This window comes from Rhodococcus sp. BP-316 (assembly GCF_019836105.1).
Lineage (GTDB): Bacteria > Actinomycetota > Actinomycetes > Mycobacteriales > Mycobacteriaceae > Rhodococcoides.
Genome location: NZ_JABUEE010000002.1, coordinates 228,323 through 581,521 on the forward strand (window position 1 = coordinate 228,323; position 353,199 = coordinate 581,521).

Annotated in this window: 348 protein-coding genes, 2 pseudogenes and 1 riboswitch (1 of these 351 running past the window's edge); of the genes and pseudogenes, 221 read left to right on the plus strand and 129 right to left on the minus strand. The window is 68.9% G+C overall.

All coding sequences use genetic code 11. The annotated features are described in order from the left end of the window. The 4 genes in view from HQ312_RS04440 to HQ312_RS04455 are tightly spaced (at most 25 nt apart) and all read left to right on the plus strand, a layout consistent with a single transcriptional unit that may run on beyond the window. A protein-coding gene (locus HQ312_RS04440; protein ID WP_051613419.1) for a carbohydrate ABC transporter permease crosses the window boundary here: on the plus strand, positions 1–374 show its 3' portion. 586 nt of this gene lie to the left of the window's left edge; only the last 374 of its 960 coding nucleotides appear in the window; its start codon lies beyond the left edge, outside the window; it ends in the stop codon at positions 372–374. After that, a complete protein-coding gene (locus HQ312_RS04445) occupies positions 371–1,264 on the plus strand; it encodes a carbohydrate ABC transporter permease (RefSeq protein ID WP_222637930.1) in 894 nt (297 codons plus the stop codon). Before HQ312_RS04440 ends, HQ312_RS04445 begins: the two co-directional genes overlap by 4 nt. 25 nt (positions 1,265–1,289) lie before the next feature. Continuing rightward, positions 1,290–2,612 carry an ABC transporter substrate-binding protein gene (locus HQ312_RS04450; RefSeq protein WP_027506126.1) on the plus strand — a complete coding sequence of 441 codons (1,323 nt, stop codon included), beginning with the start codon at positions 1,290–1,292 and terminating at the stop codon, positions 2,610–2,612. A gap of 18 nt (positions 2,613–2,630) precedes the next feature. Beyond that, complete coding sequence (locus HQ312_RS04455) at positions 2,631–3,713, plus strand: ABC transporter ATP-binding protein (RefSeq protein ID WP_056441124.1); 1,083 nt, start codon at positions 2,631–2,633, stop codon at positions 3,711–3,713. Between the two features lies 1 nt (position 3,714). Here the strand turns inward: HQ312_RS04455 and HQ312_RS04460 are convergent, their stop codons facing one another. Further along, positions 3,715–5,688, minus strand: a complete 1,974-nt coding sequence (locus HQ312_RS04460) for a M13 family metallopeptidase (protein ID WP_222637931.1) — start codon at positions 5,686–5,688, stop codon at positions 3,715–3,717. Positions 5,689–5,794: 106 nt separating this feature from the next. Here HQ312_RS04460 and HQ312_RS04465 point away from each other — a divergent pair, with 106 nt between their 5' ends. After that, positions 5,795–7,183: a phosphotransferase gene (locus HQ312_RS04465; RefSeq protein ID WP_222637932.1), complete on the plus strand. Its 1,389-nt coding sequence runs from the start codon at positions 5,795–5,797 to the stop codon at positions 7,181–7,183. Continuing rightward, positions 7,180–7,947: a putative protein N(5)-glutamine methyltransferase gene (locus HQ312_RS04470; RefSeq protein WP_222632243.1), complete on the plus strand. Its 768-nt coding sequence runs from the start codon at positions 7,180–7,182 to the stop codon at positions 7,945–7,947. Before HQ312_RS04465 ends, HQ312_RS04470 begins: the two co-directional genes overlap by 4 nt. Here HQ312_RS04470 and HQ312_RS04475 read toward each other — a convergent pair. Beyond that, entirely contained in the window at positions 7,938–8,867 is a 930-nt protein-coding gene (locus HQ312_RS04475) for a pirin family protein (protein WP_222637933.1), read from the minus strand. The genes HQ312_RS04470 and HQ312_RS04475 overlap by 10 nt on opposite strands. 45 nt (positions 8,868–8,912) lie before the next feature. After that, positions 8,913–9,623 carry a dienelactone hydrolase family protein gene (locus HQ312_RS04480; RefSeq protein ID WP_027506133.1) on the minus strand — a complete coding sequence of 237 codons (711 nt, stop codon included), beginning with the start codon at positions 9,621–9,623 and terminating at the stop codon, positions 8,913–8,915. A gap of 89 nt (positions 9,624–9,712) precedes the next feature. On the opposite strand from HQ312_RS04480, the gene HQ312_RS04485 reads away from it, so the two are divergent. After that, positions 9,713–10,039, plus strand: coding sequence for a hypothetical protein (locus HQ312_RS04485; RefSeq protein ID WP_222637934.1), 327 nt, complete (start codon positions 9,713–9,715; stop codon positions 10,037–10,039). Here the strand turns inward: HQ312_RS04485 and HQ312_RS04490 are convergent. Both HQ312_RS04490 and HQ312_RS04495 read right to left on the minus strand, forming a co-directional pair. Continuing rightward, the gene (locus tag HQ312_RS04490) at positions 10,022–10,843 is read right to left on the minus strand and encodes a UbiA family prenyltransferase (RefSeq protein WP_037186078.1); all 822 of its coding nucleotides are present in this window, start codon (positions 10,841–10,843) and stop codon (positions 10,022–10,024) included. The genes HQ312_RS04485 and HQ312_RS04490 overlap by 18 nt on opposite strands. Before the next feature lie 15 nt (positions 10,844–10,858). After that, positions 10,859–12,256: an NAD(P)/FAD-dependent oxidoreductase gene (locus HQ312_RS04495; protein WP_027506135.1), complete on the minus strand. Its 1,398-nt coding sequence runs from the start codon at positions 12,254–12,256 to the stop codon at positions 10,859–10,861. Positions 12,257–12,397: 141 nt separating this feature from the next. Between HQ312_RS04495 and HQ312_RS04500 the strand changes: the two genes are divergently transcribed. Both HQ312_RS04500 and HQ312_RS04505 read left to right on the plus strand, forming a co-directional pair. After that, positions 12,398–13,177 (plus strand): 1-acyl-sn-glycerol-3-phosphate acyltransferase, encoded by a 780-nt coding sequence (locus tag HQ312_RS04500; RefSeq protein ID WP_222637935.1) that lies wholly within the window; start codon positions 12,398–12,400, stop codon positions 13,175–13,177. A 120-nt stretch (positions 13,178–13,297) separates the two neighbouring features. Then, the gene (locus HQ312_RS04505) at positions 13,298–15,016 is read left to right on the plus strand and encodes a metallophosphoesterase (protein ID WP_222637936.1); all 1,719 of its coding nucleotides are present in this window, start codon (positions 13,298–13,300) and stop codon (positions 15,014–15,016) included. A gap of 54 nt (positions 15,017–15,070) precedes the next feature. On the opposite strand, the gene HQ312_RS04510 is transcribed toward HQ312_RS04505, so the two are convergent. Next, positions 15,071–15,475: a VOC family protein gene (locus HQ312_RS04510; RefSeq protein WP_222637937.1), complete on the minus strand. Its 405-nt coding sequence runs from the start codon at positions 15,473–15,475 to the stop codon at positions 15,071–15,073. Positions 15,476–15,579: 104 nt separating this feature from the next. Here HQ312_RS04510 and HQ312_RS04515 point away from each other — a divergent pair, with 104 nt between their 5' ends. The 3 genes from HQ312_RS04515 to HQ312_RS04525 are packed head-to-tail and all read left to right on the plus strand — an operon-like array spanning position 15,580 to position 17,196. Then, on the plus strand, positions 15,580–16,338 hold the full coding sequence (locus HQ312_RS04515; protein WP_222637938.1) for an SDR family oxidoreductase: 759 nt from the start codon (positions 15,580–15,582) through the stop codon (positions 16,336–16,338). 1 nt (position 16,339) lies between these two features. Continuing rightward, positions 16,340–16,831 (plus strand): metallophosphoesterase family protein, encoded by a 492-nt coding sequence (locus HQ312_RS04520; protein ID WP_222637939.1) that lies wholly within the window; start codon positions 16,340–16,342, stop codon positions 16,829–16,831. After that, complete coding sequence (locus HQ312_RS04525; RefSeq protein WP_027506141.1) at positions 16,828–17,196, plus strand: RNA-binding S4 domain-containing protein; 369 nt, start codon at positions 16,828–16,830, stop codon at positions 17,194–17,196. The genes HQ312_RS04520 and HQ312_RS04525 overlap by 4 nt, the downstream gene beginning before the upstream one ends. Before the next feature lie 24 nt (positions 17,197–17,220). Here HQ312_RS04525 and HQ312_RS04530 read toward each other — a convergent pair whose 3' ends face one another. Continuing rightward, positions 17,221–18,378 carry an acyl-CoA dehydrogenase gene (locus HQ312_RS04530; RefSeq protein WP_056441154.1) on the minus strand — a complete coding sequence of 386 codons (1,158 nt, stop codon included), beginning with the start codon at positions 18,376–18,378 and terminating at the stop codon, positions 17,221–17,223. Between the two features lie 165 nt (positions 18,379–18,543). On the opposite strand from HQ312_RS04530, the gene HQ312_RS04535 reads away from it, so the two are divergent. Further along, entirely contained in the window at positions 18,544–20,601 is a 2,058-nt protein-coding gene (locus HQ312_RS04535) for an acyltransferase family protein (RefSeq protein WP_222637940.1), read from the plus strand. Here the strand turns inward: HQ312_RS04535 and HQ312_RS04540 are convergent. Beyond that, positions 20,585–21,277: a TetR family transcriptional regulator gene (locus tag HQ312_RS04540; RefSeq protein WP_222637941.1), complete on the minus strand. Its 693-nt coding sequence runs from the start codon at positions 21,275–21,277 to the stop codon at positions 20,585–20,587. The two genes, HQ312_RS04535 and HQ312_RS04540, sit on opposite strands and share 17 nt — an antisense overlap. 72 nt (positions 21,278–21,349) lie before the next feature. Here HQ312_RS04540 and HQ312_RS04545 point away from each other — a divergent pair, with 72 nt between their 5' ends. Next, positions 21,350–22,744: a xylulokinase gene (locus HQ312_RS04545; protein WP_222637942.1), complete on the plus strand. Its 1,395-nt coding sequence runs from the start codon at positions 21,350–21,352 to the stop codon at positions 22,742–22,744. A gap of 1 nt (position 22,745) precedes the next feature. Here HQ312_RS04545 and HQ312_RS04550 read toward each other — a convergent pair whose 3' ends face one another. Then, positions 22,746–24,317, minus strand: coding sequence for an ABC transporter substrate-binding protein (locus HQ312_RS04550; RefSeq protein WP_222637943.1), 1,572 nt, complete (start codon positions 24,315–24,317; stop codon positions 22,746–22,748). Positions 24,318–24,733: 416 nt separating this feature from the next. Here HQ312_RS04550 and HQ312_RS04555 point away from each other — a divergent pair, with 416 nt between their 5' ends. The 5 genes from HQ312_RS04555 (at position 24,734) to HQ312_RS04575 (ending at position 30,496) form a co-directional block, all read left to right on the plus strand. Beyond that, positions 24,734–25,957 (plus strand): mandelate racemase/muconate lactonizing enzyme family protein, encoded by a 1,224-nt coding sequence (locus tag HQ312_RS04555; RefSeq protein WP_307108118.1) that lies wholly within the window; start codon positions 24,734–24,736, stop codon positions 25,955–25,957. A gap of 96 nt (positions 25,958–26,053) precedes the next feature. Next, positions 26,054–27,172 carry a sugar ABC transporter substrate-binding protein gene (locus HQ312_RS04560; RefSeq protein WP_222632227.1) on the plus strand — a complete coding sequence of 373 codons (1,119 nt, stop codon included), beginning with the start codon at positions 26,054–26,056 and terminating at the stop codon, positions 27,170–27,172. Between the two features lie 5 nt (positions 27,173–27,177). After that, positions 27,178–27,966 (plus strand): ATP-binding cassette domain-containing protein, encoded by a 789-nt coding sequence (locus HQ312_RS04565; RefSeq protein ID WP_037186144.1) that lies wholly within the window; start codon positions 27,178–27,180, stop codon positions 27,964–27,966. Continuing rightward, the gene (locus HQ312_RS04570) at positions 27,963–29,375 is read left to right on the plus strand and encodes a sugar ABC transporter permease (protein ID WP_027506150.1); all 1,413 of its coding nucleotides are present in this window, start codon (positions 27,963–27,965) and stop codon (positions 29,373–29,375) included. The genes HQ312_RS04565 and HQ312_RS04570 overlap by 4 nt, the downstream gene beginning before the upstream one ends. Then, a complete protein-coding gene (locus HQ312_RS04575; RefSeq protein ID WP_222637944.1) occupies positions 29,372–30,496 on the plus strand; it encodes an ROK family transcriptional regulator in 1,125 nt (374 codons plus the stop codon). Before HQ312_RS04570 ends, HQ312_RS04575 begins: the two co-directional genes overlap by 4 nt. Before the next feature lie 61 nt (positions 30,497–30,557). On the opposite strand, the gene HQ312_RS04580 is transcribed toward HQ312_RS04575, so the two are convergent. Then, positions 30,558–32,033, minus strand: coding sequence for a mannitol dehydrogenase family protein (locus tag HQ312_RS04580; RefSeq protein WP_222637945.1), 1,476 nt, complete (start codon positions 32,031–32,033; stop codon positions 30,558–30,560). After that, positions 32,030–33,052: an NAD(P)-dependent alcohol dehydrogenase gene (locus HQ312_RS04585; RefSeq protein WP_222637946.1), complete on the minus strand. Its 1,023-nt coding sequence runs from the start codon at positions 33,050–33,052 to the stop codon at positions 32,030–32,032. Before HQ312_RS04585 ends, HQ312_RS04580 begins: the two co-directional genes overlap by 4 nt. Positions 33,053–33,121: 69 nt before the next feature. Here HQ312_RS04585 and HQ312_RS04590 point away from each other — a divergent pair, with 69 nt between their 5' ends. From HQ312_RS04590 to HQ312_RS04620, 7 genes are all read left to right on the plus strand, one after another. Then, the gene (locus HQ312_RS04590) at positions 33,122–34,144 is read left to right on the plus strand and encodes a sugar-binding transcriptional regulator (RefSeq protein WP_027506154.1); all 1,023 of its coding nucleotides are present in this window, start codon (positions 33,122–33,124) and stop codon (positions 34,142–34,144) included. Between the two features lie 7 nt (positions 34,145–34,151). Continuing rightward, positions 34,152–35,501, plus strand: coding sequence for a sugar ABC transporter substrate-binding protein (locus HQ312_RS04595; RefSeq protein ID WP_027506155.1), 1,350 nt, complete (start codon positions 34,152–34,154; stop codon positions 35,499–35,501). Then, the gene (locus tag HQ312_RS04600) at positions 35,501–36,448 is read left to right on the plus strand and encodes a carbohydrate ABC transporter permease (protein ID WP_222637947.1); all 948 of its coding nucleotides are present in this window, start codon (positions 35,501–35,503) and stop codon (positions 36,446–36,448) included. Before HQ312_RS04595 ends, HQ312_RS04600 begins: the two co-directional genes overlap by 1 nt. After that, the gene (locus HQ312_RS04605) at positions 36,448–37,329 is read left to right on the plus strand and encodes a carbohydrate ABC transporter permease (RefSeq protein ID WP_222637948.1); all 882 of its coding nucleotides are present in this window, start codon (positions 36,448–36,450) and stop codon (positions 37,327–37,329) included. The genes HQ312_RS04600 and HQ312_RS04605 overlap by 1 nt, the downstream gene beginning before the upstream one ends. An 11-nt stretch (positions 37,330–37,340) precedes the next feature. Further along, on the plus strand, positions 37,341–38,453 hold the full coding sequence (locus HQ312_RS04610; RefSeq protein ID WP_027506158.1) for an ABC transporter ATP-binding protein: 1,113 nt from the start codon (positions 37,341–37,343) through the stop codon (positions 38,451–38,453). Positions 38,454–38,817: 364 nt separating this feature from the next. Then, entirely contained in the window at positions 38,818–39,366 is a 549-nt protein-coding gene (locus HQ312_RS04615; protein ID WP_222637949.1) for a hypothetical protein, read from the plus strand. A gap of 51 nt (positions 39,367–39,417) precedes the next feature. Beyond that, complete coding sequence (locus tag HQ312_RS04620) at positions 39,418–40,632, plus strand: low temperature requirement protein A (protein WP_285186744.1); 1,215 nt, start codon at positions 39,418–39,420, stop codon at positions 40,630–40,632. Between the two features lie 8 nt (positions 40,633–40,640). On the opposite strand, the gene HQ312_RS04625 is transcribed toward HQ312_RS04620, so the two are convergent. The 5 genes from HQ312_RS04625 to HQ312_RS22145 all read right to left on the minus strand — a co-directional run bounded on the left by HQ312_RS04625 (position 40,641) and on the right by HQ312_RS22145 (position 46,974). Beyond that, positions 40,641–41,498 (minus strand): alpha/beta fold hydrolase, encoded by an 858-nt coding sequence (locus tag HQ312_RS04625; protein WP_222632210.1) that lies wholly within the window; start codon positions 41,496–41,498, stop codon positions 40,641–40,643. After that, a complete protein-coding gene (locus HQ312_RS04630) occupies positions 41,495–42,100 on the minus strand; it encodes a TetR/AcrR family transcriptional regulator (RefSeq protein WP_222637950.1) in 606 nt (201 codons plus the stop codon). Before HQ312_RS04630 ends, HQ312_RS04625 begins: the two co-directional genes overlap by 4 nt. Further along, positions 42,097–43,872 carry an amidohydrolase family protein gene (locus HQ312_RS04635; protein WP_027506161.1) on the minus strand — a complete coding sequence of 592 codons (1,776 nt, stop codon included), beginning with the start codon at positions 43,870–43,872 and terminating at the stop codon, positions 42,097–42,099. Before HQ312_RS04635 ends, HQ312_RS04630 begins: the two co-directional genes overlap by 4 nt. 131 nt (positions 43,873–44,003) lie before the next feature. Further along, on the minus strand, positions 44,004–46,226 hold the full coding sequence (gene secA2 / locus HQ312_RS04640; protein ID WP_222637951.1) for an accessory Sec system translocase SecA2: 2,223 nt from the start codon (positions 46,224–46,226) through the stop codon (positions 44,004–44,006). 289 nt (positions 46,227–46,515) lie between these two features. Beyond that, on the minus strand, positions 46,516–46,974 hold the full coding sequence (locus tag HQ312_RS22145; protein ID WP_222637952.1) for an Lrp/AsnC family transcriptional regulator: 459 nt from the start codon (positions 46,972–46,974) through the stop codon (positions 46,516–46,518). Between the two features lie 93 nt (positions 46,975–47,067). Between HQ312_RS22145 and HQ312_RS04650 the strand changes: the two genes are divergently transcribed. Beyond that, positions 47,068–47,487: a rhodanese-like domain-containing protein gene (locus HQ312_RS04650; RefSeq protein ID WP_222637953.1), complete on the plus strand. Its 420-nt coding sequence runs from the start codon at positions 47,068–47,070 to the stop codon at positions 47,485–47,487. On the opposite strand, the gene HQ312_RS04655 is transcribed toward HQ312_RS04650, so the two are convergent. The 3 genes from HQ312_RS04655 to HQ312_RS04665 form a co-directional block, all read right to left on the minus strand. Next, the gene (locus HQ312_RS04655; RefSeq protein WP_222637954.1) at positions 47,468–48,274 is read right to left on the minus strand and encodes an alpha/beta fold hydrolase; all 807 of its coding nucleotides are present in this window, start codon (positions 48,272–48,274) and stop codon (positions 47,468–47,470) included. The genes HQ312_RS04650 and HQ312_RS04655 overlap by 20 nt on opposite strands. A gap of 26 nt (positions 48,275–48,300) precedes the next feature. After that, the gene (locus tag HQ312_RS04660) at positions 48,301–49,917 is read right to left on the minus strand and encodes an ABC-F family ATP-binding cassette domain-containing protein (protein ID WP_222637955.1); all 1,617 of its coding nucleotides are present in this window, start codon (positions 49,915–49,917) and stop codon (positions 48,301–48,303) included. A 165-nt stretch (positions 49,918–50,082) separates the two neighbouring features. After that, positions 50,083–50,760 (minus strand): hypothetical protein, encoded by a 678-nt coding sequence (locus tag HQ312_RS04665; protein WP_261775949.1) that lies wholly within the window; start codon positions 50,758–50,760, stop codon positions 50,083–50,085. A gap of 132 nt (positions 50,761–50,892) precedes the next feature. On the opposite strand from HQ312_RS04665, the gene HQ312_RS04670 reads away from it, so the two are divergent. The 3 genes from HQ312_RS04670 to HQ312_RS04680 all read left to right on the plus strand — a co-directional run bounded on the left by HQ312_RS04670 (position 50,893) and on the right by HQ312_RS04680 (position 55,328). Continuing rightward, positions 50,893–52,794, plus strand: a complete 1,902-nt coding sequence (locus tag HQ312_RS04670) for a penicillin-binding transpeptidase domain-containing protein (protein WP_308123796.1) — start codon at positions 50,893–50,895, stop codon at positions 52,792–52,794. Positions 52,795–52,924: 130 nt separating this feature from the next. Further along, positions 52,925–54,565 (plus strand): penicillin-binding protein, encoded by a 1,641-nt coding sequence (locus tag HQ312_RS04675; protein ID WP_222637956.1) that lies wholly within the window; start codon positions 52,925–52,927, stop codon positions 54,563–54,565. Positions 54,566–54,590: 25 nt separating this feature from the next. After that, complete coding sequence (locus HQ312_RS04680; RefSeq protein WP_222637957.1) at positions 54,591–55,328, plus strand: sulfite exporter TauE/SafE family protein; 738 nt, start codon at positions 54,591–54,593, stop codon at positions 55,326–55,328. Between the two features lie 13 nt (positions 55,329–55,341). Here HQ312_RS04680 and HQ312_RS04685 read toward each other — a convergent pair whose 3' ends face one another. The 4 genes from HQ312_RS04685 to HQ312_RS04700 all read right to left on the minus strand — a co-directional run bounded on the left by HQ312_RS04685 (position 55,342) and on the right by HQ312_RS04700 (position 59,067). Then, positions 55,342–55,740 (minus strand): DUF3054 domain-containing protein, encoded by a 399-nt coding sequence (locus tag HQ312_RS04685; RefSeq protein WP_222637958.1) that lies wholly within the window; start codon positions 55,738–55,740, stop codon positions 55,342–55,344. A gap of 87 nt (positions 55,741–55,827) precedes the next feature. Further along, positions 55,828–56,379 (minus strand): YceI family protein, encoded by a 552-nt coding sequence (locus HQ312_RS04690; RefSeq protein ID WP_027506170.1) that lies wholly within the window; start codon positions 56,377–56,379, stop codon positions 55,828–55,830. A gap of 63 nt (positions 56,380–56,442) precedes the next feature. Then, positions 56,443–57,588, minus strand: a complete 1,146-nt coding sequence (locus HQ312_RS04695) for a YbhN family protein (RefSeq protein ID WP_051613437.1) — start codon at positions 57,586–57,588, stop codon at positions 56,443–56,445. 30 nt (positions 57,589–57,618) lie between these two features. Further along, positions 57,619–59,067, minus strand: coding sequence for an adenylate/guanylate cyclase domain-containing protein (locus HQ312_RS04700; protein WP_037186160.1), 1,449 nt, complete (start codon positions 59,065–59,067; stop codon positions 57,619–57,621). A gap of 103 nt (positions 59,068–59,170) precedes the next feature. Between HQ312_RS04700 and HQ312_RS04705 the strand changes: the two genes are divergently transcribed. The 5 genes from HQ312_RS04705 (at position 59,171) to HQ312_RS04725 (ending at position 64,713) form a co-directional block, all read left to right on the plus strand. Then, complete coding sequence (locus tag HQ312_RS04705) at positions 59,171–60,349, plus strand: AI-2E family transporter (RefSeq protein ID WP_308123797.1); 1,179 nt, start codon at positions 59,171–59,173, stop codon at positions 60,347–60,349. Continuing rightward, positions 60,321–61,478, plus strand: coding sequence for a MacS family sensor histidine kinase (gene macS, locus HQ312_RS04710; protein WP_222637959.1), 1,158 nt, complete (start codon positions 60,321–60,323; stop codon positions 61,476–61,478). Before HQ312_RS04705 ends, macS begins: the two co-directional genes overlap by 29 nt. Continuing rightward, the gene (locus HQ312_RS04715; RefSeq protein WP_027506351.1) at positions 61,436–62,110 is read left to right on the plus strand and encodes a response regulator transcription factor; all 675 of its coding nucleotides are present in this window, start codon (positions 61,436–61,438) and stop codon (positions 62,108–62,110) included. The genes macS and HQ312_RS04715 overlap by 43 nt, the downstream gene beginning before the upstream one ends. Positions 62,111–62,138: 28 nt before the next feature. Continuing rightward, on the plus strand, positions 62,139–62,795 hold the full coding sequence (locus tag HQ312_RS04720) for a DUF1707 domain-containing protein (RefSeq protein WP_222637960.1): 657 nt from the start codon (positions 62,139–62,141) through the stop codon (positions 62,793–62,795). Between the two features lie 88 nt (positions 62,796–62,883). Beyond that, the gene (locus HQ312_RS04725) at positions 62,884–64,713 is read left to right on the plus strand and encodes a DUF2339 domain-containing protein (protein WP_222637961.1); all 1,830 of its coding nucleotides are present in this window, start codon (positions 62,884–62,886) and stop codon (positions 64,711–64,713) included. Here the strand turns inward: HQ312_RS04725 and HQ312_RS04730 are convergent. The 3 genes from HQ312_RS04730 to trmB are packed head-to-tail and all read right to left on the minus strand — an operon-like array spanning position 64,673 to position 69,285. Further along, on the minus strand, positions 64,673–67,702 hold the full coding sequence (locus HQ312_RS04730) for an MMPL family transporter (protein ID WP_261782080.1): 3,030 nt from the start codon (positions 67,700–67,702) through the stop codon (positions 64,673–64,675). The genes HQ312_RS04725 and HQ312_RS04730 overlap by 41 nt on opposite strands. A gap of 57 nt (positions 67,703–67,759) precedes the next feature. Next, positions 67,760–68,452 (minus strand): NYN domain-containing protein, encoded by a 693-nt coding sequence (locus HQ312_RS04735; RefSeq protein ID WP_027506176.1) that lies wholly within the window; start codon positions 68,450–68,452, stop codon positions 67,760–67,762. Next, positions 68,449–69,285 (minus strand): tRNA (guanosine(46)-N7)-methyltransferase TrmB, encoded by an 837-nt coding sequence (gene trmB / locus HQ312_RS04740; protein WP_261782038.1) that lies wholly within the window; start codon positions 69,283–69,285, stop codon positions 68,449–68,451. Before trmB ends, HQ312_RS04735 begins: the two co-directional genes overlap by 4 nt. A 132-nt stretch (positions 69,286–69,417) precedes the next feature. Here trmB and HQ312_RS04745 point away from each other — a divergent pair, with 132 nt between their 5' ends. The 4 genes from HQ312_RS04745 to HQ312_RS04760 all read left to right on the plus strand — a co-directional run bounded on the left by HQ312_RS04745 (position 69,418) and on the right by HQ312_RS04760 (position 73,808). Then, positions 69,418–70,005, plus strand: coding sequence for a hypothetical protein (locus HQ312_RS04745; protein ID WP_222637963.1), 588 nt, complete (start codon positions 69,418–69,420; stop codon positions 70,003–70,005). Continuing rightward, positions 70,002–71,381: a hypothetical protein gene (locus HQ312_RS04750; RefSeq protein ID WP_222637964.1), complete on the plus strand. Its 1,380-nt coding sequence runs from the start codon at positions 70,002–70,004 to the stop codon at positions 71,379–71,381. Before HQ312_RS04745 ends, HQ312_RS04750 begins: the two co-directional genes overlap by 4 nt. Position 71,382: 1 nt before the next feature. Then, positions 71,383–71,700, plus strand: coding sequence for a DUF6802 family protein (locus HQ312_RS04755; RefSeq protein ID WP_051613439.1), 318 nt, complete (start codon positions 71,383–71,385; stop codon positions 71,698–71,700). 278 nt (positions 71,701–71,978) lie between these two features. Next, positions 71,979–73,808 carry a phosphoenolpyruvate carboxykinase (GTP) gene (locus HQ312_RS04760; RefSeq protein WP_027506179.1) on the plus strand — a complete coding sequence of 610 codons (1,830 nt, stop codon included), beginning with the start codon at positions 71,979–71,981 and terminating at the stop codon, positions 73,806–73,808. 42 nt (positions 73,809–73,850) lie between these two features. On the opposite strand, the gene HQ312_RS04765 is transcribed toward HQ312_RS04760, so the two are convergent. Together HQ312_RS04765 and HQ312_RS04770 are read right to left on the minus strand one after the other, a co-directional pair. Then, positions 73,851–74,771, minus strand: a complete 921-nt coding sequence (locus tag HQ312_RS04765) for an ROK family protein (RefSeq protein ID WP_222637965.1) — start codon at positions 74,769–74,771, stop codon at positions 73,851–73,853. A gap of 10 nt (positions 74,772–74,781) precedes the next feature. After that, the gene (locus HQ312_RS04770; RefSeq protein ID WP_222637966.1) at positions 74,782–75,591 is read right to left on the minus strand and encodes a class I SAM-dependent methyltransferase; all 810 of its coding nucleotides are present in this window, start codon (positions 75,589–75,591) and stop codon (positions 74,782–74,784) included. Between the two features lie 100 nt (positions 75,592–75,691). Between HQ312_RS04770 and HQ312_RS04775 the strand changes: the two genes are divergently transcribed. Next, positions 75,692–76,939, plus strand: coding sequence for a glycosyltransferase family 4 protein (locus tag HQ312_RS04775; protein ID WP_222637967.1), 1,248 nt, complete (start codon positions 75,692–75,694; stop codon positions 76,937–76,939). Here the strand turns inward: HQ312_RS04775 and HQ312_RS04780 are convergent. Continuing rightward, positions 76,908–78,629, minus strand: coding sequence for a hypothetical protein (locus tag HQ312_RS04780; protein ID WP_222637968.1), 1,722 nt, complete (start codon positions 78,627–78,629; stop codon positions 76,908–76,910). The two genes, HQ312_RS04775 and HQ312_RS04780, sit on opposite strands and share 32 nt — an antisense overlap. Positions 78,630–78,635: 6 nt before the next feature. Between HQ312_RS04780 and HQ312_RS04785 the strand changes: the two genes are divergently transcribed. Genes HQ312_RS04785 through HQ312_RS04795 form a run of 3 tightly spaced genes read left to right on the plus strand, consistent with a single transcriptional unit; the run spans position 78,636 to position 81,860 of the window. Then, on the plus strand, positions 78,636–79,865 hold the full coding sequence (locus tag HQ312_RS04785) for a polysaccharide biosynthesis protein (RefSeq protein ID WP_222637969.1): 1,230 nt from the start codon (positions 78,636–78,638) through the stop codon (positions 79,863–79,865). After that, positions 79,862–80,824, plus strand: coding sequence for a fumarylacetoacetate hydrolase family protein (locus tag HQ312_RS04790; protein WP_222637970.1), 963 nt, complete (start codon positions 79,862–79,864; stop codon positions 80,822–80,824). The genes HQ312_RS04785 and HQ312_RS04790 overlap by 4 nt, the downstream gene beginning before the upstream one ends. A 58-nt stretch (positions 80,825–80,882) precedes the next feature. After that, on the plus strand, positions 80,883–81,860 hold the full coding sequence (locus HQ312_RS04795; RefSeq protein ID WP_222637971.1) for an alcohol dehydrogenase catalytic domain-containing protein: 978 nt from the start codon (positions 80,883–80,885) through the stop codon (positions 81,858–81,860). A 17-nt stretch (positions 81,861–81,877) separates the two neighbouring features. Here HQ312_RS04795 and HQ312_RS04800 read toward each other — a convergent pair whose 3' ends face one another. After that, the gene (locus HQ312_RS04800; protein WP_222637972.1) at positions 81,878–83,005 is read right to left on the minus strand and encodes a DUF3068 domain-containing protein; all 1,128 of its coding nucleotides are present in this window, start codon (positions 83,003–83,005) and stop codon (positions 81,878–81,880) included. Between the two features lie 116 nt (positions 83,006–83,121). Here HQ312_RS04800 and HQ312_RS04805 point away from each other — a divergent pair. Continuing rightward, a pseudogene (locus tag HQ312_RS04805) lies at positions 83,122–84,270 on the plus strand (acyltransferase family protein); the annotation flags it as partial. Positions 84,271–84,287: 17 nt separating this feature from the next. Here the strand turns inward: HQ312_RS04805 and HQ312_RS22150 are convergent. The 3 genes from HQ312_RS22150 to HQ312_RS04820 form a co-directional block, all read right to left on the minus strand. Further along, positions 84,288–88,613 (minus strand): alpha-(1->3)-arabinofuranosyltransferase, encoded by a 4,326-nt coding sequence (locus HQ312_RS22150; protein WP_222638104.1) that lies wholly within the window; start codon positions 88,611–88,613, stop codon positions 84,288–84,290. Beyond that, positions 88,610–88,771, minus strand: coding sequence for a DUF2613 domain-containing protein (locus HQ312_RS04815; RefSeq protein ID WP_231476388.1), 162 nt, complete (start codon positions 88,769–88,771; stop codon positions 88,610–88,612). The genes HQ312_RS22150 and HQ312_RS04815 overlap by 4 nt, the downstream gene beginning before the upstream one ends. A 132-nt stretch (positions 88,772–88,903) precedes the next feature. Further along, positions 88,904–89,371, minus strand: coding sequence for a universal stress protein (locus HQ312_RS04820; protein ID WP_027506188.1), 468 nt, complete (start codon positions 89,369–89,371; stop codon positions 88,904–88,906). Positions 89,372–89,456: 85 nt separating this feature from the next. Between HQ312_RS04820 and HQ312_RS04825 the strand changes: the two genes are divergently transcribed. The 12 genes from HQ312_RS04825 to HQ312_RS04880 all read left to right on the plus strand — a co-directional run bounded on the left by HQ312_RS04825 (position 89,457) and on the right by HQ312_RS04880 (position 102,263). Beyond that, a complete protein-coding gene (locus tag HQ312_RS04825; RefSeq protein WP_222637973.1) occupies positions 89,457–90,638 on the plus strand; it encodes a glycoside hydrolase family 3 N-terminal domain-containing protein in 1,182 nt (393 codons plus the stop codon). 64 nt (positions 90,639–90,702) lie between these two features. Continuing rightward, positions 90,703–91,287 (plus strand): TetR/AcrR family transcriptional regulator, encoded by a 585-nt coding sequence (locus HQ312_RS04830; protein ID WP_027506190.1) that lies wholly within the window; start codon positions 90,703–90,705, stop codon positions 91,285–91,287. Between the two features lie 251 nt (positions 91,288–91,538). Further along, on the plus strand, positions 91,539–92,483 hold the full coding sequence (locus HQ312_RS04835; protein ID WP_222637974.1) for a WecB/TagA/CpsF family glycosyltransferase: 945 nt from the start codon (positions 91,539–91,541) through the stop codon (positions 92,481–92,483). Beyond that, a complete protein-coding gene (locus HQ312_RS04840) occupies positions 92,480–93,538 on the plus strand; it encodes a Gfo/Idh/MocA family protein (protein ID WP_222637975.1) in 1,059 nt (352 codons plus the stop codon). Before HQ312_RS04835 ends, HQ312_RS04840 begins: the two co-directional genes overlap by 4 nt. Continuing rightward, complete coding sequence (locus HQ312_RS04845; protein WP_222637976.1) at positions 93,535–94,527, plus strand: SDR family NAD(P)-dependent oxidoreductase; 993 nt, start codon at positions 93,535–93,537, stop codon at positions 94,525–94,527. The genes HQ312_RS04840 and HQ312_RS04845 overlap by 4 nt, the downstream gene beginning before the upstream one ends. Further along, positions 94,524–95,657, plus strand: coding sequence for a DegT/DnrJ/EryC1/StrS family aminotransferase (locus HQ312_RS04850; RefSeq protein WP_222637977.1), 1,134 nt, complete (start codon positions 94,524–94,526; stop codon positions 95,655–95,657). The genes HQ312_RS04845 and HQ312_RS04850 overlap by 4 nt, the downstream gene beginning before the upstream one ends. Then, positions 95,654–96,301 (plus strand): acetyltransferase, encoded by a 648-nt coding sequence (locus HQ312_RS04855; RefSeq protein WP_222637978.1) that lies wholly within the window; start codon positions 95,654–95,656, stop codon positions 96,299–96,301. Before HQ312_RS04850 ends, HQ312_RS04855 begins: the two co-directional genes overlap by 4 nt. Beyond that, the gene (locus tag HQ312_RS04860; protein WP_222637979.1) at positions 96,298–97,422 is read left to right on the plus strand and encodes a DegT/DnrJ/EryC1/StrS aminotransferase family protein; all 1,125 of its coding nucleotides are present in this window, start codon (positions 96,298–96,300) and stop codon (positions 97,420–97,422) included. The genes HQ312_RS04855 and HQ312_RS04860 overlap by 4 nt, the downstream gene beginning before the upstream one ends. Then, on the plus strand, positions 97,419–98,876 hold the full coding sequence (locus tag HQ312_RS04865; protein ID WP_222637980.1) for an oligosaccharide flippase family protein: 1,458 nt from the start codon (positions 97,419–97,421) through the stop codon (positions 98,874–98,876). The genes HQ312_RS04860 and HQ312_RS04865 overlap by 4 nt, the downstream gene beginning before the upstream one ends. Before the next feature lie 275 nt (positions 98,877–99,151). Continuing rightward, complete coding sequence (locus HQ312_RS04870; RefSeq protein WP_222637981.1) at positions 99,152–100,126, plus strand: hypothetical protein; 975 nt, start codon at positions 99,152–99,154, stop codon at positions 100,124–100,126. Next, complete coding sequence (locus HQ312_RS04875; protein WP_222637982.1) at positions 100,123–101,184, plus strand: glycosyltransferase; 1,062 nt, start codon at positions 100,123–100,125, stop codon at positions 101,182–101,184. Before HQ312_RS04870 ends, HQ312_RS04875 begins: the two co-directional genes overlap by 4 nt. 56 nt (positions 101,185–101,240) lie before the next feature. Next, entirely contained in the window at positions 101,241–102,263 is a 1,023-nt protein-coding gene (locus HQ312_RS04880; RefSeq protein ID WP_222637983.1) for a glycosyltransferase family 2 protein, read from the plus strand. 6 nt (positions 102,264–102,269) lie between these two features. Here HQ312_RS04880 and HQ312_RS04885 read toward each other — a convergent pair whose 3' ends face one another. Next, positions 102,270–103,178 (minus strand): hypothetical protein, encoded by a 909-nt coding sequence (locus HQ312_RS04885; RefSeq protein ID WP_222637984.1) that lies wholly within the window; start codon positions 103,176–103,178, stop codon positions 102,270–102,272. A gap of 1 nt (position 103,179) precedes the next feature. Continuing rightward, on the minus strand, positions 103,180–104,562 hold the full coding sequence (locus tag HQ312_RS04890; RefSeq protein ID WP_222637985.1) for an O-antigen ligase: 1,383 nt from the start codon (positions 104,560–104,562) through the stop codon (positions 103,180–103,182). 211 nt (positions 104,563–104,773) lie between these two features. On the opposite strand from HQ312_RS04890, the gene HQ312_RS04895 reads away from it, so the two are divergent. Next, positions 104,774–106,057 (plus strand): hypothetical protein, encoded by a 1,284-nt coding sequence (locus HQ312_RS04895; RefSeq protein ID WP_222637986.1) that lies wholly within the window; start codon positions 104,774–104,776, stop codon positions 106,055–106,057. On the opposite strand, the gene HQ312_RS04900 is transcribed toward HQ312_RS04895, so the two are convergent. The 4 genes from HQ312_RS04900 to HQ312_RS04915 all read right to left on the minus strand — a co-directional run bounded on the left by HQ312_RS04900 (position 106,052) and on the right by HQ312_RS04915 (position 110,898). Beyond that, positions 106,052–107,836 carry a glycosyltransferase family 2 protein gene (locus HQ312_RS04900; RefSeq protein ID WP_222637987.1) on the minus strand — a complete coding sequence of 595 codons (1,785 nt, stop codon included), beginning with the start codon at positions 107,834–107,836 and terminating at the stop codon, positions 106,052–106,054. The genes HQ312_RS04895 and HQ312_RS04900 overlap by 6 nt on opposite strands. Further along, positions 107,833–108,441 carry an acyltransferase gene (locus HQ312_RS04905; RefSeq protein ID WP_222637988.1) on the minus strand — a complete coding sequence of 203 codons (609 nt, stop codon included), beginning with the start codon at positions 108,439–108,441 and terminating at the stop codon, positions 107,833–107,835. The genes HQ312_RS04900 and HQ312_RS04905 overlap by 4 nt, the downstream gene beginning before the upstream one ends. 220 nt (positions 108,442–108,661) lie before the next feature. Further along, the gene (locus HQ312_RS04910; RefSeq protein ID WP_051613473.1) at positions 108,662–109,543 is read right to left on the minus strand and encodes a MaoC/PaaZ C-terminal domain-containing protein; all 882 of its coding nucleotides are present in this window, start codon (positions 109,541–109,543) and stop codon (positions 108,662–108,664) included. Between the two features lie 5 nt (positions 109,544–109,548). After that, positions 109,549–110,898, minus strand: coding sequence for a 3-oxoacyl-ACP reductase (locus HQ312_RS04915; protein ID WP_027506192.1), 1,350 nt, complete (start codon positions 110,896–110,898; stop codon positions 109,549–109,551). 127 nt (positions 110,899–111,025) lie between these two features. Here HQ312_RS04915 and HQ312_RS04920 point away from each other — a divergent pair, with 127 nt between their 5' ends. From HQ312_RS04920 to HQ312_RS04960, 9 genes are all read left to right on the plus strand, one after another. Then, positions 111,026–112,324: an acetyl-CoA C-acetyltransferase gene (locus tag HQ312_RS04920; RefSeq protein ID WP_056441321.1), complete on the plus strand. Its 1,299-nt coding sequence runs from the start codon at positions 111,026–111,028 to the stop codon at positions 112,322–112,324. A gap of 281 nt (positions 112,325–112,605) precedes the next feature. After that, on the plus strand, positions 112,606–113,868 hold the full coding sequence (locus HQ312_RS04925) for a reverse transcriptase family protein (RefSeq protein ID WP_261782041.1): 1,263 nt from the start codon (positions 112,606–112,608) through the stop codon (positions 113,866–113,868). A gap of 200 nt (positions 113,869–114,068) precedes the next feature. Next, the gene (locus HQ312_RS04930; RefSeq protein WP_308123801.1) at positions 114,069–115,802 is read left to right on the plus strand and encodes a VanW family protein; all 1,734 of its coding nucleotides are present in this window, start codon (positions 114,069–114,071) and stop codon (positions 115,800–115,802) included. Between the two features lie 108 nt (positions 115,803–115,910). Further along, positions 115,911–116,414: a flavin reductase family protein gene (locus HQ312_RS04935; protein ID WP_027506194.1), complete on the plus strand. Its 504-nt coding sequence runs from the start codon at positions 115,911–115,913 to the stop codon at positions 116,412–116,414. Between the two features lie 171 nt (positions 116,415–116,585). After that, a complete protein-coding gene (locus tag HQ312_RS04940) occupies positions 116,586–118,172 on the plus strand; it encodes a carboxyl transferase domain-containing protein (protein WP_222638107.1) in 1,587 nt (528 codons plus the stop codon). A gap of 5 nt (positions 118,173–118,177) precedes the next feature. Continuing rightward, the gene (locus HQ312_RS04945; protein ID WP_222637989.1) at positions 118,178–120,172 is read left to right on the plus strand and encodes an acetyl/propionyl/methylcrotonyl-CoA carboxylase subunit alpha; all 1,995 of its coding nucleotides are present in this window, start codon (positions 118,178–118,180) and stop codon (positions 120,170–120,172) included. Next, positions 120,169–121,338, plus strand: a complete 1,170-nt coding sequence (locus HQ312_RS04950) for an acyl-CoA dehydrogenase family protein (protein ID WP_027506197.1) — start codon at positions 120,169–120,171, stop codon at positions 121,336–121,338. The genes HQ312_RS04945 and HQ312_RS04950 overlap by 4 nt, the downstream gene beginning before the upstream one ends. Next, positions 121,335–121,814, plus strand: a complete 480-nt coding sequence (locus tag HQ312_RS04955; RefSeq protein ID WP_027506198.1) for a MaoC family dehydratase — start codon at positions 121,335–121,337, stop codon at positions 121,812–121,814. Before HQ312_RS04950 ends, HQ312_RS04955 begins: the two co-directional genes overlap by 4 nt. Before the next feature lie 20 nt (positions 121,815–121,834). Beyond that, positions 121,835–122,611 carry a CoA ester lyase gene (locus HQ312_RS04960; protein ID WP_056442231.1) on the plus strand — a complete coding sequence of 259 codons (777 nt, stop codon included), beginning with the start codon at positions 121,835–121,837 and terminating at the stop codon, positions 122,609–122,611. On the opposite strand, the gene HQ312_RS04965 is transcribed toward HQ312_RS04960, so the two are convergent. The 5 genes from HQ312_RS04965 to HQ312_RS04985 form a co-directional block, all read right to left on the minus strand. Next, positions 122,608–123,078, minus strand: coding sequence for a DUF4383 domain-containing protein (locus HQ312_RS04965; protein WP_222632151.1), 471 nt, complete (start codon positions 123,076–123,078; stop codon positions 122,608–122,610). The two genes, HQ312_RS04960 and HQ312_RS04965, sit on opposite strands and share 4 nt — an antisense overlap. A 181-nt stretch (positions 123,079–123,259) precedes the next feature. Further along, positions 123,260–125,095: an acyl-CoA dehydrogenase gene (locus tag HQ312_RS04970; RefSeq protein WP_222637990.1), complete on the minus strand. Its 1,836-nt coding sequence runs from the start codon at positions 125,093–125,095 to the stop codon at positions 123,260–123,262. Between the two features lie 125 nt (positions 125,096–125,220). Then, entirely contained in the window at positions 125,221–125,823 is a 603-nt protein-coding gene (locus HQ312_RS04975; protein WP_222637991.1) for a bifunctional 2-polyprenyl-6-hydroxyphenol methylase/3-demethylubiquinol 3-O-methyltransferase UbiG, read from the minus strand. Next, positions 125,824–126,912: a CaiB/BaiF CoA-transferase family protein gene (locus HQ312_RS04980; RefSeq protein ID WP_222637992.1), complete on the minus strand. Its 1,089-nt coding sequence runs from the start codon at positions 126,910–126,912 to the stop codon at positions 125,824–125,826. Between the two features lie 62 nt (positions 126,913–126,974). Next, entirely contained in the window at positions 126,975–127,547 is a 573-nt protein-coding gene (locus HQ312_RS04985; protein ID WP_200933792.1) for a DinB family protein, read from the minus strand. Here HQ312_RS04985 and purT point away from each other — a divergent pair. Both purT and HQ312_RS04995 read left to right on the plus strand, forming a co-directional pair. Then, the gene (purT, locus tag HQ312_RS04990) at positions 127,546–128,775 is read left to right on the plus strand and encodes a formate-dependent phosphoribosylglycinamide formyltransferase (RefSeq protein ID WP_027506204.1); all 1,230 of its coding nucleotides are present in this window, start codon (positions 127,546–127,548) and stop codon (positions 128,773–128,775) included. The genes HQ312_RS04985 and purT overlap by 2 nt on opposite strands. Continuing rightward, on the plus strand, positions 128,772–129,254 hold the full coding sequence (locus HQ312_RS04995) for a DUF456 domain-containing protein (RefSeq protein ID WP_222637993.1): 483 nt from the start codon (positions 128,772–128,774) through the stop codon (positions 129,252–129,254). Before purT ends, HQ312_RS04995 begins: the two co-directional genes overlap by 4 nt. Here the strand turns inward: HQ312_RS04995 and HQ312_RS05000 are convergent. Further along, the gene (locus HQ312_RS05000) at positions 129,251–129,985 is read right to left on the minus strand and encodes an amidohydrolase family protein (RefSeq protein ID WP_222632134.1); all 735 of its coding nucleotides are present in this window, start codon (positions 129,983–129,985) and stop codon (positions 129,251–129,253) included. The two genes, HQ312_RS04995 and HQ312_RS05000, sit on opposite strands and share 4 nt — an antisense overlap. Positions 129,986–130,062: 77 nt before the next feature. Here HQ312_RS05000 and HQ312_RS05005 point away from each other — a divergent pair, with 77 nt between their 5' ends. Then, complete coding sequence (locus HQ312_RS05005) at positions 130,063–130,932, plus strand: SMP-30/gluconolactonase/LRE family protein (RefSeq protein WP_027506207.1); 870 nt, start codon at positions 130,063–130,065, stop codon at positions 130,930–130,932. Between the two features lie 54 nt (positions 130,933–130,986). On the opposite strand, the gene HQ312_RS05010 is transcribed toward HQ312_RS05005, so the two are convergent. Beyond that, positions 130,987–132,366 (minus strand): FAD-dependent oxidoreductase, encoded by a 1,380-nt coding sequence (locus tag HQ312_RS05010; protein ID WP_027506208.1) that lies wholly within the window; start codon positions 132,364–132,366, stop codon positions 130,987–130,989. A gap of 267 nt (positions 132,367–132,633) precedes the next feature. Here HQ312_RS05010 and HQ312_RS05015 point away from each other — a divergent pair, with 267 nt between their 5' ends. Both HQ312_RS05015 and HQ312_RS05020 read left to right on the plus strand, forming a co-directional pair. After that, entirely contained in the window at positions 132,634–133,713 is a 1,080-nt protein-coding gene (locus HQ312_RS05015) for an alkene reductase (protein WP_268788549.1), read from the plus strand. 27 nt (positions 133,714–133,740) lie between these two features. Then, the gene (locus HQ312_RS05020) at positions 133,741–134,142 is read left to right on the plus strand and encodes a hypothetical protein (protein ID WP_051613444.1); all 402 of its coding nucleotides are present in this window, start codon (positions 133,741–133,743) and stop codon (positions 134,140–134,142) included. A 6-nt stretch (positions 134,143–134,148) separates the two neighbouring features. On the opposite strand, the gene HQ312_RS05025 is transcribed toward HQ312_RS05020, so the two are convergent. Then, the gene (locus HQ312_RS05025; protein ID WP_261782086.1) at positions 134,149–135,810 is read right to left on the minus strand and encodes an MDR family MFS transporter; all 1,662 of its coding nucleotides are present in this window, start codon (positions 135,808–135,810) and stop codon (positions 134,149–134,151) included. 136 nt (positions 135,811–135,946) lie between these two features. Between HQ312_RS05025 and HQ312_RS05030 the strand changes: the two genes are divergently transcribed. Beyond that, a complete protein-coding gene (locus HQ312_RS05030; RefSeq protein ID WP_027506210.1) occupies positions 135,947–136,357 on the plus strand; it encodes a rhodanese-like domain-containing protein in 411 nt (136 codons plus the stop codon). Beyond that, entirely contained in the window at positions 136,357–137,562 is a 1,206-nt protein-coding gene (locus HQ312_RS05035; RefSeq protein ID WP_027506211.1) for an O-succinylhomoserine sulfhydrylase, read from the plus strand. Before HQ312_RS05030 ends, HQ312_RS05035 begins: the two co-directional genes overlap by 1 nt. 72 nt (positions 137,563–137,634) lie before the next feature. On the opposite strand, the gene HQ312_RS05040 is transcribed toward HQ312_RS05035, so the two are convergent. Then, positions 137,635–138,720: an isochorismate synthase MenF gene (locus HQ312_RS05040; RefSeq protein ID WP_222637995.1), complete on the minus strand. Its 1,086-nt coding sequence runs from the start codon at positions 138,718–138,720 to the stop codon at positions 137,635–137,637. Next, positions 138,717–139,478, minus strand: coding sequence for an HAD-IIA family hydrolase (locus HQ312_RS05045; RefSeq protein ID WP_037186095.1), 762 nt, complete (start codon positions 139,476–139,478; stop codon positions 138,717–138,719). The genes HQ312_RS05040 and HQ312_RS05045 overlap by 4 nt, the downstream gene beginning before the upstream one ends. A 163-nt stretch (positions 139,479–139,641) precedes the next feature. On the opposite strand from HQ312_RS05045, the gene HQ312_RS05050 reads away from it, so the two are divergent. The 7 genes from HQ312_RS05050 (at position 139,642) to HQ312_RS05080 (ending at position 146,756) form a co-directional block, all read left to right on the plus strand. Then, positions 139,642–140,358 (plus strand): GNAT family N-acetyltransferase, encoded by a 717-nt coding sequence (locus HQ312_RS05050; RefSeq protein ID WP_231476389.1) that lies wholly within the window; start codon positions 139,642–139,644, stop codon positions 140,356–140,358. Continuing rightward, positions 140,358–141,557 carry a GNAT family N-acetyltransferase gene (locus HQ312_RS05055; protein WP_222637996.1) on the plus strand — a complete coding sequence of 400 codons (1,200 nt, stop codon included), beginning with the start codon at positions 140,358–140,360 and terminating at the stop codon, positions 141,555–141,557. The genes HQ312_RS05050 and HQ312_RS05055 overlap by 1 nt, the downstream gene beginning before the upstream one ends. A gap of 97 nt (positions 141,558–141,654) precedes the next feature. After that, complete coding sequence (locus HQ312_RS05060) at positions 141,655–142,566, plus strand: LLM class flavin-dependent oxidoreductase (RefSeq protein WP_222637997.1); 912 nt, start codon at positions 141,655–141,657, stop codon at positions 142,564–142,566. Beyond that, positions 142,563–143,873 (plus strand): LLM class flavin-dependent oxidoreductase, encoded by a 1,311-nt coding sequence (locus HQ312_RS05065; RefSeq protein WP_222637998.1) that lies wholly within the window; start codon positions 142,563–142,565, stop codon positions 143,871–143,873. The genes HQ312_RS05060 and HQ312_RS05065 overlap by 4 nt, the downstream gene beginning before the upstream one ends. Beyond that, positions 143,870–144,997, plus strand: a complete 1,128-nt coding sequence (locus HQ312_RS05070; protein WP_222637999.1) for an LLM class flavin-dependent oxidoreductase — start codon at positions 143,870–143,872, stop codon at positions 144,995–144,997. The genes HQ312_RS05065 and HQ312_RS05070 overlap by 4 nt, the downstream gene beginning before the upstream one ends. Further along, the gene (locus HQ312_RS05075; RefSeq protein ID WP_027506217.1) at positions 144,994–145,788 is read left to right on the plus strand and encodes a DUF1684 domain-containing protein; all 795 of its coding nucleotides are present in this window, start codon (positions 144,994–144,996) and stop codon (positions 145,786–145,788) included. Before HQ312_RS05070 ends, HQ312_RS05075 begins: the two co-directional genes overlap by 4 nt. Beyond that, positions 145,785–146,756, plus strand: a complete 972-nt coding sequence (locus HQ312_RS05080) for a 2-oxoglutarate and iron-dependent oxygenase domain-containing protein (protein ID WP_308123803.1) — start codon at positions 145,785–145,787, stop codon at positions 146,754–146,756. The genes HQ312_RS05075 and HQ312_RS05080 overlap by 4 nt, the downstream gene beginning before the upstream one ends. Here the strand turns inward: HQ312_RS05080 and HQ312_RS05085 are convergent. Next, entirely contained in the window at positions 146,746–147,516 is a 771-nt protein-coding gene (locus tag HQ312_RS05085; RefSeq protein WP_222638000.1) for a 2-phosphosulfolactate phosphatase, read from the minus strand. The two genes, HQ312_RS05080 and HQ312_RS05085, sit on opposite strands and share 11 nt — an antisense overlap. Next, positions 147,513–148,172 carry a DUF998 domain-containing protein gene (locus tag HQ312_RS05090; protein ID WP_051613446.1) on the minus strand — a complete coding sequence of 220 codons (660 nt, stop codon included), beginning with the start codon at positions 148,170–148,172 and terminating at the stop codon, positions 147,513–147,515. Before HQ312_RS05090 ends, HQ312_RS05085 begins: the two co-directional genes overlap by 4 nt. A gap of 80 nt (positions 148,173–148,252) precedes the next feature. On the opposite strand from HQ312_RS05090, the gene HQ312_RS05095 reads away from it, so the two are divergent. After that, on the plus strand, positions 148,253–149,599 hold the full coding sequence (locus HQ312_RS05095; protein WP_222638001.1) for an HNH endonuclease signature motif containing protein: 1,347 nt from the start codon (positions 148,253–148,255) through the stop codon (positions 149,597–149,599). On the opposite strand, the gene HQ312_RS05100 is transcribed toward HQ312_RS05095, so the two are convergent. After that, positions 149,581–151,401, minus strand: a complete 1,821-nt coding sequence (locus tag HQ312_RS05100; protein ID WP_222638002.1) for an FAD/NAD(P)-binding domain-containing protein — start codon at positions 151,399–151,401, stop codon at positions 149,581–149,583. The genes HQ312_RS05095 and HQ312_RS05100 overlap by 19 nt on opposite strands. Beyond that, entirely contained in the window at positions 151,398–152,507 is a 1,110-nt protein-coding gene (locus HQ312_RS05105; protein WP_056442245.1) for an LLM class flavin-dependent oxidoreductase, read from the minus strand. Before HQ312_RS05105 ends, HQ312_RS05100 begins: the two co-directional genes overlap by 4 nt. Before the next feature lie 160 nt (positions 152,508–152,667). On the opposite strand from HQ312_RS05105, the gene fgd reads away from it, so the two are divergent. Continuing rightward, entirely contained in the window at positions 152,668–153,681 is a 1,014-nt protein-coding gene (gene fgd, locus HQ312_RS05110; protein ID WP_027506222.1) for a glucose-6-phosphate dehydrogenase (coenzyme-F420), read from the plus strand. Here fgd and HQ312_RS05115 read toward each other — a convergent pair. Then, complete coding sequence (locus HQ312_RS05115; RefSeq protein WP_082544294.1) at positions 153,641–154,111, minus strand: MarR family winged helix-turn-helix transcriptional regulator; 471 nt, start codon at positions 154,109–154,111, stop codon at positions 153,641–153,643. The genes fgd and HQ312_RS05115 overlap by 41 nt on opposite strands. Then, a complete protein-coding gene (locus tag HQ312_RS05120; RefSeq protein ID WP_222638109.1) occupies positions 154,104–155,510 on the minus strand; it encodes a DHA2 family efflux MFS transporter permease subunit in 1,407 nt (468 codons plus the stop codon). The genes HQ312_RS05115 and HQ312_RS05120 overlap by 8 nt, the downstream gene beginning before the upstream one ends. Before the next feature lie 159 nt (positions 155,511–155,669). On the opposite strand from HQ312_RS05120, the gene pta reads away from it, so the two are divergent. Continuing rightward, complete coding sequence (pta, locus tag HQ312_RS05125) at positions 155,670–157,787, plus strand: phosphate acetyltransferase (RefSeq protein WP_027506224.1); 2,118 nt, start codon at positions 155,670–155,672, stop codon at positions 157,785–157,787. Further along, entirely contained in the window at positions 157,784–158,971 is a 1,188-nt protein-coding gene (locus HQ312_RS05130) for an acetate kinase (RefSeq protein WP_222638003.1), read from the plus strand. The genes pta and HQ312_RS05130 overlap by 4 nt, the downstream gene beginning before the upstream one ends. Here the strand turns inward: HQ312_RS05130 and HQ312_RS05135 are convergent, their stop codons facing one another. Genes HQ312_RS05135 through HQ312_RS05145 form a run of 3 tightly spaced genes read right to left on the minus strand, consistent with a single transcriptional unit; the run spans position 158,972 to position 163,577 of the window. After that, a complete protein-coding gene (locus tag HQ312_RS05135; RefSeq protein ID WP_222638004.1) occupies positions 158,972–161,293 on the minus strand; it encodes a serine/threonine-protein kinase in 2,322 nt (773 codons plus the stop codon). It abuts the gene before it with no gap. A 2-nt stretch (positions 161,294–161,295) separates the two neighbouring features. Then, entirely contained in the window at positions 161,296–162,267 is a 972-nt protein-coding gene (locus HQ312_RS05140; RefSeq protein WP_222638005.1) for a glutamate ABC transporter substrate-binding protein, read from the minus strand. Further along, positions 162,267–163,577 carry a hypothetical protein gene (locus tag HQ312_RS05145; protein ID WP_051613449.1) on the minus strand — a complete coding sequence of 437 codons (1,311 nt, stop codon included), beginning with the start codon at positions 163,575–163,577 and terminating at the stop codon, positions 162,267–162,269. The genes HQ312_RS05140 and HQ312_RS05145 overlap by 1 nt, the downstream gene beginning before the upstream one ends. A 118-nt stretch (positions 163,578–163,695) precedes the next feature. Here HQ312_RS05145 and HQ312_RS05150 point away from each other — a divergent pair, with 118 nt between their 5' ends. After that, complete coding sequence (locus HQ312_RS05150) at positions 163,696–164,388, plus strand: NUDIX hydrolase (RefSeq protein WP_222638006.1); 693 nt, start codon at positions 163,696–163,698, stop codon at positions 164,386–164,388. Positions 164,389–164,391: 3 nt separating this feature from the next. Here the strand turns inward: HQ312_RS05150 and thiE are convergent, their stop codons facing one another. Continuing rightward, positions 164,392–165,075, minus strand: coding sequence for a thiamine phosphate synthase (gene thiE / locus HQ312_RS05155; protein ID WP_056442251.1), 684 nt, complete (start codon positions 165,073–165,075; stop codon positions 164,392–164,394). Positions 165,076–165,180: 105 nt separating this feature from the next. Next, positions 165,181–165,288: riboswitch (TPP riboswitch) on the plus strand. Between thiE and thiO the strand changes: the two genes are divergently transcribed. From thiO to HQ312_RS05190, 7 genes are all read left to right on the plus strand, one after another. Then, complete coding sequence (thiO, locus tag HQ312_RS05160; RefSeq protein WP_222638007.1) at positions 165,281–166,375, plus strand: glycine oxidase ThiO; 1,095 nt, start codon at positions 165,281–165,283, stop codon at positions 166,373–166,375. Its footprint overlaps the riboswitch before it by 8 nt. Before the next feature lie 9 nt (positions 166,376–166,384). Then, a complete protein-coding gene (gene thiS / locus HQ312_RS05165) occupies positions 166,385–166,591 on the plus strand; it encodes a sulfur carrier protein ThiS (RefSeq protein WP_222638008.1) in 207 nt (68 codons plus the stop codon). Then, positions 166,584–167,342: a thiazole synthase gene (locus tag HQ312_RS05170; protein ID WP_027506233.1), complete on the plus strand. Its 759-nt coding sequence runs from the start codon at positions 166,584–166,586 to the stop codon at positions 167,340–167,342. Before thiS ends, HQ312_RS05170 begins: the two co-directional genes overlap by 8 nt. Positions 167,343–167,444: 102 nt before the next feature. Then, the gene (locus tag HQ312_RS05175) at positions 167,445–168,398 is read left to right on the plus strand and encodes an ABC transporter ATP-binding protein (protein WP_222638009.1); all 954 of its coding nucleotides are present in this window, start codon (positions 167,445–167,447) and stop codon (positions 168,396–168,398) included. Beyond that, the gene (locus HQ312_RS05180; protein ID WP_027506235.1) at positions 168,395–169,189 is read left to right on the plus strand and encodes an ABC transporter permease; all 795 of its coding nucleotides are present in this window, start codon (positions 168,395–168,397) and stop codon (positions 169,187–169,189) included. The genes HQ312_RS05175 and HQ312_RS05180 overlap by 4 nt, the downstream gene beginning before the upstream one ends. 25 nt (positions 169,190–169,214) lie before the next feature. After that, positions 169,215–170,699 (plus strand): M28 family peptidase, encoded by a 1,485-nt coding sequence (locus tag HQ312_RS05185; RefSeq protein WP_222638010.1) that lies wholly within the window; start codon positions 169,215–169,217, stop codon positions 170,697–170,699. Between the two features lie 42 nt (positions 170,700–170,741). Further along, the gene (locus tag HQ312_RS05190; RefSeq protein ID WP_308123804.1) at positions 170,742–171,560 is read left to right on the plus strand and encodes an adenylate/guanylate cyclase domain-containing protein; all 819 of its coding nucleotides are present in this window, start codon (positions 170,742–170,744) and stop codon (positions 171,558–171,560) included. Here HQ312_RS05190 and thiD read toward each other — a convergent pair. Next, positions 171,522–172,376: a bifunctional hydroxymethylpyrimidine kinase/phosphomethylpyrimidine kinase gene (gene thiD / locus HQ312_RS05195; protein WP_027506237.1), complete on the minus strand. Its 855-nt coding sequence runs from the start codon at positions 172,374–172,376 to the stop codon at positions 171,522–171,524. The two genes, HQ312_RS05190 and thiD, sit on opposite strands and share 39 nt — an antisense overlap. A 210-nt stretch (positions 172,377–172,586) precedes the next feature. Between thiD and HQ312_RS05200 the strand changes: the two genes are divergently transcribed. Together HQ312_RS05200 and HQ312_RS05205 are read left to right on the plus strand one after the other, a co-directional pair. After that, positions 172,587–172,913 carry a GNAT family N-acetyltransferase gene (locus tag HQ312_RS05200; RefSeq protein ID WP_056442260.1) on the plus strand — a complete coding sequence of 109 codons (327 nt, stop codon included), beginning with the start codon at positions 172,587–172,589 and terminating at the stop codon, positions 172,911–172,913. 87 nt (positions 172,914–173,000) lie between these two features. Then, the gene (locus HQ312_RS05205) at positions 173,001–173,381 is read left to right on the plus strand and encodes a GNAT family N-acetyltransferase (protein WP_051613451.1); all 381 of its coding nucleotides are present in this window, start codon (positions 173,001–173,003) and stop codon (positions 173,379–173,381) included. Here the strand turns inward: HQ312_RS05205 and HQ312_RS05210 are convergent. From HQ312_RS05210 to HQ312_RS05220, 3 genes are read right to left on the minus strand one after another with little or no spacing between them, the layout of a single operon-like run. Further along, a complete protein-coding gene (locus HQ312_RS05210; RefSeq protein ID WP_222638011.1) occupies positions 173,288–174,121 on the minus strand; it encodes an exodeoxyribonuclease III in 834 nt (277 codons plus the stop codon). The two genes, HQ312_RS05205 and HQ312_RS05210, sit on opposite strands and share 94 nt — an antisense overlap. An 11-nt stretch (positions 174,122–174,132) precedes the next feature. After that, complete coding sequence (locus HQ312_RS05215; RefSeq protein WP_222638012.1) at positions 174,133–175,056, minus strand: GNAT family N-acetyltransferase; 924 nt, start codon at positions 175,054–175,056, stop codon at positions 174,133–174,135. Beyond that, positions 175,053–175,646: a peptide deformylase gene (locus tag HQ312_RS05220; protein WP_222638013.1), complete on the minus strand. Its 594-nt coding sequence runs from the start codon at positions 175,644–175,646 to the stop codon at positions 175,053–175,055. The genes HQ312_RS05215 and HQ312_RS05220 overlap by 4 nt, the downstream gene beginning before the upstream one ends. 271 nt (positions 175,647–175,917) lie before the next feature. Between HQ312_RS05220 and HQ312_RS05225 the strand changes: the two genes are divergently transcribed. The 4 genes from HQ312_RS05225 (at position 175,918) to HQ312_RS05240 (ending at position 178,768) form a co-directional block, all read left to right on the plus strand. Beyond that, positions 175,918–176,226 carry a DUF3263 domain-containing protein gene (locus HQ312_RS05225; protein ID WP_027506241.1) on the plus strand — a complete coding sequence of 103 codons (309 nt, stop codon included), beginning with the start codon at positions 175,918–175,920 and terminating at the stop codon, positions 176,224–176,226. Between the two features lie 129 nt (positions 176,227–176,355). Then, positions 176,356–176,832 (plus strand): LytR C-terminal domain-containing protein, encoded by a 477-nt coding sequence (locus HQ312_RS05230; protein WP_222632640.1) that lies wholly within the window; start codon positions 176,356–176,358, stop codon positions 176,830–176,832. Between the two features lie 47 nt (positions 176,833–176,879). After that, positions 176,880–177,611, plus strand: coding sequence for a superoxide dismutase family protein (locus HQ312_RS05235; RefSeq protein WP_222638014.1), 732 nt, complete (start codon positions 176,880–176,882; stop codon positions 177,609–177,611). Positions 177,612–177,652: 41 nt separating this feature from the next. Then, positions 177,653–178,768, plus strand: a complete 1,116-nt coding sequence (locus HQ312_RS05240; protein ID WP_056441413.1) for a glutamate--cysteine ligase — start codon at positions 177,653–177,655, stop codon at positions 178,766–178,768. Positions 178,769–178,783: 15 nt separating this feature from the next. On the opposite strand, the gene mnhG is transcribed toward HQ312_RS05240, so the two are convergent. The 6 genes and pseudogenes from mnhG to HQ312_RS05270 form a co-directional block, all read right to left on the minus strand. Next, a complete protein-coding gene (gene mnhG / locus HQ312_RS05245) occupies positions 178,784–179,131 on the minus strand; it encodes a monovalent cation/H(+) antiporter subunit G (RefSeq protein ID WP_027506245.1) in 348 nt (115 codons plus the stop codon). 95 nt (positions 179,132–179,226) lie between these two features. Further along, positions 179,227–179,478: pseudogene (locus tag HQ312_RS05250) on the minus strand (monovalent cation/H+ antiporter complex subunit F); the annotation flags it as partial. Then, positions 179,475–180,140 (minus strand): Na+/H+ antiporter subunit E, encoded by a 666-nt coding sequence (locus HQ312_RS05255; RefSeq protein ID WP_235578870.1) that lies wholly within the window; start codon positions 180,138–180,140, stop codon positions 179,475–179,477. The pseudogene HQ312_RS05250 and the gene HQ312_RS05255, both read right to left, overlap by 4 nt. Further along, on the minus strand, positions 180,137–181,780 hold the full coding sequence (locus HQ312_RS05260; RefSeq protein WP_037186104.1) for a Na+/H+ antiporter subunit D: 1,644 nt from the start codon (positions 181,778–181,780) through the stop codon (positions 180,137–180,139). The genes HQ312_RS05255 and HQ312_RS05260 overlap by 4 nt, the downstream gene beginning before the upstream one ends. Further along, positions 181,777–182,346, minus strand: coding sequence for a Na(+)/H(+) antiporter subunit C (locus HQ312_RS05265; protein WP_027506246.1), 570 nt, complete (start codon positions 182,344–182,346; stop codon positions 181,777–181,779). Before HQ312_RS05265 ends, HQ312_RS05260 begins: the two co-directional genes overlap by 4 nt. Beyond that, positions 182,343–185,168 (minus strand): Na+/H+ antiporter subunit A, encoded by a 2,826-nt coding sequence (locus HQ312_RS05270; protein ID WP_222638015.1) that lies wholly within the window; start codon positions 185,166–185,168, stop codon positions 182,343–182,345. The genes HQ312_RS05265 and HQ312_RS05270 overlap by 4 nt, the downstream gene beginning before the upstream one ends. Positions 185,169–185,303: 135 nt before the next feature. On the opposite strand from HQ312_RS05270, the gene HQ312_RS05275 reads away from it, so the two are divergent. Beyond that, entirely contained in the window at positions 185,304–185,714 is a 411-nt protein-coding gene (locus HQ312_RS05275; protein WP_027506248.1) for an NUDIX domain-containing protein, read from the plus strand. Positions 185,715–185,725: 11 nt separating this feature from the next. Here HQ312_RS05275 and HQ312_RS05280 read toward each other — a convergent pair whose 3' ends face one another. Beyond that, positions 185,726–187,138, minus strand: coding sequence for a hypothetical protein (locus HQ312_RS05280; RefSeq protein ID WP_222638016.1), 1,413 nt, complete (start codon positions 187,136–187,138; stop codon positions 185,726–185,728). Next, complete coding sequence (locus HQ312_RS05285) at positions 187,135–188,385, minus strand: hypothetical protein (protein WP_222638017.1); 1,251 nt, start codon at positions 188,383–188,385, stop codon at positions 187,135–187,137. The genes HQ312_RS05280 and HQ312_RS05285 overlap by 4 nt, the downstream gene beginning before the upstream one ends. 67 nt (positions 188,386–188,452) lie before the next feature. On the opposite strand from HQ312_RS05285, the gene HQ312_RS05290 reads away from it, so the two are divergent. After that, the gene (locus HQ312_RS05290; protein WP_027506251.1) at positions 188,453–189,202 is read left to right on the plus strand and encodes an isocitrate lyase/phosphoenolpyruvate mutase family protein; all 750 of its coding nucleotides are present in this window, start codon (positions 188,453–188,455) and stop codon (positions 189,200–189,202) included. Position 189,203: 1 nt separating this feature from the next. Here HQ312_RS05290 and HQ312_RS05295 read toward each other — a convergent pair whose 3' ends face one another. Next, entirely contained in the window at positions 189,204–191,396 is a 2,193-nt protein-coding gene (locus HQ312_RS05295) for an AAA family ATPase (RefSeq protein WP_222638018.1), read from the minus strand. Positions 191,397–191,471: 75 nt separating this feature from the next. On the opposite strand from HQ312_RS05295, the gene HQ312_RS05300 reads away from it, so the two are divergent. Next, positions 191,472–192,182 (plus strand): type 1 glutamine amidotransferase, encoded by a 711-nt coding sequence (locus HQ312_RS05300; protein WP_222638019.1) that lies wholly within the window; start codon positions 191,472–191,474, stop codon positions 192,180–192,182. Here the strand turns inward: HQ312_RS05300 and HQ312_RS05305 are convergent. The 7 genes from HQ312_RS05305 to HQ312_RS05335 all read right to left on the minus strand — a co-directional run bounded on the left by HQ312_RS05305 (position 192,179) and on the right by HQ312_RS05335 (position 197,062). Further along, positions 192,179–193,033 carry a phosphatidylcholine/phosphatidylserine synthase gene (locus HQ312_RS05305; RefSeq protein ID WP_261782095.1) on the minus strand — a complete coding sequence of 285 codons (855 nt, stop codon included), beginning with the start codon at positions 193,031–193,033 and terminating at the stop codon, positions 192,179–192,181. The genes HQ312_RS05300 and HQ312_RS05305 overlap by 4 nt on opposite strands. Positions 193,034–193,116: 83 nt before the next feature. Then, positions 193,117–193,830: a phosphatidylserine decarboxylase gene (locus HQ312_RS05310; protein ID WP_222632066.1), complete on the minus strand. Its 714-nt coding sequence runs from the start codon at positions 193,828–193,830 to the stop codon at positions 193,117–193,119. A gap of 110 nt (positions 193,831–193,940) precedes the next feature. Continuing rightward, positions 193,941–194,213, minus strand: a complete 273-nt coding sequence (locus HQ312_RS05315; RefSeq protein WP_027506256.1) for a GlsB/YeaQ/YmgE family stress response membrane protein — start codon at positions 194,211–194,213, stop codon at positions 193,941–193,943. Between the two features lie 141 nt (positions 194,214–194,354). Further along, positions 194,355–195,569, minus strand: a complete 1,215-nt coding sequence (locus tag HQ312_RS05320; protein WP_222638021.1) for a sorbosone dehydrogenase family protein — start codon at positions 195,567–195,569, stop codon at positions 194,355–194,357. Beyond that, on the minus strand, positions 195,569–196,036 hold the full coding sequence (locus tag HQ312_RS05325) for an SRPBCC family protein (protein WP_222638022.1): 468 nt from the start codon (positions 196,034–196,036) through the stop codon (positions 195,569–195,571). Before HQ312_RS05325 ends, HQ312_RS05320 begins: the two co-directional genes overlap by 1 nt. A 43-nt stretch (positions 196,037–196,079) precedes the next feature. Then, positions 196,080–196,532 (minus strand): hypothetical protein, encoded by a 453-nt coding sequence (locus HQ312_RS05330; RefSeq protein WP_222638023.1) that lies wholly within the window; start codon positions 196,530–196,532, stop codon positions 196,080–196,082. Then, positions 196,523–197,062 carry an RNA polymerase sigma factor gene (locus tag HQ312_RS05335; protein WP_231476391.1) on the minus strand — a complete coding sequence of 180 codons (540 nt, stop codon included), beginning with the start codon at positions 197,060–197,062 and terminating at the stop codon, positions 196,523–196,525. The genes HQ312_RS05330 and HQ312_RS05335 overlap by 10 nt, the downstream gene beginning before the upstream one ends. 122 nt (positions 197,063–197,184) lie before the next feature. Here HQ312_RS05335 and HQ312_RS05340 point away from each other — a divergent pair, with 122 nt between their 5' ends. From HQ312_RS05340 to HQ312_RS05365, 6 genes are read left to right on the plus strand one after another with little or no spacing between them, the layout of a single operon-like run. Further along, the gene (locus HQ312_RS05340) at positions 197,185–197,670 is read left to right on the plus strand and encodes an Asp23/Gls24 family envelope stress response protein (RefSeq protein ID WP_056441439.1); all 486 of its coding nucleotides are present in this window, start codon (positions 197,185–197,187) and stop codon (positions 197,668–197,670) included. After that, the gene (locus HQ312_RS05345) at positions 197,667–198,053 is read left to right on the plus strand and encodes a hypothetical protein (RefSeq protein WP_261782042.1); all 387 of its coding nucleotides are present in this window, start codon (positions 197,667–197,669) and stop codon (positions 198,051–198,053) included. Before HQ312_RS05340 ends, HQ312_RS05345 begins: the two co-directional genes overlap by 4 nt. Then, complete coding sequence (locus HQ312_RS05350; RefSeq protein WP_222638024.1) at positions 198,050–198,370, plus strand: hypothetical protein; 321 nt, start codon at positions 198,050–198,052, stop codon at positions 198,368–198,370. Before HQ312_RS05345 ends, HQ312_RS05350 begins: the two co-directional genes overlap by 4 nt. 23 nt (positions 198,371–198,393) lie before the next feature. Beyond that, positions 198,394–198,573: a DUF2273 domain-containing protein gene (locus HQ312_RS05355; protein ID WP_027506261.1), complete on the plus strand. Its 180-nt coding sequence runs from the start codon at positions 198,394–198,396 to the stop codon at positions 198,571–198,573. Then, entirely contained in the window at positions 198,566–199,390 is an 825-nt protein-coding gene (locus tag HQ312_RS05360) for an Asp23/Gls24 family envelope stress response protein (RefSeq protein WP_222632056.1), read from the plus strand. Before HQ312_RS05355 ends, HQ312_RS05360 begins: the two co-directional genes overlap by 8 nt. After that, complete coding sequence (locus HQ312_RS05365; RefSeq protein WP_222638025.1) at positions 199,387–199,938, plus strand: hypothetical protein; 552 nt, start codon at positions 199,387–199,389, stop codon at positions 199,936–199,938. Before HQ312_RS05360 ends, HQ312_RS05365 begins: the two co-directional genes overlap by 4 nt. 10 nt (positions 199,939–199,948) lie before the next feature. On the opposite strand, the gene HQ312_RS05370 is transcribed toward HQ312_RS05365, so the two are convergent. Continuing rightward, a complete protein-coding gene (locus HQ312_RS05370) occupies positions 199,949–200,329 on the minus strand; it encodes a DUF1304 domain-containing protein (protein ID WP_027506264.1) in 381 nt (126 codons plus the stop codon). A 205-nt stretch (positions 200,330–200,534) separates the two neighbouring features. On the opposite strand from HQ312_RS05370, the gene HQ312_RS05375 reads away from it, so the two are divergent. Beyond that, positions 200,535–200,864, plus strand: coding sequence for a hypothetical protein (locus HQ312_RS05375; protein ID WP_155957051.1), 330 nt, complete (start codon positions 200,535–200,537; stop codon positions 200,862–200,864). A 25-nt stretch (positions 200,865–200,889) separates the two neighbouring features. Here HQ312_RS05375 and HQ312_RS05380 read toward each other — a convergent pair whose 3' ends face one another. Beyond that, positions 200,890–201,300 (minus strand): DUF5997 family protein, encoded by a 411-nt coding sequence (locus tag HQ312_RS05380; RefSeq protein WP_056441446.1) that lies wholly within the window; start codon positions 201,298–201,300, stop codon positions 200,890–200,892. Positions 201,301–201,468: 168 nt separating this feature from the next. On the opposite strand from HQ312_RS05380, the gene HQ312_RS05385 reads away from it, so the two are divergent. The 8 genes from HQ312_RS05385 to HQ312_RS05420 all read left to right on the plus strand — a co-directional run bounded on the left by HQ312_RS05385 (position 201,469) and on the right by HQ312_RS05420 (position 209,250). Next, on the plus strand, positions 201,469–202,395 hold the full coding sequence (locus HQ312_RS05385) for a LysR family transcriptional regulator (RefSeq protein WP_222638026.1): 927 nt from the start codon (positions 201,469–201,471) through the stop codon (positions 202,393–202,395). Positions 202,396–202,433: 38 nt separating this feature from the next. Next, positions 202,434–204,125, plus strand: a complete 1,692-nt coding sequence (locus tag HQ312_RS05390) for an FAD-dependent oxidoreductase (protein ID WP_222638027.1) — start codon at positions 202,434–202,436, stop codon at positions 204,123–204,125. 31 nt (positions 204,126–204,156) lie between these two features. Then, positions 204,157–205,611, plus strand: coding sequence for an ATP-binding protein (locus tag HQ312_RS05395; RefSeq protein ID WP_222638028.1), 1,455 nt, complete (start codon positions 204,157–204,159; stop codon positions 205,609–205,611). Beyond that, positions 205,608–205,952, plus strand: a complete 345-nt coding sequence (locus HQ312_RS05400) for a UBP-type zinc finger domain-containing protein (RefSeq protein ID WP_056441460.1) — start codon at positions 205,608–205,610, stop codon at positions 205,950–205,952. The genes HQ312_RS05395 and HQ312_RS05400 overlap by 4 nt, the downstream gene beginning before the upstream one ends. A 75-nt stretch (positions 205,953–206,027) precedes the next feature. Further along, positions 206,028–206,603 carry a DUF6764 family protein gene (locus HQ312_RS05405; RefSeq protein ID WP_261782043.1) on the plus strand — a complete coding sequence of 192 codons (576 nt, stop codon included), beginning with the start codon at positions 206,028–206,030 and terminating at the stop codon, positions 206,601–206,603. A gap of 5 nt (positions 206,604–206,608) precedes the next feature. Next, positions 206,609–207,460: a DMT family transporter gene (locus HQ312_RS05410; RefSeq protein WP_222638029.1), complete on the plus strand. Its 852-nt coding sequence runs from the start codon at positions 206,609–206,611 to the stop codon at positions 207,458–207,460. 54 nt (positions 207,461–207,514) lie between these two features. Next, positions 207,515–208,309 (plus strand): HAD-IIA family hydrolase, encoded by a 795-nt coding sequence (locus HQ312_RS05415; RefSeq protein WP_027506272.1) that lies wholly within the window; start codon positions 207,515–207,517, stop codon positions 208,307–208,309. Continuing rightward, positions 208,309–209,250 carry a serine/threonine-protein kinase gene (locus HQ312_RS05420; protein WP_222638030.1) on the plus strand — a complete coding sequence of 314 codons (942 nt, stop codon included), beginning with the start codon at positions 208,309–208,311 and terminating at the stop codon, positions 209,248–209,250. The genes HQ312_RS05415 and HQ312_RS05420 overlap by 1 nt, the downstream gene beginning before the upstream one ends. Here HQ312_RS05420 and HQ312_RS05425 read toward each other — a convergent pair. Further along, on the minus strand, positions 209,247–210,698 hold the full coding sequence (locus tag HQ312_RS05425) for an amino acid permease (protein ID WP_197027817.1): 1,452 nt from the start codon (positions 210,696–210,698) through the stop codon (positions 209,247–209,249). The two genes, HQ312_RS05420 and HQ312_RS05425, sit on opposite strands and share 4 nt — an antisense overlap. A gap of 403 nt (positions 210,699–211,101) precedes the next feature. On the opposite strand from HQ312_RS05425, the gene groL reads away from it, so the two are divergent. Together groL and HQ312_RS05435 are read left to right on the plus strand one after the other, a co-directional pair. Beyond that, a complete protein-coding gene (groL, locus tag HQ312_RS05430) occupies positions 211,102–212,727 on the plus strand; it encodes a chaperonin GroEL (RefSeq protein ID WP_027506274.1) in 1,626 nt (541 codons plus the stop codon). A gap of 99 nt (positions 212,728–212,826) precedes the next feature. Beyond that, positions 212,827–213,318: an alpha/beta hydrolase gene (locus HQ312_RS05435; RefSeq protein ID WP_222638031.1), complete on the plus strand. Its 492-nt coding sequence runs from the start codon at positions 212,827–212,829 to the stop codon at positions 213,316–213,318. A gap of 56 nt (positions 213,319–213,374) precedes the next feature. On the opposite strand, the gene HQ312_RS05440 is transcribed toward HQ312_RS05435, so the two are convergent. Beyond that, positions 213,375–214,214, minus strand: a complete 840-nt coding sequence (locus HQ312_RS05440; RefSeq protein ID WP_222638032.1) for a DUF559 domain-containing protein — start codon at positions 214,212–214,214, stop codon at positions 213,375–213,377. Positions 214,215–214,383: 169 nt separating this feature from the next. Then, positions 214,384–215,298 carry an oxygenase MpaB family protein gene (locus HQ312_RS05445; protein WP_222638033.1) on the minus strand — a complete coding sequence of 305 codons (915 nt, stop codon included), beginning with the start codon at positions 215,296–215,298 and terminating at the stop codon, positions 214,384–214,386. 54 nt (positions 215,299–215,352) lie between these two features. On the opposite strand from HQ312_RS05445, the gene HQ312_RS05450 reads away from it, so the two are divergent. Then, positions 215,353–215,934 carry a TetR/AcrR family transcriptional regulator gene (locus HQ312_RS05450; RefSeq protein WP_222638034.1) on the plus strand — a complete coding sequence of 194 codons (582 nt, stop codon included), beginning with the start codon at positions 215,353–215,355 and terminating at the stop codon, positions 215,932–215,934. An 8-nt stretch (positions 215,935–215,942) separates the two neighbouring features. Next, positions 215,943–216,842 carry an alpha/beta fold hydrolase gene (locus tag HQ312_RS05455; RefSeq protein WP_222638035.1) on the plus strand — a complete coding sequence of 300 codons (900 nt, stop codon included), beginning with the start codon at positions 215,943–215,945 and terminating at the stop codon, positions 216,840–216,842. On the opposite strand, the gene HQ312_RS05460 is transcribed toward HQ312_RS05455, so the two are convergent. After that, the gene (locus tag HQ312_RS05460; protein ID WP_027506279.1) at positions 216,839–217,159 is read right to left on the minus strand and encodes a putative quinol monooxygenase; all 321 of its coding nucleotides are present in this window, start codon (positions 217,157–217,159) and stop codon (positions 216,839–216,841) included. The genes HQ312_RS05455 and HQ312_RS05460 overlap by 4 nt on opposite strands. Positions 217,160–217,231: 72 nt before the next feature. On the opposite strand from HQ312_RS05460, the gene ligD reads away from it, so the two are divergent. The 5 genes from ligD (at position 217,232) to HQ312_RS05485 (ending at position 222,172) form a co-directional block, all read left to right on the plus strand. Beyond that, a complete protein-coding gene (ligD, locus tag HQ312_RS05465; protein ID WP_222638036.1) occupies positions 217,232–218,185 on the plus strand; it encodes a non-homologous end-joining DNA ligase in 954 nt (317 codons plus the stop codon). Between the two features lie 201 nt (positions 218,186–218,386). Continuing rightward, on the plus strand, positions 218,387–219,643 hold the full coding sequence (locus HQ312_RS05470; protein WP_056442274.1) for a class I SAM-dependent methyltransferase: 1,257 nt from the start codon (positions 218,387–218,389) through the stop codon (positions 219,641–219,643). After that, the gene (locus HQ312_RS05475) at positions 219,640–220,449 is read left to right on the plus strand and encodes a glucose-1-phosphate cytidylyltransferase (protein ID WP_027506282.1); all 810 of its coding nucleotides are present in this window, start codon (positions 219,640–219,642) and stop codon (positions 220,447–220,449) included. Before HQ312_RS05470 ends, HQ312_RS05475 begins: the two co-directional genes overlap by 4 nt. Continuing rightward, the gene (locus HQ312_RS05480) at positions 220,446–221,129 is read left to right on the plus strand and encodes a PIG-L deacetylase family protein (RefSeq protein ID WP_222638037.1); all 684 of its coding nucleotides are present in this window, start codon (positions 220,446–220,448) and stop codon (positions 221,127–221,129) included. The genes HQ312_RS05475 and HQ312_RS05480 overlap by 4 nt, the downstream gene beginning before the upstream one ends. 5 nt (positions 221,130–221,134) lie before the next feature. Then, the gene (locus HQ312_RS05485; protein ID WP_027506283.1) at positions 221,135–222,172 is read left to right on the plus strand and encodes an NAD(P)-dependent oxidoreductase; all 1,038 of its coding nucleotides are present in this window, start codon (positions 221,135–221,137) and stop codon (positions 222,170–222,172) included. A 4-nt stretch (positions 222,173–222,176) separates the two neighbouring features. Here HQ312_RS05485 and HQ312_RS05490 read toward each other — a convergent pair whose 3' ends face one another. Next, positions 222,177–222,740 (minus strand): dTDP-4-dehydrorhamnose 3,5-epimerase family protein, encoded by a 564-nt coding sequence (locus HQ312_RS05490; RefSeq protein WP_027506284.1) that lies wholly within the window; start codon positions 222,738–222,740, stop codon positions 222,177–222,179. A 53-nt stretch (positions 222,741–222,793) separates the two neighbouring features. Between HQ312_RS05490 and HQ312_RS05495 the strand changes: the two genes are divergently transcribed. From HQ312_RS05495 to HQ312_RS05510, 4 genes are read left to right on the plus strand one after another with little or no spacing between them, the layout of a single operon-like run. Further along, positions 222,794–223,924: a class I SAM-dependent methyltransferase gene (locus HQ312_RS05495; protein ID WP_027506285.1), complete on the plus strand. Its 1,131-nt coding sequence runs from the start codon at positions 222,794–222,796 to the stop codon at positions 223,922–223,924. Continuing rightward, entirely contained in the window at positions 223,921–224,754 is an 834-nt protein-coding gene (locus HQ312_RS05500; protein ID WP_056441485.1) for a glycosyltransferase, read from the plus strand. Before HQ312_RS05495 ends, HQ312_RS05500 begins: the two co-directional genes overlap by 4 nt. Beyond that, positions 224,754–226,010 (plus strand): lipopolysaccharide biosynthesis protein, encoded by a 1,257-nt coding sequence (locus HQ312_RS05505; RefSeq protein WP_222638038.1) that lies wholly within the window; start codon positions 224,754–224,756, stop codon positions 226,008–226,010. Before HQ312_RS05500 ends, HQ312_RS05505 begins: the two co-directional genes overlap by 1 nt. Then, positions 226,007–227,347, plus strand: a complete 1,341-nt coding sequence (locus HQ312_RS05510; protein ID WP_222638039.1) for a glutamate-1-semialdehyde 2,1-aminomutase — start codon at positions 226,007–226,009, stop codon at positions 227,345–227,347. The genes HQ312_RS05505 and HQ312_RS05510 overlap by 4 nt, the downstream gene beginning before the upstream one ends. Here the strand turns inward: HQ312_RS05510 and HQ312_RS05515 are convergent. Together HQ312_RS05515 and htpG are read right to left on the minus strand one after the other, a co-directional pair. Further along, positions 227,322–228,662, minus strand: coding sequence for an FAD-dependent oxidoreductase (locus HQ312_RS05515; RefSeq protein ID WP_222638040.1), 1,341 nt, complete (start codon positions 228,660–228,662; stop codon positions 227,322–227,324). The two genes, HQ312_RS05510 and HQ312_RS05515, sit on opposite strands and share 26 nt — an antisense overlap. Positions 228,663–228,696: 34 nt before the next feature. Continuing rightward, a complete protein-coding gene (htpG, locus tag HQ312_RS05520) occupies positions 228,697–230,589 on the minus strand; it encodes a molecular chaperone HtpG (RefSeq protein ID WP_261782101.1) in 1,893 nt (630 codons plus the stop codon). Positions 230,590–230,756: 167 nt separating this feature from the next. On the opposite strand from htpG, the gene HQ312_RS05525 reads away from it, so the two are divergent. Both HQ312_RS05525 and HQ312_RS05530 read left to right on the plus strand, forming a co-directional pair. Beyond that, a complete protein-coding gene (locus tag HQ312_RS05525) occupies positions 230,757–231,053 on the plus strand; it encodes a hypothetical protein (protein ID WP_056441499.1) in 297 nt (98 codons plus the stop codon). Positions 231,054–231,173: 120 nt separating this feature from the next. Continuing rightward, a complete protein-coding gene (locus HQ312_RS05530; protein ID WP_222638042.1) occupies positions 231,174–231,857 on the plus strand; it encodes a hypothetical protein in 684 nt (227 codons plus the stop codon). Between the two features lie 6 nt (positions 231,858–231,863). Here the strand turns inward: HQ312_RS05530 and HQ312_RS05535 are convergent, their stop codons facing one another. After that, complete coding sequence (locus HQ312_RS05535; protein WP_027506292.1) at positions 231,864–232,466, minus strand: hypothetical protein; 603 nt, start codon at positions 232,464–232,466, stop codon at positions 231,864–231,866. A gap of 78 nt (positions 232,467–232,544) precedes the next feature. Here HQ312_RS05535 and HQ312_RS05540 point away from each other — a divergent pair, with 78 nt between their 5' ends. Further along, a complete protein-coding gene (locus HQ312_RS05540) occupies positions 232,545–233,984 on the plus strand; it encodes a glucose-6-phosphate dehydrogenase (NADP(+)) (protein ID WP_222638043.1) in 1,440 nt (479 codons plus the stop codon). Positions 233,985–233,999: 15 nt separating this feature from the next. On the opposite strand, the gene HQ312_RS05545 is transcribed toward HQ312_RS05540, so the two are convergent. Continuing rightward, complete coding sequence (locus HQ312_RS05545) at positions 234,000–234,230, minus strand: PspC domain-containing protein (RefSeq protein ID WP_037186123.1); 231 nt, start codon at positions 234,228–234,230, stop codon at positions 234,000–234,002. A gap of 171 nt (positions 234,231–234,401) precedes the next feature. On the opposite strand from HQ312_RS05545, the gene ppk2 reads away from it, so the two are divergent. After that, positions 234,402–235,268 (plus strand): polyphosphate kinase 2, encoded by an 867-nt coding sequence (gene ppk2 / locus HQ312_RS05550; RefSeq protein ID WP_027506294.1) that lies wholly within the window; start codon positions 234,402–234,404, stop codon positions 235,266–235,268. 1 nt (position 235,269) lies between these two features. Here the strand turns inward: ppk2 and HQ312_RS05555 are convergent, their stop codons facing one another. Next, the gene (locus HQ312_RS05555) at positions 235,270–237,333 is read right to left on the minus strand and encodes a prolyl oligopeptidase family protein (RefSeq protein WP_222638044.1); all 2,064 of its coding nucleotides are present in this window, start codon (positions 237,331–237,333) and stop codon (positions 235,270–235,272) included. A gap of 161 nt (positions 237,334–237,494) precedes the next feature. On the opposite strand from HQ312_RS05555, the gene HQ312_RS05560 reads away from it, so the two are divergent. From HQ312_RS05560 to HQ312_RS05570, 3 genes are read left to right on the plus strand one after another with little or no spacing between them, the layout of a single operon-like run. Further along, complete coding sequence (locus tag HQ312_RS05560; protein WP_222638045.1) at positions 237,495–238,184, plus strand: hypothetical protein; 690 nt, start codon at positions 237,495–237,497, stop codon at positions 238,182–238,184. A 10-nt stretch (positions 238,185–238,194) separates the two neighbouring features. Beyond that, the gene (locus tag HQ312_RS05565) at positions 238,195–238,812 is read left to right on the plus strand and encodes a TMEM175 family protein (RefSeq protein WP_222638046.1); all 618 of its coding nucleotides are present in this window, start codon (positions 238,195–238,197) and stop codon (positions 238,810–238,812) included. Continuing rightward, entirely contained in the window at positions 238,809–239,768 is a 960-nt protein-coding gene (locus HQ312_RS05570) for a dipeptidase (RefSeq protein ID WP_222638047.1), read from the plus strand. Before HQ312_RS05565 ends, HQ312_RS05570 begins: the two co-directional genes overlap by 4 nt. Before the next feature lie 21 nt (positions 239,769–239,789). On the opposite strand, the gene HQ312_RS05575 is transcribed toward HQ312_RS05570, so the two are convergent. Beyond that, a complete protein-coding gene (locus HQ312_RS05575) occupies positions 239,790–240,212 on the minus strand; it encodes a nitroreductase/quinone reductase family protein (RefSeq protein WP_027506298.1) in 423 nt (140 codons plus the stop codon). A 179-nt stretch (positions 240,213–240,391) separates the two neighbouring features. On the opposite strand from HQ312_RS05575, the gene HQ312_RS05580 reads away from it, so the two are divergent. Together HQ312_RS05580 and lpdA are read left to right on the plus strand one after the other, a co-directional pair. Next, complete coding sequence (locus HQ312_RS05580) at positions 240,392–241,240, plus strand: aldo/keto reductase (protein ID WP_222638048.1); 849 nt, start codon at positions 240,392–240,394, stop codon at positions 241,238–241,240. A 98-nt stretch (positions 241,241–241,338) separates the two neighbouring features. Further along, positions 241,339–242,742, plus strand: a complete 1,404-nt coding sequence (gene lpdA / locus HQ312_RS05585) for a dihydrolipoyl dehydrogenase (protein ID WP_027506300.1) — start codon at positions 241,339–241,341, stop codon at positions 242,740–242,742. 59 nt (positions 242,743–242,801) lie between these two features. On the opposite strand, the gene HQ312_RS05590 is transcribed toward lpdA, so the two are convergent. Then, a complete protein-coding gene (locus tag HQ312_RS05590; protein WP_027506301.1) occupies positions 242,802–243,338 on the minus strand; it encodes a carboxymuconolactone decarboxylase family protein in 537 nt (178 codons plus the stop codon). Between the two features lie 92 nt (positions 243,339–243,430). On the opposite strand from HQ312_RS05590, the gene HQ312_RS05595 reads away from it, so the two are divergent. Next, a complete protein-coding gene (locus HQ312_RS05595) occupies positions 243,431–243,661 on the plus strand; it encodes a helix-turn-helix transcriptional regulator (protein ID WP_222638049.1) in 231 nt (76 codons plus the stop codon). Further along, positions 243,661–244,155, plus strand: coding sequence for a DUF2029 domain-containing protein (locus HQ312_RS05600; protein ID WP_222638050.1), 495 nt, complete (start codon positions 243,661–243,663; stop codon positions 244,153–244,155). The genes HQ312_RS05595 and HQ312_RS05600 overlap by 1 nt, the downstream gene beginning before the upstream one ends. A 1-nt stretch (position 244,156) precedes the next feature. Here HQ312_RS05600 and ramB read toward each other — a convergent pair whose 3' ends face one another. Continuing rightward, the gene (gene ramB / locus HQ312_RS05605; protein ID WP_027506304.1) at positions 244,157–245,569 is read right to left on the minus strand and encodes an acetate metabolism transcriptional regulator RamB; all 1,413 of its coding nucleotides are present in this window, start codon (positions 245,567–245,569) and stop codon (positions 244,157–244,159) included. A 176-nt stretch (positions 245,570–245,745) separates the two neighbouring features. Between ramB and HQ312_RS05610 the strand changes: the two genes are divergently transcribed. From HQ312_RS05610 to HQ312_RS05665, 12 genes are all read left to right on the plus strand, one after another. Continuing rightward, positions 245,746–246,108 carry a hypothetical protein gene (locus HQ312_RS05610; RefSeq protein WP_037186125.1) on the plus strand — a complete coding sequence of 121 codons (363 nt, stop codon included), beginning with the start codon at positions 245,746–245,748 and terminating at the stop codon, positions 246,106–246,108. 350 nt (positions 246,109–246,458) lie between these two features. After that, a complete protein-coding gene (gene aceA / locus HQ312_RS05615; protein ID WP_027506305.1) occupies positions 246,459–247,748 on the plus strand; it encodes an isocitrate lyase in 1,290 nt (429 codons plus the stop codon). 152 nt (positions 247,749–247,900) lie between these two features. After that, on the plus strand, positions 247,901–248,785 hold the full coding sequence (locus tag HQ312_RS05620; RefSeq protein ID WP_222631992.1) for a 3-hydroxybutyryl-CoA dehydrogenase: 885 nt from the start codon (positions 247,901–247,903) through the stop codon (positions 248,783–248,785). Positions 248,786–248,916: 131 nt separating this feature from the next. Next, positions 248,917–249,720, plus strand: a complete 804-nt coding sequence (locus tag HQ312_RS05625) for an ABC transporter permease (protein WP_051613460.1) — start codon at positions 248,917–248,919, stop codon at positions 249,718–249,720. Positions 249,721–249,724: 4 nt separating this feature from the next. Further along, a complete protein-coding gene (locus HQ312_RS05630) occupies positions 249,725–250,594 on the plus strand; it encodes an ABC transporter permease (RefSeq protein ID WP_056441517.1) in 870 nt (289 codons plus the stop codon). A 6-nt stretch (positions 250,595–250,600) separates the two neighbouring features. Continuing rightward, a complete protein-coding gene (locus HQ312_RS05635; protein WP_056441520.1) occupies positions 250,601–251,647 on the plus strand; it encodes an MlaD family protein in 1,047 nt (348 codons plus the stop codon). Further along, positions 251,644–252,669, plus strand: coding sequence for an MlaD family protein (locus tag HQ312_RS05640; RefSeq protein ID WP_308123810.1), 1,026 nt, complete (start codon positions 251,644–251,646; stop codon positions 252,667–252,669). The genes HQ312_RS05635 and HQ312_RS05640 overlap by 4 nt, the downstream gene beginning before the upstream one ends. Beyond that, positions 252,666–253,646: an MlaD family protein gene (locus tag HQ312_RS05645; protein WP_156380447.1), complete on the plus strand. Its 981-nt coding sequence runs from the start codon at positions 252,666–252,668 to the stop codon at positions 253,644–253,646. The genes HQ312_RS05640 and HQ312_RS05645 overlap by 4 nt, the downstream gene beginning before the upstream one ends. A gap of 1 nt (position 253,647) precedes the next feature. Then, the gene (locus tag HQ312_RS05650) at positions 253,648–254,712 is read left to right on the plus strand and encodes an MCE family protein (RefSeq protein ID WP_222638051.1); all 1,065 of its coding nucleotides are present in this window, start codon (positions 253,648–253,650) and stop codon (positions 254,710–254,712) included. After that, positions 254,709–255,776 carry an MlaD family protein gene (locus HQ312_RS05655; protein WP_222638052.1) on the plus strand — a complete coding sequence of 356 codons (1,068 nt, stop codon included), beginning with the start codon at positions 254,709–254,711 and terminating at the stop codon, positions 255,774–255,776. Before HQ312_RS05650 ends, HQ312_RS05655 begins: the two co-directional genes overlap by 4 nt. Then, the gene (locus HQ312_RS05660; RefSeq protein WP_037186130.1) at positions 255,773–256,723 is read left to right on the plus strand and encodes an MlaD family protein; all 951 of its coding nucleotides are present in this window, start codon (positions 255,773–255,775) and stop codon (positions 256,721–256,723) included. Before HQ312_RS05655 ends, HQ312_RS05660 begins: the two co-directional genes overlap by 4 nt. 40 nt (positions 256,724–256,763) lie before the next feature. Beyond that, positions 256,764–257,345: a hypothetical protein gene (locus HQ312_RS05665; RefSeq protein WP_051613463.1), complete on the plus strand. Its 582-nt coding sequence runs from the start codon at positions 256,764–256,766 to the stop codon at positions 257,343–257,345. On the opposite strand, the gene HQ312_RS05670 is transcribed toward HQ312_RS05665, so the two are convergent. After that, the gene (locus HQ312_RS05670) at positions 257,318–258,145 is read right to left on the minus strand and encodes a class I SAM-dependent methyltransferase (RefSeq protein WP_155957055.1); all 828 of its coding nucleotides are present in this window, start codon (positions 258,143–258,145) and stop codon (positions 257,318–257,320) included. The genes HQ312_RS05665 and HQ312_RS05670 overlap by 28 nt on opposite strands. 104 nt (positions 258,146–258,249) lie before the next feature. Between HQ312_RS05670 and HQ312_RS05675 the strand changes: the two genes are divergently transcribed. Both HQ312_RS05675 and HQ312_RS05680 read left to right on the plus strand, forming a co-directional pair. Then, the gene (locus HQ312_RS05675; RefSeq protein ID WP_027506312.1) at positions 258,250–258,510 is read left to right on the plus strand and encodes a hypothetical protein; all 261 of its coding nucleotides are present in this window, start codon (positions 258,250–258,252) and stop codon (positions 258,508–258,510) included. A 64-nt stretch (positions 258,511–258,574) separates the two neighbouring features. Continuing rightward, positions 258,575–259,615 (plus strand): NAD(P)-dependent alcohol dehydrogenase, encoded by a 1,041-nt coding sequence (locus tag HQ312_RS05680; RefSeq protein WP_027506313.1) that lies wholly within the window; start codon positions 258,575–258,577, stop codon positions 259,613–259,615. Between the two features lie 72 nt (positions 259,616–259,687). On the opposite strand, the gene HQ312_RS05685 is transcribed toward HQ312_RS05680, so the two are convergent. From HQ312_RS05685 to HQ312_RS05695, 3 genes are read right to left on the minus strand one after another with little or no spacing between them, the layout of a single operon-like run. Then, positions 259,688–260,554, minus strand: a complete 867-nt coding sequence (locus tag HQ312_RS05685) for a PPK2 family polyphosphate kinase (protein WP_204869114.1) — start codon at positions 260,552–260,554, stop codon at positions 259,688–259,690. Positions 260,555–260,584: 30 nt separating this feature from the next. Next, positions 260,585–261,376 carry a SigB/SigF/SigG family RNA polymerase sigma factor gene (locus HQ312_RS05690; protein ID WP_027506315.1) on the minus strand — a complete coding sequence of 264 codons (792 nt, stop codon included), beginning with the start codon at positions 261,374–261,376 and terminating at the stop codon, positions 260,585–260,587. Beyond that, positions 261,373–261,804, minus strand: a complete 432-nt coding sequence (locus HQ312_RS05695) for an ATP-binding protein (RefSeq protein WP_027506316.1) — start codon at positions 261,802–261,804, stop codon at positions 261,373–261,375. Before HQ312_RS05695 ends, HQ312_RS05690 begins: the two co-directional genes overlap by 4 nt. Before the next feature lie 347 nt (positions 261,805–262,151). Here HQ312_RS05695 and HQ312_RS05700 point away from each other — a divergent pair, with 347 nt between their 5' ends. The 3 genes from HQ312_RS05700 (at position 262,152) to HQ312_RS05710 (ending at position 266,044) form a co-directional block, all read left to right on the plus strand. After that, on the plus strand, positions 262,152–262,520 hold the full coding sequence (locus HQ312_RS05700; RefSeq protein ID WP_222638053.1) for an STAS domain-containing protein: 369 nt from the start codon (positions 262,152–262,154) through the stop codon (positions 262,518–262,520). A gap of 120 nt (positions 262,521–262,640) precedes the next feature. Continuing rightward, a complete protein-coding gene (locus tag HQ312_RS05705) occupies positions 262,641–263,675 on the plus strand; it encodes a PHP domain-containing protein (RefSeq protein ID WP_222638054.1) in 1,035 nt (344 codons plus the stop codon). A 119-nt stretch (positions 263,676–263,794) separates the two neighbouring features. After that, positions 263,795–266,044: an EAL domain-containing protein gene (locus HQ312_RS05710; protein ID WP_222638055.1), complete on the plus strand. Its 2,250-nt coding sequence runs from the start codon at positions 263,795–263,797 to the stop codon at positions 266,042–266,044. Here the strand turns inward: HQ312_RS05710 and HQ312_RS22155 are convergent. After that, positions 265,970–267,001, minus strand: coding sequence for a GGDEF domain-containing protein (locus tag HQ312_RS22155; RefSeq protein ID WP_051613466.1), 1,032 nt, complete (start codon positions 266,999–267,001; stop codon positions 265,970–265,972). The two genes, HQ312_RS05710 and HQ312_RS22155, sit on opposite strands and share 75 nt — an antisense overlap. A gap of 126 nt (positions 267,002–267,127) precedes the next feature. On the opposite strand from HQ312_RS22155, the gene HQ312_RS05720 reads away from it, so the two are divergent. After that, positions 267,128–267,616 (plus strand): PPOX class F420-dependent oxidoreductase, encoded by a 489-nt coding sequence (locus HQ312_RS05720; protein ID WP_222638056.1) that lies wholly within the window; start codon positions 267,128–267,130, stop codon positions 267,614–267,616. 7 nt (positions 267,617–267,623) lie between these two features. On the opposite strand, the gene HQ312_RS05725 is transcribed toward HQ312_RS05720, so the two are convergent. Next, entirely contained in the window at positions 267,624–268,199 is a 576-nt protein-coding gene (locus tag HQ312_RS05725; protein ID WP_155957057.1) for a type 1 glutamine amidotransferase domain-containing protein, read from the minus strand. Positions 268,200–268,403: 204 nt separating this feature from the next. Here HQ312_RS05725 and HQ312_RS05730 point away from each other — a divergent pair, with 204 nt between their 5' ends. Then, on the plus strand, positions 268,404–268,658 hold the full coding sequence (locus tag HQ312_RS05730; RefSeq protein WP_155957058.1) for a hypothetical protein: 255 nt from the start codon (positions 268,404–268,406) through the stop codon (positions 268,656–268,658). A 44-nt stretch (positions 268,659–268,702) separates the two neighbouring features. After that, a complete protein-coding gene (locus HQ312_RS05735) occupies positions 268,703–268,885 on the plus strand; it encodes a hypothetical protein (RefSeq protein WP_222638057.1) in 183 nt (60 codons plus the stop codon). Positions 268,886–268,891: 6 nt separating this feature from the next. Here the strand turns inward: HQ312_RS05735 and HQ312_RS05740 are convergent, their stop codons facing one another. Next, positions 268,892–269,593: a TetR/AcrR family transcriptional regulator gene (locus HQ312_RS05740; RefSeq protein ID WP_027506322.1), complete on the minus strand. Its 702-nt coding sequence runs from the start codon at positions 269,591–269,593 to the stop codon at positions 268,892–268,894. A gap of 276 nt (positions 269,594–269,869) precedes the next feature. On the opposite strand from HQ312_RS05740, the gene HQ312_RS05745 reads away from it, so the two are divergent. From HQ312_RS05745 to HQ312_RS05760, 4 genes are all read left to right on the plus strand, one after another. Next, on the plus strand, positions 269,870–271,141 hold the full coding sequence (locus HQ312_RS05745) for a DUF445 domain-containing protein (RefSeq protein WP_027506323.1): 1,272 nt from the start codon (positions 269,870–269,872) through the stop codon (positions 271,139–271,141). Positions 271,142–271,348: 207 nt separating this feature from the next. Beyond that, on the plus strand, positions 271,349–271,816 hold the full coding sequence (locus tag HQ312_RS05750) for a helix-turn-helix domain-containing protein (protein WP_037186255.1): 468 nt from the start codon (positions 271,349–271,351) through the stop codon (positions 271,814–271,816). Next, positions 271,813–272,682 (plus strand): heparin-binding hemagglutinin, encoded by an 870-nt coding sequence (locus tag HQ312_RS05755; protein WP_056441562.1) that lies wholly within the window; start codon positions 271,813–271,815, stop codon positions 272,680–272,682. Before HQ312_RS05750 ends, HQ312_RS05755 begins: the two co-directional genes overlap by 4 nt. A 67-nt stretch (positions 272,683–272,749) precedes the next feature. Further along, a complete protein-coding gene (locus HQ312_RS05760; protein WP_027506325.1) occupies positions 272,750–273,043 on the plus strand; it encodes a DUF2516 family protein in 294 nt (97 codons plus the stop codon). Here HQ312_RS05760 and HQ312_RS05765 read toward each other — a convergent pair whose 3' ends face one another. From HQ312_RS05765 to HQ312_RS05775, 3 genes are all read right to left on the minus strand, one after another. After that, positions 273,044–274,300: an Nramp family divalent metal transporter gene (locus tag HQ312_RS05765; protein ID WP_222638058.1), complete on the minus strand. Its 1,257-nt coding sequence runs from the start codon at positions 274,298–274,300 to the stop codon at positions 273,044–273,046. Positions 274,301–274,368: 68 nt separating this feature from the next. Then, positions 274,369–274,581 carry a helix-turn-helix transcriptional regulator gene (locus HQ312_RS05770; protein ID WP_027506327.1) on the minus strand — a complete coding sequence of 71 codons (213 nt, stop codon included), beginning with the start codon at positions 274,579–274,581 and terminating at the stop codon, positions 274,369–274,371. Then, positions 274,581–275,060, minus strand: coding sequence for a DUF2975 domain-containing protein (locus HQ312_RS05775; protein ID WP_027506328.1), 480 nt, complete (start codon positions 275,058–275,060; stop codon positions 274,581–274,583). Before HQ312_RS05775 ends, HQ312_RS05770 begins: the two co-directional genes overlap by 1 nt. A gap of 76 nt (positions 275,061–275,136) precedes the next feature. Here HQ312_RS05775 and HQ312_RS05780 point away from each other — a divergent pair, with 76 nt between their 5' ends. Genes HQ312_RS05780 through HQ312_RS05790 form a run of 3 tightly spaced genes read left to right on the plus strand, consistent with a single transcriptional unit; the run spans position 275,137 to position 277,621 of the window. Beyond that, positions 275,137–276,018 carry a MerR family transcriptional regulator gene (locus tag HQ312_RS05780; RefSeq protein WP_231476397.1) on the plus strand — a complete coding sequence of 294 codons (882 nt, stop codon included), beginning with the start codon at positions 275,137–275,139 and terminating at the stop codon, positions 276,016–276,018. Continuing rightward, the gene (locus tag HQ312_RS05785; RefSeq protein WP_261782045.1) at positions 276,015–277,031 is read left to right on the plus strand and encodes an alpha/beta fold hydrolase; all 1,017 of its coding nucleotides are present in this window, start codon (positions 276,015–276,017) and stop codon (positions 277,029–277,031) included. The genes HQ312_RS05780 and HQ312_RS05785 overlap by 4 nt, the downstream gene beginning before the upstream one ends. Continuing rightward, entirely contained in the window at positions 277,028–277,621 is a 594-nt protein-coding gene (locus HQ312_RS05790) for a bifunctional 2-polyprenyl-6-hydroxyphenol methylase/3-demethylubiquinol 3-O-methyltransferase UbiG (RefSeq protein WP_204869089.1), read from the plus strand. The genes HQ312_RS05785 and HQ312_RS05790 overlap by 4 nt, the downstream gene beginning before the upstream one ends. Positions 277,622–277,634: 13 nt before the next feature. Here HQ312_RS05790 and purU read toward each other — a convergent pair whose 3' ends face one another. Next, a complete protein-coding gene (gene purU / locus HQ312_RS05795; protein WP_027506331.1) occupies positions 277,635–278,525 on the minus strand; it encodes a formyltetrahydrofolate deformylase in 891 nt (296 codons plus the stop codon). A gap of 75 nt (positions 278,526–278,600) precedes the next feature. Between purU and deoC the strand changes: the two genes are divergently transcribed. Next, the gene (gene deoC, locus HQ312_RS05800; protein WP_037186135.1) at positions 278,601–279,278 is read left to right on the plus strand and encodes a deoxyribose-phosphate aldolase; all 678 of its coding nucleotides are present in this window, start codon (positions 278,601–278,603) and stop codon (positions 279,276–279,278) included. On the opposite strand, the gene HQ312_RS05805 is transcribed toward deoC, so the two are convergent. Continuing rightward, positions 279,275–280,012 carry a DUF2993 domain-containing protein gene (locus HQ312_RS05805; RefSeq protein WP_027506333.1) on the minus strand — a complete coding sequence of 246 codons (738 nt, stop codon included), beginning with the start codon at positions 280,010–280,012 and terminating at the stop codon, positions 279,275–279,277. The two genes, deoC and HQ312_RS05805, sit on opposite strands and share 4 nt — an antisense overlap. A 114-nt stretch (positions 280,013–280,126) precedes the next feature. Between HQ312_RS05805 and HQ312_RS05810 the strand changes: the two genes are divergently transcribed. Together HQ312_RS05810 and pabB are read left to right on the plus strand one after the other, a co-directional pair. Then, positions 280,127–280,702 carry a hypothetical protein gene (locus HQ312_RS05810; protein WP_222631959.1) on the plus strand — a complete coding sequence of 192 codons (576 nt, stop codon included), beginning with the start codon at positions 280,127–280,129 and terminating at the stop codon, positions 280,700–280,702. A 15-nt stretch (positions 280,703–280,717) separates the two neighbouring features. Next, positions 280,718–282,790: an aminodeoxychorismate synthase component I gene (gene pabB, locus HQ312_RS05815; RefSeq protein WP_222638059.1), complete on the plus strand. Its 2,073-nt coding sequence runs from the start codon at positions 280,718–280,720 to the stop codon at positions 282,788–282,790. Here pabB and HQ312_RS05820 read toward each other — a convergent pair. The 4 genes from HQ312_RS05820 to HQ312_RS05835 all read right to left on the minus strand — a co-directional run bounded on the left by HQ312_RS05820 (position 282,749) and on the right by HQ312_RS05835 (position 285,831). Then, complete coding sequence (locus HQ312_RS05820; protein WP_374198276.1) at positions 282,749–283,540, minus strand: class I SAM-dependent methyltransferase; 792 nt, start codon at positions 283,538–283,540, stop codon at positions 282,749–282,751. The genes pabB and HQ312_RS05820 overlap by 42 nt on opposite strands. A gap of 54 nt (positions 283,541–283,594) precedes the next feature. Next, complete coding sequence (locus HQ312_RS05825) at positions 283,595–284,098, minus strand: DUF2505 domain-containing protein (protein WP_027506337.1); 504 nt, start codon at positions 284,096–284,098, stop codon at positions 283,595–283,597. Positions 284,099–284,120: 22 nt separating this feature from the next. Next, positions 284,121–284,639 carry a DUF2505 domain-containing protein gene (locus tag HQ312_RS05830; RefSeq protein ID WP_056441577.1) on the minus strand — a complete coding sequence of 173 codons (519 nt, stop codon included), beginning with the start codon at positions 284,637–284,639 and terminating at the stop codon, positions 284,121–284,123. Positions 284,640–284,721: 82 nt separating this feature from the next. After that, a complete protein-coding gene (locus HQ312_RS05835; RefSeq protein WP_261775935.1) occupies positions 284,722–285,831 on the minus strand; it encodes a beta-mannosidase in 1,110 nt (369 codons plus the stop codon). Between the two features lie 295 nt (positions 285,832–286,126). Between HQ312_RS05835 and HQ312_RS05840 the strand changes: the two genes are divergently transcribed. From HQ312_RS05840 to HQ312_RS05855, 4 genes are read left to right on the plus strand one after another with little or no spacing between them, the layout of a single operon-like run. Continuing rightward, positions 286,127–288,157 (plus strand): hypothetical protein, encoded by a 2,031-nt coding sequence (locus tag HQ312_RS05840; RefSeq protein ID WP_222638060.1) that lies wholly within the window; start codon positions 286,127–286,129, stop codon positions 288,155–288,157. Beyond that, positions 288,154–289,614: a hypothetical protein gene (locus HQ312_RS05845; RefSeq protein WP_222638061.1), complete on the plus strand. Its 1,461-nt coding sequence runs from the start codon at positions 288,154–288,156 to the stop codon at positions 289,612–289,614. Before HQ312_RS05840 ends, HQ312_RS05845 begins: the two co-directional genes overlap by 4 nt. Next, positions 289,611–291,113 carry a glycosyltransferase gene (locus tag HQ312_RS05850; RefSeq protein WP_222638062.1) on the plus strand — a complete coding sequence of 501 codons (1,503 nt, stop codon included), beginning with the start codon at positions 289,611–289,613 and terminating at the stop codon, positions 291,111–291,113. Before HQ312_RS05845 ends, HQ312_RS05850 begins: the two co-directional genes overlap by 4 nt. After that, complete coding sequence (locus HQ312_RS05855) at positions 291,110–292,774, plus strand: glycosyltransferase family 39 protein (protein ID WP_308123812.1); 1,665 nt, start codon at positions 291,110–291,112, stop codon at positions 292,772–292,774. The genes HQ312_RS05850 and HQ312_RS05855 overlap by 4 nt, the downstream gene beginning before the upstream one ends. A gap of 8 nt (positions 292,775–292,782) precedes the next feature. Here HQ312_RS05855 and HQ312_RS05860 read toward each other — a convergent pair whose 3' ends face one another. After that, the gene (locus tag HQ312_RS05860) at positions 292,783–294,336 is read right to left on the minus strand and encodes a Rieske 2Fe-2S domain-containing protein (protein WP_222638064.1); all 1,554 of its coding nucleotides are present in this window, start codon (positions 294,334–294,336) and stop codon (positions 292,783–292,785) included. 104 nt (positions 294,337–294,440) lie between these two features. Here HQ312_RS05860 and HQ312_RS05865 point away from each other — a divergent pair, with 104 nt between their 5' ends. Together HQ312_RS05865 and HQ312_RS05870 are read left to right on the plus strand one after the other, a co-directional pair. Beyond that, a complete protein-coding gene (locus HQ312_RS05865; RefSeq protein WP_308123813.1) occupies positions 294,441–295,529 on the plus strand; it encodes a UDP-N-acetylmuramate dehydrogenase in 1,089 nt (362 codons plus the stop codon). A gap of 37 nt (positions 295,530–295,566) precedes the next feature. Then, a complete protein-coding gene (locus HQ312_RS05870) occupies positions 295,567–296,748 on the plus strand; it encodes an Ig-like domain-containing protein (RefSeq protein ID WP_222638117.1) in 1,182 nt (393 codons plus the stop codon). A 22-nt stretch (positions 296,749–296,770) separates the two neighbouring features. Here the strand turns inward: HQ312_RS05870 and HQ312_RS05875 are convergent, their stop codons facing one another. Next, on the minus strand, positions 296,771–297,538 hold the full coding sequence (locus HQ312_RS05875; RefSeq protein WP_027506342.1) for an SDR family NAD(P)-dependent oxidoreductase: 768 nt from the start codon (positions 297,536–297,538) through the stop codon (positions 296,771–296,773). Between the two features lie 20 nt (positions 297,539–297,558). Beyond that, on the minus strand, positions 297,559–298,446 hold the full coding sequence (locus HQ312_RS05880; RefSeq protein WP_222638065.1) for a TauD/TfdA family dioxygenase: 888 nt from the start codon (positions 298,444–298,446) through the stop codon (positions 297,559–297,561). A gap of 319 nt (positions 298,447–298,765) precedes the next feature. On the opposite strand from HQ312_RS05880, the gene HQ312_RS05885 reads away from it, so the two are divergent. Beyond that, complete coding sequence (locus HQ312_RS05885) at positions 298,766–300,094, plus strand: ROK family transcriptional regulator (protein WP_222638066.1); 1,329 nt, start codon at positions 298,766–298,768, stop codon at positions 300,092–300,094. 22 nt (positions 300,095–300,116) lie between these two features. Next, on the plus strand, positions 300,117–300,845 hold the full coding sequence (locus tag HQ312_RS05890) for a hypothetical protein (protein WP_056441587.1): 729 nt from the start codon (positions 300,117–300,119) through the stop codon (positions 300,843–300,845). On the opposite strand, the gene HQ312_RS05895 is transcribed toward HQ312_RS05890, so the two are convergent. Beyond that, positions 300,846–302,069 (minus strand): alkane 1-monooxygenase, encoded by a 1,224-nt coding sequence (locus tag HQ312_RS05895; RefSeq protein WP_307108226.1) that lies wholly within the window; start codon positions 302,067–302,069, stop codon positions 300,846–300,848. An 89-nt stretch (positions 302,070–302,158) separates the two neighbouring features. Here HQ312_RS05895 and HQ312_RS05900 point away from each other — a divergent pair, with 89 nt between their 5' ends. The 5 genes from HQ312_RS05900 (at position 302,159) to HQ312_RS05920 (ending at position 308,242) form a co-directional block, all read left to right on the plus strand. Beyond that, positions 302,159–302,995: an alpha/beta fold hydrolase gene (locus tag HQ312_RS05900; protein WP_222638067.1), complete on the plus strand. Its 837-nt coding sequence runs from the start codon at positions 302,159–302,161 to the stop codon at positions 302,993–302,995. Between the two features lie 16 nt (positions 302,996–303,011). Beyond that, positions 303,012–304,391: a D-inositol-3-phosphate glycosyltransferase gene (mshA, locus tag HQ312_RS05905; protein ID WP_222650065.1), complete on the plus strand. Its 1,380-nt coding sequence runs from the start codon at positions 303,012–303,014 to the stop codon at positions 304,389–304,391. Then, positions 304,388–304,945: a YbjN domain-containing protein gene (locus HQ312_RS05910; RefSeq protein ID WP_222638068.1), complete on the plus strand. Its 558-nt coding sequence runs from the start codon at positions 304,388–304,390 to the stop codon at positions 304,943–304,945. Before mshA ends, HQ312_RS05910 begins: the two co-directional genes overlap by 4 nt. Before the next feature lie 130 nt (positions 304,946–305,075). Then, complete coding sequence (locus HQ312_RS05915; protein WP_027506349.1) at positions 305,076–306,677, plus strand: AMP-binding protein; 1,602 nt, start codon at positions 305,076–305,078, stop codon at positions 306,675–306,677. Positions 306,678–306,775: 98 nt separating this feature from the next. After that, positions 306,776–308,242 carry a carboxylesterase/lipase family protein gene (locus HQ312_RS05920; protein WP_222638069.1) on the plus strand — a complete coding sequence of 489 codons (1,467 nt, stop codon included), beginning with the start codon at positions 306,776–306,778 and terminating at the stop codon, positions 308,240–308,242. Here the strand turns inward: HQ312_RS05920 and HQ312_RS05925 are convergent. Next, positions 308,239–309,057 (minus strand): triacylglycerol lipase, encoded by an 819-nt coding sequence (locus HQ312_RS05925; protein ID WP_222638070.1) that lies wholly within the window; start codon positions 309,055–309,057, stop codon positions 308,239–308,241. The two genes, HQ312_RS05920 and HQ312_RS05925, sit on opposite strands and share 4 nt — an antisense overlap. Before the next feature lie 125 nt (positions 309,058–309,182). Between HQ312_RS05925 and HQ312_RS05930 the strand changes: the two genes are divergently transcribed. From HQ312_RS05930 to HQ312_RS05940, 3 genes are all read left to right on the plus strand, one after another. Next, positions 309,183–309,938, plus strand: coding sequence for a phosphoglyceromutase (locus HQ312_RS05930; RefSeq protein WP_027504492.1), 756 nt, complete (start codon positions 309,183–309,185; stop codon positions 309,936–309,938). Positions 309,939–310,043: 105 nt separating this feature from the next. Further along, positions 310,044–311,213, plus strand: coding sequence for a cell wall metabolism sensor histidine kinase WalK (locus HQ312_RS05935; protein ID WP_027504493.1), 1,170 nt, complete (start codon positions 310,044–310,046; stop codon positions 311,211–311,213). Positions 311,214–311,229: 16 nt separating this feature from the next. Next, positions 311,230–311,913, plus strand: a complete 684-nt coding sequence (locus HQ312_RS05940; RefSeq protein WP_027504494.1) for a response regulator transcription factor — start codon at positions 311,230–311,232, stop codon at positions 311,911–311,913. 82 nt (positions 311,914–311,995) lie between these two features. On the opposite strand, the gene HQ312_RS05945 is transcribed toward HQ312_RS05940, so the two are convergent. Both HQ312_RS05945 and HQ312_RS05950 read right to left on the minus strand, forming a co-directional pair. Further along, positions 311,996–312,865 carry a DUF559 domain-containing protein gene (locus HQ312_RS05945; protein ID WP_222638071.1) on the minus strand — a complete coding sequence of 290 codons (870 nt, stop codon included), beginning with the start codon at positions 312,863–312,865 and terminating at the stop codon, positions 311,996–311,998. A gap of 182 nt (positions 312,866–313,047) precedes the next feature. Beyond that, positions 313,048–313,848, minus strand: a complete 801-nt coding sequence (locus HQ312_RS05950; protein ID WP_027504496.1) for a hypothetical protein — start codon at positions 313,846–313,848, stop codon at positions 313,048–313,050. A gap of 154 nt (positions 313,849–314,002) precedes the next feature. Between HQ312_RS05950 and HQ312_RS05955 the strand changes: the two genes are divergently transcribed. From HQ312_RS05955 to HQ312_RS06000, 10 genes are all read left to right on the plus strand, one after another. Then, entirely contained in the window at positions 314,003–314,959 is a 957-nt protein-coding gene (locus tag HQ312_RS05955) for a Ppx/GppA phosphatase family protein (RefSeq protein WP_027504497.1), read from the plus strand. After that, entirely contained in the window at positions 314,956–315,972 is a 1,017-nt protein-coding gene (locus tag HQ312_RS05960) for a Yip1 family protein (RefSeq protein WP_222638072.1), read from the plus strand. Before HQ312_RS05955 ends, HQ312_RS05960 begins: the two co-directional genes overlap by 4 nt. Beyond that, entirely contained in the window at positions 315,969–316,823 is an 855-nt protein-coding gene (locus HQ312_RS05965; RefSeq protein ID WP_308123814.1) for a sugar phosphate isomerase/epimerase, read from the plus strand. The genes HQ312_RS05960 and HQ312_RS05965 overlap by 4 nt, the downstream gene beginning before the upstream one ends. Positions 316,824–316,913: 90 nt before the next feature. Further along, positions 316,914–317,654 carry a MerR family transcriptional regulator gene (locus tag HQ312_RS05970; protein ID WP_261782110.1) on the plus strand — a complete coding sequence of 247 codons (741 nt, stop codon included), beginning with the start codon at positions 316,914–316,916 and terminating at the stop codon, positions 317,652–317,654. Beyond that, entirely contained in the window at positions 317,651–318,502 is an 852-nt protein-coding gene (locus HQ312_RS05975; protein WP_027504500.1) for a thioesterase family protein, read from the plus strand. The genes HQ312_RS05970 and HQ312_RS05975 overlap by 4 nt, the downstream gene beginning before the upstream one ends. 61 nt (positions 318,503–318,563) lie before the next feature. Next, entirely contained in the window at positions 318,564–319,379 is an 816-nt protein-coding gene (gene proC, locus HQ312_RS05980) for a pyrroline-5-carboxylate reductase (protein WP_056441616.1), read from the plus strand. A gap of 123 nt (positions 319,380–319,502) precedes the next feature. Continuing rightward, positions 319,503–319,748, plus strand: a complete 246-nt coding sequence (locus HQ312_RS05985) for a helix-turn-helix domain-containing protein (protein WP_027504502.1) — start codon at positions 319,503–319,505, stop codon at positions 319,746–319,748. 263 nt (positions 319,749–320,011) lie between these two features. Further along, positions 320,012–320,113 (plus strand): 30S ribosomal protein bS22, encoded by a 102-nt coding sequence (locus HQ312_RS05990; RefSeq protein ID WP_003402602.1) that lies wholly within the window; start codon positions 320,012–320,014, stop codon positions 320,111–320,113. A 193-nt stretch (positions 320,114–320,306) separates the two neighbouring features. Further along, entirely contained in the window at positions 320,307–321,416 is a 1,110-nt protein-coding gene (locus HQ312_RS05995; RefSeq protein ID WP_155956935.1) for an NAD-dependent epimerase/dehydratase family protein, read from the plus strand. After that, positions 321,413–322,519, plus strand: coding sequence for a lysophospholipid acyltransferase family protein (locus HQ312_RS06000; RefSeq protein ID WP_222638074.1), 1,107 nt, complete (start codon positions 321,413–321,415; stop codon positions 322,517–322,519). Before HQ312_RS05995 ends, HQ312_RS06000 begins: the two co-directional genes overlap by 4 nt. Here HQ312_RS06000 and HQ312_RS06005 read toward each other — a convergent pair. Then, positions 322,516–324,006, minus strand: a complete 1,491-nt coding sequence (locus tag HQ312_RS06005) for a phytoene desaturase family protein (RefSeq protein WP_308123815.1) — start codon at positions 324,004–324,006, stop codon at positions 322,516–322,518. The genes HQ312_RS06000 and HQ312_RS06005 overlap by 4 nt on opposite strands. 50 nt (positions 324,007–324,056) lie before the next feature. Further along, complete coding sequence (locus HQ312_RS06010) at positions 324,057–325,022, minus strand: HAD family phosphatase (RefSeq protein ID WP_222631034.1); 966 nt, start codon at positions 325,020–325,022, stop codon at positions 324,057–324,059. Between the two features lie 180 nt (positions 325,023–325,202). On the opposite strand from HQ312_RS06010, the gene HQ312_RS06015 reads away from it, so the two are divergent. The 14 genes from HQ312_RS06015 (at position 325,203) to HQ312_RS06080 (ending at position 334,505) form a co-directional block, all read left to right on the plus strand. After that, on the plus strand, positions 325,203–325,463 hold the full coding sequence (locus HQ312_RS06015) for a glutaredoxin family protein (protein WP_222638076.1): 261 nt from the start codon (positions 325,203–325,205) through the stop codon (positions 325,461–325,463). 200 nt (positions 325,464–325,663) lie between these two features. Further along, complete coding sequence (locus HQ312_RS06020; RefSeq protein ID WP_037184687.1) at positions 325,664–326,545, plus strand: redox-sensing transcriptional repressor Rex; 882 nt, start codon at positions 325,664–325,666, stop codon at positions 326,543–326,545. Beyond that, entirely contained in the window at positions 326,542–327,936 is a 1,395-nt protein-coding gene (locus HQ312_RS06025; protein WP_056441625.1) for a glutamyl-tRNA reductase, read from the plus strand. The genes HQ312_RS06020 and HQ312_RS06025 overlap by 4 nt, the downstream gene beginning before the upstream one ends. A 29-nt stretch (positions 327,937–327,965) precedes the next feature. Further along, on the plus strand, positions 327,966–328,964 hold the full coding sequence (gene hemC, locus HQ312_RS06030; protein WP_222638119.1) for a hydroxymethylbilane synthase: 999 nt from the start codon (positions 327,966–327,968) through the stop codon (positions 328,962–328,964). Continuing rightward, entirely contained in the window at positions 328,957–329,166 is a 210-nt protein-coding gene (locus HQ312_RS06035) for a hypothetical protein (protein ID WP_155956936.1), read from the plus strand. Before hemC ends, HQ312_RS06035 begins: the two co-directional genes overlap by 8 nt. Continuing rightward, entirely contained in the window at positions 329,163–330,725 is a 1,563-nt protein-coding gene (locus HQ312_RS06040) for a bifunctional uroporphyrinogen-III C-methyltransferase/uroporphyrinogen-III synthase (RefSeq protein ID WP_027504509.1), read from the plus strand. The genes HQ312_RS06035 and HQ312_RS06040 overlap by 4 nt, the downstream gene beginning before the upstream one ends. 69 nt (positions 330,726–330,794) lie before the next feature. Then, a complete protein-coding gene (hemB, locus tag HQ312_RS06045) occupies positions 330,795–331,769 on the plus strand; it encodes a porphobilinogen synthase (protein ID WP_027504510.1) in 975 nt (324 codons plus the stop codon). Continuing rightward, positions 331,766–332,449 (plus strand): DUF5336 domain-containing protein, encoded by a 684-nt coding sequence (locus HQ312_RS06050; protein ID WP_222638077.1) that lies wholly within the window; start codon positions 331,766–331,768, stop codon positions 332,447–332,449. Before hemB ends, HQ312_RS06050 begins: the two co-directional genes overlap by 4 nt. Before the next feature lie 89 nt (positions 332,450–332,538). Then, positions 332,539–332,676, plus strand: coding sequence for a hypothetical protein (locus HQ312_RS06055; RefSeq protein ID WP_155956937.1), 138 nt, complete (start codon positions 332,539–332,541; stop codon positions 332,674–332,676). 57 nt (positions 332,677–332,733) lie between these two features. Then, complete coding sequence (locus HQ312_RS06060) at positions 332,734–332,943, plus strand: hypothetical protein (RefSeq protein ID WP_027504511.1); 210 nt, start codon at positions 332,734–332,736, stop codon at positions 332,941–332,943. Between the two features lie 52 nt (positions 332,944–332,995). After that, positions 332,996–333,463: a hypothetical protein gene (locus HQ312_RS06065; RefSeq protein ID WP_222638078.1), complete on the plus strand. Its 468-nt coding sequence runs from the start codon at positions 332,996–332,998 to the stop codon at positions 333,461–333,463. After that, positions 333,460–333,957, plus strand: a complete 498-nt coding sequence (locus tag HQ312_RS06070; RefSeq protein WP_222630291.1) for a hypothetical protein — start codon at positions 333,460–333,462, stop codon at positions 333,955–333,957. Before HQ312_RS06065 ends, HQ312_RS06070 begins: the two co-directional genes overlap by 4 nt. Beyond that, positions 333,954–334,193: a hypothetical protein gene (locus HQ312_RS06075; RefSeq protein WP_156380452.1), complete on the plus strand. Its 240-nt coding sequence runs from the start codon at positions 333,954–333,956 to the stop codon at positions 334,191–334,193. The genes HQ312_RS06070 and HQ312_RS06075 overlap by 4 nt, the downstream gene beginning before the upstream one ends. 36 nt (positions 334,194–334,229) lie before the next feature. After that, on the plus strand, positions 334,230–334,505 hold the full coding sequence (locus tag HQ312_RS06080; protein ID WP_027504515.1) for a metal-sensitive transcriptional regulator: 276 nt from the start codon (positions 334,230–334,232) through the stop codon (positions 334,503–334,505). 96 nt (positions 334,506–334,601) lie between these two features. Here the strand turns inward: HQ312_RS06080 and HQ312_RS06085 are convergent, their stop codons facing one another. Beyond that, on the minus strand, positions 334,602–336,611 hold the full coding sequence (locus HQ312_RS06085; protein ID WP_082544307.1) for an acyl-CoA dehydrogenase: 2,010 nt from the start codon (positions 336,609–336,611) through the stop codon (positions 334,602–334,604). Positions 336,612–336,653: 42 nt separating this feature from the next. Beyond that, on the minus strand, positions 336,654–336,908 hold the full coding sequence (locus tag HQ312_RS06090; RefSeq protein ID WP_056441640.1) for a hypothetical protein: 255 nt from the start codon (positions 336,906–336,908) through the stop codon (positions 336,654–336,656). Positions 336,909–337,004: 96 nt separating this feature from the next. On the opposite strand from HQ312_RS06090, the gene HQ312_RS06095 reads away from it, so the two are divergent. From HQ312_RS06095 to HQ312_RS06130, 8 genes are all read left to right on the plus strand, one after another. Further along, the gene (locus HQ312_RS06095) at positions 337,005–337,499 is read left to right on the plus strand and encodes a GNAT family N-acetyltransferase (RefSeq protein ID WP_056441643.1); all 495 of its coding nucleotides are present in this window, start codon (positions 337,005–337,007) and stop codon (positions 337,497–337,499) included. Positions 337,500–337,565: 66 nt separating this feature from the next. Further along, a complete protein-coding gene (gene hemL, locus HQ312_RS06100; protein ID WP_222638079.1) occupies positions 337,566–338,903 on the plus strand; it encodes a glutamate-1-semialdehyde 2,1-aminomutase in 1,338 nt (445 codons plus the stop codon). A gap of 95 nt (positions 338,904–338,998) precedes the next feature. Next, positions 338,999–339,604, plus strand: coding sequence for a histidine phosphatase family protein (locus tag HQ312_RS06105; RefSeq protein WP_051613157.1), 606 nt, complete (start codon positions 338,999–339,001; stop codon positions 339,602–339,604). After that, positions 339,601–340,209: a TlpA disulfide reductase family protein gene (locus tag HQ312_RS06110; RefSeq protein WP_222638080.1), complete on the plus strand. Its 609-nt coding sequence runs from the start codon at positions 339,601–339,603 to the stop codon at positions 340,207–340,209. Before HQ312_RS06105 ends, HQ312_RS06110 begins: the two co-directional genes overlap by 4 nt. Next, positions 340,202–340,993, plus strand: coding sequence for a cytochrome c biogenesis CcdA family protein (locus HQ312_RS06115; RefSeq protein WP_027504522.1), 792 nt, complete (start codon positions 340,202–340,204; stop codon positions 340,991–340,993). Before HQ312_RS06110 ends, HQ312_RS06115 begins: the two co-directional genes overlap by 8 nt. A 16-nt stretch (positions 340,994–341,009) precedes the next feature. Next, positions 341,010–342,653, plus strand: coding sequence for a cytochrome c biogenesis protein ResB (locus tag HQ312_RS06120; protein WP_222638081.1), 1,644 nt, complete (start codon positions 341,010–341,012; stop codon positions 342,651–342,653). A 2-nt stretch (positions 342,654–342,655) separates the two neighbouring features. Further along, positions 342,656–343,633: a c-type cytochrome biogenesis protein CcsB gene (ccsB, locus tag HQ312_RS06125; RefSeq protein WP_222638082.1), complete on the plus strand. Its 978-nt coding sequence runs from the start codon at positions 342,656–342,658 to the stop codon at positions 343,631–343,633. Positions 343,634–343,666: 33 nt separating this feature from the next. Continuing rightward, positions 343,667–344,716 carry a MinD/ParA family protein gene (locus tag HQ312_RS06130; protein WP_051613086.1) on the plus strand — a complete coding sequence of 350 codons (1,050 nt, stop codon included), beginning with the start codon at positions 343,667–343,669 and terminating at the stop codon, positions 344,714–344,716. Positions 344,717–344,750: 34 nt separating this feature from the next. On the opposite strand, the gene HQ312_RS06135 is transcribed toward HQ312_RS06130, so the two are convergent. Together HQ312_RS06135 and HQ312_RS06140 are read right to left on the minus strand one after the other, a co-directional pair. Further along, positions 344,751–344,960 carry a hypothetical protein gene (locus HQ312_RS06135; protein WP_027504525.1) on the minus strand — a complete coding sequence of 70 codons (210 nt, stop codon included), beginning with the start codon at positions 344,958–344,960 and terminating at the stop codon, positions 344,751–344,753. Between the two features lie 172 nt (positions 344,961–345,132). After that, entirely contained in the window at positions 345,133–345,342 is a 210-nt protein-coding gene (locus HQ312_RS06140) for a BldC family transcriptional regulator (RefSeq protein ID WP_042574081.1), read from the minus strand. A gap of 168 nt (positions 345,343–345,510) precedes the next feature. Between HQ312_RS06140 and HQ312_RS06145 the strand changes: the two genes are divergently transcribed. Then, positions 345,511–345,828 carry a DUF4229 domain-containing protein gene (locus tag HQ312_RS06145; protein ID WP_027504527.1) on the plus strand — a complete coding sequence of 106 codons (318 nt, stop codon included), beginning with the start codon at positions 345,511–345,513 and terminating at the stop codon, positions 345,826–345,828. Here HQ312_RS06145 and pepN read toward each other — a convergent pair. Then, the gene (pepN, locus tag HQ312_RS06150; RefSeq protein WP_222638083.1) at positions 345,808–348,285 is read right to left on the minus strand and encodes an aminopeptidase N; all 2,478 of its coding nucleotides are present in this window, start codon (positions 348,283–348,285) and stop codon (positions 345,808–345,810) included. The genes HQ312_RS06145 and pepN overlap by 21 nt on opposite strands. Before the next feature lie 75 nt (positions 348,286–348,360). Here pepN and HQ312_RS06155 point away from each other — a divergent pair, with 75 nt between their 5' ends. Next, positions 348,361–348,753 (plus strand): phage holin family protein, encoded by a 393-nt coding sequence (locus HQ312_RS06155; protein ID WP_222638120.1) that lies wholly within the window; start codon positions 348,361–348,363, stop codon positions 348,751–348,753. An 18-nt stretch (positions 348,754–348,771) separates the two neighbouring features. Here HQ312_RS06155 and HQ312_RS06160 read toward each other — a convergent pair whose 3' ends face one another. Together HQ312_RS06160 and HQ312_RS06165 are read right to left on the minus strand one after the other, a co-directional pair. After that, positions 348,772–349,254 (minus strand): FBP domain-containing protein, encoded by a 483-nt coding sequence (locus HQ312_RS06160; RefSeq protein WP_027504530.1) that lies wholly within the window; start codon positions 349,252–349,254, stop codon positions 348,772–348,774. A gap of 59 nt (positions 349,255–349,313) precedes the next feature. Beyond that, on the minus strand, positions 349,314–350,183 hold the full coding sequence (locus HQ312_RS06165; RefSeq protein WP_027504531.1) for a 1,4-dihydroxy-2-naphthoate polyprenyltransferase: 870 nt from the start codon (positions 350,181–350,183) through the stop codon (positions 349,314–349,316). Between the two features lie 198 nt (positions 350,184–350,381). On the opposite strand from HQ312_RS06165, the gene HQ312_RS06170 reads away from it, so the two are divergent. Further along, entirely contained in the window at positions 350,382–350,576 is a 195-nt protein-coding gene (locus tag HQ312_RS06170; protein ID WP_222638084.1) for a hypothetical protein, read from the plus strand. A gap of 23 nt (positions 350,577–350,599) precedes the next feature. Here HQ312_RS06170 and HQ312_RS06175 read toward each other — a convergent pair whose 3' ends face one another. From HQ312_RS06175 to HQ312_RS06185, 3 genes are all read right to left on the minus strand, one after another. After that, entirely contained in the window at positions 350,600–351,721 is a 1,122-nt protein-coding gene (locus HQ312_RS06175) for a GAF domain-containing protein (RefSeq protein WP_222638085.1), read from the minus strand. A 115-nt stretch (positions 351,722–351,836) separates the two neighbouring features. Beyond that, a complete protein-coding gene (menE, locus tag HQ312_RS06180) occupies positions 351,837–353,000 on the minus strand; it encodes an o-succinylbenzoate--CoA ligase (protein ID WP_222638086.1) in 1,164 nt (387 codons plus the stop codon). Beyond that, complete coding sequence (locus HQ312_RS06185; protein WP_374198277.1) at positions 352,993–353,109, minus strand: hypothetical protein; 117 nt, start codon at positions 353,107–353,109, stop codon at positions 352,993–352,995. Before HQ312_RS06185 ends, menE begins: the two co-directional genes overlap by 8 nt. Positions 353,110–353,199 lie beyond the last annotated feature (90 nt).

A 353,199-nucleotide genomic window follows, 5' to 3' on the forward strand; every position in this document is an offset into this window, starting at 1 on the left:
GCTACGCCTTCGTCATCTATCTCGCAGCGCTGCAGGGTCTTCGGCAGGATCTGACCGAAGCCGCGCAGATCGACGGCGCGAGTCGGTGGACGACGTTCCGCAAGGTGACGCTTCCTCAGCTGCGTCCCACCACGTTCTTCCTGTCCATCACGGTCATGCTCAACTCGTTGCAGGTCTTCGACATCATCAACGTGATGACGCGGGGCGGTCCGCTGGGTACCGGCACCACCACGATGGTCTATCAGGTGTACGAGGAGTCATTCAGGAACTTCCGGGCGGGCTACGGCGCGACCGTCGCCACGATCATGTTCCTGGTGCTGCTGATCATCACCGTCCTGCAGGTGCGAGTCATGGATCGAGGTGACGCGCGATGAGCGTGATCGACAGGGCGCCGGCCGCCGCCACTGCCGACGATGCCCGCCCGGCGCGGGACGCCGCCCGCCGTCGTCGACTCTCCGCACTCTTCGGCTACGCAGCGATGGTCGTGGTCATCGTCATCATCGGGTTGCCGCTCTTCTGGATCGTCGTCACCTCGTTCAAGGAGCGCGGTGACATCTACGTGCAGCCGTCGGTCTGGTGGCCCGCGGTGTTCCGCCCGGAGAACTACGACGAGGCGACGACCACCGTTCCGTTCTGGACGTTCCTGAAGAACTCCCTGATCATCACCAGCATCCTGGCCGTCGTGAAGTTCGCGCTGGGCGTGCTGAGCGCCTACGGCCTCGTCTTCCTGCGCTTTCCGGGTAAGACGATCGTCTTCCTCGTGATCATCGCGGCACTGATGGTGCCGAACCAGATCACGGTGATCTCCAACTACGCGCTGGTGGCGCAGTTGGGGTGGCGCAACACCTTCCAGGGCATCATCGTGCCGCTGGCGGGCGTGGCATTCGGAACGTTCCTCATGCGCAACCACTTCCTGTCGATACCGCAGGAGATCATCGAGGCCGCCCGCATGGACGCCGCCGGCCCGGTCCGCCTGCTGTTCCGGGTGGTCCTGCCGTTGTCGGGCCCGACCATGGTCGCGTTCGCCACCATCACCGTGGTGAACGAGTGGAACGAGTACCTCTGGCCGTTCCTGATGTCGGACGACTCGTCCGTCGCGCCGCTGCCGGTGGGCCTGACCCAGTTGCAGAACAACGACGGCGTCACCAACTGGGGGCCCGTCATGGCCGGCACCGTCCTGACGATGCTCCCCATTCTGATCGTCTTCCTGGCTCTCCAGCGTCACATGATCAAGGGCCTCACTTCCGGCGCCGTCAAGGGCTGACCAACCTATGAACAAGGAGCACATGATGCAGCCATTCTCTCGCCGCGGATTCCTCGGACTGTCCGGTGCCGTCGCCGCGGGCGCCGCTCTCACCGCCTGTGCCGGAACGAGTTCGACGAGCAGCTCGTCGTCATCCGGTGGTGGCGATGCCAGTACGATCACGTTCTGGTCGTCCCACCCGGGCAGCTCGAAGGACATCGAGAACGAGCTCATCTCGCGCTTCCAGACCGCCAATCCCGACCTGACGGTGCAGATGGTCGACGGCGGCAAGAACTACGAGGAGATCGCGCAGAAGTTCAACGCGGCGCTGTCGGGCGGGTCGCTGCCGGACGTCGTGCTGCTCTCGGACGTGTGGTGGTTCAACTTCGCGTTGCTCGGCGCGATCTCGCCGCTGGACGACCTGTTCTCGCAGGCGGGCGTGAACACTAGCGACTACGTCGACTCGCTCGTCGCCGATTACAACTGGAACGACAAGACGTGGGCGCTGCCCTACGCCCGCTCGACCCCGCTGTTCTACTACAACCGCGAGGTGTGGACTGCTGCCGGACTCCCAGATCGCGGGCCGGCCACGTGGCAGGAGTTCGACCAGTGGGGCCCGGAGATCCAGCGCGCCATCGGATCCGGCAAGCTCGCGCACGGCTGGGGCAACGCGGAGGACTACCTGGGGTGGACCTTCGAGGGCCCGATCTGGACGTTCGGCGGCAGCTACTCCGACGAGTTCGATCTGAAGTTCACCGACGAGCGCACCATCGAGGCCGGCAACTTCCTCAAGGACATGATCCACACGAAGAAGTACGCGGCCGTGTCCAACGACATCGCCAACGACTTCTCCGCGGGCCTGCTCGGCTCGACCATCGCGTCGACCGGCGACCTGTCGGGCATCACGAAGAACGCGAAGTTCGACTTCGGCACGGCGTTCCTCCCCGCCGAGGCGGGCACTCCCGGGTGCCCGACGGGTGGCGCCGGACTGGCCATCCCGGCGAACATCCCGGACGAGCGGAAGATCAACGCGCTCAAGTTCATCGAGTTCGTGACCAACACCGAGAACACGGCGTACTTCTCGCAGAACGTCGGCTACATGCCGGTGCGCAAGTCGTCCGCCACCGACGCCTCCGAGGTCGCGTTCCTCGAGCAGAACCCCCGCTCGCGGACCGCGGTGGACCAGCTCGCGCGGACCCGGTCGCAGGACTACGCCCGCGTGTTCGTGCCCGGCGGCGATCAGATCATCGGTGCGGGTCTCGAGCAGATCGCCCTGCAGAACGCCGACGTCGCGTCGACGTTCTCGGGTGTGCAGGATCAGTTGCAGCAGATCATCGATCGCCAGATCACTCCCAAGCTGCCCAAGTAGAAGCGGACCACCTCTGTCATGGCCTCGGTACATTTCGTGGAGACGACCCACCGCTACGCGGGAGCACCGACTCCCTCGGTGGACGCGCTCAGTCTGGACATCGCGGACGGCGAGTTCCTCGTGCTCGTCGGACCGTCGGGATGCGGCAAGTCGACGAGCCTGCGCATGCTCGCCGGGCTCGAGGCGATCGAGAGCGGGCGCATCGAGATCGGCGGCAAGGACGTCAGCGGGTTCGCACCCAAGGAACGTGACGTCGCGATGGTGTTCCAGAACTACGCGCTGTATCCGAACATGACGGTGGCGGAGAACATGGGATTCGCGCTGCGCAACGCGGGAATGTCGAAGGCGGACACGGCCGTCCGCGTCGAGGAGGCGGCTCGGATGCTCGAGCTCGAGCCCCTCCTCGGCCGGCGTCCGGGCAAGCTGTCCGGCGGCCAACGTCAGCGCGTGGCGATGGGGCGCGCGATCGTGCGTCGCCCCGAGGTGTTCTGCATGGACGAGCCGCTCTCCAACCTGGACGCGAAGCTCCGGGTGAGCACGAGGTCGCAGATCGCGTCGTTGCAGCGCCGGCTCGGCACGACGACGGTGTACGTGACGCACGATCAGGTCGAGGCCATGACGATGGGGGACCGGGTCGCGGTCCTGAAGAGCGGACTCCTGCAGCAGGTCGCGAGTCCCCGTGAGCTGTACGCGAATCCGGTCAACGACTTCGTCGCGTCGTTCATCGGCTCGCCCGCGATGAATCTGCTCGAGACGGACGTGGTGGACGGCCACGCCGTCCTGGGTGGCGCGCGCATCCCGGTGCCCGCCGCACACAAGGGGAGGATCGTCGTCGGGGTCCGCCCCGAGTCGTGGGAACTGGTGGGCGAGTCCGACACCGAGGCGGTCGAGCTGACCACCGAGCTGGTCGAGGAACTGGGGGCGGAGTCGTTCGCCTACTCGGTCGGACCGGCGGACGCCGGCTGGACGGCCCGCGGTGGCCGCGTGGTGGTGCGGGTGGATCGTCGTGTCGTGGTCGGTGCGGGCGAGCGCCTGCGCGTCCGGCCGGACGCGGGTGAGGTGTACTTCTTCGATCCCGAGTCCGGCCTGCGCCTGCGCTAGATCACCAGATGCGGACGCGCTGCTGCGGATCGAGGTAGAGCGCGTCCTGCTCTGTCACCTCGAAGGCCTCGTGGAAGCTGTCGAGGTTGCGGACCACGCCGTTGCACCGGAACTCGGGCGGCGAGTGGGGATCGATGGACAGGCGGCGCAGCGCCTCCGCGTCCCGCGCCTTGGTGCGCCACACCTGCGCCCAACCGAAGAAGACACGTTGGAGCCCTGTCAGGCCGTCGATCTCCGGGGCCGCGGAGCCGTTCAGTGAGATCTTGTACGCCTCGACGGCGATCGACAGACCACCGAGGTCGCCGATGTTCTCGCCGATCGTGAACTTCCCGTTGACGTGGTGTCCGGGAAGGGCTTTCGGCTCGAACGAGTCGTACTGCTCGATCAGCGCGGTGGTGCGCTTGCCGAACTCGCTGCGATCACTGTCGGTCCACCAGTCGACGAGGTTGCCGTCACCGTCGTACTTGGCTCCCTGGTCGTCGAATCCGTGGCCGATCTCGTGTCCGATGACCGCACCGATTCCGCCGTAGTTCGCGGCGTCGTCGGCGTCCGGGTCGAAGAACGGGGGCTGCAGGATCGCGGCGGGGAACACGATCTCGTTCATGCCCGGGTTGTAGTAGGCGTTGACGGTCTGCGGGGTCATGAACCACTCGCCGCGGTCCACCGGACCACCGAGCTTGTCCAGATCGCGCTGGTACTCGGCCTCGTAGCCGCGGCGGTAGTTGCCCACCACGTCCGCCGGATCGATCAGCAGCGAGGAGTAGTCCCGCCAGGTGTCCGGGTAGCCGATCTTCGGGGTGAACTTGTCGAGCTTCGCCAGCGCGGCCGTCCGCGTCTCCGGGCTCATCCACTCGAGGTCGGAGATGTTGCGCCGGTACGCCTCGACGAGGTTGGCCACCAGTTCCTGCATGCGCGTCCGCGAATCGGCCGGGAAGTGCTTCTGTACGTACAGCTTTCCCACCGCCTCGCCCATCAGATCCTGTACGAGGGAGACGCCGCGCTTCCAGCGCTCGCGGTTGGTCTCGGTTCCCGTCAGCGTGCGGCCGTAGAAGGCGAAGTTCTCGTCGACGATCGCGGACGTCAGGTACGGCGCGCGGGAGTGGAGGATGCGCCAGGTGGCCCAGGCCTTCCAGTCGTCGAGGCTGCGCGTCGACCACAGCTCCGCGAACGTGGTGAGGAACTCGGGCTGGCGGACGACGATCTCGGCGAAGTGACGGTCCGCGTCGGCGCCGAGGCCCTCGATCCAGGCGCCCCACTCGAAGCCGGGCGCGTCCGCTCGCAGCGACGCGAGCGTCGTCAGGTTGTAGGAGAGATCGGCGTCGCGGCGCTTCACCACGTCCCAGTGGCCCGCCGCCAGGGCGGTCTCGAGATCGACGACGCTCGCTGCGGAACGGGTCACGCCCGCGAGGGCGAACATGGCGCCGATGTGCTCGGCGTACTGCTCGCGAACCTGTGCGTGCTCGTCCTCCCGGTAGTACGACTCGTCGGGGAGGCCGAGGCCGGACTGCGAGAAGTGGACGAGGTAGCGGTCCGATTTCTTCGAGTCGGTGTCGACGTAGTGCGCGACCGCGCCGCCGACACCGGTGCGCTGCAGAGTGCCGAGTACGCGGGCGAGCGCCTCGCTGTCGGTGGCGTCGGCCACCGCCGCGAGCTCGTCGGCGATCGGCGCGGTGCCGGCCGCCTCGATGGCGTCGGCGTCCAGGAAGCTGCTGTAGAGGTCACCGATCTTCGCGGCGTCCGAGCCGGGCGCCGGACTGGAGTCCGCCGCGACCTGGATGATGTCGCGGACGTGCTCCTCGGCCCGGTCGTACAGTGTCCGGAACGCGCCGTCGACGGCGCGGTCGGCCGGGATGTCGTACTCGGCCAGCCAGCGGCCGTTGACGTGCTCGAAGAGATCGTCCTGCGCTCTGGTGACGGCGTCGACGAACTTCAGGTCCAGGCCCGAGGGCCGTGCGAGTGATGCGTCCGAGGTCATGCCTCCATCCTGACAGGCCGGACGAGATGCGCGGGGTCGACGGGGCATTACGCTGGTCCGCGCAGGGTCACGTTGTCGACGAGAGAATTCGGGGTAACCGAGGCTCATGTCCACGGAACAGCACAGCATCGACGAGCCCGTCGCGCCGCCACCCCTCGACGAGGGCGCCCTCCTCGGCGCACTCGCCGCCTGGCTGCCGGAGCAGCGGTGGTTCTCCGCCAAGGGTCACACCGTCACCGGAGTGCATCTGCTCACGCGGGAGACGCTGGCCACCACGTCCGAGCTCGTGGTCGAGCACGTACTCGTGCGGGTGGACCTCGAGGGCGCCGAGCCCCAGATCTTCCAGGTGCCCCTCGGTGTCCGAGCCTCGGTGGACGAGGACCTCGACCCGTGGGTCGTCACTCGGGACGGCGGCGCGGTGGTGTTCGACGCCCTGCGTGATCCCGATGCCATCTCGGTCTACTCCGACCTCCTGGCCACCGGCGGGACCGGCGAGGTGCGCTTCCTGGCGATGCCGGGCAGCGACCTGCAGACCGGCCTGCGCGGAAAGGTGCTGGGCGCCGAACAGTCGAACACGTCGGTCATCCTGGGCGACCACCATCTGCTGAAGATCTTCCGGCGCGTCACGATCGGCATCAATCCCGACGTGGAGCTGCACCGGGCGTTGGGCCAGGCGGGGTGCGAGAACGTCGCGCCGCTGCGCGGATGGATGGAAGCGGACATCGACCACACCGAGACGACCCTCGCCATGGCGCAGGACTTCGTGGCGGGATCCACCGAGGGGTGGACCACCGCGCAGGCCAGCGTGCGGGACGTCCTGGCCAGCGGTGACGTGACGACGTCCGACTTCACGAGCGAGGCCCGCGAGCTGGGCCGCGCCGTCGCCTCCGTGCACGCCGATCTCGCGTCGGTGCTGGGCACGTCCCTGGCGCCGGCGGCCGGTACGGCGGCCGACATCTCCGCTCGCGTGGAGACGGCACTGCCGGTGATCGCCGACCTGGAGCAGTACCTCCCGCGCATCCGGGCCCTGATCGACCAGGCAGCGGGCACGGGCGGCATCGACACCCAGCGCATCCACGGTGACCTGCATCTGGGGCAGGTGCTCCGCACGTCGGAGCGGTGGGTCCTCATCGACTTCGAGGGCGAACCGTCGAAGACGTTCGAGGAGCGGCGCACTCCGGACAGCACGCTGCGCGACGTGGCAGGGATGATCCGCTCTTTCGACTACGCCGCCATGAGCCACGTCGTCGAGATCGAGGATTCGCAGGAACGGGCGCGACTCGAGCCCGTGGCGCGGGAGTGGGTGGAGCGCAACGTGTCCGCATTCTGCGACGGCTACACCGAGGTGGCGGGACACGACCCGCGCATCTCGTGGGCGCTGCTGCGAGCGTACGAGCTGGACAAGGCCGTGTACGAGGCCGTCTACGAGGCGCGCAACCGCCCGACCTGGCTCTCGATCCCCCTGCACGCCATCGAGCGGCTCGTCGCGGAGTGACCTCGCGGACGGTCGCCGTGCTGAGGGCGGCCGGATGCGTGTTCGCCGAGGACGAGGCAGCTCTGCTGATCGGCGAGGCTCCGGACGAGAGCACGCTGGCCGACTGGATCGCGCGCCGTGTCGCCGGGGAGCCGCTCGAGTACATCGTGGGGTGGGCGCAGTTCCACGGGGGCCGCGTGCTCGTCGAGCCCGGCGTCTTCGTGCCGCGCCGACGGACCGAGGCCATGGTGGACGCGGCGCTCGGTCGACTCGGCGGCGGCGTGCTGCTCGATCTGTGCTGCGGCTCGGGTGCCGTGGCCGCCGCGGTGGTGCGCTCGGCGCCGGGGTCCACGGTGTACGCCTCCGACATCGACCCGGTGGCGGTGGCGTGCGCTCGTCGAAATCTGCCGGGCTGCACGGTCTTCGAGAGCGACACCTTCGCCGCGATACCGACGCACCTGCGCCACGGGATCGCCGTCGTCACCGCCAACACGCCGTACGTTCCCTCGTCGGCCATCGAGACCATGCCGCCCGAGGCGCGGGATCACGAACCCCGCGTCACCCTCGACGGTGGACCGGACGGACTGGACGTCCAGCGCCGCGTGGCCGCACAGGCGCGCGACTGGCTGGCACCCGGCGGATCACTGATCGTGGAGGCGTCCGCGGCCCAGGCCGACACGGTGCGACAGATCTTCGCTGCCGCCGGTCTGGAGCCGACGGTGGTACACGACGAGGACCGGGACGCCACCATGGTGATCGGGCGAGGGACGCTCGATCAGGGCTGACCGAACCGCCCGGACTGGAAGTCCTCGAACGCCTGGAGCACCTCGGCCTTGGTGTTCATGACGAACGGCCCGGCCATCGCGACGGGCTCGCGGATCGGCTCGCCTCCGAGAACGAACATCTCCATCGACTCGGTGCCCTCGGCGGCGGCGAAGGTCAAGGTGTCGCCCGAGCCGTAGACCGTGGTCTGACCTGTGCGTACGGGCCGCCGCTCGGTGCCGACGGTGCCGGATCCGCCCAGCACGTAGGCGATGGCGTTGTAGCGCGCGTTCCAGGGCAGGGTCACCGAGGCACCCGGGGCGACGGTGACATGGGACAGCGTGATCGGCGTGTAGGTCGATCCCGGTCCCTCGTGGCCGTCCATCTCGCCGGCGATGACGCGCACCAGCGCGCCGCCGTCCGGGCTCGAGAGCAGAGCGACCTCGCGGCCGGTGATGTCCTGGTACCGCGGCGCCGCCATCTTGTTGCTGCGCGGGAGGTTGACCCACAGCTGCACGCCGTGGAACAGCCCGCCCGAGACGACGAGGTGCTCCGGCGGGGCCTCGATGTGCAGGATGCCGCTGCCCGCGGTCATCCACTGGGTGTCGCCGCCGGTGATGGAACCGCCACCGCCGTGCGAGTCCTGGTGATCCATGATCCCGTCGATCATGTAGGTGACCGTCTCGAAGCCGCGGTGCGGGTGCCACGGTGTGCCCTTGGGCTCGCCCGGCGCGTAGTTCACCTCGCCCATCTGGTCCATGTGGATGAAGGGGTCGAGGTACTTCATGTCGACGCCCGCGAAGGCACGTCGGACCGGGAACCCCTCGCCCTCGTAGCCGGTGGGGGCGGTGGTGACGGCGCGGACCGGCCGGTCCGCCGAGCCTGGCTGCGGCGTGGAGATGCGGGGGAGCGCAAGAACGTTGTCGACGGTCACTGCGGGCATGTCGGCCTCCTGGGATAAAGTTGACGAATCAACTACTTGCCCGGCTCAACCGCGAGGGGCCCGTCCTTGTTCCCCGGCCGGATCCACGTGCAGATCGAACCAGTCGAGGGTGCGCGACCACGCGTCGTACGCAGCCCGTTCGTTGTAGACGGCGGGTCGATCGTTGCAGTGGAAGCCGTGCTCGGCGTCGGGATAGCGGGCGATGCGAGTGTCCACCTGCGCGTCGGTGACGGCAGCGTTCAGCGCATCGACGTCGTCGACCGGGATCCCGGTGTCGAGGTCGCCGAAGAACCCGTGCCACGGCGTTCGCAGTGCCGTGGCGCCGTCGAGCAGCGGCGGGTAGCCGAAGCGACCCTCGCGGATGCCGCCGCCGTAGAACGTGGCCGCGGCACCGAGTGGACGCCGCACCGCCGTCTCGAAGGCGACGGTGCCGCCCATGCAGAACCCGACGATCGCGCACCCGCTCGGTCCGTAGCCGTACCCAGCCAACTCGTCGAACGCGGCATCGACGTCCTGGTCGATCTCCTCGGCCTTCAGTGCGCCGATGAGGTCCATCGCGGTGCTCATGTCGTCGTACGACACCACCGGATCACCGGCCCGGTGGAAGAGATGCGGGGCCACGGCGATCCATCCTGCCGAGGCGAAGCGGCCGCAGACCTCCGCGATGTGGTCGGTCACGCCGAACGCCTCCTGGACGACGACGACACCGCCTCGTATCGGACCTTCCGGGACGCGTGTGGTGAAAGTGATGGCCATCCCACCATCAGATCACGAGAATCTCGGTGTTCCATGTGTGAACTGTGTGAAAAGGGGAAACCGCGCCGAGGAACCAGCAGGAGGCTGCCATGACATCGACCCTGAACAACCCCGGAGCAGCGACGCCGCAGGAGCCGACCGGGCCGCCGCCGACGTTCGAGGTCGGTGCGCGGGTACGCACCCGGCACTCGATCGACCGCGACTCGGATCCGACGACGTGGCCTCTCGAGACGGGATCGATCGTCGAGGACTTCGCCGACTTCGTGGACTCGTCGTCCGTGGGTCGGGACTGGGCCGTGGCACACCGGTGGGCGGTGGCCCTGGACAACGGGTGCCTGGTGTTCCGCGACACCGACGACCTCGAGGCCGCCGGCGACCCGACCTCGACCGCCGAGACGTCAGCGCGGAAGCAGTAGCACCAGCACGGTCACGCCGGCGATGACGATGGCCGCGCGGAACGGCGTCCGTCCGCTGCTCGTCGACGCGATCCATGCGGCGACGACCACGACGGCCAGAGCGGCTCCGCCCGCTGCGGTCGACACCCCGGTGCGCCCGAGAGCCCCGCTCCCCACGACCCCCACGATCGATGCGGTGACGAGCACCCCCGCGGCGAGTGGAGCGACCACGCGAGCAGGGAGTCGGTGTGCCAGCCCGCGGACTCCCGTCGCCGTGTCGTCGGCGATGTCGGGCAGCACGTTGACCAGGTGGGCGCCGAAGCCGAGCAGCGCCCCTACCGTGATCATCCACCACGGCGGCATCGCGTCGGCCACGGTGAGCGAGACGACCACGGGCGCCGATCCGAACGCGACGGTGTACGGCAGCCACGACACGACGGTGGATTTCAGACCCACGTTGTAGGCGAGGGCCGACCCGACTCCCAGCACGAGGTGCACCGCACCCGGGACGACGCCGCACAGCATCGAGAACACCACGCAGACCACCGCCGCGACCGCGACGCTCACCCGCACGGTGGCGGGGTCGAGGCGGCCGACGGCGAGCGGTTTGTCCGTGCGGCCGACCGCGGTGTCCCGCGGGGCGTCGATCAGATCGTTGGTCCAACCGACGATCAGTTGCCCGCTCAGCACCGCCACGACCACGACGACGAGGAGCCCCGCCGAGGGTGGGCCGATGCTGACCGACAGCAGTGCCACGAACGTCGTGACCGCGGCGGCGGGGCCGGGGTGGGAGGCGACGAGGAGAGCGGAGAGTCGACTGCCCATGTACCGGAACAGTACTCAGCTGGCGCGAGCGTCCTCGCGTGCCGGGGCTCCCGCGTCCCGCTCCCGGCGGGCGTCCTCGAGCACGACGAGCCTGCCGAGTGCCGTGCGCGCGTGCATCTGCTGCTGCGTGACGGTCAGCTGGGTGCGCGCTCGGCCGAGGAACGTCCACGTCCAGTTGAAGACGGTGGTGAGTCGGCTCTTGAATCCGACGATGTAGACGAGGTGCACCGCGAGCCACATCAGCCATGCCAGGAAGCCGGTGATCTTGACGGGTCCCACCTGCGCCACGGCCGAGAATCGCGTCACGGTCGCCATGCTGCCCTTGTCCCGGTAGCGGAACGGGGTGCGCTCGGGGCGCGGTGTGTCGGTGGCAGCGGCGCGGACGTCGGCAGTGATGCACCGCGCGGCGTAGCGGCCGCCCTGGATCGCCACCTGGGCGACGCCGGGGAGCTTGTCGCGCGCCATCATGTCGCCGACCACGAAGACCTCGGGGTGGCCCGGCAGTGTCAGATCGGCCTCGACGAGCACGCGGCCCGCGCGGTCCACCTCGGCCCCGGACTTCGCCGCGAGCTGTGCCGCGAGCGGGCTCGCGGAGACACCGGCCGACCAGACCTTGCAGGAGGACTCGATGCGGCGCTCGGTGCCGTCGCTGTCGCGGACAGATAATCCGTCGGCGTCGACGTCGGTGACCGCGGCGCCCAGCTCGACCTCGACGCCGACCTTCTCGAGACGTCGTCGAGCATTCTCGCCCAGCGAGTCGGCGAAGGGCGGCAACACCTTCGGGGCCGCGTCGAGCAGAATCACGCGGGCGTCGCGGCTGTCGATCGTGCGGAACGTTCCGGCGAGGGTGCGGCGCGAGAGCTCGGCGATCTGTCCCGCCATCTCGACACCCGTGGGGCCGGCGCCGACGACGACGAACGTGAGCAGCCGTGCGCGCTCGACGGGGTCGGTGGTGAGTTCGGCGGCGTCGAACGCGTTCATGATGCGCCCGCGCAGCTCGAGGGCGTCGTCGAGCGTCTTCATGCCGGGGGCGAACTCGGCGAAGTGGTCGTTGCCGAAGTAGGACTGGCCGGCGCCCGCGGCGACGACGAGGCTGTCGTACGGAGTGACGGTGACGCGGCCACGGCTGACCGAGACGACGGTGCGCGCCTCGAGGTCCACCTCCGTGACGTCGCCGAGCACGACGGCGGCATTCGCCTGGTTCTTGAGGATGAGACGGGTGGAGGGCGCGATCTCGCCCTCGGAGAGGATCCCGGTGGCCACCTGGTAGAGCAACGGCTGGAAGAGGTGGTGCGCGGTGCGCGCCACGATCGTCACGTCGACGTCGCTGCGGCGCAGGGCCTTGGTCGCGAACAGGCCGCCGAATCCGGAGCCGACGACGACGACGCGGTGCGGGGCTGTGGTGGTGGTCACGGTGCCCGTTCCTCTCACTTCACGTGGCCGACCTGCGGGTCCGCCTCCGACGGGGTTTCCGTCTGTGACCCAGACCATACACGGCGCGCTCGATTTGTCAGAACAAATAGGTGGAACAGGGCGAACGCCTACGATTCGAGCATGGATCGCCCCGTGGTCGCCCTCGAGAACGCCGACGCCGTGTACGAGTACTACCGGGAGCATCAGCAGAATCGACGCGTCACGCGGCTCGCCTACGGGGCTCTCGCCGGACGGTTCCGACCCCGCGTCCGGTACGGCGACGGTGCTCGCGAACGCCTCCGCGCCCTCATCTACGACGACACGCGGTTCATCCTGGCCGTGAACCACGTCAGCGAGACCGACCCGTACACGGTCGCCGCCGCCGCGTGGTCCAGCGCGCTGCGGCCCGTCATCGGCCGCACCCGCGTCCTGGCCAAGGACGAGCTGTTCGTCGAGACCGAACCGAACCGCCCGCGGACCCGCCGCATCGCCGAGCGGACGTCGCAACGACGTCGCATCGAGATGATGGGCGGCATCCCGGTGTTCCGCAGCCGCGACCACGGTCTGCGCGCCGTGTCCCGAGCCGGCAATCTCATGATGAACGTGTGTGCCGAAAGGCTATCTCGTGGTGACGATCTCGCGATCTTCCCGGAGGGCACGTGCAACGACGGTGATCCGACGGTGCTCCAGCACGTCGGGAGCGGGATCGGGCACATCGTCGCGCGCGCACGGACTCGCGGCGTCGAACCGAGGCTCGTGGTGATGGGGCTGCACTACGGACCGCCGCCTGGCAGGTACCGCTCGGCGAGCGTGCACATCGACGTGCCGGACATCGTGCTCCCCGACAAGCCGGTCTCCATCGCGCGCACCGTCGCCGAGTACCTTCAGGTGGCCGTGGAGTTGTCGGTCCGCCAGTACTGACTGGTGGTTTTGTCCGGTCGGACCGAAATGTCATGTGCTGCATCGTTGTTCACGTTCGGTTCGGCTCCTGCTCGCCTGCCGTGCGTCTGACGTCGAGGTGACGGGAGCAGCGTCGTCTCCATGGTGGAGAACGCACTGAATCCGGCCGGGGAGATCGTCGACACAGGAGTCCCCGCCCACATCGCGGCGAACGCTTCCATCGCCGAGCAGCACGACTGGCACCTGAGCAATCTCCGTCGCCATCGGGTGTCCCGTCGCAACTTCCTCGTGGGTGCGGCCGCCGTCGCCGCGGCGGCCGGGGTGGGAAACCCCGGTTGGAATCGCGTCGCCTACGCGCAGGACGCGCCGCTGACCGTCGGAGGACGGCATCTCTCCTTCGGCTCCGACGCCGCGACGCAGCTCCGGTTCTCGGCGCAGCTCTCCCGCAATCCCGGACTCACCGGGGTGTTTCTCGACCACGGTCCGACCCCGGCACTGGGCGCCACGACGTCGGCCGAGGTGCGCAACCTGGTGAGCCAGGTACCGCGGTCCGACGGCGGCATCCTGGCGGCCGAGCAGTTCTACGTGCACGTTCCGGTGGACGGGCTCACTCCGCGTCTTCCGCACTACTACCGGTGGCGCACCGCCGACGGCTACGTCAGCGATGTCCGCAGTGCCGCACCGGCTCTGCCGGCGGGCCGGCTCGCACCGTTCCGGTTCACGATGATGGGAGATCAAGGCGTCGACGAGACGCCGACGCAGCCTCCCGGCCTGAAGCCCGGTGACTACGACGATCTGTACTACAAGCCCGACAACGAGCCGTCGGCCAAGCACGCGGCGAACATCGTGCGCCAGATCGCCGACTCGCGGCCCGACTTCCACATCCTCGCGGGCGACATCGCGTACGCGGACCCGTCGGGACAGGGCCGCACTCCTCGCTTCGTACCCAGTGGCGGCACCGTCGACAAGGCCTTCGACAAGTTCAACCCGTACGTCTGGGACGGCTACCTCGCGGCGATCGAGCCGAGCGCGGCGTCGACGCCCTGGCTCTTCGCGACCGGAAATCACGACATGGAGGCGCTGTACGGGCCGAACGGGTACGGCGGCCACGCAGCTCGATTGGACCAGCCGGACAACGGCCCCGCCGGGTGCCCGTCGGTCTACTCGTTCGTCCACGGCAACGTCGCCGTGCTCTCGCTCGACGCCAACGACGTCTCGAACGAGATCCGCGCGAACACGGGCTACAGCGGCGGACGTCAGACGGGATGGGTGGAGTCGACCCTGGCGCGCTACCGGGCCGATCCGGCCGTCGACTTCATCGTCTGCTTCTTCCACCACTGCGCGTACTCGACGACGAAGGACCACGCGAGCGACGGCGGCGTCCGCAGTGCGTGGGCGGGGCTCTTCGACCGGTACCACGTCGATGTGGTGCTGCAGGCGCACAACCACGTGTTCGAGCGGTCCGATCCGATCCGCGGCGGCTCGCCGACCCGCGTCGCCGGTGACCGGTCGGAGGTCACCTCCGTCTCGGACGGCACCGTCTACTACACGGTGGGCGGCGGCGGGCGCCCGCGTTACGGGTTCCAGGACGGCGAACCCGAGAGCTACCGCGGCAACGAGGTGGCCGACACGTCGGTGCCGAACAGCTACGTCGTCGCCGCGGACGGCTCGAAGGTGCCCGAGTCGCTCACCTGGTCACGGGTGCGATTCCGCAACTACTCGTTCGTCCGCGCGGACGTGACGCCCGGGATCCCCGGCATCACACCGAGTCGGATGCGCATCTCCGCGGTCGACGAGTACGGGCGGGAGTTCGACGAGGTCACCTTCCGTCGCGAGCTGCCGCTCGCGTTCGGCAGCTAGCTGCCGGCCATGTGACCGTCGGCAGCTAACTGCCGGCCATGTGACCGTCGGCAGCTAGCTGCCGGCGATGTTCACCATCCAGCCGATTCCGAACCGGTCGGTGAGCATCCCGAAGGTGTCGCCCCAGGGCGCTGTCTCGAGCGGGACGCCGAGGGTTCCGCCCTCGGCGAGCGCGTCCCAGTAGCCGCGCAGTTCTGGCTCGTCGTCGCCGCTCAGGGACACCGTGCCGTTGGTGCTCACCTCCATCGACGACGGAGTGTCGGCGCCCATCAACGTGAAGCCGCCCGGGGTGTCGAGCTGACCGTGCATGACGTTGCCCGACTCGGACTCCTCGACGGGCATGCCCGAGTCACCGAACGTCGACAGCGTGAGTTCTCCGCCGAACACGGTGCGATAGAACTCCATCGCCTCCCGCGCCGTGTCCCGGAACGACAGGTACGGATTGAGTCGGGTCGTCATGGTGAGCCTCTTTCTCGAGCGGGGGTGGTTCGCCGACTCCTGTGACTTGATAGAAAGAGTGGGAGCCGCGGGATTTCGGGGCCGAGATGAGAAAGAGGGTAGTCGTGAGCGAGCAGGTCAGGACAGCAATCGTCACGGGAAGTGCGCGAGGAATCGGTGCCGCCGTCGCCCGACGTCTCGCCGCGGACGGCTTCGGTGTCGCCGTCGTCGATCTCGACGAGGCGGCGTGTGCCGGCACGGTCGACGCGATCACCGCAGCCGGTGGTCAGGCCATCGCCGTCGGCGCGAACGTCGCGGACGAGCAGTCGGTCATCTCTGCGGTCGAGCGCATCGCCACCGACTTCGGGGCGCCCACGGTGTTGGTGAACAACGCCGGCATCCTGCGCGACAATCTTCTCTTCAAGATGTCGGTCGACGACTGGGACGCCGTGCTCGGCGTGCATCTGCGCGGATCGTTCCTCATGTCCCGCGAGGTGCAGAAGCATCAGGTCGAGGCCAAGTGGGGACGCATCGTCAACCTGTCGTCCACCTCGGCGCTGGGCAACCGCGGTCAGGCCAACTACGCGGCCGCCAAGGCCGGCATGCAGGGCTTCACCAAGACCCTCGCCATCGAGCTGGGCCGCTACAACGTCACCGTCAACGCGATCGCACCCGGCTTCATCGAGACGGAGATGACGGCGGCGACGGCCGAGCGCGTCGGCGTGCCGTTCGAGGACTTCAAGAAGGGTGCCGCGTCGCAGATCCCGGTCAACCGCATCGGTCAGCCCGAGGACATCGCCCACACGGCATCCTTTTTCTGCAGTGAGGGTGCAGGATTCGTGTCCGGCCAGGTCGTGTACGTCGCGGGCGGGCCGAAAGACTGATGTGAAGTTGCTGCTGCTCGCCGACACCCACGTCCCCACCCGCGCGCGGGATCTGCCCGCCGCGGTGTGGGACGCGGTGGACGCGGCCGACCTGGTGGTGCACGCGGGTGACTGGATGGCGCCGTCGTTGCTGGACGCGCTCGAGGAACGGTCGACCGATCTGCTCGCCTGCTGGGGCAACAACGACGGTGACGATCTCCGTGCGCGGTTGCCGGAGGTCGCACGGCGGACGGTCGAGGGCGTACGCATGGTGGTGACGCACGAGACCGGGGCGAAGGAGGGACGGGAGAAGCGGATGGACGCGCAGTTCCCGGACACCGACCTGCTCGTGTTCGGGCACAGCCACATTCCGTGGGACACGCTGTCCGACAACGGGATGCGCCTGCTCAACCCGGGTTCGCCGACCGACCGTCGGCGGCAACCGCACTGCACCTACATGACGCTGACCCTGAGCGGCGGTGCCGTCTCGGACGTCGTGGTGCACGAGCTGTGACGCGCATCGACGCCTGGACGTGGTCGGTGCGGCTGTTCAAGACGCGCTCCGCCGCCGCGTCGGCGTGCCGCGGCGGACACGTGAAGATCAACGGCAGTGCCGCCAAGCCGGCGCAGCACGTGGTGCCCGGTGACGAGGTACGCATCCGCGCAGGGGGATTCGAGAAGATCGTCGAGGTCACTCAGCTCGTGAACAAGCGAGTGGGAGCCCCGGCCGCGGTGGCGTGCTACATCGACCGGAGCCCACCCCCACCGCCGCGTGAACTGTTCGCCGCGGTGCCCGTTCGCGATCGCGGAGCCGGGAGGCCGACGAAGCGGGACCGGCGCGAGATCGACCGGTTGCGGGCGGCACCGCCGAGCGAGTGACGCGCGGCGGTCCCGCCACCGGCGTCAGCGCAGCAGTGCGCGCGACATGACGACGCGCTGAATCTGGTTGGTGCCTTCGTAGATCTGCGTGATCTTGGCGTCACGCATCATGCGCTCGACCGGGAAGTCGCGCGTGTAGCCGGCGCCACCGAAGAGCTGCACCGCATCGGTGGTCACCTTCATGGCGACGTCCGAGGCGAAGCACTTGGAGGCGGCGGAGATGAAGCCGAGGTTCTTCTCGCCGCGCTCGGCGCGAGCGGCTGCCGAGTACACCATGAGGCGGGCCGCCTCGATCTCCATCGCCATGTCGGCGAGCATGAACTCGACGCCCTGGAACGTGCTGATGGCCTTGCCGAACTGCTTGCGGTCCTTGGTGTACGCGATGGCCGCGTCGAGAGCGCCCTGCGCGATGCCGACGGCCTGCGCGCCGATGGTGGGACGGGTGTGGTCGAGCGTCGCGAGTGCCGTCTTGAAGCCGGTGCCGGGCTCACCGATGATGCGGTCTCCGGGGATGCGGCAGTTCTCGAAGTACAGCTCGCGGGTGGGGCTGCCCTTGATGCCGAGCTTGCGCTCCTTCTCGCCGACCGAGAAGCCCTCGTCGTCCTTGTGCACCATGAACGCCGAGATGCCGTTGGCCTTCTTCTCGGGATCGGTGACGGCCATGACGGTGTACCAGGTCGACTTGCCGGCGTTGGTGATCCAGGCCTTCGAGCCGTTCAGGATCCAGTCGTCGCCGTCCGCCTTGGCGCGGGTCTTCATGCCGGCGGCGTCGGAGCCCGCCTCACGCTCGGACAGTCCGTAGGAGGCCATCTCGCCCTCGGCGATGGAGGGCAGCACCTTCTGCTTGAGCTCCTCGTTGCCGCTGAGGATGAGGCCCATGGTGCCGAGCTTGTTCACGGCGGGGATCAGGGAGGAGGAACCGCACACGCGGGCGACCTCCTCGATCACCATGCAGGCCGCGACGGAGTCGGCGCCCTGGCCGCCGTACTCCTCGGGAATGTGCACCGCGTTGAAGCCGGAGGCGTTGAGGGCCTTCAGGGCCTCCTCGGGGAAGCGCTCCTGCTCGTCGACCTCGGTGGCGTACGGCGCGATCTCCTTCTCGGAGAGTGCGCGGATGGCCTCGCGGAGCTCGTTGTGCTCGTCGGCGAGCTGGAAGAGGTCGAAGCTGGGGTTGCCGGCCATGGGATGTCCGTTCGTCGTGGTGAGAGGGTCGTGGCACTCGGTGTCACGGAATGAGGCCAGCGTACCGGACCGACCGGCCGGTGACCATGGCTGCGTGGCACTTGGTGTCACTGGTCACGTGTGGGTGCTCCGGACCCGTACCGTCCGTCCCTTATTCTGGTGGTCGTGCACCACCAGGCGACGACCCGTGCGCCGGGTGCCCGGGCAGTCGGCGCGCGCAGGCCGGGCCACCGCGTCGATCTGGACGGTCTCCGCGGGCTGGCGATCGCCCTCGTGGTCGTCTTCCACATCTGGTTCGGCAGGGTCTCGGGCGGTGTCGACGTCTTCCTCGTCCTGTCCGGCTTCTTCTTCACGTCGATGGTGCTGCGCCGCGTCGAGCGAGCCGACGGCCCGATCCTGCGGCCCCTCGTCGTCCGCACCGCCCGACGCCTGTACCCCGCGGCGGTGGTGGTGTTCGGCGCAGTGGCGCTCTGGACCGCGTGGGACCGACCCTTCACGATGTGGGACGCGACGACGCGGCAGCTCCTCGCGTCGCTGGCGTACGTCCAGAACTGGGAGCTCGCGCGGACCGCGTCCGACTACGCGGCGGCCGATCTGTCGGTCAGTCCGCTCCAGCACCTGTGGTCGATGTCCGTGCAGGTGCAGTTCTACGTCGGTGTCACGGCCGTGGTGTTCCTCGTCGCCGCGGCGTGCCGTCGGTGTGGTCGTCGGGACCTGACCACACCGGTGCTGGTGTCGGTGCTCGCGGTCGCCGCCGCGGTGTCGTTCACCTATGCGGCCGACATCGGCCGCACCCACCAGGGGTGGGCCTACTACGACACCGGGGCGCGGACGTGGGAACTCGCTGTCGGCGCGATCGCCGGGCTGGTGATCGGTCGAGTGGTGCTGCCGGCCGCGCTACGGGCCGCGGCCGCCGTCGTCGGACTTGCCGCACTGGTGGGCTGTGGGTTCCTCGTCGACGGTGCGGCGCAGTTCCCCGGTCCTGCCGCGCTGGTGCCGGTCGGGGCCGCGATGCTGCTGGTGCTTGCCGGTGCGGGTGCTCCCGAGTCACGAGCACCGGCCGTGACCCGTGCTCTCGAGTCCCGCCCACTGCAGTTCCTCGGCTCCATCGCCTACCCGCTGTACCTGTGGCACTGGCCGATCCTCATCGCGGTGCTCGGAACCGGGCACTCGGTGACCGTGGTGACGGGATCCGCCGTGGTGGTCGTCTCGATCGCCCTGGCCGTCGCCACACGCTCGTGGGTGGAGGAGCCGGTGCACCGTCGGGGCGCGGGCCGCGGCGTCCTCACCGCCCTGGTGACCGTCGGAGCGATCGGCCTCGCCGCGGCGAGCGCGACCTGGCAGGGCTACCTCGATCGAGCGACGGCCCAGCCGACCGCCGACGTGAGCTCCGACGATCGCTACCCGGGGGCGCTCGCGCTCGTCGACGGTGTTCCCGTGCCGGACGCTCCGATGCGACCCACCGTGCTCGATGCGGACCTGGACCTGCCGCAGTCGACGCTGGACGGCTGCATCGCGGACATGACGCAGCGCGAGGTGATCTCGTGCGTGTACGGCGATCCCGACGCGACGCGCACCCTTGCCCTGGCCGGGGGATCGCATGCCGAGCACTGGCTCCCCGCACTCGACCGGATCGGCCGGGATCGCGGGTTCGCCGTGGTGACCTACCTCAAGATGGGTTGCCCGCTCGACATCGGCGAGCCGCTCCTGGTGGATCTGCCCTACCCGGACTGCCGGGACTGGTCCTCGGACGTGCTCGACATCCTCGCGTCGGACCGCCCCGACTGGGTGTTCACCACCTCGACGAGGCCGAGCCCCACGGAGTTCGGCGACGTCACACCCGACGCGTACCTCGACGTCTGGGCACGCTTCTCCGCGCTAGCTCTTCCCGTCGTGGCCGTGCGGGACACTCCGTGGCTCAGCCGGGAGGGCGTCCCGTATCGCGCCGCGGACTGCCTTGCCGACGGCGGCGACAGCGAGTCGTGCGGACTGCCGCGCAGCGAGGTCCTGTCCGAGATCGATCCGGCCCGCGCCGCGTCGCTGCCGTTCCCCTCGGTGGTTCCCGTCGACTTCTCCGATGCGGTCTGCGGTCCCGACGTGTGTCGCGTCGTCGAAGGAAACGTGCTGGTCTACCACGATTCCCACCACCTGTCGGCGACGTACGTCCGGTCGCTCGTGCCGGTGGTCGACAGCACGCTCGGCGAGGTCACGGGGTGGTGGTGAGACCGTCCCCGAAGTGCTGTGCGAGCAGGGTCGTGACGTCGGCGACCGACGTCCCCGGCGGCAACACGAGTGCGGTGGGCCGGTCTCTCGCGGTGTCGGTGACGAACCGCCGCTTCACCGCCCCGAGGGCGCGCCGGACGTCCTCGACCTCCACTCGGGCCCCGTCGCGAAGCCACGTGCGCAGCAGGTAATTGTGCGTCGCCGTGACCGCGGCGGCGAACTGCACCAGGGCGAGCGGCTCCTGCGTCGGGGCGCCGCGGCGCAGGGTGTCGACGAAGACGCGCTCGTACCGCAGCACCATCACCAGTTCGCGCTCGCGCAGGGCGGGCACCGTCTGCAGGACGCGGTAGCGGCGACGGGTGGTGTCCGGCGTGCCGGAGAACCGGGCGAACACGCGCGCGGCGGCCTCGCACACGGCGTCGTACGGGTCGAGGTCGGTCGTTCCCAGGAAGTCCTGCACATGGGCGAGGGTGGCGTCGTGGTCGAGGAAGACCACATCCTCCTTGGACCGGAACTGCCGGAAGAACGTGCGGCGCGACAGCCCCGCGCTCTCCGCGATCTGGTCGACCGTGGTGGCCTCGTACCCCTTGCTCTCGAAGAGCTCCAGCGCCGCACCCATGACCTCGAGGCGAAACCGGGCGTCCTCGGTTTCTCGCGGTTCGTCGTGGGCGGCCATGGCTTCACGGTAGCGTGAACTGCTCGGACCGGTGAGCTGCCGGAACGCACGTGACGGTGAAGGGACGAGGTCGTGGCGTTGGTGATGGGTGTCGATTCGTCCACCCAGTCGTGCAAAATCGTTGTTCGGGACGCGGATTCCGGTGAGCTGGTCCGCCACGGTCGGGCCGGCCATCCCGACGGCACCGAGATCGACCCGGCCCGGTGGCACGAGGCTCTCGAGACCGCTCTCGCGGACGCCGGTGGAATGGACGGCGTAGACGCGGTCTCCGTCGGAGCGCAGCAGCACGGCATGGTGTGTCTCGACGAGGCGGGCGAGACCGTCCGACCGGCGTTGCTGTGGAACGACACTCGCTCCGCCGAGTCGGCGCTCGACCTGGTGACCGAGCTGGGTGGAGGCCAGGAGTGGGCCGACGCCGTGGGCGTGGTGCCGGTCGCGTCCATCACCGCGGCAAAGCTGCGGTGGCTCGCGGATCACGAGCCGGAGAACGCCGATCGCACTGCGGCAGTCTGTCTTCCGCACGACTGGCTGTCCTGGCGCCTCGGCGGTGCTCGCGGACTCGACGCCCTGGCCACGGATCGGGGTGACGCCAGCGGCACGGGATACTTCTCGGCGGCCACGAACGAGTACCGCGTCGATCTGCTCGGTCTCGCGCTACGCGGGCGCACCCCGCACGTGCCCACCGTGGCGGCGCCCTCGACACGGATCGGCACGACTTCCGGAGGCGCGGCCATCGGGCCCGGAACCGGTGACAATGCCGCTGCGGCACTGGCTCTGGGTGCCGGCGAGGGTGACCTGGTGGTCTCCATCGGCACGTCCGGCGTCGTCTCGGCCGTGTCCGCCGTGGCTCCTCGCGACCCGTCGGGACTGGTGGCCGGCTTCGCCGACGCCACCGGTCGTCAACTGCCTCTCGTCTGCACGCTGAACGCCGCGCGCGTGCTCGATGCGACCGCGCGCCTGCTCGGCGTCGACCACGACGAGCTGTCGCGGCTCGCGCTGTCCACGGAGAGCCGGGGACTGGTCATGGTGCCGTACCTCGAGGGGGAGCGCACACCGAACAGGCCCGGCGCGACCGGTGCGATTCATGGCCTGCGCCTGGGTAATTCGACCCCGGCGCACCTCGCGCGCGCCGCGATCGAGGGTCTGCTGTGCAGTCTCGCCGACGGGATCGACCACCTGGTGGCGCAGGGTGCGACCGTGTCGCGAGTGCTGCTCGTCGGCGGGGGCGCGAAATCCGAGGCGGTGCGCGTCCTCGCGCCGGGAGTCTTCGGCATGCCCGTCGACGTCCCGCCGCCCGGTGAGTACGTGGCCGACGGGGCCGCGCGCCAGGCGGCCTGGGTGCTGTCCGGCGGGGCCGAACCGCCCACCTGGGCCGCGGCGGACATTCCCCGGTACGAGGCGGACCCGACCCCGGCGGTGCGCGAACGCTACGCCGAGGTGCGGGACCTGACGGAGGGTGCCGGGTAGGTCAGCGCCCCGTAGCGTTCGACTCGTCGTCGGCGTGGGTCATGGCAGCGAGGTGCATCTCGTCGACGGTGGCCGAGTCGGGTGTGTAGTCGACTCTGTCCGACTTCGCCAGCACGCCCTCCATGTGCGCGATGTACGCCATCTGCATGATCGTCGTCGGCTCCTCCTCGAAGAGGCGGGCGTACGCATCCTGCCGGGCGTCACCCGTGAGCTGGCCGGCCGCGGCGATCTCCGCGTCGAACTCCGGTGTTCCGTAGGCACTCTGGAATCCGTCACTCGTGAAGTACTGGTCGACGGTGAAGGCCGAGTCACCCGCCTGGTTGCCGTGCTGGATGACCAGGAGGTACGGGCCGGCGTCGGCGGGGAAGGGGCGCTCCTGGTACTGCGACGTACCGGCCGAGTCCATCATCTCGATCGAGATGTTCATGCCCAGTTCGGACAGTGCGTTCTGGACGACCTCGAGGGTCTCGTTGACCTTCGGGAACTGCCCGGTACGGCCGATCAGTCGGATCTTCGCATCGACCGGCACGCCGTCCGCTCGTGCCTCGTCGAGCAGTGCTCGCGCCTTCTCCGTGTCGTACGGCCACGCCTCGAGATCGTCGTCGTACCCGACGACTCCCGGCGAGACCAACTGGGCCGCCGGGCGTCCCAGATCGCGAAAGAGGGCGTGCACGATGCCGTTCCGGTTGATGGAATAGTTGATCGCCTGCCGCACCCGGATGTCGTCCAGGGGTGGCTCCCCCACCTGGATCCGAACCGCGGTGGTCTCGTTGTTCGGGTAGGCCACACCCAGGTCCCCGGCACCGTCCTCCGGTCCGATACCGGTCGCGATGTCGGCCTCGTCTCCCGAGACCATCGACGCGCGGATGCTGCCTTCGCTGCGCCACTGGTAGACGGCACGGGCGAACTCCGGCCGAGGCCCCCAGTACCGATCGTTGCGCACCAGGGTCAGCCGCTGGCCGTAGTCCCAGGTGTCGAGAGCGAACGGTCCGGTGCCGACCGGTTCCCGCTCGCGTTCCGTGATGCTGGCGGTGCGTGGGACCATCTCCACGAACGAGATCCGCAGCGGGAGGATGGGATCCGGGTTCGGCGCTGCCACCGTCAGGGTCAGCGGATCGACGACGGCCACGGTCAGATCGGCGTCGCCGAACACGTATCCCTCGACGTTGCATCCGATGTCGGAGTTCACGGTGCGCTCGATGGAGTGCGCGGCGTCCGCGGCCTCGAACGGTCGACCGTCGCTGAAGGTGACTCCGGGGTGCAGACGGAACGTCCACTGGCGGTCGGAGTTCTGTTCCCAGGAGTCGGCAAGCTTGGGTTCGAGATCACCGGTGGTGGGGTTCCGCTCCATGAGAGGTTCGGTGATGTTCGACCGCGTGACGACGCCGATCGAGGTCTGCGAGACGTCGCACGCCTCGAGCGTCGGGGGTTCCTGACTCAGGACGATGCGCAGGGTGTCCGGATCGGTGACCGAGCTGCGGTCCGTGTTGGCCACGGAGCACGCCGAGGCGGTGAGCGCGAGGACGAGCACGCCTGCGAGCGTCCCGGATCGGTGTCGCGGTGCAGGGCTCATGTCGACCTCCGGGTATGACGTCCGAGTGGACGGGGGATTCGAGTGACACCGGACAGGTGGGCTGTGGTGATCGGATCCTGTGACGGTGGACACAACGTAGGAGCGGTTGTCGAGGTCGTCAACGGCGTCGAGCCGTCGTCGAGACCGTCCGCGTCACCATCGAGGCGACGACGCCGACGCCGCTCGAGTCACCCACCTGCGGCGATACGTGGTCAGAGATCGACCGGTCCGGATCGTGAACCGACACATGCGATTTCCGCATCGTTCGATGCCGATGTGGTGCGACCGGAGCGCCACTCGTCGGGACATGCAGTGATGCTCGGTCGGCATCGACCGATGCGACATCAGTGTTGGACGCGCATCAGTGCGGCTTCTAGCGTGTGAGCTGGACCACGTACCCGATGGAGGAGCCGACTGTGACCGACACGCGAGAGACCCCCGAGCGCAGCACCACCCGGCCGACCAGCGGGCTCACCGCGCCCGACGCGGCCGTTCGTGCGCTCGCGCCCGGGGCCGCCACGATCGATCGCATCGCGGACGTCACCCTGCGCTCCGTCGTTCTCCCTCTGGCCACACCGATCAGCGACGCGAAAGTGCTGACCGGACGGCAGAAGCCGATGACGGAGGTGGTGTTCCTCTTCGTCGAGATACGCACCGAGCAGGGGCACGAGGGCATCGGGTTCAGCTACTCCAAACGTGCCGGCGGCCCTGCGCAGTTCGCCCACGCGCGAGAGATCGCGCCTGTGCTGATCGGTCAGGATCCCAGTGACATCGGTAAGATTTGGAGCTCTCTCGTCTGGGCCGGTGCCTCCGTCGGTCGCAGCGGCGTCGCCACCCAGGCGATCGCGGCCGTCGACATCGCACTGTGGGACCTGAAGGCGAAGCGCGCCGGGCTCCCGCTCGCGAAACTCATCGGCTCCACCCGTGATGCCGTGCAGACGTACAACACGTCCGGCGGCTTCCTGCACACCCCGATCGAGGAGGTGCTGGAGAACGCGACCGCGTCTCTCGCGGCCGGTATCGGCGGTATCAAACTGAAGGTGGGACAACCGGACTGGCGCCAGGACATCGCTCGGGTGACCGCAGTGCGCGAGCACCTGGGTGACGACGTACCCCTGATGGTCGACGCGAACCAGCAGTGGGACCGACCGACGGCGACCCGGATGTGCCGCATTCTCGAACAGTTCGATCTGGTGTGGATCGAGGAACCGCTCGACGCCTATGACGCCGAGGGCCACGCCATGCTCGCGCGGACCTTCGACACGTCCATCGCGACCGGTGAGATGCTGGCCAGTGTCGGCGAGCACGTGCGCCTGATCGAGGCCGGGTCCGTCGACATCATCCAGCCCGACGCGCCGCGCATCGGTGGGATCACGCAGTTCCTGAAGCTCGCAGGACTCGCCGAGCATCACGGCCTCCAGATGGCGCCGCACTTCGCGATGGAGATCCACCTGCATCTCGCGGCTGCCTATCCTCTGCAGACCTGGGTGGAGCACTTCGACTGGTTGGATCCGCTGTTCGAGGAGCACCTGGAGACGCGGGACGGGCGGATGCACCTGTCCGAACGTCCTGGCCTCGGCTTCACCCTGAGCGAGCAGGCGCACGCGTGGACCGTGGCGGAGGTGCACGTCGATCGCTGAGGTGTGACCGACGTCACCTTGTCGGACAGCCTATTGCCCAGATCACACCTGAAGGAATATGTTGTGCTCCGCAACATACAACCGAAGGGACGATCGATGCAGAACACAAGGCTCGCCCTCACCGCGGCGGGTATCGGTCTGGTCATGGCACTCACCGCGTGTGGCAGCAACTCCAGCAGCGACAGCGGCAGCGGAGACTCCGGCGGATCCGGCAACGGCGGCACCAAGGTCGGCGTCATCCTGCCCGACACCAAGTCGTCCGCACGCTACGAGTCGCAGGACCGACCGCTCCTGCAGAAGGCGCTGAGCGACGCGGGTCTCGATCCGATCATCCAGAACGCGGAGGGCGACACCACCAAGTTCTCGTCCATCGCCGACTCGATGATCAGCCAGGGTGCGAAGGTCATCCTGATGAGCAATCTCTCGTCCGAGTCCGGTGCCGCCGTGCAGAAGAAGGCCACCGAAGCGGGCGTCGCCACCATCGACTACGACCGACTCACCCTCGGCGGCTCGGCCGACTACTACGTCTCCTTCGACAGCACCACCGTCGGCAACCTGCAGGGTCAGGGCCTGGTGGACTGCGTGGGCGCGAAGCCCGGCGCGCAGATCATCCAGATCAACGGCTCGCCGACCGACAACAACGCCACGCTGTTCAAGGCCGGCGCGCTCGAGGTGCTGCAGCCGAAGTACGACTCCGGCGACCTGCGCCTCGCGGGCGACCAGGCCATCCCCGAGTGGGACAACCAGGTCGGCGGCACCACCTTCGAGCAGCTGCTCACCGCCAACGGCGGCAAGGTCGACGGCGTTCTCGCCGCCAACGACGGACTCGCGGGCGCCGTCATCACGGTCCTGCAGAAGAACGGCCTGAACGGCACCGTGCCGGTCACCGGTCAGGACGCCACCGAGGACGGACTGAAGGCCGTGCTCCGCGGCGACCAGTGCATGACCGTCTACAAGGACGTCGCGAAGGAGGCGGCCGCTGCCGCCGAGCTCGCCATCGACCTCGCCAAGGGTGACACCGCCGCTGCCGACGCCAAGGCGACGGCGACGTCGGAGGACCCCGAGGGCAACCGTCAGGTGAAGTCGGTCCTGCTGGACCCGGTCACCATCACGCGCGACAACGTCAAGGTCGCCGTCGACGGCGGCGCCGTCTCGGCGGACGCGTTGTGCAGTGGCGACGTGGCTCAGGCCTGCGCGGACGCGGGAATCTCCTGACCACCATGACCGCCGCGGGAGAGCCCGTCCTGCAGTTGCAGGGCATCAACAAGAGTTTCGGTCCGGTGCACGTCCTGCACGACGTCGATCTGACGATCAGGGCAGGAGAGGTCACTGCACTGGTCGGTGACAACGGCGCGGGCAAGTCCACGCTGATCAAGTGCATCGCAGGAATTCACGGCACCGACTCCGGCGAGGTCCGCTTCGGCGGCGAGCCGGTGTCGGTGTCGAATCCGAAAGAGGCTGCGGCGCTGGGTATCGAGGTCGTGTACCAGGACCTCGCCCTGTGCGACAACCTCGACATCGTGCAGAACATGTTCCTCGGCCGTGAGCGTACGGCCAAGGGTCTGCTCGACGAGGCATCGATGGAACAGGCGGCGCGCGACACCCTCGCGTCGCTGTCGGTGCGCACCGTCAAGTCGGTGCGCACCCCGGTCGCGTCGCTGTCCGGTGGACAGCGGCAGACCGTCGCCATCGCCAAGTCGGTGCTCTGGGAGTCGAAGGTGGTGCTGCTCGACGAGCCCACGGCCGCACTGGGAGTCGCGCAGACGCGACAGGTCCTCGACCTCGTTCGCCGCCTCGCGGACTCGGGTGTGGGAGTGCTGCTCATCAGCCACAACATGAACGACGTCGTCGAGGTGTCCGACTCCGTCGCCGCCCTGTTCCTGGGGCGGATGGCGGCGCAGGTGCGCACGGCGGACGTGTCCGTCGGACGCATCGTCGAGCTCATCACGACCGGCCGCAGCGGTGACCTCGGTCTTCCGTCGGCCGAGGCGAAGGCGGTGACGATATGACCGCCGCACCCGAACAGGACCGCGCCCGGTCCGACTTCTCGATGGACACCGATCGGCGATCGTTCGGCGACGCCGGACGCGACTACGTGGCACGACTGCGCGGCGGCGAGCTGGGGGCACTGCCCGCACTCGCCGGGCTGGTCGTCCTGCTCGTCGTGTTCTCGTCGCTGTCGGGGCAGTTCCTCACCCTCAACAACGTGGCCAATCTGCTCACCCAGGGAGCGGCCACCGCGTTGATCGGCATGGGGCTGGTGTTCGTGCTCCTCCTCGGTGAGATCGACCTCTCCGCCGGCACCGGCTCCGGTGTGGCGGCGGCGATTCTCGCCCTGCACTACACGGAGGGGGGAAACCTGCTCGGCGGCATGGGAACCGGTGTGTTCCTGACGTTCTGCGCCGTTCTGGTGGTGGCCGGAGTGCTCGCGGCGATCACGCGACTGTGGGCGGCCATCGTGCCGGCCGCGATCGCACTCGCCATCGCGCTGCTCGGGGTGCCCGCGAATCCGTGGATCGAGATCGTGCTGGCGATCTGCGTCGGTGCCTCGATCGGCTGCCTCACCGGGTTCCTCGTCTCCCGCGTCGGCATCCCGTCGTTCGTGGTCACGCTGGCACTGTTCCTCGCCTGGGGCGGTGTGGTGCTGCAGCTGATCGGTGAGGGCGGCACCCTCGGAATCTCCGACAACACCGTGCTCTTCGCGGTGGCCAACCGGTCGCTCCCGGTGTGGGCGAGTTGGGTGCTGTTCGCGGTGGTCGTCGGCGGATTCGCGGCGATCAACCTCTCGCGCCAGCGCACTCGGCTGAAGCAGGGACTGACGGCTCCCCCGACGTCGCTGTTGCTGGTCAAGATCGCGGCACTGACGGTGTTCGCCGCCCTCGCCACGTGGGCGATGACGGTGAACCGCAGCCCCAACCCGGCGGTGCTCTCCATCGCCGGTGTGCCGTACGTCGTTCCGATCGTGCTCTTCGTGTTGGTGCTCGCCACGTTCGTCCTCGACCGGACGTCCTACGGTCGGCACGTCTACGCGGTGGGTGGCAACGCGGAGGCGTCGCGGCGAGCGGGTATCGACGTCCGGCGCATCCGCATGAGTGTCTTCGTGGTCAGCTCGACCATCGCGGCACTCGGCGCCATCGTGGCAGCGTCCAAGGTCGGATCCGTGGATCCGCAGGCGGGTGGCGGCAACACGCTGCTGTTCGCCGTCGGCGCCGCCGTCATCGGTGGAACGTCGCTCTTCGGTGGACGTGGTCGCGTGCGGGACGCGGTGATCGGTGCTGCCGTCATCGCGGTGATCGACAACGGACTGCGCCTGCAGGGGCAGTCCGCGGCGGTGGTCTCCATCGTCACCGGTCTCGTGCTGTTGCTCGCGGCCAGTGTCGACGCACTGTCGCGTCGACGAGCTCCGACTGGTCGGTGACAGGCCGACCGGCTCGTTCCGCCCTCGTCCGTAGTGTCCACCTCGGTGGGGCTCGGACGAGGGCGGAACTCGCGGAGGACCTCTCGCTGAACCGGAGCACCGTCAAGACTCTCGTCGACGACCTCGTCGCCGACGGCCTGGTCTCCGAACATCCGTCGTCCGGTGGCGGGGCCGGCCGGCCGTCGCTGGTGGTCGACCCCATCCCGTCCGCCGCCTGGGTACTCGCGGTCGACGCGGCCGTCGACTGGCTGTCCGTCTCCGCGATCGGCTGGGGCGCAGCGGTTCTGGCGGATCTCGACTACGAGGCGGGAGCGGGCCCGGACCCGGCGGACCTGGTGCGCCGCATCGCCGATGCCGCGACCGAGCTCACCCATCGGGTGGGATCGGCCCCGCGTGCAGTGTGTGTCGCCGTACCCGGTCTCGTGCGGTCGGCCGACGGTCTCGTGCGCGTCGCACCCAACCTCGGCTGGACCGACGTTCCGCTCGGTCGTCTGATCGGTGAGGCGGTCGGGGTGCGGTGCATCGTCGCCAACGAGTCCGATCTGGGAGTGGTCGCGGAACACACCCGCGGATGCGCCCGCGGCGTGGACGACGTGGTCTACCTCTTCGCGGAGTTCGGTGTGGGTGCCGGAATACTCAGCGCCGGATCACTTCTCGGCGGTTCCGGTGGCTACGCCGGCGAGGTGGGACACATGCGGACCGCCGCCGGCGGGGGCCTCTGCAGCTGCGGAAGCAACGGGTGCTGGGAGCTGTCCGTCGGGCAGGACGCACTGCGCCGGGCACTCGCGATGCCGGAACCCGCGACGCCGTCCGCGATCGGGCACGCACTGGCCGACGTCGCCGCCGCCGGGGGTGCCCTGCCGGAGAGATACATCGAGGCACTGGAGACGGGCGTCTGCACCATCGTCACGATGGTGGACCCCCGCGTCGTCGTGTTCGGCGGCCTCTTCGCCGACGTTCTCCGGGTGCCCTCGGCGATGGCACGCATCACCGAGGGCGTGGGGGAGTGCCTGGTCGGACGCCAGCACGGGGTGGAACTGCACGTCTCGGGCCTGGGTCGGCGGATCTCGGTGATCGGTGCCGCCGAGCTGGCCTTCGCCGAGGTGCTGCAGCGGCTGTAGTGGGCCTTCGGCCCCCGTGAGCCTTGTGCGTGTCCAGGGATGCGCACAAGGCTCACGGGCGTCAGCGCACCGACGACTCCACGGTGGCGCGGGCTCCGCGAGTGTGCAGGGAGTCGAGAGCCGACGTGTAGGCGTCGACGAAGCGCGGATCGTCCACCAGATCCCCGAACAACTCCCGGTTCCGCACGAACGCGAGGGGGTCGTCGCGCTGCTGCCGAGCCAGCGGGGTCAGCGTGTCCTTCAGACGGTCGACGATCTCGATGGGCTCACCCTGCTCGTCGACACCCTCGGCGTAGCGCGCCCAGCTCGCGATCACCGTGGCGGACAGTGCGACCGGCCCTCCGGACCCGAGGTTCGTGCGCACCACCGGGACCAGCCACTTCGGGATCCGGTCCGACGACTCGGCGCAGAGCCGGGCCACGGTGTCCCGGATCTCCGGATTGGAGAAGCGCTCGATCAGCGTCTTCTTGTACTCGGCCAGGTCGATTCCGGGAACCGGTTGCAGCGTGGGAGTGGCTTCCTCGTCCATGTAGCGCAACAGGAACTCGGCGAACAGTGCGTCCTGCGTGACGTCGTGCACGAGCCGGTAGCCACTGAGGTATCCGACGTAGCAGAGGGCCTGATGGCTCGCGTTGAGCAGGCGCAGCTTCATCAGCTCGTACGGTGTGACGTCGTCGACGACCTGCACGCCCACGTCCTCGAACGGCGGCCGGCCGAGGGTGAAGTGATCCTCCAGCGCCCACTGGGTGAACGGCTCCGCGGCCACGGGCCACTGGTCCGCGAGGTCGTACCGTGAGGCGAGCTGGTCGACGACGTCGGGTGTGGTGACGGGCGTGATGCGGTCGACCATGGAGTTGGGGAACTGCGCGGTGTCCGTGATCCACTGTGCCAGTGCGGGATCCTTCAGGCGGGCGAACGCGGTAAAGGTCGATCGGGCGATGTGTCCGTTGCCCTCGATGTTGTCGCACGACATGATGGTGAACGGCGCGAGCCCGCGATCCTTCCGGCGGGACAACGCCTCGCACACCAGTCCGAAGGTCGTGCCCGGTACCGCATCGGGTGCCAGATCCGCTCGCACAGCCGGGTTCTCGGCGTCGAACTCGCCCGTGGTGGCCGAGAAGTTGTAGCCGCCCTCGGTGACGGTGAGAGAGACGATGCGGGTGTCGGCGTGGGCGAGCTTCTCGATCACCGCCTCGGGATCGTCCGGCGCGAAGAGGTACTCGGTGATGGATCCGATGACCGAAGTGTCCCACGAGCCGTCGGAGTGCCGCAGTGCCAGGGTGTAGAGACAGTCCTGGGCGTCCATGACGTCCTTCATACGGCGATCACCCGGCAGCACGCCCACGCCGCAGATGCCCCAGCTCGACGCGGACTCGAAGTCGGTGCGGAGCAGCCGGTCCACGTACATCGCCTGGTGCGCACGGTGGAAGCCGCCGACGCCGAAGTGGACGATCCCGGTGGTGATCGCCGAGCGGTCGTACCGTGGCACGTCCACGTCGTCGGGAAGCTGGGCGAGGGTGGCAGCGGACAGCTTCACGAGAGGGTCTCCTGACTGGGTGTCACGGTGACGACAGCCTTGATGCTGCCGTCGGTGCGGTCGTGATTCAGTGCGTCCTCGACATGATCCAGGTCGAACCGACCCGTCACCATGCTGTCGAGCTCGACTCGTCCGGTGCGGACGAGTTCCAGTGCGGTGGGCCAGGTGTCGGCATAGCGGAAGACGCCGGTGACCCACAGTTCCCGGTTCTGGATCACCGACACGGGTATCGGGTACTCGTCTCCGCCCATGCCCACGAGCACCACTCTGCCCGCAGGGCGCACGGCGCGCATCCCGTCCTGCACTGCGCGGGGTGCGCCCGACGCGTCGACGAACGCGTCGACGTCGAGGTCGTGCACCGACTCGTCCGCCGGGTCGATCACGCGGGTCGCCCCGTACCGCGTGGCGTTGGCGCGGCGGTCGGCCGAGATGTCCGACACGACGATCTCCGTGGCGCCGAAGGCGCGTGCGACCTGCGCCGTGAGCACTCCGACCGGCCCGGCGCCCGCGATCAACACTCTCGAGCCGCCGGTGATCCCGGCCTTGCGTGCGGTCGCGATGGCCACCGACAGGGGCTCGAAGAGGGCCGCGGCGTCGTCGGACACGGCGTCGGGGACGTCGTGCGCGAACGTGGATCCGATGGTCACGTACTCACAGAGGGCACCGTCCACGGGAGGGGTCGCATAGAACTCCATGTGGGGGCACAGGTTGTAGTGGCCCGATCGGGTCTCGCGACTGTCGGGATCGGGTCGTTGCGGCTCGATGGACACTCGCGACCCGACTCGCCGAGGGGAGACGACGTCACCGACGGCGACGATCACACCCGACGCCTCGTGGCCCAGAACGAGCGGCGACTCGACGACGAAGTCGCCGATGCGACCTTCGCGGTAGTAGTGCGCATCCGATCCGCAGACTCCGACGGATGCCACCCGGACGAGGACGTCACCTGCGTTCGGCGTCGGCACAGGTCGCGTCTGCGTCTCGATGTGTCCCGGTTCGGTGAGAACTGCGGCACGCATGGAATCGACTGTTGTGTGGATCACACCTGGATGTTAGCTTAAGTGAGCAGATGAACACCAGGTGAGCAGATGCTCACCTCGACGACCGGGAGCGACATCGTGACGACGCCGAGTTCGAGCGACGAGCTGAGGCTCGCGCTGCGTGCGGCGACGATGTACCACGTCGAGGGCGCGACCCAGGCGGAGATCGCCACCAAGCTCGGTGTCTCCCGTCCCACGGCAGGTCGACTCGTCGCTCGGGCTCGGGCGAACGGGCTCGTGCGCATCGAGATCCACGTGCCCGAGGAGATCAGCGGATCGGTGCACACCGATCTCGAACGTCGACTCGAGGAGCGGTACGGCCTGGACGAGGCGCTGGTGGTCACGTCGACCATCGACGACGCCGGCGGTCGGTACGACGCGGTGGGGCGCGCCGCGTCGGGCATCCTCACTCGGCGCGTGCAGCCTGCTCACACACTCGGTTTCACGTGGGGGCCGGAGACGGTCGCGGTGGCGCAGTCGCTCCAGGGACGCGGCAGCCGCTGCGCCCGCGTGGTGCAGCTGGACGGATCCATGAGCACCGCGGACTACCAGACCGGTGTCGACTTCGTCCTCACCCGCTGCGCCGAGCAACTGCAGGCGACGCCGATGCGGCTCAACGCCCCTCTCTACGCCGATCCGGCGACAGTCGTCGCGCTGCAACAGGACTCGCTGATGTCCAAGGCACTCGACGCCGGACGCACCGCGGACCTCATGTTCTTCGGACTGGGCCCGGTGTCGACATCGACGACGCTGTTCGAGGGGAGCTTCCTCGACGCCGACCTCCTGTCCGAACTCGATCGACTCGGTGCGGTCGGTGAGATCGGCGGTCGGTTCTTCGACTCCGACGGCGCCGACGTCGACAGCTCACTGACCGACCGCACGGTCTCGGTGCCGCTGGACGACATCCGGAACTGCGCCACCACGCTCCTCATCTCCGGCGGTGCGCGCAAGCACGCCGCGATCCGGGCCGCTCTGCGCGGCCGTCTCGCCACCGTCCTGGTGACCGATATCGCCTGTGCTCTGGACCTTCTCGACGAGCACGGCAGCAACCCCATGAAGGAATCGAGGTAGTACCGACGTGACATCACGATTCGTCCCACTCGCCGCCCTCGCCGCAGCCACCGTGCTGACGGCGAGCGGCTGCGCGGGCGCGGGATCGTTCGGAGGTGACGGTGGCGGCACGACCATCACCGTGGCCATCGTCTCCAACTCGCAGATGTCCGACGCGATCTCGCTCGCACCGGAGTTCGAGGCCGAGAACCCGGGTGTGAACCTGAAGTTCGTCTCGCTGTCCGAGAACGAGGCGCGCGCGAAGATCACGGCGTCGGTGGCCACGGGCGGTGGTGAGTTCGACGTGGTGATGATCAGCAACTACGAGACGCCGCAATGGGCCGAGAACGGGTGGCTCACCAATCTGTCCGAGTACGCGCAGGCCACACCGGGATACGACGAGGACGATTTCATCCCGTCGCTCAAGGAGTCGCTGTCCTACGAGGGAAGCATGTACTCGGTGCCGTTCTACGGTGAGTCGTCCTTCCTCATGTACCGCAAGGACCTGATGGAGGAAGCAGGCATCACGATGCCGGCCGAGCCCACCTGGGACCAGGTGGCCGAGGCCGCCGCGACACTCGACCGTCCGGGCATGTCCGGCATCTGCCTGCGTGGCAAGCCCGGCTGGGGCGAGGTGCTCGCGCCCCTCGACACCGTCATCAACGCCTTCGGCGGCCGGTGGTACGACGAGAACTGGAACGCGCAACTCGACAGTCCGCAGGTCGAGGAAGCCGTGCAGTTCTACGTCGACCTGGTCCGGTCGCACGGACAGGCCGGCGCGGCGACGAGCGGCTTCAGCGAGTGCGGAACGCAACTCGCACAGGGCAACACGGCCATGTGGTACGACGCCACCTCGGCGGTGTCGGTGCTCGAGGACCCCACGTCGAGCAACGTCGTCGGCAAGATCGGGTACGCCAAGGCCCCGTCGGCGGCCAAGGGCGACAACGGGTGGCTGTACTCCTGGTCGCTCGGCATCCCGACGACGTCGGAAAGCCCGGACGACGCCTGGAAGTTCGTGTCGTGGATGACGAACAAGGAGTACCTGAAGAAGGTCGGCACCGAGCTCGGCTGGGAGCGGGTGCCACCGGGAAGCCGGTTGTCCACCTACGAGATCCCGGAGTACAAGGAGGCGTCGGCCGCCTTCGGTCAGGTCACGCTCGACTCGATAAACAATGCCGATCCGCTGAACCCGACGGTCGATCCGGTGCCGTACACCGGCGTCCAGTTCCTCACCATCCCCGAGTTCCAGGATCTCGGCACTCGGGTCAGTCAGCAGATCAGCGCCGCCGTGGCAGGACAGATCAGCGTCCAGGACGCGCTCGCTCAAGCGCAGCAGTACGCCGAGGTGGTCGGCAAGACGTATCAGGAGGATCAGTGATGACCACGACCGAAGTCGGCTCGGCGAGATCCGAGACGCCGTTCGTTCCTCGCGAACGGGTGATCTCGAAGGCGGAGGGGTGGCGGCGCCGCGGTCCCCTGCTGCCGGCCATGGTCTTCGCGATCGTCGTCACGCAGATCCCGTTCCTGTTCACGCTGTACTACTCGACGCAGTCGTGGAACCTGGTGCGCCCCGGATCGCGGGAGTTCAACGGTCTGAACAACTACGTGGACGTGTTCCGGGACAGCCAGTTCCGCTCGGTCGCGTTCAACACGGTGATCATGATCGTGGGCACGGTGATCATCTCGGTGGCGCTGGGCCTGGTGCTCGCACTGCTACTGGACCGTAAGTTCATCGGCCGCAGTCTGATCCGCACCCTGCTGATCACTCCGTTCCTCATCACCCCGGTCGCCGGTGCACTGATCTGGAAGACCACCATGTTCGACCCGGTGTTCGGCCTCGTCAACTTCGTGCTCAGCCCGTTCGGGGTCGACCAGATCGACTGGGTCTCGCGGTTCCCGCTCGCCGCGGTCATGACCAACCTCGTCTGGCAGTGGACCCCCTTCATGATGCTGCTCATCCTGGCGGGACTGCAGTCGATGCCGAAGGACATCGCGGAGGCGGCGCGGGTGGACGGCGCCGGGCCCGTCGCACTGTTCCGCGAGTTGACGTTGCCGCATCTGCGACGCTTCATCGAGCTCGGAGCGGTCCTCGGCGCCATCTACCTCATCAACACCTTCGACGCCGTCTACATGATGACGTCCGGCGGCCCGGGTGTGGCGTCGTCGAACCTGCCGTTCTACATCTATCAACGAGCGTTCCTCGGCTTCGACATCGGCCAGGCCGCGGCCATGGGCGTCGTCACCGTGGTGGCCACCATCGTCGTCAGCACACTGGCGCTGCGACTGATCTTCACGAGCTTCAGCGGGAAAGAGGAGGCTGCCTGATGAGTACCACCACCGAGCGGAGCGCCGGCAGCGGAACTCCGAGCGTCACCGCGCCGATCACACGCAAGAAGCGATGGGGGCCCGGATCGATCTGGTCCTTCGTCGCCTGGGTCGCCGGCATCGCCTTCTTCTTCCCGGTCCTGTGGATGGTCATCACCGGGTTCAAGCAGGAAACCGATGCGTACACCGCGACGCCGAAGATCTTCTTCACCCCGACCCTCGACCAGTACCGCGGCGTTCTCGAGAGCGGCATCGGCACCACGCTGCTCAACTCGGCCTTCGCGACCGTCGTGTCCACGATTCTCGTTCTGCTGCTGGGTGTCCCGGCTGCATTCGCCCTGTCGCTGCGTCCCGTGAAGAAGACGCAGGACGTGCTCTTCTTCTTCATCTCGACGAAGATGCTGCCGGTCGTGGCGGCCATCGTGCCGCTGTACGTCATCGTCGGTGACATCGGTCTGCTCGACAACATCTGGGCGCTCATCATCCTGTACACGGCGATGAATCTGCCGATCGCGGTGTGGATGATGCGGTCGTTCTTCCTCGAGGTCCCGAGCGAGTTGCTCGAGGCCGCGAGCATGGACGGTGCCTCGCTGTGGACATCGGTGCGGGAGGTCATCCTGCCGCTGGTCTCGCCCGGCATCGCGGCCACGTCGCTGATCTGTGTGATCTTCTCGTGGAACGAGTTCTTCTTCGCCGTCAACCTCACCGCCGTTCAGGCACAGACGATTCCGGTCTACCTCGTCGGCTTCATCACCGGGCAGGGCCTGTACTGGGCCCAGCTCTCCGCCGCTGCGACGTTCGCAGCCCTCCCCGTCGTCCTCGCCGGATGGTTCGCGCAGAACAAGCTCGTGCGCGGCCTGTCCTTCGGCGCCATCAAGTAGGAGAAAGAACCATGGCTGCAATCTCGTACAAGCAAGCGTCCTGCATCTACGACGGCGCCGACAAGCTGGCGGTGGACTCGCTCGACCTCGACATCCAGGACGGCGAGTTCGTCGTCCTGGTCGGCCCGTCGGGCTCCGGGAAATCCACCGCGCTGCGGATGCTCGCCGGTCTCGAGGAGATCGACGGCGGTGCCATCGAGATCGGCGGGAAGAACATGGTCGGTGTGCCGTCCAAGGACCGCGACATCGCGATGGTGTTCCAGAACTACGCGCTCTACCCCAACAAGACCGTCGGCGAGAACATGGGCTTCGCGCTCAAGATGCGCGGGGTCAGCCTCGAGAAGCGTCAGGCCCGCGTCGCCGAGGCGGCCCGACTCCTCGACCTCACCGAGTACCTGGATCGCAAGCCCGGCAAGCTCTCCGGCGGTCAGCGGCAGCGCGTCGCCATGGGCCGCGCGATCGTCCGTGAGCCCCAGGTGTTCTGCATGGACGAGCCGCTGTCGAACCTCGACGCCAAACTGCGGGTACAGACACGCACGCAGATCGCCGCGCTGCAGCGTCGGCTGGGGACGACCACCGTGTACGTCACCCACGACCAGGTCGAGGCCATGACGATGGGCGACCGCGTCGCGATCCTCAAGGACGGCAAGCTGCAGCAGTTCGCCGCGCCGACCGAGCTCTACGACCACCCGGTCAACGCCTTCGTGGCCGGATTCATCGGCTCGCCGGCGATGAACCTGTTCACGGTGCCCGTCGTGTCCGGCGGCCTGAAGGTCGGTGAGCGCACCGTCCCCCTCGAGCGCGACCAGCTCACCGCCATCGCCGCCGCGGGACTCGACGAGGTGACCCTCGGCCTGCGTCCAGAACAGCTCGCGATCGGCTCCGCGGACGACGACGGACTGCTGGTCACCGTCGACCTCGTGGAGGAACTGGGCAACGAGAGCTACCTCTACGCCAGCTTCGACGACACCCGGATCCGCGCCTCGGACGGCACACCGGCCACGATCGTGGCACGCTCTCCCAGGAGGGCACCCGCGCGGATCGGCGAGAAGGTCACGCTGACCAAGCAGGAGGGCACCGCGTACCTGTTCCACCCGACCTCGGGGGAGCGGATCGGGGCCTGAGCAGCAGGGGGCAAGACTCGGGTGTGGGAACGTGCCGGGAAGACCGTTCCCACACCCGTCCACCGTCGCGGGACCTCGCATGTGAGCGTGCGGCCACAGGATCGCCGGTGATTCTGCGGATCGGCGGAGTGTTCGTCGATCGCGTGTACTCACACTCGCCTGCGGGCTGTCGGTCCCTGTGGGCGTGGTCGAGCAGCACGTCCGCCGCGTCTCGCGGGTGACTCCAGGACCACCAGTGCTTCGCGTCGACCTCCGGGACGGTCAGGTCCGGCACCCGGCGGTCGACGTCCTGGACCGGTCGACACGTTTCAGCGCACGGCACGAGGGTAGTTCGAGGCACTCGCTCTCGACACAGGAGATTCTCATGGCCCGTGCCACCCTTGCCCACCTGCTCCACGATGTCGGACTCGCGGCCTGGTTCGGCGGAACCCTCGCCAATGCCGTCGCACTGAACGAGGCGTCGTCGAACGCCGACACCGCCGCCTCCACCGGGGCTGTCACCAACAAGGGATGGGATCGGTGGACGCCGGTCAACGCCGCGGCCATCGGTGTCCATCTCGCCGGTGCGACAGCACTGCTGAAGAACGACTACGGACGCCTGAAGGCGCAGGACGGCGTCGCCTCGATGGCCGTCGCCAAGACCGCGCTCACGGTGGCCGCACTGGCGGTCACCGCGTACAGCCGCGTTCTGGGACAGACGGTCTCGAAGGAAGGTGCGGTACCCGCCTCTGGCGGGACCACGCCCACCGCGTCCACGCCACCGCACGTGGCGGCCGCGCAGAAGAAACTCCAGGCACTGCAGTGGGTCGTCCCCGCGTTGGCCGGCGGAGTAGTCGCCATCTCCGCGTACGCGAGCGAGCAGTTCCGTCCCGAGGAGGTCACTCGCGGCGTAGTGTCGCGCATCGTCGGCTGATCGCCCGATCCGCGAGGTCTGTCCGGGTCGCAACCGCAGAGTGGTGATGACGTGGCAACGACACCGGACGACGACACCGACGCGGGAGCCGACCAGCGCACTCCGCTGGTGCGACCGCCGAAGTTGCGGACCGAGGCCGATCGCGGCGCGACCCGGTTGGAGCTGTTCTTCGACCTCGCCTACGTGCTGGTCGTGCACCAACTCGCACTCGCACTGAAGGACGACCTTCGCTGGCAGGGCATCGCCGAGTTCGCGGGAATCTTCGCCGTCACGTGGTGGTCCTGGGTGACCACCACGTTGTACGCCAACAGGTTCGACACGAACGACGTCCTGTACCGATTGCTGAAACTCGCCGCCACCTTCGCCGTGGCGGTGATGGCCGCCAGTGCCGCGACGGCGGTGGGCGGCGACGGCACCGTCGCCTTCGGAGCCGGGTACATCGCGACGCGGGTGATTCTCGCCGGTCTGTATCTTCGCGCACGGCGGCACATCCCCGACGTCCGCGTCACGATCGATCTGTACCTCGCGGCCACCGGCGTCAGTATCGTGATCTGGACGGTCTCGCTGCTCACCCCGTCACCGATCACCTACCTGCTGTGGGCGGTGGGAATCATGGTGGAGGCCGCGGCGCCGTTCGCCGCGACCCACTGGGGACCGGATGTTCCGCTGCACCTCGAGCATCTGCCGGAGAGGTTCGGGCTCTTCGTCATTCTCGTTCTCGGTGAGTCGATCTCGGCTGTGGTGCTCGGGATGCACGACACCCACTGGATGTTCTCGTCCGTCGCCGTCGCGGCACTCGGATTCACGATCGCTGCAGCCGTGTGGTGGATGTACTTCGACATCGGCGGCGCGGAGGCCAAGACGGAGATCCAGGACGACGAGCGGGTGGTGGGCAGTGGGCGTGCCGACGGGTACGTCTACGGGCACCTCCCTCTCACCCTGGGTGTCGCTCTCCTCGGCGTCGGGATCCAGCAGTACGTCCTGCATCCCGTCGGCGAACTGACCGATGCCGGGCGCTGGGCCCTGTCCGGTGGGGTGGCGCTGTTCGTCGTCGGGATCTGCGCCGTTCTCGGCTGGAGTTCCGGCGACTGGAGAACGGTGTTCCCGTGGCCGGCGCTGGCCATTCCCGTCGTCGTCGTGCTGGGTCTCGTCGACACCAGGCTCCCGTTCGCCTCGGCCATCGTCCTCGCTGTCGGCGCGATCACGGCCGTCGTCACCGGGGTGATCCGTCGGCGCCGCAGTCCGGTCGACACGACCGAGACCTGACGCCGGGGCTATCGGTCCCGGCCGGCGTGGTCGAGCAGCACGTCCGCCGCGTCTCCCGGGTGACTCCAGGGCCACCAGTGCTTCGCGTCGACCTCCAGGACGGTCAGGTCGGGGACCCAGCGGTCGACGTCCTGGACCAGATCGGGGGAGAGGAAGCGATCCTTCAGCGGAACCACGACGAGTGTGGGTACGTCGCACCGCGGTGGTGGCCCGGACAGCATGCGCCGAATGATGTTGGCGCGGTAGAGCTCGACACCGCGCTGCATGTTCAGCGGATCCGCGGCGGGAGCGGGGTCCGCGGGACCGGCCTGGACGAACAGAGTCGGAACGTACTTCCCCAGGACCGGCACGTGGAAGCCCCAGATGTACCAGGACCGGGCGAGCTGACCGAGCACCGACGGCCACTGGGTGGGCCGCAGTCCGCGCCGACGCGACGTCTCGCGGAGGTGGTCGATGCTGGGACCGGAGACGGAGGTGAACGATCCGAACACCTCGGCGGCGCGGGGATCGCGCATCGGCTCCCACATCTGCACCGAACCCCAGTCGTGGGCGAAGGCGTGGACCGCTCCGCGGAGATCGGGGATCGACTCGACCACCGCATAGGTGTCGTCGGCCAGGCGTTCGATGGCGAACGACTCGGACCGTTCCGGGTGCTCGACGACGGTGCGGCCACCACCGCGCGTGTCGTAGGCGATGACGCGGGCGCGATCACCGATGGCGTCGATCATCGGGTGAAACATGGTGTGGTCGTCCGGATACCCGTGCACGAGCAGCACCGTCGTGTCCGACTCCGGATCGCCGTACTCGAACACGGCCAGTGCGGCACCCGTCGAGTGAGCGGTCCACCTGCTGTGCGGCTCGGTCATCCTGCCTCGCTCCTTCTGTACAGCGACTCTCCTCGGAGCAGTCGCGCGACGAGGTGCAGCCGCACCTCGTCCTGCTCGGGCTGCGGATGCACCACGGCGGAGAGGGCTTCCCCGTCGAGGAGGTGTACCACCGTGAAGAGCACCGTATCGAGTTCCGCCGCGGGAATCGTGCCCGCGATCGGCAGCGAGCGTCCGAGGTCGCCGATCTCCTGGTGGTAGCGCACGGTGAACGGAACGAGACGCTCCCGCAGTGCATCGTCACTCCGGGCGGCGATGAGCAGCTCGTACCAGGCACCGTTGATCGGCGCCCGGCACGCGGCGCGCAGCAACGTCAGGCAGTGCTCGACGGACGCCGAGCCGAAGCCGGACAGCCCGGCGCGGAACTCCTCGAACTGGCGCCTCCGGACCTCGTCCGCCGCGGCCACGACGAGATCGAGACGGGTGGCGAAGTGCCGGAAGAGCGCACCCGACGACACTCCCGCGCGGGTCACCACCTCGTTGACCGTCGTGGCGGCGTAACCCTTCTCGCACAGCGACGCGATGGTCGCGTCGAGGAGTCGCGCGATGGTGTCGGTGCGGCGCTCTTCCTGCGTTCGTCTCACACGGACACGGTAGTGGCCGCAGGTGTCCTCACGCCCGCTCGCAGGAATCGGCCCGCCCGCTCGGACACCCCGAACCAGGAGGCGAATCGGCCCTCGCGATACGCGACTCGTCCGCCGACGAGCGTCGCGGTGACCGCGGTGTCGTTACGGTTGACCATGCGGCTGAGACCCCCGAATTCCGGCATCGTCTCCTCGTTGTACGCGTCGACCTCGTCCGTCAGGCCGGCGGGATTCACCACGACGATGTCGGCGCGATCGCCGAGACGCAGGTGGCCGGCGTCGACGCCGTAGAAGTCGGCGAGCTCGCCGCTGAGCTTGTGAGCCGCCTGGCCGACCGTCAGGAACGACTCGCGGGCGTCGTTCACGCGCCGCAGCAGGCGGATGCCGAAGTTGTAGAACGCCATGTTGCGCAGGTGCGCCCCGGCATCGGAGAACCCCACCGTCACACCGGGCTTCGTGATCAGCTTGTCCATCTGCTTCTGGCGATGATTGGCGATGGTGGTGTGCCAGCGTAGTTTCCGGCCGTGCTCGACCACCAGGTCGAGGAAGGCGTCGACGACGTGGATCCCCTGCTCCCGTGCCAACTCTGCGATGTTCTTGCCGATGACGGACGAGTCGGGGCATTCGGTGATGATGACGTCGCCGAAGTCTCGGTGCCACACACGGGAGGAGAACTTCTTCTCGAAGTCGGCGCGGAACCAGCGTCGATACGCCTCGTCCTTCAGCAGTTCGTTACGGCCGAGCTCCTCACGAAGGTGCAGAGCTGCTCTGCCGGAACCGAATTCCTCGAAGACGACCAGGTCGATTCCGTCGGAGTAGACGTCGAACGTCGTGGGCAGGTGCTGCCAGCGGAACTGCCCCTTGCCCGGTCCGTTCACCGCAGCGGCCAGCGGACCGAAGATGTGGTGGATCCACGGCGAGGCCTTGGCGTCGGCGGCGGCCAGCAGCGAGACCTTCAGTGCGCGTCGGCCGATGCCCGTCGCGGCGCCGAGGAAGAACACCATGTCGTACTTGGTGTTCAGGTTCGGAATGCTCTGCAGCAGACGGCCGCGGCGACGCAGGATCTTGTGCAGACGCCGGAACTCCGACCACGACGCGTAGGACGACGGCAGCGAGCGCGAGCGGTATCGATCCCCGTCCAGCTTGTCCCAGGGATTGGTCATCGTGGACATGCCGAGCATGCCCGCGTCGAGTGCCTTCTCGAGAGCGTCCGCCATCTGCGCCGTCTCCTCGCGCGTCGGTCGCTGGGAGCGGTCGGTCGACCGGTCGAGTCCCATGACGTGGGCGCGCAGGTCCGAGTGCCCCACCAGCGCAGCGATGTTCGGTCCGAGCGGGAGGCGCTCGAGCGCGGCGATGTACTCCTCCGGGCCCGACCAGGTCTTGTGCGTGTCGACGGCCTTGAGCACGTGATCGCGGGGGAGGGCCTCGACGCGGCTGAACAGGTCGGCGATGTCGACGGGAGTGGAGTACAGAGTGGAGAGCGAACAGTTGCCGAGCAGCACCGTCGTCACGCCGTGGCGCACCGACTCGCTCAGGCCCGGCCCCACCAGGACCTCCGCGTCGTAGTGGGTGTGCACGTCGACGAATCCCGGCATGACCCACTGGCCGGTGGCGTCGATGACCTCGGTGTCCGGTCCGACGTCGAGCGCGTCCGAGGACACGGCACGGACCACGCCGTCGACGATGCCGACATCGCGGCGAACTCCCGGCCCACCATCTCCGTCGAAGACGGTCCCGCCGCTGATCACCACATCGAAGTGCGACTCGTTCATGTGACCTCCATCACTGTGCGATGGGCTCACCGTAACTTAGAGAGTGATCACTCGCAATAGTGGGACTTCGTCCCCCGTGCGCCTTTTGCGCATCTCCGGATACGCAAAGGGCGCACGGGGCCGAAGGCCACTCAGAACGCGAGTGGACGGTGCGACTCGCGAACATAGGTCCAGGTCGAAGACGGACGCACCAGCCCCGCCGACTCGAGGTCCACGCCGTCGTCATCGATCGTCGAGGTCAGGAAGGTGCGGTCGGACTCCTCGAGGGCACGGGACTGCACCTCGGCGAACGCCTCGATCGCGATGCGGTGGTACTCGTCGAGCGGGTTCTGTCGGCCGAGTGCCCGGAGATGAATGCTCTCGCGGACATCGCCGAGGTGCGCCAGGTAGTCGGACCACGCGCGGTCGAGATGGTGGAGAACGATGCGCCGGGCGGCGCGTACGCGGGCGTCGGAGTCGACGGCCTCCAGTTCCGTGGCACGCTCGGGATTGCGGGTGGCCAGCAGGTCCCACGCCTCGTCGGTGCCGAGCAGCGCGGCCCGACGCGTGTCGAGGATGTCGCGGTGTTGGGCGGTCAGTTGGTTGTACCGCCAGGTGGACGCGTGGGTGTCGAGCATCGCGCCCTCCGCGACGCGCTGCGCGTGGTCGATGCGCTTGGCCGCGACCTCCGACTCGAGGAAACCCGTGTCGTCGGGGTGGCCGGGTCGATCGCTCTTCTCCAGATAGCGCGTCACCAGCGAGTCGTCCCAACTGGCGAAGAACACGGAGCGGCCCGGATCACCCTGTCGCCCTGCGCGTCCCCGTAGTTGGCTGTCGAGGCGCTCGGTGACGTACCGCGCGGTGCCGATCACGAGTAGGCCGCCGAGGTCGGTCACGCCGTCCCCTAGCCTGATGTCGGTGCCGCGGCCGGCGATCTGCGTCGAGACGGTCACCGCATCGCGCAGTCCGGCGCGCGCGATGATCTCGGCCTCCTCCGCGTCGTTCTTCGCGTTGAGGGCGACCACCGGCACTCCGGCGTCCTCGAGGCGGGCGGCCAGCGATTCGGACTCCTCGACGTCGTGCGTCCCCACGAGCACGGGCTGCCCCGTGGCGTGGGCTTCCAGCACTGCAGCGACGACGGCCGCGTTCTTCTCGGGAGCGGTGGCGTACACGCGGTCGACCTCGTCGACGCGGACGAGCGGCTCGTTCGGCTCGACCACCGACACCCCGAGGCCGTAGAACGTCCGAAGCTGTTCTCCTGCTGCGAGAGCCGTTCCGGTCATTCCGCACACGCGGCGGTACCGACCCATCAGGGCCTGCACGGTGATGGTGTCCAGGACCTGCCCGGTCTCCGTGCGCGCCAGGCCTTCCTTCGCTTCGACCGCGGCCTGGAGACCGTCCGGCCAACGCTGCAGCTCCGCGACACGGCCGCGGGAGGCGTTGACCAGCTGTACCCGACCGTCCCGCACGATGTAGTCGACGTCCCTGCGTACCAACACCTCTGCGTGCAGGGTGAGATTGACGCGCACCAACGTGGTGCCGACGTGCTCCTCGCTGTACAGATCGATCCCGCCCAGTGCGTCCTCGAGCTTCTCGGCCCCGGCATCGGTCAGGAACACGTTGCGACGCTCGGCGTCGACCTCCCAGTCGGTGTCCGCGTCGAGGGATCGCACGGCGTCGAGCACGTCGTCGGCCGACACGTCCTGATCGATCGAACCGGCGAGAACCAAGGGCACCAGAGCTTCGTCGACGAGCACCGAGTCGGCCTCGTCGACGACGGCGACGTCCGCGGTCGGGGAGACGAGCAATTCGACATCGTCCACCAGATGATCGCGCAGCACGTCGAAGCCCACCTCGTTGACCGAGGCGTAAGTGACATCGCACCCGTAGGCAGCGCGCCGCTCGTCCGCCGTCGACTCCGCCGTGATCCACCCGACCGTGACTCCGAGAGCGTCGTAGAACGGGCCCATCCACTCGGCGTCGCGTCGAGCGAGGAAGTCGTTGACCGACACCACGTGCACGTCCCTGCCCTGCAGCACGTAGGCGGCGGCCGCGACGGCGCCGGAGAGCGTCTTTCCTTCGCCCGTCGCCATCTCGATCACGTCGCCCTCCAGCAGCCGTACGGCTCCGTAGAGCTGAGTGTCGAAGGGGCGCAGGGACAACGCGCGATCGGACGCCTCGCGGGCGAGCGCGAGGAACGCGGGCACGTCGAAGGAGCCGGCTCCGCGCAGACCGTCGGCCGCGGCACGCAGACCGTCCGCGTCGAGGTCGCGGTGGCGGTCCTCGAGCGCCCGGGCGGCATCCACGGCACCTCGCGACCGCGCATGCCCCTTCGCGACCGAACGACCGAGCAGGGACCAGAACCGTGACGCCATGTTCGCCAGGCTACCGACGGGCCCGTAGGTGCGGCCGCAAGCCGTGTGCACACCCCCAGCGGTGAGCGCACACGGTCTGCGGCCGGTGGGGAGGGGTGTGCGGTCACTAGAAGGGGTGCGCACACCCGTTGTCGCAGCGCGTCCGACGCGGGAACCGCCTCATCTGAGACGGTCGCGGCCGGACGGCTTCGAGAGGACGACGTTCACCGTGGTCACTGTTCTCGGCACCGTGGGCATCGCATGGCTGCGCGACGTGCGTTGTTCGAAGGTTTAGGCCACCGACGGGCCGTCACGCAGGAGTGATGCGCCGACTCGGGAGAGGGCTCGAGTACACGACGTTGGTGGTGATGGAGCCGAGGGTGGCGAGCCGGCCGGTGACACGTTCGAGATCCCGCATCGAGCGGGCGAGGACCTTGATGATGAAGCAGTCGTCACCCGTGACGTGATGCGCCTCGATGATCTCCGGGGTGGACGCCACCAGTGCGTCGAACGGACCGTAGTTGCCCGACGGGTACGCCAGGCGGACGAATGCGGTGACGGTGTAACCGAGCGCCTCGGTGTCGACAGTGACGGAGTAGCCGGTGATCACGCCGATGTCGGTCAGGCGGCGGACGCGGTCGGCCGTCGCGCTCGACGACAGGTTCACCACTCGGGCCAGATGTGCAACGGTCGCGCGCCCGTCACTCTGCAGCTCGTCCAGCAGTCGCCGGTCGATCTCGTCGACTTCGGGGTGTGGATTACGCGGCACAATGGAAACGATACCGGCCGATCGATGCCGTTTAGTGCGATCAGCCGGTGATCGCCACTTCTCCCAGTCGCCCGAACAGGATTGGCTGAGGTCATGGAAAAGACACCGTCCGCCGCCGACTTCTTCGCCGCGAAACTGAGGTTCGAGACTGATCCCGCCGATCTCGCCGCCGAGCGTTCCCGCGGTGCGGGGCCGCTGGTCATCGACGTTCGTTCGGACGCGTCCTGGAGTGCGGGACGCATTCCCGGAGCGGTGCACATCGTCGGGGCCGATCTGGGCACGCGCATCGCCGAGGTGGAGCCGGATCGCGACGCCGACATCGTCGTCTACTGCTGGGGACCGGGATGCAACGGCAGCACCCGAGCGGCCCTGACGCTCAGTCGCCTCGGCTACTCCCGCGTGCGGGAGCTGATCGGGGGATTCGAGTACTGGGCACGGGAAGGTTTCGCCGTCGTGTCCGACACCGGCCGTACACGGCGAGCACCCGATCCGCTCACCGCTCCGACGACGTGACCTCACTCAGCCACCTGGACACGAGCTCGACGGCCTCCGGCGCGGCCACGGCCGTCGCGTGGTCGTACCCGCGGAGCTCTTCGTACTCGGCGCCAGCGATCAGCGATCGGGTGCGACGGGTGTCGTCGATACGCTGGACGTCGCGGGAGCCGACGTAGAACAGTGTCGGCGCCGTGATGGCGCGGACGGCGTCGTCGGCGATACCGGGATCGTCGTCCGATGCCCGGAAGTAGGCGGCCAACGCGTCGGAGTCGTTGCGCAGGAACGCGGCTCGGGTGCCGGAGTCGACCGGGAAGCCGCGGCGGTTCGCCCACTCGTCGACGAACCCGTCCATTCCCCGTTCGGCGAGGACGTCGGCGCTGCCGTCGAAGAACAGGCTGTCCAGCGCGCCCTTCTGCGGCCCCGATCCGGCTCCGCCCACGACGAGTGATGCGACACGCTGGGGAGTGCGGGTGACCAGATTGAGGCCGGACCGACCGCCGAACGAGTAGCCGACGTAGTGCGCGGCGGACACGTCCGCCGCGTCCAGGACGGCGACCAGATCCTCGCTGACACGGTCCATCGAATAGCTGTCGACGGTGCGGGGAGCATCGCTCCGTCCGTGTCCACGCTGGTCCACGAGGATCAGGCGGTACGTGTCGCGCAGTGCGCGCACGTATCCGAACGTGCGCCAGATCTGGTGCGACAACAGGCTGCCGTGCACTAACATCACCGGCGGGCCGGTGGGGGCACCCGTCACCGACCAGGCAATGCGGGTGCCGTCCACCGGGTTCGTCGCGAAGTCCACGGTGCCATGGTCGCAGGTGGGCGATCTCAGGTGGACGTCGAGGTGAGCCCGTCGGCGGTCAGATCGACCCGCCGCGTGATGCCCAGCGCATCGAGGAACGCCTCGTCGTGGCTGACCACGATCAGGGCTCCCTGATACGACGACAGCGCCGTGCTGAGGTGCGTCCTGGACGCGACGTCGAGATTGTTCGTGGGTTCGTCGAGAATCAGCAACTGCGGTGCCGGATCGGCCAGCAGCAGCATCGCGAGGGCCGCGCGCACCCGTTCCCCGCCCGACAGGGTGTGCACCACCGCGTCGGCCCGCCGACCGCGGAAGAGGAAGCGAGCGAGCCGAGTTCGGACGTCGGTGATCGACGTGTCCGGTGCCGCGCGGCGGACGTTCTCCACCACGGACGCATCGTCGTCGAACACGTTGAGGGATTGCGGCAGCACCGCGGTCGGCACCGACGGCGCCAGAGATCGCAGGAGAGTCGTCTTGCCGACTCCGTTGTCCCCGACGAGCGCGATGCGTTCCGGGCCCATGACCGTGAGTTCGACCGTCCTGTCCGGGTACCGACCGTCCAGATCGAGCAGCGTCTCGCCCGTCGACGCCACCGACTTCGACGCGTGCACCGCCGTCTCGGGCAGATCCACCACGATCTCGGTGTCGTCACGAATCATCTCGTGCGCCTCGTCGGCGCGGGCGCGGGCATCCGCCACGCGGTCCTCGTGTCCGATGCGGTACTTGGCAGCCGACTCCTGTGCGGCGCTGCGCCGGTTGTGGGCAACGATCTTCGGTACCCGCTTCTCGCGAGATGCCTTCTCTCCCATCCGTCGCCGGTGGGCCACGGTGGTCTGCGCCTCGACCAGATCCCGCTTCTGCCGGCGCAGATCCTGATCGGCCGACCGCGCCGCGGCCCGCGCCGCCTCCTGCTCGCCCTCCACGACGCTCAGGTAGTGCGTCCAGTTGCCGCCGAACATCCGGAGCGACGCGGGCGACGACCGTACCGAGTGGAGTTCGGCGATGTCGTCCATGGTGTCGAGCAGGCCCTGGTCGTGACTCGCGACGACGACGGCGCCGGAGAACTCGTCGAGTACTCGTCCCAGAGCGGAGCGAGCTCGTCGGTCCAGGTTGTTCGTCGGTTCGTCGAGAAGCAGGACGGAGGGCCGCCGGATCACCTGACCGACGAGTGCGACGATCGTCGACTCGCCCCCCGACAGGGTTCTCATCGGTCGATCGAGATCTGCTGCCGTGCCCAGACTCTCGCCGAGGCCGGCCGAGTCGAGCAACGCGAGAGTGCGCTCCTCGACGTCCCAGTCCATCCCGACGACGGTGAAGTCGTCGGGATCGGTGCTGCCGTGCTCGATGCGTGCCAGGGCCCGTCGGACGTCTCCGATGCCGAGGAGATCGGCGACGGTGTCCGAGACGTTCATGACCACCTGCTGGGGAAGATGGCCGACGGTGCCGGTGACGCGCACGGACCCGCGCTGCGGTCGATACCGCCCGGTGATCAGGTGCAGCAGAGTGGATTTGCCCGCTCCGTTGGTGCCGACGAGGCCGGTCCGGCGCGGCATGAACGATGCGTCCAGGCCGTCGAGGACAGGCCGGCCGTCGGGCCAGGAGAAGGTGAGATCGGAGAGAACGACGGAGGGTGATATTGACATGGAGCACCTCAAGAGGAGTGTCGTGCCACCGCGACGTGCGCGTCGGTGGGATCCGCACTACTTACGAGAGGAGCAACTGCCTGTCCGTTCGTCGGGGACGATGAGCTACCAACTCTAGGTCGGCAGCGCAGAACGGTCAACAGAGATGTCGAATACGGCTGTGAATCAGTCGGTCTCGTCGTCCTGAGTGTGAGTGTTCCGGACGTCGGGTCCCTGGGCCCGCAGGTCGTCCACCTTCGCCATGGCCTCGCGCAGTTCTGCGAGCCACGGGTCGATGTGGTCTCCGGTCAGGCGTACGGCCCAGGCGAGCGCGTCGGCGCGCGAGCGTGCGACGCCGGCGTCGACGAGGGTGTCGAGCACCTTGCGTTCGGGCTGACGCAGTCGAGTCATGACCGGCACCGCGAGGTGGGTGAAGAGGGTGGTGTCGCCGTCGATGGTGACACCCCAGGCGACCTTGCGGCCGTAGCGTGCCTCGGCCTCGTCGGCGATACGCATGCGATCGTCGCGGGTGGACTCACGGAATCGAGCGATGCGGCCCTCGACGCCGGCATCGGACTCGGGGGCGTTCAGCTCGCCGATCACGACGATCTCCTCGCGGTCGACCTCGACCGTGGCGGTGCCGTCGAACCAGTCGTCGGGCAAGCGGCCGAGGAACCACTGTTCCGCATCGCCTGCGTCGGGTACGTCTTTCTGCTGCCATCCGCCGGGCCGGCCGACGCGTTCGCCGCGCTTTGCGCCGCGACCGCGGCCGTGTCCGTGGGGTCCACCGCGCCGGGGTGCGTCACCTCGACCGAAGGGACTGGAGGGTCGTTCTCCGAAGGGGAAGGTGTCATGGGGATTCATGATGTTCTACTTTCGTCAGTGGCGCGATTACTTGATTACAACGCCAGTGATTACAAGATTACACAAGTCGCGCCGAGCGTCAAGAGTTCGTCGCGTCGTGTGACCGACGGATCGGTGGGGCACTATCAGTGCGTGCCTTCGCTGATGTCTCGACCGTCCCGCCGATTCGGCCCCTCCACCAGCAGCGGACTCCGTCTCGCCGCCGCGACCATCGCGGTCGCGCTCGCCGCCACCGCGTGCAGTGCCGACGAGCCCCCGGCGTCCCGTGTGACGGCCGATCGGTTCGCCGAAGCGCTGAGCACACAGAACGTGGGCGCCGCGGCAGAGTTGACCTCGGATCCGGCGGCAGCGACCGCGGTGCTCACCCAGATGTACGACGGACTCGGCGGTGGCGGAACAGTTACGGCGACACCGCGGTTCACGGTGAGCCAGGCAGACGACGAGCAGCAGACGTTCACACTGTCCGCCTCCTGGTCCTTTGCACCGCCCGAGGATGCGGAGGCACCCGCGACCGGCACCGCATCCGCGACGGCGACCACCACGGCAGCTCCCACCACGTCGGCCCCGGCGGACGCGGAACGCGTCTGGACCTACACGACGACCGGATCCGTCGCCGACGGTGGACAGGGGCTGAAGGTCACCTGGAACCCGGGTGTCGTCGTACCGGGCCTGACTCCGGAGACGACGGTTCGGTACACGCCCGTCACCGCGTCGACCGCGCCTCGCGTCGTCGACACCTCGGGAGCGCCACTCATGTCGCAGCAGGTGGTGACGCTGGTGAATCTCGACCAGACCGCCGATCCCGGCGCCGTCGCGGCACTAGTGTCGCCGTTCGCGCCGACGGTCACGGCGGAATCCCTTCGCGACGCGCAGTCGAGCGCTCCGTCGGTGACGGCCGTGAGCCTGCGGCAGGAGGATCTCGCCCCCATCGAGTCCCTGCTCTCCGCCTTGCCCGGCGTCACTCTGGCGCCGCAGACGCGGCTGCTGACCGAGAATCGCGCACTGTCCTCTCCCGCGCTGAACGACGTGGCGCAGCTGTGGCAGGAGCAGCAGGACGCCACCGCCGGGTGGGCCGTGCAGTTGGTGGCCGCCGACGGTTCCATCGCCCAGCGGGTGACCGGCGTCGAGGCGACCGTCGGCCCGGACATCCAGGTCACGCTCGACACACTGTTGCAGCTCAAGGCGGAGAACGCTCTCGCGTCGACAGCGAACGCCGCGGCCGTCGTGGCGATCCGGCCCTCCACCGGAGACGTCGTGGCCGTCGCGCAGAACTCGGCCGCGGACGCGCAGGGCCCGATCGCCCTCACGGGCCTGTACCCGCCGGGCTCCACCTTCAAGACCGTCACCACCTCGGCGGCACTGCAGGCGGGCACCGTCACCCCCACGACCGTGGTGCCGTGCCCCGGATCCGCGAACATCGAGGGCCGGACCATCCCCAACGACGACAACTTCGACCTCGGATCGGTTCCGCTCCAGACGGCGTTCGCGCGTTCGTGCAACACCACCATGGGTCAGCTGGCCGTCGATCTGCCCGACGACGCGCTGCAGCAGGCGGCCCTGCAGTTCGGGCTCGGCGTCGACTACCTGACACCCGGGCTCACCACCGTGACCGGCAGCGTTCCGCCCGCGACGACGTCGGCCGAGCGCGTCGAGAGCGCGATCGGGCAGGGCACCGTCACCGCGTCCCCGTTCGGCATGGCCCTGGTCGCGGCGTCCATCGCGGACGGATCCACCCCGTCGCCGACCATGATCACCGGACGACCCGGTACCGCGGATCGCACCGTCGCAGCCCCGCCGGCGGAGGTGACCGACCAGCTGCGCGCCATGATGCGGGAGACGGTCACCGCCGGTACGGCGACGCAGTTGCAGGACATCGACGGACTGCTCGGTAAGACCGGCACCGCCGAGGTCGCGAGCGGCCCGGCGCACGGCTGGTTCGTCGGCATCCGCGGTGACCTGGCGTTCGCCGTGTTCGTCGAGGGCGGCGACTCCTCCGCGCCGGCGCTGACGGTGGCGGGATCTTTCCTGCGCTGAGTGGCCTTCGGCCCTGTGCGCCTTTTGCGCACCCCTGGATACGCACAAGGCGCACGGGGTGACCGGATCGTGACCGGTCCGAGTGCTCACCGTGCTGTGTTACTGGTGTGACTCATGTGATTATTGGGGCATGGTTCTGCGTTCCAGGTACGTCGTCGCGCTGCTCGCAGTGTTCGTGTCGCTCGCGACTGTCGCCTCGTTCGTGGTGAACAAGCCTCGCAGTGAGGCGGCGGTGCTGGTGGACCGGTTCGTCGCCGCCCTCGATCAACGTGACGTGGCCGCGGCCGCCGCGCTGACCTCCTACCCCAATGCCGCGGCCCAAACGATCGGCGCCATGTTCGACTCGATGGGGCCCGGAGTCTCGACGAGCCGCATGTCGCAGTACATCGGCCTGGACGACGAGTCCGGCTTCTTCACCGTCGACTCCACCTGGTCGTTCGGCGAACCCCGCGGCCAGGACTCGCGCGAGTGGCGCGTCACCACCCAGGGGTCGACGCGCAAGCTCGGCGTCGGCTGGCGCATCTCGTGGGATCCGTCGATCCTCGCCCCGGAACTGCGTGCCGGTGGGTCCGTCCGCTACGCCCGCACCGATGCACCCGCACCGCGCGTGCTCGACGCCTCGGGCGCCGTGATGATGGCGGAACAGAACGTCGCCTCCGTGCGGCTCGATCCCTCCGCGACCTCCGACCTGGCCGACACGACGTCCCGCCTCGCCGACGTCATCGACGTCGTGGCGCCGCTGATCACGTCCGAGTCGCTCCAGGCCGACGTCGCGGCGGACCCCGGTGCCGTGATCACCGCCGTGAACCTGCGTGCCGACGACTACGCCGTGCTGGAGGACGACCTGCGTGCGATCCCCGGTGTGGTCCTCTACGCGGAACCCAAGCTCATCGCCGGTGACCGGCGGCTGACGTCGCCGGTGCTGGACTCGCTGCGGACCGTGTGGCAGGACTCCCGCGACGCCACCGCGGGCTGGGCTGTCGAGGTCGCGGACACCGACGGCGAGATTACCCGACTGGCAGGTTTCCAGGGTCCGGGATCACCCGACATCACGTCCACTCTCGACCCGGCCGTGCAGCTCGCTGCTGAGACCGCCGCCGTCAGCGTCGGGACCCCGGCCTCGATCGTGGTCATGAAGCCGTCCACCGGCGCCGTCGTCGCCACCGCGCAGAACAGTTACGCCAACGACGAGGGCGCGCCGGCGTTCACCGGCCTCTATCCCGCCGGGACGCTCGTGGACGTGATCCAGGCGTCGGCCGATCGCCAGAAGATCGGATTCACCGACGCCGCACGCCAGTTCGGCTTGGGTACCTCCTTCGACATCCCCGGTCTCGACGCCGTCACCGCCTCGCTCCCCGACGGCCAGTCGGCGGTGGACCAGTTCCGCGGTGTCAGCCGGACGTCGTCCGTATCCGGCATGACGGTGACACCCTTCGGCCTCGCCGAGATGGCGGCGGCCGTCGCTCGCGGATCGGCACCGGCTCCGATGATCGTCGGCGGCGCACCGGCGACGGTGTCCGGTGCGGGCTCGCCCGTCGCCCCGGCCGTGCTGACCTCGCTGCGGAACACACTGCGTGACAACGCCCGCAGCGAAGGTGTCAGCGATCCGTCGGTCACCGGGCTCGCCGGGGACAACGGAGACGATCGCTGGTTCCTCGGCACCAAGGGCGATCTGGCCTTCGCGGTCTACATCGAGGACGCCGACGGAACCGATGCCGCGGCGCGCATGACGAACATGCTGATGCGCGAGATGGCCTCGCCGTCGGAGTGATCACCGGCTTGCTACGTTTCACCCCGTGACCGTCACCGAGTTCGTCCTGCTGATCGCGGCGGGCTTCGGTGCCGGAGTCATCGGCTACATCACCGGCCTGGCGTCGCTCGTGTCGTACCCCGCGCTGCTGGCGGTGGGGCTGCCACCGGTCGCGGCCAACGTGACCAACACCGTGGCGCTCGTCGGGGCCGGTGTGGGTGCCACCGCGTCGTCGGTCAAAGAGCTTGCCAAGAGCGGACGTTCGCTGCTCTGGCTCACCCTGTGGGCCGCGCTGGGCGGCATCGCGGGAGCCGTCGTCCTGCTGCGCGCGCCGGGGGAGACGTTCGAGGCGGTCGTGCCGATCCTGGTCGTTCTCGCATCCGTCGCCATGCTGCTGCAGCCGCGGATCCGCGTCCTCGCCGGTAACCGGACGTTCCCGGTGCTGTATCCGAGCGCGATCTTCCTCGTCGCGATCTACGGCGGCTACTTCGGCGCGGGTGCGGGCGTCATCTTCATGGCCCTGACGCTGATCTGCACGGCCGAACCCGTCTGGCGCGCAACGCTCCTCAAGAGCTACCTGCTGGGCGTGGCCAACCTGGTCGCCGCGGTGATATTCGCGTTCTCCGGCCAGGTGAACTGGCTCGCCGCACTGGCGATGGGAATCGGCACCATCGCCGGGGGAACGCTCGGCCCGCGCATCGTGAGACACCTTCCGCCGAATCTGCTCCGGATCGCCGTGGCGCTGTGCGGGTTCGGCCTCGCAGCGTGGCTGTGGCTCGGCTGAGGAACTGTGTGGGTCAGGCGCGACGACGCTGCGGGAGGCGGGCGACGAGACGCCACCCGAGCAGGAACACCGCCAGCGTCACCGTCGCGACCACGATGAAGCTGAAGGCCGTTCCCTCGCCGGACACCTGCCGCAGCACCATGCCCACGATGACGGCGCCGATCCACGCGAGCACCCCGGTGGGGACCAGGGACACCGCGACGAACTTCTCGCGGTACAGCGCGTAGGTCACCGCCCATCCCACGGCGAGGCCGACGAGGAACGGCCAGGCCGTCGACAGTGTGCCCCCGACGGTCACGCCCTCCTCGTGGCTGCCTCGGCCGATGGCGCTGAAGACGAGGACGAGAACGACGTCGATCACCGCCGGCACTGCGAGGGCCGACAGGGCGGGAGTGCGGGTGCGCGCGGGCATGCCACCAGACTACGAGGCGCCGAGACGCGGAAAGACCCGCACCGGCGCCGGCTGTGCGGGCGTCGAGCGGGTCTTTCCGGGAGGAGATCAGGCCTGGTGGCCGGCCTCGATCTCGAGCAGCAGGCCGATCTTGTCGCCGACGACGGCGCCGCCACCCTCGAGGGGCATGTCGATGCTGATGCCGAAGTCCTTGCGGTTGATCGTGGTGGTGGCCTCGAAGCCGGCGACCGGTCCGTTGCCCATGCCGGCGTTGACACCGTTGAACTCGACGTTCAGATCGATGGACTTGGTCACGCCGTGCAGCGTGAAATCACCGGTGAGCACGAAGTCGTCGCCCTTGGCCTTGACCGAGGTGGACCGGAAGGTGGCAGTGGGGAACTTCTCGACCTCGAAGAAGTCGGCGGTCTTGAGGTGGCCGTCGCGCTGCGCGTTGTCGGTGGTGATGGAGGCGACGTCGATCTCGGCGTCGATGGTGGGCGCGCCGTTCTCGTCGACCGTGATGGTGCCGGTGAAGGTCTGGAAACGGCCACGGACCTTGCTCACCATCAGGTGGCGGACGGTGAACCCGACGGTCGAGTGGGTGGCATCGATGGCCCACGTGCCGGCGGTGAGCTGGGGGACGGACACTGCTGCAGTCATGACGAACTCCTGTGTGGTTGAAGGTTCAAGCCTCACAGTACACAACCGGACCGCGGTCCGCATCTATTCCCGCGGAGGAGAATCCTTGCCGAGCGGATGGGTGGCCGACGGCTGTTCCGTCCGCTCCCGAAGTTCCGTCCGCTCGCGCTGCTCGACGGCGAGATCGAAGTGCAGGTCCTCGTGCTGGTGCTTGCGGAACAGGATCAGGAAGACGACCCAGCCGACGAGCGCCACCAGGATGAAGCTGACCAGGCGATACACCAGTGCGGACGCGACCGCTTGTGACGCGCTGATGCTGGCCGCGGTGGTGAGGGTCGCGATGAGAGTGGCGTCCACGATGACCAGACCACCGGGCGCACCGGGGATGGATCCCACCGTCTTGCTGGCCGAGAAGGCGATGAGGAGCCCGTAGATCTTCGGATCCGCGCCGATGGCGTAGCAGGCGAACCCGAGGCACGCGACGTCCGCGAGGCGGTGCACCGCGGAGAAGCCGAGCGACACCGTGCCGTCGCGGGCACCGAGGCGTACCGACTTCACCTGCTCGACGATCTCGTCCAGCCGGGCCATGCCCGTGTCGGGATCGTTGTTGCGCAGCGAGTTGTACTTCGACAGCCCCCACCGGCCGATGCCCACGATCGACTGGGGGTGGGAGCGGACGTAGCGCACGCCGGCGATGAGGGCGATCACGCCGGCGACGGGGACGATCAGTGCGAGGGTGTTGGCGCTGCCGCCGACGAGGAAGGCTCCCGTCACGCCCAGGACAGCCAGCCCGAGCGCGGCGATGACGCCGGAGATGGCGAGCTGCCACGACGCGACCACCGGGCTCGCGCCCCAGCGGCGTGTCTCGCGGTATGTGAACGCGGTGGAGAAGACCTGGCCGGCCGGCAGTGTCAGCGCCATGGCGGTGCTGCCGTAGATGACGGAGAGCGAGCGTCGCTGCGATACGCGGACTCCGCCCGCGCGCAGCAACTGCTTCTGGACACGCGCGAACGCGGACAGCGAGATCGCTTGCATCACGACGCAGGCCGCGGCCCATCCCCAGTGGATCTCGGTGAGGGCGCGCCACGACTCGTGCAGGCGCGGCCACAGGTAGACACCCTCACCGACCAGCAACGCCACGAGGGCGACCGCGGCCACCCAGCGCAGCCATCGCCATCTGCCACCGGCGCGGGGCGACCCAGCGGATCGGCCCTGCTCCGGAACTACCACGGCACCGAGAGTAACGAACGGTGCCGACGATCAGCGCGGATAGTCGACCGGGGAGGCCAGGTGCGTCGCGCGCCGCCGTCCGCGCAGCTGCACCTTCTCGCCCAGTTCCCACTCGGACTGCTCGTCCTCGTCGGCGAAGTACAGTGCCGACGTCGACGCGAGAACCCGACTGGGAGTGAACTTCGCGAGTTCCGTCAGGCGCGACGCCTCGTTCACCGGATCACCGATGACGGTGTACTCGAAGCGTTCCTTGGCGCCGATGTTTCCCGCCACCGCCAGTCCGGCCGACACGCCGATGCCGATGTCGAGTCCGGCGATCTCGGTGAGCTCGCTGCGCAGTTCCCGCGCTGCGGACAGTGCCGCGGTGGGTGCGTCCGGGCGATCCAGGGGCGCGCCGAAGATGGCCAGCGCCGCGTCGCCCACGAACTTGTTGACGAAGCCGTGGTGCCGGTCGACCACGTCGACGACGACGCGGAAGAAGTCGTTGAGCAGGTCGACGACCTCGCCGGGCGGACGTTCGGAGGCGGCGGCCGTCGAGCCGACCATGTCGACGAACAGCACCGCGACGAATCGGGTCTCGCCGCCGAGCTCGGTGCCGAACTTGAGGGCGCGCCGCGCGACGTCCTCACCGACGTGCTGCCCGAACAGCTCGCGCAGGACTGCACGCTCCGACGCGTCGGCCATCATCCGGTTGAAGCCGACCTGCAGACGGCCGATCTCACTGCCGTCGAACACCTCGACCTGGACCTCGGTGTGGCCCTCCTGCACCTTCTCGATGGCGCGGCGCAGCTGACGGATGGGATCGGAGATCTGGCTGGCGGTGAGCATCGACAGACAGAACGCCTGGATGATCGCCAGCACGCAGAGCAGGCTGATGGCGATGGCCAGCGAGTCGGGGGAGAAGACCAGGTCGGTGGTCAGCTGGGTCGCGCACAGCAGCAGGATGCCGACGACGGGGATCAGTGTGCCCAGGCCCCACGTCATCGCCATGCGTGTACCCACACCGGGCGTCATCGTGCGGTCGAAACTGCCCTCGCTGAGCGCCTGCGCGGCGACGGGCCGGAGGATGCGTTCGCCCAGCATGTAGGTGAAGCCGAAGGTGATCGCCGCGGACATGGCGACCGTCACCGCGACGGCCACCGCGAGCGACGGCATCTCCGACGCGGTGAGCAGCATGAAGATGACGCCGCCCACGATCCAGAGCACCAGGTGCACGATGGCCTGGCGCAGCGGTGCGTGCAGGGCGGCCATCTGCTCCGATCGGCTGGGCGGTCCACCGCGGATCTGCCACCGCATGACACTGCGCAGCATGACGGCGGCGGTCGCGAGGCTGACGACGGCCGCGAAGAGCAGGTACGCCCCGAAGATGAAGACATTGCGCACCCGATCGACGACGATCGACTCGTTCTCGGGAATGGGCAGCCCGTACCGGACGAAGGCGAACACCAGGATCGCGCCGAGCAGATTGGCCAGGAGCATCGACGCGAGGTACAGCGGCCAGCGACTTCTCAGGGTCAACGAGACCGCACGTAGAAGCGTCAGCACGAGGTCAACTTACCGGGTGCTCGGTTAGGCTTCCTCGGTGACGGACGATCCGGCGGAGTCGGTACACCCTGTGGTACGTGTCGGCGCTGCGTGGACGTGGCGTCTGTTGGTGTTGTTCGCCGGTCTCGTGGTGATCGGCATGATCGTGCACCGGCTCGAGAGCGTCGTCGTCCCGGTGGCACTCGCCCTGCTGGCGTCGGCGCTGCTCTCCCCGCTCGTCGACTGGATGCAGCGGCGCGGCATCCCGCGCGTCGTCGCGGTCATCGTCTCGATCCTCGGCAGTCTCGGGCTGCTGGTGGGCATCCTGACGTTCGTCGTCGAGCAGTTCATCGAGGGCGTCCCCGCCCTCACGGATCAGTTCACCGGCAGCGTCACCCAGATCCAGGACTGGCTGACGCAGGGGCCCCTGCACTTCAGCGAGGACCAGATCCGCAGTGCCGGCGACTCGGTGGTCCGGTCGGTGCAGTCGAATCAGGAAGCCCTCACCAGTGGCGCGTTGACCACCGCCGCGGTGATCGGCGAGATGCTCACCGGGGCTCTGCTCGTGCTCTTCACCCTCATCTTCTTCCTCTACGGCGGACAGCAGATCTGGGACTTCGTGTCCCGGATCGTCCCGACGCGGGCGCGCCGCCGCGTCCGGTTGGCAGGCAGCCAGGCGTTCGGCTCGCTGGTGGGGTACGTGCGCGCCACCGTCGCGGTCGCCGCCGTGGACGCCATCGGTATCGGCACGGGACTGGCGATCCTCGGTGTCCCGCTGGCTCTTCCGCTGGCGTCACTGGTGTTCATCGGAGCGTTCATTCCCATCGTGGGTGCGGTGCTCACCGGCTTCGTCGCGGTGCTCGTCGCCCTGGTGACCAAGGGATTCATCACGGCGCTCATCGCACTCGCGATCGTCATTGCCGTGATGCAGGTCGAAGGCCATGTGCTGCAACCACTCCTGCTCGGTCGCGCAGTCCGTGTGCATCCCCTGGCCGTGGTGCTCGCCATCGCCACCGGCATCGTCATGGCGGGCATCATCGGTGGCCTGCTCTCGGTGCCGCTCGTCGCGATGGCCAACACCGCGATCCGCTCACTGCTCGCCGACGATCCCGAGGAGGCGTACGAGGAGATCGCCGACGCGGATCCGTCGGAACCGATGTTCCCGGCCGCGCCGAACAGTCCGCACCCCGAGAACCAGAAGCTGAGCCGTGGCGAGGTCGACGGTCCCGCGAGTTGACGCCGCCGGTGTCGCGGAGGCACCGCTGTGGCGCGCCGCGGCAGCGTTCCGACTGGTCACCGTCCTGTACGTGGTCGGGTTCCAGTTGGTCGTCCAGGACCGGTACGACGCACCGCGCCTGAGCTGGCTGTTCGTCGTCGTCACCGTCATCTGGTCCGGAATCGCGGCCGTCGCGACCTTGACGACGCCCGCGCGGCGCCCCGTCGTCGTCGCCGACCAGGTGGTGACGCCGGCATTGATCTGCAGCACGCTGGTGGTGGCGAGTCCGGCATGGCGCCAGGACCACCAGGTGCTCCCGACGACGATCTGGGTGGCCAACGCCGTGATCGGTGCCGCCGTCCTGGGAGGTCCCCGAGCGGGGCTCGCCTCGGCGGCGGTGATGACCGCCGCCATCGCCGTGGTGCGCGGCACCGTCGACGGCGAGTTGTGGCGCGACTCGACCGGGCCCGTGCTGTTGTCCGTCGGTCTGGCGCTGGGGCTCGCGGCGCGGACGGCGCGCCTCGCGCGCAGCCGCCTGGACGAGGCGGTGGCCCTGGCCGCGGCGACCGCGGAACGCGAGCGCCTGGCCCGCGAGGTGCACGACGGTGTGCTGCAGGTGCTGGCCATGGTCAGTCGTCGCGGCCACGAGATCGGCGGCGCAGCAGCAGAATTGGCAGATCTCGCCGGCAGCCAGGAGGCTGCGCTCCGCGCCCTGCTGTCCGGGTCGGCCACCGGGCGTACCGACGGCACTGCCGACCTGGCCGCGCTGGTGCGCGCTGCGGTGGGCACGCGCGCCGTGGTCTCGGCGCCGTCCGAGGCCGTCGTTCTCCGGGCGTCGGCCGCGTCGGAGCTCGCGGCCGCGACGCTCGCCGCCGTCGACAACGCGCATCGACACGGCGGGTCCGACGTCCACGTGTTCGTGCTGGTGGAGGACTTGGGGGACGAGGTGATGGTGACGGTGCGCGACGACGGAGCAGGAATGGCACCCGGCCGTCTCGACGAGGCGCGTGCGGAGGGACGGCTCGGCGTCTCCGGCTCGATCGTGGGCCGGACGGCAGCCATCGGTGGGCGTGCGAGGGTGGACAGCAGGCCAGGAGAGGGAACGGAATGGGAACTGACGCTGCCACGGACAGCGCCGACGCCTCGGTGACGGTGATGGTCGTCGACGACCACCCGATGTGGCGTGACGGAGTGGCGCGGGACCTCGACGCGCGGGGCTTCCGTGTGGTGGCCACCGCCGACGGAGTCCGCTCGGCCACCGCGCGTGCGCGGGCGACGTCGCCGCAGGTGGTCGTCATGGACATGGACCTCGGAGACGGAACCGGAGCCGAGGGCACCGCGTCGGTGCTGGCGGTCTCGCCCGACAGTCGGGTACTGGTGCTCTCCGCGTCCGCCGAACGGGACGACGTGCTCGGCGCGGTCAAGGCTGGGGCGACCGGCTACCTCGTGAAGAGCGCCTCCATCGACGATCTGGTGTCCGCCGTACAGGCGACGAGTCGCGGCGATGCGGTGTTCACGCCCGGACTGGCCGGGCTGGTGCTCGGGGAGTACCGGCGCATGGCAGCCGCCCCCACGGCTGCGGAACCGCCTCCCGTGCTGACCGAGCGCGAGACGGAGGTGTTGCGCATGGTCGCGAAAGGGTTGAGCGCCAAGCAGATCGGCGTTCGGCTCGGTATCAGTCACCGCACCGTCGAGAACCACGTGCAGGCGACCCTACGCAAGCTGCACCTCGCGAATCGTGTCGAACTCACCCGGTGGGCGCTCGAGCAGGGGCTGCAGTGACGGCGTCGTGTTCACTACTCTGGTCGCCATGACCGGAGACGGCACCGACCCCAGGAACATGCGCGTGAGCGACGCCGAACGAGAGCACGTGGGCGGCCTGCTCCAACGCGCCGTCGGACAGGGGATGCTGTCGCTCGGCGAGTTCACCGAGCGGATGGACTCGGTACTGGCGGCCAAGACGCGCGGTGAGCTCAACGCGGTGCTGGTCGACCTGCCGGGCATGACACTGCAGGGCGGCCCACCCCAGCAGGCCGGGCCGCTCGCCGTGGTCCCGAGCGACGCGCTGACGTCGGCACCCGGACACCCGGCCACCGACGGTGCATCCGTGGACATCCGAGCCACGATGTCGACGGTCACCCGTTCCGGTACCTGGACCGCGCCGTCGGCCATCCGGGTCGCGTCGAAGATGGCCACGGTGACCCTCGACTTCAGTTCCGCGGTTCTGACCTCGCGCGAGGTGCGGATCGACGTGGACGACTACTGCAGCACCATCACCGTCGTGGTGCCCGAGGGTGCGTCGGTGGATCTCGACGGCGTCGACACCATGGGCGGCAGTGCGACCAACAAGGTGCGCAGCCGGCCTGTCGAAGGGGGACTGCACGTCGTCGTGCGCGGACGCATCCGCTTCGGATCCGTCACGGCCAAGCACCCGTTCGGGACGTCCATCAAGCGCATGTTCGGGTAGGAACTGCACCCTCGGCTGAGTAGAACGGCGTCGGACTCGAGTAGTTTCCCGTGTTCCCCCGGTCCGCCCCGGCCAGCACGATCGAGGTATGACCACTCCCTCGATAGATCCGCGACTCGTGCACGTGCTGTCCGGTGAGGTCGCCTCCCTGCAGCAGCATCTCGCCCGCGTCGGCCACGACCTGGGTCTCCTCCGACAGCAGCTCGACGGTCCGCCGATGCAGGCCCCGCTCCAGGCGCCCCCGCAGCAGCACCCCGTCTCGAGGCCACAGGTGCAGAGTCCTCCGGTGTCGACTCACCCGGTACGGCCGATCCCGCGCCCGATGCCCACGCCTCCCCGTGACACCACCCCGTGGTGGCAACGCGACGGTGTCGTCAGTCGTGTGCTCGCCGCCGCGGGCGCTGCGGTGACCGTCATCGGTGTCGTGATGCTGGTGGTGCTCGCGGCGCAGTCGGGCTGGTTCGGGCCCGGTCCTCGTGTCGCCGCGGGTGCGCTGCTGTCCGGAGCGCTCGTCGCCGCCGCGCACCGTGTGGTCGCCCGACCCGGTGGCCGCGTCGGCGCCGTCGCACTCGCCGCGACGGGATTCGCCGGGCTGTATCTCGACCTCGCCGCCGTCACCGCGCTGTACGGGTGGGTGCATCCCGTCGTCGGGCTCGTGGTGGGACTCGGTGTCGCCGCGCTCGGCGTCGCGGTCGCACTGCGCTGGTCGTCGCAGTCACTCGCGGTGATGGTCGTGGCCGGCATCGCGACACTGGCACCCGTCGTCACGGGTGGCATCACGCCGGCACTCCTCGCATTCCTGGTGGTCGTGCAGATCGCCGCCTCGCCGGTCGACGTCCGCGAACAGTGGGTCTGGTTGCGCGTCGTCCGCACCGTCCCGGTCGTCGGAGCGGTGCTGCTCGCCGGGCTGCTCGCCCACGTGGAGACGGTCCCGACCGCCGATCTGCTGCCGCTGCTCGTCGTCGCGGGACTGTCCTTCGGCACTTCTGTCGTCGCCTGGTGGACCACCCTCGCCCACCGCGCCGTGGACCCGGCGTCGCTCGCCTCGATCGCGGCCACCGCCGCCGCGGTCCTCGTCACCGCGACGCTGTTCTCTCGCCCCGTCGCCGGCGGCGTCGACGCTGCGGTCGCGCTCGCCCTGGTGGCGATCCTGGTCGCTCGACGCGAGCTGGTCACCACGGTTCGTCTGGTGCTCACAGCGACGGCTTCGGTGGCGGTGGCGTCGGCGCTGGTGACGGGCACGGCCGATCAGGTCCGCATTCTCGCCCTGCTGCTGGTCGCCACCACGGCGCTTCTCGTCGGCGCCCGGACCCGCTCGGGTGTGTCGGCCGCGGCCGGCGCGTTCTTCGCCCTCCTCGGAACCACCGCACACTCGCAGATCACCTCGGTCGACTCGCTGAGCAGCCCCGTTCGCGCGCTCGACTCCGGCTGGGCCTCGGTGCCCGCGTCGGTCGCCATGATCGCGATGGCTGTGGCGGGAGTGCTCGCGGCACTGCGCACCATCGAGGACGCGACGCTCCGAACCCTCGCCGCCGGCCTGGCGGGAGTCGCCGGCCTCTTCGGTGCGACGGCGGTGTGCATCATCACCGGCATCGAGATCGGCGGCCGCACCGGGTTCGTCGTCGGCCACGGCGCAGCGACCATCGTGTGGATGACCGTCGCCGTCGCACTGCTGATGCGTGGTCTGTCCGACGCCACCGGTGCCCGCGCGGTCCTCGCCGCAGGTCTGACCGTCGCGGCCTCGGCCATCGCCAAGCTGTTCCTGTTCGACCTCAGCGCACTCGGTGGACTGCCCCGCGCCGCAGCGTTCCTGGTGGTGGGAGTGATGCTGCTCGGTATCGGCACCCGCTACGCGAGGTCGTTCGCGGACCGCGCCGTCACTGCCGACGCTGGCGGGCCAGCAGCTCGCTCACACTGATGGCACCGGACTGACCGTGGTGACGACCACCCGACTCGTCGTCCCCGTCCCGAGCCCGCCGGCGACCCGATGTGGTCGTCGGCGGTGTCTCGTCGGGCTCGGGGACCTCGGGCGTGGAGGGGTTGTGGGTCTCGGGCTCGGGTGCCGGCCGATCCTCGCGCTCGGGCATGCGCAGACCGGCGATCCAGGAATCGACCTCGGCGCTGGTGCGCGAGCCGTTCCCGTGGGGCCCTCCGTTCCCGTTGCTGTGACCGTTCCCGGTGCCGTTCCCGTTCCCGTTGCCGTTGGAGTGGCCGTTCCCGTTGCTGTCGCCGTTGCGGGGCCGATCGACGTCGATGCCGTCGCCTGAGACCGAGCCGTAGCGGAACGACGTGGTCTCGTGCCCGTTCGAGCCGTTCGAGCCGTTCGAGCCGTTCGAACGCTGAGCGACCGACGGCGCGCGGAGTTCGGCGAGCCAGCTCTCGATGGGGCGCGGGGCGGGTGCGCCGTTCCGCGGTGCCGGCTCGGCCGACGTCGGCTCGGGACCGGCCGTCGGACGACTCTGCTGATCGTCGGAGGCCCGGGCGGGTCGGGTCTCTGCCGGGCGGGCGACCCGAATCTCCTCCGCGGGCGCGGGCGCGGGTGCGACGGGAGGTGCCGTGGGTTCGACGGCGCGCGGTGCGACGGGCTCCGGCGCGGCGGGCTGCTGCACCGGGGGTTCCTGCACAGCGGGCTTCTGCACGCGCTCGGGAGCCGGACGCGGGGCGACGGGCCGGGGACGATCGGGTGCGACGCGCTCGGGCATTGCACGAGCGGCCGACGGGCCGCTCTGCATGACCCGCGGAATCGGCTGGGTGAGCGGTTCCCGCGTCCGCGCCGGGAGCGGTGCGGACCCGATCGCGACGAGCTCGGGGACATCGGTGGGCATCATCTCGGCGTCGAGGATCGGCTCGCCGAGCCCCAGCTTCTGCTGGATGCGCTTCATCCACTGCGGCGCCCACCAGCAGTCGTCGCCGAGCAGCTTCATCGTCGCCGGGACCAGGAACATGCGGATCAACGTCGCGTCGATGATGAGCGCGGCGATCATGCCGTAGGCGATGTACTTCATCATCACCAGCTCGGAGAAGGCGAAGGCGCCCGTGACGACGATGAGGATCAGTGCGGCCGCGGTGATGATGCGACCGGTGTGCGAGGTACCGACGCGAATGGCCTCGGTCGTACTGGCTCCGCGGGCTCGTGCCTCCACCATGCGGGAGAGCAGGAACACCTCGTAGTCCGTCGACAACCCGAAGATGATCGCGATGATCAGCACCAGTACCGGGGCCATGATCGGCCCGGGAGTGAAGTTCAGCAGACCCGCGCCGTTGCCGTCGACGAAGATGAACGTGAGGATGCCGAGCGTCGCGCCGAGGCCCAGCGTGGTCATCAGGATGGCCTTGAGGGGGAGCACCAGCGACCCGAACGTGAGGAACATCAGCAGCGTCGTTACCAGCACGACGAGCGTCGCCATGAGGGGTAGTCGGTCCACGAGCGCCGCGATCGAGTCCTGCTCGATGGCGGGCGTGCCGCCGACCGACAGGGTCACCCCGTCGGGAACGTCGATGGAGCGGATGTAGTCGATGGCCGGCGACGACACGTTGCGGTCGACCAGTCCCGCCTTGAGCACGGCGACACCGTTCTCGTTGCGCTCGATGGAGAACCGTTCGACGAGCCCGGGAGCGTTGGACGCCTCGCGCAGGACCGTGCCCAACTGCGGACCCTCCGCGTTCTCGAGCACGATCTTGAGCGGCTCGGTGCGGTAGGACGGGAAGTTCTCGTCGAACACGTTCTGGGCGACACGGGTGGGGTTGTCCGGCGGCAGGTACGTCTCGTTGATGCCGCCGAACTTGATGGCACCGACCGGCAGCGTGAGGATCAGCAGGCCCAAAACGATGGGCACGCACACCTTGAGCGGGTTCCGCATGACCCAGCGCGTGAGCTTGCCCCACGGCCCGGACTCGATCTCCTCGGTCGTCTTGGTCTTGCGCATGCTCTTCAGTCCGAGAGCGTCGATGCGCGGGCCGAGGATCGACAGGATCGCCGGGAGAATGGTGATGGCGGTCAGGGCCGCCAGAGCGACGGTGGCGATCGCACCGAACGCGACGGACTTGAGGAAGCCCTGCGGGAAGAGCAGCAGACCGCCGAGGCTCGCGACGATCATCGTCGCCGAGAAGACGACCGTGCGGCCCGCGGTCATGACGGAGCGTTGCACGGCCTGCTGTGTCGTGCGGCCGTCGGCCAGTTCCTCTCGGAACCGGCTGACGATGAACAGCGCGTAGTCGATGGCCAACCCGAGACCGATGAGCGAGACGACGGGCGCGACGAAGCTGTTGACCTCGACGAAATTGGTGAACAGCCGGACCATGCCGTTGGCCGCGACCACGGTGAGACCACCGATGATCAGTGGCAACGCCGCAGCCACGACGCCGCCGAACACGAAGAACAGGAGCACGCCCACCACGGGGATGGCGAGGATCTCCATGCGCTTGATATCGCCGGCCATGGTGTCGTTCAGCGCGTTCGCGATGGGCTGGAGGCCGGCGAGCTGCACGTCGACGCCGTCGATGGCGAACGCGTCCTTCACGTCACGGAAGTTGTTGGTCAGTTCCGTGTCGTTCGCGCCGGCGATCGCGAACGTGGCGATCGCCTTCGTCTTGTCGGGCGAGGCCAGCGCGGGGAGCCGCTGCTGGAAGTAGTTGATGTTGATCTTCGAGATCTTGTCCGAGTGCGCCGCCATCATGGCGTCCTGACCAGCGGTGACGGTCTGCTGGAACGCCGGGTCGTCGACCGTCGATCCCTCGGGTGCGGTGTAGAGGGCGACGACGTCGCCGGTGCTGTCGCGACCGAAGGTGCCGTCCGCGGTGACGGCGGCGTGCACCGACTCCGAGTTCGGGTCGTCCCAGCCGCTCTGACTCAGGTGATCGTTGAGGCTGAGTCCGTACGCGGCGAGGCCCAGCAGGAACGCGACCATCACACCGATGACGGTGAACCGTGATCGGTGAACCAGATCTCCCCAGCGAGAAAACACTCAGGACACTCCTTGACGCCCGACGAGCAGGGCGGACAGCGGACGGAACGGCTGCAGCCAGGCGCCCTCGTCCGGAAGGGACTCGAGGCTGACCCGCGGCAGTGGTTCGCGGAACACACCGGGGATGTCCTCGAGATCCAGGAACTCGAGAGTCTCCGACGTGACGGCCCAACTGGCGTGTTCACGGAACCCGAGGATCTGAACGGGCACACCCGTTGCCGCGATGGCTTCGAGTGGGAGCCGGAAGGCCTGGCCGTCCGCGGACGCGACCACCACTCCCGCGAGACCGTGGTCCCGTGAGCGGAGCTCGATGTGATCGAGCATGTCGGAGTCGACGTCGCTGTCCTCGTCGATCTTCGGCTTGGCGAAGACCGCGAAGCCCACGTTACGCAAGGCCTCGACCCAGGGACGAACGACGTCGGCGCTGCCCTGGGCGATGTTCGTGAAGACGGTGGCCTCGGGTTCGAGGCTCGCGGTCTGGTGCGCGGAGAGCTGGGCGGTGCGGCCGAGCAGCCATCGGCCCAGCGCATCGAAGCGCGGGCGGTAGGCGGCGGTGGGTCGTCCGCCCAGGATGGCGCCGAGGCCCATGTCCAGATTGGGCGCATCCCAGACGAGCAGGACCTTCTTGGTATGGCGAGAATCACCGGCGCCGTCGAGCACGGCCGTGTCCGTGTTCTGTTCGTCCACGCTCATCGGAGTGGGTTCTCGCTCTCTCGTCGCGTGATCGTCGCCGCAGCGACGTCGGTCGCTCCGGTGGATGGCCTGCCCCAGACGAACTCGCTCGTCGGCCTGCCGACCTGCTGGGCCTTGCCCTCGAACTTCGTCACCGGACGGTCGACGGACAGGGAGGACCCCTCGACGGTACGTCGTTCGGCATCGAACGGCAGCCGCGTCAGAGTGGGCTCCGCGTCACCGACCTCCTCGATCCACTCCGCGTAGTCGGCGTGGTCGGTGGCGACGTGGAGAATGCCGCCGGGCTCGAGACGGTCCGCCACCAGGGCGAATGTGGCGGCCTTCAGCAGTCGGCGCTTGTGGTGCCGGGCCTTGGGCCAGGGGTCGGGGAAGAAGACTCGGACGCCGGCGAGCGAACCGGGAGCAACCATGTTCTCTAGCACGTCGGCAGCGTCGCCCCGCAGAATGCGCAGGTTGGAGAGACCTTCTCGCTCGATCCCCTGGACCGTCTGCGCGATTCCCGGTCGGTAGACCTCGACGGCGACGAGGTTCACGTGCGGTTCGGCGGCCGCCATCGCGAGCGCGGCGGTGCCGGTCCCGGAGCCGATCTCGAGAACCACCGGGGCGGTCCGGCCGAACCACGACGCGGCGTCGAGCGGCTCGTCGGCCACCTCGCGGCCGATGCCGGGCCACATCCGGTCCCACGAGGCCTGCTGCGGTTCGGTGAGCGCGCCGCGTCGGGACCGGAAACTGGTCACCCGGGGATACAGCCGGGAACCGCCGGACCGGCTCTCGTCGGCACCGTCGGACAGGCCGTTCTCGGGCGCTGCGTCCACGGCACGGGGGTCGGTCATCCTGTCATTGTCTCCCATGGACGCATTTCGTGACAGCAGGGTCTCGACTTCAGGTCGAGACTCTGGCCTACCGACACCGGGATCGGCGTGTGAGAATCGCCCCGTCGCATCTGCAGAATCGGGGGATCACGGATGCCGGGGACCGAGTCGAGCGCGCTGCACCGCGCGGTGACCGAGCTGGAACGCAGCGTCGACGACGCCGCTCTGCGGGCGGTGATCGGGCGATGGCGATCCCCGGTGCGTCTCGCCGTCGCGGGACGCCCCGGTGCGGGCAAGTCCCGCGTCGTCACGGCGCTGGTCCTTCCCGAGGCGGCGGAGGTGCACGGGGTGGACGCCCCCGACCTTCCTCCTCCCGTCCTGGACCACGACGTTCTCGCGCTCGTCGTCGCTCGGACACTGAGCGCCGCGGACCTCGAGGTGGTGGCGGCACGGTCGAGCGGTGACACCCTCGTCGTCCTTGGGCGCACCGACCTCCCGATCGACGCGGACGCCGTCGCCGCGGTGCTGCCGGCCGGGATGCCCGTGATCGGCGTGGACGACGTCGACACGCTCACCCGTGCCTGGGCGACGGCGGTGTCGCGCGCGGCGAGGTGCCGCGACATCGCCCTGCTCGCCGCGGTCGAGACGGTGGCCGCTCGGAGTGCGCTCGGAAGGTCGTCGATCGAGACGTTCCTGCGCGCCCCCGAGGTGGCTCACGTCCGGAGCGGTGCACGCGCGTGAGTCTCGACCTGCCCGCCGACTCGGCCCGAGTGGTGCGGACGTGGAGTCCCGACTCCCTGAGTCGGCTGGGGCGAGGACCCGCACCGGCGCGCACCGTCGCCGTTCTGGCGGCACCGGGTCTCGACCAGGAGGCGGTCGGTGCGGTGGTGACCTCCGCGGGATGGTCCGTCCGTCCCGTCTGCGCGGCCTCGGCCGTACTCGTCCTGGTGGATCCCGCCCTGCCGCCGGGCGGTGCCCTCGTCCGGGCGGCGCGGTCGATCCCGGCCGATCTTCCGGTGGTGCTCCGGATCGCCGCCGAACCGGACGACGCGCGGCGCGTCCTCGCCCGATGGGCGGCGTCGGTCCCGCGCGCCGACGCGGTGGTGGTGTGCGGTCCCGACGACGATGCAATCGTGGACGCGCTCGCTCGGGCAGCGGACCGGGTGGACCCGGCAGAGGCGGAGCGGACGGCGGTGGACCGTACGCTGGCCGAGGCCCGCACGGCACTGACAGCGGCGGCCCGACGCGACACGGGCAGCGCGGACCTCGCCGACGCGCGGGAACGCCGGCGCCGGGCCGCGTCGATCGCGACGGACGACGGACTGCTCCTCCGGCGGTCGACGGCCGAGCTGCGCCTCGATCTCGCCCACCGGGTCGGCGTGCATCGGCGGGAGACGGGCGCGCGGGTCGCCGCCGCCGTCGGGGACGCGAACTTCGCCGACCTCCGACGCCTTCCGTCCGTGGTCGCCGCGGAGATCGATGCGGCGACGGGTCGGCTCGCGGACGAGGTGACCACCGCGCTGACCGCGGTCGGCGCCGTGGACTCCGCACCCCCGGTCGAACGCGCATCGACGACCCACCAACCGCCCCCGTCGGCCGGGTGGGGAGTCGACGAGGTGGTGGCGGGTGTCGTCGGTGCCTCGGCGGGTGCCGGCGTGGGGCGGGTGGCGGTGTGGGCGGCCTCCCTCGGCGGCGCGTCGGCCGGGTTCGTGACCGTGCTCTGCGCCGCGATGATGGCCGCCGCGGTGGTGCGGACGAGGCTGCTCTCGACGCGCCGCGCGCGCCTGCGCCGATGGGCTGCGGACGTGGTGGCCGATGCCGCCTCCGGCTGGGAACGGGACACCGCGTCCCGTCTCGTGATCGCCGACTCGTGGCTGACCGCGAGACTGTCGGCGCAGGTCAGAGACGCCTCCGCCCGGCGGAACGCGCTGATCGCGGAGATCGACGGCGAGATCCGAGACATCACGTCCAGAGCTGCCTCGCGGGCGGCCGCCTATCAACGGGATCTCGACGTGCTGGACCGCGTCGCCCTCACTTTCGGGCGGCGGGGAACCGTCTCTTCGCTGGATGCGTCCAAGCACGAGGTGGGAACGACAGCGAGGAACACGGGGGACTGAGATGGCCGAGTGGTCGGGATCGTTCGACCCGGACGGGCCGGGTGTCGCGGACGACGGGTTCGACCCCGCCCTCGATCTCGACGGGGACGGCACCGCCGACACGGCGGTGTTGCACGGAGGTCTGTCCGACGTCCACGCGTCGGCATTCCATCGGAGTGCGACGGAGATGACGGTTCTCAGCGATCTCGACGGTGACGGCGACGTCGACCGTGCGACGGTCTTCGAGGCCGACGGCGACTACACCGTGTGGGTGTCCTCCACCGACCTCGCGGACGGTCCCGACGCCGTCTGGCGTGCGTCCGAGCGCGGCTCGCTGTGACGCGATAGACACCAAATGTCCTGACATAGTGCGCTTTACGGCCAGGTCACTGAATCGGTTTTGTGACGGAACGGACATGCCCCGAGTGCCCTGGCCGTTCTTCACAGCGTTAACCTCTAGGTCCAGGACACTCGGGGCCCTGCGATCTGTCGATCGAAGGTCACGGGACTACCCCGCCCACTGGGAACCCATGGTTCGCTCACGCACTTCGGTTCGGCGCCGATCGACGGACCGAGGCGGTGACGGCCACACGTTCCTGCACCACCCCAGGAGACAAGATGACCGCGACCATTCCGGGTCTCAACGGAACCGACGGCACGCCGCCCACGACGCATGCAGGCCTGCTGGCCTGGGTACGTGACGTGGCCGAGCTGACCCAGCCCGACCGGATCGTCTTCGCCGACGGTTCGGACGAGGAGTGGAACCGCCTCACCGACCAGTTGGTCGACGCGGGGACGTTCACTCGGCTGAACGCCGAGAAGAAGCCCAACTCGTTCCTGGGCAACTCCGACCCGTCCGACGTGGCGCGCGTCGAGTCGCGGACCTACATCTGCTCCACTCGGGAGATCGACGCCGGTCCCACCAACAACTGGATGGACCCGGAGGAGATGCGCGGCACGATGCGCGATCTCTACCGCGGATGCATGCGCGGTCGCACCATGTACGTCATCCCGTTCTGCATGGGCCCGCTCGAGGCCGACGACCCCAAGCTGGGTGTCGAGATCACCGACTCCGAGTACGTCGTCGTCTCCATGCGCGTCATGACGCGCATGGGTGCGAAGGTGCTCGAGAAGCTCGGGGACGACGGCTTCTTCGTCAAGGCTCTGCACTCGCTCGGAGCCCCGCTCGACGAGGGTCAGCAGGACGTCCCGTGGCCGTGCAACGACACCAAGTACATCTCGCACTTCCCCGAGGATCGCGAGATCTGGAGCTACGGCTCCGGCTACGGCGGCAACGCGCTGCTGGGCAAGAAGTGCTACTCGCTGCGTATCGCGTCGGCCATGGCCCACGACGAGGGCTGGCTGGCCGAGCACATGCTGATCCTCAAGCTCATCTCGCCGGAGGACAAGGCGTACTACATCGCTGCGGCGTTCCCGTCCGCCTGTGGCAAGACCAACCTCGCGATGATCCAGCCGACCATTCCGGGCTGGCGCGCCGAGACCATCGGTGACGACATCGCGTGGATGCGCTTCGGCAAGGACGGCCGGCTGTACGCGGTCAACCCGGAGTTCGGCTTCTTCGGTGTCGCGCCCGGTACCAACTGGGACTCGAACCCCAACGCGATGCGCACCATCGATCAGGGCAACGCCGTCTTCACCAACGTCGCGCAGACCGACGACGGCGACGTCTGGTGGGAGGGCCTCGAGGGCGACCCCCAGCACCTGATCGACTGGACCGGCAAGGACTGGACGCCGGACTCGGACAGCAATGCGGCGCACCCCAACTCGCGCTACTGCGTGCCGATGTCCCAGTGCCCGTCCATGGCGCCCGAGTGGGACGACCCGCAGGGTGTGCCGATCTCGGCGATCCTCTTCGGTGGCCGTCGCAAGACCACCGTTCCTCTGGTCACCGAGGCTCGCGACTGGCAGCACGGCGTGTTCATGGGCGCCACCGTCGGTTCCGAGCAGACAGCAGCGGCCGAGGGAACCGTCGGCACCATCCGCCGCGACCCGATGGCGATGCTGCCGTTCCTCGGATACAACGTCGGCGACTACTTCCAGCACTGGATCGACCTCGGCAAGAACGCCGACGAGTCCAAGCTCCCGAAGGTGTTCTACGTCAACTGGTTCCGCCGCGGCGACGACAAGCGCTTCCTGTGGCCCGGATTCGGTGAGAACTCCCGCGTGCTGAAGTGGATCGTCGAGCGCATCGAGCACAAGGCCGCCGGTGTCGACACGCCCATCGGTGTGGTGCCCACGGCCGACGCGCTCGACATCGACGGACTCGACGTCGCCACGGCCGATGTGGCCGAGGCGCTCGCGGTGAACGTCGACGAGTGGAAGAAGGAGATCCCGCTCATCGAGGAATGGTTCGACTTCGTCGGCGAGAAGCTCCCCACCGGCATCCAGGACGAGTTCGACGCTCTCAAGCAGCGCCTGAACTCCTGATCCACCACCACTGACGCCCGCTCCCGATCACGGGGGCGGGCGTCAGTGCTGTTTCGGGGTGACCAGTGCGGCCGCTCCTGTGAGAGTCCCGACGGCCCCGAGGGCAGCGGGGACCACCGTGAACGACTCGAGGAAGCCGAGCCGGGCGTGCAACGCGACGGTCTCGCGGATGGGGTTCCACAGCGCCGGGCCGGCCGCGCTGAAGCCACCGCCGAGGACGGCCGTCTCGACGTCGAGAAGCGCCGCGGCGGACGCGATCGCCTGTCCCAGCGCCACGCCGGCCCGCTGGAGGGCGGCGACCGCCACCGGGTCGGCGGCGCGGGCCGACTCGGCGAGGTCGATGCCGGTGGCACCATCCCAGCCGTTCTCGCGGGCCCAACGAACCGCGTTCGGGCCGCTGGCGACCGTCTCGACACAGCCGACCCCGCCGCAGGTGCAGGGTTCGATGGATCCGGGGACGACGATGTGTCCCACGTGCCCGGCGTTGCCGCTGTGGCCGCGAACGATCTCGCCGCCCAGGACCAGGCCGCCGCCGATGCCGGTCGACACCACCATGCCCAGCACGTTCTGCACGTGGCGGGCGGCCCCGAAACGATGCTCGGCCAGGGCCGCGCACGCACCGTCGAGTGCCAGGGTCACGGTGGCGTTCGGAACCACGCCGCGGACGGCCTCCACGAGCCCGAAGCCCTCGTACCACTCCGCGATGTTGATCGGCGCCACGGTGCCGGCAACGGTGTCCACGGGCCCGGCCGAGGCGATACCGACGGCCCCGATGTCCTGGAACTCGACCCCTGCCGCGGACACCACCGAGAGGAGAAGCTCCTCGCACGCCGCCCAGACGTTCTCGGTGGGGGTCGGAACGACGACGGGGTCCTGCGGTCGTCCGTCGGCACCCACCACCGCGGCAGTGAACTTGGTGCCACCGATGTCGAGTGCGAGCGATGTTCTCTCGGTCGTCGTCATTCACGCCACCCTAACGGGCGAGCGTGGTCCCGAGTCCGCGGTCGGCGGCGGAGTGCGCGCGGAGCACGACCACGAGGTTGCTCACCGCCAGCTCGCGAAATCCGGGGACGCGGACACACCACCACGCCCAGCGGGGGTGGTACCGCGGGAAGGCCGCGAGGAGTTCGCCGCCCGAAGTCTCTGCAGCCCAGCGTAATCCGTGCGAGGCGCGGATCGGGAACAGCGACTCTCCGAAACGGTTCTTCGGTTCGGCGCCGTGCACGCGCGCGTAGCGGCGAGCGGCGCGCTCGCCGCCGAACACGTGCCACGGTCCGGTCTCGTGCCCGCCGAACGGGCCCCACCACATCGTGTAGGACAACACCACCAGTCCGCCGGGCCGCGTCACGCGCAGCATCTCCTCGGCCATGATCCACGGGTGGCGGACATGCTCGGCGACGTTGGAGGAGAGGCAGATGTCGACGCTGTCCGAGCGGACGGGCAGCGCGGTACCGGATCCTCGGACGGACCCGCGGGCGTCGAGCCCCGCGGCGTGCATCTCCGAGGCGTCCGGTTCCACGGAGACGTATCGGGCGCCCGCGTCGGCGAAGGCATCGGCGAAGTAGCCGGGTCCGCCGCCGACGTCGAGCACCGTCAGTCCGTCGAGAGTCGTTCCGGTCGCCCCGGTCCACAGGTCGTCGATCAGCATCGCTGTGTCGCGAGCCAGCGCCCCGTAGAAGCGTGCGGGATCGGACTGCTCGAACCGGAAGTCCGACACGAGCGAGAGTGACCGTCGCAGGGTGGCCCGTCGAGCGAGTCCGGCGGTGACGGGAGACGAGGGCACGAGTGGAGACTGTAGAGCCTCTCCGATGTGATCGTGCGGCGGGACGACGGCATACTTGATGACGTCGAAGAACCGAGAACCGTCACGGGGGTGACAGCAGATGACCGAGTTACGTGAGGTGCTGCTGCTCTGTTGGCGTGACAGTGGCCATCCACAGGGCGGTGGTAGCGAGCGCTACCTCGAGCACGTGGGGGCAGGGCTGGCGTCGCGAGGCATCAAGGTCACGCTGCGCACGGCCGGTTACCCCGGCGCACCAGCGTCGGACACGATCGACGGTATGCGCGTCAGCCGCGGCGGCGGGCGCCTGACGGTCTATCCGCGAGCACTCGGAGCGCTCCTCGCCGGGCGGCTCGGATTCGGTCCCCTGGCGGGTCTGAAGCCCGACGCGGTGATCGACACGCAGAACGGCATCCCGTTCTTCGCGCGACTCGTGACGGCGGCTCCCGTCACCGTGCTGGTCCACCATTGTCACCGCGAGCAATGGCCGGTGGCCGGTGCGGTCATGGCGCGGCTGGGATGGTGGATCGAGTCCAGGCTGTCGCCGCGGGTCCATCGACGCTCGCAGTACCTGACGGTGTCGCTTCCCTCGGCGGACGAGCTGATCGCCCTCGGTGTGGACCGCGAGAGGGTGGCCGTCGTCCGCAACGGTGTCGACGACATTCCCGGTTCCGTCACGGTGGGCGATCCGGACACGCGTGCGGACGCCCCGACGCTGGCCGTTCTGTCCCGGCTCGTCCCGCACAAGCAGATCGAGGACGCGATCGACGTCGTCGCTGCGCTGCGCGATGCGACGCCCGCCCTGCGCCTCGACGTCATCGGCGGTGGGTGGTGGGACGACAACCTGCGCGACCACGCCCGCGCGCGTGGCGTGGCCGACGCCGTGACCTTCCACGGTCACGTGTCCGAGACCCGTAAGCACCAGATCCTGTCGCAGTCGTGGATCCACGTGCTCCCGTCCCGGAAGGAGGGGTGGGGACTCGCCGTCGTCGAGGCAGCTCAGCACGGTGTCCCCACCGTCGGCTACCGGCACTCTCGGGGGCTGACCGATTCCGTGGTGGACGGCGTCACCGGCGTCCTGGTGGGCGACGAGTGGCTCAGCCGCGACTCCGACGTCGACGAACTGACCGACGCGGTGCGGACCCTGCTGGACGACGGCGATCTCCGTCGGCAGCTCGGGGAGAAGGCGCGGCTGCGGACCCGGGAGTTCTCGTGGACGTGGTGCGCGCGAGCGGTGGAGTCGGTGCTGCGCGAGCGAGTACACGGCCGAGCGGTGTCCGGGCTGGTCGCGGGAAGGCCGGAGGCCGGCCGGTCCGGAATCAGCGAGTCTGGGTGCGACGCGCTCTCGTGACGGCGACGAACGCCGCGATCAGGACGGCGGCCGCCCACAGCAGATGAGCGACGATCGCCGGTAGACGATCCGAGCGTGGACGAGGTGCCGGATCAGCGAGTGAGTACAGCGTGAGATCGGCGTCCGCGTACACGGGTTCCAGGCCCGCGAGGGTGCGTGCGGAGTTCCCGCTCTCGCCCGCCGACCTCTCGGCCAGGATCCACCCGACTCCGAGTGCGGCGAGGTCGCTCGCCGGGGCACCGGCCAGGAGCAGGCCTTCGACTCGCCCCGCGACGGTGTTCTCTCCCCGGACGACCGTCCCGCCCACCGGGAGATCTCCGGTGCCGAGCACATCGGCGTCCAGCAGCCTCGGAGCGGGATCGAGGACCGGTGCCTCGCCCGACCAGTCGAACCGGCGGAAGGTACCTGTCGGCAGGACGGCCACGAGAGCGTCGGACGGTCCGACACCGTCGATCACCGAGGACCACCCGGCGGGGTAGTCGACCGGACGCAGCGCGCCGTGCACCCCCCATGCCAGATCAGGCAGGACGACGAGCAGCGCGGCGGCGGCGGACACGGCTGCGAGCCGGGGACGTGTCCCGCCGCGACCGGGTCGATCGACCGCGGCGCCTGCACTCAGGGCGAGTGCCGGCATCCACAGGGCGACCCATTTCTGACCGTCCCGGAACAGCCCGGCACCGGGTACCGACTCGGCGGCCCATCGGCCGACGTCGAGCCCGATCGGGGTGGCGGCGAGGGCGACGAGCACCACGGACACGGCGCCGGTGAGCAGGAGCGCCGCGACCACGGGCGATGCGGTCCGGCGCAGACGAGGGAGTCCGGCGGCGGCCAGGCCGAGCAGCACGGCGGTGCCGACGACGGCGAACAGGCTGGTTCGGCTGCCGGGAACCGCGTCGGCGTTCCAGATGCCGCCCAGACCGGCGAGCGCTCCGATCGTCCCGAGTCCGGGCTCGGCCCGCGCCGCGAAGGCCGCGACACCCGCCGGATCGGCGCCGGTACCGGCCCCGGACACGGCGGTGGCCACCAGCCAGGGCAGCGACACGATCACAGTGGTGACAGCCACGACGACGAGCCGCCGTACGCGGCGTGCCCCTCCCGATGCGGCCAGGACCACCACGGCGAGAACGGCGCAGAGCAGCACGCCTGTCGGGGTCAGCCCGGCGATGCCGAGACACAGCACGAGGGGCGCAGCGGACCGCAGGTCACCGCGGTCGCGGAGGGTCATGGTCGCGACGACCGTCCAGGGGAGAGCCGCGTAGCCGACGAGCAGGCTCCAGTGTCCCTGCAGCAGACGTTCGGCCACATAGGGGTTCCACACGGCCACCGTGGCGGCCACCAGACGAGGGCCGGTCGAGGCGCCGCCGAGCACTCGCGCCGTCATCTGCGCGGCGCCCCACCCGGCGGCGATCAGAGCGAGAGCGAGCAGTCCGACGACCAGTACACCGCCGTCGACGACCGTGGTGGCGACCGCGACGACGGCGTCCTGGGGAACCGCCCGAGCTGCCGAGTCGGACAGGCCCAGGGCCGAGTCGGTGAGATACGACCGGGGCGTCGACACCGCGTCACGCAGCAGTAGGTGGCCGCCACCCGGAAGCAGCACACGCAGGAGCGGGCCGAGGACGACACCGGTGAGCACGACGGACCAGGCGAGGGACCACGCCCCGGCTGTCCTGCTCGACCCTGCGATCATGAGGGCATGATCCCTGCGCGCACCTCCACCGTGGTGGCCGGGGTGAGCATCGTGACGGCGGGGTCGATGGCGGCGAACATCGCCTCGTATCTGCTGCACCTCCCGGCCGGGCGTGTGCTCGGGCCGCAGGGCTACGGGGTCTTCGCGTCGCTGCTCGCCGCCCAGCTGGTACTCGCGGTGCCGGCGCTGGCGTTGCAGACCGTCGTGGCGCGTGACCGGGTGCGCGGTCGTTCGGTGGCTGCCTCCCGCAGGCTCGGACACCTGTACGCCGTGGTCGTCGCCGGTCTCGCCGTCGTCGCGACTCCCGTCGTGGCGGCTCTGCTCCACACCGATGTCGTGACCACGGGGGCGGCCGTCGTGACGGCGCCGTTCCTCGTGCTGCTGGCCACGGAACAGGGTCTGCTGCAGGGAGACTCGCGCTTCGGTGCCCTCGGCGGTGTGCTCGCGGCGAGCGGCCTGGCGAAGGTGGTGCCCGCCGTGACCGCCCTGGTGCTGGGCGGAGGTGTGGGACCAGCCCTGGTCGCGGGTGCGGTGGGGACTGCGGTCATGGCGCTGGCCGCGCGCATCGTCGTCGACCGCGCCGAGCAGACGGACGAGCACGATCGGCCCGCCGCGGCCGGGACCTGGCGTGACGTGCTCGCCGCATCGCAGGTCCAACTCGTGATCGTCGCGTTGTCCTCGGTCGACCTCCTGCTCGCCCGACGCGTCCTCGACCCGGAGGCCGCGGGTGTCTACGCGCTCGGCGCCGTCGCCGCGAAGGCCGCCTTCTGGCTCCCGCAGTCGGTCGGCGTGGTGCTGTACCCGAGGATGGCGGATCCGCGTCGGTCGGCGTCGGCGGTCCGCACCGCCCTGCTGGTGCTGCTCGGCGTCGGATCCGTCGTGGTTGTGGGTGCCGCGATCGTCGGGCCGATCGTTCCGCTGGTGATGGGCGCGGACTACGCGCCGGTGCAGTACCTGCTGTGGCTGTTCGCCGCGCAGGGCGCGCTGTTGGCCGTGGTGCAGTGCGGTCTCCTGGCGGCCGTGGCCCGCGGCGACACGCGCTCGGCGCTGGCGGCGTGGACCGTGCTGCTGGTCGAGGCCGTCCTCGTGCTGACGATCGTCGACAGCGCGACGGAGCTCGTCGTCGTGGCCGCGGCATGCGCTGCGGTCGCATCTGTTGTGGTCTCGACCAGCGCGCTCGGGCGTGTCCGTGTGCTTGGATCGGTGGATGACCGAATCCGGGGGGTGGGTCCGTGAGGCTGCGTAGGGGCATGACGGGGATCGACGTGCTGCACGAGACCACGGGAACGTGGGTCGATCTGAGAGCTGCTGGTGGAGAGGAACTTCCGGGCGGAATCGTCGAGTTCCTCGGTGCCGGTGAGCGTGCTCGCGACGTGGCGCGCGATCTCGTGGACCGGGCCGTCACCGCCGGGACCGCCACTGCGTCGACGTCCTTCGCCTCCCTGCCGTTCGAGCCGCGATCGCTTCGCTGCTTCGCGGGGTGGGACCAGCACTGGCACCAGGCGGCCGAGCAGATGGTGCGGCGCAACCTGCCCGCCGTCGTGCCACTGGCGAAGGCGTTCCAGGCGATCGCGCGGAAGCCGTTCCCGCCTCTACGGCCGGGCGCCGCGGCAGTCGAGCACCCGATCTACTACACGGGCAATCACCTCTCCGTCGTCGGCGACGGCGACCCCATGTCGTGGCCCGCGTACACCGAGCTGTTGGACTTCGAACTCGAGTTCGGCGCCCTGGTGGTCCGGCCTGTTGTCAGCGCCTCGACGGCAGAGGCGGAAGCGGCGATCGGCGGCTTCGTGGTGTTCAACGACTTCAGCGCGCGCGACGTGCAGTGGGACGAGCAGCGCAACGGTCCCTTCGGACCCGTCGTGAAGACCAAGACGTTCGGGAGTTCCATGAGTGCCGAGGTGGTCACCGCGGACGAGGTCCTGCCGCACCTGACCGATCTGCGCGGCACCGTCACCGTCAACGGCGAGGTGTGGTCGGAGACGTCGACACGAGGCGGCCGGTGGTCGCTGGTGGACGGACTCGCCTACGCCAGCAGGTCCGAGAGCATCGGCCCCGGCGAGCTGCTGACCTCGGGGACCTTGCCGTCGGGGTGCGGTATGGAACTCGACCGCTGGGTGCGGCCGGGCGACGTGGTGCGCCTCGACGTCGAGCGCATCGGGTCGGTGACCAACACGGTGGCGGAGCCTGCCTAGCCGGGTGGCTGGCCAGCGGGCAGGCCGGAGGCCGGCCGTGCGACAGTAGTGTCGGTGCATGCGTGCACTGGTGATCGAGGAGTTCGGCCGACCGGGAACCGTGCGGGAGATCGACCGTCCCGACGCGGCTCCCGACGGTGCGGTGATCCGGGTGGCAGCCACCGGGGTGTGCCGGAGTGACTGGCATGCCTGGCAGGGACACGACGGCGACGTGCGACTGCCGTTCGTTCCGGGCCACGAGTTCGCGGGAACGGTCGTCGCCGTGGGTGCGGACGTCGACCGCGACTGGATCGGTCGTCGCGTCACCACCCCCTTCGTGTGTGCGTGTGGGTCGTGTCCGACGTGCGCTGCCGGCGACCACCAGGTGTGTCCCCGTCAGGAACAGCCCGGGTTCACCCACGACGGGTCGTACGCCGAGTTCGTCGCCGTCCGGTATGCCTCGACCAACCTGATCGCGTTGCCGGACGAGGTGTCGTTCGACGTGGCAGCCACTCTGGGATGCCGGTACGCGACCGCATGGCGGGCGGTTCATCGCCGCGCCCGCGTGGTGGCAGGCGAGCGCGTCGCCGTCTACGGGTGCGGTGGGCTCGGCCTGTCCGCGGTGATCATCGCGTCCGGGGCCGGCGCGGAGGTGACGGCAGTGGATCGCTCCACCTCGGCGCTGAACCTGGCGCGCCGACTGGGAGCAGCTCGGACGGTGCAGACGCCGGTCGACGACATGCACGTCGCGCTGGAGTGCTCCGGGCATGCCGGGTTGGCGGACGAGGCGATCCGGGGTCTGCGACGGCGCGGTCGGCACGTGCAGATCGGGTTGCTTCCGGGCGGCGGGCACGTGTCGATGGATGTGGTGATCGCGCGAGAGATCGACGTGCTCGGCAGCCACGGGCTGGCCGCCCACGAGTACCCCGAACTGTTGCGCACTCTCCCGCACGCCGCCGTGGAATCGATGATCGGAGGCCGCAGACGATTCGAGGACGCCCAGCTCGCGCTGGACGCCCTCGGTGAGTCTGCAGGAGTGACGCTGCTACTTCCCTGACGGGAAGGCCGGAGGCGTCAGTCCTTGCGGAGGTTGGTGCGGGGGATCTCCTCGGTACGGTCCGTCGTCCAGTCGTGGTCCGGTGCGGGTGAACCGGCGCCGGAGGTACGAGGTCCGGTCGTGGGTCCGTCGGCCACCGGACGTGTTCCGCGGGTGGTGCGGCCGCCGCGCAGGAGCAGCACGATGCCGACTGCCAGGAGGATGACGCCCAGAACGCCGGCGACGATCGGCACGGTGCGGCCGATCAGGGCGATCTGGTCCTTGCCGTCCTGTGCGCGACCGAGCTGGTAGGTGACGGTGTTGTCGTCGAAGCCGATGACGGCCTTGACGACGTCCACCTCGGGAGTTCCGGCGCGGCGTGCGTAGTACTGGTGCACGTCCTCCTGGCCCTTGACGATGACGCCGGTGACGGGCTCGACGTAGATGTCCCGAGTGTTCTCGTAGTACCGCGTCATCGTGATCGGCGTGGCGCCGCCGTCGACGCCCCACGTGCTCGCGGGGAGAGCGAGCTTGTTGGCCGGCGAGGGGACGACGGCGGACAGGTCCACCGCGGGGATGGTCTGCGTGTAGTGGTAGACCGTGACGCCCTCGATCTGCGTCTCCTCGACGAAGGTCATGTCGTAGCTCTCGCGGGCCACGGTGTCGAAGAAGGGGTAGGTCTGCTTCTGCGAGTCGAACGGGAACTTGTACTGCAGTCCGGTGTGCGGCACTTCCTCGGCCGGCTTGTCGGCCTGGCTCTGGATGGATCCGACCGGGTCGACCGGCATGGAGGACACGCGGTCCAGGCTCACGCGGTCGACGGTCGCGGTGAGCAGACCGGTGTCGCCCTGTCGATCGGTGCGTCGCAGCGACGAGCCGGCCTGCACGGTGATGACGTCGGAGTTCGACGGCTCCTCCGTGGTGACGAAGCGCTGGGAGATCAGGGGGACGTTCTGATCCACGACGGCGGAACCCGCTGTGAGCGAACGCGAATCGAGCACCGACCCGGTGCCGGTGGACACGCTGGTGATCTCGAGGTCCAGCGGCGTCTTCTCGAGGCGCCCGACCATGTACAGCGGGATCAGGATCGCGATGACCAGGAAGAAAGCTCCGAGCCCGATGAGGATCGGCGGGATCACACGCGTCGGTGTGGATCTGTTCGCCATACTGGAGGTCCCCTTTGTGCATGTGCACTTGTCAGTGCATACCGGCCGTGATGGGTCGAACACTAACGTATTGGGCCGCTCCGAGTTCGGGTGCGATGCGGCAGACTCTCCTGACGATGACCACTGCAGAGAAGGCCCGCGTCGATCCGCGCATCGGCGGATTCGTGCCCGCGCTCGAGGGGATGCGCGGTCTCGCGGCCGTCGGCGTGCTGCTGACCCACGTCGCGTTCCAGACGGGATCGACGGGCACACCCCTCGTGGGCCCGCTGCTCGGCCGTCTCGATCTCGCGGTCGCCGTGTTCTTCGCGCTCTCGGGGTTCCTGCTGTGGCGACCCCACGCGGCCGCCGCGCGCGGCTCGCGGCCGAGGCCGTCCGTCCGTACCTATCTGGTGCACCGCGCGGCACGCATCCTGCCCGCGTACTCGCTCGTGGTCGTCGTCGTGCTGGCCCTGCTGCCGGGTGCGGGTGGTGGCGTCCGGGTGTGGATCGCCAACCTGACCCTCGTGCAGGTGTTCATCCCGTTGACGTTGACGCAGGGCATGACCCAGATGTGGTCGCTGTCCGTCGAGGTGGCGTTCTATCTGCTGCTCCCGTTCATCGGGGCCGCCATGGCCGCGCTCCGCGGACCTCGAGCCCGTCTGCGCACGCCGGTGCTGGTCGGGGTGTCCGCCCTGTCGCTCGGGTGGACCTTTCTCCCGATCTCCACCGCGGACGGCGTGAACATCGAGAACTGGCTGCCCGGCTACCTGGCGTGGTTCGCGGCCGGGATGGTGGTGGCCGAGGCTGCTGCCGAGCTGGCACTACGCGAGACCCGATCAGACTCCGACCTGCCCGCTCAGTCCCGACCGGTCTCCGACCTGCCCGCTCAGTCCCGACCGGTCTCCGACCTGCCCGCTGTCCCGCTGGTCGTCCGGATCGCGAGCCGACGATGGTTGCTCACCGGCATCGCGGCGGCGGCCTTCGCGGCGTCGTCGACACCGATCGCGGGCGCGCAGGACCTCACGACGCCGGCGGCATGGCAGTTCGCGGTCAAGGTGGCCTTGGGCGCCGTCGTCGCGTTCTGTCTCATCGCGCCCCTGGCCGTCGGAACGGGTGTCCGTACCCGGTGGCTGTCGGGTCCGTTCGCGCTGATGATCGGCCGGTGGTCCTACGGCATCTTCATCTGGCACCTCGCGGTGCTGGCCGTGGTGTTCCCCGTGCTGGGGGTGTCCCCGTTCGGCGGGCAGTTCCTCCTCGTCGCCGGTGCCACGGTCGTGTTGACGCTGCCGGTCGCCGCGGCGAGCTACGCGCTGGTGGAGGAGCCGGTCCGTGTCGCACTGCGTCGACGGGAAGCGCGCAGGGCCGACCGGATCCGGGCGAACGAGGGAAGCGCCGCGAGCGCCACGGCGCCGACGGATGCCAGCGCTGCGAGCTGAATGACGGCCGAGTGGCCGACGTACCCGTCGGGATCACGCCAGGGGCCGGTCGACAGCATCGCCCCGGCGACACTGAGTCCGAGCCCCGCGATCGCGACGAGCACACGACCGCGGACACGGGCACCCCAGCGATGGTCGACGGCGGCGACCGCGACGGTGAGAGCCGCCAGCCAGCCGAGTGCGGCGAGCCCACCGATGACCCACACGGCGGCGAACAGCCCCGCGTGGCCGACGAGGGCGGGTTGCCAGGTGGGTGTCGGTGCCGTCGCGGGGTCCGACGGGCGGCGCCGCATCGTCATCACGGCCAGAGCCGCGAGAAGCGCCAGGCCCGCGACGATCGCCGTGCGGTACCAGGTGTCGGCGGGGAACGTCAGGGTCACCTCGCCCGAGAGGCCGGCGGGGAGAATCCACCCCTGCTGCCACCCGTTCACGATCACCGGGGTGAGCACCTCGCCGTCCGGGCGCGTTGCCACCCATCCCGGGTTGGTGCTCTCGGGCACCACGAGAATGCGCTGAGTCGAGGACCCGGTCACGACGACGCGGCGGGTGTCGGCGGTCCACTCGTCCGCGGTGACCGCCACGGGCGTGGGGCCGGCGCCCGGGAACGCAGCGAGTGGTGCCGTGCGCAGCACGACGCTGTCGACGACGAAGGCGTCGCCCGGGTCCACCGACACGGACTGCGAACCCGACGGCAGCGGAACAGGATTGGAGACGTTCGCCGCGACGGGGACATCGCCCTCGCAGAGAGACGCACGGATCGGTGCGCCGGTGGCCAACGCCCCGGCTGTCGTCGAGACGGCGGTGCGGACGAGCTGGTCCGCGATGGTCAGGGTGGGGCCGGTCGCGCACGACGTCACGATCGGGCGGTCGGGATCGAACGCCGCCCCCGCGGACGCGGTACCGGATTCGGATTCGGATTCGGAGAGCACCGTGATCTCGGCCAGACCGGGAGGCCGTACCTGGTCGAATCCCAGTGCCGTGCGGTCGAGTACGTCGTCCCATTCCAGCAGCGAGACGGTGATCCGGTCGGTCACCGCCGGTTCGAGGGACACTCTGGTGTCGCCGTCCGCGTCGACGTCGCGGACCTGGGGGCCGGTCCCGAGGTTCACGGCGATCCTGGTCGGATGAGACGGCAGTGCGCCGAGGCTCTGGGCGATGTCGAGCCCGTCGACCGAAACGGTTTGCGGCAGTTCGAGAGTGACGGTGGGATACGTTCCGGCCCGGCCCTCGATCGAGTCCTGGCTCGCGGTCCAGGACGTGCGGTCGTCGCCGTCCGTGAGGGCGAAGGTCGACCCCCGGACGTCGGTGACCTCGGCCGCACCCCGAGCCCGCGGACGTGTGGCGTCCTGCAGGAGATCCTCCAGCGCGGACGACTGACGCGAGCGCAGCCAGAGTTCGGGAGTCACCGCCGTGCCACTGGGAACCGAGAGCGTGCGCTGGAAACTGTCGAGTTCCTCGGGTTCGACGGCCACGCCACCCGCGCAGCGCACCCGATCGGGCGTGTCGACGCAGCCTGTCCGGCCCGGAAGCTCCTGTGCCAGATTCCATCCCGTCACCGTGACGCCGTCGGCCGGAGCCGGCATCTCCGTGAGGTGCCGGACGACCACCGGTGTCGGCGCATCGGGATCCGTGTAATCGGTGAGGCGAAGGTCGCTGACGCCGAACTGTGCTCCGACCGAACCGTTCTCGGTCTCGGTGGCTGTCACCCGGATCCGCGTCGTCGTGCCGGCGGGCAGTGAGACGGTCACCGGATCGCCCGGTTCGGTGATGCGTGCGGCTGCGGTCCCGTTGTCCGTCTCGATCTCGACCCATTTCACCGGTGACCCCAGAGCGCCGGGGCTGGTGCGGAAGTCGAGCAGGCCGGACTGCACCGGGCGATCGAGGTCGAGCTGGATCCACTGACCGACCGAGCTCTCGAGGCCGTTGCTCACCCAACTCGTCGCGGCGTCGCCGTCGACGGCCGCCGCCGGACCGTTGCCGGGCGAGGCGCCGCCGAACTGGGTGGCGTCCGATGCCGAGGAGGAGACGGACACCCGGGCACCGGACCACGCGCCCTCGACCAGCGGCGCACCGTCGACCGGATAGTCGGGCACGAGATTGAGTGTGCGGCGGGGATCGTCGGGTGTGCGCAGGGCGCTGCTGTGATCGTCGACGGAGCCGAAGTCCACCTCGCGGTTCATCGGGGTGTCCGTCACCAGGACGTCGTCGACCGTGAGCCCGGCGGCCCGGGCGTCGCCGTCGAGAAGTACCGGTCCCGCCGGAGTCGGGTCCAGGCCGCCGCGCTCGCGGTGCTCGTTCAGGCGAGCGAGGACCTCGGGCCCGCCCTGCACTCGGGGCACGTCGTCGGCCACCACCGTGTACGGGCCGGCAACGGCGGGGGTGCCGGGTGTCGCCTCGAAGATCTCGATCGCGGGGTAGGTGGGCCGCAGGTCGGAGTCGGCGACGATGCCGTCCACCCGTCCGGGCCCGATGTCGTCGCCGAAGGTCGCGACCCGCTCGAGCCCGGGCGAGTTCTCGATGCTCTGATGCGCCAGCGAGGTCCGGGTCGAACGCGACGTCTCGGGGTCGAGATCGTTGCGCATCACCAGGTAGCGGACGTTCATCGATGCCAGCGTGTCGGCGAGTCCGTCGGACGGTCTGCCGTCCGCGAGAAGCCGTTGCACCGAGTCGAGGGCGCGGATCGCGCCGGGCGGCACCAACGGGACCGCGTCACGGACGGCCCACGGCGAGGCCGCCAACGCCTGCAACGGTTCGTCCCGCGTCAGCCCCCACAGCTGAGCGGCCAGGGGCGCACCGGGAACGACGAGCGCGCGGGACTCCTCGGCTCCGGTGCCCGCGTGGTCGGCCAACCAGCCCGCCGCGTCGGACCATTCGGCCGGAACGGCCTCGTACGCGCCCCGCGGCGCGAGCCGCCCGGTCCAGGCCAGCGAGGTCGAGACGGTGAGTGCCACCAGGACGAGTGCGGCGAAAGCGACGAGGGGCTCCCGTTCCGGGTGCGACGCCGCGCGACGCCAGCGAGGCGACGGCACCGAACCCGGCAGCGGCACCTGCGCCAGCAACTGTGCGAGGCCCAGCGCCAACGGCAGTCGGATCACCGGTTCCAGCTTGTGAATGTTGCGCAGCGGCGCACCGGACGTGTCGAGGAACAGTCGCACCTGCTCGGAGACGGGGGAGGCCAGTCCGCCGACGTACCCGGCGGTCATGCCCACGAGCCCGATCAGCAGCACCAGGGCCAGCCGACCGCGTGCCGGCATCGACCGCATGCAGAGCCCGGCCATTCCCGCCGCGGCCACGACGGCAGAGGCGATCACCGCGGCGGGTTGTGTCACCACCACAGCGCCGGCGATGCGTTCCGGCGAGACGAACGGTGTCCAGCTGCTCGTGCCGCGCAGGACCTCCACCAGCGAGGCCCACTGCGTCGTCGTGCCGGCCGACTCGATGTAGTCGAGGAACGGTGGACTGACGCCGCGCAGGATGAAGAGGGGAACCAGCCACCACGTCGTCGCGGCGACGAGACACCCGATCCACCACAGCGAGAACCGGCGCCACCGGGCGTCCGGCCTGTGCGCGAGCCACCACACGACCGCCACGAGGGTGGCTGCCGCCGTCGCCACGGCGTTCACGGCACCCATCGCCGCGACGGCCAGCGCCGAACACGCGGCGGCGCGCGGAATGCTCACGGAGCGGCCGGAGAAGACGCGGACCAGGGGGATCAGTACCCATGGCGCCAGCATCATCGGCAGTGACTCGGAACTGATCGACCCCAGGGTGGTGATCACCCGCGGAGCGAGGACGAACGCGAGCGCACCCACCACCCGCGACCCGCGGCTCCCGACCCCGAGGGCCTCGCACAAGCGCAGGACACCCCAGAACCCGAGAAAGATCAGCACCGCCCACCACAGGCGCTGCGTCACCCACCCGGGCAGCCCCAGCACGTCACCGAGGGCGAAGAACGACCCGTGCGGGAAGAAGTAGCCGTACGCCTGGTTCTGTACCTGGCCGAAGGTGGCGTCGGACGTCCACAGATGGGACGCACGCGAGAGGAACCCCAGCGGGTTCTGCGTCAGGTCGTACTTGGTGTCGGCGACGGTCAGGCCGGGAGCCTGCAGGAACGCCAGGACCAGCGCACCGACCGCGGAGAAGAAACGCCACCGGGCCCCTACGGGCGCGGTGACGGGAGCATCGGACGTCAGCGGCTGCCGTACTCGACCTGGTTGAGGAGGGAGGACTCGGCGTTACCGGAACGATCGACCTCGGGGCGGGTGTCGGACGAGGCGGCGGCAGTGGCGCCGAACACCACGGCCACTCCCAGCACGACGCCGATGACGGCACTGATCGCTGCGGATTTCACGAGCAGAACCTATCACTTCGACCGGCCAACGGCCTGCCCGTTCACCTCGACCGGCCTCCGGCCTGCCCGTTCACCTCGACCGGCCTCCGGCCTGCCCGTTCACCTCGACCGGCCTCCGGCCTGCCCGTTCACTCATCTGCCGGGCGGCACGATCAGTACAGGGCGATGGCTGTGCTTGAGCACGAGATCGGCACAGGACGACTGCAGCAGCGACCGCAGACCGGTCCGGCCGCGCGTCCCGGTGACGATGATGTCGGCGTTCACCTCGTCCGCCGTCTCGACGATGGTGGTCCAGATGGCGGAGTGCGACTCCTCGCAGCGCCCGTCGGCGTTGATGCCGGCGCGGACGGCCAGCTCGAGGCCCTCGCTGTTGGTGACCTTCGCGTCGGCGAGTGCGATGTCCTCGGTCTGCTCGTCCGGCAGCCACTCCGGCGCCATCACTCCGGACAGGCCGGACATGCGGGCCGCCTGTCGCACCATCGGTTCCCACGCGGTGAGCACGATGGCGCGTTTCGCCTGAAGGAATCTGCCGGCGTAGTCCACCGCCCTGCGCGCATTGTCCGAACCGTCGTACGCGATCAACATGACGTCACACGACATGAGAGCCTCCAGGCTTGTGGCGGTGGCTGACGATCTTACCGTCGCGGTCGGGTTGCGGGGAGGCTCACGCGATAACGTTTCGGGTATGTACCTGCGCCGAGTTCTGACCCTGGTCGCGACGTGCGCGATCGCCACGACGGCGTGCGGGACGGGGGACGCGGCGGCTCCCGCACCCACCACCACCGGTGCGGCCACGGCATCGCCCTCGGCTCCCTCGGCGGTCGTGTCGACGTCCGAGATGCCTGCGGCCACGCCCGATGCGTGCGCCACCGCCATCGACGCCATGACGCTGCGGCAGCGGCTCGCCCAGCTGTTGACAGTCGGGGTCACCGGGACCGAGGACGCCGTGGCGGTGGTGGGCGCCGAGCAGGTGGGTGGTGTGTTCGTGGGCAGCTGGACCGACAAGACGATGCTCACCGGCGGCGGTGTCGATCGCATGCAGTCGGCCGCCACCGTGCCCGTCATGGTGACGATCGACGAGGAGGGCGGCCGGGTGTCGCGGGCAGCCGACCTCCTCGGTTCGGTGCCCTCGGCACGCGAGACCGCCGCCACGATGACCCCCGAGCAGACGTACGAGATGTGGCTCGAGCGCGGACGTGGACTGAAGGATCTCGGCATCACCGTCGACTTCGCTCCCGACGTGGACGTCAGCAGCCAGCCCGACGACTCGGTGATCGGTGACCGGTCGTACTCGGACGATCCCGCCACCGTCGTCGCGTACGCCGGAGCTGCTGCGCGCGGTCTCCGCGACGCCGGGGTGATGCCCGTGATCAAGCACTTCCCGGGGCACGGCTCCGGATCGGGCGACTCGCACACCGGCGCCGTCACGACACCGCCGCTCTCCGAACTGCAGGCCCGCGACCTGGTTCCGTTCCGCGATCTCGTGTCCACCGGAGTGGGTGCCATGGTCGGACACCTCGACGTTCCGGGCCTGACGACGGAGGGCGTGCCCGCCAGTATCAGTCCCGCCGCGATGGCACTGCTGCGTGACGGCACCGGCTACGGGGCGGCGCCGTTCACCGGCCCGATCTTCACCGACGACCTGTCCGGCATGGCGGCGATCACGTCGCGACTGGGCATCGAGGACGCGGCGCTGGCCGCCCTCGTCGCCGGGGCCGACGTCGCCCTCTGGATCACCACCGACGCGGTGCCGAGCGTCCTCGACCGTCTCGAGGCGGCCGTGGCGTCCGGGGAGTTGAGCGATGCGCGCGTGGACGACGCGGCCCGGACCGTCCTCACGGCCAAGGGAGCCCTCGGCTGCGCCTGACTCGTCCTGCGGACGGTGACGTAGAGTCGGGAGGTCGTACGGCGGACAGCTCCGGGGAGGACGCATGGCAGGCGGAACCAAGCGGTTGCCGCGCGCCGTCCGTGAGCAGCAGATGCTCGACGCCGCCATCGAGGTGTTCTCCGAGAACGGCTTTCACAGCACGTCGATGGACTCCATCGCCGCACGGGCCGAGATCTCGAAACCAATGCTGTATCTGTACTACGGCAGCAAGGACGAACTCTTCGCCGCGTGCATCCATCGGGAGGGCCTCGAGTTCGTCGCTGCGATGACTCCCGCGGCGGACCCGACGCTCACTCCCCGCGAGCAGTTGCGCAAGGCATTGCTCGGGTTCCTCACGTTCGTGGACGAGCACCGCTCGTCGTGGATGGTGCTCTACCGGCAGGCGATCGGCCAGCAGGCCTTCGCCGGTCAGGTGCAGAGCAGCCGCGATCGGTTGATCAGCCTCACCGCGTCGCTGCTCGAGATGAGCACCAAGGACCCGCGGCCGGAACACAACTTCGGACTGATGGCCGTCGCCCTGGTCGGTGCCGGCGAGGCCGTGGCCGACAGGGTCGCCGGCGGCGAGATCGACGTGCACCAGGCGGTCGACCTTCTCGAGAGCCTCGCGTGGCGGGGGCTTCGGGCCTGACGCGAGGCCGGACCCGTAGTCGGTTCCGGGAACGTACCGACCGTTCACATCATTCGGTCGAATGAAAAAAGTCCTCGATAAGCGTCATGTCGAAGGTTTCTGTTTAAAGTACTGATCACTCAGTCTGCTGTCGCGTGCACGAGGTCGCGTCGAACACAGCACAGGGACCCGACTCCGTCATGCGGTGGCGGATCCCGCGCACGCCGTGCGACTCCCACGGCTCGGATCAGTGTCGATCATCGAGGTGACCCATGAAGCTTTCCACTGCACTCGGTTCGAGCGAGAGCACACCCACTTCTGCAGCTCTGCATCTCACCGCCGCGATCGACGACGCGGTCGGTGACGGCACGGCAGTCGACATCCGAACAGAGCCGACGCGGACTTCCCCGCAACGAACCGCACGCATGATCGTGGCGGGTACTCGGGTGGACCTGTGCGGTACCCCGCATGTTCTGGGCCTGGTCGGGGACAGGTTGAAGGGCGGCAAGCCCCTCGCGATCGGATCGGTCAACCTCGACCACATCCACCACTTCGGTGGCATCGAGCGGTCCAGGTTGAACCTGCCGGACGAGCGACCCACTCATGAATGGCTGCTGCTGGCCGACGGTCAGCCGATCGTGGACCGTGCGAACGATCTCACCGGAACCAAGTGGCCACGACTCACGGGATCCGACCTGCTTCCCGAGATCCTCTCTCTCGCAGAGACAGCCGGCGCTTCGGTCGGGTTCCTCGGGGGCACCCCTCAGGTCCACGAACGCCTCCGGCGCCGTCTGACACGCAATCACCCGGCACTGCGGGTGGCGGGCTACTGGGCTCCCGACCGCCGGACGGTCCAGGACGAGACACTGGGCCGCGAATTGGCCGAGTCGGTGCGCGAGTCCGGTGCGGACATCGTGGTGGTCAGCTTCGGCAAACCGGTTCAGGAGCTCTGGATCGAACGGTACGGGGACCACACCGGAGCGCGATTGCTCCTCGCCTTCGGCGCCGCAACGGATTTCATGGCCGGTGATTCCACACGTGCGCCGCGCTTCATGAGCGATCACGGATTCGAGTGGCTCTATCGCCTCGCCCGTGAGCCACGGCGCCTCGCACGTCGCTACATCGTCCAGGGGCCGGAGGCGTGGTTCCGTCTGCGTGGTGCCTATCTGGTCGCCGACTCCGACCCGTCGTCGGACCGTCGGCAGGGTGACTCGTGAGCAGGCCGTACGGCGTTGCTGTCATCGGCGCCGGCTACTGGGGTCCGAACTTGGTGCGCAACTTCAGAAATCATCCGTCGTGGGATCTCGTCGCGGTGTGTGACCGGGACAGGAGCCGGGCCGAGCGTGTGGTCGGGTCGCGGTCGACCGTGGAGATCGAGACCGATGTCGACGTGCTTCTCGGCAGGTCCGACATCGATGCCGTCGCGATCGCGACGCCCGCGGCGTCCCACGCCCCGATCGCTCTCGCTGCCCTGGCCGCAGGAAAACACGTCCTGGTGGAGAAGCCCCTGGCGCCCGGATCCGTGGACGCCGGGAAGATGGTCCGAGCGGCTCGGGACGCCGGACTGGTCCTGATGATCGACCACACGTACTGCTACACGCCTGCAGTGCAGTACATCCACGATGTCCTGCACAAGGGTATGTTGGGACGAGTCCTCTACATCGAGTCGACACGGATCAATCTCGGTCTGATTCAGCCCGATGTCGACGTACTGTGGGACCTCGCACCGCACGACCTGTCGATTCTCGATTTCGTGCTTCCCGGCGGGCTCGCCCCGACGCGGGTGTCGGCCACAGGTTCCGACCCGCTCGGCGCCGGCCGATCCTGCGTGTCACATCTGACGCTGGGTCTGGAGGACGGTGCCTCGGCGCACGTGTCCGTGAATTGGCTGTCGCCGACGAAGATTCGTCAGATGGTGATCGGTGGCAGCCACCGCACCCTCGTCTGGGACGACCTCGACCCCCTGCGCAGAGTGTCGATCCACGATCGTGGAGTACATCTGGGCCAGCCGGGAGCGGACGAGAAGCGTCGTGCGGCGGTGTCGTATCGGTTGGGCGACATCACCGTTCCCGCGCTCGCCGAGACGGAGGCCCTCCACACCATGGTCGGAGAGTTCGCGTCCGCGATCAGAGAAGACCGTCCTGCTCGAACGGACGGTACCGCCGGACTCCGAGTGCTGTCCGTGCTCGAAGCCGCCACCGACAGCGCAGCGAATCACGGACGCCCCGTTCGTCCCCGTGCCGTCGACCCCGAGACCGGAGACATGGAATGACTGACCTGAACGGCGCGACGACGGTGGTCACCGGCGGTGCCGGCACCATCGGATCGACCATCGTCGACCAGCTCGTCGAGGCCGGGTGTGCGCGGGTGATCGTTCTCGACAACCTCACCCGTGGTCGCCGTGAGAACCTCGACACGTCACTGTCCGATCCACGGGTCGAGCTGGTGGAGGGCGACATTCGTGACCGAGACCTCGTGAACGACGTGGTGTCCGGGGCGGATGTGGTCTTCCACCAGGCAGCGATTCGCATCACGCAGTGCGCGGAGGAGCCCCGGCTCGCTCTGGAAGTGCTCGTGGACGGCACCTTCACCGTGTACGAGGCAGCGGCCGCACACGGGGTGAGCAAGATCGTGTCCGCCTCCTCCGCTTCGGTCTACGGTCTCGCGGAATCCTTTCCGACGAACGAGCGTCACCACCACCACAACAACGACACGTTCTACGGTGCCGCGAAGTCGTTCGGTGAGGGGATGTTGCGCAGCTTCCGCGCCATGTACGGCACTGACCACGTCTCCCTGCGTTACTTCAACGTCTACGGGCCGCGCATGGACGTTCACGGGCTGTACACCGAGGTGCTCGTCCGCTGGATGGAGCGAATCGAGGACGGCCGTTCCCCGCTCATCTTCGGTGACGGTACCCAGACCATGGACTTCGCCTACACGGAGGACATCGCTCGGGCGAACGTCGCCGCCGCCTCGTCGTCCGTCGTGGACGGCGTGTACAACATCGGGAGCGGTCGTGAGACGAGTCTGCGGGAGCTCGCCGAAGCGCTGCTGCGAGTGATGGACTCGGATCTTCCGATCGAGTTCGGACCTGCTCGGACCGTCAACGCGGTCACCCGCCGGCTGGCGGACACGACGGCAGCCTCTCGCGACCTCGGCTATGCGCCGTCGGTGGATCTCGACAGCGGACTGCGCGCGCTCGTCGACTGGTGGCGGCCGCGCCGCCTTGCTGTGTCCGGCCTCGCGGTGTCTGCGACGTGACGCGGATCGACGTGATGCGCCCGTGGTTGGGCGCCGACGAGGTGGCTGCCGTCACGGCGGCGCTCGAGTCCGGTTGGATCGCTCAGGGACCGCGGGTCGCCGAGTTCGAGAGCGCCTTCGCGGCTCGCATGCAGGTCGCGCACGCCGTGGCGGTCAGCAGTTGCACGACGGGTCTCCATCTCGCCCTGGTGGTGGCCGGCATCGGACCGGGTGACGACGTGATCGTTCCGTCGTTCTCGTTCGTGGCCACGGCGAACGCAGTGCGGTACGTCGGCGCCAGGCCCGTGTTCGCCGATGTCGACCGGATCACCGGCAACATCGACGGCGACACGGTCAAGAGGGTGCTGACGCCGCGGACCCGTGCTGTCATCGCCGTCGACCAGGGCGGCGTCCCCGTCGCGGTGGACGACATCCGCCGGGTGACCGCACCGTCGAACATCGTGCTGGTCGAAGATGCCGCGTGTGGTGCCGGAGCCACCTACCGTGGCCGTCCGGTGGGGGTGAGTGCCGACATCGCCGCATGGTCGTTCCACCCGCGGAAGATCCTCACCACCGGTGAGGGCGGGATGATCACCACCGATCGGCCGGAATGGGCGGAACGTGCACGTGCACTGCGTGAGCACGCGACGAGCAAGTCGGCCGCGGACCGTCACCAGGACACGCTGCCCGCCGCCGAGTCGTACACCGAGGTCGCCTACAACTATCGGATGACGGACCTGCAGGCTGCCGTCGGCCTGGTGCAGCTGACGAAGCTCGATGCCGTGATCGAGCGACGTCGCGCGCTGGCCGGGCGGTACCGAGAAGCACTGGCACATGTCTCGGGCCTCCGATGCGTGGGTGATCCGGACGACGGAGAGGGCAACTTCCAGTCCTTCTGGGTCGAGATCGGAGCGGACGCCGCTCGCAGTCGCGACGACTACCTTCGTGACCTTGCAGCGCACGACATCTCGGCACGTCGCGGAATCATGGCCACGCACCTGCAACCGGCCTATATCGGAAGTGACGCCGTGATGGGCGATCTGACGGTCACCGAGCATCTCACCGCGTCGACGTTGATTCTGCCGCTGTTCCACGCGATGACGGACGACGAGCACGACCGCGTGGTCGCGGTGATGTCGAGGACGTCATGAGCAGATCCTTGGTGATCATCGCCGCGTCCGGCCTCGCTCGCGAGGTCGCCGCCGCTGTCCGGGCCGGTGGCGAGCACCATGTGGTCGCGGTGCTGGACGACGACCTGCGCAGAGTCGGAACGCGCTTCGGATCGTGGACGATCGCGGGAACCAGTCGCGACGCCGTCGATCATCCCGAGTGCTCGTTCGTGGTCTGCGCCGGATCCGGGTCGGCTCGCGCCGCCATCGTGCGGCGCGTCGTCGCCGGTGGAGTCGAGCCGTCCCGCTTCGCGACGATCGTGGATCCCTCCGTGCGCATTCCGCAGGGATGCACGGTGGGTGCCGGTTCGGTGATTCTCGCGGGGTCTGTTCTCACCGCCGACGTCACGGTCGGTGCTCACGTGGTGGTGATGCCCCACGTGGTCCTGACACACGACTGCACGGTCGATGATTACGTGACTCTCTGCGCAGGAACAGTTCTGGGAGGTGGAGTGCACGTACAGAGCGGTGCGTACCTGGGAATGAACAGCTCGGTACGTGAGAATCTCACCGTGGGCCGAGGCAGTGTTCTGGGCATGGCGGCGGTGGCGGTGTCCGACGTCCCGCCCGGTGAGACGCGGGTGGGATGCCCGGCCGTGCCGATGACCGGCGCAGGTGCGGCATGAGCGTTCCCTTCGTCGACCTCGCCGCACAGCAGGCGGAGATCCACGACGAGATCATGCCGCGAGTGGAGGACATCCTGCGTCGAGCGGCTTTCATCGGCGGTCCGGCCGTCGGCGAGTTCGAATCTGCGTACGCCGAGTTCGTCGGAGTGGACCACTGTGTGGGTGTCGGAAACGGTACCGACGCCATCGAATTGGCGTTGCGAGCCGTCGGTGTGGGTGCAGGAGACGAAGTCGTTCTCCCGGCGAACACGTTCATCGCGACGGCGGAAGCGGTGTCGAGGGTCGGGGCGACACCGGTACTCGTCGACGTCGACCCGACGTCACTCCTCATCGATCCTGCGGCCGTCGAGCGTGCGCTGACGTCGAGAACCGCTGCCGTTCTTCCGGTTCACCTCTACGGTCAGACGGCGCCGGTGGAAGAACTGATTCGACTGTGCGAGGCCGACGGCACTGTGGTGATCGAGGACGCCGCCCAGTCACAGGGTGCGACGCGGCACGGCCGCCCGGCCGGCTCTCTCGGCGTGGCCGCGGCGACCAGTTTCTATCCCGGCAAGAATCTCGGTGCCGCCGGCGATGCCGGTGCCGTCGTGACGTCCGACCCCCTCCTGGCCGACCGCGTGCGCACCATCGCGGCGCACGGCAGTTCTCGGAAGTACGTCCACGATGTCGTGGGTGTGAACTCACGACTCGACGCGCTGCAGGCAGTCGTGCTGTCGGCGAAGTTGGCGCGTCTGGACCGGTGGAACGACGCTCGGCGCGCCGCCGCCGCGCGCTACGCCGATCTGCTCAGTGGCATCGCCGAACTCACTCTCCCGCAATCGCTCCCGGGCAATGTCGACGTGTGGCACCTCTACGTCGTGCAACTCGACGATCGTGACCGGGTGGCGGCCGAACTGGCGGCTGCGGGTATCGGCACGGGAATCCACTACCCGACGCCGATCCACCTGACCGAGGCCTACCGGCACCTGGGCAGAGGACCCGGCAGCTTCCCGGTGTCCGAGGCGGCCTCGGACAGAATCCTGTCCCTGCCGATGTTCGCCCACATCACCGCGGCGCAGCAGGAGCGGGTCGCCGACGTGATGGCGGGGGCGATGCGGCCCGTGGTCTCGTCCGTACCGTGACCACGGCAGCGGAGCCGACAGTCGGCCGAGCACTGGCCTGGGGAACGGGTGGCTCGCTGCTGCTGCGTGTCGGCACTCTCGTCGTGGGGGTCGTCCTGGCGCGTCTGCTGGGGCCGTCGGACTTCGGTGTCTTCGCCGTCGCTCTCACGGTGTCCACCATCCTGATGTCGATCTCGGATCTCGGTCTCGGTGCCGGGCTGGTCCGATCCACGGATCCCGACGGTGATGCGCCGACAGTCGCGACCGTCAGCCTCGGTGTGGGCACCGTTCTCTGTCTCGCGGTGGTGATGTCGGCGGCCACGATCGAGCGATTCTTCGGTGTCGACGGTTCCGCGTCCGTCGTGACGGTCATGGCGCTGGCGATACCGATCGGATCCGCAGGGGTCGTGCCGTTCGCGATGCTGCAACGCCGCTATCAGCAGAAGCGATTGATGCTGGCCGCGGCCGCCGACTTCGTGGTCGGCACGACGGTCACGATCATTCTCGTCCTCCTCGGTATGGGGCCGCTCGCACTGGCGATCTCCCGAGTCGCGGCTCAGTCGGCGGCGACGACGGTTCAATTCGTGGCAGCGGGAGCACGTCCGCGATTCGGCTTCGACATGCGCAGGGCCGGTCCGGCTGTGCGGTTCGGCGTACCGATCGCGGGCGCGAACCTGTTGTCCTGGGCCGTGATCAGCTCGGACAACGTCGTCGTCGGTCGTGTCAGCGGTCAGGTGGCTCTGGGCCTGTACGTTCTGGCATTCAACGTGTCGAGCTGGCCGATGACCGCGATAGGTCAGGCTGTCCGCTCGGTGGCACTTCCGTGGTTCGCACGCGCTGCGATCGACGACGCGGACGGAACGCGGGATCGGTCTCTCGCTCGCGCCGGTGCTCTGACGTGGGCCGCCGCCCTGCCGGCCGGCGGACTCATCGCTCTGCTGGCGGTCCCGATAGTCGACACGCTGTACGGCTCGGAATGGTCCGGAGCGGCGGGTGCGTTGGCCGCTCTGGGGGTGTTCGGTGCACTGCGTGTCATGTTCGACCTGCTCGCCACGTATCTGACCGCACGCGGAGCATCTCGCCCGGTGTTCTGGGTACAGGTGCTGTGGATCTCGGCACTGGTGCCGGCGGCCGTCGTGGGCGCGCACCTGAACGGCATCGTGGGAGTCGCGTGGTCACACTCGCTCGTCGGACTGCTGATAGTCCTCCCCGCCTACCTGTGGGCCGCCCGGCGGATCGGTGCGGACATTCACGCCCTCACCGTCGCGTGTGCGCCTCCGGTGCTCGCCTTCGCCGCGACGGTGTGTCCGGTCATCGTCGTGACACGCACTTTCGACGAGCCCGTTCTGCAGGCATCGATGGCGGGACTGGTGGGGGCCCTGGTCTACGCGGGATTCATCCACCACTGGATCACCGGTGTGATCGAGCGCTCCCGAACCACACCGGCCGGACGGACTGGGGGACACCGCGGATGACTCTTTCACGCACGCCGAACGGCAGGTCCAGGCTCGAACGTCTCGTTCGCGGCCGAGACCTCGACGAGCTCACGAAACGCCTGGCGCGCAGGGCTTATCGCATGACAAATGCGAGTTCGCTGGAGTTCCCTCTCCGGCCCGGGGACATCACCGACTCCACGACCGTACGAAGTGCTGAACCACGGCACACGACCGCGGACCCGATCACGGCGACGGTCTCGTGGATCTGCGCACCGCCGGGTCCGGGGTCGGGTGGACACACGACGATGTTCCGGATGGTCGGTGCGCTCGAGGCGGCGGGCCACGAGTGCGTGATCCACCTGTACGACCCGCACGGAGTCGACCTCGAGCGCTACACGCGAATCATTCGTCGTCACTGGCCCGAGGTGCGGGCGGATGTCGCAGACGTCGACGACGGGATCCGAGGAACGGACGCCGTCGTCGCCACGTCGTGGCAGACCGCACATGTACTGGGGTCCCGACCGTCGGTGCCCGGCCGCCGGTACTACTTCGTTCAGGACTACGAGCCGTACTTCTACCCACGTGGCTCGGAATACAGTCTGGCAGAGGACACCTACAGGTTCGGGTTCGAGATCCTGGCACTCGGTCACATGGTGCACGACCAGATCAGAACGCACACAGGTGTCGACTGCACCCTGATTCCCTTCGGCCGTGACACGGAGGTGTACTCCCTGCGAGCGTCACTGCCGCGCAACGGGATCGCTTTCTACTCACGCCCGGACACCGCCCGTCGGGGGTCCGCGCTCGCTGCACTGGGCATCGACCGCTTCCATGCCCGACGCCCGGACCAGGTCATCCACCTGATCGGTGAGCGACCGCCCATGATGACGGCCGACGTCGTGCACCACGGGCACAGGGAGCCGTACGAGCTGGCGGCACTGTACAACTCGACCATCTGTGGAATCGGGATGTCGTTCACCAACATCTCTCTGGTCGTCGAGGAGATGCTGTCCTGCGGTTCCATGGTGCTGGTGAACGACAGTCCGCTGGCACGGGCCGACGTGACCCACCCCGGGGTCACCTGGGTACGGCCGACACCGACTGACATCGCGAACGCGCTGTGCGCGGCGGTGGACACGCCGCCCGACGTGATCGCACATCGTGCGCGCAGGGCCGCATCGCACGTATCGCACACGACATGGGGCGACTCCGGTGCGATCCTGGTGAGTGCGATCGAGCGGTCGACACGGTCCGGCAGCCGGGCGCCCGACCACGAGGACGTGAGATGAGACGAATTCGACCGCGCGAACTACGGTCCGCCCCCAGCGTCACTGTCGTCGTCCCCTGTTACAACTACGGGCATTTTCTCCAGGATGCGGTGCAGGGGATACTCGATCAGCCCGGGGTCGAGGTCGACGTCATCATCGTCGACGACGCATCCATCGACGGATCGCGAGACGTCGCGGCCCGGCTCGCGTCGTCGGACGAGCGCGTGACTGTCGTCCAGCACGAGCACAACATGCGGCACATCGCGACGTACAACGACGGGCTCCTGCGGGCGACGGGCGACTACGTCGTGTTGCTCTCGGCCGACGACATGTTGTCGGAGGGCTCGCTCCAGCGTTCGGTCGCGCTGATGGAGGCCTGCCCCGAGGTGGCGCTGGTCTACGGTCACGCCCCCACCTTCACCGACGTTGTTCCACCGTCCACCACGCGCGTGCGTCACTGGTCCGTGTTCGGCGGTGACGAGTGGATCGACAGGATCTGCGCACGCGGCACGAACATCATCGTCAATCCCGAGGCGGTGCTGCGGACGTCGGTGATGAAGCAGCTCGGGGGCTACGATGCCGCGTACCCCCAGGCCGCGGACATGTTGCTGTGGATGCGGGCGGCCACCCTCGGATCAGTGGGGCGGGTGAACGGTCCGGACCAGGCGTTCTACCGCGTTCACGGCGCGAACATGCACATGACCGACTTCGGTGGGCACCTTCTCACGGAGACCGCCGAGCGGCGGGCGGTGTTCGACCGGTTCTTCGCGACCGACGGGGCGTCGCTGCCGGCCCGCGAGGCGTGGGCGGACAAAGCTCGACGCTCCGTCGCACTCGAGGCGTTGAGATCAGCGATAGTGCACCAGGATCGGACGGCGGACGGCACGGATCGGTCCGCTGCCGAGCTCGCTCAGTTCGCCGTCGACTGCGACCCGTCACTACGCGACCGTCGAATCTGGCGTTCCTACGAGCGGCGGACGCGGGGGCCGGTGTCGCGTGCGAGGCGGGTGTCGACAGTGCGCCTCCACGACGTGCGATGGGCCACGAGGTGGCGTCGGTGGCGGAGATACGGAACATGAGACCGGCGTCGTTCCGTCGTGAGAGCCCGGCGGCCGTGGAGACGGACACATCAACCGTGTCGGTCGTGATCCCGTGTTTCGACTATGCCGACTACCTCTCCGACGCTGTGACGAGCGTTCTCTCGCAGGTGGGCGTGTCTGTGGAGGTGATCGTGGTGGACGACGCCTCGACCGACGGAAGCCTCGCGATCGCGAGGCGGTGGGCGGCGACGGACCGACGGGTGTCCGTCGTGGCCCACCACCACAATCGAGGCCCGGTCGACACGTTCAACGACGGTCTCCGCGTCGCTTCGGGTGAGTACCTGGTGAGACTCGATGCCGACGACATGCTCACCCCCGGGTCACTGCACCGAGCGGTTGCACTCGCTCGTGCCCATCCCGAGGTGGGACTCGTGTACGGGCATCCCCTCCACGTCGCGGACGAGCACTTGCCGGCACCGCGGATCTCACCGACGGGATGGACCATCTGGTCGGGGCGAGAATGGTTGGCGGACAGGTGTCGCGACGGGCTGAACGTGATCACCTCGCCCGAGGTACTCATGCGGAAGTCAGTGGTGGACCGAGTCGGTGGGCAGATGCCGCTGGCGCACACGCATGACATGGAGATGTGGTTTCGCATCGCGGCGTTCGCGGACGTGGCGTACATCCGCGGCGTCGACCAGGCGTGGCACCGGGATCACCCGCGGAGTCTGTCCAGTCGTGAAGTGGATCCACTGCGTGATCTGTACGAGCGGAGGGACGCGTTCGACGTGCTGTTCTCCGGGCCGGCTGGGCAGATTCCCGCCGCCGCCGAGCTGCATCGCACCGCGGTTCGAGCCGTGGCCGAGTACGGGATCGCCATGGCCACCGGCTGTTACGATCGACGGGTGGTCGACCAAGACCTCGTGGACCGGTATGTCGCTTTCGTGCGTGACGCGGTGGAGGACCCGACGTCGCTCGACGGGTGGCGCACTCTCAGCCGGCGGATGCGCCGAGGTCGCGGGTCGGCGACGCACCCTCTGTATGTCGGGCGCCGCCTGGCCAGAAAGGTGCGGACGGACGCTTCCTGGCGGCGGTGGCACCGCGACGGCACCTTCTGATGCGAGTCACTTGCTCCGTGGACTCTGACTGACCGGCGCCGGCCGTGCACCGAGACGCGATGCGTGACCGTTGGCAGGGGGAGTCACGATCTGACCACGGCGAACCGGCGGGCTCGGTGCGATCCGTGGAGGCCCCGTGCGAGGTGCGAGCGGACGCGGGGGATCGGCCGGACGGTGCGGCATCGGGTCGCGGCGGACCGGGTTCTGCGGCTGATGCGACACATCGCGGACGGTCGTCGGCGTTTCGGCGACCACCCGGGTGTCCGGTGTGGACCTGGTTGCGCCGGAACGGCGTTCGTCGAGAACGCGTGCTGTCGCCACCGCTGCGATGAGCAGGACGACTCCGCCGATGCCGGCGACGGCAGCGTTGCGCAGTCGGCTGGACACACGCTCCGCGGCGCCGGTTGCTTCGTTGATCGTCTGGACCGTGATCAGGTAGCGCTCCGACGCGCCGTTCACGAGCTGCACCTGGCGTATCTGATCATCGAGGATCTCACCCAACCGTTGCGCGCTCCGGACCGCCACCTCCGGACTCTCCGCGTTCGCTGTGATCGTGAGAATCTGTGCACTGGTGGACAGTCCCGATCCGACGACGAAGTCGGTCGACAATCCTTCGGACTGCAGTGTCCGCACCGACTCCTCCGACGACAGCCGCGTCTTGCCTACTTGCAGAACCAGTGTCGGGTCGGCGGACCGGAGGTAGGGATTGTCGGTCGCCGCTCCCAGCGCCGGGCTCGATTCGATCTCGATCGCACTCGGCAGCGACGGCGTGATCATCGCGTAGCTGGCAGTGGCCTGGTACGCGCGAGGCCCGAAGAACAGGGCGCCCGTGAACAAGGCGATCGTCAGGACGACGAACGGCAGGGCGACGAGTTTGTGTCGCCACAGGATGCGCAGTACCGACATCGGATCCATATCAGGTCCTCTCACTGAAACGAACTGACGGGCCGGGTGAGTCGGCCGTGTGCGATGGTGCTGCAGAGCGGGAGGGCGCGTTCCGGGCCATGATCCAGACGACGCCGGACATGCCGAAGAAGACCGGGCAGATGAGCCGAAACACCGGAAACGAGAGCGAATCGAACGTGGCCGACCCCACGGCCGCGACCAGACACGCCGCGGCGGCGCTCGCCGCGAGCAACTTCAGTGCCGGGTCCCGCGACCACAGAGCCACCGACAGCGAGGCGACGATGGGGCAGAGGAAGAGTGCGACGAGCGCAGCGAGCCCGAACAGCCCCATCTCCACGGCCGTGTGCAGGTACTGATTGTCGAGTATCTCCAGTGCGTTGGTGGGCAAGTACGTCGCCGGCCCTGTACCGAACCACGGGCGTTCGACGATCATGGCTTGCACTCGGGGGTAGTTGTTCACCCGAGTCGCCAGGGACGGATCGTTTCCGCTGTCGGCGCGCACGGTGGCACTGAGCGTGGCGATGAGGCCGGGAACCGTGACGAACACGCCGACGATGAGAACGGGAATGGCGATCGCTGCCCACCGTCGGGCGTACCGGGGAAGAAACGGCACCGTGACGACGGCGGCGACGACGAGACCCAGCACAGCTGAACGAGACACCGTGAGAAACGAGGCGAACGCGATGAGCAGGCACTGCAACCAGTGCACCCAGTGGCGTCCCGAGGTGTCGAAGAGTGCGCGCCACACACAGAACGGCAGAATCATCGCGGTGACGAGACCGAGTTCGATGGGGGTGAAGGTGTTACCCGCGACCCGGGTCAGCAGGCCACGCCCCTGAAACGTGGTGCCGCCGCCGTTGTCGGTCATACCGACCATCATCGAGCGGACCAGGTCGAGGGGATCGGTCTTGACGACGAACTGCCACAAGGCGACCGCGGCTGTCACACTGGCACCGAGAGCGACGGTGCGGGCGATGACGAGGGCCTGCTCGACGGTGCGGACGCATTCGGCGGTGGCGAGGACGAGGACGGACATCGCGAACAGAGCCAACAGCCACCGATCTGCGGCGGCGCGTTGGATCGGCTCGACACCTCCCATTCGCAGGTACGAGACCACGGTGGCGACCCAGAAGAGGCAGAGACCGATGCGGGCGGGATGACGGACTCTCGTGGGATCGTGCACGCCCCACGTCACGGCGGCCACCCACACCGCGAACAGCGCGAGCCCGATGAGCATCGCCAGGTAGCCGGAGGCACCGATCGCCTCGAAGACCATGTTGGCGGGGAGGACGAGGGCAGCGAAGATCGTGACGCGCAACAGAAGCGGAACCGTTGTGGTGGCGTCCCGCCCTGGTGCCCGCACGTCGATCGCGCGAACGCCCCGTGCTGCCATCAATGCGACATCCTCGAGTCGGGTGCTGAGAGCGAAAGACGAAAATCCCCCGACATCGGCCTTTCTCCGACAAACATACTCATGGTTCGGTAAACCGGAAGTCGTTCGATCGCATGATTCTTCCGTGTGGTGTAACCGGCATTCGGTACGGCATGATCTGCGGACACGTGCAGTCGGTACGGCACGATCCGGTGGTGCAGGAGGGTCGAGTGTGAAGGTTCGAACAGCAGCCGTGGTCGGCGCAGTGATGCTGTCCGCCGCGTGCGGTGTCCCGTCGAGCGCACATCGGAGCGACGGTCGTCCGATGCTGCGCGAGATCGACGGCGGGGCGACGTACTTCTCGCAGTTCTCGCCGTCGCTGCCATCGGACCCGGGGTTCTTCCCCATCGGAGTCTGGGCCGAATCAGTGGTCGACGACACGCGTCTGCCCTCGTACTCCGCGGCCTCGTTCACCACGTATGTCGAACCGACACCGGACACGGATCTCGCCCGTATCGGCCTCAACGGCATGTACGTTCTGTCGTCGCGCTCAGACGGTCCCACCGACGGTCGAGTGACCACCGACGAAGCCGACATGTGGGCGGGGCCGGGTGACGCGACGTGGACAGGTCTCTACCCGGGAGAGGGCGAGATCTGCGTTCCTGCAACGGAGAAGTGCGGCTACACGGTCATGGACGCGCTCGAGGCCAAGAGTGATCGCACGCGTCTGACCTACACCAATTACGGTAAGAGCGTGCTGTTCTGGGGAACCGACGAGCAGTCGAGCAAGTTCGTGAACGATTACCAGGACGTGGTGTCCGCCGATGCCTACTGGTTCACCGATCCCAACATCTGTGACGCCACCGAGGGCGGGGCGCTGCTGAAGGACGGCGTGGATCTCGACCCCGACGAATGCCTTCGCGCGTCCAACTACGGTGCGACTGTGGATCGTGTGAGATCACTCGTGGAGCCGGCGGGGAGCAAGCCGGTGTGGGCGTTCGTCGAGGTCGGTCAGCCGTTCGCCGAATCTCGACGAGCGATCGAACCGGCGGAGGTGGAAGGTGCGGTGTGGAGCAGCATCATTCACGGTGCGCAGGGTGTCGTGTACTTCAACCACAGCTTCGGCGGCGAGTGCCGATCGCAGCACGTTCTTCTGGACTGCGGCCGCGGCATGCTCGAGCGCGTCGGTGACGTCAACGCGAGAATCACCGAGCTGGCACCGGTCCTGAACTCTCCCTACCTCGACGGGTTTCTCGCGTCGGCGCCGGGACTGGACACGATGGTCAAGTACACCGACGGGGTGGTTCATGTTCTGGCGATGTCCGAACAAGGCGGTGCCACTGGACGTATGACATTGTCCTGCGCTGTCGACTCGACCGCGGACGTGGTCGGAGAGGACCGTCGGGTCGAGGTCGACAAGGGTGTGATCGTGGACGATTTCGCGGATTCGAACAGTGCACACGTCTACCGCATCACCGGACTCGACGGCTGTGGTCTCCCGCCTGCCGGGTCATGATCCGATTCGGCTCGATTCGTCGCGAGCCCAGCCGGTGTCGACCACGCGTCGCGCGGCGCGGCGTCCGACGAGTGCGAATCCGGCGTACACCGCCGCATCGAAAGCGGTGACGGGACCTCGCACCGAGCGGAGAAGTTCCCGGAAGGTGCTCGATGTCTGCGTGGTTCGGGCGACGGCGGTGTTACCTCGGTAGGTCCGGGACAGAACGGTCCGCAAGGTCGCGACAGTCCTGGGAACCGAGATCACCACGGGATCGGTGAGTACCACGCACTTCTCGTCCCCCCGGAACAGTCCGTCGACGACGACGTCGTCCGCGACGACCGACGGGAATCGGCCCAGGCGGCGGTGGCCTTCCTCGGTGAGGCCGTAGCACCCCGCACCCCAGAGGTGTCCGTCGAAGGTCGACAGTCGTTGTCGGGCCGCGTAGTAGCGGCGCACCAGGAAGGAACTGTGCCCGGTGTCGTATCGGGAGCGAGGACGTGCAGACATGGGCGCGCCCGCGGTGAGCCGCGTGAGAACGTCCGTCACGGCTTTCGGAGTCATCACCACGTCCGCATCGAGGTAGATCCTCGGCCAGAACATGGCGATGTCATCCGCCGCGTTCATTGCTTCGGTCTTCGATGCGGCGGACGTCTCGATCACGGTGATGCCGGGAAAGTGCCGCGCGACGTCAGCGGTGTCGTCCGTGCAGCCGTTGCAGGCGACGATGACCTCGACGACCCCGCGGTCGGCAAGGTCGGACAGCGGTCGCAGTGTGCGTGCGAGGATGGCTGCCTCGTCGTGTGCGGGAACGATGACCGTTCCCATCCCCGTGCGGCCCTCGACCGGCCGTTGTCGAGCTGACGGCAGGTGCGTCCAGCGCCGCCGATCGACCAGCACTCGGAGGGTCGCACGATGGGACGCGGATCCTGTCCGCGCGATCTCGGACACAACCGCACACAGTCGGAAGGCCGTGCTCCACAGTCTGCCGTGATACATCTCCGCGTATCGGATCTTGTTGACGGACAGCAGGTTCTGGAGTGCCTGAGACGATCCCGACCCGGCGCCCGTGTGCACGACCACGGCATCGGGTACGAACCGGACGCGGCCCACCGTGCGGAGACGTCGGAAGAAATCGGTCTCCTCCGAGTACAGGAAGAAGCGTTCGTCCCACGCGCCCACTCGACGTGCTGCATCGGCGTCGATCATCAGGGCTGCACCCGTGGCCCAGTCGATGTCGTGCGGAGTGGCGTAGGCCTTCGGATCGCGAACCGTCTCACTGAGTGCCCGAGGTCTGCGCGGGACGTACGCACCGAGAACGGCGTCGACAGCGGTGGCGAGCAGGGCCGGCTCACGACGAAGCGACGGAGAGACGGAACCGTACTCGTCCTGGAGCAACGGCACGACCGCGGCCACATCGGGTTCGGTCACGGCGGCCACCAGAGCCTCGACACACCCCGCGGACACCCGCGCGTCCGGATTGAGGACGAGGATCGCGTCGGACCGATCCACGCGCTCCATACCCAGGTTGATCGCGGCGGCGTATCCGAGATTCCCACCGGCCTCGACGAACACGACATCGGGATGTTCGTGTACTCGCGCTGCGGTGTCGTCCGCCGAGTCGTTGTCGATCACGACGACCCGGAGGGTGGTTCCAGCTGCTTCCGTTCTCAGACTGTCGAGGAGGCCGCCGATGGAGTCGGCACTGTTGTAGGTGACGACGAGGGCGGTGACGGTGGCATCGCCGCCGGTGACGAAGAGGGCCGTCGAACGCTCGATGCGGGAGATCGGCTCGGTCATGGAAGTCGAGCCACGCTGGGTGCCGGAACGCCGTCGACGAGTCCGTACGAGAGACCGCAGCCGCACACGAGATCCTCCGGAAGGCTTTCGCCGCACCGGCAGGCCCACCCGATGCGACGTGCCGGATTACCCACCACGACGGCATGATCCGGGACATCCCGAGTCACGACGGCACCGGCGGCGACGAACGCGTGACGACCGATCGTCGTGCCGCACACCACCACGACACCCGCGCCGAGGGTGGCACCCTGCTCCACCAGAGTGCGCATCAGCGCGTCCGGCCCTTTCTTGACGTGGGCGCGTGGGCGGAGGTCGTTGGTGAAGGTGACGCCCGGGCCGAGGAACACGTCGTCCTGCACGGTGACTCCGTCGAAGATCAGGACCCGGTTCTTGACGGTGACCCGATCGCCGACCACGGCTCTCCCCTCGATGTAGGCGTGGTCGCACACGTTGCAGTCCTTGCCCACGACGGCGCCGGCGAGAACGTGTGCGAACGCCCAGACCCGGGTCCCGTCGCCGACCGAGTCGCTCTCGCAGAGGGCTGCGGGGTGCACGAAGAACGAGGTGGCTCGAACCGCGCCCGTACTCGTCGTCGGTTCCGCCATGTCGTGCTCCTCGTCGTCGCGCTCGCCCCGAGGTGTTCGGCAAACCGAGAAACAGTCGCGAGAGACCGCGTCACGATGGGAAACGGGGCATATGCCCGAGAACGCTACGGTCGCGTCGAGCCCGTGTCACTCATTCGACCGACCGACGACCGCACCCCTCCCCGAACCCGCGGAACCGGCGAGTCGAGGAGGGGTGCGGAGGAGGAGTTACGACGAGGAGTCAGCGCAGGGTGCCCGTCAGGAACGGGTAGCCCTTCTTCGGGTGCTTCAGCGCCACGTCCCACTGCCCCGGACCGACGCCCGTGCCCACCCGCTCGGCGTACACGTTGATCTTGGCGGGCAACACGATCGGCTTGCCGAAGCGCACCGAGTACGTGACACGGTCCTGGATCTTGCCGTCGACGGCGCTGAGTACGGCCGCCGCACTCCACATCCCGTGAGCGATGGTGCGCGGGAAGCCGAAGGCCTTGGCGCCCAGCGACGAGACGTGGATCGGGTTGCGGTCACCACTCACCGCCGCGTAGCGCGAGATGGTCTTCTGGTCCACCCGCAGAGTCGAGGTGGGCGGCGGCGGGACCTCGTCGGCCGGCGGTGCCTCGCGAGGTCCACCGGACAGCGACGTCTTCTGGAGGCTGAGGAAGGTGGACGTCTGACGCCACACCAGCTCTCGGCCCACCGACACGTCGCTGACGACGTCGACGAGCAGTCCCTTCCGGTGCTCGCGGACGTTCTCCGCGTGCACCGCGATGTCGAGCGGCTCCGAGGTCCCGATGGGGCGGAAGCTCTCGATCACGTTCTCCGCGTGCACCGATCCCATGGCCGCGAACGGGAAGTCCTTGGACACCATGAGGGACATCACGGTGGGGAACACCAGGGTGAAGGGGTACGTCAGCGGCAGGGTGTCGCTGAGACGGAGGCCGGTCACCTTGGCGTACGTCGCGAGGTTGTCCCGATCGATCCGGATTCCGCCGAGGGTGTACGTCGCGTCCGGTGCCGTCGGCGTGCGCTTCCCGCCGCCGATGATCGGCAGCGAGTCGAGAGCCGCGCGGGTGTAGATGTCGCGGATCCTCGGCGGGCCGTCGAGCGGGATCACCGTGGCCACGTCGCTCACGCTCCGATCAGGGACTGGCCGCACACGCGGACGATCTGACCGGTGACGGCGTTGGAGGCCGGGCTCGCGAAGTACGCGATGGTCTCCGCGACGTCGACGGTCTGGCCGCCCTGCAGCAGCGAGCTCATCCGTCGGCCGGCCTCGCGAGTGGCGAACGGAATCGCCGCGGTCATGGCCGTCTCGATGAAGCCGGGCGCCACCGCGTTGATGGTGATGTCCTTCTTCGCCAGTTCGGGCGCCTCGGCGTGCACCAGGCCGATGACGCCGGCCTTGGACGTGCCGTAGTTGGTCTGGCCGCGGTTGCCGGCGATGCCCGCGATGGAGGACACGTCGATCACGCGGCCGCCGTCGTTCAGCGTGCCGGACTTCACCAGAGCGGTGGTGAGGCGGTGCGGCGCTGCGAGGTTGACGCCGATGACGGAGTTCCACCGGCCGTCGTCCATGTTGGCGAGGAGCTTGTCGCGCGTGATGCCGGCGTTGTGGACGACGATGTCGAGGCCGCCGCTGTGGCGCTCCTTCACGTGCTTCTCGAGCACCTCGGCGGCGTCGGGAGCCGTGACGTCGAGTGCCAGCGACGTGCCGCCGACCTTGTTGGCGGTCTGCGAGAGGGCCTCGCCGGCCGCGGGGATGTCGGCGCAGATGACGTGCGCGCCGTCGCGTGAGAGAACCTCGGCGATGGTGGCGCCGATGCCACGTGCGGCGCCGGTGACCAGAGCGACCTTGCCCTCGAGCGGCCGGTCCCACGAGGCGGGAGCCGTGGACCCGTCCTTGCCGACGGCGATGACCTGGCCGGACACGAACGCGGACTTGGCCGAGAGCAGGAAGCGCAGGGTGGACTCGACACCGGACAGGTCCGGCGCGGCGTCGGGGGAGACGTAGACCAGCTGCGCGGTGCCGCCGCGGCGCAGTTCCTTGCCGACGCTGCGGGTGAAGCCCTCGAGGGCGCGCTGAGCGATGTGCTCCTCGATGTCGCCGGTCTCCTCGGGCGTGGTGCCGAGGACGACGACGCGGCTCGACGGTCCGAGGTTGCGGACCGCGGGCTGGAAGAACTGGTACAGCTGCTCGAGCTGCTCGATGTTCTCGATGCCGGTGGCGTCGAACACGAGGCCGCCCAGCTTGTCGTCGTGCGGGCTCGCGGCGGGGTAGTCCGAGAGCAGCACGCGCAGCGGCTCGACGAGGCGACCGCTGCCGCCGATCAGGACCGGGCCGGCGAGCGGAGGCTCACCCGGCTGGTAGCGACGCAGAGTCTCCGGCTTCGGCAGTCCCGCCTGCTTGGCGAGAAACGCGCCGGGAGCAGAGGAGAGGAACTGCGAGTAGAGGTCAGGGGCTCCCTTGGTGGCTGCCATGTTCCTACCTTCGTGTCGGGTATGTCGAACGGTATCGACAAGTAACTTACTCGTGAGTAAGAATAGAGTCCACGACGAAGCGGCCCTGACTGTGGCCGCGCCATCTGCGCACAGGGAGAATCGTTCGATGACCAGCAAAGAGAAGCGCCCCGTCGCGATCCTCGGTGGAAACAGAATACCGTTCGCGCGCTCGAACAAGGTGTACGCCAACGCCTCGAACCAGGACATGTTGACGGCGGCCGTCGACGGTCTCGTCTCCCGCTTCAACCTGCAGGGTGAGCGGCTCGGCCTCGTGGCCGGTGGTGCGGTGCTCAAGCACAGCCGCGACTTCAACCTCACCCGCGAGGTCGTCCTGGGCAGCGCGCTGAGCCCGTACACCCCGGCGTTCGACCTGCAGCAGGCCTGCGGCACGAGCATGCAGACGGTCATCGCCGTCGGCGATGCCATCGCGTCGGGCCGGATCGACGTGGGAATCGGCAGCGGTGTCGACACCACGTCCGACGCGCCCATCAGCGTCAACAACGAGCTGCGCGAGTTCCTGCTCACGCTCAACCGGGCGAAGAGCACCGCCGACCGCCTCAAGCTGCTCGCGGGCGTCCGCCCGTCGATGCTGGGGATCGAGATCCCGAAGAACGGCGAGCCCCGCACCGGCATGTCGATGGGCGAGCACGCCGCCGTCACGGCCAAGGAGTTCGGCGTGCGCCGCGAGGACCAGGACGCCCTCGCCGCGGCCAGCCACCAGAACATGGCGAAGGCCTACGACAGTGGCTTCTTCGACGACCTGGTCACCCCGTACCTCGGTCTGACCCGCGACGACAACCTGCGTCCGGACTCCACGGCCGAGAAGCTGGCCAAGCTGAAGCCCGTGTTCGGCACCTCGCTGGGCGACGCCACGATGACGGCCGGCAACTCGACGCCGCTCACCGACGGCGCGTCCTCCGTGCTGCTGTCCACCGACGAGTGGGCCGCGCAGCACAACCTGCCGGTGCTCGCGCACCTCGTCGACTCGGAGTTCGCGGCCGTGGACTACATCCACGGCAACGGCTCGTACAAGGACGGCCTGCTCATGGCGCCGACGTACGCCATCCCGCGTCTGCTCGAGCGCAATGGCCTGACGCTGCAGGACTTCGACTACTACGAGATCCACGAGGCCTTCGCCTCCGTGGTGCTCGCGACGCTGCAGGCCTTCGAGAGCGACGAGTACTGCAAGGAGCGTCTGGGTCTCGACGGTGCGCTGGGATCGATCGATCGCAGCAAGCTGAACGTGAACGGCTCCTCGCTGGCCGCGGGTCACCCGTTCGCGGCGACCGGCGGACGCGTCGTGGCCACGCTCGCGAAGATGTTGGCGCAGAAGGGTTCCGGCCGCGGACTCATCTCCATCTGTGCCGCCGGTGGCCAGGGCATCACGGCCATCGTGGAGGCCTGAGCCTCCCGTACCGAACACGAGGACCCGGCTGCGAGGGGTGGCCGGGTCCTCTGCCGTTTCCCGGACCGAGCGGTCTGCGTCTGGCACAGTGGCGGGGTGCAGCGGTGGCGAGGCGAGAGTGGGTCCTGCGCGACCCTCCTCGAGGGCAACCCTCGGGAACATTCACGGAATCGGGCACTGCGTCCGACGCAGCGATGCACGCTTCGCGTGCTGGCCTGCGACGACGACGAGAGTCTCAGGTCGCCTCGCCCCGCCGCACGTCCTCGGTCCACTGCTCGCTGATGTCCGAGTCGTTCTGGCATCACCGCACGGCGCGGATGATCGCACCGCGCCTGGTCGACATCGCGTGGAACAGCACCGAGCTCGGTGAGGTGCTGGCCCGGTTCGAGCACGTCGCGGACGTCGAGACCCTCATCACCAGGCTCCTCGAGCGGCGTAACCATGCGCCCGATTCGACGGAGGTCGCCGCCGAACTCCTCGAGGTCATCGGGTATCCCGGTGATCCGTTCGTCCTCCCCGCGCCGCCTGTTCGTCCCACTCCGGCGGTGCGCTTCGGGGTTCCCGCGTTCGCGACGACCGCCGAGCTCGCCGCGTCACTGGACGTCACCGTCTCCGAACTCGACTGGTTCGCCGACGTCGGCGGCTGGTTGCGTCGGGCGGCTCCGCCGCTGCGCCACTACCGGGCTCGTGAGGTGGCCAAGAGTCGCGGCGGGACGCGCATCCTGGAGATTCCCAAGCCGAGACTGCGCGAGATGCAGCGGCGCGTGCTCCACCGCGTCCTCGATCACGTGGTGCCGCATCCAGCCGCTCACGGTTTCCGGGCCGGTCGGAGTGCCGTGACCTTCGCGCGCCCGCACGACGGCCGGGACGTCGTCGTCCGGGTCGATCTCGCGGACTTCTTTCCGACGGTGACGAGGCCGCGCGTGCGCGCCGTCTTCGAGGCCTGCGGGTACCCGTACCGGGTGGCGTCGGTCCTCGCCGGCATCTGCACCACCGCGATGCCGGTCGACGAGGTCGCCGGTCTGCCCCGGACTCAGGCGGCACTGCTGCGCGTCCCGCACCTCCCGCAGGGGGCACCGACCTCGCCCGCGCTCGCCAATCTGGTGGCCCGCGGACTCGACCGTCGCGTCGCGGGCCTCGCCCGCGCCCGTGGGCTCGTCTACACCCGCTACGCCGACGACCTGGCGCTGTCGGGCCCGTCGGACACCGATGTGGGCACGCTCCTCTGGGCGCTCGACCGCATCGTGCGCGACGAGGGCTTCGTGGTGAACGGTGACAAGACTCACGTCGCGCGTGCACACCGTCGGCAGACGCTGGCCGGGCTGGTGGTGAACGAGAGTGCCGCGGCGCCCCGCGACCGCTACGACGCACTCCGCGCGCTGCTCCACAACTGTGTTCGTACCGGTGCCGCTGCCCAGAATCGTGCAGGTGTACCGGACTTCCGTGCCTCGGTGTACGGGCAGATCGCCTGGATCGGCGAAAGCAGTCCTTCGCGGCGGTCACGACTTCTGGCCATGGCTGAACGGGTCGATTGGGACTCCTGACAGATCCGGGACGTTCGGTCTGATTCGAGTTGTAACGAGTGCGGTCGTCCGGCGATACTCCTCATGGCTCCGCATCGCTGCCTGACCCCCGACCCGGCAGCGGTGCGGAGCCGTCTTCGTGAGGAGTCGGGCTCCGACCCCAGTGGGTAGGCTCGAGCAGAGGGCGAACGCGCCTGTTCAGCACGACGGAAGGGAGCCGGGTGACCGAGGACGTACCGGCGCAGCACGAGCACCGGACCGCCCCCGAGGACACGCGCTCCACCCGCCGGCGCACGATCGCACTGTCCGCGGCCGGAGGCGTCGTCGCCGTGGCCGCGCTCCTGTACGCCGCCGACTGGTTCACCTCCACCGGTGACATCCCCCGCGGCGTGACCGTCGCGGGCGTCGAGGTCGGCGGCCGCAGTGTGGCGGAGGCGGACAACCGGCTCCGCGACGCCCTGGGTCCGCGCACCGACGCCCCGGTGGACGTGCGCGCGGACGACGTCGCCGCCACGCTCACCCCGGCCGCCGCCGGTCTCGGAATCGACTGGGCCGCAACCCTCGATCGTGCCGGCGACCAGCCTCTCTCCCCGTTCACCAGGCTCGCGTCGTTCTTCGGCACCCGCGAGATCGGTGTCGTGTCCACGGTCGACGACGCGGCACTCACCGCCGCCGTCGGGTCGTTGTCCCTGCAGGTCGACCGCCCCGCGGTGGAGGGCGACGTGGTCATCGAGGCCGGCGTGCCCCGCGCCGTCGGACCCGTTCCCGGACGCACGCTCGACGTACCGGGTGCGGCGTCCGCGTTCCGCACCGACTGGGCCGAGGGCGGTCCGGTGGAGCTCCCCGTCGTCGTCGAGGACGTCGAGGTCGACGCTGCCGCGATCGACGCGGCGATCCAGGACGTGGCGACGCCCGCGGTGTCGGCGCCGGTGGTCGTGACCGGCGAGGACGGTGCGACGACGACGCTCGCACCCGATCGCGTCGGCGAGGTCCTGAGCTTCGAACCGGACGACGACGGCGGTCTGCAGCCGGTGTACGACACGACTGCCGCGATCGGCATCCTCGCGCCCGGGCTGGCGGCCACCGAGACCCGGCCCGTCGACGCGCGCTTCGACTTCTCCGGGGGTCGACCCGTGGTGGTTCCGTCCGTCGACGGCACCGAGGTGCGCTGGCCGGAGACACTGGCCACCCTGCCGGACCTGCTGGCGGCGTCCGGTGACGCGCGCACCACCGTCGCGCAGTACGGACCGCGTCCGGCGGCACTGACCACGGACGCGGCGAACGCTCTCGGAATCCGGGAAGTGATCAGCGAGTACACGACCGGCGGGTTCGAGTACGCGTCGGGTGTCAACATCGGTCTCACGGCGGACATCGTGAACGGCGCCGTGGTGAAGCCGGGCGAGACGTTCTCACTCAATGGCTACACCGGTCCCCGCGGGACGGCGCAGGGGTTCGTCGAGTCGGGCATCATCGACAACGGCCGACCCGATCGCGCCGTCGGCGGAGGCATCAGCCAGTTCGCCACCACCCTGTACAACGCCGGCTACTTCGGCGGCATGGACGACGTCGATCACACCGAACACAGCTACTACATCAGCCGCTACCCCGAGGCCCGCGAGGCGACGGTCTTCGAGGGCGCGATCGATCTGCAGTTCCGGAACCCGGCGTCGACGGGTGTGGTCGTCGAGTCGTTCGCCGACGGATCCTCCGTCACCGTGCGGTTGTGGGGCACCAAGACCGTCGAGGTGGAGTCGATCACCGGCTCCCGCAGCCGACCCACCACGCCGGACACAGTCCGGCTGCCGCGCGGAGAGCAATGTGTCGCGTCGAGCGGAGCGCCCGGCTTCACCACCAGCGACACCCGGATCATCCGCGACGCGGCGACGGGTGCGGAGATCTCGCGGAACACGCGCACGGTGCGCTACGACCCGGTGCCGATCGTCCGCTGCGAGTGAGGCCCGCCGTTGGGCTCGGCGTGATCCGAATCCAGGGGCTGTGACCTTGCCCAGTGCCGGGCCCGCGATGGTGGCGGCGGATGGCGCGCGGCCCTACCGTGGGGTTCCATGAGTCAGACCGCAGCCTCCGAGCTCGACCAGGCGACCCTCCGTCAGGCGTACGGCACCTTCCCGAGTGGGGTCGTCGCCATCGCGGCTCGCATCGGCGACGTGCCGGTCGGTCTGGCCGCGAGCAGTTTCGTGTCGGTCTCCCTCGACCCGCCGCTGGTCGCGGTGTGCATCCAGAACACGTCGTCCACGTGGCCCAAGTTCCGCGACGCGACGCACATCGGCATCAGCGTTCTCGGCGAGGCCCACGACGTGGCCGCGCGCAGCCTCGCGGCGAAGACGGGTGACCGGTTCGCTGGTCTGACGCTGGAGACGACGCCCGACGGGGCCATCTTCATCGACGGCGCGTCCTCGTGGCTCGACACCACGATCGAGCAGGAGCTGCCGGCGGGTGATCACGCCATCGTCCTGCTGCGCGTGCACGGTCTCGAGGTGCACTCCGACGTCGCGCCCATCGTGTTCCAGGGCAGCCGCTTCCGAAAGCTGGTCGTCGAGCAGCGCTGAGTCTCGTCCTCCAGTGTCGAGCGAGAATCCGCGGATCCGCAGATTCCCGAGCGATCGGGTGGCTCCGCACGCGCGCCTGGCGATCCACGCATCCGCCGTGGACTTTCAGTTAATCATCGTTTACTGTCCTGGTTAGTGAGTGTTAACTGACGGACGGGCTGAGCGATGACGATGCTGGACGGTGCTCGAACCGAGCGCACGAGCAGGCGGGACGACCACCTCGCGCTGGTCGACGAGCTGCACCGAGCCATGGCGGCCGCTGCCCGCGGCGGCAGTGACGCCTCCCGTGAGCGCCATGTATCCCGCGGCAAGCTGCTTCCGCGTGACCGTGTCGACACGCTGCTCGACGACGGCAGCCCGTTCCTCGAGATCGCCCCGCTGGCCGCGAACGGCATGTATGACGATGCGTGCCCGGGCGCCGGTGTGATCGCCGGAATCGGCCGGGTGTCGGGCCGCGAGGTGATGGTCGTGGCCAACGACGCCACGGTCAAGGGCGGCACGTACTACCCGATGACCGTCAAGAAGCATCTGCGCGCGCAGGAGATCGCCCTGCAGAACCGGCTGCCCTGCGTGTACCTCGTCGACTCGGGTGGCGCGTTCCTGCCGATGCAGGACGACGTGTTCCCCGATCGGGAACACTTCGGCCGGATCTTCTTCAACCAGGCGACGATGAGTGCGAAGGGCATCGCCCAGATCGCGGCGGTGATGGGGTCCTGCACCGCCGGTGGCGCGTACGTGCCCGCGATGAGCGACGAGGCGATCATCGTCCGCAACCAGGGCACCATCTTCCTGGGCGGACCGCCGCTGGTGAAGGCGGCCACCGGCGAGGTGGTCACGGCCGAGGACCTCGGTGGCGGCGACGTCCACTCCAAGATCTCGGGCGTGACGGATCACCTCGCGACCGACGATCGTGACGCGCTCCGCCGGGTCCGCGCGATCGTGGCGACCCTCGGCCCCCGCACGCCGTCGCCGTGGGAGGTACGCACACCGCTGCCTGCGAGCGATCAGTCGGAGCTGTACGACGTGGTGCCGACAGATCCGCGCACCCCGTACGACGTGCACGAGGTGATCACCCGCCTGGTGGACGGTGGGCAGTTCCAGGAGTTCAAGGCCGAGTACGGCACGACGCTGGTCACCGGTTTCGCGCACATCGACGGTCACGCGGTGGGCATCGTCGCGAACAACGGTGTGCTGTTCGGTGAGTCCGCCGTGAAGGGCGCCCACTTCATCGAGCTGTGCGACAAGCGCAGCGTCCCGTTGCTGTTCCTGCAGAACATCACCGGCTTCATGGTCGGGCGGGAGTACGAGGCGGGCGGCATCGCCAAGCACGGCGCGAAGATGGTCACCGCGGTGGCGTGTGCCCGGGTACCGAAGCTGACGGTCGTCATCGGCGGGTCCTACGGCGCGGGCAACTACTCGATGTGCGGCCGGGCGTACTCGCCGCGCTTCCTGTGGATGTGGCCGAACGCGCGCATCTCCGTCATGGGCGGGGAGCAGGCGGCGTCGGTGCTCGCGACCGTGCGCAGCGATCAGCGGTCCGCGTCCGGCGAGCCGTGGACCGAGGACGAGCAGGAGCGGTTCAAGGAACCCATCCGCCGTCAGTACGAGGAACAGGGCAACCCGTACCACTCGACGGCGCGGCTGTGGGACGACGGCATCATCGATCCGGCCGACACCAGAACTGTTCTCTCACTTGCTCTGTCGGTGTGCGCCAATGCGCCGCTCGAGCCGGTGTCCTACGGCGTCTTCAGGATGTGAGTGTGATGACCACGATCGACACGGTGCTCGTCGCGAATCGCGGCGAGATCGCCGTCCGGGTGTTCCGGACACTGCGCACCATGGGAATTCGCTCCGTCGCGGTGTACAGCGACGCGGACGCCGACGCGCTGCACGTGCGCTCCGCGGACACCGCGGTACGATTGGGTCCGGCGCCCGCACGCGAGAGCTACCTGAACATCGACAAGGTGATCGACGCGGCTCTCGCCAGCGGCGCCGACGCGATCCACCCCGGATACGGGTTCCTCTCGGAGAATGCGGCATTCGCGGCGGCGTGCGAGAAGAACGGCATCACGTTCATCGGCCCGCCGACACGTGCGATCGAGACCATGGGCGACAAGATCACGGCGAAGAAGGCGGTCTCCGCGTTCGACGTGCCGGTGGTGCCCGGCATCGCGGAACCCGGACTCACGGACGACGAACTGATCGCGGCCGCGGCCGACATCGGCTACCCCGTGCTGATCAAGCCGTCGGCCGGTGGCGGCGGCAAGGGCATGCATCTGGTCGAACGAGCCGAGGACCTGGCGGCGGCACTGGTGCGGGCCAGGCGAGAGGCGGCGTCGTCGTTCGGCGACGACACCCTCTTCCTCGAACGATTCGTGTTGCGTCCCCGGCACATCGAGGTGCAGGTGATGGCGGACGCCCACGGCCACGTGATCCATCTCGGTGAGCGCGAGTGCTCGCTGCAGCGCCGTCATCAGAAGGTGATCGAGGAGGCGCCGTCGCCGTTGCTCGACGAGGTGACGCGGGCGCGGATCGGCGAGGCCGCGTGTGCGACTGCTCGCAGTGTCGACTATGTCGGCGCCGGCACCGTCGAGTTCATAGTCTCCGCCGACGCGCCCGACGACTTCTTCTTCATGGAGATGAACACCCGTCTGCAGGTGGAGCATCCGGTGACCGAGGAGGTCACCGGATGCGATCTCGTGGAGCTGCAGATACGGATGGCAGCGGGCGACACGCTGCCGCTGCAGCAGGAGGATGTGACGTTGACCGGTCACGCGATCGAGGCGCGTGTCTACGCGGAGGATCCGGGCCATGGCTTCCTGCCCACCGGCGGCCGCGTGATCGGACTGCACGAACCGGCGGGCACCGGTGTCCGCGTGGACTCGTCGCTCGCACCGGACACGGTGGTGGGCAGCGACTACGACCCGATGCTGGCCAAGGTCATCGCGCACGGTCGGGACCGCGCCGAGGCACTGCGCATTCTGCGGCGGGCGCTCGGCGAGACGGCGGTGCTCGGCGTGGGCACCAACATCGACTTCCTCTCGTACCTGCTGGCCGATCCCGACGTCGCCGCCGGCCGTCTGGACACGGGCTTGCTGGACCGGGTCGCACCCGACTACGCGGCGCCCGTCGCGACGGACGAGGTCATCGCCGCCGCAGCCGTGTTCGGTTGGTGCGCAGCCTGGCCCGCGCAGGACGCCGGCGCGTGGACTGTTCCGAACGGGTGGCGTCTCGGTGGTCGGAGCGTACCGACGACAGTCCTCGTCGAGGACGCCGGGCGGCGGCGCACCGTCGCGGTGACCGGGTCGCCGAGCGACGCGGCGGTGACCGTCGACGGCGGAGATGCTCGGTCGCTGACGGTGACTCTCGACGGTGCGACTCTCGTGGTCGCGATCGACGGTCGCCGGACGACGTACAGGGCTGCGCGGGACGCGGACGGGCTCTGGCTCGCGGCTTCCGGTGGTGTGTGGCATCTGCGCCCCGCCGCGGAGATCGACCTCGCCGCCGGGGGCGAGATGGAGCTCGAGGACACGGTGCGCAGCCCCATGCCGGGCACCGTGATCGCCGTCGAGGTGGCGAACGGTGACACCGTCACGGCCGGAACCGTTCTCGTGGTCGTGGAAGCCATGAAGATGGAGCACGCCCTCACTGCTCCCGCGGACGGCATCGTCGAGGTGACGGTGGCGACAGGCGACCAGGTCGCCGTGAACCAGGTACTCGCACGCATGACCACGGACCCGAAAGAGGATGCAGCATGAGCACATCGACCGTCGCGGGACACAGCCTGTTGTCCGACGAGCACCAGCAGCTGATCGCCTCGGTGCGCGACTTCGCTCGCACCGTGGTGGCGCCCGTCGCCGCGCAGCACGATCGCGATCACACGTTTCCCTACGAGGTGGTCCGCGGCATGGCGGACATGGGACTGTTCGGACTGCCGTTCCCCGAGGAGTACGGCGGCATGGGCGGCGACTACTTCGCGCTGTGCCTCGCCCTCGAGGAGCTGGGCAAGGTGGATCAGAGCGTCGCGATCACGCTCGAAGCCGGTGTCTCCCTGGGCGCGATGCCCGTGTACCGCTTCGGTACGGACGCGCAGAAGAAGGAGTGGCTCCCCAAGCTGACGTCGGGCCGGGCGCTCGGCGCGTTCGGACTCACCGAGCCCGGTGCCGGCAGCGACGCCGGCGGTACGCGCACCACCGCGGTGCGCGACGGTGATCACTGGGTGATCAACGGGTCGAAGCAGTTCATCACGAACTCCGGCACCGACATCACCGAGCTGGTGACGGTGACCGCCGTGACCGGAACCGATGCCTCCGGGCGCAAGCAGATCTCCTCGATCATCGTGCCGACGGACACCCCCGGCTTCGAGGCCGGTCCCGCGTACGACAAGGTCGGCTGGAACGCCTCGGACACTCACCCCCTGTCGTTCACCGATGTTCGTGTGCCGCTGGAGAATCTGCTCGGCGACGAGGGCCGTGGTTACGCCGGGTTCCTGCAGATCCTCGACGAGGGCCGTATCGCCATCGCCGCGCTCGCCGTCGGTGTGGCGCAGGGGTGCGTCGACGAGAGTGTGAAGTACGCGAAGGAGCGCGAGGCGTTCGGTACCGCCATCGGCCGGAACCAGGCCATCGCATTCAAGATCGCCCGCATGGAGGCGCGCGCCTACGCCGCCCGGACCGCCTACTACGACGCTGCAGCGCTCATGTCGGCGGGCAAGCCCTTCAAGAAGGAAGCGGCCATCGCCAAGCTGATCTCGTCGGAGGCCGCGATGGACAACGCGCGCGACGCCACGCAGGTGCACGGCGGCTACGGGTTCATGAACGAGTACACGGTCGCGCGGCACTACCGCGACAGCAAGATCCTCGAGATCGGCGAGGGCACCACGGAGGTGCAGCTGATGCTCATCGCGCGCCAGGTGGGGCTGTGACCGAACCGGAGCGCATCGTCCAGCGCGGCCTGTGGTTCGACGAGATGACGGTGGGCACCGTCTACGAGCACCGGCCCGGGCGCACCGTCACCGAGGCGGACAACGTCCTGTTCACCACCCTCACGATGAACACGCAGGCGCTGCATCTCGACGCCGCGTACAGCGTGGACACCGCGTTCGGGGAGCGGCTCGTGAACTCGATGTGGACGCTCTCCACGCTGGTCGGGCTCTCCGTCGCCCAGCTGACGCAGGGCACCATCGTCGCGAACCTCGGGTTCTCGGAGATCAGCTTCCCGAAGCCGATGCTGCACGGTGACACCCTCTACGGCGAGACGGTGATCGCGGACAAGCGAGAGTCGGCGTCGAGACCCGGAGAAGGCGTCGTGACGTTCGAGCACACGGGCCGCAATCAGCACGGCGACGTCGTCGCGCGCGCCGTGCGGAAGACCCTCGTCCGGATGGCTCCCGCGTCGTGACGGGGCTCGGTCCGGTCTGGATGTTCTGCCCGGCCGACAGGCCCGAGCGCTACCGGAAGGCCGCCGCGGCAGCAGACGTGGTGATCCTGGACCTCGAGGACGCGGTGGCCCCCGGTGACAAGGAAGCGGCGCGGCAGGCCGTCGTCGACACCCCACTCGATCCGGACCGCACCGTGATCCGCGTCAACGCGCGATCGACGCCGTACTTCGAGGCTGATCTGGCAGCCCTGTCCGAGACGGTCTACCACCGCGTGATGGTGCCCAAGTGTGAATCGGCGCAGGACGTCTCGGCACTGGCTCCACGATCGGTGGTCGCCCTCGTCGAGACCCCACTCGGGATCCTGCACGCTGCGGAGATCTGCGCAGCCGACGGGTGCGAGGGCATGATGTGGGGCGCGGAGGACCTGGTGGCCGCGCTCGGCGGAGCGTCCTCGCGTCGCGGCGACGGGTCGTATCGCGACGTGGCCGTGCACGCACGCTCGACCGCTCTGCTGGCGGCCAAGGCCTTCGGGCGCCAGGCTCTGGACTCGGTGTATCTGGACATCGCCGATCTCGACGGACTGCGCGCCGAGTCGGAGGACGCCGTCGCGGTGGGGTTCGACGCCAAGGTGGCGCTGCACCCGACGCAGGCCGCCGTGATCCGCGAGTGTTACACCCCCACAGCCGATCAGGTGGACTGGGCCCGTCGGGTCGTGGCTGCCGCCGCCACCGAGCGCGGAGTGTTCACCGTCGACGGCAGGATGGTCGACGCGCCGGTGATCCGGCACGCCGACCGCATCCTGCGGGGACTCGGCTAGCGAGTCGGTGTCGCGGTGGTACCCGTGACGACGCGCGGCAACGCGAGACCCAGCCCGATCATGCCGACGCCGAGCACGAGGTGCAGCCAGTTGTCGGCGTCGTTCAGCGGCACGAAGTTGGCGCTGCTCTCGTGGTCGATGACGAGCCCGTACACGAAGAGCACCAGGTAGATGATGCCGCCGCCGATGAGGTACAGCCTCGCCGAGGACGGTGCACGGGCCAGCAGGATCCCGGCGACGCCGAACAACAGGTGCACGATGTTGTGCAGGATCGACACCTCGAAGATGCCGAGGAGCATCGCCCCGCTGTGGTGGCCCGCGAAGGTGAGCATGTCGTAGTCCGTCGTGATGCCCGGGACGAACCCGAGCACACCGACGAGAAGGAACACGACGCCGACGATCAGTGCTCCCCATTGAACCGGTGACCGGCGGACCACGGTACGGCCCGCTCTGTTCGTGTTCGCCATGGTGGATCCTCTCCTGTCGCGAGTGGGCCTGTCCCACTGCGCAACGCGAGGTGTAGCCGGTGGGCGTCGCGATAAACGCGGTGTCGGGCCGACTCCGCGAGAGCGGCCGGGAAGCGCCCCCACCACACAGCACTGCGGCCCGGCTGGAATACCAGCCGGGCCGCAGTGGGGATTCAGCGGATCAGAACGCCGCTTCGTCGAGCTCCATGACGTCGTTGTCCAGGTCGGACAGGATCTGACGGGTGGAGGTCAGGCGGGGCAGGATGTTCTTGGCGAAGAACGACGCTGCGCCGATCTTGCCCTCGTAGAACGCCTTGTCCTTCTCGCCGGCGCCGTTGTCGAGTGCGGCGATGGCGATCTCGGACTGACGCAGCAGCAGCCAGCCGATCATCAGGTCGCCGACGCTCATGAGCAGGCGGACGGATCCGAGGCCGACCTTGTACAGCTCGGTCGGCTGCTCCTGGGCACCCATGAGGTGCTGCGTGAGCGTGGCGACCATGCCCTGCACGTCCTCGAGGGCGGTGTTGAGCAAGGCACGCTCGCTCTTGAGGCGACCGTTGCCCGCCTCGCTGTCGATCCACGTCTTGATCTGGCCGGCGACGTGGGCCAGTGCGACGCCGCGGTCCCGGGCGATCTTGCGGAAGAAGAAGTCCTGCGCCTGGATGGCCGTGGTGCCCTCGTAGAGCGAGTCGATCTTGGCGTCGCGGATGTACTGCTCGATGGGGTAGTCCTGCAGGAAGCCGGATCCACCGAGCGTCTGGAGGCTCTGCGCCAGCTGCTCGTACGCGACCTCGGAACCCACACCCTTGACGATGGGGAGCAGCAGGTCGTTGACGCGGAACGCGGTGTCCTTGTCGGCGCCCGAGACGTGCAGTGCGGCAACCTCGTCCTGGTGAGCGGCCGTGTAGAGGAACACCGCGCGCAGGCCCTCGGCGTACGCCTTCTGCGTCATCAGCGAGCGACGGACGTCGGGGTGATGCGTGATGGAGACGCGGGGCGCGGCCTTGTCGGTCATCTGCGTCAGGTCAGCACCCTGAATGCGCTGCTTGGCGTAGTCGAGCGCGGTGAGGTACCCGGTGGACAGAGTCGAGATGGCCTTGGTGCCCACCATCATTCGAGCGTGCTCGATGACGTCGAACATCTGCGCGATGCCGTTGTGGACGTCGCCGACGAGCCAGCCCTTGGCCGGGACGCCGTGTCCGCCGAGGGTCAGCTCACAGGTGGCCGAGACCTTGAGGCCCATCTTGTGCTCGACGTTGGTGACGAATACGCCGTTGCGCTCGCCGAGTTCGCCGGTCTCGCCGTCGAAGTGGAACTTCGGGACGAAGAACAGCGACAGTCCCTTGGTGCCCGGCTTGGCGCCCTCGGGGCGAGCGAGCACGAGGTGGAAGATGTTCTCGAAGAGGTCGTCCGAGTCGGCCGAGGTGATGAAGCGTTTGACGCCCTCGATGTGCCAGCTGCCGTCGGCCTGCTCGACGGCCTTGGTGCGGCCGGCGCCCACGTCCGAACCCGCGTCGGGCTCGGTGAGGACCATGGTGGCGCCCCAGTTGCGCTCGGAGGCGAGTACGGCCCACTTCTTCTGCTGCTCGTTGCCGTTGTCGGAGAGGATCTGCGCGAAGCCCGGGCCGGCGGAGTACATGAAGGCGGCGGGGTTCGATCCGAGGATCATCTCGGCGACGGCCCAGAACACCTGGCGCGGTACCGGCATGCCGCCGAGTTCCTCGTCGAGGCCCAGGTGATCCCAGCCGGCTTCCTGCAGCGCGCGGTACGACTTCTTGAACGACTCCGGGAGGGTGACGGTGTGCGTCTCGGGGTCGAAGGTCGGCGGGTTGCGGTCGGCGTCGGCGAAGGACTCCGCGAGCGGGCCCTCGGCGAGGCGGCGGACCTCGGAGAGCATGTCACGCACGGTGTCGACGTCGAGATCGCCGAACTGTCCGGACTCGAGCGTCTTGTCCAGGGCGAACAGCTCGAACAGGTTGAACTCGAGATCGCGAAGATTGCTCTTGTAATGACCCATGGTGATGCGTTCTCCGTCTCAGTGGTGCGGTCCGGCCTCGGTACCGCCTGTGTGGCCCGGCGCTACCTACTCGCCAGTAACATACGGCTATGTTACGCCGGATCGGGAACACTGCCAATAGGGGTCTACTCGTCGGTAACTCGTCCCACCACAAGGGCGTCGATCGCTGCGGAATCACCTACGTGCCGCACCCTGTCCTCGGCGACGAGAATGCGCATCCCGTCGCCGATGTCCGCGACCAGATCGTCTGGGCTGTACAGGATCTCGGGATCCTGAGGACCGCCGACGCCATTCTTTAGATTGGCAGAATGGTGACCCACGATCACGAGGATTCCCTCATGTTTCAACGCCCGGACGGCAGTCGCGAGGACGTTTTCACGCTCGGTCCGCGATAAATGCAGGTAGGCGATGACAACGAGATCATAATTCCGCTCCGGTGTGAGTGTGGTCACGTCCGCGTGGACCCACCGCACACGCTCGCGGATCGACGCGGTGGCCGTGGCGGCGATGCGGACCGCCTTGGTCAGCGCCACGCTGCTGAAGTCGACGGCGTCGACACTCCATCCGCGCGTGGCGAGCCAGAGGGCGTTGCGCCCCTCGCCGCACGCGAGATCGAGCGCCCGGCCGCGCGGCAGGGAGGTGCAGAACTCGACGACCATGTCGTTCGGCGGTGCGCCCCAGATGAGTTCGGCGCGTTCGTACTTGGCGTCCCAGGCCGCGGCGTCCACTCAGGTCCAGACCGAGTCGGGGTCGACGGACGAGCGGGCCGGACCCGCCGGCGTGGACGTGGCGGTACGCCCGAAACGCGGCGCCGGGGCGTGCTGGGTGACTGCGTCGATGTCGATGAGGCTGCCGCGTTCGGCCATGTGGCGGTGGCGCGTGGCCTCGTCGAAGGTCAGCACGGGGGTGACGCAGGCGTCCGTGCCGTCGAAGACGGCGGCCCACTCGTCGCGCGTGCGGGAGGCGAACACCTCCGTGAAGGTCGACCGCAGCGTCGGCCACTGCTCACGGTCGAGCTGGTGGGGCAAGGCCGACGGATCGAGCCCGAGTCCCTGCAGCATCGCGGCGTAGAACTGGGGTTCCAGCGCGCCGACGGCGACGTGCTTGCCGTCGGACGTCTCGTACGTGTCGTAGAACGGGGCACCGGTGTCCAGCAGGTTCGTGCCGCGCTCGTCGGACCACATGCCGATCCCGCGCCACCCCCAGATCATGTGCGACAACGCGACGGTGCCGTCGACCATGGCCGCGTCGATCACCTGGCCCTTCCCGGACCGACCGCGCTCGACCAGCGCTCCGAGAATGCCCATGACGAGGAACATCGATCCACCGCCGAAGTCGCCGACCATGTTCATCGGGGGTACCGGGCGCTCACCCTCGCGTCCGATCGCGTGCAGCACTCCGGTGACCGAGATGTAGTTGATGTCGTGTCCCGCGACCTGCGACCACGGACCCTCCTGGCCCCACCCCGTCATGCGTCCGTAGACCAGACCGGGGTTGCGCTCGGCGACGACGTCGGGTCCCAGACCCATGCGCTCGGTGACCCCCGGACGGAAGCCCTCGATGAGGACGTCGGCGCGGGAGATCAGGTCGAGCACCCGTTCCAGCTCGGCCGGATCCTTCAGGTTCGCCTCGACGATGCGGCGGTTGCGGAGCAGGGGGTCGCCCGGTGATCCCTCGGCAGGCAACGCGCCCGCACGCTGGACGCGCACGACGTCGGCGCCGAGGTCGGCCAGCAGCGTCGCGGCGTGCGGTCCGGGGCCGATGCCCGCGAGTTCCACGACCTTGATTCCGGCGAGAGGTCCACCTGCAGTAGTCATGGCGCGACCCTATCCACCGGAACCTGCCCGACGACAGGACCGGACTGTGCGGGTCGGGAGACTCAGAGGAACTCCGACGCGGCGTCGTCCACCCGCGACCGGTAGTCACCCCACCAGTCGGCGTCACCGTCCGCCAGGTTGGAGTTGCCGGGAGCCAGTCCGGCGCTGCCGTCGGCGAGTTCGCGCACGATGTCGGCGTGGCCGGCATGGCGGTGTGTCTCCGCGATCAGGTGCACCAGGATGTACTCGACGGTCACGGGGTTCTTCGCCGTCCACCACGGCACCGTCCCCTCCGCTCTCGGTCCGAGGGTGCGCACCGTCTCGTCGGCATGGGCGTTCACCCGGCGGTAGAGGTCGACGAGAGAATCGCGGGACTGGTCGGGTGTGGCCCACATGTCGGCATTGAGTTCGAGTGTCGGGTCGGACCACGGGATCGGTTCGGGGAACGGTCGCCCGAACGTGGACCCGAGGTACCCCGCCTCGGTCATGGCCAGGTGTTTCACGATTCCCAGCAGGTTGGTACCGGTCGACGTGAGGGGCCGACGGATGTCGTACTCCGACGCGCCGTCGAGTTTCCACACCACCGCGTCCCGTCCTCGCTGGAGGTAGGTGAGCAGGTCCTCGGTCTCCGCCATGCCCGATAGCATTCCAAGAGTGACGTCCTCCCGCATCGGTACTCCACTTTCTCCGTCGGCCACCAAGGTGATGCTGCTGGGCTCCGGTGAGCTCGGCAAGGAAGTGATCATCGCGTTCCAGCGCCTGGGCGTCGAGGTGATCGCCGTCGACCGGTACGCGGACGCCCCCGGCCACCAGGTCGCGCACCGCGCCCACACCGTGGACATGAGCGATCCGGACGCCCTGCTCGCCGTCATCGAGTCCGAGGCGCCGCACTTCGTCGTGCCGGAGATCGAGGCCATCGCCACCGAGGCGCTCTCCGTGGTCGAGGACCGCGGGGTCACCACCGTCGTGCCGACGGCGCGCGCGACGCAGCTGACGATGAACCGCGAGGGCATCCGCAGGCTCGCGGCCGAGGAGCTGGGGTTGCCCACGTCGCCGTACGCGTTCGCCGACAGTGTGGACGAGGTTCGCGCGGCGCTCGAGCACACGGGCTTCCCGGCGGTGATCAAGCCGGTGATGTCGTCGTCGGGCAAGGGGCAGTCGGTCGTGACGAGCGACGACGACGTCCAGCGGGCCTGGGACCACGCTCAGGCCGGGGGACGAGTCGCGCTTGGCCGGGTCATCGTCGAGGGCTTCGTCGACTTCGACTACGAGATCACCCAGCTCACCGTCCGCGCGGTCGACGAGAACGGCGCCGACGAGACCTCCTTCTGCGAGCCCATCGGCCACCTCCAGAAGTCCGGCGACTACATCGAGTCGTGGCAGCCCCAGCCCATGTCGGCGGCCGCTCTGCACGCTGCACGCGAGGTCGCGCGCACGGTCACCGCGGCACTCGGCGGCCGCGGCATCTTCGGCGTCGAGCTCTTCGTCAAGGGCGACGACGTGTACTTCTCCGAGGTCAGCCCACGACCGCACGACACGGGCCTGGTCACGCTCGGCACCCAGCGGCTGTCGGAGTTCGAGCTGCACGCGCGCGCCATCCTCGGGCTTCCGGTGGACACCACGCTGCTGACACCCGGCGCGTCCGCGGTGATCTACGGCGGTCTCGACGAGGTGGGCATCGCCTTCGAGGGCGTCGAGCAGGCGCTCCGCGTCCCGGAGACCGACATCCGCCTGTTCGGCAAGCCGGAGAGCTTCGCGAAGCGCCGGATGGGCGTCGCCGTGTCGACCGGTCCGGACGTCGAGACCGCGCGGGAGCGTGCACGCGACGCCGCGAGCCGCGTGCGTCCGGTTTCGGCACGGTGACCGCCGGTGCCGAGGTCCTCGTCGGACTGGTCGTCCTGATCGGCCTGATCGGGATCGTCGTCCCGGTGCTCCCCGGTGTCGTCCTGGTCTTCGCCGCGATCGGCGTCTGGGCCTTCGTCGTCGGCACCGCATCGGCGTGGACGGTGTTCGGCATCGCGACGGCGCTGCTGGTGGCATCGGGCGTCGTCAAGTACCTGTGGCCGGGCAGACGACTGAAGACGGCCGGAGTACCCACCCGTTCCATCGTCGCGGGCGGCGTCGTCGGCATCGTCGGATTCTTCGTCGTCCCGGTCGTCGGACTCTTCCTCGGGTTCCCCCTCGGTGTGTACCTGGCGGAACTTCCTCGTGCCCGCACGTCGGGATCCGCCTGGCAGTCGACGGTCCACGCCACCAAGGCGGTGGGCCTGTCGATCCTCGTCGAGCTGTTCGGCGCGCTGATGGCGGCTGGCGTGTGGCTCGGCGCCGTCATCGTGCTCTAACGCTCCCGGTACCAGGCTCTCGCGTTCCTGAACAGCACCTTTTGGAGATCGCCGCCCACTGCCTCGGTCACCAGATCGATGTCGGAGGGGACGAAGCGTCGCGGGGAGCGGGTGCCAGGCAGGTCGGTCCCGAACATCAGTGCCTCGGGGTTGACGGCATGGATCCTGCTCATCGCCTCCACCGGGTCGTGGCCGATGCGGCCGAAGCCCGCCGCCTTGACCCGTGCTCCCCTGTCGACGAGATCGAGGAGGTACGGCATGGCGTCCTCGGCCATGCCGAGGTAGTCGATGCTGATGGCCGGCAGTTTGGACAGGACCGGCTCCAGGGACAGCAACAATCCGGCGTCCGCGTAGAACTCGGCGTGCCATCCGGCGATCTCGTGCGCGCGGACGGCCTGCTCGGTGAGGGTCGACACGTCGGTGTCGCCGCGCCGCAGATTGAATCTGAGCGCTCGGACGCCCGCGTCGTCGAGCGCGATGATGTCCTCGTCCTCGGCGTCCCACGGCAGGTGGGTCACGCCCACCCATCCGTCACCGAGTTCGGTCAGCGCCGCGAGCAGAAAGCTCTGGTCGCTGCCCTGGAACGACCCGGCGATGACGGCGCCGCCCACGACCCCCAGCCCGTCGGTCTCCTCGCGATAGTCGTCGGCAGTGAACACGGGGGGTTCGTATCCGCCGTTCGACACGAGAGGGAACCGCGGATCGATGATGTGGACGTGGCTGTCGAACACGTCTGCCAGGATGCCTCATGATGTGATGAGGCGTACGTCACATTCGATCATCCGTCTCGTCGTGCGAGGAGCTACACATGAAGGCAGAGCCGACCGTGGTCCTGGAGGGCTACACCTACTTCGAGTGCCCACGGTGGCGGGAGGGTCGTGTCTGGGTCTCCGACTTCTACACCCACCAGGTGCTGTCGGCGAACGAGGACGGCAGCGACGTCCGGGTGGAGGCCGAGGTGCCGCACCAGCCGTCCGGGCTCGGGTGGCTTCCCGACGGTCGGCTCCTGGTCGTCTCGATGCGAGATCAAACCGTTCTGCGGCGCGAGGAGAACGGCGACCTCGTGGTGCACGCTGACCTGTCCGCGCACGCGACCGGCAACGCCAACGACATGCACGTGGATGCGGACGGGCGCGCCTACGTCGGCAACTTCGGATTCGATCTCATGAACATGGCGCCCATCGAGACGGCCTCCCTGCTGCGTGTCGAGCCGGACGGCAGTGTGCACGAGGACGCCACCGATCTGCACTTCCCGAACGGCATGGCCGTCACCGCAGGCGGCGATCTCCTCGTCGACGAGACGCTCGGCAACCGGATCAGCGCCTTCGCGATCGGCGACGACGGTGTCCTCGGACCGCGCCGCGACTGGGCTGTGCTCGGTCCGATGCCTGAGTCGACGGACATGGCCGAGGGCATCGGCCAGGTGGTGGTGGCGCCCGACGGTTGCGCTCTCGCGCAGGACGGCACGCTGTGGGCGGCCGACGCACTGGGGCAGCGCATCGTGCAGATTCGCGAGGGCGAGGGAGTGGTCGACGAGTTGACCTTCGACACCGGGGTGTTCGCGTGCGGATTCGGCGGCGACGACGGCCGCACCCTGTTCGTCTGCGCCGCACCCGATTTCAACGAGCACGCCCGCAAGGACGAGCGCGAGGGACGGCTGCTGTCCGTCCGGATCTGACACGCACGAAGCCCCGAGGACATCCTCGGGGCTTCGGTGCGTCAGCTGCTGGGGTCAGGCCTTGTCGGGCTCGCTGGCGCGCAGCATGTCCTCGCGCTCGACGACCTTGACGCGCTCGCGGCCCTGCGGCTCGCCGAGGCTGCGCTCGTGCGCGTCGAGGCGGTACCAGCCGTCCCACGTGGTGAACGGGACCTTCTTGTCCTCGAGGAACGCGACGACGGCGTCCTCGGACGGGTCGGTGGCACCCGCGAACGACGGGGCGTCGGCGAGGAGGTTCGCGACGGTCTCGTTGGCGTCACCCTTGGTGTGGCCGATGAGGCCGACGGGTCCGCGCTTGATCCAGCCGGTGACGTACGTGGCGTCGACGGGGGTGCCGTCGTTGTTCTTCACGCGGCCGGCCTCGTTGGGGATGGTGCCCGCGAGGTCGTCGAAGGGGAGGTCGGCGATGTTCTGCGACAGGTAGCCCACCGCGCGGTAGACGGCCTGGACGTCCCAATCGGTGTAGTTGCCGGTGCCCTTGACGTTGCCGGTGCCGTCGAGTTCGGTGCGCTCGGTGCGCAGTCCGACGACCTTGCCGTCCTGGCCGAGCACCTCGTGCGGCGACTCGAAGAAGTGCAGGAACAGCTTGTGCGGGCGGTCGCCGGCATCGCGGATCGCCCAGTCCTGCAGCGTGTTCGCGACCATGTCGACCTGCTTGGACTCGCGGCGGGCCTTCTCCGAGCCCTCGTCGTAGTCGATGTCCTCGGGAGCGACGATGACCTCGATGTTGGGGGAGTGGTCCAGCTCGCGGAGCTCGAGCGGCGTGAACTTGGCCTGGGCGGGGCCGCGGCGGCCGAACACGTGCACCTCGACGGCCTTGTTGGCCTTCAGGCCCTCGTAGACGTTCGCGGGGATCTCGGTGGGCAGCAGCTCGTCGCCCGTCTTGGCCAGTACGCGGGCCACGTCGAGCGCGACGTTGCCGACGCCGAGGACGGCGACCTTCTCGGCGTCGAGGGGCCAGGTGCGTGGCACGTCGGGGTGACCGTCGTACCAGGAGACGAAGTCGGCGGCGCCGTAGCTGCCGTCGAGGTCGATGCCGGGGATGTTCAGCGCGCGGTCCGCGTTGGCGCCGGTGGAGAAGATGACGGCGTCGTAGAAGCGGCGCATCGTCTCGAGGTCGATGTCGGTGCCGTAGTCGATGTTGCCGAGCAGGCGGACCTGCGGCTTGTCGAGCACCTTGTGCAGCGCGGTGATGATGCCCTTGATGCGCGGGTGATCCGGTGCGACGCCGTAGCGGATCAGACCGAACGGAGCGGGCATGCGCTCGAAGAGGTCGATGCTCACGCCGGGGCCGGAGACGTTGTGGTCCGACTTCATCAACGCGTCGGCGGCGTAGATGCCGGCCGGGCCTGCACCCACGATGGCCACTCGGAGCGGGCGGGTCTGGTCAGTCATCAGCGTGGATCTACCTAACATCGTCGTCGGCCGGCCGCCCATCGAGCTCGGAGCGGGCGTCGTGGCCGCAGGGAGGCGGACACCCCAGCATAAGTGACGAGGCGGCGCCTCCGGTGCGCCAGGTGGCCATGACGTGTGCACAGAGAACTGGGTGAACATCGGGATTCCACCGAGTGATGCGGCCCACAGTCGGGCATGGATCGCGGACCCCTCAGGCTTGCGTCAGAGGACAGCTCGACAGTCAGCACCTTCGAAAGGCCGATCGACGTGACCGAACTCAGTCCCGAATCACCCCTGCTCCAGCCGCTCGAACTCGGCGACATCCACGCCCGCAACCGTGTCTTCATGGCGCCGCTCACGCGCAGCCGCAGTGGTGACGACGGTGTGCCCGGTGACCTCGTCGTCGAGTACTACCGCCAACGTGCGGGTGCCGGCCTCATCGTGTCCGAGGGAACGCAGCCTTCCGCCGTCGGCAAGGGCTACACCAACACCCCGGGCCTGCACACCGACGAGCAGCAGGCCGGCTGGGCGAAGATCGCGGACGCGGTGCACGGTGAGGGCGGCAAGATCGTCGTCCAGCTGATGCACGCGGGTCGGGTGTCCCACCCCGACAACTCGGGCCTGGAGGCCATCGCACCGTCCGCCATCGCGCCCGGTATCGAGATGTTCACCAAGGGTGGGTCGAAGGAGATCCCCGCGCCGCGCGAGATCGCCGCGGACGAGATCGCTCGCGTGGTCGACGTGTTCGTCGACGCCTCGACCCGTGCGATCGAGGCCGGTCTCGACGGTGTCGAGCTGCACGCCGCCAACGGCTACCTGCTCCACCAGTTCCTGGCGGACGGCGCGAACCACCGCACCGACTCCTACGGCGGCAGCCCCGAGAACCGTGCGCGCCTCGTCGTGGAGGTCGTGCGCGCCGTCTCCGCCGCCATCGGCGCGGGCCGGGTCGGCATCCGCATCTCGCCCGGAGGCACCGCGAGCGGCATCACCGAGGACGACACGACGGGTGCCTACGAGGCGCTGCTGTCGCAGATCGACGGCCTCGGCCTGGCGTACCTGCACGTGCTCGTCGACGCCGAGGATCCGTTCCTGGGCAAGCTGCGTTCGGCCTGGAGCGGCCCGTTCGTGCTCAACACCGGCTTCGCCGCGATGACCACTCGCGACGAGGCCGAGAAGCTGGTGTCCGACGAGATCGCCGACGCCGTCACGGTGGGTCGGCCGTTCATCGCCAACCCCGACCTGGTGACCCGGTGGACCCACGACACCGAGCTCAACACCCCCGACGAGAGCACCTTCTACGGCGGCGGCGCCGAGGGCTACACCGATTACCCGTCGCTCGAGGGCTGAGCTGCACCGAGCTGACATGATCGGAGCATGAGCTCCGAAGAGGATCCGAGACCCACCACCGCAGCGCCCTTCATCGCGGCCGCTGCGGTGGTGGTCGTCGTGGCGGTGATCATCGCGATCCTGTCGCTGACCGGGTCGCCCGACGAGAACGTCAGCGACAACCAGCGCGTCGGGACCGCCGTCGCCGCCTACGTCGAGGCTGTGAAGTCCGGCGACACCGCCGCTGTCACCGCACTGCAGTGCCCCGGCATCACCGACGCACCGCTGGCGGATGCGGGTACGTCGGTGGATCTCGAGAACATCGAGGAGGTGCGGGTCAAGGGTGACGCCGCCGAGGCCGACGTGCGAGTCAGCCTCGACGGCAGCGAGCAGAGCCTCACGTGGAACGCGGTGCGGTCCGGTGACGACTGGCTGCTCTGCAGTCCCTGACGAGCTCTACTCGGCTGCGTCCTTGCTCGCCGTGCGTTCCGACGCCTGAGCTGCGAGGCCGCCCTGGGTGCGCAACGGGACCTCCTTGTAGAACAGGTTGATCACGAAGGCCAGCGCCAGCACGAACCCGGCCACGACGAAGACCGAGTCCATCGCGTCGGAGAATCCGATCTGGAACGGCGCCGCCACCGCGTCGGGCAGCTTCTGGATGAAGGACGTGTCGTCCAGGATGCCCCCGGCGGCCGACCCGTTGCCCTGCACGAGCCCCTGCGCGAGGCCGGACACCGCGGGATCGGTGCTGGACGCGGCCTGACCCACCGCCTCGCGGAACTCGGGAGTCTCCGCGGCGGAACGCAGAGCCGACGCGATGGCGTCGGTCACGCGCGAGAAGAGCAGGGACAGGAACACCGCGACGCCGATGGTGCCGCCGATCTGCCGGAAGAACGTGGCCGACGAGGTGGAGACGCCCATGTCCTGCGGCGGCAGTGCGTTCTGGATCGCGAGGGTCAGCGGCTGCATCAGATTGCCCAGGCCGAACCCGAAACCGAACATCGCGATCATGATCATCCACAGCGGTGTGTCGTACTCGATGAACGAGAAGGCGAACATGCAGACCGTCATGAGAGTCGTGCCGATGATGGGATACGGACGGTAGTGGCCCGTGCGGGAGATCATCTGGCCGGAGAAGATCGACGCGACCATGATGCCCAGCACCAGCGGGAGCATCTGGAACCCGGCGAGCGTCGGCGACGAGCCCTTGACCACCTGCAGGTACTGGGGGAGCAGCGTGATGCCGCCGAACATCGCAGCACCGGTGATGACCGAGAGCACGAGTCCGACGCTGAACGTCGAGTTGCGGAAGAAGCGCATCGGGATGAGTGCGTTCGTCTTCATCCTGATCTCGATGGCGATGAAGGCCGCGACGCCGAGGACGCCGATGGCGTAGCAGATCATGGCCCGCCCGGAGCCCCATCCCCACGTGCGTCCCTGCTCGGCGATGATCAGCAGCGGCACCAGTCCGACGGCCAGCGCCGCGGCGCCGCCCCAGTCGACGACCGCGCTGCCGTGTCGACGCGGCAGATTCAGCACCTTGGCGACGACGAACAGAGCGACGATGCCGATGGGCACGTTGACGAAGAACACCCAGCGCCAGCCGGTGATGTTCAGGATCTCGGACTGGCCCGACAACACGCCGCCGATGACCGGACCGAGCACGCTGGACGTGCCGAACACGGCGAGGAAGTAGCCCTGGTACTTGGCCCGCTCCCGCGGCGGGACGATGTCGCCGACGATGGTCAGTGCGAGCGAGAACAGGCCGCCGGCACCGAGGCCCTGGAACGCGCGGAAGGCCGCGAGTTGGTACATCGACGTGGCGAAGCCGCACAGCGCCGATCCGATGACGAAGATCGTGATCGCGGTCAGGAAGAACTGTTTGCGCCCGTAGATGTCCGAGAGCTTCCCGTACAGCGGCGTGGAGATGGTGGCCGTGATCAGGTACGCCGTGGTGACCCACGCCTGAACGGAGAAGCCCTGCAGGTCGTCCGCGATGGTGCGGATGGACGTCGAGACGATCGTCTGGTCGAGCGCGGCCAGGAACATGCCGAGCATCAGACCGGAGATGATCGTCATGATCTGGCGATGGGTGAACTGCCCCGTGTCGCCGCTCATGTCCGGCTGTGGTGAGCCGGCGCCCGTCGCAGGGCGCAGTGTGTCGTCCGTCATCGGCTCATCTTGCCCCCTCGAGGCCGTACGCTGCGACTATCGGACATATCGGGCCGAGCCGACCATGTGAGAAACTGGGGTCGTGAGCTACGCAGGAGACATCACGCCCGAGCAGGCCTGGGAACTTCTCAGCACCGATCCGGAGGCCTCGCTCGTCGACGTCCGCACCCACGCCGAGTGGAGCTACGTGGGTGTCCCGGACATCTCGTCGCTGGACAAGCCGACGGCCTTCGTCGAGTGGGTCGCCTACCCGGACGGCGCGAAGAACGAGAACTTCGTCGACGAGGTCCGTGCCGCCGGGGTCGACAAGGGCCCTGTGGTCTTCCTGTGTCGCTCCGGTCAGCGGTCCATCGGTGCCGCCGAGGCCGCGACCGCTGCGGGGCTCGGACCCGCCTACAACGTGCTCGACGGCTTCGAGGGCGCGACCGACGCCGAGGGACACCGCGGCAGTGCCGGGTGGCGCGCCGTCGGACTGCCCTGGCGGCAGAAGTGATCCCCACCGGCGGCGGGTTCTCCAAGCCCTTGCCCGACGGGGTCGGGCAGGGAACTCTCGGTGTCCGCGGCGGTCTGAACCGCTCGGGGTTCGAGGAGAACGCCGAGGCCCTCTATCTCAGTTCGGGTTTCGTGTACGAGAGTGCCGAGGCCGCCGAGCAGGCGTTCACCGGCGACATCGACCATTTCGTCTACTCGCGCTACGGCAACCCCACCGTCACGATGTTCGAGGAGCGGCTGCGGTTGCTCGACGGCGCTGAGGCGGCCTTCGGCACCTCCAGCGGGATGTCCGCGGTCTTCACCGGGCTCGGCGCCCTGCTGAAGGCCGGTGATCGACTCGTCGCGGCGCGGAGCCTGTTCGGCTCGTGCTTCGTCGTGTGCAACGAGATCCTGCCGCGCTGGGGAGTCGAGACCGTGTTCGTCGACGGCGACGACCTCGACCAGTGGGAACAGGCGCTCGCCGTACCCACCACCGCGGTGTTCTTCGAGACGCCGTCCAACCCGATGCAGTCGCTCGTCGACGTCCGGCGCGTGACCGAGATGGCGCATGCGGCCGGCGCGAAGGTCGTGCTGGACAACGTCTTCGCGACGCCCGTGCTGCAGCGCAGCTTCGACCTCGGTGCCGACGTGGTGGTGTACTCGGGGACCAAGCACATCGACGGACAGGGGCGCGTGCTCGGGGGCGCCATCCTGGGATCGAAGGAGTACATCGACGGTCCTGTGCAGACGCTCATGCGCCACACCGGTCCCGCGCTGAGCCCGTTCAACGCCTGGACTCTGCTGAAGGGTCTCGAGACGATGCCGCTCCGCGTGCGGCACATGAACGCCTCGGCGCTGGCCGTCGCGGAGTTCCTCGAGGCGCAGCCGGGTATCGGATGGGTGAAGTACCCGTACCTGCCGTCGCACCCCCAGCACGATCTCGCGGTCTCGCAGATGAGCGGCGGCGGCACCGTCGTCACGTTCGAGCTCGAGGGCGGCAAGGCGCGCGCCTTCGAGTTCCTGAACAAGCTGCGCATCATCGACATCTCCAACAACCTCGGCGACGCGAAGTCGATGACGACGCACCCCGCCACCACCACCCACCGGGCCATGGGTCCGGAAGGGCGTGCAGCCGTGGGCATCACGGACGGAGTCGTGCGCATCTCCGTGGGCCTGGAGGATCTCGAGGACCTGCTCGGCGATCTGGCGGGAGCGCTCGCCCGGTAGAGCCGAGTGCATCAACGGCCGGCTTCGGTGCGCTGAGCCGCGGTATCCGCGGCTCGGCGCACCGGATCGACGTCAGAGGCCGAAGGGCCTGAGCACCGTCGCGAACTTCGCTGTCGTCTCCTCCAGCTCGGCGCTCGCGTCCGAGGCGGCGACGATGCCGCCACCCGCGGTCGCGACCCCGCTGAGGCCGTCGGCGGCGATGTCCAGGCAGCGGATGGCCACCATCCACTCACCGTCGCCCGACGCGTCGCACCACCCCACCATGCCGGCGTAGAAGTCGCGGTTGCGTCCGGACTCCAGCAGATCGATGGTCTGGAGCGCCAGGTCGGTGGGGCTGCCCGCGACCGCGGGTGTCGGGTGCAGTGCGAGCGCGAGATCCAGTGCCGTGGTGGCGGGGTCGGCCAGTGTCGCGGTGATCGGGGTCGCCAGATGCCACACGGCCGGCGTGCTGGTCAGCGTCGGCCCGTCGGGGACGGACACCTCCGAGCACAGTGGCGCCAGGGCCTCGGCGATGGCGTCGACGACGAAGCGGTGCTCGGCCAGGTTCTTGGCGCTGGCGAGCAGGTCGGCGCCCGCCTGCTCGTCCGCCACCGGATCCTGTTGTCGTGCAGCAGTTCCGGCGAACGGTCGGCAGATCACCTGGGTTCCGGTGCGCCGCACGAGGAGTTCCGGGCTCGAGCCCACCAGGTGGCGGCCGAAGTACGGACCACCCGCCGCGGTGAGATCGACGGCGAAACCGTTGTGCATCGGATTCGCCTCGATGAGCGTGTCCGCGAACGCCGTCGGGGACAGCGGGGCATCGAACACCAGCGTGATCGACCGCGCGAGAACCACTTTGCGTAGTGCGGATCCGGGATGGTTCAGCGCCGTCAGGGCACGCTGCACCCGCGCGACGTGCTTGTCGGGTGGCGGGTTCTGGGAGGCGATCACGGCTCCGGGCAGGGTGCTCTGCTCGGGTGTCCGCGGCTCGTCGCGACGGTCGAACGTCGACGGTTCGACGAGTGCACACCGCGTGGACGCATCGAACCCGATGGCCCCCACGAGAACCCGCGCCGACCCGTCCTCGAGAGCCTCGCGCGCGTCGTCGATGTGATCGAACGCCTGCCGGGTGCCCGTCGCCTCGACGCTGCGGTCGGGCCGGGAGTAGACGAATCTCATCCGAACGGGTTCGCGGTGTGCCCGATGAGGTCGGCGACCGACTCGATGACACGGGTGGGGCGGAACGGGAACATCTCGACGCTGGCGGGGGTCGAGATACCGGTGAGCACGAGGATGGTCTGGAGACCGGCTTCGAGCCCGGACACGATGTCGGTGTCCATGCGGTCACCGATCATCAGCGTGTTCTCCGAGTGCGCGCCGATGGCCCGCAGAGCGGACCGCATCATCAGCGCGTTCGGCTTGCCCACGTAGTACGGCTCACGTCCGGTCGCGCGCGTGATGAGCGCGGCGACGGATCCGGTGGCGGGCAGCGATCCCTCGCGTGACGGGCCGGTGGCGTCGGGATTGGTGGCGATGAAACGGGCTCCGCGTTCGACCAGCCGAATGGCGGTGGTGATGGCCTCGAAGGAGTACGTGCGGGTCTCGCCGAGCACCACGTAGTCGGGATCGATGTCCGTGATGATGTAGCCGATGTCGTGCAGGGCCGTCGTCAGGCCGGACTCTCCGACCACGTAGGCGGTACCGTTCGGCCGCTGGTTCCCCAGGAAGGTGGCGGTGGCGAGTGCCGACGTCCAGATCGACTCCTCGGGGATCTCGAGGCCGGTCCGTCGCAGGCGTGCCTGCAGGTCGCGACGGGTGCGGATCGAGTTGTTCGTCAGGACGATGAACGGGGTGTTCGTGTCCTGGAGTTCCTTCAGGAAGCGGTCCGCTCCGGGGACGAGGTGCTCCTCGTGCACCAGGACACCATCCATGTCCATCAGGTACGTCCACGGGGGTGTCCCCGTCGTGGACGGAGCATCGTCAGGTCGCACGGCGTCGTCAGGACTCACTCTGTCGGGGCTCACGACACCATTCTGCCCCTCCGGAATCGTCGCGAGTACAACGCGCCGCGGCGTCGGAGCCGACCCTTACAGTGGCCTGGTGCAGTGCGACGACCGAGTTCCGGTGATCCCGACCCTCCCCGACGCGCATCCGCTGGACGATCCCATCCGATCGTCCCTCGTCGGCGCCCACTCCCGGTTCGCTGAATGGCGGGGCCGGATCGCGCGTTACCACCCCGAGGTGGCCGGGTTCTTCGGTCACCCCGAGGACATGACGGCGGAGGACTGGGCGGATCTCGGCGCCCTGCTCCCGGTGGGTGAGCAGGCTGCACTGCGGGGCGACGGCATCACCCCGCCCGCCGGGTGGCGTGTTCTCGACCGCATCGGGCTGCTGCAGTTCGACGGATCCGCGCTGGTGGTCGAGCCGGAACCGGCCGCGCAGGTGCTCACCGCCGACGACGTGCCGGAGATGCTCGATCTCGTGCACCGCACCCGGCCGGGACCGTTCCGCTCGCGGACCGTCGAGATGGGCACGTACCTGGGCGTCCGGGACGGGTCGCGGCTCGTCGCCATGGCCGGGGAGCGCATGCATCCCGACGGCTGGACCGAGATCAGCGCCGTGTGCACCGACCCCGAGTACCGAGGGCAGGGCCTGGCGACCCGCCTCATCCGCGCTGTCGGGTACGGCATCCGGGAGCGGGGCGAGATGCCGTTCCTGCACACGAGTGTGACCAACACCCGCGCCGTCGCGCTCTACGACACCCTCGGATTCGTACTCCGCCGACAGACCACCCTGACGATCGCCGAGGTCGCCTGATGGTCGACATCCGCATTCTCGAGTCGCGGTCGGATCTGCTGGAATCGCAGCGCGTCTTCCGTGCCGCGATGGTGGGACTGCCCACGCAGCAGGTCACCGAGGACGAGATCGCGAGTCTGCGCGAGCCCGGTCGGACCTACGGCGCCTTCGACGGCGATCGACTCGTCGGGACCACCGATTCGGCCCGCGGAACCCTGACGCTGCCGGGCGGTGCTCGGGTTTCCCACCTGGCCGTCACCCACGTCGGGGTGTTGCCGACCCACACCCGCCGCGGTGTGGTGTCCGCTCTGCTGCGACGCCAGCTGCGGGACGCGCGCGATGCCGGGGACGTCGTCGCCTCGCTCCGTGCGTCTGAGGCTGTCATCTACGGCCGCTACGGCTACGGCGTCGCCACCTCGTCCGTGTCCGCCGAGGTCGTCACCGCGCGTGCGTCGGTGCGGGACGAGGCCGTGTCCAGCGGCACCGTCCGCCTCGTCGACGACGGGGACGTGTTCGACGTGCAGGCCGGCATCGTCGCGTCGCACCCGTCGAGTCGACCGGGCACCATCACCCGACTGCCCGTCTGGTGGAACGCGTCGAGGCTGCGCGGGCGGACCGACACCGATCCGGTGTGGAACGCGGTGCACTCCACCGGCGGGGTCGACGATGGATACGTCCGGTACCGCCCGCGCGACCCGCGGACGTGGTGGTCCGGGAACGACCGCCGGGTGGTCGTCGAGGACCTCCATGCGCCCGACGACGCGGTGTTCGCCGACCTGGTCCGCTTCCTCCTGCGACTCGACCTCGTCGACCGCATCACGTTTCCCGCACTGCCCGTCGACACCGTGCTGCCACTGCTGATGCACGATCGCCGATCCGTACGGCTCGATCGCACCGAGGACGAGACCTGGCTGCGCATCCTCGACGTGTCCGCGGCACTGTCCGCGCGCACGTACGGGCCCGGGGACGCTGTGACCATCGCCGTGCAGGACCCGGACCTGCCGGAGAACGCCGGGACCTACGCCGTCGCACCGGACGGCGTGCGGGTGGTCGACGCGGCGCCGGATCTGACGGTGCACGTCCGAGATCTGGCGTCGGTGCTGCTCGGCGGGACGTCGTGGTCCGCTCTGGTGACCGCTGGCCTGGCGCAGGGCGACCCCGCGGCGGCCGATGCTCTGTTCCGGACCGCGGCGGCGCCCTTCGCCGGCGTCGGTTTCTGACGCACATTCCCCTCCGATCTCTGCGATTCCAACCCGTGTGCCGGGTGCGGATCCCTCCTAACCTCGGGTGTCCGGGGGCGATACGAGGGAGCGCACGATGACCAGGACGGTGACACTCGGCTTCGACGTCGGGGTCGGTTCGGCCGACGGACGAGCCGTGGCCGCCACGGTGACCGCGGCCGAGAACGCAGGATTCGGCTACGTCACGTTCGACGACGACGACCTGGCGACGGGTGGTGTCGACGCCGTCACGCGCGCGGCCTTCGTCGCCGCGACCACCAGCACGGTGGGCCTCGTCGCCACCGCCAGCACCACCTACGCGGAACCGTTCCATCTGTCGTCACAGCTCGCGTCGTTGGACTATGCGTCCCGCGGCCGGGCGGGTTGGGTGGCATCCCGGTCGCTGGCACCCGACGTCGCGGCAGCATGGGGTCGCGAAGTCGTCTCGGCCGATACCGATCTGGTTCGTGAACAGCGTGATTCGGTGACCGTGGCGCGTGGACTGTGGGACTCGTGGGAGGACGACGCGGTGATCCGCGACTTCCCGACGGGCCGGTTCCTGAACCAGCAGAAGCTGCACTACGTCGACTTCGTCGGGGAGGAGTACTCGGTGAAGGGCCCCGCGATCGTGCCTCGCCCGCCGCAGGGTCAGGTGGTGGTGTTCGGCCGATTCGGCGAGATCGACGCCGATCTGCTCGACGTCGTCCTCGTGGAGAACGAAGCGGACGCGCGCGCGGTGACCGGGGCGCACGTCGTTCTCGACGTCGAGGCCCCCGGAAGCCCGACGGCCGCAGCGGCTCTCGTCGAGCGCATTGCTGCCCTCGACGACGCGATCGGCGGGATCAGGTTGCGTCCTGACCTGATCGACGACGATCTCCGCGTCGCCGCACGCTACGTCCTTCCTCAACTGTTCGAGCGGGACCTGGCCCATCGGCCGGTCCCGGCCACGACGCTGCGTTCCACTCTGGGCCTGGCCCGCCCGGTCAACCGATTCGAGGCTGCGCGATGACCGCTCTCTTCCGTCCCGACGCCACCGTCCACCTGGGTGTCTTCTTCCAGGGCGTCAACCACACGACGATCTGGTCGGACCCGGCCAGTGGCTCGCAGATCGACTTCGAGACGTTCCGTCGGCTGATCACGACCGCCGAGCGCGGACTGTTCGACGCCTTCTTCCTCGGTGAGGGGCTCCGACTGCGCGAGCAGGGCGGCAAGATTCTCGACCTGGACATCGCCGGTCGTCCCGACGCCATCACACAGTTGGCGGCGCTCGCCGGCATCACCACGAACATCGGACTGGTGGCCACCCAGAACACCACCTACAACGAACCGGTGGACCTCGCGCGTCGACTGTCGGGACTGGACGTGCTGTCCGGTGGTCGCGCCGGCTGGAACGTCGTCACGACCGACAACGCGTGGACCGGCGAGAACTTCCGACGCGGCGGCTACCTCGACCACGCGGACCGCTACGTGCGCGCCGGAGAGTTCCTCGACGTCGCCAGAGCCCTGTGGAACGCAGGAGGCACGCCCGATTCCGTGCGCATCCAGTCCTCGCAGTTCGACATCGCCTCTGCTGCACCGATTCCCCGCAGTCCGCAGGACCACCCGGTGATCTTCCAGGCGGGAGATTCCAGCACCGGTCGCGACTTCGCCGCCCAGCACGCCGACGTGATCTTCTCCGCGCACGGCACCCACTTCGGCGACGCACTCGACTTCGCGAACGACATCCGCGCGCGACTCGTGGCCCGAGGGAGACCGGACGACGACATCAAGATCCTGCCCGGCACCCAGATCGTCCTCGCGGACCACGAGCGGGACGTGGACGAGAAGGTGCGCTGGGTCAAGGAGGGTCAGTTCACCGGCCCGACGACGCTGTCGATCGCCGGCCAGGTGTGGGGGCGCGATCTGTCCGATCGTGATCCCGACGGACCACTCCCCACCGAGGACCCGATCGTCAGTGGTGTCGTCGGCGCTCGCGGGTCGGCGTTCAACGGCATCGACGTGGATGCGCGTGTACGAGAGTGGCGGTCGCTCGCCGAGGCGAAGAACCTGTCGCTGCGGCAGGTCGTCATCGAGACGTCGGCGCGTACCGGATTCGCGGGTACGCCGAGCCAGGTCGCGGACGAGCTCACCCGGTGGGTCCGCGGAGGGGCGAGCGACGGCTTCAACATCACGCCGTACCTCGTGCCGAGCGGGCTCGACGACATCGTCGACAAGCTGGTTCCCGAACTGCAGGAACGTGGTTCGTACCCGGCCGCCTACGAGGGGTCGACCTTGCGGGAGCACCTCGGACTACGTCGACCCCGTATCGGCGAGTGAGATTCCACTGGTTCCTCCCCACCGGGGGTGACGACGAGAGGCTCGGTGCGCACTCGCACGGAGTCGCCATCGGCGGTGGGGGCGCCTCGGCAGCGGGTGCGGGACATCGGGACGCGACACTCGACTACCTGACCGAATTGGCCGTGACCGTCGAGGAACTCGGTTTCGAGGCAGTGCTCACTCCGACGGGCGGACACTGCGAGGACGCGTGGTTGGCCACCGCGGCGCTGATCCCGGCGACCACTCGTCTGAAGTTCCTGGTGGCTTTCCGGCCGGGCCAGGTCTCGCCCGTGACGTCGGCGCAGATGGTCAGTACATTCCATCGACTGTCCGGTGGCCGAGTGCTCCTCAACGTGGTGGTCGGGGGCGACGACGTCGAGCAGCGGTCCTACGGCGACCGTCTGGCGAAGGAGGGCCGCTACGCGCGGGCGGGTGAGTTCCTCGGCATCGCGCGCGCCGTCTCCGACGGCCGGCCGGTGCGGCCGTCCGGCGACCACTACGCTGTGGACCGACCGAACGGCGGCGGTTTCGGCGGGCATCCTCCGGTGCCGCTTCCCGACGTCTATCTCGGCGGATCATCGGACGCTGCACTGGATGTCGCCGCCGAGCATGCCGACGTCTTTCTCACGTGGGGCGAGTCTCCCGAGGCGGTGGCCGAGAAGATCTCCCACGTGCGGGAGCGGGCGGCTGCCCGCGGCCGCACCCTGCGTTTCGGACTGCGGATGCACGTGATCACCCGCGAGCGCGCGAAAGATGCGTGGGCTCGAGCCGAGGACCTGATCGCCGATGTCGACGACGCGACCGTCCGGACCCGACAGGCACAACTGGGCGCCGTGGGATCGGAAGGCCAGCGACGCATGCTGGCGTTGCACGGCGGTGATCGTCGGAATCTGGTGGTGGGCCCCAACCTGTGGGCGGGCATCGGTCTCGTCCGCGGCGGCGCCGGCACCGCGCTGGTCGGCAGCCACGACGAGGTGGTGGCCCGCATCGAGGAGTATCGCGAGGCAGGTGTCGACGAGATCATTTTGTCGGGGTACCCCCATCTCGAGGAGGCACGTCACGTCGGCGCCGGTGTCCTCGGCAGAATCGCATCGTCACCGTCCGAGAAGGAGTACGCATCATGACAACATCCGTCACCACGTTCGAGCAGGACTGGGCTGCATGGCATTCCGATCGCGAGGAGTACTTCCGCGATCCGTTGGGCTGGGTCGCGCTCACAGGTCTGTACTGGTTGACCGAGACCGACGCGGCCGTGGGGGATCTGCCCGGTGTGTGGCGCGCCGACGACGACGCTCTGCACGTCACCGCGAGCACGGGCGACGGGTTGTCGGTCGACGGGGTGGTCGTGGACGGGACTGTCGCTCTGCACCCTGTCGAGGGGGCTCCCGGCCTCCTCGTGGCCGCCGGTGAGCGGCGCGTCGAGGTGATTCGCCGCACCGGCTCGGTGGCCCTGCGCGTGCACGACCCCGCGGCCCCCACTTTGGCGTCGTTCGGCGGGATCCCCACCTTCGCACCCGACGAGAAGTGGCGCGTGAGTGGCACGTTCACGCCGTACGACTCCGAGCGCACGGTCACCACCGCGGCCGTCGTCGAGGGTCTGGAGCACCACCACGCCGGGCTGGGCGTCATCGACTTCACGCTCGGGAACGCACCGCAACAGTTCGTCGCATTCCGAGGGAAGGCGGGCGGCTTCCACATCCTCTTCACCGACGAGACAAGCGGCGTGAGCACCTACCCCGCGTGCCGGTCCCTCGCGGTCGGCGATGCGGACGCCGACGGCCTGGTGACACTGGACTTCAACCGCGCGTCCAACCTGCCGTGCGCCCTCACCGACTACGCGACGTGCCCGGTGGCACCTCCCGAGAACCGGCTGACCGTCGCGGTGGAGGCCGGCGAGAAGCTTCCGATCAGGTGACAGCGCTGCCCGTTCTCGACATGTCGACCGCGGATGTCGACGGGTTTCGTTCGGCATTGCGCGAGGCCACCCACGACCACGGCTTCTTCCACCTGACCGGTCATGGTGTCGACCCCGAGCTCGTGTCGACGGTCCTGTCGCTGGCGCGCACCTTCTTCGCGCTGCCGGCGGACGCCAAGGACGAGATCAGTCAACTGAACTCGCCCCAGTTCCGCGGCTACAGTCGGCTCGGCGGCGAGCTGACCAACGGCGCCGTCGATTGGCGAGAGCAGATCGACATCGGTCCGGAGCGTGAGGTGATTCCCGCGGCGCAGGGATACTGGAACCTGCAGGGCCCCAACCAGTGGCCGTCCGCGCTACCCGAACTGCGTCCCGCGTTCGAGGCCTGGGACGCCGCCCTGTCGGACGTCGGGCTGCGGCTGCTTCGACACTGGGCAGTCTCCCTCGGCGCGGCCGAGGACACATTCGATGCCGCCTTCGCCGAGCTCCCCGCGACGTTGATCAAGGTGGTGCGGTATCCCGGCAGCACCGAGAACCCGCAGGGGGTGGGCGCGCACAAGGACTCGGGGGTGCTGACGTTGCTTCTCGTGGAGCCGGAGTCGACCGGCTTGCAGGTGGAGCTGCGCGGCGGCGAGTGGATCGACGTACCGCCCGTGGCCGGCGCGTTCATCGTCAACGTCGGGGAACTGCTCGAGGTCGCGACGGGTGGGTACCTGCGTGCCACTCGGCATCGCGTCCTCGCGCCGACGCCTGGCACGGACCGGGTGTCCGTTCCCTACTTCCTCAGCCCCGCACTGGATGCGCGCGTGCCGCTCATCGACCTTCCACCCGAGTTGGCGGCGCGGTCCCGGGGCGTCGACACTGATCCGGACAACCCCCTCTTCCGGACCTACGGCGAGAACGCGTGGAAATCGCGTACCCGTGCACACCCGGACGTGGCCGAGAAGCACCACGGGATCAGGCGCTGAGGCCGCCGCTCGCAGCATCGACGAAGATCCCCTGACGGAGAATCGGAACGCCGGCGCTCTCCCCGACCTCCGCTGCCACCGCGACATCGCCGTCGAATCCGAGGGCGATCAGCTCGCGACCGGAACTGCAGTCACGCAGTGCCGTCGACGGATCATCGGCCACCGCCGTCCAGGCTGCCTGCGCCGCGTCGGTCTCGGGAGACGGGTCGAGAAGACGCCCGACGGCCGCGAGTGCCGCGACGACTGCACCCGCTCCCCAGAAGTCCTCGATCGCGGGGCGTAGCGATCCGTCCGGCCATCTCTCGCCCGCAGCGATGATCGCCACGGAGTCGTCCGGTCCCGCGGTGCGCGCGATCCAGTGCGCGATCGCCGTCGCCGTGCGCAGGGACGCCGCTGCCAGGACGGGTGTCGTCGCCAGCGCCTCGGCGATGGTCGATCCGTTGGGTGACGGAAGAACGAGCCGGGCGGGCACGTCGCGCGCGGACCGGATCGATCCGGGGGACAATGTGATGCGGCCCGGAGCCGCTTGCGAGCGGCGGAACGCCACGGACGCGTCGTGACGTCGGGCGACCTCCTCGGTGTCGGCGCCCGCGTGCGGGACGACGCCGATCCCTCGGTCGAGAGCGACACTCACCGTGGTGGTGAACGACAGGACGTCCACGATCACGGCGATGTCGGCGTCCGAGGCGATCGCCTCGGCTCCGCGCAGGCCCCAGTCCACCCGGGTGCGATGTCGCCGCTGACGGTGCTCGAGGTTCACGGCTGCTCGGCCAGCTCGGTGCCCCGCAGCTCGTAGGACTTCAGTGTCCAGTACGCGCCGAAGGTGATCACTGCGACCGCTTCCACCACCAGTACCGCGAGCGCGCCCTGGCGGAGGACGAGCACCAGGGCGAGCGCCGACGCCGGAGCGACGACGACCACGACCGCCACGACTCGATAGGCCCTGCGGTAACGGCGGATTCGCCGTTCGGAGTCCCGGGACGGATCCAGGGTGTCGTCCGCGCACCGCCAGACCGACACCGCGAAGCTGACGAAGAAGGCCACGGCGGCGACGGCGTGGACCGTCATACGCAGGCCGAAGTCGCTCTGCCCCGGTGGATCCGTGGGCACGAGCGCGACGACGACGAGGAAGGCGCCGGCCGCGTTCAGCAGTCTGTTCTCGAGCGGCCCGTGACCGCGGTAGCAGATCAACGCGATACCGGTCCCGGAGAGCACTCCGACGAACACGTCGCGGGCCGGGCTGTAGTAGTACTCGCTCATCGATCCGAGCACGGGAAGGTCGGGATCGAGCAGCGACCAGGCGACGAGCAGGAGAGGCAACCCGACGGCCATGATCGCCATCGCCGCGCGCAACGCGAAATACGTGCCGACGATGTGCTCGGCGAGCGGGTCGGACCAGGCGCGGAGCGGGCTCATGGGCTCGACTCTACGGCGCGCGGAGGGTGTCGGACCCTCGAGTTACCTTCTGCAGGAATCGAGGATCCGGGGGGAGATCGATGAACGACACGGTAGAGCTGCACCCACCGTCGGTGGACGAGATACGGCTGTTCACAGCGCGTTTGGGGCTGGTGGAGTACGGCGGGTCGGCGCGGGAAGGAATCGATGCCGTGACGGCCATCGAAGCCCTGAAGTGCGTGGGCGCGGCGACGCAGGCGGTAGTGACCGCCGGGGTGGCGGCGAGCGTTCGAGCCGATAGGCGTGATCGCGGGCTGCCGAGGAAGCAGTGGGATCTCGGGATCGCGTCACAGGTGGGTCTGGCACGTCGCGAGTCACACCGGCGTGGTGGCACATACCTCGGACTCGCACGGGCACTGGTGCACGAGATGCCGTACACCCTGCAGTCGATGCGCGAAGGCCGCCTGAGCGAGTACCGCGCGATGCTGCTGGTGCGGGAGACGGCGCACCTCACCGTGGCGGACCGGCGGGAGGTCGATCGCCGGTTGTGCGCCGACGCCTCGACGTTGGAAGGGAAGGGCGACAAGCAGGTGGTCGCGCTCGCGGTGGCCGCGGCGGTCGAGCTCGATGCCGCGGCCGTGGTGCGGAGGAACGCGCGTGCGGCTGCGCAGCGCCGCGTGAGCGTGCGTCCGGCTCCGGATTTCATGGGATACGCGACGGCGCTGCTGCCGATGGACAAGGCGGTGTGCGTGTACGCCACGTTGCGCCGAGACGCGGACGCGCTCGTCGCAGCCGGCCGTGCCGAGGGTCGAACGCGTGATCAGGTGATGGCGGACCTGTTGTTCGAGCGCGTGACCGGGGGAGATGCAGCGGCGGGTCCCCCGGTGGCGGTGCAGCTGGTCATGTCCGACGAGTCGTTGCTCGCCGGCGGTGACGAGGCCGCGCACGTTCCCGGCTACGGCATGGTTCCCGCCGAAGTGGCCCGCCGTGCGGTGGCCGACCGCATCGACGGCGGGAGTGTCGGTGCGACCCTGCGGCGGCTCTACGCCGTCCCGTCGACGGGACAGCTCACGGCGATGGACTCGACGGCGCGTGTGTTCCCGGCGGGACTCGGTCACTACATCGACGTCCGCGACCGGACGTGCCGCACACCGTGGTGCGATGCGCCGATCCGACACCACGACCACATACGCCCCTTCAGGTTCGGTGGCCCGACGACGGCGGAGAACGGCATGGGACTGTGCGCCGCCTGCAATTACGCGAAGGACGCGGAGGGGTGGGAGGCCCAGCGGGTCGTCGAGCACGTCGACGGCGGCCACATCGTCAGATTCCGGACGCCGACGGGCCACACCTACGACTCGGCTCCGCCGGCAGTACCGTTGCCGCTTCCCACCACGATGGTGGAGACGCAGCTGTACGAGCTGCTCGTTCAGCGTCGAGCCGGGTGAGACACAGCACGGTGGCCGGCCACGAGATCCGCGGCGATCGCGTCGTTGTGCCGGAAGAAGCCGGCGTCGATGCCGGGCCGGGCGAAGGCGCCGGACCAGGCGTGGCCCGCCACCCACATTCCCACCGCGTACCGATGGGGGTGCGCCGTGCCCGATGCGTCGATCACGCGGGACGAGCCGTCGACGGCCAGTTTGGCCGGACTCGTCGGAGACGCACTCACCTCGCGGACCTCACCGCGCTCGTGCAGCGATCGCAGCAGGGCGTCGGCGCTGCGCGAGATGGACGCGCTGGGCAGTCGGGCTTCGATGAGCGTCCGCGCTCGCACCACGTCGTGGTGCACGTGCGAGGTCGCCCGGAAGCCGTCACCGTCCGCCTCGAACCGCACCTCGGGGCCGAGGTAGCGAATGACTCCGGCGCGGCCGAGTGCGAGCAGCTGCTCCAGGCGCTCGGGCGGGGGACCGCTCGCGAGGAAGCTGAAGAAGGAATGCAGCTGTCCCTCCACCTGCGACGCGACGTCGTCCGGGCGCAGTCGCTCTGTCCGAACGAGCTCTCCCACAGTCCGATACACCGACAGCAGGGCCGAGAACACGGCGGCGTCCGCGCTGAAGCGGGGGTCGCGCCGTCGTGCCAGGTCTGCCTCGATGTAGCGGTGCACCTGCTCTGCGGCATCGGCCGCCGAGTCGAATCGGGCGTGCCGCAGCGGTCGGTCGAGCGTGTCGATGTCGAAGTGGTCCTCGGGATCGGGGACCATTCGTTCGACCAGTTCACCGACTGCACGGGCGCCGTCACGGCCCAGGGCGGCCTCGAGTTCGATGAACGGCCCGCGGACACGGTCGGGGTGGGAGCGGAACAGCTCGTGATAGTGCGCCCACGCAAGTTCCGCGACCGCGAGAGGCCAGACCGCCGTACGGAAGTCGAGCGTCTCCGTCCCGGGAAAAGCCTCGGGTACGAAGAACCTCGGGAGAGGCGGTGCCGCATCGGCGATGGAGTACGAGATCTTGGCGTGGTACGGAACCCCGCGTCGAGATCCGGCGTACACCAGGGGTTCCCGGCCGGAGGCCGTGTACACCAGGGTGCCGTCACCGGAGCGCGAGAAGGTGCCGCCGCGTGACTCCGCGAGCAGCACCATCCAGTCCACGAAGGCGAGACCGAGGCCCGAGATCAGGACGGGTTCGGCCTCGGGAACCAGCGCCGGGTCGAGGTCGGCTGTGTATCCCGGCCCGATGTACCGGAGACCGTGGGTCTCGGCATGGGCGGCGAATGCCTGGACGTCTGCCGGCGGCAGAGTGTCGGGTTGGCCCTGCGCCAGAACGACATCGGTCACCTCGAGCACGGTGCCGTCGTCGAGGATCAGACGCTGGTGGACACCCCGATCCTCGATGTCGACGACGCAGGCCCGGTGCACGTGCACTCGAACACGATCCGGCCGCGCCTTCACCGCGCTCTCGAAGACGTGAGCGAGATAGTGGGACTGCAGCGACCGGGACGCGAACGACGACGGGGTGAAACGGAGAACCTCCTCCCGCAGAGCCGGATCCGTGACGAGGGTGTCCCGGTTCGCCGTCACCCACTCCGCGAGGGTGGGACCGCCCGACCCGTCGGGCAGCATGGCCACGTCCGCCGCGACGGAGTTCATCCACAGCAGGGGGTCCTGGTTCCGTCGCCAGATCCGCCCCGCACCCGGCGGGTGGGGGTCGACGACATGGACGTCGATCGGTTCGGTCAGCTCGTCGGCCCGGCCGACGATCCGCTCGAGGATGCCGGTCGCGCGGGGTCCTCCGCCCACGAACGCGATGCTCACGAGTACGGTCCCGCCGTGAAACCCGCAGCGCGCCGGGAATCGTCCTCGCCCCACAGCAGTGGTTCGGGAAGTTCCTTGCGCACTCGCGGCACCACCTCCTCGGCGAACTGGCGGAGGATGTCCTTCTGGTGCTCCGGTTCGAGCAGGTGGTTGATCGACACCGACTGCAGGACATGCCCGTATGCGTGGTGGTAGTCCACGATCTTCTCGGCGACGCGCTCCGACGACCCGACGAGCGCGGGACCGCGATCCACGGCCTCCTCGATCGAGCGGAAGCTCGTCACCTTGCCCACCGCCCCGGGATCGTGCCGACGCTGGTCGGCCTGTGCCACCGCACCCTCGTAGAGCGGGCGGTACTGCTCGACGGCCTGATCGGTCGTCTCCGCGAGGAACAGCCCTCCCGAGCCGGACCCGACGAAGGCGAACCGGGGATCGTGCCCGGCCTCGGCGTACTTCTCCCGGTAGCGGTCGACGAGGACGGCGTAGTTCTCCCGCGGCTGGAATGCGTTGGCCGTGACGAGGGGGTCACCCCACCGGGCCGCGAGGTCGACGGCGTGTGTCGACGTCGCCGACCCGTGCCAGACGCGGAAGGGACCGGCGAACGGCCGCGGCAGAGTGGTGGCGTTCTCGAGCGGAGTCCGGTGCTGCCCGGACCACGTGACGTTCTCCTCGCGGATCAGTCGACGGAACAACTCGTAGTTCTCGGTCAGGTACTCGTACTGGCGCGCGATGTCCTTCCCGAACAATGGGTACTGCCACGCCTCGTTGCCCTTGCCGACGACGATCTCGAGCCGCCCGTGGCTCAGCTGGTCGACGGTCGCGAGGTCCTCCGCGAGACGCACGGGGTCGAGTACCGAGAGCACCGTGACGCCGGTCGACAGCAGAATCCGGTTCGTGGCCTGTGCCAGCGCGCCGAGGATCACCGTGGGGCTCGACGACAGGACGTCCCCGGCGTGACGCTCGCCGACCGCGAAGGAGTCGATTCCCAGCTGGTCCGCGAGCACGGCGAGGTCGACCACTCGGTCGAGCCGCTCGGCAGCGGGTACCACCTCCCCGGTGACGGGGTGGGGCGGATTAAAGACGATGTCCAGGACCTGAAAGCGCACCACAGCCTCCTCGCGCTCGTGCAACCTCCCACGGTGCCGGGCCGCCCGCCTCGGTGACAGGGTTGCGCGCACTGCGATTCGAAGGCCTCGGGCGGATCGGAGGCCCCGACTGATAGACATGACGGTGACCGGGGTTCGGCGGTAGACGAGGGAGTTCGGCGTGGCACAGGAACTGAAGCTGGGATACAAGGCGTCGGCCGAGCAGTTCGGTCCACGTGAGCTCGTCGAGATCGCGGTGCAGGCGGAGGCGTCGGGCATGGACTCGGCGACCGTGAGCGACCACTTCCAGCCCTGGCGCCACGAGGGCGGCCACGCACCGTTCTCGCTGGCGTGGATGACTGCGGTCGGTGAGCGCACGAAGACTCTGCAGCTGGGCACGTCGGTGATGACCCCGACGTTCCGCTACAACCCGGCCGTCATCGCGCAGGCCTTCGCGACGATGGCGTGCCTGTACCCGAACCGGATCATGCTCGGAGTGGGTACGGGTGAGGCTCTGAACGAGATCGCCACCGGATTCGACGGTGAGTGGCCGGAGTTCAAGGAGCGGTTCGCGCGTCTGCGCGAGGCTGTGTCGCTGATGCGCGAGCTGTGGCTGGGCGATCGCGTCGACTTCGAGGGCGAGTACTACAAGACCAAGGGCGCCTCGATCTATGACGTTCCCGAGGGTGGGGTCCCGGTGTACGTGGCGGCCGGCGGTCCCGTGGTCGCGCGCTACGCCGGACGCAGCGGCGACGGCTTCATCTGTACGTCCGGCAAGGGCATGGAGCTCTACACCGACAAGTTGATCCCCGCGGTGGCCGAGGGTGCGGAGAAGATGAACCGGTCCGTGGGCGACATCGACCACATGATCGAGATCAAGATCTCGTACGACACCGATGCGGATGCGGCGCTGGAGAACACGCGCTTCTGGGCGCCGCTGTCACTGACGCCGGAGCAGAAGCACTCCATCGACGATCCGATCGAGATGGAGAAGGCCGCCGACGAGCTGCCGATCGAGCAGGTGGCGAAGCGGTGGATCGTCGCCTCCGATCCCGACGAGGCCGTCGAGAAGGTCAAGCCGTACGTCGATGCAGGCCTGAACCACCTGGTCTTCCACGCGCCGGGTCACGATCAGCGTCGGTTCCTGGAGCTGTTCAAGACCGATCTGGAGCCCCGTCTGCGCCGTCTGGGCTGACGACGCCGGAGGACACCGCGCCCGACAGGATCCGGTGCAGCACCGCGGCGTCCTCGTCGCCGAGGTCGGCGAGCGAGTCGGGTACCGGGTCGGTGATCGTGTGCACGCGGTCCATCAGGGCGCGGCCGTCGTCGGTGATCGTGACGCGCTTGCTGCGACGATCGCTGTCGTCGACGGTGCGGCGGACGTAGCCGCGAGACTCGAGTTCGTTGACGCACACCGTGGTCGCCGGTGCGTCCATCGCCGCCGCGGTGGCCACCGCGCTCATCGTCAGCGGTCCGTCGACCAGGCGCCGTAGCACCCGCACCCGGCTGAACGGCATGTCGACCTCGGCCGCCACCCGTCGGCGCCAGGTGTCGCGGTTCTCGAAGACCAGCGAGGTCATCGCGGCCCAGGCCTCGTCTATCGGTCGGCTCCGGCGGTCAGGCACGGGCGGGCTCCGGTGTGCGGAACAGTGCGGCCACGTCGTCCGCGGTCCGCGTGGCCCGCCTGCTCGCGCTGACCAGCCCGAGGCCCGCGACGATCAGACCAATGGCGGCCAGAGCCCACCAGACCGTGTGTGTGGAGGCGGCGAACCCCGCGTCGATGCCGGCCGCGGCGCCCGCGGTGGTGAGGCTCCCGCACAGCGCGACGCCGATGCTGACACCGATCTGGCGGCTGGTCGATGCGACCGCCGACGCCGCACCCGCGCGATCGCGGGGCATCCCGCCGACGGCCGCGTTGGTGATGGGGGCGTTGACCAGCCCGAAGCCGACCCCGAAGATCGCGAACATGACCAGCAGTGCGCTGACGGGGGTGGTGGCGGAGAGGCGGGTGAGGGTCAGGCCGGCGACGGCGATGACCACACCGGCGATGGTCATCGAGGGGCGGGCACCCCACCGAGCCACCATCCGCCCGGACAGCGGCGAGCAGATCAGCGTGGCGAGTGCGAGCGGTAGGAAGGACGCTCCCGTGCCGATCGCGCTGAAGCCGCGCACCTCCTGCAGGTACAGAGACATGAGGAACAGGAACGCTCCGTATCCGCCGAAGGCGCACACGGCCACGATCGTCGCCGACGAGAACGGGATGCTGCGGAAGAAGCGCAGATCGATGAACGGATCGACGCGCCTGTTCTCGTAGCGGACGAACGCGACGAACGAGGCCACGGACAGGGCGAACACCGCGAGGGTGATGGGCGACCACCATCCGAGCGAGGGACCCTCGATGAGGCCGAACACCAGGGAGGCCAGCATGACGACACCGAGCAGCTGACCGACCGGATCGAACGCGCGCACGACGGGCGACCGCGACTCGGGGACGAACACGGCGGCCAGAACGAACGCTGCGAGACAGACCGGGATGTTGATCCAGAAGACGGACCGCCACCCGGAGATCTCGATCAACAGTCCGCCGAGCATGGGACCGAGGGCCATGGAGATGCCGACCACGGCCCCCCACATACCGATCGCCCGGGCACGCTCGGCCTTCCCGGTGAAGACCTGCGTGATGATCGACATGGCGACGGGGTTGAGCATCGACCCACCGATCGCCTGGATCATGCGGGCGAGGATGAGGACCGGGGCGGTCGGGGCGAGGCTGCAGAGCAGCGAGCCGACGGCGAAGCTGACGAGTCCGATCTGGAAGACACGGCGCCGCCCCACACGGTCCGCGGTGGTGCCGGACAGCAGCAGCAGACTGGCGAGCACCAGTGTGTAGACGTCGATGGTCCACTGGAGCTGGGACACGGATGCGCCGAGTTCGGTGCGGATGGCGGGCAGCGCGACGTTCACGATGGTGGCGTCCATCGAGACGATGAGCAGGCTGAGGCAGCACGTGGCCAGCACGATCATCTTGTGACGCTGGTCGAGACCGCCTGACGCGACAGTTGTGGGCACACAAGTATTATGCTTGCGTAGGCTAAGAAAGTGCGGAGTTGTTCCGGGGATCACAGCCCGACCGCGGGACATCGTCTCGGACGCCCGCGGCGGCGCGCCCATTAGGCTGAGACCATGGTCGCCGCGCCCGCAGACACGCCCAGCTCCCCCGTCTCCAGCATCTACATCGCGTCGCCCGAGGGGGACACCGGCAAGTCGACCATCGCGTTGGGGCTGCTGCGCATGCTCGGTGCCTCGACGGCTCGGGTCGGTGTGTTCCGGCCGATCGCTCGGTCGTCGTCCGAGACCGACTACATCCTCGAGCTCATGATCGACCACACCACCGCGGACACCACGTACGAGCAGTCGCTCGGCGTCACCTACGACGAGGTGCACGCGGATCCCGACGCCGCGCTCGCCGAGATCGTGCGCCGCTACCACGACGTCGCGTCCCAGTGCGATGCCGTGGTGATCGTGGGCAGCGACTACACCGACATCGCCAGTCCCAGCGAGCTGGGATTCAACGCGCGCGTCGCCGTGAACCTGGGCGCCCCGGTGCTCCTCGCGCTGCGTGGCTCCGAACGCACGCCCGAGGAGATCGCCCACCTCGCCGACGTGTGTCGATCGGAACTGTCGACGCACCGCGCCCATCTGGCCGGCATCGTCGCCAACCGGTGCGATCCCGACGCGTTGGACGACGTCATCGCGCAGCTCTCGACCGAGGACGTGCCGGCGTGGGCTCTGCCCGAGGTACCGCTGCTGGTCGCACCGACCATGGACGAACTGCTGCACGCGATGAAGGGCGAGCTCTACAGCGGCGATGCCGAACTGCTGCAACGGGAGGCCCTGCGCGTGATGGTCGGCGGCATGACGGCCGAGCACATTCTCGAGCGACTCACCGAGGGAGTCGTCGTCATCGCTCCGGCCGACCGCTCCGACGTCGTGCTCGCGCTCGTCAACGCCCACGAGGCCGAGGGGTTCCCCTCGCTCGCCGGCATCGTCATGAACGGCGGACTGACACCGCATCCCATGATCGCCAAGCTCATCGAGGGTCTGCAGCCCCGACTACCGATCCTCACCACCGAACTCGGAACCTTCGACACCGCGAGTGTGGCCGCGTCCACTCGTGGGCGGGTGGCCGTCGGATCGCAACGCAAGGTCGACACGGCGCTGGCGCTCATGGAGCGCCACGTCGACGCCGCCGAGATCCTGGGCCGCCTCGACGTCGCGATGCCGTCGGTGGTGACGCCGCAGATGTTCGAGTACCAGCTCATCGACCGGGCCCGCGCCGACCGCAAGCACATCGTGTTGCCCGAGGGGTCGGACGACCGGATCCTGCGCGCGGCCGGACGACTGCTGCAACGGCAGGTCGCGGACCTGACCATCCTCGGTGACGAGGCGGCGATCACGCGCAGGGCCGGGGAACTGGGGGTGGACCTGTCCGAGGCCACCGTGCTGGATCCGACGAACTCGGAGTACACGGACGACTTCGTCGCGGAGTACGTCGAGCTGCGCAAGCACAAGGGCATGACCGAGGACAAGGCCCGCGACATCATGTCCGACATCTCGTACTTCGGAACCATGATGGTGCACAAGGGCATTGCCGACGGCATGGTCTCGGGCGCCGCGCACACCACGGCGCACACCATCAAGCCGTCCTTCGAGATCATCAAGACCATGGACGGGGTCTCGACGGTCTCGAGCATCTTCCTGATGTGTCTCGCGGACAAGGTGCTCGCCTACGGCGACTGCGCCGTGGTTCCCGATCCCACGTCGGAACAGCTCGCCGACATCGCCGTCTCGTCCGCGGCCACCGCGTCGATGTTCGGCATCGAGCCGCGGGTGGCGATGCTGAGCTACTCCACCGGCGATTCCGGATCGGGTGCCGACGTGGACAAGGTCCGGACGGCGACCGACCTCGTCCGCGACCGGGCGCCGGATCTGCTGGTGGAGGGGCCGATCCAGTACGACGCGGCCATCGACCCGTCGGTGGCGAAATCCAAACTGCCCGACTCCGAGGTGGCGGGCCGGGCGACCGTGTTCGTCTTCCCCGACCTCAACACCGGCAACAACACGTACAAGGCGGTGCAGCGCAGCGCCAACGCCGTGGCCGTGGGACCGGTCCTGCAGGGACTGCGCAAGCCCGTCAACGATCTCAGTCGAGGAGCCCTGGTGCAGGACATCGTGAACACGGTGGCGATCACCGCCATCCAGGCCCAGTCCGGTACCGACGGTCTCGAGGTCGCGAAGTGAGCACGGTGCTGGTCGTCAACTCGGGATCGTCGTCGGTGAAGTTCCAGGTGGTGGACCCCGACTCGGGACACAGTGTCCTGCAGGGCATCGTCGAGCGCATCGGGGACGCCGACGGGCGCGTGGCCGTCACCCGCGGCGACGACGCGACGGAGAAGACGACCGACATCCCCGATCACGTCACGGGCCTCCGGCTGGCGTTCGAGATGATGGCCGACGCGGGACTGCCCCTGGCGGAGGCGGGCATCACGGCAGTGGGGCATCGAGTGGTGCACGGCGGCACCGTCTTCAGCGAGCCCACCCTCATCGACGACTCGGTCGTGGCCACCATCGACGAGCTCAGTGCGCTGGCGCCCCTGCACAATCCGGCCAACCTGCGCGGGATCGAGGTGGCGCGCCGGGAGCTGCCCGACGTGCCGCAGGTCGCCGTGTTCGACACGGCGTTCTTCCACACCCTCCCCGCCGCCGCCTCGACGTACGCCATCGATGCGGCCACCGCCGCCGAACACGACATCAAGCGGTACGGGATGCACGGCACGTCCCACGAGTACGTGAGTGGCCGCGTGGCAGAGCATCTGGGGCGGTCGCCGTCGGACGTGAACCAGATCGTGCTGCACCTCGGCAACGGCGCCTCGGCATCGGCCGTGCGCGGCGGCGTCGCGGTGGACACGTCCATGGGCCTCACCCCGCTCGAGGGGCTCGTGATGGGAACCCGCAGCGGCGACATCGATCCCGGCATCGTGATGCACCTGCGGCGCAGTGCCGACATGGACGTCGATGCCATCGACGAACTGCTCAACCGCCGCTCCGGTATCAAGGGACTGAGTGGTGTCACCGACTTCCGTGAGCTCCGGCGCCTCATCGACGACGGTGACGAGGCCGCGGCCCTGGCCTTCGACGTGTACGTCCATCGCCTGCGGCGCTATCTCGGCGCGTACATGATCGAGCTGGGCCACGTGGACGTCGTCACGTTCACCGCCGGCGTGGGCGAGAATTCGGCCGAGGTGCGCGCAGCGGCCCTGGCGGACCTCGAGATGTACGGGATCGAACTGGACGAGGAGCGCAATGCCGAGCGCGGCAAGGGAATCCGGGTCATCTCGACGGACGATTCCCCGGTGACGGTCCTCGTGGTGCCCACCAACGAGGAGTTGGCCATCGCCCGCGCCGCGGTGGCCCTGATCGGCTGATCAGAAGAGGGACTTGGGCCGCACCGCGTTGGCCAGGTCCACCAGGGCGAAGCGGTGCGACCGGGTCCGCGCGGTCCGAGCGAGGGATCGCAGGGCGGTCTCGGCGCCCGTCCGGAGGCCGTCCCGCGTGAAGGGCACGCCGAGCAGCGGCACCGTGGACTCGGGCGTGTGCCCGGATTCCATCCATTCGAGCGCGGTGCCCAGGACGACCGTCCGCAGTTGCAGCGCACGGGGTTCGCGCGCCGGCAGCGCCTCGACGCGCCGCGCCGCCTCGTAGAGCGCACCCTCGTCCATGTCGGCCGCGGAGCCGGAGAGCAGTGTGAGTACGCCGGTCATCCGTGCCATCGAGTAGTGCCGTGACGTGGCGGGCACCAGATCGAGAGTCATGATGGCGTCGAGCAGCGCACCCCGTTCCGCGAGCCTGCGGGCGAGACCGAACGCGGCGCTGACGATGGTGCGATCGGTCCGCCACACCGTGGTGTACATCGTCTCGGCCAGGGCGCACCACGTGTCGTGGCCGTCGTCGGAGGTCTGCTGCGCCAACAGTTCCGCCGTCGCCGCGAGCGCGAGCTTGGGTGCGACCTCGCCGGGCATCGCGGAGAGCACCGAGTCGAACTTGTCGGCGGCGTCGACGAAGTTACGGCACAGCAGCGCGATGGTGCCGCGGTGCCAGTCGACACGCCAGTTGCCCGTCACGTCGTCCAGCCTGCGCATCACCTCCGCGGCCGAATCTCCCTCGCCCAGATCGAGATACGCGCGGGCCTCGGTCAGCACCGCTTCCACGGACCCGACGGAGTCGTCGCCCACGGTGCGATCGAGGTCGTTCTCGCGGGCAAGGCGCAGCGAGTCGAGCGTCTGGTGCGGTTCGCTGTGCACGGCCGCGGCGATGAGCTGCGCGCTCGGGTCCGACGTGTCGATCAGGGGGACCGGAAGCGCGGCCACCACGTCGCGCGGATCCAGCCTGGCCACGCGGTGCCGTCCGTCGATGTACACGTCGGTGACGGCGACCTGCTCGTCGGTGCCGAAGGTGGTGCGCTGCGGGCTGAACACCGACGAGAGCGACGGGTGGCTGTCACCCGTCTGCTGCGAGAGGATCTCGCGCAGAACACCACTGAGCTGACTCGCCGCCTCGTCGGCGCTGCGGAACCGGGTGAGCGGGTCGGCGGCCGTCGCGCGTCGGAGAAGCCGGGCGAAGAACTGGTACTCCTGCAGGACGGGCGCGTCCTCCGGGATGCCGTCCACGTACCGCCCGTGCTCCGAGGCGATCTCGAGCGTCAGGACCGCGAGAGTGCGCCCCACGGTGAAGATGTCGGACGCCACCGTGGGTCCGGTCCGCACGATCTCCGGTGCCTGGTATCCGGCCGTGCCGTAGAGGTACCCGTAGTCCTCGAGCTGGCTCACCGCGCCCAGGTCGATCAGCTTGATCTGGTCCTGCGTCACCATGACGTTCTCGGGTTTCAGATCGTTGTACGCCAGACCGATGGAGTGCAGGTAGGCCAGTGCGGGCATCACCTCGAGGAGGTAGGCGATGGCTTCCTGCACAGGCAGTTTCGTGCGCGTCGGGTTGTCGGTCATGATCTGGCGCAGCGTGCGACCGCCGACGTACTCCATGACGATGTACCCCGTCGACGACGGCGCCTCCTGCGAGCCGGGCGCGAGGGGGCGGGGGTGCTCCACGAAGTTGTAGATCTTGACGATGCCGGGGTGGGTCACCTCGGCGAGGAACTGGCGTTCCGCCATCGCCACCGCGTGTGCCTCGGCGTTGCCGAAGTGCAGCAGGCCCTTGAGCACGACCCAGCGATCGCTGACGTTGCGATCGATGGCGAGGTAGATCCACCCGAGTCCGCCGTGCGCGATACACCCCTGCACCTCGTACTGCCCGGCCACCATCTCACCGGGTTCGAGCAGCGGGGAGAAGTCGAAATGCGTTCCGCACCTGTCGCAGTCACCCGACGGATGGGCGGGCCGGCCGTCGACGCTCCGCCCGACGGGGGCGTTGCACTTCCAGCAGAACCGCTTGCTCTCCGGGACGCGGGGGTCCGACATGACAGCGGTCGCGGGATCGACCTCGGGAATGCGCGGCAGTTCCACCAGCCCACCACCGAGGCGACGACGCTTTCCGGTTCGTACGCGGCGGCTCGGCCGGGAGGTGCGCCCCGTGGTGTCCTCGCGCAGCGCGGCCCGCGTGGCGTCGTCCTCCTCTGGGCGCACCGAGGCCCTCGTCGCGTCGGAGTCCTGCTCGCGCAGAGCGGCGCGGGTGGCGTCGGGATCCTCGTCGCGCAACGAGGCCCGGGTCGCCTCGAGATCGGGTTCGGTACTCATGATCAGCCGTTGTAGACGGGAAAGGGCGCGCCGGGAGACGGGCCGAGGACGGACAACCACTGGGTGTAGATGCGGTTCCAGGTGCCGTCGCCGCGAATGCGTTCGAGCGTCCTGTTGACGACGCGCACGAGGTCGTCGTGACCCAGCGTCACCCCGATCCCGTACGGCTCCGCGGCGATGGAGAACCCGACGATCTCCAGGTACGGATCCTGGGCGGCGAGTCCGGCGAGGATCGCATCGTCGGTGCTGACGGCGTCGACACCGCCCTGCTGCAGCACCACGAGACAGTCCGCCCAGCTGGGCACGCTGACGATCTGGGCACTGGGCTGCAGACGCTGGATGCGCAGCAACGACGTGGTGCCCGCCGCGGCGCACACGCGCCGACCGCCGAGGTCACCGACACCCGTGATGCCCGAGCCCTTGACGGCCAGGACCCGTTGATCCGCCTGGTAGTACACGGTGGAGAAGGTCACCCGTTCGCGCCGGGCACACGTGATGGTCATGGTCTTGACGACGATGTCGACCTCGCCCTCGGCCAGGGCGTCGATCCGCTCGGCGGACGCGAGGATGCGGTACTCCAGCCGGTCCGGGTCCCCGAACAGATCGCGGGCGACCTCGCGAGCGATGTCGACGTCGAAGCCGACGATCTCACCGCTCACGGGATCGCGGAAGCTGAACAGATTGCTGCCGGTGTCCAGCCCGACGACGAGGCGCCCGCGGGCACGGATCGCGTCGACGTTCGGAGCGGGCACGGGTGCGCCGTCGGGAGCCGCGTAGTTGGGCCGCAGGCTCGCACGGGGGTCGCCGCAGTCGTCCGCCGGTGGCATCGGTGCGCCCGGGGTGACGCCGGTGGCCCCGTCGGGCAGCGGTTCGGCGACAGTGGCGCGGTCCGGCGCCTCCGGCACCGGCGTGGTGTCCGCGCAGCCGGTCAGGACGAGGAGGAGCGCGGCGGCGATCACGGCCGCGCGGCGCATCACAGGTACTCCCGGATACGCGACCACATACCGCCCACGACGGCGAGCACGGCCAGGCCGCACACGATGCCGGTGCCCACGGTGAGGCCGGCCAGCACGCCCGACGCACGCTGGACGTCGTCTCGCAGGGACGCGCGGGACGCCTCGATCTCCTCGACGAGAGCCGAGTCGAGCCGACCGAACACGTCGCTGGAGTCGCCGGCAGCCGTTCCGGTGGCGATGGTGACGGCAGTGTCGAAGTCGCCGACGTCCAGCGACGCGTTCATCCGGTCGTGCGAGCTGGTCCAGAGCGACACCAGCGCACGGGCGTCGTCCATCCGGGGACTGTGCGTGTCGTCGTCGTGCGCGAGTGTGCCGAGGGTGTCGGCGAGGCCGGACACCGCGTCGGAGTACGACTTCTCGTAGTCGGCGAAGCCGCCGCGCCGCGTCATGCCGATGGTCTCGTCGGCGCGTGCCTGCTGGGCGAGGATCCGGCTGGTGGTGAGCAGGTCCAGGGGCTCCGCGCCGCGCACCAGAGCGCGGTCGGTGGCGGTCGAGGAGATGAGCCCCGCGACGAGCATCCAGCCGAGCAGCAGTACGACGCCCACCGTGGCACCCGCGAAACCGACGTTGACGGTGCGCTTGGTCTTCCGGCTCAGGAACATCTGCGCGCCGACGAGCACGAGCACGGTGATGCCCAGCACGACGAACGCCGACCAGGGTGGTGTCGCGAACTGGCGCTGCGCATCCGACACGTCACCGGACTTCTCCGCGTGCAGTTCCTCGGCCCACGGCAGGATCGTGTTCTGCATGAGGGTCGACGCCTCGGCCAGATACGCGGAACCCACCGGATTGCCGACGCGGTTGTTCGTCCGCGCGGTCTCGATGATGCCGGCGTACAGCGGCAGGTTCGTGGAGATCGTCGCCAGCAGTTGCCGCGACGTCGCGTCGTCGCTCGCGAGTCCGGTGGACGCGCGGACCACCTCGCCCGCCGCCGCTCCGAGCGAGTCCGTGTACCGACCACGGACGTCGCCGGGTTCCAGACCGCCCGAGAGGAAGGCCGTCGCCGCCGTCGCGTCCGCGACCGACAGCTGCACGTACAGGTTCTGCGCCGCATCGGACAGCGGCTCGGTGCGCGCGAGCAGAAGTTCGAGGGTGCGCTGGCGGTCCGACACCGACAGCGTCGTCACGAGAGCGGTGGTCACCAGCGTCGCGACCACCAGCAGACCCACCGCCAACAGCCGGACGGGAGTGGAACGGAGGAACTCCGACCGTTCGGAGCGGGTGTCGACGGGCGCGCGCAGAGTCAGCGCACTCGTCTGCTGTGACACCTCGACCCCTTCCCGCGCGATCGGTCGCCCTCATGTCCGGATTCGAGCATAGGCCCACCGTGGTCCGAGCACAGGCAACGCGAGGAGCAATAAGGTGGGGGAATGCGGACGGTGAACCATGCGCGGTGACGGGGACGGCTGGGTCTTCAGCAGCGACGGGAGCCGGCACTGGGGACGACACGGCGCGGCCGGTCTGCTGTTGCGGGCTCCGACCGGGTCGGCGGGCTCCGTGGTGTTGCTGCAGCACCGTGCGGCTTGGAGTCATCAGGGCGGGACGTGGGCGCTGCCCGGTGGTGCCAGGGACAGTCACGAGAGCGCCGTCCACGCGGCCGTACGCGAGGCCGGCGAGGAGGCGGGCATCACCGACGACCTGCTGACCGTGCGGGACGAGCACGTCACCAAGATCGAGGACTCGGGGTGGTCCTACACCACTGTGATCGCCGACGCGGAGCGCGAACTCGACACGGTTCCCAACGGTGAGAGCACCGAACTGCGCTGGGTCGCCGAGCACGAGGTGGACTCGCTGCCGCTGCACCCCGCCTTCGCCGAGAGTTGGCCGTCGCTGCGCACCGTGCCCGTCCGCGCCGTCCTGGCCGCCGACGCCCCCGACGACCTCCCGGCGCGCACCGTACGACTGGCCGTCGGCAGCTTCGGGTGGATCGTCGACACCGTGCGGGCCGAGAACGTGGACGCGGCGCTCGCCGCCGTCCGGAACGACACCGAACTGCGCGTCGTCGTCGTGACGGCCGACGACGCGGTGCGCTCGGCGGTTCCCGCCGACGTCACCGTCCTGTCGCCGGACGGACTCTGACGGTCAGACCGACGGCAGCAGATCGAGCAGTCGACGGGCCGCCGCCTCGGGGTCGCGAGCCTGCGTGATCGCCCGCACCACCGCGATGCGGGACGCGCCCGCCTCGAGCGCCTGCGCGACGTTGTTCTCCTCGACCCCGCCGATGACGAACCACGGCCGGGTGGGATGCGATTCGGCGACCTCACGCACGACGTCCAGGCCCGCGGCCGAACGGTTCGGCTTGGTGGGAGTCGCCCACACCGGTCCCGTGGCGAAGTAGTCGACGCCGTCCTCGATGTCGGCGAGCGTGGCCTGTGCCCGGTTCTGCGTGGAGCGCCCGATGACGACGTCCGGGCCCACGATGCGGCGCGCGTAGTGCACCGGCAGATCGTTCTGGCCGAGGTGCAGCACGTCGGCGCCCGAGGCGAGCGCCAGATCGGCACGATCGTTGACGGCCATCAGCGCGCCGTGACGGCGGCACGCGGCGGAGATGACCGCGAGAGCGGCGAGCTCGTCCTTCGCCTCGATGGCGCCGTACTTCTTCTCGCCCGCCGACCCCTTGTCGCGGAGCTGCACGATGTCGACGCCCCCGGACAGCGCCGCGTCCACAAACTTGGCCAGGTCGCCGGTGTCTCGGCGGGCGTCGGTGCAGAGGTACAGACGAGCGGTGGCGAGCCGCTCGCGGGCGGTGGTCCTCGAAGTCGTCACGAGTGTGAATGTAGTACCACCCAGTACTGCGGGAAGGCCGGAGGCCGGTCGGGTGATGGCGGGAAGGCCGGAGGCCGGTCGGGTCATCAGCCGGTTAGGGTGATGGGGAACGAACACGGGAGTCCCGGACGGGGCTGAGAGTGGGCGAGGGCGCCCAGACCGTAACCACCTGACCCGGGTCATGCCGGCGGAGGAAGTGAGTTTCATGCAGCGATCCGTCTCCGTCGTGGGCGGCGGGGTGATCGGCCTCTTCTGCGCCCGCGCCGCCGCGGCGGCGGGATGGTCCGTCACCCTGCACGACCCGACGTTCGGTGCACGCGCTGTCGGCGACGGCGCCGCCAGCTGGGTGGCGGGCGGCATGCTCGCGCCGCTGTCCGAGGGCTGGCCCGGCGAACACGCACTCTTGGCACTCGGTTCCGCGTCGCTGCGGCGGTGGCACGATCCGGTGCTGCGCGCGGACCTGGAGGGTCGGGGCGTCGTCGTGTCGAGTGGATCGTTGACCGTCGCGTTCGACTCGGCCGACGCGGCGGACCTGCGCACTGTCGCCGACTGGGTGGGTGCGCAGGGCCACGATCTCGAGATCCTCTCGCGCAGCGAGGTGCGCACTCTGGAGCCGTCACTCTCGCCGCGCGTTCGTCTGGGCCTGTCGGCGCCGGGGGAGTTGTCGGTGGACAACCGGGCGTTGGTGCTCGCGTTGGAGTCCGCGGTCCGCGACCGGGGAGTGCGGATCGAGCGTGCTCCCGTCACCGACCTCGACGCGCTGACCACCGATCGTGTGGTGGTCGCCGCGGGGTGGTCGACGTCCCGTCTGCTGCCGGACGTCCCGGTGCGGCCGGTGAAGGGCGAGATCCTGCGCCTGCGTGCGCGCCCCGGCTCCGCGAGTGCGCCGACGCGCACCGTCCGCGCGAGCGTCAACGGTCGCGCGGTGTACCTGGTCCCCCGTGGCGACGGTCTGGTGGTCGGTGCGACGCAGTACGAGCACGGTGACGACACCGCCGTGACCGTCGCCGGCGTCCGCGACCTCCTGGCGGACGCCGAGGCCGTGTTCCCGGCCGTCGGTGACTACGAGTTGGCGGAGACGGCGGCGGGCCTGCGGCCGGGGAGCCCCGACAACATCCCCGTGGTCGGGCGATGGGACGACCGCGTGATCGTCGCCGCCGGGCACGGTCGCAACGGGATGCTGCTCGCGCCCGTCACGGCGGACGCCGTGGTGGCAGAACTGGAGGGCGAGCCGTTGACGGAAGCGGCATGTGCTCTCCCCGAACGGTTTTCGAGTCTCACGCGGACTCGGGCACGGTAGGAGACGAACATGACCGCAGTGGGTGTCACCGTCAACGGTGCGGATCACGACCTCGAGCCCGGCACGACGGTGCGGGACATGCTGACCCAGCTGGGTCTTCCCGAGAAGGGCATCGCCGTGGCGGTGGACGGAATCGTGCTGCCGCGCTCGCGGTGGGGCGAGGACGTGGGCCGCGGCTGGACCATCGAGGTGCTGACGGCGGTGCAGGGTGGCTGATCAGTTGACCATCGCCGACCGTACCTTCACGTCTCGCCTGATCATGGGGACCGGGGGCGCGGCCAACCTCGCGGTGCTGGAGGAGGCCCTCGTCGCATCGGGGACGGAACTCACCACCGTCGCTCTGCGCCGTGTCGACGCCTCCGGCGGCACCGGGGTGCTCGATCTCCTCACGCGCCTCGGCATCGCCCTGCTGCCCAACACGGCGGGATGTCGCGGCGCCGCCGAGGCCGTGCTCACCGCGCAGTTGGCGCGAGAGGCGCTGGAGACCGACTGGATCAAGCTCGAGGTGATCGCGGACGAGCGGACCCTCCTGCCCGACGCCATCGAGCTGGTGCGCGCCGCGGAGCAACTCGTCGACGACGATTTCGTCGTGTTGCCCTACACCACCGACGATCCGGTGCTCGCGCGTCGCCTCGAGGACGTGGGGTGCGCTGCGGTCATGCCGCTCGGATCGCCCATCGGGACGGGACTGGGCATCGCGAATCCGCACAACATCGAGATGATCACCTCGGCCGCAGGGGTTCCCGTGGTGCTCGACGCCGGTATCGGCACGGCGAGCGACGCGGCACTCGCCATGGAGCTGGGGTGCTCGGCGGTGCTGCTCGCCACCGCGGTGACACGCGCTCGTGATCCGCGAATGATGGCCTCCGCCATGGCCGATGCGGTGCGCGGCGGACGATCGGCGGCGCTGGCGGGCCGGATCCCGAAACGGTTCTGGGCGCAGGCGTCCTCGCCCGACGTCGACTGACCACCCCGGGGGCGGCTCAGGGTCGCGTCATCCCTTCGGATGACCCGGGTCGAGACCCGGGAGCGATGTGGTCGGTGGTCCCGCTCGGGCATCCTGATGCACATGATCGAAGTGACAGGTTTGACCAAACAGTTCGGCGCGAAGAAAGCCGTGGACGATCTCTCCTTCACGGTGCGCCCGGGTATCGTGACGGGCTTCCTCGGCCCCAACGGTGCCGGCAAGTCCACCACGATGCGGATGATCCTCGGGCTCGATCAGCCCACGTCCGGAACGGCACTCATCGAGGGTCGGCCCTACCGTGAGCTGAAGAATCCCATTCGTACCGTCGGCGCTCTGCTCGACGCGAAGTGGGTGCACCCCAACAGATCCGCGCGCGCTCACCTGCAGTGGATGGCGGCCTCCAACGGCATCGCCTCGTCCCGCGTCGACGAGGTGCTCCGCCTCGTCGGTCTGTCCGAGGTGGCCAAGCAGAAGGCCGGCGGGTTCTCCCTCGGCATGTCGCAGCGACTCGGTCTGGCCGGTGCGTTGCTCGGTGACCCGAAGGTCCTGATGTTCGACGAGCCGGTCAACGGACTCGATCCCGAGGGCATCGTCTGGATCCGCAAGTTCATGCAGCGACTTGCCGCCGAGGGGCGGACCGTGCTGGTGTCCTCGCACCTGCTCTCCGAGATGGCGCTCACCGCAGAACAACTGATCGTCATCGGCCGCGGCCGGCTCATCTCGGACTCGTCCGTGCAGGAGTTCGTCGACCGCGCCTCGGAGGCGTCGGTCCGCGTCCGCAGCCCCCAGCTCGACGCCCTGCGCAGCGCGCTCACGTCGGCAGGTCTGACGGTCAAGGAGCCCAGCAGCCTCGATCAGGTGCATCCGACTCTCGTGGTGGCCGAGTCCACCACGGAGGCGATCGGCGAGATCGCCGCGCGCCACAACATCGTCCTGCACGAGCTGGCGTCCCAGCACGGTTCGCTCGAGGACGCGTTCATGAAACTCACCGGTGACGACGTGCAGTACCACGGCGCCGGTACCGACAACAACGCGATGGGAGGGGCACTGCGATGAGTGTGCTTGCAGCGGAACGAATCAAACTCACCTCGACGAAGTCGCCGTGGTGGTGCACCGTCATCATCGTGGCGCTCGGGCTGGGCATCGGTGCCGTCATCGGCATCACGGCCAAGTCGACGGTCACAACCGTGCAGAACGACATCGCCGCCGGAAACGACCCCGGCTTCGAGCCGTACCTGCCGACCCTCGCGGACGCCGTCGCCGGCGTCAGCGGGTTCGGCGTTCTCGTGCTCATGATTCTCGCGGCGCTGTCGATCACCAGCGAGTATCGCTTCGGCATCATCCGGACCACGTTCCAGGCCATCCCCAGCCGTGCCTCGGTACTCGGCGTGAAAGCACTGCTCATCGGCGTCTTCGGTGCGGTGTTGTCCCTGGTGCTCACGCTGGGCGCGTTCTACATCGCGAAGGCCACGGCCGGTCCCGATGCGGGCGCCGCACTCGTGCTCGAGGGTTCGGACGCGTGGCGTGCCATCTACGGTGTCCCGATCTACGCCTTCCTGTGCGTCGTCCTCGCCGTGGGAGTCGGTGCGCTGCTGCGACAGTCGGCCGCCGCGATCGCACTGCTGCTCCTGTGGCCGCTGTTGATCGAGTCGCTGTTCAACCTGTTCGGCAGCATCGGGCGCGACATCATGCCCTTCCTCCCGTTCATGAACGCGAACAACTTCCTCGGCTCGCCCGGCGGAGTGGAGTACCACTGGGGACCGTGGGGCAGCCTGGCCTACTTCGCGGCCTTCGTCGCCGTCGTTTTCGGCGCCGCAGTGGTGGTGGTGAACAAGCGAGACGCGTGACCGCTCTTTCGTTAGGGTGACGTTCATGCGGACGACACGATCGACCCTGTCCATCGCGATCTGTGCGGCGGGAGTGCTCGCGCTGTCGTCCTGCTCCTCCGGCTCGTCCGGTGAGGGAGCCGCCCCGTCCGAGGAACCCGTGGCCGCACCGGTCACGGGTTCCTCGCTGTCCGAGGCCGTCACCCTCGACGCGGTGGTGAGCCACCTGCAGGAGCTCTCCGACATCGCCGACGCGCACGACGGGAATCGCGCCGCCGGCACCGCCGGATACGACGCCAGCGTCGACTACGTGGCCGGCACACTGCGGGACGCGGGCTTCGACGTCGAGACGCCCGAGTTCTCGTTCGACAGCTACACCCTCGACTCGGTGGCGCTGCGCGCTGCCGACCGCGACGTGCCGGTGAGCGCGTTCACGTATTCACCGGCCACGCCCGCCGGTGGGGTCTCCGGTCCGATCGTGGCAGCACCTGCCGACGACTCACCCGGCTGCGAGGCCACCGACTACGACGGCCTCACGCTGACCGGCGCGGTCGCTCTGGTCCCGCGCGGGGTGTGCTCTTTCGCGCAGAAGGGGCAGATCGCCGCCGAGCGCGGCGCCGCCGCGATCATCGTGTCCAACAACGAGGACGGTCCGCTCGACGCCGGCACGCTCGGCGCGAAGGAGGATGCCCGCATCCCGTCGGTGGGTGTCAGCCGTGAGGACGGTGCCGCTCTGGCCGCGGCCCCGACCACCGCGCAGATCACGCTCGCCGCGGAGACCGAGACCACGACCAGCCGCAACATTCTCGCGCAGACCACGACGGGATCCACCGAGAACGTCGTCATGGCGGGAGCGCATCTCGACTCGGTCCCCGAGGGCCCGGGCATCAACGACAACGGCACCGGTACCGCCGCCGTGCTCGAGTCCGCTCTGCAGATGGGTGGCTCGCCGGACGTGACCAACGCCGTGCGGTTCGGGTTCTGGGGCGCGGAGGAACTCGGTCTGGTCGGATCCACGAAGTACGTCGAGGGACTGTCCGACGAGGACAAGGCCGCGATCGCGCTCTACCTGAACTTCGACATGGTCGGGTCGAACAACGCCGGCTACCTCGTCTACGACGGAGACGACTCGGATCAGGTCGGCGAGCCTGCCGGCCCCACCGGCTCGGACGCGATCGAGCGAGTCTTCGAGGAGCAGCTCACGACGCAGGACGCCGACGGCACCGACTTCGACGGGCGCTCGGACTACGGCCCCTTCATCGAGGTCGGCATCCCCTCGGGCGGCGTCTTCAGCGGCGCGGACGACGTGAAGACCGAGGAGCAGGCCGCGCGCTGGGGCGGGACGGCGAACGAGCCCTTCGACCCGAATTACCACACCGCCGAGGACACGCTCGAGAACGTCGACCGGGAGGCTCTCGGCATCAACTCGAAGGCCGTCGCCTACGGCATCGGCACGTACGCCGAGTCGGTGACGGGCCCCAACGGCGTCCCCGTGGGTGCCGATCGAGACGCCGCCCGTCAGTCCGAGTGACGTTTACTGTCACTCGGAGTAACGACAAGATATGGTCGAGCGGTGAAGATCAGCGCAGGTGACGCCGCCCGTCGGGCCGCCGACGCTGCCCGCACCGTCAATCGGACGCCGCGGGTCGTCGAACTGGTCCGCCGCGTACGCGGAGTGCTGCCCGGTGATCCGTCGTTCGGCGATCCGCTCTCGACGGCCGGACCCGGAGCCGCGCGCATGGTCGCGCGGGTCACCGACCGGCTGCAGGGCGACGCTCCCGGCGCCTCGAAGGAACTCTCGCTGGGTGCGCTGCAGGTGTGGCAGGCGGTGCTCGAACGCGCGGGTCGCGGGCGGGGCGAGCGCGAGGTCACCATCGTCTTCACCGATCTCGTCGGCTTCTCCACGTGGTCGCTGTCCGCCGGTGACGCCACCACTCTGGTGCTGCTCAAGCAGGTGGCCCGTGCGGTCGAGCGGCCGATGCTCGATCGCGGCGGTCACATCGTCAAACGCCTGGGGGACGGGCTGATGGCCGTCTTCCCCAGCGCGGACAACGCGGTGCGGGCCGTCTTCGAGGCGCAGACTGCTCTGGCGCGTGTCGACGTGAACGGCTACACCCCGCGGATGCGCGTCGGCATCCACACCGGCTGCCCGCGCGCCGTCGGGTCGGACTGGCTCGGCGTCGACGTCACCGTGGCCGCGCGCGTCATGCAGACCGGTGCCGACGGCAACGTCATGATCTCGAACGCCGCGCTGGATCTGGTGTCACCCGAGGTGCTGGACACCGTCGGGCTGACCACCAAGCCCTACCGGCGCGGGTTGTTCTCGCCGAAGCTGACCGGTGTGCCCGAGGATCTACGCATCAGCCGACTGGTGCAGTCGCCAGAGCGGTGAGACCGGGCCGTGCCCGTGGCCGAGGTCGTACGCGGCCTCGAGCGACTTCGTGACCCATTCCTTCGCGAACTCGAACGCGTCCGGCACCGCGTAGCCGTGGGCGAGGGCGCACGCCAGCGCTGCGGCGAGGGTGTCGCCGCCGCCGTGATCGTTGCCCGTGTCGATACGAGGGTTCGTGAACTCGAGCATCCGCTCACCGTCGAAGAGCAGATCGGTGCTCGACGACGAGGTCCGCAGGTGCCCACCCTTGACGACGGCCCACTGGGCGCCGAGCGCGTGCAGTGCCTCGGCGGCCCGTCGCGCCGTCACCTCGTCCTCGACGTCGATGCCGGTGAGCAGCCGGACCTCGTCGAGGTTGGGCGTGACGATCGTGGCGAGGGGAATGAGTCTGGTGCGCAACGCATCCAGCGCATCGGCGTGCAGGAGGGAATCGCCGTGCATCGACGCCGAGACCGGGTCCACGACGAGCGGTACCGAGCCACCGCGGCCGATCCCGACCTCGGTGCACACGTCGGTGACGGCCTCGATGATGGCGGTGGACGCCAGCATGCCGGTCTTGGCCGCGCCGATGCCGATGTCCGACACCACCGTTCGTACCTGGTCGGCCACCACGGCGGGCGGGATCTCGTGAAAACCACTGACTCCCACCGTGTTCTGCACCGTCACGGCGGCGACCGCGACGCAGGCATGCAGTCCGCACAGAGCGATGGTGCGCGAGTCGGCCTGGATTCCGGCGCCGCCGCCGGAGTCGGTGCCGGCGATGGTGAGGACGCGCAGTGGCGTCGTCCCGGAAGGTGCCAGAGGCAGCGTTGTCACACGCCGAACTGTACTCGAGCGCTTTTCCCGTGAGTTCGCCACATATTCACCCGCTCCCCCGGCGAAGACGCGAATCCTGTGCAATAGTGGTCTACGTCACATGCACCCATGTGATGCACACGACCGCGGCGACGAGGCTGCTCGTGTCCCGCCCCGCGCCCGGGTTCGCACAGGAACCGGGTGAGCCCCACGGCCGCCAGGAGAAGAATGATGCTGTCGGATGCGCCCGTCACCGATGTGACAGACAACCCGCACCAGAACCGGTTCGAGCTCCGGCTCAACGGTGACCTCGTCGGGATCGTCGGGTACTTCCCCGTCGACTCCGTCGGACGCGGTGCGCGTCGTCAGCCCGTCGTCAGCTTCATGCACGCCGTCATCACCGAGGACTTCGGGCATCGCGGCCTCGCCGCCATCATGGTCCGCAACTCCCTCGACGCTGCTCGCGGCTACGGCTGGAAGGTGAAGCCGGTCTGCACCTACGTGCAGCGCTTCGTCGCCGAGAACCCCGAGTACCGCGACATGGTGACCGCCGACTGATCTCGACACCGTGACGACTTCGTCGCGATTGCGCATCAACAGTCACAGGAACACCATCCGTCACAACATCGGTGATGAACTGTTGTCATGGACACCAGTCTCGTGTCGGACGATCCGAGCAACTCGCGCTTCGTCCTGACCGTCGGCGATGCGCTCGTCGGCATCCTCGCGTACGAGGTCGCCCCCGACAGCGACACGGTCGTGCTCCAGCACACCGTCGTCAAGGAGGAGTTCGGCGACCACGGGTGGGCAGCGGTCCTCGTGCGCGGCGCCCTCGACATCCTGCGTATCGGTGACCTGTCGATCTGGCCCCAGTGTTCCTACGTGCGTCGATTCATCGGCGCGAACATCGAGTACCTCGACATGGTGGCCGATCAGGCCCCGGCCGGCTCGGTCACCGCGGCGTCCCCGCCCAGCTCGACGACGACCGGCGCGTGGTCGCTGGCGCCCTTCCCCTTACGCTCCTGACGATCGATCGAGGCGTCGGTGACCTGCGCCGCGAGTGCGGGTGAGGCCAGTACGAAGTCGATGCGGAGCCCTTCGCGGCGCGGGAAACGCAGCTGCGTGTAGTCCCAGTAGGTGTAGACACCGGGGCCGGGGGTGAACGGTCGCACCACGTCCGCGAATCCTTCGTCGACGATGGCTCGGAACGCGTCGCGCTCCGGTCCCGAGGTGTGCGTGCGGCCCTCGAACAGCGCCGGGTCCCAGACGTCGTCGTCGGTGGGGGCCACGTTCCAGTCACCGACCAACGCGATGCGTGCCTGCGGATCGGCGGCGAGCCACGACCGGGCGTCGTCGCGCAGGGTCGCGAGCCAGTCGAGCTTGTAGCGGTAGTGCGGGTCCTCGAGGGACCGTCCGTTGGGGACGTACAGGCTCCAGACGCGTACGCCCCCGCAGGTCGCGCCGATGGCCCGGGCCTCGTCGGCGGGCGGGACCTCCGGGTCCTTGCTGAACCCCGGCTGGTTCTCGAACCCGATCTGCACGTCGTCGAGCCCGACGCGTGACGCGATGGCGACACCGTTCCACTGACTCGTGCCCACGTGCGCGACCTGGTACCCGATGTCGGTGAAGCGCTGGTACGGGAACTGATCGTCCTTGCACTTCGTCTCTTGAATCGCGAGAACGTCGACATCGGAGCGTTCGAGCCAGTCGACGATGCGGTCGACTCGCGAGCGGACGGAGTTCACGTTCCAGGTAGCCAGGCGCACGGTGAGCGACCCTAGCCCGGGGCGGTGACACCCTCCGGGCTCGCGTAGCGGTAGCGATGATGCTCCGTGAAGCCGAGGCGCTCGTACAGCGATCGCGCCTCGTCGTTGTCCACCTCGACCTGGACGTAGGCGTGCGTCGCGCCGTGGTCGGCACCCCACCGCATCGCTTCGGCACACACCGCGGACCCGTGACCGCGCCGACGCTCGTCGGGTCGAGTGGCCACCGCGGTGATGCCGACCCAGCGTCGTCCGGTCGGCGATGCGGTGACGGCAGCGCGGGCGACCGCCGTGTCGCCTCGTCGGAGAAAGATCACGACACCGTCGTGGACCGCGATGAGAAGGTCCGGACGATCCCGGTAGCGGGGATGGTGCGCCAGCCATCGGTCGTCGGGCGCGGCGATGCGCTCGGTGTCCGTGTCCGTGTCCGGCCCGGTCGACGACGGGATCGGCAGCGTCAGCACCAGTGCCTCGGCCGACAGGCTCCATCCCGCCGGCGCCCCGAGAAGTCGGTCCGGCAACGACAGCGAGGGTTGCAGGTCCCGGTCGCGGTACCAGGCGGCGACGGCCGGCAGGTCGACGGCGGACGCGTCGGGACGCAGGGGGCTCGCCGAATTGCCTCGTCGGGTCACGCCGGCGCCGGCGCGGAGCAGCCATCCACCGATCCACTCCTGCTCGAGGCCCTGCCACGCATCGGCCGCCGCACTCTCGAGACCGCGGATCTCCGAATTGCGGACGGGCCGAGGTGCCAACGCCTTGAGTGCGACGATGCGCTCGGCCGGCACGGTCACCGGGTCACCGGACTCCGGCTGCACGGTCACCGCGGTGCCGGACGCCGCGAGGATGCCGATCACGTCGGTGAACGGCGGGGTCGACCCGTCCGGCAGGCGGTACCGCAGCACCACCCGCGAGCCCGGAACCGGGGCGTCCCGAGTCACTCGTCGTCGTGGCCGAACGGATCCGCGACGGTGCCGGGGATCCAGCTCAGCCCGGGTACGCCCCACCCGTTCTTCTTGATGGCCTTCTTCGCCGCCCGCGCGTTGCGTCCGACCAGCACGTCGACGTAGAGGAAACCGTCGAGGTGGCCCACCTCGTGCTGCAGCATGCGCGCGAAGAAACCGTGCCCCTCGATGTCGACGGGCTCACCCTTCGCATCGGTTCCGGTGACACGCGCCCACTCGGCCCGACCCGTCGGGTGCTGCTCGCCGGGAACCGAGAGGCACCCCTCGTCGTCGTCGTCCGGATCGGGCATCGTCTCGGGAATCTCCGACGTCTCGAGAACCGGGTTGATCACCTCGCCGCGGCGGCGCGTCACCGTGCCGTCCTCGCTGTGGTCGGGGCAGTCGTAGATGAACAGTCGGAGCGGTTCACCCACCTGGTTGGCGGCCAGTCCGACACCCTTGGCGGCCTCGAGCGTGTCGTACATGTCCGCGATCAACGTCTCGAGTTCCGCGGGCGACGCCGTGACCTGCTGGGTGGGGGTGTGCAGCACCGGGTCACCGACGATACGGATGGGGAGAATTGCCATGGTCCAGAAGGATACTGCCCGCCCGGTGGACGATTTCTGGTCCGGTCGGCCGGGCCGAGACGCGCCGCGGTGTCGCCGCATCCCGGAGCCCGGTCCGTGGTTAGATTGGCGGCGAACGACACGGATGTGATTCACCGCCGTGCGCGGACCTCTTCGGGTCCGGGGGACGCGCGAGAACACGGTCACGGCCGGGTTCACACGGCACAGCCCGAGGTCGACGGCAGAGCTCGCGAGACGCGATGCCGAGGGCGGCACAGACGACAGGAGTGAGATGGACAGCGCTGCAGCGCGAAGTCACGGGCGAGCCGACGGGGCCGACGAGCCGAGTGACGGACTCTCCCGCCGGGAACACGACATTCTCTCGTTCGAGCGCCAATGGTGGAAGTACGCCGGCGCGAAGGAAGAAGCGATCAAGGAACTGTTCGACATGTCGGCGACCCGCTACTACCAGGTGCTCAACGCCCTGGTGGACAAGCCGGAGGCGCTGGCCGCGGACCCGATGCTCGTGAAGCGCCTGCGTCGTCTGCGCGCGAGCCGGCAGAAGGCACGCGCTGCGCGTCGACTCGGCTTCGAGATCTGACGGGTGTCGTCCCGCGCCGCCCCGGGTCACCCGGTTCGGCCGAGTCGCTAGGCTCGCAGCGTGACTGATCAGACCCCCGCGAGCACTCCGACCCCGGACTCGTCCGGCCCACCGTTGCGAGCGCTGGCCATGGTTCTGCTGTCGCTGGCCGTCGTCTTCGCAGGTCTCGGCTTCTTCTCCCTCACGGGCTCGGACGAGGACACGCCCACCTCCACCGCAGCGGCCGTGACCACCACCGCCGCTGCGGCAGCACCCGCAGCGCCGCAGTCCGACGCGAGCGCCGGGTCGGCCGCCACGACGACGACCAGTGCGCCGTCCTCCACCACGGCCGCGGCACAGTCGTTGCGCGTGCTCAACAACAGCAATGTCAGCGGACTGGCCGCCGAGGTGGCGCAGACGCTCGAGTCGGCCGGTTTCACGGTCGGCGAGACCGGCAACTACAGCAGCGGCACCATCGCGGCCTCCACGGTCTACTACGACCCGTCGGTGTCCGGTCAGCAGGCCGAGGCCGAACGCATCGCGACCACACTGGGCTTCGGTGTCGAACCACGTTTCGAGGGCATCGAGTCCTCCACGCCCGGCATCATCGTCATCGTCACCGGGTGACTAGAGTTCAGGTCAGCACGTCCCCACACATCTAGGAGACCTTCACCATGGCCAGCTGGAAGCGCAGCCGAGTCGCACCTCGCACCCTCGTCGTGGCGCCTCTCGCCGCAGTAGCCCTGTTCGGCATGGTGGCCTGCAGCAACGGCGAGGAAGCCAGCGACGTCGCCGGCACGACCCCGCCCGTCTTCACCAGCTCCGCCGCGCCCGCGGGTTCCGAGCACGGCGAGGAGTCCCACAGCGCGGGCGGCGAGGGTTCCGAGGGCGGGGGCTCGGCGACCGAGGCCGCGATGACCGGCGACCTGCGCAGCCCCGAGGGCGAGACCATGGGCACGGTCTCCTTCGCCGAGGTCGACGGACACCTCGAGGTCACCGTCGAGGCTGAGGGTCTGACCCCCGGCTTCCACGGCCTGCACATGCATCAGAACCCCGTGTGCGAGCCCGATTCGGTCGCTCCCACCGGCGGCGAGCCCGGCGCATTCCTTTCCGCCGGCGGTCACCTGCAGGTGAACGGCAACACCGGCCACCCGGCCAGCGGCGACCTGACCTCGCTGCAGGTGCGTGAGGACGGCACCGCCGACCTCACGACGACGACCGACTCGGTCACGCTCGACGACCTGCGCGGCGGCGTGGCCGTCATCGTCCACTCGGCCGCCGACAACTTCGCCAACATCCCGACGCGCTACACGCTGCCCGACGGCCAGCCCGTTCCCGACGCGACGACCCTCAGCACGGGCGACGCCGGCAGCCGCGTCGCCTGCGCGGTCGTCGAGTCCGAGTAGACGGGCACGTCCCCCTGAAGAACGAGTCGAGATCGACCACGGTGCCGTTCGCCGGGTCGGAGCGTCCGACCATCGGCGTCGAGTGGGAGATCGCGCTCGTCGACCGCATGTCGCGGGACCTGTCGAACACCGCGTCCGAGGTGATGGACGGCGTCGTGGAACTCGCGGGAGCGCACACGCCGCGCGTGACGAAGGAACTCCTGCGCAACACGGTCGAGTTGGTGACCGACATCTGCGACACCGTCGGTGAAGCGATCGACGATCTGAGCGAGTCGCTGGATCTGGTGCGCCGCGCCGCGGATCCGTTGGGAGTCGACCTGTTCTGCGCCGGGACACACCCGTTCGCCGAGTGGTCGTCGCAACAGCTCACCGCGGCCCCGCACTACGACGAGCTGATCGAGCGCACACAGTGGTGGGGTCGGCAGATGCTGATCTGGGGCGTCCACGTCCACGTCGGACTCCGCTCCGCCGACCGGGTCTTCCCGATTCTCAACTCGATCCTGCTGCAGTACCCGCACCTGCTCGCGCTGTCCGCGTCGTCCCCGATGTGGGCCGGGTCGGACACCGGCTACGCAAGCAACCGCGCGCTCATGTTCCAGCAGCTCCCCACCGCTGGACTGCCGTTCCAGTTCGAGACCTGGTCGCAGTTCGAGGGTTTCGTGCACGACCAGATGAAGACCGGCGTCATCTCGCAGCTCGGCGGCATGCACTGGGACATCCGTCCCGTGCCGCGGCTCGGCACCATCGAGATCAGGGTGTGCGACGGGGTGTCCACCAAGCGCGAGCTCGGTGCCCTGGTCGCCCTGATCCACTGTCTCGTGGTGTATCTCGACGAACGGCTCGATGCCGGCGAGCCGTTGCTCACGATCCCGCCGTGGCACGTGCAGGAGAACAAGTGGCGCGCCGCGCGGTACGGGCTGGACGCCGAGATCGTGCTCGACGCCGACAGCAACGAGCGGCTCATGACCGACGACCTGTTCGACCTGCTGGAGAAGCTCACCCCGATCGCCGTACGGCTGGGGTGCGCGGACGAGCTGGGCCGCGTCGCGGACATCCCGCGCCAGGGTGCGTCGTATCAGCGTCAGCGTGCCGTGGCGGAGAGGTCGGGGGGCGACCTCATCGCCGTCGTCGACTCGCTCATCTCCGAACTTCGCTGACCAGAACGTCGATGATCAGGCTCGGTCGTTGCGCTCGTCCGCGCGCAGCTCGTCGACCATGAAGAGGTCGTCACGGCTGCTCTGCTCGCGATAGGCGACCTGGCCCACGGTGTGCGCGATGATCGGCGCCGTGAGCACCGTGAAGACGCCGACGAGGAAGATCATCCAGATGTCGACGTTGCCGCGCAGGCTGATGAACGCGCCGATGAGAATCAGGATCAACCCCACCACCTGAGGCTTGGTGGCGGCGTGCATGCGGGACAACGTGTCCGGGAAGCGGACGACTCCGATGGCCGCCGTGAGCGCGAGGATCGATCCCAGGATGATCATCGTGCCGCTGATGATGTCGAGGACGAGTGTCATGACTTCCCCTGCCGTCGGTCGCGGGACTCGTCTCCGCGGGGTGGGTGCGGGGTCCGCGCCGTGGCGGCGGCCGCGGCGCGCCGGGTCTCGGGTGTGTCGGCGACGCGGAACCGCGCCACGCTCACCGACCCGACGAAGCCCACCACCGACAGCGCGACGATGGACGGCACCAGCGTGGTGTCGCGGGAGTACACCGCCCACACCATCACCCCGCAGACCGTGAGCGCGATGAGCGTGTCGACGGCGACGAGGCGGTCGAGCGAGTTGGGGCCGGCGAGAAGGCGATACGCGGTGATGACGGCGGCGGACAGCAGCATCACGCCGGAGACGATCAGGACGACGGTCACGACCGGTCCTCCTTCCGGTCCGACCTGCGGGCGGACGAACTCTCGTCGCCGGACTTGTCGGAGTAGTCGGTGCTGATGTCGTCGACGGTGTCGGCCACGCTGTCCACGTCGGTGTCCGCCATCGATTCGATCTCGGTGGCCGGGTGCCATTCCGGGTCGCGCTCGAACGCGGAGATGAAGGCCGTCTCGTAGGCACGCACGATGGTGCGGAACTGGTCCACCGCATCGGGTTTCGCGACGTCCAGGACGTGGATGTACAGCACCCGATCCTCGCGGTCGATGTCGAGCACCATGGTGCCGGGCACCATGTTCAGCGCGTCCACCATGAACGTCAGCACCAGGTCGGACTTGATCTGCACCGGGTAGCGCAGCACCGCGTTGACGGGTGACGGTCCGGGACGGATCGCGGCCCAGGCGACCTGGACGCTGGACACCGCCGCGTACCAGACGAGCACGCCGATCAGTCGCACCACCGACAGGGGGTGCACCCGGCCCTCGACCGGAACGCGCGGGAGCGCGAGCACGGTCATCACGAACGTGCCGACCGCGAGACCGCCCAGGATGTTGGCCGCGGAGACGTTGCCCCACAACAGCACCCACACGCCGGTGAGCCATGCGAGCAACGCGGCCTTGAGGGCGACGTCGCGACTCATGAGGGTCATCGTCCTCCCTCCGCCGGTGCGTCGCGTCCGTCCGCGTAGGTGACGGGATCGTCGACGGTGCCCAGCACGGCCGAGATGTAGACGTTGCGGTCACGCAGGTCGTCGGCGGCGCGGTCGCTGATCCCGATGAACGGTCCGGCGAACACGGTGAGCGACAGTCCGACGAGCACCAGTCCCACCGTGGGGACGAGCATCCCGACCGGCATCCGGCCCGGATCGACGCGGCTGTCGAAGTCGACGTCGTTGGCGTTGTCGAGCAGCGCGGTGGGGGAGTCGTCCGACATCTCGCCGTCCGGGGCGTCGGCGCGGGCGCGCCAGAACGCCTTGGTCCACACACGGGCGACGACGTAGAGCGTGAGCAGGCTGGTGATCGTGCCGCCCGCGACGAGGACCCAGGCCAGCACGCTCGCCTTGTCCGCACCGGCCTGCAGCAGCGCCACCTTGCCGATGAAGCCGGAGAACGGGGGGATGCCGCCGAGGTTGAGCGCGGGAACGAGGAACAGGATGGCCAGGAGCGGGCTGGCCGCGGCGAGACCACCGAGCCGGCGCAGCGACGACGACCCGGCCTGGCGCTCGATGAGACCGACCACGAGGAACAGCGTGGTCTGCACCAGGATGTGGTGGGCCACGTAGTACACGGACCCGGAGAGACCGGCCTTCGTCGACAGCGCGACACCGAAGATCATGTAGCCGATGTGCGAGACCAGCGTGAACGAGAGCAGACGCTTGATCTCGCTCTGGGCGATGGCACCGAAGATGCCGATGACCATCGTGAGCAGACCGGCGACCAGCAGCACGTTGTCCATGGCGCCGTCCGGGAAGAGCAGCGTGTGGGTCCGGATGATCGCGTACACACCCACTTTGGTGAGCAGGCCCGCGAACACGGCGGTGACCGGCGCCGGTGCCGTCGGGTAGGAGTCGGGGAGCCAGGCCGACAGCGGGAAGACCGCGGCCTTGATGCCGAACGCGACGAGCAGGATCGAGAAGATCGCGAGCCGCGTGCCCTGCGGGATGTCGTCGAAACGCAGCGCGAGCTGGGCGAAGTTCAGAGTGCCCGTGGCCGCGTACGTGGCGGCGATGCCCGCCAGGAAGATCATCGACGAGACGACGGAGACCATGACGTACGAGACGCCGGCACGCACCCGTTCGGCGCTGGCACCGAGCGTCAGCAACACGAACGACGCGACGAGCAGGACCTCGAACCCCACGTACAGGTTGAACAGGTCACCGGCGAGGAACGCGTTGCACACACCCGCCGTGAGCGCCAGGTACGTCGGTAGAAAGATCGACACCGGCTGATTGGCGTCACCGTCGCGGATGCCCTGCCCGACGGCGTAGACGATGACGGCCAGCAGCACGATCGACGAGACCACCAGCATCAGAGCGGACAGGCGGTCGACCACCAGGGTGATGCCCATCGGCGCCTCCCACCCGCCGACCTGCAGCGCGGTGGTGCCGTCCCGGTCCGCCAGGTAGAGCAGGACGCACGAGACGGCGGTCACGGCGACGAGCGCGACGATGGTGACCGCCCGCTGCGCGCGTGGCTTCCGACCGAGCACGAGGCACAGGGCGGCCGCGAGCAGCGGGATGAGGACCGGGAGCGGGGTGAGGGTTCCGATGATGGTCGGCGACAGCGTCATCGGGAGTCACCCGCCGGCGTGGAGACGTCGTCCCGGTCACGGAACTTGCCCTCGTGGAGATCCTCGTAGCACTCGAGGTCCTCGCGGTTGGCGATCTGGTCGAGAGGAATCGGGTTTCCGTCCTTGTCGAAGGCGTCTCCGGCCTCGCCGGGCTCGCCGGTGATCGGATCGTCGGACTTGTCGCGGTCCGGAGCGTCCGCGAGGCTGCGACGCGTGAGCACCTTGGTGTCCTCGGGGTCGTTCTCGACGACGTCCGCGATGTTGATCGTGTACGACCGGTACGCCAGGGCCAGCACGAAGGCCGCGATGCCCATCGTGATGACGATGGCCGTGAGGATCAGGGCCTGCGCCAACGGATCCGCGTCACCGTCGGCGACCTCGGACACGCGTCCGACCACGGGTGGATTGCCCGACCCACCGCCGGAGGTGAGGATCAGCAGGTTCAGCCCGTTGCCCATGAGCAGCACGCCGAGCAGCATCCGGATGATGCTGCGTTCGATCAGCAGGTAGACCCCGGCCGCGATCAGCGCGGCGACGACCACGAGCATTCCGATGTTCGCGGTCACTGGCGGCTCATTTCGATCTGCGCGTCGAGGCGCGCTCCGAGGCTTCGAAGGACGTCGAGAACCAGTCCGACGACGATGAGATAGACACCCAGGTCGAAGAACAGGGCGGTCACCATCTTGATGTCGCCGAGGATCGGGAGCGTCACCTCGAAGGTGGCGGACGACAGCACCGGTGCTCCGAGGAACAACGAGGCGAGGGCCGTACCGCCGGCGAACAGGAGGCCGATGCCGAGAATCTTCCCGGCGTCGAACGGCACCGTCTCGCCGAGCTCGTAGCGGCCACCGGCGAGGTAGCGCAGCACGAGGGCGAGGCCGGCGGTGAGTCCACCCGCGAAGCCGCCGCCGGGCGCGTTGTGGCCGGCGAAGAAGAAGTAGATGGACAGCATCATGACCGTCGGGAACACCAGGCGAGTGGTGATCTCGAGGACCAGGACGCGGTGCTTGGGGTCGATGAGATCGCTGCCGCTGAGCCACGTGATCTCGGACGCGACCTGCTGGCCGTCCATCGCCGACGGGGCGTCGGACACGCGCGGCGCACTGCCGAAGCGACGATTGCGGAACACCAGGCTGGCGACGCCGGTGGCCGCGACGAGCAGCACCGAGATCTCGCCGAGGGTGTCCCAGGCGCGGATGTCGACCAGGATCACGTTGACCACGTTGCTGCCGTCACCGAAGTTGTACGCGGCGTCCGGGAGCAACTCCGCGATGGGGCGGGTGCTACGTGCGTTCATCGCGAACGCTCCCACCAGCGTGACCGTGATGCCGACGAGCACGGCCAGGGCAGCGCGTGCCGGCTTGCGGCCGAACGCGCGCCCCTCGTCGATCTCCGCCGGCAGCTTGCGCAACACGAGAACGAACACGACCAGCGTGAGCGTCTCGACGAGGAACTGGGTCAGCGCGAGGTCAGGCGCACCGTGCACCGCGAACAGCACACCGCAGCCGTAGCCGGTGACACCGACGAGCAGCACCGCTGCCAGACGGTTCCTCATCACCACGGCGCCGATCGCGGCCGCGACCATGATGGCGCCCACGACGAGCTGGATCGGGGAGTCGGCGAGACGACTCTCGACGCCGGTACGGGTGTAGACGATCAGCGACACGAGCGGGAACAGAGCGAGGGTGGCGAGGATGGTCGCCTGCGTGCCGGGAAGCGAACCGCGCTGGGTGGTTCCGGTGAGGCGCAGCGACAGCAGGTCCATCAGGTAGAGGACGCGGTCGTACACCCGGTCGGCGTTCAGCGGCACGGCCGGGACCGTTCGCGCGATCGCCTTGTGCACCCGGTAGAGCAGGACGCCGACGAGGATGACGACGACGGTCAGACCCAGCGGGAGGTTGACGCCGTGCCACAGCGCGAGGTGGTAGTCCTCCGCGCCGTAGGACGGCAGGGTCTTGCTGTACGGCGCGATCAGGGTGTCGACGACCGGCGCGGCGAGGCCTGCCACCAGTCCGAGGACGGCGAGCAGCACGGGCGGGAAGAGGAAGAACCATCCCGGTGCGTGCATCGAGGCGACGGCGGCGCTGGGCTGCCGCAGCTTCTTACGACCGAAGGCGCCCCACACGAAGCGCAGGCTGTAGGCGACGGTCAGGATCGAGCCGACGACCATCGCGGCCAGCACCAGCGCAGACGAGAGCGGACCCATCGCGTCCGAGTCGAGCGTCGACTCGAACGCGGTCTCCTTGCCGATGAAACCGAGGAACGGCGGAAGGCCCGCCATGCTCGCCGCCGCGATCACGGCCGTCGCGGCGAGAACGGGTGACCGGTCCCCGAGATGCGCGAGCTTGCGCACGTCGCGGGTGCCGGTCGAGTGGTCGATGATGCCCACCACCATGAACAGCGCGGCCTTGAAGAAGCCGTGGGCGAGGACCATCGCGAGGCCTGCGAGCATCGCCGTGCGCGAACCGATGCCGACGATGGCGACGAGGAAGCCGAGCTGGCTCACCGTGCCGAAGGCGAGCACGAGCTTGAGGTCGTACGCACGCAGTGCGCGGTAGCCGCCGACGAGCATCGACGCCAGACCGAGCGTGAGGATGGTGAAGCGCCAGGGCCCGGCGTCGGCGAAGCCCGGTGCGAGACGCGCCACCAGGTAGATGCCGGCCTTGACCATCGCCGCGGCGTGCAGGTACCCGCTGACGGGTGTCGGCGCGGCCATGGCGCCGGGCAACCAGAAGTGCAGGGGAACGATGGCCGACTTGCTCAGCGCGCCGACCAGGACCAGGACCAGGGCGGTGCCCGCCAACCAGCCGCGCGGAGCCGCCTCGATGACGTCGGAGAGGTTGTAGCTGCCCACCGTCTGGCCCAGCACGATGATGCCGACCAGCATGGCGAGACCGCCGGCCGTGGTGACCAGCAGAGCCTGCGTCGCGGCGCGTCGACTCGAGGCGCGCTCGGCGTAGTGCCCGACCAACAGGAACGACAGCACCGTCGTCAGTTCCCAGAAGATGTAGAGCATCAGCATGTTGTCGCTGGTGACCAGCGCGAACATGACACCGGCGAATGCGACGAGCTCCGCGGCGAAGATGCCCAGACGGGGCTCGTCGTCCTCGAAGTAGCGAGCGCAGTAGAGCAGGATCAGTGCGCCGATGCCGAGCACCAGCGTGGACATGACCGCGGCCAGGGAATCGAAGCGCAGATCGATGTTCATGGAGAGTCCGGGGACCCACTCGATGGACAGTCGCTGCTCGGTGTTCCAGTTCGCGGCCACCCACACGAGCGAGGCGGCCGGCACCGCGGCGAGCGGAAGAAAAGCCTGTCGTCCCCACAGACGCACGAGAAGCGGCGCGATCAGCGCGGCCACCGTGTGGGCAACGAGAATGGAAAGCAAGAGGCACTCCGTCGTGGACGTCGGGGCGGCGGGGTGTCGGACGCACGAGACGTCGTCCACTCCATACTACCGGTGCGGGTCCACGCCCTCGCGGTCAGCGATACCCACCCCCGGTACGGGTATGGTCACCGGGCGATGACCGAACCACTGCGCACCGCCGCCCTCGCCCTCGTCCGTGACGGCCGGATGCTGCAGGCCCGGTCGGTCGGCAAGCGTGCGTTCTACATGGTCGGCGGCAAGATCGATCCCGGTGAGACACCACTCCAGGCGCTGCACCGCGAGGTGCGGGAGGAACTGGGCGTCGACGTCGTCGAGTCGTCGGTGCACCTGCTGTGCGTGGTCGAGTGCCCGGCGTTCGGCGACCCCCTCGGCCGTGATCTGCACATGACGTGCTTCTCCGCCGACCTCACCGGCGAACCTCGGGCCACCAGCGAGATCGCTGATCTGCGGTGGTTCACCGTCGCCGAGTACGCCGCCATGCCGGATGTCGCGCCGGGATCGATGCGCGTCTTCCGGCACCTCCAGGCGCAGGGCCTGGTGATCTGAGGAACCCGTGCTCACGCATGGGGTGCAGGGGGCTCGGCGTCCGGCTCGGGGGCATCTGTGCGCCGGGACAGCCACACGATGCGGAGCGTGCAGAGCGCGGCGACCCCGAGCAGGAGGTAAGCGGAGGTGTGGTCGGTGGACGTGTACTCGGCCATGACAGTGTCGAGGTCGCCGATCACCGACAGGCTCCCCGTGTACGCGTCGCCGGTGGGCTGGTCGGACCCGATCGACAGCTGATTCAGCCACTCGGGGTCGAGTGTCTGCGCCGGTACCGGCGCCGCCGCAGCGACGAGGATCGCGAGCCCGGGCAGCGCCGCCGCCAACGGCCGCACCGTCGCGTGCGGATCCGCGGTGACGGCGGTCAGGGCGATCGGAACGAGCGCGGCCACGACCCCGAGTGCTGCCGCCGACACCTCGTCGACGCTCACGAGGGCAGCGCCCATCGGCAGCACGGTGAGTGCCAGGGCCGCGAGCCAGGACGTGATGCGTCCGACCGGGAGCCGCCAGGCCAGGACGGCGCCGAGGACCAGTCCGCCCACGCCCGCCACGGTGAGCAGCCGGGAGTCGAGCAGGGTGCGGGCGCCCACGTTCCACATCGCGACGGCAGCGACAGTGACGAGGATCGCGACCAGCACCGTTCGTGCATCGGCCGACTCCCACCGTGCGGCGACGCGGTCCACGACGACGAGTGCCACGATCAGCACGACGATCGCCTTCCACAGTGCGTACTCGCCGGTGCCGACGATCTCGACACCCACGCGGCAGACGACGGCGACGATCACCGCGTAGACGGTGAGCCGCACCAGTTCGCGGGCGGTCGGGTCCTCGTCGGGATCAGCGGCCGGTCGATGCAGAACGGCGGCGACGATGCACGCCGCGAAGGCGGAGCCGATCAACCACCAGGCCGGTTCGCCGAACACACTGGTGCTGTCGAGACGCGTCGCCACGAAGGCGGCGGACGCGGCGGTCGTTCCGACGGAGGCGAGCAGCGTTCCGCCGAGCACGCCGGTCGCGAGGGCCACCCATCCGGCGGCGGATCGCCGGGTGGCGTGCAGGACGAGGCCGACCAGCACACCGGCCACGCACGACTTGAGAATGTGCAGTGCGGTGAAGACGGCCAGGCTCGCCGCTTCGGGAATCGCCACCTTGGTGAAGGCGAGCACCACGACCAGCAGGGCCGCGCACACCCAGGGGGCGATGCGTGTCGGCATCCGCAGTCCGACGGCCAGCGCGACGGTGACCACCACCAGCACCTGCCCGACCACGGTGGCGGTGGACTGGGTGGACGACCACCCGATCAGATCGTCGACGGTGGCCGCGAACGGCCACGTGTCGCTGCGGGGGCCGGACCACGCGAGAGCGCCGAGAGCTCCGACGAGCGCGGCTGCGAGGAGGGAGGCGGCGAGGGCGATGTGGTGTCTCACCCGCGGCGCCGTCGGATCAGTTCGGCGCCGACGGCGCACAGAGCGAGGCAGGTCACCGTCACCAGTGTCCCTGCCGTGGGCTCGGTGAGGGTGACGGACCCCGACTGCAGGGTGAGGGGCGTGTACGCCGTCCAGCCGAAGTCCGCCGAGATCGGGGACGAGGGCATGGTCGTCAGAGCGAGGGGGACGAGCAGGCCGGCGCCGACGACAGCGGCGGGTGACGGCACGTCGACGGACGCGGCGCCGGCCCCGACGACGGCGCCGGTCGCGAGCGCCGCCGCGATGACGGCCACCCCGGTGAAGGACGTTCCGAGGTGGATCGCCGCCACCACGGCCGCGCAGCACAGGATGGCCAGCGGTGTGCCCACCGCGGGTCGTGCATGGGCGCCTGCCGCGGCGCCCACGGCGCAGGCGAGTGCGACCCCGACGACGAGGAGAAGGGGGAGGGCCGTGGTGCCCGCCGTCGTGAGGACGACGACGGAGGCCGGCCGCGTCGACAACCACAGCACGGTGCCCGCGACGACGAGGACGCCGCCGCTCGGCAGTGCCAGAGCGACACCGACGAGCACCAGCGTGACGACGATCGTCGACACCGACCACGCGGCCGTCGTGGTCACCGCGCCCAGCCCGGCTGCTCCGGCGGCGGCCGTCAGGTTCGTGACCAGCACCGGGACGAGTCCGACGAGGGCGACGATCACCGCCGTCAGGGCGGTGCGAGTCGAGGAACTCCGGGACGAGCGCAGCGTCCTCGACTGCAGACCGATCGCGAGCACTGTCACCACCATCGCGGCGACGAGTGCGATGGTGCGGGACGTCGTCGTGTCGGTGTCGACGTAGGAGGCGTAGCGCCGCGGTATCGCGACGACGGTGATGCTCAGGACCAGAGAGACGGTCGACGCGACTCCGAACGCGGCGACCCACAGGCGTCGGACCGAGGCGAGGACGGCGAGCACGCCGAGGACGACGCCACTGCCGAGCGCCCCCAGCAGGGACAGGGCGGCCGAGGATCCGAGAGTGCCCAGAACCAGCGCTGCGCCGCCGACGGCAGCGAGGACCGCGGGTGCGGCTCTGCTCGATCGTCCCGTGAGCAGCGCGGCCACGGCCACGGCTGCCACCACCGCTGCGGGGCCGTTGCCGGTGTCGGTGACGAGATCGGGCGACGTCACGGCATGCACGGCGGTGCCCGCACCGACGACGAGGGCGATCGGCGTCGACACGGCGTCGAGACGTCCACCGGATGCGCTCACGCAGCGAACCTATCGGTCTTCATCCGGTTTCGGGAATCGACAGCGGCCCCCCTCGGTTGCCCCGAGCATGACACTCGCAACGAAGGCCACGACCCTCCTCGAACTGCACGTCCCCGGAAACCCGGTGATCCTTCCGACCGTCTGGGACGCCTGGTCGGCGAACCTCGCGGTGAGCGCGGGTTTCACTGCCCTGACCGTCGGCTCGCACCCGGTGTCCGACTCGATCGGCAAGCCGGACAACGAGGGCATCACCTTCGACGAGTTGCTCACTCGCATCCGTCAGATCACTGCCGCCGTCGACGTGCCGATCTCCGTCGACATCGAGTCGGGCTACGGCGAGGATCCGAAGCGTCTCATCGAGGGGCTGATCGACGCGGGTGCGGTGGGCCTGAACATCGAGGACACCGTGCACAGCGAGGGCGGCCGTCTGCGTGAGGCGCAGGAGCACGCCGACTTCGTCGGTGCACTGCGCGCAGCCTCGGATGCCACCGACGTCCACGTGGTGATCAACGCCCGTACCGACCTCTTCGTCAAGCAGATCGGTGACGAGAACGACCGCGTCGACCGCGCCATCGCCCGCCTGAAGCTGGCGGCCGCTGCCGGTGCCGACGTGCTCTACCCGGTCGGCTTCCACAGCGACGACGATCAGAAGCGACTCACCGCGGAGCTCCCGTTGCCGGTCAACGCCATCGGCCACCCGGTGAAGAACTCGAAGTCCGCCCTCGCGCAGCTGGGTGTCGGCCGTGTCAGCTTCGGCCCCATCTTCCAGATGGTGCTCGCCGAGCGCGCGAACGAGGTGCTCGCCGACTGGGCGTGACCTAGTCCCTCGTGCTGTAGGCCTCGAGAGCGGCCACCTGCACCGGATCGAGTGACGGCCGGACGGCGTCGCGCGCAGTCGCGACGTCGTCCGCTGTCACGACGGCGGTGTCGACGTCGCGGCGCATCGCGGCGAGAGCCGCCTCGCGCAGCAGTGCCGCACAGTCCGCGGCGGAGTACCCGTCGAGATCCTCGGCCAGAGAGTCGAGATCGACGTCGTCCGCCAGCGGCACCGAGGCTCCGGCCGTCGCGAGGATCGCGCGACGCGCCTCGGCGTCGGGCGGCGGTACGAACACCAACTTCTCCAGTCGTCCGGGCCTCAGCAGTGCCGGGTCGATGAGCTCGGGCCTGTTGGTCGCGCCCAGGATCACGACGTCCTGCAGCGGCTCGACGCCGTCCATCTCCGTGAGCAACGCGGCCACCACGCGATCTCCGACGCCGGAATCACTGCTCTGCCCGCGGCGCGGTGCCAGGGCGTCGACCTCGTCGAGAAAGATGAGCGACGGTGCCGAGTCCCGTGCTCGCCGGAACAGTTCGCGGACGGCCTTCTCCGACGAGCCGACCCACTTGTCCATCAACTCCGCGCCTTTGACGGCGTGCACGCTGAGTTGCCCCGAGCTGGCGAGTGCCCGGACGACGAACGTCTTGCCGCACCCCGGCGGGCCGTAGAGCAACACGCCCCGCGGCGGCTCGACACCGAGCCGCGCGAAGGAGTCGGGATGGCGCAGCGGCCACAACACCGCTTCGGTCAGCGCCCGCTTCGTCTCCACCATGTCGCCGACGTCGTCGAGGGTCAGGCTGCCGACCGCGAGTTCCTCGGTGCCCGACCGGGAGAGTGGCCGGATCACCGACAAGGCCCCGACCAGATCGTCCTGTGTGAGAACGGGATCGGCCGAGTCCCGGTGGGCACGCACCGCGGCCCGGACGGCTGCCTCCCGGCACAGGGCAGCGAGGTCCGCGACGACGAATCCGGGTGTGCGCAGGGCGATCTCGGCAGGGGTGATCTTCCGGGTCGGAACATCACGTAGCAGCGCCTCGAGCAACGCGGCGCGCTCGACCGATTCCGGAAGCGGGAGTGCGAGCTCGCGATCGCACAGATCAGGTCCGCGCAGACGCGGATCAGCGGCGTCCGGCCGTGACGTCGTGCAGATCAGGACGGTTCCCGGTGTCTGCACCACCTGTCGCAGGCGATCGAGGACGAGAGTCGACACCGGATCCGCCGCAGAGCCCCGTCCGTCGGCGGACAGGGGGAGCAGCGCATCCACGTTACCGACGAGAAGCACTGCACCGGTGGGACTGTCGGTCAGTCGATCGGCCGCGGCGACCACCGCGGCCAACCGGTCCTCGGGGGCGAGCGACCCGACCGACGGACCGTCGATCTCCACCAGCCTGCGACCGGCGGCGACGGCGCGAACGAAGGTGGACTTGCCCACGCCGCCCGGCCCGGTGACCAGGACGCCGAGCTGGGCCGACGCGCCGAGAGTGCGGAGCAGCTCGGGGCGATCGAGCGAGAGTTCGAGCCACTCCGTCAGTTTCGCCGCCTGGTCGCGCACACCGACCAGGTCGTCCACCGGAATCACGGGCTGGGGCGGAGCCTCGACGGGTTGGGGTGTCGCGCGGGCGTTCGAATGTCCGCGGGCAGCGGCGCCGCGCGTCACGGCCGTCGTGGGCTGGATGCTGACGATGCCGGCCGGGTCGGTCGACGTGACGGTGAGCAGTTCGGTGGTCCACGCGACACCGACCGTGCGCGAGAGCGTCTGCGAGACCGACGTGGTGGAGGTGCCCGGCCCCAGGTCGCGGGGCAGGAGCGATACGGCGTCGCCCGCGACGACCACCTTTCCCAGCAGTGCTCGGCGCAGCGTCGCGTCGTCGAGCGCGGTGGTCGTCGCGGATCCGTGCACCAGGACGGTGCGTGCCGCCTGCACCGAGACGGGAGCGACGACGACCGACGCGTTCTCCGTCAGTCCCGCGTTCGACATCGTCACGTCGTCGAGCAGCACGGTCCCCGTGGGCGTTCCGGCCGGTGCCTGTGCCACCACGGTGGCGGTACGCCTCGCGCCGATCAACTCGACGGCGTCCCACTCGTGCAGTCCGAGCGCGGTGAGCACCTCCGCGTGCACACGGACCACCCCGCGGCGGGCATCGGCGGCGGAGGTGGTGAGGCGAACGGTCAGGGCGAGATCGGGGGTGCTCACTCCCCGAGCCTATCGAGCCCACCGGCCCGGGCTCTCGCTCCAGCGTGTGCAGCCTGGCCCGCTTATGCTGCGCGCATGACCCGTGCCGCCCTCGTCTTCCACGAACGTGACCACGCCCTCGGCGTCCGGAACGTCGGCTCGATCGGCCCGGCTCTCCGCGATCGTGGGTTCGAGACGACGACCTTCTCGTTCGAGGGTGACAGCCGCGATGCGGACCGGCCCACGGCCTCGTCGTTCGACCTGATCGTGCTGATGGGCTCACCCGACGCCGCCTACGACGATGCGCTCCCGTGGCTGGCGGAGGAGATCACCTGGCTCGGTGATGCTGTCGCGCAGCGCGTTCCGGTCCTCGGTGTGTGCTTCGGTGGTCAGCTGCTCGCGCGGGTGCTCGGCGGGACCGTCACGCGTGCGGCCGAGTCGGAGCACGGATTCGTGACCGTGCGGACGGAGTCCGACGAGCTGATCGCGCAGGGTCCCTGGATGCAGTTCCACGACGACACGTTCACGCTCCCGCCGGGCGCCGAGCCGCTCGCGACCACGGCGGCCGCACTGCAGGCCTTCGTCTCGGGACCGCACATCGGTCTGCAGTTCCACCCGGAGATCACGGTCGACGTGTTCGAGTCGTGGATCGAGGGGTGGGACGCACGGGGAGTGCGGGCGGAGGTGGAGGCGAGTGTGGACGTCCCCGCGATCCGCGCGGAGGTCGCGCGCCGGGAGCAGGCCTCCATCGAGGCCTGCTCCCGGTTGATCGACGCGGTCCTCGCTCGTGCGGGAGTGTCCCGCTAGATCTCGTCGCGGGGCGGGACGTCGGCTGCTCGGGCGCTCGGTGACCGGAGTCGGAGCCGAGCCGAACTCGCCGTGGCGCGGGCGGGACGCCGCCGCCGGGCGATACCGGTGCGTGCCGGGCGGTCCTTGCGCATCGCTCGTCGTACGGCCCGTCGCTCGGCGGGCTTGGCCTCCCACGTCTCGGGCCGCGCGGCCACCCATCGCTGCGACCGCACCGCGAACGGGATGTGGAGCAGATACAACACGATCAGGACCATGAGCAGCACGAACGGGAATGTGATCAGTGCCGCGCCCGCCAGGCCGACGAGGATCAGCAGCAACGTCGCCATTCTCGGCGGAACCGAGACGGTCTTGAACGCCATCGTCGGGATACGGCTGACGATGAGCAGGGCCGACAGCACCACCCAGGTGGCGACGACGTAGTACGAGGACCACCAGCCGTTGCCCCACTGCTCCTCCGCAGCGAGCGGGAGGAGTGTGACCAGGGCCCCCGCCGGAGCGGGGACACCCACGAAGTACTCGCCGGCGAACGCGGGCCGGGATTCGTCGTCGAGAAGTGTGTTGAACCGGGCGAGGCGCAGCACGATGCTCACCGCGTAGATGAGGGCGATGACCCACCCGCCGCTGCTGCCCTCGAGCAGCGTCACGTACAGCACCAGGGCCGGCGCGACGCCGAAGGAGATGGCGTCGGCGAGCGAGTCGAGCTCGGCTCCCATCCGGCTGGTCGCGTCGAGCATGCGTGCGATGCGACCGTCGAGGGCGTCGAAGACGGCGGCTGCGCCGATCATGGCCAGCGACAACCCGAGTCGACCGTCGAGCGCGAACTTCACGGCGGACAGTCCTGCGCACATCGCCAGCACCGTGACGGCGCTGGGCAACAGGCGGACCGCGCCCTGGCGGCCGGTGGACTCGTCGGCCTGCTCGCGTGCCGCGCTCACGGAAGCTCGGCCAGAACCGTCTCGGCTCCGATGGCGCGCTGCCCGACGATCACCGCCGTCCGCGACCCCTCCGGGAAGTAGGTGTCGACGCGCGAACCGAAGCGGATCAGTCCGTAGGTGTCGCCGATGGTGAGCGAGTCGCCCACGGACGTGGTGTTGACGATGCGTCGCGCGAGCAGTCCGGCGATCTGTACGACCGCCAGGTCGTGACCCGACGGTGTGCGCAGATGCATGCTGGTGCGCTCGTTGACCTCGCTGGCGTCGGCGAGGTCGGCCGACAGGAACTGTCCGGCCTTGTGCACCACAGCCTCGACCGTGCCGGACACCGGGACGCGCTGGACGTGGACGTCGAGCACGGACAGGAAGATGCTGACCCGCGGCAGCGGAGCGGTGCCGAGGTTCAACTCGGCGGGCGGCACCGCGTGGTCGACGAGTGCGACCTCACCGTCGGCGGGGGCCACGACAACCCCGGCCCGATTCGGCGGGACGCGCGGAGGGTGGCGGAAGAAGCCCGCCATGGCTCCCGCGGTGAGCAGCGAGGCGGTGCGGACGATCCGGTGGCGGCGGCCGAGTCCGGCGAGCGCCAACGGCACCGCGACGAACGGGGCACCGGCGGGATGCAGCGGCGGAATACTGCGCCGCACCAGGTCCACGATGTGTCCTGCTCCGGTCGGTTCAGGCGTACCAGGGGGGACAGGTCTGCGGGCCACGGGCTCCTCTTACGTCGATTCGGGCGGACTCTCACGGCCCGAGGGGAGTGCGGACACGACTCGGGGCCCCTCACAGATTACGTGAGGGGCCCCGAGAGGTGGGGTCTGCGTCAGACGCGCGAACCGCGTCCCGTGACTGCCTTGACGATGAACAGCAGGATGCACGCGCCGATGAGGCACGTGACGAAGCTGAAGATGATGCCGCCGCCCTGGACGTCGACGCCGAACGCGCGGAGCAGGAATCCACCCAGCAGGCCGCCGATGATGCCGACGACGATGTTGAGGATGATGCCCTGCTGCGCATCCGTCTTCATGATCTTGCTGCCGATCCATCCGGCGAGTCCGCCGATGATGATCCAACCGATGATGCCCAGACCCAACATGATGGAACCTCTTTCAGATCAGCTTTGCTGCCCGTGGACCGGGCATGACTACTGACCTTCTGTACCCGGCCCCGATACTCAGCAAACGTTAAGCCGACCGTCGGCACATCACGATCCGGCCTCGACTGTGTGACGGCGGAACTACTGCGGTGTGACCAGCAGGATCTGGTCGGTGTCGCCGTTGTCGGTCGTCACGAGCAGCGTCCCGTCCGGTTGTGCCGACACCGTGCGGATGCGGCCGTACTCGCTGAGAGCGGGAATCGTCGACTGCGCGTCCACCGTGGTGCCGTCGTCGGAGAGATCGAGGAGCAGGACCTCCTGGCCCTTCTGCACGCCGACGGCGAGCATGCCGTTCCACGCGCCCCAGGCGTCACCGTCGAGGAACGTGGCCGACGCGGTGGCGATGGTGCTCGGGCCCGAGCTCCACACCGCGTTCCGGGCGCCGGGTACACGGTCCGGATCGGTCATCGCGACGGACTCGTCGTAGCCGCCGCCGCGGTCCGGGCGGTACCCGTAGTTGCCGCCCGCCGCGAGGAGGTTCACCTCGTCGTCCCGCGACGTGCCCTGTTCGACGGAGAAGATCTGATCGGTGCCGGGCCGGGCGGCCAGTCCCTGGACGTTGCGGTGGCCGAGTGTGAAGACCGGGCTCGCGGGGTCGGGATTGCCTGCGGCCGGTGCGCCCGTGGCGGCGTCGACCCGGAGGACCTTGCCGCCGAGCGACGTCGGGTCCTGCGGAACGGTGCCCTGAGCCGAGTCGCCGGTGCCGATGAACAGGGTGCCGTCGGCGTTCGCCAGCACCCGGCATCCGCCGTGGCGACCGGAGGTGACCGGGAACCCGGAGACGACGGTGCGCTCACGCGTGAGGCTCGCGTAGTCGTCGGCCACGGTCCATGCGACCACGCCGATGGTGGGGTCGTCGCCTCGAATGCCCTGGCAGGAGTACAGGGTCCGATCGGTCTCGAAGGTCGGTGACAGTGCGAGGCCCATCAGACCGGTCTCCGATCCGACGAACAGATCGCCGAGATCGGCGCTGATCGGTGTCGGCTCACCACCGGGCCGGATCGCGGTGAAGCGGCCGGGGCGCTCGTCGAAGATCACGGTGCCGTCCGGCGCCCGGACCACGTCCCACGGGTGATCGAGCCCGGTGGCCAGTGAGGAGACGACGACGTTCGGGACGGCGCTCGCGGCGTCCGCGGACGTCGGTCCCGGTGTCGTTGCCTGCGATGTCGGCGATTCGGGGGTGCCGGCCGCGGGGGAGGCGTCGGACTCGGTCGTGGTCGAGCACGCCGTCGTCGCCAGAGCAGCGGACAGGGCGAGGCCGGCGAGGGCGCGGGTCGTGCGGGCGCGAGGGGTCATCACTTCACGGTACGAGCAGAACCCTCGGCCGCGTCCTTGATCTTCGCCAGGGTGGACGCCATGCCCCGCTCGAGTTCGGCCTCGAAGTTGCGTGTGCCGCCCAGCACCAGTCGCACCGCGGTGTCGGAGACCTTGGTGGTGCCGCCGGGTGCCTCGCGACGCTCGGTCACGCGTGTGCCCGTCTCGGTCGGTTCCAGGAAGTAGGACCACACCGTGTGGTTCTCGGTGATGCGGAACGCGAGCAGTCGCTCGGGCTCGAGGCGCACGACCCGCGACGTCGTGGGCCACACGAGGGGTCCGCGCCGATTGACGTTGAGCGTGCGGGTGCCCACGCGCAGTGGGCCGAACACCTTCATCACCGCGCACTGGGGGCTCCACTCACCCATGCGCTTCAGGTCGGACACCACGGACCAGACCGCGCTCGGCGGTGCATCGATGTCGACGCTGACGGACAGGGGTGTGGCCATGGAGTTCTCCCGGTGTGTTCAGGCAGGCTGGGTGGTGACGCCGTCAGGGTAGTAGGACGTCCACGACGTGCACCGCGACGTCCTCCGCCGTGAGAGCGGTGCCGAGCGTGGTGTTCACCGCGTCGGCCGTCCTCCCGGTCAGTGTCACCGCCAGCGCGGCCATGTCCTGGCCGTACGTCACGGCGATGTCCAGGGACACCCCGGTACACCGGCGTCCGTCGACGTCGAGATCGATGCCCTTGACCCCGCAGGGCAGTTCCGACAGGGCGCGGGCGATGGACAGGAGCACCAGGTGGTCGCCCACCCGGAGCGAGTCGCCGTCGACGAAACCCGGGTGCGAGGCGTCCAGCGCGCGTGTCCGCCGAGCCGTCGCGCGGAGTGCGGCGAGGATCGCCGTGCTGGCCTCGACCCAGGACGGCACCTCCTCGTCGCGCAGTTCCTGTGCGGCGCGGCTGAGCACGGGATCGTCCGGCTCGTCCGCCGTGTCTAACGCCATGACGCCATCCTCTCGCTCAGAGTGGTTCGTGCGCGGGTGACCTGACCGCGCACCGCGGACGGCGACATGGACAGGATCTCCCCGATCTCGACATGAGTCATTCCCTCGACCTCGCGGAGCAACCAGCACGAGCGCTGCATCTGTGGCAGTGCCCCGAGGGCCACGCGCAGCTCGGCGAGGAACCCCGATTCCGTCGCCCGCACCTCCGGATCGTCCGACACGTCGCTGACGGCGTCGTCGAACAGCCACTCCTCGTGCGGACGGGGGATGCGGCGCCGCGTGGCGTCGATGGCCTTGTGTGCGGTGATGCCGAACAGCCATGTGCGCAGCGCCGAGTCGGACCGGTAGTTGCCGAGGCTCTTCCAGGCCGCGACGAACGCGTCCTGGACCACCTCCTCCGCGACGCCGTCGTCACGCAACATGTTGCGGGCGTACCGGAACATCGCGGGACCGTGCGTGCGGACGATCTCCTCGAACGCGCCGCGGTCACCGATGACCGCAGCGTCGACGAGAGCCGCATCGCTGTCCACGGAGCAGATTCGAACCAGTGGGTGTGAAACGACAGTGGTGTGGCATACATCACATCCGCATACGTTTTCCTCGGTCCGCCTCGACCTACTCCCGACACAACGAACCCGAAAGGATGACGTAGATGACGACAGCACAGGGATCCACCACGTCCACCACCGCCACCGGCTCGAACGGTGCGCTGGACAAGAAGACCGACTCCACCGGTGCACTGGTCGCGTCCGACGGCCGCACCACCATCGCGGACGTCGTCGTGTCCAAGATCGCCGGCATCGCCACCCGTGAGGTCCAGGGCGTGCACGACGTGGGCGGCGGCGCGACCCGCGCCATCGGTGCACTGCGCGAGCGCATCCCCGGCGCCCGGGTCAACCACTCGCAGGGCGTGTCCGTGGAGGTCGGCGAGAGCCAGGCAGCCGTCGACATCGACATCGTGGCCGACTACGGCGTGTCCATCGCGGATCTCGCGGCGGGCATCCGTCGCAACGTGATCGACGCGGTCGAGCGGATGACCGGCCTGCAGGTCACCGAGGTCAACATCACCGTGCACGACGTCTTCCTGTTCGAGGAAGAAGACGAGCGCGACGACGCAGCACCCGCACGCGTTCGATGAGCCCCGCGGCACCGTCGGGCAGCGATCGCGCCGATCTCGTCGCGGACGCGGTCGTCGCGGTGGACGGAGTCGCCTCGTTGCACGGCGGGATGTTCGGCGAGATCGGCACCTACCTTCCCGGTAGGCGCGTCGCTGGAGTCGCGATCCGGGACGACGGTACCGAGATCCACATCGCCGTGACCCCGGACGCCGTCGTACGCGAGACGGCCGACGCGGTTCGCCGCGCCGTCCGTGCGGTGATCGATGCCCCGGTGCACGTCGTGGTCGAGGACGTGGCGTCGCCGTCGGACGGCGGCGCCGACACAGGGTCCTCCGGACCGGAACCGACCGAGTCCTCCGAGCCGGGGTCGACCTCGGCTCCCGGGGGTACTCTCCGCCCGTGACCCAGCCTCGTCCGCCGCACGCCGACCCCGCCTATCGCGAGGCTCGGCGTGCGGCGGCGAGAGCGCACCATCCCGACGCCGGGGGCGACGCCGAGTCGCTCATCCGTGCGTTGCGCGACATCGACGCGAAGTTCTCCCGCGGGACCGTCGCGACGCAGGTGGTCGTCGGCGTCTCCCGACGACGGCTCGCCGTTCGCCGCCTGTCCCGGGTCCGTCGACTGCTGCCCACGCGGCGCACCTACGTCGACCTGCCCACGAGCTCGGCCGACCGGCCACTCAGACCCACGGACCCACGTTCTCCCTCCCGGGAGAACTGACCGCTCTCCACGATCGGAGCACCATGACTTCCTCGACCATCGGCCTTCTCGCCGGCCTCCTTCTGGCAGTCGCTGCCGCAGCCGGCGGATTCACCGGATTCCTCGTCGCTCTCGTCCTGGGTGCGATCGGGTTCGCCGTCGGCGCGTACCGCGACGGAAACTTCGACCCCGAGGCACTCCTGCGAGGTCGCGGCCGTGGCTGACACCGCCCCGAGCGACACGGCGGACGGAGCGGACACCGTCTCGAAAGACCTGTCCGACAGGCCCGACCCCGGGACGATCGACCCCGCGCAGCGTGGGTCGCTCACAGTCCTCGATCGCGCGGTCGAGTCCATCGCCGACGCCTCCCTCGGTCGCACCGACGGTGTCGTCACCTCCGGCGGGAGCTTCGGCCGCAAACCGTCCCGTGTGAAGGTGACGAAGCAGGACGACCGCGTACGCGCTGCCGTCGACGTGACCGTGGCGTGGCCGCGCTCGGCGGCGTCCGTCGCCGACGATCTCCGCCGCGACATCGCGCGCGGCATGACCGACTCGGGCCTGCGCACGGATTCCGTCGACGTACACGTCGGCGACTTCGGTTCCGTGTCCTCGTCCGCCGCGCCGGCGTCGGGCGCGACTCCGGCGCCGACCACCCGGCCGCTCGCGGCTCCGGCCGCGACCCCGATCGCGATCGTGGTGTCGCTGCTGCTCCTCGCCGGGGCGGGTGTGCTGATCCGCGACGCGCTGGTCGGATTCTCCGTCATCAGCGGTCGAGAGTGGACGGCGAGCGCACTCGACTGGATCGACGGACTCACACCCCTGTCCTGGATGTTCCCCGCGGGCATCGCCGTGGCGGTCGTCGGAGTTCTGGTCGTCCTGGCCTCGCTCAAGTGGCGCGCCCGTCGGTACCGGTCCAGCGGGATCGCGGACGACGTGTGGGTGCACAAGGCCGACCTGGCGAAGGTGACCGAGCCGGAACCCACGGTGGCGGCCGCACCCGAGACCACGGCCACCCCGACTGTCGCAGGAGGCGAGAAATGAAGCGGACCACGGTGTTCTTCGACCGCCTCGGTGTCCTGATCATCGGACTCGCGCTCGTGGCCGTCGGCGGTGGCGCCGCACTGTGGCAGCGCGATCGACTCCCGTTCGAACTCACCGAGGTCGACGCGTCGGTGGTGACCGACGCGCAGGACCAGCAGTGGTGGCCGTGGGCTCTCCTCGGCGCCGGAGTGCTGATCGCGCTGCTCGTGTTGTTCTCACTGGTACGAAGGCTGCCGTCCTCAGCGGGGCGCACCCTGTCGCTGCCGGTCACCGGCGATCCCGACGGCCGCGTGACCGTCGATCTGCGATCGGTCGCTCACAGGGCGGCCGACACCGCCCGCGAGGTCGACGGGGTGAAGTCCGCGCGTGCGCGTCTGCGTCACGAGCGGTCCGACGGTCGCCGTGTCCCGGTGATCACCGTGGTGGTGCGGGCCGAGGAGTCCGCATCGCTGCGCACCGTGGCGGAGAAGTTGACGGACGTGCGCAGCGCGGTCGCGTCGGTCGTCGGCGACGGTGCCGTCGGCGTTCGGGTACTGCTCTCGGCCTGACCCTCGCGGCTCAGAGCGCGAGTGCGGTGGCCACGACGGCCAGTCCTGCCGGGACGATCTGCACGAGCGCGCCCTTCATCATCCGACGGTCGGTGCCGAGCAGAACACTGCCGGCGCCGACCATCGATCCCGCGGACACGAAGACCAGGACGGCGCCGACGGTGTGATTCCCCGCCGCCAGGTTCACCGCGCCGACCGCGGCACCCACCGCGAGGAACAGGTTGTAGAAGCCCTGGTTGAAGGCCCACCGCTCGACGACGTCGACGTGGGAGTCCTCCCGCACGCCGAAGACGTGACGGCCCTTGGTGCGGAAGACCAAGGACTCCAGAACGAAGATGTACACGTGGAGCGCGGCGGCGAGAGCGGCCAGAACAGCAGCGACGGCGGTCATGCCGGTCAGTATGCGCCGCACCTGCCACACGGCACGGGGCCAGCACCAGTTGTGTTTTCTCACGAAGTTGTCACAGGAGCCCCGGGACCCTCGTCCGGCGCGTACGCTTCGGCCCACGGACGAGATGGTGTATCGCTCCACGATCCCGCTTCGTTACACACAGATTCGGCGTCGTGTCGACGCCCCTCGTGTCGGGGAGAACCACATGCACGACCTTCTGGCGCACCGCTCACACGCGGTCAACACCGGCCACACCGAGATGATCCGCGCGGTCTTCTGCGACGAGTTCGAGATCGGCGTGGACCAGGACGTCCTGACCACCATCTCGTGCGGCGACATCGGGCAGTGGGTGTCCGATCTGCGGTTCACCGGCCTGTTCCTGCCGGGTGAGATCGAGGCCATCGAGCGCCAGTGGAACACCGACCCCGCAGGTCTGGTCGCCGCGCTCATGGGCGGCATCGACGAGGTCGGGCGGCGCCGCTCGGCGCATCAGGCTCCGCAGGTCGACGTGGTCGCCCAGCGCTTCGTCGGCTGACCCGGCTCGCCGGGCCGCGCGTCCGTCAGCGGTTCTTCGGGGGCCTGTTGGTCTGCGCCCGGCGCGCCTCTTCCTTCTCCTTCACGCGGACGGCCTCGCGCTGCACCTCCGCGTAGTTCTCGCGTTCGGCCTTCAGCCAGTCCGGTTCCTCGGCGGACAGCGCGTCGATCTCGGCCTGCGTCATCGAGTCGGACACGTCGTTGCGCGCCAGTGCGGTGTTGGTGACGCCGAGTTTGCGCGCCACGACGTCGCGGGGGAACGGCCCCGCCGTCCACAGATCGCTCAACCACTGCGGCGGGTTCTGGCGCAGAGCCTCGAGGTCGCCTCGCGTGATGGGCTGGGAGCGGAACTCCTCCGGCGCCGCCGGCAGGAAGATCCCGAGCTTGGCAGCAGCCGTCAGAGGCTTCATCGTCTGGGCGTTCAGGTCCTGGCTCACCGCGCCAGCGTAGCGCCCGCACGGCCGACCACGGCCGAGCGCAGCGGGAAGTCGGCCGAGCGCAGCGGGAAGTCGGCCGAGCGCAGCGGGAAGTCGGCCGAGCGCAGCGGGAAGTCGGCCGAGCGCAGCGGGAAGTCGGCCGAGCGCAGCGGGGACTACGCTGGCCCGGTGAACGATGCGACCGTCCTGCGCTGGTACATCAAGGTCGCCGAGACGCTCGCGTTCGGGCGCGCGGCGAAGGCGCTGAACATCTCCCGGCTCCGACTGAGTGCCGCGGTCAAGGAACTCCAGGACGAGGTCGGCGAACCCCTGTTCGTTCCGGGCGACGGGCCCACCGAACTCACCGAGGCCGGACGGGCTCTGCTCGACCGGGCCCGCGACATCGTGGCGGAGGACGATCGCCGCCGCGCCGAGGAGGCTGCGGCAGCGCCGGCGCGGCCGACGCTGCGGGTCGGTTTCGTTCCGGGAGTGACGGTCACGAAATGGACCCGGATCTGGGCGGATCGCCACCCCGGCACCGACCTGCAGACGGTCGTCGTCGAGGAGTCGGACCAGCTCGACGCGCTGCGGACGGGTGTGGTCGACATGTGCTTCGTGCGGGAGCCCGCCGAGCGGGAGGGGCTGCACTGCGTCCCGCTGTACTCCGAGGTCGCCGTCGTGGTGGTGCCCAAGGACCATCCGGCCGCGGCCTACGACGCCGTCACGCTCGGTGATCTCGAGGGCGAGTCGCTGCAGGACGGCTCCGACCGATCCGAGGCGACGCTGCCGACGACGCTCGAGATGGTGGCCGCAGGTGTCGGCCCGGTGCTCGTGCCGCACTCGTTGGCCCGACTGCACAGTCGCAAGGACCTGCTCTACCGGCCCGTCACCGACGCGGACCCCACCCGGATCTTCCTGGCCTGGCCCACATCGGTCGCCGCACCCGAGGAGGGAACACTCGACCTGCCGCAGGAGTTCCTGGGGGTGGTGCGCGGACGGGCCGCGCACAGCTCGCGTACCGAGTCCGAACGCGGGACACCGCCGAGGAAGAAGAAGAAGGCAGCTGCTCCGGGGCCGGCCGCCAAGCGAAGTCAGGTGCCCCGCCGACGACGCTGACATACTGTCGCCGTCGTGACGAGTGGAAAGGCGGGTTCGTGAGCGACCCAGCTCCCCGAAGTTCGGCCGGCGCGAGCAAGCCGGCCATCCTCACCGTGGACGACGATCCCGGGGTGTCCCGCGCCGTCGCCCGCGATCTGCGGCGCAAGTACGGCGAGAAGTACCGCATCATCCGGGCGGAGTCCGGCGAGTCCGCCCTGGAGGCGTTGCGAGAGATCGCGTTGCGCGGTGACCAGGTCGCGGTATTGCTTGCGGACTACCGCATGCCGTCGATGAGCGGTCTCGAGTTCCTCGAGCAGGCCATGGACATCTTCCCGTTCGCGCGCCGAGTGCTCCTCACGGCGTACGCGGACACCGACGCCGCCATCGAGGCGATCAATGTCGTCGACCTCGACTACTACCTGCTCAAGCCGTGGGATCCGCCGGAGGAGAAGCTGTACCCGGTGGTGGACACGCTGCTCGACGCGTGGCACGCCGCCGACATCCGGCCCATCCTGGAGACCAAGATCATCGCGGGTCGGTGGGCGTCTCGATCGTCGGAGATGCGCGAGTTCCTCGCCCGCAACAGGCTGCCGTACCGGTGGTTCCTCGCGGACGAGCCCGAGGGAGCGCGTCTGTTGGCGGCGGCGGGTCACGACGATCGCACGCTGCCGGTGGTGGTGTGCGCGGACGGGTCGTGTCTGCTCGACCCCACCGACACCGAGTTGGCCGAGTACTTCGGTCTGGGCACCACGCCGACGGAGGACTTCTACGACCTCGTCGTCGTGGGCGGCGGGCCCGCCGGCCTGGGCGCGGCCGTCTACGGCGCGTCCGAGGGTCTCCGGACGGTCCTCGTCGAGCGCACCGCGACGGGTGGGCAGGCGGGCCAGAGCTCGCGCATCGAGAACTACCTCGGTTTCCCGGACGGGGTGTCCGGCGCACAGCTGGCCGAGCGTGCACGTCGGCAGGCCGAGAAGTTCGGCGCCGAACTCGTCACCACCCGCGAGGTCGCGGGTGTCGAGGTCGACGGGCCGGCGCGCGTGGTGCGTCTGACCGACGGCAGTGCGATCGCCGCGCACTCGATCATCCTCGCCACGGGTGTCTCCTACCGACGGCATCCGGCGCCGGGGGTCGACGAGTTCGCCGGTCGCGGCGTCTTCTACGGCTCCGCGGTCACCGAGGCGGTCGGCTGTACCGATCAGGACGTGTACATCGTGGGCGGCGCGAACTCCGCCGGTCAGGCAGCGATGTACCTGTCGAAGTGGGCGCGGTCGGTGACCATCGTGGTGCGCGCCGAGTCGCTGGAAGCCTCCATGTCGTACTACCTCGTGCAGCAGATCGAGAAGAACCCCGTCATCTCCGTCCGCCCCTGCACCGAGGTGACCGCCGCGCACGGCGATGGCCACCTCGAACAGATCACCCTGCGCGACAGGGTCTCCGGCGACGAGGAGACCGTCGACACGGGCTACCTGTTCCTCTTCATCGGGGCGGCGCCGCGGACCGAGTGGCTGGACGGCGTGGTGGTGCGCGACCGCCACGGCTTCGTCGTCTCGGGTCAGGACCTCACGGTCGACGGGGCCCGCCCGCCGGGCTGGTCGGTCGACCGCGCACCGCACCATCTCGAGACCAGCGTGCCCGGCATCTTCGCGGCGGGCGACGTGCGCGCGGACTCCGCCAAGCGCGTCGCGTCGGCCGTCGGTGAGGGTGCGATGGCCGTCATGCTCGTCCACCGCTATCTCGCCCAACCCTGACCACCGCACGCGTCCCGGAAGCTGGATCATCATGACCGAACTCGACTGCAGCACCGAGGAACTGAAGACGCTGTTCCTCTTCGAGTCGCTCGACGACGAGCAGCTCGAGCAACTGTGTGCCAACGGGCACGTGGAGATGATCGAGGCCGGTCCCGTGTTCGCGGAGGGCGACGACGCTACGTGCTTCTACGTGCTCCTCGACGGGGAACTGGTGCTGACCAAGATGTCCGGCGGCGAGAAGATCGAGGTGAACCGCACGTCGTCGCGGGGCGTCTACGCGGGTGCGTGGCAGGCGTACCTCGGGGACCGCGCCCCGCAGAAGTACATGTCGGGCATGGACGTGACGCGTCCGTCCCGGTTCTTCGTGCTCGACGCCGAGCGGTTCGGAGACCTGGTTCGAGAGTGGTTCCCCATGGCGGTCCACATGCTCGAGGGACTGTTCTTCGGTCAGCAGAGCAGCAAGCAGGTCATCGACCAGCGGGAGCGGTTGCTGGCGCTGGGGTCGCTGTCGGCCGGTCTGACACATGAGCTGAACAACCCGGCCGCCGCGGCGGTCCGTGCGACGGCGGCGCTGCGGGACCGGGTGTCGCACATGCGCCGCAAACTCGGCGTCATCGCGTCGGGCGTCTACGACACCGACTCCCTGACGGGTCTGATCCGCCTGCAGGACGAGGCCGCCGAACTGGTGGGCAAGGCGCCGGAGCTCACTCCCATGGAGGCCTCCGACCGGGAGGACGCGCTGGGGGAGTGGTTCGAGGACCACGGCATCTCCGACGGGTGGGACCTCGCCCCGACCTTCGTGCAGGCCGGCATCGAGGCCGACTGGCTCGAGCGCGTCGCCGCGGACACGGGGGCGGAGCTTCTCGAGAGCACGATCCGCTGGCTGAACTACACCATCGAGACCGAACTGCTCATGAACGAGATCTCCGATTCCACCACACGGGTGTCGACGCTGGTCAACGCCGCGAAGCAGTACTCGCAGATTGACCGTGCGCCGTTCCAGAAGGTGGATCTGCGGGTCCTCCTCAAGAGCACCCTGGTGATGCTCGGTCGCAAGATCGGCGACGACATCACGGTGGTCAAGGACTTCGACCCGGCGCTGCCTCCCGTCGCGGCGTACGCCGCGGAGCTCAACCAGGTGTGGACCAACCTCATCGACAACGCCGTACAGGCCATGGACGGCCACGGAACGCTCACTCTGCGCACGGCGCGGGAGAACGACACGGCCCTCATCGAGATCGGGGACACCGGCCCGGGGGTTCCGGAGGCGATCCGGTCCCGCATCTTCGAACCGTTCTTCACCACCAAGCCTGTGGGCGAGGGCACCGGTCTGGGCCTCGACATCTCGTGGCGGATCGTGGTGAAGAAGCACGGCGGCGACCTACGGTTGCTGTCGGAGCCGGGAGACACCCGGTTCCAGGTACGAATACCGATCGACGGCCCGGCCGGGGCGCCGATGCCGACCGCAGAGGAGGAAGTCGGATGAGCACGAACGGAATCGACACCGCGGTACCGCCCAGCGGCACGGGCTGCGTGGAGTGCGACGCCACCGACGGGTGGTGGGTGCACCTGCGTCGGTGCGCTCAGTGCGGCCACGTCGGATGCTGTGACTCCTCACCGTCGCAGCACGCGAGTGCCCATGCCGCGACCAGCGGTCATCCCGTCGTGCAGTCGTTCGAACCCGGGGAGACGTGGTTCTGGAACTACGTCACCGAGGAGGGCTTCGACGGTCCCGAACTCGCTGCGCCGCAGCATCATCCGATGGACCAGACGGTGCCCGGACCGTCGTCTCGGGTCCCCTGGGACTGGCAGCGCCACGTCCGCTGAACCCAACATCGAATCGTTATGGAGTTACCCGCCGGTAGGGACGAGCGGGCGGTAAGGTCTGCGGTGCATTGCACGATGCATTCTCTCGCACAGCCTCAGGAGCCGTCCGTGTCGTTCATCCCCACCTCGTCCTTCTTCTCCAACGCCACGCGCTCGGATCGAAGTTCCTCTCGTGCAACGCGATTCGGCGCAGCCGTCGCGGTCGGCGCCACCATCGCCGCAGGGGCGATCCTCGGTACCGGGGTGGCGTCCGCGGCTCCGGTCACCTGCGTGTCCCCGCCCGCGGCCAACGACATCCAGGTGAGCGACACGGCCAGCTGCGGAGCCAAGGCCACCGGCGCCGGCGTCGCCACGTCGTCGGCGTCCGAGAGCGGTACCGCGGTCAGCGTCGCCGACGGCGGGCGCTCGACGTCGAACGCCACCGGCTTCGGCACCGCGCTGAGTGCCGTTCTGGGAGCGGGTACCTCGTACTCGTACTCCTTCGGTGGCGGCATCTCGCAGTCCTTCGCCACGAACGGAGCCACCTCCGTCGCCATCGCCGGGTACGGCGGCGGCGCGACGGCCAGCACGGTCACGGGCGTGAACTGCGCCGGTCTCAACTCCTTCGCTCTCGACCTCTCCACCGGGCGGTCCTGCATCGCCGGTCTGTAACCGTCGTGAACGCCACCGTCCTGGCGGTGCTCTGCGCCGTCGGGGCGGCGGTGTGCATCGCTGTCGGTACCGTCGTCCGCCAGCGGTCGGCGGCGTCGATTCCCGACGAGTCCGTCGGTCGGCTGGGACCCATCACCACGCTGATCCGCGAGCCGCTGTGGTGGATCGGCACGGTCGTCGGCATCGGCGGCTACGGCCTGCAGGCGGCGGCGTTGGGGCTCGGATCCCTTCTCCTGGTGCAGCCGCTCCTCGTGTTGTCCCTGCTGTTCGCGCTGCCGCTGGGTGCTCGGTTCTCCGGCCGCACCGTGTCGGCGAAGGACTGGCTGTGGGCTGCCGCGCTGACGGCGGCCATCGCGGTCCTCGTCGTCGTGGGCGATCCGCGGCCCGGCGTGGAACGCGCCGAGACGCGGCACTGGGTCGTCGTTCTCTGCGTCGGAATCCCGTTGGTTCTCGCCTGTGTTCTCGGCGCGCGCAGCGGCTCCCGGTCCCGGCGCGCCCTGCTGCTGGGACTGGCCGGCGGTGCGCTGTTCGGCGTCGCGGCCGTGCTGACGAAGAGTGTCGTCCACCTCGCCGGACGCGGACCAGAGCCGCTGCTGACCTCGGTCGAGCCGTACGCGCTCGTCGCCGTGGCCGTGGTCGCGATCTCGCTGCAGCAGTCGGCCTTCCAGGTGGGTGCGTTGCAGGCCTCGCTGCCCGCGACGACCGTGATGGAACCGATGGTCGCGTCGCTGCTGGGATTTGTCGTGCTGGGCGAGTACCTCGACGCCGATCGTGAGGTCACGGTGGTGCTGGTCGCCGCCCTGATTCTCGTGGTGGTCTCGGCGGTGGCCCTGGCCCGGTCCGCGGGCGCGGCCTAGAACGTCGAACCCGCCCATCCTGCCCCGAACCCGTAGCGGCACTAGGCTCGTCGCATGAGTCCGATCGGTGGGGTGCTGTTCGACATCGACGGTGTGCTCATGACCAGTTGGCGTCCCGTGCCCGGGGCCGCGGAGACGGTGAGCACGCTGCGCAGCAACGACGTGGCGTGCGCGTTCCTGACCAACACCACGTCGAAGACGCGGGAGCAGATCTCCGACGCGCTCACCGATGCGGGCATCGAGGTGCACGCCGACGAGATCGTCACCGCGGCCACTCTCACCGCCGACCACCTGCGGACGCGGTACCCCGGTGCACGGTGCGTCCTCCTCAACAGCGGCCGGATCGCCGACGATCTGCCCGGCGTGGAGTGGGTCGACAGCGATCCGGACGTGGTGGTGCTCGGCGGCGCCGGCGAGCAGTTCACCCACGAGGCGCTCAGCCGGGTCTACGACTGGATGTGTCAGGGCGTGCCCGTCGTCGCGATGCACCGCAGCCTCATGTGGACCACGGCCGAGGGGCTGCGCATCGACACGGGCATGTATCTGACGGGCATGGAATCGGCGTCCGGCCGCACGGCGACGGCCGTCGGCAAGCCGGCGCCGCTCGGTTTCCAGACGTCGGCGGAACGCATGGGCGTCGATCCGGACCTGGTGGTGATGGTCGGGGACGATCTCGACAACGACGTGCTCGCCGCCCAGGTCGTCGGCATGCGCGGCATGTTGGTCCGCACGGGCAAGTTCCGTCAGGAACGCCTCGACCGGCACGCACGCGACCAGTACGCGATGCAACCGGCGTTCGTCGTCGACTCCGTCGCGGACCTGCCGGCGGTGCTGGAGATCGGTCGGTAGTGGTCCTGCGGCCGGGATCCGAGTTCGCGGGGTTCCGCGTCGAGAGACTGCTCGGTCACGGCGGCACCGCCGAGGTGTATCTCGCCCGACGTGGATCGGCAGCGCCGGAGACCCTGAAGATCCTGCGTGCGGACGCCCCGCGGGACGCGTTCGCGGCCGAGGTGCGGATCGGGGCCCTGCTGCAGCACCCGAACATCGTCGCGGCGCACGATCACGGCGAGTTCCGCGGGCGGCCGTGGATGTCGATGTCGCACGTCGACGGGTACAGCGCCGCCCGCCTCGTCGCGCGCGGACAGATCCCACTCGACGTGCACCGAGCCGCCCGCATCGTCGACGGCGTGGCGAGAGCCCTCGACCACGCGCACGGTCTCGGGATCGTCCACCGGGACGTCAAGCCGGCCAACATCCTGCTCGCGAGTGTCGCCGATGCGGACACCCGGGAGCAGATTCTGCTGTCCGACTGGCAAATCGCCCGGTCGACGTCCTCGCCGACACCGCTGGTGTCGGACGACGGGACGGTGCTGACGTCGATCGGCTACGCGGCACCCGAACTGCTGCGGGGCGGCACGCTCACCGCCCGCACCGACATCTACGCGCTCGGTGCCACCCTCGTCGAACTGCTCACGGGACGGCCGCCGTTCCCGCTGGCGACTCCGTTCGCCGTCATGGACGCCCAGCTGAGGCGGACCCCGCCGTCCGTCAGCTCGCGTCGGGCCGACCTGCCGACCCGCCTCGACGCCGTCGTGCAGCGCGCGCTGGCCAAGGAGCCGGCGGACCGGTTCGCGTCGTGCCACGACCTGAGCGTGGCGGTGGCGCGGGCCCTGAGGGACCACGCGCCACCTGAGCCCGGCCGGCCTCCGGCCTCCCCGCCACCTGAGCCCGGCCGGCCTCCGGCCTCCCCGCCACCTGTGCCCGGTCGGCCCTGGTACCGACGTCGCTAGTCGCTCGGCGTCTCGGGATCCGTCGGCCGGTTCGCGACGACGGGGTACTTGCCCGTGTAGCCCATCCGCTCCTCGGCGACGCTGAGGACGCGGGCCCGGACGAGGAACCAGCCGCCGATGAGCATCGGCACGATGACGACGAGTGTGGCGACGGTCCACGTCCCGATCGGCGCGTCGAGCGCCATGAGCACCAGCACCGCAGCGAGGAACGCGAGCGTCGCGTAGCTCGTGTACGGCGCCCCGAAGAGCCGGAACGACGGCCGTTCGAGGATGCCCTTGCGGCTCCACCGGTAGAGCTGCAGCTGGCAGAGCACGATGGTCGCCCACGAGGCGATGATGCCGAGGGCCGACATGTTGAGCACGATCTCGAACGCCTCGCCGGGCTTGAACGCGTTGAGCGCCACGCCGAGCAGTGTCAGGGCGCCGGTGAGCAGGATGCCGCCGTAGGGGACACCGTTCCGGCTCATCCGCGCCGTGAACGACGGCGCGCTGCCGTTCATCGCCATCGATCGCAGGATGCGGCCCGTCGAGTACAGCCCCGCGTTGAGGCTGGACAGCGCTGCGGTGACCACGACGATGTTCATGATCGTGCCGGCGCCGTCGACGCCGATACGGGAGAAGAACGTGACGAAGGGGCTCTCCCCGGCCCGGTAGGTGGTGTACGGCAACAGCAGCGCCAGCAGGATCAGCGATCCCACGTAGAACACCGCGATGCGGAAGATGACGGAGTTGATGGCCCGCGGCATCACCTTCGCCGGGTTCTCGGTCTCTCCGGCCGCGGTCCCGACCAGCTCGACGGCCGCGTAGGCGAAGACGACACCTGACGTGACGATGACCAGCGGCCACGCCCCGGTGGGGAAGAGGCCGCCGTTGCCTGAGATGACGCCGAAGCCGGTCGACTGGCCGTCGACGTCGAAACGACCGGCGAGGAAGACGGTGCCCACGACCAGGAAGGTCACCAGCGCCGCGACCTTGATCATGGCCGCCCAGAACTCCATCTCGCCGAACCACTTCACCGACACCAGGTTCACGGCGAGCACGATGGCCAGTGCGATCAGGGCGATGGTCCATTGCGGGATGCCCTTGAAGGCGCCCCAGTAGTGCATGTACGTCGCGACGGCCGTGACGTCGACGATCGCCGTCATCGCCCAGTTGAGGAAGTACATCCACCCGGCCGCGTAGGCGGCCTTCTCGCCGTAGAACTCGCGGGCGTAGGAGACGAACGATCCGGAGGACGGGCGGTGGAGCACCAGCTCGCCGAGCGCTCGGAGGATGAAGAAGACGAAGACGCCGCAGACGGCGTAGATGATGAACAGGCCCGGGCCCGCGGACTCGAGGCGGCCGCCCGCGCCGAGGAACAGGCCGGTGCCGATCGCGCCGCCGATGGCGATCATCTGCAGTTGCCGAGGTTTCAGGCCCTTGTCGTAGCCCTCCTCCTCGTGTGCCATCGCCGAGTTGTCGTAACCGGTGTCGACTGCATCGGACACGATGTGGTCCTTTCGTCCGCAGAGGTGGGCGGGTGTATATGTCCGATTCGCGTGGATTCTGTTGTGGCGCGCGACAACTGGTCGCGTCACACATTCTTCTCACGCGTGAGTCGGTCGTCGTTCCGGCACGTGAACACCGTGTGAATCGCGACCACTCGACGACGACCTTGCACTCGACCACCTCGACTGCTAGAAATCTGGTTGGCACTCGCGTACTGTGAGTGCCAGGTCGAAGAGGTGAGATCGGGAATCATCGACACCCCTGGTCGTCCGTCGCGGGCACCGACTCGGCCGGATGTGGAAAGGGAGCGACCCACCCGCGGTCGCTTCGTGTGTCACCCCCAATCCGGAGGATCACTTCGCAATGGCCAAGATCATCGCGTTCGACGAAGAGGCACGCCGTGGCCTCGAACGGGGCTTGAACAGCCTCGCCGACGCAGTCAAGGTGACGTTGGGCCCCAAGGGTCGCAACGTCGTACTCGAGAAGAAGTGGGGCGCGCCCACGATCACCAACGATGGTGTGTCCATCGCCAAGGAGATCGAGCTGGAGGACCCGTACGAGAAGATCGGCGCAGAGCTGGTCAAAGAGGTCGCCAAGAAGACCGACGACGTCGCAGGTGACGGCACCACCACCGCGACCGTTCTCGCTCAGGCACTCGTCCGCGAAGGCCTGCGCAACGTCGCAGCCGGCGCGAACCCGCTCGGCCTCAAGCGCGGCATCGAGGCAGCCGTCGCCGCTGTCACCGAGTCCCTGCTGAAGTCCGCCAAGGAGATCGACACCAAGGAGCAGATCGCTGCGACCGCTGGTATCTCCGCAGGCGACGCGTCCATCGGCGAGCTCATCGCCGAGGCCATGGACAAGGTCGGCAAGGAAGGCGTCATCACGGTCGAGGAGTCCAACACCTTCGGCCTGCAGCTCGAGCTCACCGAGGGCATGCGCTTCGACAAGGGCTACATCTCGGGATACTTCGTCACCGACGCCGAGCGTCAGGAAGCCGTCCTCGAGGACGCGTACATCCTGCTCGTCAGCTCGAAGGTCTCCACCGTCAAGGACCTGCTGCCCCTGCTGGAGAAGGTCATCCAGTCCGGCAAGCCGCTCCTGATCATCGCCGAGGACGTCGAGGGCGAAGCGCTCTCCACCCTCGTCGTGAACAAGATCCGCGGCACCTTCAAGTCCGTCGCCGTCAAGGCACCGGGCTTCGGTGACCGTCGCAAGGCGCAGCTCGCCGACATCGCCATCCTCACCGGTGGCGAGGTCATCAGCGAAGAGGTCGGCCTCTCCCTCGAGGGTGCCGGACTCGAGCTGCTCGGCCAGGCTCGCAAGGTCGTCGTGACCAAGGACGAGACCACCATCATCGAGGGCTCCGGCGACGCCGACGCCATCGCGGGTCGTGTCTCGCAGATCCGTTCCGAGATCGAGAACTCCGACTCGGACTACGACCGTGAGAAGCTGCAGGAGCGCCTGGCCAAGCTGGCCGGTGGCGTTGCAGTCATCAAGGCCGGTGCCGCCACCGAGGTCGAGCTCAAGGAGCGCAAGCACCGCATCGAAGATGCCGTGCGCAACGCCAAGGCAGCTGTCGAGGAGGGCATCGTCGCCGGTGGTGGCGTCGCGCTGCTGCAGTCGGCTCCCGCACTCGAGAACCTCAACCTCACGGGCGACGAGGCCACCGGCGCGAACATCGTTCGCGTCGCCCTCGAGGCACCGCTGAAGCAGATCGCGTTCAACGCCGGCCTCGAGCCCGGCGTCGTCGCGGAGAAGGTGCGCAACCTCCCCCTCGGCCACGGCCTCAACGCCGCGACCAACGAGTACGAGGACCTGCTCGCCGCCGGCATCAACGACCCGGTCAAGGTCACCCGCTCGGCACTGCAGAACGCAGCGTCGATCGCGGCTCTGTTCCTCACCACCGAGGCCGTCGTCGCCGACAAGCCGGAGAAGGCCGGAGCGCCCGCGGGCGATCCGACCGGCGGCATGGGCGGCATGGACTTCTGAGTCCCGCTCCCTGATCGCACGAGAGCCGGTCACCCTCACGGGTGGCCGGCTCTCGGCGTTCCGCGGTGAGTTCCGGCGCCCCGTCGAGTCGGTAACGTCATGACGAGACTGCTGTTCGTCCACGGCGCCGGCGGCGAGGACGACGACGAGCCGTTGGCGGAGGAGTTCGGCGCGCTGCTCGGCGCGACGGTCGACATGCCCCGCATCCCGAGCGACGACATGAGCGTCGAGGCGTGGGCAGGACCGATACGCCGCGGCCTCGAGGCGAGGCCCGACGTCGTGATCGCCCACTCCTTCGGCGCCACCGTCCTGCTGCACGTGCTCGCCTCGCTCCCGGTTCCCGCCGCCACGTTGCTCGCGATGCCCGACTGGAGTGCCGCGGGCTGGGACGTCCACCAGTACGAGTGGCCGACCGTCCCGCCGGAGGTCTCCCTGACGCTGCACCACTGCCGCGACGACGACGTGGTGCCGTTCGCGCACCTGGCACTGGCCTCCGCGCGGCTCCCGGGCGCTCGGGTGGTCGAGCACCAGCGGGGTGGGCACCAGTTCGAGGGTGCCGTCGGGGAGGTGGTGGCGTCGATGCGGCTGTAGCCACACGATCGTCGACGATTCCGCGCATCCGCAGAATCACCGGTGATCGTGTGTGCTCACCCTCGCGCGAGCGATCGTCGTCGGCGTACCGTCTGAACGATCTCGTCCGCGACTGCAGCCACGCTCGCCTTCACCGTGGCAGCGGAGTACCGCAGAACCAGCCAGTCGTCCAACACCAGTGCGTTCTGTCGGCGACGATCGCTGGTGAAGACGTCTGCAGCCGTGTGGAACTCACGCCCATCGATCTCCACCACCACGCGCCCGCGCCGGTCCACCAGATCTCCGTAGTACGGGCCGACCTTGCCATTGATTTCCAGGTGCATGTTGCGGGCGGTGAGAGCTCGCGCCACCATGCGCTCGGGTTCGGACAGTGTGTTGGGGCATGCTCGCCGCAACTGGTCACGCAGCAGACGCATGCCGGTCATCCCCTTCGCCTCGTCGCACAGCTGAGCCAGGGAACGCCAGCTCACCGCCCGTGACAGCGCCCTGTCGATCACCTTCTCGAACTGCGGCCGGGTCAACGTGCCGGCGACGTCGAGGATCGCGTGTTCGAGGGACACGACAGGTGTGTCCCCCAACCATCTGACGTTCGTCAGAGCCCGGCGATGAACACGCACCCAGTTCGGGCCACCCGCGTACCCCGTCGGCGGCACCGTCACGTGGACCATGGAGGGTTCCGCGGGCAGCAGCCCCCAGATCCAGGCTGCGGTGTCGTGACTCGCGACGGCGTGCGGTTTCCACAGTCGGACCGCCGCACACCTGTCCTCGTACGTGGGTGGTTCGGTGGAGTACACGCCGGGCAGCAGTCGGTGCAGTTCGCCGCGCGCTGCTCTGCGATCGACGGTCGCGCCGCTGATGCCCCCGGCGATCAGCTGTCGTCTGGTGTGGACTCCCATCGGCCGAGTGTGAGTTGCTCGCGTGCTGTCGAGGTCTGGCGGTGGTCCGCGCCTGTGGACGAAGCGCTCGTTCGTGCACAACGAGGTCCACCAGCTTGCGTGTGGAGCCACACGATGTTGATCGATGTCGCGGTTCTGCACAATCGAGGGCGATTCCGACGACTCAGCCTCAGCGCCCGGGAACGTAGTGCCGCGGGTTCTGCCGACGACCCGCGGGCGGGAGGTTGCGGTCCGGGGTCTCGACCAGCGGGGCGGTGGCGGGGATCCGGCCGGCGGCGCGGTCCAGTCCGGCGCGCGCACGCGGATGCTTGCGCCGCCGCGCCGGCACGGCCCGGAACGCCACGTTCACCAGGAAACCCAGCCGCCGCAGCCAGCGCTCGTCCCGATCGGTCCAGGTGTAGCCCAGCAGGTCTCGGACCGCCGGGTCGTAGAGCCCGACGGTGATGCGCCGGAAGGTGCGGTCGACGACCGGGCGCATCCGGGCCCACAGCCACTCGGGTAGTGGCAGGAACGGTGGCACCGGCACGGACGACATGTCGAGGACCAGGCGCGCGGCCGGGGTGTCCTCCAGAACGGTGCGGCACATCCGGTCCCAGTACGCCTGGAAGTCGGACCACGTCTCGGGCACGGGGCGCATGCTCATGCCGTACAGGGCGTACCACCGTCGGTGCTCGTCGAACAGTTGCTCTCGCTCGGCCTCGGTGATGCCGCCCATGAAGTACTCGGCGGTGCGCATGGTGCCCACGAAGAACGTGGCGTGCGCCCAGTAGAAGATGTCGGGATCGAGGGCGTGGTAGGGGCGCCCGTGAGCATCGAGACCGCTGATGTCGTTGTGGTAGCGCCTGATTCGTTCCGCGGTCTCGGGTGCGCGGTCACCGTCGAACACGACGCCGCCGATGGGATAGAGCGAGCGCATGACGCGCTCCCAGCGCTCGACCTCGAACGTCGAGTGCTCGCTGACGGCCGTGCCGAGACCCGGGTGCATGTTCTGCATCGAGCCGGCCCACGGTCCCTGCAGGATCCCGCGCCAGTCCCCGAACCATCGCCAGGTGAGGGAGTCGGGGCCGAGCGTTTGACTACGCATGTTGTCACCGTAGAGTCGAGCGAGCACGGCAGTCAACAGTGAGGTGTCATCGACGTGACCACGCTCGAGGCGCGACGCGAGCAGCGGCGCGCGGCACTGCTCACGGCCGGGATCGATCTGCTGGGAGCGGTCGGTGGTCCCGCTGTGAGTGTGCGGGCGGTGTGCTCGCGGGCGTCGTTGACCGAGCGCTACTTCTACGAGAACTTCGGCGACCGTGACTCGTTCGTCCGCACGGTGTACACCGCGGTGGCCGAGGAGGGGCGCGATGCACTGGTCCGCGCGGTGGGTCAGGCCCGCCGCCCGGAGGAGCGCGCACGCCGCGCCGTCACCGCGTTCGTCGAGCTCATGATCGACCGTCCCGAACACGGCCGAGTGCTGTTGTCGGCGCCGTTCGCCGATCCGGCGCTGAGCACCTGGGGGCGGCGCACCATGCCGATCTTCGTCGCGCTCATCGGCGACAACCTGCCCGCCGAGTCGAACGACGTCGACCGCCTGCTGACTGCGACCGGTGTCGTCGGGTCGCTGACCGCCCTGTTCACGGCGTACCTCGACGGCGAGATCGTGGTGGAACGGCAGCACTTCGTCGACCACTGCACGGCCCTGGTGCTGTCTGCGAGCAACCGACGCACGGCATGATGGCGGGCATGGAGCTGGTGCGCGCAGGAGTGCTCGACGTGGGCGTCGAGCGGTACGGAGACCCGAGCGGCCCGTCGGTCGTGTTGCTGCACGGGTTTCCGTACGACACCCGGTCCTACGACGACGTCGCCCGACTGCTGGCCGACACGGGTGCCGACGTGGTGGTGCCGTACCTGCGCGGCTTCGGGCCCACGCGGTTCGTCGAGGACTCCACGATGCGGTCGGGAGAGCAGGCCGCGTTGGCGCACGATCTGCACGACCTCATCGGGGCGATGGCACTCGACCGTCCGATCGTCGCCGGCTACGACTGGGGTGGCCGCGCGGCGTGCGCGGTGGCGGCGCTGTGGCCCGAGTCGGTGTCGGGTCTGGTCAGCGTGTCCGGCTACCTGGTGCAGGACATCGAGGCTGCCGTGACGACGCCGGCACCGCCGCACCTCGAGAAGCGGTACTGGTACCAGTACTACCTGCACTCGGAGCGCGGCCGCGCCGGCCTCGCTGCCTACCGCGCGGAGATCGCGCAGACGTTGTGGACCGACTGGTCGCCGACGTGGCGGTTCGGAGACTCCGAATTCGCCGCCACCGCAGCATCGTTCGACAACCCGGACTTCGTCGACGTCGCGGTGCACTCGTATCGACACCGGTACGGACTCGCGGCGGGGGACCCGCGGTACGCGGCCACGCAGGACGCGCTCGCCGGGCAGCCGTCGATCACGGTGCCGACCGTCGTCCTCGATCCGACGGAGGACACGGTCGCCGCCCTGTACGGATCGCCCGACCACGGCGCGCACTTCACGGATCTCGTCGACGTGCGTGCGGTCGACGCCGGCCACAACCCGCCGCAGGAACTGCCGGGGGTGTTCGCCGACGCCCTCCGCACGCTCGCCGAGATCGTGGACGCGCGGAACTAGACCGCGAGTTCGCCGAGCTCCGACCAGTCGGTGCCCTCCACCTCGGTGCTGACGATCTTCGGAGTCTCCTGCAGGTACGGCGGGAGATCCTTCTGCGCCTGCTTGAAGTGGTCCGACTGCACGTGTGTCGCACCGGCATCCGGGTCGCGGAAGGCCTCGACGAGGACGTACTCGGTGGGATCGTCGAGTGTGCGCGACCAGAAGTACCAGAGGCATCCCTCCTCCGCCTGGCAGGCCTCGGTGAAGGCTCGCGAGATCTCGGGCCAGTCGTCCGCGTGCTCTGCCTTCACTCGGAACTTGGCGGTGATGAAGATCAAGGGGTGCTCCTTCGCTCGTACGAACTCCGACGTGTTCCTGTGTACCCCCTCGGGCCGCACTAGTATCGCGTCATGGCAGCCACGTCACCGGCGATCGAACTCGAGGTCAGCGGACGCACGGTGCGGGTGTCCAACCCCGACCGCGTGTACTTCCCGGCGAGCGGAGCCACCAAGCGTGATCTCGTCGAGTACTACCTGTCTGTCGGCGACGGCATCGTGCGCGCGCTGCGGGAGCGGCCCTGCATGATGCACCGGTTCCCCGACGGTCTCGCCGGGGAGAAGGTGCACCAGAAGCGGTTGCCGAAAGGCGCTCCGGACTGGATGGAGACGGTGCGGGTCACCTTCCCGCGCTACAACCGCACCGCGGACGAACTCTGCGTCACCGAACTGGCGCACGTGATCTGGGCCGTGCAGATGTCGACGGTGGAGTTCCATCCGTGGAACAGCCGGCGCGCCGACGTGGAGAGTCCGGACGAGTGGCGCATCGATCTGGATCCGATGCCGGACTGCTCCTTCGACCGGGTGCGCCGGGTGGCGGCGGTGACGCGCGAGGTGCTCGACGAACTCGGTGCCGTCGGGTGGCCGAAGACGTCGGGCGGCAACGGGTTGCACGTGTACGTGCGTATCGCGCCGGAGCAGGGCTTCGCCGATGTCCGCAGGGCCGCACTGGCGTTCGCTCGGGAAGTGGAGCGGCGCGCGCCGGACGACGTGACCACGACGTGGTGGCGCAAGGACCGCGACCCGACGAAGTTGTTCGTCGACTACAACCAGAACGCCCGCGACCACACCATCGCGAGCGCGTACTCCGTGCGCGGCAATCAGGACGCGACGGTGTCGACGCCGATCACGTGGGACGAGATCGCCGACGTGGAGCCGCGGGACCTCACCATGTACACGGTGCCGTCCCGATTCGCGGATCTCGGTGATCTGCACGCAGGAATCGACGATGCCGTGTACTCGATCGCCCCGCTGATCGAGTGGGCCGAGCGCGACGAGCGGGCGGGGCTCACCGAACCCGAGGAGTGACCGGATCGTTCTCTGTGGCCGTGTGTTCTCACAACACGCAGCGGAGGTGAGATGTAGTTCGAGCGAATGATTTGGAGCCGGAAACCGGCACAGGGTCTTTTTCTGTGGCAGAATACGTGCAAATCGTACAAAGCAGCGCGTTCGGTCCACCCCGTCGGCGGGGCCCGACACGGACGCGCGGCCTGCCAGTGAGGAATGCTCATGCACTGCCGTCTCTGCGGATCCGCCGACCTCGAGAGTGTCCTCGACCTGGGCGCGACACCGCCGTGCGAATCGTTCCTCACCGCAGCGCAGCTCGACGATCCGGAGCCCACCTTCCCCCTGCACCTGCGTCTCTGCCGAGAGTGCCTGCTGTTGCAGATTCCGGCTCTCGTGTCGCCGGCCGAGACGTTCACCGAGTACGCGTACTTCTCGTCGTTCTCGAGCAGCTGGGTCGACCATGCCCGGACGTTCGTGCAGGAGTCCGTGCGCCGCCTGGATCTGTCCGACGAGTCGTTCGTGGTCGAGGTGGCGAGCAACGACGGCTATCTCCTGCAGCACGTCGTGGACGCCGGAATCCGCTGCCTCGGTATCGAGCCGAGCGTGAACGTCGGTGCGGCAGCGCGTGAGTCCGGTGTTCCGACGGAGACAGCGTTCCTCGATCCGACGACCGCGGCGCAGGTGCGTGCCGCGCACGGGCCGGCGGACCTCGTCGTCGCGAACAACGTGTACGCCCACATCCCGGACGTCGCGGGATTCACCGAGGGGCTGCGCACGCTGGTGTCGGACCACGGCATGGTCAGCATCGAGGTGCACCACGCCCTCCACCTGGTGGCCGACGCACAGTTCGACACGGTCTACCACGAGCACTTCCAGTACTGGACGGTCCTGACGGCGACGAGGGCGCTCGCCCGAGGCGACCTGACCGTCGTGGACGTCGAGGAACTGTCCACCCACGGTGGTTCCATCCGGATCTGGGCGACACCGTCCGCGAACGCCGGCCCGCCCAGCGAGCGCACCCTCGACCTGCTCGCGGCCGAGCAGCGCGCGGGGCTGCATCACGTAGTCGGCTATCGCGGGCTCGAGAAGGCGGCGCGCGGGGTCCGAGCGACGTTGCTCGAGTTCCTCCTCGACTGTCGCCGGCGGGGTGAACGCGTGGTCGGATACGGCGCGCCGGGCAAGGGCAACACCCTGCTCAACTACTGCGGCATCCGAACGGACCTGGTGGAGTACACCGTCGATCGCAATCCCTACAAGCACGGTCGGTTCACACCGGGGACGCGAATCCCGGTGCACCATCCCGATCGCATCGCGGCGGATCGTCCGGACGTGGTCCTGGTCCTGCCGTGGAATCTCGAGAGCGAGCTCACCGAGCAGCTGAGCTACGTCGCCGAGTGGGGTGGGCGCGTCGTGTTCCCACTCCCCGTTCTCCACACCGCCGACATCGGGCGGCTCGACACATCGGAGGCTCTGGCATGAAGGTCGTACTGTTCTGTGGCGGTTACGGAATGCGCATGCGCAACGACCGCAACGACGACATCCCGAAGCCCTTGCAGATGGTCGGGCCCCGTCCGCTCCTCTGGCACATCATGAAGTACTACGCACACTACGGCCACAAGGACTTCGTGCTGTGCCTCGGCTACGGCGCGGCAGCGATCAAGCAGTTCTTCCTGGACTATCACGAGGAGCAGTCCAACGACTTCGTCATGCGCGACGGCAAGGTCGAGTTGCTGAGCACGGACATGAGCGACTGGTCGATCACGTTCGTGGACACCGGCGTCGAGTCGCCCATCGGCGAGAGGTTGCGGCGCGTCCGTGACCACCTTGACGGCGATCCGTACTTCCTCGCCAACTACTCGGACGTGTTGACCGACGCCCCGCTGGACACGATGATCGAGCGCTATCACGAGTCGGGCGCCGTGGCGTCCATGCTGGTGGTGCCGCCGCAGTCGAGCTTCCACTGCGTGGACGTGTCGGAGGCCGGCGAGATCAAGGACATCGTTCCGGTGAGCCGCTTTCCCATCTGGGAGAACGGCGGGTACTTCGTGCTCAGTCAGGAGGTCTTCGACCACATTCCGGAGGGGGGCGATCTGGTCGGCGATGCGTGTATGACACTGGCGGGCCGCGGGGAACTGTTCGGATACCGGCACGAGGGATTCTGGAAGCCGGCCGACACCTTCAAGGAGCGTGCGGAACTCGACAACGACTACGGGCGCGGCATTCGCCCGTGGGCGGTGTGGGAGGGCGATCGGAATCGACCGCCACTGTCGAGCGTCGTCGCGTGATTGGCCTGTCCCCCAGCCGTATCCGCTCGGTGGCGGTGCTCGGGGCGCATCCGGACGACATCGCCATCGGCGCCGGAGGAACGCTCCTCGACCTCACCCGTGGGGGAGATGTCGAGGTGCACGCTCTGGTGTTGTCGGGCGGCGGCACCGAGCGGGAAGCCGAGGAGCGAAAGGCACTGTCGGACTTCTGTTCGGACGGACCGGTGTCGCTCACCGTGCTCGACGTGCCGGACGGCCGCTCCCCTGATCACTGGAGCGCGGTGAAGAACGGACTCGAACAGTTCCGGCGTACGTGCGAGCCCGACGTCCTACTCGCACCGCAGCGGCGCGACGCGCACCAGGATCACCGCCTGCTGGCGGAGCTGGTTCCCACCGTCTTTCGCGACCATCTGGTGCTGGGCTACGAGATCGTCAAGTGGGAGTCCGATCTTCCGACACCCGGTCTCTATTATCCGCTCGCCGACGACGTGGCGGTGCGCAAGGCGGAGCTGCTGTCGCGGCACTACCCCTCGCAGCATCACCACGACTGGTACGACTCCGAGACTTTTCTCGGGCTGGCGCGCGTGCGAGGAGTGCAGTGCCGCAGCAGATATGCCGAGGCGTTCGTCGTGGAGAAGATACTCCTGCACACGGAGAACCTGCGGTCGGACCGTCCGGCACCGCAGACGAAAGGGTCGTGAACAGCATGCGTGTACTCGTCACCGGACACCAGGGATACCTCGGTACCGTCATGGTTCCGCTCCTGCAGGAGCGTGGTCACACCGTGGTGGGGCTCGACAGCGGCCTGTTCGCGGACTGCGTTCTCGGTGACGCACCCGCGGATCCGGTCACCCTGGCCACGGATCTGCGCGACGTCGTGGCCGCCGATCTCACGGGTGTCGACGCGGTGGTGCACCTCGCCGCACTGTCGAACGATCCGCTCGGCACGCTGGCGCCGGAGATCACGCACGACATCAATCACCATGCCTCCGTGCGTCTCGCACGTGCCGCGAAGGATGCGGGGGTGGGCCGGTTCCTGTACGCGTCCACCTGTTCGGTCTACGGCGCCGCCGGTCAGGACGCGGTCACGGAGGACGCGGTGCTGAGGCCCCTCACCCCCTACGCCGTGAGCAAGGTGCGCGTCGAGGACGACGTCGCGGCCATGGCGGACGACAGCTTCGCGCCGGTGTTCCTCCGCAACGCGACGGCCTTCGGCTACTCACCGCGGCTGCGGGCGGACATCGTGGTCAACGATCTCACGGCGTCGGCGTTCCTCACCGGACGCATCGTCGTCAAGTCCGACGGCACGCCGTGGCGACCCCTCGTGCACGCGCGGGACATCGCGTACGCCTTCGCGGCCGCGCTCGAGGCGCCGGTCGACCGAATTCGGAACCGGGCGTTGAACATCGGCACCGAGGCGAACAACGTGACGGTGCGCGACATCGCCGAGACGGTCGCCGACGTGACGGGTGCCGAGGTGGTGGTCACCGGAGAATACGGCGCCGACCCGCGGTCCTACCGCGTCGACTTCTCCGCGGCGCGAGAGGTGTTGCCCGCCTTCGTCCCCGAGTGGAGTGTCCGAGCCGGCGCTGAAGAGCTGGTCGCCGCATACGCCCGCCACGGTCTCACCGCGGACGCACTGGCGCAGCGCTTCACGCGTCTGGCCCGCGTCACCGAGCTCCAGCGGACCGGCGCGATCGACGAGAACCTCCGCAGGACGCGGGTGGGTGTCGGCAGTGCGTGAGAGATCACCCGCCGGCGACGAGGTCGCGCCAGGACCGCGCTGCCGCGTCCCGGTCGCTCACGATGCTCGGCGTCCCGCGCCAGCGGATCGCCAGATCCGCGTCGTCCCAGCGGACGCCCACGTCCTCGGAGGGTTCGTGCGGACGGTCGATCCGGTAGCACACGTCTGCGGTCTCGCCCAGGGTGAGGAAGCCGTGCAGGAAGCCGGGGGGCACGAACAGGTGCGCGCACTCCACGTCGTCGAGCACAACGTCGAACCACTGACCGAAGGTGGGCGACTCCGTTCTGGTGTCCACCAGGACGTCCTGGACGGCGCCGCGGGCGCACCGCACCAACTTGGCCTCGCCTCGGCCTCCTCGCCCGTGCAGGCCACGCAGAACGCCGCCGGCGGAACGGGACTGGGAGTCCTGACGGAAATCAGCGGCTCTCGTGGACAGGGTCGTGTGCTCGGCGATCGCCGCGTCGAAGATCTCGGTGTCGAAGGTCCTCGTGAAGAAACCCCGATCGTCGCGATGCGGGGTGGGCAGGAAGAGCAGGACGTCTCGCAGAGGTGTGGTCTCGACGCGCATGAGTCCAGTGTCGCCGACGGGTGCTCCCCGCGTACGACGAGCCGGAGAATCTCATGAGTTCGTGCAGAGCCTGCGCCTCGGCGACGGTGTCCACGGTGCTCGATCTCGGCCTCGTGCCGGCCGCGGACAGTTTCCCGACGGCCGAGTCCTCTCCCGAGGGCGACGAGATGCATGCTCTCGCGATGGGCCTGTGCACGACGTGCGGCCTGGCACAGCTCCTGGACGACGACACCCGCGCGGACGAACCGCGTGGAGTGGAGCCGGAGGCGTTGACGCGAGCCGCTTCTCGGGCGATGGACGAGATCGTGCGACGCGGGTGGCTCCCCGACGGCGCCGTGGTCCGCGAGTACGGAAGCCCCCACGGTGGGTCCTGGATCCCCGACGTGAGATCCCGTGGCGTCGCGGATGCCGGTCCGGCCGTGGCGGGTTCGCGCTCCGCCGACCTCGTCGTCGACGGTTTCGGGCTGATGCACGAGCCGGACCAGGCGGCCGCTCTGCGTGAACGTCGGGCGCTGCTCGGCGACGGCGGCGTACTGGTGCTGCAGGTCCACTCCTTCATGACCATCGTGCGGGATCGCCAGTGGACGGCGCTCCGCCACGGACACTTCGCCTACTGGTCGTCGACCGCGCTCGAGACCGCTCTGTGGGCAGCGGGTCTGATGCCCACCGGGTGTTGGGAGTCGGACCTCTACGGCGGGACTCTCCTGGTCTCGGCGATGCGCGACGACTCGGTGCGCCTCCCGGTGTGGGAGGACGACCTCGTGACGGCACGGCGCGTGCGGGAAGCCGAGGCTGCTGCCGCCGTCACCGATCCCACCGTCGTGTCGTCCCTCGGAGCAGCCGCCGTCGCCGAGGTCGAGGCGGTGCGGGCGAGACTCGGCGCGTCGTCTCGCGCGGGTGTGACGCTCGCCGCGTACGGAGCGGCGTCGCGTGCGGTCGCTCTGTTCGCGATGGCGGGGGTGACCACGGAGACGGTCGGCGCGGTCGTCGATGCGTCCCCGGCGAAATGGGGCCGCCGCATGCCGGGTACGGACGTTCCCATCGTCGGCCCGGAATGGCTGTACACCCATCGTCCCGACCGTGTGGTGGTGACCGTCCCGGATCTCCTCCCGGAGGTCGCTGCGGCGCATCCGGAGATGTCGTTCGTCGATCTCGACTCGGCCACGGAAGGACTCCGCTCATGACCGCTCCGCTCTCGGTGTGCATCCCGGCCTACGAGGCCGCGCGCACCCTGGAGACCACACTGGCCTCCGTCCTGGACCAGGACGAGGACATGGAGGTCCTGGTGCTCGACAACGCGAGCACCGACGCGACCGGCGACATCGCCCGCTCCTTCCGCGACGAGCGCGTCCGGATCGTGCGGAACGACCGGGTGCTCGCCATCGGGGACAACTGGAACGCGGCCGTGCGGGCCTCGACGGGCCGGCTCGTCAAGGTGGTGTGCGCCGACGACGTGCTCCGTCCCGGTGCGCTGGCGGGACAGCAGGCCGTACTGGACGATCCCGGGATCGCGGTGGTCTCGTCCAAGTTCGAGGTGATCGACGAGCAGGGGTCGGTGAAGGAGACCGGGCTCGGCCTCCCCGGCCTGCTCGGTCGACGCCCGGGCAAGGATCTCGCGGGCATCATCGTGCGCCGCGGTCCCGCCGAGTTCGGGCCGACCGCGGCCACCACCTTCCGCAGGGATCTGTTCGACCGGGTCGGCGGTTTCCGCGGCGACCTGGTGTTCCCGATGGACGTCGATCTGTTCGCTCGCATGGGCGCTCACGGGGACTTCCACGGCGTCTCCACCATCGACGCAGCGTGGCGCGACTCGACCTTCAACCTGTGCAGCCGGACGTCGAGCTACAGCAAACTCAGCGAGTCGGTCCGGCTGCATCACCGTCTCGCACGCGAACTCCCGGCTCTGGTCTCCACCGGCGACGTCCTCGCCGGAGACGGACGCATTCTCGGCGCCGTGCTCACCCGGTTACGTGCGCGAGCCGGCGACGTGGCCGACCGCCTCCTGCGGCGCTGATGCTGCGGCTCGCCCGAGACGTCCTGCTCGTGGGCTTCGGCACCTACGGTCAGTTCCTCGTCACGCTCGTCACCCTGCCGCTGACAGCCCGGCTGCTCGGAACCGAAGGAGTCGGGCTCGTCGCGGTGGGGATGTCGGCGTACTTCCTCGGCTCGGTTCTCGTCGATCTCGGTGCCACGCAGTACTTCGCTGCGCGCGTCGACGACCCCGACATCACGCAGGTGCGTGGCGCGTACGCGGTGGTGCGGTGCGGACTCTTCGCCGTGCTCGTCGTCGCGGCGCTGGTCGGGTGGGCCGCCGGTGTGGACGGTGCCGCCCGGATGATCCTGCTCGGGGCGGTCGCCGGGGGTGTCTGGTCACTGTCGGAGGACTGGCTGCTGATCGGTCGTGGCCGCTTCGGTGCCTCCACCGCCTACCAGGCCGCCGGACGTGTGGCATACCTGCTGGCGCTGGTCGTTCTGCTGCCGCAGTTCCCGTCGCCCGAGGTCGCGCTGGCCTGTCTGGGCGGCTCGTCCATCGTCACCGTGATCGCCACCGGCGTGGACGCCGACCGGCACTTCGGACGCCTCGTTCCCTCGTGGCGGGTCGGTGACACTCTGAGAACGGCGGCACCGGTGCTCGCGTCGCGGCTCCTGCTGACCGGCTACGGACAGGGCGGCGCGGCGGCGTACTCCACGGTGCTCGACGCGGTCTCCCTGGGCCTGTTCTCGGCCGCGGACCGGCTGGTCCGAGCGGGACAGTCGGTTCTCGATCCGATCGGGTTCGCGCTGCTCCCGCGGATGACCCGAATTCGGGACGGCCAGGCCTTCCGGGCGCGGACGATGCAGGGTGCGGCGGGGTGTCTCGCACTCGCGGTCGTCGCCGCGGCAGGGCTGACGCTCGTGGCCCCCCTGGTGATCCGCATCGTCTACGGCACCGAGTTCGCCCAGGCGACCGACCTGTTGCGCATCCTCGCCTGGATCCTCCCAGCCACCACGCTCACGTCCTACGTCACCACCGCCGTGCTGCCGGCGCAGGGTCGGACGTCGACGGTGCTCAGCGGCGCCGTCCTCGGCGTCACCTTCGCGGCGTCGGCTCTGCTGATCACCTCGGTCACCGGATCGGTCGTGACCATGGTCGTCGGGGTGCTCGTCTCCGAGTGGGCGGTGGCGCTGTGGTTCGTCGCCACGACCGCGCGGACCGTCCTGCGGCGCGAGTCGGACCATCCCGACGACACCATTCCCTCCCACGACGATCGCCGAGAGGCCACGCGATGACACACGAGAGATCCTCGGAACTCCAGGAACGTCTGCACCGCCTCGTCCCCGGTGGAAGCCACACGTACGCACGGGGTTCCGATCAGTACCCGGAGCACCTCACCCCGATCCTCACGCACGGGGTCGGCGCCCGTGTGTGGGACGTCGACGACAACGAGTACGTCGAGTACGGGAGTGGTCTGCGCTCGGTCACACTGGGACACGGGTACCGTCCCGTGGTCGACGCCGTGGCGGACGCGGTCGCCAGGGGAACCAACTTCTCGAGGCCGACCGAGCTCGAAGTGCTCGCGGCGGAGGACTTTCTGAGGACCGTTCCCACCGCGGAGATGGTGAAGTTCGCGAAGAACGGCTCCGATGCGACCACCGCGGCCGTCCGCCTGTCGCGTGCGGTCACCGGCCGTACCGAGATCGCGGTCTGTGCGCAGCCGTTCTTCTCGGTCGACGACTGGTTCATCGGGACGACGGAGATGAACGCGGGAATCCCGCACGGCGCGGTGCATCGGTTCCCGTTCGACGACACCCCTGCGCTGGAACGGATCCTGGTCGATCACGACATCGCGTGCGTCGTCATGGAGGCAGCCGGTGCGCTGGCCGAACCGTCACCGGGGTATCTCGAGGCCGTCCGCGCAGCCTGTGATCGACACGGGACCGTTCTCGTGTTCGACGAGATGATCACCGGGTTCCGATGGTCGTCCGCGGGTGCGCAGGGTGTGTACGGCGTGACTCCCGATCTGTCGTGTTGGGGCAAGGCCATGGGCAACGGACTCCCGCTGTCCGCGCTCGCCGGCCGCCGCGATCTGATGGAACTAGGCGGTCTGCGCACGGACTCCGACCGAGTCTTCCTGCTGTCGACGACGCACGGACCGGAGACGACGGGGCTCGCCGCGTTTCGTGCCGTCGTCCGGGCGTACGAGACGGAGGACCCCGTGGGAGCCATGGAGCGCGCCGGCGCCCGGTTGCGTGACGCCGTGACCGAGGTGGCGTTCGATGCCGGTGTCGGGGGACACCTTCGGGTCCTCGGACGCCCCAGCTGCCTGGTGTTCGCCACCGCGGATGCCGACGGGGTTCCCTCGCAGGCCTACCGGACTCTCTTCCTGCAGGAGATGCTGTCCCGCGGTGTCCTCGGTCAGTCGTTCGTCGTGTCCGCGGCGCACACGGACTCGGACATCGACCACACGGTCGATGCTGTGCGGGAGGCGGTCCTCGTCTACCGGAAGGCCCTCGAGGCGGGCACCACCGAGGGGCTTCTCCGAGGCCGACCGGTGGCACCGGCTCTGCGTCGGCTCGCGGCACCGCGGAGACTGCCCGATCTCAGACGGTCCCACCTCGAGACGTAGTCAGGATCTCACGCGCCGCTCGCCGACCGGAACGCACGGCCCCGTCGAGGTAGCCGGGCCAGCGATCGGCCAGATCCGTTCCTGCCCAGTGCACGCGGTCCGTGGTCAGGTCCTGATGGTGGAAGACGCCTCCGTACGGCGGGATCGCGGTGGGCGCCCCACCCAGCCAGGGTTGCGCCGACCAGGTGATGTCGTCGACACGACGAGGTGACCGCGCCCGAGGGCCGAACAGCCGCACCAGCTCGGCGACGACGATGTCACGGCGATCTGTGCGGGAGAACAGGTCTGCCGCGGCTCTACCGCCACTGAAGGCGACCAGGATGCCGGGCGAGTCCCGTCCGGCGTTGCCGTCGACGATCATCTGGACCGGGCCGTCGACGTCGAGTGCCGTTCCGGTGAGTCCGTTCTCGCGCCACCACGGATTGTCGTACACGACGATGGTCTTCGCGTACTCGCCCATGCGGGAGGTGCGCATCCGGTCCCCGAGTCCGGCGGGGAGCGCGCCGTCGATGTCGGCGGCGCGGGGGAGGGGAACCGCGAGAACCACCGACGATGCGCGGACTGTGCCGTCCGCGGTGACCACGTCGACTCCGGAGGTGTCCGGCCGGATCGCGATGACGGGTCGAGACGTCTCCGGCGGGGCGGAGAGGTGCTGTGCCACAGCTGAGATCAGCGATGCGGTGCCGTCCACGAAGTAGCGTTCCTGCGCTCCGTCACGCACCTCGGCGATCGCCCGCAGGCTGCCGGCCGCGCGCAGGTACTCGAGTGCGGCTCGGGCGGGGACCTCGTCCGGGTCGGCGCCGAAGATCAGCCGGAAGAAACACGTGAGGATGTCGCGGCCGTAGGCGGAGGGAAACATCCGACGCGCGAGAACGTCGGACATCTCGTGATCTCCGGGCCGCCAGGTCGACAGCAGCGGCACCGCGCGGTCGACGGTGCGGACCGCCAGGTCGAGGCGCGCGATACCCGAACCGACGGGGAGCCACTCGCGAACGGGGATGCGCGGCACCTGACCGTGGTAGCGGTGGACGCGGCCGGCGGCCGCGAACACTTCGTCCGCACCCCGTCGCCGTCGCGGTTCGGGAGCCGTGTCGACACCGAACTCGGCGGCGAGTGCGCGCACCGCGGTCTGGTCTCCACCGATCCAGTGGGCGCCGTGATCGACGTGGTGACCATCGGTGTCGACGGTGAGAACCTTGCCGCCGATCCGGTCGGCGGCCTCGAGGACGATGACCGAGCGCCCCGCCCTGGTCAGGTCGAGTGCTGCCACCAACCCACTGAGCCCCGCCCCGATCACGGCCACGTCCCCCGACATATGCCCACCCTACGGGTGGGCATATGTCCTCAGGTCACATCGTGCGTGTCAGCCTCTCCGCCAACAACTTCGCGAACGACGCGGGGTCGTCCAGCTCGCCACCCTCGGCGAGCAGGGCCGTGCCGTAGAGCAGCTTGGCGGTCTCGGCCAGCGCCATCTCGTCCTTCTTCTCCGCATGGGCCTTCTCCAGCGCGGTGACCAGCGCGTGGTCCGGGTTGAGCTCGAGGATGCGCTTGGTCTTGGGGACCGGCTGGCCGGAGGCGCGGTACATCTTCTCGAGCTGCGGGCTCAGGGAGAAGTCGTCGCCGACGATGCAGGCAGGTGAGGTGGTCAGGCGTGAGGACAGGCGGACCTCCTTCACGTCGTCGGACAGCGTCTCGGCCATCCACGAGGTGAGGTCGGCGAACTGCGCCTTTCGTGCGTCCTTCTCCTCGGTCTCCGCCTCGTCGTCACCCAGATCGACGGCACCCTTCGCGATGGAGCGGAACGGCTTCCCGTCGAACTCGGGGACGGACCCGGTCCACATCTCGTCGACGGCGTCGGTGAGAATCAGCACCTCGAGCCCCTTGGCGGTGAACGCCTCCATGTGCGGGGAGTTCTCCACCTGCTGACGCGACTCGCCGGTCATGTAGTAGACCGCGTCCTGGCCGTCCTTCATCCGAGAGACGTACTCGGCCAACGTGGTCGGCTTCTCGTCGCTCTGCGTCGTTGCGAAGGACGACAGCCCGAGGATGGTCTCCTGGTTGTCGTGGTCGGACAGCAGCCCTTCTTTGAGGGCACGGCCGAACTCGGTCCAGAACGTGCTGTACTTCTCCGGCTGGTTCGCCTGGAGATCCTTGACTGTGCTCAGCACCTTCTTCGTCAGGCGGCGCCGGATGGCGCGGATCTGGCGGTCCTGCTGCAGGATCTCGCGAGAGACGTTGAGGGACAGGTCCGCCGCGTCGACGACACCCTTGACGAAGCGCAGGTACTCGGGCACCAGCTCCTCGCAGTCGTCCATGATGAAGACGCGCTTGACGTACAGCTGGATACCGATCTTCGATTCGCGCATGAACAGGTCGAACGGCGCACGCGACGGAATGAACAGCAGCGCTTGGTATTCGAAGGTGCCCTCGGCCTTCATGGGGATGACCTCGAGCGGCTCGTCCCATGCATGGCTGACGTGGCGGTAGAACTCGGTGTACTCGTCCTCTGAGACGTCGTCCTTCGACCGCGTCCAGAGCGCCTTCATCGAGTTGACGGTCTCGTCCTCGAGCACCGTCGTGGCGTCGTCGCCCTCGCCGGTGGTCTTCTCGACCTGCATACGGATGGGCCATGCGATGAAGTCGGAGTAGCGCTTGACCAGCTCGCGGATCTTGTGCTCGGACGTGTAGTCGTAGAGGTGATCCTCGTCGTCGGCCGGCTTCAGGTGCAGGGTCACGGCGCTGCCCTGAGGCGCGTCGGACACCTCCTCGATGGTGTACGTGCCCTCACCGCTGGACTCCCAGCGCGTCGCGGTGTCCTCACCCGCGCGCCGGGTCACGAGGGTGACCTTGTCGGCCACCATGAACGTGGAGTAGAAGCCGATGCCGAACTGGCCGATGAGCTCCTCGGACGCGGCCGCGTCCTTCGCTTCCTTCAGCTTCGCGCGGACCTCGGCGGTGCCCGACTTCGCGAGCGTGCCGATGAGATCGACGACCTCGTCGCGCGACATGCCGATGCCGTTGTCCCGCACGGTGAGGGTGCGGGTTTCCTTGTCGATCTCCAGGTCGATGTGGAGATCGGAGGTGTCGGCGCCGAGATCCTTGTTCTGGAACGACTCGAGTCGCAGCTTGTCCAGCGCGTCCGACGAGTTGGACACCAACTCGCGGAGGAACGAGTCCTTGTTGGAGTAGACCGAGTGGATCATCAGATCCAACAGCTGCCGGGTCTCGGCCTGGAACTGCATTTCTTCGACGTGCGCGGTCACGTGACTCCCCTGATCGAAACAAGTGCCTGGTGGACCCTCGTATTTTACGGCAACCGTGCCTGCGTTCCCGCACGCCTCTTCCTCCGTAACAGTCCGCACGGTACGGTTTTCGAAGGCCGGGGCTCTCCCATCGGAAGGTGTGTGTCATGGTGCGAATCGGACTACGGCGAGTGGTCGGTGGAGTACTCGCCGCCGGAGCCGTCACGGCGGGATCGGTGCTGGCAGGGGCGGGAACCGCCTCCGCGGAGCCGACCTACGTCGGGCCGCTGTACTACGAGGTGGTGCCGGGGATCTTCCCCACGTGTCCGGACGTCGCTGCTGCGGAGCGCGCCAAGGGCACCACGATCCTGGTCGACTGCATTCGCTGGTTCGGACCTCAGCGTGGTTTCTCGCTGACTCCGTACCAACTCATCGCCGGCATCGCACCCCTCGACGGCAGTTAGCCGGCTCGTGTCCTGATCGTGACGTGAGTACAGGTAACGACGCCACGAAAGAGACCGATGGGTATGTCAGAGGGGGCGGCGATCGGCCGGCTCCGGACAGGAGTCGACATGTCGTTCTCGATGAGCACACGGGCTGCCGTCGCGGCCACCCTGGTCGCCGGCGCCGCGGTGCTGGGGGCATGTTCGGCTCCGGACCAGATGACGTCGGCGACGGCGGTTCCGGCGCCCGCTGACACCTCGGTCGTGACGCCGACGGGGACATCGGTCGTGGCGCCGATCGAGCCGCCCACCGGTACAGCGTCGGATCAGCCGGGCGCAGAGGAACAGCCGGTCGAGCAGTCGCCGTCGGCAGAGTCGGCAGACCCGGCGGACGCACTCCCGCGTCCGGGGTCGCAGGAGGTGTCGGTGGATCCCGAGCTCTTCCGCGACAGTGGCGGGGCGGGTGAGGGGTACTACTTCCGGACACCGTCGGGGAATGTGTCGTGCGGGCTCTTCCCGAACGGAACCTCGGTCGGATTCCTGGGATGCCAGGCCGTGTCCAGTGTCGCTCCCGACGAGGGCGAGGTCTGCTCGAACGGTGCCACCAGCAGGTACGCCGTCCGCGTGGAGAGCACCGGGCCGATCCACTACTGCACGAATCAGGGCTATTTCACCGGCTCGGAGAACATCCGCACACTGCAGTACGGCGAGGTGATCAACACGGGGCAGAGCTTCTGCGTCTCTCGGGAGGACGGAGTCGCGTGCGCCCGCGTCGGCTCGAACGCGTTCTTCCTCTCCCGTGACGAGAACACCACCCTGCGGTGACCTCGGTCAGCGGTGGTCGATCGTCGTGCGTATCCGCGTCGTCGACGGGGCCGCGGGTGTGGACCCGAATCCGAACCGCACCGGCGGCTCCACCGGCGACAGGTGTCCCAGATCGTCGCCCTTCCACGATGCCGTCGCGCCGACGATGCTGCGCTGCCCTCGCGCTCCGTAGTATTCGCGCCGCCCACCGCCGGCGGTGCCCCTGGTCCGCACGCCGCGCATCACGACCCGCGCGATCGGGTCGCTCACCGTACAGAACCAGGGTGCGGTGACCACCGACGTCGGTGCGAGGGTGAGCAGTCGACCCAGCAGTGTCGGGCCGCCGATCTGGAAGGACACCTCGAGATCACCCGCGGAGACGCCGACTCGGTCACCTCGGCGGTGATACGAGACGTCGGTGATGGTCGTCGTGTCGAAGTGGTAGGTCGCGGTGACGAACTCGCGGACCGCGTCGGACGGTGCCAGCAGAAGGCGCTCGCCGTCCGCGAACTCGACCATGACATCGGTGAAGTCGCCCAGCGGCGACGACGTCCAGTGGCCGACGACGATCCTGGTTCCGCTGGAGGTCCCGAGACCGGCGATGTCGCCGTCGAAGATCGATCGTGTCACCGGCTCGACAGTAGCGTCGACGCGGCACTGTGAGGCGATCGAGGTTCGGGGGAGCCCCCGACTGGGCATCATGGAGGCATGGCTGACACTGCGACATCCGAATCCGGCGGGGCTCCGACCATCTTCGTGCTCTTCGGGGCGACGGGAGACCTTGCCAAGCGCATGGTGCTGCCGGCGTTCTACGAACTTGCGCAGGAAGGACTGCTGCCCGAGCAGTGGGCGTTGGTGGGCAACGGTCGAGGTGAGAAGACCGACGACGAGTTCCGCGAGCACATCCGCGCGGCGCTCGAGGAGTTCGGTCCCGGGGAGGGTGTCGACAGCATCGACGAGAAGGTGTGGTCGTCATTCGCGGACCGTGTTCGCTTCGCGGGCAACGGATTCACCGCCGACGATCCGGGTGACCTGCCGTCGGTCATCGGAGACGTGAAGGACGAGCTGGGCGGCGACGTGCAGCTCGTGCACTACATCGCGCTGCCGCCCTCGACCTTCATCGACTACACCGAGGCGCTCGGCGCACACGATCTCGCCGAGGGCGCGCGGGTGGTCTACGAGAAGCCGTTCGGCACGTCGCAGGAGAACTTCGAGAAGCTCGACGAGGCGGTCCATGCCATCGTCGACGAGAAGCAGGTCTATCGGATCGACCACTTCCTCGGCAAGGAGAACACCCAGAACCTGCACATCCTGCGCTTCGCGAACGGGATGATCGAGGGGATCTGGAACCGGGAACACGTGGAGCAGGTGCAGATCGACGTGCCGGAGACGCTGGACATCGACGACCGTGCCGAGTTCTACGACGCCACGGGTGCCGTGCTCGACATGTTGGTGACGCACCTGTTCCAGGTCGCGGCGGAGGTGGCCATGGAGCCCCCACTCAGCCTCGGTGCGGACGACCTGCAGACTGCCCGCGAGTCGGTCATCGCGGCGTTCCGCCCGCTCGACACGTCCGAGGTGGTCCTCGGTCAGTACCGCGGCTACCAGGACGTCGAGGGGATCGCGGACGATTCGTCGACCGACACGTTCGTCGCCGCACGCATGTGGGTCGACACCGACCGGTGGCGCGACGTTCCCTTCGTCCTGCGCACCGGCAAGATGCTGGGAACCAGCACGCAGCGGGTGTCGCTGGTGTTCCGTCGCCCCGAGGGACCGGTGAAGCACCTGCCGGCCGACGGCGCCGTGCTGACGTTCGACCTGTCGGGCGACGGCCGAGTGGACATCGCCATGACGGTCAAGGAGCCCGGCCCCGGCGAGGACCTCGGGATCGGTCGGATGTCGCTCGACCTGTCGACGGTGTCGGACGACGAGCCGCTGTCGCCCTATTCACGACTCATTCTCGACGTACTCGACGGTGACCGGTCGTTGTTCACCCGTCCCGACGGACTGGCTCACGTGTGGGAGGTCGCCGCACCGTTGTTGACCTCTCCGCCGGCCGTGCTCCCGTACGAGCCCGGCTCGATGGGACCCGAGGCAGCGAACGACTTGGCCTCTCCCTGTGGTTGGTTGGTGACCGGAGGCAAGTGACCGAACTCGCGATGGTCATGCTCGGGGAACGAGCATGACCATCGCGAGGTAGAGCAGGGCGACGGTGCCGAACGAGACGAGGGCGCCGACCACGGTGAGGGCGCGCACCAGGCTGGGATCCCATCCGGTGTACGCGGCGACACCGCCGCAGACCCCGGCGATCCAGGCGTCGTCTCGGCTTCGCGTCAGCTGCGTGGTGTGGTTCGGGTTCGGGTGGACGGTGGAGTTGCTCTCGTGGAATGTCATGTCTCCATCCTGAGTTCCGCCCGGGCGCTGCACCATCGGTGACCACCCCGAGACGTACCCTGAAACTCCGCCTGTCACGGCATCTGCTGTTCACCCCGTGATCACCGTCCCGTCTCCGGCGGCTCGTAGGTTCCTGGCGTGACCGCTCTCGATGACTTCGCCCTGTCCCGGATCGTGGACCTCTCGGACACCTCGTCGTTCAGCGTGCGGGACGACGACGACGACGACCCCGTGTTGCTGACCGGTGACGGAGTCCCGGTGGACACCTGGCGCCAGGCGTACCCGTACGACGAACGGATGCCGCGCGCGGAATACGAAGGTACGAAACGTCTTCTGCAGATCGAGTTGCTGAAGCTGCAGATGTGGATCAAGGAGACCGGTGGCCGCCACGTCATCGTCTTCGAAGGTCGCGACGCCGCCGGCAAGGGCGGCACGATCAAGCGCTTCATGGAGCATCTCAACCCTCGCGGCGCGCGGGTGGTGGCACTCGAGAAGCCGTCGCCACGCGAGTCGACGGAGTGGTACTTCCAGAGGTACGTCACCCACCTACCGGCTGCCGGAGAGCTGGTCCTGTTCGACCGCTCCTGGTACAACCGGGCCGGCGTGGAACGTGTGATGGGATTCTGCAGCGACGAGCAGTATCACCGATTCCTGCACCAGGCACCGTTGTTCGAGCAGATGCTCGTCGACGACGGAGTGCAGCTGACCAAGTTCTGGTTCTCGGTGTCCCAGCTCGAACAGCGGACGCGCTTCGCCATCCGCCAGGTCGATCCGGTACGGCAGTGGAAGCTCTCGCCCATGGACCTCGCCTCCCTGGACAAGTGGGACGCGTACACGAGGGCCAAGGAGGACATGATCCGGTTCACCCACACCGATCACGCCCCCTGGACGACGGTGAAGAGCAACGACAAGAAACGCGCCCGCCTCGAGGCGATGCGCTTCGTGCTGAACAGCTTCGACTACTCGAACAAGGACCACGAGGTGGTGGGGCGCCCGGATCCGTCCATCGTCGGACTTGCGGAACCGGACACCGACTGACCTAGCGGGTACCGCCCCCGAGCGTCCGCCACAGGAACGTGTACGCCAGCGCGGACGTGAATGCGGCCTGCGCGTTGTCGGCCGCACCGCCGTGGCCGCCCTCGATGTTCTCGTAGTAGGAGACGTCGTACCCGTACTCCTCGAGGAGGGCGTCCATCTTGCGCGCGTGCCCGGGGTGCACACGGTCGTCCCTCGTCGACGTCGTGATGAGGATCGGCGGATACACACCGATCGAGTTCCCCGGCGGTGAGACGTTCTGGTACGGGCTGTACTCGGAGATGAAGGCCCACTCGTCGGGATCGTCGGGATCTCCGTACTCGGCCATCCACGACGCCCCGGCCAGCAGGCGGTGATACCGCTTCATGTCCAGGAGCGGCACCTGACACACGATGGCGCCGAACGACTCCGGGTACTTGGTGAGCATGATGCCCATGAGCAGGCCGCCGTTGCTGCCGCCCTGCGCGCCCAACTGGTCCGGGGTGGTGATGCCGCGCTCCACCAGATCGCTCGCGACCGCCGCGAAGTCCTCGTGCACCTTGTGTCGACCGGACTTCAGCACCTCGGTGTGCCACGACGGCCCGTACTCGCCGCCGCCGCGGATGTTCGCCACCACGTAGGTACCGCCCCGAGCCAGCCAGGCCGCGCCGACCACGCCGCTGTACGAGGGGGTGAGTGAGACCTCGAAACCGCCGTATCCGTAGAGGAGGGTGGGGCCTGCGGCCGTCGGACGGTCCTGCGTTCCGGGGTTCCGTACGACGAAGTAGGGCACGCGTGTGCCGTCGAGTGAGGTGGCGAAGTACTGCTCGACCGCGAGGCCCGTGGTGTCGAAGAACGCGGGAGCGGACTTCAGGACCTCGGGTTCGGTCCCGACGGTGCCCACCAGAAGAGTGGACGGAGTGAGGTGGCCGCTCGCGTCGAGGAAGTATTCGTCACCGCCGAACTCGGGGTCGGTGCCGATGACGGTGACGTCGACGGCGTCCGGGAGCCCCTGCAGGCGTTCGGAGGTGACCGTGTCGCCCAGCGTCACCACGTGCACGCTGGAGCGGACGTCCTCGAGCAGCACCATCAGCAGATGGTTCTCGGTCCACGCGTACTGGTGCAGCGACGTGCGGGCGTCGGGAGCGAAGACGACGACCAGATCCCTTGCACCGGAGAGGAACTCGTCGATCTTCGCGGCCACCAGCGACCCTGCGGCGTACTCGGTGCCGTCGACGGTCCATGCGGTCGTCAGGCGAACGGTCAACCAGTTCTCGTGCAGGGACACCGAGGCATCGGTGGGCACGTCGAGGACCGTGGTCGATCCGTCGTCGTGAAGAATCGAGGTGACGGCATTGAAGAAGTCGGTGGCGCGCTGGACCAGGCTGCGCTCGAAGCCGGGCGTCGCATCGTGCGAGGCGGACACCGCGACGTCGGTCTGCTCACCCTCGTACACGACGGGAGCCTCCGCGAGAGGAGTTCCACGGAGCCACCGGTGTGCGCGCCGGGGGTACCCGGAATCGGTGAGCGACCCGGGTCCGAGATCCGTGCCGACGAAGACCGTGTCCGCGTCGATCCAGTCGATGTCCGTCTTGGCCTCGGGGACGACGAAGCCACCCTCGTCGGGTGCGACGAAGGAGCGGGACGTGAGCGAGTACTCGCGGATCACCGATGCGTCCGCGCCGCCGCGCGACAGGGAGATCAGCGCGCGGTCGAACGACGGACGGAGCACCTGCGCGCTCTTCCACACCCAGTTCTCGCCCTCGGCCTCGGCGAGAGCGTCGAGATCGATGATGACGTCCCAGGCGGGACTGTCCTTCCGGTACTCCTCCATGGTGGTGCGCCGCCACAGCCCGCGGGGGTGCGACGCGTCCTTCCAGAAGTTGTAGAGGTGGTCGCCGCGCTTGCGCGCGTACGGGATGCGCGCGTCGGTGTCGAGAATGCTCCGGATGTCGGTCTCGAGCGTCCGGAACTCGTCGTTCGCGGTGAACTCGTCGACCGTGCGCTCGTTACGGGCACGCACCCACTCGAGGGCGGCGTCGCCGGTCACGTCTTCGAGCCACTCGTACTTGTCGGTCACACGCACCATTCTGCCCGTGGGGCGACACCGCCGCCGCGTGCGGAAACAGCGCGTGGAGGAATCGTAGTGGCGTCAAAACAAGATCGCGGTATGTTTATAGGGTAGTATCACGCCACAAAGGACGGAATGAGTCCGTATTCGGTCGGGGAGACCATCACAGGGAGTGGATGATGACCGTGTCGATCCAGAGCGACGGCGTCGGAGCCGTGACGAACCACGATGTGGCGGGCCACGGTGTGACGGGTTCCAGGAGCCGTGTCCACGGCACCTCGGCTCGGGGAACCGACTACGCCGGCGTGCACGTCGTGTACCTCGGTCACCGATCGGCGGTGGTCACGGCAGCGATGCGCCTGATCCTGCCCGGCGCCGAGGTGACCTTCGTCGAGGCGGATCGTCTGCACGAGCTGTCCGTCGACGGTGAGGCGATGGTCCTGATGGACGGGTCGCACGACCCGGCCGACGTCCCCGCTCTCCTCGAGGCCGCGGCGCGCCGCAGTGTCGGCATGGTGGTGGGATCGCGCAGCACGACGGGTGGTCGAGACGGATCGTCCGCGCTGCGTCGCGTGGGCACGAGAGTGGCGAACGCGCTGATCCGGCACACCGCAGACCTGCCGCTGCGCGACGTCACCTCCAGCTTCCGCGTGTACACGGGCGACGCCTGGCGATCCATCGGCGGCGCTGCGGCGCTGCGCGGTGGTCTCCTCCCGTCCCTCGTCACCTCCGCCCACGCCGTGCACCATCAGCGCTGGATCATCGCCGAGGTGCCGGTGAGCACGCGGCCGCTGTCGGGCACTGCGCGACCGAACGTCGGATCGCTCGTGCGCACGGTCGTCGTTCTCGCGAGGCGCCGCCGGGCCTAGAGTCGTCCGGGTGACCGAACCCGACACCGAGGTGCGCTCTCAGCAGGGGCTGGACCGCATCGTGTTCTTCTCCGACGCGGTGGTGGCGATCGCCATCACGCTTGTCGTGCTCCCCCTCGTGGACAGTGCCCGCGACACCCCGGAGGGTGCGGGAGCGTTCCTGCGGGAGAACGGCTACGCACTCGTGGCCGCGGGCATCAGCTTCGCGGTCATCGCGGGGTTCTGGCGCGATCATCACGCGCTCTTCACTCGTGTCACGGGGTACGACGAGGTCGTCGTGCGGCTCAACCTCCTGTGGCTCGCCGGCATCGTGCTGATGCCCGTGGCGACCGTGCTGGAGGTCGCGGCTCCCCACGGGGACCCGTTGTCGGTGGGGCTGTACCTCGGGGTCATCGCCGTGACCATGATCGTGTCCCGTCTCCTCGCAGCACGCGTGCGCGCTGCGGGCTTCGTGCGTGGAGACCTGCGTCCCGGCGCGCGCGGAGCGGCGGTGCCCTGGGTTCCGGTCGCTCTGTTCCTGGTGGTCTCCGCGGTGGCGCTGCTCGTCCCGTCGGTGGGCCTCTACGCACTGCTCGCGATGCTGTTCGCCCCGTTGCTCTCTCGCGCGCTGGCCGGGGGTGCGCGGTGACTGCGCTGTGGGAGCAGCACACCTGCCTGCCGCTGTACGCGGACACCGACATCACCGAACTGGCGCGGTACGAGGCGGGGAGTTACCTCTCCGTCAACGTCGGCTACTCGCCCCACACGAAGGCGTCGGCGACGGAGTTGGCCACGACGTGGAGTGCGCGGGCACTCGCGGACGGTCGCTTCCTTCCGGCCCGGAGCGTGGCCGACATCGACGAGGCCCGACGACGGGGACTGCGTGCCCTCGCCTTCGACCTCGAGGACTCCGCTCCTCTGGACGGCGACCTCGACAACGTGCGCTACTTCGTCGAACTGGGCGTGCGCTCGATGCTGCCCACCTACAACCATGCGAACGCCGCGGGATGCGGATGCCTCGACGCCGTCGACACGGGTCTCAACGCCCACGGACGCGACCTGATCCGGGCGATGAACGAGGCGGGCATGGCAGCGGACGGGTCGCACTGTTCCCGGCGGACGGGGCTCGACATCGCCGCGACTACGTCCCGGCCGATGATCTACAGTCATTCCAATTTCGCTGCGCTGTGGGAACATCCGCGGAACATCACCGACGAGCAGGCGCGTGCGTGCGCCGACACCGGCGGCGTGGTCGGCATCAACGGGGTGGGCATCTTCCTCGGCGTCAACGAACCCGAACGTCGCGCGGATCGGGTGCGCGCCATGGCCGACCACGTCGAGTACGGAGTCGACCTGGTCGGGATCGATCACATCGGTGTCGGCAGCGACTACTCCTTCGACCACGAGGACTTCAACACCGAGTTGGCGCTCCACCCCGAGGCGTTCTCCGAGGAGTACACGAGATACGGGGCACTGCAGTGGGTTCCGCCCGAGGACACCCACACGCTCCCGGCCGTGCTCGCCGAGCGCGGCTGGGACGAGAGTGCGGTGGCGGCTGTGTTCGGCGGCAACTTCCGCCGCGTGGCCGACGCCGTGTGGACCTGACGCCGGCTGGACCCGACCCTGTCAGGCGGGCGTCAGGCGGAAGATCGGGAACTGTCGCCCCTCCGCCGTCGTCGTGTACTCGAGAAAGCCGGGGGACGCCGAGGTGAACTTCGCCCAGTGAGTCTCCCATTCGTCGTCGGGCACCTCGGTGACGTCGACGGCGATGGTGCGTACGGTCGCGTCGTCGCCGGGGACCTCCATGTCGATGCGTGGGTGAGCCCGGAGGTTGTGCACCCATGCGGGATCCTTAACCGCCCCCGCCGCGGAGCCCACCACCAACCAGGTGCCGTTCTCGGAGATCGCGAAGAGCGGGTTCAGCCGCACCTCGCCGCTACGTGCACCGATCGAGTGCAGCACCACGAGGTTGTCGCCGAACCCGGCTGTCGCCACGTGTCCACCGTTGTCGCGGAACTCCGCGATGACCATCGAGTTGAAGTCGCTCATGGTGGTCATTCTGGTGTCCTCGTCGTCGCGACGACCATCGATCCGGAATAACGATTCGACACACCCGTTGCACCAGAGGAGCGGGGCGCCCGCGGGTGGCTTCACCGCCCCCGTCGCGGGGTACTCCGCGCACACGAGCACGAACTCGGATCACGAACAACGAACAGGAGTTCACGCACATGAGCCACGTTCCTTCCCTCTCCCTCAACGACGGCCGGTCCATCCCCCAGCTGGGTTTCGGCGTCTTCCAGATCGAGCCGGAGAAGACCGCCGATGCCGTCCGCACCGCGATCGAGGTGGGCTACCGCCACCTGGACACCGCGCAGATGTACGGCAACGAGAAGGAGACCGGCCAGGGAGTGAAGGACTCGGGCGTCTCCCGTGACGACGTCTGGATCACCAGCAAGCTGAACAACGGCTTCCACCGCCCCGACGACGCCCGTCGCTCGTTCGACGAGACACTCGAGAAGTTGGGCACCGACTACATCGACCTGTTCCTCATCCACTGGCCGCTGCCGACGCAGTACGACGGTGACTACGTCTCCACCTGGAAGGTGCTCGAGGAGTTCACGAAGGACGGACGGGCGCGCAGCATCGGTGTCTCGAACTTCCAGGTGCCGCACCTCGAGAAGCTGGCGCAGGAGACGGAGACCGTCCCGTCGGTCAACCAGATCGAGGTCCACCCGTACTTCTCGAACTACCAGGTGCGCGCGTACGGCGCGGAGCACGGCATCGCCACCGAGGCGTGGTCACCCATCGCACAGGGCAAGGTTCTCGATGACCCCGAGCTCGAGCGCATCGCGAAGGACGTCGGCAAGACCACCGCGCAGGTCACCCTCCGCTGGCACATCCAGCGCGGCGACATCATCTTCCCGAAGTCGGTCACGCGCGAGCGCGTCGAGGCGAACTTCGACATCTTCGACTTCGAACTCGACGACCGTCAGATCGCCGACATCTCGGCGCTGGACAAGGGTGAGGACGGCCGCACCGGCCCCAACCCCGATACGTTCGACATGATCCCCGACTGAGTAGAGCCGCTGAAATAAAGACACGAAAGGTCCGGTTACCAGCCAGTAGCCGGACCTTTCGATGTGTGTCCGGATCGACGGGACTAAGGTGGACAACCGTGACCTCACACTATGACGTCGTCGTTCTCGGAGCCGGACCCGGTGGGTACGTCGCAGCCATCCGCGCGGCGCAGCTGGGCCTGAAAACCGCCATCATCGAGCAGAAGTACTGGGGCGGTGTCTGCCTCAACGTGGGCTGCATCCCGTCCAAGGCTCTGCTGCGCAACGCCGAACTGGCGCACCTGTTCACCAAGGAAGCCAAGCAGTTCGGCATCTCCGGTGACGTGTCGTTCGACTTCGGCGCTGCCTACGATCGCAGCCGCAAGGTCGCGGACGGTCGCGTCAAGGGCATCCACTTCCTGATGAAGAAGAACAAGATCGACCAGCTCGACGGCAAGGGGTCGTTCACCGACGCCAACACCATCGAGGTGGAGTTGACGAAGGGTGGCAGCGAGACCGTCACCTTCGACAACGCGATCATCTCCACCGGCAGCACCACGAAGCTGCTGCCCGGAACGTCGCTGAGCGAGAACGTCGTGACGTACGAGGAGCAGATCATGACGAAGGAGCTCCCGGGCTCCATCCTCATCGTCGGCGCGGGCGCCATCGGCATGGAGTTCGGGTACGTCCTGAAGAATTACGGCGTCGACGTCACCATCGTCGAGTTCCTCGATCGCGCGCTCCCGAACGAGGACGAGGACGTCTCCAAGGAGATCGCCAAGCAGTACAAGAAGCTCGGCGTGAAGATCATGACCGGCGCCGCGGTGCAGAGCATCGACGACGACGGCAGCAAGGTCACCGTCGCGATCAAGAACAACAAGAGCGGCGAGACCGAGACGGTCACCGTCGACAAGGTCATGCAGTCCGTCGGATTCGCTCCTCGCGTCGAGGGATTCGGGCTCGACAAGACGGGCGTCGAGGTCACCGATCGCGGGGCCATCGCCATCGACTCGGTCATGCGCACCAACGTGCCGCACATCTACGCCATCGGTGACGTGACGGCGAAGCTGCAGCTCGCCCACGTCGCCGAGGCACAGGGTGTCGTGGCGGCCGAGACCATCGGCGGCGCCGAGACGCTTCCCATCGACGACTACCGCTTCATGCCGCGCGCGACCTTCTGCCAGCCCCAGGTGGCCAGCTTCGGTCTCACCGAGCAGCAGGCCAAGGACGCCGGCCACGACATCAAGGTCGCGACGTTCCCCATGACGGCGAACGGCAAGGCACACGGACTCGGCGATCCCACCGGCTTCGTCAAGCTCATCGCCGACACGAAGCACGGCGAGCTGCTCGGCGGGCACCTCATCGGACCCGACGTCTCGGAGCTCCTCCCGGAGCTGACGCTCGCGCAGAAGTGGGACCTGACGGCCACCGAACTCGCGCGCAACGTGCACACGCACCCGACGCTGTCCGAGGCACTGCAGGAGGCCATCCACGGCCTCGCAGGGCACATGATCAACTTCTGATCTTCCGACGAGAACACCCCGGCCGCTCACGAGCGACCGGGGTGTTCTCGTCTGTGCAGCTACTGGTAGTCGCGGGGGATGCGCAGTGTCGTGATCGTGGTGGCGAGTCCGTCGTACTGGGTCACCAGCAGCACGAACTCGATGAGCGATCGGGACGACCAGACGGTCGTCAGCTCGGTCCACGTGGCGTCGGACAGATCGCGGGTCGACACCAGCTCGTCCACCGCCCGCAGGATCAGGGCGGTCCGACTGTCGAGACCCGGAGCGTCGGGACCGGCGGCGATGGCGTCGGCGAGGGCGTCGTCGATGCCGGCGCGCGCGCCCAGACGGAGGTGATGGTCCTGTTCGTACCGGCAGTCGCGGAGTGCGGCGACCCGCAGGATCACCGTCTCGGTGTCCTTGCGGGGCAACCCACCGAACGGCATCAGGCGGCCGCTGTAGAACAGCCAGGCGCGGAACAGGCCGCCCGTCTGTCCCAGAGTGGAGAACAGGTGCATGTCGCCGGTGCGGGTGACCGCGCCGGCCAGTCGGGCGATGCCCCAGTTGACGGGACGCAGCGAGCGGAGGGTGGCCGGAGGGGTGCGGTGTCCTGTCACGTCGCTGAGGCTAACACCCGAGTCGTCCCCCGCTCGGTGATCTGATGTCAAGAACTCTTGACACGTAATGACAAGTGGAGTTGACTCGGATCATGGTCGTGACGAACCGGGTGCGGGAGTTCCGTAAGTCGTCGCGCCTGACCCAGGCGGAACTGGGGCGGGCGTGCGGAGTGAGCCGGCAGTCGATCGTCTCGGTCGAGGGTGGCGACTATTCGCCCAGCGTGTACCTGGCCCTGAAGCTGGCGGGAGCGCTCGACTCGACGGTCGAGGATCTCTTCCCGCTCACCCCCGATGATCGGCTCGACTACGAGGAGGAATCCTGATGAGTACCTTCACCGCGACGATGCGTTTCGTCGGCGATCTGGACAGCGAGTTCTATGACGACGAGCGTCAGAGGGACGTGTGGAACGAGTCTGCCGCCGTGGGTCTGCAATTGCACATCTTCGGCGGGCTGATCGCCGCCGCCGTCCTCCCGTGGGCTGCCGGGCCGACAGGTGCGTGGATCTCGTTGGGCATCATCGTCTTCGGTGCGGTCGTGAACTACGCGACCATCGGGTACGCCAAGTCGAAGAACGTCGACCTGTTCGCGGAGTCGCGGTGGTTCACGGCGCGCGCCAACGTGACTGCCGCATTGATGCTCGTCGCATTCGTCGGCATCGGCGTGACGCTCGCTCCCGACAAGTACCTGCCGAGCCGCGCGGGAGCCGACACGTGGGCGGGCCTGGTGGTCGGGGGGATCGTCGGCGGCGGAGCGGTGGCGCTGATGATCCGGCGCAGCCGCCGTCGCAAGCAGCAGTTCGAGACCGAAGAGGACTGAGTCAGCGAATGGTGTACGGCGACACCGAGCTTCGATGTTCGTCGATGTCGAGTTCCTTGCCCAGCGGCGGGAACGCACGCTGCGGGCAGTGGGCACGCTCGCACACGCGGCATCCGGCGCCGATCGGCGTCGCCACGGAGGATCCGTCCAACTCCAGGCCGTCGGCGTAGACCAACCGATTTCCGTGACGCACTTCGCATCCCAGACCGATGGCGAAGGTCTTGCCGGGTTCGCCGTAGCGCGCCGCTCGCCGCTCCACCGTGCGCGCGATCCACAGGTAGCGCCGACCGTCGGGCATCTCGGCGATCTGGGTCATGATCTTGCCCGGGTAGGCGAACGTCTCGTACACGTTCCACAGCGGGCACGTGCCGCCGCTCGACGAGAAGTGGAACCCGGTGGCCGACTGGCGTTTGGACATGTTGCCGGCACGGTCGACCCGGACGAACGAGAACGGGACCCCGCGGAGCGACGGCCGCTGCAGCGTCGAGAGCCGGTGACAGATGGTCTCGTAACTCACCGCGTAGTAGGCGGAGAGTCGTTCGATGTCGTACCGGAAATCCTCCGCCACCTCGTGGAAGCGCGCGTACGGCAGCACGGTCGCCGCGGCGAAGTAGTTGGCGAAGCCGAGTCGTGCGAGTGCCCGCGACTCCGCGCCGGTGAAGCCCCCGTCCTCGACCATGCTGCGGATCAGGTCGCCGTTCTCCAGGTACGCGAGTTCGGCCGCGAAGCGGAACACCTTCTGGCCGGCTGACAGTCGCGGGGAGATCTCGAGAACACGGGTCCGCGCGTCGAAGCGGTGCAGGACGTTCTCGCCCAGGTCGATGCGCTCGATGACCTGGACGTCGTACAGATTGCGGAGCCGTTTGGCTATCTCGGCCGCGACGTCCGCCCGGTGGAAACGCAATCGGTTCGCCAGGTCCTCGGCCGCACGATCGAGTGCGTCGAGGTAGTTCTGGCGTTGGTAGAAGTAGTCGCGGACCTCCTCGTGCGGTTTCGAGATGGATCCGCTGCCGCTGCCGTCGGCGAAGCGGTCCTCGGTCGCCGCCGCGAGTTGGGCGGTGGTGTTGCGGTACCGGCGATGCATGGTGACCATCGCTCGCGCCATCGCCGGGTGGTCGGCCACGAGTTCGGCCAGCTCGTCGATGTCCGCGTCGACTCCGACGTCCTGGTCCAGGGTCACCTCGCGGAGTTCGGCGACGAGCCTCGTGTCGTCCTGGGTGGAGAAGAACGTGGTGTCGACTCCGAACACTGCGGTGATGCGCGTCAACACCGCTGACGACAGCGGTCGGACGTCGTGCTCGATCTGGTTGAGGTAGCTGGCCGAGATCGCGAGCTGCTTGGCGAGCGCCGCTTGGCTCAACCCTCGCTCGACCCTCAGTTGGCGAAGCCGGCCGCCGACGTAGGTCCGTGCCATGCGGACAGTCTAGGACGCCCCCGGCATTACCCCGTCTTTGCCAGGTCCTTGCAGGTGAGACGGGTTTCAGGTCTGGTCTGTCACACACGGGCGCGCCGGGGAAGACGGGCGCACACTGGGCGTTGCAGGGGGCAGATGTGCAGTGCACGTGAGAGACGACTGTGAGGAGAAGCGAGATGGCCCACTCGGTACGACAGGAAATTGCCCGCGACGCGGTGGTGCTGGTGGCAGGCACCGTTCTGGTGTTGTCGACGCTCTGGCTCCCGGTGCCCCACCGCAGCGAGGTGGCTGGCGCCATCCTCGTGCTGGGTCTGCTGGCGGCATTCTCGGCGCTGTGGGCCATGGGCAGTGCATCGCGCTCGAGCCATTGGGCCCACGTCGTACTCGGTGTCGTGCTGGCGACGTCACCCGTCGTCCTCGCATTCCCCGCCGGTGCGAGCACGGCGGACTACTACGCGCTCGTCGGCGGCGTCGTGATCGCGGCGATGGGTGTCCTGGGAGTGCTGACCGAGCGTCGTCGGGTCGCTGCGACGGCCTGACGCACCAGAAAACAGTACGAACGTACGGTGACGGTGGTCACAGCCGGCCGCGGGCGACGCCGGGAGTGAGCGTGTCGCACGGCGATCTCGTCGGTGTTCGGCATTGCGTGCATTTCGTTCCCGAACTGCGGTTATCAGGTTACTGACGGGTACGGAGTCGCCACGACACGCGCGACGTTCTTCGCAAGATTCGCAGAACGCGCGTACTGCTTAGCGTAGATTTACAGTCTCAGCAGGTAGACACCACTTTTTCTCTGTGCCATCGTGGGGTCGTACATCCGATATGCCTGGCAAGCCTGCGAAGCACGAGCACGCTGCCGACGCAGACGCAACAGAGACGGAGCTTTTCGATGTCGACCACCGGCACACCGAAGACCACGGAAGAGATCCAGAAGGACTGGGACACCAATCCCCGCTGGAAGGGCGTCACCCGCAACTTCACCGCACAGCAGGTGTCCGACCTGCAGGGCAGCGTCGTGGAGGAAGCCACGCTCGCGCGTCGCGGCTCGGAGATCCTCTGGGATCTCGTGAACAACGAGGACTACATCAACTCGCTGGGCGCCCTCACCGGCAACCAGGCCGTGCAGCAGGTGCGCGCCGGCCTCCAGGCCATCTACCTCTCCGGCTGGCAGGTCGCCGGTGATGCCAACCTCTCCGGCCACACCTACCCGGACCAGAGCCTCTACCCGGCCAACTCGGTTCCGAGCGTCGTGCGTCGCATCAACAACGCTCTTCTGCGCGCCGACGAGATCGCCAAGGTCGAGGGTGACTCGTCCGTGAAGAACTGGCTCGCGCCCGTCGTCGCGGACGCCGAGGCCGGCTTCGGTGGCGCGCTCAACGCCTACGAGCTGCAGAAGGCCATGATCGCGGCCGGCGCCGCAGGCGTGCACTGGGAGGACCAGCTCGCCTCGGAGAAGAAGTGCGGCCACCTCGGTGGCAAGGTGCTCATCCCCACCCAGCAGCACATCCGCACCCTGACCTCCGCGCGTCTCGCGTCGGACGTGGCCGACGTGCCGTCGGTCATCATCGCCCGCACCGACGCCGAGGCAGCCACGCTGATCACCTCGGACGTCGACGAGCGCGACCAGGAGTTCCTGGACGGAACCCGCACCGCCGAGGGCTTCTTCGGCGTGAAGAACGGCATCGAGCCCTGCATCGCTCGTGCGAAGGCCTACGCCCCGTACGCCGACCTCATCTGGATGGAGACCGGCGTGCCGGATCTCGAGGTCGCCAAGAAGTTCTCCGAGTCGGTCCGCAGCGAGTTCCCCGACCAGCTGCTCGCCTACAACTGCTCGCCCTCCTTCAACTGGAAGGCGCACCTGGACGACGCGACCATCGCGAAGTTCCAGAAGGAGCTCGGCGCGATGGGCTTCAAGTTCCAGTTCATCACCCTCGCCGGCTTCCACTCGCTCAACTACGGCATGTTCGACTTGGCGCACGGCTACGCCCGCGAGGGCATGACGGCGTTCGTCGACCTGCAGGAGCGCGAGTTCAAGGCAGCCGAGGAGCGCGGCTTCACCGCGATCAAGCACCAGCGTGAGGTCGGCGCCGGCTACTTCGACCGCATCGCCACCACCGTCGACCCCAACACGTCGACCGCAGCCCTGAAGGGCTCCACCGAAGAGGGCCAGTTCCACTGATCCGCCACTCCGAGGTTTCAGCGCACTAGTCAGGCGGCTCGCGACATTCGTTGCGGGCCGCCTGTCTCGTACTCGGTGGGTTCGCCCGTCCCCCAGCAGAGTTACCCCCGCCTCGCCTTCGCGCGGGGAATCGTGAATCGTGAAGGAGAAACGTGAGCAGCGAGAAGATCGAGCGCGTCGGGATCGTCGGCGCCGGACAGATGGGGGCCGGAATCGCCGAGGTGTGCGCACGCGCCCACGTCGACGTGATCGTGTTCGAGCAGACACGCGAACTGGCTGCCGCGGGCAAGGCGCGCATCCTGAAGTCGCTCGACCGCGGCGTCAGCAGCGGCAAGATCACCGAGCGCGAACGTGAGCAGGCCGCCGCACGGTTGACCTTCACGTCCGAGCTGTCCGACTTCGCCGATCGCGAGATCGTCGTCGAGGCCGTGCTCGAGGACGAGGGGATCAAGACGGCTCTCTTCGTCGAGCTCGACAGGGTGGTCACGGATCCCGACGCGGTGCTCGCCTCCAACACCTCGTCGATCCCGATCATGAAGCTCGGCGTGGCCACGACCCGCCCCGAGCGAGTCATCGGCATGCACTTCTTCAACCCGGTGCCGGTTCTTCCTCTCGTGGAACTCATCTCGTCGCTGAAGACGTCCGATGCCGTCCTGGCACGCGCGGAACGTTTCGCGGCCGACGTCCTCGGCAAGCAGGTCGTCCGCGCGGCGGACAGGTCCGGCTTCGTCGTCAACGCTCTGCTGGTGCCGTACCTCCTCTCGGCGATCCGCATGGTCGAGTCGGGCTTCGCCACGCGCGACGACATCGACAAGGCCACGGTGCTGGGCCTCGCGCATCCCATGGGCCCGCTCGCACTGTCGGACCTCATCGGGCTCGACACCGTGAAGTCGATCGCCGACTCGATGTACGCCGAGTACAAGGAACCGCTGTACGCGCCGCCGCCTCTCCTGCTCCGCATGGTCGAGGCCGGCCTGCTGGGCAAGAAGACCAGTGCCGGGTTCTACGAGTACGTGAACGGTCGCATCGCGACCTAGTCCGGGGCCCGATGTTTGTCAGGCATCACTGAACTCCCGAGAAACCGACTCGATCCCCGTTCTGCCGCGCTAGTTTTCAGCGCGGCGCACCACCTGCGTCCGACTGACTCGAGACGTACGGGGGGATCGACATGGCGCGCAGCATGCCGCTCGTCTCCCGCGTCACCACCGGTACCCGCACGCTGGGTCGTTTCGCCGACCTCGTGGTCGCTGCGTTCGGCCATCTGGTGCGGGACCTGGTGGGCCTGCGCTTCGCCTGGCGCGAGTTCCTCGACCAGGCGTGGTTCATGGTCACGGTCACCGTGCTTCCCGCCGTTCTCGTCTCGGTGCCGTTCGGCGTCATCGTCTCGGTCCAGGTGGGCAGCCTGACCAATCAGATCGGTGCCACGTCCATCGCGGGCGCCGCGGGCGGCCTCGGAGTCATCCGCCAGGGAGCGCCCATCGTGACCGCGCTGTTGCTGGGCGGCGCAGCAGGATCCGCGATCGCGGCCGATCTCGGTGCCCGCACGGTGCGCGAGGAGATCGACGCGATGCGCGTCATGGGCATCGACCCGGTGCGTCGGCTCGCGACTCCCCGGCTCGCCGCCATGCTCGTCGTCGCACCGCTGCTGTGCTCGCTGGTCATCTTCATGGGTCTGGTGTCCGGGTACGTCGTCAACGTCGGGTTCCAGGGCGGTACGCCGGGCAGCTACCTGTCCTCCTTCGCGTCCTTCGCCTCGACCACCGATCTGGTCGTCGCGATGGTGAAGGCCGAGATCTTCGGCATCATCGTGGTTCTCGTCGCGTGCCAGCGCGGGTTCGAGGCCACGTCGGGCCCTCGCGGTGTCGCGAACGCGGTGAACGCCTCGGTCGTCGTCGGTGTGCTGTCGGCCTTCATCGTCAACGTCCTCGCCACCCAGTTGGTGTCGATGTTCCTTCCGCAGCGGCTCGGGTGACGCCATGACCGTCGCTCGCTACACCCCGCCCGGCACCGCGCCGCTCGTCCGCGGCGGCAAGCGCATCGCTCGCGTACCGCTCGGGCTGGTCGAACACCTCGGGCATCAGCTCACCTTCGTGTGGCAGGTGCTCGTCGCGATTCCGCACACCCTGCGTGCCTACCGGCGCCAGACCATGATCGTGCTCACCGACATCACCTGGGGCAGCGGTAATCTCGTGGTCGGCGGCGGTACGGTCTCGGTGCTGGTCATCCTCGGTGTGGCCGTGGGGTCGTCCATCGGGATCGAGGGCTACAACGCCCTGAATCTCGTCGGCATGGGTCCTCTCACGGGCTTCATCTCGGCCTACGCCAGCACGCGGGAACTCGCCCCGATGATCGCCGCGATCGGGTTTGCCTCCCAGGCGGGATGCCGCATGACGGCGGAGATCGGTGCGATGCGCATCTCCGAGGAGATCGACGCGCTCGAGGTGGTGGGGATCCGCTCGATCCCGTTCGTCGTCACCACGCGCGTCATCGCCGGCGTGGTCACGATCATCCCGCTGTACCTGCTCACGCTGATCCTGAGCTACGTCTCGTGTGCGTTCATCGTCGCCGCGTTCGGCGATCAGTCGTCGGGGACGTACGACCACTACTTCTCGGCGTTCCTGCAGCCGTCGGATCTGCTGTACTCGTTGCTCAAGGCCACCATCTTCGTCGGCGCCGTCATCATGATCCACGGCTACCAGGGCTACTACGCGACGGGCGGACCCGAGGGTGTCGGCCGTGCGTCGGGCCGCGCGATCCGCGCGTCGCTCATCGTCATCGTCGTCCTCGACATGATCCTCACCGTGGTCATCTGGGGAGTCGACGTCGGCATCAGGATCTCGGGGTAGGGGACCATGGCAGTCTTCGACGATCTGTCCCGCAGATCCGCGGGCCCTCGCTCGCTCCGGGTACGCGGCCTCGTGGTGGCCGTCGTGCTCGTGGTCCTCGGTGTGGTGCTCGGCAAGTACGCCACCGGTGACTTCGAGTCTCGGTTCGATCTCACGATCGACAGCACCGCCGTCGGTGACGGCCTCGCGGTCGGGTCGGATATCAAGTACCGCGGACTCCCCATAGGCCGTGTCGACGAGATCGAGCCGCTCGGGTTCGGATCGCAGCGAGTGCACGCCCACATCGAGCCGGCCGTCGCCTCGGTCCTGACCGACGACGTCACCGCGCGGTTCTCCTCCGCGACGGTCTTCGGAGCGACGGTCATCGAATTGTACTCGGAGGGAGAGGGATCCCCGCTGCGCGAGGACACCGTCCTGGCGCTGGGCGACGACACCGAGACGGCGACGGTCACCGGCGTCTTCCGCCGACTCGCCGATCTGACCGACGTGCTGGACGCGGACAACACCGAGCGGGTGCTCGACCTGGCGTCCCGCGTGTCGTCGGAGTTCGGCGACAGCCTGAAGCCCTTCTTCGACACCGCGCAGATGATGGCCGAGACCCAGCGTGCGCCGCTCGCCTGGAAGCTGCACCGCGGTGGTGAGTTGGCGGACGGGCTGGGCGCCTCCATCGGACCGGTCACCGACGTGATCGACCAGGTCGTCACCAGCAGTGAGTACTTCGAGAATCCGGAGAACAGTGCGCGGGCGATCAAGGCCATGTCCGGACTCGGATCCGGCCTCTCGATCCCACTGGGAGATCTGTTGCGCGACAATGGTCCGTACCTCCGCCCGCTGCTCGACACCCTGCTGGACGTGTTGCTGCCGGTGGCGCTCTCGGCGGGAACGCTCGCGCCGGCATACCAGCGTGTGCCCGACGTGATCTCCGGCGTCGAGGACGCTTTCCCGAACGTCGACGGCCGGACCCAGCTGCAACTTCAGGTGATCGTGAAGAACATGCCCGCCATGGCCGGTCCGGCGGAAGCCTTCGCGGCGCGACTGGGCGGTGTGCTGTGACGCGCTCGTCGGTGGTGGGGACGCCGGTGGCGACCCTGGTGAAGCTCGGTGCGTTCGCGCTCGTGGCCGTGTTGTGTCTCGTCCTCGTGGGCGGCGCGCTGCGCAACGGTGGCGGCGACGACCGGTCGACGTTCGACGCGCGTTTCGACGACGTCTCCGGTCTCTACGCCGGTGACGACGTCCGCCTCTCGGGCGTGCTCGTGGGGTCGGTGAACGACATCGAACTCGACGGGAACCGGGCCAGGGTGTCCTTCGAGGTCGACTCCGACCGGCCGGTGCTCACGACCACGAAAGCTGCTGTGCGCTACCAGAACCTGTTGGGCCAGCGGTATCTCGAGCTCATCAGCACCGACGACTCGGGATCCGAGTTGGCACCGGGGTCCTCGCTGGCGGACGACATGACCGTGCCGTCGTTCGACATCACGACGCTCTTCGACGGGTTCCAGCCCATCTTCGAGACCATTGACACCGACCAGGTGAACCGGTTCGCGCAGAACGTGCTCGATCTCGTGCAGGGTGACGGGTCGGGCCTCGGGCCGGTCCTGCGCGACCTGGACGGGCTGACCACCTATGCCTCGCAGCGCGAGGACCTCATCGTGCTCCTCATCCGCAACCTGGGCGCCATCTCCGGTGTGGTGGCCGAGCGCTCGGAGCAACTGGGTCGACTGTTCGCCGAACTCGACCGCGTGGTGTCGACGTTCGCCGACAGGGCCGACACCCTGCTCTCGTCCGTCGACGACATCAATTCCGGTCAGGGACCGTTCATCTCGATCGGGGAGCAGTTGCGCGACACCTACGACTCCGAGTACGGCCCGGTGGATTCGGCGTTCAAGCGGCTCGTGCCGGGAGCTCAGCAACTGGTGGACCTGCTCGCGATGGTGCCCAGTCTGCTGCGCGGTGTCGACCAGACGGTGCGCAACGCCCCCGAGGGGCAGGTCTCCGCGTGCTCGGCCGGCGACACCGAGATTCCCGGCATCGGCTCGGTCGTGCTCGGAACCCAGCGCCTGGTGGTCTGCCGATGAGCTCCGTGCGTCAGGGAAGCCAGACCGTCTGGGGAATCGTGGGTGTGCTCGCGCTCGTCGTCGCCGTGGTGGCCGCCGTCGTCGTGTACTCGCTTCCCATCGGGCATCGCACGTACACAGCGGCATTCGAGACGACCGGCGGAGCGCACGCCGGGGACGACGTCCGCATCGCCGGTATCTCGGTGGGATCGGTGACGTCGATGAAGCTGGACGGCGACCACGTCCAGGTGGCCTTCGAGGTGGACGAGAACGTCGAACTGGGCGACGCGACGTCGCTCGGGGTGCGCCTGCTGACGCCGGTGGGGGGCCACTACTTCTCGCTGACTCCCGGCGGTACCGGAGAGCTGCAGGACGGGGAGATCCCGCTCGAGCACACCCGCGTGCCGTTCTCGCTGTCCGACACGGTCGAGGCGGCGACGCCGATCCTCCGCGATCTGGACGGAACGTCGTTGCGGCAGAACATCGCCGAGATTGATCGGGCCGTGCAGGCTCAGCCGGAGTCGATCCGTGACATCACCACGACCCTGACGTCCATGACCGGTGCGATCGCCGATCGCCAGGACGATCTCGACCGGAGCCTCGACGTGGCCGACGAGTACATCGGCGAACTGGCGACCGATCGCGAGATCCTGCTGGGGCTGCTGAAGCAGATCGGCATCATCACCTCCAAGCTGGGCGCGAAGCGCGCCGACGTCGCCGCGGCCGCCGACAAGCTCTACCGGCTGTTCTCGCTCCTGCACCGACCGATCATGGCGCTCGACGAGGGGCTCGGCCCCACGATCGACGAGGTCGAGAATCTCGTGGCGTCGCTGAAGGAGCGCACGGGGTCCATCGACGACGCGATCTCCGCGGGCCGCGAGTTCTCCGAGTCCATGGCCGGCCTTCTCGACACCGGCGCCGGGCCCGTCATCGACCGCAGTGCCGCCGTCGTCACCGGATCGACGCTGTGTGTCCCGGTTCCCGGAAAGGTGTGCTGACGTGGCCGCTCGCAGCAAGGTGGTGGCAGTGGCCGTCGCCGCCGTCGTCCTGGTCGGCGCCGGGACCGCGGCGTCGTCCGCAGCCCAGCTCGTCGGGACCCCGCGCTCGGATCTGTGCGCCGAGATGATCGATTCGGTCGGTCTCTACGAGGGGAACGACGTCACGCTCCTCGGCATCCCCGTCGGCGAGGTGACCGGCATCGAGCCTCGCGGCGACCACGTCCGGGTCACGATGTCCGTCGAGGACTCGCTCACGTTGCCGGCCGACGTGGGTGCGGTGACGATGTCGGACTCCATCGTCACCGATCGTCGGCTCGAACTGACCACGCCGTATCGCGACGGCGTGCCCCTCGATCGCGACGAGTGCATCCCGCTCGAGCGCACCCGCACCCCCATCGGGATCAGCGACACCCTCGAGGCGGTGAACAAGCTCGGCGCGGAGCTTCTCGGAACGACGTCGACGACCGATCCGGACAACCCGCGGCCGCCGGACGAGGAGATTCTCGGCGACACCCTGCGCTCGCTCGACACCGCACTCGACGGCAGCGGGGAGCAACTCGGGACCGCGCTGTCCCAGGTCTCCGATCTGGTCGGCAATCCGGCGAACAAGGACACCCAGGTGCGCCGCATGGTCGACAACGTCGACACGCTGACGGCGACCCTGGTGGACCGGTGGCCGGACATCACCCTGCTGATCGAGAACCTGAAGCAGGGGCTCGGGGCCGCGGGCGACTTCTCGGAGCGGTTCGCCCAGGCGATCGACCTGACGGTCGAGTTCCTCCCCGTCCTCGAGAAGACGCTGCCGAAGTTCGCACCCACGCTCTACCGCGTGCTCGACGTCGTCGTCCCGATCGTGGCGATCATCGTCAGCAGAGTCGGCGACATCGCGAGCATCCTGTCGCGGGTGCCGAAGCAGACGGAGCAGCTCGCCTCCCTCCAGGATCCGGACACGCAGGCCGCCCGGCTGACGTTCGCACCTCCGCAGTTCGCGGTGCCCGTCGCGGGTGGGTCCACCGTGAACGTCGATCTGGTCCCGCTCGTGCTCGGATCGGCAGGGTCCCGGTGAAGCGGCTCCTGGCGGCGCTGACCGTGGCGGCCGCGGCAGTGACGGCGTCGGGCTGCGGTGCCTCGATCGCCGACCTGCCCGTGCCGGGCAGTTACGTTCCGGGCCCGACCTACCGGGTCGACATCGAGTTCTCGAGTGTGCTGAATCTGCCGGCGCGGGCGAAGGTGGTCCTCGACGGTGTGGACGTCGGGCTCCTGGAGTCGGTCACCCTCACCGGCTCGACCGCCGTCGCCGCCGTGGACGTCGATCGCACCGTCGCACTGCCGGCGCTCACGCGAGCGGAACTGCGCCAGGGCACGATCCTGGGCGAGATCTACGTCGCGTTGCAGCGTCCGGAGGACGGATCCGACACTTCGGGTGCCACCCTGCAGGACGGCGATGTCATCCCGCTCGAGCGGACGACGCCGGCGGACAACGTCGAAGACGTGCTGCGCGGGCTCTCCGAGGTGGTGGCCGGCGGGCACATCGTCGACTTCCAGCGGTCCATCGATCGGTTCAACCGGGCGATCCCGCCGGATCCGGCGACGGTCGACCTCATCAACGACAAGGCCCGAGAGGCGTTGCGGGACCTGGCGACCAACACGACGGAGCTCGACCGCATCCTGGGCGGCGCCGAGGCGGTGACCCGGTCGTTCGCCGAGAAGACGGACACGCTCGACACCATCCTGACGAGTGGTCCGGAACGTGTCGCGGGACTCGCGGACGCCCTGTTGGTCGTGGTCGACGCCCTGATCGATCTGGGGTACATGTCGCGGAACATCGGTGCCGTGATCAACCCGGTGGCGGGAGATCTGCACGACGTGATCGCCACTCTGCAGCCCATGATCCGCACTCTCGCCACGGCCGATCTGACGGCGCCGATGCTGGCGTCCCGCATGGACGCCCTGCTGCGCGAGAAGCTGGTGCCGTTCTTCACGTCGTCGCCGAACGTCCGCATCGCCTCCGTCTCGGGCGACACGCCCGCGGGAGAAGCACCCGACCGGGAAGGCCGGAGGCCGGCCGACGGCCTCGATCGAGCCGACGAGATGATTCAGGTTCTGCGATCGATCGGATTCGTGCGATGAGGGGTTCGATCCTGTCCGCCACGGCGCTCGCGGCGGTCGCCGTGCTGGGTGTCGGATACCTGTCGTTGAACGTCCTGGACATCGATCCGCGACGCGACCACGCCGAGATCACCGTGCCGCTCACGACTTCCGGCGGCCTGATCGACACCTCTCAGGTGACCTTGCGAGGATTCGCCATCGGCAGGGTCGAGCGGATCGACGTCGAGGGCGGTGGACTCCGTGCCGTCGTCAGAGTGGATGCCGCGCAGAAGATTCCGGTCGACACCGAGGTGCGGGTCTCGAATCTCTCCGCGGCGGGCGAACAGTTCCTCGACTTCCGTCCGCACTCGGACTCCGGGCCGTACCTGGCGGACGGGGACGTGGTGGACGCGGCGGACGTCTCGGTCGCTCCCAGCGTCAGCGACACCCTCGCGGTCGCCGAGGCACTCACGCGCGAGATCGACACCGATGCGCTGGGCGGCATCGTCGACACGGTCGACACCGCCACGCGGGGCCGGGAGTCGGACATCGACAACGTCGTCGAGGTGTTGCGGCTGCTGTCCCTCACGTTGGCCGACAAGAAGGACGAGATCCGGCGGCTGTATCGCAACCTGCAGGTGCTCGGCGAGAACGCGTACGCCGATGCGCTGGGCCCGCGGCTCGCGGACGCGGTTCCCGAACTGAACGCCTCCGGAGCAGGTCTCGACCACCTGATCGGTTCGTACCAGGACTACTCGTACGTCGGCGAGACCGTGTGGGACGGCGAACTGGCCCGGTTGGTGCCCAAGATCGACGAGTACCTGAGTCAGTTGTCGCCGGACCTCGGCTTCATCGCCACCGTGCTGCGCCCGGTCACACAGCCGATCCGCCCGCTCCGGGTCGATGCCGGCGCCCTGGTGACGATGCTCGAGCAGGTCTTCCCGCGCGGCGGACCGGCTCGGGTGGCCGTGACCCTGCCCGGCAACTGACGTACCCCTCCTGCATCAGACGGACGACGAGAAGGCCATCATGACAACAGAACTCGACACCACCTCGACCGAGGACGACGCGGCGCCGGACACGGCGGTGCCCGCGGTGTCGTCCCGGACGCGCCTCGTGGCGATCGTCGCCACTGTGGTCGCCGTGCTCGCGACCGTCGCTGCCGTGGTGGCAGGAGTGCAGTGGCAGTCCGCCCACTCGGCCCTGGCCGCGGAACGCGGAGCCGATGCCGACCGCGCCACCGCCGAGAACACGGCGCGGGCGTACACGGAGCGGTCGTTGACCTACGACCACACGGACATCGACGGCTTCTTCGGGGGCGTCGAGGAGGGCACCACCGACGCTCTGCGTGAGCGCTTCGACGGTGTGCGCGAGGTGCTCACGCAGATCATGACCGACTCGCAGGTGGTGGCGTCGGGTCGGGTGAACGCAGCGACGGTCACGGCGCAGGAGGGCGACACCTACACGGTGTCGGTCTTCGCGACCCAGACCACGCAGAACCTGCAGCAGCCCGAACCCGGTGCCGTGCCGACGCTTCTGACGGTGACCGTCGAGCACACCGGCGACGAGTGGTTGGTCTCGGACTACGGAGCCGACACCGGCACGTCCTGATCGCTGCGGCTCAGCCGCCCGGTGACGAACTGGGCTGCGCCGTGGATGCGCTGCTCCACATGCTCGACCCCGCGTTCCCGCAGGACGTCGGTGATGTCGTCGCGTCGGAACATCTCCAGTCCCACGGTGCTCGCTGCCGCGGCGGTGACCGCCCCGACCGGCTGTGGGCCGCGACGTACCGTCGTCATGAGCGCGATGCGGCCGCCCGGTCGCAGCACCCGGATCATCTCGTCGAGGACCCGGTACGGCTCCGGCACCAGGTACAGCGCGGCGTAGCAGCACACCGCGTCCACGGCGTCGTCCTCGAACGGGATCTCTCGCGCGTCCCCGAGCAGGTAGGCGACGTGCTCGTCGTCGTCGGTGTCCGCCGACGCGCGGGCGATCATCGGCTCCGACGCGTCCAGGCCGATGACGAGAGGCCGACCGTGCGCTCCGGTGAGCATGGCCTCGGCCAGCGATCGCGAGAAGTTGCCGGGTCCGCACGCGACGTCCAGGACGACCGACACGTCGGGGGACACGAGACCGAGGTCACGCACCGCATAGGCCCGCTGTTCCTCCACGGAGGGCCCGCCGGCGCCCATCCACAGGCGGAACAGAGGCCGCCACGCGCGTTCGTATACGGCCGCGAGGGGGGAGAAGGTCATCAGGCGCCCGGCGACGGACGATGCGGAGGCGGGGGACGCCTCTCGCGCTGTGGAGTCCGTCACCCGGACGTCGAGCACTCCGCGCATCGGCGACGACGCGTCGACACCCGTTCGGAGCAGTTCTCGGGTTCGCCGTACCGCGGGTGTCTCGGCCATACCGACCACGCTAGCGCGACCACGCCCACGGCGGTGCGGACGTTGCTACTGTGACCGACGGGGTCCGGTCGGACCCGTTCGCGTACAGGGGAGGACGTCACGTCATGGCTTCGATCACGGTGCCCACCATCGCTGGAATCGGTCTCGCTGCAACAGGTGCCGCGCACTTCGTGGCGCCCGACGCCTTTCGCTCGATCACCGAGCCGGCGTTCCCGAAGGACACTCGTACGTGGACCTACCGCAACGGTGCGTCGGAGCTCGTGATCGGCACCGCCATCGCCGTCCCGGCCACGCGCAAGGTCGGTCTCGTCGCGCTCGCGGGGTACCTCGGCTTCCTCGGGTACCGGATGGCCACCGCTCGCTGATCCGTCGCCGGGGACGAACCGGACATGGTTTACGAGTCAACGATGCACGGGTAGACATGTGTACATGTCCACAGCAACCGCATACGCCGCCACCGCACCCGACGCACCGCTCGAGAAGACCACCATCGAGCGACGAGAGCTCGGTCCGAACGACATCCTGATCGACGTCAAGTTCGCCGGTATCTGCCACTCGGACATCCACACCGCCCGCAACGAGTGGGGCGGCACCACGTACCCCGTCGTCCCCGGCCACGAGATCGCCGGCATCGTCGCCGAGGTCGGTTCCGACGTCACCAGCCGCAAGGTCGGCGATCGCGTCGGCGTCGGCTGCTTCGTCGACTCCTGCGGCACCTGTGAGGCCTGCAAGGACGGCGACGAGCAGTACTGCACCAAGGGCGTCGTCCAGACGTACAACTCGAAGACCTACGAGGGTGAGTTCACCCACGGTGGCTACTCGACGCAGATCGTCGTCACCGAGAAGTTCGTGCTGGGCATCCCCGAGGGCGTCGAGCTCGACGTCGCCGCGCCGCTGCTGTGCGCCGGCATCACCCTCTACTCGCCGCTGAAGCACTGGGGCGCGGGCCCCGACAAGAAGGTCGCCATCATCGGCATGGGCGGACTGGGCCACGTCGGCGTCAAGATCGCCCACGCGCTCGGCGCTCACGTCACCGTGCTCAGCCAGACGCTGAGCAAGGAGGAGGACGGCAAGCGACTCGGAGCCGACGAGTACTACGCCACGAAGGACACCACCGCGCTGAAGGACCTGCGCGGCAAGTTCGACCTCATCCTCAACACCGTCTCCGCGAACCTGCCGATGGGCGACTACCTCGGCCTGCTCGCCCGCAACGGCACGCTCGTCGAGTTGGGCGTTCCCGAGAAGCCCCTCGAGGTCCCGGCCTTCAACCTGCTGGCGAACCGTCGTTCGTTCGCGGGCTCCATGGTCGGCGGCATCGCCGAGACCCAGGAGATGCTGGACTTCTGCGCCGAGCACCACATCGGCGCCGAGATCGAGGTCATCTCCGGCGACCAGATCAACGAGGCGTACGACCGCGTCGTCAAGTCGGACGTGCGCTACCGCTTCGTGATCGACACCGCCACCCTCTGATCCACAGGCGCAGCGCCACAGCTGCGAACACCACCTTCGGGCGCCGACCTCGCGGTCGGCGCCCGTCGGCGTTCACGGCCGCGGCAGGGACGCCAGACGCTGCTTCTCGTGCTCCACGTCGAAGTCCGCGGGCGGCCACTGCAGGTCCAACGACGTCAGTGCTCCCGTCAGCAGCTCCGTGACGGCGAGCCGGCTGTACCACTTGTGATCGGACGGCACCACGTACCAGGGCGCCCACTCCGTGTCGGTGCGATCCAGGACCGCCTGGTACGCCTCCTGGTAGGCGACCCACTTCTCGCGCGCCTCGATGTCGCTCGGGTCGTACTTCCAGTACTTGTCCGGCCGTCGCAGTCGACGAGCGAGACGCTTGCCCTGCTGCTCCCACGACAGCGCCATGGCCACCTTGACGATGGTGGTGCCGCTCTCGACCACGCGGCGCTCGAAGTCGTTGATCTCGTCGTAGCGCGTGCGCCACACGCTGGGAGGCGCGAGTTCGTTCACACGGACGATGAGGACGTCCTCGTAGTGGGACCGGTCGAAGACCCCGATCTGGCCCGGTCGCGGCAGCTTCTTCTCCACGCGCCACAGGAACGGGTGCGCCCGCTCCTCCTCCGTCGGGGTGCCGAAGGTCGCGTGATCGACACCCTGGGGCTCGACCATGCCGAGCACGTGCCGGACCATGCCGCCCTTGCCCGAGGTGTCCATCCCCTGCAGCACGAGCAGGACCGACCGGTGGTCTCCGCTCTTGCCGCAGGCGTACAGACGCTCCTGAAGTTCCGACAGGATCTTGCCGCGCGCCGACATCAACTCCTTGCCGGCGTCCTTGTCGCGATCGAAACCGGGCGTCGACGCGGCGTCCACCGTCGACCACGACGTGCCCGACGCGGCCAGGGCCGCGGGCAGATTCGTGGTGAAGCCGGGCGACGGTGAGCTGCTCATCCCGCGAGCGTAGGCGTACGGCCCGCTTCTCTAGTGCAGTTCCTCGCGGAGTTGGGCGAGTGTCCGGGCGAGGAGACGCGAGACGTGCATCTGCGAGATCCCCATCTTCTCGGCGATCTGCGTCTGCGTCATGTTTCCGAAGAAGCGCAGCAGCAGCACGTTGCGCTCACGCTCGGGGAGCTTCTCGAGCAGGGGACGGAGAGCCTCGTGGTTCTCGACGTTCTCCATCTCCTTGTCGTAGTCGCCGAGGGTGTCCGCCAACGACAGGCCCTCGGAATCGCTTCCGCTGGAAGCACTGTCGACCGAGAGTGTCTGGTAGGCGTTGCCGGCGGTGAGCCCCATCGCGACCTCGTCGCGGTCCAGGTCGAGATACTCGGCCAACTCGGAGACGGTCGGTGACCGCCCCTGCGTCTGCGACAGATCCGCGATGGCACGGGAGAGCTGCAGGTGCAGTTCCTTCATGCGCCGAGGGACGCGGACGGCCCATCCCGCGTCACGGAAGTGTCGGCGTACCTCGCCCATGATCGTGGGTACCGCGAAGGACACGAAATCGGATCCGCGTTCGACGTCGAAGCGATCGACCGCGTTGACCAGCCCGACGCGGGCGACCTGCACCAGATCGTCGTGCGCCTCACCGCGGCCGTCGAATCGGCGGGCGATGTGTTCGGCGAGTGGCAGGCACCGCGTCACCAGCTCGTCGCGCAGCTTGCCTCGCAGGGGATCGCCCTCGGGCAGCGTGCGGATGCGGGTGAAGCGCTCGGCGACGTCGGCGTACTCGTCCGCCGAGCGCCGTGACTTCGGCTTGCGTTCGCTTGTCGTCACTCGTCCCAGCCGTGCTTGCTCTTGGTGAACTCGATGGTGGTCGAGACGACACCGCGCTCGTCCTCGGACTGCGACGTCGACACGGAGTCGGTCAGGGCGTTGAGAACGTGCCAGCCGAAACCGCTGGCGTCCAGATCGGCGCCGGCCTCGGTCGTCGTCGTCACCGACACGTGGAGAGCGTCGTCCGCGGTGAGGAAACGGCACACCATTCGGGCACCCGGGGTGGCACGCACGATGAGGCGGCTGCAGGACTCGTCGATGGCGAGCCGGATGTCGGCGATGCTGTCCAGATCGAAGTCGTCCTGGGCGGCGAGTGTCGCGGCCACGGCGCGAGTGACCGACAGCTGGCTCGCGTCGGCGTGGACACCGAGCTCGATGGTGGCGTCGGCCCCCTCCGTGTTCGGCTCCGTCGTGATGGCCCGTGTCATGAGGTCTCCCACTTCTTCGTGTCGCGTGTCGGTTCAGACGAACCTCGTACGTGTTCGACCGGTCGAGATTACCCGGGGGCCGTCGTCGCAAAACGTGCACCGTACCGGCGGCGTCTCCCGCGGCGTCGCTCGATGTTCACCAGGATCCTCACCGAAGTGGTTGGCAGACCGCTCCGGGTAGCGTAGGTTCAGAGACAGGTTGAGTCAGCAGCCGACGTACGAAGCACCGTCGATGGTCGCTCGGACTCCTTTCCACCAACCGCCACTCATTCTGCAGTCGCGGACGGGTTCTTTCACCTGCAGCACCATTGCTCTGCTTCTCCAGCTAGATCGGCATTTGGAGAATCATGACTGTTTCGACTTCACACGCATCCACCACCACCACCACTCTCGGCGACGACGTCGTCATGCCCGGCGGACTCATCTCCGTCGTGCGTACCGACTCGGAGACCACGTACCGCGTCACCGGCAGTGTGGACCTGTCCAACTCGTCCACCTTCTCGGACGTCGTGAGCAACGACGTCGAGGCGGGACGAAGCATCGTGCTCGATTTGTCCGGAGTCGACTTCTTCGGCACCGCAGCACTTTCCGTCGTGGCGGGTCTCGACGACCGCAGCGCGGCGAACGGTTCCCACCTGACCCTCGTGGTCGGCGACGCGGTCACCCGCGTCATGGGTGCCGCTCGGTGGGAGCCCACCGCACGCGTGGTCCGCTGACCACGCTGCACCGAAACTCGGCGTGATCCGGTTCGTCCGGGTCGTCGCTCCCCCCTGCCCCTGTCGCCGGTTCCCGGTGGCAGGGGCAGTGTCATGTCCGGGGCCGTAGGCTCTGACGGCATGGAACCTGTTGCCGCACTGCGAGAGGTGGCGTTCTGGCTCGAGCGGTCGCGGGCCGAGACGCGCCGGGTCAAGGCCTACCGCACCGCCGCCGACGTCCTGGCCGCACTGGACGCCGACAGGGTGGCCGAGCTCGCTCGCACCGACGGCTGGACCACCCTGCGCGGCATCGGTCCGAAGACCTCCGCGGTCGCCGCGGCGGCCGCGGCCGGCGAGGTTCCCGAGTACCTCCTGCAACTGCGCGCCGAGGCACAGCCCATCGGTGTCGGCGGCGAGGAACTGCGAACAGCTCTGCGCGGGGATCTGCACACGCACTCCGACTGGTCGGACGGGGGAAGTCCGATCGAGGAGATGGCGGAGACCGCGCGCAGGATCGGGCACGAGTACTGGGTGCTCACCGACCATTCACCGCGTCTGACCGTCGCCCACGGGCTCTCCGCCGACCGACTTCGCGCCCAGCTCGAGGTCATGGACGAGGTGCAGCGACGGTTCGAGACCGACGGCGGGCGGCCGATGCGGGTGCTGACCGGCATCGAGGTCGACATCCTCGACGACGGGTCGCTGGACCAGGAGCCGGAGCTGCTCGACGACCTCGACATCGTCGTCGCGAGCGTCCACTCCCACCTGCGCGCGGACAGCGCCACGATGACGGCGCGCATGATCGCCGCGGTGACGAACCCGCAGGTCGACGTTCTCGGCCACTGCACCGGCCGTCTCGTCGAGGGCGGACGCGGCACCCGCCCCGAGTCGACGTTCGACGCCCGTGCCGTGTTCGAGGCGTGCCGTGACCACGGGACCGCGGTGGAGATCAACGCGCGTCCCGAGCGCCAGGACCCGCCGGAGCGGTTGATGGAGCTCGCTCTGGAGATCGGCTGCCTGTTCAGCATCGACACCGACGCGCACGCCCCCGGCCAACTCGACTGGCTCGGCCACGGTTGTGCGCGTGCCACCGCGGTGGGCGTTCCGCCGGACCGTATCGTCACCACCTGGCCGGTCGACCGGTTGCTGGACTGGGCGTCGTCGGACGGAGCGTGACGCGGGCAGGTACCGGTCCCCGAGAGGAAAAGCGGGCAAAGAACGGGCAGAGTGCGTCGAAGGTGGAACAATCGCGAGGTGTTGCTGGGGGCGGAAACGGGTCTGGGGGCGGAGACGTGGTGACGGGAAGCCTGAACTCGGGTGGCCTGAACTCTGGTGGTTCGGACTCGGGCGACGCCGGCGACAGGCGCACCGTTCTGGCAGCGCTGACGGCGATCTCCGAGTCGTCCCAGGACGGTGTCGTGGTCTTCGATCGCAACACCTCCGTGCGGTACGCCAATGCCGCCGCCCGCACCATCCTCGAGTTCCCGGCCCACGAGAACCCGTCCGCGCGAGACCTCGTCGCGGACACGGCCGCCTCGACACTCGACCTCATTCTCTCCGAGCTGAACGCCACGGGAGCCTGGACCGGTCGGATCGCGGTGGGAACTCCGGCCCGACCGATACTGGTGTCCGCCTGGGTACTCGGGCCCACCGACGGCCACGAGGTCGTGGTCGCGACACTCGTGGACGGCTCCGAGCGGCAGGAGCGCGAGGAGGAGCTCGTCGACGCCCTCACCGCCGTCCGCCGCCGAGCGCGCGAGCAGCGCATCGTCGCCGGGCTCAACCGTGCGGCGCTCACCGGATCCTTCGACGACCTCGTGGCCACCGCTCTGCAGTCCATCGTGGACCTTGTCGGTGCCACGCACGCCGTGGTGTTCCGCCGACGCGGTGCGGACCGCCTGGCCGTCCACGCGGCCACCTTCGAGCCGCCCGACGAAGAGACCCTGCCCTCGGGCACCGCGACGCTGGCCGGCTACGCGCTCGAGCGCGAGGAGGTGATCGTGTGCGCGGACACCCGCGACGAGACCCGCTTCGACGTCACCCTGCTCGAGGACCACGACCTCCGCAGCGGTATCGCGGCTCCCGTCCGCGGGGGCGACGGCACGTGGGGTGTCCTCGTCGTCTATCGCACCGAGCCGCACACGCCGTCGGCCGACACGCTGTCCTTCGTCGTCACGGTAACCGCGGTGCTGGCGTCCGCCGTGCGCCGGTCCGACCTCGAACGCGAGCTGCGATACCGCAGCCTGCACGACCCGCTGACGCAGTTGGCGAATCGCACGCTCGCGTACCAACGCATCGATTCCGCGCTCGGAGTCTCGCGCGAGGACGGCACGCTCACCGCCGTGATCCTGGTGGACCTCCACGACTTCCGCACCATCAACGACAGCTTCGGCCACGGCGCGGGGGACGCGGTGCTCGCGGCGGTGGCGCCGATGCTCACGCGCACCGTCAGGCCCTCCGACACCGTCGCCCGCTTCGGCGGCGACGAGTTCCTGCTCGTGTGCCCGGGCCTGCGCAGCACCTTCGACGCCATCGGCGTCGCCCAGGGTGTGCTGGCCATGTTCCGCCGTCCGCTCACCATCGGGAACCGGACGACGACCGTCACCGCCTGCATGGGCATCTCGGTCGGGTACGGCGAGCACACCGCCGCGGAGATGGTCCGCCAGGCGGACGTCGCCATGGGCGGCGCGAAGAAGGAGGGGCCGGGGAGCTACGAGCTGTACGACAAGGTGCAGGGCGGAGAAGCGTTGCGGCGCTTGACCATCGCCTCGGAGCTCCGGTCCGCGATCGAGAACGACGACCTCGACGTGGCGTACCAGCCCGTGTTCGACATCCGATCCGGACGCATGACCGGGGTCGAGGCGCTCGCGCGGTGGACCACGTCGAGTCTCGGCGTCGTCGGGCCCGACGAGTTCGTTCCCGCCGCCGAACGCGCGGGCCTGATCGGGCCGCTCGGCAGCTGGGTGCTGCGCCGGGCGTGCACCGAGGCCGCGCGCTGGCAGACCGGTGATCCGGTGGAACTTCGCGTCAACGTCAGTCCGCTGCAGCTTCGTCAGCGCACGTTCGCGTCGTCCCTCGCCGACACGCTCGAGCGCACCGGTCTCGCCCCGGATCTGCTGGGCATCGAGATCACCGAGACCCTGTGGCTCGAGGACACGTCCGCTGTGAAGAACAACCTCGACGAGCTGCACCGGATGGGCATCAAGATCCTGCTGGACGACTTCGGTGTCGGCCACAGCTCGCTGGACTACCTGACGCGCTTCCCGATTCTCGACGCCATCAAGATCGATCGATCGTTCGTCGCCGACCTGCCGACCGAGCAGTCGGAGGCGGTCATCCGCGCCGTCGTGTCGGTGGCCGACGCGTTCGGTCTCGACGTGGTGGGCGAGGGTGTGGAGACCACGGCCCAACTCGACAGCCTCGTCCGGTGCGGATGCGGCTACGCCCAGGGCTACCTGATGGCGCGACCACTACCGCCGGGCGACGTGACCGCCCTGGTGGCGTCCGGGGGTCGGATGAATGTCGATGCCGGACCTGCTCGGTGACCGACGCTTCGACACGTACATGTTCTCGTCCGCGAGCGACCACGACGCGGTGATGCTGCCGGCCTCGGTGACCGTGCTCCATCCGACCGACATCGGCACGTCCGCCGCGTGGGCGGAGGACTCCAGGGCCGTGAGCATGCCGTCGACGTCGGTGGCGTCGCGGTCGAACACCAGGACTCCGAACTCGTCGCCGCCGAGACGGGCCACGACGTCGGACTCGTGAGCCCACGCCCGCAGCAGTTCGGCGGCGCGTCGGATCACCCGGTCTCCCGCGGCATGGCCGTGCCGGTCGTTCACCTGCTTCATCCCGTCGAGGTCGACGACCACCACGGCGCCGGGGTCGGCGAAGCGAGTCCAGCGCGCGTCCTCGGGCTCGAGCACCCGGTTCCATCCCCGCCTGTTGAAGAGTCCGGTGAGGGGGTCGGTCTCCGCCTCGCGCCGAGCCAGTTCGGCGGACCGCTCCGCGACCGCGCGGGCGTGGTCGGTCTCGAACACCGTGGTGAGCAGCCCGGACAGGAGATCGAGCAGCGCGGTCATGCCGGCGGGCAGCGGCCCGCTGATCGGCCGCGAGCCGAAACCGCACATCGTGCCGAACAGCGAGCCGTCCGCCCGCCGGATGGGCACACCGATGTACGACCGGACCGGGTCGTGCCCGGGAACGCCGATGCGCGGAATGCCCGCGTCGTCGAGGTCCTCCACGACGGACGGGATCTCGCCCTCGGTCATCGAATGGCACAGCGACTCGTTCCACCCCACGACGAGGCCGGTGTCGATCCCCAGGCCGTTGGTGTTGGTGCGCAGGAAGATCTGCTTGTCGTCGACGACGCGCGAGACGGCCCAGGCCGTCGCGGGAAGGATGCTGTCGAGATACGCGACGACGGCCGCACCCGCGGCGTCGAAGGTGGAGAGCGCGGAGGGCGGCGGTGCGATCGAGGGGGGACGAGGTGGAACGGTCACGGTCTGTCCTGAGGGCGGAAGGTCGACCGCGGCACCCCCGGAACCGCGTGGCCGGTGAGTCCGGACCGAGTGTCGTCTGTCGGCACCGATTCTAGCCCCCGGCGGGCGAGCACCTACCCTCGAATCATGGCACCGACGTACGCAACAGCCGACCGAGTCGATCTCGATGCCCTGCATCGCTTCGTCGCCGAGCGGCATCACGCCACCCTGGTCACCACGAAGCAGTCCGGTGGCCTGCAGATCTCACCCGTGACCTGCGGGCTCGACGCGCAGGGGCGCATCGTCGTCTCGACGTACCCGCAGCGCGCAAAGACCGTGAACATCCGTCGGTCCTCGGACGTCACGCTCTGCATCCACTCCGACGACTGGAACGGCCCCTACGTGCAGATCGACGGCACCGCGGAGGTCATCGACCTGCCCGACTCCGTCGAGCCGCTCGTGGACTACTACCGGGCGATCGCGGGCGAGCACCCCGACTGGGACGAGTACCGGCAGGCGATGGTGACGCAGGGCAAGTCGATCATCCGCATCGCCATCGACACGTGGGGACCGATCGCGACCGGCGGATTCCCGCCGCCCGCGCAGGATCAGCCGGCCGACGAGTCGAACGGCTGACCCCGGCTCACTCGGCCGCGTCGAGAGCGGTGACGGCCTGGACCACGGCCTCGCAGAACGCGGGGATGTCGTCCGGGTTGCGGCTGGAGATCAGGTTGCCGTCCACGACTACCTCCTCGTCCACCACCGTGCCGCCGGCGTTCCTGATGTCGGTACGCACGCTCGGGTACGAGGTCAGCGTGCGACCGCGTACGACGTCGGCCTCGACGAGCGTCCACGGGCCGTGGCAGATCACCCCCACCGGTTTGCCGGAGTTCACGAAGTCGCGGACGAACGACACCGCGTCGGTGTCGAGGCGCAGCGTGTCGGGGTTGGTCGTTCCACCCGGCAGGACCAGCGCGTCGAAGTCGTCGACGGAGGCCTCGGCGACCAACTGGTCGACGGCGAAGGTGTCGGCGGGTTCGGTGTCGTTCTCGAAGGCCTGGATCTCACCGTGGGTCAGCGAGAGCAGCACCGTGGTCGCTCCGGCCTGATCGAGTGCCTCGCGGGGAGCGGTGAGCTCGATCTGCTCGACACCGTCCGTCGCGAGGAACGCCACGGTGCGGCGGGCCGACCCGGAGTCGGTGTTCGGAGTGTCAGTCATCGTGAACCTCTCTCGTTCTCGCCGTGTCGCGGGACGCGATGCGGCTGTCCCGATCTACCCGGCACCCGGTGGTGGGAAACGGCACACCCTCGGCGGGTTGGATCGGCCCGGGCGCGGGTATCTGCCCTTCGACCGGATGGTGAGCACGTCCGATCGAGGCACCGCTGCGTTCACCGAGAGGTGACGCGGGAGAGGGGAACACCAGTGAGCACACCGACAGTGGACGCGGCCGGAGCGGTCGTGCCCGACACCGCTGGCGATGCCGCCGAGGCACCCGTGATGACCTGCCTCTTCGAGCACACCACGGCGGGAATCGTCCTGATGGTCGCCCTGTGCGCCGGGATGGCGGCCTTCGTGGCGGCCGCGGTGAACTCCTTCGCCCTGGGAGCCCTGGTCGGTGTCCTCATGATCGGTATGGCCGGTATGGCCGTGGTGCTGGTTCCGGTCGAGCGCCGGTAACCTCGGAACGGCCCACGCAGACTCACCGAGGGAGGGAACGACAGATGCCCGATTTCACGAGCCCGGAACTTCCCGTCGAGGACGCTCTCGAGCAGGAGCGGGACACGGTGCAGGACGACGACACCGACGCGGTCACGCCCACGGTCGCCGTGACGTACGACGCTTCCGACGCGGACCTGCTCGAGCAGAGTCGCGACGTCCCGCTCGACGACGAGCACGACCGCTAGGCGCCTCTATTCGTCGACGAGTGGGTGGTCGACCGCGTTGAAGCGTGAGGGCGAACCGCCCGCTTCCGCGACACCGTGGATGCCGCCCCACACCATCATGGTGAGGTAGTCGATGAGGTCCGCTGCCGACATCGACCGGTTCGAGATCCACCAGTGCGTGGCCAACTGGACGCCGCCCACGATCCCGTACGACCAGGGCAGCGATCCGCCCGAGTCCATCTCCATCCGGCGCAGGCGCTCACCGAGCACCGTCGCCAGCAGTTCGGCGATCATGCGCTCCGACTCGGCGACCACGTCGCGGTTCGGCCCCGAGCTGTTCGACATCGCGTACAGGTAGACCTCGGGGTCGTCCGCGACGGTCTCCACGTACGCGGCGACCACCTGGCGGGTGAGGTTGTACTCGTCGAGCTCGACGCTGATCGCGTCGTAGATCCGCGGTGCGAGAGTCGTCTCCACATATCGCTCGAGCGTCGCGTTGGTCAGATCGTTCTTGTCGTGGAAGTAGCGGTACAGGACGGTCTTCGAGATACCGATCTCGGTGGCGATCTCGTCCATGCCGATGTTGCGGCCGCGCAGCCGGATGGCGGCGAGAGTGCCGTCCACCAGTTCCTCGCGACGGGCGATCTTGTGCTCGCGCCAGCGTCGCTTGCGGCCGTCCGGCTTGTCCGTGCGGGCGTCGGTCGCGGTGTCGTCGGAATCCGGCTTCACCGTCTCGGCCCTGGCGGAACGGGTTCGCCCGGTCTTCCGGGCCCCGGTCTCGTCGGCGTCCTGGTCGGCGGTGTCCCCGTCGCTCTTCCTCGCTGCCGATCTGCTCGCCACGCGCGTGTACTCCGTCCCGATGTCCGACTGCGCTTCTGGCGCACTCGTGTGCGGCGGCGCATGTCACGTCGCCCACTCCAACAGTAGTGCCCGGCGCCGTCGGACCCGCGTCCGGGCGAGACGTCGTCGCCGGTCGGGGCACGAGTCGCGCGCCGACCCTGCACAATGGAGTCGGTGCAGCTCATGACATTCGACGAGGACGTCAAACGACGCGACCTCCGCAAGATGAAGATCGTCGCCACCGGCTTCCTGGTGTTCGCCTCCATCGTCTATCTCTTCTGCCGGTGGCAGGAGTCCCGCGGCGCCGGCGGCTGGGTCGGTTTCGTCCGGGCGGCGTCGGAGGCGGGCATGGTCGGCGCGCTCGCCGACTGGTTCGCCGTCACCGCTCTCTTCAAGCACCCCATGGGTCTGAAGATCCCGCACACCGCGATCATCAAGCGGAAGAAGGACCAGCTCGGCACCAGCCTCGGATCGTTCGTCGGGCAGAACTTCCTCGCCGTCGACGTCGTGTCGCAGAAGGTCGAGTCCGCGCGCATCCCGCTGCGCCTCGGCACCTGGCTCGCCGACCCGGCCCACGCCGACCGTGTCGCGGAGGAGACGGCGACCGTGCTGCGCGGCTTCCTCGACGTGCTCGACGACGAGGACATCCAGCAGGTCATCGACAACACCATCGTCAAGCGCCTCGGTGATCCGCAGTGGGGGCCGCCGATCGGACGCGTCCTGGGCTCGCTGCTCGAGGACAACCGGCAGAAGCCACTGATCGACCTGCTCGCCGAGCGCGCACACGAATGGGCCCAGAACAGCCTGCCGACCATCGACCGGATCGTGTCGAGGGACTCTCCGTCCTGGTCGCCGAAGTTCGTCGATGTGCTTCTCGGAGAACGCATCCACCGCGAACTCGTGGAGTTCACGTGGAAGGTCCGGTCGAACCCGCAGCACGAGTTGCGGCTCGCGGCCGACAAGTTCCTCACCGACTTCGCCGACGACCTGCAGAACGACCCCGACACCATCGCCAAGGCCGAGTCGATCAAGTCGGAGATCATGGGCCGCGACGAGGTCACCGGCCTCGCGGCGGCATCGTGGAAGGTGGCCAAGCGGCTCATCGTCGACTCGGTGGACGACCCGAAGAGCACCCTGCGCGCCAAGATCAGCGAGAACGTGCAGAAGTTCGGGCTCCGCCTGCGCGACGACGACGCGATGCGCGGCAAGGCGGACGGCTGGCTGATGGCCGGCGTGCGCTACATCGTCGAGAACTACACCGACGAGATCACCACCGTCATCACCGACACCGTCGCCCGATGGGACGCCGACGAGGCCAGCCGCAAGATCGAGCTGCAGGTGGGACGGGACCTGCAGTTCATCCGCATCAACGGCACGGTGGTCGGCTCGCTCGCGGGTCTGGCGATCTATTCGATCTCGCACCTGTTGTTCGGGTAGCCGCCGCGGCCGTGCACGGGGTGCGTGAGGTGCCCACCCCTGTCCGCCGACTGGTCGGGGTGCGCAGCGCCGAGCAGGGTGTGTGGCTGGTCGACACCACCACCGCGTGCCCTCGGGTGTGGGTGCTAGCACAGTGCTTGCAATTGCTAGCACCCTTGGTTATCGTCGTTGGCGAGGCGCATTCGACATGAGTCAGGAGTGTTCGAGATGGCATCCGAGGAGAAGGAAGGCGACGACACCACAGTGGTGTCGGCAGCCGGAGATCTCGCCGCCCGCGTCGTCAGCACGGCGACACAGGACATCGGGAGTTTCATTCGGGCACAGCGAGAGTCGGCCCAGGTGTCCCTGCGGCAACTCGCACTCTCCGCCGGCGTCAGCAATCCCTACCTCAGCCAGATCGAGCGGGGCCTGCGCAAGCCGTCGGCAGAGGTTCTGAGTCAGATCGCCAAGGGTCTTCGTGTGTCCTCGGAGGTCCTGTACGTGCAAGCCGGTCTGCTCGAGGAACGGCCGCACAGTCCCATCATCGACGCGGTGCACGGTGACGACTCCATCACGGAGCGTCAGAAGCAGGTGCTCCTCGAGATCTACTACTCGTTCCGCCGCGAGAACGAGACCGGCACCCCCACGCTGCGATCAGAGATCAACCACGAAACGACATCAGGAGATCACACATGACCGACCCGAAGTTCGACACCGTCAAGACCCCGCTGTTCGCCGCCGTCGGCGCCGGTGACGCCGTGGTCCAGGCCGTGGCCGACGTCGTCGCCCAGGTCCGCCACCGCGCCGAGAGCACTCAGGCCGACGTCAACGACCGCGTCGACACCGCCCGCGCCCGCCTCGCCGACCTGCAGGAAGACGTCACCGAGAGCGTCGAGACGCTCCGCGGACGCCTGAACGCGCTGCCGCAGGAGCTGCCGGACGAGATCGCCGATCTCCGCGAGCGTTTCACCCCCGAGGAGCTCCGCAAGGTCGCCGAGGCCTACCTCAAGGTGGCGTCGGACCTCTACACCGCACTCGCCGAGCGCGGCGAGGAGACGGTCGAGCGCATCCGCAAGAACCCGGCGGTCGAGGACGGTCTCGAGCGCGCCAACGCCGTCGCCAACGACGCTGTCGACCTCACCGAGCAGACCCTCGGCACCGTCGCCTCGCAGACCCGCGCCGTCGGTGAGCGCGCCGCAGCCCTCGCGGGCCGCGCGTCCGATCGTGTGCAGGAAGGTGCCGACGAGGCCACCGACGCGATCAAGGAAGGCGCCGAGGACGCCGTCGACAATGTCGACGAGGCTGCCGACGAGCTGAGCGAGAAGATCGACGAGCTCGGCCAGAAGGCGAAGACCGCAGGCCAGAAGGCGTCGGATCGCGCCTCGGGTGCAGCCGGCACGGTCGAGGGCAAGACGCGCAACAACGCGGGCTCGCCCATCAAGAAGACCCCGGCCACGAAGTCGGCTCCCGCCAAGGCCACCCCGGCCAAGGCCTCGACTCCCGCCCCCGCCAAGAAGGCCACCCCGGCCAAGAAGGCTCCGGCCAAGAAGTCGACCAGCTAGTCGATCGCGACAATTCCGACCCCCGCGCTGACGAAGCGCGGGGGTCGGTGTCGTTTAGGATGACCGCATGCCCATGGCGTACAGCGCGACCAGCGCGATCATGAACATCCTGCAACTCATCGCTCTGGTGGGTGTGGCGTTCGCGCTCTTCCACGCCATCCGCCAGCGCCCCGACGCCTTCACCGCCGCGGACAAGCTGAACAAGCCGGGGTGGGTGGCCATTCTCGCGGTCGCGCTGCTGATCCTGCTCGTTTTCCCGGTGGTGGGCTTCGTCGGCATCATCGCCGTCGTCGCCATCGGTGTGTACCTCGTGGACGTGCGGCCCAAGGTCGACGACATCCAGCGCGGACCGCGCTGGTAGCTAACCCTGGCCGGTGACCGTGAGCCAGAGCAGTGCCGCGTTGAGCGCCACGATCAGGCCGGTGGTGACGACGGCGAGGACCACGGTGGTCCGTGAGTTGATGCGGGCGCCCATCACCGCGCTGCTGGAGGTCATGCGCACCAGCGGGATCAGCGCGAACGGAATGCACAGGCTCAGCACCACCTGACTCAGCACCAGCGCCAGCGTCGGATCGACGCCGATACCCAGGACCACCAGCGCGGGAATCAACGTGACGACGCGGCGCACCTGGATCGGGATCCGCTTCTGCAGCAGTCCCTTCATGATCTCGGCACCGGCGGCGCAGCCCACCGAGGTCGACGCGAGACCCGAGGCGAGCAGGCCGACGGCGAAGATCGCGGCGACCGCGGGCCCGAGATTGTTCTCGATGGCCGCGTGCGCGCCGTCGATGGTGTCGGTGCCCTCCTCGCCGCGGAACGCCGATGCGGCGAGCAGCAGCATGCCGATGTTGACGCTGCCGGCGATGATGAGCGCGAACGTGACGTCCCACTTGGTCGCGCGCAGCAGGCGGTCGAGCTTGCCGGAGTCCTTCTCGACGCCGTGGCGGTCGCGGGCGAGCGCGGAGTGCAGGTAGATGGCGTGCGGCATGACCGTCGCGCCCAGCATGCTGGCCGCGAGCAGGACCGATCCGGAGCCGTCGAAACCCGGTACGAGACCGCCGGCGACACCGCCCGCGTCGATGTCGGTGAACAGCAGGCCGGTGAGGAAGCCGATCGTGATGATGGCGAGCATGCCGATGACGACGAACTCGAAGGTGCGCTGACCCCGCCGTGACTGGACGGCCAGGATCACCATCGACACGACGCCGGTGATGAGACCGCCGACGAAGAGCGGAACGCCGAACAGGAGGTTGAGCGCGATGGCGCCGCCGATCACCTCGGCGAGGTCCGTCGCGATCGCCACGGCCTCGGCCTGCACCCAGAACGCCCGGCGGGGCCAGGGACGCATGCGGTCGCCGAGCATCTCCGGCAGTGATCGTCCGGAGACCAGGCCCAGCTTGGCCGAGAGGTACTGGATCAGTACCGCCATCGCATTGGCGGCCACGAGTACCCACACGAGGAGGTAGCCGTAGCGCGCGCCCGCGGTGAGATTCGCGGCGACGTTGCCCGGGTCGACGTAGGCGATGGCGGCGACGAACGCGGGGCCGAGCAGCGTGAACAGCCGGCCGGGAGTGATGCCTCCGGATGTGGGTAGACGAGTTCCGATGCGGTCGACCATGACGGAAGTGTAGGGCACCCGGCGCGATCATGTTCGCCGGGCCGTACCGATAAGTTAGGGCACCCGCATCATGTCTCGTCGTCCACCCATTCGAGCAGGTCACCCGGCTGGCACTCCAGCACCCGGCACATGGTCTCCAGGGTGCTGAACCGCACCGCGCGGGCCCGCCCGTTCTTGAGTACGGCGACGTTGGCGGGGGTCAGTCCGACGCGCTCGGCGAACTCGCCGACGCTCATCTTGCGCTTGGCCAGCTCCACGTCGATGCGGACGACGATGGGCATCAGATGACGCCCTCGAGGTCGGCGCGCAGGTCGCTCGCCTTCCGCAGCAGGGCACGCATGACCATCATCAGCAGTGCGGCGACGCCGACGATCATGCAGAGCAGGAACAGCAGGAGCACGGGCCCCGGATCGTCCGCGCGGAACCCGACGACGAGGAACACGACACCGAGCGACACACCGGCGGCCACGATCGCGCGGACGATCGCGTCGACCCACACGAACGCGGCACCGGAGAAGATGCGATCCCGGCGGACGAGAGTGAGCAGCTTCCAGGTGGCGATGACGACGATCTGCACGCACACCACCCAGAAGATGGTGAGCGCGGTGAGGGGCCATCGGAGGTACGCGGATTCCGGGTTCTCGCGGGCCATGTGCGCGAACTGTCCCGGCAGCGACATGACCTGGAACAGGACGAGCAGGGCGAACAGGCCGGCGAGGAACACCCTGAGTGTCGCGACGACGCGTCTTTCCGTGATCATACATCGAGTATCAGTCAGGATCTATCGAAAATCAATAGGTACTGGTGCGGGAGGGCGGCAGGGTTAAGGTCTGAGGGTGCCGGACTCCCCACTCGACGATGCTCGCTCGCGTGATCCCCGGGATCTCCGCCGAGTCGGCCTGACCGAGTACCGGATCGACGACCTCGCCAGGGAAGCCGGCGTGAGCGTCCGCAACGTGCGCGTCTATCAGGACCGCGGTCTGCTGCCGCCCCCGCGCAAGGTGGGTCGGACGGGCTGGTACGACGAGTCGCACCTCGCTCGGCTGCAGATGATCTCGCGCATGCTCGACCGTGGCTACACCTTCGTCACCATCAGCGAACTCCTCACCGCGGCGCAGTACGGACTCCGCGTCGAGGACGTCCTGGGCACCGAGGATCCCGACGGCGCCGCCAACGTCGACCACCCGGCGCGGCTGACCCGCGACGAGATCGACACCATGTTCGACGGACGGATCAGCGACGACGATCTGACGCGTGCGGAAGCGCTCGACGTCTTCTCCCGCGACGGGGACGGCTACCGCATCGAGAACCCCGCCCTGGTCCGCGCGGCCAAGGTGCTGTTCGACGCGGGTCTCGCGCTGCCGGACATCCTGTCCCGCACCGAGCGCGTCCACCAGGACCTGACGAGCGTGTCCCAGCAGTTCGTGCGTCTGGTCGTCGACAGGTTCGTTCCGGGCGGCGCCGATCCGTTCACGCTCGACCCCAGCGAGCTCTCGGCCATGGCGGACCTCATCACCACCCTGCGTCCGCTGGCCAGCCGTGCCGTGCAGGCGCTCTTCTCCGAGACCATGGACGCCGAGATCGTGCACGCGATGGAGAAGGCGCTCAGCGGCGACGCCGCCACGGAGGACAGCGGCGACGCCGCCACGGCGGACACCGACGACAGTGACGGCAACGGCGCGAGCACCAGCTCGAGCAGCAGGACAGGAGACCGATGAACACTCGTGGTGCAGTGGTGACCGCTGCCGTGGCCGCGGTCGCGGTGGCCGGTGCAGCCTCGATCCGGGCGACTCGACGGGCGTCACCGCCCTCGGCGCGGATGGCGGACACCGATGTACTGCTGGCGCGTCCGGAGCTCACCCCACGGGTGCGCACGGTCGTCGCCGAGGACGGTGCCGCGCTGCACGTGCGCGAGTACGGCGACCCGGACGCCGCCCCGATCGTCCTCAGTCACGGATGGACCTGCTCCGCCGACTTCTGGGCGCCGCAGATCAACGACCTCGCCGGACGGTACCGCGTCGTCGTGTACGACCAGCGCGGGCACGGAGCCAGTGAGGTGGGGACCCGGCCGCTCGGTGCCGACGTCCTGGGGGACGATCTCGCCGCGGTGCTCGACGCGACGGTCGACTCGGACGCCAAGGCCGTCGTCGCCGGACACAGCATGGGCGGCATGTCCGTGATGAGTTGGGCGGCACAGTATCCCGCGCAGGTGCGCCACTACGTGAAGGCGATACTGCTGGCCAACACGGCCACCGACAGTCTGGTCCGCGAGACCACCGTCATCCCGTTGCCACCCGGTGTCGCGCAGGTGCCGGCGCGGGTGGCGTCGAGCGTGCTCGGATCGGCACTGCCCATCCCGTCGAGTCCGTTCTCCGCTCGTGCTCTGAAGTACGTGACGATGGGCGCCGAGTCCACTCCGGCGCAGGTGGCGTTCTGCGAACGCATCGTGCGCGAGTGCTCCCCTCGAACGCGGGGCATGTGGGGATCGGCGCTGTCCGCGTTGGACATTCACGACGCGCTGGAGAACATCGACGTCCCGACGTCGGTGATCGTCGGTACTCGCGACCGCCTGACGCCGCCGGTGCACGCCCGCAAGCTCGCCGATCGACTCTCCCGCGCCGGAGTGCTGGGCCGGTTCCTCGAACTCGACGGTGTCGGACACATGAGCTCGGTGGAATCGATCGCGGAGTTCGACGCCGAGCTGGTCCGGCTCGCGGAGCTGCCGGCATGAGCGACGACACCAGAGGGGACGCCTACACCGAGCGGCTGCGCGAGCTGCAGGGTGCGCGGTGGAAACGCGTTCTGCGCGTGCAGGCTCCGTATCAGTGGAACATCCGACGCCATCTCGCCGGGCGGCGCGTTCTCGACGTCGGCTGCGGGATCGGCCGGAATCTGCGCAACCTTCCCGCGGGCAGCGTCGGTGTCGATCACAACGTCGCGTCCGTCGAGTTCTGCCGCTCGCAGGGCATGACCGCGTACACACCCGAGGAGTTCCACGCCCTCGGCGACACGGGCTTCGACGGCATGCTCATGGCCCACCTGCTCGAGCACCTGCCGCCGGGCGCGGAGGGTGAGGTGCTGACGGAGTACCTGCCGTGTCTGCAGCCGGACTCCGTCGTCATGATCGTGTGCCCGCAGGAAGTCGGGTTCGCCAGCGACCCGACGCACACGAGCTGGCTGGACGCCGCCGACCTGCTCGCCCTCTGCGCTGCCGCCGGCATCGAGCGCACGACGTCCGCCTCGTTCCCGTTCCCGCGTCCGGTGGGAAAGCTGTTCGTCTACAACGAGACCGTCGTGGTGGGTCGAACCCCAGCTGCCTGATACGACCAGCTGTCTAGTCGAACACCACGGTCTTGCGGCCGTGCACCAGCACACGGTCCTCGAGGTGCCAGCGCAGTCCGCGCGCGAGCACCATCTTCTCGATGTCCCGGCCCTGACGGACCATGTCGGCGACCGCGTCCGCATGGTCGATGCGGATGACGTCCTGCTCGATGATGGGTCCGGCATCGAGCTCGGCGGTGACGAAGTGGCACGTCGCGCCGATGAGCTTGACCCCTCGTGCGAACGCCTGGTGATACGGCCGGGCGCCGACGAACGACGGCAGGAAGCTGTGGTGGATGTTGATCGCGCGCCCGGACCAGTGCTCGCACAACGACTCCGGCAGCACCTGCATGAAGCGCGCCAGCACCACCGCGTCGGGGGAGTAGCCGTCGACGAGGTCGCGGAGCGCGTCGAAGGAGGGTCCGCGCTCGCTGGGGTCCTCGGGGAACGGAACATGGTGGAACTGCACACCGTGTGCGCGCGTGACGGATTCGAGATCGGGGTGGTTGCCGATGACCGCTTCGATGGTCGCCGGCAGTTCTCCGCCGGCGGCGCGCCCGAGCAGATCGTGGAGGCAGTGTCCCTCCTTGCTCACCAGGAGCACGACCTTCTTGCGCTCTCCGGAATCGTGCAGCGACCACTCGGATTCCGGGCCGATCTCCGCGGCGACCGCCGCGAACCGTGCGCGCAGCTCGTCGACTCCGATGTCGATCGACGAGGCCGCGACGGCCTGACGGGTGAAGAACCAGCCACTGTCCGCGTCGGCGTGATAGGCGGCCTCGACGATCGAGCCCCCGAGATCGGCCAGGAAGGTCGAGATGCGCGCGACGATGCCCGTGCGGTCGGGGCAGCCCAGGGTGAGGACGTAGCGGCGAGAGTCGGAGCGTGGAGATTCGGGCGGCATGGGCGCCATTGTCTCACTGACACCCGTCCCTTCCTGACCGATCCCGACCGGCCTCCGTCTGGAAAGGTGGAGCGCATGACAACCCTCACGCGCACCGACGTCGCCCGCATGGTCGATCACACTCTGCTCAAGCCCGAGGCGACGGTCGCCGACGTCCGGGCGCTCGTCGCGGAGGCGAAGGATCTGGGCGTCCTCGCGGTCTGCGTGTCGCCGTCGATGCTCCCGGTTCGTGACACGGGTGACCTGGTGGTCGCCGCGGTGGCGGGGTTCCCGTCCGGAAAGCACCACTCGTTGATCAAGGGTTCGGAGGCGCGTCTGGCGGTGCAGCACGGGGCGCGCGAGGTCGACATGGTGATCGACGTCGGCGCCGCGGTGGAGGGTGACTTCAACGCCGTCCTGGCGGACATCATCACCGTCCGGGAGGCGATGGGCGAGAACGCCGTCCTGAAGGTGATCATCGAGTCGGCGGCGCTGCTCGCGTCGGCGGACGGGGAGCGCGCGGTGATCGAGTGCTGCCGGGCGGCGGAGCGGGCCGGCGCGAACTTCGTCAAGACGTCCACGGGGTTCCATCCCGCGGGTGGAGCGTCGACGGAGGCCGTGAGTCTGATGGCCCGCACCGTCGGTGGCCGCCTGGGTGTCAAGGCGTCGGGCGGGATCCGCGATGCGGACACCGCCCGAGCGATGATCGAGGCCGGCGCCACCCGACTGGGCCTGTCCGGGACCCGCAGCGTGTTGGACGGCTTCGCCGACTAGCAGGTGACCTGCTGCTGACCGCCCTGCGCGGCGGGGATCGTGTACTGGCCGCCGCTGAGGGTCATGTGGATCCCGGTGTCGGTCACCTCGAGGGCGTCCGGCGTCATGCCGAGCGGGTACGCCTGCAGGCTGTCCGTGAGCACCGAGACGACGCTGTCCGCGAGGTCGGTGGGAATGCCGATGCCGAGGATCGACGCGTCCGTGGTCTGGACCTCGATCGTGTCGCCCTGCACCACGGGCTTCACGGTGAGTTCCGCCAGTCCACCGACGATGGCGAACTTCAGCGTTCCGGCGGCGGGATCGCTGGTCACACCGGACACGACGCTGCCGACTCCCTGCTCCTGCAGGGTCGCGAGGATGCCGCCGGTCGACCACGTGACGTCGGCCGAACTGCTGCCGATCTGACCGGACGTGGTGTCCGTGGAGGTGAGGTCGACGTCGTTCACGGTCGCCTGGACCTGCATGTCCTGTGCGGGCCCGAACTTCGTGTCGTCGCTCGAGATGTCGACGGACGAGAACTTCTCGGTCGCGAGGGAGAACAGGACGGGCTGCAGGCCGAGGCCGACGTCGATCTGTGAGCCGAGTTCGCTCTCGAACTGGGTCGTGAGGCAGTTCTCGACGCGGTTGCGGGCATAGAACTCGCCGCCGACGAGTGCCGCGATGACGACGATGACCAGCACTCCGGCGATGAGAGGCACCCGGGAGCGTCGTCTGGGTGCGGTGTCGTGAGTCATGAGAGACAGTGTGGACGACATCTCTGAGGTTCCTCTGTGGACCGGCCGATCGGGTGCACGGCGACAGCGCCATTTCTCTGTGACGCGTGACACAACCACGTAGGCTCTTCGAGCATGGCGGGCGACGATGTGGCGGAACGTCTGGACGGCGTGGTCGCCGAACAGGACGGGTACTTCACCGCAGCTCACGCGCTCGATGCCGGGTATCTGCCGTCCGAGATCGAGGCGCACGTCGCCGACGGATCCTGGACGCGGGTCGAGACCGATCTGCTGCGGTTGTCGGACTGGCCGAGCCACGATCTCGAGGAGTACTCGAAGTGGTGCGTGTGGCTGGGCGCCACCGCGGTGATCTCCCACCAGAGTGCGGCCGAGTTGCACGGCATGGGCAGCCTGCACCCGCAGTTCGTCCACGTCCGGGTCAGCGGGACGGCGCGAGCGCACGACCAGCGCCTCGCGATCCATCGGGGACGCCTGACGGGCGCGGACATCGAGCTCTCCGGTGCCTTCCGCATGACCACGCCGGTCCGCACCGTGCTGGATCTCGCGGCGGGCGGCATCTCGCAGTTCACCCTCGACGAAGTGGTCGCCGACGGTCTGGTGCTCGGACGACTGGTCGTCGACGATCTCTTCGAGCAGGCTGTGGAGTGCGGTGACCGGGTGGCCGAGCGGGTGGAGACGGCGCTGCGCTGAGAGGATGTTCCTCTCATGCGCACGCTGCTGATCGACAACTACGACTCGTTCACCCACAACCTGGCCCAGTACCTGGAGCAGGTGTCCGGCACCGCCCCCATCGTCGTGCACAACGACGTCCCGTGGTCCTCCCTCCCGCTGGACCGGGTGGACGCCGTCGTCGTCTCGCCAGGCCCGGGCCGCCCGAGTCGCCCGGCCGACATGGGCGTCAGCAGCAGGGTGATCCGGGACGGTGGTCTGCCGGTTCTCGGGGTGTGTCTGGGGCATCAGGGCATCGCGGACAGCTGTGGTGGCGTCGTCGATCTGGCACCCGAGCCCATGCACGGCCGGATGTCCGACGTGCGGCACGACGGCACCGATCTCTTCGCCGGCCTGCCGTCGCCCCTGCGCGTGGTGCGATATCACTCCCTCACCGTCACGGCCCTGCCCGACGAGCTCGAGGCGACGGCGTGGACCGACAACGGGGTGATGATGGCGCTGCGGCATCGGTCACGGCCGCTGTGGGGAGTGCAGTTCCATCCCGAGTCGATCGGCACGGAACGTGGACTGCAGGTGATCGCCAACTTTCTCGACCTCGCGCGGGACGCCCGCCCGAGCACCCACACCTCCGCGCCGACCGTGGCGCCGCGTGACCCGGTCGTGCGTGACCCCCGCTACCGGGTGCTCGTGCGCCGTCTCGACGTTCTACCGGACCCCGAGGAGGTGGCGCGCCCACTCCGCGGACGGTCCACGTTCTGGCTCGACTCGAGCGCCGAGCTCGACGGCAGTGCCCGGTTCTCCTACCTCGGACCCGGTGACGGCCCACTGGCGGAGGACGTGTCGTACGACGTCGCCACCTCGTGCGTGACGACGACGACCGCCGACGGCACGACCGAGGAGACGGTCACGTCGTTCCTCGACCACCTCGGGGAACAGATCGCGGCGCGGGCCGTCGACCGGGTGCCCGCGGTGCCGTTCGACTTCGCCCTCGGGTACGTCGGTCACCTCGGCTACGAGCTCAAGGCCGAGACGGGCGGAGCGGCGGCGCATGCCTCGCCGACGGCCGATGCGCGAATGATGTTCGCGGACAGGCTCATCGCGCTCGACCACCGCGATCGGTGCACCTATCTGCTCACCCTCACACTCGTCGGTGGCGACGACACCGCGGCGCTCGGATGGTTGGACGAGACCGCCGCGGCCGTGACCGCGCTGCCCCGTTCGGAGCGCGGTCGCCCGGCCGTGTCCGACACCCCCCTCGGCGCGCTGCCGTCGGTGATCGACACCCGGCACGACGACGGCGCGTATCGCGCGGCGATCGCGGACTGCCTGGAGCAGATCACGATGGGGGAGAGCTACGAGATCTGTCTGACCAACGAGATGAGCGTGCCGTTCGACGGCGACGCCGCCGACCTCTACCTCGCGGTGCGGCGCGCCAGTCCCGCCCCGTACGCGGCGTTCCTGCGATTCCCCGGGCTGGCGATACTCAGCGCGTCACCGGAGCGCTTCCTGCGGATCACGGCGTCGGGCGTCGTGGACTCCAAGCCCATCAAGGGAACTCGGGCTCGCGGGCGCACGCCGGCGGAGGACGCGGCCGCGCGCCTCGACCTGGCGACGAGCGAGAAGGACCGCGCCGAGAACATCATGATCGTCGATCTGGTCCGCAACGACCTGAATCAGGTGTGCGTGCCCGGGTCGGTGCACGTGCCGGTGCTCTTCGACGTGGAGAGCCACACCCATGTGCACCAACTGGTCTCGACGGTCGAGGGTCGGGTGCGCCCGGGGCTCTCGGCCGTCGACTGTGTGCGCGCGGCGTTCCCGGGCGGATCGATGACCGGCGCCCCGAAGCGCCGCACGATGGAGATCATCGACCGCCTCGAGGGCGGGCCGCGCGGCGTGTACTCCGGTGCGCTGGGCTGGTTCTCGCTCACCGGCGCGGCGGACCTGTCCATCGTCATCCGGACCGTGGTGCTCGCGGACGGCCGGGCGTCGGTGGGAACTGGCGGCGCCGTCGTCTCGCTGTCCGACCCGCAGGACGAGGTGGACGAGATGCACCTCAAGGTCGACGCGCTACTGCGTGTCCTCGGCGGGAGCGACGGCCGACCACGGTAACGCGAGCACGTTGTCCCGCAGTCGTCGGCGCGGCACGGTGACCGGAAGTCCTTGCGCCGCCAGGGCTGTCAGCGCCGCACGCCACCGCACGCGGGGTCCGAACGGTGCCAGCGGCGCCGCCACGTCCCACGCCCGATCGGCCGCCCGCAGCACCTCGTGCACGCGCTCGCCCGCGACGTTGCGGTGGATCAGGACCTTCGGCAGCCGCTCCGCGACGTCCGACGGCCGCTCCACCGTGAACGGATCCCAGGCGAGGGTCAGACTGCGCGGTCCCGACGCGTCCACGGTGACCCACGTGGCCCGACGCCCCAGTTCGTCGCACGTGCCGTCGACGAGGAGGCCGCCGTCCGCGAGAGCGGAGGTGATGCGTGCCCACGCACCCGGTACCGCGTCCTCGGGATACTGACGCAGCACGTTGAACGCGCGCACCAGGTGTGGCCGCAGTCCCGCGAGTTCGAAGCCGCCGCGGCGGAAGGAGACACCGTCCCGATCGGGGACGACGCGGGACGGCTCGATCTCCAGCCCGACGACGGCGATGTCCGCACGGACGGTGCGCAGTCGCGCGGCCAACTCCAGAGTGGTGACCGGACTGGCGCCGTAGCCCAGGTCGACGACCAGGGGACGCGTCGCGCCGCGGAGCAACGCTCGGACGTCGGGATCGTGCACCAGTCGGCGATCACTGCGCCGCAACCGGTTGATGTTGGTCGTCCCGCGAGTGACCACACCCTCGGGACCGATCCGGGAGATCACAGTGCCCAGCAGTTCGTTCCGCTCATCCCGACCGGCCTCCGGCCTACCCGCCGGTCAGGCGTTCTTCGTGAGCCAGTCGTGCGTGACCTCGCCCTCGCCCCGCCACAGATCGACGAGGTTGACGAGCATCAACTGTTCGAGCTTTCCGCCGATGAAGGGGATGTACACCTTTGCCTCGGACGTGGTGCGCAACGTGGAGCCGGCCTCGGTGGCGAAGAGGGACGTCGTACCGGTGAGGCTGCCCGGGCCGGCGGGAATCGACGCGTCGTACTTCCCGGCGGTGGTCTCCGAGTACGCGTCGTGATGGATGTTGCGGGTGATGACCATGTCCTTCTTCATCACCGCCTGCGCGACGTCGGGCAGCGTGTCGCGCGGAATGATGTGCCGCATGACCACGTCGACACCGTCCGCCGTGACCTCGAAGCGCGTGAGCTCGTTCTCCGAGTACTTGCGCAGTTCCTCGATCACCGCGTCCCAGTAGTCACGCGTCGTCAGCGCCCCGTACACCTGCTCTGTGGTGAACGGGAGACGAGCCGAGTAGTTCATGCGACGTGCCATGGTCGATGAGGTTACCGGTGAGTCAGAGGTGCTCCGGCGCCCAGGTGTCGGTGAACTCCTGCTCGGCGTCGATCAGCGCGAGAACCTGCTCGATGACCGCCTGCTCGATCTTGCCGCCGAAGATCGGCACCTTGACCTCGGCCTGACCCGTCGCCGTCAGGCTCGATGCGGAGCCCTTCGAGCGCAGTGCCAGGGTGCCCGTGATGGACGCCGGGGCGCCCTCGACCTTGGCCTCGAAGGTGCCCGAGGCGCCCTGCGCGTCGAGGGAACCCCACGACTCGGTCCGGTGGATGATCAGATCGCCCGGGCGGATGCTGGTGATGGCGCCGGGCAGGAACTCCTCCGCGATGGCCTGGGTCATCGACACCGACACCGTGCGGCTGTCCGCGTCGTCGCCCGCGACGGTCACGTCGTTCAGCTGTGCCTTGGGGCCGCCGACGGCCTCGAGCCGATCGGTCCAGTACTGCTCGGTGGTGAGGGCGGCGTGGACGTCGGACGCGGCGAGCGTGGACGGGACCGTGTGATCGAACCTGCGTGGCATGAGCTGAGATTAGCCTGTGGCACGTCGTTCGAACCTCGAGCCCGGATCTCGACAGTCATGACCTCGACGCGGGGAGCGGGGGTCAGCCGGAGCCGAGTCGTGTGACGGTCGACCAGAGCGGATCGTCGTAGCCGATGTCGAAGGTGCACTCGCCCGGTCGTGGATCGGGAACGAACGCCCAGAGCAGGAATCCGGCGGTGCCCGCCGCGCGCTGGCCGGACACCTTGGTCTCGATGTTCTCGGCCCGGTGATCCAGTGAGGAGCAGGATCCTGCGTTCTGACCGATTTCCCCCATCAGCAGCGGTTTTCCCACCTCCGATGCCTGTGCGAGACGGCGTTCGAGCCCGTTCCACCGATCACCGGGAAGCGGCACGCCGTCCGCACCGTAATCGTGATATTGGACGATGTCGACGTACGGCGACGCGGCGATGTCGCGGTACTCGTCGCCCTGAGTGCCGCACTGGCCACCGCCGGTCAGACCGGCCGTGATCGGCGTGGAGTCGTCGAGAGAGCGGATCAGCGCCCCGGTGTCGTCGACGAAACGACGCAGCACCGACGCGGCGTCGGCGGGGCACGTCCGGTCGGTCCAGTCGCAGGACTCCCCGCAGACACCCGGTTCCGGTTCGCCGACCACCTCCCAGGCCGCGAGCGCCGCGTCCCCGCGCCAGCGGTCGACCGCCCGCGTCACCCACTCCTCGAAGCTGACCACAGCGCGGGCGTCGGCGACGTCCCGCCACCCTTCCGCGTACCAGTAGCGGTCCTTGAACTGCTCGTCCTCGCACGCGCCGTCCTGGGCGGCGAGCACGGGTATGACCAGTTGGCCGTGTGTCCGGGCGGCGTCCATGACAGCGTCCAGCGGGGCGAAGTTCAGCGTGCCCGTGGTGCGGTCGATCGCGAGTGCCTGGAAGGCGTCGAATCGGGTGACGGAGCGTGGCGGCAGTGCGGCGAAGTATCGGTCGAGATCGACCATCGCCCCACATCCCTGATTGACCGACCAGTCCGTCGCCAGTTGATAGGCATTGAATCCGGACGGCCACCAGGGTCGGCCGTCGAGTGTCAGACCGTCGGCCGATGCCGCGACGCGCGCCGAGGTCTGCGGCGGTGCCGCGACGGAAGGGACGGCCTGTGCGCAACTCGTCAGGAGGAGAACCACGACCACGGCCGCGCGCAGCACGGCGCCTGCGGATGACATTGCGACACTGTATCTCCGGACGTGTCCACGGAAATGGCGACGCGGCACGCGACGGGCGCCCTGTTCGGGGTGTCACAACCGGGTCGATCGACGACTTTTTCTGCCATTCTCGAATCACACGGTTCGTATCGTTGTTCGGCGCGTGTCGTAATACCGTTGCGACACTGTGAATTCCGTACGGCAACCATTACGGCGCCGACGCGAGAATACGGGCGGTCTCGTTTATGATCGACCGAATTCGCCCTTCTGTGCGGTTTCCGTTCCCCATCGTTCTCGAGAAAGACGTGCTGCGCCGATGCGTGTGGTTCTCAGTCGTCGACGCGCCGTTGCCGCGTCCGTCGTCGCGGTCTCCCTGCTTCTCACCTCCCCCGGTCCGGCCGTCGCGCAGGAGGACTCGGAACCCGCGCCGGTGTCGACGCCTCTGAGCTTCGGAGCGATGGGGCTCGGCGGCTCCATCGCTCTCTCCGGTCAGCGCGGATCCGCCGTCGTCACCGTGCCGGTGCCGCCCGGGACGGTTCCCGCCACGCTGCGGGGCACCGTCGAGGTCCCGGCCGGACTCGAGCGCGGGTGGCTGGACGTCACGCACCGCGGCCGAATCGTGGGGCGGGTCGATCTGCCCACCGGAGTGCCCACCGCCCCGGTCGAGGTTCCTCTGACCGGTCTCGACGTCGTGGACGACACCGTGACCCTCGAGATGGCGACCACCGTGGTGCCGTCGGCCGGCTACTGCCTCGACTCCCGTGAGTCGTCGACCGTGCGGCTCCAGGAACCCGTGATGGACGTCGTCGGAACGCCCGCGAATCCCACTGTCGTGGCCGACTTCCTCCCGCCCGTGCTGTCCGGACTGCGGATCTTCGTGCCGGACGAGCCCACCGCGGACCAGTCCACCGCCGCACTCACCCTGGCCACCTCGGTGGTCGACTTCTACGGTTCGCAGCCCGTTCGAGTGACCGTCGTCCCGGCGAGCGCGCTCGGGGTCGCGGCCCCCGACGGCCCGTTCGAGCGATCGGTCGTGCTCACGCAGAACACCGATCCCGACGCCCGTCTGATCTACCCCGAGACTCCCGGCGCACCGCCGCAGCTGTTCGTCTCGGGTGACGGGGCCACCCTCGTCGATCAGATCGCGCTGCTGACCAGCGACGTGTCCGCGCTCGCTGTCTCGACCCGAGTGTCGGCCGGCGCCGCCCGCGAACGACCCACCCTCGCCGCGGACTCGATGACTCTCCGCGACATGTCGCTCGGCCCACTGACGGCGTCGGGGTCCGGCGAGGTGACGGTGACCGTCCCGGTCGATCAGACGCGCCTGGGACGGGCGGCGTCGAATCTGCGTGTGCACGTCCTGGGCGACTACACTCCGCTGTCCTCGGAGATAGCGGGTGCACTCCGGATCTCCGTCGGCTCGAACGATCTGGTCACCTGGCCCGCCGACGACACCGGGAGAATCGATCAGTGGGTCGACGTCCCCGCGGACCTGGTCGACCGGGTGACGTCACTGGACGTCGCCATGCAGACCTCGGGTAACGGGGACGCGTGCTCCACGGGCGGGTCGCTGACCCTGACCGTCGACGGCGGTACGACGATCGAGAGCTCGGGTGGAACGCCGGACGCACGCGGCTTCGCCTCCGTCCCGCAGGCGCTCATGCCGACCGTGGACGTCGCACTGGCGCAGCAGGATCTGCCGAACACCGTCCGCGCCGCGACCCTCCTGACCGGACTGCAGCGGTTGTCGGCTCGCGCGTTGTCGCCGGCCGTGGTTCCCGTGGAGCAGCTGCTGACCGGTTCGGGTCCGGGTTTGCTGGTGGCGCCCGACGGTGTCGACGATCTCGGTGTCGATTCCGAGCTGACCTTGCCGCTCGCCACGACCGGGACCAGCATCCTGACCCTGCGCGACGCGGCGGGTGAGACCGACAGCGCTCAGGTGACCGTCGACAGCGACGTACCGTTCGCCTCCGTGCAGGTGGCCCGCGACGACGACCGGACCCTGCTCGTGGCCACGGCGTCCGACCCTGTCCAACTCGACGGCCTGGTGAACTGGCTGGGTGAGGACCCGACACGCTGGGATCGCCTGACCGGCGACGTGGTGCTCGGTGCAGGCGAGCGGGAACCGGTGTCGCTGTCGTCGTCCGCCGACGTGGCGGAGGCGGAGCCGGTGGCCGCCGGATCGACCGCCCCCACCGGCGTCACGGCGATCCTGGTGGCGGGGCTGGTCGCCTTGCTCGTCGGGGTGGGCGCGGCGGTGCTCGTGTACGTGCGAAGTCGAGGTCGCCAGGACGAGGTGCCGCCGACGAGACCCGACGTGAGCGGCGGCCCGTCGGAGACACCGTGACACGACCGGTCCGCACTCTCGCGCTGCGGTGGGCGGTGCTCGTCGTGTGCGTCGGGTTCGCGTTCGCTCCGACCTGGATCCGTCTCGCCGAGGAGGCGCGCAGCGGCGCCGTCACCGCCTACGTCTTCGTCTTCCCCGTTCTCGCCGTGGTCGCGGGGCAGGGGATAGCCCGTCGACGCGAAGGAGAGCTGCCGATCCACGACCGCCAGACCGATCTCATCGTGGGCGGTATCGGTGCACTGCTGTCCCTCGCGGTCCAGGCCCTGTGGCTCCCGCGGTACTCGGATCAATATGCGCTGTTGCACATCGACGTCGCGGCCGTCGTGCTGTTCACGCTCAGCGGCGCGATCATGCTCTTCGGTCTGCGGCCGGTGGGTCGCTTCTGGCCGATCCTGCTGCTCGCCTTCGCCATGTCACCGGTGCTCTACCGTCTCGTCGCGGTGTCGATGGGCGGCAGCCGTTTCGCCTACGGCATGGTCCTCGTGCTCGTCGCGGGAGTCGCCGGTGCCATCGCGGTGGGACGGACCCGAGGGCGTGCAGCGCTCGGGTTCCTCACCACCGTGGCTGTCGGCGCCGCCGTGCTGCGGCTGCTGCTGTTCCTGGATCCGACGATCGACATCGTCGCGCTGCAACTGATCCCGACCGTCGGCGCCGCGGCCTCGACGGGGACCCTGTTCTATTTCCTCGCTCGGCGCGGACGGTCGAAGCGGGTGCTCGGCCGCCCGGTCGGTGCGCCGTCGGTGAAGACCACACGATCGGCCGTGGTCACGCTCGTGGTCGTCGCGGTCGCGCTGGTCACCAGACCGCTGCCCGCCCCGCCGCCGCCCGTGGACACGGTCGGTCCGTCCGGAGCCGTCGCGGCCGCGCTGGCCGTGCCCACCGGATGGCGGCTCATCGACGACGAGTCGTATCCGTGGGTCCGGTCGTACTTCGGACAGAGCGCGTCCCTCGTGCGTCAGGAACTGCAGGCGGCGGTGGCGACGCCGGAGTGGGACGTGCGCGGGCGCCCGCGCACCGTCGTCGTGGACACGCTGACCACCACGAACGCCGCGACGCTCGCCGTCTACCCGGAGCGGACGCTCTACCGCCTGGCGAGCACGCGCACCAGCACGGCGCTGCCCGTCGAGCTCGGGCACGGCGTGACGGCCTCGCTCTACACCTCGGTGGACGACACGCTGCTGCTCACCTGGACCAAGCTCGTCTTCGACTGGGTGCGCGACGGTGTCTTCCAGCGGATCACCGCGATCAGCGTGGACAACCACGAGCCGGGCGCGGAGTTCCCCGAACCCACCCCGTCCATGGCATCGAACCTCTCGGCGGTGTTCGCGGTCTTCCTGCGAGGCAACACCATCGTCGGGGACGACGACCCCGACTTCGACGATCGAGGTCTGCTGGCATCGGTGGGCGCGTCCCTGGTCGACGCCCAGTTCCCCGCCGGCGCGGAGGATCCCCGGTGACAGCCGAGATCGGTAGGGCGCGACCGCCGCGGATCGGTACCGAGACCGCCGAGTTCCGCGCCGCCGCACTGGAGGACGCGATCGACGGTCTCGCGCGCCGGGACCCTCTGGCCTCCGCCGCGGTGGCGTTCGTCCCGTGGCAGCGCAACCTCGGGCTGGGCTTCCTCGTGGTGGTCGTGGCGGCTCTCGTCCTCGCGCCGATCGCCACACTCGTGACCGTCAGCGTCGTCTGCACGCTCGGGTACATCGCGATGATGGTGGACCGGGTACTGCTCTTCGTGCGCGGTCTCGACGCCTCGGCCATCGTCACGATCACCGACGCCGAGGCGCTCGCCGTGCCCGACGACGACCTGCCGGAATACACCATTCTCGTCCCGGCGTACGACGAACCGGAGGTGGTGGGCGATCTGATCGCCGCCATGACCGCGCTGGACTATCCCCCGGAGAAGCTGCAGGTCCTCCTGTTGCTCGAGGAGGACGACGACGTCACCATCGAGGCGGCCAGGCGTGCCGGCGTCAGTCGGGTGGTGGAGGTCGTGCTCGTTCCCGCCGGTGATCCCCGGACCAAGCCCAAGGCCTGCAACTACGGCCTGCACTTCGCCACCGGCACCATCGTGACGATCTTCGACGCCGAGGATCTCCCCGAACCGCTGCAGCTGCGGCGCGTCGTGGCGGCCTTCGCGAGGCTGCCGTCGACGGTGGCGTGCGTGCAGGCGAAGCTGGCCTTCCACAACGGATCTCAGAATCTGCTCACCGGCTGGTTCACCGCCGACTACGCACTGTGGTTCGGGTACCTGCTGCCCGGTCTCATGAAGAGTCGATCGCCGATCCCGTTGGGTGGCACGTCGAATCATCTGCGTGCCGACGTCATCGCCGAGGTGGGTGCCTGGGACGGTTTCAACGTGACCGAGGACGCCGATCTCGGTGTGCGCATCGCAGCGTCCGGATACTCCACCGCTGTCCTCGACTCGACCACCCTCGAGGAGGCCAACAGCGATCCCATCAACTGGGTGCGGCAGCGATCCCGTTGGTACAAGGGCTATCTGCAGACCTGGCTGGTGCACATGCGACGTCCGCGCCGGACCGTGCGCGCTCTCGGCTGGGTGGGCACCTATCGGTTCACTCTGCTGCTCGCCGGCACGCCCGTCACCGCCTGCATCAACATGGTGTTCTGGTTCACCACCGCAGCCTGGATCCTGGGTCAGCCGAGTGTGATCGTGGCACTGTTCCCGCCGTACATCTACTACTTCTCGCTCGTCTCGCTGATACTCGGCAACGTCGCCACCATCTACATGTATCTCGTCGCGAGTCGGGAGAGCGGCAATGCCTACCTGCTGGTCCCGAGCCTCACCATGCCGCTCTACTGGGTGATGATGAGTGTCGCTGCACTGAAGGGATGTTGGCAGCTGCTGCGGAATCCGTCCTACTGGGAGAAGACCTTCCACGGGCTATCGACACCAGCGAAGGACGCCGCGCTCCCCGAGGACACGCCGCAGTGAACGCGCGCGGACCGTCGACGGCGCTCCGGTGGTTCACGTGCGTCGCCGCCGCCTACGGGCTCGTGGGAGCAGTCCTGTCGCTGCGCTTCGGGTATCTGCTGGGCGATGCCCTCAGCCGGACGTACGCCGCGCAGGCGGTGCTGCACAGCCGGGATCCGCACGTGTCGGCCATCGGCTTCGTCTTCACGCCGTTGACAGCGCTGCTGCAGCTCCCCGTGGTCGCGTTCTCGGACCTGCTGCCCGTCATCACCCGGTGGAACCTCTCCGGCATCGCGGTGTCCGCCGTGTTCATGGCGGGCGCGGTGACGACGGTGCGCGGGATCTGTCTGGATCGCGGATGCGGTCCCGTCCAGACCACTGCTCTCACACTGGTGTTCGCGGTGAATCCGATGATCGTGTTCTACGGTGCGAACGGTATGAGCGAGGCCGTCTTCCTGTTCTTCCTCTGCTGGACCGCGCGCCGCCTGCTGCGCTGGATCAGCACCGACGACGTCCACGATCTACTCGTCGCCGGAATCGCCCTCGCACTGGCGTATCTCACGCGCTACGACGCGGTCGCGGCCATCGCGGCGGCGGCCTTCCTCGTCTTCGGCGTGACCCTGTGGCGCCGGGGCCGTTCGCACTGGCGGGAGATGCGTCGACAAGCAGCGCTCGATGCGGTGTTGGTGGCGGGGCCGGGTCTGATCGCGTTCCTGGTGTGGGCGGCGATCAGTTGGATCATCACCGGGCAGGCGTTCGCTCAGTTCTCCTCGACGTACGGCAACGCGGCGATCCTCGCGCAGTCCGGTGGGCCCACCGGGGACCCGATCGGCAACGCGGCATACGTGGCCACTGCCGTCCTCGCGTTGGGACCGGCGATTCCGCTGCTGCTGCCGACCGTGGCCGGACTGTCCTGGCGGCGACGCGACCTCGAATTCCTCGTGGCCCCGGCCTTGTTCGGCGCGGTTCTCGCTTTCCAGGCACTCACCTACATCGGCGGATCGACGTTCGGGTTCCTGCGCTTCTTCATCGCTGCGATCCCGCTGGCACTCGTCGGGTGCATCCAGATGCTGTCCGCACGCGGCGCCGTCCCGAGCCGCCGTCCCGGAACGTTCGCACACTCGCGGCGCCGAGCCGAGGCGCCCACGGATCGCACCCGGTTCCGCCGCATCGTGGCGACGGGCACGGTGATCCTGTGCGTGGGGTCCCTGCCCGTGACCACCTATGTGCTCCTGCAGCCGTCGCTGTCACCGCAGCAGTACGCGCTGGGCCAGTTGCTGAGTCGGCAGAGATCGGACGAGGCGCAGCGGATCATCGCGTCGTTCTCGACGGAGCGAGGCCTGGCCGACTATCTGGACGCGCAGGATCTGCCCGACGGTTCGGTTCTGGTGGACTCCGTCTACGGTTTCGCGATCGTCGCGGCGTCACGTCACCCGAAGCAGTTCGTGGTGCCCTCCGACGAGGACTTCACGACCGTTCTCAACGATCCCGCCGAGGCGGGTGTGCGGCTGATGCTCACGGTGCCGAACAGTGGCCGCGGCGAGTCCGATGCGCTGAATCGCCGTTACCCCACAATCTGGGAGAACGGCGCCGAAGTCGGGTCGCTCGTGGTCGAGGTACCCAACGACGGTGCGGACCAACCTGTCTGGCGCATCTACCGGGTTCTCGGTGTGGCCGACTGACCGTCGGGTCAGGCGCGCTCTGCCCGCAGCGGGTGGCCCTTCGACGTGAGGCACTTGCCCGTCTCGAGGTTCCAGTCCCAGCCGTGCAGATTGCACGTGAGCGTGGTGCCCTCGATGACACCGAACTTCGACAGATCCGCCTTGAGATGCGGGCAGCGCCGCTGGATCTCCCAGCCGTCCTTGACGATGGTGGCCGTGTCGTCGTGTGCCTCGGCGAACCAGCCGTCCGCGTAGGCGATGCGCTCGTCGGTGAGGCACTTGAAGAACGTGTACAGGAACTCGTTGTAGCCACCGACCCGCTTCGCCCGGAACCGCGTCGACAGGAAGATCGAGTTGACCCAGTCGGACTCCCCGTCCCGCAGCACCGTGCGGACCAGCTCGGCCGGGATCTCGAACGTGTAGCGGAACTTCTCGTCCTGGATCGGTTCGCGCACGATGCGTTTCGGAAAATCGAGCACCACTCTGTCGGCGCCCTGCAGATTCAGCTCCACCGGGTAGCCGATGCCGTCGGAGATCTGGTCGGTCTGCGCCATGATCGGCTCGAACAGTGCGCGCAACGGCCCTAGCAGCGGCTCGCCCGCCGCAGTCGCCCACGATGCCTTCTCGGCCGCGATGACGTCGGCCTGGCGCTGCGCGTACGCCTCGATGTAGTCGGCCTTGCCGGTGGTGAAGATGGCCTCCACCTCGTCGGTGGGCAGCGGGTGCGCCAGCTCGTTCAGGTCGGAGCCCGCGAAGTCCGCCGTGGTCCCCGGCATCATCAACAAGCCCTTGTCGTGGCCGTGGCGGCGCATCTGGTCGAGGAACACCATCTGGTCGGGGAAGATGTTCGCCGGATCGCCGTAGACGTCGTTGAGCGAGCGCAGCTCGTCGTCGAGGAAGCACGGGGGACCTGCGGACGGAATGACCCACGTGGCGCCGACCTGCTCGATGTACTGCCGACACCGGTCCATCTGACGCTGCCGCTTCTGCGTCCCGAACGCGTCCTTGGCGCGCTGCGGCATGTCGTAGACCATCGGGTACCAGATGGCGCCGGAGTACTGCAGCATGTGCACGTCGATGTGGCCGAACGCCTCGGTCATCATGTCCAGGTCGACCGGCCGGGCGTCGTTCATGTTGAACGCGGTGGTCTCACCGTCGCTCACCACCAGACCCGAGTCGCCGATGGGTCCGTCGGCAGGAGCGCGCAGCGCCACGATCATCACGTCGAGGTCGCCCTTGGGGCCGGACACCGTGTGCTTGACCGAGTCGGTCGTCTCGAAGAACGTGGTGAAACCGAGCTTTTCCAGCTCCGTGCGCAGGTCCGGCACCGGGTAGTCGGGGAGCAGCACGACCGCGTCCTTGCTGACGTGCTTCGCCAGGTGCTTCGGATCGAAGTGGTCCTTGTGCAGATGCGAGACGTACAGGTAGTCGCAGTTGCCGAGCTCGTCCCAGTCGAGCTGGGAGTTGTCGGGGAACGGGAACCAGGACGTGAAGTACGCCGGGTTGACCCATGGATCGCACAGGATGGACCCCGCAGACGTCTGGATGTGAAATCCCGCGTGTCCGACACTGGTGACCTGCACGTGAATCCTCCCGAAATATGGAACCTGGTTCGGTGACCATGGTAGGCGTGCACACCCGGTGCTCACGACGAGGCGGGGGGCAGCGCCGGGTAGCGTTCACCTCCGTGACGAGCAGTCCCCTCCAGTCCGCGACGGCTCCGGAGACCGGCGATCCCGGCTCCGCGACGGCCGTGCACCGCCCCGTGTCCTTCGCCGACCTCACCACGATCCACGTCGGTGGCCCCGTCGGACGTCTCGTCGAGGCGACCACCTCGCAGGAGCTCGTCGACGCCGTACGCAGCGCCGACGCGGCCGGAACTCCGGTGCTCGTCATCGGCGGCGGCTCGAACCTGCTGGTCGGAGACGACGGTTTCGACGGCACCGTCGTCCGCGTCGCGACGTCCGGGCTCCGGGTCGAGGGCACCAGGATGCACGTGGACGCCGGAGTCGAGTGGGATCTGGTCGTCCGCACCGCGCTCGATCACGGGCTCGCCGGCATCGAGGCACTCTCCGGCATCCCGGGCAGCACCGGCGGAACGCCCGTGCAGAACGTCGGCGCGTACGGCGCCTCCACCTCGGACTGGCTCGAGTCGGTGACGGTGCTTGACCGGGAGAGCGGGGAGGTCGAGGTGTGGGACAACGCACGCTGCGGCTTCGGCTCGCACCGGTCGTCGGCCTTCAAGTACACCGATCGCTACGTCGTGGTGGATGTCACGTTCGCGCTCCGACGCAGCGACGAGTCGGCACCGGTGCGTTACGCGGCGCTCGCCGAGCGGCTCGGCGTGCGCATCGGAGAGAGCGTCTCGGCGCGCGAGGTGCGCGATGCCGTGATCGCTCTGCGGACCGATCGCGGCATGGTGTGGGACGAGGCGGAGCACGACTCGTGGAGTGTCGGGTCCTTCTTCCTGAACCCGATCGTGTCGTCCGTACCGCCCGAGGCACTCGGATCGCCGCAGTTCACGGACCCGAAGGGCATCAAGCTCAGTGCTGCCTGGCTCATCGAGCACGCCGGGTTCTCCCGCGGGTACGGCGAGCGCGTCGGCACCGGACGGGCCACCCTCTCCACCCGCCACGTCCTGGCCGTCACCAACCGGGGCGGCGCGAGTGCAGCGGACGTCACCGCCCTCGCGTCGCACGTGCGCGCGGGTGTGCAGGAGAAGTACGGCATCACGCTGATCCCCGAGTGCCGCCTGGTGAACTGCACGCTCGACTGATCGGTCTGTTGCCACAGGTAACGTCGTCCCCGTGAAGATGCAGGGGAGAACACCGTACGCAGCCGTCCTGGCCGTGCTGGCACTCGTGATCGCGCTGGTCGCGGGGTGCTCCGGCACACCCGGGTCCTCGGAGAGCGCCGCGCCGACCACCGAGGCCGCGCCCGTGGCGGCGGTGACCTACGCACCGGCGGCCGGTGCGACCGACGTCTCACCCACCGCTCCGATCTCCGTCTCGGTCGCGGACGGCACCTTCGAGGCCGTGTCGCTCACCACCGCCGACGGCCGCGCCGTCGCGGGAACGCTGGACCCCGCGAAGACGACGTTCACCGTCACCGAGCCCCTCGGGTACAACGCGGTCTACACGTGGGCAGGGACGGCAGTCGGCAGCGACGGCAAGCCGGTGCCGGTCGAGGGCACTCTCGGCACGGTGGCGCCGCAGTCGATCACGTCGGTCTCCACCAACATCGGTGACGGCCAGGAGGTCGGTGTCGCGGCGCCGATCATCCTGAAGTTCGACGACGCGATCGTCGACAAGAAGGCGGTCGAGAAGGCGCTGACGGTGACCACGAATCCGCCGACGGCCGGCTCGTGGGCCTGGCTGCCCGACGACGGCGGGTCCCGCGTGCACTGGCGTCCGCAGAACTACTGGGCCCCCGGCACCACCGTCGACGTGTCGGCGAAGCTCTACGGCGTGAACTACGGCGGCGGCGCCTACGGCGACTCGGACGTCACGGTGAACTTCACCATCGGTCGGAGCCAGGTCGTCGTCGCCGATGCGACCAGTCACCGCATGCAGGTGGTCCGCGACGGCCAGACCGTCATGGACATCCCGGTGAGTTACGGCGAGGGCAACGAGGACCGCAACGTCACGCGCAGCGGCATCCACGTCGTCACCGAGAAGTACGAGGACTTCCTGATGTCCAACCCGCCGTACTACGAGAACGTGCGGGAACGGTGGGCCACCCGCATCTCGAACAACGGCGAGTTCATCCACGCCAATCCGCTGACCACGGGAGTGCAGGGCTCGTCCAACGTGACCAACGGCTGCATCAACCTCTCCACCGAGGACGCGCAGACGTACTTCCAGATGGCCGTCTACGGCGACCCCGTCGAGGTCACCGGCACGCGCATCGATCTCTCGGCGGCGGACGGCGACATCTACGACTGGGCGATCGACTGGCCCACATGGCAGAGCATGAGCGCCCTGACTGCCGCGTGAGAGTCGGACTGCCGCGTGAGAATCAGGTCCGGCGGCTGAAACGGCCGTTCGGGGCCTGATCGCGCGGGCGCACGACGATGGTGTCGAGGTTCACGTGCGAGGGGCGGGACGCCACGAAGCCGATGACCTCGGCGATGTCGGCGGCCACCAACGGGTCGATGCCCTCGTAGACCTTCGCGGCCTTCTCCTCGTCACCGTCGAAGCGGACGAGGGAGAACTCCGTCTCCACCGCGCCCGGAGCGATCTCGGTCAGACGCACGGGCGTGCCCAGCAATTCGCCGCGGAGCGTCCGGTGCAGCACGCCCTGTGCGTGCTTGGCCGTGGTGTACCCGGCGCCGTTGTCGTACGTCTCGAACGCGGCGATGGACGTGATGGTCACGACGAGACCGTTACCGGACTCGATCAGCTTGGGCAGCAGCGCCTTGGTCATGCGCAGCGTGCCGACGACGTTGGTCTCCCACATCCACTGCCAGTCGTCGAGGTCCGCCTCGAGGATCGGGGCGAGGCCCTTCGCGCCGCCCGCGTTGTTCACCAGGACGTCCACACGCGGCAGCACCGAGGTGAAGGCCGCGACGGAGTCCTCGTCGGTCACGTCGAGGGCGAGGGCGGTGCCGTCGATCTCCTCGGCCAGTGCCTCGAGGCGGTCGACGCGGCGGGCGCCCACGACCACGTGATAGCCGCCGGCGGCGAGTGTCCGCGCGGTGGCGGCGCCGATCCCGGAGCTGGCTCCGGTGACGACGGCGGTGGGGCGGTCGGTCTGGGTCGACGGTGTCGTCGGAACGCTGGTCATGGGAACCAGGCTAGATCGCGTCAGCTCGCGATCGCGCTGTAGCCCGACGCGTCGCCGGCGACGACGCGCGAGTACTCGCCCTGCACGCTGACGGGAACGTCGCCCGCGAGGGTGATGCGCTCGAGGCGGCGGTACTGGTCGTCGTAGTCGGAGACGGCGTAGTGCTGGGTCGACCGGTTGTCCCAGATGGCGATGTCGCCGAGCTCCCACGACCACCGGATGGTGTTCTCCAGGCGGGTCACCTGGTCCTGCAGCAGCTCGAAGAGTGCGCGGAACTCCTTGGAGGAGAGGCCCGGGAACGACTTGGCGAAGTGGCCCAGCAGGATCGCGCGCTTCCCCGTCTCGGGATGCACGCGCACCACGGGATGCTCGACCTCGAAGTACTCGCTGCGGAACTCCGCGCGGTAGCGCTCGGCCGTCGACGTGACGGACTTCTCGGCAGCGGTCGCCGCGTAGTCGTAGATGTTGGTGTGCACGGCCCACAGCGACTCCGCGAGGGCCTTCATCGCGGGCGGCAGCTGCTCGTAGCCGGCGGTCGCCGACGCCCAGGTGGTGGTGCCGCCGTACGGGGGCAGGTGCACGGCCCGCAGGATCGACGCCTTCGGCACGCGGTCGACGAACGTCACGTCCGTGTGCCAGCTGTCCGCCTTGTCGTACGTGGAATCGATGGCGAGAGTGCGGGTTCCGCGCGACCGGACCGTGGGGTGCGGGGTGGTGGGGATCCCGAGCCGCTCGGCGAACGCGTACTGCACCATCTCGTCCACGTGATGCTGGCCGCGGAAGAACACGACCTCGTGCTCGAGCAGCGCCTCGTTGATCTCGTGCACGATCTCGTCCGGGAGATCGCCGCCGATCCGCACGTCGTCGATGCGTGCGCCGATGTTCGCGCCCAGTTTCACGGTCTTCATGGGCTCACTGTGATGCCGAAGTCGCAGGTTGTCCACCCTTCGAATCACCTCGAGCGAAACAGGCGATTCTGCAGCGCGGCGACATCGGTGCTACTTTTCGGTCATGGCACCAGCGAGGAAGTCCGCACCGCGGGTCACGTATGTGACCGCCGCGCTCGGTTCCCGTCTGCCTCTCGCTCGCGAACTCTGTTGTCGACGCGGTCTCTCACGAGTCTGATCGCGCGTCGACGGACGACCTCCATGTGAGGTCTGACGATCGGGTGTGACCGGCCTCGTTCCCAGGCTCCCGGCCCATCCGTCTCGCTTTCGAGGGATTCCCATGTCTGCCCCCACCGTTCTCGCCCAGAGTTCTGCTCCTCGTACGCCGGGTTCCGCCACGCGGTCCCCGTACGGACGTCCCCACCGGCCGAGGCCGGCGCGCGTCGTCGCGCCCGAACTGCGCGTCAGCGACACTCCGGCCGCCGTCGTCCTGCGCGCCGTGGTGCAGCGCGGCCCCGTGTCGCGCGACGTCATCGTCTCGGCCACCGGCATCAGCACCGCCACCGTCAATCGCCACGTCAGTGCGCTCATCGCCGCAGGGCTGCTGCGTGAGCGTGCCGATCTGTCCACGTCCGGCGCCGTCGGGCGTCCCCGCGTTCCGGTGGAGGTGGACCACGAGGGGCAGTGCACCCTCGGGGTGCACATCGGCGCGACCACCACGCGCATCGTCGCCGTCGACCTGCGCGGCACCGTGCTCGGCGGCGTCGAGATCGCCACACCCTCCGGCCCGCACGCCGGCGCACTGCGCTCCATCGCGGAGAGTGCCGCGTCCTTCGCCGCACGGTGGCACCGGCGCCGCATCCTGTTCGTGGGTGTCGCCATCGGTGGCCGCGTGAACGTGCAGAAGGGCACCGTCGATCACCCTCGCCTCGCCTGGTCCGACGCCCCGGTGGGCGCGGTCCTGGGCGAGAGGCTCGGTGCCGTGGTGGCCGTGGCACCCCACGTCGAGGCGATGGCGGCGTCGGAGTTGCTGCTCGCGACGGAGTCGGCCCCCGAGGATGCGGGAAGGCCGGAGGCCGGTGGGTCTGTCGGCGGCCGGCCGGGTACGTCGCTGTACTTCTATGCGCGGGAGATGACGGGGTTGGCGCTGACCATCGACGGTCGGGTGCACACCCCCGCGGGCGGCCCGGGGTCGATCGCTCATCTACCGACCGGCTCGGACGCCGTGTGCGACTGCGGGCGTACGGGATGCCTCGAGGCGACCGTGAGCGATCGGGCCGTCGTGGCCGCGGCGCAGCGCGCCGGACTGCTGGACGAGTCGGAGCGTTCCATCGCTGCGTTGTACCTGGCGGCGCGCACGGGTTCCACTGTGGCACAGGGACTTCTGAACGACCGCGCCGATGCGCTGGGTCGCGCACTGGCGTTGGTGCACGATGTCGTCAACCCCGACAGCGTGCAGGTGGGCGGTCAGGCGTTCACCGCGTATCCGGCGGCGATGGAGCGCGTCGAGGCCGCGTTCGAGTCCTCCAGTTCGGTCGCGACGTCGCGGCGAGTGCGGATCACCAGCTTCGGCAAGCGCGTGCAGGACCACGCTGCGGCGGCGGTGTCCCTCGGCTCGCTCTACGCCGATCCTGTGGTGACGATGCGGAAGATCGACGCTCAGCGCTGATCGCACGGGGAATACTGCGGACATGACAGCACCCGATCTCCGGTTCTACTTCGACCCGGTGTGCCCGTTCGCCTGGATGACCAGCAGGTGGGTCCGCCTCGTCCAGGCGCAACGGGACTACACCGTCGACTGGAGTTTCATCTCCCTGCGACAACTCAACGCGCACATCGACTACGCGACGCACTTCCCGCCGGAGTACGAGGCGGGACACACTGCGGGGCTCCGGCTGCTCCGGGCTGCCGCGAGCGTGCGGGCCGAGCACGGCCGGGAGGCGATGGGCCCGCTGTACGCCGCGCTCGGCGCGCGAATCTTCGATGCGGAACCGGTGCCCGACGAGGCCGGTGCTCACGCGCACCGCGGAACGGCCGAGTTCCTCGCACCGATCCTCGCCGGCCTAGGGCTGCCCGAGCATCACGTCCGGGCACTGGACGACACGTCGTTCGACGAGGAGATCCAGGCGTCGACCGACGAGGCGCTGTCGCTCACGGGCAAGGATGTCGGAACACCGATCATCCACGTCGAGCCGCCCGAGGGCGTGGCGTTCTTCGGCCCGGTCATCAGCCGGCTCCCGTCGGACGACGACGCGGTCGAGTTGTGGGACCACGTCGTGGGACTGGCACGGTTCCCGGGATTCGCGGAGCTGAAGCGCAGTCTGCGGGAGCTACCCCAGCTGCGGGCTCTCGGTGTGAGCGAGGACGAGGCGGGCGTGCAGCAGGACTGGCACGGCGGTAGTCGGCGCCGGAAGAAGTAGCTACCGCGTCGGCGCGGGGAACTTCGCGAGGTACTTCTCCCGCTTCGCGGGCTGGATGTTGGAGCGCCGGAGGTCGCCGTCGTAGTGCGCGACCACGCGCTTGTCCATCAGCGCCCGCCACAGGAACGGGAAGTACGACACGAGGATCAGGGGCGCGTAACCCGCTGGGAGCTGCGGAGATTCGGGCATGCTCCGCAGCACCTGGTACCGGCGCGTGGGGTTGGCATGATGGTCGCTGTGCCGTTGCAGGTGGTAGAGGAAGATGTCGGAGACGGCGTAGTCGCTGTTCCAGCTGTGTTCCGGAGTGCAGCGCTCGTAGCGTCCGTTCTCCTTGGTGCGCCGCAGCAGCCCGTAGTGCTCGAGGTAGTTGACGGCCTCGAGCAGCGAGATCCCGTACACCGCCTGCAGAACCAGGAACGGCAGCAGTTCGACACCGAACACGCCGACCAGCGCACCCCACAGGGCGAGGCTCATGAGCCAGGCGGTGAGATTCGCGTTCGAGAAGGAGAAGGTGCGCTTCCCGGTGCGGTGCAGACGATCACGCTCGAGTGCCCACCCGGAACGGAATCCGCCGAGAACGCTCCGGGGGTAGAACTGCCACAGGGTCTCACCGAGACGCGAGCTCGCCGGATCCTCCGGAGTGGCGACCCGGACGTGATGCCCGCGATTGTGTTCGACGTAGAAGTGCCCGTAGAAGCTCTGCGCGAGCACGATGCGCGAGAGCCACTGTTCGTACTCGACCTTCTTGTGACCGAGCTCGTGCGCCGTGTTGATGCCGATGCCGCCGACGAGTCCGATGGTCAGCGCCACGCCGATCTTCGAGGCGAGTGACAGGCCGTTCTCGAGCCCGAGCCACGAGAGGTCGTCGGCCGTCAGTAGATGGGACGACAGCCCGATGCCGAAGAACTGCATGGGGATGTAGGCGTAGACGCAGCCGCGATACCAGAAGTCGGCCTCGAGAGACTCGACCAGATCCTCGGGCGGATTCTCGTCGAACGGGACGACGATGCGATCCGCGATGGGGACCACGACGTAGAGGAACAGGGGACCCGACCACCACGCGACCTGTGACACTCCCGGTGCCCACCACTGCAGCCCGAAGACGATGCCCACGGAGATGAGCGGAAGCATCGGAGCGATGAGAGCCCAAGGCCAGTAGTACCGGTTGAGGTCACGCCATTCCCCCGTCTTCGGCGAGATGGAGCGCTGGTGTGTTTCGGTCACGACGGAACTTTACCGACGAGTCGACGCTGCTCAGGCCGCTGCACGAGCCCTTCTGACATCCCACAACGTGCGCCCAATATGTTGGTGGCATGGCAATACGAGAGGCGCTCGGGCGCGACGGAACATCCCTGGTCTACCGCGTCACGGGAGACGTCTCGGCTCGACCGTTGGTGCTGCTGCACGGCTGGGCCCAGACCGGAGCCTGCTGGGGCGACGACCTCCTCGCCGACCTGTCCGAGCGGTACCGCGTCATCGCGGTGGACCTGCGCGGGCACGGCATGTCCGGTGCCCCCGACGTCGGTTACGACCGGTCGGCGCTGTGGGCCGGGGACGTGCACGCCGTTCTCGAGCAGGAGGGCATCCGCTCGGGTGCGGTCCTGCTGGGCTGGTCCTACGGCGGTCTGGTGCTGTGCGACTACCTGTCGGTGTACGGCACCGGTGCGGTGGCGGGTGTCGTCTTCGTCGCGGCGATCACCGCGATCGGTCCGGACCGACCCGGCGGCGCCGTCGGCACGGCGATGCGTGCGGCGATCCCCGGCGCGATGAGCGAGGACTCGCGCGTGGCCATCAGGGCGCTCGCGAGTTTCGGCAACGCCCTCACCGGACCCGGCGAAGGACACGGCGCCGCAGCTCAGGCACTGTTCGGCGCCAGCCTGGCGACGCGTCCACGCGTGCGGTCCGCGGTGTTCCGGCGCGATGTGGGACACGACGAGACGCTGGCGGCGCTGGACGTCCCCACCCTGGTGATGCACGGCACGGCGGACACGGTGGTGGACGTCGGCGCGGGTCGGCACACCGCCTCCGTCGTGCCCGGTGCGTCGACCTCGTGGTGGGAGGGCGTCGATCACGGCCCGTTCGTCGCCGATCCGTCGCGGTTCCTGGGGGAGGTCACGGGCTTCGTCGACGCGCTGGGCCGCCGGACCTGACCGGGTGGGCGCGCACCTGCGACGCAATCGGACAGGGCACACTGGAACGGTGGTCCGCCGTCACAGCCCGCATCGGGTAGCCGTGTTGTCGCTGCACACGTCTCCGCTGGCGCAGCCCGGCACGGGGGACGCGGGCGGCATGAACGTGTACGTCCTGCAGACCGCCGTGCAGATGGCGGCGCGCGGAGTCGAGGTGGAGATCTTCACCCGGGCCACGTCCTCCCGTGACGAACCCGTGGTCGAGGCCGCGCCCGGCGTACTGGTGCGCAGCATCGCGGCCGGCCCGTTCGAGGGTCTCGACAAGCACGACCTGCCCACCCAGCTCTGCGCCTTCGCCGCGGGCGTCCTGCGCGAGGAGGCACGGCACGAGCCGGGCCACTACGACATGATCCACTCGCACTACTGGTTGTCGGGGCAGGTCGGCTGGCTCGCCCGCGACCGGTGGAAGGTCCCCCTGGTGCACACCGCGCACACGCTCGCCGCGGTGAAGAACCTGTCGGTGGCGGCGGGGGACAAGCCGGAACCGGCGGCCCGCCGCATCGGTGAGAAGCAGGTCGTCGAGGAAGCCGATCGGCTCACGGCCAACACTCTCGACGAGGCCCGCGCCCTCGTCGATCTGTACGACGCGGCCGAGGACAAGATCGACGTCGTCGCGCCGGGAGCGGACCTGAGCATGTTCCGGCCGGGCGATCGCGCCGCCGCTCGACGCTCCCTGGGGCTGGACGCCGACGACCCTCTCGTGACGTTCGTGGGACGGATCCAACCTCTCAAGGCGCCGGACGTCCTCGTCGCGGCCGTCGCCGAGATCCACCGGCGGGACCCGTCGTCGCGCGTGCGCGTGCTGGTGGTCGGTGGCCCGTCGGGCACCGGTCTGGAACGGCCCGACTCCCTCATCGAGCTGAGTCGCCGGCTGGGCATCGAGGATCGGGTGACGTTCCTCCCGCCGCAACCCCCGGACAGGCTGGCGGACGTCTACCGCGCGTCGGATCTCGTTGCGGTGCCCAGTTATTCGGAGTCCTTCGGTCTCGTGGCCATCGAGGCCCAGGCGTGCGGTGTCCCGGTGGTCGCCGCGGATGTCGGGGGCCTCGGTGTGGCCGTGCGGGACGGGGAGACCGGCGTGCTGGTGCAGGGCCACGATCCGGCCGACTGGGCCACCGCGGTGCAGTCGTTGCTCGCCGACGACCGTCTGCGCACCGTGATGGCGTCGAATGCCTCACGACATGCGGAGAACTTCTCGTGGGAACACACCTCGGACGCGTTGCTGGACACCTACGCCCGCGCGGCGTGGAGATTCGGCCGTACCGCGGGTGTCGAGAGACCGACGGGTGAGTTCTCGCCTCGCAGACCCCGTGGTCTGTGGCGACTACGACGGACAGGACCGGTGAGAGCGCTGTGACGACGACCGACCAGGTGACGGAACTGATCGACTCGGTGTTGGCCGACCGGGAGTTGGACTACTCCCGGGCCACCGACACGCAGTTCGTCGTGGACCTTCCCGGTGAGAAGAAGCTCAAGACCTCGACGATGCTGACGGTCGGCAACCACGGCGTGCGCGTCGAGGCCTTCGTGTGCCGCAAGCCCGACGAGAACTTCGAGGGCGTGTACCGATACCTGTTGCGGCGCAACCGCCGTCTGTACGGAGTGCACTACACGATCGACAAGATCGGCGACATCTACCTCGTCGGCAAGATGTCGACGCACGCGGTCACGGGAGACGAGATCGACCGCATCCTCGGGCAGGTGCTCGAGGCGGCCGACGGCGATTTCAACGTGCTGCTCGAACTGGGCTTCGCCGAGTCCATCCGCCGCGAGTGGGCGTGGCGCGTCTCGCGCGGCGAGTCGCTGAACAACCTGAAGGCGTTCGAGCATCTGGTGAACGGCAGGCCGGACGACGGGCCCACGTCCTGGGTGCAGCCGGCGGACCGAGCGGACGACGACGACCGGGACTGATTCGGACACCGTGCAGGTAGGCTCCTTCATGTGATGGCTGTCACCCGGAATGTCCGAAGGATGTTTATGTGACCGCCCGACACATTAAGGTTGCCTTTCTGTCGTCCCTGCTGTGCCGATGAGGAGTTCCATGAGTTTCCGCAGCCCGTACCCCGACGTCGAGATTCCCGAGCAGAGCGTCTACGAGTTCCTCTTCGGTGACCTCACCGAGGACGACCTCGCGCGCCCCGCCCTGATCGACGGCCCCAGCGGCGCCGTCACCGACTACCGCACTCTCGTCGGTCAGATCAACGGTGTCGCAGGCGCACTCGCCTCGCGCGGAGTGAAGGTCGGCGACGTGGTCGCGGTGCACTCGCCCAACGTGCCGGCGTTCGCGTCGGTGTTCCACGGCATCCTGCGCGCCGGTGCGATCGCCACGACGATCAACGCTCTGTACAACGCCGAGGACATCGCGAAGCAGCTCACGGACTCGTCCGCGACCATGATCTTCACGGTCTCGCCGCTGCTCCCGCAGGCGAAGGCCGCTGCGGAGCAGGTCGGTCTGTCGGCCGATCGCATCGTCGTGCTCGACGGCGCGGAGGGCCACGAGTCGCTGCGTGACCTCCTCACCGAGGGTGCACAGGCGCCCGACGTCAGCTTCGACCCGTCGACCCACCTCGCGGTGCTGCCCTACTCCTCGGGCACCACGGGACGGCCGAAGGGCGTCATGCTCACGCACCGCAACCTGGTGGCCAACGTGTCGCAGATCGAGCCGCGCATGGGCGCGAACCGGGACGACGTCCTGCTCGCCGTGCTGCCGTTCTTCCACATCTACGGCATGACCGTGCTGCTCAACCTCGGCCTCAAGGTGCGCGCGTCGCTGGTCACGATGCCGCGCTTCGATCTCGAACAGTTCCTGAGCCTCACCACCGAGAAGAAGATCACCTACCTCTTCATCGCGCCGCCCGTCGCCGTCGCACTGGCCAAGCACCCGATGGTGGACCAGTACGACATCTCCAGCGTGCGAATGGTGTTCTCCGGTGCCGCCGCCCTCGACGAGAACCTGGGCAACGCCGTCGCGAAGCGACTGAAGACCAAGGTGCGTCAGGGTTACGGCATGAGCGAGCTGAGCCCCGTCTCGCACGCCATCCCGTTCGACGGTGACGACATGCCGCTGAGCAGCTGCGGCACCGCCGTCGCCAACTCGGAGAACAAGCTCGTCGATCCGGCCACCGGCGAGGAGGTGGCCTACCCGGAGCCCGGCTCGGACAAGGTCAGCGAGCCCGGTGAGCTGTGGATCAAGGGCCCGAACGTCATGGCCGGATACCTGAACAACGACGCTGCGACGGCCGAGACGCTCGACGCGGACGGGTACCTGCACACCGGCGACATCGCCGTCGTCGACGGTCGTGGGTGCGTCAGCATCGTGGACCGGCTCAAGGAGCTGATCAAGTACAAGGGCTACCAGGTGCCGCCCGCCGAGCTCGAGTCGCTGCTGCTCACGCACCCGCAGATCGCCGACGCGGCCGTCATCGGCGTGCTCGACGACGAGGGCGAAGAGGTACCGAAGGCGTTCGTCGTGCTGCAGCAGGGCGCCGAGCTCACCGAGGACGACGTCATGACGTTCGTGTCCGAGAAGGTGTCGCCGCACAAGAAGGTTCGCCGCGTGCAGTTCATCGACACGGTGCCGAAGTCGGCGTCCGGCAAGATCCTGCGCAAGGATCTGCGCGCGGCCGAGCCTGCCGCCGGCTGACACTCCCTGTACCACCCGAACACCCTCTCCAGCGTGCTGGAGAGGGTGTTCGCGTCATGTGAGGGGTGTGGGGGCACTCGGGGTGGTACTCATGAGCCATGGACACGATCACCGTCGATACACCCCAGGGCCAGGTGCGCGGTCGCACCGACAACGGCATCGCCTCGTTCCTCGGCGTTCCCTACGCCGAGGCGCCGTTCGGCCCGCACCGGTTCCAGGCGCCCACCGCGCCGCCGCGCTGGTCCGACACCCGCGACGCCCTCGAGCACGGCGCCACCGTCCCGAAGGTCGGGTACCGGCCGCCCACCAGCGAGATCCTCAGCGAGCCCGTGGTGCCCGGCGAGGAGTGCCTGAACGTCGCCGTGTACTCGCCGGACGTCGCCGGCTCCGCGCCCGTGTTCGTGTGGATCCACGGCGGCGCCTTCGTGAACGGCAGCAACGCAGTACCCGCCTACGACGGCACCGCCTTCGCGCGGGACGGCGTCGTCGCCGTGGTGATCAACTACCGGCTCGGCGTGGACGGCTTCGCGCAGATCGAGGGCGCTCCCGCCAATCGTGGTCTGCTGGACCAGGTCGCGGCGCTCGAATGGGTCCGGGACCACATCGCGTCGTACGGCGGCGATCCGGCGCGGGTGACCGTCGCGGGAGAGTCCGCGGGTGCCATGAGCGTCGGCACGCTGCTGTCGATGCCCCGGGCGGAGGGGCTGTTCCACCGCGCGGTCCTGCAGAGCGGCGCCGGCCATCACGTCATCTCGGCGGAGACCGCGGGCACCGTCTCGGCCGCGCTGGCGTCGGCCCTCGGCGTTCCGGCGACGGTGGAGGGGCTCGGCTCGGTACCCGTCGACGCCCTCGTCGACGCCCAGCGCACCCTGTCCGATCGCATCGCCGCGGAGGCATCGAGCGGCGCGTGGGGTGAGGTGGCACTGAACATGATGGCGTTCGAGCCGTGCATCGACGGTGATGTCGTTCCTGCGCTGCCGTATTCGCGCATCGCCGACGGTGCGGGCGCCGACGTCGAACTCCTGCTCGGCACCACCAGTGAGGAGCACGCGTTCTTCCTTGTGCCCGCCGGCATCGTTCCGCACATCACCGAGGACTACCTGCGGACGGTGCTCGCCGGGTATCGACTGGACCCGTCGGTGCTCGACACGTACCGCGATCGCTATCCGGACGCCTCGCCCGGTGAACTCATGATCGCGGTCATGACCGACTGGTTCTTCCGCATCCCCGCCGTGCGCGTCGCCGAGGCGCACCCGGCCCACGTCTACGAGTTCACCTGGCGCTCGCCGCTGTTCGACGGGAACCTCGGCGCGTGCCACGCGCTCGAGATCCCGTTCGTCTTCGACGTGCTGGGCAAGCCCGAGACCGCTCGCATCACGGGGCCGAACCCGCCGCAGGCGGTCGCCGACGAGATGCACCGTGCCTGGGTCGACTTCGTGCGCGACGGCGATCCCGGCTGGGCGCAGTACGGGTCCGAGCGCACGGTGAAGATGTTCGGGACGGAGTCGGCCGTGGTGAACGACCCGCGGCCCGACACCCGCACGGTGTGGGACGGTGCGCGCTAGCCGGTGAAGGGCGGGACGAACTCGCAGGGCACGGGTCTCGGGTGCGCGGGGTCGAGAGCGTTCAGCACGAACGCCGCGGCCCTCGGCGACCCGACGATGCCGGCATGCTCGGAGAAGTCGACGTTGCACGTGTCCTGTACGACGATGTTGGTCGCGTTCGGAGCCTCGACGTAGCCGTCCGTGTACGGGACCACCACCTCGTCGTACCGGGTCATGATGTTCGTGTACGTGATGCCCGGCGCGTAGCGGTACGACGCGTCGGGCCACGCGAGCTGCGACGGGCCCGACCCCTTCCACAGCGGGGCCAGCGAGACGTACCTGTCGATGTCGTCCGCTCCGCCGAGCACCTGCGCGTAGTAGTTGGGCAGCACCGTGCCCTGCGAGTGTCCGACGATGTCGACCTTCTCGGCGCCCGTCGCGGACAGCACCTCGTCGACGAACGCCGCGAACTGCGCTCCCTTCTCGGGAACCGGCCCGAGGCCACCGATCGCGCTGATCGGCCACGCACCCGGCAGCGCACCGTACGTCGGAGCGAAGACGCAGTACCCCTCGTTCTTCAGCAGCGGCGCGTACACGCCCCACCCAGTCTGCTGCCCGGTCCCCGTGCCGTGCACCAGGATGACCGGATTCGGGTGCTCCGCCGTCGGCGCGCACGAGAAGTCGTTGGTTCCGGGCAGCGATCCGCCCGGGTTCGCGATCTCCGCCGGGAAGCCGCTGAAGAAGTTGTAGTCGACGGGCAGCGGATCGGCCGTGGCGGTCGGCGCGCACGCGAGCCACGCGCACGCCGCGAGCGCCACTGTCCAGCGGGTTCTCATCTGCAGAGGCTAGCGGTCACGCCGGTTCGGCTCGGCGGAAGCGCAGTTCCCGCTGCGCACCCCGCGCGACCTGCGGCGCGCCCGACCGGTCGTCCCGCCGACGGCATCGTGAGAAACTGGGCGGCATGAGCATCGGAACCCTGATCCTTCTCCGCCACGGCGAGAGCGAGTGGAACGCGTCCAACCAGTTCACCGGATGGCAGGACGTGCGCCTGACCGCCAAGGGTGAGGCGGAGGGGAAGCGTGCCGGCGAGCTGATCAAGGAGGCCGGTGTGCTTCCCGACGTGCTGTACACCTCGCTTCTGCGTCGCGCCATCAGCACTGCGAACCTCGCGCTCGACGCTGCCGATCGGCACTGGATCCCGGTCGTCCGCGACTGGCGTCTGAACGAGCGGCACTACGGTGCACTGCAAGGTCTCGACAAGGCGGCGACCAAGGAGAAGTACGGCGACGAGCAGTTCATGCTGTGGCGTCGTAGCTACGACACCCCGCCGCCCCCCATCGAGGTCGGCTCCGAGTACAGCCAGGACGCCGATCCGCGCTACGCCGATCTCGACAGCGTGCCGCTGACCGAGTGCCTGAAGGATGTCGTCGAACGCTTCGTTCCGTACTACGAGGACGTCATCGTCCCCGAGCTGCGGGCAGGGAAGACGGTCATGATCGCCGCCCACGGCAACTCGCTGCGCGCCCTCGTCAAGTACCTCGACGGCATCTCCGACGCGGACATCGCGGGGCTCAACATCCCCACCGGCATCCCGCTGCAGTACGACCTCACGGAGTCGGGCGACAAGCTCGTTCCCACCGTGCCGGGCGGCACCTACCTCGACCCGGAGGCCGCTGCGGCCGGAGCCGCGGCAGTGGCGAACCAGGGCAAGAAGTAACGACTCGATGAACGCGGTGCGAACGTGCGCCGGACGTGCGGTGACGGCCGGAAAACCCGGCCCACCGTGCGTCGGTGCACGGTCGTGTGACCGTACGATCGGCCCGTGACCACTCCGACCGTCGTACTGATCGCCGCCGTCGCGGCGTTCGGTGGGTACCTCGTCGGTGGAGTGCTGATCCCGTATCTGAACTCCCGCCACGTCCTGCGTCAGACCCGCGACAACGGGCTGACGATGTCCCAGGTCCTCGACCTCATCGTGCTGGCCGCGCACAGCGGTATCGCCGTCGTCGACCAGTTCCACGACGTCGTGCTGTTCAATCCGCGCGCCGAGGAGCTCGGTCTCGTCCGCGGTCGGTCGCTCGACGATCGGGCCTGGAAGGCCGCCACCAGGGTCCTCGAGACCGGTGACCACGTCGAGGTCGACCTCACGGTTCTCGACGCCCGCGGGCGCGCCGGCATCGCCGTGAAGGGGCACGCGCAGCTGCTCTCCCAGGAGGATCGCCGGTTCGTCGTCCTGTTCGCCGACGACGACTCCGAGCAGGTCCGCATGGAGGCCACGCGGCGGGACTTCGTCGCGAACGTCAGCCACGAACTCAAGACCCCCGTCGGCGCCATCAGCCTGCTGGCCGAGGCGCTGCTGCAGTCGCGCGACGATCCGGAGTCGGTCCAGCGATTCGGTGAGCGGATGCTCGACGAGTCCACGCGCCTGGGCAACATGGTCAGCGAACTCATCTCGCTGTCCCGGCTGCAGGGTGCCGAGAAGCTCCCCGATCTCGACGTCGTCGACGTCGACACCGTGGTCAAGAGCGCGCTCTCGCGTTCGGCCCTCAAGGCCGAGGCCACGGGCATCGTCGTCACGACTGACCGACCGAGCGGACTCGAGGTGCTCGGCGATCAGACCCTGCTGGTCACCGCACTGTCCAACCTCGTCGAGAACGCCATCGCGTACTCCCCGAAGGGGTCTCCCGTGTCGGTGACGCGGTCCCTGCGTGACGACGATGCGACGGGCCCACAGAGCATGGTGGCCTTCTCGGTCACCGACCGCGGCATCGGCATCGCCAAGGAGGACCAGGAGCGCGTGTTCGAGCGCTTCTTCCGCGTCGACAAGGCGCGGTCGCGGGCCACCGGCGGTACCGGTCTGGGACTGGCCATCGCCAAGCACGTCGCCGCCAACCACAACGGCCGCATCGAGCTGTGGAGCAAGCCCGGGACGGGCTCGACCTTCACGCTCCTCATTCCTGCTCACATCGAAGACGACGGCGAGCCGTCATGACCGAGAAGGACACCCCATGACGAGCGTGCTCATCGTCGAAGACGAAGAATCGTTGGCCGACCCGCTGGCGTTCCTGCTCCGCAAGGAAGGGTTCGACGCGACCGTCGTCGGCGACGGCCCCTCCGCCCTCGCCGAGTTCGATCGCGTGGGAGCGGACATCGTCCTGCTCGACCTCATGCTGCCGGGCATGAGCGGCACCGACGTGTGCAAGCACCTGCGCAGCCGCTCCGGTGTGCCGGTCATCATGGTCACCGCGCGCGACAGCGAGATCGACAAGGTGGTCGGACTCGAACTGGGTGCCGACGACTACGTCACCAAGCCGTACTCGTCCCGTGAACTCATCGCGCGCATCCGTGCGGTCCTGCGCCGTGGATCCGACACCGAGGAGATCGACGACAACAGCATCCTCGAGGCCGGACCGGTACGCATGGACGTGGAGCGCCACGTCGTCATGGTCGGCGGGCAGCAGATCACGTTGCCGCTCAAGGAGTTCGACCTGCTGGAGTACCTGCTCCGCAACTCCGGTCGAGTGCTCACCCGCGGACAGTTGATCGACCGCGTGTGGGGCGCCGACTACGTGGGCGACACGAAGACGCTGGACGTCCACGTGAAGCGGTTGCGCTCGAAGATCGAGACGGACCCCGCGAAGCCCGTGCACCTCGTCACGGTGCGTGGACTGGGGTACAAGCTCGAGGAGTGAAGCCGTTCGGTTTCGGCGAGGACGTCCCAAACGTCGCTGGCGGAGACTGAATCACGGCACTTTCGGCGTACTCGCGGGGGTATCAGGCGGCGAGTAGCCGGCGGACACGACCGACCAGGACATCGGGTTCGCGCCGCACATCGTCCGACGTGATCTGCAGAACGCGCCAGCCTTCATCAGCGAGCAGCGCAAGACGGGCCTTGTCGCGTCGGACGCTATCGGGCGTTCCGTGGAATTCGTCGCCGTCGTATTCCACCGCGAATCGTCGTGCTGGCCAAGCGAGGTCGAGATAGAAGATGCCGAGTCCGTGCATAACGGGCCACTGCAACTCGGGTGCCGGAAGGTGGCCGTCGTGCAGCACCAGGCGAGTCTCCGACTCCATCGGTGAGCCGGATCTTCGGTCGACGAGCGGTGCCAGACGGCGGACCTCGACGATGCCCCGCCGCCCCTGTTGCGCATCGACTGCTCGTTCCAGCGATCCGGGTTCGCAGCCCACCCGGGCCGCGGCATCGAGAACGGCGAGCGCGCGACCGGGAGAACGTTGCCGTGCGACCTCGACAGCAGTCCAGGCGGGCTCCACGACGAGTCGGGTGCCGATCTCCATGAGCGGCGCACCCCGCCGCTGATGCACCACTACCCCTGGTCTGCTCTCGATGCGCCGATCGTCCGGCTCCACCACCTGTAATTGCTGCGTCTGGTCGAGATCGAAACCGTGCATCGCCGCCGCCGTGTCCATGGATGCGGCGACCCGCGTTCCGAGCTCGATGCTCAGAGCGTCGAGTCGCGCCGAGACAGGGAGCGTTCCGACCGCGTACAGCCCGTGCCGTACGCGGGTCAGCTGACGAGTGTGCACCAGCCACCGCACGCGGCTCGGGGACATGCGTCGGAGGAGATCGGTCGTGTGCAGGAAGCCGCCGTTGGCTCTCATTGCGTCGACGAGTGTGGGGTCCATGGCGCAGACCGTCACGAGCTGCACCGACAGGCACTGCGTCGATCGAGCAACTCGCCAGTGCCGTGGGGATGACGGGGTGCCTGTGGATGAAGCGTGACCAAGCCCCGGCGAGTACGTCGAAAGTGCTGCGGCGAGCGCCGAGATCACGGCACTTTCGACGTACTCGCGGGGCATTGATGGGACTACGTGCGCTGAGCCTCGCGGGTCGCGGGGTGCACGGCGATCAACCCCAAGCCCTGCCGACGCCGACACAGCGCGGCGAGTTCGGTGTAGACGTCCTTGCCGAGCAGCTCCGTCAGCTCTGGCGCGTACGACTGCCAGACCGCCTTCGAGCCGACGTGTGCGTCGGGGGAGGCGGTGCAGTACCAACTGAGGTCGGCGCCGCCCTCACCCCAGCCGCGTCGGTCGTACTCGCCGACGACGGTCTGCAGGATCTCGACACCGTCGGGGCGCGTCACCCAGTCCTGGGTGCGGCGGATGGGCAGCTGCCAGCAGACGTCGGGCTTCACCTCGAGGGGTTCGACGCCGGTGCGCAGCGCCATCCGGTGCAGTGCGCACCCGATGCCGCCCTCGAAGCCCGGTCGGTTGAGGAAGATGCACGCACCCTTGTACTTGCGGGTGCGCAGCGCCTGCTCGCCCTCGAGATCGTCGACCTCGACGAACCCCTTCTTGCCGTGTCCCTTGTCGAAGAACTGCCAGTCGTCCGGCGTGAGCATCTCGACGGAGGCGACGAGCTTGGCGTGGTCGTCGTCGTCCGACAGGAACGCTCCGTGCGAGCAGCACCCGTCGTCGGGCCGATCCGGCACCGTTCCCTGGCACGCGGGGGTTCCGAAGACGCACGTCCAACTCGACAGCAACCACGTCAGATCCGCACGGACGACGTGCTCGGGGTTGGTCGGATCGACGAACTCGACCCACTCGCGCGGGAAGTCCGGCGCGACCTCGGGTGCGGGATCGAGTTTGTGGGTCGCCGCGGGTTCCAGCACGTCCGCGGGCCGTCCGGTGGCCTCGCCCGACCGCCGTCCGGCCTCGTCGCCCACGCTCGTCGTCTGCTTTGCGGCCCGGCCGGCCTCCGGCCTACCCGCCTTCTCAGCACGTGTCACAAGCCACGACGCTAGACCCAGTACGGTGTTCCCTGTGCGGTTAGGGGTGCTCGACGTCGGAAGCAACACGGTTCATCTGCTCGTGGTCGACGCTCACCGCGGCGGTCACCCGACACCGATGAGCTCCACCAAGGCTGCCCTGCGCCTGGCGGAGAACACCGACGACGCCGGTGACATCACTCAGTCCGGCTCCGACCGACTGGTGCGGACGGTCGCCGACTTCTCGTCGATCGCCACATCGTCAGGCTGCGGCGAGCTCATGGCCTTCGCCACGTCGGCCGTCCGCGACGCCCGCAACTCGACCGCCGTGCTGAACCGAGTGCGTGACGAGACCGGCGTGAGCCTGCAGGTTCTCTCCGGCGAGGACGAGTCGCGACTGACGTTCCTGGCCGTGCGTCGGTGGTACGGCTGGAGCGCCGGGCGCATTCTCGACCTCGACATCGGCGGCGGATCCCTCGAGCTCAGCACCGGGATCGACGAGAACCCGGACGTGGCGATGTCGCTTCCCCTCGGGGCCGGCCGACTGACGCGCGACTGGCTGGCCGAGGATCCTCCCGGCAAGCGGCGGGTCGCCGTGCTGCGTGACTGGCTCGACGCGGAACTCGTCGAACCGGCGAAGAAGCTGCTCGAGCCGGGGCTGCCCGACCGGGCGGTGGGAACGTCGAAGACCTTCCGCTCGTTGGCTCGATTGACCGGTGCCGCTCCGTCGGCTGCCGGCCCCCGTGTCGTCAGGACCCTGACGGCCGACGGTCTGCGTCAGGTCATTTCGTTCATCTCGAGGATGACCTCGGCGGACCGTGCAGAATTGGAAGGCGTGAGCGCGGATCGATCACGACAGATGGTGGCCGGAGCACTGGTCGCCGAGGCGAGCATGCGCGCGCTGTCGATCGATTCGTTGGAGATCTGTCCGTGGGCGCTGCGTGAGGGATTGATCCTGCGCAAGCTGGACACGGAGACGTTCGGCGATGTGGTGGAGACTCGAGAGACATGAGTGACGACAACAACGGAAGTGGCGCGGCCGACACCGGACAGGTGTCGGTGGCGGAACTGCTCGCGCGCAACGGCGCCAAGGTGGACACGCAATCCGGTGGCGGTCGACGTCGACGCGGCATGGCCGGCGGTATCTCCGTCGCCGAGCTGACCGGCGAGATCCCGATCGTCCGCGACGAGACCCCGGCCGAGGCGCCCGACGACGAGACCGACGTGTCGCCCGAGACCGAGTCGCCGCAGGACCAGCCGCGGCAGGCCGAGGCCGGGGAGTCGACCCGCGACGCCGAGCCCGAGCGGCCCGCCCCGGCACCCGAGCCCACACGGACCACGCCCCGGATCGACGACCGCCGCCGTGAGCAGCAGGCCCGCCCGACCCCCGCGTTCGGCGCCGCCCGATCCGCTCGGCCCGAACCCGCGCTGTTCTCCGGCGCTCCGTCCGTGGCGGTCGACCGCCTGCGCGCCTCCACCGAGGAGCGTGCGCTCGCACCCGAGCGGCCGGCGCAGGAGCGTCCCGCTTCCGATCGATCCGGCACTCCTGAGCCGCAGCGATCGACGCCGGCCGAGCCGGAGGTCGACGCCGACGAGGTCACGGCCGAGAACGACGCGGTGACCACGATCGTCCCGGCAGTGACCGAGGATTCCGAGACCCCGGACACGATCGCCACGGACACGGCCGACGACGCCGATCTCGCGACCCCCACCGATGCGGAACCCGTCGAGGACGCACCGGTGGCGCCGTCGAAGTCCCGCAGCCCGGTCAAGCAGTGGTTGTCGCTGATCGGCCAGGGCATAGTGGCTATCGTGCTCGGCGCGCTCCTGTTCAAGGGGTTCGAGCGACTGTGGGAGATGCTCCCCTGGGTCGCTTTGGTCCTCGCGTTCTTCGTCATCGTCGGACTCGTGGCCGTGGTGCGTGTGCTGCGCCGCACCGACGACATCGTGTCGATCCTGCTGGCGGTGGTCGTGGGCGGATTCGTCACTCTGGGCCCGCTGGCCTTCATGCTCAGCACCACGTGACGACGCCCGGTCGCCGGCACGTTCCGGTGGGGTTGTCCACGGCCTCGGTCTATCCGCAGAACACCGAGTCCGCGTTCCGCTTCGCCGCGGAGCTCGGCTTCGACGGGATCGAGCTCATGGTGTGGGCCGAGCCGATCAGCCAGGACGTCGGTGCGATCAAGCAGCTCAGCCGCGCGTACGGCGTTCCGGTTCTGGCACTGCACGCACCGTGCCTGCTGATCACCCAGCGGGTGTGGGGTTCGGATCCGATCTCGAAGCTGGTGCGCTCGGTCCACGCTGCCGAGGCGCTCGGCGCGTCCACCGTGGTGGTGCACCCGCCGTTTCGCTGGCAACGCATCTACGCCGACGGTTTTCCCGACCAGGTCGCCGAGCTCGAGTCCGACAACGAGGGCATGGTCGTCGCCGTCGAGAACATGTTCCCGATGCGTGCGGACCGGCTCTTCGGTGCGGGCACCGGCTCGGTGAAGCGGCTCGAGAAGCGCGGCGGGAAGCCGGGCATCGGGTTCACCGCGTTCGCGCCGTCCTACGACCCGACCGACGTGGGCCACCAGCACTACACGCTGGACTTCTCGCACACCGCGACGTCCGGACTCGATGCCGTGGCGCTGTCCGAGCGCATGGGCGCCGGACTCAAGCATCTGCATCTCGCGGACGGCCGCGGCGCCTCCGTCGACGAACACCTCGTGCCCGGCGACGGCACGCAGCCGGTCGCGGAGGTCTGCCAGGCGCTGGTCGCGCGAGGCTTCGACGGTCAGGCCGTGCTCGAGATCAACACCCAGAACGCGCGGACCGCCACCGAGCGGTCCGCCGCACTCGAACGATCGTTGGCGTTCGCCCGGCAGCACCTCTGACGTCCCTCACCTCTGAAGTCCGCACTCTCGGAAGATCGCACCCTCGGATAGTCGCACTATCCACTGTGGTCTAGAGTTCGACCGGTGCGCATGTCCGAGCTGGTCGAACGATCCGGGGTCCCGCGACCCACGATCAAGTTCTACCTCCGCGAAGGGCTCCTCATGCCCGGGGTCGGCGCGGCGACGGTGTCCGAGTACACCGACGAACACCTCGACCGCCTCCGCTTGATCAAGGCCCTGACCGGCGCCTCCCTTCCTCTCGGACGGATCAGGACGGTGCTCGCGGCCCTCGACGAGGCGACCGGCGACGTCCATCCCGCGATGAGCCGGGCACTCGGTGCGCTCCCGCCCTACCTCGACGACGCGGGGCAGGACGGAGTCGACCCGGGTCCGGCGCCGCGTACCTCGCGGATCCTGGAACGGCTCGGCCACGCCGCCGCCGATCTCCCGACCGACAGTTCGGCAGCTCGTCAGCTCGACCACTCCCTCGCCGCCGCCGACGCTGCGGGCGTCCCGCTATCCGACGACGACGTCGTCGCGTACGCCCGTGCCGTGCGCGTGATCGCGGAGGGGGAGTGGGCGCGGGTGCTCGACCACACCGAGCCACGCGCCGCCGTGCGCTTCGCCGTCCTCGGGACGGTGCTCTACGAACCGGTGGTCACCGCCCTGCGCCGCCTCGCGCACCACGACCTCGCCCAGCAGCACTTCGCCCCGACCGGCCTTCCCGACCGACTCGCCCGGCCGGCCTCCGGCCTTCCCGACCAACTCACCCGGCCGGCCTCCGGCCTTCCCGACCGGCCCCACCCGACGACAGATTCGAGCGACCAGTGACCGACGCCCCGTTCCGCACCCTCACCACACTCGATCGCACCGACACGGATCTGTTCGAGGGCAGCATCGACCCGACGTGGACCATCGGCCCCAAGGTGCACGGCGGCGCCATGATGAGTGTCTGTGCCGCGGCCGCCACTCAGCGTCTCGCGCTGGACGACGACCCGATCGAGCTCACTCCGCTCGCAGTCAGCGCCAGCTACCTCGCGGCGCCCGATCCCGGCCCGGTGACGGTCGAGACGACGGTGCTCAAGCGTGGTCGGCGCGTGGTGCACGTCGACGCGGTGTTGCTGCAGAACGGTCGTCCCGCGGTGCGGAGCGTGGTCACGCTCGGCACGCCGGACAGCGGAGCGCCCGTGCACCAGGAGCACGAGTCGTCCCTGGCGTCGGTCCTCGACATGGCCGTCGAGCCGCCGGACTCGGCCGCTCGAGTGGCGCCCGGTCACCCGATGGCGGACGTCGTCCACGTCGCGACGGGCTGCGACATGCGTCTCGATCCCACCGCCGCGCACTTCCTGACCGGCGCGCAGGGGTCGGCGGAGATCCGCATGTGGGTCCGGCCGCGGCCCGACGACGAGAACGATCCCGTCACCGCGGCGCTGTTCGCCATCATGGCCGGCGACATCTGCCCGCCCGTGACGATGAATCGCGGCCTCTTCGGCTGGGCTCCGACGGTCCAGCTCACGACGTACCTGCGTCACACCCCGGCACCCGGCTGGCTGCGCGTGAAGTCGTCGAGCACCGTGCTCGGCGGTTCCTGGTTCGAGGAGGACCACACCATCGTCGACTCCACCGGTGCCGTGGTGGTGCAGAGCCGACAGCTGGCCATGGTGCCGCTCGCGACCTGAGCCCGACCGAGGGACCGCGACACCCTGCCGATCGCCACCCGCGGCATGGCACGCTGAGCGCATGACGAGAATTGCGGTGATCGGCGGCGGCCGGATCGGTGAGGCGTTGATCGCAGGACTGATCGAGGGCGGGTTGCCCACCGGCAACGTGGTGCTGGCGGAGAAGTACCCGGCCCGCGCGGACGCGGTGGCCACCCAGTTCGGCATTCGGACCACCAGCGTGATCGACGCGATCGAGGGCGCCGACGTCATCGTCGTCGCGGTGAAGCCCGACGACGTCGACTCGGTGATCACCCAGATGTCCAAGGCCGAGCTCAACGGGGAGCGCGAGCAGATCATCGTGACGATGGCCGCCGGCGTCACCGCGTCGCGCTACGAGCCGAAGCTGCCCGCGGGCATCCCGATCGTCCGTGTCATGCCCAACACCCCGATGTTGGTGGGCGAGGCGATGAGCGTGCTGGCCCCCGGCCGCCATGCCCGCTCGGAGCACATCGAGACGGTGCGCAAACTGCTCGGCACCGTCGGGAAGACGGCCGTCGTGTCCGAGGACAAGATCGACGCGGTCACCGCCGTCTCCGGATCCGGACCCGCCTACTTCTTCCTCATGGCCGAGGCCATGATCGACGCCGCCGTGGGTCTCGGACTGCCTCGCGACACCGCCACGACACTGGTCGTCCAGACGATGGTGGGCTCCGCGGCGATGCTCGATCGCTCGGACGAGTCACCGCAGGAGCTCCGCGCCGGTGTGACGTCTCCCGGCGGCACCACGGCGGCGGCCATCGCCCAGCTGGAGCGAAAGGGCTTCCGAGCTGCGCTTCTCGACGCGATCGACGCCGCCAAGGCGCGGGGAACGGCTCTCGGTTCACCGGTCGAATAAATATTGGTCCCCCCACCCGTCGCTTTTGTCACTCGAGTCCCGCTAAGCTCGCTGCAGCACGTGCGTGTCTGTTCTGCCGGAGGGGAAGCCGGCAGCGCGGGCGTGCCGGAGGTATGTGGATTTATGGAATCCGTCAACAAGCCGTCCGGGTCGAGCAAGAGCTCGTCCCACGACGGCCAACCGGCTGTGGCCGGAACCCAGTTCCTCACGGTGGCAGAAGTTGCCTCACTGATGAGGGTGTCCAAGATGACCGTGTACCGCCTGGTGCACGGTGGCGAACTGCCCGCCGTTCGTGTGGGCCGTTCGTTCCGAGTGCATGCGAAGGCGGTGCACGACTACCTGGAGACGTCCTACTTCGACGCAGGCTGACGCACGCCTCGTCCCGTCTGTTCCACGTGGAACGGTGCATGCCCGGGGAAGGGCATCGGCACGGTTCACCGGAATCGGACGGTTCGGGCGTGCGCCGCTGCTGCGGAGGCCGGTCGAGGGTGGTCGTGTGAGCTGGGTATGATGGGGCTGAGTCGCGTGAGCGCGCAGTCCCGTCACTGCCGTGTCCGCCGACGACCGAACAGCACCAGCAGCGGTATCAGCAGTGCAGCTGTACAGAGACGAAAGAACGCGAGGACACCCGCATGGGTTCAGTGATCAAGAAGCGTCGCAAGCGCATGTCGAAGAAGAAGCACCGCAAGCTGCTTCGCCGCACCCGCGTTCAGCGCAGGAAATTGGGTAAGTGATCCGCTAGGGATCGCGACGACTTCCGCCCGTGAGGATCGAGTTTCGACCGTCCTCGCGGGCGTTGTCGTATCCGGTCCCGCGGGTGTCGCGTGCCGGTTCTTCTCGTGCCGGAGCGCGCACGCGGGGTTCGTGACACCATGGCGTGTGCGGCGCCGCGCGAGCGGTGGCCACGGGAGAAACCGAGGGGGTCTGGTGAGCTCTGACGACACCGGGCGCGACGCTCCACGCGTCGTGCTCGTCACGGGAGCGAGCCGATTCCTGGGCGGATACCTCACCATGCGACTGGCGCAGAACCCGTCGATCGAGCGGGTCGTCGCCGTCGATGCCGTGGCACCCACCAAGGACATGATCCGGCGGATGGGTCGCGCCGAATTCGTGCGGGCGGACATCCGTAACCCGTTGATCGGCAAGGTCATCCGCAGCGCGGGCGTCGACACCGTCGTGCACGCGTCGCTGCTGTCCCGGCCGCCCAGCGGCGGTGGCCGCACGGTGATGAAGGACCTCAACGTGCTCGGGGCGATGCAGCTGTTCGCCGTCTGCCAGAAGTCGCCGACGGTGCGGCACGTGGTGCTGCGCTCGTCGACGGCGGTGTACGGCTGCAGTGCGAAGGATCCGGCGCAGTTCACCGAGGAGATGGGCGCGCGGTCACGTCCGCAGGGCGGCTTCGCCCGCGACGCCATCGAGACCGAGGGCTACGCCCGTGGGCTGGGCCGTCGTCGTCCGGACATCGACGTCAGCATCCTGCGCAACGCCCCCATGATCGGACCCCGGTTGAACGGATCCGTCTCGCGCTACCTCACCTCGCCGGTCACACCGTCGATCCTCGGTCGCGATGCGCGCATGCAGTTGCTGCACGAGGAGGACGCGCTCTCCGCACTCGAACGCGCCACGTTGGCCGGCCCCGCGGGCACCTTCAACATCGCGGCCGACGGCATCATCATGCTGTCGCAGGCCATCCGCCGAGCCGGCCGCGTGGAGCTGCCGGTGCCCATGGCCCTGTTCCGCACCACCGGCAAGGCGGTGATGGGATCGCTGATGCGCGACTTCTCGGCGGAGCAGCTCGACTACTTCAACTTCGGATGCGGGGTGGACACCACCCGGATGAAGAACGTCCTCGGATTCACCCCACGGTGGACCACCGTGCAGGCGTTCGACGACTTCGTGCGCGGAGTCGCGCTGACGCCGGTGATCCGGCGTGAATGGGTCGACGCGATCGAGAATCGCGTCATCGGACTGTTGGGCGGTGCAACCTCCGGGGCGCACCCGTCGCCCGTGTCGTTGCCGGCCGGAGCGGGAAGGTGAACGACGTGGCCAAAGTGATTCCGCTGCACGGTAAGTCGTTCGATCGCCTCCGGCAGTCCACGCCCGACGGTGGGCCACGCGCCGGCAGTGACCCGGCGGACGTCCGCGGTCGGCACCCCTCGTCCTACGCGTCCCCGTCGCCCTCGCCCTCGATGGTGCCGAGTGTCGAGGCGCCGACGCCTCTGGTCGTGCCCGAGACGGCAGCACCGCATGCGACGCCGGACGTCGGCGAGTTCCCGTCGGCCGTCGAGTCGGTACGGCGTGCGCTCGTCGACCGTGTCGCCGGGGGAGCGGACTTCCTGCGGACGCGCCTGTCGGGCGACTACGAGGTCGACGAGTTCGGTTACGACCCCCACTTCGCCGATTCCGTCTGGCTTCCGGCGTTGCGACCGCTGTTCGAGAAGTGGTTCCGCGTCGAGGTGCGCGGGATCGAGAACGTGCCCGCCGAGGGCGGCGCTCTGGTGGTCTCGAACCACGCGGGTGTCATCCCGATCGACGGACTCATGGCCTCGGTCGCGATGCGGGATCACCACCCGCAGCACCGCGCGCTGCGCATGCTCGCCGCGGACCTCGCGTTCGAGACCCCGCTGGTCGGCAGCATCGCGCGCCGCGCCGGCCACACCCTGGCCTGCCAACCCGACGCCGAGCGACTGCTGCGTGGCGGCGAGGTCGTGGCGGTGTTCCCGGAGGGGTTCAAGGGCATCGGCAAGCCGTTCAGTGAGCGCTACAAGCTGCAGCGTTTCGGCCGCGGTGGCTTCGTCTCCGCCGCGCTGCGCACCCAGACGCCCATCATCCCGTGCTCGATCGTCGGGTCCGAGGAGATCTACCCGAAGATCGGTGACCTGACGACGCTCGCACGCGTCCTCGGCATGCCGTACTTCCCGGTCACGCCGCTGTTCCCGCACTTCGGTCCGCTGGGTCTCGTCCCGCTGCCGTCGAAGTGGTACATCGAGTTCGGCGAGCCCATCGAGACCACGTCCTACGAGCCGTCCGCCGCCGACGACCCGATGGAACTGTTCGAGGTCACCGACCGCGTGCGCGAGACGATCCAGCAGACGCTCTACCGGCTGCTGACCCGTCGCCGGAACGTCTTCCTCGGCTAGAGGGCGTCGGCGATCAGCTCGTCGACGATCTGTGCGGAGAGCGTCACCAGCGGGAGTCCGCCGCCGGGGTGCGACGATCCACCGACCAGGAACAGGCCGGGGATCGGCGAGCGATTGGCGGGGCGCAGGAACGCGGCCGTCGCTCCGTTGGACGACGTTCCGTAGATGGACCCGCCCGGAGTCATGGTGCGGCGCATCAGATCTGCCGGCGAGATGATCTCCCGCCACAGCACCCGCTCGCGCACGTCCACTCCGCGCGCCGCCATGACGTCGAGGATGCGGTCGGCGTAGCCCTCCGACAGTTCGGGAGCGTCCCAGTCGACCAGTGCCGAGGAACCGGTGCCGTGTCGCGGGGCGTTCACCAGGACGAACCAGGCCTCGGTGTCGTCGTCCGGGCGCAGAGCCGGATCGTCGGGGGCGCTGACGTAGACGGTCGGGGCGTCGGCGGGGTGCGCCGGCCGCGTGCGGGTGCCGAAGACGGCGTCGAACTCGGCGTCGTAGTCGTCCGGGAACAGCACCCGGTGGTGCGGGGTGTCGGCGTCGCGGCCCCGCAGAGCCAGCAGGATCACGAAGCCGGACAGGCTCGCGGTGGTCGCGTCGAGGCGCCGCCGGGCGAGCGCGGTGCGCCGCGTGGCGGGGACCAGAGACCGGTAGACCTGCTCGGCATCGGCGTTCGCGACGACGATGTCGGCCGCGACGGGTCCGTGTGTGGTGTCGACGCCGGTGGTGCGTCCGTTCTCGACGCGCACGCCGGTCACCGTGACACCCGTGCGGATCTCCGCTCCGAGCGATGTCGCGCGGTCGGCGATGGCCTCGGCGATGCGGTGCAGCCCACCGGGAACGTGCCACGATCCCCAGCGCTGCTCGACGTGCGGCACCGTGGCGAGGGCCGCCGGGGCGCGCCGCGGATCCGAGCCGGTGTAGGTGGCGTAGCGGTCGAGCATCATCGCGAGTCGCGGATCGGTGAGGTACTGCCGACCCAGATCACGCAACGACGACCACGGGCTGATGGTGCGGAGGTCGCCCACCCGTCGCGACAACGACACCAGTTCGCGGGGGCCGATGGGCGATTCGAGGAACGCCTCGTGGGTGGCGTCCCAGATCTGCTCCGCACGCTCGGAGAACCGGGACCACTGCGCACCGGCACCGGCTCCGAGCGCCGAGTCCAGAGCGGCGGGGATCTCCTCCGCGCGACCGGGCATGTCCAGCTCGGTGCCGTCGGGAAAGCGGTAGCGACACGCGACCGGGAGCCGGTCGAACGTGAGGTCCGACGGCCCACCGGTCTGCGCGAAGAGATCGTCGAACACGTGCGGCATGGTGACCAGTGACGGCCCGGTGTCGAACGAGAAACCGTCCCGCCGGACGATGCCGAGCTTCCCGCCCAGATCGTGCGACTGCTCGAGCACGACGGTCTCGACACCGCGGTGGGCCAGGCGGGCGGCGGTGGCGAGTCCGCCGACACCCGCACCGATGACGACTGCTCTCACAGGTAGGCCGGAGGCCGGTCGGGTGGCGGGTAGGCCGGAGGCCGGTCGGTTCATACGTTGCGTCGGCCGAGCACCGCGGCGACGCCGCCGCCGACGGCACCGAGTGCGAGAGCGGTGGGGACGCCGATCTTGGCGGCTTTGCGGCCGGTGCGGAAGTCGCGGATCTCCCACCCGCGGTTCTTCGCGAGCTCGCGCAGGTCTGCGTCGGGATTGACCGCGACGGCCGTCCCGACGAGGGACAGCATCGGTACGTCGTTGTGGCTGTCGGAGTAGGCGGTGCAGCGTCGCAGGTCGAGGCCCTCGCGCACGGCGAGGGTCCGCACGGCGTGGGCCTTGCCGCGACCGTGCAGGATGTCGCCGACGAGGCGCCCGGTGAAGACGCCGTCCTTGCTCTCGGCGACGGTGCCCAGCGCGCCGGTCAGGCCGAGGCGTTTGGCGATGATGGACGCCAGCTCCACCGGGGTGGCGGTGACGAGCCACACCTGCTGGCCGGCGTCGAGGTGCATCTGCGCGAGAGCACGGGTGCCGGCCCAGATGCGGTCGGCGATGATCTCGTCGAAGATCTCCTCGCCGAGCCGCACGATCTCCGCGGTCGAGCGGCCCTCGACGAAGGACAGTGCCTTCTCGCGGCCGGTGCTGACGTCGCCCAGGTTCTCCTTGCCGCTCACCCGGAACTTGATCTGCTGCCAGGCGAACTCGGAGACGTCCTTGGACGTGAAGTACTTGCGGGCCGCGAGCCCGCGGGCGAAGTGGATGATCGACGCGCCCTGCACCATCGTGTTGTCGACGTCGAAGAACGCGGCGGCAGTGAGATCACGCGGAACCGTACTGACGTGGTCGTCGGCGGCCTCGGCGCTCTCGGCCTGCAGCGCGATGGCGGCATCGGCGCTCGCCTCGCCGGCGAGCTTGGCGCGGATCTGGGCGGCGGTGGGGCCGAGGGGATTGCGGATCCGTCGACGGACCTGCTTCTCGGCCGCCTCCGGGTCGACGAGTCGACGTTCCCGCGACTCGTCCATCACCTCGGGCGACTCGGTGAGTTCCGAATCGGGCGTGACAGCAGCATGTGCGTCGTCCGGATCATGCTGATCGGGCACGGTGCACCTCCCCACCTCGACCGGTCGTCCCACGGGCGCGGGCCGTCCCGGTCCTGCCGATCCACCCTAACCGCGTGCGCGAGGCGGTGAGACACTCGACTCATGACCAGCCCGGTACGCACCGTGACGTTGCTGACACGCGCCGGATGCGGGGCGTGCGACGCCGCCCTGCGCGTGCTCGTTCCCCTGTGTGCGGAGTACGGCGTGGCCTGCGAGTCGGTCGACGTCGACGCGGCGGCCGCGCAGGACCCTGACCTGCGGGCGGAGTACGGGGACCGGCTGCCGGTGGTGCTGCTGGACGGCCGCGAACACAGCTACTGGGACGTCGACGTGCCCCGGCTGCGGCGCGATCTGGAGAACTGACCCGGGCCGCTCGTCACCGTCGGTGCGCGCGGCCGTCGGATCGCCGGGCGCGGGATCGTACTACACGGGTCGGCGACTTTGTTCATCCCTCCACGAGAGGTTACCGTGGAGAGAAGAAAGGGGTCGGCGACGAACCCTGCGTCACAGGTACCACGGTCCTGTGCGTGGCCCGCCGATCCTCGGATGACCGTGGAGACCGCATGCCTGTCATCAGGCGTGCCGTCGGACGAGGAGCCTTCGACGTGACCTCACAACGCCGCCTGCCCGGCGTCGGTATCGCGCGCTCCGGCGCGGTGTCCGACTCCGGCCGCGACGGTGGTGCTGTCTCTCGTGACGGTGGTGCGGTCTCTCGCGCTGTGCCCCAGGCTACGGTCACCCGATTCGCGGGGTATCTCCGGGTACTGAGTTCGCTGACCGACACCCGAGTGATGATCGTCTCGAGCGAGGACCTCGCGACGGCCGCCGGGGTCGGTTCGGCCACGCTACGCAAGGACCTCTCGTTCCTCGGCCCGATGGGTGTGCGCGGAGTGGGCTACGACGTCGCTCGCCTGCGGGCGCGCATCGAGCTGGCGCTCGGTCTGGATCGCGGTCACCGCGTCGTGCTGGTGGGCACCGGCAACCTCGGCACCGCACTGGTCGGGTACGACGGGTTCAGTCGTCGCGGTTTCACGATGGTCGCCCTGTTCGACAGCGATCCGGCCGTCGTGGGCCGCGAGATCACCGTCGGCAACGCCGACGACGGTTACTCGCAGCTCACCGTTCTGCACGTCGATCGGCTGGTCGAGGTCGCCGCCGAGCTCGGCGCCACCGTCGGCGTCGTCGCCACGCCGGACGCTGCCGCCCAGTCCGCCGTCGACGCCCTCGTCGAGGCCGACATCGACTGCATCCTCAGTTTCGCGTCCACCGATCCGGTGACCCCCCCGCACGTCGATCTCCGCCGCGTCGATCTCGCCGTGGAGCTGCAGGTCCTCTCGTTCGCGAACGCCCACAAGGCACCGCGCATCCGTCCCGCCCGCCCGGTCTGTCGTGATCCCCGGACGGTCACCCCCGCTAGTAGAAACGGATCGGTGATAGCACCGTGAGTGTCCTTCTCCTCGGGATTTCGCATCGAAGCGCTCCCGTCTCGGTGCTCGAACGTATCGCCGTCAGCGACACGGAACGCCCGAAACTGACCGACGAGATCATGATGTCGCCGCATGTCTCCGAGGTCATGATCGTCTCGACGTGCAACCGCGTCGAGGTGTACGCGGTGGTCGACGCCTTCCACGGCGCCCTGACCGATCTCGGTGCACTGTTGTCCGAGCACTCCGGTCTCGAGCTCGCCGAGCTCACGAAGTACGCCTACGTGCGCTACAGCGAGGCCGCGGCCGAGCACCTGTTCGCCGTCGCCGGCGGACTCGACTCGATGGTGATCGGTGAGCAGCAGATCCTCGGGCAGATCCGTGCCGCCTACGCGGCGTCGGACGCTCAGCAGGCATCGGGCCGCGCGCTCCACGAGCTGGCGCAGCAGGCGCTGCGCGTGGGCAAGAAGGTCCACTCCGAGACGGGCATCGACAAGGCGGGAGCCTCCGTGGTCTCCGTCGCGCTCGATCGCGCCTCCGACGTGCTCGGTGGTCTCGCGGGCAAGAAGGCCGTCGTGCTCGGCGCCGGCGCGATGGGCGGTCTCTCCGTCGCTCATCTGACGCGCACCGGCATCGGCAGCATCGCGGTCGCCAACCGCACCCAGAGCCGCGCGCAGCACCTGTCCGAGACCGCGGCCGCGGGCGGCGTGACGTCGTTCGCGATCACACTCGACCAGCTCTCCGCGACGGTGGCGGACGCCGACATCCTCGTCACCTGTACCGGTGCGGTGGGTGCCGTCGTGACCATCGCCGACGCCCATCGTGCGCTCGCGCAGCGCGACACGCAGGCTCGCCCGCTGGTGATCTGCGACCTGGGCCTGCCCCGCGACGTCGAGCACGCCGTCGCCGGCCTGCCCGGCGTGACCGTCCTGGACATGGAGTCGCTGCAGCACGATCCCGCGGCCGGCGCCGCGGCGTCCGACGAGCGTGCGGCCCGCGACATCGTGGCCGCCGAGCTCGCCTCCTACCTGTCCGGACAGCGCCTCGCCGAGGTCACCCCGACCGTCACGGCGCTGCGTCAGCGGGCCGCCGAGGTCGTCGAGTCGGAGCTCATGCGGCTCGACTCGCGACTGCCCGATCTGGCCGACCCGCAGCGCGACGAGGTTGCCCGCACCGTGCGCCGCGTCGTCGACAAGCTGCTGCACGCGCCCACCGTGCGCGTGAAGCAGTTGGCCACCACGCCGGGCGGTGACTCCTACGCCGAGGCGCTCCGGGAGCTCTTCGAGCTCTCGCCGAGCACGGTGCAGGCCGTCGCGTCGCCGATGGAGGTCGCCACCGCCGTCGACACGGACAATCCCACCGCCGCCCTCGCGGACGACTTCACCCTCTCCCACGAGCGGGGTACGGAATGATCGCGAACGCCGCTGCGCTGGGTGATCGCGTGGTGCGTATCGGTACCCGCGGCAGCTTGCTCGCCACGACGCAGGCCGAGACCGTCCGCGCTGCCATCACGGCCGCCGGTGTCCGCACCGAGCTGGTCGTCGTGACCACCGCGGGCGACAAGTCGGCCGCACCGGTGCAGGAGATCGGCGTGGGCGTCTTCACCGCCGCCCTCCGGGAAGCATTGGCGGACAAGACCATCGACGTCGCCGTGCACTCCTACAAGGATCTTCCGACGGCGGAGGACGAGCGTTTCACCATCGGCGCGATCCCGCAGCGCGAGGACGCGCGTGACGCCCTGGTGGCGCGCGACGGACTGGTGCTCGGCGAACTGCCCGCCGGTTCCACCGTCGGCACGTCCGCACCGCGGCGTATTGCCCAGCTGCGCGCACTCGGCCTCGGCCTGGACGTGCAGCCCCTGCGCGGCAACCTCGACACCCGCATCGGCAAGGTCACCAAGGGTGAGCTCGACGCCGTCGTCGTGGCCCGTGCCGGACTGGCGCGGATCGACCGTCTGGACGTCGTCACCGAGGCTCTCGAGCCGGTGCAGTTCCTGCCGGCTCCCGCTCAGGGGGCGCTCGCAGTGGAGTGCCGCTCCGACGACCACGATCTGGCCTCCGTGCTCGCGACCCTCGACGATCCCGCGGCCCGCGCCTCGGTGACGGCGGAGCGGGCCCTGCTCGCCGAGCTCGAGGCCGGCTGCACCGCTCCGGTCGGGGCCATCGCCGAGGTCGTCGAGTCCATCGACGAGGACGGCCGAGTCTTCGAGGAACTGTCCCTGCGCGGCTGCGCCGCCGCGGTGGACGGCTCCGACGTGATCCGAGCCTCCGCAGTGGGGCCCGTCGACGACGCCGACGGCATCGGCCGCCGCGTCGCCCGTGAACTTCTCGATCTCGGCGCCCGAGACCTGGTCGCCGTCACCGAGCCCTCCAGTTCGTCCACCGCCGCCTCGACCCAGAGACCGGGCGGTACCGAGAAAGGCGAGTCGATCGATGCGTGAGCAGAGGGCGCTGAGCGTCGTCGGGACCGCGAGCCGACACAGACGTGGCGGCCTGCCCGGGCGACGCGTGACACCCCGTCCGGGACGGTACGAGCGCATCGCCACATCGCGGTTGATCCCCAAGCGGGGTCCCGCCACCGAGATCGAGATCCGCTTCCGCGACAAGTACGCGGAACAGACTGCACTGGAGAACGAATCATGAGCCGAGTCCGCAAGAACACCCCGGGACGGATCCTGTTCGTGGGCTCCGGACCGGGCGACCCGGCCCTGCTCACCGTCCGGGCGAGGGACGCGCTGGCGATCGCCGAGATGGCCTTCACCGATCCCGACGTCGACAAGGGTGTCATCGCCCTGGTGGGCACCGCAGTCCCGGCCGACGCCGAGACGGGCGAGAACGGCGTGGACGTGCGTCCGGCGCTCGGCGAGCCCGCCGAGGTGGCCAAGACGCTGGTCGCCGAGGCGAAGAACGGCCACGACGTGGTGCGGCTCGTCTCGGGTGATCCGCTGACCACCGACTCCGTCATCGCCGAGGTCACCGCCGTGGCGCGGACCCAGGTGCAGTTCGAGGTCGTTCCCGGCCTTCCCGCGGGGTCCGCGGTGCCGAGCTACGCCGGCATGGCTCTGGGCTCCGAGCACACCGAGGCCGACGTCCGGGGCGACGTCGACTGGGCGTCGCTCGCCGCGGCACCCGGACCGCTCGTCCTGCACGCGACGTCCGGCCACCTCGCCGAGACCGCCAGCGCGCTCGTCGAGCACGGCCTGGCCCCGCAGACGCCTGTCGCCATCACCGTCCGCGGTACGACGCGTCAGCAGCGCACCGTCGAGGCGACCCTCGCGACGCTGAACGACGCGGGATCCGAGCTCGTGGGATCACTCATCGTCACGGTCGGCAAGGTCGTCTCGCAGCGCAGCCGGATGTCCTGGTGGGAGAGCCGCGCGCTGTACGGCTGGACCGTCCTCGTGCCGCGCACCAAGGACCAGGCCGGCGAGATGAGCGAGCGTCTGGTGACGCACGGCGCCATCCCCATCGAGGTGCCGACCATCGCCGTCGAGCCGCCGCGCAGCCCCGCGCAGATGGAGCGCTCGGTCAAGGGACTCGTGGACGGCCGCTACCAGTGGGTCGTCTTCACCTCCACCAACGCGGTGCGCGCGGTGTGGGAGAAGTTCGAGGAGTTCGGACTCGACGCTCGCGCGTTCTCCGGCGTCAAGATCGCCTGCGTCGGCGAAGCGACGGCCGAGAAGGTCCGCTCGTTCGGCATCAACCCCGAGCTCGTCCCGTCCGGCGAGCAGAGTTCCACCGGGCTGCTCGAGGACTTCCCGCCGTACGACGAGGTCTTCGACCCCGTCAACCGGGTCCTGCTGCCGCGCGCCGACATCGCGACCGAGACTCTCGCCGAGGGCCTCCGCGAGCGCGGCTGGGAGATCGACGACGTCACCGCGTACCGCACGGTGCGCGCTGCGCCGCCGGCCGCCGAGACCCGCGAGATGATCAAGACCGGCGGCTTCGACGCCGTGTGCTTCACGTCGAGCTCCACCGTGCGCAACCTCGTCGGCATCGCCGGCAAGCCGCACGCGCGCACCCTCGTGGCGTGCATCGGACCGAAGACCGCCGAGACGGCCGTCGAGTTCGGCCTGCGTGTCGACGTGCAGCCCGAGACGGCTCAGGTCGGACCGCTGGTCGAGGCACTGGCCGAGCACGCTGCACGACTGCGCGCCGAGGGTGCACTGCCGCCTCCGCGCAAGAAGTCTCGTAGGCGCTGACCCGCCCGTGCGCCCTTTGCGCATCCAGGGATACGCAAAGGGCGCACGGCCGAACGAAGTGAGGGTTCCGTGTTCCCCGTAGACCGTCCCCGGCGACTGCGTCGTACCCCAGCCATCCGCCGGTTGGTGGCGGAGACGTCGCTCGAACCGCGGCACCTCGTGCTGCCGATGTTCGTGGCCGACGGCCTCGATGCCCCGCGCGAGATCAGCTCCATGCCGGGCGTCGTCCAGCACACCCTGGACTCGCTGTCCGCCGCTGCCGACGAGGCCGTGCGGGCCGGAGTCGGCGGTCTGATGCTCTTCGGGGTTCCACGTCCGGAGGACAAGGACGGACAGGGGTCGATGGCCTCGGATCCCGACGGCATCCTGAACACAGGTCTGCGTCGGCTCCGGGACGACCTCGGCGACAGCACCGTCCTGATGGCGGACACGTGCCTCGACGAGTTCACCGACCACGGTCACTGCGGCGTCCTCGCCGCGGACGGCAGCGTCGACAACGACGCGACGCTGGTGCGCTACGTGGACATGGCTGTGGCGCAGGCGGAATCGGGCGCTCACCTGCTCGGCCCGAGCGGCATGATGGACGGGCAGATCGGCGCGATCCGCGAGGGCCTCGACACCGCCGGATTCGCCGACGTGGGCCAGCTGGCCTACACGGCGAAGTACGCCTCCGCGTTCTACGGCCCGTTCCGCGAGGCCGTCGGGTCGACGTTGCGCGGCGATCGCCGGACCTATCAGCAGGATTCGGCCAATCGGCGCGAGTCGATGCGCGAACTCGACCTCGACATCGCCGAGGGTGCCGACATGGTGATGGTGAAGCCCGCGATGAGCTACCTCGACATCCTGCGCGACGTGGCCGACGCGTCGCCCGTGCCCGTCGCCGCCTATCAGATCTCGGGGGAGTACGCGATGATCACCGCCGCCGCGCAGAACGGGTGGATCGACCGCGACGCGGCGATCATGGAGTCCGTCACCAGTATTCGCCGAGCCGGCGCCGACATCGTCCTCACCTACTGGGCCACCGAGATCGCGACGCGGCTGTGAACGACCAGCGCCCGGGCGGCAACCCGGAGGACCCTCGCCACGACCCCCACGATCCGCAGGGTCAGCCGCAGTGGGGTCAGCAGCCGCAGTGGGGTCAGAAGCCGCAGCGGGGTCAGCAGCCGCAGGGCAACTGGCACCCCGAGGGTCTGCCCCCGAGCGCGATGCAGCCGATGCGGTCACCGGAGAACAGCGAGGCGCCGGTCGACATCGAGACGGCGCGCCACCTGTGGTTCGGCGTGATCGGCATCGGTCTGCTCTCGATGCTCATCGGGCTCTACTCCCTGTTCACCGATCGTGACGCCTTTCTCGACGCGTTCCTGACGGACCTCGAGGCGCAGGACCCGTCGTTGGCACTGCCGCCCGAGACCGCGGACACCGTGCTCGTCGTGGCCATGGTGTTGTCGTTGATCGTCGGGGTGCTGATCGCGGGGCTCGTCCTCCTGGTGGTGCGGAAGATGCGGGCCGGGAAACTCTGGGCGCGCGCGGTTCTCACGGCGATCGGCGTGGTCATCGTCGTCACCACGATTCCCACGCTGTTCGGCCTCGGTTCGGGAGGCGCGATCGCCCTGGTCACCGCGGTGCTCGGGATCCTGCAGGCCGTCGCGGCCGCGGGTGCGGTGTACCTGATGCATCGACGCGAGTCGTCGGAGTACTTCCTCTCCCGGAGATCACCGCGCTGACCTGCGACACGCCGTGACAGATGTGACCTGAGTTACAGAAGTGGCGTTATGGTTGTGACGATCGGACACACCCTGATCGGAGGATCTTCATGACCCCACGACAGACGGTCGGGCACGACGCCAACGACCGCCGCAACCCTCTCGCCGAGGTGTTCGCCCTGCTGCTCCTGACGTCTGCCGTGGTGGTGGTCGTCCTCGTCGTCGCCAGCGGCTTCTCGGGCGCCTGAGACGACCGTCTCGCCTGGTCAGGCTGTCTTTTTGCGTCAAACATCGATCGGTGTATCGTGACCACTGTCACAAGCATTCTGATCAGTACGGAGACAGTGTTGCCCGCCGATTTCTCCTCCACCTCCGCCGGTTCCACGGCGCCTCGCACTCGTATGCAGACCGTCGAGTGCAGCAGTGGCCGACGTGAGTTGTGGTTGCTCGCCATCGTGCTGATCACGGGCATCCTCATGGCTGCCGCAGTGCTTCTGCCGGCCGTCCTCACCTGATCGAGAGACGCCTGGACTCCACCGTGTGGAGGCGTCTTGGCAGGATGGTCGAGTGAACGTCGAGAAGCCCGAGCCCGCGTCGCCCGCCCGCCCCCGGATCGTAACCGTCGCGTTCGCCGGGTGGGTTCTCGGGGCCGTCCTCGTCGTGCTGCTCGGCCTCATCTCTCTGACGTTCCCGGCCGACTCGTTGCGGACCCAGCTGACCGAGACCGGGGGCGAGCCGGATGCCGTGGAGAGCGTCATCACGGTGCTGCGCACGGTCGGTGTCCTCGAGATCATCGTCGGACTGGCCATCGGATTCCTCGCGGGGCCCGCGTGTCGACGCGGCGATCCGCGGTTCCGCCGGGCACTGACGGTCCTGTCGATCGTCTTCGGGCTGGTGCTCCTGGGCTCGGTGACCGTCGGCTTCGCCATCGTGCCCCTGTTGGCGACGCTCGGGGCGATCCTCTTCTTCGTGGCCTGCGTGCTCGTGTACCGACCGTCCGCGGCGCCGTGGTTCGCGGCACCGGAGGCCCCGTGAGCGACGAGACGGAACCGGTGATCTTCGCCGAGTACGGCGCGAAGTGGCGCGCCCTGGCCTGGGGGCCGATCTTCTGTCTCATCGCTCTCGGCGTCGAGATCTACACGGGACCCGTCGTGCACTACGTGGCGCTCGTCGTGATCGCACTGGTTCTCATGGCCTTCACCTACGTGCAGATCGTGGCCGCCCGTCGGCACGCCACGGTGATCCTGACGTCGACGACGCTGAGTCAGGGCACGGAGAACGTCGCCATCGCGGACATCCTCGAGGTGTATCCGGAGCCCGACTACGACGCCAACGGAAACACGCTGGAGAAGTGGCAGGCCGCGCGAGTGCTGGGGGAGCTGTCCGGGGTGCCGCGCAAGCGGACCGGCGTCGGTCTGAAGCTGCGGGGCAACGGCCTGGTCCAGGCGTGGGCGAAGGACGACGAGACGCTCCGCGAGGAACTGCTCGCACTCGTGGCGCCCGCCACCGACGCGGAGCCCGACGCGTGATGCGCCGGTTCGCTCCGGTGGTGGTCGCGGTCGTCCTCGCCGTCGTGGCCGTGGTGCTGTGGGTGCAGTCGAGGACCACGACCACCGTGACCGAGCAGTTCCCCACCACGTCGTCGTTCGAGGGGTTCTCGGTCACGTACGACTCGACCCGTGTCGCGGGGCCGTGGGCGGCTCTCTCCGTGGTCGCGGCGGCCGTCGCGGTGTACCTGGTGATGCGCGTCGTACGGCGGCGCTGACCTCTACCCGTTACCCCCTGGGGGTACTCTGGACGCATGAGCAGTTTCGATCAGGACGACCTCCTCAAGCGCCTGCGCCGCATCGAGGGACAGGTGGCCGGCATCTCTCGCATGGTGGCCGACGACCGGTACTGCATCGACGTGTTGACGCAGGTCTCGGCCGTCACCAAGGCGCTGCAGTCCGTGTCGCTGAAGTTGCTGGACGCCCACCTCGCGGGCTGCGTCGTGGACGCGGCCCGCGAGGGCGGACCCGAAGCGGACGCGAAGGTCAGGGAGGCGTCCGAGGCGATCGCTCGCCTCGTCCGTTCCTGACTCCCACCCCCGGCGAGTACGTCCACAGTGCCGTGGGTGAAGCACTGAATCACGACATCCTGGGCGTACTCGCGAGGGGGCCGAAGGGGTGCCGGCCTAGTCGGCGGTGACGGATTCCTTCACTTCACCCGGCTCGTCGTCGGCGAGCATCGCCGCACCGAGCAGCGCCTCGGGAACGCCGAACGCGTCGATCAGCGTGTGGGCGTGCGGGCGCAGCGTGCGGCAGCGCTCGTTGATCCCGCGCGTGACGGCCTTCGACCGCTCTGTGGAGATGTAGCGGTGCTCGATGAACCAGGCCTTGTCGGCGTCGATCGTGGTGAGCGCGTAGAGGTCGCACACCTCGCCGAGCAGTTCCTTGGCGTCGTCGTCCTCGCAGTTGTCGATGCCGGCGACGAACGCCTCGAGCACCACGCGATCGACGTGCGCCGTGGCCGCGTGCAGGATGTGGTCCTGCACCGCGTTGAACGCGTCGAACTGGCTCATCTTCTTGGACAACCCGTTCAGACGCTTCGCGGCCGTGGAGATGAGGTACTCCTCGCGCTCCTCGAACATCGAGATCTGGGTGCCGCGGTTGAAGAGGCTGCCCTCCTCCTCGTTGTCCTGACGTGAGTCGACGAGGGTCTGGATGATGGGCGCCGCCGCCGTGCGCTTCTTCACCACGTCGCCGACCGTGCCGGCGGCGAACTTCACCCAGTCGGCCGCGCCGAACGAGCGGACCTCGTGGGCGTACGCGGTGAGCAGCTCCTTCGCGACGAGCTGCGTGAGCACCACGTTGTCGCCCTCGAAGGTGGTGAAGACGTCCGAGTCCGCCTTGAGCGCGATGAGTCGGTTCTCCGCGAGGTAGCCCGCGCCGCCGCAGGCCTCGCGGGACTCCTGGATCGCCTTCGTCGCGTGCCAGGTGTTCGCTGCCTTCAGGCCGGCCGCGCGCGACTCGAGTTCCCGCTGCTCGGTGGCATCGGGGTCCTCGGCGCTCTGGATGTCGTGCATCTTCGAGACGAGCTCGTTCTGCGCGAACTGCAGCGCGTACGACTTGGCGATGAGCGGGAACAGCCGACGCTGGTGGACGAGGTAGTCCATGATCGTGACCTCGTCGTCGGTCCCGGGCGCGCTGAACTGCTTGCGCTGCAGCGCGTACTTCGTCGCGATGGTCAGCGCGACGCGCGCCGCGGCGCCCGCCGAACCGCCCACGGTGATGCGGCCGCGGATGAGGGTGCCCAGCATGGTGAAGAAGCGCCGGTTCGGGTTGTCGATGTCCGAGGAGTAGCTGCCGTCGGCCGCGACGTCCGCGATCTTGTTGAGCATGTTCTCGCGCGGGATGCGGACGTGGTCGAACATGATGCGGCCGTTGTCCACGCCGGGCAGGCCGCCCTTGTAGCCGATGTCGAACGTGGTGACGCCGGGGAGGTCGCTGCCGAAGTTCTCGTCGCGGATCTGGACGACGAAGCAGTGCACGCCCTTGCTCTCGGGCTCCTCACCCGGTCCAGCGGTGATCAGCTGCGCGAACACGGCGGCGTACTTCGCCGACTCGGCGGCGCCGCCGATGTAGTCCTTGCGCGAGGACTTGTCCGGCGTGTGGATCACGAATTCCTGCGTCTCGCGGTCGTACGTCGCGGTGGTGCCGATCGACTGCACGTCGCTGCCGTGGCCGGTCTCCGACATCGCGAAACAGCCGAGCGTCTCGAGATCGATCAGGGGCTTGATGAACTCCTTGTGGTGCTTCTCGGTGCCGAGGTTCTCGATCGCGCCACCGAAGAGGCCCCACTGCACGCCGGCTTTCACCATGAGCGACAGATCCGACATGGCGAGCATCTCGATCATCGTGACGGCGGCGCCGATGTCGCCCGTGCCGCCGACCTCTTTGGCGAAACCGGACTCTGCCGCGCCGGCCGCGGCGAGCACACGCAGCTGCTCGAAGGCCTTGGTCCGCGCGATGGCGGTGTTGGGTGTGTAGTGCGGTGCGAACTCGTGGCGCGCGAGCTGCTCGCGCGTCTGGTTCCGTACGTCGCGCCACCGTCCGTCGAGAGTCCTGCGCAGGTGATTCGCCAGCTGAGCAGCGTTGTCGGAGGACGTGCCGGTGTCAGTGGTGCCGGTCTCGGTAGTGGTCATACTCGACGGTAACCAAAACTCGAGGTGCCCGGGAGGGACTTGTCAGCGCGGCCACAGAAATTCACGCCACACCGCGCGAATCTTGCGAAACATCACACTCGTGGCGTCCATCGACGCAGCCTGCGGGGTCGACGGGGCGTAGGGGCCGTCGCGGAAGAGCGAGGCGCCGTTGTCCGCAATGGCGCGCGACATGATCGAGCTGAAGCCGTCGCACTGCTCGACGAGGTGCTCGCGGAACCCCTCCGGCCAGGCCAGTCGGGATCCCGGGTGCCGGTCGGGCTCGTGTGGTGCCGTCATGGCAGAAGGATATGCCCGGTGTAACACAGATTTAACACTTTCGACCAAGTCGATTCTCGTCGATCGTGCCTGCCTGCAGCCGACTACCGTGTCGCTGTGCTGATTCGCGACGCCGTGCCCGCCGACCTGCCCGAGATCCTCACCGTGCACAACGCCGCCATCGCGGACACGACCGCGATCTGGGACGAGGAGCAGGTGGGACTCGCGGACCGGCAGGCCTGGTTCGACCAGCGCACCGGCGCCGGCCTGCCGATCCTCACCGCCGAGATCGACGGGCGGGTCGCGGGCTACGCGTCCTACGGGCCGTTCCGTCCGAAGTCCGGCTACCGGCACACCGTCGAGAACTCCGTGTACGTCGCCGACGGCTTCCATCGGCGCGGCGTCGCGACCGCGTTGATGGCGGAACTGATCGAGCGCGCCCGCCGTGGGGACGTCCACGCGATCGTCGCGGGAATCGAGTCCTCGAACACCACCTCGATCGCCCTGCACGCGAAGTTCGGCTTCACGGTGGTGGGTGTCATGCCGCAGGTCGGCGTCAAGTTCGGGCGGTGGCTCGACCTGACCTGGATGCAGCTCCTGATCGAGGCGTGAGACAGCCGGTGTGAGACTGCTCCTTATCAGAAAGAGCACTCCGCGTCCTGTGAAACACTGGAGGGCGTGACTCCTTCGAGCGGAACCGACACCGGCGTCCCCACCGCCCGATCCGCAGAACTCTTCGCACGCGCGTCCGCCGTCATCCCCGGTGGCGTGAACTCGCCCGTGCGGGCCTTCCACTCCGTGGGCGGAACCCCGCGGTTCATGGCCGAGGCCAGCGGATACACCCTGCGCGACGCCGACGGCAACAACTACGTCGACCTCATCTCCTCGTGGGGACCGATGATTCTCGGTCATGCCCACCCGGCCGTGGTCGAGGCGGTGCAGAAGGCGGCCTCCACGGGACTGTCCTTCGGCGCTCCCACGCTCGGTGAGATCGAGTTGGCGGAGGAGATCGTGCGCCGCGTCGATCCCGTCGACGAGGTGCGCCTGGTGAATTCGGGCACAGAGGCGACCATGAGTGCGGTGCGTCTGGCCCGCGGGTTCACCGGTCGCAGCAAGATCGTCAAGTTCTCCGGCTGCTACCACGGCCATGTCGACGCCCTGCTCGCCGACGCCGGCTCGGGCGTCGCCACCCTCGGGCTGCCGACGTCGCCCGGCGTGACGGGTGCGCAGGCGGCCGACACCATCGTCGTTCCCTACAACGACCTCGATGCGGTAGCGAAGGCGTTCGCCGACCACCCGGGGCAGATCGCGTGCGTCATCACCGAGGCCGCGGCGGGCAACATGGGTGCGGTGGTGCCGCAGCCCGGCTTCAACGAGGGTCTGCAGCGTCTGACCCGTGCGCACGACGCACTGCTGATCATGGACGAGGTCATGACAGGCTTCCGCGTCAGCGCGTCGGGGTGGTACGGCGTCGAAGGCATCGCCGGTGACCTCTACACCTTCGGCAAGGTCATGAGCGGCGGCCTCCCCGCGGCCGCGTTCGGTGGCCGGTCCGACATCATGAGCTACCTCGCCCCCGCGGGCCCCGTCTACCAGGCCGGCACCCTGTCGGGTAACCCCGTCGCGGTCGCCGCCGGTCTGGCGACGCTGCGCGCGGCGGACGCCGACGTCTACGCGGCACTCGACGCGAACTCCACCCGTCTGGGCGGCATCCTCGGTGACGCGCTCACCGCGGCGGGCGTCCCGCACCGCGTGCAGTACGCCGCCAACATGGTCAGCGTCTTCTTCTCCGAGCAACCGGTGATCGACTACGCGGGCGCCAAGGCGGCCGCCACCTGGCGTTTCCCCGCCTTCTTCCACGCGCTCCTGAGCCGCGGCGTGTACCCGCCGCCGAGCGCGTTCGAGGCCTGGTTCGTCTCCGCGGCGCTCGACGACCGCGCGTTCGAGATCATCGAGGCGGCCGCTCCCCATGCCGCCGCCGCAGCAGCCGCTGCCGAGCAGAAAGCACCGTCATGACCGAGTCGTCCCCGACCGACCCGACAAACAGCGACGCGTCCGGTATCGACACTTCCGGGCACCCGCACGCCGACACCCGCACGATCGTGCACGTGATGCGGCACGGCGAGGTGCACAACCCCAAGGGCATCCTCTACGGGCGCCTCCCGAACTTCCGGTTGTCGGTGAACGGTCAGGCCCAGGCGCGCACGGTGGCGAACGTGCTCGCCGGGCACGACGTCACGCACGTCGTCGCCTCCCCGCTGCAACGCGCGCAGGAGACGGCGGCGCCCATCGCGTCGGCGTTCGGGCTCACCATCGAGACGGACGAGAACCTCATCGAGGCCGGGAACGACTTCGAGGGTCTGAAGGTCGCCGTCGGAGACGGTGCGCTGCGCCGGCCCCGCCACTGGCTCAAGCTGCGTGACCCGTTCACCCCCTCGTGGGGCGAGCCCTACCTGCAGATCGCACACCGGATGTTGGCCGCCGTCAACGCGGCTCGCGTCGCGGCCGTGGGCCACGAGGCCGTGTGCGTGAGTCATCAGCTGCCCGTGTGGACCCTGCGTCGCTTCCTGCAGGGCGACCGGTTGTGGCACGACCCCCGCAACCGCCAGTGCGGCCTCGCGTCGCTCACCTCGCTGATCTACGAGGGCGACACCCTCGTCGACATCGTCTACTCCGAGCCCGCAGGGGCGTCGGACCCCCTCCAGACCGGCGCATGAGACCCGCCCGCCTGCTCGCGCCGCTGCTCGTGGCCGCCACCGTTCTCACCGGGTGCGCCACGGGTACCGACGCCGTGGCACAGGGTGGGACCTTCGAGTTCGTCTCACCCGGCGGCAAGACGTCGATCTTCTACGACCCGCCCGCCGACCGCGGCACCGTGGGGAACCTCTCCGGACCCGACCTCATGACCGAGGGCACGACGACGTCGCTGTCCGACTACGAGGGCCAGGTCGTCGTCCTCAACATCTGGGGTCAGTGGTGTGGCCCCTGCCGCGGTGAGGCCGACGATCTCGAGCAGGTCTTCGAGGCGACGAAGGACCAGGGTGTGCAGTTCCTGGGCATCAACGTGCGCGACAACCAGCAGGACAAGGCGCAGGACTTCGTCATAGACAACAACGTGACGTACCCGTCCATCTACGACCCGCCGCTGCGCACCCTCCTCGCTCTCGGATCGAACTACCCGACCACCGTCATCCCGACCACGATCGTGCTCGACCGTGAGCACCGCGTCGCCGCGGTGTTCCTGACGGAGCTTCTCGCGAGCGACCTGCAGCCCGTGGTCGAGCGCATCGCAGCCGAGCCACTCGACGTGTCCGATGGGTGAGGCGTTCCAGTCGGCTGCCGCGTCGGGGCCGCTGTTCCTGGCTCTCGGCGCCTGCCTGCTCGCCGGTCTGGTGTCCTTCGCATCGCCCTGCGTCGTCCCCCTGGTTCCGGGTTACCTGTCCTACCTGGCCGGAGTCGTCGGAGCGGACTCCCCGTCCGTCACCGCCGACGAGGCGGCCACCAAGACTCTGGTGCGGGGTCGCAGCCGCGTCGCCGGTGCCGCGGCCCTCTTCGTTCTCGGATTCACCGTGGTGTTCGTCCTGGCCACGGCCTCGGTCTTCGGCGCCATCTCCGTGCTGTCGGTGAACCGCGAGATCCTGCAGCGTGTGGGCGGCGTCGTCACCATCGCGATGGGTCTCGTCTTCCTCGGTCTGATCCCCGCCCTGCAGCGCGACACGCGCTTCGAACCGCGCCGCGTCGGCAGCATCCTCGGGGCACCGCTGCTCGGTGGCGTGTTCGCGCTCGGATGGACCCCGTGTCTCGGACCCACGCTGGCGGGCGTCATCTCGCTGACAGCCGGCACCGAGGGCACCACCGCGGCGCGCGGTGTGGTGCTGATCGTCGCCTACTGCCTGGGACTGGGATTGCCCTTCGTCGTTCTGGCCTTCGGCTCCGTCAGCGCGTTGCGCGGGGTCGGGTGGCTGCGCCGCAACGCCCGTGCCATCCAGGTGTTCGGCGGTCTGATGCTGGTGGCTGTCGGCATCGCCCTGGTGACCGGCGCCTGGGACCTGTTCGTCAGCTGGATCCGCGACGGAGCGGTGACCAGCGTGACCCTGCCGATCTAGTGGACGAGAAAGAGATATGAGCACTGACCTGTCGGCCCGCCCGGACGCCGAGGCACGCCCTCCGCGGCAGTCTCCGGCGGGGCGCGTCGTCGCCGGAGTCCGGAACACCTGGCGCGGCCTGACCTCGATGCGCACGGCACTCGTGCTCCTGTTCCTCCTCGCCCTGGCCGCGATCCCGGGCGCGCTGCTGCCGCAGCGCAGCCTCAACTCGGGGAAGGTGGACCAGTACATCGCGGACCGCCCGTCCCTCGGGCCCGTCATGGACCGGCTGGAGTTGTTCGACGTCTTCGGCAGCTTCTGGTTCACGGCGATCTACGTCCTGCTGTTCGTCTCGCTCGTCGGCTGCATCCTGCCGCGCTGCGTCGACCACGCCCGCGCGTTGCGCACTCCGCCGGTCGCCACCCCGCGCAACCTGGGGCGGCTGCCCCACCACCTGCGCACCGAGGTCGACACGGCACCCGACGTTCTCCTCGACGAGATCGACGGCCGGATGCGCGGCTGGCGGAAGATGCGGCGCACCGAGGAGAGCGGCGCCTTGACGCTGTCCGCGGAGAAGGGGTACCTGCGCGAGGCGGGCAACCTGGTGTTCCACCTGTCGCTCGTCGGTCTGCTCGTGGCCATCGCCGTCGGGAAGCTCTTCAGCTACGAGGGCAACGTCGTCGTCATCGCCAACGACGGCCCGGGCATCTGCACCACCTCGCCCGCCCAGTTCGATTCGTTCCGCGCCGGCAACAGCGAGGACGGCACGGGCATGACCCCGCTCTGCGTGCGGGTGAAGAATTTCACGGCCGACTACCTCGAGAACGGGCAGGCAGAGCAGTTCACGTCCGACATCGAGTACCAGGCCGGCGACGACCTGGTCACGAACACCTGGCGCCCGGACACCCTGCAGGTCAACCATCCGCTGCGGGTCGCCGGTGACCGCGTCTACCTGCAGGGACACGGATACGCGCCGACGTTCACGGTGACGTTCCCCAACGGAGAGACCCGTACCGAGACGGTCCAGTGGGAGCCCACGGACGGCACCACGTTCCTCTCCAGCGGAGTGCACCGCTTCGATCCGCCCGGCGGTCTGTACCCGGATCCCGATGTCCGCCGCCAGAACCAGATCGCCATCGAGGGGCTGTTCGCGCCCACCGCGTTCTTCCACGGCTCGCTGTTGTCGTCGAGCTTCCCCGCCCCGAACGATCCGGCGGTGGCCGTCGACATCTACAAGGGCGACACCGGCCTCGACACCGGTAATCCACAGTCGCTGTTCTCGCTGAGCCAGGTGCTGGTGGAGCAGGGCCGGCTGGTGAAGCAGGATCGCGTCAACCTGACACCGGGGGAGTCGACGACGCTGTCCGACGGCACGCAGGTGCGATTCGACGGTGCCGAGGAATTCGTCAACCTGCAGGTCTCGCACGACCCCGCGCAGACGTGGGTGCTGGTGTTCGCGCTGTCGATGATGGCCGGTCTGCTGGTGTCCCTGGTGATCAAGCGCCGTCGCATCTGGGTCCGCGTGAGCACGGACGACGACCGACGACGTACCGTAGTAGAAGTGGGCGGACTCGCCCGGACCGATCAGGCCGGCTGGGGTGACGAGTTCGACCGCCTCACCGCGCGGGTGCTCGACCGACCCGACGCCGATGACGTACCGACCTCGAACAACAGGGAGTGACCATGCCGATCGACGCCACACTCGCGCAGTTCAGCGACTGGTCCTTCCGGTCGGCGTTCGGTGTCTACCTGCTCGCGGCGGTGTTCCTCATCGCCCAGTACGCCACGCAGACCGTCACGGCTGCGGAGCAGAAGTCCGAGCGGCAGCTCGTCGCGGCGGGCAAGGCGCCCGTGCGGCCCACCGGTCCCGGTCGGATCGAGGAGGCGCCCCGGCGTCCCGCGTCCGAGCGCTTCGGCGGCATGGGCTACGCGCTGGTGGTGCTCGGTCTGCTGCTCACGGTCACGTCGATCGTGCTGCGCGGATTCGCCACCGACCGGTTCCCGCTCGGCAACATGTACGAGTTCGTGACGATGGCCACGGCCGCCGCGACGGCGACCTCGATCATCGCGCTGCGGAAGATGCGCCCGACGCTGATCTTCGTGGTCGTCCCGGTCATGATCCTGATGTTCCTCGCGGCGACGGTCCTCTACGCCGACGCGGCCCCCGTGGTCCCGGCCCTGCGCTCGTACTGGTTGCCGATCCACGTGACCATCGTCAGCATCGGCAGCGGAATCTTCCTGGTGGCCGGCGTCGCGTCGCTGCTGTTCCTGCTGCGGATGCGCTTCCCCGCCACGGAGGACGGCGCGAACACGGGTGCACTCGCCCGGTTCGCCCAGCGTCTTCCGGACGCCCGCACGCTCGACCGCCTGGCCTACAAGACCACGATCATCGGCTTCCCGCTGTTCGGCGCCGGCGTCATCCTCGGTGCGATCTGGGCCGAGGCCGCGTGGGGACGTTTCTGGGGCTGGGATCCCAAGGAGACGGTGTCCTTCATCGCGTGGGTCGTCTACGCGGCGTACCTGCACGCACGGGCGACGTCGGGCTGGCGGAACACCCGCGCGGCGTGGATCAACGTCGCGGGCTTCGTCGCCATGCTGTTCAATCTCTTCATCATCAACATGGTCGTCTCCGGTCTGCACTCGTACGCGGGTCTGAACTGACCGTCGGCTCGACATGACCGCCGGGGGGAATCGGTGACGGACGATCGTTGGGACGGGTGGTCGCCCGGCCCGCAGGACGACGGGCGGATCCCGTCCGCGTCGACGCCGACGGATCCGGCGATCCAGCAGGTGCCTGCCTCGCCGATGCAACCGCCCACGGCGCACGACCTCTCGACGTCACGGCTGCTGCGGACCTCGCCGCCCCCACCGACGGGCGGCTGGCGCCGCACGCTCTTCGACGTCACCGGTGGCCGGGTGAACGTGGGCAACAGTGCCAAGGAGCAGCGGCGGCTCGCCTTGATCCGTCAGGTCGGCAACCCGTTGCACGGGTGTCATCGCATCGCGATCCTGAGCCTCAAGGGCGGCGTCGGGAAGACCACGGTGGCGGCGGCGCTGGGATCGACGTTCTCGTCGGTCCGGGGCGACCGCGTGATCGCCGTGGACGCGAACCCCGACCGCGGAACGCTGAGCTCCCGAGTTCCGCTGGAGACCGAGAAGACGGTGCGTGACCTGCTGAAGGACGCCCGCGACATCGACAAGTACAGCGCTGTCCGCGACTTCACGTCCCAGAATCACCATCGGCTCGAAGTGCTGGCGTCGGAGTCCGATCCGGCCATGTCGGAGGCGTTCGACGCGTACGACTACGAGACCACGGTGGCCGTGCTGGAGCGGTTCTACAACATCGTGCTGACCGACTGCGGAACGGGACTTCTGCACTCGGCGATGCGGGCGATCCTGCGCAGCGCCGACGGGCTGGTGATCGTGAGCAGCGGATCGGTGGACGGTGCGCGGAGTGCATCGGCGACGATGGACTGGCTCGACGCGCACGGCTACCGGCATCTGGTGGAGCAGTCGTTGACAGTGGTCAACATGGTGCGGCCCGGGTCGAAGGTCATCGACGTCTCGAAGATCGTCGACCACTTCGGTCAGCGATGTCGCGCCGTGCGGGTGATCCCGTACGACGACCATCTCGCTCAGGGGGCGGAGGTCGACCTCGACGCTCTCGCGCCGGCGACGCGCACGGCGCTTCTCGAGACGGCAGCAGCGATGACCGCCGAGTTCCCGCCCCACGTCACGCGGTGACGGTCGTCCGCTGCACCGCACCGCGTGACGGGACTCAGTCGACGGAACCGGGCGTTCCCGCATCGGGACGCTCGGGACCGTTGCCACGATCACGTGCAGGGTTGTTCCTGATCTTCCACAGGAACTCCGGGTCGTCGTCCGGTCCGGTGACGCGTCCTCTGGGTGCCCCGGTCTCGGGGCCGAAAGACTTCCAGAGGAGCACGATCACGACCACGAGCCCGATCAGAGCCAGAACATAGATCATCACGCACCTCCACTACCGAGCGTAGTCGTGGCGGAGCGCCGGGGCACTCGAGTCGAGCTCGCAAGATCCTGAGAATCTGCTCGCACGCACTGGTGTCCGGCACGAACACCGCGAGTGGCGACCGATGGTCGACTCGGTGACGAGTGGGTGGCGCTCTAGGGGTGACGCGTGATCAGCGGTGCGCCTCGGTGGTGAGCGAGGTCAGGAGCTGCATGACCTCGGACTCGCGGAAGCGACGGTGGCCGCCGGGAGTGCGGAGCGATCCGAGCCGGCCGGCGTGGGCCCAGCGCGTGACGGTCTTCGGATCGACATGGAAGAGTGCGGCCACCTGGCCGGGGGTGAGCAGGTTCTCCTGCGTGGGGGTGTAAGCCGGTGCACTCATCGCGATCCTCCAGGGACACAGTCTTCATCTCGGTCGAATGCGGCTGTATGTCCGCATCCGTTGCCCATGGTGGCACCGAGACCCCCGGGTACTCGACTCTTCTAATGTTGGTAAAGGGGAGGTAATGGACAAATCGGATACGTCGAACGGCTCCGGTAATCTGTGTCCATGACCGATCCCATCCCCACCGGCAGCACCCCGAGCGGGTCGGCGAAGGGCCGACTGGTCCGCGATCTCGGCCTCTACACCGCCGCCCGGCTCGGTCTCATCGCTGTGGTCGCGGCCGTCATCTACTTCGGTGCCGCGCTGGTCGGGGTGACCGTGCCGCTGCTGATCGCCATGGTGTTCGCCCTGGTCGTCGCGTTCCCCCTGTCGCTCGTGCTCTTCAAGGGACTGCGCCGACGCGTCAACGAGGACATCGCCGCCGTCGACGAGAAGCGTCGCCGCGACCGCGAGGATCTGCACTCACGCCTGCGCGGAGAGTGACCGTGCGGCGAGTGCGCGGGCCAGGTGGTCGCGCTGCTCTATCACGCACCGTCGCAGAGCCGCGGGTACGTCCGGGTGACCCGAGAGCCAGCGATCGGCGTCCTCGCTGTGGGCGGCCGACGGGAAGAGCCCGATGACGAGTCGTCGAGCGATCTCGATGCTCCGCTCCCGCCAGAAGGTCTCCAGCAGGGCGTAGTACTGCTCGTCGAAGCGCTCGATCAGCGTGCGTGACGGTCCGGCGGTGAAGCCGCGGATCAGCGCCCCCACCCGCTCGTTGCTCAGGGCGTCCGAACCGGTCAGGGCGGCCCAGGTCGCCTCCTTCACCGACGCGACGGGCTGCGCCGCCACCGCGGCGGCGTACTGCACCTCACCGGCCCCCGTGCGGTCGGACTCGAGCACCGTCGCCAGCTCGGCCTCGTCGGTGTGACCGGTCGCCGACAGGGCGAACCACAGGCCCCAGCGCTGCTCGGCGTCCAGTTCGAGACCGTCGACGGAGTCCTCGCCGGAGAGCAACGCGCGCACCCTTCCGGCGTGCGACGGGTCGTGTGACGCCGCGGCGGAGAACGCCCGGAACCACTCGAGCTGCGCGTCCGACCCGGCCGGCGCCCCGGCGAGCTGCTCGGCCGCCGTCGCGGTCCACCGCTGCCGGACACCGTCCCGGTCCGCGGCGTAGTGCTCCACCGCGACCGCGGTGTCCGCGAGAATCGATCCGAGCACGGCCGGATGCGACTCGGTGGGTGCGAAGCGGACGGCGAGATCGACGTACGTCTGCGCAGGCAGTTCGGCATCACGCGTCGCGTTCCACCAGGAGGACCACACCAGCGCGCGGCGCAGGTCGTCGGGGATGCGGTCCAGCGACTGCATCGTCGCCTCCATCGACCGCGCGTCCAGGCGCACCTTCGCGTACGTGAGATCGCCGTCGTTCGGCAGGATCACCGCGGCGTCGGGCAGTGCGAGCGGGGTCTCCGCGTCGGTGATGTGCACCGAGATCGGTTCCGCATCGACGAGGTGGCCGTTCTCGTCCGGCGACAGGCACGCGATGTCCAACCGCTGAGGACGCGGATCCGTCTGCGTGAGAACACCTCTGGTGCGGTCGTACAGCACGGTCGACACGCCGGTGGTCTCGAGCCAGGCGGCCGACCAGTCGTCGAGCGACCGACCGGCCGGTGCGGCCAGGGCGTCGAGCAGGTCGCGCAGGGTGGCCGTCCCGAAGGCTCGAGCGCGGAAGTACGCGCGGGCGCCCTCGAAGAAGGCCTCGTCACCGACGAAGGCCCCGAGTTGTTTGATCACGCTGGCGCCCTTGGCGTAGGTGATGCCGTCGAAGTTGAGCTTGGCCGCCTCGAGGTCGACGATGTCGGCGACGACGGGGTGGGTGGTCGGGAGCTGGTCCTGCGAATAGGCCCAGGCCTTGCGGCGCAGGGCGAACGACACCCACGCGTCGGTGAACCGGGTGGCCGCGACCGAGGCGTACGCGCCCAGGTAGTCGGCGAGGGACTCCTTGAGCCACAGGTCGTCCCACCACTGCATGGTCACCAGATCGCCGAACCACATGTGCGCCATCTCGTGCAGGATCGTGTTCGCGCGCCGTGCGTACTGCGCTCGGGTGGCCGCGCTGCGGAACACGTACGACTCCGTGAACGTGACGCAGCCGGGGTTCTCCATGGCGCCGAGGTTGTACTCGGGCACGAACACCTGGTCGTACTTCCCGAAGGGGTAGGGGAACTCGAACGCATCGTGGAAGAAGTCGAGCCCGGCGCGCGTGACGTCGAAGATGTCGTCGTGGTCGAGGTGCTCGCCGAGCGACGCACGGCACCACGCGCCGAGTTCGATGGTGAGGTCGCCGCGGCGGTACTCCGACGTGGCGCGGTGGTACGGGCCCGCGACGACGGCCGTGATGTACGTGGAGATCGGCTGCGTGGCGGCGAAGACACGGGTGGACGACCCTGCGTCGTCGGTGGTGGTCTCTTCCACCCGCTCGTTCGACAGCACCGTCCACTCGTCCGGTGCGCTCACCCGGAAGACGAACGGTCCCTTGAGGTCCGGCTGCTCGAAGTTCACGAAGACGCGCCGCGCGTCGGCGGGCTCGTACTGCGTGTAGAGGTAGGTCTCGCCGTCCGCCGGATCGACGAATCGGTGCAGGCCCTCACCGGTGCGGCTGTACCAGCCGCGGGCGTGGATGCGCACGGTGTTGTGGCTCCCGAGATCACGCAGCAGCACCCGCGCACCGTCGTACTGCACCTCCTGTTCGTGGTCGTTGACGATCACGCGGTCCACGCCGGCACCGAGGAAGTCCATCCACGTCGACGACGCGGTGGCCGCGAAGCTCACGGTGGTGACGGTGCCGAACTCGGCTCGGGTCCGTGCCTCGGTCAGGTCCAGCGCCACGTCGTATCGCACGTCGGACACCACCCGGGCGCGGTCGGCGGTCTCGGCGCGGGTCAGGTTCGCGGTACTCACACCTTCATGCAACACCACCGGAGGCGCGGCTCGCGACACACCACCGTCGCGGCGACCCGTGCCATCATGGGGCGCATGATTCTGGTGCTCAGATTGATCGTCACGGCGTTCGCGATCTGGCTGGCGGCGTCCTGGGTGGACGGCATCTCGATCGCGAGTTCGGGGCGCGGGCAGGGCTGGGACCTGGTGGTGCTGATCGGGATCGCCGCCGTGTTCACCGTGATCAACGCCTTGGTCAAGCCGATCATGCAGTTGTTGTCGCTGCCCCTCATCGTGCTGACCCTCGGGCTGTTCCTGTTGGTGATCAACGCGTTGATGCTGCTGCTCACCGCCGCCATCACCGAGAGCACCGGGTACGGGCTCACCGTCGACGGTTTCGGGGCCGCCTTCTGGGGCGCGGTGATCGTGTCCATCGTCAACTGGGTTCTCGGTGGACTGGTGCCGGACCGGCGATCGGCGCGCCGCTGAGGCTGCCGCCGACCGCGGTCAGTCCAGCCGCGCCACGAATGCCGTGATGGTCTCGCGAAGCTTGCCGACGCGCTCCTCGACCGGGGTGTCGTCGCGGTACTGCCGTCCCAGCGTCGGGGTCTTGATCCGCCGCGCGTACAGGGAGCAGGCCAGGTCCGAGCACAGGTAGGTGCCGACGGTGTTGCCGCGGCGGCCGGACTCACCGGTCTTGCGGGCCACCATCAGCGTGACACCGCCGTTCTGATGCCCGGTGGTGCAGATGCTGCACATCTGAGACCGGCGCGAACTGCTCTCCGAACGCAGGGCGACTCCGACGAGCCGATCCGCGGTCGGCACGACGAGGAAGCTGCGGCCCGGATACGCGGGGTCGCTCCAGCCGAGGAAGTCCAGGTCGTCCCACGGGCGACGGTCCAGATCGGTGGGGACGGGGATGCGCTTCGCCTCGCCCTTCGAGCAGTTGACGAACGATGCCCGGATCTCGGGTTCGGTCACGGGGTCCATGGGACGACCGTAGAGGGAGATCATGACCGTCGGCAACGGAATTATCCGTCGCGCGGCGACTATCCGAGCAGCAGGCCGACGGTGGTCGCCACCGCCCAGACGAGCATCGCGAGACCCGAGTCGCGCAGCGCCGGAATGAGCGCGAGGCCCTGCTGCCGGGTGCGGACGGGGGCGTTGGCACGCCAGGCCAACGGGAAGGCGACGACGCCCAGCACGGCCCACGGCGAGTGCAGGAGCAGCAGCAGGCTGACGAGGAACGGCACGCCGAGCAGCGCGGCGTGCAGACCGCGGCTCCGGGCGTCGCCCAGCCGGACCGCGAGGGTGAGCTTGCCCGCCTCGGTGTCGGTGGGAATGTCGCGGATGTTGTTGGCCACCAGGACGGCGCTCGAGAAGCAGCCCATCGCGACGGCGCACGCGAGTCCTACGAGGTCGACGCGATCGGTGAGCACGAACTGGGTGCCGAGCACGGCGACGAGGCCGAAGAAGACGAAGACGGCGATCTCTCCGAGGCCGCTGTAGCCGTAGGGCTTCGATCCGCCCGTGTAGTACCAGGCTCCCGCGATGCACACGACACCGACGAGAACCAGCCACCAGGCCGTCGTCAGGGCGAGGACGAGCCCCGCGACGGCAGCGAGTGCGAAGCACGCCACGGCCGCGCCGCGGACGGCCGACGGCGTCGCCAGCCGGGAGCCGACGAGGCGGATCGGTCCGACGCGGTCGTCGTCGGTTCCGCGGATGCCGTCGGAGTAGTCGTTGGAGAAGTTCACGCCGACGATGAGAGCGACCGACACGAGCAGTGCCACCGGGGCCTTCCACCACGTCACGTCGCCGGCCGCCGCTGCCGCACCCGCCGCGGCCACGACCGGTGCGATCGCGTTCGGAAGTGTGCGCGGCCGTGCGCCTTCGAGCCACTGGGATGCTGTCGCCATGTGTGGATCATTGCCTACGCATGCCGATGCGGCCCCGCGCGGTCGTGTTGTGAGGCTCACCGCTCCCGGCGTACACTCCGGATGCGCCCTCGACCTCGGGGGTTTCTCACAGGCTTGTCGCCGTCGGCCGTGAACGTGGCACACGAATGCGGAACCGGTCCTTCGATCGGTTCACCTGTCGCACCCCGGGGATGAACGATGGACGACATCACCAGTTCCATGATCGACGACGCCGTCGCGGCCATGACGGACGTCGAACTCGACCGCGCCATCCGCGCGCTCACACTGCGTCAGCGGTCCCTGCTGCTCGGCGGTGACCTCGACACGGCCTGGGCGGTCACCGAGGATCTCGAGCGCTGCCTCGCGGCCCGGTGCGGTATGCCGCGAACCTGACACGCTCGAGCCCGAGAAGAGGCTCAGCTGGACCGTCTGCGCGGCCCACGACCCGGGTATCCGGTGTCGGTGGGCGGGACGGGATCGTCCTCGTCGGAGAATCCGACCGGTTGGAATTCCACCATCAGGAAGCGTTGTCCCGGAACACGTGTCGCCCGTAGGTCGACGACGGTCCACCCGCCGTCGACACGGCGCAGTCGCACGCCGGGGATCTCGGTGCGATGGTCCGCCCACTCGTGCATCCGGCGATAGGCCGACACGATGCGCGCGATGTCCGAGGGGTGCGGGGTGTCGCGCTGATCGACCTGCCCCTTCCACAGGATGTTCTCCACCGGATCTGTCAGCCACCGCACGACGCGCACGCGCTCGGTGTCGATGAGTGCGATCGCGGTGGGGGAGTTGCGCGTCAGCGACCGCAGCGCGAACGCCTCGACCGACGGTCCGGCCACCACGAGTTCGTCCGCGCGGAGCGAGATCGCCAACGCGTGCGACACGGTGTCGACGTACCGGCTGGCGTCGTCGGCGGACGAGGTGTCGAGCACCGTCCGCACCGCATTGCGCAGGGGCCGGGCACCGCGCGGGGTACGCAGCGCCACGGTGCCGTCCCAGCGGGTTCCGGGTTCCGCGTCGAGCAGAGCGACGAGGAGATACATCGCGCTGTCGGCGTCGTCCGCGTGGTCGAACAGCTCGAATGCCGGTGCGGCGAGCTTCGATGCCGGCTCCCGGCCCGTGACGCCGGCGATGCCGGGCGTGAACGCGAACTGTCGACGTGACGAGGACCAGTCGTAGCCGACGACGAGGGGCGGCGGTGCGTCGGAATCGTCACCGGCGTACAGCATCACACCGTGGACGGCCTTCCGGGGACCCGGTACCGCGACGGCCCGCAGCGGACCGTTCAGTCCCGGCACGGTCTCGGCCGCGTCCTCGCCGCTGGTCGCGACGAACGCGGTCATCGCACGCGCCGCGTCCGCGATGCGCTTGCTGCCGACCGCGCGGGAGAGCGCCGTCCAGTCCTTCGCCCGACCGTCCTTGGCGACGACGGTCCCCACGGGACCGGCATCGCCGTCGGGCGGTTCGGCGAGTGTCTCCACGACGATCCAGCCGTCGTGCGCGTCGGGAGCTGCTCCCGTCGCCTGCCTCGCCATCGTCACTGTCCTCCGAACCCACGAACAACCAAGCCCCCGACCCGGATGTACCGGGAGGACCTTACTCACCGTCACGGTCTCGGGCGGCTCGCCCCTCGGCGTGCGGGGGAAGATGTCATTCGGTCGGACTACACGCGACCAGCGTCGTTCGCGCGGCCGCGCGGTCCACCTTGCCCGGGCCGCGGGCCGGGAGCGCGTCCACGAACAGCACCTGCCGGGGTGCCGCGGCAGGGCCGAGCGCGTCGGCGACGGCCGCCCGGAGAGACTCCGGCGACAGCTCGACACCGGGCCGCAGCACCACCAGTGCGCCCACCCGTTCGCCCAGGCGCGGATCGGGAACGCCGACCACGACGCACTCGGAGACCCCGTCGATCCCCGCGACGGCGTCTTCCACCACTCGCGGTACGACGGTGAGTCCGCCCGTGGTGATGGCGTCGTCGGCCCTCCCGAGAATCTGCAGACGGTCGCCCTGCAGGCGTCCGAGATCATCGGTGCGGAACCACCCCGCCTCGGCGAACGCCGGGTGATCAGGCATTCCGCGGTAACCGTTCGCCAGTGTGGGTCCGCCGAGGCGCACCCGGCCGTCCGCCTCGAGGCCGACGGTCACGCCGTCCAGGGGAAGGCCGTCGTAGACGCACCCGCCGCAGGTCTCGCTCATCCCGTAGGTGCGGACCACGGTGATCCCCGCAGCGAGTGCGCGGTCGAGCACGGGAGCCGGGGTCGCGGCCCCGCCGAGCAGAACGGCGTCGAGGGACGCGAGCGCCGCGACGGCGTCCGGACGATCGAGCGCCTTCACCATCTGGGTGGGGACGAGGGAGGTGTAGCGCCGGGGCCCGCTCATCGACGCGACCGCGCGGACGAGGTGCGCGGGGTCGAATCCCGTCGACACGTCCACCACCGCGGGTTCGTGGCCGGCGGCGAGGGAGCGCAGCACCACCTGCATCCCGGCGATGTGATGGGCCGGCAGCGCGAGCAACCACTGTCCCGGCCCACCCAGCCGGGCATGGGTGGCGGCGGCGCTGGCCCGGAGTGCGGCCGCCCCGAGCAGGGCCCCCTTCGGGGTTCCCGTCGACCCGGACGTCGCGAGCACCATCGCGGTACCCGGCTCCGCGGGAGTGCCCGGTGACAGCGCGTCGGCGAGACGTCGACGCTCACGATCGTCGTCGGCGGGGACCGGCAGGACCGGCTCGGCGGTACCGTCGAGCACGGCGCGCAGTCGCGGCAGCAGACCCAGCACCGCGTCTCCGCTGGGCACCGGGAGGACGGTCAGATCAGCCACGGCGTTGCGGATGGTCGGGCGGAACCTCGACCACGACGATGCGTGTGCCGTCGGGGTCGGCGATCCACATCTCCGTCAGTCCCCAGGGCTCGGTCTGCGGAGGCCGCACGACTTCGACGCCCGCCGCCCGCGGCCCACCCGTTGACGAGGCAGATCACGACCTTGGGCATCGTGCGGATCAGGCGCTGCACCTCGAGGA

Bases quoted from the DNA above. Each gene is read 5' to 3' on its own strand.
- HQ312_RS04445 (WP_222637930.1), top strand. From the start codon at position 371: ATGAGCGTGATCGACAGGGCGCCGGCCGCCGCCACTGCCGACGATGCC.
- HQ312_RS04450 (WP_027506126.1), top strand. From the start codon at position 1,290: ATGCAGCCATTCTCTCGCCGCGGATTCCTCGGACTGTCCGGTGCCGTC.
- HQ312_RS04455 (WP_056441124.1), top strand. From the start codon at position 2,631: ATGGCCTCGGTACATTTCGTGGAGACGACCCACCGCTACGCGGGAGCA.
- HQ312_RS04460 (WP_222637931.1), bottom strand. From the start codon at position 5,688: ATGACCTCGGACGCATCACTCGCACGGCCCTCGGGCCTGGACCTGAAG.
- HQ312_RS04465 (WP_222637932.1), top strand. From the start codon at position 5,795: ATGTCCACGGAACAGCACAGCATCGACGAGCCCGTCGCGCCGCCACCC.
- HQ312_RS04475 (WP_222637933.1), bottom strand. From the start codon at position 8,867: ATGCCCGCAGTGACCGTCGACAACGTTCTTGCGCTCCCCCGCATCTCC.
- HQ312_RS04480 (WP_027506133.1), bottom strand. From the start codon at position 9,623: ATGGCCATCACTTTCACCACACGCGTCCCGGAAGGTCCGATACGAGGC.
- HQ312_RS04485 (WP_222637934.1), top strand. From the start codon at position 9,713: ATGACATCGACCCTGAACAACCCCGGAGCAGCGACGCCGCAGGAGCCG.
- HQ312_RS04490 (WP_037186078.1), bottom strand. From the start codon at position 10,843: ATGGGCAGTCGACTCTCCGCTCTCCTCGTCGCCTCCCACCCCGGCCCC.
- HQ312_RS04500 (WP_222637935.1), top strand. From the start codon at position 12,398: ATGGATCGCCCCGTGGTCGCCCTCGAGAACGCCGACGCCGTGTACGAG.
- HQ312_RS04505 (WP_222637936.1), top strand. From the start codon at position 13,298: ATGGTGGAGAACGCACTGAATCCGGCCGGGGAGATCGTCGACACAGGA.
- HQ312_RS04510 (WP_222637937.1), bottom strand. From the start codon at position 15,475: ATGACGACCCGACTCAATCCGTACCTGTCGTTCCGGGACACGGCGCGG.
- HQ312_RS04530 (WP_056441154.1), bottom strand. From the start codon at position 18,378: ATGGCCGGCAACCCCAGCTTCGACCTCTTCCAGCTCGCCGACGAGCAC.
- HQ312_RS04540 (WP_222637941.1), bottom strand. From the start codon at position 21,277: ATGGCCGCCCACGACGAACCGCGAGAAACCGAGGACGCCCGGTTTCGC.
- HQ312_RS04550 (WP_222637943.1), bottom strand. From the start codon at position 24,317: ATGAGCCCTGCACCGCGACACCGATCCGGGACGCTCGCAGGCGTGCTC.
- HQ312_RS04560 (WP_222632227.1), top strand. From the start codon at position 26,054: ATGCAGAACACAAGGCTCGCCCTCACCGCGGCGGGTATCGGTCTGGTC.
- HQ312_RS04565 (WP_037186144.1), top strand. From the start codon at position 27,178: ATGACCGCCGCGGGAGAGCCCGTCCTGCAGTTGCAGGGCATCAACAAG.
- HQ312_RS04570 (WP_027506150.1), top strand. From the start codon at position 27,963: ATGACCGCCGCACCCGAACAGGACCGCGCCCGGTCCGACTTCTCGATG.
- HQ312_RS04585 (WP_222637946.1), bottom strand. From the start codon at position 33,052: ATGCGTGCCGCAGTTCTCACCGAACCGGGACACATCGAGACGCAGACG.
- HQ312_RS04590 (WP_027506154.1), top strand. From the start codon at position 33,122: ATGCTCACCTCGACGACCGGGAGCGACATCGTGACGACGCCGAGTTCG.
- HQ312_RS04600 (WP_222637947.1), top strand. From the start codon at position 35,501: ATGACCACGACCGAAGTCGGCTCGGCGAGATCCGAGACGCCGTTCGTT.
- HQ312_RS04605 (WP_222637948.1), top strand. From the start codon at position 36,448: ATGAGTACCACCACCGAGCGGAGCGCCGGCAGCGGAACTCCGAGCGTC.
- HQ312_RS04610 (WP_027506158.1), top strand. From the start codon at position 37,341: ATGGCTGCAATCTCGTACAAGCAAGCGTCCTGCATCTACGACGGCGCC.
- HQ312_RS04615 (WP_222637949.1), top strand. From the start codon at position 38,818: ATGGCCCGTGCCACCCTTGCCCACCTGCTCCACGATGTCGGACTCGCG.
- HQ312_RS04625 (WP_222632210.1), bottom strand. From the start codon at position 41,498: ATGACCGAGCCGCACAGCAGGTGGACCGCTCACTCGACGGGTGCCGCA.
- HQ312_RS04635 (WP_027506161.1), bottom strand. From the start codon at position 43,872: ATGAACGAGTCGCACTTCGATGTGGTGATCAGCGGCGGGACCGTCTTC.
- secA2 (WP_222637951.1), bottom strand. From the start codon at position 46,226: ATGGCGTCACGGTTCTGGTCCCTGCTCGGTCGTTCGGTCGCGAAGGGG.
- HQ312_RS04650 (WP_222637953.1), top strand. From the start codon at position 47,068: ATGGAAAAGACACCGTCCGCCGCCGACTTCTTCGCCGCGAAACTGAGG.
- HQ312_RS04660 (WP_222637955.1), bottom strand. From the start codon at position 49,917: ATGTCAATATCACCCTCCGTCGTTCTCTCCGATCTCACCTTCTCCTGG.
- HQ312_RS04665 (WP_261775949.1), bottom strand. From the start codon at position 50,760: ATGAATCCCCATGACACCTTCCCCTTCGGAGAACGACCCTCCAGTCCC.
- HQ312_RS04675 (WP_222637956.1), top strand. From the start codon at position 52,925: ATGGTTCTGCGTTCCAGGTACGTCGTCGCGCTGCTCGCAGTGTTCGTG.
- HQ312_RS04685 (WP_222637958.1), bottom strand. From the start codon at position 55,740: ATGCCCGCGCGCACCCGCACTCCCGCCCTGTCGGCCCTCGCAGTGCCG.
- HQ312_RS04690 (WP_027506170.1), bottom strand. From the start codon at position 56,379: ATGACTGCAGCAGTGTCCGTCCCCCAGCTCACCGCCGGCACGTGGGCC.
- HQ312_RS04700 (WP_037186160.1), bottom strand. From the start codon at position 59,067: ATGCTCCTGGCCAATCTGCTCGGCGCGATCCTGGTGTTCGCCTTCGTC.
- HQ312_RS04715 (WP_027506351.1), top strand. From the start codon at position 61,436: ATGGGAACTGACGCTGCCACGGACAGCGCCGACGCCTCGGTGACGGTG.
- HQ312_RS04720 (WP_222637960.1), top strand. From the start codon at position 62,139: ATGACCGGAGACGGCACCGACCCCAGGAACATGCGCGTGAGCGACGCC.
- HQ312_RS04725 (WP_222637961.1), top strand. From the start codon at position 62,884: ATGACCACTCCCTCGATAGATCCGCGACTCGTGCACGTGCTGTCCGGT.
- HQ312_RS04730 (WP_261782080.1), bottom strand. From the start codon at position 67,702: ATGGTCGCGTTCCTGCTGGGCCTCGCCGCGTACGGACTCAGCCTCAAC.
- HQ312_RS04735 (WP_027506176.1), bottom strand. From the start codon at position 68,452: ATGAGCGTGGACGAACAGAACACGGACACGGCCGTGCTCGACGGCGCC.
- trmB (WP_261782038.1), bottom strand. From the start codon at position 69,285: ATGACCGACCCCCGTGCCGTGGACGCAGCGCCCGAGAACGGCCTGTCC.
- HQ312_RS04745 (WP_222637963.1), top strand. From the start codon at position 69,418: ATGCCGGGGACCGAGTCGAGCGCGCTGCACCGCGCGGTGACCGAGCTG.
- HQ312_RS04755 (WP_051613439.1), top strand. From the start codon at position 71,383: ATGGCCGAGTGGTCGGGATCGTTCGACCCGGACGGGCCGGGTGTCGCG.
- HQ312_RS04760 (WP_027506179.1), top strand. From the start codon at position 71,979: ATGACCGCGACCATTCCGGGTCTCAACGGAACCGACGGCACGCCGCCC.
- HQ312_RS04765 (WP_222637965.1), bottom strand. From the start codon at position 74,771: ATGACGACGACCGAGAGAACATCGCTCGCACTCGACATCGGTGGCACC.
- HQ312_RS04775 (WP_222637967.1), top strand. From the start codon at position 75,692: ATGACCGAGTTACGTGAGGTGCTGCTGCTCTGTTGGCGTGACAGTGGC.
- HQ312_RS04780 (WP_222637968.1), bottom strand. From the start codon at position 78,629: ATGATCGCAGGGTCGAGCAGGACAGCCGGGGCGTGGTCCCTCGCCTGG.
- HQ312_RS04785 (WP_222637969.1), top strand. From the start codon at position 78,636: ATGATCCCTGCGCGCACCTCCACCGTGGTGGCCGGGGTGAGCATCGTG.
- HQ312_RS04795 (WP_222637971.1), top strand. From the start codon at position 80,883: ATGCGTGCACTGGTGATCGAGGAGTTCGGCCGACCGGGAACCGTGCGG.
- HQ312_RS04800 (WP_222637972.1), bottom strand. From the start codon at position 83,005: ATGGCGAACAGATCCACACCGACGCGTGTGATCCCGCCGATCCTCATC.
- HQ312_RS04820 (WP_027506188.1), bottom strand. From the start codon at position 89,371: ATGTCGTGTGACGTCATGTTGATCGCGTACGACGGTTCGGACAATGCG.
- HQ312_RS04825 (WP_222637973.1), top strand. From the start codon at position 89,457: ATGTACCTGCGCCGAGTTCTGACCCTGGTCGCGACGTGCGCGATCGCC.
- HQ312_RS04830 (WP_027506190.1), top strand. From the start codon at position 90,703: ATGGCAGGCGGAACCAAGCGGTTGCCGCGCGCCGTCCGTGAGCAGCAG.
- HQ312_RS04835 (WP_222637974.1), top strand. From the start codon at position 91,539: ATGAAGCTTTCCACTGCACTCGGTTCGAGCGAGAGCACACCCACTTCT.
- HQ312_RS04845 (WP_222637976.1), top strand. From the start codon at position 93,535: ATGACTGACCTGAACGGCGCGACGACGGTGGTCACCGGCGGTGCCGGC.
- HQ312_RS04855 (WP_222637978.1), top strand. From the start codon at position 95,654: ATGAGCAGATCCTTGGTGATCATCGCCGCGTCCGGCCTCGCTCGCGAG.
- HQ312_RS04860 (WP_222637979.1), top strand. From the start codon at position 96,298: ATGAGCGTTCCCTTCGTCGACCTCGCCGCACAGCAGGCGGAGATCCAC.
- HQ312_RS04870 (WP_222637981.1), top strand. From the start codon at position 99,152: ATGGTCGGTGCGCTCGAGGCGGCGGGCCACGAGTGCGTGATCCACCTG.
- HQ312_RS04875 (WP_222637982.1), top strand. From the start codon at position 100,123: ATGAGACGAATTCGACCGCGCGAACTACGGTCCGCCCCCAGCGTCACT.
- HQ312_RS04885 (WP_222637984.1), bottom strand. From the start codon at position 103,178: ATGGATCCGATGTCGGTACTGCGCATCCTGTGGCGACACAAACTCGTC.
- HQ312_RS04890 (WP_222637985.1), bottom strand. From the start codon at position 104,562: ATGGCAGCACGGGGCGTTCGCGCGATCGACGTGCGGGCACCAGGGCGG.
- HQ312_RS04900 (WP_222637987.1), bottom strand. From the start codon at position 107,836: ATGACCGAGCCGATCTCCCGCATCGAGCGTTCGACGGCCCTCTTCGTC.
- HQ312_RS04905 (WP_222637988.1), bottom strand. From the start codon at position 108,441: ATGGCGGAACCGACGACGAGTACGGGCGCGGTTCGAGCCACCTCGTTC.
- HQ312_RS04915 (WP_027506192.1), bottom strand. From the start codon at position 110,898: ATGGCAGCCACCAAGGGAGCCCCTGACCTCTACTCGCAGTTCCTCTCC.
- HQ312_RS04920 (WP_056441321.1), top strand. From the start codon at position 111,026: ATGACCAGCAAAGAGAAGCGCCCCGTCGCGATCCTCGGTGGAAACAGA.
- HQ312_RS04925 (WP_261782041.1), top strand. From the start codon at position 112,606: ATGTCCGAGTCGTTCTGGCATCACCGCACGGCGCGGATGATCGCACCG.
- HQ312_RS04935 (WP_027506194.1), top strand. From the start codon at position 115,911: ATGAGTCAGACCGCAGCCTCCGAGCTCGACCAGGCGACCCTCCGTCAG.
- HQ312_RS04940 (WP_222638107.1), top strand. From the start codon at position 116,586: ATGCTGGACGGTGCTCGAACCGAGCGCACGAGCAGGCGGGACGACCAC.
- HQ312_RS04945 (WP_222637989.1), top strand. From the start codon at position 118,178: ATGACCACGATCGACACGGTGCTCGTCGCGAATCGCGGCGAGATCGCC.
- HQ312_RS04950 (WP_027506197.1), top strand. From the start codon at position 120,169: ATGAGCACATCGACCGTCGCGGGACACAGCCTGTTGTCCGACGAGCAC.
- HQ312_RS04960 (WP_056442231.1), top strand. From the start codon at position 121,835: ATGTTCTGCCCGGCCGACAGGCCCGAGCGCTACCGGAAGGCCGCCGCG.
- HQ312_RS04965 (WP_222632151.1), bottom strand. From the start codon at position 123,078: ATGGCGAACACGAACAGAGCGGGCCGTACCGTGGTCCGCCGGTCACCG.
- HQ312_RS04970 (WP_222637990.1), bottom strand. From the start codon at position 125,095: ATGGGTCATTACAAGAGCAATCTTCGCGATCTCGAGTTCAACCTGTTC.
- HQ312_RS04980 (WP_222637992.1), bottom strand. From the start codon at position 126,912: ATGACTACTGCAGGTGGACCTCTCGCCGGAATCAAGGTCGTGGAACTC.
- purT (WP_027506204.1), top strand. From the start codon at position 127,546: ATGCCCGATAGCATTCCAAGAGTGACGTCCTCCCGCATCGGTACTCCA.
- HQ312_RS04985 (WP_200933792.1), bottom strand. From the start codon at position 127,547: ATGGCGGAGACCGAGGACCTGCTCACCTACCTCCAGCGAGGACGGGAC.
- HQ312_RS05005 (WP_027506207.1), top strand. From the start codon at position 130,063: ATGAAGGCAGAGCCGACCGTGGTCCTGGAGGGCTACACCTACTTCGAG.
- HQ312_RS05010 (WP_027506208.1), bottom strand. From the start codon at position 132,366: ATGACTGACCAGACCCGCCCGCTCCGAGTGGCCATCGTGGGTGCAGGC.
- HQ312_RS05020 (WP_051613444.1), top strand. From the start codon at position 133,741: ATGAGCTCCGAAGAGGATCCGAGACCCACCACCGCAGCGCCCTTCATC.
- HQ312_RS05025 (WP_261782086.1), bottom strand. From the start codon at position 135,810: ATGAGCGGCGACACGGGGCAGTTCACCCATCGCCAGATCATGACGATC.
- HQ312_RS05040 (WP_222637995.1), bottom strand. From the start codon at position 138,720: ATGAGATTCGTCTACTCCCGGCCCGACCGCAGCGTCGAGGCGACGGGC.
- HQ312_RS05045 (WP_037186095.1), bottom strand. From the start codon at position 139,478: ATGGACATGGATGGTGTCCTGGTGCACGAGGAGCACCTCGTCCCCGGA.
- HQ312_RS05055 (WP_222637996.1), top strand. From the start codon at position 140,358: ATGGTCGACATCCGCATTCTCGAGTCGCGGTCGGATCTGCTGGAATCG.
- HQ312_RS05060 (WP_222637997.1), top strand. From the start codon at position 141,655: ATGACCAGGACGGTGACACTCGGCTTCGACGTCGGGGTCGGTTCGGCC.
- HQ312_RS05065 (WP_222637998.1), top strand. From the start codon at position 142,563: ATGACCGCTCTCTTCCGTCCCGACGCCACCGTCCACCTGGGTGTCTTC.
- HQ312_RS05075 (WP_027506217.1), top strand. From the start codon at position 144,994: ATGACAACATCCGTCACCACGTTCGAGCAGGACTGGGCTGCATGGCAT.
- HQ312_RS05090 (WP_051613446.1), bottom strand. From the start codon at position 148,172: ATGAGCCCGCTCCGCGCCTGGTCCGACCCGCTCGCCGAGCACATCGTC.
- HQ312_RS05095 (WP_222638001.1), top strand. From the start codon at position 148,253: ATGAACGACACGGTAGAGCTGCACCCACCGTCGGTGGACGAGATACGG.
- HQ312_RS05120 (WP_222638109.1), bottom strand. From the start codon at position 155,510: ATGATCGTGCTGGCCACGTGCTGCCTCAGCCTGCTCATCGTCTCGATG.
- pta (WP_027506224.1), top strand. From the start codon at position 155,670: ATGGTCGCCGCGCCCGCAGACACGCCCAGCTCCCCCGTCTCCAGCATC.
- HQ312_RS05135 (WP_222638004.1), bottom strand. From the start codon at position 161,293: ATGAGTACCGAACCCGATCTCGAGGCGACCCGGGCCTCGTTGCGCGAC.
- HQ312_RS05140 (WP_222638005.1), bottom strand. From the start codon at position 162,267: ATGCGCCGCGCGGCCGTGATCGCCGCCGCGCTCCTCCTCGTCCTGACC.
- HQ312_RS05150 (WP_222638006.1), top strand. From the start codon at position 163,696: ATGCGCGGTGACGGGGACGGCTGGGTCTTCAGCAGCGACGGGAGCCGG.
- thiO (WP_222638007.1), top strand. From the start codon at position 165,281: ATGCAGCGATCCGTCTCCGTCGTGGGCGGCGGGGTGATCGGCCTCTTC.
- thiS (WP_222638008.1), top strand. From the start codon at position 166,385: ATGACCGCAGTGGGTGTCACCGTCAACGGTGCGGATCACGACCTCGAG.
- HQ312_RS05175 (WP_222638009.1), top strand. From the start codon at position 167,445: ATGATCGAAGTGACAGGTTTGACCAAACAGTTCGGCGCGAAGAAAGCC.
- HQ312_RS05180 (WP_027506235.1), top strand. From the start codon at position 168,395: ATGAGTGTGCTTGCAGCGGAACGAATCAAACTCACCTCGACGAAGTCG.
- HQ312_RS05185 (WP_222638010.1), top strand. From the start codon at position 169,215: ATGCGGACGACACGATCGACCCTGTCCATCGCGATCTGTGCGGCGGGA.
- HQ312_RS05200 (WP_056442260.1), top strand. From the start codon at position 172,587: ATGCTGTCGGATGCGCCCGTCACCGATGTGACAGACAACCCGCACCAG.
- HQ312_RS05205 (WP_051613451.1), top strand. From the start codon at position 173,001: ATGGACACCAGTCTCGTGTCGGACGATCCGAGCAACTCGCGCTTCGTC.
- HQ312_RS05220 (WP_222638013.1), bottom strand. From the start codon at position 175,646: ATGGCAATTCTCCCCATCCGTATCGTCGGTGACCCGGTGCTGCACACC.
- HQ312_RS05225 (WP_027506241.1), top strand. From the start codon at position 175,918: ATGGACAGCGCTGCAGCGCGAAGTCACGGGCGAGCCGACGGGGCCGAC.
- HQ312_RS05230 (WP_222632640.1), top strand. From the start codon at position 176,356: ATGGTTCTGCTGTCGCTGGCCGTCGTCTTCGCAGGTCTCGGCTTCTTC.
- HQ312_RS05235 (WP_222638014.1), top strand. From the start codon at position 176,880: ATGGCCAGCTGGAAGCGCAGCCGAGTCGCACCTCGCACCCTCGTCGTG.
- mnhG (WP_027506245.1), bottom strand. From the start codon at position 179,131: ATGACACTCGTCCTCGACATCATCAGCGGCACGATGATCATCCTGGGA.
- HQ312_RS05255 (WP_235578870.1), bottom strand. From the start codon at position 180,140: ATGACCCTCATGAGTCGCGACGTCGCCCTCAAGGCCGCGTTGCTCGCA.
- HQ312_RS05260 (WP_037186104.1), bottom strand. From the start codon at position 181,780: ATGACGCTGTCGCCGACCATCATCGGAACCCTCACCCCGCTCCCGGTC.
- HQ312_RS05275 (WP_027506248.1), top strand. From the start codon at position 185,304: ATGACCGAACCACTGCGCACCGCCGCCCTCGCCCTCGTCCGTGACGGC.
- HQ312_RS05290 (WP_027506251.1), top strand. From the start codon at position 188,453: ATGACACTCGCAACGAAGGCCACGACCCTCCTCGAACTGCACGTCCCC.
- HQ312_RS05300 (WP_222638019.1), top strand. From the start codon at position 191,472: ATGACCCGTGCCGCCCTCGTCTTCCACGAACGTGACCACGCCCTCGGC.
- HQ312_RS05305 (WP_261782095.1), bottom strand. From the start codon at position 193,033: ATGTGCGCAGGACTGTCCGCCGTGAAGTTCGCGCTCGACGGTCGACTC.
- HQ312_RS05315 (WP_027506256.1), bottom strand. From the start codon at position 194,213: ATGTTGGGTCTGGGCATCATCGGTTGGATCATCATCGGCGGACTCGCC.
- HQ312_RS05320 (WP_222638021.1), bottom strand. From the start codon at position 195,569: ATGACCCCTCGCGCCCGCACGACCCGCGCCCTCGCCGGCCTCGCCCTG.
- HQ312_RS05325 (WP_222638022.1), bottom strand. From the start codon at position 196,036: ATGGCCACACCCCTGTCCGTCAGCGTCGACATCGATGCACCGCCGAGC.
- HQ312_RS05330 (WP_222638023.1), bottom strand. From the start codon at position 196,532: ATGGCGTTAGACACGGCGGACGAGCCGGACGATCCCGTGCTCAGCCGC.
- HQ312_RS05340 (WP_056441439.1), top strand. From the start codon at position 197,185: ATGACGACAGCACAGGGATCCACCACGTCCACCACCGCCACCGGCTCG.
- HQ312_RS05345 (WP_261782042.1), top strand. From the start codon at position 197,667: ATGAGCCCCGCGGCACCGTCGGGCAGCGATCGCGCCGATCTCGTCGCG.
- HQ312_RS05355 (WP_027506261.1), top strand. From the start codon at position 198,394: ATGACTTCCTCGACCATCGGCCTTCTCGCCGGCCTCCTTCTGGCAGTC.
- HQ312_RS05365 (WP_222638025.1), top strand. From the start codon at position 199,387: ATGAAGCGGACCACGGTGTTCTTCGACCGCCTCGGTGTCCTGATCATC.
- HQ312_RS05370 (WP_027506264.1), bottom strand. From the start codon at position 200,329: ATGACCGCCGTCGCTGCTGTTCTGGCCGCTCTCGCCGCCGCGCTCCAC.
- HQ312_RS05375 (WP_155957051.1), top strand. From the start codon at position 200,535: ATGCACGACCTTCTGGCGCACCGCTCACACGCGGTCAACACCGGCCAC.
- HQ312_RS05395 (WP_222638028.1), top strand. From the start codon at position 204,157: ATGACCGAACTCGACTGCAGCACCGAGGAACTGAAGACGCTGTTCCTC.
- HQ312_RS05400 (WP_056441460.1), top strand. From the start codon at position 205,608: ATGAGCACGAACGGAATCGACACCGCGGTACCGCCCAGCGGCACGGGC.
- HQ312_RS05405 (WP_261782043.1), top strand. From the start codon at position 206,028: ATGCATTCTCTCGCACAGCCTCAGGAGCCGTCCGTGTCGTTCATCCCC.
- HQ312_RS05415 (WP_027506272.1), top strand. From the start codon at position 207,515: ATGAGTCCGATCGGTGGGGTGCTGTTCGACATCGACGGTGTGCTCATG.
- HQ312_RS05425 (WP_197027817.1), bottom strand. From the start codon at position 210,698: ATGGCACACGAGGAGGAGGGCTACGACAAGGGCCTGAAACCTCGGCAA.
- groL (WP_027506274.1), top strand. From the start codon at position 211,102: ATGGCCAAGATCATCGCGTTCGACGAAGAGGCACGCCGTGGCCTCGAA.
- HQ312_RS05435 (WP_222638031.1), top strand. From the start codon at position 212,827: ATGACGAGACTGCTGTTCGTCCACGGCGCCGGCGGCGAGGACGACGAC.
- HQ312_RS05440 (WP_222638032.1), bottom strand. From the start codon at position 214,214: ATGGGAGTCCACACCAGACGACAGCTGATCGCCGGGGGCATCAGCGGC.
- HQ312_RS05445 (WP_222638033.1), bottom strand. From the start codon at position 215,298: ATGCGTAGTCAAACGCTCGGCCCCGACTCCCTCACCTGGCGATGGTTC.
- HQ312_RS05455 (WP_222638035.1), top strand. From the start codon at position 215,943: ATGGAGCTGGTGCGCGCAGGAGTGCTCGACGTGGGCGTCGAGCGGTAC.
- ligD (WP_222638036.1), top strand. From the start codon at position 217,232: ATGGCAGCCACGTCACCGGCGATCGAACTCGAGGTCAGCGGACGCACG.
- HQ312_RS05470 (WP_056442274.1), top strand. From the start codon at position 218,387: ATGCACTGCCGTCTCTGCGGATCCGCCGACCTCGAGAGTGTCCTCGAC.
- HQ312_RS05475 (WP_027506282.1), top strand. From the start codon at position 219,640: ATGAAGGTCGTACTGTTCTGTGGCGGTTACGGAATGCGCATGCGCAAC.
- HQ312_RS05485 (WP_027506283.1), top strand. From the start codon at position 221,135: ATGCGTGTACTCGTCACCGGACACCAGGGATACCTCGGTACCGTCATG.
- HQ312_RS05490 (WP_027506284.1), bottom strand. From the start codon at position 222,740: ATGCGCGTCGAGACCACACCTCTGCGAGACGTCCTGCTCTTCCTGCCC.
- HQ312_RS05495 (WP_027506285.1), top strand. From the start codon at position 222,794: ATGAGTTCGTGCAGAGCCTGCGCCTCGGCGACGGTGTCCACGGTGCTC.
- HQ312_RS05500 (WP_056441485.1), top strand. From the start codon at position 223,921: ATGACCGCTCCGCTCTCGGTGTGCATCCCGGCCTACGAGGCCGCGCGC.
- HQ312_RS05505 (WP_222638038.1), top strand. From the start codon at position 224,754: ATGCTGCGGCTCGCCCGAGACGTCCTGCTCGTGGGCTTCGGCACCTAC.
- HQ312_RS05510 (WP_222638039.1), top strand. From the start codon at position 226,007: ATGACACACGAGAGATCCTCGGAACTCCAGGAACGTCTGCACCGCCTC.
- HQ312_RS05515 (WP_222638040.1), bottom strand. From the start codon at position 228,662: ATGTCGGGGGACGTGGCCGTGATCGGGGCGGGGCTCAGTGGGTTGGTG.
- htpG (WP_261782101.1), bottom strand. From the start codon at position 230,589: ATGCAGTTCCAGGCCGAGACCCGGCAGCTGTTGGATCTGATGATCCAC.
- HQ312_RS05525 (WP_056441499.1), top strand. From the start codon at position 230,757: ATGGTGCGAATCGGACTACGGCGAGTGGTCGGTGGAGTACTCGCCGCC.
- HQ312_RS05530 (WP_222638042.1), top strand. From the start codon at position 231,174: ATGAGCACACGGGCTGCCGTCGCGGCCACCCTGGTCGCCGGCGCCGCG.
- HQ312_RS05540 (WP_222638043.1), top strand. From the start codon at position 232,545: ATGGCTGACACTGCGACATCCGAATCCGGCGGGGCTCCGACCATCTTC.
- HQ312_RS05545 (WP_037186123.1), bottom strand. From the start codon at position 234,230: ATGACATTCCACGAGAGCAACTCCACCGTCCACCCGAACCCGAACCAC.
- HQ312_RS05555 (WP_222638044.1), bottom strand. From the start codon at position 237,333: ATGGTGCGTGTGACCGACAAGTACGAGTGGCTCGAAGACGTGACCGGC.
- HQ312_RS05560 (WP_222638045.1), top strand. From the start codon at position 237,495: ATGACCGTGTCGATCCAGAGCGACGGCGTCGGAGCCGTGACGAACCAC.
- HQ312_RS05575 (WP_027506298.1), bottom strand. From the start codon at position 240,212: ATGAGCGACTTCAACTCGATGGTCATCGCGGAGTTCCGCGACAACGGT.
- HQ312_RS05580 (WP_222638048.1), top strand. From the start codon at position 240,392: ATGAGCCACGTTCCTTCCCTCTCCCTCAACGACGGCCGGTCCATCCCC.
- HQ312_RS05595 (WP_222638049.1), top strand. From the start codon at position 243,431: ATGGTCGTGACGAACCGGGTGCGGGAGTTCCGTAAGTCGTCGCGCCTG.
- HQ312_RS05600 (WP_222638050.1), top strand. From the start codon at position 243,661: ATGAGTACCTTCACCGCGACGATGCGTTTCGTCGGCGATCTGGACAGC.
- ramB (WP_027506304.1), bottom strand. From the start codon at position 245,569: ATGGCACGGACCTACGTCGGCGGCCGGCTTCGCCAACTGAGGGTCGAG.
- HQ312_RS05610 (WP_037186125.1), top strand. From the start codon at position 245,746: ATGGCCCACTCGGTACGACAGGAAATTGCCCGCGACGCGGTGGTGCTG.
- aceA (WP_027506305.1), top strand. From the start codon at position 246,459: ATGTCGACCACCGGCACACCGAAGACCACGGAAGAGATCCAGAAGGAC.
- HQ312_RS05625 (WP_051613460.1), top strand. From the start codon at position 248,917: ATGGCGCGCAGCATGCCGCTCGTCTCCCGCGTCACCACCGGTACCCGC.
- HQ312_RS05630 (WP_056441517.1), top strand. From the start codon at position 249,725: ATGACCGTCGCTCGCTACACCCCGCCCGGCACCGCGCCGCTCGTCCGC.
- HQ312_RS05635 (WP_056441520.1), top strand. From the start codon at position 250,601: ATGGCAGTCTTCGACGATCTGTCCCGCAGATCCGCGGGCCCTCGCTCG.
- HQ312_RS05645 (WP_156380447.1), top strand. From the start codon at position 252,666: ATGAGCTCCGTGCGTCAGGGAAGCCAGACCGTCTGGGGAATCGTGGGT.
- HQ312_RS05660 (WP_037186130.1), top strand. From the start codon at position 255,773: ATGAGGGGTTCGATCCTGTCCGCCACGGCGCTCGCGGCGGTCGCCGTG.
- HQ312_RS05665 (WP_051613463.1), top strand. From the start codon at position 256,764: ATGACAACAGAACTCGACACCACCTCGACCGAGGACGACGCGGCGCCG.
- HQ312_RS05670 (WP_155957055.1), bottom strand. From the start codon at position 258,145: ATGGCCGAGACACCCGCGGTACGGCGAACCCGAGAACTGCTCCGAACG.
- HQ312_RS05675 (WP_027506312.1), top strand. From the start codon at position 258,250: ATGGCTTCGATCACGGTGCCCACCATCGCTGGAATCGGTCTCGCTGCA.
- HQ312_RS05680 (WP_027506313.1), top strand. From the start codon at position 258,575: ATGTCCACAGCAACCGCATACGCCGCCACCGCACCCGACGCACCGCTC.
- HQ312_RS05685 (WP_204869114.1), bottom strand. From the start codon at position 260,554: ATGAGCAGCTCACCGTCGCCCGGCTTCACCACGAATCTGCCCGCGGCC.
- HQ312_RS05695 (WP_027506316.1), bottom strand. From the start codon at position 261,804: ATGACACGGGCCATCACGACGGAGCCGAACACGGAGGGGGCCGACGCC.
- HQ312_RS05700 (WP_222638053.1), top strand. From the start codon at position 262,152: ATGACTGTTTCGACTTCACACGCATCCACCACCACCACCACTCTCGGC.
- HQ312_RS05705 (WP_222638054.1), top strand. From the start codon at position 262,641: ATGGAACCTGTTGCCGCACTGCGAGAGGTGGCGTTCTGGCTCGAGCGG.
- HQ312_RS05720 (WP_222638056.1), top strand. From the start codon at position 267,128: ATGGCACCGACGTACGCAACAGCCGACCGAGTCGATCTCGATGCCCTG.
- HQ312_RS05725 (WP_155957057.1), bottom strand. From the start codon at position 268,199: ATGACTGACACTCCGAACACCGACTCCGGGTCGGCCCGCCGCACCGTG.
- HQ312_RS05735 (WP_222638057.1), top strand. From the start codon at position 268,703: ATGCCCGATTTCACGAGCCCGGAACTTCCCGTCGAGGACGCTCTCGAG.
- HQ312_RS05745 (WP_027506323.1), top strand. From the start codon at position 269,870: ATGGAGTCGGTGCAGCTCATGACATTCGACGAGGACGTCAAACGACGC.
- HQ312_RS05750 (WP_037186255.1), top strand. From the start codon at position 271,349: ATGGCATCCGAGGAGAAGGAAGGCGACGACACCACAGTGGTGTCGGCA.
- HQ312_RS05755 (WP_056441562.1), top strand. From the start codon at position 271,813: ATGACCGACCCGAAGTTCGACACCGTCAAGACCCCGCTGTTCGCCGCC.
- HQ312_RS05760 (WP_027506325.1), top strand. From the start codon at position 272,750: ATGCCCATGGCGTACAGCGCGACCAGCGCGATCATGAACATCCTGCAA.
- HQ312_RS05765 (WP_222638058.1), bottom strand. From the start codon at position 274,300: ATGGTCGACCGCATCGGAACTCGTCTACCCACATCCGGAGGCATCACT.
- HQ312_RS05770 (WP_027506327.1), bottom strand. From the start codon at position 274,581: ATGCCCATCGTCGTCCGCATCGACGTGGAGCTGGCCAAGCGCAAGATG.
- HQ312_RS05775 (WP_027506328.1), bottom strand. From the start codon at position 275,060: ATGATCACGGAAAGACGCGTCGTCGCGACACTCAGGGTGTTCCTCGCC.
- HQ312_RS05785 (WP_261782045.1), top strand. From the start codon at position 276,015: ATGAACACTCGTGGTGCAGTGGTGACCGCTGCCGTGGCCGCGGTCGCG.
- HQ312_RS05790 (WP_204869089.1), top strand. From the start codon at position 277,028: ATGAGCGACGACACCAGAGGGGACGCCTACACCGAGCGGCTGCGCGAG.
- purU (WP_027506331.1), bottom strand. From the start codon at position 278,525: ATGCCGCCCGAATCTCCACGCTCCGACTCTCGCCGCTACGTCCTCACC.
- deoC (WP_037186135.1), top strand. From the start codon at position 278,601: ATGACAACCCTCACGCGCACCGACGTCGCCCGCATGGTCGATCACACT.
- HQ312_RS05805 (WP_027506333.1), bottom strand. From the start codon at position 280,012: ATGACTCACGACACCGCACCCAGACGACGCTCCCGGGTGCCTCTCATC.
- HQ312_RS05810 (WP_222631959.1), top strand. From the start codon at position 280,127: ATGGCGGGCGACGATGTGGCGGAACGTCTGGACGGCGTGGTCGCCGAA.
- pabB (WP_222638059.1), top strand. From the start codon at position 280,718: ATGCGCACGCTGCTGATCGACAACTACGACTCGTTCACCCACAACCTG.
- HQ312_RS05825 (WP_027506337.1), bottom strand. From the start codon at position 284,098: ATGGCACGTCGCATGAACTACTCGGCTCGTCTCCCGTTCACCACAGAG.
- HQ312_RS05830 (WP_056441577.1), bottom strand. From the start codon at position 284,639: ATGCCACGCAGGTTCGATCACACGGTCCCGTCCACGCTCGCCGCGTCC.
- HQ312_RS05835 (WP_261775935.1), bottom strand. From the start codon at position 285,831: ATGTCATCCGCAGGCGCCGTGCTGCGCGCGGCCGTGGTCGTGGTTCTC.
- HQ312_RS05840 (WP_222638060.1), top strand. From the start codon at position 286,127: ATGCGTGTGGTTCTCAGTCGTCGACGCGCCGTTGCCGCGTCCGTCGTC.
- HQ312_RS05870 (WP_222638117.1), top strand. From the start codon at position 295,567: ATGCAGGGGAGAACACCGTACGCAGCCGTCCTGGCCGTGCTGGCACTC.
- HQ312_RS05875 (WP_027506342.1), bottom strand. From the start codon at position 297,538: ATGACCAGCGTTCCGACGACACCGTCGACCCAGACCGACCGCCCCACC.
- HQ312_RS05880 (WP_222638065.1), bottom strand. From the start codon at position 298,446: ATGAAGACCGTGAAACTGGGCGCGAACATCGGCGCACGCATCGACGAC.
- HQ312_RS05885 (WP_222638066.1), top strand. From the start codon at position 298,766: ATGTCTGCCCCCACCGTTCTCGCCCAGAGTTCTGCTCCTCGTACGCCG.
- HQ312_RS05890 (WP_056441587.1), top strand. From the start codon at position 300,117: ATGACAGCACCCGATCTCCGGTTCTACTTCGACCCGGTGTGCCCGTTC.
- HQ312_RS05900 (WP_222638067.1), top strand. From the start codon at position 302,159: ATGGCAATACGAGAGGCGCTCGGGCGCGACGGAACATCCCTGGTCTAC.
- HQ312_RS05915 (WP_027506349.1), top strand. From the start codon at position 305,076: ATGAGTTTCCGCAGCCCGTACCCCGACGTCGAGATTCCCGAGCAGAGC.
- HQ312_RS05920 (WP_222638069.1), top strand. From the start codon at position 306,776: ATGGACACGATCACCGTCGATACACCCCAGGGCCAGGTGCGCGGTCGC.
- HQ312_RS05925 (WP_222638070.1), bottom strand. From the start codon at position 309,057: ATGAGAACCCGCTGGACAGTGGCGCTCGCGGCGTGCGCGTGGCTCGCG.
- HQ312_RS05930 (WP_027504492.1), top strand. From the start codon at position 309,183: ATGAGCATCGGAACCCTGATCCTTCTCCGCCACGGCGAGAGCGAGTGG.
- HQ312_RS05940 (WP_027504494.1), top strand. From the start codon at position 311,230: ATGACGAGCGTGCTCATCGTCGAAGACGAAGAATCGTTGGCCGACCCG.
- HQ312_RS05945 (WP_222638071.1), bottom strand. From the start codon at position 312,865: ATGGACCCCACACTCGTCGACGCAATGAGAGCCAACGGCGGCTTCCTG.
- HQ312_RS05960 (WP_222638072.1), top strand. From the start codon at position 314,956: ATGAGTGACGACAACAACGGAAGTGGCGCGGCCGACACCGGACAGGTG.
- HQ312_RS05970 (WP_261782110.1), top strand. From the start codon at position 316,914: ATGTCCGAGCTGGTCGAACGATCCGGGGTCCCGCGACCCACGATCAAG.
- proC (WP_056441616.1), top strand. From the start codon at position 318,564: ATGACGAGAATTGCGGTGATCGGCGGCGGCCGGATCGGTGAGGCGTTG.
- HQ312_RS05985 (WP_027504502.1), top strand. From the start codon at position 319,503: ATGGAATCCGTCAACAAGCCGTCCGGGTCGAGCAAGAGCTCGTCCCAC.
- HQ312_RS05990 (WP_003402602.1), top strand. From the start codon at position 320,012: ATGGGTTCAGTGATCAAGAAGCGTCGCAAGCGCATGTCGAAGAAGAAG.
- HQ312_RS06010 (WP_222631034.1), bottom strand. From the start codon at position 325,022: ATGGACGAGTCGCGGGAACGTCGACTCGTCGACCCGGAGGCGGCCGAG.
- HQ312_RS06015 (WP_222638076.1), top strand. From the start codon at position 325,203: ATGACCAGCCCGGTACGCACCGTGACGTTGCTGACACGCGCCGGATGC.
- HQ312_RS06020 (WP_037184687.1), top strand. From the start codon at position 325,664: ATGCCTGTCATCAGGCGTGCCGTCGGACGAGGAGCCTTCGACGTGACC.
- HQ312_RS06035 (WP_155956936.1), top strand. From the start codon at position 328,957: ATGCGTGAGCAGAGGGCGCTGAGCGTCGTCGGGACCGCGAGCCGACAC.
- HQ312_RS06040 (WP_027504509.1), top strand. From the start codon at position 329,163: ATGAGCCGAGTCCGCAAGAACACCCCGGGACGGATCCTGTTCGTGGGC.
- HQ312_RS06055 (WP_155956937.1), top strand. From the start codon at position 332,539: ATGACCCCACGACAGACGGTCGGGCACGACGCCAACGACCGCCGCAAC.
- HQ312_RS06080 (WP_027504515.1), top strand. From the start codon at position 334,230: ATGAGCAGTTTCGATCAGGACGACCTCCTCAAGCGCCTGCGCCGCATC.
- HQ312_RS06085 (WP_082544307.1), bottom strand. From the start codon at position 336,611: ATGACCACTACCGAGACCGGCACCACTGACACCGGCACGTCCTCCGAC.
- HQ312_RS06090 (WP_056441640.1), bottom strand. From the start codon at position 336,908: ATGACGGCACCACACGAGCCCGACCGGCACCCGGGATCCCGACTGGCC.
- HQ312_RS06105 (WP_051613157.1), top strand. From the start codon at position 338,999: ATGCGGCACGGCGAGGTGCACAACCCCAAGGGCATCCTCTACGGGCGC.
- HQ312_RS06110 (WP_222638080.1), top strand. From the start codon at position 339,601: ATGAGACCCGCCCGCCTGCTCGCGCCGCTGCTCGTGGCCGCCACCGTT.
- HQ312_RS06115 (WP_027504522.1), top strand. From the start codon at position 340,202: ATGGGTGAGGCGTTCCAGTCGGCTGCCGCGTCGGGGCCGCTGTTCCTG.
- HQ312_RS06120 (WP_222638081.1), top strand. From the start codon at position 341,010: ATGAGCACTGACCTGTCGGCCCGCCCGGACGCCGAGGCACGCCCTCCG.
- ccsB (WP_222638082.1), top strand. From the start codon at position 342,656: ATGCCGATCGACGCCACACTCGCGCAGTTCAGCGACTGGTCCTTCCGG.
- HQ312_RS06135 (WP_027504525.1), bottom strand. From the start codon at position 344,960: ATGATCTATGTTCTGGCTCTGATCGGGCTCGTGGTCGTGATCGTGCTC.
- HQ312_RS06140 (WP_042574081.1), bottom strand. From the start codon at position 345,342: ATGAGTGCACCGGCTTACACCCCCACGCAGGAGAACCTGCTCACCCCC.
- HQ312_RS06145 (WP_027504527.1), top strand. From the start codon at position 345,511: ATGACCGATCCCATCCCCACCGGCAGCACCCCGAGCGGGTCGGCGAAG.
- HQ312_RS06155 (WP_222638120.1), top strand. From the start codon at position 348,361: ATGATTCTGGTGCTCAGATTGATCGTCACGGCGTTCGCGATCTGGCTG.
- HQ312_RS06160 (WP_027504530.1), bottom strand. From the start codon at position 349,254: ATGGACCCCGTGACCGAACCCGAGATCCGGGCATCGTTCGTCAACTGC.
- HQ312_RS06165 (WP_027504531.1), bottom strand. From the start codon at position 350,183: ATGGCGACAGCATCCCAGTGGCTCGAAGGCGCACGGCCGCGCACACTT.
- HQ312_RS06170 (WP_222638084.1), top strand. From the start codon at position 350,382: ATGGACGACATCACCAGTTCCATGATCGACGACGCCGTCGCGGCCATG.
- HQ312_RS06175 (WP_222638085.1), bottom strand. From the start codon at position 351,721: ATGGCGAGGCAGGCGACGGGAGCAGCTCCCGACGCGCACGACGGCTGG.